Source organism: Streptomyces sp. NPDC045846, from assembly GCF_056431605.1.
This window is the reverse complement of record NZ_JBWKKJ010000009.1, coordinates 28,924-482,627: the sequence shown is the minus strand read 5'-3', so window position 1 is coordinate 482,627 and position 453,704 is coordinate 28,924. Positions and strand designations below refer to the sequence as shown.

Here is a 453,704-nt window from a genome sequence, read left to right as displayed (position 1 = left end):
GATCGTTCTGGGGCCGACTATGGCGCGCCCGCCGCGCCCCCCCCCCCCCCCCCCCCCCCCCAAACCCCCCCCCCCCCCCCCCCCCCCCCCCCCCCCCCCCCCCCCCCCCCCCCGCTCCAGGTGTGCGATCGCGGTGCGTCAGACCTCGACGACCACGGGGAGGATCATCGGGCGCCTGCGGTAGGTGTCCGAGACCCACTTGCCGACCGAGCGGCGGATCAGCTGCTGGAGCTGGTGGGGCTCGACCACGCCGTCCTGGGCGGACCTGTTCAGCGCTTCCTCGATCTTCGACACCACGGGGCCGAACGCCGAGTCGTCGATGCCGGAACCGCGCGCCTGGATGTGCGGGCCGCTGGTGATCTTGCCGCTGCTGGAGTCCACCACCACGTACACCGAGATGATGCCCTCGTCGCCGAGGATGCGGCGGTCCTTCAGGGAGGTCTCGGTGACGTCGCCGACCGAGAGGCCGTCGACGTAGACGTAACCCGCCTGGACCTTGCCGACGATGCGCGCGGCGCCGTCGACCAGGTCGACGACCACGCCGTCCTCCGCGATGACGATGTGGTTCTTCGGGACACCCGTGAGGGCTCCGAGTTCCGCGTTCGCCCGCAGGTGGCGCCACTCGCCGTGGACCGGCATGAGGTTCTTCGGCTTGCAGATGTTGTAGAAGTACAACAGCTCACCGGCCGAGGCGTGGCCCGAGACGTGCACCTTGGCGTTGCCCTTGTGGACGACGTTCGCGCCCCAGCGGGTCAGGCCGTTGATGACGCGGTAGACCGCGTTCTCGTTGCCCGGGATGAGCGACGACGCGAGGATCACGGTGTCGCCCTGGACGATCCGGATCTGGTGGTCGCGGTTGGCCATGCGGGACAGCGCGGCCATCGGCTCGCCCTGCGAACCCGTGCAGACCAGTACGACCTCGTCGTCCGGCAGGTCGTCCAGCGTCTTGACGTCGACGACCAGGCCGGCCGGGACCTTCAGGTAGCCCAGGTCGCGCGCGATGCCCATGTTGCGGACCATCGAGCGGCCGACGAAGGCGACCCGGCGGCCGTACTCGTGGGCCGCGTCCAGGATCTGCTGGATGCGGTGCACGTGGCTGGCGAAGCTGGCCACGATGATGCGCTTGTCGGCGTTCGCGAAGACGTTGCGCAGGACGTTGGAGATGTCCCGCTCCGGCGGCACGAACCCGGGGACCTCGGCGTTCGTCGAGTCGGAGAGGAGGAGGTCGATGCCCTCCTCGCTGAGCCGGGCGAAGGCGTGCAGGTCGGTGAGGCGGCCGTCCAGCGGGAGCTGGTCCATCTTGAAGTCGCCGGTGGCGACGGCCATGCCCGCGGGGGTGCGGATGGCCACCGCGAGGGCGTCCGGGATGGAGTGGTTGACCGCGACGAACTCGCAGTCGAAGGGCCCGAGCCGCTCGCGGTCGCCCTCGGCGACCTCCAGCGTGTAGGGCCGGATGCGGTGCTCCTGGAGCTTGGCCTCGATCAGCGCGAGGGTCAGCTTGGAGCCGATCAGCGGGATGTCCGGCTTCTCGCGGAGCAGGTAGGGCACGCCGCCGATGTGGTCCTCGTGGCCGTGCGTCAGGACGATGCCCTCGATGTCGTCGAGGCGGTCCCGGATCGAGCTGAAGTCCGGCAGGATCAGGTCGATGCCCGGCTGCTCCTCCTCGGGGAAGAGGACGCCGCAGTCGACGACGAGCAGGCGGCCGCCGAACTCGAAGACGGTCATGTTCCGGCCGATTTCGCCGAGACCGCCGAGCGGGGTGACGCGCAGGCCGTTCTTGGGAAGCTTCGGCGGGGTGCCGAGTTCAGGATGCGGATGACTCAAAAGACTCTCCTCACCACACGCGCCACGTACCGGTAGGGCACGTGGCGCGTATGTCATTCGTGCACTTGCTGTTGTGTGTGGGTTTCGCGCGTACTTCCGGCGCGTATTCAGTTGTGAAGTCTGTGGTTAGAGCTGTACCCCACCGGCTGCCAGATCGAGCGCCAGCTGGCTGGATTCTTCCGGCGTGAGCTCGACCAGGGGCAGGCGCAGCGGCCCGGCGGGCAGGCCCTGGAGGGCGAGGGCGGCCTTGGTGGTGATGACGCCCTGGGTGCGGAACATGCCCGTGTAGACGGGGAGCAGCTGCTGGTGGATCTCGGTGGCCTTGCGCACGTCGCCCGCGAGGTAGGCGTCCAGCAGGGCGCGCAGCTCGGGGGTGACGAGGTGGCCGACCACGGAGACGAAGCCGCAGGCTCCGACGGAGAGCAGCGGGAGGTTCAGCATGTCGTCGCCGGAGTACCAGGCGAGGCCGGAGCGGGCGATGGCCCAGCTGGCGCGGCCGAGGTCGCCCTTGGCGTCCTTGTTGGCGACGATCCTGGGGTGCTCGGCGAGCCGGACGAGGGTCTCGGTGTCGATCGGGACGCCGCTGCGGCCGGGGATGTCGTACAGCATCACCGGGAGTTCGGTGGCGTCGGCGATGGCCGAGAAGTGCCGGAACAGTCCCTCTTGCGGGGGCTTGTTGTAGTACGGCGTCACGGCGAGCAGGCCGTGTGCGCCGGAGCGTTCGGCCGTACGGGCGAGTTCGAGGGTGTGGCGCGTGTCGTTGGTGCCGATTCCGGCCACCACGTGGGCCCGGTCTCCGACGGCCTCCAGTACGGCCCGTACGAGCTGGTCTTTCTCCGCGTCGCTGGTGGTCGGGGACTCGCCGGTGGTGCCGTTGACGATCAGTCCGTCGTTGCCTGCGTCGACCAGATGGGCCGCCAGTCGCTGGGCGCCGTCGAGGTCGAGTGCGCCGTCCGCCGTGAAGGGCGTGATCATGGCGGTGAGGACCCGCCCGAAGGGGGTCTGCGGAGTGGAGATCGGAGCCATGGGTAACACGCTACTCGCTGCTCAACGCCGGGTGCCCCCTCGGGGGCCGGTGGCTGAGGGAGCCCGGCACTGCCTGCTCGGGGGTTCAAGCAGTGCCGGGTCCGTTTGATCAGCCTAGATGAACTTCACGAAACGCCGCAATACGGACACTTTGCGCGGCGTATCCGCACATCTGTGCCGGTATGACCGGCGCCGCGTCGCGGGACGGCCCGGTTACGGGGCCACCCGGCCGTTGGTGTTGAAGGCCGCATGGGTGAGCGGCATGAGCGCGGCCCACTCCTGCTCCATCTTCTCGCCGACCATCTCGATCTCCCGCTGCGGGAAGGACGGGACCTTCGCCAGCTCGTGCTGGGTGCGCAGACCGAGGAAGTGCATCAGCGAACGCGCGTTGCACGTCGCGTACATCGAGGAGAAGAGCCCCACCGGGAGGGTGGCCCGGGCCACCTCGCGGGCGACGCCGGCGGCCAGCATCTCCTGGTACGCCTCGTAGGAGCGGCGGTAGGAGTCCTCCATGACGCGGGAGGTCAGCTCCTGCTGCTCCGCCGAGCCCTCGACGAACTCGTACTTGCCGGGGCGGCCCTGCTGCACCAGCTTGCGCTCGGCGCCCGGGACGTAGAAGACCGGCTGGAGCTCCCTGTACCGACCCGACTCCTCGTTGTACGACCAGCCCACGCGGTGCCGCATGAACTCGCGGAACACGAAGATCGGGGCGCTGATGAAGAAGGTCATCGAGTTGTGCTCGAACGGGCTGCCGTGCCGGTCCCGCATCAGGTAGTTGATGAGGCCCTTGGAGCGCTCGGGGTCCTTCTGCAACTCCTCAAGGGACTGCTCGCCCGCCGTGGAGACACGGGCTGCCCACAGCACGTCCGAGTCGGAAGCCGAGTGCTTCACGAGCTCGACGGTGACGTCGCTGCGGAAGCTGGGCTTGAGGTCTGGGGCGGGGGTGTCGGTCACCGGCGGGTCCTTCCGATTGCGTCGCTCGGGCGGCGCCCACTCTACGTCCCGGCACTGACAACTCTGTCCCTGACGGGTCGTCATCACATTCTTCGGCCAATTCGGGGAATTCGGGCACCAATCGGCACTGCCGTGCGTCTGTACCAGTAAGCAGCAGACAGTTCGACAACCCCACTAGTTTCCCAGGAGATGTGCCCCCATGTTCCGCCGGCGTGAGCCCGTTCCGTTCGCCTTCGTCGCCGAAGCCGACCGCTACCGCAGCAATGTCGAGCCGCCGCCGCGCCAGCGTGCGAGCGCAGGTCAGCTCGTCGGACGGACGCTGGTCGGCCTCACCGTCATAGCCGGGCTCACCGGCGCGCTGCTGTTCGGGCTGCCCGCCATGGAGAGCCCCCAGTCTCCCGCGCACAGCCAGCAGTCCGAGGCCTCGAACGGCCGCTGACCGGCGCCGGACGCGCCGACGCGCGCCCGGACCCCCGGAGGTGGCCGCGCGCTGACCTCCTGGGTAGCCTCACCCCGCACAGCCCAATCGAGCGTGCTTGTGAGTGAGGATCAGTCGTGCCCCTGCCCTTCCTGACGGCCGACCGCGCAGTTGACGCACCCGGTGAGTACCCCGACGACATCGCGCTGCCCTTCGACGACCACGACCGCTGGCGGCGGCCCTACCGGCCCGGCCCGTGGCGCGTGGGCGCGGCGGCCGTGCTGCTGCTCCTCGCCTCGTTCGTGCTGCTCGCCGCCGTGATCATCGCGGCCGCCGGTGCGCCGCCGGCCGCGCTCGCCGTGCTGGTCGTCGCCGCGCTCGTGATCGGCTCGTCGCTGCGACTGCTCCGGGTCGGGGTCTGGGTCAGCCGGGCCGGGCTGCGGCGGGTCGCCTTCTTCTCCACCACCACCGTGGCGTGGCCGCGGATCCGTGGCGTACGGACGGTGCAGCAGCCGGTGCGCTGGCTCGGCCTGCCGCGGACCGTGCAGGGACAGGCGCTGATCGCCGAGCAGCAGAACGGCCAGGCGCTCGCGCCGCTGCTCACCGACCACAACGCGGACTTCCTGGGACGGCGCGAGGCCTTCGAGCGGGCCGCCGACCTGGTCGAGGCGTGGGGCGACGAGTACCGCCTGGGCTGAGCGCCGCCCCGCCGCGCTAGACCGCGGCCGGCCTCTTGTCGTGCAGGGCGATCGCCCGCTGCATCGCCTTGCGCGCCCGCGGGGTGTCGCGGGCGTCCTGGTAGGCGACGGCGAGACGGAACCAGCAGCGCCAGTCGTCGGAGGCGTCCTCGGTCTCCGCCTTGCGCCGGGCGAAGACGGCGTCGGCCGAGTCGCGGTCGATGCGGCCGCCCGCCGTGCGGACCAACTCGTCGACGGGCAGCCCGCCTTCGGCGTCCAGTTCGGCGGCCAGCTTGTTGGCCTTGGTCACGAACCGGGTGTTCGCCCAGAGGAACCAGATGCCGATCAACGGCAGGATCAGCACGGCCACGCCCATGGTGACCGTGATCCAGGTGCCCTGCTCGATGAGCAGCACGCCGCGGCTGCCGGCCAGGACGAAGTAGAAGACCAGGACGGCGGCCGTGACGAGATAGGTGATTTTTGCGCGCATGAGGCCGACGGTGCCGCTCAGTTGAGGTCGAGGAAGTGTTCCAGGCCGAAGGTGAGGCCCGGAGTGGACACCACGCGGCGGGCGCCGAGCAGGATGCCCGGCATGAAGCTGCTGTGGTGCAGGGAGTCGTGGCGCACGGTCAGGGTCTCGCCCTCGGCGCCGAGCAGCACCTCCTGGTGGGCCAGGAGGCCGCGCAGCCGGACGGCGTGCACCGGGATGCCGTCCACGTCGGCGCCGCGGGCACCGTCGAGCGCGGTCTGCGTGGCGTCCGGCGCGGGGCCCACCCCGGCCTCGGCGCGGGCCGCCGCGATCAACTGCGCGGTGCGGGTCGCGGTGCCCGAGGGGGCGTCGACCTTGTTGGGGTGGTGCAGCTCGACGACCTCGACCGACTCGAAGTACGGGGCCGCGAGCTGCGCGAACTTCATGGTCAGGACGGCGCCGATGGAGAAGTTCGGGGCGATGAGCACACCGGTCGCCGGAGATCCGGCGAGCCAGGTGTTCAGCTGCGCGAGGCGGTCCTCGGTCCAGCCCGTGGTGCCGACGACGGCGTGGATTCCGTGGCGTACACAGAACTCCAGGTTGTCCATCACCGAGGCGGGGGTGGTCAGTTCGACCGCGACCTGGGCGCCCGTGTCGGCGAGCGTCTCCAGCTCGTCGCCACGGCCGAGGGCCGCGACCAGCTCCATGTCCTCGGCGGCCTCCACGGCTCGCACCGCTTCGGAGCCGATCCGGCCCTTGGCACCGAGGACCGCCACGCGCAGCTTGCTCATTCGCTTGATTCCTTAGGGGTTACGAGACCGCTTCGTGGAGGCGGTCGGCCTGCTTGTCCTTCAGCGGGCCGATGACGGACAGCGAGGGACGCTGCCCCAGGACATCACGAGCCACCTCGCGGACGTCGTCCGGGGTGACCTCGGCTATCCGGGCCAGCATGTCGTCGACCGACATCTGCTCGCCCCAGCACAGCTCGCTCTTGCCGATGCGGTTCATCAGCGCACCGGTGTCCTCCAGGCCGAGCACGGTGGAGCCGGAGAGCTGGCCCACCGCGCGGCGGATCTCGTCGTCGGAGAGGCCCTCGTGCGCGACCCGGTCCAGTTCGTCCCGGCAGATCTTCAGGACGTCGTGGACCTGGTTCGGGCGGCAGCCCGCGTACACGCCGAACAGGCCGCAGTCGGCGAAGCCCGAGGTGTAGGAATACACGCTGTACGCCAGGCCCCGCTTCTCGCGGACCTCCTGGAACAGCCGGGACGACATGCCGCCGCCCAGCGCCGTGTTCAGGACGCCCAGTGCCCAGCGGCGCTCGTCGGTGCGGGCCAGGCCCGGCATGCCGAGGACCACGTGGGCCTGTTCCGTGCGGCGGTTGAGGAGCTCCATCCGGCCCGCGGCCTTCAGGGTGCGCGCTCCGCCGCGCGGGGTGAGGGGGACGGCGTCCGTGCGGGACAACGCGCCGGCCTTCTCGAACGCCTTGCGGACCTGGCGTACGACGGTGGCGTGGTCGACGTTGCCCGCGGCCGCGACGACCAGGTGGCGCGGGTCGTAGTGCTTCTTGTAGAAGCGCGAGATCTGCGCCTGGGTGAGGGAGTTGATCGTGTCCACGGTGCCCAGGACCGGGCGGCCGAGCGGCGTGTCGCCGAGCATGGTGTGCGCGAACAGGTCGTGCACGCAGTCGCCCGGGTCGTCCTCGGTCATCGCGATCTCTTCGAGGATCACGCCGCGCTCGGCGTCGACGTCCTCGGCGAGGATCAGCGAGTCCGTCAGCATGTCGCACACGACGTCGATCGCCAGCGGCAGATCGGTGTCGAGCACCCGCGCGTAGTAGCAGGTGTACTCCTTCGCCGTGAAGGCGTTCATCTCCCCGCCGACCGCGTCGAGCGCGGAGGAGATGTCGAGGGCACTGCGCTTGCTCGTGCCCTTGAAGAGGAGGTGCTCCAGGTAGTGGGTGGCGCCGTTCAGCGTCGGCGTCTCGTCGCGCGACCCCACCTGGACCCAGATGCCGAAGGTCGCGGACCGTACGGAGGGAAGGGTTTCGGTGACGACCCGCAGGCCGCCGGGGAGGGTCGTACGGCGGACGGTGCCGATGCCGCCTCGGCCCTTCAGAAGCGTTTGGGTACGGGCGACGGCCCGCCCCTCCGAAGAGGGGCGGGCCGTCGTCGCGGAACTACGGGACGTCACTTGGCGGCGTCGTCCTTCTCGGCGTCGTCGGCGCCTTCGCCCTCGACCACGGGGATCAGGGAGAGCTTGCCGCGCGAGTCGATCTCGGCGATCTCGACCTGGACCTTGGAGCCCACGGCCAGGACGTCCTCGACGTTCTCCACGCGCTTGCCGCCGGCGAGCTTGCGGATCTGCGAGATGTGCAGCAGACCGTCCTTGCCCGGGAGCAGCGACACGAACGCGCCGAAGGTCGTCGTCTTCACGACGGTGCCCAGGTAGCGCTCGCCGACCTCCGGCATGGTCGGGTTGGCGATGCCGTTGATCGTGGCGCGGGCGGCCTCGGCGGCCGGGCCGTCGGCGGCACCGATGTAGATGGTGCCGTCGTCCTCGATCGTGATCTCGGCGCCGGTGTCCTCCTGGATCTGGTTGATCATCTTGCCCTTGGGGCCGATGACCTCGCCGATCTTGTCCACGGGGATCTTGACGGTGATGATCCGCGGGGCGTTGGGGGACATCTCGTCGGGCGTGTCGATCGCTTCCATCATCACGTCGAGGATGTGGAGGCGGGCGTCGCGGGCCTGCTTGAGGGCGGCGGCCAGGACGGAGGCCGGGATGCCGTCGAGCTTGGTGTCGAGCTGGAGCGCGGTGACGAACTCCTTCGTACCGGCGACCTTGAAGTCCATGTCGCCGAACGCGTCCTCGGCACCGAGGATGTCGGTGAGGGCGACGTAGTGCGTCTTGCCCTCGATCTCCTGGGAGATCAGACCCATGGCGATACCGGCGACGGGGGCCTTGAGCGGCACACCGGCGTTCAGCAGCGACATGGTGGAGGCGCAGACCGAGCCCATGGACGTCGAGCCGTTGGAGCCGAGGGCCTCGGACACCTGGCGGATCGCGTAGGGGAACTCCTCACGCGTCGGCAGGACCGGCACGATGGCGCGCTCGGCGAGCGCGCCATGGCCGATCTCGCGGCGCTTGGGCGAGCCCACGCGGCCGGTCTCGCCGACCGAGTACGGCGGGAAGTTGTAGTTGTGCATGTAGCGCTTGCGGGTCACCGGGGAAAGGGTGTCCAGCTGCTGCTCCATGCGGAGCATGTTCAGGGTGGTGACGCCCAGGATCTGGGTCTCGCCACGCTCGAACAGCGCCGAGCCGTGCACGCGCGGGATCGCCTCGACCTCGGCGGCCAGCGTGCGGATGTCCGTGATGCCGCGGCCGTCGATGCGGACCTTGTCCGTGATGACGCGCTCGCGGACCAGCTTCTTGGTCAGCGCGCGGTACGCGGCGGAGATCTCCTTCTCGCGGCCCTCGAACTGCGGAAGCAGCTTCTCGGCGGCCAGACCCTTGACGCGGTCCAGCTCGGCCTCGCGGTCCTGCTTGCCGGCGATCGTCAGCGCCTGGGCGAGCTCGCCCTTGACGGCGGCGGTGAGCGCCTCCAGGACGTCGTCCTGGTAGTCGAGGAAGATCGGGAACTCGCCGGTCGGCTTGGCAGCCTTGGCGGCCAGGTCGGACTGGGCCTTGCAGAGCACCTTGATGAAGGGCTTCGCGGCGTCCAGACCGGAGGCGACGACCTCCTCGGTCGGCGCCTCGGCGCCGCCCTTGACCAGCTGGATGGTCTTCTCGGTGGCCTCGGCCTCGACCATCATGATCGCGACGTCGCCGTCCTCCAGGACGCGGCCCGCGACGACCATGTCGAAGACGGCGTCCTCGAGCTCGGTGTGCGTCGGGAACGCGACCCACTGGCCGTTGATCAGCGCGACGCGGACGCCGCCGATCGGGCCGGAGAAGGGCAGGCCGGCCAGCTGGGTGGACGCGGACGCGGCGTTGATCGCGACGACGTCGTACAGGTGGTCGGGGTTGAGCGCCATGATCGTCGCGACGACCTGGATCTCGTTGCGCAGGCCCTTCTTGAAGGACGGGCGCAGCGGGCGGTCGATCAGGCGGCAGGTGAGGATCGCGTCCTCGGAGGGGCGGCCCTCCCGGCGGAAGAAGGAACCGGGGATCTTGCCGGCCGCGTACATCCGCTCCTCGACGTCCACCGTGAGGGGGAAGAAGTCGAGCTGGTCCTTGGGGTTCTTGGACGCGGACGTGGCCGAGAGGACCATCGTGTCGTCGTCCAGGTACGCCACGGCGGAGCCGGCGGCCTGCTTGGCCAGGCGGCCCGTCTCGAAGCGGATGGTGCGGGTGCCGAAGGAACCGTTGTCGATGACGGCCTCGGCGTAGTGGGTCTCGTTCTCCACTAGCGTTTTCTCCATTTGCTTGGCTGCAGTGTCGTCTTTTCGTCCCGGAGCCCGTGTGGCGCGGGGACGGTGGATGACGGCGGAGAAGCGCTCCTGGGGGCGGGCCGGTCTTCGATCGAAGCACCCGGGGTGCCTTGCGTTCCGGGGGCCACTACCGAGGACCGGCGGCGGGAGGAGGCTTCTGCTCGCTCGTCGGTGAAGCGTCTTTCGGTGAAGCGTGTTCTGTTGTCCGTACCAGACTACTGAGCGTTCGGTACGTCGCGCATGTACAGCAAAGGGAGCGGCCCCCTAATAGGTGGGAACCGCTCCCTCGACAGCATGCTTACTTGGCGCCGCCGGCCGCACCGCGACGGATGCCCAGGCGGTCGACCAGCGTACGGAAGCGCTGGATGTCCTTCTTGGCCAGGTACTGCAGAAGGCGGCGGCGCTGGCCGACGAGGATCAGCAGACCACGGCGGGAGTGGTGGTCGTGCTTGTGCGTCTTGAGGTGCTCGGTCAGGTCCGAGATGCGGCGGGAGAGCATGGCGACCTGAACCTCGGGGGAGCCGGTGTCGCCCTCCTTGGTGCCGAACTCGGCCATGATCTGCTTCTTCGTAGCGGCGTCGAGAGACACTCGGTACTCCTCAGTGGTGTTCGTGCGCCCACGAGTGCCCCTGGTCTTGATCTCAGGGGAGCTTCCGTGACTCGGAGGCGAAGGTCCGATGAGCGCAGCTTCCAGATCATCCGGAAGCGCGTACACAAACGGCCGTCACACAGCGTACCAGCACCCCGGGTGGCGGTTGACCCGCGGTGAGCGGGCCCCCGGTCAGCTGGTCAGGGCCCGGGCCCTGGCGTACACGTTGAAGACGGCCAGGGTCAGCGGCAGCAGCGTGAGCAGCACGAATCCCTCGGCGATCTCCAGGAAGCGGCCCCAGAACGGGGTGACGCCCCGGTTCGGCACGATCAGCGCGATCGCGGTGACCAGCGCCGCGGCGGCGGCGATCGCGGCGATCAGCCACAGGGTGCGGATGTCGAGGGCCGCGGTGTCGCCCTTGAGGGCGTCCGCCATCAGGCCGCGGGGCGCGTTGATGCACAGGCCGAGGCCCAGCAGGACGAGTGCGCCCAGGCCCGCGGCCAGGGTGGCGCCGACCTGCGCGGTGTAGCGGAACAGGTGGGCGCGCATCAGCAGGGCGACGCCGGTGGCCAGCGCGAGCAGCCTGCCCCAGGTGTCGTCGCCGAAGCCGAGCACCGCGGCGCCCGCGACGGCCAGCAGGGCGCAGCCGCCCACCAGGCCGACGAGCAGTTCGTGGCCGCGCCGGGCCTGGGCGGCGACGCGCTCGGCGTCGACGGACTGCGGGGCCGGGTCCTCGCCGAGGTCGCGCTGGGAGCCGTGCGGCGGCTCGAAGCCGATGGGCAGCCGGGCGAAGCGCATGGACAGGCCGGGCAGGAAGGCGAGCGCGCCGACGGCGAGCTGGGTGCACACGGCGGCGCTCTCGCTGGGCTTCATGCCGGTCAGGATCGAGACGAACACGACGAGCGCGCCCACCGCCGAGGCCAGCACGAACGCCACGAAGGGCCCGTCGCCGCGGGGCGAGAGCAGGGTGAGCACCAGCGAGGCGATCAGCACGGCGGCACAGGCGAGCAGCATCTGGAGCCGGCCGACGCCGTGGTGGGCGGCGAGCGGGAGGAGGCCGGAGCCTGCCACCGCGATGTTGGGCAGCGAGCCGAGGCCGAGGGCGACGGCGGAGAGCTGGTCGTCGTAGATCCGGGCGCGTACGGCCGCGAGGGTGAGCAGCAGCACACCCGCGACGGCGGCGAGGATGCCGGGCAGGCCGTGCATGTCGTGCCGCGGGTCGGCGGTCCAGGCCGCGAAGGCGAGCAGGGCGGGCAGGACGCCGCCGCCGACGAGGCCGGCGGCGCGGGTCAGCTCGGGGTTCCACAGGGTGCGGTCCTGGGTGACCGCGGAGGCGACGGCCTCGGACACGTCGTCGAAGACGGCGGGCGGCAGCGACTCGGAGAAGGGGCGCAGGGTGAGCAGTTCGCCGTCGAGGATCGACTGGGCCGCGAACGAGCGGGCGCTGTCGAGGACGGTGCCGTCCCGGCGTACCAGCGAGTAGCCGACAGGGGCGCCCTCGGCCGGGCTCTGCTGCGCCAGGCGCAGGATCTCCGGGTAGATGTCGGCGACCGGGATGTCGTCGGGCAGCGCCACGTCGACGCGGCCGTCCGGCGCCACGATCGTCACCCGGCAGAAGCCGAGGCCCGCCCCGGTTGCCTGGGCCGGCCGGTTCGGCTCGGCGGCCGTCGTCGTGGTGGTCGTCGTGCTCACCCTCGGCTCCCCCTTCACTCGCTTCACTCGCCCGCGCTCGCGTTACCCGGTCTGCCCGTGCCGGGCCGTCCGTTCGGCGCGTCAATTGCCCGCTTTTCTTCGCTCTGTTCGCGGGTGCTTACGCGAACAGACGGCACCCTATCGCCAGCCGATCACATCGGATGTCAGTAGGATCCCACCGCGGTCGGCGTTCGCCGGACACGGGGCGGCGGGCTGAACTTCTTCGACTGCCAAGAGAATTGGTGCGTTGTGAGCCACATCATCGTCAAGCGCCCGCCACGGGCCCTGCCGTCCGAGGTGCCCACGGAGGAGGTCGTCCTCCAGCCTCCGCCGGAGCTGCCCCGCGGACAGCAGGAGGGTGCGCTGATGCAACTGCTGCCCATGCTGGGCATGGGCGGCTCGGTCGTGTTCTTCTTCATGCCGAATTCGCAGCCGTTCATGAAGGTCATGGGCATGGTGATGGTCGCCTCGACGGTGGCCATGTCGGTGGCGATGATCGTCCGCTACCGCAAGGGCTCCCAGGGCCAGTTGGCGGACCTGCGCCGCGACTACCTGCGCTACCTCGGCCAGACCCGGCGCTCGGCCGCCGAGACCGCGCACAAGCAGCGCGACGCGCAGTACTACCTGCACCCCTCCCCCGAGCAGCTGTGGGCGCTGGTCGCCGAGGGCAGCCGGGTGTGGGAACGCCGGGCGGGCGACGAGGACTTCGGGCAGGTGCGCGTCGGCCTCGGCCCCCAGGCCCTCGCCACCCCGCTGGTGCCTCCGGGGACCGCCCCGGTCGACCAGCTGGAGCCGCTGACCGCGGGCGCCATGCAGCGCTTCGTGGCCACCCACCAGACGGTGGAGGACCTGCCGATGGCGGTCTCGCTGCGCGCCTTCTACCACGTGACGGTCAGCGGGGAGCCCCAGACGGTCCGCGCCTCGGCCCGCGCCCTGACCGCCTCGCTCGCCTCCCTGCACTCCCCCGAGGACCTGGTGATCGCGGTCGCCGCTTCCCCGTCCGCGTCCGCGCAGTGGGAGTGGACCAAGTGGCTGCCGCACACCCAGGCGCCCGGCCTCACCGACGGCGCGGGCAGCCGCCGCCTGATCAGCCGCAGCGCCGCCGAGCTCGAAGAGCTCCTCGCTCCCCGCCTCACCGGCCGCCCCCGCTTCCACCCCGAAGGCGCGCCCCTGCCGGAGGAGCCGCACATCGTCATCGTGCTCGACGGGGTGTCGCCGCCCCCGATGTCGGTCCTCGCCTCCGCCGAGGGCCTCCAGGGCGTCACCGTCGTCGAGGTCGTCCCCGGCGAACTCACCGGCGCCCGCGGCGACCTGGCCGTCGTCGTGCACCCCCGCACGCTCCGCCTCGAATCGGGCCACGGCCTCGTGTACGAGGGCACGCCCGACCTCCTCTCCTACGAGTCCGCCGACGCGCTGGCCCGCCAGCTCGCCCCGCTGCGCATGGCCACCGGTGGCGACGACGACGAACCGCTGCTGGCGAACCTGGAGTTCACCGACCTGCTGAACCTGGGCGACGCCGACTCGGTGGACACCGCCCGCACCTGGCGGCCGCGCTCCAACTCCGAGCGGCTGCGGGTGCCCATCGGCGTCGGCGAGGACGGCCGCCCCGTGATGCTCGACCTCAAGGAGGCCGCGCAGGACGGCATGGGCCCGCACGGCCTGTGCGTGGGCGCGACCGGCTCCGGCAAGTCCGAGCTGTTGCGCACCCTGGTGCTCGGGCTCGCCGTGACCCACTCCTCCGAGACCCTGAACTTCGTCCTCGCCGACTTCAAGGGCGGCGCCACCTTCGCCGGCATGGCGCAGATGCCGCACGTCGCGGCCGTCATCACCAACCTCGCCGACGACCTCACCCTGGTCGACCGCATGGGCGACTCGATCCGCGGCGAGCTCAACCGCCGCCAGGAGATGCTGCGCGACGCGGGCAACTACGCCAACATCCACGACTACGAGCGGGCCCGGCTCGCCGGCGCCGCGCTCCAGCCAGTCCCCTCGCTCGTCCTGGTCATCGATGAGTTCAGCGAACTGCTCACCGCCAAGCCGGACTTCATCGAGATGTTCGTGCAGATCGGCCGCATCGGCCGGTCCCTCGGCGTGCACCTGCTGCTCGCCTCGCAGCGCCTGGAGGAGGGCCGCCTGCGCGGTCTGGAGACCTACCTCTCCTACCGGATCGGCCTGCGCACCTTCTCCGCCGCCGAATCCCGCGCGGCGCTCGGCGTGCCCGACGCGTACCACCTGCCGAGCATCCCCGGCTCCGGCTACCTGAAGTTCGGCACCGACGAGATGACCCGCTTCAAGGCGGCGTACGTCTCCGGCGTGTACCGCACGGGGGCGGACCGCTCGGCCGCGCTGGGCGGACCGGTGCCCGTGGACCGGCGGCCGGTGCTGTTCACCGCCGCCGAAGTGCCGGTGACGTACGCCCCGCAGACCGTGCCGGGGCCGCGCGCCGAGAGCGGGCCGCGCACCGACGACGCGCTCGCCGACACGGTGCTCGACGTGATCGTGCGCCGCCTGGAGGCGCGCGGGCCCGCCGCCCACCAGGTGTGGCTGCCGCCGCTGGACAGCCCGCCGGCGCTCGACTCGCTGCTGCCCGGCCTCGCCCCGGTGGAGGGCCGCGGGCTCACCCAGCCCGGTTACGAGGGTGCCGGGCGTCTGGTCGTGCCGCTCGGCCTCGTCGACAAGCCCTACGAGCAGCGCCGCGACCCGCTGTGGTGCGACTTCTCGGGCGCGGCCGGCCACCTGCAGATCCTGGGCGGCCCGCAGTCCGGCAAGTCGACGCTGGTGCGCACGCTGGTCGCCTCGTTCGCGCTCACCCACACCCCGCGGGAAGTGCAGTTCTACGGGCTCGACTTCGGCGGTGGCGGCATGGCCGCGGTCGCCGGTCTGCCGCACGTCGGCGGGGTCGCCTCGCGCCTGGACCCGGAGCGGGTGCGGCGTACGGTCGCCGAGGTGTACGGCGTGCTGACCCGCCGCGAGGAGTACTTCCGCTCCGCGGGCATCGCCTCGATCGCCGACTTCCGCACCCGCCGGGCCCGCGGCACCATCTCGGTCGCCGACCAGCCGTGGGGCGACGTCTTCCTGGTCATCGACGGCTGGGGCAACTTCCGTACCGAGTACGAGGGCCTGGAGCAGGTCGTCCTGGACATCGCGGCCCGCGGCCTCGGCTACGGCATCCACCTGGTGCTGACCGCGTCGCGCTCCATGGAGGTGCGGGCCAACCTCAAGGACCACCTGATGAACCGCCTGGAGCTGCGGCTCGGCGACACCATGGACTCCGAGTTCGACCGCAAGGTGGCCGCCAATGTGCCCGTCGGGGTGCCCGGCCGCGGCCAGTCGCCGCAGAAGGCGCACTTCATGGCCGCCGTGCCGCGCATCGACGGCCTCCAGTCCGACTCCGACCTCGCCGAGGCGACGGCCGCACTGGCCACCGAGGTCGCCCGGCACTGGACGGAGCCGGGCGCGCCCGCGGTCCGGCTGCTGCCGCGCGAACTCCCGGCGGCCCAACTGCCGCCCGGCTACGCCTCGCCCGACCGCGGCATCGCCTTCGCGCTCGACGAGAACAACCTGGAGCCGGTGTTCGTCGACTTCGAGCAGGACCCGTTCTTCCTGATCTTCGGCGAGGGCGAGTCCGGCAAGTCGAACCTGCTCCGCCTCCTGATCACCCAGCTCACCCAGCGGTACGAGGGCGACGCCTGCAAGCTGTTCGTGGTGGACAACCGGCGGGCCCTGCTCGACGTGACCCCGGCCTCGCACCTGGCCGAGTACATCCCGATGTCCAACGCCATGGACCACCACATGGACGCCCTGGCCGACCTGATGCAGCGCCGCGCGCCCAGCGCGGAGGTGACCGCGCAGCAGTTGCGCGACCGCAGCTGGTGGCGCGGGCCCACGGTCTACGTGGTCGTCGACGACTACGACCTGGTGTCGACGTCGAGCGGCAACCCGCTGGGCAAGCTCACCGAGCTGCTGCCGTTCGCCCGTGACGTCGGCGTCCGCTTCATCATCGCCCGCTCCACGGCGGGCGCGGGCCGCGCCTCGTACGAGCCGTTCATCCAGCGCATGAAGGAGCTGGGTGCCCAGGGCGTGGTCCTGGCCGGCGACCCCGTCGAGGGCGACATCCTGGCCGGTGTCCGTCCCCGGCCGATGCCGACGGGCCGCGGCACCTTCGTCTCCCGCAAGCGCGGCAAGCCGCTGGTGCAGACCGGGTTCATGGGGTAGGGACGCCGTGCGGAGGGGGTGCCCGTACCGGACCGGGTGCCTCCTCCCCCCCCCGTATCCGTGAATCCTCCCCCGCCCGCCGTGCGCGTCGGACGGCGCCAAGTAGGGTGAGCGGACAGCTGGTTGGTGTACGCACCGCCGCGCTGGGCACGTCCGGGTCGGCACGTCTGGAAGGAATCGCTCCGTCATGGCTGAGGAACAGGACAGGGAACTCCAGGAGCGCAAGGAGCGCGAGAAGAACGAGCTGTACGCCCTCGACATCTCGGGGGTCGAGTGGCACAGCGCGCCGGGCACCTCCGAGGACGAGGAGCGCGTCGAGATCGCCTACCTGCCGGCCGGCGCCGTGGCGATGCGGTCCTCCGTGGACCCCGACACCGTGCTGCGGTACACCGAGGCGGAGTGGCAGGCGTTCGTCCTGGGCGCACGGGACGGGGAGTTCGACCTGGAGCCGTCGGTGCGCAACGGGGGCATCGAGGCGTAGCGCCCGCCGCGCGCGGACGCAGGACGGGGTGGGCACCTCCCGCGCGTGCCCACCCCGTTCCCACTGCTGTCCGGCACCCCTACTGGAAGTAACCGGCCGCCTTGTGGTCACCGGCCCGGTAGGTCGGGCCCGCCTCGGCCACGGCGTTGGCGATCTGCGTCAGCGAGGTCTGAACGCTCTGGGCGGTGTGGTTCCAGTCCCGCTGCTTGGTGGCGTACACCTCGTGGGCCTGGCCGTGCCAGTTGGCGGCGGCCTTGTCGACCAGCTTGCCGATGTCCTCGAGGTCCTGCTGGAGCTTGCCGGCCTGCTTCCGGATGGTCTCGGCGGCTTCGGTCAGGCTGCCGTAGTGGACTCCGAGGACATCGCCGCTTTTGTCGGGCATGACTTCCCCAATCTCTGTGGTGAACAAGGTGGTTGCGGGCCCACGCCGTGTGGCGGGCGAGCCCGGCGCGACTAGTACGTGCTGAGGTTCGAGGTGATCGCGGCCGTGGCCCCCGCGTCACCGCTGTAACCGTCCACGACGTCGATGCCCATGAGGGCCTTGCGGACCTCTTCGTCGGTGTCGCCCTTGAGGGTGCGGGTCGCCTTCATCGCCTCGAGGAAGTCCAGGAGCAGTCGCCCCATGTGGACCATCTTCTGGTTGATGTCGGTCTGCTTCCGGTCGAACGCGTGGGCACCGATGCCCTCCCACGCCCCTTCGAGGCTGTTGATCACGTTCTGGAGGTGGTTGACCTGGCCCTTCACCGAGTCGAACCGCTGGAGGATCTGCTCCTCCAGCTTGGCCATATCGCTGTCTGATACCCGCTGGTCCTGCGTCATGCCAGGCCTTCCCTTCGTGGTGGTGATGGTGGTGGTGGTGCGGATGGCTGTGCTGGTCGCGTCGGCCGGGCTCCGCGGCGTGCCGATGCGCGTGCCGATGCGATGGGGCTGCCCGCTCAGGCGGCGCGGCGGCGCGTCCTGAGCACGGCGAACACGCCGCCGCCGATCACGACGAGCCCGGCGAGAACCCCGCCGACGAGCCAGGGCGTGCTCCCCCCGCCCTTGCTCCCGCCCCCGCCCTCACCCACGGCCTGCCCCTTGGCGGGCGCCGAAGCGCTGGGCGCGGCGGGTTGAGCCGGGGGCGTGCCGCTCCCCCCGTTCTCCTTGCCGAGCGGGTCGACGTCGGCGGGCCCGGGGTTGATGTTCGCCTGCTCCAGCACGAGCCGGGGGCGGATCAGTCCGTAGCCGAGGTATTTGCTGGGAGTGTTCTTGTCCCAGGACCGCCCAGCGGTATCGATCATCGTGCGCAGCACCTGGTCGGCGGTCCAGGTGGGGTGAGCGGACCAGATCAGCGCGGCTGAGGCGGAGGCGATGGCTGAGGCGGCGCTGGTTCCGTCGGCGGTGCAGTAGGCCTGAAAGTCCGCGTTGCACCATCGCGAGACGTTGAGGCCGGGCGCCGCCAGATCGACGAAGTCACCTGAATGCGAGAACTTGCCAACATTCCCACTAGCGTCTGCGGCGGCAACGCCTACGACGCTGGGCAAGGCGGCAGGGAACTCAACCAGATCATTGTTCTCTTCACCGTCATTGCCGGTGCCGGCGAACATCAACTTCCCTTTGGATGCGGCATATTTGACCGCCTCCTCAAGGCCAGGCCCCTTGCTGTGCGCAGCGAAGGACATGTTGATGACCTTCGCGTCCGAATCTGCCGCCGCCCGGATTGCTTGGGCCGGAAGGCTCGTGCGTTTCAACTCCGCAGGGTCCTTCAGGGTGCTCAGCGCGATCCTGAAGGGAATGACCTTTGCCTCTGGGGCCAACCCCTTGATCCCGCCACCCTGGCCCGTTCCGGCGATCATCTCCGCCATCGTCGTACCGTGACCGTCATAGTCCTTGGTCGCTCCGTACGCAGCCGCAGCCGGGACCTCTTGCGTGAGCACTTGCCCCTTCAAGGACGGCGTGTCGGGATTGACGCCGGTATCCACAACAGCGACTTTGACGCCCTTCCCGGTACTGACCTTCCACAGGTCTTCTGCGTGCATGGCACCCAAGTACCACTGCTGCGGCGGTGCGCTATCGGCAATGGCATGAGGAGCCAGCCCCACAGACGCAGCGACCAGCGCAGCGAGCGCTGCGCTCACCCGAGCTGTCCGCTGCCCAATGGGCATCCGCAACTTCGGGCCAAACTCCCCGCGTCGGCTCATTGGTGGCTTCATGCGTCCTTACATCCTCAGCTGTGCCTAGTCGATCGTGCTGGTAAAGCGCCGCCTGTGTGAGCCCGGGCCTTCGCCTTCAGTCAGTCCTCAAGCTCCGAGGAATCATCGTCCTCCGGGCTCGGAGCCTGCTCTCTCACGAGGCCTTCGCCTCCCTTGGTGAAGGCGCTGCGTCCGGAACGAGAATTAACCGTCCGCCCCTTCGGAGCACCGACGATGCCATCCGGGTTACCCGTTGAAGGTCGGCTCCTCTGCCCTGACCCCGTGCTAGTTGACTTGGTGGCTCCGACAACTCCACGCTGCCCGGGCCCACCAGTCGGCTTGGCAGGTGCTCCAGTCCCCTCGCCCCCAACCACCGCTCGCCTCGGTGCACGGGAGGCAGCGGACTCTGACACCGCGGCATTCGGGCGCCCTCCGACGATCCCGTTGCCTCGTCCTGCACCTGCGGGCGATCCGGCACGTGAGGAACCAGTCCCCCCGACACGCGGAGTTCCTCCCGAAACCCCCCGCCCCATCGGAGACTGCCCGACTGTGGAGGTCCCTCCTCTACTGAGGCCCTGAGCCGTGTTGGCTGGGCGCCCCACCGGGTTCGATGCTGATCGTTCAGCGCTGCTCGCCCCCGAAAGTCCTTGACGCGCTCCTGACTCGCCTCGTGCTGGGGCAGGCAATCCGCCCACTGCACGGGATGCTCTTGCCGCAGCGCCGGCCGTCTGGTTCCAGGCACTACTAACGAGCGGCGGAACAGGGCCGCCAACGGGCCCAACCGCCTTGGAAACCTGAGGCGTCGCCGGTGCTACCTGGGCCGCTGTCGTTGGCGCAAGGTCGGCGACACTGTTGAGCTGCGTGCCTGCGTTGTGATCGGGGAGGGGCAGAGCGCCACCAGTTGCCTGCTCATGAGGGTGGACAGTGGTGTCCGTGCGAGCATGGTCCGCCATCGGTTCCACAGGGACGTGGCCGGATGAACCCCCGCTATGAGCTGAGTGGGAAGGAGCCGACGCCGTATGGTCGGCAGCTCTGCCAGGGATGACCGGGTCACCGCCGCCAGGCAACGGCTGCGGCACCCCCACCTGAGGCATGGCCTCGAAAACGGGGGGCTGTTGGGCGGCCAGGGTTTGTTCTGAGACCGAGTAGAAGGACGACAGGCGGTTCATCTGGTTGATGGCCTCCTGGCGGTCCTTCTCCACCTTCACCGCCGCCTCGTACTCCGCGTTGCCCGCGACCCGCTTCGTCGGCGGGATGTCCGCCACCTTCACCGGCTCGGCGCGCTGGTCGCGCTGAGGCATCGCCTTGCTCACCGAGGCCAGGCCCGAGCCCGCCGCGCTGATCTGGACGGCCGCCACGTCGGCGAAGTCCGACAGCTTGTGGCTGTTTCCGGCGAGCTTGTCGCCCCAGGCGCGGAAGGCGTCGCCCGCCTCTCCCTCCCAGTGGACCGCGTGGACGTTGTCCTTGAGTTCGTCCGCCGCCTTCTTGATCGCGTCCCGCGCCCTGAACAGCGCGTCACCCGCGCTGATCAGGTGCTCCGGGTTGGCGTGGGCGACCAAGTCGATCATGTCGTTGAGCTGGTGGTTCTCGAAGTCGGTCGTCCCGAAGAAGCGGACCGGCCCGCCGAAGGGGAAGAAGCCGGACAGCGCTTCCCCCGCGGTGGTGGTCATGTCGGTGACGCCGACCTGCTGGCTCACCCGCTGCTCGTCGGTCAGCTTCGGCGGCGCGGGCTGGGACGGGTGGGACGGCTGGGGCTTGTTGTCGGTCATCGCTACCACCCCGTCCCGGCGGACTTGTCGTCGGTGCGCTGCGGCTTCGGCTTGCCGTCCTTCGCGCGCTGCGCCTGCTCCACGTCGTAGTCGGTCGCGGACTTGATCGCCCAGAACCGCTGCCGCATCTCCTCGTCCAGATTGTCGAAGCCGATGTCGGCTCCGTGAGCGGCGATTCCCATGGCCTCGATTTGGTGACCGAGCGACTTCGACAGCGAGGTCAGCCGTTCGTGTACGCGGTGGTACTGGGTGAAGAGGCCGTCGGCCTCGGGGAACGCGGCGGTTCCTGAGCTGAAGGACGCGCGGGCGATCTGCTGGTCCGCGAGCCGCGCGGGGCTGCCGTGGGAGCCCTCGAACTCGGTGAGCATCGTGTCCACCCGGTTCTTGAACGTCTTCAGCGCCTCCATGCCCTTCTCGAGGTCACCGCTCATCGCCGCCGCCTTTGCCCATGCAGGCAGGACGCCCCATGACACCCCTCCCCGTAAACCCATTGCCGTTCACCCGCGTCGCGATCCGCCTTATTGACGCCGCTTATCGCACCGCGGTCACTCTAACCAACACGTCTCGCCGCCCCAACGCACTATCGGCGGTGCCGAGTTGCCCCGGCCACCCCGACACTACGAGGGCTCACCTCACGTCGCATGAGTACGTCTACTCACTTCTGATCATTTCCTCACCAGCATCAGCCACCTGTGAGCCGATCCAGAACAGATCTGAAGCGGACTTGACCCGTTCTGCACGAAGCCCTCGCATTCATCCCGCTCCCGCCACTCTCCGGCTCCGCCGCCGGGCGTCGCGGATCGCCACTGCGGACCCGCTCAGGACCGCCGCCAGGACCGCCACCCCGACGGCCACGTACGTCGCGAGGCGCTCGGTGCGCTGTTCGTCCGTCTCGCCCAGGTGGAGCGCGGCGGGGGTCGGGGCCCGGGCCGGGGTGACGCCCTCGTGCGCTGTGGGAGTCTCGATCGGGTGGTCGTCCTCGGTGAGGGCGCGGACCGGGTCGACCACGCCCCAGCCGACGAGGCGGTCGTGGCCGGACACCGAGCGTTCGGCGGTCTGCTCGAGCTGGGCGACGACCTCGCGCGGGGTCCACTTGGGGTGCTTGGCCTTGATGAGGGCGGCGACCCCCGCGACGTACGGGGCCGAGAAGCTCGTGCCGCTGTCCGCGCAGTGGCCGCCACCGGGCACGGTGGAGACCATGTCGACGCCGGGCGCGGCCACGCCGACGAACTCACCGGACTGCGAGAACGCGGCCCGCTCGTTGTTGCGGTCCGAGGCGGCGACCGCGAGGACCCCCTCGTAGGACGCCGGGTACGTCTGCTTCACGTTGCCGCCCAGGCCGTCGTTGCCTGCCGAGGCGACCACCACGATGCCCTTCGCCAGCGCGGCGTCCACGGCCTGTTTCAGCGCGGCCGCGGGCTCCACCGCGTTCGCGGTGTCCTGGGAGATGTTGATGACGTCCGCGTCGACGCTCATCGCGTAGCGGATGGCGTCCGCCAGGGTCTGCGCCGTGCCATGGCCGTTGGCGTCATTCTGCTCGATCGGGATGATCGTCGCGTCGGGAGCCAGGCCCACGAAGCCCGTTCCCTTGGCAGGGCGGGCCGCGATGATCCCGGCGACCTTGGTGCCGTGCCCGACGGTGTCCGTCGTGCCGTTCTCCGCGCCGCGCGGCACCGGCTGGCCGCCCGGGTCCTTGAGGTCCTTGGGCAGCAGGTTCTTGCCCTTGGAGGCATCCACCGCGTCCTTGAGCTGGCCGTTCTTGATGTCGACGCCCGTGTCGATCACCGCCACCCGCACGCCCCTGCCGGTCGACTGGCGCCACAACTCGTCGAGCAGCACGCGCTGGAGCGCCCAGGGACGACCCGCGTACGGCTTCGACGGGAAGGTGCACTGGTCGCTCCCGCCGTCGTCGGCCGGGGCGGCGGCCGCCGGGGTCGCGAGCAGGGTGAGGGCCGCCGTCGTCGCCAGGGCGAACGCCTTCCGGGCAAGGGCCTTCGGTGGGTACGCCATGGCCTCGCCGCCCCTCATGAACCCTGGGGCTGCCGCGCGGCCCCGGTGGACAGGCGGGGGCCGGTGGGCAGGAACGTGGACCAGCTGATCGGGATCGGCGCGGGCTCGGACTTCGCGTAGCCGAGCCGGGTCTGGGCCTGCTGGGCCTCCTGGTCGAGCTGCTTGCGCTGGTCGGCGGTCAGGCCCGCGCCCGAATCGCCGTCGGCGCTGTCGCTGTTGGACTGCATCGCGTAGCGCAGCCCCGTGTCGGTCACCAGGAAGACGCCGCCCGCCTTGGTCTCCGAGCCCTGGATCTGGCGGAAGAGCTGGCCGGAGCCGGGTGTCACGTACGCGCTGCTCGAACCGGTGGGCAGCGGCGCCGGGAAGTCGGTGCCCGCCCACGTGCTCATGGTGGTCTCGCCGTTGTCCTTGTTGACGTCGCGCAGCACGTTGCACACCGTGTTGCGGCTGCCGTTGGCGGTGCCCGCGTCGTTGACGGCCACCGGCATGGGGCGCGGCCAGTTCTTCCGGGGCGCGAACTCGGTGGCCTCGGGGGTGAACGCGGCCGCGTTGGTCTCCGTCGGCTGCCCCGTCTTCATCAGCCCGCGCAGGTCACGGCTGTTGAGGAGCAGCTTCGCGGTGAAGTCGGAGACCGGCGAGACCTTGCCCTGCTGGACCACGTAGTACTGCGTGCCCGCGCCGTTGGGCGCCTTCAGCACCATGCCGACCCGGTTCGCCTCGGGGGACAGGCCGCCGGCCACCCCCGCCGCGCCGCCGATCTTCCCCTCGATCCTGGGGAAGGCGATGGGATCACCCGAACGGAGGGTCTCCAGCCACTCCTTGGACACCCGCTCGGGGTCGCGGCCGGCGCCGACCAGGGCGCGCAGCAGGAGCTCGTCGGAGCCCACCTGGTACTTGGTGCCCTGCGCGTCCACCACGTAGCGCGTCTTGTTGTCCGGCCCCACGACGTACAGCAACTCGCCGCCGGTGAGCCGCTCGGCGCCGTCGGTGCGCTTCTGGTCCCGGTCGGCGAAGACGAACGCGGCCTTCTGGATGGCGCGGCCGCCGTCGCCGGGCCGCTCGCAGACCGCCCAGCGCTTGGCGGATCCGGCCTCGTCGGGAGAGGGCAGCCGGTCGGGTGCGTACGGGATGCCGAGGGTGGCGCCGTGCGTCAGCGATCCCTTGTCCAGGACGGACTCGTCGACGTTGACGACCTGGCCCTTGGCCGGGTCGAGCAGGAGTTTCGCGGACGCCATGTTGAGGACCGGGTGCAGTTCCTTCTTGCCGTCGGTGGTCAGCACGACGTAGCGGGTGGTGGACTTGCTGGCGATGATCACCTTCTCGCCCGGGGTGTCCCAGCCGGGCGGCGCGGTGGGCTTGAACATCCCCCAGGCTCCGAACGCGGCGAGCAGCACCACCGCGGCGACGGCGCCCGGCAGCACGCCGTGCAGCGGACGCGGAGCCCCCTCTTCCGAGCCCGTCGGGGAGGGCTGGATGAACGCCGCGAGCGTGCGTCGCTTCGCGAAGGTGTACGCGTTGAGCTCGTCCCGCCGTGATGCCATGAGTGTCCGAGTTTCTCCGTTGTCCCCGTGCGGAGCCGTCGGGGAGCCCGTCCCCCGCCCCTGGTTGTCAGACCGGCCCCCTACTATGCCTGTTACGTGATCGTACGCCTGGGGCGGGTAGGGTGGACGGGTCCTCAAGGGCCCTACTGGCCAGGGGTTTTCGAGGAGTTCGGGGGGTTCAGGGATGGTTTCGTCGACAGGGACGCGGTCGCGCTCCCGTGAACGATCCGGCGCTCCGAGCGGCGCGGGCCCCCGTCCCGCGGGACGTGCGGAACCGCCCGCTCCGGTCCGTCCGGCGGCGCCGGGCGCGGCCGCGGGACCGGTCCTCCCTCAACTCAAGTCCCGTTCCGGACGCTTTGGTTCGTTTCGTCTGCAACAGCTAATCCTGGTCGAGTCGGCCGCCGCCCTGCTGCTCGCCGCGTGGGTCGTCGACCCCATGGCGCTGGTGCCCGCGGGCGTCGTGGCGCTGGCCCTCGTGCTGCTCGCGGTGGTACGCCGCAGGGGGCGTTCGCTGCCCGAATGGCTGGGCACCGCCTGGGCGCTGCGCGCGCGACGGCGGCGGGCGGGCTCCCTCGCCGTGCCGCCCGGCACGCTTCCCGGCCTGGCCCCGGCCGTGGAGTGCGATCCCACCCTGCGGACGTACAGCCACGGCGACCGGGACCAGCGGCCGATCGGGATGATCGGCGACGGCGGCTTCCTCACCGTCGTCCTCCAGGTGGAGTCGGACGCGACGGCGCTCCGCGTCGACCGGGGACGGCGCCCGCTGCCCATCGCCCTGGTGCGCGACGCCCTCGAAGTGGACGACATCCGGCTCGAATCGGCACAGGTCCTGCTGCACACCCAGCCCGCGCCCGCGCTGCGACTGCCCCAGCAGTCGCTGGCCGTCACCAACTACGCGCCGCTGCACGCCCAGACGGCCTCGCCCGCCGTCCGCATCACCTGGATCGCGCTGAAGCTCAACCCGGAGCTGTGCCCCGAGGCGGTCGCCGCGCGCGGCGGCGGTCTGGAGGGCGCCCGCAAGTGCGCGGCGCGCGCCGCGCTCCACCTCGCGAGCCGGCTGACCGGGGCGGGCCTGAGCGCCACCGTGCTGACCGAGGAGGAGCTCGCGGACGCCGTGGCCACCTCGGCCTGCGCCAATCCGCTGGTGACGGCGCAGGCGGGCCGCGCGGAGGCGCCCCAGCGGCGCACCGAGGAGTCGGCGCGCTCCTGGCGCTGCGACAACCGCCGGCACACGACGTACTGGGTGCGGCGCTGGCCGAGGATGGACGCGGGGTCCGGTTCCGGAGGCCTGCCGCAGCTCGCGGCCCTGCTGACCGCGGTGCCCGCGCTCGCGACCACCTTCAGCCTCACCATCGCCCGCACCGGCGCCCAGGAGAGCAGCATCAGCGGCCACCTCAGGGTGACCGGCCGCAGCGAGGCCGAACTGGGCACGGCACGCCAGGAGTTGGAGCGTTCGGCGCGCCAGGCGAAGGCCCAGATCGTGCCACTGGACCACGAGCAGCTGCCCGGCATGCTCGCCACCCTGCCGTTCGGAGGCGCCCGCTGATGGCCATGACGACGTCGACGGCAGGCCCGCGCCGTGATCTGCGCACCGGCTTCGGCCTCATCGGCCCCCGCCACCGCAGGCACACCCTGCCCACCGAGCAGTTGGACACCCTGGCCCTGCCGATCGGCGACGACGGGGTGGTCATCGGCGTGGACGCCGAGGGACGGCCCGCGGTGCTCGGGGTGAGCCGGCCGACCGCGTACGACATCGTGCTCATCGGCGGCCTGTGGACCGCCCAGGTGCTCGCTCTGCGAGCGGCCGCGACAGGCATACGGGTCGCCGTGGAGACCGGCCGGCCGCAGGCCTGGGCGCAGTTGGTGCACGCGATCGCCAGTCAGAGCGGCATGACCGTGCACGACGTGGGCCGGGTGCCCCCGCTCGGCGCCTCGGCCGGTGAACCGGTGCTCGTGGTGCGGGACTGCGGCATGCGTCCGCCGCGCGGCCGCGTGGTGTCGGCGCCCTGGCAGGCGGTGCTCACCCTGCTCCCCTATCTCAGCCCGGTCGCGCCCCGCCTGGTGCGCCAGGCGCGGCTCGTCGGGGTGCAGCGCGTCTCGCCGGACGAGGCCGCGCAGCTGGGCCGCATCATGAATCTGCCGCGCACGGAACAGGAAACGCTCTCGACGCTCGCGGACGGCGTCACGCTCTGGTGCAACGAGCGCGACCGCTCCTTCGCGATGACCCAGGCCACCGACACCGAGACCGGATTGTTGGGGAACGCCCGACGGGTCGACTGAACAGCGAGACCAGGGCGAACGTTGACCCGATCTGACCGATTCGCCCTACACCCTCCGCCCTCGGCCGGTCACTTCGGCGTCACTCGTGAGGTGAGGGTGACGAAAGGGACAGGAGCCCGGGGCGGCCGGGCCTGCCCCGGCGGTATTGCCGACGATTAGGGTGGGACGGACCGGGGGCAGGGACTCCACGGCGAGCGTGTGCCATCCGTACCTCCGGACGGCGCGGCACTCGTCGCGGACAAGGGGCGGGCGAGGCGCACGATCGCGCGCCCACCGCACAGGGGCTGCCCCACCCCGGCCCGTACATGCCAATGAAACCCACGGCCTACACCCGGTCACAGGCGAACGAAAGGAAACCGGTGAACAGCGACCAGGACCAGTTCCGCACCGGCGGGAACGCGCGCGACGAGAATCGGTCCGACGCCGATCCCGAGACCACGGGTGAGTTCACCATCGACTACACCCCGCCTGCCTGGTACACCCAGGGCGCGCAGGAGACCCCCGCTCCGGCTCCGGCTCCGGCTCCGGCCGCCGAGCAGAACGGCGCCCAGGGGGTGCCGCTGCCGCCCCCGCCGCCGGTCGGGCCGCCCCTCGACGTCCCGGGCCTGCCGCAGGCCGGCGGGTTCCAGCCGAACTGGGGCGCCACGCCGCCGCCTCCGGGCCCGGCGCCCACGGCCTCGCCCACGCCCGCCTTCCCGGCACCCGCTCCCCCCGCGCCCGAGGCCAACCACCCCGCGGACCAGGGGCAGGCCTTCGGCGGCGGCGACATCGAGAGCGGCGCGACGATGCGCTTCTCCCCCTCCGCGCTGAAGCGGGAGTTCGAGCAGCTCGAAGCGGCGGCGGCAGCGGCACGCGGCGAGGCCGCGCCGGTGGCCGCCGCGTCCCCCCACGCCCCGTCGGCCGAGGCCCCCGGCCGCGCCGCCCAGGCGCCGTCGCCCACGCCCGAGGACCCCGACACGGAAGCGGCCGACGCGGCGCGCGACAAGGACGCGGACGCGGAGCCCGCCGCCGCCCCGGACCACCCCGCGTCTTCCACCGACCCGTCGGACCCGGCCGACACCGACGGCCCCTCGGGCGAGCCCTTCAGCACCACGCCCGGCACGTCGACCGACGCGTCGACCGGCACCGAGGAGACCTCCGGGCCCACCAAGTCGCCCGACGCGCCCACGACTTCGGCCGACGAAGCGCCTGGTGCCGAGGGAGCCGACGCACCCCACGAAGGTGGGGACGCCGCCCCGTCCCAGGACGCCGCGTCCACCGACGGCACACCCACCCCCACGCCCGGACCGATCGACGCCACCCCCGCGACCCCGGAGGCGGCCGAAGCAGGACCCGCACCGGTCGCTGATGCCGTCCCGGTGGCGGACGCGCCGCAGGCCCCCGATGCCGCAGCGCCCGCACATGCCGCCCCGATCACGGACGCTGCCCCGATCGCCGACGCCGTTCCGGCTCCGTTCGCGGCCCCCGTCGCGGATGCCGTGCCGGTCACCGACGCCGTGCCGTCGGACGCTTCCGCGCCGGTGCCGCAGGACGCTCCCCCCGCCGACCAGCCGTGGGCCGCGGCGGCCGGTCCGCAGCCCGGGCTGCCTCCGCTGCCTCCGGCGTTCCAGCCCGCCGCGCCCACCGCGGCGCCTCAGTGGCCGGGCCAGGCGCAGCCGAATCCGGGTCCGTTCCCGGCTCCGGGCGCCTCGGCCCCCGCGTGGCAGCAGCCCCAGCCGCAGAACGGGTACGGCTTCCCGCAGCAGGCCCAGCCGGGCCCCACGCCTCCGCCCGCCCCCAACTCCCCTTCGCAGCAGGGGAGTTATGGCTTCCCGCAGCCCGGGGTCAACCCTCCGGCGGCTCCGACCGCGCCCGCCCAGCAGGGTGGTTACGGGTTCCCGCACCCGGGAGCCAACCCCCCGGCGACACCGCCCGGCGCACCCAACGGCCCCGCGCAGCAAGGCGGCTACGGATTCCCCCACCAGGGAGCGGCACCGACCGACGCCCCGAACGCACCCGCCCAGCAGGGTGGTTACGGGTTCCCGCACCCGGGAGCCAACCCTCCTGCGGCTCCCACCACGGCACCCGGCACCCCCAACCAGCAGGGCGGCTACGGCTTCCCCCACCCCGGAGCCCATCCCCCGGCCGCGTCGCAGCCCCTTCCGCAGCCCCAGCCGGGTCCCGCGCAAGGCGCTCTTCCCCCGCAGGCCCAGCCAGGCCCGCAGGGGCACCCCGGGCCTCAGCCGCTGCCCGGGCCGCAGGCCCAGGCAGCGCCGCCCGTGGACCCGCGGACCGGTGTCGCCTGGCCGTCGCCCGTGACGCACGACCAGCGGGAGCGGTCGATGCCGGGCGCTCCGCTCGGGTACACCGCCGCCGTCGAGTTGTCCTCCGACCGGCTGCTGCGCAACAACAAGCCGAAGGCGAAGAGCAGCCGGGGCCCGGCCGCCGGGGCCTCGCGCTTCAAGTTCGGGGCCAAGAAGGAGGAGGCCGAGCGGCAGCAGAAGCTCAACCTCATCCGCACCCCGGTCCTGTCCTGCTACCGGATCGCGGTCATCTCGCTGAAGGGCGGCGTCGGCAAGACCACCACGACGACCGCGCTCGGCGCGACCCTGGCCACCGAGCGGCAGGACAAGATCCTGGCGATCGACGCCAACCCGGACGCCGGCACGCTCGGCCGCCGGGTGCGGCGCGAGACCGGGGCCACCATTCGCGACCTGGTCCAGGCGATCCCGTACCTCAACTCGTACATGGACATCCGCCGGTTCACCTCGCAGGCGCCGTCCGGCCTGGAGATCATCGCGAACGACGTCGACCCGGCCGTGTCCACGACGTTCAACGACGAGGACTACCGCCGCGCGATCGACGTGCTCGGCAAGCAGTACCCGATCATCCTCACCGACTCGGGTACGGGTCTGCTCTACTCGGCGATGCGCGGGGTACTCGACCTCGCCGACCAGTTGATCATCATCTCGACGCCGTCCGTGGACGGTGCGTCCAGCGCCTCGACCACGCTCGACTGGCTCTCCGCGCACGGCTACTCCGAGCTGGTGCGGCGTTCCATCACCGTCATCTCGGGGGTCCGCGAGACCGGCAAGATGATCAAGGTGGACGACATCGTGCAGCACTTCCAGACGCGCTGCCGCGGTGTGGTCGTGGTGCCGTTCGACGAGCACCTGTCGGCGGGTGCCGAGGTGGACCTCGACATGATGCGGCCCAAGACCCGGGAGGCGTACTTCAACCTCTCGGCGATGGTGGCCGAGGACTTCGTACGGGCCCAGCAGCAGCAAGGGCTGTGGACGGGCGATGGTCTCAACCCGCCCCCGCACATGGCCCCGCCGATGCCGGGTCAGCAGGGCGCCCCCGGGCAGCCGTTCCCGCAGCAGGGCCCGCCGCAGCCCGCGCCGGGCCAGCCCTTCCCGTCCGGCCAGCCCCAGCCGCACCCCGGTCAGCCCTATCCGGCACAGGGCCGGTCCGCCCCGGGACAGCCGTTCCCCCAGCAGGGTCCGCCGCAGCCGGGCCACCCGCAGCCCGGCCAGCCGTTCCCGCAGCAGGCTCAGCCCCACCTCGGCCAGCCGCAGCCCGGGCAGCCGTACGGGGCCCAGCCGGGGCAGCCCGCCCCCGGTCAGCCCTACCCCAACGCCCCGCAGCCGCCGTCCGAGTGGCAGCTCCAGCCGCCCCAGCCGCAGCCCGCGCCGGGTGAGGGCGGGCCCGCGCAGCCGGAGTCGCAGGGGGCCGTTCCCCCGGCCGGGTGGCCCGGGCAGGACGGCGGCGGACACGCTCCGCAGCCGCCGTCAGCCCCTCAGCAGTAAGGCGTCACAGGACTGGACCAATGAGGGCCCGCACCGTTCGAACGGTGCGGGCCCTCTGGCGTTTTCGCAGACCAAATGGCCTGCGATGCGCCGTTGACACGTCTAGACCACCGCTGGTAGACCTGCGCCAAACCGGCCGCCGCCTCCTGTTCAACCGGCGCTCAACCTGCGATCAACCCTGCTTTTCCGTGCGAGTGATGACGCGAGGTCACCGTCCCATGGCAAGAACAGCTCCATCGCCACAGTCCCCGCAGCCGTCGCGGCCGCGCCGCCCGATGGCCGCGGGCGCCGCCGTCCTCGCGCTGACGGCCGGGGCCCTGCTCCCCGCCCAGGGCGCGGCGGCGGACGACGCCAAGGGCGGCGAGAAGGTCCTCACCGTCGCGGTCTCGCAGAGCGTCGACTCCCTGAGCCCCTTCCTCGCCCAGCGCCTGATCAGCACCAGCGTGCACCGGCTGATGTACGAGTACCTGACGAACTACGACCCCAAGGACGGGCATCCGGTCCCGGGCCTCGCCACCTCCTGGCAGGCCTCGCCGGACAAACTGACGTGGACGTACACGATCCGCAAGGATTCGAAGTGGTCGGACGGCGTCCGGGCCACCGCGCGGGACGCGGCCTGGACGTTCAACAAGATGATGACCGACAAGGGCGCCGCCACCGCCAACGGCAGCTTCGTCGCGAACTTCAAGAAGGTCACCGCCCCCGACCCGGCCACGCTCGTCGTCGAACTCAAGCAGCCCCAGGCGACGATGACGGCCCTGGACGTGCCGATCGTGCCGCAGCACGTGTGGGAGAAGGTCGGCGACTTCACCAAGTTCAACAACGACAAGGACTTCCCGGTCGTCGGCAACGGGCCGTTCGTCCTGACCGACTACAAGGTCGACCAGTACCTGAAGCTCAGGCCGAACAAGGCCTTCTGGCGGGGCGCGCCCAAGTTCGACCAGCTGGTCTTCAAGTACTACAAGGACAATGACGCGGCGGTCGCGGCGCTGCGCAAGGGCGAGGTGTCGTTCGTCTCCAACCTGACGCCCGCGCAGGCGAGTTCACTGGGCTCGGCGCCGGACATCAAGGTCAACGACGCCCCCGGGCGGCGCTTCTTCGCGCTCGCCACCAACCCCGGCGCGCGGTCCAAGGACGGCCAGAGGTTCGGCGACGGCAACCCCGCGCTGCTCGACCCCAGGGTGCGCCGGGCGCTGTTCGCGGCCGTCGACCGCAAGACGCTGGTCGACAAGGTGTTCCAGGGCCACGCGGTGGAGGGCGAGGGATACATCCCGCCCCGGTTCGCCGACTACTTCTGGAAGCCGGCCCCGGCCCAGAAGATCGCGTACGACCCGGCGAAGGCGGCCTCGCTGCTCGACGAGGCGGGCTACCGGGCGGGCGCCGACGGCAAGCGGACCGGCAAGGACGGCAAGCCGCTCGGCCTGCGGCTGCTGTGCCACGCCACGTACCCGGAGGACAAGGCGGTGAGCAAGTACCTCCAGGAGTGGTGGGGCAAGCTCGGCGTCGGTCTGACGGTGCAGTGCGTCGACAACGTCACCGACCCGTGGACGGCCGGCGAGTACGACCTCGCCCTCGACGGCTACTCGGTCAACCCCGATCCGGACTACGTCCTGTCCATCCACACCTGTGCCGCGCTGCCCGCGACCCCCAAGGCGACCGGCCAGACGGACGACTTCATCTGCGACAAGCCCTTCGACGAGCTGTACGCGCGGCAGTCGGCCGAGTACGACACCGCCAAGCGGGCGGACCTGGTCAAGCAGATGGAGTCGCGGCTGTACGACACCGGGTACATGAACGTCATGGCGTACCCCAACGCGGTCGAGGCGTACCGCACCGACCAGATCAGGTCGATCACGACGATGCCCGAGGCCGCGGGCAACATCTACGGACAGGACGGCTACTGGAGCTGGTGGTCGGCGGCCCCGGCGGCCGGCTCGGCCGCGAAGTCGGGCAGCGGCTCCTCCGGGGTGGTCGTCCTCGGCATCGTGGCGGGCGTGGTCGTCCTGGCCGGGATCGGCTCCTTCCTCGTCCTGCGCCGCCGGGCCGGCGCCGACGACCGCGAGTAGGCCATGACGACAGCGAGTTCGGCCGACACCCCTGCGGTGGTCGCCGAGGCGCGCACCGAGCCGCGCGGCCGCCGCTTCGCGGCCGCGAGCCCGGCGCTCACCTATCTGCGCTACGTGGGCGGCAAACTGGCGGGGGCGGTGGTCTCCCTGTTCGCCGTCCTCGTCACCAGCTTCTTCCTGTTCCGGATCATCCCCGGCGACCCGGTGCGCACCATGACCCACGGCCGCCAGGTCTCCGCCGAGCAACTGGCCAACCTGCGCGCCCAGTTCGGCCTCGACCTGCCGGTGTGGCGGCAGTTCACGGACTACTGCGGCAAGGCGCTGACCGGGGATCTGGGCACCTCGTACCAGTTCCACGCGCCGGTCGGCTCGCTCATCGCCGAGAAGCTCCCGGCGACGCTGCTCCTGACCGGGACCGCCGTCGTCCTGTACTCGGCGCTCGGCATCTGGCTCGGCACCCGCTCGGCCTGGCGCCGGGGCGGGCTCGGCGACCGGTTCAACACGGGGCTCGCGCTGACGCTGTGGTCGGTGCCCTCGTTCTGGCTGGGGCTGCTGCTCATCATCACGTTCTCGGTGGGCGCGGGCCCCGTCCCCGGTCTGTTCCCGACCGGCGGCATGGAGTCGGGCGACACGACGGGCTTCGCGTACGTCCTGGACGTGGCGCACCACATGGTGCTGCCGGTCCTCACCCTGGTCGCGGTGCAGTACGCGCAGACCCTGCTCGTCATGCGGTCCTCGCTGCTCGACGAGATGGGCGGCGACTATCTGACGACGGCCCGCGCCAAGGGCCTGCGCGACGCCGCGGTGCGCCGCCACCACGCGGTGCCGAACGCCCTGCTGCCCACGGTGACGATGCTGTTCATCAACCTGGGCCATGTGGCGGCCGGTTCGATCCTGGTGGAGACGGTGTTCTCCTGGCCGGGCCTGGGCGGCCTCTTCTACCAGGCGCTGAGCGTGCCCGATCTCCCGCTGGTGCAGGGCCTGTTCGTGGTCTTCGCGGGCGCGATGATCGTGATGAACCTCCTGGCCGACCTGCTGTATCCACTGCTCGACCCCCGGGTGGGCCGATGACGACGACCGCGTACGGGAACGGGGTTGCCCCATGACCACGACCTCCGCTCCCGAGCAGGCGGGCTCCCTTTCCTGGGCGCGCCGCCGGGACTCCCTGGCGCGCTTCTGGCGCGCGTACCGCACCCGCCGGGCCGGCCTGTACGGCCTGGCGGGCCTCGCCCTCATCGCGCTGATCGCGCTCACCGCGCCGCTGACCGTCGGCGCGGACGTGCGGAGCGTGACCGGCGCGAGCGGCACCGCCCTCGCCTCCCCGAGCCGCCAGTTCCCGCTCGGCACCGACCAGTTCGGCCGCTCGCTGCTGGGGCTGCTGGTCTGGGGCGCCCGGATCTCACTCGCGGTGGGGCTGCTCGCGGCCGCCCTGAGCGTGGCCATCGGCACCCTGGTCGGGATTCTGGCCGGGCACTACGGCGGCTGGCTCTCCACGGCCCTGATGCGGATCACCGACTGGTTCCTGGTGATGCCCACGCTGGTCCTCGCGATCGTGCTGGCCACCGTCATGTCGCACAGCGTGTGGACGGTGATCCTGGCCATCGGCGTGACGTCCTGGCCGACGACGGCCCGCCTGGTGCGGGCGCAGACCATCGCGGTCGAGTCGCGCCCCTACATCGAACGGGCCCGCGCGCTCGGCGGCGGACACGGGCACATCATGAACCGGCACGTCCTGCCGAACGTGATGCCGCTGGTCCTCGCGCAGACCACGCTCGGCATCTCCAACGCCATCCTCACCGAGGCCACCCTCGCCTTCCTGGGCCTGGGCGATCCGACCGTGGTGTCCTGGGGCGGCATGCTCCAGGACGCCCGCGAGGCGGGCGCGGTCTCCTCCGGCCACTGGTGGTACCTGGCTCCGCCGGGCATCGCGATCGCGCTGGTGGCCCTCTCCTTCACGCTGTGCGGCCGCGCCGTCGAGGCGGTACTGAACCCGAAGCTGGGGGCCCGATGAGCCTGCTGGAGATCAAGGACCTGTACGTCACCTACGGGACCGGCGCGGCGGCCGTGCGCGGGGTGGACCTGACGATCGCGCCCGGCCAGAAGCTGGGCGTCGCGGGCGAGTCGGGGTGCGGGAAGTCGACCCTGGCGATGGCACTGCTGCGGCTGCTGCCCGCGTCCGCGCGGCTGACCGGATCGGTGCTGCTCGACGGCGAGGACGTCCTCACCATGAGGTGGGGGCGGCTGCGGGCGGTGCGCTGGGCGGGCGCCTCCATCGTCTTCCAGGGGGCGATGCACTCGCTGAACGCGGTGCACCGCATCGGCGACCAGATCGCCGAGCCGATCCTGCTGCACGGCCTGGCCACCCCGGCCGGGGCCCGCGCGCGGGTGGCCGAGCTCCTCGAACAGGTCGGCCTGCCAACCGCCCGCGCAAACGCCCACCCGCACGAGCTGTCCGGCGGCCAGCGCCAGCGCGTGATGATCGCGATGGCGCTGGCCTGCGCCCCGGAGCTGATCGTCGCGGACGAGCCGACGACGGCCCTGGACGTGATGATCCAGGCCCAGATCCTGCGCCTGATCGAGCGCCTGGTGGCCGACCAGGGCATCAGCCTCATGATGATCAGCCACGACCTGGCGGTCCTCGCCGACACCTGCGACCGGCTCGCCGTGATGTACGCGGGCCGCATCGTGGAGGAGGGCCCGGCGCGCGAGGTGTACACGGCGGCCCGCCACCCCTACGGCCGGGCCCTGTCCGCCGCGTTTCCCCGCATCGGCGACCCGGCCTCGCGCCGCGCCCCGCGCGGTCTGCCGGGCGATCCGCCCGACCCGTCCGCGCTGCCGCCGGGCTGCACCTTCCATCCACGCTGCCCGGTCGCGATCGACGTCTGCGCCGCTGACGACCAGCCGCTGCGCGACGCGGGCCCGGACCACAAGGCGGCCTGTGTGCACGCCGGGTCCCTGTCGAGGAGCACCGCATGACCACCACCACGGCCCCTCTCCTCAGCGCCACCGGCCTGCACGTCACCTTTCCCGGGCGGCGCGGCGCCCCGCCGGCCCGCGCGGTCGACGGCGTCGAACTCACCGTCGGCGCGGGCGAGATCGTCGCCCTGGTCGGCGAGTCGGGCTGCGGCAAGACGACACTGGCCCGCACCCTGCTCGGCCTGGTCACCCCGACCGGGGGCACGGTCGCCTTCGACGGCAGCCCGCTGGACCACCACGCGCGCGCCCTCAAGGCGTACCGCAGACGGGTCCAGCTGGTCCTCCAGGACCCGAGCGGCTCGCTCAACCCCCGGCACACGGTGTACGACGCGGTCGCCGAGGGCCTGCGCATCCACGGATCCCCGCACGACGAGCGGGAGTTGGTGGCGCGGGCGCTGTCCCGGGCCGGGCTCCGCCCGCCGGAGCGGTTCTTCCTGCGCTATCCGCACGAGCTGTCGGGCGGCCAGCGCCAGCGCGTGGTCATCGCGGGCGCGCTTGTCCTCTCCCCCGAACTGATCGTCGCCGACGAGCCGGTGGCCTCCCTGGACGCGTCGGTACGCGGGGAGATCCTGGCCCTCCTGCTGCGCCTGCGGGACGAGCTGGGCCTGTCCGCGCTGGTCGTCACCCACGACCTGGGGCTCGCCTGGAACATCGCGGACCGGGTGGCGGTGATGTACCTGGGCCGCATCGTGGAGACGGGCCCCGTCGAGGACGTCCTGACGAACCCCCAACACCCTTACACGCAGGCCCTGTTGTCGGTGCTGCCCGAGTCGCCCGGCGATCCGGTGGTGCTGACGGGCGAGCCGCCGGACCCCTCGCGCATCCCCTCCGGCTGCCGCTTCCACGCCCGCTGCCACGTCCTCGCCTCCGGCGAGGCGGAACGCGCGGGGGTGGCCGACCGCTGCCGCACCGAGGACCTGCCGGTCCTGGCGGGCGGCACGGCGGCGCGGGTGGCCTGCCACTGGGCCGCGGCGCTCAGGCCTGCTTGAGGGCCTTGCGGGCGCCTGCCTCGGAGGGGAGTTCGGGCACGAACTGGCTCGCGCAGGTCACGCCGATCCACCAGGCGACGCAGGGCGGCAGGAACGGGGCGAAGAAGAGCAGCGGCCCGCCGCGCCTGCCGAAGTCCGGGTCGGCGCTGCCCCGCCCGCGCCGCGCGCTTCGGTGGCGGATCCAGGACTGCTCGGGCGTGGGCGGATCGGCGAGCTTCGCGCGAACGGTCCGCCGCCCCCGGATCCATCCGCGCACGAGGAAGCCCAGGCTCGCGGCGCCCATGGCCAGGTCGACGGCCCGGTGCCAGCCGACCGGCAGCCCCGATTCGATGCCCTGCCACACCGCCACCGAGAGGAGCACGAACAGGCCGGCGAAGACGAGCTGGTACAGCACCGACCAGATGCGGCGGAGCCAGTAGCCCACGCCCCGTCGGTACCAGGAGGTTCCGAGCAGAGGGAGTTTCGCGGGGTTCGCGCTGTCAGAAGAGGCTCGTGAAGCCATGCCACGCTTTCTTCGCTCCGTTGCCGACATCGTCGCCCAGTCGCGTGAGATCGCCCCAGGTGTTGGCGCCGACGTTCTTCGTGCCCTGCCAGAGCCCGCCGACCACCCCGTGGTCGTGGATGTCCTCGCTCCAGTGCTCGTGGAAGCTCTCGTCGAGCAGGTCGGTCGCGCCGATGATGACGACGCCGCCCACCCCCGCCACCACGGCTACCGGCACCGTGATCTCCGAGGACGCCACCAGGGCCACGGCTCCCGCTCCCGCCGCGAGCCCGCCGAGCGCAGCGCCCCCGTCGACCACCACGGAGTGCGTCCACGACCACCCCTTCTCGTGGTCGTCCTTGGCTTCGAGCAGGCCGCAGGCGGCGGCCGCCGCGACGTCCACCACCGGGATCTCCTTCAGGAACTCCGGAAGGCTCTCCAGGCTCTTGCCGACCCGTAGCGTGTCCGCCACGTCCGCGATCTTCGTGTTGAGGACGTGGTCGTAGGGGAGCTTCGAGCTGCCCGCCTCGCCCCGGGCGATGTCCGTCTCCAGGCTGTCGAGCTTGCTCAGCGCGTCCTTGTAGGCGACCCGCGCCTCGGCGTCCTTGGGGAGGGTCTTGCCCTCCTTCTGCCACGCCTTGCGTTCGGCGCGCAGTTCCTTCTTCGCGTCGTCCGCCTGCTTCTTCGCGTCGTCGAGCGCGTCGGCCGCGTCGTGCCCCTTGACCCGGGTCCGCTCGGAGTCATAGGCGTACAGGCCGCGCAGGTAGTCGGCGATGGTCACCTTGTCGCCCGGCGAGACCGCCGCGCTCGTGTCGTCCGCGTACAGCTTCTCCAACGCCTCCGCCGCGTCCAGGCGGGCCTGCTGGGCGGTGTGCAGGATCTCGTCGCGTACGGTGCCGTAGTCGTGGAGGGCCTTGATGGCCTTCTGCTCGGCCGCGTCCGGATGGGTGCTGGTCATCAACTGGCCCGGCACGCCCCCGGGTTGGACCGGCGCTCCGGCCCGCACGGCCACGTCCTCGGCGTTCTGCAGGGCCGACTCCGCCGTGCCGAGGTGGTCGGCGAGGTCCGTGAGGATCTGGCCCGCCGCCTGGACCAGTTCGGCGAAGGCGCCCGCCGTCATGGCGTCCTCGGTCCACTTGGCCCGGAAGGAATCCGCCGACTCGCCCTGCCACCCGGTGTCCTTGGCGAGCGTCTCGACACAGGCGCTCAGCGGCTTCACGACGGATTCCAGGTCGGTCTTGGCCTTCTTGTAGGCCTCCCCCATGGCGCGCAGCCCGCCGATGTCGCCGCCGACCCAGCTGTCCGTCATGTGCGGTCCTTCATCAGGTCGTCGAACAGGCCGTGCACGTCGATGTCGTGGCGCGCCATCGAGTCGTGCGCGTACTTCACCTTGTCGCTGCGGTCGTCGAGGCGGTCCGACAGCTTGTCGTGCAGGCCCGCGATCAGGTCGGCCACCGCCTTGATCGCCGCGTCGCACCCGGCGTCCCCGGAACCTGCGACGGCCGGCTTCACGTTCTGGTGCATCTTGCGGTAGTTCTCGGCCTCCGTGTGGAAGGTGCCCGCCATCGTGCTCAGGTCCGACAGGACCAGCCTCACGTCCACGCTCATCGCGCGCCCTCCTCGCCGCCGTACGCCCGTTCCAGATCCTCGGCCCGCCATCTGCGGCCGCCGGGGCCGACCACCGGGTCGAGCCGCACCTTGGGCAGCCCGGACTGCCGCATCGCCTCGACGAACGGGCCGAGCGAGACCGCGACCCACGGCTGGGCCGGGCCGAGCGCCTCGACGAGTCCGCGCAGGCTGGTGAACGCGACCGGGACGGGCGGTCCCGAGGGGCCCCGGAGGAGTTCGTAGTCGACGTGGGGCGCTGCTCCGCCGCCGGGATAGCGGGGATGGGCCGGGATGAACACCGGGGTGTGGTACGGCGGTACGCCTTGCTGCGCGGCCTGCGCCGGCGCGTCGCCGACCAGGCCGAGGAGGCGGGACACGGGCTGCTCGCCCACGCGTTTCCCCCTTGCGGGATATGGCTGAATCGTCGTTCAACCTACGCGCAGCGCAGCAGTCCCAGTACGCCAAAAACCGCCCATAACCTGTCCTCGATACGCAGTCGATGCAAGGACTTGGGCGGTTTCAGGCCACTGTTTGACCGGTGCTTGACCGGTTGACGCCTCGTCGGTGGACCGGGGCTAGGCCCGCCGGGCCTCGTACGCCTCGATGAGCTCGGTGGACCGCTTCACGTCGTCGCCGATCGCTTCGAGCAGGTCCTCGATGGAGTCGAACTTGGCCATGCCGCGCACATAGGCGAGGAAGTCGACGGCGACGTGCAGCCCGTACAGGTCGAGCCCGACGCGGTCGATGGCGTACGCCTCCACCGTGCGCTCGGTGCCGTCGAACTGCGGGTTGGTGCCGACCGAAATCGCCGCGGGCATCCGCTCGCCGGATGGGAGCCCCCCCTGGTCGAGCGGAGCCGAGAGGTCGGGGACCGTAAGCCAGCCCGCGTACACGCCGTCCGCGGGGATCGCGGTGTGCGGCAGCGTCTCGACGTTCGCGGTCGGGTAGCCGAGCTCGCGGCCGCGCTGGGCGCCGCGCACGACGACGCCCTCGACGCGGTGCGGCCGGCCGAGGATCTCGGCGGCACCCTCCACGTCGCCCTCGGCGACCAGCCTGCGGGTCAGCGTGGAGGAGAACGGCTCGCCGCCGCCCGCCTCGCCGCGCACCCGCAGGTCGATGACCTCGACCTCGTAGTCGTAGGTGCGGCCGAGCTCGGCGAGCACCTCGACGTTGCCCGCCGCCTTGTGGCCGAAGCGGAAGTTGGGGCCCTCCACGACGAGCCGCGCGTGCAACTTGTCGACCAGCACCTTCACCACGAAGTCGGCGGCCGAGAGCTTCGAGAACTCGCTGGTGAAGGGGAGGATGAGGATCGCGTCCACACCGAGCTCCGCCATCAGTTCGGCGCGCCGGTGGTGCGGGGCGAGCAGCGGCGGGTGGCTGCCGGGGCGCACGACCTCGCTGGGGTGCGGGTCGAAGGTGACGACGACGGACGGCACGCCCAGCTCACGGGCGCGCTCCACGGCCCGCCCGATGATCAGCTGGTGTCCGCGGTGCACCCCGTCGTAGGAGCCGATGGTGACGACGCTGCGTCCCCAGTCCTGGGGGATGTCCTCCAAGCCACGCCAGCGCTGCACTGTGACCGCTCCTCGAACCCGTGTACGTCGTTGACCCTTACGCGTTATGCAGGTCTAAGACTGCCATGCCCGGCGGCCCGGGATCGCATCGGCATGGGACTGCCCAGCGTCTCCACCGAGCGGCGGGCACTCGGACCGACCACCGCGGCCCACTCGAGCGGCGCGTCGAGGAGCCATCCCGCGACCTGCGCGGCGAAGCCCGGGACCTCCTGGCACAGCTCGACGAGGCGCCGGTCGAAGCAGGCCGCGCCCTCGGGCGTACGGACGAACAGGAGCCCGGTGCGGTGGACGAGGTCACGGGTGCGCGCCTCGGCCCGCTGCCCCGAACCGGACGCCGCGGCCCCGAGCAGCGCGTCCACCACGGCCAGGTCGCGGGACTGGTGGCGCTCGAATTCCAGCAGCACGTCGAGGAGCTCGGCGCGCAGCGGGCGCGAGGCCCGGGTGCCGGGGGCGGCGAGGACGGGGGCCAGGGCCCGCCGTACGGGGTGGGCGCGGCCGCGCAGCAGACTGGTCACCATCGGGAAGAGGACGGCGCGGGCCGCGGGGCCGTATTCGAGCCGCCGGTCCACGAAGGCCGCCGCGTGCCCGGCCGCCTCCGGGTGCCGCTCGACGTGCTCCTGCACGAGGGCGGCGGCGCGCCGCGCGAGGGCGGGGGTGTTGATCTCCGCGAGCGCGTCCAGGACGTCGGCCGCCGCGGCCCCCTCCTGGCGCAGGCGCGCCTGGAAGGCGGCGAGGACGGGCTCGGGGTGCGTGGTGAGGGCGGCGGCCAGCGCCGCGGCCGGGATGCCCGGGTCCTGGGCGGTGTAGGCGGCCAGCGCCTCGTCGAGATGACGCCCCCGGGTGTGCGGGTCCCGTACGAGCAGGGCGAGCGCGGCCCCGTGCAGGGCGGTGTCCGCCGGGCGGGCGAGCAGCGCGAGGGCCGCGTAGCGCAGCAGGTCGCGGTCGGCGGCGCCGCGGATGCCCACCGCGACCCGCGGCCCGTAGAGCGCGGCCGCGGCGCGCCGTTCGGGCCGGTCGTCGTGGGCCCAGCGGTCCACGGCCCGGCAGAGCGCGGAGGGTTCGTCCTCGGCGAGCTGGGTGAGGAGTTCCTCCGCGCGGATGTGGGCGGTCGCCACGAGCGCCTCGGTGAGGTCGTCGACGGCCAGCGCCCTGCGTGCGTACAGCAGCGCCTGCGCCGCCCGCGCCACGGTGGGCCGCACCTCGGTGCCGGGCGCGACCGGCAGCGGCCGTTCGTCGGTGAACCAGCGGCACAGCAGCGGCTGCACGGTCCGGGGCTCGACGGCGAGCCGCCGGTCGACCGCGTCGAGGTAGCGCTCCCAGCCGGGCGAGGCCCCCGGCACCCCGTCGGCGGGCAGCAGTCGCCGCAGCAGTTCGAGCCGGCGGTCGTCGCTGAGCCGCAGCCGCATCCAGAACCAGGGCCCGAACTCGCCGAGCGCCCCCAGGTTCGCCGGGCCTCCCTCGCGCACCGAGCGGCGGCTGATCCGGTCGGCGAGCAGCCGCAGGACCTCCTGGTAGGGGCGGACGTCCGGGACCCTCAACAGGGTCTCGGCGAGCAGGTGCACCGCCCACCACTGGGCGTCCGCGAACCGGTCGTGTCCGGCTCCCGCAGATGGTGTCCGGTCCAGAGCCTCCACCAACTCCTTGAGTTTCAGGGCGAGTTGAGTGGAGCCGTGCCGATTGCCGAGCAGCAGCATGGCCTCCAGGACGGGACCGATGCGATGGCGGGGCACCGGCAGGGAACGCCCGGCGGGCGCGGGCCCCGAGCCCGGCGGGGGCGGCACGTGGCCGTCGGGCACGGCGCTGACGGCGGGGCGCGAGGGGAGCCGGACGACGGTCTGTGGCTCGCTCTCGTCGTACCAGCGGTGCACCAGCGCGTACAGGGCCGCGTCCAGGTCGAGGTGGGCGGCCTGCACCCAGTCGGCCAGCTCCTCGTGGGCGAACCGGTAGCCGGACCCGGCCGGCACCAGCAGCCCCTCGGTGAGCACCGCGGAGGCGGAGCCCGTACGCCACGGGAAGATCTCCTCGAAGGACTCCCGGTCCAGCTCTCCCTGGCCGGGCCCCAGACAGCGCCGGGCCGCCTCGTGCACCTGCCCGGCGACGCGCGCCGCGAGCCGCCGCACCGCGCGGCCGCGCACCGGCGGGCGGGCGGCGGCCGCGATGCGTACGGCGATGCGCAGGCACATCAGGTCCAGGTGCGCCGAGAAGACGTCGTCGCGGTCCGGCCTGCCCTCGATCGCGCCGGGCAGCGCGGCCCGCACCTCGGAGAGCAGCCGCAGGGTCAGCGGGTGGCGGGCGTCGCGCTCGGCGAGCGCGCCGTCCGGGATGCCGTAGCGCTCGCGGGCCCGGGCGGCCTCCTCGCGCCCGAGGTCGCCGACGTGCACGGCGTCCGGCAGGCGGGGCAGCCGGGCCGGGTGCAGCACGCCCTCGGGGTAGTGGGCTCCGGCCTGCTCCCAGTGCTCGGGCCGGCAGGCGACCACCATGCGCACCCCGGCCGCCCCGAGCCACTCGACGCTGCCCGCGGTCCATTCGGCCAGCCGGTGGGCGAGCACGGGGGGCATCTCCTCGGGCCCGTCGAGCAGGACGAGCAGGGGGCGCCCGGCGTCCCGGGCCAGCCGCGCCACCCGGTCGGGGGTGGCCCGGTCGTCCGACTCGGGCGCGGCGACGATCCTGGCCGCGTGGTCGAGGGCGCGACCGACGGCGTCGGCGACGGAGGTGTCGTCGGCCCGCAGGTCGGCGCCGCGCAGCCACAGGGTGGGCGCCGGCTCGGCGCCGCACGCCCGGCGCCCGGCGAGCGCGGCGAGCTCGGTGGTGCGCCCGGTGCCGGGGTCCCCCACGAGCCCGAGCACGAGGGCGTCCCCGGCGGCGAAGGCCTCGAACTCGCCGCGCGTGGACGGCCGTTCGACGGGGTCCTGCCACGCGCTGGGGCCGCCGACGGACCCGACGGAGGTGGCGGTGAGCTGGAGCGCCCCGGCCAGGTTCAGATCGCGGCCGTAGGCGGGCACGGTGGCGGCGTTGCGCCGCAGCAGTTCGGCGAGCGGGCCGCGCTCGGCGCGCAGCGGCACCGCGAAGCCCGAGGCCTGGTGCGCCGCGTGCAGCGCGGTCCCCACCACCCCGAGGACGGCGCCGGTGACGGTGTCCACGACCGGGCCCCCGCTGGCCTCGCCGCCCAGCCGCATGGCCTCGCTGCCGGCCGTCCCGATCGCCAACTCCAGGACGCCGCCCAGGAGGTGGAAGCGGTCGGTGGCGGTGTAGGTGACCGGCGACGTGCCGAGCACCCGCGCCTCGCGCCAGCCGCGGGCGGCCACCCGCAGATAGGTGCCCGTCCGGATCTCGGCGCGGGCGGAGATCGGCAGCGGCCGCACCCCGAGCCCGTCGGTGCGCACCAGGGCGAGGTCCGCCTCGGGCAGCGGGGTGAGGTCCTCGGCCTCGGCGAGCCAGGTGCGCTCGCCGGGCGCGTGCAGCACCACTCTGGTCAGCCCGTCGACGGCTTCGTGACTGGTGACGACGGTGCCCCGGTCGTCCGCGACGAAGCCCGTCCCCCGGGTGCGCCCGGCCAGATCACAGATCCGTACGAGCGTCTCCCCGCCCTCGCCCCCAGCCCCGCGTCCCATGTCCGAAACGGTAGTTCTGGGGTGATCCGCCCGAGAAGCACGTCGCGGGAAAGCGCCCCCCTGTGCTCCCGTGGTTCACTCCGAGCGCCTGCTCGTAGGGGTGAATCCCCCAGGTCCGGCGGATAGACCCCTTGCGAGGGGGATCGTGGAGCGGGCCGCCCCGCCCGCTCCACGGTGGGTCTCTCAGCCGAACACGGCGAGGCTCTTGGCCTTCCCCTTCTGGTTCTCGACCAGCGCGAGGAACGTCCCCCCGGGCCCGAACACGCCGACCGGCTTCCCGGCCTCGTACTCGTCGGGCATGTCCAGCCGTACGCCGTTGAGCAGCAGCCCGCCGCGGCGCGCGTCGACGTCCCAGCGCGCGAAGGCGGCGGCCGCGGCCTCGGCCACCGGCATCACGGTGAGCGACTCCTGGAGCTGGTCCAGGGTGCGGGCCGCGTCCAGGCCGTAGGGGCCGACCCGGGTGCGGCGCAGCGCGGTGAGGTGCCCGCCCACGCCGAGCCCGGCCCCGAGGTCGCGGGCGAGGGCGCGGATGTAGGTGCCGGAGGAGCAGACCACGGAGACGACCAGGTCGATGACCGGGGTGCCGTCCTCGGCGACGGCCTCGCGGACGTCGTAGACGCGGAAGGAGGAGACGGTCACCGGACGGGCCGGGATGTCGAACTCCTCGCCGCCGCGCACCCGCGCGTAGGACCGCTTGCCGTCGATCTTGATCGCGGAGACCTTGGACGGAACCTGCATGATGGCGCCGGTCAGCTCCGCGACCCCCGCGTCGATGCCCTCGCGGGTCACCTTGGAGGCGTCGGTGGACGAGATGATCTCGCCCTCGGCGTCGTCGGTGACGGTGTCCTGGCCGAGCCGGATCGTCCCGAGGTACTCCTTCTCGGTCAGGGCGAGGTGGCCGAGCAGCTTGGTGGCCCGCTCCACGCCCAGGACGAGCACGCCGGTCGCCATCGGGTCGAGGGTGCCCGCGTGGCCCACGCGGCGGGTCCTGGCGATGCCGCGCATCTTGGCCACGACGTCGTGCGAAGTGAAGCCCGACGGCTTGTCGACAATGACCAGGCCGTCGGGCGTCTTTGCTGCGGTGCTCATTCGGTGGCGTCGTCCTCGTCGCCGGGCTTCTTGTACGGGTCGGCGTCACCGGCGAACTTGGCGCCCGAGGACACCTCGCGCACCGCCGCGTCCGAGGCCCGCGCCTTGTCGAGGAGGTCCTCGATGGTCTTGGCGTTCTCGGGGAGCGCGTCCGCGATGAACGTCAGGGTGGGCGTGAACTTGGTGCCGGCGGCGGTGCCGACCGCGGAGCGCAGGATGCCCTTGGCGCTCTCCAGACCGGCCGCGGCGGCCGCCCGCTCCTCGTCGTCCCCGTACACCGTGTAGAAGACCGTGGCCTCCCGCAGGTCGCCGGTGACCCGGGTGTCCGTGATCGTCACATGCGTTCCGAGACGCGGGTCCTTGACGCCGCGCAGCAGCTTCTCGGCCACCACCTCCCGGATGAGGTCCGCCAGCTTCTTCGCCCGCGCGTTGTCGGCCACTGGTCCTTCTCCTTCTCAAGCCTTGCTTGGTGTTCAGTCTTCGTCGCTGTGGAGCCTGCGTCTCACCGAGAGCAGTTCCACCTCGGGCCGGCCGGCGACGAGCCGCTCGCACCGGTCGAGTACGTCTGTCAGGTGCCCCGTGTCGCCGGACACCACCGCGAGGCCGATCTCGGCCCTGCGGTGCAGGTCCTGGTCGCCCACCTCCGCCGCGCTCACCGCGTACTTGCGCTGGAGTTCGGCGACTATCGGCCGGACGACGGAGCGTTTCTCCTTCAACGACCGTACGTCGCCGAGGAGCAGATCGAAGGACAGCGTCCCCACATACATGGATGTCCGGATGTCCCGCCGGTACGGGTTAGAGGACCCCGCCAAAGCCTTGGCAGGGACATCAGAACCGTACACGGAACGGCCGGGGCCGATCGACGGAAATATCTTCCGCCGATCGGCCCCGACACTCGTTCCTCAGGAGGCCGCGCCTCCGGGGGTACGGATCAGCTGCACGGACTAGCCGCGCGGCTTCTCGCGCATCTCGTACGTCGCGATGACGTCGTCGATCTTGATGTCGTTGAAGTTTCCGAGGTTGATACCGCCCTCGAAGCCTTCGCGGATCTCGGTGACGTCGTCCTTGAAGCGGCGCAGACCCGAGATGGTGAGGTTCTCCGCGATGACCTTGCCATCGCGCAGCAGGCGCGCCTTGGTGTTGCGCTTGACCTCGCCCGACCGGACCAGGACACCGGCGATGTTGCCCAGCTTGGACGAGCGGAAGATCTCGCGGATCTCCGCCGTGCCGAGCTCGACCTCTTCGTACTCCGGCTTGAGCATGCCCTTGAGGGCCGCTTCGATCTCTTCGATCGCCTGGTAGATGACCGAGTAGTACCGGACGTCGACGCCTTCGCGCTCCGCCATCTGCTGGGCACGCCCGGCAGCGCGGACGTTGAAGCCGATGACGATCGCGTCGGAGCCGGTCGCCAGGTCGATGTCCGACTCGGTGACCGCACCCACGCCGCGGTGCAGGACGCGGATGTCGACCTCGTCGCCGACGTCGAGCTGGAGCAGCGAGGACTCGAGGGCCTCCACCGAACCGGACGCGTCGCCCTTGATGATGAGGTTGAGTTCCTGCACCAGACCGGCCTTGAGGGCCTCGTCCAGGTTCTCCAGGGAGAACCGCACGCCCTTGCGGGCGAAGCGGACGTTGCGCTCACGGGCGGCACGCTTCTCGGCGATCTGACGGGCCGTACGGTCCTCGTCGACGACCAGGAAGTTGTCGCCGGCGCCCGGGACGTTGGTGAGACCGAGGACGAGGACCGGCGTCGAGGGACCCGCCTCTTCCACGTTCTCGCCCTTGTCGTCGAGCATCGCGCGGACTCGGCCGTACGCGTCGCCGACCACCATCGTGTCGCCGACCCGCAGGGTGCCTCGCTGGACCAGGACGGTCGCGACGGCGCCGCGGCCGCGGTCGAGGTGGGACTCGATCGCGATGCCCTGCGCGTCCTGCTCCGGGTTGGCCCGCAGGTCGAGCGAGGCGTCGGCGGTGAGGACGACGGCCTCCAGGAGGGACTCGATGTTGAGGCCCTGCTTGGCGGAGATGTCGACGAACATCGTGTCGCCGCCGTACTCCTCGGCCACCAGGCCGAACTCGGTCAGCTGACCGCGCACCTTGGTCGGGTCCGCGCCCTCGACGTCGATCTTGTTGACCGCGACCACGATCGGCACGTCGGCCGCCTTGGCGTGGTTCAGCGCCTCGATCGTCTGGGGCATCACACCGTCGTTCGCCGCCACCACGAGGATCGCGATGTCGGTGGACTTCGCACCACGGGCACGCATGGCGGTGAACGCCTCGTGACCCGGGGTGTCGATGAAGGTGATCTTGCGCTCTTCGTCGTTGACCTCGGTCGTGACCTGGTACGCACCGATGTGCTGCGTGATGCCACCGGCCTCGCCCGCCACGACGTTCGTCTTGCGGATCGCGTCCAGAAGGCGGGTCTTGCCGTGGTCGACGTGACCCATGACGGTCACGACCGGCGGACGCGCGACGAGAGACTCCTCGCCACCCTCGTCCTCGCCGAACTCGATGTCGAAGGACTCGAGCAGCTCGCGGTCCTCCTCCTCGGGGCTGACGATCTCCAGGATGAAGTTCATCTCGTCCGCGAGCAGCTTCAGCGTCTCGTCGGAGACCGACTGCGTGGCGGTGACCATCTCGCCGAGGTTCATCATCACGCCGACGAGCGACGCCGGGTTGGCGCCGATCTTCTCGGCGAAGTCGGTCAGCGAGGCACCGCGCGACAGGCGGACGGACTGTCCGTTGCCGCGGGGCAGCATGACGCCGCCCACCGACGGGGCCTGCATGGCCTCATACTCCTGGCGCCTCTGACGCTTCGACTTGCGACCACGACGGGCGGGCCCGCCGGGACGGCCGAAGGCACCCTGCGTGCCACCGCGGCCACCCGGGCCACCGGGACGGCCCTGGAAACCGGGACGACCGCCGAAGCCGCCGCCACCACCGGGAGCGCCGCCACCCGGACGGGGGCCGCCGAAGCCGCCGCCGCCACCGGGACGACCGCCGCCACCGGGACCGGCCGGACGGCCGGCGAAGCCGCCGCCACCACCGGGACGACCGGCACCGCCGCCGCCACCGGGACGACCGCCGGGGCCACCGGGACCACGGCCACCGGGACCGCCGCCGGGACGCGGGCTCGCGGCCGGACGCTGCGGCATCATGCCGGGGTTGGGACGGTTACCGCCGGGAGCACCACCCGGTCGCGGGGCGCCGCCCTGCGGACGGGGCATGCCGCCCGGGCTCGGACGGGCGCCGCCCTGACCCTGCGGACGCGGAGCGCCACCGGGGCCGCCCTGCGGGCGCGGGGCGCCACCGGGGGCACCGGCACCGCCGGGCCGCGGGGCGCCGCCACCGGGACGGGGCGCCTGGGGGCGCGCCATTCCGGTGGAGCCACCCGAGGTGAAGGGGTTGTTGCCGGGACGCGGACCGGCCGGACGGGCACCGCCCGGGCGGGGTGCGCCCTGACCCGCGGGGCGGGCCGGACGGTCGCCGCCACGGCCACCGTCGCGCTGGCCACCGTCACGCTGACCGCCGGCCGGGGCCGGACGGGAGGCAGCGGGACGCGGGCCGGGGGTGGCACCGGCGGGACGCGGGGCCTGGGGCGCCGCGGGCTGGGCCGGAGCCGGGGCCGAGAACTCGGCGGCGGGCACCGGGGTGACCGGGGCCGGCTTGGCCGGGGCGGGCTTCGGACCCGGGCGCGGGCCCGAGGCGGCCGGAGCCGGCGTAGAGGGAGTGCTGCTCGCCGGGGCGGCCGGGGCCGCAGGCGCGGCGGGGGCCGGCTTGGGGGCCGGGGCGCCGGGCTTCGGGGCAGCAGGACGTGCCGCGGCGGCCGGGGAGGGCGCCGCGGGCTTGGCAGGCGCGGCCTTGCGGGGCGCGCCGGGCTTCGCAGCGGACTTGCCGGCGTTGCCGCCGGGCCCCTGCAGTGCGTCAGTCAACTTGCGTACAACCGGCGCCTCGATCGTCGAGGACGCCGAACGGACGAATTCACCGAGTTCTTGGAGCTTGGCCATGACGACCTTGCTCTCCACCCCGAACTCCTTGGCGAGTTCGTATACCCGGACCTTAGCCACTTCGCTCCTTTTAGGTCCGGGTTACCGCCGGACCGTCGCTACTTCATGGGCGTACTCATCGCGTACTCATCGAGTGCTCATCGCAATCTCGACCTACTTCCAACTCGCGAGGTACCTGACCGCACGGGATTCCGTGCCGTACTTCTTCTTACGTTGCTGCCTGCTCCACGTACTCCCGCAGAACCGCGGTGTCGAGCGCTTCCCCGACCTTGAAGGCCCGGGAGAACGCCCGGCGGCGGACCGCCAGGTCGAGACAGACCGAGGCGGGGTGTACATACGCACCCCGGCCGGGCAGCGTACCGCGAGGATCAGGGGCGCAAGCACCCTCGACCGCCACGATGCGCAGCAGATCGCTCTTGGCCGCTCGCTCCCGGCATCCCACGCAGGTTCGCTCAGGGCAGGCGCGGGCGTGCGTCCGGCCAGACACGTTTAAGTCTACCTCCCCGCACCGACCTCACCCCTGTGGGGCAAAAATCGAACGGTTGTTGTCCAGAAAGCTCACCCTGCCTCCTTGAGCAGGGGCAGGGCCACTTCTTATTCCCGAGCGGGCCGGTCAGTCCTCGGCGGGCTGCTCGGTGTCCGGGCGGATGTCGATGCGCCAGCCCGTGAGGCGGGCCGCGAGCCGGGCGTTCTGGCCCTCCTTGCCGATGGCGAGGGAGAGCTGGTAGTCCGGCACGGTCACCCGGGCGGAGCGGGCCGCGAGGTCCACGACCTCGACCTTGGAGACCCGGGCCGGGGACAGCGCGTTGGCCACCATCTCGGCCGGGTCGTCCGACCAGTCGACGATGTCGATCTTCTCGCCGTGCAGCTCGGCCATGACGTTGCGGACCCGGCCGCCCATCGGGCCGATGCAGGCGCCCTTGGCGTTGAGGCCGCTGCGCGTCGAGCGCACCGCGATCTTCGTACGGTGACCGGCCTCGCGGGCGATGGCCGAGATCTCCACCGAACCGTCGGCGATCTCCGGGACCTCGAGCGCGAACAGCTTCTTGACCAGGTTGGGGTGGGTGCGCGACAGCGTCACCGAAGGACCGCGCACCCCCTTGGCCACCCGTACGACGTACGTCCGAAGGCGCAGACCGTGCGTGTACTCCTCGCCCGGCACCTGCTCCTGCACCGGCAGCATGGCCTCCATCTTGCCGATGTCGACCAGCACGTTCTTCGGGTCCTTGCCCTGCTGGACGACGCCGGTGATGACGTCGCCCTCGCGGCCGGCGAACTCACCGAAGGTGATGTCGTCCTCGGCGTCGCGCAGCCGCTGCAGGATGACCTGCTTGGCCGTGCTCGCCGCGATCCGGCCGAAGTCCGACGGGGTGTCGTCGAACTCCTTGGCCTCCTGGCCCTCTTCGAGGTCCGCCGGGTCTTCCTTCGCCCACACCGTGACATGACCGTTCTCACGGTCGAGCTTCACGCGCGCACGCCGGAAGCTGCCCTCGGTGCGGTGGTAGGCGATGAGGAGCGCCGACTCGATCGCCTCGACCAGCAGGTCGAAGGAGATCTCCTTCTCCCGGACCAGACCCCGCAGGGCACTCATGTCGATGTCCACGGCTACGCCTCCTCTTCGTTGTCAATGTCGTTCTGGGTGTCGCTCACGCTGTCGCGCTTGCCGTCCTTGCGGTTGAACTCGATCTCGACCCGCGCCTTGGCGATGTCCGCGAAGGCGATCCGGCGGGCGGTGGGCTTGCGCCCCTTCACACCCGGGATCTCGGTGTCGATGCCGTCGTCGTCGGCCTTCAGGATCCGCGCGACCAGCTCGCCGCCGTCGTGCAGCTGGAGCCGGGCGAGCCGTCCGGTGGCGCGCACGTAGTGGCGGAGTTCGGTGAGCGGGCGCTCGGCCCCGGGGGACGTCACCTCGAGGACGTACTCCTCCTCGCCCATGACGTCGCTCTCGTCGAGCAGCTCGGAGGCGGCCCGGCTCAGCTCGGCGCAGGCATCCAGCTCCACGCCGTCGTCGGAGTCGACCACGATCCGCAGCACGCGCCGGCGGCCCGCCCGGGACACCTCGATCTCCTCGAGGTCCAGATCCTTCGCGCTGACGAGCGGTTCAAGAAGACCGCGCAGCCTGTCGCTCTGGGTCGTGCTCATCCGGGTGACTCCTCGGCCGCGTCTGCTGTTGTGGGGGATCGTCGTCGCGCACGGCAGCCGTCATCGGTCGGCCGCCGTCAGATCAAAGGGTATCCGGTCCCGGAGGGTGTTGCCGTCCACGGCCCGGGGCCCGCGGGTACGCTCGCCTGCGGTGATCACCCGGTCACCGGCGGACCGGCACGCAGGGAGAGACACGTGGGGCACCCGGGGACCACGCGAAGGCGTGTGCTGGCCGTGACGGGGGCGGCGGCCGCAGGTGCGCTGGCCGGCTGCTCCGGCGGCGGTACGCGCGGTTCCGCTACCGCGGCGCGCGAGGCGGCGGCCCAGGCGGAGGCGGCGCTGCGCGTGCGGACCGCGGCCGCGAGCCGGGCGCTCGTCACCCGGTACGACGCCGTCCTCGCGATGCATCCGGCGCTGCACACCCGGCTCGCGCCGCTGCGCGATCAGGCCGCCCAGCACACCAGCGCCCTCGCGCCGGCCGCGCCGTCGTCCCCGCCGTCCCCCTCCCCCACGGCGCCGGGCGCGCTCTCGCCGGTTCCCAGCGACGCCGACGAGGCCGTCAAGGAGCTCGCCGAGGCCGAACGCCGCACCTCCGACGCCCAGTTGGCGGCGCTGGCCACCGCGCCGCCGGAGCTCGCCCGGCTGCTCGCCTCGGTCGCGGCCTCCGGCGCGGGGCACGCCTACCTCCTCGGCGGGGGTGCCCGATGAACCCGCCCCTGGAGGCGTCCCAGGCCGCGCTCGCCGCCGAGCACGCGGCGGTGTACGGGTACGGCGTGCTCGGCGGGCGGCTCACCGACCCCCGGGCGGGCGAGGCCCGCGAGGCCTACGCCGCACACCGCTCGCGCCGGGACTCCCTGGCCCGTACGGTGCGTGACCTGGGCGGATCGCCAGTGGCGGCGGCCGCGGCCTACGCCCTGCCGTTCGCCGTGCCGGACGCCGTGGCCGCGCTGCGGCTCGCCGCCGAGCTGGAGGACCGGGTGGCCGACGTCTACTCCGACCTCGTCCGGGCCGCCGAGGGGCCGCTGCGTCAGGAGGCGGCCGCCGCCCTGCGGGAGGCGGCGGTGCGGGCCGTGCGCTGGCGGGGCGGCAGCGTAGCCTTTCCTGGGCTCGCGGAACGCCCGAGCGCACCGGTTCCACCGGCCAGTACCTGAGTTCCACCGGCTAGTACCTGAGCAAGGGGCAATACACGCATGGCTTTCGAACCGCCTGAGCGGCTGGTCCGCGCGCTCGGCGAGACGTACGGGGACGCGCTGGCCGGGCCGTGGCTCGACCGGCTGCCCGCGCTGGCCGAGGAGTCGGCGGCCCGGCGCGAGCTCACCGTCGACCGGGTGCAGGCGCCGGGGGGCCGCTCCAGTCTGGTCGCCCTCGTCCACCGTCCGGACGGCTCCCCCGCCGCCCTCAAGGTCGCCCCCTCCTTCGCCCGCCCTGACCTGGAGCGCGCGGCCCTGGCGCACTGGAACGGCTGGGGCGCGGCCCAGTTGATGGAGGACGGCGCCCCCGACGACGCGCTGCTCCTGGAGCGGCTGCACCCCGAGGTGTCGCTGCGCTCGCTGCCCGAGGCGAAGGCCCTGCTCGAAGCAGCCGGAACGGTGCGGCGCCTGTGGGTCGAGCCGCCCGGCGGCCATGCCTTCGAGACGGTGGCCGAGCGGACCGAGCGCCAGAGCGTGCCGATGCGGGCGCCGCGGGACGCCGAACTGGCGCCGCTGGTCTCGGCGGCGCTCGCGGCCCGCGACGAACTCGCCGCGGCCGCGCCCGAGTCGCTGCTCCTGCACGGCAACTTCCGCCAGAGCAAGGTGCTTTCGGGCGAGCGGGCCCCCTGGCTGACGGTGGGTCCCGAGCCGCTGGTGGGTGAACGGGCCTATGACCTGGCGCGGTTGGTGCGGGACCGGGTGGAGGACCTCATCGCGGCGCCGAGCGGGCCCTCGGCCGCCCGCCGCCGCGTCAAGAAGCTCGCGGACTCCCTGGACGTCGATGCCGACCGGCTGCACGGCTGGACGCTGTTCCGCGCGGTGGAATCGGGTCTGCGCGCGCGTGCGGCGGGCCGTGACCGGGACGCGGAACTGCTCCTGGAATTCGCGGGCTGGCTGTAACTCCCCGCCCCGCCGGGCGAAGGCGCTCGTCCTCAATCGCCGGACGGGCTGAGGTTGCCCATGCGGGCCAGCACCGTACTGCTAAGGGGCGCGGGGAACTGCGCGAGAAGCGAGCACGACCCGCACGTCGAACGGGGTTGGGGGCGCGGGGAACGGCGCGACCAGCCGTCCACGGCCCGCGGACGAAAGCGGGTCTGAGGGGGCGCGAGGAACTGCGCGACAAGCCACGTACGGCCCGCGGACAAATTTCAGGGGCGCGGGGAACTGCGCGAACAGCCACGCACGACCCGCGCGCGACCGATCGCATCCGACCCTCCCCCGAGCTCACCCCACCCCACCCACCCCCGGAGGGTCCAGGGAAGCCCCGATGCTCGTAAGTAGGGGTTCTGTCCCGCACGGCCGCCTGCCGGGCGGGACAGCTTGGAAAGGCTTGCTAATTGCCTGCTGAACGACGCTTCGCGGGCAGCTCGTCCCACTGCGGACCATGAGTCAGCGCGTGCGCATGATCGGGGCACGCATGGAGAGTCGTCCCGGGACCGCTGGTGCTCTGTATCCAGCGGACAGCAATCGGGGCGTGCGTGAGCGTCTTGCACTCGATGCACAGCGCCACGCGACCGGGCAGTACGAGCGGAAACAGTTCCTCGACGGTCACGCGGTCACCCCCGCAGCAGCGAACGCAGACGCGGGGAACGGGGCGCCGGGATAGGTATAGGGGTAGTCCTTGCCGTGCATGGCGAACTCGACGGCTCGTCGCCGCTCCCTGATCACTCTCAGCTCTAGCGTCTGTTCTGCTTCCCTGGCGACCAGCCACGGCCCGACGCGGTGGGCCCAGGGGGACGGAATCGAGCGGGCAAGGACGTGCGGCGGGATCGGCGTGGTCGGAGCGCAGATGACCAGCAGCGCGGGCGTGGCGTGTTCGGCGAGATACGCCGCAGAGTGGCGTCCGGCAGGCTTGGCCCGGCGAGTCCGGGGCGCGAGTAAGGCGAGGGCCCAGTAAAGGGCGCGGGAGATACGATCGCGCATAGTCGTTCAGCTCCTCAGTAGCTGTTTCGGCTAGCCCCGGCGGGCCGTTCCAGCGGTCTTCCGGGGCGCTTGCGTTTTGACCGTAAGGCAACTCCTCTACCCTCGTCTACCTACGTATGGATACGGAACTAGGCGTGGCTGGTTGTCTACGCTCTTCGGCATGAGTCCGACCATTGACTACGACGCCCCGACGCCGCCGTATCAGCAGATCGCCACGGAGATCATTCGGGATATCGAGTCAGGCACGCTCGCAGTGGATCGCCCGATCCCTTCCGAGTCTGCCCTCATCCAGCGGTGGGGTGTGGCTCGTGACACTGCCCGGCGGGCCGTGCGACACCTAAGGGAGCTCGGCTACGTCTACACCGTGCCGCAGCGAGGGACTTACGTCCGCGATCGGACGACCAAGGACACCGACTAGCCCCACACGCCCACCGCAGAGAGCGGCGGGCGGGCAGGGCTGGTCCTGGGATTCAGCGGTTCAGGTTCCGGTACTCGTCCAGCATCCGCAGCGCGGGGATGAAGGCCCCTCGGGCAGTGCCCGAGCAATGCCGCTCCGTCGGCAAGGTCCATGCATTCCAGCAGGACAGGCAGCGCATCACGCCGGAGTGCTCCGGGTCGGGTTCTGCGCCACCGCCACAGCGCGGGCACTGGATCATGGGCAAGCTCCTACGCCGAGAGGTCGAACTCTCCCAGCTTGGCACCCGTGAGGAAGTCGGACCACTCAACAGCGGTGAACTCCAAGGACCGACCAGTCACAGAGTTACGAACGGCCACCGTGCCCGGCACGTTCGTGGCGACTTCGACGCACCGGGGGTTGTTGTTCTCGTACGTGCACATGCTGGACGTCCGGAATTCGAACCCGGGAACTTCGGTCATGGGCCTGTCCTTTCGTCTTGCCTGCGAGGATTCGGTCCCCGCGCCGTTGCGCGCCCCACTCCAGTCGGCCCGTGCGGGGCGGCCAGCCCCGAGCATCGATGACCGGCCCGGACGGCCGAAGGAGGGGCGTGGTCACGCCCAGGGGAAGGCGACGACAGGCGTCGAAAACACCTGCGCAGTCCGTAGCTCTGCCTCGGTGCACGGACGTACCTGGTTGGGCGGCGCGCACCATTCCATGCCGCCACCAGGTGGGCGGAGGAACACAGATCCCTCGTACTCGGCCACGATCTCACCGACGGCATCCGTGCCCTTGTCCACCGCGAATCGTCTGCTACTCATGTCGTCTCGCCGTCCCCTCGTACGTCGTGTGACGATCGTGTCGCCGAGCAGAGACTCCTCCCAGGGACGCAACGTCCTAGTCTGAGCACGCTAATTGGCGACACCCAGGAACTCGGCAAGCTTGCGCAGGCCCGGCGGTCGCGCCGATGACTCCCACAAGTCGCTGACGATGGCCACAGCGAGTGTGTGATGCCGCATCCACGCCGGAGCTACCCGGCGCAGCGATTCGAGTGCTCGAACGGCGCCTGCCGCGTCTCCCACATCCGTATACGCGCGGGCCACATCCAGTAGGAGCCAGGTACGCCATGACGGCGGGATGTCCTTGCTGAGCCGCATCCCCTTGGCCAAGCTCAGTGCTTCCTGGGGGCGTTCATGCTGAACCGCGAGACGCACACGCTCAATGCGGACCGACGATCGACTGAACACTGATACCAGTTTGCTGTCTGGTGGGGGCGGGAGAGTCGCAAGGCGATCTGCTGCCCTCTCAGCTGTCTTCATCATCGTGTCGGCGGTGTCGTAATCATCGTTCCTGGCGTAACTGGTCGCAGCCGACATCAGCAGACCGCCCCAGACACGGACTCCTTCAGCGGTATGGACGTGCTCTCTCTCGACGCCGTCAGCTGCGTACACGGCGAGGTGCTGCGCGTCATCCAGCCGATTCTGTCGTTGATAAGCCCATGCCACGGAGTTGGACACCATGGCGGGCAGCAACGGGTCAGCGGATTGGCGCGCAGCTTCTATAGCCCGCTCCAGGGCCGAGAGCGCAAGATCTGACTTGCCTAAACGAATCGCCAGATGACCACCGAGCTGCAACGCCTTACCGTGCGCGGCCTGCCCGGCGGCTCTTTGCTCCGGAGTACCCACGGCAGCGGCGAGTCTTGCGTCCGCAATGATCCCTGGGAGCACCTCCATGAGCCGACCGAACTCGGCATCGTGGTACAGCGTCCACCCCTGGGTCAGCTCTGCTCGCAGCAGTGACGGAGACAGCCGTTCGGCACCTGTCGGCTCCGAGGGCACGGCAAAGAGAGGCGGCATGATCGCGCGACGCACGGCGACCAGGGCCGGAGGGTCTGCTTCGCCAGTCGAAGGAACTCCGGGCGGGTCCCCCAACAGGCTTGTCAGTTCCACCCCGAGCCCTTTTGACAGCGCATGGAGCGTGGGCAAGCGGGCACTGTGCTTGCGTTTCTGTTCCAACTTGCGTACGACGTCTACCGATACGCCGGACCGATCCGCCAACGCTTCCTGAGTCAGATCGGCGAGGCGACGCAGGCGACTCAACCGGTCGCCCAAGTGCTCAGAGGCCATGTCCTTACGCTACGCCCGTGGTTCAGCCGGACACACAGAAAGCCCCCGCCCCCGCCGTCCCTTCTGCGAGGGATGACGAGCGCGGGGGCTCTGTGTATAGATCAGCCGGCGAGGACGTTGGTCAGCCGTGCGGCGGCCTTCCCGCCGAACAGGGCGAGACCACAGTAGAAGTCAATGCGGGTGCGGTACACGGGCTTGTCGTGGGACTCGCCCAGGTCGGTGGTCTGTACGCCGCCGTTGGTCAGACCGGTCACTCCGGCGTCCGCTTCAGTGACCCCGAAGCGCACGGCGTAGATGTCACCGGTCTGCTTGCCGCCGGTTCCGGCGGTCAGCGGGAGTACGTCGGTGCCGTCCAGCTTCTGCCCCGCATCAAGAAGCGGAATGCCCTTCCACGTGGTGGTGCGCTTCCCAGCGATTTCAGCCGAGAGAAGTTCGGCACCGCCGAGCCGCCGGAACCCAGACTCGATCTTCGCCCGGAGCGCAGCGTTCATGTAGAGCGCCCCGTTTGCGCCGCCGATGCCGCGCACCTGCGCAACCAGCGCGTCCAACGCATCAAAGAAGTCATGGCTGTTGGCGACCGGACCGATCCCCTTGGCGTCCAGGACCTGCCCGCCAAGCAGCCGCTTGCGCAGCCCGTCGAACCCCTTCGGGTTCACCTCTACGTCACCGTTGAAGAACTGGTCCGCGAAGTGAACCGACGCAGCCTTGACCTTCATTGCGGTCTGCACGGCCCGCTGATCGTTGAGATTGCCCCGGGTCTGCACGATGAACTTGTCCACGTCCGCATCCCCGCCCAGGATGGCAAGCGTCTCGATCCGCTGATTGAGCGTGCCAGTGCTCTCCGGGTAGGCCTCGTTCACTCCTCGGAACGAGACTCCGGGAAGGGTGGATTCCTCGTTGTACCGGTAGGCGTTGCCCGCAACGGATATCAGCGGAAGCCGGTCCAGGATCGGCGACTCCTGAACGAACGTTTCGATCACGCCACGCTGAAGCTGGTCAAGGGAGAGCTTCGCAGATTCAGCAAGAGTTAGAGACATAAATAATTCCTTCACTTTGGTCGAGGTAAACGAAAGATGCCGCTGACATTCACTTGCGGCGCCCACAGAAACGGCCTAATCAGCCATGCAAGTTTTTTGCCTCCCTGCCGATCTTGAGCGCGGGGAGGGGGGAGTACCCGCCTGGTCTAGGCGGTATTTATGTCCGAATTGGCTTCACATTTGCGGCTGCCCAACCACCAGGTTGGCGCTTCGCGGTCTCGCGGTTGTGACAGCGCGTGCACAGCGGACGCAGCCTGTTGGACGCGTCGGGGTCGGCGACCCCTTGAGTCACCAACTGACGTCGCGACAAGGGGAAGTGGTCGGCAACCGTGGCCGTGCGACCGCACAGCAGACACCACGGGTTGCGGTACAGGTACGCCTTACGGATGCGCTGCCAACGAGTCGTGTAGCCCCGTTCAGCGCTCGTACCGCGCTGTTGCTCGGCCTCTCGTCGGTGAGCCTCGCAGCGGCCACCAGTGGTCAGCTCGGGGCACCCAGGGATGGAGCAAGGGGGGCGGGGCTTACGGGGCATGGGGGATCACCTCCAGTTGCGGGGGCCTCATGGCGAAATAGAGCACGCGTCCACGCCCCGACGAGCTTGATCGGCTGAAACTCAACGCTTACGCGGCAGCGCCATCGGGCAAAAATGCCGACGTCACCCGTTTGGGTCAGCTCGCTCCACTCCCTGCATGCCCGCTGCTCGTCTGTGCACATGCTGGTAGCAGGGCCCTTCTTCAGTGTGGGCCCGCTATCGGCGCCCAAGGAGGAGAACCGATGTCACTCGCAGACGCCCTCAAGAACCTCGTCGGCATGGGGAAGAACGCTGCCGCCGAGAACGATGACGAGATCGGAACGCCTTCCGCACCCGAACCGCCTGCGGAAGGCGAACCCCTCACGCCCGAACCGCCTGCGGAAGGCGAATACTGACAACGCTCCGGCCGCACCCCTGAAGTGCTTTCATCGGCGGGTTCATGGGGAGTGGGGCCCAGGCCGGAACTGCACCTGCGCCAACGTGAGGTGCCACCCGCCCAAACTCCGTAGCGGTCTTGAGTCCATGGCACCCGTGGCACAGCACCTGAACGTTGCTGTCTATGTCCTCGCCACCGAGGGACAGCGGGCGCACATGGTCCACGTCCACCCCGTCCGCGGGGAAGTCGCCCAAGCACCAGTCGCACCAGGCCGAGCCTCGTTCCTGCACTCGCCGGCGGAGCCGTGCCGCAGCGTCGAACCGCTTTGCGCGTCGCCGTCCGCGCGATCGGCGAGCCCGAACCGAGGGACGGTCCTGGTGGGCCTGGTCGTGAACTGCGCATCGTCCGCGCCGAGTTGCTGTCTCGCTGCACTCAATGCAGGGAGTCATGTGTCACCGCCTGGTGCTCGTTGTTGTCGAGTGCCCGCCCCCGGACTCGAACCGGGGAACTCTGTGGCCGCTATCTCGGGCGAGCCGAGCCGGTACACGCACCTCTGCCGTTGGGTCAGCGGGCTTGTGTCGTCCCCACCGTGTGGCGACGACAACGAGGGGACTGCACGCGCTTACAACCCCTTTCGGCACGCCCTGGTGGGCGGGTTACTCGTGGGCGGTGCAGTCCCCGCACGCGTTGCCTCACGACCCCTGCAACCACCCCGGTAACGGCGGGGCGCGTGGTGCACGGGCAACGCTGTAACCGAGAGCGGGCACTCAGTCCGCCGGATTCCCCCGTTGGGTGGGTGCGCGGTAGTCCCGCTCTCGCTTGCCCCAGTAGTAGGGACCGAAGGTGGTGCGCGCCCTGCCCGTTGCGTGCGGTAGGCGGTCGCCCGTTCTTTGGTCTCTTCCTGGTGCCCCATCTGTAGGGACCGAAGGTGGTGTGGCTCCCGAGCGGTGCTGGGGTGCCGACAGAGACCCCGTTTTCTCTTTCTCTTAGGTTTTTTCTGGTTACCTAAAAAAGTGTCGAAGTTCGACACCCTCAACACCCTTTCGCCTCCCGCTGTGAAGGGAGCGCCGCCCGAGGGCGAGCCAGCGAGGGCCTACGCGGCCGTGTGCGAGCACGAGAAAGCCCCGGCGGTCCGCGAGGACTACCGGGGCGGTGCGGGCTGGTCGTACTGCATTTTCGGGCTCTAGGGACCGTCGTGCACCAGCCCTGTCCCGCACTCTCCATGTCGGCGCGGGGTGGACTGAGCGTATACGCCGATAGAGGTAAGCCGAGGGTCCGGCGGTCACAAGAGACCACCGGAACGCACTCGGTCACAGACGGACCGCTAGGCAGCCGTGGCGAACGTCTGCGCGGCGATGTTGCGGTGTGCGTTGGTGCCGGGCGTGGGCGCGTGCTTCGGGTTGTTCTCGGTTGCGATCTCGTCGGCCATGGTGGCGTTCTCTTCAATGGCGGGGTCAAGGTCGCCGTTGATGGTGAAGTGGACGCGCCGTAGGTCGAGCGTCCGCCATCCACCCCGGGTACCACGCTTCACCATGAGCCGTGCCCCAGCCTCTACGAGCATCGTGCGCCGTGCCACGTTGTCTGCGTTGTTCCAGTTGTCTGCGTAGGTGCGTCCCGTTCCGATCACGTCGCGGCGGGGCTCGGTCTTCTCCCGTGCTTCCAGCTCGGCCAACCGTGCATCGAGCGCGTCCGCGTGACGTTGCCACTCGGCTTGCGCGGCCTTGGACTTCTGGCGCCCCTTCTGCTTCTGGTGCTCGGCGAACTCGGCCACCGTGGCATCGATCTCGGGCTGAGGATCGTAGCCGGGTATCTCTATGGTGCGGGTGATCTGCACGGGGCCGACCAGTCGCAGGAACTCGGCGCTCACGTACTCGTCTGCCCAGTCCGCGCGCACAACCGAGGGTGCAGGGCAGTCCGATCCGTACTTGTAGGACGAGCACCCGTAATAGCCCTTGTTCAGGTACATGCGGGAGCCGCAGCCGTCGCAGTGGATCACGCGCAGCAGCAGAGCCCCGGAGTCCTTGCGGGCAGGGGGACGCTCGGCGACGGGCTTGGGGGCAAGGAGCGCGCCGACCTGGTCGAATTCTTCGCGGGTGAGGATCGGCGTCTCGGCGGCAAGGATCGGGTTGCCCTGGTCGTCACGGATCGGGTTGCCGCGGTGGAGCTTCCAGCCCAGCAGGGCCGTACTCGTCAGCATCTTGACGATGGTTTCGGCTCGCCACTGCGCGGGCTTCCGCTTCGGGGTCGCGTTCTCGGCGGGTTCCGCGCCCTTGTTCTTCGTGCGGGCCTTGTAGGCGGCCCAGTGCGCGGACGGGGACAGCACCTTGTCCGCGTTGAGCATGCGCGCGATAGCGAGCGGGGCGAGCCCGGACAGCAGGGCGGCAATGATGCGCTCAATGACCTTGACGGCTACCGGGTCAGGAACGAGCGTCCAGCCGACCCCACCGTGTTCCTTCGGCATGGGGGCGGGGAGGTAGCCATACGTGGTCTTGCCGCCGCCACGCCACCGAAGGGGCATCTTCCGCATGGCGGCCTGTGCGCCGGTCACGCGGTCGCTGGTTGACTGGGTTTCGACCTGTGCCGCGAACGCGAACATCATCATCATGAGTTCGCTCATGGGGTCCATGGGGTTGCGGAAGTCGAAGACGAGCCGACCCGTGCCGCCCAGTCCCTCGGCGAAGACGATCATCTTGCGGTGCTTGCGGGCCCACTTCGCAAGCTCGTGCATGTCTTGCATGGACCGGATGGCCCGGTCGAACCGCCAGAAGACCAGGGCGTCAAAGGTGTCCGGCTGCGCGAGCCACTTGCCGAGCTGGGGACGGTCGAAGGGGCCGACCTTGGACGCGGACACGTCCAGGTCCACCGCTTCACGCAGTGCGCCACCCTCGCCGAAGTCGATACCGAGGGCTGCCGCCGCTTGGTCGTCCGACTCGCGCTGCCGCTCGGGGCTGGTCGTCTCGTCCGTGCGCACCGACAATCGGACGCACCGCACACCCCGCAGGGTCTCGGTCGAAGTGATTCCTACGGGTACGTATGCCTTATCCATGCCCCCCGTAGGGACCGAGCGTGTCTTTGACTGCCTGACCTGCGTAGATACCGCCACGACCCGATCACTCCAGAACTATGACTCTGGAACATCGGGAAGGGGCGGGGTGGGGGAAAAGCCCGACGTCAGGCGGACAGCCGAGCCACCGCCTCCGCGAGCGGAAGCTCCTCGCGCTCACCGCTACGCCGATCCTTCAGCTCGAAGACACCCTCGCCCACCCGACGCCCCGCCACCAGAATTTTCGGCACGCCGATCAGCTCGGCGTCGGTGAACTTCACACCGGGCGAGACCCCGGCCCGGTCGTCGACCAGGACGCGCAGCCCGGCCGCACGCAGCTGCTCGGCCGCGTCGAGGGCGGCCTCGACCTGGGCCGCCTTGCCCGCGGCGACGATGTGCACGTCCGCCGGGGCGATCTCGGCCGGCCAGCACAGCCCCTTGTCGTCCGCCGTCTGCTCGGCGAGCGCCGCCACCGCGCGGGAGACGCCGATGCCGTACGACCCCATCGTGACGCGGACCGGCTTGCCCTCCTTGCCGAGGACGTCGAGCTGGAAGGTGTCGGCGTACTTGCGGCCGAGCTGGAAGATGTGCCCGATCTCGATCGCGCGGTCGAGCTTCAGACCGGCGCCGCAGGAGGGGCAGGGGTCGCCCTCCTCGACCACCACGACGTCGAGGACGTCGTCGACCTCGAAGTCCCGGCCGCAGACCACGTTCCGGGCGTGGGTGTCCGGCTTGTTGGCGCCGGTGATCCACGCGGTGCCGGGCGCGACGCGCGGGTCGGCGATGTAGCGGACCTTCTCCAGACCCTGCGGGCCGACGTAGCCGCGCACCAGGTCGGGGCGGTCCGCGAAGTCCTCGGCGGTCACGAGCTCCACGACCGCGGGCGCCAGGTGCTCGCCCAGCTTGCCGAGGTCGACCTCGCGGTCGCCCGGGACGCCGACGGCGACGATCTCGCCGTCCACCTTGACCAGCAGGTTCTTCAGGGTGGCCGAGGCCGGGACGCCCAGGTGGGCGGCGAGGGTCTCGATGGTGGGGGTGTCGGGGGTGGCGAGTTCCTCGACCTGGCCGTGCGCCGAGCCGTCGACGGGGGCGGCCACGAAGGTCACGGCCTCGGTGTTCGCCGCGTACGCGCAGGCCGGGCAGTCCACGAAGGTGTCCTCGCCCGCGGCGGCCGGGGCCAGGAACTCCTCGGACGCGGAACCGCCCATGGCGCCGGAGACGGCGGACACGATGCGGTAGTCGAGGCCCAGGCGCGCGAAGATCTTCTGGTAGGCGGCGCGGTGCAGCGCGTACGACTCGGCGAGGCCCTCGTCGGTGGTGTCGAAGGAGTACGAGTCCTTCATCTGGAACTCGCGGCCGCGCAGCACGCCGGAGCGCGGGCGGGCCTCGTCGCGGTACTTCGTCTGGATCTGGTACAGCATGACCGGCAGGTCCTTGTAGGACGTGCACTGGTCCTTGACCGTCTGCGTGAAGATCTCTTCGTGCGTCGGGCCGAGCAGGTACTCGCCGCCCTTGCGGTCCTTGAGGCGGAACAGCAGGTCGCCGTACTCCTCCCAGCGGCCGCTCGCCTCGTACGCGTCCTTGGGCAGCAGCGCTGGCAGCAGGACCTCCTGCGCGCCGATGGCGTCCATCTCCTCGCGCACGACGGTGGAGATGTTGTCCAGGACCTTCTTGCCGAGCGGCAGCCAGGTCCAGATGCCGGCGGCGTTGCGCCGGACGTAACCGGCGCGGACCAGGAGCTTGTGGCTGAGCGTCTCGGCGTCCGCCGGGTCGTCGCGCAATGTCTTGGCCAGCAGACGGGACATGCGCTGAACCTGGGCGGCTGCCATGGATTTCTCTCCTGTACGTGCACGGGGTGATGCCTGGAGGTTATCCGGGCCGCCCGAGTGCGCGGAAATCCGTTTACCGGAACATCGCTGCCTACCGGTGTCCCACGGCCCCGGGGCGGAGCAGCGGGAGGGGCGCGCCCATCACGGCGTACGGTCGCGCCGCGCTCGGGAAGTGCACCTGACCGGCCAGGTCGGCGTAGCCGAGCGAGCGGTACAGGGCGCGTGCGGGGCTCTCCGTGTCGATCGCGGAGAGGATCGAGCGGGGCTCGGTGGCGGTGTCGGTGATGGTGGTGATGAGCGCGCGGCCCAGGCCCCGGCCCTGGAAGGCGGGGTGGACGTGCAGCTCGGTGATCACGAAGGAGTCGTCCAGCCACCCTTCGGCGCCGTTGTTGCGCAGATACGGTTCGACGACGGTGGACCACCAGTGGGCCCGGTCGTTGGGCATCCCGTACACGAAGCCCGCCAAGCGGCCGTCGGCGGTGGTGGCGCCGAGCGCCCTGGCCCCCGGGTAGGACAGGTGGCGCAGCACGATGTGGCGGCGCACCCCGACCTCCTCGGCGCTGAGTCCGAAGGCGACCGCCTGTACGGCGAGGGCCTCGTCCACGCGGGCCGCGAGGTCGAGCGGTCCGACCAGTACGTCAGAGTCAGCAGGCATGGCCGCACCCTAACCTCAGAACAGCACGCTCATGAACGCTCCGGTCTCACGGAAACCGACCCGCCGGTAGCAGGCCCTGGCGGGGGCGTTGAAGTCGTTCACGTACAGACTCACGACCGGGGCCACGTCCGCCAGCGCGTAGCGCAGCACGGCCGCCATGCCGGTGGCCGAAAGACCCTTGCCCCGGTGTTCGGGGGCGACCCAGACGCCCTGGATCTGGCAGGCCTGGTTGGTGGCGGCGCCGATCTCGGCCTTGAAGACGACCTTGCCGTCCTCGATGCGGGCGAACGAGCGCCCGGAGCCCACGAGTTCGGCGACGCGGGCCTGGTAGAGCAGTCCGCCGTCGCCCGCGAGCGGGGAGACGCCTACTTCCTCGGTGAACATGGCGACGCAGGCCGGCATGATCACGTCCATCTCGTCCTTGCGGATCCGGCGGACGTACGGGTCCGGGGCGATGTCGTCGGGCATCTTCTCGGCGACCATCAGCGGCTGGTGCGGGCGTACGTCGCGGGCCGGGCCCCAGTGCGGTTCGAGCAGCCGCCACAGCTCGGCGGTGGGTTCGGCGGGGCCGACGATCGAGGAGCAGCGGCGGCCGGTGCGGCGGGCACGGTCGGCGAAGGAACGTACCGCCTCGGGCGTCGCGCAGATCGGTACGAGGTTGGCGCCGGAGTAGCACAGGGAGCGCAGCCTGCCGTCGGCGTACCAGCCCCACATCTCACCGCCCAGCCGCCAGGGGTCGAGGCCGGCGATCTGCACGCGGGAGGTCACGAAGGCATTGACGACCGGGTCGCTCTCCAGGATGGCGAGCGCCGCGCCGAGGTCGCCGGGTTCGAGGACCCGGGTGGTGGTCTGCATCAACACGAGGGGGCCTCACGGTACGGTCTGCTGATCTCCGCACTGTACCCGCCCCTCTCCCACCCGCGCCGCCCCAGCCCGGACGGCCCGCCCGGGCCCCGGGCCGAACAGGCCGAGCGGGCCCCCGCGCCGGGCCTCAGCCCGCTACCGACACCTGGGGCTCGCCGGAGGCGATGCCGTCCTTCTCCATCTGTTCGGCGATCTTCATCGCCTCGTCGATCAGCGTCTCCACGATCTTCGACTCCGGCACCGTCTTGATGACCTCGCCCTTCACGAAGATCTGACCCTTGCCATTGCCCGACGCCACACCCAGATCCGCCTCACGCGCCTCACCCGGACCGTTCACCACACAGCCCATCACCGCGACCCGCAACGGCACCTCCATGCCCTCAAGACCCGCCGTGACCTCCTCGGCAAGCTTGTAGACATCCACCTGAGCCCGACCACACGACGGACACGACACGATCTCCAGACGACGCTGCCGCAGATTCAGCGACTCCAGGATCTGGATACCCACCTTGATCTCCTCCGCCGGCGGAGCCGACAGCGAGACCCGGATCGTGTCCCCGATACCCTCCGCCAGCAGCGCACCGAACGCGACCGCCGACTTGATCGTGCCCTGGAACGCCGGACCCGCCTCGGTCACCCCCAGGTGCAGCGGGTAGTCGCACTGCGTAGCCAGCTGACGGTAGGCATTCACCATCACCACCGGGTCGTTGTGCTTCACCGAGATCTTGATGTCCCTGAACCCGTGCTCCTCGAACAGCGACGCCTCCCACAGCGCCGACTCCACCAGAGCCTCCGGCGTCGCCTTCCCGTACTTCTTCAGCAGCCGCGCATCCAGCGAACCCGCGTTCACACCGATCCGGATCGGCGTCCCCGCGTCCTTCGCCGCGAGCGCGATCTCCTTGACCTTGTCGTCGAACTGCTTGATGTTGCCCGGATTCACCCGCACCGCCGCACACCCCGCGTCGATCGCCGCGAACACGTACTTCGGCTGGAAGTGAATGTCCGCGATCACCGGGATCTGCGACTTCCGCGCGATCGTCGCCAACGCGTCCGCGTCGTCCTGCGTCGGACACGCCACCCGCACGATCTGACAGCCCGACGCCGTCAACTCGGCGATCTGCTGCAACGTCGCACCAATGTCCGACGTCCGTGTCGTGGTCATGGACTGCACCGAGACGGGTGCGTCCCCGCCGACCGCCACCGACCCGACCTGGATCTGACGGCTCTTGCGACGCTCGGCAAGCCTGGTCGGTACGGACGGCATTCCCAGTGAAATCGCAGTCATCTGCTGTGCAACCCCAAGGTGTGGATCAAGGTCCCGAGATCGGCGGGCTCCAGCCTTCGAGGTTACGTCACCCTGGGGCCCCCGGGCACACAGTGCCCCCGGAGTTCACGCGAAGGGGCGGCTCGGGCACGATGTGCGCCCGAGCCGCCCCTGTCCGCGTCCGTCACCGCGTACGCCCCGCGCGTACGGCAGACGTCTCCCGCGCGGCCGTCAGGTGATCTTCACCGGGTTCACCACGTCCGCCACCAGGACGAGCAGCGTGAAGCAGATGAAGATTCCGGCCACCACGTACGCGACCGGCATCAGCTTGGCCACGTCGAACGGGCCCGGGTCGGCGCGCTTGAGGACGCGGGCGACGTTGCGTCGCAGGGACTCCCACAGGGCTCCCGCGATGTGGCCGCCGTCCAGCGGCAGCAGCGGCAGCATGTTGAAGAGGAACAGCGACAGGTTGAAGCCCGCGAGCAGGAACAGGAACGTCGCGATGATGTTCGGCGTCGGAGCGTCCAGGTTGAGCACCTCGCCGCTGAGCCGGGCCGCGCCGACCACGCCGACCGGGGAGTCGGCCTTGCGCTCGCCGCCGTCGAAGGCCGCGTTCCACAGGTCCGGGATCTTGCCGGGCAGGGCGATGATCGAGTGCACGCCGTTCTGCACCATGTCGCCCATGCGGTTCACGGACTCGCCGAAGGTGAGCGGCTGGATCTCGGTCTTGGGGGCGAAGCCGAGGTAGCCGGCCGGAACGTACTGGTCGGGGACGGCCTGGCCGTCGGAGTCCTTCTTGGACACCATGTTCTTGGCCAGGGTGGGGTGCAGGACGACCTGCTGGCCGGCGCGCTCGACGGTGACCGTGGCCGGGCCGATGGTCTCGCGGATGCGGTCGGAGAGGTCGGACCAGTTCTTCACCGGCTTGCCGTTGAACGCGACGATCTTGTCGCCGGTCTTCAGGCCCGCGGCCTCGGCGGGTGAGACCGCGTCGCCCGGCTTGCAGGTCTCGCGCTTCTCGCTCTGCGCGATCACGCACTTCTGGACGCCGGCGACCTCGGTGGTCTGGGCCGCCATGCCGAAGCCCATCAGCACGGTGAGGAAGATCGCGACCGCGAGGATCAGGTTCATGAACGGGCCCGCGAACATGACGATGACGCGCTTCCACGGCTTGCGCGTGTAGAAGAGCCGGTCCTCGTCGCCGGGCTGGAGCTCCTCGAAGGCCGCCGCCCTGGCGTCCTCGATCATGCCGCGGAACGGCGAGGTCGACCGGGCCTCTATGCGGCCGTCCGCGCCGGGCGGGAACATGCCGATCATGCGGATGTAGCCGCCGGCGGGCACCGCCTTGATCCCGTACTCCGTGTCGCCCTTCTTGCGCGACCAGATCGTCGGGCCGAAGCCCACCATGTACTGGGGCACGCGGATGCCGAAGAGCTTGGCCGTGGAGAGGTGGCCGAGTTCGTGCCACGCGATGGAGATGAGCAGCCCGACGGCGAAGAGCGCTATGCCGAGGACCGTCAACAGGATCGTCATGCGCGTGCCTCCGCTGTCGCCTTCACCGCGAGTTCCCGGGCCCGGGCGCGTGCCCAGGTCTCCGCTTCCAGGACGTCCGAGACCGTGAGGGAAGTTCCCGCCGAGGGCGTTCCGTGTTCGGTGACGACGTCCGTCACCGTCTCCATGATCCCGCTGAACGGGAGCCGCCCGGCGAGGAACGCGTCCACGCACTCCTCGTTCGCGGCATTGAACACCGCCGGAGCCGTCCCGCCCAGTTCCCCGACGTGCCGGGCGAGTCCCACCGAGGGGAACGCGTCGTTCTCGAGGGGGAAGAACTCCCAGGTCGAGGCCTTGGACCAGTCGAAGGCGGGGGCCGCGTCGGGAATCCGCTCGGGCCAGCCGAGCCCGATCGCGATCGGCCCGCGCATGTCCGGCGGAGTGGCCTGGGCCAGCGTGGAGCCGTCGGTGAACTCGACCATGGAGTGCACGTAGGACTGCGGGTGGACGACGACCTCGATGCGCTCGAAGGGGATGTCGTAGAGCAGGTGGGCCTCGATCACCTCCAGGCCCTTGTTGACGAGGGTCGCGGAGTTGACGGTGATGACGGGGCCCATCGCCCAGGTGGGGTGGGCCAGCGCATCGGCCGGGGTGACGTCCGCGAGCTCGCTCCTGGTGCGGCCCCGGAACGGGCCGCCGGACGCCGTCACCACGAGCTTGCGCACATCGGCGCGCTTGCCCGCGGCCAGCGCCTGGAAGAGCGCGGCGTGCTCCGAGTCGACGGGGATGATCTGGCCCGGCTCGGCGATCGCCTTGACGAGCGGGCCGCCGACGATCAGCGACTCCTTGTTGGCGAGCGCGAGGGTGCGGCCGGCCTCCAGGGCGGCCAGCGTCGGGGCGAGCCCGATGGAGCCGGTGATTCCGTTGAGGACGGTGTGGCAGGGCGAGCCCGCGAGCTCGGTGGCCGCGTCGGGGCCCGCGAGGATCTCCGGGAGCCGCTCGCCGCCGTACTGCGCCGTCAGCGCCTCGCGCAGCGCGGGCACCGCGTCCTCGCGGGCCACCGCGACGGCACGGACCCCGAGCCGGCGCGCCTGCTCGGCGAGCAGCTCGACCCGTCCGCCGGCCGCGGAGAGCGCGGTCACGCGGAAGCGGTCGGGGTTTCGCAGGACCAGGTCGATGGCCTGGGTACCGATGGACCCGGTGGATCCGAGGACCACCACATCGCGTCGGCCTTCGGCCGGGTCGAAGGCGATGTGGGGGTCGGCGAGGGGGGCTGGGCTGTCGCTCATGCCCCCATTGTTGCCGCATCCGCTGTGCGGCCGAACAGCGCTCCCGCCAAGAAGACCGGGACGAGTGCGCGGGCGCCGTCCCGTACCCCGCTGTCGGGGCGGCGCCCGCGGCCCCGGGCGGCGGAGCGGAACCCGTCGCTCCGCCGCCGGGACCGGGCCTGCGCTCAGCGGATGGGGCGGTGGACGTTGTCGCGCTTGGCCGGGCCGGGGGTCGCGTCCGCGATCCAGGGGCCGTCGTCGGAGGGGTCGAGGACGCCCTCTTCCAGCCAGGTGTACGAACCGGCGAGCACCTCGTCCACGATCTTGCGGTCGAGGTCGTCGGTGTTGCTCCACAGGCGCGTGAACAGCTCCTCCACGCGGATGCGGGACTGACGGCAGAACGCGTCGGCCAGTTGGAGGGCCTCACGGCCGTTCTCGCCGGTGGCGCGCAGGTGCTCGGCCCGCACACAGGCCGCGCTCATCGCGAACAGCTCGGCCCCGATGTCGACGATCCGGCCGAGGAAGCCCTGCTTGGTCTCCATCCGGCCCTGCCAGCGCGACATCGCGTAGAAGGTCGAGCGGGCGAGCTTGCGCGCGGAGCGCTCGGCGTACCGCAGATGCTGTGCGAGCGGACCGAACTCGGCGTACGAGCGCGGGAGTTGGCCCGGGCCCGCGATCAGCTTGGGCAGCCACTTGGCGTAGAACCCGGCCGCGCCCGCGCCCGCCTTCGCCTTGTCCTGGAGGGACTTGTCGGGGTCGATCAGATCGCCCGCCACGGACAGGTGGGCGTCGACCGCCTCCCGGGCGATCAGCAGGTGCATGATCTCCGTCGAGCCCTCGAAGATCCGGTTGATCCGCATGTCGCGGAGCATCTGCTCGGCGGGTACGGCCCGCTCCCCGCGGGCGGCGAGCGAGTCGGCGGTCTCGAAGCCGCGGCCGCCGCGGATCTGGACCAGCTCGTCCGTCATCAGCCAGGCCATCTCGGACCCGTACAGCTTGGCCAGGGCCGCCTCGATGCGGATGTCGTTGCGGTCCTCGTCGGCCATCTGCGAGGAGAGGTCGGTCATGGCTTCGAGGGCGAAGGTGGTGGCCGCGATGAAGGAGATCTTCGCGCCGACCGCCTCGTGCCGGGCGACCGGCCGGCCCCACTGCTCGCGGACCCCCGCCCATTCGCGGGCGATCTTCAGACACCACTTGCCGCCGCCGACGCAGAGCGCGGGCAGCGAGAGGCGGCCAGTGTTGAGCGTGGTCAGGGCGATCTTGAGGCCGGAGCCCTCGGGGCCGATCCGGTGGGCGGCCGGGACGCGGACCTGGTGGAAGCGGGTCACGCCGTTCTCGATGCCGCGCAGGCCCATGAAGGCATTGCGGTTCTCCACGGTGACGCCCGGCGAGTCCGCCTCGACGACGAAGGCCGTGATGCCGCCCTTGTGGCCCTCGGACCTCGGCACCCTGGCCATCACCACGAGCAGGTCGGCGACCACGCCGTTGGTGGTCCACAGCTTCACGCCGTCCAGGACGTAGTCGTCGCCGTCGGGCACCGCCGCGGTCGCGAGCCGGGCCGGGTCGGAGCCCACGTCGGGCTCGGTGAGCAGGAAGGCGGAGATGTCCGTACGGGCGCAGCGCGGCAGGAAGGTGTCCTTCTGCTCCTGGGTGCCGAACAGCTTGAGCGGCTGGGGCACGCCGATCGACTGGTGCGCGGAGAGCAGCGCGCCGATCGCCGGGCTGGCCGAACCGGCCAGCGTGAGCGCCTTGTTGTAGTAGACCTGGGTCAGGCCCAGGCCGCCGTACTTGGTGTCGATCTTCATCCCGAAGGCGCCGAGCTCCTTGAGCCCGTTGACCACCTCGTCGGGGATCCGCGACTCGCGCTCGATGAGCCGTCCGTCCACCCGGGTCTCGCAGAAGTCGCGCATCTTGGCGAGGAAGGCCTCGCCGCGCTCCACGTCGTCCGGTGCGGGCAGCGGATGGGGGTGGATCAGATCGAGGCGCAGCCGACCGAGGAAGAGTTCCTTCGCGAAGCTGGGCTTGCGCCAGTCCTGCTCGCGGGCGGCCTCGGCGACCTGGCGCGCCTCGCGCTCGGAGACCTTGGGCGTGTGCTGTGGTGCGGTCATTGAGGGGTTCTCCTCGCCGCGGGCTGACGGGTGCGGGCGGCTGCCCGTTACCGGGTGGTGCTACTCGTCCGTATGTACCCGATTCCCGGCACTTGGACCACCCCTCGCGCCTGCCCGGGCGTACGGCGGCGGCCGGAACCCCCGCACAGTGGGTTCCGGCCGCCGGTCTCGGTGCGCCGGGTGGCTACAGGGCGAGGCCCGTCAGGACGAGGACGCGCTCGTAGGTGTAGTCGTCCATCGCGTAGCGCACGCCCTCGCGGCCCACTCCGGAGGCCTTGGCGCCGCCGTACGGCATCTGGTCGGCGCGGTAGGACGGCACGTCACCGATGATGACGCCGCCGACCTCAAGGGCCCGGTGGGCGCGGAAGGCGGTCCCCAGGTCGTGCGTGAACACCCCCGCCTGGAGGCCGTACTTGGAGGAGTTGACCGCGGCGAACGCCTCGGCCTCGCCGTCCACCTTCTGCACGGTCAGGACCGGCCCGAAGACCTCCTCGCAGGCGAGGGTGGTGTCGGCGGGCAGCTCGGTGAGCACGGTGGGCGCGTAGGAGGCGCCGTCGCGCCCGCCGCCGGTGAGCAGCTTGGCACCGGCCTGTACGGCCTCGTCCACCCAGGACTCGACGCGGCGGGCGGCGTCCTCGCTGACCAGCGGGCCGACGTCGGTGGCCGAGTCGGACGGGTCACCGGTGACCTGGGCCTCGACGGCCGCGACGATCTTCGGGAGCAGCCGGTCGTACACGGCGGCGTCCGCGATGACGCGCTGCACGGAGATGCAGGACTGGCCGCCCTGGTAGTTGGAGAAGGTGGCGATGCGGGTCGCCGCCCAGTCCAGGTCCTCCTCCGAGGCCCAGTCGCCCAGGACGACGGCCGCGCCGTTGCCGCCGAGCTCCAGGGTGCAGTGCTTGCGCGGCACCGAGTCCATGATCGCGTAGCCGACCTTGTCGGAGCCGGTGAAGGAGATGACCGGGAGGCGGTCGTCCTGCACCAGGGCCGGCATCTTGTCGTTGGCGACCGGCAGGATGCTCCACGAGCCGACGGGCAGCTCGGTCTCGGCGAGCAGCTCACCGAGGATGAGGCCCGACAGCGGAGTCGCGGGGGCGGGCTTCAGGACGATCGGCGCGCCCACCGCGATGGCCGGGGCGACCTTGTGGGCGCACAGGTTCAGCGGGAAGTTGAACGGCGCGATGCCGAGGACGACGCCCTTGGGGAAGCGGCGGGTCAGGGCGAGGCGGCCCACGCCGCCGCCGTCGGTGTCGAGGCGCTGGGCCTCGCCGCCGTTGAAGCGCCGGGCCTCCTCGGCCGCGAAGCGGAACACGGACACCGCGCGGCCGACCTCGCCGCGGGCCCACTTGATGGGCTTGCCGTTCTCGGCGGAGATCAGCTGCGCGATCTCCTCGGTGCGCTCGGCGAGCCGCTTGGACACGTGGTCGAGGGCGGCGGCCCGTACGTGCGCCGGGGTCGCCGCGAACTCCTCCACCACCGCGTGGGCCGCGGCCACGGCCTCCTCGACCTGGGCGTCGGTGGGGACGCTGACCGAGGCGACGAGCCGGCCGTCCCAGGGCGAAGTGACATCGAAGCTGTCGTCGCCGGTGGCCTCGCGGCCGGCGAGCCAGAAGGCGTGGGTAGCAGTCATGCCCTCACCGTAGGCCGGGGGGCGGGGGTGTGCGTTTGTCCGAGGTGGAGTGGTCGGCCCCCGCGGCACGCCGCTTTGTCATCCCCCACCCCACCCAGGGCTCCGCCCCAGCCCCCGTTCACACCCAAAGGCCACCCGCCCTCAATGCCCACGCGGGCCAGCACCGTCCTGTTAAGGGGCGCGGGGAACTGCGCGAGAAGCGAGCACGGTCCGCACGTGGAACGGGGTTGGGGCGCGGGGAACTGCGCGACCCGCCGTCCACGGCCCGCGGACGAAAACAGGTGGGGACGCAGCGACCCCGCACCCGCAGAGTGGCAAGCACGCACTACCAGGGGCGCGGGGAACTGCGCGAGAAGCGAGCACGGCCCGCACGTGGAACGGGGTTGGGGGCGCGGGGAACTGCGCGAATGGCCACGCACGGCCCGCAGGTGAAAGCGGGTTGAGGGGCGCGGGGAACTGCGCGAGGAGCGGGCGGTCCGCAGGCCGAGGGGGCAGAGGGGCGCAGCCCTTCGGGGAGCGGGGCAGGCCCCGGGGGGTCAGGGGTGGTCGGGGGGCGTCGTCGCCTTCAGGGCCAGCCACAGCTCCATGCGGACATCGGGGTCCTCCAGGGACCGCCCCAGGATCTCCTCGACCCGCCGTATCCGGTATCGGAGGGTGTGCCGATGCACCCCCAGGTCCGCCGCCGCCGCGTCCCACTGCCCGTGCCGCGACAGCCACGCCCGCAGCGAGGCGACCAGATCCCCGCGCCCCGTCGCGTCGTGCTCGTACAGCCCCCGGAGCATCCCGTCCGCGAAGGCCCGCACCGCGTCGTCGGCGAGGAGAGGGAGGACGGACCCCGCCGCGAGGTCCTCGTGCTCGACCAGCCGTTTGCCGCGCCGCCGGGCCACCGAGAGCGCCTGCTCGGCCTGCTTGTAGGCGGAGGCCGCCGCGATCGGCCCGGCCGGGGCGGAGAGCCCCACGACGAGTTCCTCGCCCTCGGCGTCCTCGTGCCGCTGGCAGGCGGTGACGGCCTCGCCGCCGTCCGCGGCGAGCACGACGAGCCGCTCGCCCTCCGGCACCACGAGCACCGCCTCGCCGCCGCGGGCGGCGGCCGACTCCATGGCCTCGGCGAGCGCGCCGAGCCCGGCGGGCTCGCCCTCGCCCGCGACCTCGGCGATGACCAGGCGGTACGGCGCGTCCAGGAGCCCGCCGTAGAGATCGCCCGCGACCGCCCGGGCGTGGTCCTGCTGGCCGGACAGGAGCATGCGCAGGACCGCCGCGCCCAGGCGCTGTTCGGCCGCCTGGAGGGACCGGGAGCGCTCGGTCGTCAGGGTCAGCAGGGCGACCGCGGAGTGCACGGCGTACCGCTCCGCCGTGCCGAGCGGCGCTCCCGTGCCGACGGCGAGCGCGCCGCGCACCCGGCGTCCGGTGCCGAGCGACTGGAGCTCGACGCGGTCGCCGGAGGCGTCCTCGGCGCCGCCGACCACCGCGCTGGCCGGGGCCGCGCGATCGCGCAGCCGGGCGACGTCGGCGGTCAGCCGGGCGGCGCGCCGCGCGGCCCAGTCCGGGGCGGCGGCCACGACCGCGCCGGAGGCGTCGTACAGCGCGGCCCAGCCGTCGACATGCGCGGCGAGCTTGGCGATCAAAACGGACGGGCCGTCGGCGAGGGCCGCCTTGGTGAGCTCGCGCTGCGCCGCGAACCCGGCGGTGACCGCGCGGTACTGGTCGGCCGAGATGGCCGCCGAGACCTCCTTGGAGATGGCCAGGAACGGGGTGCGACGGGGCACCTCCAGGAGCGGCAGGCCCTCCTCGCGGGCCGCCGTGAGCAGTGCGTCCGGCACCGTGTCGTAGTTGACGCCGACGGCGAAGCCGAGCCCGACCACCCCGGCCCTGGCCAGCCTGCGCACATAGCGGCGCATGGCCTGGGGGTTCTCGGCGTCCAGCGTCATCGCGGTGATGAGCAGCAGTTCGCCGCCCTCCATGTACGGGACGGGGTCGGCGAGTTCGCTGACGTGGGCCCAGCGCACCGGGCGGTCCAGGTGCTCCTCACCCGCGCGCACGGTGAGCTTGAGCGCCGAGTGCTGGACGAGCGAGGCGAGCGTGGGCGGCATGGGACCGGGCTACCTTCGGCGGAGGTGCGGGACGCGACTGCTACGTCCCGTATGAACGGGGCACCTCCATTTTGCCAGCCCGGCCAGGTTCCGGGGTGCCGGTCGACCGACCGGTACCGGCCTCATCCGCGCAGGTCGACCAGGAGCGGCGGGGCGTGTTCTCCGTTCACCGTCGTCAGCGAGAGCACCGCGTGCCCCGCGGGCACCTGGTGGGCGAGCTCGGAGGCCGACCAGCGCTCCCGCTCGACCTTGCGCACCGTGACGGCGTCGGTGGTGACGGCCTTGCCGGTGACGAGCTTGCGCAGCGCGTGGACCGCGCGGGTGAGCGGCTGGTCGGCGAAGACGGTGTGCTTGGCGACCTCGGTGGTCTCGACCCACTCGGTGCCCCACGCCTGCGCGAAGAGCCGCCCGTCCCAGGTGGTGACCCCGGAGAACGTCATGTGGCAGCCGACCGACCCGAGCAGCGACGTGTGCAGCTGCTCCGGTACGTCGCCGAGCGCGCGCAGCGTGAGCAGCACTCCGGCGTTGCAGTTCCGCAGCCGCTGCACGGCCCGTACGGACTCGGCGGTGACGGCGTGGGTGGCGTCGTCGACGGCCAGGAAGGCGAAGAGGGAGCGGTCCCTGCGGGCGGCCGCCGCCGCGGTGAACTGGGCGAGGACGAGGCGGGTCAGCAGGTGGGCCGCCTCCGGGTGGCCGCGTTCGGGCACGTCGATCCGTACCCGCAGGGGGTGTTCTAGCGAGCGCAGCGAGAACGGCCGGCTCTCGCCGGTGGTGTCGAAGAATCCCTCGAAGGCGGGGCGGTCGAGCACCGCCACGCGTGCGGCGAGCGCGAGCCCCGGGTCGCCCGGGGATCCCAACTGCCGCTCGCGGGCGTCGAGTTCGCGGTGGTAGGCGCGGTGCGCTTCGGCGTCCAGGCGCGCCCGGAGCGCTTCCATCGCGCCGGGCGACCCGTCCAGGAGTTCCCGCAGGACGGGGACGGAGGGGAAGGACCCGTGGGCCGCGCGGTAGGGGCCGAGCAGCTGGGCGAGGGCGGTCGCGGCGCGCCGCGAGTCGACCTCGGGGAGGTCGCCCGCGAAGGCCTCGGCGAGCAGGGCGGCGGCCTCGTCGGGGTCGGTGGTGCCGCCGTACAGGTCGAGGTCGTACGCGGATGCCGCGTCGCCGGGCTTGATCACCACGTCGTAGCCGTCGTCGGGGCCCAGCGGTGTGCCCGCCGCGCACACCGCGACGACGGCGGCCTTTCCGGCGAGCGCCTGGAGGGCGAGCGACTCCACCACGGGCCGGACCAGGTGCCGGGTCTTGCCCGAGCCGAACGGTCCGACCGCGAGGAGCGAGGAGCCGAGCGCGGCCGGGTCGACGGCCGCGCCCGCTCCCCTGCGGCCGGCCGGGGTGCGCTCCGTGTCGGGGTAGCGGCCGATCCGCACCTGCGAGGTGAGCAGGTCGTGGGTGGCCGCGCGGGCGGGCAGATCGCGGTCGCCGGAGGGATGCAGACAGGCCCGCGCGCCCTGGTCCGCGACGGCCTCGGTGAACGCGCCGAGCCGGGACGGGTCGGCCTTCACCGAGGCCCAGGCACGCCGGATCCGTACGCAGTCGACGTCGTTCATGCGCCCGGACCGCTCCTCGGCCACGAGCCGGTCGGCGGCGGCGCTCTGCCCGGCGGCGCGCAGCTGGGGCCAGTCGGCCGGGGAGGGCGCGAGGGCGGCGGGGGGCGCGGCCGGGGTCCCCGGCGCGGGGGCGGCCTTGCGCCCGCGCAGCTGCCCGAGCCAGTCGCCCGCCTTGGCGAAGGGCCACAGCACGGCGGCGCCGACCAGGACGTACAGGGCGTAGTTGACGAAGGTGGCCACCGCCCGGTCGCCGTCGCCGGTGGTCCACGACAGCGGGAACAGGCTCCAGATGGTGAAGAAGAACGGGAACAGTCCGGTCCCGATCACGAGCCAGACCGCGAAGGCGCCCGCGAGGCCGGTGCGCAGGGTCCGCTCGGGCTGGGGGCAGTCCACGGCGTAGCGGCGGAAGACCTCCAGCCAGTTGCCCATCCGCCCGAACACGAAGATCAGCAGCGCCGCGAACAGGCTGTTGTAGACCTCGATGGCGGTCAGCGCCTGCGGCGGTCGCGGGTAGGTCCACCATTCGGTGGGGGTGAAGAGTTCGAGCAGGACGCGGCTGTGCGGGACGTAGCCGTTGGTCCACAGCGACCAGACGAGGGTGGCCGCGAGCAGGGCGACGAGCGCGCCCACGAGCAGCGCCCGGTCGGGCACCCGGTCCGGGTCGGCGTCCGGGCGCGGCCGGTGGCCGAAGCGCCACAGACCCGGCTCGGCGGGGGCGCGCGGGGTGCGCAGCCAGTCGCCGAGGGCGGTCCCGCCCGTCGGCGCCTCGACGGGCCGGGGCGGGAGCGCCGGGCGCGGGGGCGGTCCGGCGGGGCGCGGGACGCCCCCCGAACGGGTGCCGCGTGCGTCGTGCGTGCCTTCGGTGTCCATCGACCCCTTGCCCCCTGACCAGCCAGGTCCGTTCCGAGCGGTGCGAACGCTCAATCTAGTGGCAGTGCCCGGCGGTTCACCGCTGCCGCGCACCGCGCGCCCATCCGGGGCAACTGTCCGCCGAGGACAAGGGGCACACCCCCACCACTACCGAACGGAGCATGCCGCGGCCCGCCCGGGCGCTCTAGCCTGCGAGGAAAGCCAAGGAAGCGTCCGCATCCCCCAGAAGATCTCCAGGAGCCCCTCATGAGCGCGATCCCGCAGGAGCGCCGCGTCGTCACCGCCATCCCCGGCCCGAAGTCGCAGGAGCTTCAGGCCCGCCGTCTCGCGGCGGTCGCCGCCGGTGTGGGCTCCACGCTGCCGGTCTTCACCGCGCGCGCGGGCGGCGGCATCATCGAGGACGTCGACGGCAACCGCCTGATCGACTTCGGCTCCGGCATCGCGGTGACCTCGGTCGGCGCCTCCGCCGAGGCCGTGGTGCGCCGCGCGAGCGCCCAGCTGCAGGACTTCACGCACACCTGCTTCATGGTCACGCCGTACGAGGGCTACGTCGCCGTCGCCGAGCAGCTCGCCGAGCTGACGCCGGGCGACCACGCCAAGAAGTCCGCGCTGTTCAACTCGGGCGCCGAGGCCGTCGAGAACGCCGTCAAGATCGCCCGTGCGTACACCAAGCGCCAGGCCGTCGTCGTCTTCGACCACGGCTACCACGGCCGCACCAATCTGACGATGGCGCTGACGAGCAAGAACATGCCGTACAAGAACGGCTTCGGCCCGTTCGCGCCCGAGGTCTACCGGGTTCCGGTGGCCTACGGCTACCGCTGGCTCACCGGCCCGGAGAACGCCGGCGCCGAGGCGTCCGCGCAGGCCATCGACATGATCAACAAGCAGATCGGCGCGGACAACGTCGCCGCGATCATCATCGAGCCGGTGCTCGGCGAGGGCGGCTTCATCGAGCCGGCCAAGGGCTTCCTGCCCGCGATCAGCCAGTTCGCCAAGGACAACGGCATCGTGTTCGTCGCGGACGAGATCCAGTCCGGCTTCTGCCGCACCGGCCAGTGGTTCGCCTGTGAGGACGAGGGCATCGTCCCGGACCTGATCACCACCGCCAAGGGCATCGCGGGCGGCCTGCCGCTCGCCGCCGTCACGGGCCGCGCCGAGATCATGGACGCCGCGCACGCGGGCGGCCTCGGCGGCACCTACGGCGGCAACCCGGTGGCCTGCGCCGCCGCGCTCGGCGCGATCGAGACGATGAAGGAGCTCGACCTCAACGGCAAGGCCAAGCGCATCGAGGAGGTCATGAAGGCCCGCCTCGCGACGATGGCCGAGAAGTACGACATCATCGGCGACATCCGCGGCCGCGGCGCCATGATCGCCATCGAGCTGGTCAAGGACCGCGCCTCCAAGACCCCGAACCCGGAGGCCGCCGGCGCGCTCGCCAAGGCCTGCCACGCGGAGGGGCTGCTCGTCCTGACCTGCGGCACCTACGGCAACGTCCTGCGCTTCCTGCCTCCGCTGGTCATCGGCGAGGACCTGCTGAACGAGGGCCTGGACATCATCGAGCAGGCCTTCACCGGCGTGTGACACCGCCTGTGAAGAAGGTGTGGGGGGCCAATGGCGGGATGGAGTTCCCGCTGTCGGTCCCCCCGTCCTCTGCCGTACGGTTTCTGCAGATGAGAGAAACACCCCGCCCGCAGGGGACTGCGGGCGACTCCAGGGCCGAGCATCCCCAGCCTTGCCCTGGTCGTGCCCTCGCGCACACCACTGGAGCCTCCGGCTCCGGAACTCCTCACCGATCGGATGGCCGTCCGCCCCACACCCCCCGGGGCGCGCGGTACACCGGTCCAGGCGGCCGCCCCGGAACCTCCCCCCCTGTTCCGGGGCGGCCGGCTTTCCTCTTCGCCGCCCTGCTCTGCGCGTTCGCGGTGATCACCTGGCAGGTCGCGTCCGGCGGCCCGCTGCGCCGTCTCGACGAGCGCGTGGCCCCCTCGCTCACCGGCCACGGCCCCTCCTGGTTCGCCGAGGCGCTCGCCGACCTCGGCAGCATGCCGGTCGCGCTGCCGGTCCTCGCCCTGGCCATCGGGTACGCCCTGTGGCGCGGGCTGCGCCGCCGGGCCCTGATCGCCGCCGCGACGATGGCCCTGGTGCCCCTGCTCGTGGTGCCGCTCAAGGAGTGGATCGCCCGCCCGGGCCCGTTCGACCCGGCCACCGGCTACTACCCCTCGGGGCACACCGCGACCGCGATGGTGGCGTACGGGAGTGCCGCTCTGCTGCTCTCCCCCCTGGTACGCCGCCGGTGGCCGATGCCCGCCGCCGCGGGGGCGCTGACGGCGGCGACGGGCATCGGTCTGGTGCTGCACGGCTACCACTGGCCGCTCGACGTGCTGGCCAGCTGCTGCCTGTGCGGGGCGCTGCTGGTGGTCAGCTCCACGGGTATGCGTCGTAGTTCTTCGAGAACTCGCCGCCGTTGAACCGGTCCCAGTTGATGGACCAGGTCATCAGGCCGCGCAGCCCCGGCCAGCTGCCGTGGGTCGCGTACGAGCCGCAGTTGGCCTTCTTCGTGAGGCAGTCCAGGGTCTTGGTGACCTCGGCCGGAGCGGTCCAGCCGTTGCCCGCCTGACTGGAGGCGGGCAGACCGATGGCGACCTGGTCGGGCCGCAGCGCCGGGAACGTCTTCGCGGCGTCGCCCGTCACCGGGAAGCCGGTGAGCAGCATGTCCGTCATGGCGATGTGGAAGTCCGAGCCGCCCATCGAGTGGTACTGGTTGTCCAGGCCCATGATCGAGCCGGAGTTGTAGTCCTGGACGTGCAGCAGCGTGAGGGAGTCGCGCAGCGCGTAGATGACCGGGAGGTAGGCGCCGCAGCGCGGGTCCTGCCCGCCCCAGGGGCCCGAGCCGTAGTACTGGTAGCCCATCTGCACGAAGAACGTCTCCGGGGCCATCGTCAGGACGAACGCCGGGCCGTACTTGGCCTTGAGGGTCTTCAGGGCGTCGATGAGGTTGACGATGACGGGGGTCGTCGGGCTGCGGAAGTCCGTGTCGCCGGTGTTCAGCGAGAGGGAGTGCCCCTCGAAGTCGATGTCGAGCCCGTCCAGGCCGTAGTCGTCGATGATCTTCGAGACGGAGGAGACGAAGGTGTCGCGGGCGGCGGTCGTGGTGAGCTGGACCTGGCCGTTCTGGCCGCCGATGGAGATCAGCACCTTCTTGCCCGCGGCCTGCTTGGCCTTGATGGCCGCCTTGAAGTCGGCGAGCGGCTCGACGGTGGGGCACTCACTGACCTGGCACAGGTTGAAGCGGATGTCGCCCGAGGTCGGGGAGGTCGGTTCGCCGAAGGCGAGGTCGATGATGTTCCAGTCGTCGGGCACGTCCGCCATGCGCGTGTAGCCCGCGCCGTTGGCGAACGAGGCGTGCAGATAGCCGACCAGGGCGTGGCCCGAGGGCGGCGGGTTGCCGCCGCCGGACGTGGTGGCCGCGGTGACGGTGGCCGACTTCGGGGACTCCCCCGCGCTGTTGGTCGCGGTGACCTGGAAGGCGTACGAGGTGGCGGGGGCCAGACCCGTGACGGTGGCCGAAGTCCCGCTCACCGAGGCCGCCTTGGCGCCGTCCCGGTAGACGGTGTAGCCGGTGGCGCCCGCCGAGGCGGACCAGGCCAGGTTCACGGACGAGGAGGTGGCGCCGGACGCGGTGAGACCGGCGGGGGCGGCGGGTATCTGGACGGGGGCGCCGCCGGGCCCGGTCAGGGTCACGTCGTCTGCCCCGTACGCGCCGGTGCCGTACCAGCCGTGGGTGTAGACGGTCACCGAGGTGGTGTTCGCGCCGGTCTTGAAGGTGGTCGTCAGCCGCTGCCAGGACGGCGCGGACTGGGTCCAGGCCGACACGTCGGTGGTGCCGGTGCCCGAGGCGCCGAGGTAGACGTAGCTGCCCTGCACCCAACCGCTCAGCGTGTACGCCGAGTTGGGCTGGACGGCCACGGTCTGGGAACACTGCGCGTTGTCGCTGCCCGCCGGGGTGGCCCGCAGCGCGCCGGTGCCGCTGTGCACGGGCGAGGAGACCACGGTCCCGCTGCCCGCGGTGCAGTTCCAGCCGTCGAGTCCGGATTCGAAGCCGCCGTTGCGCATGAGGTCGGGGTCGGCGGCGCGCGCGGTCGGCGCCGCGGCGACGAGTCCGGCCGCGGCGAGGGCGGCCGCCGTCAGGGCGGCACAGAGGGATGGCCACAGGGCGGGATGTCTGGTGCGGTCCACAACTGCCTCCCGGCAAGGGGGTATTGAGACACGAAGCCCGCACAACATGGTCCAGACCAATCGGCTTGTCAAGGTGTCCGGCGCCGAGCCGCCCCGACTCAGTCCCCCATTTCTGCGTTTCCTGCGCTTCCAGGGGTCTCTGCGTTTCCTGCGCTTCCCGGGGGTCTTGGCGTCGTCAGGGGTCTCAGGGTCTATGGGACTTCAGGCCCTTCCCGCTTGCCCCCCTCGCGGGCGAGGCGGGCCGCCGCCTCGTGCATCGCCAGTTCCAGGAGGGTGGGATCGGTGAGCGTGCCCGAGCCGTCGGGCGGCACCAGCCAGCGCACCCCACCGCACGCCCGGCCCGGGTACGGCACCACGACCCAGGTGCCGCGGCCCGCGCCCCGCACCCCCGTCCCCAGCCACCGCCCCGCGGTGCCGGGCGGCACGAAGAACCCCACCCGCGCGTCACCGAAGTCGGCCAGCACGGGGCCCGGCCGGTCCACGAGCCGGGCCAGCACCTCCAGCGCGCCGTGCCCGAGCTCGCCCGGCAGGATCAGTACGTCCCAGCGCCTGCCGGCCGGAAGGAGAGCGACCCCCAGGGGGTTGCGCTCCCATTCCCACCGGCAGGCGTCGGGATCCGGCGCCACCGACGCCAGCCATTCCACCGCGGTCTTCGACCCCGAGGCAGTCATTGCCGTCCTCCGATCCGGTTCCACCGCACCGGGCAGCGCCCGGTGCGTCCCGAGGGAGAGCGGCGTGGGTCCGGACTATGACGCGACTTCGGCCACCTCGTGGTGGTGAACCCGGTCACACCATGATCGAAAGATGTGCGCCCCCGGCGTGACCGGGGGCGCACAGAGGATCGAGCGGTCGACCGACGGGGCCGGTGGGTCAGGAGTCGAAGCCGAGACCGACCCGGTCCATCGCCCTGAGCCACAGGTTGCGGCGGCCGCCCCGCTCGTCGGCGCGGGCCAGCGACCACTTGGTGATGCCGATGCCCGCCCAGGCCACCGGCTCCGGCGGGAAGGGCAGCGGCTTGGTGCGCACCATCTCCAGTTCGGTGCGCTCGGTCCGCTCGCCCGCGAGCAGGTCGAGCATCACCTCGGCGCCGAAGCGGGTCGCGCCGACCCCGAGCCCGGTGTACCCGGCGGCGTACGCGACCCGGCCGGCGTGGGCGGTGCCGAAGAACGCCGAGAAGCGCGAGCAGGTGTCGATCGCGCCGCCCCAGGCGTGGCTGAACGCCAGCCCCTCCAGCTGCGGGAAGCAGTGGAAGAACTGCTCGGCGAGCTTGGCGTAGGTCTCGGGCCGGTCGTCGTACTCGCTCCGCACCTTCCCGCCGTACGGATAGACGGCGTCGTAGCCGCCCCACAGGATGCGGTTGTCGGCGGACAGCCGGAAGTAGTGGAACTGGTTGGCCGCGTCCCCGAGCCCCTGGCGCCCGTGCCAGCCGATCGAGGCGAGCTGGGCGGCGTTGAGCGGCTCCGTCATCAGCGCGTAGTCGTACACCGGGACCGTGTACGGCCGCAGCCGCTTGACCAGCGAGGGGAACACGTTGGTGCCGAGCGCGACGTGCTCGGCGCGGATCCTCCCGTACGGGGTGCGCACGCCCATGCCGGTGCCGACCCGGGCCAGGGAGAGGCCCGGCGTGTGCTCGTAGATCCGTACGCCCAGGTCGAGACAGGCCCGCTTCAGCCCCCAGACGAGCTTGGCCGGATGGAGCATGGCGACGCCGTCGCGGTCCCAGAGCCCGCCGAGGAAGGTGGGCGAGTCGACCTCGGCCCGCAGCGCCTCCTCGTCGAGGAGTTCGAGCCCGCCGAAGCCCAGGTTCGTGGCCTCCTCGTACATCTCGTGCAGCTCTTCGAGCTGGTGGGGTTCGGTGGCGACGTCGATCTCGCCGGTCCGCTCGAAGTCGCAGTCGATCCGGTAGCGGGCGACGGCGGCCTCGATGGCGTCGAGGTTCGCCGCGCCCAGCTCTTCGAGCCGGGCGAGCTCGTCGGGCCAGCGGGCCAGGCCGTTGCCGAGCCCGTGGGTGAGGGAGGCGGCGCAGAAGCCGCCGTTGCGGCCGGAGGCGGCCCAGCCGATCTCCTTGCCCTCGATGAGGACGACGTCGCGTCCGGGCTCGCGCTCCTTGGCGATCAGCGCGGTCCACAGCCCGCTGTATCCGCCGCCGACGACGAGGAGGTCGCACCTCTCGTCGCCGGTGAGGGCGGGCAGCGCCTCGGGGCGGCCGGGGTCCTCCAGCCAGAAGGGAACGGGCTTCGCGCCCGCGAGAGACTTCGTTGCCGCACTGCTCATGGCTCGGGTCACGGCCATGATTTCAACTCCCTCAGGAACTGCGTGGGTTACGCTTTCGCGCTGTTCTTGCGCCGGTTCGCAATGAATTGTCCGGTGGTGACCACCACGACGGCGATGATGAACATGGCCGTCCCGATGACGTTGATCTGCACGGGCGTGCCGCGCTGCGCCGAGCCCCACACGAACATGGGGAAGGTCACGGTGGAGCCCGCGTTGAAGTTGGTGATGATGAAGTCGTCGAAGGAGAGCGCGAAGGCGAGCAGCGCGCCCGCCGCGATACCGGGCGACGCGATCGGCAGCGTCACCCGCAGGAACGTCTGGACTGGCCCGGCGTAGAGGTCGCGCGCGGCCTCCTCGAGCCGGGGGTCCATGGACATCACGCGGGCCTTGACGGCGGTGACGACGAAGCTCAGGCAGAACATGATGTGGGCGATCAGGATCGTCCAGAAGCCCAGCTGCGCGCCCATGTTGAGGAAGAGCGTGAGCAGGGAGGCGGCCATCACGACCTCGGGCATCGCCATCGGCAGGAAGATCAGCGAGTTGATCGCGCCACGCGCCCGGAACCGGTAGCGGACCAGGGCGAACGCGATCATCGTGCCGAGCGCGGTCGCGCCGATCGTCGCCCAGACGGCGATCTGGAGCGAGAGCGAGAGCGAGCCGCACATGTCGGCGACCCCGCACGGGTCCTGCCAGGCGTCGGTCGAGAACCGCGTCCAGGAGTAGTTGAAGCGCCCGTTCGGCTTGTTGAACGAGAACACCATGACGACGATGTTCGGCAGGATCAGGTACGCGAGCGTCGCCAGTCCCGCGATGACCACGAGGTTGCGGCGCAGCCACTTGAGGGGCATGGAATTCATCAGACCAAGTCCTCCGTCCCGGCTCGGCGGATGTAGAGGGTGACCATGACCAGGACGATCGCCATCAGGATGAAGGACAGGGCGGCGGCGGTCGGATAGTCCAGGACGCGCAGGAACTGTGACTGGATGACGTTGCCGACCATCTTCTGGTCGGTGGAGCCGAGCAGTTCGGCGTTCACGTAGTCGCCGCTGGCCGGGATGAAGGTGAGCAGGGTGCCGGAGACGACGCCGGGCATGGACAGCGGGAAGGTCACCTTGCGGAAGGTGGTCGCCGGGGTCGCGTAAAGGTCGCCCGCCGCCTCGTGCAGCCGGGAGTCGATGCGCTCCAGGGAGGTGTACAGCGGCAGGATCATGAACGGCAGGAAGTTGTAGGTGAGCCCGCACACCACCGCCATCGGCGTGGCGAGCACCCGGTTGCCCTCGGTCCAGCCCAGCCAGTTGGTGACGTCCAGGACGTGCAGCGAACCCAGCGCGTGCACCACGGGCCCGCCGTCGGCCAGGATCGTCTTCCAGGCGAGCGTGCGGATCAGGAAGCTGGTGAAGAACGGCGCGATGACCAGGACGAGGACCACATTGCGCCAGCGGCCCGCCTTGAAGGCGATCAGATACGCCAGCGGATAGCCCAGCAGCAGGCACAGCAGGGTCGCCGTTCCCGCGTACAGCAGCGAGCGGACGAACTGCGGGTAGTACTCCTTGAAGGCGTCCCAGTAGGTCTGGAAGTGCCAGGTGACCTGGAAGCCCTTCTCGAGCGAGCCGGTCTGTACGGAGGTCGAGGCCTGGTACACCATCGGCAGCGCGAAGAACACGATCAGCCACAGGATGCCGGGCAGCAGCAGCCAGTACGGGACGAGCCGCTTGCGGGTGGACGCCTTGCGGAGCGGCAGCTCCGCCGGCGCTTCGGCGAGGGCGGTCACGCGGCGTCCTCGACCTTCTCGACGCCCGCGTCGATCGCCTGCGCCGCGTCGAGGCCGAAGGTGTGGGCCGGGTTCCAGTGCAGGACGACCTCGGCGCCCGGAACGAGTCCCGCGCGCCTGTCGACGTTCTGCTCGTAGACCGAGAGGCCCTGGCCCGCCGGGGAGTCGACGAGGTACTGGGTGGAGACGCCGATGAAGGACGAGTCGACGATGCGGCCGGGGACGCGGTTGCGGCCCTCGGCGACGGCGCCCTCGTCGTCGCGGTGGGCGAGCGAGATCTTCTCGGGGCGTACGCCGACGAGGAGCTTGCCGCCGCTGCCCGTGGCGGCCGGACATCGTCCGCCGGGCAGCCGCAGCTTGGCGCCACCGGCCGTGACGACCACCTCCTCGCCGGTCCTCTCGACGACCTCGGCCTCGATGAGGTTGGAGGTGCCGAGGAAGTTCGCGACGAACGTGGTCTGCGGGTTCTCGTACAACTCGGCCGGTGCGCCGAGCTGTTCGACCCGCCCGCCGTTCATCACCGCGACGGTGTCGGCCATCGTCATGGCCTCCTCCTGGTCGTGGGTGACGTGGATGAAGGTGATCCCGACCTCGGTCTGGATGCGCTTGAGCTCCAGCTGCATCTGGCGGCGCAGCTTGAGGTCGAGGGCGCCGAGCGGCTCGTCCAGGAGCAGCACCTGGGGGTGGTTGATGAGCGCGCGGGCGACCGCCACGCGCTGCTGCTGGCCGCCGGAGAGCTGGTGCGGCTTGCGCTTGGCGAAGTCGCCGAGCTGCACGAGCTCCAGCATGTCGTCGACCTGCTTCTTCACCGACTTGATGCCCCGCCTGCGCAGCCCGAAGGCGACGTTCTCGGTGACGTCCAGGTGCGGGAAGAGGGCGTAGGACTGGAAGACGGTGTTCACCGGCCGCTTGTAGGGCGGCAGGTCGGTGACGTCCTTGTCGCCGAGGAAGACGGTGCCGGTGCTCGGCTCCTCGAGCCCCGCGATCATGCGGAGGGTGGTGGTCTTGCCACAGCCGGACGCGCCGAGCAGGGCGAAGAACGAGCCCTGCGGGACGGTCAGTTCGAGCGGATGGACGGCGGTGAAGGAGCCGTACGTCTTGCTGATCCCGGTGAGGCGGACATCGCCGCCGGCGGTGCTGTCAGTCATGGGTGGGGTCCCAGGGGGGTCGAGAGGACAGGGGGTAGGGGCGCGGGGAAGCGACCAGCCACGACGCACTCGCAGCCGAAAAGCAGGCGCACCCGCGGAGCGCTCACGCTCCGATGAGCTTGGAGAACTTCTGCTCGTACGCCGTCTCCTCGGCCTCGCTGAGCGAGCGGAAGGAGTGCGACCTGGCGGTCATCGCCTTGTCCGGCAGGATCAGCTCGTTCTGCGCGAGCGCCGGGTCGATCCTGGCGAGTTCGTCGTGGACCCCGTCGACCGGGCACTGGTAGTTGATGAACGCGGCGAGCTTCGCGGCCACCGGCAGCTCGTAGTAGTAGTCGATCAGCTTCTCCGCGTTGCTCTGGTGGCGGGCCTTCGCCGGGACCAGCAGGTTGTCGCTGGAGGTCATGTAACCGGCGGCCGGGATCGCGTACTTGATGTCCGGGTTGTCGGCGCGCAGCTGGGTCACGTCACCGCCCCAGGCGACACAGGCGGCGAGGTCGCCCTTCACCAGGTCACCGGTGTAGTCGTTGCCGGTGAAGCGGCGGATCTGCTGGGTGTCGACGCCCTTCTGGAGCCGCCCGATCGCCTGGTCGAAGTCGGCGTCGGTGAACTTCGCCGGGTCCTTGCCGAGGTCGAGCAGGGTCATCCCGATGGTGTCGCGCATCTCGGACAGGAAGCCGACCCGGCCCTTGAGGCTCGGGTCGTCGAGCAGCTGGGTGATGGAGTCGACCTTCTTGCCGCCGGTCGCCTTGGCGTTGTAGGCGATGACGGTCGGGATGCCGGTCCAGGGGTAGGAGTAGGCGCGGCCGGGGTCCCAGTCGGGCATGCGGAACTGGGGGGCCAGGTTGGCGTACGCGTGCGGCAGGTGCGCCGGGTCGAGCTGCTGCGCCCAGCCGAGCCGGATGAGCCGGGCCGCGAGCCAGTCGGTGAGCACCACGAGGTCCCGGCCGGTGTCCTGGCCGCCCGCGAGCTGCGGCTTGATCTTCCCGAAGAACTCGACGTTGTCGTTGATGTCCTCGGTGTACTTGACCTGGATCCCGGTGCGGCGGGTGAACTCGTCCAGCGTCGGATGGTGCTTCTTGTCGTCGCTGACGTCCATGTACTGCGTCCAGTTGGAGAAGTTGATCTCCTTCTCCTGGGCGGAGTGGTCCGCGTTGGACGGTCCGGTGCCGTTCTCCTTGGTGGCCGCCGGGATGCCGCAGGCGCTCAGGCCGGCGAGGCCGCCGACGGTGAGCGCGCCCACGCCCGAGGCGCGCAGCAGGGAACGGCGGGTCAGGGCGCCCCGGCCGTTGGTCATGCTGCGCCGGATGGCCGCGAGCTGGACCGGGGCGAGGGAGTCCCTCCCCGCTCCGGCCGAGTGGAGAGCTGGGGGGAGGTCGGGCTCGTACTGCTCCATGCGCTGGATGCCCTTTCGGGTGGGTTCGGTGGCCTGGTGGGGCCGCCTCTGCTATCGGTCCCCGAAGATCGTGCGGTGCCAGTCCTTCCTCGGCACCGCTGTGTTGTCGTACATCACATGCTTGACCTGCGTGTACTCCTCGAAGGAGTACGCCGACATGTCCTTTCCGTAACCGCTCGCCTTGTAGCCGCCGTGCGGCATCTCGCTGAGGATCGGGATGTGGTCGTTGATCCACACGCAGCCTGCCTTGATCTCGCGGGTGGCCCGGCCGGTGCGGTACACGTCGCGGCTCCAGGCGGAGGCGGCGAGTCCGTAGGGGGTGTCATTGGCGAGCGCGATGCCCTCGTCGTCGGTGTCGAAGGGCAGCACCACCAGGACCGGGCCGAAGATCTCGGCCTGGACGACCTCGCTGTCCTGGGGGGCGTCCGCGATGAGGGTGGGCCGGTAGTAGGCGCCGTCGTTCCCGGGCGCTTCGCCGCCGGTGACGATCCGTGCGTAGGCCCTGGCCCGCTCGACGAACCCGGCGACGCGGTCGCGGTGGACGTGCGAGATCAGCGGGCCGAGGTCGGTGTCGGGGCGGAACGGGTCGCCGAGCCGGACGGTCTCCATCAGGGCGGCGACCTGCTCGACGAAGGCCTCGTACAGCGGGCGCTGGACGTAGGCGCGGGTGGCGGCCGTGCAGTCCTGGCCCGAGTTGATGAGCGAACCGGCGACCGCGCCGTGCACGGCGGCCTCCAGGTCGGCGTCGTCGAAGACCACGAAGGGCGCCTTGCCGCCGAGTTCGAGGTGGAGGCGCTTGACGGTGCGGGTGGCGATCTCGGCGACCCGCTTGCCCACGGCGGTGGACCCGGTGAAGGAGGTCATCACGACGTCGGGGTGGCCGACGAGGTGCTCGCCCGCGTCCTTCCCGGCACCCGAGACGATGTTGACGACGCCGTCCGGGATCCCGGCCTCCCGCGCGGCCTCGGCGAACAGGAGCGAGGTCAGCGGGGTGGTCTCGGCGGGCTTGAGGACGATGGTGTTGCCCGCCGCGATCGCCGGGAGGATCTTCCAGGCGGCCATCTGGAGCGGGTAGTTCCAGGGCGCGATGGACCCGACGACGCCGAGGGGCTCGCGCCGTACGTACGAGGTGTGGTCGCCGTCGTACTCCCCGGCCGACCTGCCCTCCAGGTGCCGGGCGGCGCCCGCGAAGAACGCCGTGTTGTCGATGGTGCCGGGCACGTCGAACTCCCGGCTCAGCTTGATGGGCTTGCCGCACTGGAGGGACTCGGCCCGGGCGAACTCCTCGGCGCGCTCGGCGAGGATCTCGGCCAGCCGGTGCAGGGCGTCCGAGCGCTCGCCGGGGGTGGCACCGGCCCAGCCGGGGAAGGCCGCCCTGGCCGCGGCGACCGCCGCGTCGACGTCGGCGGGGCCGGCGAGTTCGTAGCTGTAGACCGTGGCCCCGGTCGCCGGGTCGACGACGTCCTGGCGCCGTCCGGAGGTGCCGGGGCGCAGCCGCCCGCCGATGTACTGGGCCCCGGCCGCGAAGCGGTCCTGTGCCGGGAAGCGGTCCTCCACGGGAAAGCGATTGCCGGTGTCGGTGTCCATGTCGCCCACGTTCTTCGTAGCTCCAGCTCGATTTGAGTGACGATCCTGACAGAGCCACATCTGGCCAACAAGTGATTCCGTTGTTGCCTTTTGGTTACGCGACGGAATCTGTCGACCATGTGTCGCGTCGGGGCGGTCCCGGCCCGACGGAGTGTCAGTGGCGCCTGCCAGACTCGCGTGCATGGAAGGGATCACGGGGGATCGCGCGCCGCTGGACGAGCTGATCGCGCAGGTCGAGAACGGTGAACGGATCAAGTTTCTGCATTTCTGGGGACACCGGCCCCAGCGGGACGGCACGCTCGGCCCGAGCTGCTTCAGCCAGTGGTGGCCCTCGCCCTTCACGGTCGACGGCGTCGCGTACGCCACGGCCGAGCACTGGATGATGGCGTCGAAGGCACGGCTGTTCCAGGACGCGGAGGCGGAGCGGGCGGCGCTCACGGCGGCCGGTCCGGCCCAGGCCAAGAAGGCCGGGCGCCTGGTGCGGGGCTTCGACGACACGGTGTGGCAGCGCGAGCGCTACCGGATCGTGCTGGCCGGCAGTCTGCACAAGTTCGGCCAGGACGAGGCGTTGCGGCGGTACCTGCTCGGCACCGGCGGCCGGGTGCTGGTCGAGGCGAGCCCGCTGGACCGGATCTGGGGCATAGGCCTCGCGGCGGACGCACCGGAGGCGGCCGACCCGGCGCGCTGGCGGGGGCTGAACCTGCTGGGCTTCGCGCTGATGGAGGCGCGCGAGCGGCTGCGCTGACGTCCTGCGGCCGCGCGGGGCCGGACCGGAGAGCGGGCCCGCGCCCCGGAGGAAGGGGCCCGTTGCGGGCCCTCCTCCGGGGCGGGTTCCTCAGCGGGCCGAGGAGGCCAGCGCCAGGAAGTTCGAGTAGTCGTCGTAGGTGCTGTGGTGCGTGGGCGCGTTGGCCACCACCACGATCAGCAGCACGAGGATCACGATGCCGAGCACGATGCCGACGATGCCCATGATGATGCCCGCGAGCGCCTGACCCCGGTTGTTCGCCTCACCGCGGGCGACCCTGCCCTTGCCGAGCAGACCGAAGATCAGAGCCAGTGCGCCGAGCACGATCCCGGCGATGCCCCAGGTGCAGATCATCAGCACGCAGGCGGCGATGCCGAGCACCATCGCGGCGGTGCCGAACCCGTTCTGCGGGGCGGGCATCCCGGTCCAGCCGGGGTAGCCGAACGCGGGCTGCTGGCCCGGGTATCCGGGGTAGCCCTGCGCGGGCTGCTGCGGGTAGCTGGGGTAGCCGTAGCTGCCGGGAGCCGCCTGGCCGGACGCGGGCGGCGGCGTCGGGCCGCCGAAGCCGGGGCCGGGCGGGCCGGGGAAGGCGCCGGGCGTCGGCGCGGTGCCGGGAGCGCCCTGCGCCGGTGCGGTGCCCTGGCCCTCGGAGCCGGGCATCGAGACGACGGTCTGCTGGTCGTGGACCGGCGGCTTGTCCAGCGGAACCTTGTGCTCCGGCGGTGCCCAGGGGTCGCGGGGCTCCTGGCCTCCCGACGGCTGCTGGGTGTTGTCTGACATGGGCCTCCCCCATCGTGGTGCCGTCATGCTACGGCCCGGGTTCCGGGCGGCTCCGCCCGGCCTACCATGATCCCCGACGGGCGAAGGCCGTACGCCGCCGACCGCGCGAGGACCCTCGCGGCAGACCCCTGGAGGACCCCATGACCGATCTGCACCCCTTCATCGCGGGGCTGCCCAAGGCCGAGCTCCACGTGCACCACGTCGGCTCCGCGTCACCGCGCATCGTGGCCGAACTCGCCGCCCGCCACGCGGACTCGAAGGTCCCCACCGACCCCGAGGCGCTCGCCGACTACTTCACGTTCACGGACTTCGCGCACTTCATCGAGGTCTACCTCTCGGTCGTGGACCTGATCCGCACCCCGGAGGATGTGCGCCTTCTCACCTTCGAGGTGGCCCGGGACATGGCCCGGCAGAACATCCGCTACGCCGAGCTGACCATCACGCCGTTCTCGTCCACCCGCCGGGGCATCGACGAGCGGGCGTTCATGGACGCGATCGAGGACGCCCGCAAGGCCGCCGAGACCGAGTTCGGGACCGTCCTGCGCTGGTGCTTCGACATTCCGGGCGAGGCCGGTCTCGAGGCCGCCGCCGAGACGGCCCGGCTCGCCACCGAGGACGCGGTGCGCCCCGAGGGCCTGGTCTCCTTCGGCCTCGGCGGCCCCGAGATCGGCGTGCCCCGCCCGCAGTTCAAGCCCTACTTCGACCGGGCCATCGCCGCCGGTCTCCACTCGGTGCCGCACTCGGGAGAGTCCACCGGGCCGCAGTCGATCTGGGACGCGCTGATCGAGCTGCGGGCCGAGCGCATCGGCCACGGCACCAGCGCCACCCAGGACCCGGCGCTGCTCAAGCACCTCGCCGAGCACCGGATCGCCCTGGAGGTCTGCCCGACGTCCAACCTCGCCACCCGGGTGGTGCCCGACCTCGACCAGCACCCCGTACGGGAGATGGTGGCCGCGGGCGTCCTGGTCACCGTCAACAGCGACGACCCGCCGATGTTCGGCAGCGACCTCAACAACGAGTACGCGGTCGCCGCCCGCCTCCTGGACCTGGACGAGCGGGGCCTCGCGGACCTCGCCAAGAACGCCGTCGAGGCCTCCTTCCTGGACGCGGCGGGCAAGGCGCGGCTCGCCGGTGAGATCGACGACTACACCGCGAAGTGGCTCGCCCGCTGACCTCCCGGACCCGGCGCCGGCTGGCTGACCCCGGCGCCGCTCAGCACAATGGCCCCATGCGCACCGTGACAGTCGTGGGACACCGCGGCGACCCGTACCGCGTCCGCGAGAACACCCTGCCCTCCATCGCCTCGGCGCTCGCCCGGGGCGCGGACGCGGTCGAGATCGACGTCCGCACGACCCGGGACGGCGTGCCCGTGCTGCTGCACGACGACACCCTCAAACGGCTGTGGGACTTCGACCGTCCGCTGGCCGAGCTGCCGTACGAGGAGGTGCGCGAGGTCACCGGCGGCGGGGTTCCCACGCTGCGCCAGGCTCTGATGACGGCCGGCGCGCACCGGGTGATGCTCGATCTGCCGGGCGCGGGCCAGGAGGCGGTGCGCACGGTGGTGGGCACGGTCCGCGAGTGCGGGGCGGGCGGGCGCGTCCACTACTGCGGGGGGCCGGTCGCCATGCTGCACGTCCGCGCCGCCGACCCGCACGCCGAGATCGCGCTCAGCTGGACTTCCTCGGCCCCGCCGCGGCCCTCACTGATCGACGCCGTGCGGCCACGCTGGCTCAACTACCGCTTCGGGCTGGTCAGTTCGGAGCTGGTGGCGCGGGTGCACCGGGACGGGATGCTCGTCTCGGCATGGACCGCGGACACCGCGCGCACCATGCGGCGGCTCGTCGGGCACGGCGTGGACTCGATCACCACCAACCGGGTGGACACGCTGTACGGCATCCTGTCCGGGCGGTAACGGGGGCACTTTTCGGAACGACCGGGGGGACACGGGGTGGGCAAGGAGACATGGGCCGCACGGCTGCGGACGGCGAACGGCTGGGCGGTCGACATCGGCCTGGCCCTGCTGGTGCAGGTGGCGGTGTCGATCCCGTTCGTCGTGGACCGGCCCGACGGGCTGCGCCCGGCCACCTGGGCCGACTACGCGATGACCTCGCTCGGCGTCCTGCCCCTCGTGTGGCGGCGCCGCGCCCCGGTCGCGGTGACGCTGGCGGTCCTGGCGGCGGGAGCGGCGTACAAGCTGACCCTGGACGGGCCCGGCCAGCCGCTGCCGTACGCGGGGCTCGTCGCCCTCTACACGGTCGCGGCGCTGTCCTCGGCGCGCCGCAGGATCGGGATCGCCGCACTGGTCGCGGCGCTGATCCTGCCCTCGGTGGCGCTCAACACCCAGGACGCCAAGGAGCTGATGTTCTCCCTCTTCGTCTTCGGCGCCGCGTACGCGCTCGGGCGGCTCACCCACACCCGGCAGGCCTACACCGCGGCCGTCGAGGACCGCGCGGCGCAGCTGGAGCGGGCCAACCGCATCGAGGCCGAGCAGGCGACGGCGCGTGAACGGGCCCGGATCGCGCGGGAGATGCACGACATCCTGTCGCACGCCGTCAGCATCATGATCGTGCAGGCCGAGGCGGGCCCGCTGGCCGTGCGGGCCGCGCCCGCCCGGGCGGAGGCCGCCTTCGAGGCGATCTCCGAGACGGGCCGGGACGCCATGGTGCAGCTGCGCCGGATGCTGGGGGTGCTGCGCGAGGAGACCGCCCCCGACGGCCCGGCCGCCCCGCGCGAGCCGCAACCGGGGATCGCGGCGCTGCCCGCGCTCGTCGAACGGGTCTCGCTCGGCGGCCCGCCGGTCGCCTACGAGGTGACGGGCGCCCCGCGCCCGCTTCCGCCGGACACGGAGGCCACCGTGTACCGGATCGTGCAGGAGGCCCTGACGAACACGGTCAAGCACGCGGCGGCCCGGACGGGCTCCGTCCAACTCACCTACGCCGACGAGGAGTTGACCATCACGGTCCTGGACGACGGGCGCGGCCCCGGCGCCGTGCCCGGACCCGGCACCGGGCACGGGCTCGTCGGCGTCCACGAGCGGGCCGTGGCACACGGCGGCAGCGCCCGGGCGGGCGCGGGTCCGGGCGGCCGGGGCTTCGAGGTCAGGGCCGTCATCCCGCTGGACGGCCTCGCCCGCGCGGCGCAGGACAGCGCCTCGGTAACCTCCTCGGCGGAGGTGGGGACGTGACGATCCGTGTGGTGGTGGCCGACGACCAGGAACTGGTGCGCAGCGGCTTCGCGCTGATCCTGGACATGCAGCCGGACATCGAGGTGGTGGCCGAGGTCGGCGACGGCGCCCAGGCCGTGGAGGCCGTGCGCCGCCTCGCGCCCGATGTGGCGCTGCTCGACATCCGCATGCCGCGCCTGGACGGCATCGAGGCCTGCCGCGCGATCAGCGCGGCCGGGCCCTGCCGCACGGTGATGCTGACCACCTTCGACGCCGACGAGTACGTCTACGAGGCGCTGCACGCGGGGGCGAGCGGCTTCCTCCTCAAGGACGTCCGGCGGGACGACCTGGTGCACGCCGTGCGGGTGGTGGCGGCCGGGGACGCGCTGCTCGCGCCGTCGGTGGCGCGCCGGCTGGTCGCCGCGTACACCTCGCGGCCCGCCGCCCCGAGCCCCTCCGCTCGGCTGGACGCCCTGACCGCGCGCGAGCGCGAGACGCTGCTCCTGCTCGGCCGGGGCCTGTCCAACGCCGAGATCGCGGCCGAGCTGACCGTGTCCGAGCACACCGTGAAGACGCACGTCGGCAACGTGCTGGCCAAGCTCGGGCTGCGCGACCGCGTCCAGGCGGTCATCTGCGCGTACGAGACGGGCCTGATCGAGGCGGGCGCCCCTTCCTGAGCACGGCCCCAGGGGGGACTCGCTCGCGCGGGGGAGCGAGCCGTCGCCCAACTCCCCCGCGCCGGTGAGAAGTCGGCCCGCCGGAACCGTCCGCGCAGGCGATCCGCCCGGGGCCCGCGCTCAGCAGGATGGAGTCCATCAGCACACCGGACCGTCCGAGCACGGAGACCCCACCATGAACACCCGCACCCGCACCACCTTGATCGCCACCGCCCTGGTCCTGGGGATCTCGGCGGGCCCGGCCACCGCCGCCTCCCCCGCCCCCCAGGCCGCCCCGGCCGCCGCGCAGCGGACCAGCGCCAGCCTCGACACCGCGGCCCTGCGCGCGGCCATCGCCACGGCGGGACGGCCGGGGGCCGACGCGACCGCCGCACTCGTCCGCGTCGGCGGCGGCGACGGACGCTGGACCGGCAGCGCCGGGGTGCACGACCTGACGAGCGGCACCCCGGCGGACCCGAACGCGCGGTTCCGGGCCGGGTCGGTCACCAAGGTCTTCACCGCGGCGATGGTGCTCCAGCTCGCGGGCGAGGGCCGCATCGACCTGAACCGGCCCGCGCGCGCCTATCTGCCGGACCTGATCCCGGCCGCGTACGCGGAGGTGACGGTGCGTCAGCTGCTCAACCACACCAGCGGCATCCCGTCGGTCGGCTCGCCCGACGACTCCCTGGAGTACCTGTACGCGCACCGCTTCGAGGCCCGCGACCCGGCCGACGTGGTGCGCGAGGCGACCGCCCAGAAGCCCGACTTCGCGCCGGGGACCGCCCAGCACTACGACAACATCGGCTACACCGTGGCGGGCCTGCTGATCGAGCGGGTCACCTCGGACACCTACGCTCACCAGCTCACCGCCCGCATCCTGCGGCCGCTGCACCTCAGGGACACCTATGTGCCCGGCGCCGACCCCACCATCCGCGGCCCGCACAACCACGGCTACCAGGTGTTCGCGAAGCCGGACGGCTCGACCGAACTGCGGGACGTCACGGTGTGGGGCGCCGGGGACACCTTCGCCGCGGGCGACCTGATCTCCACCACCGCCGACCTGGAGCGCTTCACGCGGGCGCTGTTCACCGGCCAGGTGGTGCGCGGCGCGCAGCTCAAGGAGATGTTCACGCTGCCCGGCCCGTCGGTGCGCACCATGGGGACCGGCAAGCCCGCCGCGTACAGCGCGGGCCTGTCGACGATGCGGATCGGCGGCCACGACGTGTGGGGCAAGACGGGCGGCCGCTGGGGCTACAACACGGTGATCGCGGCCACCCTTTCGCCCGCCGGAGCGCTGTCGCGGACGCTGGTCTACAGCGTCAACTCCACGGACGCCAAGGGCACCGACATGAATCCCACCGCCCAGCGGATCGTGCTGGCCGCCTTCGGCGCCCCGGACCGCGCCTGACCCTCACGCCGGTACGGGCGCGCCCACCGCCTCCAGGGTCTTGATCTTGCGCCGCACCATGAACAGCGGGATCACGCCGAACACCCCGAACGACATGTCGATCACCGACCACCAGAAGGGGATGCCCCGGACGGGTCCGCAGATCAGCGCGAGGGGGATGATCCCCGCGCAGGCGATCATCCCGAACTCCACGACCCAGATGTTGCGTACGGGGTCGCGCAGCGGCCCGCAGAAGGCGACCGCGATGACGAGGTGGGCGAAGGCCAGCCAGTCCGTGCCGTACAGCAGGAACGGGTACTCGGCGTCCGCCGAGTCCAGCCCCGCGCGCACCCGGTCGATCCAGCGGGCCGCCCCCGGCAGCCAGTCGCCCAGCGGCGTGTTCCGCACCAGGGACTGCGTCCAGTGCAGTTCGTGGACCAGGGGGAAGGCCGTCAGACCGCTCAGCACGAGGCAGACGACGAAGACGACCAGCCACACGCGGATACGCCGCACCAGGGCGTTTCGCTCGCTCATGATCACAGCGTACGCCCCTGTTGAACGCGTTCAAAACCTGGTCCAGGGTGCGGTCACAGGCCCACGATCGCGTTCCAGCGCTTGGCGAACTCGACCCGCTCCTCGGAGGTGATGTCCCGGGCGATCGCGAGACGGCCGCGCATCGCGTCGTCCGGGAAGATCAGCGGGTCCTCGGCGAGTTCGGCCTCGTCCTTGTTCTTGGAGGAGGCGAGGACGTCGCGGGCGGCCGGCACCGGGCAGACGTAGTTGACCGAGGCGGCCAGCTCGGCTGCGACCCTCGGGTCGTAGTAGTAGTCGACGAGCGCCTCGGCGTTGGTCTTGTGGCGGGCCAGGTTGGGGATCATCATCGACTCCGCCCAGAGCTCCGCGCCCTCCTCGGGCACCACGAACTCGATGTCGGGGTTGTCGGCCTTCAGCTGGAACACGTCTCCGCTGTAGGCCTGACAGGCCAGCACGTCGCCCTTGTTGAGGTCGCTGGTGTAGTCGTTGCCGGTGAAGCGCCGGATCTGCTTCCGCGCCACCAGCTTCTCGATCTGGTCGCACATCCGGTGGAAGTCGGCCGCGGTCCACTTCGTGATGTCGACGCCGTTGCCCTGCATCAGGAGCGCGAACGACTCGTCGAGCCCGGAGAACAGCGTGACCTTCCCCGCGAGCCGCGGGTCCCACAGATCGCGGACGTGCTTGATCTCGCGGCCGAGCCTCTTCCTGTTGTACGCGATGCCGGTGATCCCGGACTGCCACGGGACGCTGTGCAGACGCCCCTTGTCGAAGGCGGGCGTGCGCAGTTGGGGGTCGAGGTAGCGGGCGACGTTGGGCTGCTTGGCCCGGTCCATCTCCTGAACCCAGCCGAGCCGCACGAACCGGGCCGCCATCCAGTCGCTGATCACCATGAGGTCCCGGCCGGTCTCCTGATGGTTCATCAGGGCCGGGCTGATCTTCCCGAAGAACTCGTCGTTGTCGTTGATCTCCTCGGTGTACGTGACGGAGATCCCGGTGTTCCTGGCGAACGCGTCGAGGGTGGGGCGCTTGGAGGCGTCCTTGTCGTCGACGTCTATGTAGAGCGGCCAGTTGGCGAAGGTGAGGGACCGGTCGGCCGCCGAGCGGTCGCGCCCGGCCCGGTCGCCCGGTTCGACGTACGCCGCGGGGACCCCGCAGCCGGCCAGCGCGGCCAGCGCGGCGCCGCCGCCGAGGGAGCGCAGGAGGCTGCGGCGGGAGAAGGGGCTGGCTGCGGGGAAGGCGGTCGGTCGCATTCCGGCAGGATGCCCGGGCCGCGCGGAGCGTTCAATGGACGGTGCGTACAGCCGTGGAGCCCAGGCCGGACACCCTGTCGGGGGTGCGACGGCGACGCCGAAGGGGCGGGGGATCAACTCCCCCGCCCCTTCGGTGTGTTCAGGCCCTGGTTCAGCCCTCGATGGACGTCATCACGTGCTTGATGCGGGTGTAGTCCTCGAAGCCGTACGCCGAGAGGTCCTTGCCGTAGCCGGACTTCTTGAAGCCGCCGTGCGGCATCTCGGCGACCAGCGGGATGTGGGTGTTGATCCACACGCAGCCGAAGTCCAGGTTCTTGGACATCCGCATGGCGCGGGCGTGGTCCTTGGTCCACACCGAGGAGGCGAGCGCGTACTCGACGCCGTTCGCGTACTCCAGGGCCTGGGCCTCGTCGGTGAAGGACTGGACGGTGATGACCGGCCCGAACACCTCGTTCTGGATGATCTCGTCGTCCTGCTGGAGGCCGGAGACGACGGTCGGGGCGTAGAAGTAGCCCTGCTCGCCGACCCGGTGGCCGCCCGCCTCGACCTTGGCGTGGGCCGGGAGGCGGTCGATGAAGCCGGTGACCTGCTTCAGCTGGTTGGCGTTGTTGAGCGGCCCGTACAGCACGTCCGCGTCGTCCGGCTGCCCGGTCTTCGTGTCGGCGGCGGCCTTGGCCAGCGCGGTCACGAACTCGTCGTGGATCGACTCGTGGACCAGCACGCGGGTCGCGGCCGTACAGTCCTGACCGGCGTTGAAGTACCCGGCGACCGCGATGTCCTCGACGGCCTTGGCGATGTCGGCGTCCTCGAAGACGACCACCGGGGCCTTGCCGCCCAGCTCCAGGTGGACGCGCTTGACGTCCTTGGACGCCGACTCGGCGACCTGCATGCCGGCCCGTACGGAACCGGTGATGGAGGCCATCGCGGGAGTGCGGTGCTCGACCATGGCGCGGCCGGTGTCGCGGTCGCCGCAGATGACGTTGAAGACGCCCTTGGGCACGATCGCGCCGATGATCTCGGCGATCAGGACCGTCGAGGCGGGGGTGGTGTCCGACGGCTTCAGGACGACCGTGTTGCCCGCCGCGAGCGCCGGGGCGAACTTCCAGACGGCCATCATCATCGGGTAGTTCCACGGCGCGACCTGCGCGCAGACGCCGACCGGCTCGCGGCGGATGATCGAGGTCATCCCTTCCATGTACTCGCCGGCGCTGCGGCCTTCGAGCAGGCGGGCCGCGCCCGCGAAGAAGCGGATCTGGTCCACCATCGGCGGCACTTCTTCGGTGCGGGTGAGCTCGATCGGCTTGCCGGTGTTCTCCGACTCGGCGGCGATCAGCTCCTCGGCGCGCTCCTCGAAGGCGTCCGCGATCTTGAGCAGCACCTTCTGGCGCTCGGCGGGGGTGGTGTCGCGCCAGGCCGGGAAGGCCGCGGCGGCGGCCGCCATGGCCGCGTCCACGTCCTCCTGGCCGGAGAGCGGCGAGGTCGCGTACGCCTGGCCCGTGGCCGGGTTGACCACCTCGATGGTCCGCCCGTCGGCAGCATCGCGGAACTCTCCGTCGATGTAGTTGCGCAAACGACGCAGTTCGGTGGTCACTTCGCTGGCCTCCCGGTCCGATGTCCGATGGATGAGACAGCCCACCCTAGTCGGTCGAGTAACGCTTTCGACAGACCCGCCGCCCGTGAACTTCGGATTCAGTTCCCTGGAGGTCACGGAACAACGAATTTCATCGCTTTGGGGTTGCGGGACGGAGCGAGTCGGGTGCACAGTGGCTCCGTGGCCAGCCGAAGCACAGACCCCAGGATCGGGAACGGATCGTCCCCCTCCATCGACGCCGTCTCCCTGGCGATCATCGAACAGCTCCAGGAGGACGGGCGCCGCCCGTACGCCGCGATCGGCAAGGCCGTCGGCCTGTCCGAGGCGGCCGTGCGCCAGCGCGTCCAGAAGCTCCTGGACCAGGGCGTGATGCAGATCGTCGCCGTCACCGACCCGCTCACCGTGGGGTTCCGGCGCCAGGCGATGGTCGGCATCCGCGTCGAGGGCGACCTCGACCCGGTGGCGGAGGCCCTGACGGCCATGGCCGAGTGCGAGTACGTGGTGATGACCGCGGGCTCCTTCGACCTGATGGTGGAGGTCGTCTGCGAGGACGACGACCACCTCCTCGAAGTGATCAACAAGAGGATCCGCGCCCTCCCCGGCGTGCGCTCCACCGAGAGCTTCGTCTACCTCAAGCTGAAGAAGCAGACCTATATGTGGGGAACCCGATAGCCGTGAGCAAGGACCTCAGCCAGACCGCCTACGACCACCTGTGGATGCACTTCACCCGCATGTCGTCGTACGAGAACGCGCCCGTTCCCACCATCGTCCGTGGCGAGGGCACCTACATCTACGACGACAAGGGCAAGAAGTACCTCGACGGCCTGTCGGGCCTGTTCGTCGTCAACGCCGGCCACGGCCGTCACGAGCTCGCCGAGACCGCCTACAAGCAGGCGCAGGAGCTGGCCTTCTTCCCGGTGTGGTCCTACGCCCACCCCAAGGCCGTCGAGCTCGCCGAGCGTCTCGCGAACTACGCGCCGGGCGACCTCAACAAGGTCTTCTTCACCACCGGTGGCGGCGAGGCCGTCGAGACCGCCTGGAAGCTGGCCAAGCAGTACCACAAGCTCACCGGCAACCACACGAAGTACAAGGTCATCTCGCGTGCGGTCGCCTACCACGGCACCCCGCAGGGCGCCCTGTCCATCACCGGTCTGCCCGCCCTGAAGGCGCCCTTCGAGCCGCTGGTCCCCGGCGCGCACAAGGTGCCCAACACCAACATCTACCGCGCCCCGATCCACGGCGACGACCCCGAGGCCTTCGGCCGCTGGGCCGCCGACCAGATCGAGCAGGAGATCCTCTTCGAGGGCCCCGAGACCGTCGCCGCCGTCTTCCTGGAGCCGGTGCAGAACGCCGGCGGCTGCTTCCCGCCGCCGCCCGGCTACTTCCAGCGCGTGCGCGAGATCTGCGACAAGTACGACGTGCTGCTCGTCTCGGACGAGGTCATCTGCGCCTTCGGCCGCCTCGGCACGATGTTCGCCTGCGACAAGTTCGACTACGTACCGGACATGATCACCTGCGCCAAGGGCATGACCTCGGGCTACTCCCCGATCGGCGCCTGCATCATCTCCGACAAGCTCGCCGAGCCGTTCTACAAGGGCGACAACACCTTCCTGCACGGCTACACCTTCGGCGGCCACCCGGTCTCCGCCGCGGTGGGCCTGGCCAACCTCGACATCTTCGAGAAGGAGGGCCTCAACCAGCACGTGCTCGACAACGAGGGCGCCTTCTTCGACACCCTCAAGAAGCTGCACGACCTGCCGATCGTCGGCGACGTCCGCGGCAACGGCTTCTTCTACGGCATCGAGCTGGTGAAGGACAAGGCCACCAAGGAGACGTTCAACGACGAGGAGACCGAGCGCGTCCTGTACGGCTTCCTCTCCAAGGCGCTGTACGACAACGGCCTGTACTGCCGGGCCGACGACCGCGGCGACCCGGTCGTCCAGCTCGCCCCGCCGCTGATCTCCGACCAGTCGACCTTCGACGAGATCGAGGGCGTGCTGCGCCAGGTCCTGACGGAGGCCTGGACGAAGCTCTGACCGTCCGCGTCCCCGGCCCGGCCGCGCCCATCCGAGTGAGATGGGCGCGGCCGGGCCGCGTGCTGTCCGGGCAGTCACGCCCCAGTCCCTAGCGTGCCCAGTGACCGATCGGCCCTGCCTTCGTTCCCCCGTACGGGGAGCAGGAAATCTGATCTGAACCGAGGTATGCACCATGGTGGCTCCGCCGGACAACGACGTGCTGTGGGCGCGTTCCCTGCACCACTCCCACAGCGGCTCTCCCGCCCTGACCGGCGTCAGCGTCGGGGTCCGCGAGGGCGAGATCCTCGCCGTCGGCGGACCGCGCGGCAGCGGCAAGACGACGCTGCTGCGCTGCCTGTCGGGCACCCTGGTCCCCGACGAGGGCGAGGTGTGGTTCAACAGCGGGCCCGTGCACACCCTGGGCGCGGTCGCCCGCGAGCGGCTGCGCCGCGACCGGTTCGGCTGGATCGACCCCGAACCCACCCTGGTCCCCGAACTCACCGCCTGGGAGAACGCCGCCCTGCCGCTGCTGCTCCGCGGCATCGCGCACCGCGCCGCGAAGAAGGCCGCCCTGGAGTGGCTGGAGCGGCTCGACATCGACATGTGCGCGAAGAAACGCCCGCACGCCCTGCTCCAGGCGCAGCGTCAGCGCGTGGCCATCGCCCGCGCGCTGATCGCGACCCCGGCCGTCCTGTTCGTCGACGAGCCGACCGCGACCCTGCACCGCGCCGACCGGGCCCAGGTGCTGCGCACCCTGCTCACCGCGGCCCGCTCGCACCGGATCACCACCCTCATCGCCACCCACGACACCGACATCGCGGCGCTGGCCGACCGCACGGTGGTCCTCATCGACGGCCGCCGGGTCAACTCCCCCGGAAACAAAGGCGCTTCGGATGCGGAGGGTATCGCGGCGTGCTCGCTCTCCGTCTAGCCCGCGGCACCCATCCCCTGGTCCTGCTGCGTCGCCTGCTGGTGTCCGCCGCCTCGGCCGGGGTCGGCTTCCTGCTGCTGTGCACGCTCGGGTACGCGGTCGGCCATCCTGGCGGGTCGGCGCTGCGGCTGCTGTGGTGCGTGGTGCCGCTGGCGGCCACCGTGTACTTCGCGGTCGCCGTCGCCCGCACCGACCCGAGCACCCGGCCGCGTACGGGGCTGTCCGCGGTGGGCCTGGGCCCGGCCCGCCTCGCCGCGATCGCCGCGGTGTCCACCCTGGTGTCGTGCACGCTGGGCTCGGCGGTGGCGCTGCTCGTCTATCTGCATCTGCGCGGCGACATCACGGGGCTCCCCTTCGACGGGGCCGCCGCCGGTCTGCTCACCGCGGACCAGCCCATGCCGCTGGCGGGCGCCCTGACCCTGCTCGCCGTCCTGCCGGTGACGGCGGCGGCGGCGGCCGGGATCGCGCTGCGCCCGCGCACCGCGCGCCCCGGCGACGAGAGCGACCCGGTGCGCCCCGAGGAGCCCGCGCCGACGCCGAGCGGGCTGCCGTGGGGCTTCGCGCTCGTCGCGGCGGGGCTCGCGGTCGAGACGTACGTGAGCCGCGGGAGGTCGCAGTCCGCGTTCCCGATGCCGGGCCACCCCGAGGCCAGCCCGGCCGGGGTGCTGGCCGGCTGGGCGCTGACCGCGGTCGGCCTCGCCCTCGCCGGGCCGGGCCTCGCGCACTTCAGCGGGCGGCTGCTCCAGCTCGTCCGGCCGGGGGCGGCCCGCCTGCTCGCGGGCCGGATCCTGATGACGGAGGCCCGCCGCATCGGGCGTCCGCTGGGGGTGGTGTGCGCGGTGGGCTCCGCGGCGATCGCGGCGGGCACGCTGTACGGGGGCCGGGCCGGGCCGCATCCCTTCGGGCCGCTCACGGGGCTCGGGGCGGCGCTGGTGATCAGCTGCACGGTGGCCACGCTGCTGACGGCGACCCTGGAGTCCCGTCATGCCCGGGCCCGCACCAGGGAGGCCCTGCTGTCCCTGGGCACCCCGGTGGCCCTCCTCAGGACCGCCGCGACCCTGCGTGCCGTGTCCCTGCTGGCCGTCTTCACCCCCCTGACCCTGACGATCGCGGAACTCGCGGCCCTGCCGTTGCGGTGAATCCGGGGGCCCTTGGGGGGTGCCGTTGCGGCGGGGCCGGTTGCAGCGGGCCGGGTTGCAGCGGGGCCAGCACTCCTGGGGCTCCGCCCCAGACCCGGCCTGACCCCACCCCGCCCCTTCCCTAAACCCGCCGGGGGTTGAAGGACCCTGGGGGCTCCGCCCCCAGACCCCCGATCGCGCCTGAACGGCGCTCGTCCTCAAACGCCGGACGGGCTAAAGATGCCCATGCCGACCAGCACCATGCCGCTAAGGGGCGCGGGGAAGTGCGCGAGAAGCGAGCACGGTCCGCACGTCGAACGGGGTTGGGGGCGCGGGGAACTGCGCGACCGGCCGTCCACGGCCCGCGGACGAAAACGGGTTGGGGCAGCGGCGAACCCGCACCCGCGGAGTGGCCAGCACCGGTCCCGTCAGGGGCGCGGGGAACTGCGCGAGGAGCGGGGACGGTCCGCACGTCGGGCGGGGTCGGGGCGCGGGGCCGTCGGAGGTGGGTCTCGCGCCGCGTTTAGCATGGACGCCGTGCCGGACGAAGAAGCGACGCGCCCCACAGGCAGCGACACCGAAATCGAATCCCTCGCCGAGTTCGACGCGGCCACCGCACACCGCGGACTCGCAGGGTTCAGGGTCCAGTCGGTGGACCTGACCGCCCGCACCCCCGTACTGCTCGCCACCGACACCGCCGGCGCCGTGTTCCTCGGCTGCGCGATGGAGCCGGAGGCCGCCGCCAAGGTCCGGGCCGACGGCGCCCTGGTCTTCCCGCCCGTACCGCACCTGCCGTTCGACCCGTACCGGGGCGCGCTCTACTCCCCCGCCGAGCTCTTCGAGGGGCTCGCGTCCGGCTACGAGCGGACCCCGGACGCGCTGTCGTACGCCTGGTTCCAGCGGACCAGGACGGACGGCGACATCTTCTCCTCGATGCTGCGCTCCATCCACGACGACGCGATCTCCGACGCCCTGGACGAACTCCTCGTCGGGGCACGGGTGGTGGGCGTGATGGGCGGTCACGCGATGGCCCGCGGCACCGCCGAGTACGAGGGCGCCGCCGTGCTCGGGCGCACGCTGGCCCGCGCCGGGTTCACGGTGGCGACGGGCGGCGGCCCGGGCGCGATGGAGGCCGCGAATCTGGGCGCGTACGCGGCGCCCTTCGACGACGCGATGCTGGCCTCGGCCCTCGAACTCCTCGCCACGGAGCCGTCGTTCAGGCCGTCCGTGTCCGCGTGGGCCCGCGCCGCCTTCGACGTCCGTACGAAGTGGCCGCGCGGCGGCACCTCCGTGGGCATCCCCACCTGGTTCTACGGCCACGAGCCGCCGAACGCCTTCGCGAACTCGATCGCCAAGTACTTCGCCAACGCCACCCGCGAGGACGGCCTGCTCGCCCGCTCCAACGCCGGGGTCGTCTTCCTGCCGGGCGCGGCCGGCACCGTACAGGAGATCTTCGACAACGCGACGCCGAACTACTACGAGTCGCGGGGCGGCCCGACACCGATGGTGCTGGTCGACCGCGCGCACTGGACCGAGCGGCTGCCCGCCTGGCCACTGCTCCAGGCACTGGGGCAGGACCGGCCGATGGCGGCCCGGATCGCCCTGGTCGACTCCGTCTCGGAGGCTCCGGCCGCGCTGGCCCGCATGTCCCGCTAGCCCTCGGCCAGGTGACCGGCGAGCGTGTCGAAGAAGTGCGACCAGCCGCCCTTGGCCTGCTCGTACTGTTCGGCCGTGAGGTTGCCGCCGTGCTGGCGGAAGACCATCTCCGTCTTGTCGCCGTGGTCGGCGAGGGTGACGGTGACGATCTCGCCCTCGATGTCTGCGGGCGCGGAGGCGTCCTTCAGGGTGAAGACGAGCCGCTCCGGTTCGACGACCTCCTTGTAGACGCCCCCGAACGGCATCTCGCCGTGGCCGGGGACGAGCATGACGAGGCTCCAGGCGCCGCCGGGCCGCACGTCAAGGGAGATCCGGTCGAGCGGGACCTCGGCCGTGCCGCCGTACCAGGCGGCGAAGTGCTCGGGGGTGGTCCAGGCCCGGAAGACCAGGGTGCGGGGCGCGTCGAGGACGCGGGTGATCTCGATGCCTTCGTTCACGGTCCCACTCATCGTCGTCGTTTCCTCTCGGGCGCTCTCGCCAGTGTTCCGCGAGAGCGCCGAAGCCGCCTTCCGGCAACCTTCGGCATCGCTTCAGCCGGTCGGTGGCGCCCGGGAGACGGCCGGAGGGCCCCTTTCGGAGGGCTCGGCGAGCTCGGCACACGGGCAGCGCAAGGGTCTCGCAAGAGGAGCGCCTGCTCAGGCAACTCCCAAGGGGCGGTAAACGTCTGGTAAAGCGGAGTGGGGCGAACCGGTCGCCCCCGCCAGGAACGGAGTCACTTGTGCTGCTCGGTCTGCTGACCGCCATCGCCGCCTCGGTCTGCTACGGCACGGGTTCGGTCCTGCAAGCGGTCGGGTCCCGCAAGTCCGCCCGCCGCGACGCGGCCGCTGGTGACCGGACCCAGCACGGCGGACCCAGCCTCTCCTCCACCGCCAAGGCGGCGACGACCTGGGAGTTCATCGTCGGGACCGTGCTCGACTTCGTCGGATTCGGGCTCGGCGCGCTCGCGGCCCGCCTGCTGCCGCTCTTCCTCTCCCAGACGGTGATCAGCGCGAACCTGGTCATCACGGCCGTCCTCAGCGTCAAGCTCCTGGGCATCCGGCTGAACCGCGCGGAGTGGACGTCCATCGGCGTGGTGTGCTCGGCGCTGGTCCTGCTCGCCTCGGCGGCGGGCCACGAGGGCAGCGGGCACACCGAACGGGCCACGCACTGGTGGCTGCTGGCGGTCTCGATCCTGCTGATGGCCGGGGGCACGGTGGTGGTACGCCTGATGGGCGCCCGCGCCGCGATCCTCGCGGGGCTCCTGTCGGGCCTCGGCTTCGGCGCGCTCGGCGTCGGCGTACGCATCCTGAACGGCATCGACCCCTTCGACGCCGGCGCCCTGCTCACCGACCCGGCGCTGTACGCGATCCTGGTCGCGGGCATCGGCGGCATGTACCTGCACACGGTGGCCCTGCAGATCGGCTCGGTGAACGGTGCGACGGCGGCGCTGGTGGTGGGCGAGACCGTGCTGCCCGGCGCGATCGGTGTGCTGTGGCTGGGGGACGCATCGCGCGAGGGTCTCGCGTGGATGGCGGTGCTGGGGTTCGTCCTCGCGGTGGCCGGGGCGGTGGCGGTGGCGTGGTTCGGCTCACCCGACGCGCACGGGGCGCCGGAACGCGAGCGCGAACTGACCCCGGCGGGCTGATTCCCCCACCCCGCCCCTTCCCTGGACCCGCCGGGGGTGGGGGGAGTCCCGGGGCTCCCCCCTCCTCGGGGCCCGTTCGCGCCTGAACGGCGCTCGTCCTCAAACTCGCCCAAGGCCTTAAGGGCCAGGGGGGACCCCCATGACGGGCTGAAGATGCCAGCACTGGCACGCACCAGTACCGCCAGGGGCGCGGGGAACTGCGCGAGAAGCGAGCACGGTCCGCAGCTGAGCGTGATCCCCCGGAGGCCACGCGGCGGAGCCGCAGAGTGTCACAGTCGGAAGGGGCGGCGGGCGGGAACTCACGGGGTGGGGGAAGCCCCCAGCACCACCACTGCCGCCGCCGAGAAGGCGACTCCCACCCCGGCCCCCACCGCGGGCGCCCCCTCCAGCCCGCACTCCGCCTCCAGTTGCGGCCCGGCGTCCGGCCGCAGCCGGAGCGAGACGTGGCTGCCGCGGAACGTCCGCGCGGCCACCGTGCAGGGCAGTCCGTCCCGCTCGGGGACGAGCCGGACGCCCGCCGGGCGGACCAGGACCCGTACGGAGCCTTGGGGGGAGCCCGCGGGGACCGGCACCTTGCCCCAGGGCGTGTCCGCGACCTCCCCCGCCACGCTCGCAGGGACCACGTTCTCGAAGCCGAGGAAGCGGGCCACGAATTCCGAGGCGGGCCGCTGCCAGACCTCCAGCGGCGTACCGGTCTGCGCGATGCGGCCGTCGCGCATCACCACGACCCGGTCGGCCAGCGCGAACGCCTCCCCCTGGTCGTGTGTGACGGCCAGCACCGTGGTGCCCAACTGGCCGAAGAGAGCGCGGAGTTCGATCACGAGGCGTTCGCGCAGGGTGCGGTCGAGCTGGCCGAGCGGCTCGTCCAGCATCAGGAGCCTGGGCGAGGGCGCGAGGGCCCGCGCGAGCGCGACGCGCTGCTGCTCGCCGCCGGACAGCGCCGCGACGGCCCGCCGCTGGGCGCCGGGGAGCCCCACGAGTTCGAGCAACTCGGCCACCCTGCGCGCCTGTTCGGCCCGGGTTGCACCCCGCATCCGGAGCCCGAACGCCACGTTCCCCGCGACGTCGCGCTGCGGGAAGAGCTGGTGGTCCTGGAACATCAGGCCGAGCCCGCGCTTGTGCACGGGCACCCCCACTTGGTCGGCCCCGGCGAGCGACACCCGCCCGGCGTCCAGCGGTTGGAGCCCGGCGACGACGCGCAGCAGCGTCGACTTGCCGCTGCCGCTGGGCCCGAGCACGCACACCGTCTCGTGGTCGGCGACCTCCAGGTCGACCGCGTCGAGCGCGGCGCGCTGTGCGAACCGTACGGTCACACCGTCCAGTCTCAGCATCAGAACTCCCCGCTCCGGTCGGTCCGGATCCGTTCCAGGACGAGCAGCGACACCGCGCACACCACCATCAGAATCGTGCTGAGGGCCATGGCCTGGCCGTAGTTGAGGTCGCCGGCCCGGCCGAGGAGGCGGGCCACGGCGACGGGCAGGGTCGGATGGTCGGGCCGGGCGATGAAGACGGTCGCCCCGAACTCCCCGAGCGAGACGGCGAAGGCGAAGCCCGCCGCGACCAGCAGGGCACGCCGCACCAGCGGCAGGTCCACCTCGCGCCAGGCCCGCAGCGGGGACGCCCCGAGCACGGCCGCCGCCTCGCGCAGCCGCCCGTCCACCGCGCGCAGCACCGGCAGCATGATCCGTACGACGAAGGGGGTGCCCACCAGCGCCTGGGCGAGCGGGACCAGGATCCACGAGGTCCGCAGGTCCAGCGGCGGCTCGTCGAGGGTGATCAGGAATCCGAAGCCGACGGTCACGGCGGAGACGCCGAGCGGCAGCATCAGGAGGGCGTCGAAGCCGCGGATGAGCCGGCCGCTGCCGCGCCGGGTGAGGGCGGCCGCCGCGAGGCCGCCGATGACGAGCGCGATGGCGGTGGCGGCGAGCGCGTACTGGAGCGAGTTCCCGATCGCCTCGATGGGCGGCACGAGGAAGCTGCCGTTGTCCCCGGCGTCCTGGAGCGCCCGGTAGTAGCCGAGGCCGTAGCCGTCGGGGGTGTCCAGGGAGCGCTCGATCAGGACACCGACGGGCAGCAGGATGAGCAGGACGACGATCGCGAGGACTCCGGCGAGCAGCGTCCACTGCCCGGCGCCGCGCGGGCGCCGCACGGTCTGGGCGGGGTCGACGAGTTTGAGCGCGCTCTCGCGGCGGCGCACCGTGCGGGCGTGCACGGCGAGAATCGCGCCGACCGCCGCGAACTGCACGAGCGTCAGGACGGCGGCGGTGGGCAGGTCGAGGAGTTCGGCGGTCTGCCGGTAGATCTCCACTTCGAGGGTGGAGAAGGTGGGGCCGCCGAGGATCTGGACGACGCCGAAGGAGGTGAAGGTGAAGAGGAAGACCATGAGCGCGGCGGCGGCGACCGCGGGGCCGAGCGCGGGCAGCGTCACCGTGCGCCAGGCCGCGAACCGGGAGGCACCGAGCACCCGGGCGGCCTCTTCCTGGCGGGGGTCGAGCTGGGACCACAGGCCGCCGACGGTGCGGACGACCACCGCGTAGTTGAAGAAGACGTGCGCGAGCAGGATCGCCCACACCGTCGTGTCGAGGCGCACGCCCCACAGCTGGTCGAGCAGCCCGCCGCGGCCCAGCAGCGCGAGGAACGCGGTGCCCACCACGACGGTCGGCAGCACGAACGGCACGGTGACGACGGCCCGCAGCAGTTGCTTGCCGGGGAAGTCCAGGCGGGCGAAGACGTATGCGCCGGGCAGGGCGATCAGCAGGGTGAGCGCGGTGGAGGCGAGCGCCTGCCAGGTGGTGAACCACAGGACGTGCCCGATGTCCGGGTCGCCGAGCACCTCGCCGATCCGGCCGAACTGCCAGGCGCCGTCCGCCCGGAGCCCGCGCCCGACGATGGCGGCCACGGGCCAGGCGAAGAACACGGCGAAGAACACGGCGGGCAGGGCCATCAGGCCCAGCCGCACCGCGCCCCGCCGCGCTCGGGTGCCTACTTCAGGACGAGCGAGGACCACGTCTTGACCCACTGGTCACGGTTCTTGGCGATCTTGTCGGGGGCGACGGTCGCCGAGTTCGTGATCTTCGCGCCGAACTTGGTGAACTCCGGCGGGACGGCCGCGTCCTTGGCGACCGGGTCCACGAACATCTGGAGCGGCATGTCCTCCTGGAACTTCTTGGAGATCAGGAAGTCCAGGAGCGCCTTGCCGCCGGCCTCGTTCCTGGCGCCCTTGAGCAGGCCCGCGAACTCGGTCTGGCGGAAGCAGGTGCCGGTGGCGACGCCGGTGGGCGCCTCGGCGGGCTTCGGGTCGGCGTAGATCACCTCGGCGGGCGGGCTGGAGGCGTAACTGACGACCAGCGGCCGGTCGCCCTTGGCCTTCTTGCCGCCGGCCGAACCGGAGAAGTCGGTGTTGTAGGCCTGCTCCCAGCCGTCGACGACCTTGACGCCGTTGGCCTTCAGCTTCTTCCAGTAGTCCTGCCAGCCGTCGTCCCCGTACTTGGCGACCGAGCCGAGCATGAAGCCCAGCCCGGGCGAGGACGTCGCCACGTTCTCCGTGACCAGAAGGTCCTTGTACTCGGGCTTGATCAGGTCGTCGAAGGACTGCGGCGGGCTGAGCTTCTTGTCCGCGAAGTACTTCTTGTCGTAGTTGACGCAGATGTCGCCGGTGTCGATGGGCGTCACCCGGTGCTTGGCCCGGTCGAGCTGGACGTCGGCGGGAATCCGGTCCAGGCCCTTGGCCTCGTACGGCGTGAAGACGCCGTTGTCGAGGGCGCGCGAGAGCAGCGTGTTGTCGACGCCGAAGAACACGTCGCCGCGCGGGGAGCCCTTGGTGAGGATCTCCTGGTTGAGGGCGGCCCCGGCGTCCCCGCTCTTGAGGACCTTCACGGTGTAGCCGGTCTGCGCGGTGAACGCCTTGAGCACCGGGTCGGACGCGGCGAACGAGTCGTGGCTGACCAGCGTCACCGTCTTGCCGGCGGACCCGCTCGCGGTGCCGGACTTCTTGCCGTCCGAGCCGCCGCAGGCCGCCAGCGTGGTGACCCCGAGGGCGGCGGCGAGCGCGCCGGCCGCGAGCCTCTTGGTACGCATTTCTTCATTCCTCCTGGAGATGACCAGGAAGAGACGCGGCCCTGCCCGCACGACGTGGCGTCGTGCGGGCAGGGCGCAACAGCTTGAGTAATCGCCGAACTTCCTACCCCGAATGACCGGGGCAAGGTTCAGAGGGTCTGCGGTCCGTGTCCCTCGCGGGCACCGCACTCTCAGCGCTGTGGCGCTCCCCTGTCGGAATATGCAGATGTTTCCAGCCAGGTTACACGGGGCCCTTCAGGCGCCCCGGGCCGTTTCGCCGTTCGGACGCGCCGCGGCTAGCGCTCGGAGGCGGCGAGCTGGCCGCAGGCCCCGTCGATCTCCTGACCGCGGGTGTCGCGGACGGTCACGGGCACGCCGTGGGCCGCGATGGCCTCGACGAACGCCTTCTCGTCCTCGGGCCGCGAGGCCGTCCACTTGGAGCCCGGCGTCGGGTTCAGCGGGATCAGGTTGACGTGCACCCGCTTGCCCTTGAGGAGCCGCCCGAGCAGATCGCCGCGCCACGCCTGGTCGTTGATGTCGCGGATCAGGGCGTACTCGATGGAGATGCGGCGGCCGGACTTCTCGGCGTACTCCCACGCGGCGTCGAGGACCTCGCGGACCTTCCACCGGGTGTTGACCGGGACGAGGGTGTCGCGCAGCTCGTCGTCCGGCGCGTGCAGGCTCACCGCGAGGCGGCACTTGAAGCCCTCGTCGGCGAAGCGGTGCATGGCGGGCACCAGGCCCACGGTGGAGACGGTGATGCCGCGCTGGGACAGGCCCAGGCCGTCCGGCTCGGGGTCGGTGAGCCGGCGGATGGCGCCGACCACGCGCTTGTAGTTGGCGAGCGGCTCGCCCATGCCCATGAAGACGATGTTGGACAGGCGGGCGGGCCCGCCGGGGACCTCGCCGTCGCGCAGCGCCCGCATGCCGTCGACGATCTGGTGCACGATCTCGGCGGTCGACAGGTTGCGGTCGAGGCCCGCCTGGCCGGTGGCGCAGAACGGGCAGTTCATGCCGCACCCGGCCTGCGAGGAGATGCACATCGTCACCCGGTCCGGGTAGCGCATCAGGACGGACTCGACGAGCGTGCCGTCGTGCAGCTTCCACAGGGTCTTGCGGGTGGTGTCGTCGTCGCACGAGATGTGGCGGACGACCGACATCAGGTCGGGCAGCAGCTCCTCCTGGAGCCGGCCGCGCGCGGCGAGCGGAATGTCGGTCCACTCCGCCGGGTCGTGGGCGTACCGCGCGAAGTAGTGCTGCGAGAGCTGCTTGGCGCGGAACGGCTTCTCGCCGATCGCGGCGACGGCTTCCTTGCGCTCGGCGGGCGAGAGGTCGGCGAGGTGCCGCGGCGGCTTCTTGGCTCCGCGGGGGGCGACGAAAGTGAGTTCTCCGGGCTTGGGCATGGTTCTCCCAGTGTCGCAGACGGATCCCGCTGACCTCGGCCCGTCGCTCCGCCGAGTGGTGGTTGGCGGTCGTCATTGGTGATCGTTGGCGGCCCTCGGACGGCCCAGAGACGGCCCGGGGGCCGCTCCCCATCCATCCCACAACCGAGCAGGCTGGAGCGGCATCTCTCGATGATTTCATCACCCATCCCCCAGGTTGGCACGCGCCGATACCCTGGCAAACACAAGCCGCCGAACGGGGAGTGTGCGCCAAGGATGGGACCCAAAACACAGAGGGTCTACGAGACGATCCGATCATGGATCGAGGACGGTCGGTACAAGGCCGGGGACAAGCTGCCCTCGGAACGGTCGATGTGCGCTGATCTTGAGATCGGGCGTACCGCGCTACGCCAGGTGCTGGCCCGGCTGGTGAGCGAGCACCTGATCAAGGCGTATGACCGCAGCTCGTACCGCGTGCTCGCTGGTGGCGACACTCCGACACCGGCTGAGCGGGAGCCCTGGGTCATCCACGGGTCACGCACGGTGTACGACAACCGGTGGGTCAACCTGGATTTGGTCGACGTGGAGCCCCCCGGCGTTGAGCGCTTCGAGCACCATGTGGTCCGACTGTTCCGGGTAGTCATCACCGCCGTGATCGACGAGCAGGACCGCGTACTGATGCTGTGGCGGTACCGGTTTGTTCCCCAGCAATGGGGCTGGGAGCTGCCCGGAGGAATCGTGGACCCGGGCGAAGAGGCCGCGACGACGGCCGCCCGGGAGACCGAGGAAGAGACGGGCTGGCGGCCCGGCCCAGTGCAGCACGTCACCACCTACCAACCGATGATCGGCATGGTCGACTCTCCCCACGAGATTTTCGTGGCCCGGGGCGCCGAAAAGGTAGGCGAACCTACGGACGCCGAAGAGGCGGGCGAAGTCGCCTGGATCCCTCTGGACGACATCCCGCGCCTTATGTCCGAGGACAAGCTCATGGGGTCGGGCACGCTCGTAGCCTTGCTCCACATCCTGGCGTCGCGCACTACAGGCGCCCGGTAAGCATCTCCACACGCTGGCGATACCGCACGGAACCCGTGCGGTTCGCCACCAATCTGGCTTGCTGGAGATGGGACCGCGCCTCTTCTAGCTCTCCCCGCGCCAGGTGCGCCTGAGTGAGATCGCAGTGAAGGCCAGAGGACGCGCGCACAAAGGACGCATCCGCACTGTCCAGCGACGCGTACAGCTCGTTCATCGCTGAGGCATCCCCAAGTTTGACGAGGACATTTCCCCGCCATCTGGCAAGGTGCCCAGCGTCGAGAAAGATGCTCAGCATGTCGGCATCGCGCGACTCGCCATCATCCGGGAGCAGCGCATTTGCCCGCTCAAGCGCCGTACGTGCCGCCACCTCCATGCTTGGCCCGGCCGCCGCGCACATCTCTGCCTCAGCAGCCGCGAGCCATGCTCGGAGTCTCGGCGACTGTCGCTCGGCATGGGTGCGCTGAGCGTCCCGCACAAGTTCGACTGCAAGCAGCGGGCGGCCGGCATCAGCGAGTACGTACGCCTGCTCGCCCATGGCATGCGCCAGGTACAGCGGAGAGTCGGCATCCTGAGCAGCCTTCTTGGCAAGCTCGTACCGACGCCACGCCCTGTCCACAGCGCCAGCGTCCAGAGCCTGCCACGCGGCAAGAGTCGACGCCCCGGCGAGAGCGGCCGCGATCGGCCGTCGCGCGCCCGGAAGGACCGCGAAGGTCAGCGCATCCTCCATAGCAGCCAGATGGCCGTTCATCTGGTCAACCAAGCCTGATGCGCCCAACTGTCGGTCCATGGTGCGGAGTAGCTCAGTCTGCGCCAAGAAGGAAGGCACCACGGACTCGCTCAAGCTGCTGGCAGCGTCGATCCGGCTCAACAAGTCCGCGTATCCCTCAACCTGCGGCTCTTGCGCTTCAGCCACGCTCCGCAGTTCGGCGTCCGTAACGCCGAGGAGGGATCTGAGGATCACCGCGTACCGGTCCGTGATGGCGCGACGTCCGTTCTCCCACTCCGAGATGTAGGTCTTGAGGCTCGCGGCTGATGCGATATCGAGCAGCCGCTGTTCCGCGAACCGCTGCATCTCGTAGACCAATCGGTCCTGCGACCAACCGCGCGCGGTCCGCGCGGACCTTAACCCCTTAGCCATGCCGCCTCCCGCAAAGCCCCAGGTGAGAGTGGGTTAACACCCCTGAGGTTAACCCCAGTTGGCTACCGAGACCCCCAACTCTGGCCGTTCTCTTGAAGAGCACACCGGCACGCGATCCCCTTCAAGGGGTTGCATCTGGTGCGCACCAGATGTCATTCTGTTGGTGCGCACCAGATGGGTCGAAATGATCCAGTCGGCGTGTGCACGGCCAGGAAAACGCACCCATCAGTGCTTGGTGAGTCCCGCGAAAGCGGGATCCCCCTCTCCCTCCCGGGAGGTGGTTACCGCGCTCACCAAGAAGCTGCTGGTCCTTGTGAACTGAATAGTGAGACATCTGACGGGGTGTGATTCCTCGTCTCCGCAACGGCCCGGGTGACGGCCGCCCGGCGGCCACTTAGAGGCAGGAGAACCCGTCCTGTCCGCGTTCCAGCTCTGGCAAGAGTGCTGGTCATCCCTCCATTGCGTGGAGGGCATTCCCTGGACGCGCCGCCCTGCTGGCGTCAGAGCAGTGACGATGACGCGCCCGATCTTCCCGGCTCGGGGCCGGTACGCCGTGGCAACGGCGTACCGGCGAAGCCTGGTCCACCTACAGCCCCGGCCCGGCCGATCCCGGGCCTACGCCTCGAAAGCAGGCCGGGGCACTCCCGCTGACCAGCGGGCCACTCACGCACCAAGGGAGACCGTCATGTTCCGTACCTCCTCTTCCGCGTCCGACACGCAGAACCGCACCAGCGACGACTTGCAGCGCGAGTACGACCTGATCACCCGCGAGCGCGACGGGGGCCACAACTCGCTCAGCGCGATCAACGCGCAGAACGACATTGCCCGCGAGCTGGAGCGCCGGGAGCGCTGACCCGCCCGACGTCACCGGTACCTCGTCTGGAGTTCGCATGAGCACTGTCGAGATCGTCTCGTTCGGCTACCTGCACGACGCCCCGCCGGTCGCGCACCTCACCATCGACCTGCGGCACCACTTCCGCGACCCGCACGTCTCCCCGGAGCTGCGGTACATGACCGCCGCAGACGCGCCTGTCCGCGACGCAGTACTGAACACCCCCGGCATCACGGGCCTGGTCGACGCCACTGCCACCGCCGTGGCCGCGTTCGCCTCGGGCCCGAGTGCCGGCCCTGTGACCGTGGCCGACGGGTGCGCCGGCGGCCGCCACCGGGCGCCCACTTTCGCTCTCGCGCTGGCCGAGCGGCTGCGCACGGATGGCCACGAGGTCACGGTCACGCACCGGGACATGGCCCGCCCCGTAGTCCAGCGCTGACCACCCCCTCTCGCCTCGGACCCGCCGCTCTATGGCGGGGGCCGCGATGGCGCCCGATCGACTCGGGCCCGGGGCACTGCCACCCCATTGCGGGCGGCTTCCACCAAACGGCGCGCGGCCCCGGTGCTGTCACACCGGAGCCGCTGTTCGGGCCGTTGCCTACTGCTAGGGAGACACGACCCATGAAGAACATCGTTGCAGGTCACGTACCTGTTACCGCGACCGAGTTCATTGAACTGGCTCTCGGGACCCCGGTTGAGCTGTGGCTGGGGGTGGAGGATGAGATGCCCGAGGAGTGGGCGGCCCGCCTGGACGCGGCCCGCGACATCCTCGCCGACCACCCCGACCTGCCCGACCAGATCACCCGGATCGCCGCCGAAGCGATCGAGACGTTCGCCCCGGAGCTGTTCAACGTCGTCCCGCTCACCGGCACCAAGGCCGCCCGGCGGTGCCGGCCGCGGCAGAGCGGGGTGGCGGCATGAACCCGCTGACGCTGGACGGTCTGGCCGTGCCCCTGCGCGCGCTGCGGCTGCTGCCCCTGGACTTCGGCCACCTGCCCGCCCCGGAGATCGATGTCTCGACCATCTACCCGGACCAGCTGGCACTGAGGTTCCACGAGGACCTGCCGGGCTTTGAGGCGTGGCGGGCCGCGCTGGGCATCGCCCCGGACGCGGTGGAACTCCGCACCCAGGGTGCGGGGCAGACATGGCGCTTGCAGGCGGACGTCGACTACGGCGGCGCCCAGATCCACCTCGTCGGCTACGCCGACGTCCCGCCCGGCACGGTCGTGCACACGGATGCGGTGTCGGCGGTGGCGTCATGACCCGGCCCGTGTCCGTCGACGACACCGTGACGGGCGTCGACGTCGCGTCGACGCCCGTCACGGTAGAGCGCGCGATCACCGCGGTTGCGGGTGTGCTGACGGTGCTGTTGACGGCCGCGGCGTTCTGGCTGTCCTACGAGCACTTGCAGGAGGTCGCCGCCCATCACGGCATGGCCCAGGCGGTGGCCCGCTCGTGGGCCTGGCCCGCAACGGTCGACCTGTTCATCGTCATCGGCGAACTCCTCATCCTGCGCGCCTCGTTGGCCCACACGGTCGACTGGTGGGCAATCGGGCTGGTCATCGCCGGAGACGGCGGATCCATCGCCCTCAACGTCGCCGGCGTCGGCGACAACGCCCGGCCGCTGGATTACGTGGTGGCTGCGGTCCCGCCGATCGCCGCCCTCCTGGCGTTCGGCGCCCTGATGCGCCAGGTCCACGCCTACCTCGCCCGCCACGCTCAGACCGCCGTCGACGGCCCGTTGACGGGCGTCGAAACCGCGTCGACGCCCGTCGAAGCCAGCATCTACGACCTGCCCGCCGGCGCATCCGCCGCACCGTCCCGATCCACGATCGAGGCGCCGGTTCGGCCCACTCTCGCGGCACCCGTCGAGGCCTCTTCGACGCCCGTCGCGCCGGAACCGGTCCCCGTCGACGTGCGGCCGACGGCCGTCGATCTGTGCATGCCGGTGATCTACCCCAACCGTGTGGATCAGTTGGTGCGCGCCCTGTACGGGACGGACTTCACGCAGCCGAGCACCGGCCGGATGACACAGGCGATGGCCGCGGCGGGGCTCGGGGGTTCGGAGTCCACCGCCCGCACCGCCCGCAGCCGGGTCAAGGCACGCGAGCCCTACCTGGCCGGCCTGCCGGTGGTCCGCCCGCCGGTCGAGGCGGTGACCGCATGAGCGAGCCGCTCACCTGTCCCGCCCTGTGGCGGCCGGTGATGCAGGCGGCGGGCTTCCGCTGCCAGTGCACCGGGCAGTGCGGCAGCCCCCACGCCAAGGCCAAGGGGCGCTGCCCGCGCGAGCACGACCAGCACGCCAGCAAGCACCGCGGCCCCGTCCACCTGCTCGCCGCCCCCGCCGACCTGGCCCTGTCGCCCGCGAAGGCGGCCCGGGTCCCGCTGGCGGGGCTGCGGGCCTGGTGCCCGGACTGCCACACCGCGGCCCGCCGCACCGCACAGCGCCAACCGGCCCCCGAACAGGCCGGACTCTTCGACCTCTGAGCCCCAAGGAGAGCGACCGTGCACAGCCTCACCAAATACCGCATCATCCGCCTGACGGCGACCATCGCAGCTCTCATGGGCGGCGCCTCCGTCGAACTGTGCCTGCTCAACACGTACGGCGTCCCGCTGCTGCTCGCCCTGCCCTGCGGCCTGGCGGTCGGCATCGGGGTGGGCCGCCTCGTGGAAGACCTGGCCGACTCGTTCGCCACCACGGTCTACCGCTGCCCCGCCACCGGCTGCACCTACAAGGTCAGCGTCGCCCACGTCGATGCGGGCGAGCGCCGCCGCTGGCAGGAAGCCGCAGCCTCCCACCCCCGCCACGAACTCAACCCCCGCTACTGACCAGCACACCCCGAGCGTTCCGACTCCCGAGGAGACCTGCTGTGACCAGTACGCCCAACCCGAAGTCCACCGACCGTCCGCCCGGCAAGACGCCCCAGGGCTCCCATCACTGGGTCCTCACCCTGGAGTTGCCCGGCCGCATGGCGGTCACCGCGACCAACACCTTCACCCCGCTGCCGGGCTGGACGCGCCACGACGTGTTCCAGGCCGTCAAGCGCGAGACCGCCAAGGACTACCCGGAGCTCGCCACCGGGAACGTCGTCTTCTTCTCCCTGGAGCCCAACCGGCTCTGACCTGTGGTTCCGCTACTCGTGCGCAGGGCCCGGACGCCTGCTTTGGACGGCTGCGTCCGGGCCCTGCTCTTGGCTCCCGAAGGGAGTGCGTTCAGCATGACCGAGTTGAGCACCGAACCGGTAGTGGCCCCCGCCGCTCCGGACACCCCGCCACCCTCCACACCTGCCCCCGAGACGCCCACTGCGGGCACCGACATCGAGCACACGCCGGGCGGCTGGCCCGTGGTGCCCCTGGCCCTGTCCGGGGCGAATTCGGCCGTGAGCATGGTCGCCGCCGCCGGGATCGCGGGCGGCCCGATCGCCGCGGTGGTCGCCGCGACCGGCGCCGCCGTGCTCGGCACCATCGCCTCCTACCGCAGCCGCAACCCCCGACCCAGGCAGGCCGCACGCCGGGCAGCGGCCCGCACCGCCGCCCGCCACCACGCCGCCCGCACCCGCTCAGGCGGCCTCAACACCACCCGGCACGGCACCGGTACAACCGGCCGTCGCACGGCGAGCGGCACAGGCCGTGTGCCCGGCCAGAAGCGCGGGGGCTTCGGCGGCGCCGGGCGGTCCGGCCGTGGTGCCGGCGGTCTGGGGCGTGCGGGTGCGGGCAAGCACCGCACTCCGGTGTCCCTGAACAAGCCCGCCGGTCTCAAATCCCCTGGCCGCCGTGCGGCCGGGGACGCGCTGAGGAAGGCCTCGCAGATCAAGGCCTTGCGCGCGGGACAGAAGGGGGCCGGTGGTTCTCGGGGTGAGCGGCGGGCGCAGACCACCGCGGCCCGCCGCGCGGTCGCCGACGCCCGCCGCAACGCCCCCAAGCCCACCAGTCGGCACGGCAGCGGAAACACCCGTCCCAGCACGGGCAAGACCCGCACGCGGGCCGGTGGTCTGGCGGGCCGAATGCTGGGCGGTGCGGGCCGTAAGGCGCGCGCTGTCCGGAACGCGGCCATCGCCAAACAGCGGGAGCGGCGCGACGCCAACGCCCGGGACACAGTGGCCAGTCAGCGCTCCGCCCTGCGCAAGGCGCCGCTGCGCCGGGCGGCCCGCAAGGCACTGCGCCGCTCCGCCACCCGCGAGTACGGCCGCCGCGCGCTCGCCGCCCTGCTGGCCCTGCCGCTCGGCCTGGTGGGGTGCCTGACCAGCCCCATTGGCCGGAAGCTGGGCCTGCCCTTCCTCGTACATCCAGGGCGGCGTCTGTACCGGCGGATGAGGGAGAACGCCGCCGCCCGGCGCTTCCAGCGCGACGACATTGTCCGCGAGGAACTGGCAGTCGCCGAAGCCGCGGTCGACGAGGAGGCCGCCCAGGACGCCACCGAGGAACTGGCCGACCAGGTGGAGCGCCCGGATCACCTGACACCCACCCCTGAAACACCCGTTTCCGTGGAGGACCGCATGTCTGATTTCGCGCCCGGCCAGTCCGGGTTCCGGTTCGAGGAAGTCGCCGAAGAGATGTACCAGGCCGCCGGCTCGTACGAGCCGGAAGGCTGCATGGAGATCCTTTCCATGGTGGTCGGTCTGCCCTACGCGCTGATGGCGGTGGCCAACACCTTCCAGAAGCTGGCCGAGCGCTCCGACTCCGAGTTCCCGTTGGAGAAGGAGGTTGCCGAGGGCTTCACCGACGTCTTCCAGGCCCTGATGAAGGCCGTGGAGGAGGCCGAGGAACTGGTCCCGACGTTCAAGCGCGTGCACGAGCAGGACATCGCCCGCCACGAGGACCCCCGCAACGGGCCGGAAGCCGAGAAGGGCTGGAACGTCTGACATGAGCGCCACCACTGCCGTGAACAGCAAGAAGAAGAGGCAGGCGGACAGTGGCCCGGTGCTGGACTGGAGTGCCGGTCACGGACCCGTGACCGGGGCCCTGTCCGCCACCACCGGAGCCCTCGCCCTCGCCACTACCGGCGCCGCAACCGGCATGCCCCCCGCCTGGGCCCTCGCCGTGGGCGCGGCCGGGGCGCTCGGTCACACGGTGGCCGGGCTCAAGGTCCGCAACGCGGGCCGCACCCTCGCCTTCAAGGCCGCCTCCTGGCTGGTCGGCGCCGGCTGGACCACCTGGGCCATGGCATCGGGCCCGCTGTCGTGGGCCGCACTCGGCTCGCTCGCCGCCATCGGCGTCGGGATGGGCGCCGGCGCCCGCTCGATGGCCCTGTATGAGGAGGCCCGCGAAGACGAAGCCATCGCCGCCGCCGAACGCCAGGTCGCGCTCGAGCTGTCGGCGGAGCGCCGCGCGATCGCAGCCGAGTGGGTGGAGCGCATCCAACGGCTGTGCAACGTCACCGTGCGCGTTCTGGCGGTCGAGCTGTGGGAGACCGGCAACGGCTACTCCCTCGACCTCGAACCCCAGGGCGGCATCACCCACAACCGGCTCGACCAGCACAGCGTGGCGCTGTCCGCGGACGCCAAGCTGCCGCACGGCTGCACCGCGGCGTTCAGCCCCGGCATCGACCAGGGCCGCGCCATCCTGGACGTCACCACCAGGAACGTTCTCGCCGAACTGCGCGACTACCCCGACGACTACGGGCCGCTGTCCGTGCTCACCGGCATCCCCTGGGGCTTTCGCACCAACGGCGACGAGGTACCGGTCTACCTGCGCGAGCAGTGCGCCCTCGTGGTCGGCCCTACCGGGTCGGGCAAGTCGAACATGGTGCACGACATCCTTACCGGGTTCGCCCGCGCCACCGACGCGTTGACCTGGGTCATCGACCTCAACGCCGGATCGGCCGGACTGCCCTGGGTGCTGCCCGCCCTGAACGGCACCCTGACCCGCGAGGACGGCAAGCCGGTCCGGCCCGGCATTGACTGGCTGGCCGGTACGTATGAGGAAGCCCTCCTGATGCTGGACGCCGCCCTCGCCGTCGGGCTGCAACGCAAACGCGCCTACCAAGACCTGATGGCCAGCCACGACACCGACCTCCTGCCGATCAGCGCGCAGATCCCTCAGATCATGCTGGTGGTCGATGAGGGTGCGGAGATCCTGGTCAGCACCGACCGGCGGATGAAGGAACTCGCCAAGAAGATTCTCGAAGTGATCCGGATGCTGCGCGCCATGGGCGTCCGCACGGTGCTCACCGCGCTCGGGGCCACCGGCAGTGTGCTCGGCAACCTCCTCATCCGCCGCGAGGCCAAGGTGAGGGTCGCGCTGACCGGTGGCGAGAAGGAGGGCATGGACCTGTCCAAGATGTTCCCCGGCCGCCGCGGCCTCAACGTTGACCAGGCCCCCTACAAGGGATCCGGTTTCATGGGCACCCCCGAATCACCCGGGGCGCTGTTCAAGGCGTGGCGGATCAAGCCCTCCCAGATCCGGGACATCACCCTCGCCACCTCCGACCGTCACCCCCGCCTGGACGAGGTGTCCGCGAAGGCAGCAGGCACTGCGTATGCCCGGCGCTGGGATGCGGAGCGCACGGGGTGGATGCGCGACCTCACCGGCAACGGCTCGGGCGCGGGCGCCGAGCCTGCCTCGGCAGGGTCCGAGAGCCCGGCGGGTGGCCTCAACCTGTCCGCGCTGCGGGGGGAGGCTGGGCAGAGTGCCCAGCCACGCGAGGATGAGTTGCTGCGTCGGTTCCGCGAGGAGATCGACGCCGAGTTCGCCACCGCCCCCGACCCCAGCACGCCCCCGGCCGGGCCTGGGCTGAACCTGTCCGCGCTGCGTGGACAGGACGAGAGTGGGCCCGACTGGCTCCCGCAGGCCATCGAAGCAATCCGGGAAGCGGGGGCCGCGGGTATGAAGCCGTCCGCCGTCGCGGACCTGGTCGGCCGCAGTCGCCAAGCCGTCCGGGACGCGCTCAAAGCGGCTGTCGAGCGCGGTGAACTTGTCTACCGGGACAACGGACCGCACTCGGTGTACGTCCATCCCGATCACGCCTGACGGCTCACTGAGCGCTACTGGCTAGTGGCTACTGCCAACTTGCCACTAGCCACTAGAACGGCCCCCTACTGCCCACCAGGCCCCTCTACATGGGCGTTTGCCGGTAGCCACTAACCACTAGGCAGTAGCCAGTACGACCACACACCGTCACCGACTCCCGGCGGGCGGCACGCTGCGCCACGTCGTCCGCCGGCCTGCCCCGGGAGGCTGCTCGTGATCGTCACCCTGTCCGCCGTCGCCTTCTTCGGCGCCCTCACCTTCCTTCTGTTCCGCAACCGCGAAGTCGGTTTCCTCAGCGCGCTCGTGCTGTTCCTGTTCGGGTTCTTCACCGCCGCGACCGGCGCCGCCGGACCCATCCGCTCAATGTGCGAAGCGGTCGTCACCGCCCTCAACCACGTCGCCTGAAAACCCTGTTGAAGGGAGCGTCTTGTGCCCTATGACGCCGCCTACGAGATCACCACCGCCGCGCTCCACCCCGACCCGCTCGCCTACCGGCCCGCCCCGGCACGAGCGGTCATGCTGCCCCAGGAGATTCCGCCGGGGGTCCAGCTCGTGACCCTGCCGGACGGTCAGCGGGCGCTCGCCTACGTTCAGCCGCCCGCCCACACCCCGGCCGCCGTGCCCGCCGCGGCGCGGCCGGTTCCGGCGTGGGCCAAGACCACCGCCCTGCTCGCCCCGACCGTCGGCTTCGGTATCGCCGCGGGCGGGATCGGGCTTTCCTACGCAGCCCCGGGACTGATCGCCATGAGCCACGCCCTGTGGGCGGCCGGCGCCTTCCTCGTCGCCGCCGTCATCGGCGTCCCCGCCCTGCTCGGCGGCGCCCGCCGCCGCGCGACGGGACCGACGCAGATCACCCAGAACATCACCGCGACCGGCCTGTTCGGCCGCGCCAACGGCACCATCAACCACGACTGAGGAGGCCGTCATGGCCTGCCGCTCCTGCACCGGACACCACCCCGTCCGCCTCGACACCTTCCCCGCCGGAGACCCCCGCGCCTCCCTCCGAGCCGCGCACCGCGCCACCGAAGCCCGCGCCGCCGCGCCCGGACCGGTGCACGTCCACTACGACGTGCTCACCGACACCTTCGCCGTCATCCGCACCGACCAGAACTGAGGAGAACGCCATGTCGTTCGGAGAGACCCCGATCACCGTCATCGGAAACCTGACCGCCGACCCGGAACTGAGGTTCACGCCTGCCGGGGCCGCGCTCGCGAAGTTCACCATCGCCGCCACCCCCCGCACCTACGACAAGGACTCGGGGAAGTGGACCGACGGCACCGCCACGTTCTTCCGCTGCGCCGCCTGGCGCCAGCTCGCCGAGCACGTCGCCGACAGCCTGACCAAGGGCTCCCGCGTGGTCGCCTTCGGCCGGATCCGTCAGCACAACTGGCAGACCCCGGAGGGCGAGAACCGCTCCATGCTCGCCCTGGAGATCGACGAGATCGGCGCGAGCCTCCGGTTCACCACTGTCGCCATCGCCGCCAAGCGCCCCGCCACCCCGGCCACGCCCGGGGACGACGCCTGGGGTGACGCGGGCGACGGCCCCGCCGCGAAGAGTGGCGACGAGCCCCCGTTCTAGCTGCGCCAAGGGCGGCCCCCGTCTCGCCAAAGTCACGGGCCGCCCTTGCCAACCAGTCCACAACAGACCTGTTGGAGGCACTCCCGCATGACCCACCACCCCGCCGTACCGCCGGAGGGCGGCAACATCAGCCTGTGCACCGGCTCCGCCGCGCTGGACCAGGCCGTGGAAGCCGTCACCGGCCTGCCCACGGTCCTGGTCGGCGAGAAGGACCCGGCCGCCTCCCGGCTGCTGGCCGCCCGCCTGCCCCACGCCCGCAACCTGGGCGACATCACCGCCGTCGACTGGGCGAACCTTGCCGCGACGGTGCCGCGTCCGGCGGCGCTGACCGCCGGGTTTCCCTGCCAGGACATCAGCAATGCCGGACCTCGGGGAGGGATCGCCGGTGACCGCTCAGGACTGTGGAAAACCATCGCTCACGGAGCCATTCGCCACCTTCGACCCCGCCTCGTCTTCCTGGAAAACGTCGCCGCCCTGCGCAGCCGGGGACTCGACGTCGTCGCCGCCGACCTGGCCGCGCTCGGGTATGACGCACGCTGGATGTGCCTACGCGCTGGAGATCCCGAAGTCGGCGCCTGCCACCGCCGCGACCGCTGGTTCGCGATCGCCTATCCCGCTGCTGAAGACCCCCACCTCACAGTTGGGACGCAACGGGGGACCGCAGCACCCGGACAAGCGCAAGGCCGGCGGGCACGGGCCGACGCTGGAGGACGAAGTGGTCTTCTTGCTGCCTCCGACGGCCGCATGAGTCTGCTGCCCACCCCGGCCGCCGCCGACGGCACCGGCGGCCCCGGAACCTCCCCGAAACGGCGGGGCGGCATGAACCTGCGCACCGCCGTCACCCTGCTGCCCACGCCCGCGGCCCGGGACTGGAAGTCCGGAGCCTCCAACCTCCTGGGCATCAACTCCCGTCCCCTGAACGAGGTGGTGGTGAACCTGCTGCCGACCCCGAAGGCATCGGACGGGCCGCACGGTGGACCGAACCAGCGTGACCGGGCCGGAACCTACTACCTGCCCGGTCAGGCCGTACGCCTGGACGGGCAGTGGGTGGCGACCAACGGCACCGACTACGGCCCCGCCATCCGCCGGTGGGAACAGGTGCTTGGGCGCCGGGCGCCGGAGCCGACCGAGCCGGGCACCAAGGGCAACCGCCGCCTGTCCCCGGCATTCGTGGAATGGATGATGGGCGCCGAGCCCGGCTGGGTCACCAGCCCGGACCTGGGTCTGTCCCGCTCCGACCAGCTCAAAATCCTCGGCAACGGCGTCGTCATCCACCAGGCCGCACTGGCCTACCGCGCCCTGCTCGCCACCCTCGCACGCCAAGCCGCGACTCCCGCCGCTGCACAACTCGCCCTGGACATCGCCTAGCTATGCCAAGGGCGGCCCCCGTCTCGCCAAAGTCACGGGCCGCCCTTGCCAACCAGTCCACAACAGACCTGTTGGAGGCATCCAGCATGACCCAACCCACCCCTCCTGCGCGAGTGGCCCTCACGCTGGCCGCCGCCGGGGTACCCGTTCTGCCGCTGCGGCACGGCAAGGTGCCTGTCGGCAACTGCCCCGCCTGCACCCGCAACGCGTGCGGCGGCCGGCCGAACATGAAGACCTCCGGGCCCTGTGCCTGCCCGGCCCCCTGCCACGCGTGGGCCGCCGCCACCACCGACCCTGCCGTCCTCACCTCGCCCGCGTGGGCGTCAGCCTGGCGTGAGGCCGTCGGCGTCGGCTACCACCCGGGCGGCGCGCGGCTCACCGTCGTCGACCTCGACACCCCGGACGCCGTCACCTGGGCACAGCGCAACCTGCCCGCCACGAGGACCGTGACAACCACACGCGGCCAGCACTGGATCTACCAGGGCACCATGCCCTCCGGGAACGCCGTCCGCCCGGGCATCGACATCAAATCCCGCAGCCAGTACGCCCGTTGGCTCGGCCCCGGCACGGGACGCATGATCTTCCTGCCGTCCGCCGTCCGCGCCCTGTCGGCACGGGAAGAAGCCACCCCGCCCCCGGGCGCGGGGGTGGCCTCTTCCCCGCGCGAGCGCTCCGCGTGGGACCGGACGGTGGCCACCGGATGCCGCCACACCGAGGCCTACGTCCGCACCGGACTGGAACGCGGCCTGGCCAGGATCCGCGAGCACACCGAATCGGGCGCCGGCTCCCAGGCCTTCGGCGTCGCCCGCTTCCTCGCCGCACAGCACACCGCATGCCCCGGACCCTGTGGCCTGGACATCCTCGCCGGGCACATCGTGGACGCGGCAGTCGGCGTGGGGGTCCCGGAGGACTATGCGGCCCGCGCGGTCGCCAACGGCCTCGCCGAGGGCAGCGGGCGGGCCGGATGACCCCCCACGAAGCCCCAATGGGGCTGCACCCCGCCGCCTGCGCCCTACCGGACCGCGAGACAGGCGGTCGAAAAGACGACGCCGAAGGCGTCCTTTCAGCTCTTCCCCCCGAGCACGACCCCAGCCCTGCCCCATTGGCCGGCACCTCCGGACGGAGGACGCCGGATGTGGCCAGAGAGGAAGAGTTGCCCGCGCCGTCCCATCCGATGGCTGTCGCCCGCCGTCTGCTGCCCGACTGGCAGACCGAGACCGGACGGCTCATCTACCGGCGCTGGCGCTCCTCGTGGATGCGTTGGAACGGCACCTGCTGGCGGGAGATCGACGAGGACGAGGTACGCGCCGGCATGTACGAGCGACTGGAACACGCGATCTTCCGGGCCCCCACCAAGGAAGGCGAGACCGAAGAACGCGACTGGGCGCCGACCAAGCAGAAGATCAGCAATCTTCTGGACGCGCTCGGCGCGATTACGCTCCTGCCGGCCGACACGGACACCCCGACGTGGCTGAACGGCGAGCAGGACGACGGCCCGATCGTCGCCTGTGAGAACGGGCTGCTGCGCATCCGGGACCGGGCCCTGCTCCCGCACACCCCCGGGTTCTTCAACCTCGTGTCCGTCCCTTTCGCCTACGATCCGGACGCCACGGCCCCGGAATGGGACAGGTTCTTGTCCGACGTGTGGCCCGACGATCCCGATGCCATCACCGCAGTTCAGGAATGGTTCGGATACGTCCTGTCCGGCCGCACCGACCTCCAGAAGATCCTCCTCATGGTCGGCCCCTCACGATCCGGCAAGGGCACCATCGCCCGGATCCTGAAAGCCATGGTCGGCAAGGAGAACTTGGCCGGCCCGACCCTGGCCGGGCTCGGCTCGAACTTCGGACTGTCCACGCTGGTCGGGAAGTCTCTCGCGCTGATCTCCGACGCGCGTCTGTCCAGTCGGGATGGCGGGCAGGTCGTCGAACGGCTCCTCACGATCTCCGGTGAGGACACCATCGACATCGACCGCAAGTACCGCCAGCCCTGGACCGGCAAGCTCCCCACCCGCCTGATGATCCTGTCCAACGAACTCCCGCACTTCGGGGACTCCTCCGGCGTCATCGCCAACCGGTTCGTCCTGCTCAGCATGCGCGTCTCCTGGCTCGGCAAAGAAGACCCGGGTCTGCTGGACCGCCTGTTGGCGGAGCTGCCAGGGATCTTCAACTGGGCACTGGAAGGGCTCGCCCGAATCGGACGCACCAACCGGATCACCGAACCCGCCTCCAGTCGCGACGCGGTCACCACCATGCGCGACACCGCATCCCCTACCAGCGCGTTCGTCCGCGAACGCTGCACCACTGGACCTGCCTGCACCATCCCCGTCGACGACTTGTGGAACGTCTGGCGGGAATGGGCCGAAGACAACGGCGTGAGCCACGGCACGAAGCAGGTCTTCGGCCGCAACCTGCTCTCCGTCGTCCCTCAGCTCAACCGGGCACGGCCGCGCGACCAGTACGGCCGGCAGGTCGCCACCTACAGCGGGATCACCCTCAACAGGGTCAGTCCACATTCGCCTGAGTCGCGACTCACCGCGACTCAAGCCCCCTCGAACCCCTCTGAGTCGCGGTGAGTCGCGACTCAGAGCAATGTGCTTCCAACTCGCGGAGGACACCGTGGCCCCGCTCAACCGGCAAGAGACAACCGATCCCCGCTCAACGCTCCGGGGCGGCCTCCCGGACCGCTACCTGACGCCCGAGGACATCGCCGAGATGTTCTCAGTGCCGATCGAAACGGTCTATCACTGGCGCAAGCAACGAACTGGTCCTCCCGGTTTTCGCGTAGGCCGCCACGTCCGCTATGACCCCGCCACTGTCCTCGGTTGGGTCGCTGAACAGGCCGAACAGTCGGCCGCTTGATTCCCCTGAGTCCGTGGCGCTCCACTTCTGGAGCGTCACGGACTCCCTGTTTTCGGAAAGGACCATCGTCCAGATGGCAGGCCACATCCAAGACCGTTGGTACAAAGCCGAGTTCGGGCCTGATGGCAAGTCACGTCGGGTCAAGTCCGACCGCTACGGCCTGGGGCTCCGCTACCGGGCTCGGTACATCGGGCCCGATGGAACCGAAAGGTCCAAGAGCTTCCCCGACAAGCAGAAACGGCTTGCCGAGAAGTGGCTCTCGAACATCGAGGCCGACATGTCCCGAGGGCAGTACATCGACCCGAAGGCCGGCCGGATCACCTTCCAGAGCTACGCCACGAAGTGGCTGGCGGGGCAGGCGTCGGCCCTGTCGAGCCAGATCGAGATCGAGCGACGGCTCAGGCTGCACGCGTTCCCGCTGATTGGCTCCCGCCCGCTCGATTCGTTCCGGCCCCAGCACATCCGGGAGTTGCTCGGTGCGTTGGAGGCCAGCTGCGTCAGTAGCTCGTACGCGCGGAACATCTACAGCGATGTCCGCGCGGTTCTATCCGCCGCCGTGGATGACGAGCTGCTCCCCCGAAACCCCTGTGCTGTGAAGTCGGTTCGGCCGCCGACAAGCGAGCCTCGGAGGGTCATCCCCTGGAACGCCGAGCAGGTGCGTGCCGTGCGCGCCGCCCTGGCAGACAGGTACCGGGCCATGGCCGATATCGGGGCGGGGTGCGGTCTCCGCCAGGGTGAGATCGTTGGTCTCGCCGAGGACGCCGTGGACATTGAGGGCGGAGTGTTGCGCGTGGTCCGGCAAGTAAAGCTCATCCGGGGAACCGCCGTGTTCGCCCCTCCCAAATGCGACAAGGAACGGGACGTACCGCTGCCCGCCTACGTGGCTGGCTCTCTGCTGGAACACATGGCCACGCTCAAGCCCGTGGAAATCACCCTGCCGTGGCGGAAGCCGGATGGCCCCAAGGTGACGGCACGGCTCCTGTTCACCAACCGAGCGCACGGCGTGGTCTGGCGCAGCAACTTCAACATTCAGGAGTGGAAGCCAGCGCTTGCGGCGGCCGGAATCATCCCGCAACCCAAAGAGGGTGGTGCCTACGCCTCAGCACGAGAGCACGGTATGCACGCGCTCAGACACTTCTACGCCTCGCTGCTCCTGGACGCCGGCGAGAGCATCAAGGCAGTGAGCCAGTACCTGGGGCACTCTGACCCCGCGCTGACACTCCGGGTGTACGCCCACCTCATGCCCACGAGTCTGGAGCGCACCCGGAAGGCGGTCGACGGGCTGTTCCTGCCCACTCAAAGCCCCATTGACGGCCCACAGACGGCCCCGTGAACCAGCGAGGCCCCGAATCTGCACTCAACGTGCAGGTCAGGGGCCCTTTCTGGCCCAACTCCGGTGAGTTCTCCGGGCTTGGGCATGGTTCCTCAAGTGTCTCAGACGTACGGAAAAGGGCTCGCCGTCCTGTGGACGACGAGCCCTCACCGTGCAAAGCGATACGAAAACGCAGGTCAGCCGGTTCCCACGAACACCACGAGCAGCAGCCACACCACGGGGGCCGTCGGCAGCAGGGAGTCCAGGCGGTCCATGATGCCCCCGTGGCCGGGGAGCAGCGTGCCCATGTCCTTGATGCCCAGGTCCCGCTTGATCATCGACTCGCCGAGGTCGCCGAGCGTGGCGCTGGCCGCGACCGCGAGGCCCAGGAGCAGGCCCTGCCACCACGTGCCGTCGTCGATGAGGAACTGCATGCACAGCGCGCCCGCCACCATCGCGAACGACACCGCGCCGAAGAGGCCCTCGCGGGTCTTTCCGGGGCTGATGCGCGGCGCCAGCTTGTGCTTGCCGAAGCGCCAGCCGACCGCGTACGCGCCCGTGTCGCTGACCACGGTGAGCAGCAGGAAGACGAACACCCGCCAGGGGCCGTCGTCCGCCGTGAGCAGCATCGCGACGAACGTGGCGAGGAACGGCACGTAGAACGCCGCGAAGACGCCCGCCGTGACGTCCCGCAGATAGCCCTCGGGCGGCTCGGTCATCCGCCACACCAGCACCGCGAGCGAGGTGAGCGCCATCGCGACCCAGGCGCCCTCGGCACCGCTGACGTACCCGGCGACGACCATCGCCGCGCCGCCGACCGCGAGCGGCACCAGCGGCGCCTTGATCTGCTTGCGCTCCTCCAGGCGGCTCGTCAGCTCCCACAGCCCGACGACCACGGCGACCGCGATGACGCCGACGAAGACGGCCTTGACGACGAAGAGCGACGCGAGGATGACCACGCCGAGCCCCACGCCGACCCCTATCGCGGCCCGCAGATCGCGGCCCGCCTTCTTCTTCTCCGGCTGGGCGGGCACGGACGGCATGGGCGGGGTGCTTGCCATGGGCTCCTGCGGCGTCTCGTCGCGGAACAGGGGACCGCCCGGCAGAGCGGCCCCCAGGTCACGTTCGTCGCGGTCGTCGGCGCCTCTGCCTGCGTCGGGCACGATGGGCATCTGCTGCGTCCTCGACGGAGGCGGGGCGTCATACGCATCGTATGCAGGCCCCGCCGGGAACGCCCCCTGGGAAGGCCCCTCGGGGGTTCCCCAGTATTCGGGTCTCGGCGGAGCCCCCCAGGAAGAGTCGTTCATCAGACCTCGAGCAGCTCGGCTTCCTTGTGCTTGAGCAGCTCGTCGACCTGCGCCACGTACTTGGCGGTGGTGTCGTCGAGCTCCTTCTCCGCACGGCGGACCTCGTCCTCGCCGGACTCCTTGTCCTTGACGAGCTTGTCGAGGGCGTCCTTCGCCTTGCGGCGCACGGCGCGGATCGACACCTTGGAGTCCTCGGCCTTGGTGCGCGCGACCTTGATGTAGTCCTTGCGGCGCTCCTCGGTGAGCTCCGGGAAGTTCACGCGGATGATGCTGCCGTCGTTGCTCGGGTTGACGCCGAGGTCCGAGTCGCGGATGGCCTGCTCGATGTTGCGCAGCGCGCTCTTGTCGAACGGGGTCACCACCGCCATGCGCGGCTCCGGCACCGAGAACGAGGCGAGCTGGTTGATCGGCGTCAGCGCGCCGTAGTAGTCCGCCACGATCTTGTTGAACATCGCCGGGTGCGCACGCCCGGTGCGGATCGCGGCGAAGTCCTCCTTGGCGACCACGACGGCCTTCTCCATCTTCTCCTCGGCCTCGAGGAGGGTTTCTTCGATCACCACTTGCTCCTGCATGTCTTGGGTGGGCCGGGAGTTCTCAGTGCGACCTGAGCCGTTGAGCCCCGGATAACCAGCGTCTTTCCCTGCACGGTGTCCGACCGGCAGGGGATTGTCCATCCCCCGGTCAGGCCCGGGTGCCCTGGTCGCTCACGAGCGTGCCGATCTTCTCACCCTTCACGGCGCGCGCGATGTTGCCCGCCGTCAGGAGCTCGAAGACGAGGATCGGGAGGGTGTTGTCGCGGCACAGGGTGATGGCGGTCATGTCGGCGACCTTCAGGTCGCGCGTGATGACCTCGCCGTACTCCAGCGCGTCGAACTTCACCGCGTCGGGGTTGACCCGGGGGTCGGAGTCGTAGACCCCGTCCACGCCGTTCTTGCCCATCAGCATGGCCTCGGCGTCGATCTCCAGGGCGCGCTGGGCGGCGGTGGTGTCGGTGGAGAAGTACGGCATGCCCATGCCGGCGCCGAAGATGACGACGCGGCCCTTCTCCAGGTGGCGCACGGCCCGCAGCGGAATGTACGGCTCGGCGACCTGGCCCATCGTGATGGCGGTCTGGACGCGCGAGTCGATGCCCTCCTTCTCCAGGAAGTCCTGGAGGGCGAGGCAGTTCATGACCGTACCGAGCATGCCCATGTAGTCGGAGCGGGCCCGGTCCATGCCGCGCTGCTGGAGCTCGGCGCCCCGGAAGAAGTTGCCTCCGCCGATGACGACGGCGATCTGCGCGCCGTCCCGGACGACTGCGGCGATCTCGCGGGCGATGTTGTGCACGACGTCGGGGTCGACACCGAGCCCCCCACCGCCGGCGAACGCCTCACCGGAAAGCTTCAGCATGAAGCGCCCGGCCACCTTGCCGTCATCGCGCTTGTGGTCGGCCGAGTGATCGGCCTTGGCGGCGTCCGCGCCCTGATTCATGGGGATCTCCTCGTGCACATACGAAGAAGGCCATTGCCGTGGGTACTCATGGTCCCTTGCGGCAATGGCCTCCTCGTCAGATCTGCGGTCGTCCGTCGCGTGCGCGGCCGACGACTGCCTCAGACCCTAGCGGGGTCTAGTGTCGAACGCTGAACAGACTCAGATGCCGACCTTGATGCGCGAGAAGCGCTTCAGGGTGACACCGGCCTCCTTCAGCACCTGCTCGACGGACTTCTTGTTGTCCAGCGCGTACGGCTGGCCGAGCAGCGTGGCGTCCTTGAAGAAGCCGTTGACGCGACCCTCGACGATCTTCGGGAGCGCGGCCTCGGGCTTGCCCTCGGCGCGGGTGGTCTCCTCGGCGACGCGACGCTCGGTCTCGACGACCTCGGCCGGAACGTCCTCACGGGTGAGGTACTTCGGCGCGAAGGCGGCGATGTGCTGCGCGACACCCTTGGCGACCTCGGCGTTCTCCTTGTCGAACTCGACGAGGACACCGATCTGCGGCGGCAGGTCAGGCATGGTGCGGTGCATGTACGCGGCCACGTAGCCGCCCGTGAACTGCGCGAAGCGGTCCAGGACGATCTTCTCGCCGAGGTTGGCGTTGGCCTCGTCGACGAACGCCTGAACGGTCTTGCCGGCCTCGATCTCGGAGGCGAGCAGCGCGGCGATGTCGGCCGGGGAGGTGGCGGCGACGTGCTCGGCCAGCTTGGCGGCGACGGCCTGGAACTTGTCACCCTTGGCGACGAAGTCCGTCTCGCACTTCAGCTCGACCAGGACGCCGGAGGTCTTGTCCTCGGAGATGAGGGAGACGACGGCACCGTTCTCGGCAGAACGGCCCTCGCGCTTGGCGACGCCCTTCTGGCCCTTGATGCGCAGCGCCTCGACGGCCTTGTCGACGTTGCCGTCGGCCTCGTCCAGGGCCTTCTTGCAGTCCATCATGCCGGCGCCGGTGAGCTCACGGAGCTTCTTGACGTCAGCGGCGGTGTAGTTCGCCATGAGTCTGTGTTTCTCTCTCGGAGTCGATGAGATCTACGAAGATCTGCGGGGCTACGGGTCGACGGCGGGGGCTTGTGGCCCCCGCCGTCAACTACCGAACCTCTTGGGTCCCTGGGGAGGGTCAGGCCTGCTCGGCGTCCGCGGCCGGAGCCTCGGCCTCGGCAGCGGGGGCCTCGGCGACGGGAGCCTCGGCAGCAGCCTCGGCCGGCTTCTCCGCCTCGGCGTCGTCAGCCTTCTTCTCACCCTCGAGCAGGTCGCGCTCCCACTCGGCGAGCGGCTCGCCGGCCGCCTTCTCGCCCGGCTTCGAGTCGCCGGTGGCAGCGCCGGAGCGGGCGATGAGGCCCTCGGCGACAGCATCGGCGATCACGCGGGTGAGCAGGGTGACGGAACGGATCGCGTCGTCGTTGCCCGGGATCTTGTAGTCGACCTCGTCGGGGTCGCAGTTCGTGTCGAGGATCGCCACGACCGGGATGTGGAGCTTGCGCGCCTCACCGACGGCGATGTGCTCCTTCTTGGTGTCGACGATCCAGACGGCGCTGGGAACCTTCGACATCTCGCGGATACCACCGAGGGTCTTCTCCAGCTTGGCCTTCTCGCGCGAGAGGACCAGGAGCTCCTTCTTGGTGAGACCCGACGCCGCGACGTCCTCGAAGTCGATCTGCTCGAGCTCCTTGAGGCGCTGCAGACGCTTGTAGACGGTGGAGAAGTTGGTCAGCATGCCGCCGAGCCAGCGCTGGTTGACGTAGGGCATGCCCACGCGCGTCGCCTGCTCGGCGATCGCTTCCTGCGCCTGCTTCTTGGTGCCGACGAACATGATGGAGCCGCCGTGCGCGACGGTCTCCTTGACGAACTCGTAGGCGCGGTCGATGTACGACAGCGACTGGAGCAGGTCGATGATGTAGATGCCGTTGCGCTCCGTGAAGATGAAGCGCTTCATCTTCGGGTTCCAACGACGGGTCTGGTGACCGAAGTGGACGCCGCTCTCCAGCAGCTCCCGCATCGTGACGACGGCCATGGCCGTACTCCTTGAGGTACTCGGTTATCGCGGCCGCCGGTCGGCTGCCGCGCCTGACGCCCCGGTGCGCCGTGCCCTGAACCCTGACCGGGTAAGGACCGAGAGGCGCGGCCGGCGATGGTGGTGAGACCGCCGGCGGGGCGTGCGAAGTCGATCCGGTCACCCGGATCGCCACAAGAAGTGTACGGGACCCGCACAGTGCCGGGTGACGGCGCTGTCCACAACCAGCGAGTACTCCACAGCTTCCCGTCAAGATCCCCCCGCCCCGCCCCACCCCGGGACCCTGATCCCATGTACCGAGCACTCCTGATCGCCCTCGCCGCCGCGGCCGCCTGGCCGGTCCTCCCGCCCACCGTCGTCCACCCCTGGGCGCCGCCCGCCACGCCCTACGGCCCCGGCCACCGTGGCATCGACCTCGCCGCACCGCCGGGCACCCCCGTCCGCGCCGCCGCCACCGGCCGGGTCACCTTCGCCGGCCAGGTCGCCGGACAAGGAGTCCTCACCATCACCCTGCCGGGCCCCGCGTCCCCACCCCTGAGAACGACGTACGAACCAGTACGCCCCCTGGTCACCCGGGGCACCGAGGTGACCGCGGGCCAAATCGTCGCCACCACCGACAGCACCCCGTCCCACTGCCCGGACGGCTGCCTGCACTGGGGCCTGCTCAGAGGCGACATCTACCTCAACCCCCTACTCCTCCTGCACCGCGCCACACCCTCACGGCTACTACCGGTGGCGGGGGTGACAGAACCTGGGGGGTGAGGGGGGCGTGGGGGTGGGAGGCGTGGGGGCGGGGTGGGGGGAGGGGGGGAGGGGGGTGGGGGGAGCCCCCCTGAAGGTTCAGCCTCGTACGCCTCGCAGCGCCATGGCCACCGCGGCGTCGGCGATCGCCGTGGAGGACTCCGGGGGGCCCTGCTCGATGCGGCGGACCGCCGCGTCGACGATGCCCTGGAGGAGGACGGCGGCCAGGCGCGGCTGGTCGTGGTCCAGGTCGGCGAGGGCTTCGACGATCATGGCGATGAGGCCGCCGTGGGCGGCCCGGATCTTCTCTCGGGCGCCGGCGTCGAGTTCGCTGGCGGAGATGGCGACGACGGCGCGGTGGCGCTGGTCGCCGACGAGGCCGAGCTGGTGGCGTACGTACGCCTCGACCTTGGCCTCGGGGGTTTCGGCCCGCTGCATGGCGCCCTCGATCTCGGCGGCCCAGAGCGGGAAGTCGACGGCGCAGAGTTCCTCGACGACCGCGGCGCGGGAGCGGAAGTACTCGTACACGGACGAGCGGGCGAGGCCGGTGCGCTCGGCCAGGGCGGGGAAGGTCAGGGCTTCCGTCCCGCCTTCGGACAGCAGGGAGCGTGCGGCGTCAAGGAGGGCGTCGCGCTGCATGGTGCGGTGCTCGGCCACGGAGGCCGCTCGGATCCTGGGCACTGCTCCACTTTACGACCGGCCCGCCGGGGAGCTCCGCAGGGACGATTCGCCGGGGGCCCTCACCGCCCGACGTCGGCCAGTTTGGCTCGCAGCTGGAGGACCGACTTGGTGTGGATCTGGCTCACTCTGCTCTCGGTAACGCCGAGCACGTTGCCGATCTCGGCGAGGGTGAGGCCTTCGTAGTAGTAGAGCGTGACCACGGTCTTCTCGCGTTCGGGGAGCGTGTTGATGGCGCGGGCGAGGAGCCGGCGCAGCTCGCGGTCCTCGGCGACTTCGACGGGGTCGTCGGCGGAGGTGTCCTCAAGGGTGTCCATGAGGCTGAGCCGGTCGCCGCTCTCGCCTCCGACGTGCAGCAGTTCTTCGAGGGCGACGACGTTGGCGAGCGACAACTGGCTGAAGACGGCGTGCAGTTCCTCGACGGCGATGCCCATCTCGGAGGCGACCTCGGCCTCCGAGGGGGTGCGTCTGAGCTGGGCTTCGAGGGTCGCGTAGGCGCGTTCGACGGCGCGGGCCTTCTGGCGCACGGAGCGCGGGATCCAGTCGAGGGCGCGGAGTTCGTCGATCATCGCGCCGCGGATCCGGGTGATGGCGTACGTCTCGAACTTGATGGCCCGCTCGATGTCGAACTTCTCGATGGCGTCGATGAGCCCGAAGACTCCGGAGGAGACGAAGTCGGCCTGCTCGACGTTGGGCGGCAGGCCCACGCTCACGCGTCCCGCGACGTACTTCACCAGGGGCGAGTAGTGCAGGATCAACTGCTCGCGCAGCCGCTCGTCGCCGGTGGCCTTGTACGACCGCCACAGCTCGTCGACGGACGAGGGCGCCGGTGGCCGCACGGTGCCGCTGCCGCGGGCAGCCGGGGGCGCCGCCGTGCGATCAGACCCGGAGGTGTGCTGGGGCATGCGTTGCCTTGAGCCGTTCTGCTGTGTCGTGAGCGGGAAGCTGTGTCCGGTCGGGGGTCCTCGTGAGCGTAGCGTGACTGGACTGTCGCGGTGTGCGAAGGCCTGGTGGCCGGGCGCGGTCGTCGGCGTCGGGTGTGGCGCAGCCGCAGGTGGGGGCCGTCGCGCCGCGCGTCGGCCCCGAAAGCGCTGTCGTGCGGCCCGCGGTGGACATCGCTGCTCACCTTGTCACCCGAATGCCCGAGGTCAAGCACCGCCTCGCCGCGCTCCCGCCGCGCGGAGAGCGTCGGTCGTCAACTTCCAGCTGTCACCGACGCGTTCGACGAAACCGAGGGAGTGGAGTTCGTAGAGGCGGCCGAGTGTTTCGTCGGTGCTGGTTCCGGCTTGGCGGGCGAGATCGCGGGCCGCGACGGTGCCGCGCGCGGGGAGGGCTTCCAGGACGCGGGCGGTGGCGGGGGCCAGGAGGTCGCGGGGCAGGACGGGTCCGCGGCGGGCGGGTGCGAGTTCTCCCATGTCTCCGACGAGTTCGACGATCTCCGCGGCGTCGGTGACCAGCACGGCTTCGCCGCGCAGCAGTTCGTGGACGCCGGCCGAGAGGCCGCTGGTGGCGGGGCCGGGGACGCCCATGGTGAAGCGGCCGAGTTTCTGTGCGGCGCGGGCGGTGACGAGTGAGCCGCTGCGGTATTCGGCTTCGACGACGACGGTTCCCCGGGTGAGGGCGGCGATGACGCGGTTGCGCAGGATGAACCGACTGGGGGTCGGGTGGTCTCCGGGTGGCAATTCGCCCACGAGGAGGCCTTGTTCGGCGATGCGTCCGATCAACTCGGCGTGCCCGCGCGGGTAGACGACGTCGACGCCGCAGGCGAGGACGGCGATGGTGGCGCCGCCGGCGGCGAGGGTGCCGCGGTGGACGGCTCCGTCGATGCCGGCGGCCGCGCCGGACACGACGACCCACCCTTTCTCGGCGAGGCCCGAGCCGAGCACGGCGCCCATGTGGGCTCCGTACGGTGTGCAGGCCCGGGCGCCGACGACGGCGACGGAGCGCAGTGCCCATATCCGCAGGTCGCTGTGGCCCCGCACCCACAGGCCGACGGGGCGGGCGTCGGCGAGGTCGTCGAGTTGACGTGGCCATTCCTCGTCGCCGGGGATGAGGAATCTGGCTCCCGCGGCGGTGGCGGTCGCGAGGTCCTGGTGGGGGTCGGCCAGGGCGGCGCGGCGGCGGTGGCTGTCGAGCCGTGCGGTGCTGGCGCCGGGCAGGTCGTCCTCGGGGCCTTGGGGGTGGGTGAGGCGGCGCATGAGGTCGACGGCGCCGTAGGTGCGCAGCCAGCGGCCGCCGCGTTCGTCGCCGGGTTCGATGACGCGGGTGAGGGCGGCTCTGGCGAGGCGTTCGGCGCTGGTCTGCGGGGTGTTCATGGGGTGCTCCCGGTGGGCATGGGGGCGCCTCGGGAGATGCCGGTGCGCAGTTCGAGGGCGAGGGCGACGTGGCCGGCGTCGGGGCGGTCGTCTCCGGCGAGGTCGGCGATGGTCCAGGCGACGCGCAGGACGCGGTCGAGTCCGCGGGCGGTGAGCAGGCCGCGTTCCATGTCGCGTTCGGCTCCGGTGAGGGCGCCGGGGGCGGTGAGCCAGCGGGTGCGCAGTTCGTGTCCGGGGACTTCGCTGTTGTTGTTCCAGGGGGTGTCGCGCAGGCGTGCGGCGGTGCGTTCGCGGGCGGCGAGGACGCGTGCGGCGACGATGGCGCTGGGTTCGCCTCGGCCGCCTCCGCCGAGGAGGTCTTCGCGGCGTACGGGTTCGACTTCGACGCGGAGGTCGACGCGGTCGAGGAGGGGTCCGGAGAGTCTGGCCTGGTAGCGGCGGATCATGGAGGCGGGACATTCGCAGCCCGCTCCGTGCAGGGTGTGGCGGCCGCAGGGGCAGGGGTTGGCGGCGAGGATCATCTGGAAGCGGGCGGGCAGGCGGATGACTCCGGCGCTGCGGGCGATGACGACGTGCCCTGATTCGAGTGGCTGGCGGAGCGCGTCGAGGGCTTTGCCGGCGAATTCGGGGGCCTCGTCGAGGAAGAGGACACCGCGGTGGGCGACGGAGACGGCGCCGGGGCGTGGGAGGCCGTTGCCGCCGCCGACGAGGGACTGCATGGTGGCGGAGTGGTGCGGGGCGCAGTAGGGGGCCCTGCGGACGAGGGGTTCGCCGGGCGGGAGGATTCCGGCGACCGAGTGGACGGCGGTGACTTCGAGGGATTCCTGGCGGGTGAGGGGCGGCAGGATGCTGGGGAGCCGTTCGGCGAGCATGGTCTTTCCTGCGCCCGGTGGGCCGGAGAGGAGCAGGTGGTGGCCGCCGGCCGCGGCGATTTCGAGGGCGGCGCGGGCGGCGTGCTGGCCCGCGACGTCGATGAGGTCGTGGTCGCCGTCGCGGGGGCCCGCGGTCAGGCCGGTGCCGGCTCCGGCGCCCGGTACGACGAGTCCGGCGAGCATGGCGTCGGGGCGGCCTTTTTCGGCGGGCTCCTCTTCGGGGACGGGTTCGTCGGTGAGGACGGCGACGAGTTGGCGCAGGCTGCGGACGCCGAGGACGGAGATGCCGGGGACGAGGGCGGCTTCGGCGGCGGTCTGTTCGGGGACGACGACTTGTTCGTAGCCCGCTTCGGCGGCGGCGAGAACGGCGGGCAGGATGCCGCGTACGGGGCGTACGCGGCCGTCGAGGCCGAGTTCTCCGATCATGACGAGGTCGGTGAGTTCCCGGGGGTCGATGCGTTCGGCGGCGCCGAGGATCGCGCAGGCGATGGCCAGGTCGAAGCCGCTGCCGCTCTTGGGCACGGAGGCGGGGCTGAGTCCGACGGTGAGTTTCTTCTGGGGCCAGGTGTCGCCGGAGTTGACGACGGCGGCCCGTACGCGGTCGCGGCTTTCGGCTAGGCTCTTGTCGGGGAGGCCGACGAGGGTGAAGGCGGCGACGCCGGGTTCGAGGTCGGCCTGGACCTCGACGACGACTCCTTCGACGCCGACGAGGGCGACGGAGCAGGTGCGTGCGAATCCCATGTCAGGCCGCCCCTCGCACGTGTTCGGCGCGCGGGGCGCCCTTGCGGGGCAGGACGACGCCGATGAGGTCGATGCGCACACCGCCGGGCGGCGGTCCTCCGTGGTCGGCGAGCCAGTGGCCGGCTAGGCGTTTGAGCCGGTCGGCCTTGGCGGAGGTGAGGGCGGCCATGGGGTGTTCGTAGTCGCCTGCTCTGCGGGTCTTGACCTCGCAGATGACGAGCGCGGGGCCGCCGGGGGACGTGTCGTCGCGGGCGACGATGTCGATCTCGCCGGTCCTGCCGCAGCGCCAGTTGCGTTCCAGGACTGTCATTCCGGCTGCTTCGAGCAGCCGTACCGCCAGGTCTTCGCCGTACTTTCCGAGTGCTCCGCGAGCGTTCATGTTGGCACCACCTCCGGCACCGACTGTCACGCATCCGGGCGCCGGGAGTGGATCTTGGTGGACAACGCCTCGGCTGTGGAAAACTCCGCCACTCGAAGGGGGCGTTTCGCGCCCTTCACCGCGGCTCGCTCCCGCCCCTCATCCCTGACCCGACCGGACCCGACCCGGCTCCACCCTCACCTCGGCCCGGTTGCGCCCCTCATTCGCCGGAAGCCCGCCGCGCCGTCCAGGCAACCCCTGCCCGGCAGGGCCGACCGGCCCGCGGCGGCTCAGTCGCCCGAGGCCGAGCCGTCTGACGCTCAGCCGTCCGACCTCCGGCGACCGACCGCTCAGCCGCCGGGCAGTTCGAGGTCGCTCTTGTTCAGCTCCTCGATGTTCACGTCCTTGAACGTGAGCACCCGTACCTGCTTGACGAATCTGGCGGGCCTGTACATGTCCCACACCCAGGCATCCGCCATCGACACCTCGAAGAACACCTCGCCCTGGACCGAGTGCACCTGCATCTCGTAGTCGTTGGTGAGGTAGAAACGTCGCTCGGTCTCGATCACGTATTTGAACAGACCGACGACGTCGCGGTACTCCCGGTAGAGCTTCAGCTCCATCTCGGTCTCGTACTTTTCGAGGTCCTCGGCGCTCATGGCATGTTCCCCTTCAGCCGTGCGTCCCCCTATTGTGCGTCAGCCCCCTGGGCCCCTAAACGATTTCCGGGGCCAGGACCACCGGCGCGTGCGGAGGACCCTCGTCGAGCAGCGTGCGCAGCAGCTCGGCGAGCCTGGTCGGATACACCGTCTCACGCGCCGCCGACAGTTCGGCGGAGGTCCACCACCTCAGGCCCGAGGTACTGCGCCGCTCCAGCTCCGTCAGGCCGCCGGGGGCGGTCTCGGTCTGGCTGGTGCGGGCCAGGTAGTACCACTCGTCCTGGTCCCAGCGGCGCCCGTCGAAGGGGAACGAGCAGATCCGCTGCCACAGGACCGGGCCGAGCTCGACGTCGGTGATCCCGGTCTCCTCCGCGAGTTCGCGCAGGGCCGCCTCGGCCCGGGTCTCGTCGCCCTCCAGGCCGCCGCCGGGGGTGAACCACCAGGTGTCGGCGGGGTCTTCGGGCTCGTACCCGTGCATGAGCAGGATGCGGTCGTCCGGGTCGAGCAGAACGACCCGGGCCACCTTGCGCGGCTCGGTCACGGGCCTCACCTCCCGGCGGGCGCGGCGGCGCGGGTCCTGCCGCGCCGGGCGAGGGCGGCGATCGGCCCCCAGGCGGCGCCCAGCAGGATCAGCACGGCGCCGGTCACGACGGCGCCCAGGACCAGTTTCAGCGGGCCGGGCCGGGAGATGCCACCGGGCAGGGCCTCGAAGCCCGAGGGGCGCCCCAGCATGCCGTCCATGGGCCAGGCGATGGCGTCCACGCGCGCGGTCACGGCGGTCAGCGGGACCGAGCCGTTGGTGGCGTCGTCGAGGTGGACGCGGGAGTCCATCGAGACATAGCGGTCGTCGCCGAGCAGGAAGACCTGCCCCTGGGGGACCTTGGCGTCGAAGGACGAGGCCGAGGCGGGGGTCTTGCCGTGCAGATACGGTTCGTCGATGGGCCGGCCGTTGACGGTGAGCTTCCCGTCCGTGCCGCAGCACTTGACGACGTCGCCGCCGATGCCGACCACCCGCTTGACCATGGGCATGTCGCCCCAGGTCTTGTCGGAGAACACGACGACGTCACCGCGCCGGACGTCACCGGCGGATATGCGCTGGGCGAGCACGTGGTCGCCGGCCTTGACGGTCGGCGACATGGACTGGGTGGGCACGGTGTACGGCTTGTACTGCACGGCGCCCCAGGCGAAGCCGCCGAGGAAGAGGACACAGCCGACGGCCACGGCGAGCCCCGACAGCACACTGCCGAGACTGCGGCCGCGGCCGTCGTGGTCCAGTCCGTTACCGCTCATCGCAGCGCTCCCTTTCCGGCAGCGCCCGGCGTGCGTGAGGCACCCCGGGCTCCGGAGATCGACGATCCGGGACCGCACCCTACCCGGCGGTACGCCCGCAGGTCAGCCCCTGCCGACCGGGCTTTCCGCCTTGACCTGCGCTTGAAGGAGCTTGCGGCGCCGCCACAGCACCATCGGCACCGCCCCGACGAGGCCGACGGCGGCGGGCGCCGCCGTGCCCATCGCGCTCAGGCCGGGCTGGTCGAAGGTGTCCGGGACGCCGAGCCAGTCGATGCGGTTGAGCGGCCAGGCGATGGTGAAGGCGCGGCCGACGACCTCGTCGGTGGAGACCGTGCCGCCACCGGTCAGTTCCTGGTGGTAGCGGGAGTCCAGCGAGTTCTGGCGGTGGTCGCCCATCACCCAGATCCGGCCCGAGGGCACCTTGATCGGGCCGAACGGCATGTCGTCGCAGGCGCTGTCACCGGGGTAGATGTACGGCTCCTTGAGCGCCTTGCCGTTGACCGTGACCGGGCCGCCCTTCTTGCACTCCACGGTGTCCCCGCCGACCGCGATGACCCGCTTGATCAGGTCCTTCTCCTCGGCGGACGGCATCAGGCCGATGAAGCTGAGGAACTTCTGCGCGGCGTTCGGGTTCGGGGTGGGCTCGCCGTCGAGCCAGCCGCCCGGGTCGTGGAAGACGACGACCTCGCCGCGCTGCGGCTCGGCGCCGAACCACGGGGTGAGCTTGTCGACGAGCACCCGGTCCCCGCGCTGAAGGGTGTCCTGCATCGAGTCCGAGGGAATCGAGAAGGCCTGCACCAGGAACGTCTTGATCAGCAGGGCCAGGACGAGCGCGATGCCGATGAGCAGCGGCAGTTCCTTCCAGAAGGAACGCGGCTTCTTGGGGGCACGCCCCTCGCCGTCACCGGGGCCTTCGCCGCCGGGGCCGCCGTCGCTGGGTCCACTGTCCTGCGCGGGCACGGTGTGCTCGGTCGCGGGGCTGTCCGCGGGTTCCGCGGAGGCCTGCCTCGGCCCCGCGGCGGATCCCGGGGAGGAATCGGCGAGCTCGTTCTCCGGCCGCTCCTCCGGCTCTTCGCGTCCGGATCGTGCGCCGACCGCCAAATCCCCCACATCCACTCCTCACTCTGTGCCACCGCCTGGCCCGTACGAGGCTCAGGCCCACCACTCCCATAACGAGCGGGAGTTCCGCAGGGGTCGGGGGCTGGGTCGCTTGGTCCGGCTCCGCCGCCGGATCCCGGGACGACACCCTATGCGACTCACCGAGGGCCGAGCCGCCGGGCGGGGCGGGGACGGGGCCGAACGCGGATGGCACCTCCAGCCGGCGCCAGTGCGCGAAAGGCCAGGCCACGACCACCGCGCGGCCCACCACCCCGCTCACCGGGACGGTCCCCTGATGGCCGTCGTCGAGGTGGTACCGGGAGTCCGCGGAGTTGGACCGGTGGTCGCCCATGACGAAGATCCGGCCTTGCGGAACCTTTACCTCGAATTGGATGAGGGAGGGCGGATTGCCCGGGTGGACGTACGGCTCGTCGAGCGGCCGGCCGTTGACGGTGATCCTGCCGTCCTTGTCGCAGCACTTCACGGTGTCGCCGCCGACCGCGATGACCCGCTTGATCAGGTCCTGCTCGTTGTCGGAGGGGAGCAGGCCGATGAAGGTCAGGCCCTGCTTGACCTGTTTGACGACGACGGGGTCCTCGCCGGAGGCCGTCTTGGGTTCGTCCTTGAGCCAGCCGCCGGGGTCCTTGAACACGACGACCTGACCCCGCTCCGGTTCCGAGCCGAACCAGGGGGTGAGTTTGTCGACGAGGACGCGGTCGCCGATGGTGATGGTCTGCTGCATCGAGCCGGACGGGATCACGAAGGCCTGGACGAGGAACGTCTTCAGAACGAGGGCGATGAGCAGCGCGACGACGATCAGGAGCGGGATCTCGCGCACGGCCGACCTGCGCCGGCGCCGTTTGACCTTGCGGGCGAGCCTGCGCCGCTCGGCCCGGCCGCTCTGGCCGCGCCGTCCCTGGGCGCCGGACGTGGGCCGGGTGCCGGTGGGCAGCGGCTGGTCGGGGGCGGGGGTGCGCGGCCGCCCGCGGCTACCCATGTCCCCCGCCCGGGCTCGGTACGCCCGCGAAGGCGCCGGAGCCGCCCACCGAGGTCCACCGGCCGAAGGGCCAGCCGATCCAGTCGGCCCGCCCGATCACGCGGTCGACGGGCACCATGCCGCCGCCGGGGTCGCCGAGGTGGTCGCGGGAGTCGCTGGAGCGGGAGCGGTGGTCGCCGAGGACCCACAGGGTGCCGTCGGGCACGACGATGTCGAAGGCCACCTGGGAGGGGCTGTCTCCGGGGTGCAGATAGGGCTCGTCGACGGCCGTGCCGTTCACCTGGATCCTCCCCCGCCGGTCGCAGCAGACCACGTGGTCCCCGCCGATGCCGACGACGCGCTTGACGTAGTCGGTCTCGACGGGCTCGGTGAGGCCGAGGGCCGCTCCTGCTGAACGCACCGCGCGCCCCAGCGGGTTCCCCTGGTCGCCTTCGCGTACGAAGGAGCCCAGGCCGTCGAAGACGACGACGTCGCCGCGCCGGGGGGTGTCGCCGAAGCGGTAGGCGAGCTTGTCGACCAGGACCCGGTCGCCGACCTGGAGGGTGGGTTCCATGGATCCGCTGGGGATGAGGAAGGGCTGCACCACGAAGTGGCTGAGCAGCAGCAGGAAGACGACGCAGAGCGCGAGGAGCGCTCCGGTCTTGCGCCAGGGACCTTCGAGGTGGTCGGCCAGGGCGGTGAAACGCGCGGAGCGCGACGCTTCCGCGGGCCCCGGATCGGGGGTGGCGGAAGGGTCGCGCTCCGTGTGTTGTGCTTCGGTGTCCATCGGGGCCAGAGCTTATCCGGCCGCCGTCGGACCCGTACGCGCGTGTGAGCCGGGGGCTCAGCGGTCGCGCTTCTCCTTGATCTTGGCGGCCTTGCCGCGCAGCTCACGGAGGTAGTAGAGCTTGGCGCGACGGACGTCACCGCGGGTCACGACCTCGATCTTCTCGAAGATCGGGGAGTTCACCGGGAAGGTGCGCTCGACGCCGACGGAGAAGGAGACCTTGCGGACGGTGAAGGTCTCGGAGACACCAGCGCCCTGGCGGCGGATGACGACGCCCTTGAACTGCTGGATACGGGAGCGGTTGCCCTCGATGACGCGGACGTGGACGTTGACGGTGTCACCCGGGCGGAAGGCCGGGACGTCGCTGCGCAGCGCGGCGGCGTTGACGGAGTCGAGCAGGCTTGCCATGACTGACTACTTCCTCACTGATGCCACAGGTCATCAGCGGCGTTCGAGATGAATGGGGTGCTGGGCGCGGTGGGCGGGCGTCGTTCCCCCTGTGGCAGGGGCGCCGGCCGGGCGTACAGCAGCGGCCTATTCTTCCACGTCCTGGGGCCTGCGCCAAAATCGGCCGCCGGGCTCGGGGGCCCAGCCGAGGATGGAGAGGGTTTCGCGGTCCTTCTTGTCGAAGGCGGTGGCCTCGCAGCGTTCGATCAGGTCGGGCCGGTGGAGGGCGGTGCGCCTGAACGCCTCGTCCCGGCGCCAGCGGGCGATCTTGCCGTGGTGTCCGCTGAGCAGGACGTCCGGGATGCCGCGGCCGCGCCACTCGGGGGGCTTGGTGTAGACGGGGCCTTCGAGGAGGTTGGCCATGGCGCCGGGCGCGAAGGAGTCGTCGCGGTGGGACTCGGCGTTGCCGAGGACGCCGGGCAGCAGCCGGGCCACCGCCTCGGTGATCACCAGCACCGCGGCTTCGCCTCCGGCCAGGACGTAGTCGCCGATGGACACCTCGTACACGGGCAGCCGGGTCGCGTACTCGTCCATGACGCGGCGGTCGATGCCTTCGTAGCGGGCGGGCGTGAAGATCAGCCAGGGCCGCTCGGAGAGTTCGACGGCGAGTTCCTGGGTGAAGGGGCGGCCGCTGGGGGTGGGCACGACCAGGACGGGGCCGTGCGCGCCGGATTCATAGCCGTTCGCGAGGGCCTCGTCCAGGCAGTCGCCCCAGGGCTCGGTCTTCATGACCATGCCGGGGCCGCCGCCGTAGGGGGTGTCGTCGACGGTGTTGTGCCGGTCGTGGGTCCAGTCCCGCAGGTCGTGGACGTGGACGTCGAGCTGCCCGCGGGCCCGGGCCTTGCCGACCAGGGAGACGTTCAGCGGGTCGAGGTACTCGGGGAAGATCGTGACGACGTCGAGCCGCATCAGTGGTGGCCCTCGGTGTCTGCGCCGGACTCTTCGTCGCGGGCGGAGGCGATCTCGGCGCGGTCGTCGATCAGGCCGGGCGGCGGGTCGATGACCGCGCGCTGCGCCTCCAGGTCGATCTCGGTGACGATCTGCTCGACGAACGGGATCATGACCTCGGTGCCGTCGGGCCGCTCCACGATGAAGAGGTCCTGCGAGGGCAGGTGGGTGATCTCGGTGATGCGGCCGACCTCGGTGCCGTCGGCGAGCACCACGTCGAGGTCCATGAGCTGGTGGTCGTAGTACTCGTCGGGCTCTTCGGGCAGTTCGGCCGGGTCGACGTCGGCGATGAGGAGGGTGTTGCGCAGGGCCTCGGCGGCGTTGCGGTCGCGCACGCCCTCGAAGCGCAGCAGGAGCCGGCCGCTGTGCACCCGGCCGGTCTCGATGGTGAGCGGGCCCGCCGATGCCGGGTCGGTGGTGAGTACGGCGCCGGGGCCGAGCCTGAGCTCCGGCTCGTCGGTGCGCACCTCGACGGTGACCTCGCCCTTGATGCCGTGGGCGCGGCCGATCCGCGCGACTACCAACTGCACGCTTGCTTCTCCTTCGGACAACTGCGGCCTGGGTGCGGCCGCGGCCTTCGCCCGGCCGCGGGTTCCGGGCCGGGCGCCCCGGTCTGGTACGACCGGGGCCTTGGTACCACTATGGCCACCGTGGCCTCGATGAGCTCGATGGCCCTGCATACGACTACGGGCCGGGGTGGGCCAGAAGCCCTCCCCGGCCCGAGCCGGCGTATCTAGGTAAAGCGACCCAACTGGTCAGCGGACCTGGTCCACGTCGACGAGGTCGACGCGGATGCCACGTCCGCCGATTGCGCCCACGACGGTGCGCAGGGCGCGGGCGGTGCGGCCGTTGCGGCCGATCACCTTGCCGAGGTCGTCGGGGTGGACCCGGACCTCCAGCACGCGCCCCCGGCGCAGGTTGCGCGAGGCGACCTGCACGTCGTCGGGGTTGTCGACGATGCCCTTCACGAGGTGCTCGAGAGCCTCCTCGAGCATGCTCAGGCCTCGGTCGACTCGGCGGCGGCCTCGGCCTCGTCCGCCTTCTTCTCGGTCTTCTTCGCCTTCTGGGTGATGGCCTCACCCTTGGCCTCGTCGCCCTCGAGGGTCTTGGCGAAGGCCTCGAAGGAAGCGCGCTTGTCTTCCTTCGTCTCCGGCTGGAGCAGCGGCGCGGGGGCCGGGAGGCCCTTGTGCGCCTGCCAGTCGCCGGTGAGCTTCAGGATGGCGAGGACGGCCTCGGTCGGCTGGGCGCCGACGGACAGCCAGTACTGCGCACGCTCGGCGTTGACCTCGATGCGCGACGGGTTGTACGTCGGGTGGTACAGACCGATTTCCTCGATCGCGCGACCGTCACGGCGAGTGCGGGCGTCGGCGACGACGATGCGGTAGTGCGGCTGGCGAATCTTGCCGAGGCGCTTGAGCTTGATCTTGACTGCCACTGGAGTGGTGTCTCCTGGTCTTGACGTGGTTGGGCACATGAGATGCCACGTGGGGTTGCGGTACTCGGGTGCCCGATGGACGCGTCAGCCGGAGGCGAGAGGGTTCCTGTGCGGCTGTCGAGTACAGCTAGCCATTGTGCCACACGCCTGGAGTGCGCACGCCGGGGGTCCGTGGGGCACCCCCGGTGGATCCGCTCCCCCGGGCCCGCGCCGCCCCTGCCGGCGGCCGGACCCGGGGTCAGCCGACCGCGGCGACCACTTCGGCCCCTTCCGGGATGCGGAACGGCTTGCCGCAGCCGCCGCAGACGATGGGCGCCTGGGCGAGCACGGAGGGGACGACGCGTACGTTGCGCCCGCAGTCGCACACGGCCTTGACCCGCACGCCGCCTCCGGAGGAGCCGTGCCGGGCGGCAGGTCCGCGGAAGGAGCGCTTGGTGTCGGCGGCGGTGGCGACGGTGTGCGCCTTCAGTGCGCGCTGCAGCCGTTCGATGGTGGGCCGGTAGCGGCGCCTTGCCTCGGCGTTCAGCGTGACCAGGGAGAAGCCGCTGCTGGGGTGCGGTTCCTCCGGGTGGTCGAGGCCGAGCTCCTCGGCGATCGCCAGGAATCTCCGGTTGTGGTAGCGGCCGGCGCGGGAGGTGTCGCGGACACCGCGGGCGGCGGCAATGCCGTGGACTGCCTCATGGAGCAGTCGCTCGAAGGAGAGCTCGGCGCCACAGGCGGACGACGACTCTCCGATCAGGGACTCGGGCGCGGCTAGGTCCGGCAGCTCGGAGTGGTACCGCTGAATGTCGGCCCACGCCTGTGCCAGCTCTGCGGCGAGAACAGGTGGTGTCGTGCTCACGTCGTGACAACGAGCCGCAGGGCCGCTGTGTTCCTATTCCGGGGCATCCCAAATAATTTGCTCGTACCCGTCAGTTGGCATTGATGCGCGCGGACGAGGGCGGGTGCGCTGATCTGCGGAGAAGGCTCACAGCTCACACCAAGGTATGACGTAGCGGCGCGTACGCCCCGGCGCGTAGCTGAACTGTGCGCGCCGGGACGGTCGTTGTCGTCTGATGCGCAAGAGGTGTTTCGGCCGAGTCGGGGTGGCTTGTCGGCCACCCGCTCCGGCCCGGGTTCCGCTCAGTAGGCGCGGGCCACGATCGCGACGGTACCGGGTGCGTCGTCGGCCTCGGGCACCGACCCGTCCTCGGCGACCAGACACCGTACGGACACGGCCTGTTCGGCGAGCTTGGCCTCGCCCTCGGGGCCGAGGTCGGCCCACGGGATGCGTGCCCAGCCGCCGGCCACGGCCGCCTCGGCGGCCTCGGCGAGGGTGGCGACGTCGCTCGTGCGGGACTCGCGGCGCTCGCGGGACTGCCTCAGGAGCAGCGCCTGGTCCTCTTCGAGGACGGTGGGCAGCAGTTCGACGAGCGCGGCCGCGTCGCTGGACACGGTCTCCTTGCCGCCGGGGATGCGGCGGGCCAGCATCGCGGTGCCGCCCTCCAGGTCGCGCGGGCCGATCTCGATGCGTACCGGTACGCCCTTGAGCTCCCAGTCCACGGCGCGGCGGCCGAACGGGGTGTCCACGCGGTCGTCGACCTGGACGCGCAGGCCCGCGGCCTTGAGGCGGTCGCCGAGTTCGCGGACCTTGGTGACGGCCTCGTCGCCCTTGATCGCCATGACGACGACCTGGACGGCGGCGAGCCGCGGCGGCACCCGCAGCCCGTTGTCGTCGCCGTGCGACATGATCAGCCCGCCGACCATGCGGGTGGAGACGCCCCAGGAGGTCTGCCAGACGAGTTCCTGCCGGCCGTCCTTGGACAGGTACTGGGTGTTGAAGGCCTTGGCGAAGTTGGTGCCGAGCTCGTGGCTGGTGCCCAGCTGGAGGGCCTTGCCGTCGCCCATCATCCCTTCGAGGGTGAGGGTGTTGATGGCTCCGGCGAAGCGCTCCTTGGCGGTCTTGCGGCCGAGGACCACGTCGATGCCGAGCACGTTGATCATGAAGTCGGCGTAGACGTCCCGGTGGATGCGGGCGGCGTAGTCGCGGGCGTCCTCGTAGGTGGCGTGGGCGGTGTGGCCCTCCTGCCAGAGGAATTCGCTCGTACGGAGGAAGACCCGCGGGCGCATCTCCCAACGGACCACGTTCGCCCACTGGTTGATGAGCAGCGGCAGGTCGCGGTAGCTCTGGACCCACTTCGAGAAGTAGTCGTTGATGATCGTCTCGGAGGTCGGGCGCACCACGACGGGCTCTTCGAGCTCCTTGCCGCCACCGTGCGTGACCACCGCGAGCTCGGGTGCGAAGCCCTCGACGTGCTCAGCCTCGCGAGTCAGGTAAGACTGGGGGATGAAGAGCGGGAAGTAGGCGTTCTGGGCGCCCGCGTCCTTGATGCGGGCATCCATCTCCTGCTGCATCCGCTCCCACAGGCCGTATCCGTACGGCCGGATCACCATGGTGCCGCGCACGGGACCGTTGTCCGCGAGCTCGGCCTTGTTGATCAGATCCTGGTACCAGCGGGGAAAGTCTTCCGCCTGGGGCGTGAGAACGGGTGCCTTTGCCATGGCGCGAATGGTACGGCGCAAGGGTCGCGGAGCGTGAATCGGCTTCCGGCCGCACCCGGTCCGCGCTTTACGCGGTTGATGGCTCCGCCCTCTGGACGCGGGGCAGGATGCGGAGTTCCCTGGCATACGGGGGAAGTGCGTACGGACATTCACGGGGGGCTGTCAATCAGGGCACAGCTGACCTCTCGGCGATTGGGGCGCTTTCCATGACACCAACGCTCGTCCGGCATCAGTCCCGCACGGCCTCCGCCCCTTCGGCGGGCACGTCCGAGCGCGCGCGGGACTGGGCGGAGATCCAGGAACGGATGCTGGTCCCCCTCATCGAGGCGGCGTACGAACGGCTCGACGTGGGGCCTGCCACCCGGCTGCTCGGGCTCGGCTGCGGATCGGGGCTCGCCCTGCTGATCGCGGCCTCGCGCGGGGCGGCGGTCACCGGTGTCGACCGCCCCGAGCGTGCGGCGCGCCTGGCGCTGGCGCGCGACCGGCTGGTGCCCGAGCCCGGCTGGGACGGAGCGCCGGGGATGGGCGCGAGCCGCGTGGTGACGGGCGGGCCCGCCGACACGGTGGAGCCGGGCCGTCCCCCGTACAACTTGATCACCGCTTTCGAGCCGGTCGGCTGCGCGGACGGCGATACCGAGGGGCTCGTGGCCGCCCTGGAAGGAGCCGTAGGCCTGGCCGAGCACGGCAGTGCGGTGGTGCTGGTCGGCTGGGGGCCGCCGGAGCGGTGTGCGACCTCCGGTGTGCTGCGGGTGGCGACCCGGCTGGCCTCCCGGCTGAGCGAGGCCCCGCGCTGGCGGCCGAGCTGCCGTGACGACCTGGAGGACGTGGTGCAGCGCGCCGGGCTGCGTCCGGACGGCTCGGGCCGGGTGGCCTGCCCGTTCGGCTACGCGGATCTGGACAGTGCGATACGCGGCCTGATGTCGACGGGCGCCTTCGACGCGGCCGCCCGCGCGACCGACCAGGCGCAGGTGGAGAAGGAGCTCACCGAGGCGCTGCACGGGCACGTGCGGCGCGACGGCACGGTGTGGATGCCGAATGTCTTCCGTTATCTGATCGCCCGTACCCCCTGAGGATCACAACTCCCTTGGCCTGCCCAGCGGTTGGGCCGGTCCGTCAGGCCCCCGCCTTGGACGGGCGGGGGATGCCGGCGGCGCGGTAGGCCGCCTCCTCCTCCAGCGTCTCGTTGGCGAGCAGCGCCTCGGCGAGCGCGTCCAGCTTGTCGCGGTTCTCGCTCAGCAGCAGGCGGGCGCGGTCGTAGCACTCGTCGACGATGCGGCGCATCTCGACGGCGATGGCGTCCAGGGTGCCGGGCGCGGCCGAGAGCCCGTAGGCCTGCTGGGCGTCGCCCGGCAGCGCGGACAGCGGGCCGATCTTCTCGCTCATGCCCCAGCGGCCGACCATGCCGCGCACGATGTTGGTGACCTGTTCCAGGTCGTTCTCGGCGCCGGTGGTGATCACGTCGAAGACGAGCTGCTCGGCCGCCATGCCGCCGAGCGCGCCGATGATCCGGCCGCGCAGGTACTCCTCGGTGTAGGCGTACTTGTCGGCGTCCGGGGTGGACAGGGTGACGCCCAGGGCCCGGCCGCGCGGCACGATGGTGACCTTGCGGACCGGGTCGGCGCCGGGCTGGAGCATGCCGAGCAGGGCGTGGCCGCTCTCGTGGTAGGCGGTGCGGCGGCGCTCCTCGTACGGCATCACCAGGGGCCGCTCGGCGCCGAGTTGGACCTTTTCCAGGGCGTCGGAGAGGTCGGACTGGGTGACCTCGCGCTGCTGGCGCTTGACGGCGAGCAGGGCCGCCTCGTTGGCGAGGTTGGCGAGATCGGCTCCGGTCATGCCGGGGGTGGTGCGGGCGACCTGCTCCAGGTCGACGTTCTGCGCCATCGGGATCTCACGGGTGTGGATCCTCAGGATGGCCTCGCGGCCGCCCCGGTCGGGCGGGCTCACGTGGACGATGCGGTCGAAGCGGCCGGGCCGGGTGAGGGCCGGGTCCAGGACGTCGGCCCGGTTGGTGGCGGCGAGCACGATGACGCCCTCGGAGCCGGAGAAGCCGTCCATCTCGGTGAGGATCTGGTTCAGGGTCTGTTCGCGTTCGTCGTGACCGCCCATGCCGGAGCCGCCGCCGCGGGCCCGGCCGATGGTGTCGATCTCGTCGATGAAGACGATCGCGGGGGCCACCTTGCGGGCCTCGGCGAAGAGTTCGCGTACGCGTGAGGCGCCCACGCCCACGATCATCTCGATGAACTCGGAGGCGGAGGCCGAGAAGAAGGGCACCCCGGCCTCCCCCGCGACGGCCCGGGCGAGCAGCGTCTTGCCGGTGCCGGGCGGGCCCGCGAGCAGCACGCCGCCGGGCATCCGCGCGCCCATCCGGTGGTAGGCGCCGGGGTTCTTGAGGAAGTCGACGACGTCGTTGAGCTCGCCCTCCACCTCGTCGATGCCGGCTACGTCCTCGAAGGTGGTGCGCTTGCCGTCGGGCCCCATCTCGACCGGTTTGGGCGGGGTCTTGCGGCCGAGCATGCCGCCCGCGCCGCCGCCGAGCCCCGCGCTCATGCGGCGGGCGATGAACACCCACAGGACGACGAGCAGGAGCATGGGGGCGAGCGAGATCAGCAGATTGGCGAGGAAGCTGCGGTGCTCGACGACGGGCTCGGCGGTGACGGTGACGTTCTGCTTGGTCAGCTGGGTCCACAGGTCGTCGTCGGCGAAGGTGGGCCGCTGGGTGGTGAACTTCGTGTAGTCGCCGCTGCCCTCGCCGGAGGGGACGGGCGCCTTGTTCTTGAGCTGGCCCTGGATGGCGTCGCCCTTGGCGTAGATCTTCGAGACGTTGCCGGCCGTGACCTGCTTGCTGAACTCGGTGTAGGAGAGGGTCGGCTCGTCGCCGTCGTTGAAGAACGACAGGATCAGGTTGGTGATCAGGTAGACGATCAGCGCGGTGAGGATCAGCCGGCCCCAGCCGCCTGGCATCTTCCTCTTCGGCTCGGGCGGCGGGGGCGCCCCTTCCGAGCGCCACGGCTGGTCGGGGCGGTCGCGCGGGGGTACGGAAGTGGGCACGTGCTCTCCTCAGGGCCGGTACGCGCCATTATTGGAGACCGGTATGAAGTAGGCATTCCGGGCGGGCCCGACGGGGCGCCCGGACGCGAAGGGGCGCCCCCCGGACCGGCCGGAGGGCGCCCCACGCACAGGACCGCGAGCGGTCAGCCCATGAACTTCTTGAACTCGTCGGGCAGCTCGAAGTTCTTCTGCTCCTCGGCGGACGGAAGCCCGAGCGCGCCGCCCTGCGCCTTGCGCTCGGCGGCCGCGGCCTCCTCGGCCTTGCGCTTCATGGGGTTGCCGCTCTTGCGCTTGCCCTTGGCCTGCTTGATCTGCTTCTTCTGCCGGCCGGGGCCGCCGCCCATGCCCGGCATCCCCGGCATGCCCGGCATCCCGCCGCCCTGGGCCATCCGGGACATCATCTTGCGGGCGTCGAAGAACCGCTCGACCAGGTTCTTCACCGCGCTGACCTCGACGCCGGAACCCTTGGCGATACGGGCGCGGCGCGAGCCGTTGATGATGGTCGGGTCGTGGCGCTCGCCCGGGGTCATCGACTTGATGATGGCCGCGGTGCGGTCCACGTCCCGCTCGTCGATGTTGTTGATCTGGTCCTTGATCTGCCCCATGCCGGGCAGCATGCCGAGCAGCTTGGAGATGGAGCCCATCTTGCGGACCTGCTCCATCTGGGCCAGGAAGTCGTCGAGCGTGAAGTCCTTGCCCTTGCTGGACGCCAGCTTGGAGGCCATCTTCTCGGCCTCGGCCTGGCTGAACGTCTTCTCCGCCTGCTCGATCAGGGTGAGCAGGTCACCCATGTCGAGGATGCGGGACGCCATCCGGTCCGGGTGGAAGGCGTCGAAGTCCTCCAGCTTCTCGCCGTTGGAGGCGAACATGATCTGCTTGCCGGTGACGTGGGCGATCGAGAGCGCCGCGCCGCCGCGGGCGTCGCCGTCGAGCTTGGAGAGCACCACGCCGTCGAAGCCGACGCCGTCGCGGAAGGCCTCGGCGGTGTTCACCGCGTCCTGGCCGATCATCGCGTCGACGACGAAGAGGACCTCGTCGGGGCTGACGGCGTCGCGGATGTCCGCGGCCTGCTGCATCAGCTCCTGGTCGATGCCGAGGCGGCCGGCGGTGTCGACCACGACCACGTCGTACTGCTTGGACCGGGCGAACTCAATGGAGTCCTGCGCCACCTTGACCGGGTCGCCGACGCCGTTGCCCGGCTCCGGCGCGTAGACCGCGACGCCCGCGCGCTCGGCGACGACGCTCAGCTGGTTGACGGCGTTGGGGCGCTGGAGGTCACAGGCCACCAGGAGCGGGGAGTGGCCCTGGCCCTTGAGCCACTTGCCGAGCTTTCCGGCGAGGGTGGTCTTACCGGCACCCTGGAGGCCCGCGAGCATGATCACGGTGGGCGCGGTCTTGGCGAACCTCAGGCGCCGGGTCTCGCCGCCGAGGATGCCGATGAGCTCCTCGTTGACGATCTTGATGACCTGCTGGGCGGGGTTGAGGGCCTGGGAGACCTCGATGCCGGACGCGCGCTCCTTGACCTGCTTGATGAAGGCGCGGACTACGGGAAGCGCGACGTCGGCCTCCAGGAGCGCGATGCGGATCTCGCGCGCCGTGGCGTCGATGTCCGCCTCGCTCAAGCGTCCTTTGCCCCGGAGGTTCTTGAACGTCGCACTCAGGCGGTCGGAAAGGGTATCGAACACGGTGGTCGCGGGTCCTCGGCTCGTGGGGCGGTCGGGTGGGTGCCTGTGTCTGCATCCCGGCCGGATCGGCGCGCGGCGTCCGGTGCGTGCGATCGCAGGGCGCCGGAAGGTTCTGGTAGCGGAGCTACCAGGGCCTTTCGGCAACGCGGCGAGCGTGCGTGCCAGGCTCCGTGCGCCCGGCCGGAATGCAGACACGGGCTTCGAACGTCCCCCAGGGTATCCCGGCGAGTGGGGGTGCGCGGGGGTGCCTGCGGTGGGCTGCCCCTACTCGGGGCCCGGCCCCGCCGCGAGTGCCGCCTGAAGTCCCCGGGCCACGCCCGCCGCTTCGTCCGGCGTCAGCGCCGCTCCCTTCGCGTCCGTCACATAGAAGGCGTCCACGGCGTTGGACCCCAGCGTCGACACGTGAGCGGACCGCACCCGTACCTTCGCCCGCTCCAGCGCGTGGCCGATGCGGTGCAGGAGGCCGGGGGCGTCCTGGGCGCGCACCTCGATGACGGTGGCATGCCGGGAGGCCGAGGGGGCCACCGTCACGCGGGGCGGTGGCGCCTGGACGCCGCGGCGGCGCGGGTAGGCGGCCTCCCGCTCGGCGAGGCGGGCCTCGATGTCGAGGGACCCTTCGAGCGCCCGCACCAGGTCGGCCCGCAGCCGGGCCGCCTGCGGCAGCGAGCCGTACTCCGCGGCCACCCGCCAGTTCAGCAGGAGCACCCAGCCGCCGACCGGGTCGGGCAGTTCGACCGCCCGCAGCTCGGCGGCGCGCACGGTGAGGCGGTGCAGCGCGAGCACCCCGGCCGTCACCGGGAGCACGCCCGGCTGCTCGGGGACGGCGACGAGCAGCTCCACCCCGAGGGGCTCCTGCTCCGCGGGCGCCTCGGCGCCCTCGGTGCGGGTGCGCAGGGCGAGGACGGGCCCGCCGGTGCGGTGGGCCTCCACGGCGAGGCGTTCCTGTTCGGCGGTGACCGCCGCGTGTTCGGGGTCGACGGGCTGTCCTGCGAGGACCGCCGAGGCCCGGCCGACCAGGTCGGTGACGAGCGAGCCGCGCCACGAGGACCAGGCGGCGGGCCCGGTGGCCAGCGCGTCGGCCTCGGTGAGGGCGTGCAGCAGTTCCAGGGTGCCCGTCGAGCCGACCGCCTCGGCGACGGCGCGGACGGTCGCCGGGTCGTCGAGGTCGCGCCGGGTCGCGGTCTCGATGAGCAGCAGGTGATGGCGTACGAGGGTGGCGATCACGGCCACGTCGGCGGCGTCGAAGCCGATCCGCGCGGCGACGTCGCGGGCGATGGTCTCGCCGGCCACCGAGTGGTCGCCGGGCCAGCCCTTGCCGATGTCGTGCAGGAGGGCGGCGACCAGGAGCAGGTCGGGGCGGTGCACCCGGCGGGTCAGGTGCGCGGCGCGGACGGCGGTCTCCACGAGGTGGCGGTCCACGGTCCAGGTGTGCACGGCGTTGCGCTGCGGCCGGCAGCGCACCCGCTCCCAGTCGGGCAGCAGCCGGGTGATGAGGCCTTCCGCTTCGAGGGCCTCCCAGACGGGGACGGTGGACTCCCCCGCGCCGAGCAGCGTGACCAACTGCTCGCGGGCCTCGGCGGGCCAGGGCGTGGGCAGCGGCCGGGTGACGGCCGCGAGGCGGCGTACCGCGTGCAGGGAGATGGGCAGGCCCGACTGGGCGGCCGCGGCGGCGGCGCGCAGCGGCAGCACGGGGTCCTTCTCGGGGCGGGCGGTCAGCGCGAGTACCACCTCGCCGTCCTGTTCGACGACGCCCTCGGCGAGCGGGGTCCGCTCGGGCGCGCCGGTGCGGCCGCCGAAGAGCCTGCTCAGCCGGGGCCGGGCGGAGCGGGCCCGCAGCACCCGGCCGACCTCGCGCCAGGTGACGTCGCCCGCGTAGGAGATGACGCGGGCCGACTCCGATACCTGACGCAGCATCACATCGGCGTCCAGGAGCTCCAGTTCGGCCGCGACGGCGTCCTGTTCCTGGAGCGCGAGGCGGTCGGTGGCGCGTCCCGTGCACAGGTGCAGCGCGTCGCGGACGTCCAGGAGACGGCGCCGGGCCTCGGCGAGGCCCTCGCGGGGGGCGTCGGCGAGCCAGGACGCGGCGACCGCGCGCAGGGCGGTCGCGTCCCGGAGGCCGCCCCGCGCCTCCTTGAGGTCGCCTTCGAGCAGGTACTGCAACTCGCCCTGGCGCTGGGCCCGTTCGCGGCACAGCTCGTCGAGTTCGGGCAGCCGTCGGGGAGCGGTGTTGCGCCAGTCGGCGAGGACCGCGGTGCGCAGCTCGGACGTCTTGGCGAGGTCGCCCGCGACATGGCGGGCGTCCAGGAGGCCGAGCTGCACCTTGAGGTCCTCGCCCGCGGTCCTGCGGGCCTGGGCGGGGGTGCGCACGGAGTGGTCCAGGGCGAGACCGAGGTCCCACACCGGGTACCAGATCCGGTCGGCGAGCAGGGCCAGGGCCCCGGCGTCGGCCCGCCCGTCGTGCAGGAGCAGCAGGTCCAGGTCGCTGCGCGGGGAGAGTTCGCCGCGCCCGTAGCCGCCGACCGCGACCAGGGAGGCGCCGCTCACCCCGGCCTCCCGGGCGGCCGCGGTGAACAGCGCCGCCAGCCAGCGGTCGGTCAGGGCGGACAGGGCCGCACGGCGCGGCGGCCCGCCCTGCCCCTTCTCGGTGAGAAGGCGCAGCCGGGCCGCCGCGTAGCCGCCGGGCTCCGAGTCGCCGTCGGTGGATCCGTCACTCACTTCAACGCTCGTCACCCAGCAGCTCCTTGACCGTGCCTACAGTGCGTCGGGCCCGCGCTCGCCCGTGCGGACGCGGACGGCGGTCTCGACCGGCACGCTCCACACCTTGCCGTCGCCGATCTTTCCGGTGCGGGCCGCCTTCACGACGACGTCGATCAGCTCCTCGGCGTCGGCGTCGTCGACCAGGACCTCTATGCGGATCTTGGGTACGAGGTCGACGGTGTACTCGGCGCCGCGGTAGACCTCGGTGTGGCCGCGCTGGCGGCCGTATCCGCTGGCCTCGGTGACGGTCAGGCCGTGGACGCCGAAGGCCTGGAGGGCCTGCTTGATCTCGTCGAGCCGGTGCGGCTTGACGACCGCGGTGATGAGCCTCATGCGTCCACCTTCTTGTTCGCTGCTGCCTCGGCCGGGACCGGCACGCTCGTGCGGGAGGCGGTGCCGCCGCCCGCGCCGCTGAAGTCGTACGCCGTCTCGGCGTGCTCGACCTGGTCGATGCCGGAGATCTCGTCGTCCTCGGGGACCCGCATGCCGATCGTCTTGTCGAGCAGGAGGGCGAGGACCGCCGAGACCACCAGCGAGTAGCCGAGGACCGCGCCGACACCGATGGCCTGCTTGCCGAGCTGGTCCAGGCCGCCTCCGTAGAAGAGGCCCTTGGCGGTGGACTGTACGCCGCCGGTGGCGAAGAGGCCGACGAGCAGCGAGCCGGTGATGCCGCCCACCATGTGGACGCCGACGACGTCGAGGGAGTCGTCGAACCCGAAGCGGTACTTGAGGCCGACGGCCATGGCGCACAGGACGCCCGCGATCGCGCCGACCGCGATCGCGCCGAGCGGGCTGACGCAGCCGCCTGACGGGGTGATGGCGACGAGGCCCGCCACGGCGCCGGACGCGGCGCCCAGGGTGGTGAAGGAGCCGTGGCGGAGCTTCTCGTAAAGCAGCCAGGCGAGCATGGCCGCGGCCGTGGCGACCTGGGTGTTGACGAACATGACGGCGCCCACGCCGTCGTCGTTGCCGAGCCAGGAGCCCGCGTTGAAGCCGAACCAGCCGAACCACAGCAGGCCCGCGCCGAGCATGACGAGCGGCAGGCTGTGCGGGCGCATCGGGTCCTTCTTGAAGCCGACGCGCTTGCCGATGACCAGGATGACGCCGAGGGCGGCCGCGCCCGCGTTGATGTGCACGGCCGTGCCGCCGGCGAAGTCGATGACGCCCTTCTTGAACAGCCAGCCGTCCGAGGCCCACACCCAGTGCGCGACCGGGAAGTAGACGACGGTGACCCACAGCGCGGTGAACAGCGACCAGGCGGTGAACTTGACGCGGTCGGCGAGGGCGCCGCTGATGAGCGCGGGCGTGATGACCGCGAACATCAGCTGGAAGACGGCGAAGACGTAGATCGGGATGGAGTATCCGGGCCAGAGCTGGACCAGGCCGATGCCGCTGAGCCCGAAGTAGTCCTTGGACCAGCCGATGAAGCCGTTGCTCTCGCCGAAGGCCAGGCTGAACCCGTAGAGCACCCACAGGATGGTGACGATGCCGAGGCTGATGAAGCTCATCATCAGCATGTTCAGGGTGCTCTTGACGCGGACCATGCCTCCGTAGAAGAAGGCGAGTCCGGGCGTCATGATCATCACCAGTGCTGAGCAGATCAGCATGAACCCGGTGTTGGCGCTGGACAGCTGCGGAGCGTCAGCTGCGAGCGTGATGCCTGGAGGCATCGGCGTCTCCTCGTCGTCGGTACGGCCCGTGCGGGGGCGTTACTCGGGCGGGAACTGGCTGGAGGCCGGTTATGCGCCATGAGGTTGTCCCAGCGCGGTTTCCGTCGATGCCGCTCGATGTTTCGCCGCAGTGACGAAGGGGGCGGGCGTGTTACACGCCAGTGAACTGCCGGATCAGAGAGGGGTCGGCGGCTACCATCCGCGTACGTCCGCGTACGCCGGACCGGCCGCGACGTCACCCGCTTGACCTGGCGTGGGGGAGCCGAGTCGGGCTGAACGGGGTGAGTGTCGCGGCCGGAGTCCTGTATGCCGTCGCCCGGGCGGGCGGGGGCGGTGCGTTCAGACGGCCTCGGCCGTCTCGGGCAGTTCCCTGCTGAGCAGGTCCGTCATCTGGACCACCTCGGCAACGTCCGAGAAGTCGCGGGCGGCGGTGTCGACGGTCTTGCGCAGCCGGGTGTTGACCCGCTCGGAGCGGACCCGTTTGGCGACCCGCAGGGCCTGCTCGGCAAGGACGGTCGACTGCTCGGGCTCGCGCTTGAGCAGGTGGACGGTGGCCATGCCGATCAGGTTGAGGGCGTAGGAGCGCTGGTGCTCCTCGTCCTTGCCGAACAGGGCGACGGCCTGCTCCATGACGGGCTCGGCGAGCGAGGCGTAGGTGGGGCTGCGGCCGGCCACGTAGGCGAGGTCGCGGTAGGAGTGGGCGTTCTCGCCGTTGAGCTCCGCCTCGGAGAAGAAGCGGATCCAGTCGGGCTCCGGCTCGCCGTCGAGACCGGCGTCGCCGAAGGTGTCCTCGGCCATGCGGACGGCCCGCTTGGTCTTGCTGGGCTGGCCCATGTTGGCGTAGGCGCGGGCCTCCATCGCATACAGCATGGCCTGGGTGCGGGCGGTGGCGCAGTCGCGGCTGCCGTACTGGGCGAGGTGGATCAGTTCCAGGGCGTCGTCGGGCCGGCCGAGGTGGATCATCTGGCGGCTCATGGAGGACAGGATGTACGAGCCGAGCGGCTTGTCGCCCGCCTCTTTCGAGGCGTGCAGGGCGAGCACGAAGTACTTCTGGGCGGTGGGCTGGAGGCCCACGTCGTAGCTCATCCAGCCCGCAAGCTCGGCGAGTTCGGCCGCGCACCTGAAGAGGCGTTTGGAGGTGGCCGCGGGCTGCGGCTCCTGGAGCAGGTCGGTGACCTCGTGCAGCTGGCCGACCACGGCCTTGCGGCGCAGGCCGCCGCCGCACTGGGCGTCCCACTGGCGGAACATCGCGGTGGTGGACTCGAGCAGCTCCAGCTCGGGCCGGGACAGCCGGGAGGGGCGCCGGGCGGTCGCCGCGGTCTCCTGGGGTCCGCTCTCGCCCGAGAGCGAGGGCACCAGCCAGCGCTGCATCGGCTCGATGAGGGAGGGGCCCGCGGCCAGCATCAGCGAGGTGCCGAGGAAGCCGCGCCGGGCGAGCATCAGGTCGCTGCGGGAGAACTCGCTGAGCAGCGACACGGTCTGGGGCCCGGCCCAGGGCAGGTCGACGCCGGACACCGACGGCGACTGGTGGGCCTGGCGCAGCCCGAGGTCCTCGACGGCGACGACGCTGCCGAACCGCTCGGAGAACAGCTCCGAGAGGATCCGGGGAATCGGCTCGCGGGGCATCTCGCCGTCGAGCCAGCGCCGCACCCGGGAGGTGTCGGTGCTGATGTGGTGCGCGCCCATCTGGCGCGCCCGCCGGTTCACCTGGCGCGCCAGCTCACCCTTCGACCAGCCGCTCCGTACAAACCACGAACTCAGCTGCTCGTTGGGGCGCTTGCCGGCGCTCGTACCGCTAGCCCCACTGCCGCCCACTGGAACGCCCCCAATCCGCTGAAGCCTCATGTGCGTCGGTTGTGCATCGATTGCTCGAACCCCTATCAGAATGCCGCTAGTTGGGTCTCCTGTCCCGCGGTTGCACCCGCTCGGACCGGAAACCGGCTTGCCTCCGGCATACCCGCGGGTGCGTATACCCCAAGGTCCGTGTACCGACGGTAATCCTACGATCACCGGTCCGGCCATGGCGATTCCAGAAACGCCACCATTCGCCACCCCTTCGAATGAACTCCCCTGCCGCCAGGCGCGATTCACTTGACACATGACGATCAGCGTCGGGTGGAGCGGAGTGAGCCGGGGCGCACGGAGCCTGACGCACCACCCCTTTCACGACCGTGTCCGACCTGGCGGAGACGGATTGTGACGGTAAAACTCCGGATAGTCACGACTATGTCACTGGCGTCGTAACCCCGACGCGACAAACCCGTTGGAGGGGGCATGGGCTTCACGATCGGCGGCAGCCGGGGGATCAAGGAGACCCGGCCCGGCTCTTGGCGCCGCGGCCGCTCCGCGCGCATCACCCGCACGAGCGAGGTCACGGCGGCGGCCGAGTACACGGGCCTGTGGGGCTGGGACGTCGCACCGGGCGCCCGCGCCCTCAACGGCGAGTGCTCCTGCGGCAGTTCGTCCTGTACGGCGCCGGGCGCGCACCCGCTCGCCTTCGCCCCGGAGATCACGGCGGGCGCGACGCTGGACGAGGTGACCAAGGCGTGGTCGCAGTGCCCGGGCGCGGCGGTGCTGCTGCCGGTCGGGCGGACCTTCGACGTCCTGGACGTGGCGGCACCGGCGGGGCGGCGGGCCCTGGTGCGGCTGGAACGGATGGGCCTTCCGCTGGGCCCGGTGTCGACCACGCCGGCCGGCCGCACCCACTTCTTCGTCGCCCCCGGCGCCTCGGCCGAACTGCCGCGGCTGCTCTACCGGATGGGCTGGGACGACGCCGTCCTTGACCTGCGCTGCCCGCCGCGCGGCAGCTATGTGCCGGCGCCGCCGTCGGGCGAGGTGCACTGGCTGCGCCCGCCGTCCCTGGACACGGCGACCCGCCCGCCCGAGGCCCGGCTGCTCCTGGGCACGCTGGCCTACATCTGCCACCGCTCGGCCGCGTAGCCGCGCGGCGGGCCGGGGCCCCCGGACACGACGACGCCCAGCCGCACCTGTCGGTGGGGCTGGGCGTTCGTGCGCCGGTGCCGCTAGTCGCCGATGAGGGCGTCGACGAACGCCTCCGGCTCGAAGGGGGCCAGGTCGTCCGCGCCCTCGCCGAGGCCGACGAGCTTGACGGGCACCCCCAGTTCGCGCTGGACGGCGATGACGATGCCGCCCTTGGCGGTGCCGTCGAGCTTCGTCAGGACGATGCCGGTGATGTCGACGACCTCGGCGAACACCCGGGCCTGGACCAGGCCGTTCTGTCCGGTCGTGGCGTCGAGGACGAGCAGGACCTCGTCCAGCGGGCCGTGCTTCTCCACGACGCGCTTGACCTTGCCGAGCTCGTCCATGAGCCCGGTCTTGGTGTGCAGGCGGCCCGCGGTGTCGATGAGCACGACGTCCGCGCCCTCGGCGATGCCTTCCTTGACGGCGTCGAAGGCGATCGAGGCGGGGTCGCCGCCCTCGGGGCCGCGCACGGTGCGGGCGCCGACGCGCTCGCCCCAGGTCTGGAGCTGGTCGGCGGCGGCGGCGCGGAAGGTGTCGGCGGCCCCCAGGACGACGGACTTGCCGTCGGCGACCAGGACGCGGGCGAGCTTGCCGGTGGTGGTGGTCTTGCCGGTGCCGTTGACGCCGACGACCATCACGACGCCGGGGACCGTCTCGCCGCCCTCCGTCTTGACCTCGCGGTCGAAGTCGGTGCCGAGCAGGGTGAGGAGCTCCTCGCGCAGCAGCGTGCGCAGGTCCTCCGGGGTGCGGGTGCCGAGCACCTTGACGCGTTCGCGGAGCCGGTCGACCAGCTCCTGGGTGGGTGCGACGCCGACGTCGGCGGTCAGCAGGGTGTCCTCGATCTCCTCCCAGGTGTCCTCGTCGAGGTGCTCGCGGGAGAGCAGGGTGAGCAGCCCCTTGCCGAGGGAGTTCTGCGAGCGGGCGAGGCGGGCCCGCAGCCGGACCAGCCGTCCGGCGGTCGGCTCGGGGACCTCGATCGCCGGGACCTCGGGGGCGGCCGGCTCCTCGACGACGACCGGGGTGGCGGGCGCCTCGGGGAGCCCGACCTCCTCGATGGTGCGGCGCGGCTCCTCCGCCGTCTCCGCGGCGTCCTCACCGACCTGAGGCTCGGCGGGCGGGGCTGTGATGGTCGGCGTGCTCGGCGGCGCGGTGGGCGGCAGCTGCTTCTTCTTGCGGCTGCTGACCACGAGCCCGCTGATCAAGCCGACCGCGACCAGGGCGATGACTACAGCAAGGATGACGAATTCCATAACTCCCCCAGTATCGGGTACGGGCCCACGAGGGCCCAGTTTGTACCTTCCTCCGAGTACGGAAGGGAATTATGGGGCGGGTGTCAGATTAAAGTACGATAGAGGTGGGCGCATCAACGCGCGTAGAGTCCCCTTCGACTACCCCCACCGGCTCAGCGTCGAGCCGAGCGAGAGGCACGGAACTCCACCCCCATGAACACTGGCACCCCCGACGAACCGCAGAGCGCCCTGGAGACACGCGGCCTTGAGCCCGTGCCGGACGCGGAGCGCACCGCGAGAACCCGCGAGCTCTTCCCCACCTGGGTCGCCGCGAACATCAGCGTGCTGCTGCTCACGATGGGCGCCAGCCTCGTCGTCGCGTACAAGCTCAACTTCTGGCAGGCGATCGTGGTCGCCGTGGCCGCGCCCGTCCTCTCGTACGGCCTGGTCGGGCTCATCGGGATCGCGGGCAAGCGCGGCGGCGCCCCCGGCATGGCGCTCTCGCGCGCGGTGTTCGGCCAGCGCGGCAACCTGCTGCCCGGTTCGCTGATCTGGGTGGCGCGCTGGGGCTGGGAGACGATCAACGCGGTGACCGGCGCCTATGCGGTGCTGACCGTCCTCGACATCCTCTTCGGGATCAAGAGCAACACGTTCCTGATCATCGTCACGCTCGCCGTCTTCGTGGTCATCACCTTCGCCATCTCGGGCCTCGGCATCCACGTCGTGCAGAAGTGCAACAAGTACGCGACGTTCCTCTTCGGCGCGTTCTCGGTCCTGGTGCTCGTCTACCTCGTCATGAACACCCACTGGTCCGCGGTCTTCCACCAGCCGGCCGGCAAGACCTCGCTGATGGTCGCGGGCACCGGCATGATCGCCGCCGGCGGTGTCAGCTGGATCCCGTCCGCCCCCGACTTCGCCCGCTACCTGCCTCGCACCGCCTCCGCGAAGGCGATCGTGGGCAACTCCATCGGCGGCGCCGGCATCGTGGTGCTCCCGATGGTCCTGATGGGTGCCGTCATGGCGGTCTCCACGCCGGACCTGGCCTCCGCCGCCGACCCGGTGTCCTTCCTCGGCGAGATCCTGCCGATGTGGATCGCGGTGCCCTACCTACTGATCGCGCTGGTCGGCATGCTGCTGATCAACTCGATGTCGATGTACTCGGCGGGCTTCACCGCGCAGACGCTCGGCTTCAAGATCCCGCGGCACTGGGCGGTCTCCGTCAACGCGGTGATCTCGCTGGTCTTCGGCGGCATCCTGATGCTGGTCGCCACCAGTTTCATGGGCTCGTTCATCGCCTTCCTCTCGCTGCTCGCCGTCGCGTTCTCGGCCTGGGTCGGCGTGTTCGGCGCGGACATGCTGCGGCGCACCGAGTACAACGCCAAGGCGCTGCTCGACACGACCCGCACCAGCGCCTACTGGTACAAGGGCGGCTTCTCCCCCGCCGCCGTCGCCGCGTGGGCCGTCGGCCTGGTCGGCGGCCTGATGTTCACCAAGTCCGACTGGTTCACCGGCCCGCTGTCCGCCAACAACCCGGTCGGCGAGTACGGCCTGGGCTGGGTCGCCACCATCGTGATCTCCGGACTGCTGTACGTGGCGCTGCCCAAGCCCGCCGTGGTGGCCGCGGAGCCGTCCGAGTCCGCCGGCGCCGAGTCCGCCGAGACCCTGGCCGTCTGACGCATCGTCAGCTACCGTCCCCCTTCGCCCGGGGTTCCTCGGAACCCGCCCGGTGGAGGGGGACTTTGCCATGCCGTTCACGGTCGTACGCATGAACCTGGTGGACCCGGACGCCACCCGGCCGTCACTGTCGGCCCGATACCGGGCGGCCCTGGAGATGGCGGCGTACGCCGACGACCGGGGCGTCGACACCGTCCAGACCGAGGAGCACCACGGCGCGGACAACAACTGGCTGCCGTCCCCCTTCGCCTTCGCGGGGGCGGTCTTCGGCGCCACCCGCCGCATCGCGGTCACCGTCTCCGCGATCATCGGCCCGCTGTACGACCCGCTGCGGCTCGCGGAGGACATCGCGGTGCTCGACCTGGTCAGCGGCGGCCGCCTGGTGACCGTCTCGGGGATCGGGTACCGGCCCGCCGAGTACGAGCGGCAGGGGGTCGAGTGGGGCCGGCGCGGGCGGCTCCAGGACGAGCTGCTGGACACCCTCCTCAAGGCGTGGACGGGCGAGGAGTTCACCTTCCGCGGGCGCCGGGTCCGGGTCACGCCGCGTCCGTTCACCGAGCCGCGTCCGATGCTGCTCGTCGGCGGCTCCTCGCGGGCGGCCGCCGACCGGGCGGCCCGGTTCGGCCTGCCGTTCTTCCCGAGCGCGCACCTGCCGGAGCTGGAGGCGTACTACACCGGGAGGCTCGCCGCGTACGGCACCGAGGGCTTCTGCATGATGCCCGCGGAGCGGACCCCGCTGCTGCACGTCAGCGAGGACCCGGACCGCACCTGGGCCGAGTACGGCGAGCACTTCCTGCACGAGGCGCGGACGTACGCCTCCTGGCAGTCCAAGGACATCCGCTCGGCGGTGAAGTCGTCGGCCGGCTCGGTGGCGGAACTGCGTGCGGAGGGCGTCTACCGGATCGTGACGCCCGAGGAGTGCGCGGCCCTGGCCGCCGACAGCCTCGTCCTGCACCCGCTGTGCGGCGGCATGCCGGTGGACGAGGGCTGGCGCAGCCTGCACCTGTTCTGCGAGCGGGTACTGCCCGCCCTTTAGGCCCCAACGGGGAGAAGCACACCGAACCGCCCCGGCTCGGCGAGCCGGGGCGGTTGAGTGCGAGGAGCGGGGCAGCGGGGTTTAGCCCATCTCCTCCAACGCCTTGCCCTTGGTCTCCTTGACGTACTTGAGCACGAAGGGGATCGAGAGCGCGGCGAAGACCGCGTAGATGATGTACGTGCCCGACAGGTTCCAGTCCGACAGGCTCGGGAAGCTGGCCGTGATGGCCCAGTTGGCGATCCACTGGGCGGCCGCGGCGACACCGAGGGCGGCGGCGCGGATCCTGTTCGGGAACATCTCGCCGAGGAAGACCCACACGACCACGCCCCAGGACAGGGCGAAGAAGAGCACGAAGACGTGGGCGGCGATCAGGGCCACGACGCCCTGGGTGTTGGGGAGCTTGCCGTCGACGAGGTGGGCGGAGAAGGCCCAGGCCTCGACGGCGAGCGCGACCGCCATGCCGATGGAGCCGGTCAGGGCGAGCGGCTTGCGGCCGATCCGGTCGACCAGGACCATCGCGATCACGGTGCCGATGATGTTGATGATCGACGTGGTGAACGAGTAGAAGAACGAGCTCGACGGGTCGATGCCGACGGACTGCCACAGCGTCGAGGAGTAGTAGAACGCGACGTTGATGCCGACGAGCTGCTGGAAGACCGAGAGGCCGATGCCGACCCAGACGATGGGCAGGAAGCCCCACTTGGAGCCGAGCAGGTCCTTGAAGGTCGACTTGTGTTCGGAGCGCATGGCGTGCTCGATCTCGGCGACGCGGGCGTCGAGGTCGACGTCCTTGCCCTCGACGTCGGCGAGGACCTTCTTGGCGGCGGCCTCGCGGCCGACCGAGATCAGGAAGCGGGGCGACTCGGGGATGGCGAAGGAGAGCAGGCCGTACAGGAGGGCGGGGATGACCATCACGCCGAGCATGACCTGCCAGGCCTCGAGCCCGATGATCTTGCCGCGCTGCTCGCCGCCCGCGGCGTTGAGGATGCCCCAGTTGACGAGCTGGGAGATCGCGATGCCGATGACGATCGCGGCCTGCTGGAAGGAGCCGAGCCGGCCGCGGTAGGCGGGCGGGGCGACCTCGGCGATGTAGGCCGGGCCGATGACCGAGGCCATGCCGATGGCGAAGCCGCCGATGATCCGCCAGAAGGCGAGGTCCCAGAGCGCGAAGGGCAGTGCGGAGCCGATGGCGCTGATGGTGAAGAGGACGGCCGCGATCTGCATGCAGCGGATGCGGCCGATGCGGTCGGCGATCCGGCCCGCGGTGGCGGCACCGATCGCGCAGCCGATCAGGGCGATGGCGATGACCTGGGCGAGCGTCCCCGAGCCGATGGAGTACCGGTCGCGGATCGCCTCTACGGCGCCGTTGATCACGGAACTGTCGTAGCCGAAGAGGAAGCCGCCCATCGCGGCCGCCGCCGTGATGAAGATGACATGGCCGAGGTGGTCCGGGGCGGTGTGGCCGCCTCCGGACGCCTGCGCCTGCGCGGTACTGGTCACGTGTACTCCTGAGGCCGCCCGGCAGCGTCGTCGGGCGTGAGGGGACTCCTCCCAGTGGTGCACAACTTCCTGCCACCCACCACTTGAAGGTAAAAGCAACGTTGCAGAGACTATGCCTTCAAGTTTCGAAGTCAATACCTGTTCGCTTGTGAACTTGCCGCCTCGGCTCGCCACCCAGTGTTCAATACTTGAAGAGGCGGGGGTCAGTGGCCGAGGCCGCCGCCCCCCGTCGTGGCCGCCTGGTTCAGCGCAGCCGCTGGCTGATGACCTTGGACACGCCGTCGCCCTGCATCGAGACGCCGTACAGCGCGTCGGCGACCTCCATGGTCCGCTTCTGGTGCGTGATCACGATCAGCTGCGAGGACTCCTGGAGCTCCTGCATGATCCGGATCAGCCGCTGGAGGTTGGTGTCGTCGAGGGCGGCCTCGACCTCGTCCATCACGTAGAACGGGCTGGGCCTGGCCTTGAAGATGGAGACCAGCAGCGCCACCGCCGTCAGCGAGCGCTCACCGCCCGAGAGCAGCGAGAGCCGTTTGACCTTCTTGCCCGGCGGACGCGCCTCCACGTCGACCCCGGTGGCGAGCATGTTGCCGGGGTCGGTCAGGATCAGCCGCCCCTCGCCGCCCGGGAAGAGCCGCGAGAACACCCCCTCGAACTCCCTGGCCGTGTCGCGGTAGGCCTCGGTGAAGACCTGCTCCACCCGCTCGTCCACCTCCTTCACGACTTGAAGGAGGTCGGCCCGGGTCTTCTTGAGGTCCTCCAGCTGCTCGGAGAGGAACTGGTGACGCTCCTCCAGCGCGGCGAACTCCTCCAGGGCGAGCGGGTTGACCTTTCCCAGCTGCTGATACGCCCGTTCGGCTGCCTTGAGCCTCTTCTCCTGCTCGGCCCGCACGTAGCGGACCGGCTGGTTGCGCGGATGGTCCGGGTCATCCGGCAGCTCCTCTCCCTCGGCGGGCGGCGAGGGAGCCACCGGCTGGTCGGGGCCGTACTCCGCCACGAGCCCCGCCGGCTCGACTCCCAGCTCCTCCAGCGCCCTGGTCTCCAGCTGCTCGATCCGCAGCCGCTTCTCAGCTCCTAGTACCTCGCCGCGGTGAACTGAATCCGTGAGTTTGTCGAGTTCCGCCTTGAGGTCCCGCCCGGCGCCGCGCGCCGCGGTCAGCTCCTGCTCGCGCTCGGACTTGGCGGCCTCGGCCCCGGCCCGCTCCCGCTCGGCCCGCACCAGCGACACCTCGACGTGGGCGAGCAGCGTGCGGGCGCCCGAGGCGACGGCCTCGGCGACGGCCGCCTCGTGCCGCAGCCGGGCGCGGCGCTGCTCGGCCCGGGCCCGCGCCTCGCGTTCGGCCCGGGCCCCGCGGTCCAGCGCCTCGGCCCGCCCGGCGAGCGCCTTGACCCGCTCCTCGTGGGTACGGGCCTGGAGGCGGGCCTCCATCTCGGTCTGGCGGGCGTTGGCGCCGTCCGCCGCGAGCCGGTCGCGCACCGAGGTGTCGGGCTCCTCCTCGACCGGCGTCTCCTCGGCGACGAGCAGCCGCTCGGCCAGCTCCTCCGCCTCCTCGGTCGCCTTCTCCAGGGCCTCCTGGGCGCGGGCGGCCGCGGCCGCGGTCCGCTCGGCCTCCCCTGCCGCCCCGCGCGCCTGCCCGGCGAGCCGGCCGAGCTGCTGGGCCACGGAGGACCGGGCCTTCTCGGCGGCCCGCCGCCGCTCCCCCAACTCCTCGACCGTCAGCGCCAGTTCGGCCCGGCGCCCGCTCGCCTCCTGCTGCGCCCGGGCCAGCTCCGCACACCGTACGCCGAGGTCGGCGAGCTCGGCGGCGGCCTCGTCGACGGAGGCCTGGACCTCCAGGAGGCTGGGCGCCCCGGCCGATCCGCCGTGCGCGAAGTGGGCGCCGAGCACATCGCCCTCGGCGGTGACCGCGGTCAGCGCGGGCCGCGCGTAGACGAGGTCCTCGGCGTCCTCCAGGGTGGCGACCACCACGACGTCGCGCAGCAGTCGCCGTACCGCGGGCAGCAGTTCGGCGGGCCCGCGGACCAGGTCGGCGGCGCGGGGCGGGCCGTCCCCGCGCCCGGTCCGCGCGTTCCCGTCCTCGGGGGCCTCGGGGGCGCCGTTGAGGAGCAGCGCGGCGCGGCCGGCGTCCTGCTTGCGCAGCATCCGGATGGCCTCGGCGGCCGCCGAGGGGCCGCTCACCGCGACGGCGTCGGCGGCGGCGCCGAGGGCCGCGGCCACGGGCACCTCGTACCCCGGGACCACGGTGAGCAGTTCGGCGGCCGGCCCGAGCAGACCACTGAGCGCGTCGCGGGCGCCGAGCAGCGCGCCCGTGCCGTCCTTGCGCCGCAGGCCGAGCGCGAGCGCGTCGTGCCGGGCGGAGACGGCGGCACGTTTCCGCTCGGCGGCGGTGGCCTCCTCGCGGGCGGCGCCGAGCGCGGCCTCGGCCGCGGCGAGCTCCCGCTTGGCCGCGTCGTGGGCCTCGGCGAGCTCGGTGTCGTCCGCCTCCAGGCCGTCCACCTCGGCCTTGAGCTGTTCGTACTCCTCCTGCGCCAGGGCCGCCCGCTCCCCCGCCTCGTCGCGCGCGGCGGCGAGCCGGTCGATCTCGGCCTGCGCGGAACCCGCCCTGCTCCGCGCCGCGTTGACCTGCCCGTGCAGCCGCGCCAGGCCCTCGCGCCGGTCGGCGATGGCGCGGGCCACGTCCTTCAAACGCCGTTCCTCGACGGCGAGTTGCCGTTCGAGTTCGGCGCGGTGGGCGGCGGTGTCCTCCAGGGCGTGCTCGGCCGCTTCGAGGGCCGCCTCCAGCTCGGCCTCCTGTTCGCGGATCCGGGCGGCCTCGCGCTCCATGTCCTCCGGGTCGCGCCCGCGCCGCTCCTCGGGGGGCTGCGCCCTCGCGCTCTTGACCCGGGCGTCGGCGAGCGAGATCGTGCCGCGCACCCGCTCGGCCAGCTGGGACAGCTCGTACCAGGTCTGCTGGGCGCGCTGGAGCCGGGGCGACAACTGCCGCACCTGCTCCTCCAGTTGGGCCTCGCGGGCCAGCGCCGCCCTGAGGTCGGCCGCCGCGCTCTCCTTGCGGCGCAGCAGCTCGGCCTCGTCGGCGATCTCGGCGCTGAGCGCCTCCCGCATCCGTACGAGATCGTCGGCGAGCAGCCGGAGCCGGGCGTCGCGCAGGTCGGCCTGGATGACGGCGGCGCGGCGGGCGACGGCGGCCTGTCGGCCGAGCGGCTTGAGCTGGCGCCGCAGCTCGTCGGTGAGGTCCTGGACGCGGGCGAGGTTGGCCTTCATCGCGTCCAGCTTCCGCAGCGCCTTCTCCTTGCGCTTGCGGTGCTTGAGGACGCCAGCGGCCTCCTCGATGAACGCGCGCCGCCCCATCGGGTCGGCGTGCAGCACCGAGTCGAGCTGGCCCTGCCCGACGATGACGTGCATCTCGCGGCCGATGCCGGAGTCGGAGAGCAGTTCCTGGATGTCGAGCAGCCGGCAGGTGTCCCCGTTGATCTGGTATTCGCTGCCGCCGTTGCGGAACATGATCCGCGTGATGGTGACTTCGGCGTATTCGATGGGCAGCGCGCCGTCGGAATTGTCGATGGTGAGGGAGACTTCGGCACGGCCCAGCGGCGGGCGGCCGGTGGTCCCGGCGAAGATGACGTCCTCCATCTTTCCGCCGCGCAGCGACTTGGCGCCCTGCTCACCCATCACCCAGCTCAGCGCGTCCACGACATTGGACTTGCCGGAGCCGTTGGGGCCCACCACACAGGTGATGCCCGGCTCGAACTTCAGCGTGGTCGCGGAGGCGAAGGATTTGAATCCGCGCAGAGTGAGGGCCTTGAGGTGCACGCCGCCGGACTCTACCTTTCGCTCTCGGTTTCGCCCAGGAAGGTGCAGGGCACATCAGACCGTAAGGGAAAGGCGGACCGAGCGGGTCGGCCCGGAAGAAAGAAAGAAGGGACGCCGAAGCGTCCCTTGCAATGCATTGCAGGTCTTGCGGATCTCTCGATCTCGACGAGAGGAACGGAAGCCTCTCTCACCCCGAGGATCAGGTGAGGGCGGGCTCCGCCTGCGGGACGTCGATGTCGATGCCTTCGAGCAGCGAATCTCCGCGGTGCGAAGCGGCGGCAGCGGACAGCACGTCGTTCTCGGACTGAATCCGGTTGAGCTCGGACTCGAGGTCCTGGACGCGCTGCTGGAGCCGTCGCATCTCGGCGAGGAGTCGCGGGTCGGAACCGCCGACGTAACCGAGAAGCGCCTTTGCCATGATGGATGGTCCTCCACACTGAGTGACCGACCGAAGCGGTGTGGGTCGTGAGGGAATCGCACCCGCGGTGCTTGGACTTTGACTGCGGTTCTTCATGCCAAACAGCTAAGGTGCGCGGGGCTTCCAGAGTCTCACCAAAAAGTTTGACGGTCAACACGATCACGCCCCGTATCCACCGGCAATCCGGGGGCCCGCGGCCGCGGAACGCGCGGCGCTGCCTCTCCTCGGAGCCCTGGGGGCGTGGAGATCATCCTTACTGCCGCAGCCTTGCACGCCGCGCGCGAGATGGCAACAGGCAGATCGTTCGAGGTCAGCGCGTGGTTGCGAGCCGGACGCGGGGTGTCACCGCGGCGGGCCGTCCCGGGTCGGCGCGGCGGGGCTCAGCGGATGGCGAAGGTGTCGTAGCCGCCGCGCGGTGTGTCCCAGATCTCGGTCACACCGTCGACGCGGCCCGGTGTGTCGTCGGAGCGGAGCCACTCCAGCAAACGGTGGCAATTCTCACGTGGCCCCTCGGCGACGACCTGGACGCGTCCGTCGTCCAGATTGAGCGCGAACCCGCTGAGGCCGCCGATCTCCAGAGCATTTGCCCTGGTGAACCAGCGGAAGCCGACTTGCTGCACTCGCCCGCGCACCCAGGCCGTGAGTCGAACAACTTCGTGCGCATCTTCGTTCATAGGTGCACGCTAACCGGCCAATTGCTCACGCAGCACTTCGCCCCCATGCGTCATGGCGTACAGTCGCGACGAAATGAGCCTCACCCGTATGGGTTAGTGCGCATTTGATCATTTCGGGTCGATCATGGCCCCCTCGGCAATGCGACCAGGCATTGCCCACGGCATTGAGGAAGGCACAGATGGGACGCCATCGTCGCTCCGCCGCCGACCCCGCGCCCGCAGACGTCGCGGCGGGTCAGGACGGCCGGTCCCCGGGCGGATCCCGCCGCAGGAAGCGGGGGAGCGTGCCCGTGCGCACCGGGCTGCTCGGCGTCTCCGCCGCGGTGGCCGTGGGCGCCGTGGCCGTCGCCTCGGGCCTGCTGCCCGGTGGCGGTACGTACAAGGTGAGCGGCGACACCATGGCGGGCGGTCAGCTCCACGCGAGCGGCACGCCCAACGTGCAGGCGCAGGGCGGCGAGTCGGAGAAGCCCAGCAGCGCGGCGCCGACCCCCGCCGAGACGGCCAAGGCGGCGCACGCGCCGTCCACCGCCCCCTCCCCCAGCGCCTCGGCCACGCCGTCGGCCCCCGCCTCGGCGCCCGCCCCGCGGAAGAAGCCCGCAGAGGTCCAGGTCCCGGCCCCGCCGAAGTCGGCCGCCCCGTCGGACACCCCGTCGAGCCGGGTCCCCTCGCAGCGCGTCCAGATGCCCTCCGCCGAGGTCTCGGCCGCGGCCACCGTGATGTCCCTGGTCAACCAGCAGCGGGCGATGGCCGGTTGCACCCCGGTGAAGGCCGATCCGGCGCTCGCCTCGCTCGCGACCGCGTTCAGCGACGACATGGCGGCCCGCGGCTTCTTCGACCACACCGACCCGGACGGCAGGACGCCGTGGGACCGGGCCGCGCAGGCCGGCATCCAGGGCCTCGGCGGCGAGAACATCGCGCGCGGCCAGGCCGACGCCAAGGCCGTGATGGACGCCTGGATGAACAGCCCGGGCCACCGCGCGAACATCCTGAACTGCGCGTACAAGTCGCTGGGCGTCGGCGTGCACTTCGGCCCCGGCGGCCCCTGGTGGACCCAGGACTTCGGCTTCTGATCAAACACGCGTCCGTACATTCCGTACGGGCAATCGCTCATGCGTAATTGCGTGTACGCAATGGGTTCGTCTGCGCTCCTCCGCGCAGGAAAGGGCCCCCGCCGTTGCGAACGGCGGGGGCCCTTTCGTGGGTGCGGAAGAAGATCGCCGCGGGAAATCGCCGGGAACTCCGGTCCGCCCCGGTCGATCGATCAGGCGCTGAGCGCTGCCCGGCCCGCGAGGAAGACGCGGGTGGTCTCGGCGACGCGGCGGCCGAGGCGCTCGGCGGTCGCCACGTCGGCCTTGTGGACGCCCTCGGGCCCCTGGTCGGTGTGGGTCTGGGCGGCGGCGCCGGAGAAGAAGCCGAGCCGGTTGAGGTCGTCCTCGGAGGCCGTGCTCGCGTTCCAGCCCGGCTTGAGGCCGAGGTTCACCCAGTGCATGCCGTGCTGGGCGGCCAGCGTCTGGAAGTACTGCAGGGTGTGGCCCTTGTCGCCGCTCTTGGAGCCGGAGTTGGTGAAGCCCGCGGCGAGCTTGTCCTGCCAGGCGTCGGTGAACCAGCGCTTGGAGGTGGCCTCGGCGAACTGGTGGAAGGCGCCGGAGGCCGTGCCCATGTAGGTGGGCGAGCCGAAGACGACGGCGTCCGAGGCGTCGAGCAGCTCCCACTCGGCCTCGGTGATGGCGTCCACGGCGATGACGTGGACGGTGGCTCCGGCCTCGACGGCGCCGGCGCGGACGGCTTCGGCGAGCACGGAGGTGTGGCCGTACCCGGAGTGGTAGGCGATCGAGACAACAGGAGTGGTCACGGCGGGGGATCCCCTCAGAACGTCAGAAGAGCGACAAACGGGTGCGACGGCCGACGGCCGGTTCCGCGGCGACTGCCCGCTGCGGTACTGCACATAGGTAAGCACTAACTTTTGGTTAGCGCAACCCATGCGTGTGCGCTGCGGAGGAGTAGCCTGTCTGCATGGACGAGATCACCACCGCCGCCCCCGCGGGGCCCTGCGACGGCACGGACCTGGCGTTCGACGTGTTCTCCAGGTCCTGCCCCTCCCGGCGCACGCTGGAGAACGTCACGGGACGCTGGGGCAGCCTCACCCTGGGCGCGCTGCGCGAGAGCAGCCTGCGCTTCAACGAGCTGCGGCGCCGGGTCGACGGCGTGAGCGAGAAGATGCTCTCCCAGACGCTGCACGCGCTGGAGCGGGACGGCCTCGTGCACCGCGAGGCGCAGCCCACCAACCCGCCGCGGGTCGACTACGAACTGACCCCGCTCGGGCACGAGGTGGCCGATCGGCTGCTCTCCCTCATCCACTTCGTGGAGGACCGGATGCCGTCGGTGCTCGCCGCGCAGCAGGACTACGACGCGGCGCGCGGGGCCCTCTGACACTTGGGGCAGAAGTAGCTGGATCGGTTCATCCAGGCGCGCCTGCGCATCGCCGTTCCACAGCGCCGGCACGGCTCGCCCTCGCGGCCGTACGCGTCGAGGGAGCGGTCGAAGTAGCCGGACTCGCCGTTGACGTTGACGTAGAGGCTGTCGAAGCTGGTGCCGCCGACGGCGAGCGCCGCGTTCATCACGTCCCGCGCGTGGCCCAGGAGTTCGGCCGCCTTGGGGCGGTTGAGGGTCGCGGTGGGGCGGTCGTAGTGCAGCCGGGAACGCCAGAGCGCCTCGTCGGCGTAGATGTTGCCGACCCCGCTGATGAGCGATTGATCGAGCAGTGCGCGTTTGACCGTGGTGCGCTTGAGGCGGAGCGCCACGAAGAAGGCCTCGTCGTCGAACTCGGGGTCCAGCGGGTCCCGGGCGATGTGCGCGATGGCGTCGGGGAGCCCGTCGGGAGTGTTGTCGTGCAGCGAGAGGCCGCCGAAGGTCCGCTGGTCCACGAAGCGCAGCTCGGTGCCCGCCTGGTCCTGGAAGCGCACCCGGATCCGCAGGTGTTTCTCGTCCGGGGCGTTCTCGGGCTGCACCAGCAGCTGTCCGCTCATGCCGAGGTGTCCGAGCACGGAGGCGTCCGTGTCCGCGAGCGGCAGCCACAGGTACTTTCCGCGCCGCCGGGCGACCCCGATCCGGTGCCCCTTGAGCCGGGCCGCGAAGTCCTCGCCCCCGGCGAGGTGACGGCGTACGGCGCGGGGATGCAGCACCTCGACGTCCGCCACGACGCGCCCGGCCACCCAGCGCTCGAGTCCACGCCGTACCACTTCGACTTCGGGCAGCTCAGGCATGGCGGCAGATTACCGCGTGCCCCTCGGCCGCTCGCAGCGGGCCCGGGACGGGCGGCCCGAGGGCGGTCGGACATGCGAAAACCCCCGGCCCGGCACCTCAGTGCGCGGGACGGGGGCTCGAAGGAAGGGGGCCCTCAGGCCGCCGAACCGCCGGCGGCGGGGGTCGGCGACCCGCCATCGGCCGGGGCGGCGACGGGAGCTTCCGCCGCTGCCTTGGCCCGCTCGTCGGCGGCGGCCCGGATGGCCCGCCATGCCGACTCCGCGGCCTGCTGCTCCGCTTCCTTCTTGCTGCGGCCGGTGCCGGTGCCGTACGAGACACCACCGACGCGGGCGGCAGCAGTAAAGGTCTTCTCGTGGTCGGGCCCGGTTTCGGAGACCAGGTACTCGGGAACGCCGAGCCCTTCGGCCGCCGTCAGCTCCTGGAGACTGGTCTTCCAGTCCAGGCCGGCCCCGAGGTTCGAGGACTTCTCGATCAGGGGGTCGAACAGCTTGTGGACGAGCGCGGACGCCGCCTCAAGACCCTGGTCGAGATAGACCGCACCGATCACCGCTTCAAGGGTGTCGGCGAGGATGGATGCCTTGTCCCGGCCGCCCGTGCCCTCTTCGCCCCGGCCGAGCCGGATGAAGGAGCCGAGTTCGAGCCCTCGGCCCACCTCCGCCAGCGCACGAGAGTTGACCACCGCGGCCCGGAGCTTGGCCAGTTGGCCTTCCGGAAGGTCGGGGTGGGTGCGGTACAGCGTGTCGGTGACGACCAGACCGAGCACCGAGTCCCCGAGGAACTCGAGCCGCTCATTGGTCGGCAGACCGCCGTTCTCGTACGCGTACGAACGGTGGGTGAGCGCACGCACCAGAAGGGCGGACTCGAGCTGATACCCGAGCCGCCCTTCCAGAAGCGTGTGGGACGAGGCCGTGTTGTTGTCCGCCTTTTTGGCGTTGGACTCAGACATCGGGCCTCTCACCAGCCGCTCAGACCTCGAGGACCTGGCGCTTGTTGTAGGTGCCGCAGCTCGGGCACGCGATGTGCTGGAGCTTCGGCTCATGGCAGCGCTCGCACGCAACCAGGGTGGGGACCGCAGCCTTCCACTGCGACCGGCGGTGGCGCGTGTTGCTGCGCGACATCTTCCGCTTCGGAACAGCCACGGCTACTTCTCCTGCTTCTCGGCGGCATCCTGCACGTCAGACGCAGTGCCGCTCATGTTGTCCTTCTCGCCGTCCTGGATGGTCCCGGCGAGTCCCTGCAATGCCGCCCAACGGATGTCGACGGCGTCATGGTGGTGGTCCGGGTCGTCCGCCAGGCTCGCTCCGCATTCGGAACACAGCCCGGGGCAGTCCTCCCGGCACACCGGCTGCATCGGCAGTGCGAGCACTACCGCGTCACGCAGCAAGGGCTCGAGGTCGAACATGCCGTCCTCGAGCGGGATCATGTCCTCGTCGTCCTCGGCATCGTCGTCCGCGGCTGCCTTGCGGCGGCCCCGGTCGTCGGTGTCGGGGTACGAGAACATTTCCTGGAAGTCCACTTCAACGTCCTGCTGAAGCGGCTCCAGACACCTTACGCACTCCCCCTCGGCCGATGCACGGGCGGTGCCTGTGACAAGCACCCCTTCCATGACCGACTCCAGGCGGAGCTCGATGTCCACGGGCCTGCCCTCAGGCACGTGGATGACCTCGGGGATCCCGAGTTCCTTCGGGGCCTCCACGGTGCGGGAGAGCCGCTGGAGCGCACCGGGACGCCGTCCCAGCTCGTGTGTGTCGAACACGAGGGGATTGCGGTGGTCGAGGCGCGTGCTCAGGGCTCTTCCTGCTTTCGAGGTCGTGGAGTGGCTGCCACCGGCTTCGCGGAGCGAATCGGGCAGCTTGGATCGCGGACGTACGCGCGACCGAACAGCCAGGATACTGGACCGGCCGCCATAGGCCCAATCCGGTCCCGCTCCGCTCCGGTCCCGGCCGCTACGAGCGGTTCTGCCCGTGCCCCTGTTCATAGGCGCGCAGCTGATCCAGGTTGATCATGCTGGTGTCGAAGAGGCTGGTCTCGTCGAGCGCGGGCTGCTGCTGGGGCTGGTGCTGCGGCGGCACGCCGTAGTGCCCGGCGTCGGCCGCGCCCGCGTACTGCTGCTGGTTCGGATCGTAGGCGTACGGGTCCTGCTGGCCGTATCCGTACTGCGCGTACTGCTCCTGCTGCTGGGGGTGCTGGTAGGCGTAGGGGTCCTGCTGCGGCTGCTGGTAGCCGTACGGGTCGTACGCCTGGGGCTGCTGCTGGGCGGGGATGTGCGGCTCGGCCGGGGTGTGGGCGGCGGCGTGGGCCGCGGCCGGGTCCGGGTCGGCCAGCTCGGCGAGGCCGGCCAGGTAGTCGGCGTCGCTGGTGTGCTGGTGCAGGCCGCCCGCGGCGTCCTGGGCGGCCATGTGCGCGCCGAGTTCGTCGGAGGCGGTGTGGCCGTGCAGCTTGCGTCGGCCGCGGCCGACGGCTTCGAGGGTCTTGGCGAGCACCGCCTCGAAAGCGCCCAGCTTGGCGTCGACGTACTCGTCGGCCCGGTGGATCAGCGTCTGCGGGTCCGCGCTGTACTCGGGGGCGTCCTCGTCGGTGTTGCCCTGCTCGTCGAGGCCGGGGCCGCGGCCGAGCAGCTTCTCGCGGCCCCGGTCCACGGAGCCGATGGTCTTGGTGAGGACGACCTCGAAGTTGGCGAGCTTGGAGTCGACGTAGTCGTCGGCCTCGGCCCGGATCTCCTCGGCCTCCCTGCGGGCCTCCTCCAGGATCCGGTCCGCCTCGTCCTGGGACTGGCGGGCGACGGCGGTGTCGGAGATCAGGGTGCCGCGTTGGGCGTGCGCGGACTCGATGATCCGCTCGGCCTCCTGGCGGGCCTGCTCGACCAGCTGTTCACGGCCGCCGATCAGCTCCTGGGCCTGGGCGAGCGAGCCGGGCAGGGCCTGGCGCACCTCTTCCAGCAGGGCCAGGAGGTCGGCGCGGTTGACCACGCACGAGGCCGACATGGGCATGGACCGGGCGCTGCCGACCACCTCGACGATCTCGTCGAGCTTCTTCTGCACGTCCACCGGTGATCGCCACTCTTCTAACGGATTGGAGACGGACGGGACGACTGTAAGGCCAGTCGGCGCCCGCCCGACACCGGGTGACGAACTGTCAGCTCACGACTCGGGCCCCGTCCGCCGGATCACTTCTCGGCGAGCCGGGCGACCAGCGCCTCGTGGACGGTGGCCGGCAGCAGGTGGGAGACGTCTCCGCCCCAGGTCGCGACCTCCTTGACCAGCGAGGACGACAGGAAGCTGTACGTCGGATTGGTCGGCACGAACAGCGTCTCGACGCCCGAGAGCCCGTTGTTCATCTGGGCCATCTGCAACTCGTAGTCGAAGTCGCTGACGGCCCGGAGGCCCTTGACGATCGCGGGGATGTCCCGCTGCTTGCAGAAGTCGACGAGCAGGCCGTGGAAGGACTCGACCTCCACGTTGCCGAGGTCGGCGGTCACCTCGCGGATCATCTCGATCCGCTCCTCGATGGTGAACAGGCCCTGCTTCGACTGGTTGATCATCACCGCGACGTGTACGACGTCGTACAGCCGGGAGGCGCGGGCGATGATGTCGAGGTGTCCGTTGGTGATGGGGTCAAAGGACCCCGGACAGACGGCGCGGCGCAACTGATGTCCCTCGCTCTCCGGTCCGGTCATGGGGTGTCTCTCGGTGCGTTTTCGCACGTGGAGGCGGCGCGACCGTACCAAAGCGTGCCCTCGCCGTAACGACGGGCCCGCAGCGCTTCGAATCCTTCGGGCCAGCCGAATTCCCCGCCTCTGGTGCTGCGCTCCACGGTGACGAGGCAGTCCTCGGCGAGCCAGCCCCCGCGGCGGAGTGTGAGCAGGATCTCCCGAAGATCGTCATCGGTGACGGCGTACGGCGGGTCCAGGAAGACCACGTCGTACGGATCGGCGGGCGCCGGGCCTGTCACGATCTGCTCCGCTTTGCCGGTGCGCACCTCGGCGCCAGGAAGCTTCAGCGCGGCCACGTTGTCGCGGACGGTACGGGCGGCCCGGGCGTCGGCCTCGACGAGCAGGGCGTGGGCGGCGCCCCGGGAGAGCGCCTCCAGGCCCACGGCTCCGGAGCCCGCGTACAGATCGGCGATCCGGATGCCGTCGAGCGTGCCGAGCAGCGCCTCCCAGGTGGAGAAGAGGCCCTCGCGCGCCCGGTCGGAGGTGGGGCGGGTGCCGGTGCCCGGCGGTACGGCGAGGCGGCGTCCACCGGCCCGGCCGGCGATCACGCGGGTCATCTCAGTCCTTGTCCGTGTTCAGGGGGTTCAGGGGTTCGGGTTCATGCGGGTTCATGCGCCGGATGTGCTCCCCCAGTCTTTCAGCCCTTGTCGAGGTACTGCTCGCGGTCCTTGTCCAGCAGGGCGTCGAGCGCGGTGCGCAGGCCCGGCAGCCCGTCGAGCTCGGGGTCGGCGGCGACGACCGTGACGGCCTCCTCGCGGGCCGCGGCGATGACCTCCTCGTCGTCGATGACGGTGAGCATCCGCAGCGAGGAGCGCACCCCGGACTGGGCCTGGCCCAGCACATCGCCCTCGCGGCGCTGTTCGAGGTCGATGCGGGAGAGCTCGAAGCCGTCGAGGGTGGAGGCGACCGCGTTGAGCCGGGCCAGGGCCGGGCTCGCCTCGGGCATGTCGGTGACGAGCAGGCACAGGCCGGGCGCCGAGCCCCGGCCGACGCGGCCGCGCAGCTGGTGGAGCTGGGAGACGCCGAACCGGTCGGCGTCCATGATCACCATCGCGGTGGCGTTCGGCACGTTCACCCCGACCTCGATGACGGTGGTGGCGACCAGCACGTCGACCTCACCGGCCCCGAACCGGCGCATCACGTCGTCCTTGTCGTCCGGCTGCATCCGGCCGTGCAGGATCTCGGTGCGCAGCCCCTGGAGCGGGCCCTTGGACAGCTGGTCGGCGATCTCGATCACGGCGAGCGGCGGCCGCTTGTCGGCGGTCTCGGCCTCCTCCGCCTTCTTCTTGCCCTTGGCGGTCTTCGCCTCCTCCTCGTCGTCGCCGATGCGGGGGCACACCACGTACGCCTGGTGTCCCTTGTCGACCTCCTCGCGGACCCGCTCCCAGGCGCGGGCCAGGAAGTGCGGCTTGTCCTGCGCGGGGACCACGTGGCTCGCGATGGGCGAGCGCCCGGCGGGCAACTGGTCCAGGACGGAGGTCTCCAGGTCGCCGAAGACGGTCATGGCGACGGTGCGCGGAATGGGGGTGGCCGTCATGACGAGCAGGTGCGGGGGCTGTTTGCCCTTGCCGCGCAGGGCGTCGCGCTGCTCGACACCGAAGCGGTGCTGCTCGTCCACCACCACCAGGCCCAGGTCGTGGAACTGCACCTTGTCCTCGATCAGGGCGTGGGTGCCGATGACGATGCCGGCCTCGCCGGTGACCAGGTCGAGCAGGGCCTGGCGCCGGGCGGGCATCCCCATGGAGCCGGTGAGCAGCACGACCTTGGTGCCGAGGTCGGAGCCGCCCAGCATGCCGCCCTCGGCGAGCTCGCCCATCATCTCGGTGATGGATCGGTGGTGCTGCTGGGCCAGGACCTCGGTGGGCGCGAGCATCGCCGCCTGGCCGCCCGAGTCGACCACGGCGAGCATGGCGCGCAGCGCGACCATGGTCTTGCCCGAGCCGACCTCTCCCTGGAGCAGGCGGTGCATCGGATGCTCGGTCGCCAGGTCGTCGAAGATTTCCTTGGAGACCTTCTCCTGGCCCTCGGTGAGGGTGAAGGGCAGCTTGGCGTCGAAGGCGTCGAGCAGGCCGCCTGGCGCGGGTCGCCGTGCCACGGCCGGGAGTTGGCCGTCCGCGTGCCGTCGGCGGGCGAGCGCCACCTGGAGGACGAAGGCCTCGTCCCACTTCAGGCGCCGGCGCGCGTCCTCGATGTCGGCCTTGCTGTGCGGCCGGTGGACCTTGAGGAGGGCCTCGGGCAGCGGGACGAAGCCGCGGCCCGCGCGCAGCGTCTCGGGGAGCGGGTCGACGGCCTCCTGGGCGCTGGGCAGCACCGCGTCGACCGCCTTGGCGATCTTCCAGGACTCCAGGCCCTTGCAGGCCGGATAGATCGGGATCAGGGCGCCCGCCCACGAGGCGATGTCCACCCCGTCATCCCCGTCGGCCGGGTCCGCGCCGAGTTTCGCGTAGGTGGGGTGGGCGAGCTGCATGCGCCGGTTGAACATCGACACCTTGCCCGCGAACATGGCGCGGCTGCCGGGCAGCAGCTCCTTGTGCGGCTTGTGGATGCCCCGCCCGAAGAACACCAGCTGGAGGCGGCCGCTGCCGTCGGTGATGGTGATCTCCAGGCGCTGGCCGCGCCCTCCGTTGAAGGTGCGCACCCGGGCGTCGGCGACCTGGGCGACGACCGTGACGTCCTCGTCCAGGGGCAGCTCGGCCAGCTTGGTGAGCTGGCCGCGCTCCTCGTACCGCCGCGGGTAGTGGTGCAGGAGGTCGCCGACCGTGTGCAGGCCGAGGTGCTCGGCCATCACCTTCGCGGTGGGTCCGCCGAGCAGCTTCTTCAGTGGTTCTTCGAGCGCAGGCACGCGATCCATTGCACACCACCGGACTGACAGCCCGCCAAAGCCTGTGGACAACCGCTGGTCACACCGGCGACGCGAGGCCTCCCGCAGGGCCGTGCGGGCAGGCGCTACTCGACGCCGATCAGCAGCGGAACCCCCTGGTGGCCGCCCTCGTACACCACCGTGTCGACCGCCAGGTGGGCCTTGCTGACGTGCGATTCGAGCTGGGCCGCCAGCTCCTGCGGGGCGTCGGCGGACAGGACGAGGGTGACCAGTTCGCCGCCCGCCGCCAGCATCCGGTCGAGGACGGTGCGGGCGGTGTCGGCGAGGTTCTGGCCGATGACCACGACGTCGCCGTCGATGAGGCCGAGGACGTCCCCGGCCTGGCAGACCCCGGCCATCGTCCACGACTGCCGCTCGGCTACGGCCAGTTCGGCGTGGCGGGTGGCGCCGGCGGCGGAGGTCATGGTGACGACGTCCTCGTCGAAGCGCCGCTCGGGGGCGTGCACGGCGAGCGCCGCGATGCCCTGGACGGCGGCCCGGGTCGGGATGAGCGCGACCCGGATGCCCTCGGCCCGCGCCTGTTCCACGGCGGCCGCGGCCGTGTGGCGCAGCTCGGCGTCGTTGGGCAGCAGCACGACCTCGCGGGCGTGCGCGCGCCGGATCGCCTCGACGAGCTCCCCGCTGGCCGGGGCCTCGCCGGGCCGGGCCAGCACGGTCGTCGCGCCCGCCTCGGCGCAGAGCCCGGCCAGGCCCTCGCCGGGCACGACCGCGACCACGGCCCGCTGGACCTGCTCCCGGGGCGGTTCGACCACGGCCGGCTGCTCGAAGTGTGTGATCCGGATCCGGTGGGGGCGGCCCGCCTCGACACCGGCCTCCACGGCGGCGCCCGCGTCGTCCACGTGCACATGGACGTTCCAGAGCCCGTCGCCGCCGACCACGACGAGGGAGTCGCCGAGCCGGTCGAGCCGGGCCCGCAGCCGGTCCACGGCCGCGTCGTCGGCCTCCAGGAGGTAGATCACCTCGAAGGCGGGCCCGGCCGCGGCGGGCTCGGCCGGGCAGTCCTCGGCGGGCACGGGCACCCGCGCCTCGTGGCGTACGACGGGGGCCTCGCCGGAGAGTGCCTGCACCAGGGCGCCGAGAACGGTCACCAGGCCCCGGCCGCCCGCGTCCACGACGCCCGCGCGGCCGAGCGCGGGGAGCTGGGCGGGCGTGGCGTCCAGGGCGTCGCGGGCCCCGGCGTACGCGGCCTGCGCCACCGCCGCCGGGGTGCCGCTCGCGTTCTCGGCGGCCTTGGCGGCGGCGGTGGCCACGGACAGGACGGTGCCCTCCACGGGGTGGGCGACCGCCAGGTAGGCGGCGGAGGCGGCCCGGCGCAGCGCCGCGGCGAGGTCCCCCTCGCCCTCCGCGACGACCTCGGCCATGCCCCGCAGGAGCTGGGCGAGGATCGTGCCGGAGTTGCCGCGGGCGCCGATCAGCGCGCCGTGCGCCATGGCCCGTACGACGTCGGAGGCGGGCGGGACGCCGTCGTAGACGGGCGGCTCGGGGTAGGCGGCGAACACCGCCTCGACGGCCTGCGCCGCGGACTCCATCGTCAGGTAGAGGTTGGTGCCGGTGTCCCCGTCCGCGACCGGATACACGTTGATCGCGTCGATCGCCTCGCGGTCGCGGCCCAGCGCGTCGAGCGCCAGCGCACACCAGCCGCGTACCGCGACGGCATCGAGGGTCTGCGGCACCTGGTGTTCCTCCTTGCGGGCGGGAAGCGGATGAGAGCCCGTGGCTGCATCCGGGCGGGGTGCAGACACAGGCTCTGAGCGCAGGGTAGACCCGGGGGCGGGCCGGGGTCCGGGGCGGGGGCGGCCGGGGTCGTGGTAGTTTCGTATCTCAGGAGCAGCCGTTGTATGCTGCTTCGGTTGCCCGGCGAGAGTCGGGCCAATTCCCCCGGCAAGCCACTTCAGATCTCTGATTCCGGTGCGCCGGATTTCACTGTAAGTGCATTTAATGCATCTGAAGTCTTTGGAGTGACCCGTGGCTGCCAACTGCGACGTCTGCGGCAAGGGGCCGGGCTTCGGCAACAACATTTCGCACTCGCACCGCCGTACGTCTCGTCGCTGGAACCCGAACATCCAGCGTGTGCGTGCCGTGGTCGGTCGGACGCCGAAGCGGCTCAACGTCTGCACCTCGTGCATCAAGGCCGGCAAGGTCTCGCGCTAATTGCGACGTCTGTCGTAGCGCAGCCCCTGCGGTTGCCTTGAAAAGCCGGTCCACCTCGGTGGACCGGCTTTTTGCCGTACCCGCTATCTGAAGCGCCAGCCGTGGTCGACGGGGCCGATGCCCGCCCCGAGTGCGAATCCCGCGCCGATGGCGCCGGTCACGTACTCCTTGGCCGCCCTGGTCGCCTCCGGGACCGTGAGGCCGCGGGCCAGGCCGCAGGCGAGGGCCGAGGCGAGGGTGCAGCCCGTGCCGTGGGTGTGCCGGTTGTCCAGGCGCGGCGAGCGCAGCCAGTGCTCCTCGCCGCCGTCGGTGAGCAGGTCCACGGCGTCGCCGGGATAGTGGCCGCCCTTGATGAGCGCCCACCGGGGCCCGAACTCCAAGATCGCGGCCGCGGCCCGGCGCATCCCGTCCTCGTCCTGGACGTGGACGCCCGTGAGTTGCGCCACTTCGTCGAGGTTGGGCGTGGCCACGGTCGCCGCGGGGAGCAGGGCCGTCCGTACGGAGTCGAGGGCCTCGGCCGCCAGCAGCGGGTCGCCGTGCTTGGAGACGCCCACCGGATCGACCACCACGGGGGCGTCGGTGGCGGCGAGCAGTTCGGCGACGGCCTCGACGAGGGGGGCCGAGGACAGCATGCCGGTCTTCACGGCCTGTACGCCGATGTCGTCGACGACGGCCCGGTACTGGGCCCGCACCGCCTCCGCCGGAAGCTCCCAGGCGCCCCGCACACCGAGCGAGTTCTGCGCGGTGACGGCGGTGATCACGCTCATGCCGTGCACGCCGAGCGCCAGCATCGTCTTGAGGTCGGCCTGGATGCCGGCTCCGCCGCCGGAGTCGGACCCGGCGACGGTCAGCACACGGGGGATCATGCGGGATCGTCCCCGAAGTGGTCCCAGCCGCCCTTGCTGGTCCAGGGCGCGCCGTCCACGGTGACGGTGGGCAGCGCGGACGGGTTGAGGACCTCGCCGATGACCTTCCAGCGGGCGGGCAGCTTCACGTCCGGCGGGAAGGTGGCGACGATCGCGTGGTCCTCGCCGCCGGTGAGCACCCACTGGAGCGGGTCCACGCCCACGGCCTGGCCGATGTCGCTCATCTGCGTCGGGATGTCGATGAGGCCCGAGCGCAGGTCGATGCGGACCTTGCTGGCCTCGGCGATGTGGCCGAGGTCGGCGACCAGGCCGTCGCTGACGTCGGTCATCGCGGTGGCGCCGAGCCCGGCCGCCGCGGGGCCCGCGTGGTACGGGGGCTCGGGGCGGCGGTGCGCCTCGACGAAGGCGCGCGGCGAGCGGAAGCCGCGCGAGAGCACCGCGAAGCCCGCCGCCGACCAGCCGAGCCAGCCGGTCACCGCGACGACGTCGCCGGGCTGGGCGCCGGCCCGGGTCACGGGCTCGTGGTTGCGCAGGTCGCCGAGTGCGGTGATGGCGACGGTGATGGTGTCCCCCCGCACGATGTCCCCGCCCACCACGGCGGCGCCCGCGACCTGGCACTCGTCGCGGATGCCGTCCATCAGCTCGGTGGGCCAGGTGACCGGCAGCTCGGCCGGGACGACGAGGCCGAGCAGGACCGCGGTCGGCACCGCCCCCATGGCGGCGATGTCGGCCAGGTTCTGCGCGGCGGCCTTGCGGCCCACGTCGTACGCCGTCGACCAGTCCCGCCGGAAGTGGCGCCCCTCCAGGAGGATGTCCGTGCTGGCGACCACCCTGCGGTCGGGTGCGGTCACGACCGCGGCGTCGTCGCCCGGCCCCAGCCGGACGGCGGGGGTGGAGGTGAGCCGGGAGGTCAGCTCCCTGATGAGCCCGAACTCCCCCAACTCGCCCACAGTGCCTTTCACCGTGTCCCACCTCTCATCTTCGTACCCCTTCCGCCCCGTGCGCCTGCGGTCGCGAGCGGTCACGGGCGTGGGTACCGTCAACACATACGTCAACTTCATGGCCGCTCTCGCCCCTCGGCGTGAGCGGCCGCTCGCGCGGGTCTCCCCGTCGCGCGTGGCGACGCGGTACCGTGGCGTCTCTTTCTCTCCCCCACATGATCCTCGTGGCCGCCCTGGAGGTTCCGTGGTACAGGCGTACATCCTCATTCAGACCGAGGTGGGCAAGGCGTCGACAGTCGCCGAGGCCATCGGAAAGCTCGCTGGGGTGATCCAGGCCGAAGACGTGACCGGACCGTACGACGTGATCGTGCGCGCCCAGGCCGAGACGGTCGACGAACTCGGTCGCATGGTGGTCGCCAAGGTCCAGCAGGTGGACGGCATCACAAGAACGCTGACCTGCCCGGTCGTCCATCTGTAGCCCCCGCATACCCTGGGCCGGTGACTCTCTCTCGCCGCCGGCCGCTTCTCGTCCTGTCTGCCGTCGCCATGTCCTTGGCGACGGCAGGCTGTTCATCCACCGAAGCGCCCGCGGCGATCACGGTGCCCACGCCGCCCTCCAAGGTCGCCTCGCAGTGTGCCGCACTCCACAAGCTGCTGCCCTCGAAGGTCTCCGGGCTCGACCGGAGCGACCCTTCCCCCAAGTCGGACCTGACCGCGGGCTGGGGCGACGGCCCCGCGATCGTACTGCGCTGCGGGGTCCCCATGCCCGCAGCGATGTCCGATCCGCAGAAATCCCAGAACGGCGTCGAGCTGTCCGGTGTGACCTGGCTGCCCGAGCGGCTGGCCGACGGCGGCTACCGGGCGACCACCGCGCGGCGCGAGGCCTACGTCGAAGTGACGGTCGCCGCGAAGTACGGCAGCGAGATCGGGGCCCTGAACGAGTTCGGCGACGCCGTGAAGAAGGCGATCCCCGAAGGGATCGCCCCCAACTGAGCGGCGCCCGCCCTAGCGCAGCCCCGTGGACCGCCGCAGTGCCGCCTGGATCAGCTTGTCGACCAGGTCCGCGTACTCGACGCCGCTCTCCTGCCACATCCGCGGGTACATCGAGATCGGCGTGAAGCCGGGCATCGTGTTGATCTCGTTGATGACGAACTCGCCGTTGTCCTGCAAGAAGAAGTCCGCGCGGACCAGGCCCTCGCAGGAGACCGCCTCGAAGGCCTCCACCGCGAGCCGCCGCACCTCCGCGGTGGCCTCCTCGCCGATCGGCGCGGGCACGATCCCGGCCGCCGAGTCGATGTACTTGGCCTCGAAGTCGTAGAAGTCGTGGGCGGTCACCGGCGGGATCTCGGCGGGCACGCTCGCCCGCGGCCCGTCCTCGAACTCCAGGACCCCGCACTCGATCTCGCGGCCGCGCAGCAGCGATTCGACGAGGAACTTGGGGTCGTGGCGGCGGGCCTCGGCGATGGCCTCGTCCAGTCCCTCGAAGGAGTCCACCTTGGTGATGCCGAACGAGGAGCCGGCCCGGGACGGCTTGATGAACAGCGGCCAGCCGTGCTCACCGGCGAAGTCCGCGATGCGCTGCCGGGCGCCCTTCTCGTCCTGCTCCCACTCGCGGGGGCGGACCACCAGGTAGGGCCCGACGGGCAGCCCGTAGGAGGTGAAGACGCGCTTCATGTACTCCTTGTCCTGGCCGACGGCGGAGGCGAGCACGCCCGAGCCGACGTACGGGATGCCGGAGAGCTCCAGGAGGCCCTGGAGGGTGCCGTCCTCGCCGTAGGGGCCGTGCAGCATCGGGAAGACGACATCGACCTCGCCGAGCACCTTGGGCACCGAGCCCGGCTCGCTGTAGACCACTTCGCGGTTGGCCGGGTCCACCGGCAGGACCACACCGCCCTCGGCGGACTCGGCGAGCTCCTCGACGCTGGGGGTGCGCCGGTCGCTGATCGCCATCCGCTCCGGTTCGTCGGCGGTGAGCGCCCAGCGGCCGTCCGTGGTGATGCCGATGGGCAGCACGTCGTACTTCGTACGGTCGATGGCGCGCAGCACGGCACCGGCGGTCACGACCGAGATGCCGTGTTCCGAACTGCGGCCGCCGAACACTACGGCCACCCGCGGCTTGCGGAGCTGCTTCTCAGGGCTCTGGGGGAGGTTCTCGCTGCTCATATCGCGTTGAGGGTACCCGTTCCGAGCGCCGCATCCACGGCCGCAGGGGCCCGGCGCGGTCAGCGCCGCTCGGCCTTGGCGCTGCGCGACATCAGCTCCTTGAGGGCGACGACCGGCGGCTTCCCCTCGTGGACGATGCCGACGACGGTCTCCGTGATGGGCATGTCCACCCCGTGCCGACGCGCCAGATCCAGCACGGATTCACAGGACTTGACGCCCTCGGCGGTCTGCTTGGTGACCGCGATGGTCTCCTGGAGGGTCATGCCCTTGCCGAGGTTGGTGCCGAAGGTGTGGTTGCGCGAGAGCGGCGAGGAGCAGGTGGCGACGAGGTCGCCGAGGCCCGCGAGACCGGAGAACGTCAGCGGGTCGGCGCCCATGGCGAGGCCGAGCCGGGTCGTCTCGGCGAGGCCGCGGGTGATGAGCGAGCCCTTGGCGTTGTCGCCAAGCCCCATGCCGTCGGCGATGCCGACGGCGAGCCCGATGACGTTCTTGACGGCGCCGCCCAGTTCACAGCCGACGACGTCGGTATTGGTGTACGGGCGGAAGTACGGGGTGTGGCAGGCGGCCTGGAGGCGCTGGGCGACGGCTTCGTCGCGGCAGGCCACGACGGCGGCGGCCGGCATCCGCCCGGCGATCTCCTTGGCCAGGTTGGGCCCGGTGACCACGGCGACGCGGTCCTCGGCGACCTTGGCGACCTCGGCGATGACCTCGCTCATCCGCTTGGCGGTGCCGAGTTCGACGCCCTTCATCAGGGAGACCAGCACGGTGTCGGGCGCCAACAGGGGTGCCCAGGCGGCGAGGTTGTCGCGCAGCGTCTGGGAGGGGACGGCGAGGACGGTGAAGTCCGCACCGGCCGCGGCCTCGGCGGGGTCGGTGGTGGCCCGCACCGACGCGGGGAGTTCGATGCCGGGCAGGTAGTCCGGGTTGGTGCGGGTGGAGTTGACCGCTTCGACGAGTTCGGGGCGGCGGGCCCAGAGGGTCACCTCGCAGCCCGCGTCGGCGAGGACAATGGCGAACGCCGTGCCCCACGAACCGGTCCCGAACACCGCTGCCTTGGTGGTGCCGTGTGTCACTTGGTGCCCTCCCCGGCGGCCTCGCGGCGCTGCCGCGCGCGGACTTCGCGCAGATCGTACGGCTTCTCGGGGGCCTTCTCGCCCCGCAGCTCCTCCAGGAGCGAGGTGATCGCGGCCATGATGACCTCGGTCACCTCCTTCAGCACCTCGGGGGTGGGCTCCTTGTCGTGGAACCGGTCGAGGTCGACGGCCGGACCGGCCTTCACCTGAAGGGTCTTGCGCGGGAAGAAGCGGACCTTCTTCTCCTTGGCGTACGGCGGCATCGCCAGGTTGGCGCCCCACTGGGCGACCGGGATGACGGGCGCCCGGGTCAAAAGCGCGGCCCGCGCGACGCCGGTCTTCGCGGTCATCGGCCACTGGTTGGGGTCGCGGGTGAGGGTGCCCTCGGGGTAGAAGGCGACGCATTCACCGCGTTCCACGGCGTCGACGGCGGCCCGGAAGGCGCCGACGGCGTTGGTGGACTCGCGGTAGACGGGAATCTGGCCCGTGCCGCGCAGCAGGATCCCGACGCCGGGGGCCTTGAAAAGCGCGGCCTTGGCCAGGAAACGGGGCACCCGGCCCGTGTTGTATTGGAAATGCCCGTACGAGAACATGTCCAGATACGAGTTGTGATTGATGGCGGTGATGAATCCGCCGTCGGCCGGAATGTTCTCCATTCCGCTCCAGTCCCGCTTGAACAGAACGACCAGCGGCGGTTTTGCGATGACCGCCGCCAGGCGGTACCAGAAGCCGATTCTGCGGCGGGACACTCGGACACCTTCCTCTGTGGACCCCGGCCAGGCCTCTGCGACCCGGGGGAACTGACCCTGCGTGGCTGCTGGGGGAAAGTGTCGCCCCAGGCCCCTGGTCTGTCGAGAACACCGTACGCCCCGGTCCGCGCACCAGCCGTCCGGGCGGGTGACAATGAAGCCCGCCGCCGCCCGGCCGACCCGGGGCGGCGCCCGGACGGAGGGGACGCCACGAACACCGCCACAGCTGCCCGCTGGTCCCTCGTCATCCCCCTGAAGCCCTTGGCGCTGGGCAAGAGCAGGCTGACGGCCGCCGTCGGCGAGGCGCTGCGGCCACGGCTGGCCCTGGCGTTCGCGCTGGACACGGTGGCGGCCGCGCTCGCCTGTCCCGCGGTGCGCGGTGTGGCGGTCGTCACGGACGATCCGCTGGCCGGTGCGCGGCTGGCCGCGCTCGGGGCGCGCATCGTGCCCGACTCCCCCGGCGCGGGCCTCAACGCGGCGCTGGCGCACGGGGCGTACCGGATGCGTTCGCGGCGCGCGGGGCTCGCGGTGGCCGCCCTCAACGCGGATCTGCCCGCGCTGCGCCCCGCGGAACTCGGCCGGGTGCTCGCCGCGGCCGGCGCATTTCCGCGCGCTTTTCTCGCGGATGCGGCGGGAATCGGCACGACTTTCCTTTCAGCGGCACCCGGCGCCGATTTGAACCCGGTTTTCGGCGGTCCTTCACGGGCCGCCCACCGTGCCTCGGGGGCGGCCGAAATCCTGCTCGACGGGGTGGACTCGGTCCGCCGGGACGTCGACACGGGAGCCGATCTGCGGGCCGCGCTGTCCCTGGGCGTGGGCCCCGCCACCGCCGCGCTGCGGGGCGCCCTCGACCCCGTACCGGGGCACTAGGCTGGCGGTATGCAGGCGACCGCGTACACATACGACTCCGAGACCCGCAGCGGCAGTGTGCTGCTCGACGACGGCACCCCGGTGGACTTCGGGGCACCGGCCTTCGACGCGGGCGGTCTGCGGCTGCTGCGGCCGGGCCAGCGGGTGCGCATCGAGACCGAGGGGTCGGGCGCCGGTCTGCGCATCACGCTGGTGACGCTCCAGACGTTCTGAGGGCGCGCTCACCTGGCCGGAAACGGCCGCGGGCCGGGTCTCCCCGAGGGGAGCCCGGCCCGGCGCTTGAGCCTTGCCGCTGGTGACTACTTCTTGCGAGCGGTCGTCTTCTTGGCGGTGGTCTTGCGCGCCGTGGTCTTCTTCGCGGGCGCCTTCTTCGCGACGGCCTTCTTGGCCGGCGCGGTCTTCTTCGCGGTGGCCTTCTTGGCGGTGGCGGCCTTCTTCGCCGGCGCGGCCTTCTTGGCGGTGGCCGTCGTCTTCTTGGCGGTCGCCTTCTTCGCGGTGGTCTTCTTGGCCGTCGTGGTCTTCGCGGCGGTGGTCTTCTTCACCGCCGCGGTCTTCTTGGCGGTGGCCTTCTTGGCGGTCGTGGCCTTCTTTGCCGCGGCCTTCTTGACGGTCGTGCGGGTGGAAGTACCGCCCGAGAGGCTGCCCTTGGGGGCCTTCTTGACGGCCACGTCGTTCTTCGGGAGCTTCTTCGAGCCCGCGACGAGGTCCTTGAAGCCCTGACCCGCGCGGAAGCGCGGAACCGAGGTCTTCTTGACCCGGACGCGCTCACCCGTCTGCGGGTTGCGGGCGTACCGGGCCGGGCGGTCGACCTTCTCGAACGAGCCGAAACCGGTGACCGAGACGCGGTCGCCGGCGACGACCGCACGGACGATCGCGTCCAGAACCGCGTCCACCGCGTCCGCGGCCTGCTGACGGCCGCCGACCTTGTCGGCAATCGCTTCTACGAGCTGCGCCTTGTTCACGTCTTCCCCTTCGGAGACATTGCCTGAGCGAAAGTGTCCAGGCCTTTTCGCACGTTAGGCAGATATATACCGCAAATCAAACACGAAACGGGCTAATCACCCTAGTGCCGCAACGAAGTCGGCTCGCACCGAGTTCCTTACGGCTCAGTCGCCTTCGGGGAATCGGCCCTCGTCGAGGTCCTTCATCAACCGGTCCAGACGCCTTGCCGCATCGGCGAGATCGTGTTTGGCAGCCGCTGTTATGACCAGCAGCTTCCGGGACAGCGCCATCCGTACGCCCTCCGGGACTTGCAGTTCGCGCACCCTTGTGTGCGCTTCTTTCAGTTGGTCCGCCACCAGCCCGTAGAGCTCGAGTTGGCTGTCGCGTTCCATGCGTCGATTGTGCCATCTGAGGCGAGTTGTCACCTCCGGCGGGGGCAACTGAGCGAATCAGGCGTCTCGTGGACGTCCGTACGATGCTCCGATCGCGCAAGCGAGTATCCGGCCATCTGCCCTGCCCACAAGGCTAGTTGACGTCACCCCCGGAGCCCAAAACGCGACGCGCCCCCCGCCCGGAAATCAATCCGGAAAACAGGGGGCGCGATGCAGCCGAAGGGGGGTCAATAGGCGGTTCAGGCCTGGATCGTGCTCGGCTTGAAGGCGGGTCGGCGGGCCTCGTAGGCGGCGATCTCGGGCTCGTTCTGGAGCGTGATCGAGATGTCGTCCAGGCCGTTCAGGAGCCGCCAGCGGGCGTTCTCGTCGAGTTCGAAGTCGGCGGTGACGCCTTCCGCCCGAACTTGGCGATCCTGCAGGTCAACGGTGATTTCGGCCTGGGGATCGCGCTCGGTGAGCTCCCACAGCGCGTCCACGACCTTCTGGTCGAGAACGACGGTGAGCAGCCCGTTCTTCAGCGAGTTGCCGCGGAAGATGTCGGCGAAGCGGGACGAGATCACGGCCTTGAAGCCGTAGTTCTGCAGGGCCCACACCGCGTGCTCGCGGGAGGAGCCGGTGCCGAAGTCCGGTCCGGCCACCAGCACCGTGGCGCCCTTGCGCTCGGGCTTGTTCAGGACGAACTCGGAGTCCTTGCGCCAGGCCTCGAAGAGCCCGTCCTCGAAGCCGTCCCGGGTGACCTTCTTCAGCCAGTGGGCCGGGATGATCTGGTCGGTGTCGACGTTGGAACGGCGCAGCGGTACGGCCCGGCCGGTGTGCGCGGTGAAAGCTTCCATGGTTCTCAGGCCTCCACGGGGGTGCGGGCGTCGGACAGGTCGGCGGGGGCGGCTAGATGGCCGAGAACCGCGGTCGCGGCGGCGACCTGGGGCGAAACCAGGTGGGTGCGGCCGCCCTTGCCCTGCCTGCCCTCGAAGTTGCGGTTGGAGGTGGACGCGGAGCGCTCACCGGGGGCCAGCTGGTCGGGGTTCATGCCCAGGCACATCGAGCAGCCCGCGTGCCGCCATTCGGCGCCGGCGGCGGTGAACACCTTGTCCAGGCCCTCGTCGATGGCCTGCAGGGCGACCCGGACCGAGCCCGGGACGACCAGCATCCGTACGCCGTCGGCGACTTTGCGGCCCTCGATGACGGCCGCCGCGTTGCGCAGGTCCTCGATCCGGCCGTTGGTGCACGAACCTACGAAGACGGTGTCGACGGTGATGTCGCGCAGCGGCTGCCCGGCGGTCAACCCCATGTATTCCAGGGCCTTTTCGGCGGCCAGGCGCTCCGAAGCGTCTTCGTACGAAGCCGGGTCGGGGACGGACGCCGAAAGCGGCGCACCCTGGCCGGGGTTGGTGCCCCAGGTGACGAACGGCGAGAGCTCGTCGGCCTTGATGACGACCTCGGCGTCGAAGACCGCGTCCTCGTCCGTCTTCAGGGTCTTCCAGTACGCGACCGCCGCGTCCCAGTCCTCGCCCTGGGGGGCGTGCGCGCGGCCCTCCAGGTAGTCGAAGGTGGTCCGGTCGGGGGCGATCATGCCCGCGCGGGCACCGGCCTCGATCGACATGTTGCAGATGGTCATGCGGGCTTCCATCGACAGCTTCTCGATGGCGGAGCCGCGGTATTCCAGGACGTAGCCCTGGCCGCCGCCGGTGCCGATCCGCGCGATGATGGCGAGGATCAGGTCCTTGGCGGTGACGCCCTCGGGCAGTTCGCCGTCGACGGTGATGGCCATCGTCTTGAACGGGGCCAGCGGCAGCGTCTGGGTGGCGAGCACGTGCTCGACCTGCGAGGTGCCGATGCCGAAGGCCAGCGCGCCGAAGGCGCCGTGGGTGGAGGTGTGCGAGTCGCCGCAGACCACGGTGGTGCCGGGCTGGGTCAGGCCCAGCTGCGGTCCCACTACGTGGACAACACCCTGCTCGACGTCGCCCAGCGGGTGCAGGCGCACCCCGAACTCGGCGCAGTTCTTGCGCAGCGTCTCCAGCTGGACCCGGGAGACCGGGTCCGCGATCGGCTTGTCGATGTCGATGGTGGGGGTGTTGTGGTCCTCGGTGGCGATGGTGAGGTCGAGGCGCCGCACCTGGCGACCGTTCTTGCGCAGTCCGTCGAAGGCCTGCGGGCTGGTCACCTCGTGCAACAGGTGCAGATCGATGAAGAGGAGGTCGGGCTCGCCCTCGGCTCGCCTGACGACATGGTCGTCCCAGACCTTCTCCGCGAGTGTCCTACCCATCGCCTTCCCTCCGGCCGGCGTCGTCGCCGGCACTACTAGAGATCGATTGCCCGTACCCGTACCGCACGCCCCGGGCGAGGGCCGCGCTCCGTTGTACGGATCGCCAGTACAGCTTGACGACTTCCGGAGAAAATTGAACTTGCGTTTCACAGAGTGAGACGCGAATATCGTTGCATGGACAACTCTAGCGGCGTAGGCGTTCTGGACAAGGCTGCCCTTGTCTTGAGCGCTCTGGAGTCCGGTCCGGCCACCCTCGCAGGTCTGGTCGCGGCCACTGGGCTCGCACGACCCACGGCACACCGCCTCGCCGTGGCACTGGAACACCACCGGATGGTGGCGCGCGACATGCAGGGCCGTTTCATTCTCGGCCCGCGTCTGGCCGAGCTCGCGGCGGCGGCCGGCGAGGACCGCCTGCTGGCCACGGCAGGCCCGGTCCTGACGCATCTGCGGGACGTCACCGGCGAGAGCGCCCAGCTCTACCGCCGGCAGGGCGACATGCGGATCTGCGTGGCCGCCGCCGAGCGCCTCTCCGGCCTGCGCGACACCGTCCCGGTCGGCTCCACGCTGACCATGAAGGCCGGCTCGTCCGCCCAGATCCTGATGGCCTGGGAGGAGCCCGAGCGCCTGCACCGCGGCCTCCAGGGCGCCCGCTTCACGGCGACGGCCCTTTCCGGGGTGCGCCGCAGGGGCTGGGCCCAGTCGATCGGCGAGCGCGAGCCGGGCGTCGCCTCGGTCTCGGCGCCGGTGCGCGGACCGTCGAACCGGGTGGTGGCCGCCGTCTCGGTCTCCGGACCGATCGAGCGCCTGACCCGGCACCCGGGCCGGATGCACGCCCAGGCGGTCATCGACGCCGCCGCGCGACTGTCCGAGGCGCTGCGCCGCAACGGCTGACCTCTCCCCTGCTGCCACTTTCCCGGCCCACCGCTTCAACGCCGCAGCGGTGGGCCGGAGGTGTGTCCGGGCCGGTTCAACGGGCCGGGCGGGCTGGGAGATTGGCAGCAGGGACGCCCAACTCACTTGCTCAGCAATGAAGTTGAGCCCCCAACGGAGCCAGGGCGCGAGGGCGGCAGGATGCGGTTCCGGGCAAACGAACAGGCCCTCCGCAAGATGCGAAGGGCCTGTTCTCTGTGCGTACCCCCGACCGGATTCGAACCGGCGCTACCGCCTTGAGAGGGCGGCGTGCTAGGCCGCTACACAACGGGGGCCTGCCTGCATATTCGGACCTTCGAAGAAGATCCAGGATCTTGAAATGATCCGCTGGGCTACCAGGACTCGAACCTAGAATGACGGTACCAGAAACCGTAGTGTTGCCAATTACACCATAGCCCATGGTGGTTTAGACCAGTACCCCCGACCGGATTCGAACCGGCGCTACCGCCTTGAGAGGGCGGCGTGCTAGGCCGCTACACAACGGGGGCCCTAGCGATCCTGCATCGAGTTCACCGGGTGCGACCCTGGTGATCCCGCGGGAAGGATCTGTACCCCCGACCGGATTCGAACCGGCGCTACCGCCTTGAGAGGGCGGCGTGCTAGGCCGCTACACAACGGGGGCCTTGCAGATAAAGCTCTGCGAGCTGGGCTACCAGGACTCGAACCTAGACTAACGGAACCAGAAACCGTCGTGCTGCCAATTACACCATAGCCCACCAAAACGCAACTCCTGTGGGGAGTTTTGCTTGGCTTGCGCTTTCGGTTCCGGGCTTTTCTTCCCGTTCCCCTCGGCGCAGGAAGAACATTACCCGAAGGTGTCCGGCGCTCCAAAACGGGTATCGAGCCGCAGGAGGTCGGGGAGCTGGTCGAGTCCCGTGATGCGGACGAGCTCGGGTCGCCCGCCGGTCCCGGACCGGTCCAGCCAGACTCCCTTGAGCCCCGCCTCCACCGCTCCGCGCGCATCGATGTCCGGCTGGTCGCCCACGTAGACGACCTCCTCGGGCGGCAGTCCGAGCGCCTCGCAGCCCGCGTGGAAGGCGGCCGCTTCCGGCTTGGCGATGCCGAGTTCGGCCGCGCACAGCAGCGCCTCGAAGCGCTCCCGTACGCCCAGGATCGTGAGCTTCCGCTCCTGGTTGGGGAGGGAGGAGTTGGAGAGGATGGCGTGCCGGTAGTCCCCGGCCAGCAGGTCGAGGACGGGCAGTGCGTCCGGGAAGAGACTCCAGGCCGCTTCGTAGTGGGCGATGTGCCGGTCGAACCAGGCGTCGGCGATCTCGTCGCTCACCTGCTCCCCCACGAACGCCCGCACCCGGTCCCGCCGCTGCCCGTGCCAGTCGATCTCACCCGCCGCGAACCGCGCCCAGTGGTAGGCGGTGACCTCGTCCCAGCGGTCCAGGGCGCGCTCCACGGATTCGTACGCGTCGGGCAGGCCCTCCAGCCCGAGGTGCGTACGCATACCGGAGCGGGAGGCCGTGGAGTAGTCGAAGATCGTGTCGTCGATGTCCCACAGGACCGCGCGGATGGGCATGCTCCGAGCTTAGGTCCTGCGTCCGGATCGCGGACGGCGTTCCGGCACATGCGGTCGGGACCGCGGGGTCAGGACACCAGGGCGTCGACGGGAACGACGAAGAAGTCGGTGACGAAGCAGGTGATCGCGCCCGCCTCGTCGCGCCCTATCCACGTGGGGTACGCGCCGTCGCCCCAGCCCGAGGTGAAGGCGATCAGGTTGTGGCCGGTGGCGGGGTCGGTCACGGTGTGCGGCCCGGGAGTGGGCGGAACGGTGTCGAAGGCGTCCCAGAGCGGGCCCTCGTCACCCTCGCAGTCGGGGAAGGAGCCGTCGGACCCGGCGTCGTAGAAGCAGCCCGTGCCCGCGTCGACCCCGTATCCGAAGAACTCCTCGTCGTCGAGCTCGGCGAGGTCCTGGCCGGGCTGGAGCGCCAGCTCCCACGAGACGGTGGGGGCGTCCTTGATGACGAGCCGCGCGGCGGCCACCCGCAGATGCGGGGTGTCCGGCTCCGGCTCCCCCGGCCGCACGAGCGTGGCCACCGCCGCGTCCACCCGGTACCGCCCCGGCTCGACCCGCGCCGTGAACGGCTCGGCCTCGCCGGCCCCGAGCGAGACGAACGGATCACAGGCGATGACCCGCCCGGTGTGCAGCCAGAGCCGCCCCCCGGGCACGACGCTCAGCGTGCCGGTGCTGCCCGACTCCTCGGTGAACGTGTTGCCCGGGGTGAAGTGCCAGGAGAAGTCGGGGGCGGGCATGGGCATGAGGATCTCCCGGTGAGGCGTGGCGGCGCGGATCGCAGCGGTTGTCTGCACTGCCAGAAACATAACTCGGGGCACTGACAACGGGATCGGGTCCGGCGGCACCCCCGGGGTCACATCTGTCCCGGATACAACTTCCTTGCCTCTGGGGCGCGTTGTTAGGGTCTGCGAACAAGTCTGAGCGCACAGGGTTACGAGATGGGGGGGCGGCGTGCAGGGCAATCCCGATCTCAAGGAGCCGGATGACGACGGCTTGACGAAACTGGCCGACGACCTCGAAGACATGAGGCGGCACCTGGACAATCAGGTCCGCCGCATGGACGGGATCGTCGACCGGATCCAGACCGGCTGGCAGGGCGCCACAGGCTCCGCCTACCGCGATCTGCACAGAGGAGCCGCCAAGGACGCCGTACGCATCCGCGAGACGCTCCGGGTCGTACAGGAAGCGGTCCTCATGAGCCGGGACGGCTTCACGGAGCGGGAGCTGGATGTCCTCGCGGCCCTGCGCAACGTCCAGTCCCACGTCGACGTGGAGCACGAGGCCACCACCCTCCAGGCTCCTCCCAGCGAGCGCAGCAGCCTCGACGACTTGTAGGAACGTACCCGGGGGGAGTCGGAAGCATGACCGACGATGGCCGCATAGCCGTCGATTTCGCCGACCTGCGCCATCTCGCGGGCGAACTCGAGGACATCCTCAAGCAGCTCAACCAAGCACTCAGCACGCTGTACGACCGCACGGAAAAGGTCGTCCTCACCTGGCACGGCGAGGCCCGCGAGGCGTTCATCGACGAACTCGACCGCTGGGACCGTGACATGCGGGACCTCCAGGCCCGCCAGGCCTGGCTGCACGAGGTGGTTACGACGGGCCACGCGAACTACGCGGCCGCCCATCGGGCCGTACTGCGGGGCTGGGGCGCTCTCTGATGTCCACGCCTTCCCCCTCGCCTTCAGCCTCTCCACCCGCCCCCGCCGGCGGGGGCACGGCTCGCCCCAACGGCTCGGGCCCGACTCCCTCGCCCTCGCCGGGTTCCCTCAAGGACCCGCGGGGCAATGACATCTCCCGCGACGACACGGCGTCGGCACGCCGGCGACGGAACGACGAGGTGGCGGCCCTCAAGCCCGCCGCACCACCCGACCCGGGCAGCGGGTTCGACGTCAGTCCGCCGCACCTCTACTACACGTCGTACATCCTGCGGAACCAGCAGTACGACTTCTCCGACGGCGCCGTACGGCTCTTGGCCGCGCTGGACCCCCACGCCCACGCGGGCGGTCGCGGCAGTGGCCCCGAGGCCTTCGCGGCGGCCTATGCGCAGGTCGCGAAACGCTTCATAGAGGTCTGGGCCAAAGCAGTGGTCGGAGTCGGCGGCGCCTCGGTCGGGCTGACGGTCACCGCGAACAACTACGTGCGGGCCGAGTACCTTTCCGACCCGAAACAGGCCCCGGCGCTCCAGCTCAAGCCCGAGCCCGACGTGATCCGGACCGCGTCCTCCTATTGGCCGGCCGCGGAACTGGGGTGGGGCCACGGCTCGCGGGACACGTTCGGTGACCGCGTCATCAGCGATGTGCTGGCGGTCGCGGGTTCCTTCGGGGAGTCCGTACTGCTGCCCGCGCTGCGGGACGTCCTGCGGCACGGCAAGGTCGGTGACATCACGCCGGGCGGCGACGATCTCGTACTCCCGGAGATCGCAGCGGCCTGGACTGCCGCTGCCAAGGACGCCAAGGCGGCCGGCGGCGCCTTCGACGGCGCCATCTCCTACATCACCAACCCTGCGTCCGGCCACAGCGAGTGGCAGGACGCGATGAAGCAGTTCTGTAGCAGCATCTGGGGCACGACCGCCTGGGGCCAGGACAGGCTGGGCCAGAAATGGAACCACTCCGGGGGCCAGAAGCCCGCACTGGGCGTCCTGGAGGACACCGCCCGCTCACTGGCCGAGGCGTGTACTCATTTCGGGACAGCCGTGGCGAAGGTCCGCTCGGAGATCACCGATGTCTACCGCGAGTCCGCCTACAAGACGCTGAAGGTCAAGGACTTCGGAGACGTCCTCGAAACGCTGCTCGGCGGCGCGTTCGAGCTCGCTGTCGAGTTCATCAACAACCTGGACACGGGGCGGTTGGACTCGGCGGTCGACACCTACAACAGCACGGTGAGCGCGCTGGCCGGCGACCTGCCCAAGCTGATGGCCCCGCTGGACGAGGCCCATGCCAGCATTCCTGCCTACGCTGCGGAGGAGGCGCGGGCCGAAGCCGTCGGCGCCAGGTCGCTGAACGATTTCAGTGAGAACTCTGGCTACACCGTGGCCGACGAGCACAAGGACAACCATTTCTATCCGATCGATCTCGCGAACCAGGAAGGGATTCACAACAGCCATGTGATCGACAAGCACATAGGGCAAACAGACGACCAGCTTCTTCAGCGACTGAGGGATCAGCCGTCCATTAGAGCGGCTTCCACTTTCACAGATCTCGCCACGGCCCAGAGGGCGACCCAGGACACTCTCGACTACATAGGCCCGGATGCGAACAATCCAGCGAACGCAGGAATGCCGAATGCAGGTGTCAACAACCCCCAGAAGATAGAGAACTGGCTGTCCCGGCCTCGCGGTGACGGATCGATTCTCAGCCTGGATCCGGTGCAATTCGACCATGCGGCCGGCAGGTCAATCCCAGCGGGGTCCACAACAGCCGTCGACGCGCATGCCGTGAAAGTGGTCCTGAAATACAAGAATGGCATCGATCCGCCATTCGTCGTCTACACTTCCATGCCGACGCAGCCGTAGAAACCCGAAGGGTCTGCAGATGACAGCCGATCTCCCCTCTTACATCTCGGCCCGTGCGGCGTCCGGCGAGTACTTCATCCAGGTGTCCCACCGCCTCGCGCTGGACTGGCGGTGTGACGTCGCTGACGCCATCCGAAATCCGCAAGGAATCGGAGTCGACCCGGCGGAAATGTTCGCAGACATGTCCGTCGCTCGCCTCGAGGAAAGCCTCGCGCCTGTCACACGCCGCGGAGCCGAAGATCTCCTGAAGCTGATCGTGGTGGGATCGTTGTTCGACGGACCGGATCTGCGGCTCATCGAATCGGACCACCTGCTGGACCAGTCAATTCAAGAGCTTTTGGCTCCCTTTGGTCCAGGCGCAGAATATTTCACCAACCACGGCCACGCCGAAGACGGTGACGATGCGCAGTTCCTCGTTACCGCCTTCCACTACAATTCCATGGCCGTGACTTTGTACGACATCTGCCTCATCGCCACCAATCCCGATCGGATCCTTGTCGCCTGGAGATTCGAGGATGCCTGATCACAGGATCGTGCGGTGGAGGCGCGGATGACGACGAACAGCACGGAGAACGGCATGCCGACGCGGAACCGCGCCGCCACCTACCCCGACCGGGAAACCGCCCAATGGGCGACCCAGCAGGTCGTGACGGCCAATGAGCAGGTCATTCATCGGTGGCTCGCGCAGTCAACACGGGCGCGGCTCGTCATCGAGGCCGCCTGGCCCGCACGGGAGGAGCCCGTGGGGCGGGTGCTGATCCAGTCGATGACGCTGGCCGGGCGGGGCGCGGTCGAGGTGCGGGCGGCTCGGGTGGTGTTGCGGCGCAGCGAGGCCGGCCCACACGGGTTCACCGTGCATGCCACCTTCCCGATCTACCTCTGAGGGCGCCCGATGTCCCTGACGCCTCTACAACACGACGCACGTTACGGCGAGTTGGACCACCTCATGCGGGCCTACCTCGGGCAGGCCGCGGATGACACCCCCGGACAGCGCAGCTTCGCTCTCGACGCGTATGTCCGGCACACCTGGCACACCCGCCCCTGGGCCCTGGCCGTCGCCGAGAGCCAGTTGCGGGAGTACGCCCGGCACCCTCCGGGGAGGCTGCGGCGGCGGCTCGGGGAGTTCTGGCCCGTTCCGGACGTGGGGCTCGGCGATGCCGAGATCCAGGGGTGGCTCACCGTGCTCGCCGATCACCTCCGGCGCACCGTCGAGGAGGGAGAGGTGCCGGCGCCCGCCGCTCCCCTGACCCACTGGGAGTGGCACGCCCGCTTCCCGGAGCTCGGCCAGTTGCTCGGCGGATGGTTCTCACAGGACATGCCGGACGAGTTCGACGACCACGATGCGGCGATCGCGGACTATCGCGGGACGACCCACCCCTCGCTCATCGCCAGGGCGGTCGGGGAACTGTACGAGCTGATCGCCCTCGACCTCGACGAGCCCGCGTACGCCCTGGCCGTCGCCGAGTTGGGCATGGAGGTCGACCCGCCCCTCCCGTACTCCCCCGGGGCCTGGCTCGGGCTGCTCGCCCAGCGGTTGCGCTAGGAACGCCCGAGGGGCGGCAGCCGTTTGGCTGTCGCCCCTCGGGGTTGTGTCGCCGGCGACTACGCCGCCAGCTTCGCCAGGGCCGCGTCGATGCGGTTCAGGGTCTTCTCCTTGCCCAGGATCTCCAGGGACTCGAAGAGGGGGAGGCCGACCGTGCGGCCGGTCACGGCCACGCGGACCGGGGCCTGGGCCTTGCCCAGCTTCAGGCCGTGCTCCTCGCCCGCCGCCAGGACCGCGTTCTTGAGGGACTCGGGGGACGTCCAGTCCGCCGCGTCCAGCTTCTCGCGGGCCGTGCGCAGCAGCGCGTCCGAGCCCTCCTTCATCGCCTTCGTCCAGGACGCCTCGTCCTCGACCGGCTGGTCGAGGAAGAGGAAGTCGACGTTGGCGGTGATGTCGGAGAGGACGGTGACGCGGGTCTGGGCGTGCGGGGCGATCGCCTGCCAGGCCTTCTCGTCGAAGTTCTCGGGAGCCCAGTTCGCGTGCGGGGCGCGCAGCCACGGCTCGCAGGCCGCCGCGAAGGCCTTCTCGTCCAGCATGCGGATGTGGTCCGCGTTGATGGACTCGGCCTTCTTCAGGTCGAAGCGGGCCGGGTTGGCGTTGACGTCCGCGATGTCGAACTTCGCGACCATGTCCTGGATCGAGAAGACGTCCTGGTCCGCGGAGAAAGACCAGCCGAGCAGGGAGAGGTAGTTCAGGAGGCCCTCGGGCAGGAAGCCGCGCTCGCGGTACACGTTCAGGGACGCCTGCGGGTCGCGCTTGGAGAGCTTCTTGTTGCCCTCGCCCATGACGTACGGCAGGTGGCCGAACTGCGGGATCGCCTTGGCGATGCCCAGCTCGATCAGCGCCTTGTAGAGCGCGATCTGGCGGGGCGTGGAGGAGAGCAGGTCCTCGCCGCGCAGGACGTGGGTGATCTCCATCAGGGCGTCGTCGACCGGGTTGACCAGCGTGTAGAGCGGGGCCCCGTTGGCGCGGACGATGCCGTAGTCGGTGACGTTCTCGGCCTGGACGGTGATCTCGCCGCGGACCAGGTCCGTGAAGGTGGTCGCCTCGTCGGGCATCCGGAAGCGGACGACGTGGCTGCGGCCCTCGGCCTCGTACGCCTGCCGCCGCTCGGCGCTCAGGTCGCGGCAGTGGCCGTCGTAGCCGGACGGCCTGCCGGCGGCGCGGGCCTCCTCGCGGCGCGCGTCGAGCTCCTCGGTGGTGCAGTAGCAGTTGTAGGCGTGGCCCCCGGCGAGCAGCTTGTCCGCGACGTCCCGGTAGATGTCCATGCGCTGCGACTGGCGGTACGGCGCGTGCGGGCCGCCCACCTCCGGGCCCTCGTCCCAGTCGAAGCCCAGCCAGCGCAGCGAGTCCAGGAGCTGGTCGTACGACTCCTCGGAGTCGCGGGCCGCGTCGGTGTCCTCGATGCGGAAGACGAACGTACCGCCGTGGTGCCGGGCGAAGGCCCAGTTGAACAGGGCGGTGCGGACCAGGCCCACGTGGGGGTTGCCGGTCGGGGAGGGACAGAAACGTACGCGGATCGCGTTAGCCACGCTTGATCACCTTGTTGGTGAGAGTGCCGATGCCTTCGATGGTGACGGCGACTTCGTCGCCGACGTTGAGGGGGCCGACCCCGGCCGGAGTGCCGGTGAGGATGACGTCGCCCGGGAGCAGCGTCATGGCCTCGGTGATGTGGACGACCAGGTCCTCGATGGAGCGGATCATGTCGGCGGTGCGCCCGAGCTGGCGCTGCTCGCCGTTGACCGTCGCCTGGATGGTGAGGTCCGCCGGGTCCAGGTCCGTCTCCACCCACGGGCCCAGCGGGCACGAGGTGTCGAAGCCCTTGGCGCGGGCCCACTGCTTCTCGCGCTGCTGCACGTCGCGGGCGGTGACGTCGTTGGCGCAGGTGTAGCCGAAGACGACGTCCTTGACGCGCTCGCGCGGGACCTCGCGGCACATGCGGCCGATGACGACGGCGAGCTCGGCCTCGTGGTGCAGCTCGTTGGAGAAGGAGGGGTACTCGATGGCGTCGCCGGGGCCGATCACCGAGGTGGTCGGCTTGAAGAAGGCGACGGGCACCTCGGGCACCTCGTTGCCCAGCTCCTTGGCGTGGTCCGCGTAGTTGCGGCCGATGGCCACCACCTTGTTGGGGAGCACGGGCGGCAGGAGGCGGACCTTGCTCAGCGGGACCTTGGTTCCGCTGAGTTCGAAGTCGCCGTACGGGATGCCCTTGATGATGTCGAGTACGAGACCGTCGGGGCCTTCGCCCTCGAGGGCTCCGAAGGCGACATTGCCGTCGATGGAGAACCTGGCGATGCGCACGAGTGCTGTCGCCCCTCACTTCGCTTGAGCTGGTACTGGCTGGAGTCTGACGCTCCAGGCTAACGCGGGCGAGGGCACCGGACGTGCGATCGCTCCGCGGCGCGACGGGCCGCGGACGGTGCGGATCGGCGGGCTCAGCCGGCGGCGGCGGCGCTCTGGGCGGGGGCCTTCATCAGGATGGTGCGGCGGGGGTTGGCCGTCTGGGTGGGGAGGTCGACGGTGTGCTCCGGCTGCGCCGCCCGCTGCAGCTCCTCGGCGTCCGCGAGGTGCGCCAGGGTGGTGCGGCGCGGGTTGGCTATGTTGCGGATGATCATCGTCGTCTTCATCTCTGCTACGAACCCTGTCGGTACGGGCGCCGCGGCGGCGCCGGTTGTCGGATTGGCCATCCCTGTAAAGCGCCAGGCTAAACATTCGAATTCCCGGCAAAGGGTCGTAGAGACGACGATCAACATGTGAGTTTGCTCACGAATCAAGCCGCAAAAGGGATATAAGGGTCCGTCAACCAGCCGCCCAGGAACGGACATTCCGGTATTGAACCCTTCATTCCGCTCCTGATCATGGCGACTGGGACACCCCCCACCCGTAAGCGACTCGTACGCATTGGTCCGCTTTCTCCGTGATCACTTTCTACGTCTTGTGACGCACCCTGCACAATGTGTCACTCAGGTCACGGCCCGGTACGCGGGCCTTGTTGGAGATCCGGCACTGTGCTGGAATTCCACGCACCGCCGCGGGTCACTGACCGGCGCGCAGGGGCGCAACGCAGCGCCGGGTGAGCGGCGGGAGGGGGAGCAGGACAAGCGCCGGTCACTCAGACCACACAGGGGGCGCGCAGTGCCCCCCATGACGCCGACACCGTCCCATCCGCCTGTGCGGAGGGACGCCTGGTCCAGAGGTTGCGACGCTAGTGCAGGGACGTTTCAAGAGGGATGGCAGCGCTGCGGCGGAGCAGGAGCCGCAGGGCGGGACTGGCCCCAAGACGGCCAGTTCCTCGCCCCAGCACGCCCAGAACCCCCGGGGCCCCGAGAACCCCTCCGCCTCGCCGGCCGGCGAGGCGGGCGGACAGACGGCGCGCACCGGCGGGCCCTCGGGTCCCTCCGGCGGTGACCCGAGCGGCGCCGACCGCAAGCCGACGGGACCCGTCGACACGGGTTCCCGAATAGCCCTGCGCAACTGGCGCATCTCGACCCGTCTGGTCGCCCTGCTCGCCCTCCCCGTGGTCGCCGCGACCACCCTGGGCGGCCTGCGCATCAACCAGTCGATGAACGACATGCAGCAGCTCGACCACATGCAGCTGCTGACCGACATGACCAAGCAGGCGACCGAGCTCGCCGCCGCGCTCCAGACCGAGCGCGACGACTCGGCGGGCCCGCTCTCCACCGGCACCTCCGACGCCCGCGTGCAGACCGACCGCAGCGCCACCGACCTGGTCAAGAAGTCGTTCATCAACGCGACCCAGGACGTCAGCGGCACGGAGAACGACGACGCCCTGGAGTCGATCCGGCGCAACGTCACCAACATCGCGATCCAGCTCCAGGACCTGGAGAGCATCCGCAAGACCGCCTACCAGGGGAACGGCTCCACCGACTCGCAGACCGTCGAGTCCTACAGCCGCCTCATCCGCGGTCTGCTGAGCCTCTCGCAGGACATGGCGCAGGCCACCTCCAACCCGGAGATGATCAAGCGGACCCGTGCCCTGGCGGCCTTCTCCTCAGCCAAGGAGTACGCCTCGGTCCAGCGCGCGATCATCGCCGCGGCGCTGCCGCCCACGAAGGACAAGCCGGGCAACCTCCTGGAGCCCGACCGCCTCTACGCCAAGGCCGCCCAGGACGGCGAGCGCCAGGCCCTCGCCTCGTTCCAGAACGTGTACGAGGCCAACGGCGGCAACTCCACCGAGCTGATGGCCCCGCTCGACAAGGGCAACTCGGAGATCACCGCCGCCAACGCGTACTCCCAGCGCGTGCTCAAGAACCCGGGCGGCATCGAGCAGGAGCAGAAGCGCTCCTACCTCGACTGGTACGACCAGGACTCCAACAAGATCAACCAGATGAAGACCATCGAGCAGACCCTGCTCGGCGAGATGGAGCAGAAGGCGCGCGAGCTGCGCGACTCCTCGCAGCGCGACGCGATCCTCAACGGTGCGCTGATCCTCGTCGTCCTCGGTGTCTCGCTCGTCGGCGCCTTCGTCGTGGCCCGCTCCATGATCCGCTCGCTGCGTCGGCTCCAGGACACCGCGACCCGGGTCGCCCAGGACCGTCTGCCCGAGCTCGTCAAGCAGCTCTCGGAGTCGGACCCGCAGGACGTCGACACCTCCGTGGAGTCGGTCGGCGTGCACTCCCGGGACGAGATCGGCCAGGTGGCCGCGGCCTTCGACGACGTGCACCGCGAGGCCGTGCGACTCGCCGCCGAGCAGGCCCTCCTGCGAGGAAACGTCAACGCGATGTTCACCAACCTCTCGCGCCGCTCCCAGGGTCTGATCCAGCGTCAGCTCTCGCTCATCTCCGAGCTGGAGTCCCGCGAGGCCGACCCGGACCAGCTGTCCTCGCTGTTCAAGCTGGACCACCTCGCGACCCGTATGCGCCGTAACGGCGAAAACCTCCTCGTCCTCGCGGGCGAGGAGCCCGGCCGCCGCTGGACCCGCCCGGTCCCGCTGGTCGACGTGCTCCGCGCCGCCGCCTCCGAGGTGGAGCAGTACGAGCGCATCGAGCTGGCCGCCGTGCCCGCGACCGAGGTCGCCGGCCGCGTGGTCAACGACCTCGTGCACCTGCTCGCCGAGCTCCTGGAGAACGCCACCTCGTTCTCCTCGCCGCAGACCAAGGTCCGCGTCACCGGTCACGCGCTGCCCGACGGCCGCGTCCTGGTCGAGATCCACGACACCGGCATCGGCCTCTCCCCCGAGGACCTCGCCGCGATCAACGAGCGGCTGGCGTCGCCGCCCACCGTGGACGTCTCGGTCTCGCGCCGCATGGGTCTGTTCGTGGTCGGCCGCCTGTCCCTGCGACACGGCATCCGCATCCAGCTGCGCCCCTCCGACTCCGGCGGTACGACCGCGCTCGTCATGCTGCCCGTGGACGTCGCCCAGGGCGGCAAGAAGATGCCCGGCAAGCCCGGCGCCGGACAGCCGCCGCAGGCTCCCGCCGGCCAGGGCGGCCGTCCCGGTCTCGCGGGCGGCCCGCCCTCGCGTGCCGGTCTGGCCGCGGGCCCGCTCAGCGGCGGTGGCCCGGGCGCTCCCGGCGGCCGGCTGGCCGCGGGCGCTCCGCGCGGCCAGGTCGCCGGTGGCCAGGGCCCGCGCGCGGCACTGCCGCCCCGCAACGGCGGCCCCCAGCAGGGTCAGCCCCCGCAGCAGCAGGGTCAGCAGTCGGCGTTCGGCAGCGGCCCGGCCGCTCCCCCGGCCGCCCCCCGCCGCGGCGACCGTCCGATCACCCCGCCGCCCGGCGCCCCGCGGGCCGAGCTGCCCGGCGGCAACCCGCAGGCGCAGCAGCCCGCCCGGCCGCAGGCCGCGAGCTGGGGCGCCGACCCCTCCTCGGCCCTGGACGCGCCGCGCGGCCACGAGGAGCCGGAGCAGCACACCGGCCAGTACCCGCGCCCCGCGCTGGACGACCACCAGGGTCCCGGCGCGACCGCCGAGTTCGCCCGCCCGGACTTCGACGGGCCGCCGCCCGGCAGCCAGCAGGACCAGGCCTCGGGCACCGGCACGTTCGTACGCCCCGACGTGTTCGGCACCCCGGCCGCGCAGGACCCGGTGCAGACCGGCCAGTTCGAGCGGCCGGGCGCGTACAACGGGTACGGCGACCAGTCCGCCGCCACCGGGCAGTACGCGCGTCCGGAGCAGCAGGACCCGTCCGCCACCGGCTCGTTCGCGCGCCCGGACCAGGACCCGTCCGCCACCGGCCAGTTCGCCCGGCCCGGTCAGGACACCGGCTCCTACCCGCGTCCCGCCGACGACCGCCAGAACCCGGCGGCGACCTCCGAGTTCGCCCGCCCGGACTTCAACGCGCCGCGGCCCCCCGCGCCGCAGCCGGTCCAGCCGCAGCAGTACCAGCAGCAGGCGCCCCAGCAGGGCCAGGACTTCGGTCAGGGCGCCCCGCGCCGGCGCCGGGACGGCAACGACTTCGCCGGGCCGCGCCGCCCGGCCGCGAGCCTGCCCGCGCAGCCGCAGCACGAGGCCCTGCCGCCGGCCGGAGCCGGTGACGGGCGCACCCCGCTGTTCGACACGCTGGAGACCAACTGGTTCCAGCAGCAGGGTCAGCAGGGCGGCCAGCCCCAGCAGCCCGCGGCTCAGGCGCCCCAGGCACCCCAGGCCCCGCAGCAGTCGGCGCCCGAGCGCCGCCCGGTCCGCGGGACCGGCGCAGCGAACGGCTCCGGCGCCGCGGACGCGGGCACCAACGGCAGCGGCGCCTGGCGCAGTTCGCCCAACGACGATCTGGTCCGCCAGGCCGAGCGGGCCCGCAAGCCCGCCGCCGGTGGCGTGACCACGTCCGGTCTTCCCAAGCGGGTCCCGCGCGCCAACCTGGTGCCGGGCACCGCACAGCAGCAGAACCACCAGGCAGGACCCCAGGTCTCCCGGGCGCCCGACGACGTGCGCGGCCGGCTGACCAATCTCCGCCGGGGCATCCAGCAGGGCCGGCAGGCCGGCAACGGCTCCACCGGCAGCTTCCACGTGGACCCCACTCACCAGCAGGAGCGTTAGTTGAGTCCGATGAGCCAGGCGGCACAGAACCTGAACTGGTTGATCACCAACTTTGTGGACAACACCCCCGGGGTGTCCCACACGGTGGTGGTCTCCGCCGACGGCCTGCTCCTCGCCATGTCCGAAGGCTTCCCGCGCGACCGCGCCGACCAGCTGGCCGCCGTGGCGTCGGGGCTGACCTCGCTGACCGCGGGGGCCTCCCGGATCTTCGAGGGCGGCAGCGTCGCCCAGACCGTGGTGGAGATGGAGCGCGGCTTCCTCTTCCTGATGTCCGTGTCCGACGGTTCCTCTTTGGCCGTGCTCGCGCACCCGGAGTGCGACATCGGCCTGGTGGGCTACGAGATGGCCCTCCTGGTCGACCGCGCAGGCACCGTCCTCACGCCGGACCTGCGCGCCGAGCTCCAGGGCAGCCTGCTCCACTGACCGCAAACCCCCCGGCCGAGCCGCTCGCGAGGCCGGGGGTCGGGAGCCACCGGCGCCGCCCCCTCCGGCGCGGACGGCCCCCGCACGTTGCAGATATCCGTCCCGGCCGCACCACTCCCCCCACCGGCCCTGCCCGACGGCTTGCAGATGGCTTGCTGTCCCCGCCCGGAGGAACCAATGACCCCGCCACCCGCCTCACACGATTCGTACGGCGCGCTGCACGACGCGGCGTACGACGGTGAAGGCGACCAGCCGCTGGTCCGTCCGTACGCCATGACCGGCGGCCGGACCAGGCCGCGCTACCAGCTCGCCATCGAGGCGCTGGTCAGCACCACCGCAGACCCGGCGCACCTTGCCACGCTTCTTCCCGAGCACCAGCGGATCTGCCACCTCTGCCGTGAGGTCAAGTCGGTGGCGGAGGTCTCCGCGCTGCTCCAGATGCCGCTCGGTGTCGCCCGGATCCTCGTCGCCGACCTGGCGGAGGCCGGCATGGTGGCGATCCACCAGCCGGGCAATGGAGAGACCGGCGGCACGCCGGACGTAACGCTGCTCGAGAGGGTGCTCAGTGGACTTCGCAAGCTCTAGCGGCGGCGCCGCCCGCTCCACCACGTCGGCGAAGATCGTGGTGGCGGGCGGATTCGGCGTGGGCAAGACCACGTTCGTCGGCGCGGTCTCGGAGATCAACCCGCTGCGCACCGAGGCCGTGATGACGTCCGCGAGCGCGGGCATCGACGACCTGACCCACACCGGGGACAAGACGACCACCACGGTCGCCATGGACTTCGGCCGCATCACCCTCGACCAGGACCTGATCCTGTACCTGTTCGGCACCCCCGGCCAGGACCGCTTCTGGTTCATGTGGGACGACCTCGTACGCGGCGCCATCGGCGCCGTCGTCCTCGTCGACACCCGCCGCCTCGCCGACTGCTTCCCCGCCGTCGACTACTTCGAGAACAGCGGCCTCCCCTTCGTCATCGCCCTCAACGGCTTCGACGGACACCAGCCCTACACCCCCGACGAAGTACGCGAAGCCCTCCAGATCGGACCCGACACCCCGATCATCGTCACCGACGCCCGCCACCGCGCCGACGCCAAGAGCGCCCTCATCACCCTCGTCGAACACGCCCTCATGGCCCGACTCAAGTAGGCGGTGCCATACGGCAGTTGTCGTAGGCGAAACGGGGGCGGACTGTGTCCTTTGACACGATCCGCCCCTGTGTTCATAACGTTTCGACAGAGAATTCTCGTGTCACCGCAACCCGCCGCGTTCATTCGGTGTCGCTGCGCTCACATCAGCCCCGCCATTTGGCGGGGCTCGCTCTTTATGCCCGTTTTATCTGAGGCTTTGGCCACTCGGAACCGCAGATTCCAGACGTTTGGATGGCGGCCGTCCCACGTGCTGGAATTCGACGAACTCCCGAGTAGTACGGCCCCGAGAAGTACGGCTCTGAAACACACAGCGGCACGCCCCACGGGTGCCGGCTCCGAGAGGTTGTTGGTCGAGTGAAGCGAAGCAGGACGAGCTCCGCGACGCAGCAGGCGCGGGGCAACTTCACCCCGCCGCAGCGCACGGCGGTGGCACAGCCCGCGCCCCAGACCTCTGCCCCGGATCCCGGCAAGGACACCCCGGGCAGCAGCAGCCGCTTCTCCCCGCGCAACTGGCGCGTGGCCACCCGGCTGAACGCGATCCTCCTCATCCCCGTGCTCGTCGGCCTCGTCATGGGCGGCTTCGAGGTGAAGGGGTCCATAGCCACCTGGCGCGACGCCCGCAACGCGGAGAAGGTCGCGAACATCGTGCGCGCCGCCTCCGACTACGGCCAGGCGCTGCTCAACGAGCGTGACCTCACCGCTCAGCCGCTGCTCCAGAACAAGCGCGACAGCGACGACGTCAGCAAGGCGTACGCGACCTCGGACGCGGCCCGCGCCAAGTTCGACGACGCCGTCAAGGGCATGCCGGACACCCCGAGCCTCAAGCGCCGCCTGGCCAAGGTCCGCGACGCCGAGAAGACCCTCGACGACCTGCGCAAGACCGCGTACGCCAAGGGCGTCGAGGCCAAGAACCCGGTGCTGACCGAAGAGGGCTACACCGCGATCCCGCACTACCTGAGCACGTTCTCCAACGAGCTCGGCCTGGGCACCGGCAACATCACCAGCTACGGCCGCATGGTGTACGCGGTCGACCTCGCCAAGTCCGCGGAGTCGCTCCAGCGCTCCATCGGCCTGCACCTCCTGCTGCGGCCGAGCGACGACCCCAAGACCTTCCAGATGCAGGTCAAGGCGTTCAACTCGTACAACTACCTGGAGTTCATCGCCCTCGGCGAGTTCGACGCCGGTGGTACGGACGCCGACAGCCAGCACCTCAAGGAGGTCATGGCCACCAAGGCCGCGAAGGTCGCCCAGGACTTCCCGGGAGCCAAGCAGCAGGCGGACAACGGCCCGCACATCGGTGCCGCCCCGGCCGCCGACGGCTCGATCTACAACGGCATGGCCGCAGCGATCGGCGAGGGCCAGACGGCCAAGCAGCTCAAGGCCCAGGGCATCACGCCCGAGTCCTGGATGGCCGCGGCCACCTCGAAGTTCGACGGCTACAGCGAGGTCGAGGACGAGCTCGTGAGCCGGGCCGTGACCGAGGCCGGCCAGATCGCCGACGACGCCAAGACCACCGCGTACATCAACGGCGCGATCGTCGTGGTCGCCCTGCTCGCCGCCTTCATCCTGGCCGGCATGGTGGCCCGCCAGATGAGCCGCTCGATGCGCCGGCTGCGCAACGCCGCCTTCGACGTGGCCGAGCAGCGCCTGCCGATGCTCGTCGACCAGCTCTCGCGCACCGAGCCCGGCCGGGTCGACACCCGGGTCGAGCCGATCCCGATCGACTCCACGGACGAGATCGGCGAGGTCGCCCGCGCCTTCGACCAGGTGCACCGCGAGGCGGTCCGGCTCGCCGCCGAGCAGGCCCTCCTGCGGGGCAACGTCAACGCGATCTTCACCAACCTCTCGCGCCGCAACCAGTCCCTGATCGAGGGCCAGCTGACCCTCATCACCGACCTGGAGAACAACGAGGCCGACCCGGACCAGCTGGAGAGCCTCTTCAAGCTGGACCACCTCGCGACCCGCATGCGCCGCAACGGCGAGAACCTCCTGGTCCTCGCGGGCGAGGAGCCGGGCCGCCGCTGGGACCAGCCGGTCCCGCTGGTCGACGTGCTGCGCGCCGCCTCCTCCGAGGTGGAGTCCTACGAGCGCATCGAGCTGTCCGGCGTCCCGGAGGCCGAGATCCACGGCCGCGCCGTGACCGACCTCGTGCACCTGCTCGCCGAGCTCCTGGAGAACGCCACCACGTTCTCCTCGCCGCAGACCAAGGTCCGCGTCACCGCGACCCGTCTCCCCGACGGCCGCGTGATGATCGAGATCCACGACAAGGGCATCGGCCTGACCGCCGAGGACTTCGCGGACATCAACCACCGCCTGGCCAACCCGCCGACCGTGGACGCCGCCGTCTCCCAGCGCATGGGCCTGTTCGTGGTCGGCCGGCTGTCCGACCGGCACGGCATCCGCGTCCAGCTGCGCCCCTCGGGCGAGCAGGCCGGCACCACGTCCCTGGTCATGCTCCCGGACCCGATCACCCACGGTGGCGGTGGCGAGAGCGCCCCGCTGGGCGACGACTTCACGGTGTCCTCGATCATCCCCGAACAGCACAAGCAGCAGGCGTACGAGGCCGCTCCCGCCCCGATGCGGACGGCGGCCGAGCTCGGCTTCGACGACTCGCGGTACGAGAGCGCCGACCCGTCCGACCCGCGCGAACTCGACCCGGTCAACCGGTCGTTGATGCGCGAGGAGCGCCGCGCGGCCCTGGAGGCCCAGGCGCACGGCGGCGAACGCCCGCTGTTCCGGGACGAGTTGGAGCCCCAGCAGTCCCCGGCGTACGACGGCTCGTACGAGGGCCAGCAGCAGTACGCCACGCAGGAGCAGTCCTACGAGGGCTCCTACGAGCCTCAGCAAGCGGGCGGCGGCTACGACGGCTCGTACCAGAACCAGCAGTACGCCCCCGAGCACACCGGTGCCTACGCGCAGGACTCCTACGCGCCCCAGAACGGCTACCAGGAGTCCGGCTATGCGGAAGGCTCCTACGGGGGCCCCACGGCCGACCAGGGCCCTTACGAGGCCCCGTACGCCACCCAGGCGCCGCAAGGCGATTGGCAGCAGGAGAACGCCTACCAGGAGCCGTACGCGGCCCCCTTCCAGCCGGAAGCGGAATCCGTCGAGGAGTCCCGGGGCGTTCCCGAGGGCGCCGCGGACCGCGTAGGCTTCGACCGTCCGGGCCCCACCCCGACCAACGGTCACGGGCTGACCGACGCGGGTCTGCCGCGGCGCGGCAGCCAGCAGAGCCGGCCGGCCGAGCCCGAGCAGGAGCAGTCCGCGACTCCGGACGGACCGGCAGGCGACTGGCGCTCGACCAATGACGAGCGCTGGACGCGGGCCGAGAAGCTCCGTGAGCCCAAGGCCGGCGGGGTCACTCCCTCCGGTCTCCCCCGGCGGGTGCCCAAGGCCAATCTGGTCGAGGGCGCGGCCGAGCAGACCCCGCAGGGCGGCCCCCAGGTCTCCCGCGCTCCGGAGGACGTGCGCGGCAGGTTGAGCAACCTGCGCCGCGGTGTCCAGCAGGGCCGTAACGCGGGGTCGGACACAAGTAACACCTACAACCAGGAGCGTTAGTGTGAGCCCGATGAGCCAGGCGGCGCAGAATCTGAACTGGTTGATCACCAACTTCGTGGACAACACCCCCGGGGTGTCCCACACGGTGGTGGTCTCCGCCGACGGACTCCTGCTGGCGATGTCCGAAGGCTTCCCCCGGGACCGGGCCGATCAGCTGGCGGCCGTGGCCTCCGGCCTGACGTCCCTCACCGCGGGCGCCTCCCGGATCTTCGAAGGCGGTGCCGTCAACCAGACGGTGGTGGAGATGGAGCGCGGCTTCCTCTTCATCATGTCGGTCTCCGACGGTTCCTCCCTCGCCGTCCTCGCGCACCCGGAGGCCGACATCGGCCTGGTGGGTTACGAGATGGCCCTGCTCGTGGACCGTGCCGGGAGCGTGCTGACTCCCGACCTGCGCGCGGAACTTCAGGGAAGCCTTCTTAACTAGTTACCGATCAGTTCTCAATCAGCAGACAGGCCGTGCGTTTCTCGCCACCGCCCCATAAGGTGCGGTGGCGCGGCCCCAATGGGACGGGCACCGGTAGTCGGAGGAGGAAACGTGACAACACCCCCAGGCGGGCACCCTTACAGCGGTGGACAGCAGTCTCCGGGTGAGCACGGGCAGAACCGCTTCAACTTCCCCTCCACGCCGAGCAGACACGGTCAGGGACAGGGCGGCCAGTACCAGGGGCCCTACCAGCAGCCGAACCGTCAGCCGAGCCCGTACGACCAGCCGCCGCAGCCCCGGATCGAACCGGTGCAGCCGAGGCAGACCCCCCAGCCTTCCCCGGCGGGCGGCGCGCACAACCCCCTTGTGCGGCCGTACGCCATGACCGGCGGCCGCACCCGGCCGCGCTACCAGCTCGCCATCGAGGCGCTGGTGCACACCACGGCGGAACCGGCAAGGCTGCAAGGGCAGTTGCCCGAGCACCAGCGGATCTGCCACCTGTGCCGCGAGATCAAGTCGGTCGCCGAGATCTCGGCACTCCTCTCCATCCCCCTCGGCGTTGCCCGGATCCTCGTCGCCGACCTGGCGGAGGCCGGACTTGTCGCCATCCACCAGCCCGGCGGCGACGAGTCCGCCGGCGGACAGCCAGACGTGACACTGCTCGAAAGGGTGCTCAGTGGACTTCGCAAGCTCTAGCGGCGGTGCTGCCCGCTCCACTACTTCCGCGAAGATCGTGGTGGCGGGCGGTTTCGGCGTGGGCAAGACCACGTTCGTCGGCGCGGTCTCGGAGATCAACCCGCTGCGTACGGAAGCCGTGATGACCTCGGCGTCGGCAGGCATCGACGACCTCACGCACACGGGTGACAAGACCACGACGACCGTGGCGATGGACTTCGGCCGCATCACCCTCGACCAGGACCTGATCCTGTACCTGTTCGGCACCCCCGGCCAGGACCGCTTCTGGTTCATGTGGGACGACCTCGTACGCGGCGCCATCGGCGCCGTCGTCCTCGTCGACACCCGCCGCCTCGCCGACTGCTTCCCCGCCGTCGACTACTTCGAGAACAGCGGCCTCCCCTTCGTCATCGCCCTCAACGGCTTCGACGGACACCAGCCCTACACCCCCGACGAAGTACGCGAAGCCCTCCAGATCGGACCCGACACCCCGATCATCGTCACCGACGCCCGCCACCGCGCCGACGCCAAGAGCGCCCTCATCACCCTCGTCGAACACGCCCTCATGGCCCGACTCCGGTAGTACGGCTGGTACGGCGACAGACGAGAAGGCCCCGCGTTCCCTCCAGGGAACCCGGGGCCTTCGTCGTTATGCGGGCGCATTCCGGCCAGGCCCGCTCAGCCCAGCAACTCGCCCAGTTTCAGGGCGAATTGGGCAGGGTGCGTCACCACTCCCACGTGCCCGCCGGGGAACTCCGCGAGCTCGGTCCCGTACCGCTCCGCGAGCTTCGCGGCCGGCCGGTACAGCCGCAATCCGTGCGACGCCCACCCCGCCGCGGGCACCAACTTGCCCGCGTGTGCGTCGAGTTGGGCGAGGTCCGGCGCATGGCCGCTGAACGGGCCCAGGATCCGCCCCAGGAAGAACGCCGCGTTGCCGGCCACCCGCCCGAACGTCTCGGTCATCCGCGGCGAGAGCCCGGAGAGGTCCGGCTTCTCACCCCGCTCCTCGCCGCACCCCGCACCCATCTCGGCCATCGCCGCCGCGACCCCCGCGCGGTGGTAGGTCGCGACGACCGAGGCGAAGAAGGCGTGCTGCTCGGCCGCGTCGGGCAGCAGGTCGACGAGGACCGGCTCGTGCGCGACCACCCGCGCGAGGCGTTCCGGGTGCCGGATGAGCAGTTCCACCGCGACGATGGCGCCCGAGCTGGTGCCGAAGACGTAGGCGGGCGCGCCGTCGGGCGCGACGTGGTCGAGCAGCCGGTACGCGTCGTCGGCCTGCTCCTCGACGCGCTGGTCCGCCTCCGGCCCGTCGAGCGGGCTGCGGGAGTGGCCGCGCGGGTCGTAGGTCACCACGGTGAAGCGGTCGGCGAGCGCGTCGGCGACCGGTTCGAAGATCCCGGCGTCCCCGCCGCCGCCCGGGATGAGCAGCAGGACGGGCCCGGAGCCGCGCACCTCGTGGCGCAGCGTCGCCCCGGGCACCTTCAGGGTGGCGACGGCGGGTTCAGTCATCGTTCTTCTCCTCGCTCCGGGGCCAGTGCTCCAGCGCGATGTGCAGCGCCTCGACCCCGCGCTCCCACGACCTGCGCACCTCGCGGGGGTGGCCGAATCCGCCCTCCGCTTCGAGGGTGATGTAGCCGTGGAAGGTGCTGCGCAGCAGGCGTACGGCATCGGTGAGGTCGGGTTCGGTGAGGCCGTAGGCGCGGAGCATGCCGTACGTCGTGTCCGCGGTGCGCGCCATGACGGTCGAGCCGGCCGCGAGTTCGGGGTCGACCCGGAGCTGGGTGGCGGCGTACCGGCCGGGGTGGGCCAGCGCGTAGCCGCGGTAGGCGTCCGCGAAGGCCACCAGGGCGTCCTTGCCGGCCCGGCCCGCGACGGCCGCCGCGATGGAGTCGATGAACTCCCCCGCCGTGTACAGCGCGACCCGCTGGCGCAGCTCGCGGAGGTTCTTGACGTGCGAGTACAGGCTCGCGTCCTTGACCGCGAAGCGCCGGGCGAGCGCGGACAGCGTGATGCCCTCGAACCCGACCTCGTCCGCCAGCTCGGCGGCCGCCACAGTGAGCCGCTCGGCCGTCAGCCCCGCTCGGGCCATCCGCGTCACCTCCGCACCACAGAACCTAGCCCCTCTAGGTTAACGCCTAATATACATAGGCATCATGCCCCTGAACAGCGAAGAGCCCCCGCCGGTAGGGGCGGGGGCTCTTCACGGGGCGATCCTGGGCGGGATCAGCCCTGCCAGGAGTGGGGGGCGCGGAAGCCGGGGGTGCGCTCCAGGCGGCGCCAGCCCGCGGTGGAGCGGCCGCGCTTGGCGGCGGGTGCGGGCTGGGCGGCGGCCCGGGCCAGCAGGACCGCGGTGATCGCGGCCAGCTCCTCGGGGGCGGCGTCGCCCTTCTCCACGCGGAGCAGGGACTCGGACGAGGTGGAATTCGGGGTGCTCAAGTTCGTCTCCTCTTACTGAGGCGGGTTGCCGTGCTTGCGGGACGGCAGGTCTGCGTGCTTGGTGCGGAGCATCGCCAGGGAGGCGATCAGGACGGACCGGGTCTCGGCGGGGTCGATGACGTCGTCGACCAGACCCCGCTCGGCGGCGTAGTACGGGTGCATCAGCTCGGCCTTGTACTCCTTGACCATCCGGGCCCGCATCGCCTCCGGGTCCTCGGCGTCCGCGATCTGCCGACGGAAGATGACGTTGGCGGCGCCCTCGGCGCCCATCACCGCGATCTCGTTGGTGGGCCAGGCGTAGGTGAGGTCGGCGCCGATGGACTGGGAGTCCATGACGATGTAGGCACCGCCATAGGCCTTGCGCAGGATCAGCGAGATCCGCGGCACCGTCGCGTTGCAGTACGCGTACAGGAGCTTCGCGCCGTGCCGGATGATCCCACCGTGCTCCTGGGCCACGCCCGGCAGGAACCCGGGGACGTCCAACAGAGTGACGATCGGGATGTTGAACGCGTCGCACATCTGGACGAAGCGGGCCGCCTTCTCCGACGCCTCGATGTCCAGCACGCCCGCCAGCGACTGCGGCTGGTTCGCCACTATGCCGACGACCTGGCCGTCCAGACGGGCCAGCGCGCAGATGATGTTCCGCGCCCACCGCTCGTGGACCTCGAGGAAGTCGCCGTCGTCGACGAGCTCCTCGATCACCTTGTGCATGTCGTAGGGGCGGTTGCCGTCCGCCGGAACGAGATCGAGGAGGGTCTCCGAGCGGCGGTCGGCCGGGTCGTCGCTCGGGTGGACCGGCGGGTTCTCCCGGTTGTTCGACGGCAGCATCGAGATCAGGTAGCGGACCTCGGCCAGGCACGTCTCCTCGTCGTCGTACGCGAAGTGCGCGACGCCCGAGGTCTCGGCGTGCACGTCCGCGCCGCCGAGCCCGTTCTGCGAGATCTCCTCGCCCGTCACCGCGCGGACCACGTCGGGGCCGGTGATGAACATCTGCGAGGTTTCCCGGACCATGAAGACGAAGTCCGTAAGCGCCGGGCTGTAGGCGGCGCCGCCCGCGCACGGGCCCAGCATCACCGAGATCTGCGGGATCACCCCCGACGCCCTGGTGTTGCGCTGGAAGATGCCGCCGTATCCGGCGAGCGCCGAGACGCCCTCCTGGATGCGGGCGCCCGCGCCGTCGTTCAGGGAGACCAGCGGAGCACCGGCCGCGATGGCCATGTCCATGATCTTGTGGATCTTCGTGGCGTGCGCCTCGCCCAGCGCGCCGCCGAAGATCCGGAAGTCGTGGGCGTACACGAAGACCGTGCGGCCCTCCACCGTGCCCCAGCCGGTGACCACACCGTCCGTGTACGGCTTCTTCGCCTCCAGGCCGAAACCCACCGCCCGGTGCCGACGCAACTGCTCCACCTCGTGGAACGAGTACGCGTCGAGCAGCAGGTCGATGCGCTCGCGCGCGGTCAGCTTGCCCTTCGCGTGCTGCGCCTCGGTCGCACGCTCACTCGGTCCACGACGCGCTTCCGCGCGCAGGGCAAGAAGTTCTGCCACACGTCCACGCGTATCGCTCGGCTCACCCGGGGTCTCGTCCACAACGGTCATGTATCGACCCTACGAAAGCGACCAAGGATTTCCTCCGTCGACTCTGCACAGTCTCGGGACCGCTTTCCTAGTGGGGGCTGACAGTAGAACTGCACCAACAGCCCGACTCGACAGCTCAGAGGGCCCGAGATCTGTGGGGTCTCGACAACGACCGCGGGAACGTGCCGTCGACCGGGCGACAGCGCTCTGTCAGCCCCGCGTCAGCCGAGGACGAGTTCCGTACGCAGCGTGCGGCAGGCGGTGCCCGGCGAGAAGCGCAGCCGCAGCGAGCTGCCGGTGGCGAGAACCTCCACCCCCGGGTCCCGCGAGGCCACCGAGCGTACCGGCCGCTCCCAGGTCACCTCGACCGGAGCGCCGGTGCGCTCGGGGGCGGCGAGCGACAGGGTCGCCGTGTGGGGTGCCGTGCGGACCAGGACGCTCGCCGGGCCGTCGGCGCTCAGACCGTCCACCGCGCCCGCCGTCCAGAAATTGGCGGCGAGGAGTCCGATGCGGGGTGCCGAAATGGCGTGCAGAGAGGCCGAGTTGGCGCGGATGCGCACCTGGTCGCGGTCGGCGGCGCGGCCCGCGGTCTCCAGCTGCCGGGCCCCTGGCAGCAGGACGTAGGCGTACGAGGCGTCGGCGGGGTCGGTGCCGTGGTCGAACCAGAGCGTGAGGTAGCGGCGGGTGACCGGGTCGGCGGTGCCCCCGGTGTTGATGGCCTTCCAGGTGCCGGTGCGCTCCTCGCGCAGCGCCTGTACGGGGGCGCCGCCGGGGAAGACGTAGCCGCCGTGGCCGGCGAGGTGCGCCCAGCGGGCCCGCGGGAAGGTGTCGTGTCGGCCGAGGGTGGTGGGCAGGCGGCGGCCGTCGACGGTGAGGGCGTTGGTGCCGGTGGCGCCGAGGTTGCGCTGGTCGACGACGGTCTCGACGGGGACGTGGTCGGCGGCGGTGATCCCGGCGCCCAGGCAGACGATCTCGTCGCCCACGAAGAACCACGACTTGCGGGCGGCGAGGGTGGAGGAGAGCCCCTTGAGGTGCTGGCCGACGGCGGCGTACGTACCGTCGCTCGCGCCGCCCACCCAGGTCACGGCGGGTCTGGCCGCGCCCCACGCCCCGCCTTCGCCGTCGGCGAGCGGCTTGCGCGCGACGGTGGTGCCGGGCATGCGGTACGGGTCGGCGGTGGGCCAGAAACCGTCGCTGTACTGGTCGCCCGCGAAGCCGTCGCCCCACCAGGCGAGCATTCCGGAGCCGGTGTGCCAGCCGTGCAGGTTCTCGCCGTTGCCGTTCTCGTAGTACGCGATCCGGCTGGAGGCCATGCTCAAGGAGGCGGCGAAGCGGGTCCCCCGGTGCACCGCGCGGTCCATGGCGGGGAACAGGTGCGGGCCGGTGGGGGCGGGGGCGGCCGCGGGCGCGGCGTCGACGGCCGCCCGCAGCAGGGCGAGGTTGGCGACGGAGAGGCGCTGGTCGGTGAGGACCGGGGTGGTCTGGGCGCGGTCCACCCAGCCCTTGATCAGCGCGCGCCAGCGGTCGCGTTCGGCGGCGGAGGCCCCGAGGGCCAGCATGGCGATGTGGGCCATGATCGTGCGGCCCATGAGCTGGTCGTCGGTGGTCTGGCGGGAGATCGCACGGCCGTTGACGCAGTCCATCATCAGGCCGTCGTGGATGAAAGGCGCGTAGCTGCGCTCGACGGAGTCGAGGATGATCTGCCGGTTCGGGTCGGTGACCGCCCAGGTGGAACCGGCGAGCAGCGCGAAGAGCCGGGACAGGCCGTCGATCTGGACCTCGCCGTAGGAGCCGGTGTACGCGATCCAGGTGTGCTGGATGAACGATCCGTCGGCGTACAGGCCGTCGCCGGAGGTGACGTAGGGGAAGACGGGCGACAGCGCGTCCCGGGCCAGCGCGATCTTCGCGGCGTTCCGGCCGAGCACCCCGCGCGTGGCGAGCACCCGGCAGAGGTCGGTGCGGTTGGCGCCGGTGGAGGTGCCGCTGTAGATGGCGACCGCGCTGTCCGGGACGAAGTGGTCGATCGCGGCGGTGTAGTGGCCGAGCTGCTCCGCGGTGAGGGTGTCGTGGGCGATGACGGCGGTGTCGAGGAGGAGGCGGGAGCTGCCGATCTGCCAGTCCCACCAGTTGCCGAAGGGCTTGGTGGTCTCGTTGTAGATCTGGGTGTAGAGGTGGTCGAGCCCCCGGCCCACCGCGGCGATCAGGGCGCCGTCGCCGGTGGATCCGGTGCCCGGCTGCGCCCAGGCCTGGGCCATGGTGTTGAGCCGGCCGTAACTGGCGCTCATGTTCGCGGAGCCGGTGGCGGGGTTGGTCAGCGGCTGGTCCGGCCAGAGCGAGCCGGTCGTGGGTGCCATGGTGGCGAGGGCGGCGCGGGCCGCCGTGCCGAGCGCGGCCAGTTTGGTGGCGTAGGGCTCGGCGCTCGCGTCGAAGCCGGAGCCGAGCGTGAGCTCGCGCCACCGGAGCCGCAGGGTGTCGAACTCGTCGGTGGCCGGGGCGGGTTGGGACGCCCCGGCCGGTGCGGTGTTCAGCGTGAGGCCGAGCGCGACGGCGGCGGCGCCGGTGCCGGACGCGGCGAGGAAGGTGCGGCGTGAACTGCCCTGGGCGGATGGCATGGTGGCGGGACCTCCGGAGCGAAAGCGAACGAGGAGGGGCACGGGTGGGCGGCGCGGGGCCCGGGGACGAGCGAGGCGCGATGGAGCGGTTTCTCTCATGACATCGAAAGAACGCGCAATACTTCGCACATTCATCAAGGAAATTGATCGTTCGCGCAGAATCGTGCACGAACGATCCAACGGGGGTTACGCTCCTGGTCAGCGGTTGACGACGCCCGGCGGGAGCCGGTGGGGAGGGGCGGGTTCACGTGCACGCGGAGGACAGGCACCAGGCGATACTGCGCAGGCTGCGCGAGCGCGGCTCGCTCCGAGTGACCGACTTCGCCGAGGAGTTGAAGGTCTCCGCGGTGACCGTGCGCCGGGACGTGGAGGCGCTCGCCGAACGCGGTCTGGTGACCCGGGTGCACGGCGGCGCGCTGCTTCCCGAGACGGCGTCGGCCGCCGCCTCCGCGCTCCGGCCGACCGGTGCACCGCCCGGTCCGGGCCTGGTCTTCGGCCTCGTCGTGCCCGCGGCGGACTACTACTACCCCGAGGTCATCAAGGGTGCGAGGGAAGCGGCCGCCGCCCGCGGCATCCGGCTCGTGCTCGGCATCTCGCAGTACCGCCTCGACGAGGAGCGGGCCCAGGTGCGCCAGTTGCTCGGCCACGGGATCGACGGGCTGCTCATCGCGCCCTGCGGCCCGGCCGGAGACCAGGACTGGCTGGCGGGCCTCGGCGTGCCCTTCGCCCTGGTGGAGCGGCGTTCCGGGGACGACGTCCCGGGCGCGGAGCGGGTGGTGACCGACCACGCCCACGGCGCCCGGCTCGCCGTACGCCACCTCGCCCGCTCCGGCCGCGAGCGGATCGGGCTGCTGCTGCGCGCGGACAGTCCGCACAGCGCGCTGGTCGAGGAGGGCTACCTCGGCGGGCTCGCCTCGCTCGGCCTGCCCGCGCCGGGGTCGCTGCGCTTCACCATCACGGCGCCGGAGGCCGACCCGGTGCGCCGGGACGCCCAACTCGACGGGTTCACGGGGGCGGTGGGGGCGGGGCTCCTGGACGCGGTCCTGGTCCACAACGACCACGACGCGATCGTGCTGCTCCCCCGGCTGCGGGCCCGCGGCCTGTCCGTGCCGGGGGACCTCGCGATCGTGGCGTACGACGACGAGGTCGCGGCGCTGGCCGACATCCCGCTCACGGCGGTGGCACCGCCGAAGCGGGCGGTGGGGGTGGCGGCGGTGGACCTCCTGGCCCTGCGCGTCGCCGACCCCGGGCGGCCGCGCCACCACCTCTCCATCCTCCCAGAACTGAAAGTCCGCGCCTCCACTCCGTGACCCCTTGGCAGTACTGGTGCGGGCCACCCTGCGGGTGCGGGCTCCCCGCGGTCCCCTTCGCCCGCGGACCGTGCTCGCTTCTCGCGCAGTTCCCCGCGCCCCTTGGTAGCACTGGTGCGGGCCACCCTGCGGGTGCGGGCGCTCTCCGTGGGCTCTTCGCCCGCCCACCGTGCGTGGCTGGTCGCGCAGTTCCCCGCGCCCCTAGCAGGGTCGTGCTGGTCGGCATGGGCATCTTCAGCCCGTCCGGCGATTGAGGACGAGCGCCGTTCAGGCGCGAACGGGGGTCTGGGGGCGGAGCCCCCAGGAGCCCTTCAACCCCCGGCGGGTTTAGGGAAGGGGCGGGGTGGGGCCCTCCGGGGTCTGGGGCGGAGCCCCAGGTGGGCCCCGGGCTGGGGCGCGGCGGGGGGTGTCAGCGGTGGGCCTGCCAGTGGGTCTCGCCCCGCAGGCCCGCCGCGATCCGGGGATCCCGAACGGACGGCGTCGGATCGGCGACCCGGACCGTCAGGTCATGAGTACCCCGCCCAAGCCCCAACCCCCACACGGGCACCGCCGTCCACCCCGCGTACCGCCGCAGCTCCCGCCCGTCCAGATACCACCGCACCGTCAGCTGCCGAGCACCGACCAGCCGCGGCACGGACACCCGCGCGGTGTCGTACGGCCGCAGCGTACGAGCCGTGGAGACGGCAGGCGTCGCGATCGACGCGTGCCGGTAGAAGCCCGCGATCATCGCCTCCACCCCCGGCAGGTTGAACGGCTTGCCCAGGATGCGCATGATCGAGCCGTCAGTGGGCCGGTTGAGCCCGGTGACGTAGTAGCCCCCGCCCTCGTACGCCCCGACCGTGCCCCCGTCCGGCGAGGTCTCGCCGAGCCAGCGGTACCACTTGGTGCGGTCGGCGGCCATCTCGTCGGCGGTCAGGATTGAGATGTTCGACTGCTCGGCCTCGGGTCCCGAGTAGTGCTCGTAGCCCGGGGTGCCCGGGTAGGAGTACTCGTCGGCCAGCTTGCCGAGCGAGTGCCCGGTCTCGTGGATGGCGACCTGGCCGGACTTGGCGTTCTGGGCGGACGCGGTGGATATGCCTTCGTAACCCAGCGTCCTGGACGGCTCGTTGTAGCCCGCCCCGCCGTACTTGGCGCTGTTGGCGAGGACGATGACGAGGTCGGCCTGGGGCGCCTTCGCCACGTACGAGTCGACCTTGTTCTGGTCGACGCAGAGCAGCCGTTCGATGCCGTCGCACCAGAAGTAGGAGCCGAGCGCGGTGTTCTTCACGTCCCCCTGCCCGGGGTCGCCGGAGACGCCGCTCTGCGCGGAGACCGCGTCCACGGTCCAGACGTTGAAGAGGTTCTGGTAGGTCGTGTACGGCTCGACGCCGGTGATCTCGCCCCACTTCTCCTTGGCGTCGGCGTGGAACTGGTCCAGCTGGTCGGCGGTGTAGCCGTCGCCCACCACGACGATGTCCAGGCGGTCCGCGGTGGAGCCGTTGTCGATCACCTTGGTGACCTGGCCGTCGGCGGCGGCCGCGGACGCCGAGAGGTGCGGCGCGGGCGCGCCCCGCCCGCTCACGGGGACCAGGGTGTGGCCGGAGCCCGCGGGGGTCTGCCCCGCGCCGGACTCCGGGCCGGGTATCTCGACCTGGACCCGCGGGGGCGGCGGCGCCGGATCGGCGGCGGCCGCGACGCCGGGCGCCGCGGTGAGCGCGGCCGCGACCGCGGTGGCGAGCGCGGCGGTGACGATGCCTCTGCGCAGGGGTGAGCGCATGAAGTCCTCTCCCTGTAACGGAAGTTAAGCGATCGGGTAAACGCGTTGAACGGCCTGCTTAAATTAGGGGGCGCACGGGGCGTGCGCAATGCCCTGGACCCAAGGGGACGCCATGGATGAACCTGCCGTGATCGGCCGCCGAGTTCAGCGACTGCGCGCCCAACTGGGCCTGACACAGCGCCAGTTGGCGGAACCCGCGTACACCCCCGCCTATGTCTCGACGCTGGAGTCCGGCAAGGTCCGCCCGTCCGACGCGGCGCTTCGCCATCTCGCGGAGCGGCTGGGCACGACGTACGAGGAGCTGGCCACCGGGCGCCCGGCGCGGCTCGTCACCGAGCTGCGGCTCGGTCTCACCGACGCCCAGCGGGCGCTCGCGACCGGCGAGGCCGACGAGGCGGCCGTCCGCTACCGCCGGCTCCTCACCGAGGCCGAGCTGCACCACCTCGACGAGGAACGCGCCGAGGCGCTCCTCGGCCTCGGCGACTGCGCCCTGGAAACCGGGGAACTGGAGGACGCGGTCCGGCACTTCGAGGCGAGCGAGCGGATCCTGGCCGCCGAGCCGCTGCCCCGCCGGGCGCGGGCGGTCCGGGGCCGCGCGGTCGCCCACATCCTGGCGGGCGAGCTGCGGTACGCCTGCTACCTCCTCGAGTCGACCATCGACGAGCTGGGCACCAGCGGACTCGGCGACCCGGAGGCGCTCGTGCTCCTGTACGCCGCGGTCATCGGCCCGTATCTCGACATGGGCGCCCAGGCCCGCGCGGCGCGCGCCGCCGAGCTCGCGCTCGCGCTGGCCCCGCAGGTCTCGGACCCCGCCCTGGTCGCCGGGATGCACCGCCAGGTCGCCAGGACCTTCCTGGCCGAGGGACGGCTCGCCGACGCGGACGCCTCGCTCGCCAAGGCGCAGTCGATCTACCGCCAGCTGCGACTGCGCACCGACCTCGCACACTGCCACTGGATGCGCGGCTACGTGTACGCCCAGGACGGTGAACTCGAGCTCGCCGAGCGGGAGTTGCGCGCGGCGCGGGACATGCTCGCGGCCAAGCGGGCCGCGCTGTTCACCGCGCAGGTGGAGGTGGAGCTGGCGGATGTGCTGCGGCGGCGGGGGCGGCACGAGGAGGCGATGGCGCTCCTGACGCCGCTCACCGAGCTCGGCGACCAGCACGGCGCCGTGCACGCGGGCGGCGCGCACCGGCTGCTCGGCCTGATCCGCGAGGAGCGGGGCGAGAGCGAGGCCGCGGAGGAGCACTACGTCACCGCGCTCGGGCTCCTGGAGCACAGCGGGGCCAGCGGCGACCTGGCCGACCTGTGCCTGCTGCTCGGCGACCTGCTGCGGCGTACGGGTCGGACCGAAGCCGCCCTGGACGCCTACCGCACCGGACTCGGCCACCGCGCCGCCCCGGGCACGACGACCCTGGGCCCGGCCCCGCTGCCGCCCCGCGCCTGACAGCGCCGACGGGGTTCTCATCGGGGCTCGGGCACCGACCTGAATCGAAGTAGTTGAAAACCGAACGGAATAGGTCTACCGTGAATCTCGTTGAAAGTTAAACCGCTTCGGCGTACGGCCGGAGCGCGTCCCCCAAGGAGCAGGTCATGGGTCTCTTCGGCCGCAAGAACACCGACACCGCCACCACGCCCGCCGCCGTCGAGGTCGACCCGGCGCTGGCCGCGCTGAGCGGCACGTACACGATCGACCCGGCGCACAGCAGCATCGGCTTCACGGTCCGGCACGCCATGGTCACCAACGTGCGCGGCTCCTTCGCCGAGCACGAGGGCACCCTGACCCTCGACGGCGCGAACCCGGCCGCATCCGCCGCGACGATCGACGTCAAGATCGCCAGTGTCGACACCGGCATCGCCGACCGCGACGCCCACCTGCGCAGCGGCGACTTCTTCGACGCCGAGCAGTTCCCCACCATGACCTTCCGCTCGACCGAGGCCATGGCGCTCGGCGGCGACAAGTACCGGATGATCGGCGACCTGACGATCAAGGACGTCACCCGGCCGCTCGCCATCGACCTGGAGTTCAACGGCACGGCCACCGACCCCTACGGCAACCAGCGCGTCGGCTTCGAGGGCGGCGCCGAGATCCTGCGCTCGGACTGGGGCCTGACCTGGAACGCCGCGCTCGAGACTGGCGGCGTCATGGTCAGCGACAAGGTGAAGCTCACCTTCGACATCTCCGCGATCAAGGCGGCGTGACCCCGGCGGGTACCCGCGCAAAATGCGTTGCCGGACCGGCCCGGTGCACGAGGCTGCCCGCATGTCCGAGAACGCGGCCACCGGCCGATCCTCCGTCGGCGCCCTCTTCACCCAGGGGCGCCTGACCGCGATCCCCCGCAGGACCGCCCGCCGTGAGCAGCTGCTCGCCCACCTCGCCGAGACGCTCTTCGAGCGGGAGCGGGACTACGGCGAGCGCGAGGTGAACGACGCGCTGCTCACCGTGCACGACGACTTCCCGGCGCTGCGCCGCTTCCTGGTGACCGGCGGCCACCTCACCCGCACCCGGGACGGCGGCAGTTACCGCCGCGCCAGGTAGGCGGCGAACGACACGAGCGCGACGGCGACCAGGCCGAGCACCACGGCCGCGGTCGCCTTCTCGCGCAGGGTGTACGGAGGGACCTGCGGCAGCGTGGGGAACGCGATGTAGGGCGACGGCACCGGCGGCGAGGCCGGGGTGCGGCCGAGCGCCCGGCGGCGGGCCGCGCGCAGCGCTCCGTACAGCAGCGGGAACAGCGCCGGTCCGAGCAGCGCGGGCAGCGCCGCCGCCACCGGCAGGTGCAGGGCGGCCACGGCGAGCAGCCAGCCCGCGAACCACAGCCAGCAGGCCGACCCCGCCGTGAGCGGCGCCCGTACCAGGAGCCGCAGCGGAGCTGGGGCGGGACGGGCGAGCGCGGTGAGGGTCTCGGCGAGGACGGCGGTCCGGTCGTCGGCGGGGTGCGCCTGGGCCTGGGCCCAGGCCTGCTGGGCCGCGCCGGCCGGGTGCCCCACGACGGCGAGCACGAGGCGCGCGTCGTGGCGCTGCACCCTCGCCGAAGGCTCCGACCGCGCCGGCTCGGGTCCGCAGGCGGCGGCGTAGGCCGCGAGGAGCACCGGGTCGTCGGGGAAGGTGGCGAGGCCCTCGCGGAAGACCGCCTCGGCGCGCTCCGCGTGCTCCTCGCCGCCGTCGGCGGCGTGCGCGCGGCCGAGCAGGGCGTAGAGGCGGGGGTCGGGCCCGTCCGTGTACAGCGCGGCCCGCGCGGCCTTGCGGGCGTCGCTGGTGCGGCCCGCCCGCAGCAGTGCCTCCGCGTCGGCGCAGACCGCCATGACGTCTTCGTGCCCGGCTTGCAATGTGTCCCCAAAACCCTGGATGTGCGGCTCGCAACTATCACCCGCTGGAACGGGGCGGGTCAACAGCCGATCGGCAGGTCAGCCGGGGTCACCAGTCGCCGCCGCCGAATCCGCCGCCGTCACCGCCGCCCCCGTCGCCCCAGCCGCCGCCGAAGTCGGAGGAGTTGAAGTCGGCGCCCGACACGTCGCCGCCCTCGAAACCGGAGCCCGCGTCGTAGGAACCGGCGCCGTAGTCGGCCGCGTACGCCGGGCTCGACAGCATCGAGCCGAGCATCGTGCCCATCAGCAGGCCGGGCAGCATGCCGCCGCCGAAGTAGCCGCCCGCCCAGGGGCCGTAGGCCGGGCCCGCGTCGTAGTACGGGCGGCGGCCCTGGTCGGTGTCGACCTCGCGGACCATCGGGTCCTGGCCGTCGCGCAGCCGGGTGGCGTCCGCCCGGCACACCGGGACCTGGCGCGGCGCGCCGCCGGCCGGGGTCCAGGTGGCGTCCTCGACGGAGGGGCCGTGACGCGGGTCGAAGAAGCAGGGGGCGCGGCGCTCGGGCAGCGGTCTGTGCTCGCGGCGGGCGGCGAGCGTGGCGAGCGAGAACCGGCCGTCCTCCAGGGCCTGGGTCACCGCCGTCACATCGGCGGGCCGCTCGGCCTTCGCCATCAGCGACTTGGCGGTCTCGTACGCGTCGAGGGCGCGCTCGTAGTCGGCGCGCATCGCGTCGTCGGCGCCCGCCTCGGCGGGGTGGAAGTCGAGCCGGTCGAGCTCCTCGCCGAAGGCGGTGATGTCCTCGTCGACGACGACCTGGAGGCGCTGGAGCGCGGCCCGCTCCTCCTCGGCCTTCTTCCTGCGGTTGCGCCGGACCAGGGCGTAGGCACCGGCGCCGCCCGCCACCACCACCGCGCCGACACCGACGAGCGCGCCGGTGTTCACGCCGCCTCCGGAGCCGGAGCCGCCACCCCACGAGGCCGGGGCGTGGCCCTTCATCTGCGGGAGCGCTCCGTCGACGAACGCGTTGAGCTGGGTCGCCGCGTCGCCGCCGGTGCCGGGGGCGCGCACGGCGCTGTTCAGGTTCTGCACGGCCTGCCTGGACATGACCTTGCTGTCGGCGCCGGAGGTGAAGGCGTCGCCGAGGCGGATCGCGTACAGGCCGGTGACGCCGGTGTCCGTGCGCAGGTTCCGCAGGATCGAGTCCTTGGGGAACGCGGCGCTGTTGGGGAGCACGGCCACGAACAGCGGCTTGTCGGCGTCCTTGATCTTCTTGGCCAGGGCGTCCGCCTGGGCCGGGCTGAGCTGGTTCGCGGCCCCCGGATCCACGTAGACCGGGCTCTTCTTGAGCTGGTCGGCCACGTCGGACGCGCCGGTGGCCGCCATGGCGGGGCCCGCCGTGACCAGCGCGGCGAGCGCTACGGCGGAGAGTGCGGTCAAAACCCTGAGCCTCATGGCCCCGACGCTACCCGAGGCCGCTCGGAAACGGACATACGGGGTGGAGCGCTCGGGGCGCCGCGTGCTCCGCCGTGGCCGGTCCCCGGGGGAGCGCCGAACCCGCTCCCCCGGCGCGCGGTCAGCGCTGCGGCTGGGTTCCGGCGCGGAGCAGGCCGTAGGTGTAGGCGTCCTGGAGTGCCTCCCAGGAGGCGGCGATGACGTTGGGGCCGGCGCCGACCGTCGTCCACTCGCCCGTGCCGTCCGTGGTGGTGATCAGGACGCGGGTGGTGGAGGCGGTGCCGTGCTTGCCCTCCAGGGTGCGGACCTTGTAGTCCACCAGCTCGAACTTGGCGACCTGCGGGTAGAACCGCTCCAGGCCCTGGAGCAGCGCGGAGTCCATCGCGTTGACCGGGCCGTTGCCCTCGGCGGTGACGATGATGCGCTCGCCGCCGACCCAGAACTTCACGGTGGCGCCGTTGGCGTGGGTGCCGTCCTTGAGCGTCTCGATGATCGCCTGGTACGACTCGATGCGGAAGTAGTCGCGCGGGCCGCCCTCGACCTCGTCGCGCAGCAGCAGCTCGAAGGAGGCGTCGGCGGCCTCGTAGGTGTAGCCCTGGAGTTCGCGGGCCTTGACGCGCTCCACGACCCGGGCGACGACCTCGCGGTCGTCGCCGAGGTCGACGCCGAGTTCCTTGCCCTTGAGCTCGATGGAGGCGCGCCCGGCCATGTCGGAGACCAGCATCCGGATGTGGTTGCCGACCAGGCCCGGGTCGATGTGCTGGTAGAGGTCCGGGTCGACCTTGATCGCGGAGGCGTGCAGGCCCGCCTTGTGGGCGAAGGCGGAGACGCCGACGTACGGCTGGTGCGTGGAGGGCGCGAGGTTGACCACCTCGGCGATGGCGTGCGAGATCCGGGTCATCTCGGCGAGGGCGCCCTTGGGCAGCACGCTCTTGCCGTACTTGAGCTCCAGGGCGGCGACGACGGGGAACAGGTTGGCGTTGCCGACGCGCTCGCCGTAGCCGTTGGCGGTGCACTGGACGTGGGTGGCGCCCGCGTCGACCGCGGCCAGCGTGTTGGCGACCGCGCACCCCGTGTCGTCCTGGGCGTGGATGCCGAGCCGGGCGCCGGTGTCGGCGAGCACGGTGGAGACGACGGCCTGGATCTGGGCGGGGAGCATGCCGCCGTTGGTGTCGCACAGGATGACGACGTCGGCGCCGGACTCGCTCGCGGCCCGCACGACGGCCTTGGCGTACTCGGGGTTCGCCTTGTACCCGTCGAAGAAGTGCTCGCAGTCCACGAAGACCCGGCGGCCCTGCTCACGCAGGTGCGTGACGGTGTCGCGGACCATCTCCAGGTTCTCGTCCAGGGTGGTGCGCAGCGCCAGTTCCACGTGCCGGTCGTGCGCCTTGGCGACCAGCGTGATGACCGGGGCGCCGGATTCGAGCAGGGCGCGCACCTGCGGGTCCTCGGCGGCTCTGCCGCCCGCGCGACGGGTCGCGCCGAAGGCCACGAGCTGGGCGTTCTTGAAGCTGATCTCCTGACGGGCCCGGGCGAAGAACTCCGTGTCGCGGGGGTTGGCGCCGGGCCAGCCGCCCTCGATGAAGCCCACCCCGAACTCGTCCAGGTGCCGGGCGATCGTCAGCTTGTCCGCGACCGTGAGGTTGATGCCCTCGCGCTGCGCGCCGTCGCGCAGCGTGGTGTCGAAGACGTGGAAGCTGTCGTCGACCGGGAGGCCGGCGAGCAGACTCTCCCCGGCGGCTTCGTTCGCCTCGTTGCTCGTCATGCTGATCTGACTCCTGTCGGGTGAGTGGCTCCGAACTCATGGCTCCACTTGCCCCCGTCGCCGCGCTCCTCGCCCCGGCCCGGGTGGGGCCGGTAAACGAAAAGACCCCTCGCGGGTGCGAGAGGTCTGCGCGCGGGTCTGGGGCACGATGAGGGCTGCCGCGGGTGGTTCCACGGTTCAGCGATCACTGCGGACCGGCGCGCTGCTGTCCATAATCATGTCGGAAGCGAGCACGCTGGCAGTCTGCCACATGGGTCCAGGACCCGGAGGTGGGGTCTCACCATCCGGGCGCCTCCCGCGACCTGCGCTAATTCGAGGGAACCGGCTGGACCCGGTCCGCCGGGGGCGCGTCCTTGACCCGGTTGAGATCGATGTCGCGCGTCTCGCGCATGGTCACGTAGACGACCAGGGACACCGCGGCGCAGCCGGCGACGTACCAGTAGAAGCCGGACTCGATGCCCGCCTGCTTGAACCAGAGCGCCACGTACTCGGCCGTCCCGCCGAACAGGGCGTTGGCGATGGCGTACGGCAGCGCGACGCCCAGGGCGCGGATGCCGGTCGGGAAGAGCTCGGCCTTCACGCAGGCGTTGATCGAGGTGTAGCCGGTGACCACGACCAGGGCGAGCAGGGCCAGGCCGAAGGCCGGCCAGAAGGTGCCCGCGTGCTTGAGCATCGTCATGATCGGCACGGTCAGGAAGGTGGAGCCGACCGCGAAGGTGATCAGGAGCGGGCGGCGCCCGATCCGGTCGGACAGCGCGCCCGCCGCCGGTTGCAGGCACATGAAGACGAACAGCGCGCAGAAGCTGACGAGGGAGGCGGTCGACTTGTCCATGCCCGCGCTCTTGGAGAGGAACTTCGTCAGGTAGGTCGTGTACGTGTAGTACGCCACCGTGCCGCCCATGGTGAGCGCCATGACCAGGAGCGCCTCGCGCTTGTGCGCCCACAGCGCCTTCAGGGTGCCCCGGTCCGCGTCCCGGGCCGCGCCGGATTCCTCGTACACCTCGGTCTCCAGCATGGAGCGGCGCAGGTAGAAGACGACGGCGGCGCCGAGCGCGCCCACGATGAAGGGGACGCGCCAGCCCCAGCTGTGCAGGGCCGCGTCCGAGAGGTTGCGCTGCATGACGATCTGGAGGCCGAGGCCGAGGAGCTGGCCCGCGGTCATCGACACGTACTGGAAGCTGGAGGCGAAGCCGCGCTTCGCCGGGTCGGACGCCTCGGTGAGATAGGTCGCGCTGGCCGCGTACTCGCCGCCGACGGAGAGCCCTTGCAGGAGCCGGGCCACCAGGAGGACGGCCACTCCCCCGTACCCGGCGACCGCGTAGGTCGGGGCGATCGCGATCAGGATCGCGGAGGCGGACATGAGGGTGACGGTCAGGGTGAGCGCCGCCTTGCGGCCCTTGCGGTCGCCGATCCGGCCGAGCAGCCAGCCGCCGACCGGCCGCATGAAGAAGCCGACCGCGAAGATCCCCATGGTGTTCATGAGGTTGGCGGTCTCGTTGCCCTTCGGGAAGAACGCGTCCGCGAAGTACACGGCGAACGTGGCGTACACGAACCAGTCGAACCACTCGACCATGTTGCCGGCCGAACCGACCCAGATCTTCTTCCAGTGCTCTCGTCCCATGGACGCTCACGTTGGCGCAGGGCCGCGCGACCGACAAGGCGTGCGGGCGCAACGATCGGGCCTACTTACGTGCGTTGCGTTCCCCGCATGAGGGACTCGTCCACGAACTCCCTCACATGGTCCAGCACTTGGGCCCGCCCGGTGCCGGGCAGGCCGACCGCCACGTGCACGCTGAAGCCGTCGAGCAGGGCGCGCAGCCGGGTCGCGAAGCGGTCGGCGTCCACCGGGCGGAACTCGCCGCGCGAGACGCCCTCGGCGACTATCGCGACCAGGTCGCGGTGCCAGGCGCCCTCGATGGCGGCCTGCCGTGCGCGGGCGGTGACGTCGGCGTTCTGCGAGCGGTTCCAGACCTCCAGCCACAGGATCCAGTGCGGGTCGCGGGGCCCGTCGGGGACGTAGAGGTCGGTGTAGGCGTCCAGGCGCTCGCGGACGGTGCCGGGCCGGGCGAGCAGCGCGCGCCGCTCGTCCCCGAGCCGCCCCTCGCTCCACTCCAGGGTCTGGAGCAGCAGCTCGTCCTTGGAGCGGAAGTAGTAGAGCAGGTGCCCGCTGGACATCCCGACCTCCCGCCCGAGACCGGCCATGGTGAGCCCGTCGAGCCCGCGCTCGGCGATGGTGCCCATGGCGGCGACGAGCACCTCCTCGCGGGGCGGGGCGGTGTTACGGCGGCGGGGTGCGTTCACCCGTATGTTCTACCCGATCCGCCGCCCTGCCCCGGACCACCCGGCCCGGCCCCGAGGAGCGGGCTGCGGCCACCACGCCGGGATTCGCGATGCCGCGCGGCTCGGCGAGTCCTGTCTCCGCTGCGCCAGCGAAGGCGCGGCCACCAAGGTCAGCGGCGCCGAACAGCTGAGTGGGCCGGGGTCTAAACCCTCGGCTGCTGCTGGGTGATGCAGTGGATTCCGCCGCCGCCCGCGAAGATCGTGCGGGCGTCGACCAGGGTCACCGTGCGGTCGGGGAACAGGCGGCGGAAGATGCCCGCCGCGTTCTCGTCGCGCGGGTCGTCGAAGGCGCACAGCACCACGCCGCCGTTGCACAGGTAGTGGTTGATGTACGAGTAGTCCACCCAGCCCTCCTCGTCCGCGACCACCGTCGGCGCGGGGATCTCCACGACGTCCAGGGAGCGGCCGCGGGCGTCGGTCTGGGAGCGGAGCAGGGCCACGTTCTCCTTGCAGAGCGCGTGGTCGGGGTGGGCCGGGTCGGGCTGGGTGTGGGCGACCACGACGCCGGGCCGGGCGAAGGCCGCCACGATGTCCACGTGGCCCAGCGTGCCGTAGCCGTGCGGCGGGTAGTCCGCGGTGAGGCCGCGCCGCAGCCAGATGGCCTTGCGGGTGCCGAGCATGGCGTGGATCTCGGTCTCGACCTCCTCGCGCGTCCAGTCGGGGTTGCGCTCGGGGCCCAGCTGGACGGTCTCGGTGAGCAGCACCGTGCCCTCGCCGTCCACGTGGATCGCGCCGCCCTCGTTGACCAGGCGCGAGGTGTACGTCCGTGCCCCGGCCAGGTCCGAGACGTGCGCGCCGATCTTCGCGTCGTGCTCCCAGGTCGCCCAGTCCTGCGCGCCCCAGCCGTTGAACGTCCAGTCCACGGCGGCCAGTTGGCCCTTGCCGTCGGTGAGGAAGGTGGGGCCGATGTCCCGCATCCAGGCGTCGTCGAGTTCGCGCTCGACGAGTTCGACGTCGGGGCCGAGCAGCGCGCGGGCCCCCTCGGCCTGGCCGGGTCCGACCACCATGGTGACCGGCTCGAAGCGGCGTACCGCGCGGGCGACCGAGGCCCAGGCGGCGCGGGACCGGGCGAGCTCGGCGTCGTTCGGGAAGGTGACGTTGGGGCCCGGCCAGGCCATCCAGGTCCGCTCGTGCGGGGCCCACTCGGCGGGCATGCGGAAGCCGTCGGCGGCAGCAGACATCAGGGTGGTCCTTACAGGAAGTAGAGGCGGTTGAGGGAGACGGAGTCGGCCGGTTCGGAGCGCAGCGGGTCCCCGTCGAGGGTGACGAGCCCGGTGCGGCCGTCCACGCCGACCGATCCGGTACGGGAGTTGAGCAGCAGGTCGGCCGGGCCGATGCCCCGGGTGCCGCGGACGGCGACCCGGCGGCGGCGGGTGGGCAGCTGGTCGCCGCCCTGGTCGAGGGCGGCCCGGGCGACGAAGGCCACGGACAGCTCGGCCGGGGTGGCGCCGTGGGCGCCGAACAGCGGGCCGAGCACGAGGGGTTCGCAGGTGTCGGTGGCCGCGTTGGGGTCGCCCGTGACGCCCCACGCGGGGAAGCCCGACTTGAGGACCATCTGCGGCTTGGCGCCGAAGTAGGCCGGCCGCCACAGCACGATGTCGGCCATCTTGCCGACCTCGATGGAGCCGATCTCGTGCGAGAGCCCGTGCGCGATGGCCGGGTTGATGGTCAGCTTCGCCATGTAGCGCAGGACGCGCGCGTTGTCGTCGTCGGGGCCGTCGCCCTCCAGGGGGCCGAGTTCGGCCTTCATCTTCCCGGCCATCGCGAAGGTGCGGCGTACGGTCTCGCCCGCGCGGCCCATGCCCTGCGCGTCGGACGAGGTGATGCCGATGGCGCCCAGGTCGTGCAGCACGTCCTCGGCACCCATCGTCCCGGCCCGGATGCGGTCGCGGGCCATGGCCGCGTCGCCCGGCAGGTCGGTCTTGAGGTCGTGGACCGAGACGATCATTCCGTAGTGTTCGGCGACCGCGTCCCGGCCGAAGGGCAGCGTGGGGTTGGTGGACGAGCCGATGACGTTCGGGACGCCCGCCATCTTCAGGACGTTGGGCACGTGGCCGCCGCCGCAGCCCTCGATGTGGAAGGCGTGGATGGTGCGGCCTTCGAGCACCTTGAGGGTGTCCTCGACGGTGAGGCACTCGTTCAGCCCGTCGCTGTGCAGGGCGACCTGGACGTCGTGCTCCTCGGCGACGCGCAGCGCCGTGTCCAGCGCCCGGGTGTGCGCGCCCATGTCCTCGTGGACCTTGAACCCGCAGGCCCCGCCCTCGGCGAGCGCCTCCACCAGCGGCGCCCCGTCGGAGGACGAACCCCGGCCCAGGAAGCCGATGTTGACCGGCCAGGCGTCGAACGCGGCGAACGCGTTCCGCAGCGCCCAGGGCGAGTTGACGCCGACCCCCCACACCGGGCCGAACTCCTGGCCGATGATCGTGGTGACGCCCGAGGCGAGCGAGGCCTCCATGATGCGCGGCGACAGCAGGTGTACGTGGGTGTCGACGGCTCCGGCGGTGGCGATCAGCCCCTCGCCGGAGACGATGGAGGTACCGGTGCCCACGACCACGTCCACGCCGTCGAGGGTGTCGGGGTTCCCGGCCCGGCCGATGGAGCAGATCCGCCCTTCGCGGATGCCGATGGACACCTTGCGGATGCCCTGCACCGCGTCGATCACGACGACGTTGCTGATGACGACGTCGCAGGTCTCACGGACCGCGGCCGCCTTCAGGTGCAGTCCGTCGCGGGCCGTCTTGCCGAAGCCCGCCAGGAACTCGTCGCCGGGCCGCTGGGCGTCCGACTCGACCCGGACGGTCAGGCCCGAGTCCCCGAGCCGGACGCGGTCACCGGTGCGGGGGCCGTGCACGGAGGCGTACTCGTACGGGTCCATCACTTCTCTCCCTCGCTCGGGCCGGCTCCCAGGTATCCGCAGGCGGCGGCCCTGCGCAGGGCCTCCTCGCGCGCGCCGGGCGCGTCCAGCGGGCCGTCGACGAGACCCGCGAAACCGATCGCGATCCGGTCGCCTCCGATGGGGACGAGGCCGACCTCGGCGCTCTCGCCCGGCCCGAACCGCACCGAGGACCCGGCGGGCACGCACAGCCGCATGCCGTAGGCGGCCGCGCGGTCGAAGGCGAGCCGCGGGTTGGCCTCGAAGAAGTGGAAGTGCGAGGTGACCGAGACGGGCACGGCGGCGGTGTTGGTCACGGTGAGCCGCGCCGCGGGGTCGGCCTCCGCGTAGCCCTCGCCGGGCAGCAGCGCGCCGGGCGCCCGCGGCCCCGCCGTGCCGCCGATCGGATCGGAGACCACCGCGAGCCGGGAGCCGTCGTCGAAGACGGCCTCCACATGCACCTCGGTGACCACGTCGGACACGCCGGGCAGCACGTCGTCGGGCCCGAGCACGGCGCGGGCCGCCTCGATGGCCTCGGCGAGCCGCCGGCCGTCGCGGGCCGCCTCGCAGACGGTGTCCGCGATCAGCGCGGTCGCCTCGGGCACGTTCAAGCGGAGCCCGCGGGCCCTGCGGGCCCGGGCCAGTTCCGCGGCGCCGAACAGCAGCAGCCGGTCACGCTCCGTCGGGGTCAGTCGCACGCCACCACACCTCCTGTTTGAACGCCACTCTAACCAGAGATTTCTGAGACGGGAAGCATTGACGGCACGGCTTGGCATGGGTCACATTGAGCGCCACTCAAACCCCCCGAGAGTGAGAGGCACCCGCATGCCCATAGAACAGCGCGGAGTCGACACGATCCCGGAAGCGGAACGCACCAGCGGGCCGCGCGATCTCGTCTCGATCCTGCTCGGCTCCAACCTCTGCCTCGGCGTGATCGTGTTCGGCTGGCTGCCGGTCTCCTTCGGCCTCGGCTGGTGGGCCTCGGTCGGCGCGGTCGTGGCGGGCACGGCGGTCGGCACCCTCCTGACGGCCCCGCTCGCCCTCGTCTCGCTGCGCACGGCGACCAACCTGTCCACGTCGTCGGGCGCCCAATTCGGCGTGCGCGGACGGCTGGTGGGCTCGGTCGTGGGGTTGCTGCTCTCCCTCGGCTACACCGCGCTGACCGTGTGGATCGGCGGGGACGCGATGACGGGCGTCCTGCACCGCCTGTTCGGCCTGCCGACCGGCGGCGTCTCGTACTCGATCGTGTACGCCCTGCTCGCCGGGGCCACCGTCGTGGGCGCGGTCTACGGCTACCGGGTGCTGCTGCGCCTCTCGCGCGTCCTGGCCGTGGTGATGACGGCGCTGCTCGCTCTCGGAGTCGCCGCCTACGCCCCGCACTTCACCACCGCGGCGCTGCCCGGCGCGGGCGGCTATCTGCTCGGCTCGTTCTGGCCGACCTGGCTGCTCGCGCTCGTCGCGGCCGGACTGAGCGGCCCGATCGCCTTCATCACGCTGCTCGGCGACTACACGCGCTACATCTCACCGTCCCGGCACCGCCCGCGCCGCGTCCTGCACGCCACCTGGCTCGGACTGACGGCGGGCCTGCTGGTCCCCCAGCTCTTCGGCACGTTCACGGCGTACGCGGCCCGGGCGGCCACCGACTACGCGGGCCCGCTGGTCGCCGCGGCCCCCGGCTGGTACCTGGTGCCGCTGCTGCTCGCGGCCTCCACCGGTTCGGTGGGCAACGCGGGCCTGATGCTGTACTCGATGGGCCTCGACCTGGACGCCATCCTGCCGCGGGCCTCGCGCACCCAGGCCACGTTCGCGGTGGCCGCCGTCGCGACGGTGTGCGTCTTCGCGGGCCACTTCGCCTGGGACGCGCAGGCCGCGATGACCTCGTTCGTCCTGCTGCTCACGGCGATCGGTACCCCCTGGGCGGTGATCACCCTGATCGGCTTCGTGCGCTGTCGCGGCGTGTACGACGCCGACGCCCTCCAGGTCTTCAACCGCCGTTCGCGGGGCGGCGTCTACTGGTACCGGGCGGGCTGGAACCCGCGCGCCGCGGGCTCCTGGGCGCTCGGCGCGGGCGTGGGGCTGCTCGCCGTCTCGCTGCCCGACTACCAGGGCCCGCTGCTCAGTTGGACCGGCGGGGTCGATTGCAGCTTCCTGCTGTCGGGCGTGGTGGGAGGCCTGGCGTACCTGGCGCTCACGGCACTGCCCCGGGCCGCCGAAAGGGCCACCCCGGACGTGGAGTCCGAGGCGGCCCTGGCCGAGAGCTGAGCACCGTGCGGCGCCAACGCCCCTCGGGGGCGCGGGAAACCGCGCGACCAGTCATGGACGGCCCGCGGGTGAGGACCGACCAGCCCCTGTGGGTGCGAGGAACGGGGGGCTCGGGGGCGGCCCCCCAAAAAACCTAGCCCAGCGGGTGCATCCAGCCGTGCGGGTCCGGGGCGACCCCGGTCTGAAGCTCCAGCAGCGCCTTGCGGAGCTTCATCGTGACCTCGCCCGGCTCGCCGTCGCCCTGCGTCCAGTTGGCGCGGGCCGACTTCACCGAGCCAACCGGGGTGATCACCGCGGCGGTGCCGCAGGCGAAGACCTCGGTGAGCGTGCCGTTCTCGTTGTCGCGCTTCCAGTCGTCCGTGGAGATGCGGCCCTCGACGGCCTCGTACCCGAGGTCACGGGCGATCTTCAGGAGGGAGTCGCGGGTGATGCCGGGCAGGAGCGAGCCGGTCAGCTCGGGGGTGACGATCTTGTCGCCGTACACGAAGTACAGGTTCATGCCCCCCATCTCCTCGATCCAGCGGTGCTCCACGGCGTCCAGCCAGACCACCTGGTCGCAGCCGTGCTGGGCGGCCTCGGCCTGGGCGACCAGGGAGGCCGCGTAGTTGCCGCCGGTCTTGGCCGCGCCGGTGCCGCCCTTGACCGCGCGGACGTACTCCTCGGACAGCCACACCGAGACGGGCTTCACGCCGCCCGGGAAGTAGGCGCCGGCCGGGGAGGCGATCACGATGAACAGGTACTCGTTCGCCGGGCGCACCCCGAGTCCGACCTCGGTCGCGATCATGAAGGGGCGCAGGTAGAGGGAGGCCTCGCCGGTGGCCGGGACCCACGCCTTGTCCTGCTGGACCAGGGCGTCGCAGGCCGCGATGAACAGGTCGACCGGCACCTCGGGCATCGCGATGCGGCGGGCCGAGTTCTGGAAGCGCTCGGCGTTGGCCTCGGGGCGGAAGGTGGCGACCGTGCCGTCGGGCTGGCGGTAGGCCTTGAGACCCTCGAAGATCGTCTGCGCGTAGTGCAGCGTCATGTTGGCCGGGTCCATGGACAGCGGGGCGTACGGCACGAGCTGGGCGTCGTGCCAGCCGCGGCCCTCGGTCCAGCGGACCGTCACCATGTTGTCGGTGAAGTGGCGGCCGAAACCGGGGCTGGCCAGGATCGCCTCGCGCTCCGCGTCGGACAGCGGGTGCGAGGTGGGCTTGAGCTCGATCGTGGGCGTCGTCATGAGTGCTGTGTCCTTCACCGGTGGATAGTGACGGACCGCGCTCACGCCGCTGCCTGTGCCTGGACGTCCGAGCTGCTCCGCATGCCGCGGCCCACGTTCGATTATCGCTCTTGGTGGGGCCTTGGACACAACGGCGTGATGTGCGGTCCGGGGTCGATGGTGTCACCCGGTGGCCGCATGCGAAAAGCCGCCGGGGGCGAAAGCGAACCCGGCGGCTGTTTCGTGAGGGAGCCGCGGGGTCAGCCGGCTACCCGTACGGCGAGCGCGTCGCCGATCTCGTCCGTGCTGCGGACCGAGTCGCCGCGGGCCGCGAGGTCCTCGGAGACGGCGGCCTCGATGCGGGCGGCCTCGGCCTCGTACCCGAGGTGGCGCAGCAGCAGCGCGACGGAGAGGACCGTGGCCGTGGGGTCGGCCTTGCCCTGCCCCGCGATGTCCGGCGCGGAGCCGTGCACCGGCTCGAACATCGACGGGAACTCGCCGCTCGGGTTGATGTTGCCGGAGGCCGCGACGCCGATGCCGCCGGAGACGGCCGCGGCGAGGTCGGTGATGATGTCGCCGAAGAGGTTGTCGGTGACGATCACGTCGAACCGCGCCGGGTCGGTGACGAGGAAGATCGTCGCCGCGTCCACGTGCAGGTAGTCGGTGGTGACCTCGGGGAACTCCTCGGCCACCTTGTTGAAGATGTTGGTCCACAGGTGTCCCGCGTGGGCGAGGACGTTGTTCTTGTGGACCAGCGTCAGCTTCTTGCGCGGGCGGGCCTGGGCGCGGGCGAAGGCGTCCCGGACCACGCGCTCGACCCCGAAGGCGGTGTTGACCGAGACCTCGGTGGCGACCTCGTGCGGCGTGCCGGTGCGGATCGAGCCGCCGTTGCCGGTGTACGGGCCCTCGGTGCCCTCCCGCACGACGACGAAGTCGATCTCGGGCTGTCCGGCGAGCGGGGTGGCGACGCCGGGGAGCAGCCTGCTGGGGCGGAGGTTGACGTGGTGGTCGAAGAGGAAGCGGAGCTTCAGCAGGAAGCCGCGCTCCAGGACGCCGGACGGGACCGAGGGGTCGCCGATCGCGCCGAGCAGGATCGCGTCGTGCTGCTTGAGGGCCTCGACGTCGGCGTCGGTGAGCGTCTCACCGGTGGCGTGGTAGCGCCGCGCGCCGAAGTCGAACTCCCTGGTCTCCAGCTTCACATCCTGCGGGAGGACGGCGCTGAGGACCTTGAGGCCCTGGGCCACGACCTCCTGGCCGATGCCGTCACCGGGGATCACTGCGAGATTGATGCTGCGAGAACTTGCCGACATGGGGGAACCCTACTCGCCGTCCCAGCCATTGACACCCGATGTCCATGATGTGGACGCGCCTCGCCACTTCGGTGCGTCGCGTGGCCAGTTGTACGCCTCGCGTTCACCGCTCCGTGAGAATCGCGTCGACTCGAAGGAGGACGTTTCCGTCATGGACATCCCGAGATTCGGCATCCCCGACCGGCTCGCCGAGCGCATGAGCATGGCCGAGCAGCACGAGTACCTGCGCACCAGGCTGACCCGGCGCGGAGTGCTGCGCACCACCGCCGCCACCGCCGTGGTCGCCGGCGCCGGTGTCGCGACGACCGGGGCCGCCTCGCCCGCGTTCGCGGCGCCGACCGCCCTCACCGCCAACTCCCGCACCAGGGTGGACGGTTCGCTGGCCGCGCCGTTCGGCCGCCACCTCGCGTACGGGGCCGACCCCAAGACGCAGATGCGCGTCTCCTGGCAGGTCCCCTTCGCGGTGCGCAAGCCGTACATCCGGATCGGCACGAGCCCGTGGTCGCTGAGCCGGCGGATCGACGCGGAGGTGCGCCACCTGACGACGCCCGCCCTGAACGGCGGGAAGATCGCGGCGGCCGAGCAGTTCTACGTGCACGCGGGCCTGGACCGGCTGCGGCCGGGCCAGACGTACTACTACGGGGTCGGCCACGACGGCTTCGACCCGGCGGACCGCCGCAACCTCGGCACGCTCGGCACCTTCACCACGGCTCCCGCGCACGCCGAGAACTTCACCTTCACGGCCTTCGGCGACCAGGGCGTCAGCTACCACGCGCTGGGCAACGACCAGGTGATCCTGGGTCAGAACCCGGCGTTCCACCTGCACGCGGGCGACATCTGCTACGCCGACCCGTCGGGCTCGGGCCAGTCGTCGGACCAGTACGACGCGCGCACCTGGGACCAGTTCCTGGCGCAGACCGAGTCGGTGGCCAAGACCGTGCCGTGGATGGTGACGACCGGCAACCACGACATGGAGGCCTGGTACTCGCCGCAGGGCTACGGCGGCCAGAACGCCCGCTGGTCGCTGCCGGCCAACGGACCCGACCCGGTGAACCAGCCCGGCGTGTACTCGTTCGTGCACGGCAACGTCGGCGTGGTGGCGCTCGACGCGAACGACGTCTCGTACGAGATCCCGGCCAACTTCGGCATCAGCGGCGGCGGTCAGACCCGGTGGCTGGACCGGCGCCTGGGCGAACTGCGCGCCGACCGCGCCGTCGACTTCATCGTGGTCTTCTTCCACCACTGCGCGTTCTCGACGACCAGCTCGCACGCCTCGGAGGGCGGGGTGCGCGACGCGTGGGTGCCGCTGTTCGAGAAGCACCAGGTGGACCTGGTGATCAACGGACACAACCACGTGTACGAGCGCACGGACGCCATCAAGGGGAACAAGGTCGGCCGCAGGGTCGCGATCGGCGAGCGCACCGACCCGACCCGGGACGGCATCGTGTACGTCACGGCCGGCGCGGCGGGCCGCTCGCTGTACAGCTTCCCGGTGCCCGACTCGTACGAGGGCCATGTCGCGGACCGCGACAGCGTGAACACCTACCACTGGGCCAAGGGCGGCGCGAAGGTCACCGAGACCGTTGAGTGGTCCCGGGTCCGTTACACCAACTACTCGTTCCTCGCGGTGGAGGTCGAGACCGGCCACCGCCCGAGGATGAAGGTCAGCGCGCTCGCCGAGACGGGCGAGCGCATCGACCACTTCGAGATCCAGCGCGGACGCTGATCACCGGCTCAGTGCCCGGTGGCGCCGCCGTTGTCCCTGCGGTCCAGCGCACGCTGGAGGGCGGCGGCGGCGTTCTTGCGGTCGGACTCGCTGCTGCGCGAAGAGTGACGGACTCGGCGGGCGGGCTGCTTGACCATGGGGATTCGACTCCTCTGCTGAGAGGTCCGGGGGCAGGCCCCGGCGGATGCAGTGAGGTGCCGGAAGGGGCGGGGAGCGCTGCCGCAGGGGTTGCCTGCCAAGGGGCACCGCGCTCACGACCGCCGTTCGCTGGATCTGCGAGTCGTTCGGCTCCTACAAAGCTAAGCCTTGCGCTGGAGTCTGTCTCCACAATTACTCGGGCTTCCTACTATCTGAGACGGACGGCCCGTCGACGCGATGCGCGGGGGCGGCTACGCGAGCCGGGTACGCACGGCGTCACCAGCGCCCCGGTGCAGCCGCAGCGCGCCCAGCGCGGGGATCAGGCACACCGCTCCGAGCAGGCAGAACGCCACCGCGTAGGCGGCCGAAGGGGTGTCGGCGAGCCCGCTGCCCAGGCGCAGCGCGACGGTCGCGACGGCCACCCCGAGCCCGGCCGCGAGCTGGTTGGCGGTCGCCGACAGCGCGTTGGCGTCGCGCAGCCGTTCGGGGGCCATCTCGCTGAAGGCGATGGTCGAGTAGCAGGTCAGGCCGAGCGAGCGGGCGGCCCCGCCGAGCATGACGAGGGCGGCGGTCACGGCGACGGGGGTGGCGTCGGTGAGCAGGGCGCAGCCCGCCACGGCGACGGCCAGGCCGGTGGTGGAGACGAGGAGCAGCGGACGGAACCCGAAGCGGTTGAGGAGGCGGGTGGTCGCGGGCTTGATCCCGATGTTGCCGACGAAGACGAAGAGCACCACCGCACCGGACTTCACCGCGCCCCACCCGAACACCTCCTGGAAGAGCAGCGGCAGCAGGAAGGGCATGGCGCCGACCACCATCCAGAAGAGCGAGCCACCCGTCACGGCGGCCCGGAACGACGCCACGTCGAGGGTGCGCAGGTTGATCAACGGGTGGGCGGTGCGCAGCAGATGGCGCCCGGCCGCGCCGAGCGCGAGGGCGGCGAGCGCGGTGACGGCGGCGACCGGCGGCCAGGCGCTGCCGGTGTCGGCGACCAGATGGGTGGCCCAGGCGAGGGCGGCGAGCCCGGTGCAGCCGAGCAGCACGCCGGGGACGTCCAGCGGCGGCGGGGTGGCGGTCGGCCCGGCCACCACCAGGCGCCGGGCGACCAGGTACGCGGCCGCGCCGATCGGAAGGTTGACCAGGAACATCCAGTGCCAACTGGCGTACGTGGCCAGCAGTCCACCGAGCAGCGGGGCGACGACGGGGGCGAGCAGCCCCGGCCACACGATGTAGGCCATGACCTTCGGCAGGTCGGTCTTGGCGGCGCCGGCCAGCACCAGGAGCCGGCCGACCGGGACCATCATCGCCCCGCCCGCGCCCTGGAGCACGCGCATGGCTATGAGGAGGCCGAGGCTGCCGCTGGCCGCGCAGCCCGCCGAGGCGAGGGTGAACACCGCGATGGCGGTGAGGAAGATCCGCCGCGCGCCGTAGCGGGCGGTGAGCCAGCCGCTGAGCGGTATGAGGACGGCGAGGGTCAGCAGATAGGTGGTGATCACCAGGCCGACGGAGGCGGGCGTGGTGTGGAGGGAGGCCGCCATCCGCGGGGTGGCGGTGGCCACGATGGTGCCGTCGAGCATCTCCATGAAGAAGCAGCCGGCGACGAGGAGGGCGGTGGCGCGCTGTCGGGGTTCGAGCATGGGGCCCAGCTTGGCCGGACCCACTGCTGCACACAAGGTCCGTCTGATCAACCGAGGCTTGCACACCATGCACGAGTCGGCGTGAGCGAGCCATAATCGGGCCATGCCACAGCTGCCGGACATGAATCTGCTGCCCTCCCTCGACGCCCTGCTGCGGGCCGGGAGCGTGGCGGGGGCCGCCGCCGAGATGCGGATCTCGCCGTCCGCGATGAGCCGGACCCTGGGGCGGCTGCGCCGGGTGGTGGGCGACGACCTGCTCGTGCCGTCGGGGCGCGGGCTGACGCTGACGCCGCGCGCCCGGGAGCTCCAGCCGCGCGTCGAGGCGGCGCTCGCGGCCGCCCTGGCCGCCCTGCGCCCGCCACCCGAGCTCGAACTCGCCACGCTGCGACGGGAGTTCACCATCCGGGCCAATGACAGCGTGGCGGTGATCTTCGGGGCGCCGCTGACCGAGCGGGTGATGCGCGAGGCGCCCGGGGTGCGGCTGCGGATGCTGCCCGAGGGCGACGAGGACCCGACCGATCTGCGGGACCGGATCGACCTGGAGGTCGGCCAGATGGGCGACCTGCCGCACGACGTCCGCAGCAGCCCGCTGGCCGAGTACCGCTACGCGGCCGTGGTGCGCGCCGACGGGCCGTACGCCGCCGAGCGGTTGACCCCCGAGCGGTTCGCCGCGCTCCCGCACATCACGGTCACCCGGCGCGGCCGGGTGCGCAGCGTGGTGGACGAGCGCCTGGCCGAACTCGGCCTGACCCGGGACGTGCTGGCGACCGCGCCGACCTATTCGGCGGCCTGCTTCCTCGCGCTCCGCTCGGACGCGCTGGCGCTGGTGCCGTCGCATTTCGCGGTCGAGGCGGCCCGGGCGATGCCGCTCGCGGTGCTCGACATCCCCCTCGACCTGCCGGCCACCCCCTTCGTGCAGGCCTGGCACATCAGAGTGGACGCGGACCCGGCGCACCGCTGGCTGCGGGGCGCGCTCGCGGAGACCGTGACGGGGCTCGACGCGGCAGACCGGCCGGGTGCGGCGCCGTCGTCCGGGCCGGGATCGGGGCCCCGCTCGCCGCGCGGGGAACGGCCGACTACGGGCGCAGCGCCCGCAGTTCCCTGATCAGTCCGCGGACGGCGACGGAGCCGGCGAGTTCGGGGGTGGTCACATAGCCGACGGAGCGCGTCGGGCGCTCCGGTCCGAGATCGGTGATCTCGACCGAGAGCGGCGCTCCGATCAGCGACAGCTCCGGCATGATGGCCATGCCGAAACCACTGCTCACCATCGAGAGCACCGCTCCGTCGTCCTCGGCCCGCACCGTCGCCGCCGGAATCCACGCCTGCTCGGACCACCAACGGCGGGTGTACGACGTGCAGTTCTCGTCCCAGTCGACCAGCGGAAGCGAGCGCGGCGCGGCATGCCCCGCCGGGTGGACCAGCGCGTACCCCTCCTCCAGGAGGACGTCGCCGACCAGCCCGGGCGGGACGGGCGAGGTGGTGCCGATCGTCGCGATGCCGAGGTCGGCGCGCCCCGCCGCGACCTCCCCGGCCGTGCCCGCGCCGATCTCCCGCACCAGGCGCACCTCCGGCACGATCCCGGGGTGGCGGGCGGTGAGCCGTTCCAGGGCCGCGGGCAGCAACCGCAGGGCGGCGCTGCGGAAGGCGGCGATCCGCAGCGGCCCCTCGACGGTGTCGTCGGCCGGGTCGGGAGCGGCGCCGCGTGCCTCCGCGGCCAGGGTGTCGAGCAGCCGCAGCACCCGGCGCGCGTGGGCGACCGCGCGGGCTCCGGCCGGGGTCGGCGTCGCGCCCCGGCGGCCGCGCTCGAACAGCACCGCGCCTATCTTGGCCTCGCTGGAGCGCACCGAGTGCGAGACCGCGGACTGGGCCATGCCGAGCTTCTGCGCGGCGGCGGAGAAGCCGCGCTCGCGCTCCACGGCCACCAGGACGCGCAGTTCATGCGGGGCGAGGTCGCTGGGCATCGGGGCTCCCACCTGTAGGTATGAGGAGAATTGATGGTTCGGACGGTGCCATCGACGCAACCCCCTGCCACCGGTGCGCATTCCCTCCTAACGTCCTGGCCCATGACGACCTCGATCACCGTTCAGCAGACCGCCCGCCCCGTCGGGCGCCCGGTGCCGGCCGACTTCGCACTGGTCCGGGCCCAGGTGCCGGACCCGGCCCCCGGCACCGCCCTCGTGGAGAACCTCTACCTCTCCGTGGACCCGTACCACCGCGAGGTGATGGACGCGGGCCCCCTCCACACACCGCTTGAGGGCCGTGCGCTCGGCCGGGTGCTCGCCTCGCGCGATCCGGGGCTCGCGGAGGGCGATCTGGTCTTCCACCGGCAGGGCTGGCGCACCCACGCGCTGGTCACCCTGGGCGCCGACGGGGTACGGAAGATCACGGCGCACGACGGCGTCCCGCTCTCCGCGCACCTCGGCATCCTCGGCGGCACCGGGCTCACCGCCTACGTGGCGCTCACCCGGACGCTGCGCCTCCAGCCCGGCGAGGACCTGTTCGTCACGGCGGCCGCCGGGGGCGTCGGCACGGCGGCCGGACGCATCGCACGGCTGCTCGGGGCGGGCCGGATCATCGGCAGCGCGGGGTCGCCGAACAAGGTCACCTACCTTACGGAGACGGTTGGTTACGACGCCGCCTTCGACTACCACGACGGCCCGGTCGGCGAGCTGCTGGCCCAAGCGGCCCCGGACGGCGTCGACGCGGTCGTCGAGAACGTGGGCGGCGCCCACTTGGAGGGCGCGATCTCGGGCCTGCGCGCCCACGGCCGGATCGCCTGGGTGGGCGCGGTCGCCCAGTACGACACCCTCACCGCGCCGCCCGCCGCGCCCCGCAACCTCTACGAGGTGATCAGCAGGAGCCTGCGCCTGGAGGGCGTGCTGGTACGCAACTACCGTGACGTACAGGGTGAGTTGGAGGAGTTCCTGGTCCCGCATCTGCGGTCGGGGCGGGTGCGTTCGGACGAGACGGTGGTGGACGGGTTCGAGGGGATCGTGGACGGGTTCATCGGGATGCTGGGCGGAGCCAACACGGGGAAGCTCCTGGTGCGCGTCGCCGACTGAAGGCCCGCCCGTCGCGCGCGACAGGCCCGGGGGGCGACATGGCCAACTAGATTGCATTCCTACCTAGGTGGTGGTGGAATACACGCATGGCCGCAGACCGCAGATCCAGCTGGCTCAAGGGCGTCCTCGACCTCCTCGTCCTGTCCTGCCTCACCGACGGTGAGAGCTACGGGTACGAGATCTCCAAGGCGCTCACCGCCGCCGGCCTCGGCGAGATCAAGGGCGGGACGCTCTATCCCGTGCTCAACCGCCTCGAAGAAGCGGGCCTCGCCGTGGGCGAGTTCCGGGCCGCCGAGCGCGGGCCGGGCCGCCGCTACTACCGGCTGACCGACGACGGCCGCCGGGCCCTGGCCGAACAGGGCGCTTCCTGGCGGGAGTTCCACTCGGCCGTCACCACCATGCTCACCGGCACTGTTCCAGGGGGACCAGCGTGAACACCGAATACTTCGCCGAGCTCGGCCGGCTGCTCGCGGCGCGCGGCATGCCGGAGCAGGAGGTGTCGGCGACCGTGGCCGACCTGACCGGTTACCTCGCGGAGTCCGGATCGGCCGACGCCCGCGAGGAGTTCGGGGCGCCGGAGGCCTTCGCGGACCGGCTCACCCAGGGGCGTACCGCCGAGCCGCCCGAGGCGGGGGCCGAGACCTGGAGGTGGACCGCCGACATCTACACCGACCGGCTCCTCCTCAACCAGTACGGGGCCGAGGGGTGGGAGGTCGAGGGGATCGACTTCGTCGGCCGCTTCGTGTGCCGCCGGCCGGACGCCGCGATGCGCTGGGAGTACCGCCGCGAGACCGCGCACGGCGCGCAGGGACGCGAGGCACTGCGCGCCGCGCTGGAACCGGACGGCTGGGAGCCGTGCGGCCGCTGGCTCCACATGACGTACTTCAAGCGCCCGGCCGCCGCCAGCGCGGGCCCGGCCGCCGAACTGGCCACGACCCCGGTGAGGCCTGCCCGGCACGTGTTCCTCAGCGCCAAGTACCGGGGCCTGATCGCCGTGTTCGCCCTCTCGGTGGCGCTGCTGGTGCTCGGCTTCGGTTCCGGTGTGGTCGATCCGGCCCGGCCCGGCGTATGCCTCGGCATGCTGGCCGCGCTTCCCGTGGGGGCGCTGCTCGGCTGGTACGGGGTCAAGCGGGACATCGCCCGGGGCGTCGAGAGCCGCTGAGGGGGTCGGCGCGGCGGTTCGGCGGCCGGTCCGGATTCTCCCCGCTTCGGCCATGCCGTCCCTCATCGGACCTTAAGAAACCCCGCCGTTGACCGAGAGTTCATAAATCTCTCCCTGTAGAGGTCTAGCTTCATACCTTTGGCTGCCGCCACTCTTGCGCTCGATGTGCCGCTGGGGCACAGGGGACCGAAGAGGCGGGCGGATGACACCGATCAGTCGAAGAGGATTCGTGGCGCTCGGCGCGGGTGCGGCAGCCGGAGCCGTGCTGCCCGCGGGGGCGGCACGGGCCGCCGGTCCGGCGGTCACGAGCACGGCGGCCGCCTCGGCGACCGGCACCATCAAAGACGTCAAGCACGTGGTGATCCTGATGCAGGAGAACCGCAGCTTCGACCACTACTTCGGCCGCCTCAAGGGCGTCCGGGGCTTCGGTGACCGCAGCGGCATCCTCCTCGCGGGCGGGCAGCCCGTCTTCAACCAGCCCAACGGCACCGGCCGCCAGTACCCGTGGAAGCTGAGCGCCACCCCGGCGGCGGGCGGCGCCGACGGCGAGACCCTCGCCCAGTGCGACGGCGACCTGCCGCACAGCTGGACCTCGCAGCACGCGGCCTGGAACAAGGGCCGCATGGACAGCTGGGTCTCCGGCGTCGGCAACGTCCGCTCGCTGGGCTACCTCGAACGCGGCGACATCCCGTTCCACTACGCGCTCGCCGACAACTACACCATCTGCGACGCCTACTTCAGCTCCACCCTCAGCGCGACCGGCCCCAACCGCACCTACCTGTGGAGCGGCAGGATCGACGGCACCAGCTACGACGGCGGCGACGAGTCGGGCCTGACCTGGGAGACGTACGCCGAGGCCCTCCAGCGGGCCGGGGTCAGCTGGAAGGTCTACCAGAACGCGAACGACAACTACGGCGACAACGGCCTGGCCTACTTCGCGAAGTTCGCCGCCGCGGGGCCCGGCGACCCGCTGCACGACCGCGGCATGGGCTCCGTCCCGGCCGTCAAGGGCTCCACGCCCGACGACATCGCCGCCGCCATCAAGGCGGACGCGCTGGGCGGGACGCTCCCCCAGGTCTCCTGGGTGGTCGCCAACCAGGCCTTCTCCGAGCACCCCTACGCCCCGCCCGGCGACGGCGCGCACTTCGTCGACCTCGTGTACCGCGCGCTCGCCGCGGCGCCCGACGTCTTCGACTCGACCGTCCTGTTCCTCAACTACGACGAGAACGACGGCTTCTTCGACCACGTGCCCCCGCCCTCGCCCCCCGCGGGGACGCCGGGCGAGTTCCTCGGCGGCGTCCCGTACGGACTCGGCTTCCGGGTGCCGATGCTGGTCATGTCGCCCTGGACACGCGGAGGTTGGGTTTCCTCCGAGGTCTTCGACCACACCTCCGTGCTGCGCTTCCTGGAGACGTGGACGGCGGCGCTCGGCACCCCGGCGGCCTGCCCGAACATCAGCGACTGGCGCCGCAAGGTCACCGGCGACCTGACGGGCGTCTTCGACTTCTCCTCGCCGGTGTACGGCATGCCCTCCGGGCTGCCCGCGACCTCGGTCATCGGCATCGGCACCTGCGGCCCGCTGCCCAACCCAGCGCCCCAGACCAACGCGCTGCCCGCGCAGGAGTCCGGCACCCGCCCGGCCCGCGCGCTGCCCTACCAGCCGAACGGCAACCTCGACCGGTTCGAGTTCCAGGCCGGCGGGCAGATCCTGGCCTGGTTCGGCATGGCCAACCAGGGCGCCCCCGCGACCAGTGCCGCGCACTTCTCCATCCACCCCAACGCCTACCGCGACACCACGCCCTGGCAGTACACGGTCGACCCGGGCGGCACCGCCGCCGACTTCTTCCAGATCGGTCCGGGCGCGGGCGCGGGCAAGTACGACTTCACCATGGTCGGCCCCAACCGCTTCCAGCGCCGCTTCATCGGCGACGCCACGAAGGCGGGCAAGTCCGTCGAGGTGGCGGCGCGCTACGCGGTCGAGTCCGGCACGGGCCAGTTGGCGGTGTGGTTCAAGATGACCAACTCCTCCACGGCGGCCGTCAAGTTCACCATCACCTCGAACCACTACCGCGGCGACGGCCCCTGGACGTACACGGTCCCGGCGGGCGGCTCGACCGAGGACTTCTTCAACGCGGTGGCGTACCAGAAGGGCTGGTACGACTTCACGATCACGGCCGACTGCGACGCGTCGTGGTCACGCCGGTACACCGGGCACCTGGAGACGGGCGCGACGTCAGTCAGCGGCTGACAGCGGTCAACCGCTGACCGTCACCGATGGACCGACAGATCCTGGAGGCCCAAGGCTTCCGCCGGCACGGGACGCGGGCGCGCTGTGGGCGGCCGCCGCTACAGCACGTCCCCGTCGCGCCAGTCGAAGGTCAACGGCGCGGTGGCGGGCGGGGCTTGGCCCCACACGTAGGTGGTGCCCTCCTCCTCGGGCAACCGCGCCACCCCGGCGGGCCCGAGCACCTCGATCCGCCCGTCCCACGGCCGCCAGCCGCGAGCCCGGTACAGCGGGGCGCCCGTGTCGCTCGCCGCCAGCGCGCCGAAGGCGTACGCACCCTCGATCACCCGCTCCAGGGACGCCATGACGAGGCCGCCGAGGCCGCGGCGCCGCAGGTCGGCGCGGACGGCGACGCCCTCCACGTACCCGATGCGGTACGAACGCCCGGCGTGCAGCACCCGCCGCATGACGACGCTGCCGTGCGCGACGAGCTCGCCGCCCCGGTGGACGAGGACGTGCATCCCGCCGAGCCCGTGGTCCCAGTCCTCGTCGCTGAAGTCCCCGTCGAAGGCGGCATCGAGAAGGACCCGGATCCCGGCCAGCTCGGCGGGGCCCAGCCCACTGGTGTGCACGGTGCGCTGCCTCACATCCATGCCCCCATCCTCCCAGGCACGTGCCTCGCGCCCTTCCTGGGGCCTTTCAAGTCAGGTACGGGTCAAGCCACTTGGAGCCGCGGGCGGCGCGGCGCGAGACTCGGGGCATGTCCTCACCCACTGAACAGCACTGGACCCCCGTGCACGGCGAGCCCTACCGGCCCGTCCCCTACCGGCCGGCCCGGATGGCGAGTGCCGAGACGCTGGCGCGGGCCGCCGAGTTGCGCGAGCGCATGGACGAGCGCCGTACCGTGCGGCGTTTCTCGCCCGACCCCGTACCCGAGCAGGCCGTCCGGGACGCGGTGGCCTGCGCCGCGACCGCGCCGTCCGGGGCGCACCAGCAGCCGTGGACGTTCGTCCTGGTCAAGGACGCGGACGTACGGCGCCGGATTCGCGAGGCGGCCGAGGAGGAGGAGCGGATCTCCTACGACGGGCGGCTCGGCGAGGAGTGGCTGGCGGCGCTGCGGCCGATCGGCACGGACGCGGTGAAGACGCACCTGACCGACGCACCCGTGCTGCTCGTGGTCTTCCAGCAGCGTTACTGGCTCGCCGAGGACGGCACCAAGCACAAGCACTACTACGTCGACGAGTCGGTGGGCATCGCGGTGGGCCTGCTGCTGTCCGCCCTCCACCAGAGCGGCCTCTCGGCGCTCGTGCACACCCCGAGCCCGATGCGCTTCCTGTCCGAGGTCCTCGAGCGGCCCGCGAACGAGAAGGCGTTCGCGGTGATCCCGGTCGGCTACCCCGCCGACGACTGCGAGGTCCCCGACCTGGTCCGCAAATCGCTCGACCAGGTCCTCGTCGAGGTCTGAGCCCGGGCTGCCCGGCACGCCCGGCACCATGGAAACCGCCCCCGTCCTCGGTTGGGGGACCAAGGACGGGGGCGGGGTTCGGGTGCGACTACAGGTCAGCCCATGTGGGGGTAGGTGTAGTCCGTCGGCGGGACCAGCGTCTCCTTGATGGCGCGGGTCAGCGTCCAGCGCATCAGGTTCTGCGGGGCGCCCGCCTTGTCGTTGGTGCCGGACGCGCGGCCGCCGCCGAAGGGCTGCTGGCCGACGACGGCGCCGGTCGACTTGTCGTTGATGTAGAAGTTGCCCGCGGCGTAGCGGAGCTTCTCCATCGTGTGGGCGGCCGCGGCGCGGTCGTTGGAGATGACGGCGCCGGTCAGCGCGTAGTCGGAGGCCGACTCCATCTGCTCCAGCATCGCGTCGTACTGGTCGTCCTCGTAGACGTGGATCGCGAGGATCGGGCCGAAGTACTCGGTCGTGAAGACCTCGTTCGCCGGGTCGGTGCACTCGATGACGGTCGGGCGGACGAAGTAGCCGACCGAGTCGTCGTAGGTGCCGCCCGCGACGATCGTGCAGGACGCGTCGGCCTTCGCACGGTCGATCGCGGCCTTGTTCTTGGCGAAGGAGCGCTCGTCGATGACCGCGCCGATGAAGTTCGACAGGTCGGTGACGTCACCCATGGAGATGCCCTCGACCTCGGCCGCGAACTCCTCCTTGAAGCCGTCGTTCCAGATGGAGGCCGGGATGTACGCACGCGAGGACGCGGAGCACTTCTGGCCCTGGAACTCGAAGGAGCCGCGGGTCAGCGCGGTCTTCAGGACGGCGCGGTCGGCGCTCGGGTGCGCGACCACGAAGTCCTTGCCGCCGGTCTCGCCGACCAGGCGCGGGTAGGTGCGGTACTTCTCGATGTTCGTGCCGACGGTCTTCCACAGGTGCTGGAAGGTCTTGGTCGAACCCGTGAAGTGGATGCCCGCCAGGTCGCGGTGGTTCAGGGCGACCTCGGAGACGGCCAGGCCGTCACCGGTGACCAGGTTGATGACGCCCTTGGGCAGCCCGGCCTCCTCCAGGAGCTGCATCAGCAGCACGGCGGCGTGCGTCTGGGTCGGGGACGGCTTCCACACCACGACGTTGCCCATCAGGGCCGGGGCGGTCGGCAGGTTGCCCGCGATGGCCGTGAAGTTGAACGGCGTGATCGCGTAGACGAAGCCCTCCAGCGGGCGGTGGTCCATGCGGTTCCACACGCCCGGAGAGTTCGCCGGGGGCTGCTCGGCGAGCAGGTTGCGGGCGTAGTGGACGTTGAAGCGCCAGAAGTCGACGAGCTCGCACGGGGTGTCGATCTCGGCCTGCTGGGCGGTCTTCGACTGGCCGAGCATCGTGGAGGCGGCCAGCGTCTCGCGCCAGGGGCCCGCGAGCAGCTCGGCGGCGCGCAGGATGATCGCGGCGCGGTCGTCGAAGGACATCGCGCGCCAGGCCGGGGCGGCGGCGAGCGCGGCGTCGATCGCGTCCTGGGCGTCCTGCTCGGTGGCGTTGGCGTAGGTGCCGATGACGGCGCGGTGGTTGTGCGGCTGCACGACGTCGAAGCGCTCGCCACCGCCCATCCGCTTCTCACCGTTGATGGTCATCGGCAGGTCGACGGGGTTCTCCGCCAGTTCCTTGAGCTTGGCTTCCAGACGGGCGCGCTCCGGGGAACCAGGGGCGTAGCCGTGCACCGGCTCGTTGACCGGGGCGGGGACCTGGGTCACAGCGTCCATGATTCCTTGACTCCTTTGTGAGGGGTGTTCGGTTGAACGGAGGCTCTGGGCCTGTCCGAAAATCTAGTTCTTGGTGATCATCGAGCGGAGGAAGAACAGCAGGTTGGCCGGCTTCTCCGCGAGGCGCCGCATGAAGTAGCCGTACCAGTCGGTGCCGTACGCGGTGTAGACGCGCATCCGGTGGCCCTCGGCGGCCAGCCGCAGGTGCTCCTCGCCGCGGATCCCGTACAGCATCTGGAACTCGTACTCGTCCAGCTTGCGCCCGGCGCGCCGCGCGAGCTCCTGCCCGATGGCTATCAGGCGCGGGTCGTGGGACCCGATCATCGGGTAGCCCTCGCCCTCCATCAGGATCTTGAGGATCCGGACGTACGCCTTGTCGATCTCGCTCTTGTCCTGGTACGCGACCTCGGCGGGCTCCTTGTAGGCGCCCTTCACGATACGCACCCGGCTGCCGTTCGCGGCGAGGCGGCGGGCGTCGGCCTCGGTGCGGAACAGGTAGGCCTGGATGACGCAGCCGGTCTGCGGGAAGTCCTTCCGCAGCTCCTCGTGGATGGCGAACATCGAGTCAAGAGTGGTGTGGTCCTCGGCGTCCAGGGTGACCGTGGTGCCGATCGCGGCGGCGGCCTCGACGACCGGGCGCACGTTGGCGAGGGCCAGCTCGTGGCCGCCCTCCAGCGCCTGGCCGAACATGGAGAGCTTCACCGACATCTCGGCCTTGGTGCCGTGGCCGAGCTCCTTGAGGCGCTCGATGAGCTCCAGGTAGGCGTCCCGGGCGTGGGCGGCCTGCTCGGGGGTGGTGATGTCCTCGCCCACCACGTCCAGGGTCAGCTCCAGGCCCTTGCCGACGGTCTCCTCGACGATCGGCACGATCTGGTCGACGGTCTCACCGGGGATGAACCGGTTCACCACGGGCTTGGTCACCGGGGCGGCCGAAACAATCTTGCGCATCTTGTCGCTGCGCGAAGCGGCGAGGATCACGGGACCCAGCACGGGGCACCTCCACGGAAAGAACTAGACGAGGGCCGTGACCGGGGCCGTGGGGACGATGGACGTCTTTCGGGCGAACCGGTAACGGCACGGAGAACCACCGTGAAACCTAAGGATCTCCCCGATCCTCTGCCATCGACAGCTGTCACGCATCCGTGGCCCAGATCTCATACACCTGTCTGAAGCGCCTCCCGGGATGAGCGAGAATGGCTGGCGTGAAGGGCGACTACCAGGATCTGGTCGATGAAATCTCGGCGCTGCTCGGCGCCCCGGCGACGCTGGAGAACCGCGACTTCGGGCTCATCGCCTTCGGCGCCCACGACTCCGACGACGACACGGCCATGGACCCGGTGCGCACCCGCTCGATCCTGACCCGCAAGTCGACGCCCGCCGTCCGGGCCTGGTTCGAGGGGTTCGGCATCACCCGCGCCACCGGCCCGGTCCGCATCCCGGCCGCGCCCGACGCGGGGGTCTTCCGCGGCCGGATCTGCCTCCCGGTACGCCACCGGGGCGTCGCCCTCGGATACGTCTGGCTGCTCGACGCCGAGCCCGGCCCGGCCGAGGACAAGCTCGCCGCGGCGATGGAGGTGGCCGCCAGGATCGGGGTGCTCCTCGCGGACGAGGCGCAGGCCGGCGCCGACCTCTCGCGCGAGTTCCGGGCGGCGCTGACCGCCGGGGGCGGCTGGCAGCGCGACACCGCGACGGCCGCGCTGCAAACGGCGCTCGGCCCGGACGCGGAGGGGCTGCACGCCCTGGTGTGCGTGGCCCCCTGGCCCGCGAAGGACGCCCCCTCGGCCCGTACGGTGCCGGGCGCGGCGGCGGTGTGCACGGTGCCCTGGGGCCCGGCGGACTCCGGCGCCGAGGGGCTCGCCGCCCTGGTGCGGCTGCGCTCGGCCGAGGCGCTCGCCCCGGCCAGCACTGCGGCGGAACGGCTGCGCGGGGACGCCGGGAGCGGTGCGGCCGCCGGGGTGGCGGTGGCCCGCCGCGGTCTCGGCGATCTCGCCCTCGCCCTGAGGGAGGCAACCGCCGCCGTGCGTGCGGCACTTGCCGAACCCCGGCTCGGCCCGGTCGCCCAGTGGTCGGACATCGGCCCGTACCGCCTGCTGACCGCCCTGCCGTCAGGCCTTGGTCAAGACCCGTGCGTACGGGCCCTGTTGACCCCGGCCCACACCGAACTCGCCCGCACCGCCGAGGTGTTCCTCGACCACGCGGGGCAGGCGGGCCGCGCGGCGGCGGCCCTCGGCGTCCACCGCCAGACGCTCTACTACCGGCTGTCCCGGGTCGAGCACCTCACCGGCCTCGACCTGGACCAGGGTGAGGACCGGCTGCTGCTGCACATGGCCCTGAAGGCCGCGCGCCTGTGACGGTCGACTCCCGGGTCAGTAGCGGGCTTTGACCGGCCAACCCCACACCCTTGAGACCCGCCGCCGCAGGGCCTTGTCCCGCTGCCCTGCCGACCCGGGCCGGGTCGCGGGGCCTTGGCCCTCAGCCCCGCTCCCCTTCGCCGTCCAGCCCCATGACGATCTTCAGGCCCTCCGTCAGGTCCTTCGCCGACGGCGCCGTTTCCGGGTCGACCATCCACTGGACCATCACTCCGGCCAGCAGCGCCTGGTAGAAGGTCCCGGCGAGCCGGGCCCGCTCCGGGTCGGCCTCCTCGTCGATGCCGAGGAAGCCCTCCGCGAGGCCCTTGCGCCCCTCCAGCTGCGGCCCCGCGAGCGCCTTCTGGAGCTCGGGGTCGCTGTCGATGCGGGAGACGATCTCCATCTGGAGCTTCCAGACCGGGCGGCTCTGTTCGTAGGAGTCGATGACCTGGGCCCAGCCCCGCTCGAAGCGTTCCAGCGGGGGCAGTTCCTCGCGCGCGCCGTCGCCCTGCCGGGCCTCGGCGACCGCATCCCCCCACTCCTCGGTCAGCTTCAGGAAGGCCAGGTTGAGCAGGGCCTCCTTGGAGCCGTAGTGGTAGCCGATGGAGGCCAGGTTGGTGCCGGACTCGGCGACGATGTCGCGCGCGGTGGTGCGGGCGTAGCCCTTCTCCAGCAGGCAGCGCTTGGCGCCTTCGAGCAGATCCTCACGGTGTCCCATGACAGCAGCGTACCCGGCATGCAGACATCCGTCTAAGACAAGCGTCTACGGATGTCCGCGGGCCGGGTACGGGAGCCGCGGGACCTCGGGGGCTCGGCCCCGGATCAGTCGGCCAGGTTCACCGAGCGGGCCGAGTTGGCGCCGATCTCCTCGGCCACCTCGGTCAGCACGTTCTGCGGGATGGTGTCGTCCACGGTCAGCACGGCGAGCGCCTCGCCGCCCTCCTCCGCGCGGGAGACCTGCATCCCGGCGATGTTGAGCCCGGCCTCGCCGAGCACCCGGCCCACCGCGCCGACCACGCCGGGGCGGTCCTCGTAGCGCAGCACGATCATGTGGTCCGCGAGCGCCAGGTCCACGTCGAACTCGCCGATCGCGACGACCTTCTGGAGGTGCTTGGGACCGGCCAGGGTGCCGGAGACCGAGACCTCCTCGCCGCCCGACAGGGTGCCGCGCACCGTCACCACGTTGCGGTGGTTGGGCGACTCGCTCGACGTGGTGAGGCGGACCTCGACGCCGCGCTCCTGCGCGAAGAGCGGCGCGTTGACGTAGGACACCGTCTCGTCCACCACGTCCTCGAACACGCCCTTGAGCGCGCTGAGTTCGAGCACCTTGACGTCGTGCTGGGTGAGCTCGCCGTACACCTCGACGTCGAGGCGGACCGCGACCTCGCCCGCGAGCGCGGTGAAGATCCGGCCCAGGCGCTCGGCGAGCGGCAGGCCCGGCTTGACGTCCTCGGCGATCACGCCGCCCTGGACGTTGACCGCGTCCGGCACCAGCTCGCCCGCGAGCGCGAGGCGTACGGACTTGGCGACGGCGATGCCCGCCTTCTCCTGGGCCTCGTCGGTGGACGCGCCCAGGTGCGGGGTGCAGACGACCTGGTCGAGCTCGAAGAGCGGGGAGTCCGTGCAGGGCTCCTTCGCGTACACGTCCAGACCGGCGCCCGCGACGCGGCCCTCCTTGAGGGCGGAGTACAGCGCGGCCTCGTCCACGATGCCGCCGCGCGCCGCGTTCACGATCCGCACGTGCGGCTGCACCTTGTGCAGCGCCTCGTCGCCGATCAGGCCGAGCGTCTCGGGGGTCTTGGGCAGGTGCACGGTGATGAAGTCGGAGACTTCGAGCAGCTCGTCGAGGGAGAGGAGCTTGACGCCCATCTGGGCGGCCCGGGCGGGCTGCACATAGGGGTCGTACGCGACGATCTTCATGCCGAAGGCCGACATGCGCTGCGCGACCAGGACACCGATGCGGCCGAGGCCGACGACGCCGAGGGTCTTCTCGCTGAGCTCGACGCCGGTGTACTTGTTCCGCTTCCACTCGCCGTTCTTGAGCGCGGTGTTGGCCTGCGGGATGTTGCGCGCGGTGGCGACCAGGAGGCCGCAGGCGAGCTCGGCGGCGGTGACGATGTTGGAGGTCGGGGCGTTCACGACCATCACGCCGGCCTTGGTGGCGGCCGACACGTCGACGTTGTCGAGGCCAACTCCCGCGCGGGCGACGACCTTCAGCTTCCTGGCGGCGGCGATGGCCTCGGCGTCGACCTTGGTGGCCGAGCGGATGAGGATCGCGTCGACGTCGGCGATGGCAGGCAGAAGTTCCGCGCGGTCGGCTCCGTTGCAGTGCCGGATCTCGAAGTCCGGCCCGAGGGCGTCGACGGTGGCGGGCGACAGCTCTTCAGCGATGAGTACGACGGGTTTGCGGGTGGTCGCAGTGCTCACGTGGGTCCTCACTGAATCCTTTGCGGACGGCCGTCCCGACGGCCGCAGGCGGTGGAGGGGGCTACCGCGTGGAAGACGCACGACGCTGTGGGCCTGACGCGTTGGTGTTGCCGAGCAGTCTAGTGCTGCTCCCCCGATGGTTTTCCGCCACGAAGGCAGGATCACCCGATGGGGGTTGGACGTGGTGTCCATGGTGGTGCGGGGGCCGGCGGGGCCGGTCACGAAGAGTGTGCCCGGCCCCGCTGCCACACGGCTTACGCCTCGTCGTTCTGCACCCAGCTCATGAGCTTGCGCAGCTCCTTGCCGGTGGTCTCCAGGAGGTGCTCGGAGTCCTGCGTCTTGTACTCGTTGTACTTCTTCAGGCCACCGTGGTACTCGTCCATCCAGTTCTTGGCGAACGTGCCGTCCTGGATCTCCGCGAGGACCTTCTTCATCTCGGCCTTGGTGTCGGCGGTGATGATGCGCGGACCGGTGACGTAGTCGCCCCACTCCGCGGTCTCCGAGATCGACCAGCGCATCTTCTCCAGACCGCCCTCGTACATGAGGTCCACGATCAGCTTCAGCTCGTGCAGGCACTCGAAGTAGGCGATCTCCGGCTGGTAGCCGGCCTCGGTCAGCGTCTCGAAGCCCGCCTTGACCAGCGCCGCGGTACCACCGCACAGCACGGCCTGCTCACCGAACAGGTCGGTCTCGGTCTCCTCGGTGAACGTCGTCTTGATGACGCCCGCCCGGGTGCCGCCGATGCCCTTGGCGTACGAGAGCGCCAGCGCCAGGCCGTTGCCCTGCGGGTCCTGCTCGACGGCCACGATGCACGGAACGCCGCGGCCCTCCTCGTACTGGCGGCGCACCAGGTGACCGGGGCCCTTGGGCGCGACCATCGCGACGGTCACGTTGGCCGGGGGCTTGATGAAGCCGAAGCGGATGTTCAGGCCGTGGCCGAAGAACAGCGCGTCGCCGTCCTTCAGGTTGTCCTTGATGGACTCCTCGTAGACCTGGGCCTGGATCGGGTCCGGGACCAGGATCATGATGACGTCGGCCTCGGCCGCGGCCTCGGACGGCGTCACCACGCGCAGGCCCTGCTCCTCGGCCTTCGCCTTGGACTTGGAGCCCTCGTGCAGACCGACGCGGACGTCGACACCCGAGTCACGGAGCGACAGCGCGTGGGCGTGGCCCTGGCTGCCGTAACCGATCACCGCGACCTTGCGGCCCTGGATGATGGACAGGTCGGCATCGTCGTCGTAGAACAGCTCGGCCACTGGGATATCTCCTTGGTGTGCTGGTGTTGCGTCCACCGTATCGGTGGGGGTGAGTGAGGAATGGGTGAGTCTCGCGATACGGGCGGGTCAGGCCCGTGTCGCCGGGGCTCAGGCGCTGCGGTCCAGGGCGCGCAGCGATCGGTCCGTGATGGACCGGGCGCCGCGCCCTATGGCGATCGTGCCGGACTGGACGAGTTCCTTGATGCCGAACTGCTCCAGCATCTTCAGCATGGCCTCCAGCTTGTCGGCGCCGCCGGTGGCCTCGATGGTCACGGCCTCGGGCGAGACGTCCACGGTCTTGGCGCGGAACAGCTGGACGATCTCGACGATCTGGGAGCGCGTTTCGTTGTCGGCACGCACCTTCACCAGGACGAGCTCGCGCTGGATCGCAGCGCCGGGCTCGAGTTCGACGATCTTCAGGACGTTGACGAGCTTGTTGAGCTGCTTGGTCACCTGCTCCAGGGGCAGGTCCTCGACATTGACCACGATGGTGATGCGGGAGATGTCGGGGTGCTCGGTGACACCGACCGCGAGCGAGTCGATGTTGAAGCCGCGGCGGGAGAACAGGGCGGCGATCCGGGCGAGGATGCCGGGGGTGTTCTCGACCAGGACCGAGAGCGTGTGCTTGGTGGACATGAGCCTCTTACCTCTTCCTACAGCTCTCAGTCGTCTTCGTTGTCGCCGAAGTCGGGGCGGACGCCGCGGGCGGCCATGACCTCGTCGTTGGAGGTGCCGGCGGCGACCATCGGCCACACCTGCGCGTCCTCGTGGACGATGAAGTCGATCACGACCGGGCGGTCGTTGATCGAGTTCGCCTCCTCGATGACCTTGTCCAGGTCCTCGGGACGCTCACAGCGGATCGCGTAGCAGCCCATCGCCTCGGACAGCTTGACGAAGTCGGGGACCCGGGTGCCGCCGCTCGGCTTGCCCTCGGTGGCGACGCCGTCCTCCGGACCGGAGTGCAGCACCGTGTTGGAGTAGCGCTGGTTGTAGAACAGGGTCTGCCACTGGCGGACCATCCCGAGCGCGCCGTTGTTGATGATGGCGACCTTGATGGGGATGTTGTTCAGCGCGCAGGTGGTCAGTTCCTGGTTGGTCATCTGGAAGCAGCCGTCGCCGTCGATCGCCCAGACCATCCGGTCCGGCTGGCCGGCCTTGGCGCCCATCGCGGCCGGGACCGCGTAGCCCATGGTCCCGGCGCCGCCCGAGTTCAGCCAGGTGGCGGGCAGTTCGTAGTTCACGAAGTGCGCGGCCCACATCTGGTGCTGGCCGACCCCGGCCGCGTAGATGGTGTCCGCGTCCGCCAGCTCACCGATGCGCTGGATGACGCGCTGCGGCGAGAGCGTGCCGTCGTTCGGCTCGTCGTAGCCCAGCGGGTACGTCTCGCGCCACCGGTTGAGGTCCTTCCACCAGGCGCTGTAGTCGCCCTTGTGGCCCTCGGAGTACTCGGCCTGGACTGCCTGGACCAGGTCGGCGATGACCTCGCGGGCGTCGCCCACGATCGGGACGTCGACCTCGCGGTTCTTGCCGATCTCGGCCGGGTCGATGTCCGCGTGGATGACCTTGGCGAACGGCGCGAAGCTGTCCAGCTTGCCGGTGACGCGGTCGTCGAAGCGGGTGCCGAGCGCGATGAGCAGGTCCGACTTCTGCAGAGCGGTGACGGCGGTGACCGCACCGTGCATGCCAGGCATTCCCACGTGCAGCGGGTGGCTGTCGGGGAAGGCGCCGAGCGCCATCAGGGTGGTGGTGACGGGCGCTCCGGTGAGCTCCGCGAGGACCTTCAGCTCGGCGGTCGCGCCGGCCTTCAGGACGCCGCCGCCGACGTACAGGACCGGGCGCTTGGCCGCCACGATCAGCTTGGCGGCCTCGCGGATCTGCTTGGCGTGCGGCTTGGTGACCGGCCGGTAGCCCGGCAGGTCGGTCTGGGGCGGCCAGGCGAAGGTGGTCTGCGCCTGGAGGGCGTCCTTGGCGATGTCGACCAGGACCGGGCCCGGACGGCCGGTCGAGGCGATGTGGAACGCCTCGGCGATGGTCCGCGGGATGTCCTCGGCCTTGGTGACCAGGAAGTTGTGCTTGGTGATCGGCATCGTGATGCCGACGATGTCCGCCTCCTGGAAGGCGTCCGTGCCGATCGCCTTGGACGAGACCTGACCGGTGATCGCGACCAGCGGCACCGAGTCCATGTGCGCGTCGGCGATCGGTGTCACCAGGTTGGTGGCGCCCGGCCCCGACGTCGCCATGCACACGCCGACCTTGCCGGTGGCCTGGGCGTACCCGGTGGCCGCGTGGCCCGCGCCCTGCTCGTGCCGCACCAGCACGTGACGCACCCGGGTCGAGTCCATCATCGGGTCGTATGCCGGCAGGATGGCGCCGCCCGGAATCCCGAACACGACCTCCGCCCCGACTTCCTCGAGCGAACGGATGAGGGACTTCGCGCCCGTGACGTGCTCAACGGTCGCGGACTGGTGTCCGCCGTTACGGGGCCGCGGCTGCGGATGGTGGGCCCCGGTGGCCTGCTCGGTCATCGGCATTCTCTTCTCGAAGCTGAGGGTTTTTGCGGGGGTTTGGTCGAGATCGCTGTGGTGCTTGAGGGGTGCCAGTGCAACAAAAAACCCCTCGTGCCGTGAGGCAAGCGAGGGGAGCGCGTCGGGTGCGGTCTGCGGAGCCTGCATGGGGCTCCGCTTCAGCCGACGCGCTTTCCAAGTACGAGAATTCGGGTGCGCATGGCATTGACCCTCCCCCCGGCGCGCAGGTGGTGTCAAGTAGGTGGGACGGGCGTCTCATTATTTGAGCCGAGCAGCGGCCGGCTCCGGCCACTGAGCACGGGCAGCGCGGCCCCGCCCGGTACCGGGTACTCGCCACGGAGCAGCGCCCTGCGCAGCCGATACTCGTCCAGCGGACCGGAGAACGCCATGCCCTGTCCGTGCGTGCACCCCATGGCGCGCAGGGCCAGGACCTGCTCCGGCACGTCCACCCCGTCGGCCACCGACTGCATGCCGAGATCGCAGGCGATCCGGAGCAGCCCTGCGGTGATCTTGTGCAGGCGGGCCGACTCGACCACGCCCTCGACGAGGCCCCTGTCCAGTTTCAGTACGTCGATGGGGAGCCGGCGCAGGGCGTTGATCGCCGCGTAGCCGCTGCCGAAGCCGTCCAGCGCGATCCGTACGCCGAGCCTGCGCAGGCCCACCAGGCGCCGCTCCAGCTCGTCGAAGGAGATCCTCGGGTCGCTGTCGGCGAGCTCGATGATCAGCGCGCCCGAGGGCAGCCCGTGCCTGGTCAGAAGGGCTTCCACGGAGCCGAGCGGCATCGACTTGTCGAGCAGCCGCCGGGCCGGGAGGCGGACCGAGACGGGTGCGTCGTGGCCCGCCCGCATGCGGTCGGCGGCCTGCTCGACGGCCTCTTCGAGCAGCCAGCGGCTCAGCTCCGCGGCACGCTCGTTCTCGTCGGCGACCCGCAGGAATTCGGCCGGGGTGAACAGGATGCCCTGGGCTGATCTCCACCGGGCCTGGGCGGCCACCGCGGTGACCTCGCCGGTGGTGAGGTCGACGACGGGCTCGTGCAGCACCGCGAACTCGCCCTCGTTCAGCGCCGCGCGCAGCCGGGCCGCGAGCTCGGTCTTGCGCACGACCTCGGCCTGCATCTGCGGGGCGTACAGCTCGACCCGGTTCTTGCCGCCCTTCTTGGCGCGGTACATCGCGAGGTCGGCGTTGCGCAGCAGCTCGCCCGCGGTGACGCCCGGCTCGGCGAAGGCCACGCCGATGGAGGCGGCGACCCGGACATCGTTGCCGTCGATCTGGTACGGCTGCGACAGGGTGAGGCGCAGTCTGTCGGCGATCTCCCTGACGTGGTACTCGCGGGCCGCGCGGTCGCGGGTGCCGTCGCCCAGGATCAGCGCGGCGAACTCGTCGCCGCCGAGCCGGGCCGCGGTGTCGCCCGCCCGCACCGACTCCTGGAGCCTGCGGGCGGCCTGGATGAGCAGTTCGTCGCCCGCCTGGTGGCCGATGGTGTCGTTGACCTGCTTGAAGCCGTCGAGGTCGATGAAGAGCACGGCGGTGCCGGGGTCGGAGTTGCGCCGCCCGCCGAGCGCCTTGCGCACCCGCTTGGTGAACAGGGCGCGGTTGGGCAGGTCGGTGAGCGGGTCGTGTTCGGCGTTGTGTTCCAACTGCGCCTGGAGGCGCACCCGTTCGGTGACGTCGCGGCTGTTGAGGATGAGCCCGCCCTGGTGGCGGTTGACGGTGGACTCCACGTTGAGCCACTCGCCGGTCCCCGACTTGAAGCGGCACTCGATCCGCGTCGTGGGCTCCTCGGCGGGCGGCGCCGCCAGAAACCGGCGCACCTCGTGCACCACCCGGCCCAGGTCCTCGGGGTGGATGAGCGAGGCGAGCTCGGAGCCCACCAGCTCCTCCGCGTCCCGCCCGTAGACGCCGGCCGCGGCCGGGCTCACGTACCGCAGCATCCCGGTGGGGGCGGCGATCATGATGACGTCACTGGAGCCCTGCACCAGGGAGCGGAAGTGGTTCTCCTTCTGGGCCAGTTCGTGGGTGAGCGCGATGTTGTCGAGCAGCATGATCCCCTGGCGGACGACCAGGGCGAGCACCACGGTGCAGCCGGTGAACACGACCATGCGGTCGACCCGGTGGCCCTCGATGACGTTGTAGAGGATGCCCAGGGTGCACACGGCGGCCGCGAGGTACGGGGTGAGCGCGGCCAGCGAGCTGGCGAGCGGCCGCGTCACCGGCAGGGCGTTCGGGCGGACGCGGCCGGGGGCCGGGCGGGCGGCCCGCGGGGCGGCCGTCGGCAGCCGGGGCGGCGCGGCGGGAACCCGGCGGGCCCCCCAGGGGGCGTACGCGAGCAGCAGGGATCCGGCGAACCAGCCGGCGTCCAGGAGCTGGCCCGAGCGGTAGTGCTCGCGCAGCAGCGGCGAGGTGAACAGGGCGTCGCACAGCACGGTGAGGGCGAGCGCCGCGATCGCGGTGTTCACCGCGGACCGGTTGGCCGACGAGCGCCGGAAGTGCAGCGCGAGCACCATGCTGACCAGCACGATGTCGAGCAGCGGATAGGCGAGCGTGAGGGTGGCGTGCGCGACGCCCTCGCCCTCCCCCTCGTGGGCCGTGCGCGCGAGGGCGAGGCTCCAGGACAGGGTGAGCAGCGAGCCGCCGATGAGCCAGGAGTCGAGGGCCAGGCAGACCCAACCGGCCCTGGTGACAGGGCGCTTGGCGAGGACGAGCAGGCCCACGATGGCGGGCGGCGCGAAGCAGAGGAAGAAGAAGTCGGCGGGCGAGGGGGTGGGCACGCCGCGCCTGAGCACGACCTCGTACCAGCCCCAGACGCCGTTGCCGCAGGCGGCCATGGCGGAGGAGAAGGAGAACAGCAGCCAGGCCGGCCGGAAGCTGTTCTCGCTCTCGGTGGCCCCGCTCCGGGCGTACCGGAAGCAGGAGACCGCCGCGATCATGGCCGCGCCGGAGAGGCCGAAGTCACCCATGAACAGGGCGAGTTGCGCGGAGCCCCAGCCGAAGAATGCGCCGGTGGCATATCCGGCGCAGATCAGCGCCAGCACCAGCTGGGACACCATGCCGGCTCCGCCCCCCGTGGCCATGGGCGGCCGCGTCAGGATCGCTCCGGGCGCGCTCACCGGACCGCTCCGCGCCACCGGGCCGACTCCGGGGCCCCTCCCGGTCGGAGCCGGGAGCCGGTATCGCCGCGCCGGGAGCCGTGCTCCTGGGCGCGGTGGGTCGTTGTGCCGTTTATCGCCTCGGCGGCCGCCGCTCCACCGCGGTGCATCGTTGCGCGATGCGCGCGGGGTTGCCGCAGGCGGCTCCACCGCGTCGGATCGTTCGTCCATTGGCCGTGCATCGCCCGTCGCCCCCCTCGCAGTGATCGCTCCCCCGCGCCGTAGACGCACGGCGCCGGCCCCCGGTCGGGACGATACACCAGTCTCGTCACTCAGGGACATAGCCCTTATACGCTCAGTGACAGCCCGGAGTCATGCGGGCACCGGGTGCACCCGAATCGCTCCGGAGCGTTACTGATCCGTCGTCAGAACCACGTTGGCGAGCGGTTCTTGGGCCGCGAAGCGGGTGAGCTGAGCGACCAGCAGACGCTTGGCGCGGGGCAGGAAAGCGGAGCTCGAACCGCCCACATGCGGGCTGATGAGGACATTCGGCGCATGCCACAGCGGGTGCCCCACGGGCAACGGCTCGGGGTCCGTGACATCCAGTGCCGCGTGCAGGCGCCCGGACTCCACTTCGGTGAGCAGCGCCGAGGTGTCGACCACCGGACCGCGCGCCACGTTCACCAGCAGCGCCCCGTCCTTGAGCCGCGCCAGGAACTCGGCGTCCACCAGGCCCTTCGTGCTCTCGGTGAGCGGTGTGGAGACGATGACGACGTCCGCTTCCGGGAGCAGAGCGGGCAGATCGGTCCATCCGTGCACTTCGCCGCGCTCCGTTGTACGCCAGGAGCGCGCGACGCGCGCCACCCGCGCGCACTCAAAGGGTGCGAGCCGGTCCTCGATGGCGGCGCCGATCGACCCGTACCCCACGATCAGGACCGACTTGTCGGCGAGCGCCGGATAGAAGCCCGACCGCCACTCCTGCCGCTCCTGTCCCCGGACGAAGCCCGGAATCCCGCGCAGCGAGGCGAGGACGAGCGTCAGGGCGAGCTCCGCGGTGGACGCCTCGTGCACCCCGCGGGCGTTGCACAGCCGCACCCCCGGCGGCAGCAGGCCGATGCCGGGCTGCACGTGGTCGATCCCCGCGGTCAGCGTCTGCACGACGCGCAGGCCCGTCATGGCGGCGAGCGGGCGGACCGCGATCTCGGAGGGCTTCATGTACGGGACCACGTAGACGGCGCAGTCCGCCGGGTCGGCCGGGTAGTCGGGGCCGCCGTCCCAGAACCGGTAGTCGAGGGAGGCGGGAAGACCCGGGATCCCGGCCGGGTCGAAGGGGAGCCACACGTTCGCAGTCATGGTCAGGAGGCTATGCGAAGCGTGCCCGGGGCCAGAGGTTAGTTTGGGGAGCGACGAGGGAGGGATCCGGCCAGGTGGAGCGCAGGACAATCGGGGCGGGGGCCCTGCGGGCGGGTGCGATAGGGCTCGGCTGCATGCCGATGAGCTGGGGCTACAGCCGCTCGCAGCAGGACCTGGAGCGCTCGCTGCGGGCCGTGCACGCCGCCCTCGACACCGGCGCGAACCTGCTGGACACCGCCGACATGTACGGCCCGTTCACCAACGAGCTGCTGATCGGGCGGGTGCTGAAGGAACGCCGGGACGAGGCGTTCGTGGCCACCAAGTGCGGGCTGCTCGTGGGCGTCGACCAGCACGTGGTCGCCAACGGCCGCCCGGGGTACGTGCGTCGGGCCTGCGACGCCTCGCTCCGCCGGCTCGGGACCGACGTCATCGACCTCTACCTGCTGCACCGCGCCGACCCCGAGGTCCCCGTCGAGGAGACCTGGGGTGCCATGGCGGAGCTGGTGACGGCCGGGAAGTTACGGGCGCTCGGGCTGAGCGCGATGGGCGCGCGGGCGGTGCGCCGGGCGGCGCCGGGGGCCGGGGTGCACGGGCTGGACGTCGGCCGGTACGAGCAGACGGTGGGGCTGCTCGACCGCGTGCAGCAGGTGTTCCCGGTGAGCGCCGTGCAGGCGGAGCTGTCCCTCTGGTCGCGGGAGGCGCTGGACGCGCTGCTGCCGTGGTGCGCGGTCCGGGGCGTGGGCCTGCTCGCCGCGATGCCGCTGGGCAACGGGTTCCTGACGGGCACGCTCACCCCGGGCCAGGGCTTCGAGCCGGACGACATCCGGGCCCGCCACCCCCGCTTCACCGCGGAGATGATGGCCGCGAACCAGCCCCTGGTCGTGGGCCTGCGCCGGGTGGGCGCCCGGCACGGGGCGACCCCGGGACAGGTGGCGCTGGCCTGGCTGCTGCGTCTGGGGCACCAGGTGATCCCCGTGCCGGGGGCCAAGCGGGAGGAGTGGGTGCGGGAGAACGCCCGCGCGGCGGAGCTGTCCCTGACCCCGCTGGACCTGGCGGAACTGGCCGCGCTGCCGCCGGCCCGGGACTGAGCGCCGGCGCCCTCGGCAGCGGATGGGCGTGCCCGGGCTCGCGAAGGAGCATCGCGCGGCGCGGAGTTGGAGCGGGCGGTCCGGGGGTGCTGCCCGCAGAATGAACCCGGCACACCGACCCCCGTCGAAGGGAACCCGAACCGTGCGACGAACCACCGCGGCCACCGCCCTGGCCGCAGCCGCGCTCGTGCTCGCGGCGGGCTGCTCCTCACCGGGCACGCAGCCGCGGGGCCAGGGCGCGCCCTCCGCGACCGGGGCCTCCTCGTCCGCCACGCCCGGCGCCCAACTCCCGCCCGCCAAGGGCTCGGTGAAGGTGACCAGGACCGTCGCCACGGACCTGAAGTCGCCCTGGGGCATCGCCCCGCTTCCCGAGGGCGGGCTCCTGGTCGGCTCCCGTGACGACGGCTCGGTCGTCCTCGTCGACGCCGCGAGCGGCAGGAAGACGAACGTGGGCAGCGTGCCCGGCGTCGCCCACCAGGGCGAGGGCGGCCTGCTGGGCCTGGCCCTGTCGCCCTCGTACGCCTCGGACCATCTGGTCTACGCGTACTTCACCACCGAGTCCGACAACCGCATCGCCCGGATGATCTACGACCCGCAGCGGCCGGAGGGCCAGCAGCTCGGGGCGCCGGACACCATCCTTCGCGGCATCCCCAAGGGCGACAACCACAACGGCGGCCGGATCGCGTTCGGGCCGGACCGGATGCTCTACGCGGGGACCGGCGAGACCGGCGACCGGGGGCTCGCCCAGGACAGGAAGTCGCTCGGCGGGAAGATCCTGCGGATGACGCCGGACGGGCAGCCCGCGTACGGCAACCCGGAGGCGGACTCGCTCGTCTACTCCTACGGGCACCGCAATGTGCAGGGGCTCGCCTGGGACGGCGAGAACCGGCTGTGGGCCTCCGAGTTCGGCCAGGACACCTGGGACGAGCTGAACCTCATCGAGCCCGGCAAGAACTACGGCTGGCCCGTGGTGGAGGGCCGGGGGAACAAGCCCGGGTACGTCGATCCCGTCGTCCAGTGGAAGCCGTCGGAGGCCTCGCCCAGCGGGATCGCGTTCGCGGGCGGCTGCGTGTGGATCGCCTCGCTCAGGGGCGAGCGGCTGTGGCGCGTCCCGCTCGACGCGACCAAGCCGCTCGCCGACCCCGAGGCCTTCCTGACCGGGCAGTACGGACGGCTGCGCACCGTCCTGCCGACCGGGACCGCGGGCAAGCTCTGGCTGCTCACCAACAACACCGACTCGCGCGGCAAGCCGAAGCCCGGCGACGACCGCATCCTGGAGCTGGACGTCACCTAGCCGTCACGAGGCGGGGTCCGCCACCGCCCGGCCCGGGAACAGGTTGATGCGGTGGGCCAGCGCGGCCGCCTCGCCCCGGCCCGAAACCCCCAGCTTGGCCAGGATGTTGGAGACGTGCACGCTCGCCGTCTTCGGGGAGATGTAGAGCTCCTCGGCTATCTGGCGGTTGCTGTGGCCCGCCGCGACCAGGCGGAGGACGTCCCGTTCACGGCTGGTGAGCCCGAGCGCGTCCGCCGGGTCGACCGGTTCCTCGGACGCGGCTCGATCCGGCCCGGTCAGCGGCAGCCGGGCCCGGCGGGCAAGGAGCTCCAGCTGTTCGCGCAGGGGGCGGGCGCCCAGGCGTACGGACTCGGCGTGGGCCTGGCGCAGCAGCGAGGCGACCCGCTCGCGGTCGCCGCCCTCGGCGAGGAGGGCCGCGGCCCAGCGGTGGCAGACCACGGCCAGCTCATGGGGGCGTTCGAGGGGCCTGAGCGCGTGGGCGGCCGCTTCCCAGCGGGCCGCCGCGTCCCCGCCCTCGGCGCGGGCCAGTTCGGCGCCGACGACGAGGGAGAACGCCTCGCACACGGCGACGCCCGTCGGGAGCCGCTTGGCCGCCACCCGGATGAGGTCGAGGGCGGCGGCCCGGCCGGGCTCCGCCGAGGGCAGGCCCCGTACGTCGGCCTCCATCGCGGCGGCGCAGGCGAGCAGCGGCCAGGCGTAGCGCTGGGTGCCGGGCGGGAAGCCGGGCTCCACGGCGCGGGCCAGTTCGGCGCGGGCCTCCTCGACGCGGCCGCGGGCGGCCGCGATGCCGAGGGCGAGGCGGGCCAGCGGGATGGCGTGCTGGGCCATCGGGTCGTACTTGCCGAAGGCGCCGTGGGCCTCGGCGAGTGAGGCCGCAGCGACCTCCAACTCGCCCTGCAGCAGTGCGAGGTCGGCGCGCCGCATGAGGACGCTGCCGAGCGGCTTGTTGCTGACCGCGGTGCGCTGGACCCGCTCGATGCACTCGACGGTCTCCTCCCAGCGCCCGAGGTGGAAGAGGGACTCGGCCCGGTTGGCCTGCACCCAGGCCTCGTTGTCGAGCAGCCCGTACTTCTGGGCGAGGCGCACCCCGGCGTCCGCCAGGAGCACCGCGTCCGCCGAGCGGCCGATGGCCTCCAGGCTGGAGCAGAGGTTCACATGGCCGCGGCCCGCCTCGCCGACCAGGCCCAGTTCGAGGGAGCGGTCGATCACCGAGCGCATGGTGGCGAGGCCGTCCTCGACCGCGCCGGAGTCGACCATGAGGCTGCCGAGGGTGAGCCGTACGTTGAGCTCGATCTCCTCGGTGCGCACCAACCGGGCGTAGGCGACGGCCTGTTCGGCCTCGGCCAGGGACTCGGGGCCCGGCCTGTGCAGCATGCTCCAGCCGGCCGCGGTGGCCATGACCTCGGCGTGCACGGGGGACGGCGGCAGCCCGCGCACCAGGTCCTGGGCGGTGGCGATCTCCTCCCAGCCGTCGCCGCGCCCCAGGTTCTGCACCAGGCGGGAGCGCTGGATCCAGAACCAGGCGGCGCGCAGCGGGTCGCTCCCGGAGGAGGCCCGGTCGTTCTCGGCGATGAGCCGCAGGGCCCGCTTGGCCAGCTTCAGGGCGCGTTCGCGCTCGCCGCAGAAGCGGGCCGCCTCGACGGCCTCGGCGAGCAGGTCGAGGTAGCGCAGCGGCGCCGTGCTCTCGGGGGCGCGGCCGCAGGCCGGGTAGGAGCCCGCGTGGTCCAGCGGCCGCAGTCCGTCGCGCACCTCCTCGGGTACGGAGTCCCACAGCTCCATCGCCCGGGACAGGAGCCCCAGTTGCTCGGAGTAGGCGTGCCGGCGGCGGGCCTCGACGGCGGCGCGCAGCACCACGGGCAGCGCCTTCGCCGCGTCGTGCGCGTGGTACCAGTAGGTGGCGAGCCGGGTGGTCTGCTCGTCGGCCCGGACCAGCGCGGGATCGGCCTCCAGCGCTTCGGCGTAGCGGCGGTTCAGGCGCGAGCACTCGCCGGGCAGCAGGTCGTCGCTGACGGCCTCGCGGACCAGGGAGTGGCGGAAGCGGTAGCCGTCGCCGTCCGCCGCGGGCAGCAGGATGTTCGCGCCGACCGCGGCCCGCAACGCCTCGATGAGCTTGTCCTCGGGGAGCCGGGCGACGGCGGCGAGCAGGGGGTACTCGACGGTGGAGCCGCCCTCGGCGGCGATCCGCACCACCCGCTGGGCGTCCTCGGGCAGGCTCTCGACGCGGACGAGCAGGAGGTCGCGCAGCGAGTCGCTGAGGTCGGGGCAGGTTCCGTCGGAGTCGCGGCCTACGACGAGTTCCTCCACGAAGAAGGCGTTGCCGTCGGACCGCTCGAATATCTCGTCCACCAGGCGCTGTTCGGGCTCGGCCGCGAGGATTCCGGCGAGCTGGTGCCGGACCTCGGACCGGGTGAAGCGGGGCAGTTCGATGCGCCGCACACTGCGCAGCCGGTCGAGCTCGGCGAGCAGCGGGCGCAGCGGGTGGCGGCGGTGGATGTCGTCGGCGCGGTAGGTGGCCACGACGACGAGCCGGCCGCGCCGCAGGGTGCGGAAGAGGTAGGAGAGCAGGTGGCGGGTGGAGGCGTCCGCCCAGTGCAGGTCTTCGAGGACGAGGACGACGGTGCGCTCGGCGGCGATCCGCTCCAGCATCCGGACGGTCAGCTCGAAGAGGCGCGCGGTGCCGTCCTCGCGCGCGAGGGGGCTGCCGGTCCTGGCCAGCTCGGGCAGGAGCAGGGCGAGCTCCTCCTCCTGGCCGTCGGCGGCGGCGGCGAGCTCGTCGGGCAGTTGGCGGCGCAGCGCGCGCAGCGCGGCCGAGAAGGGGGCGAACGGCAGCCCGTCGGCGCCGACCTCGACGCAGCCGCCGATGGCGATCACGGCGCCGGCCGCGCGGGCCGCGTCGGTGAACTCCTCGACGAGCCGGCTCTTGCCGACGCCCGCCTCGCCGCCCACGAGCAGCGCCTGCGGCTCTCCCCCGGGCTCCGTGGCGGATGCGGCCCGGGCGCAGGCGAGTGCTTCGTTCAATGCGCGCAACTCGGCGGCGCGGCCGACGAACACGGGGCTGACTGACCTGGTCTCCACGGTGCCGAGCATCGCACAGGCGTCCGGCAGCGCGGGACCGGACGGTCCGTCCCCGGCTGGGGAGGCGGCCCCGGAGGAGGTCGGGGCCACGGCCGGGGACGGCGTCCGGTCGGTGGGAGCGGGGTGGGGCGGGGTGGTCGTCATCGCGGGCGGCCGGATCTCAGGCGGCCCGGACGAACCGGCTGCGCGGTGAACTCACCTGCCCCTCCGCTCCGTTGCCGCCACTGCGGCGGCCGAAGCGGCGCAGGGCGCGGCGGGCCTGGCCCACCAGGCGCTCGTGGTCGGCGCGGCGCAGCAGCTCGGCCTCGTGGATCTTGTGCATCTCGTAGTCGAACATCTCGTACTCCTGGGTCGATGGGGTTGCGGTGGTCGCTCGGCCCCGGTGGTGTTCCGGGTTCCTTGCGATGCCTCAACTCTCGTCTCCCAGGGGCCCCTCCCACATCGGGCGAGTGCCGCATCTGTGAGGAGGCGCTGCCTTAGGCGGCCCGGATACCGGACGTGAGCCGCCTAAGGCAGAGGGGCGGGCGCCTTAGGAGCGCCCCGGGGGCCTCAGCCCTTGGTGCTGGGCAGGGCCGCGAACAGGTCGAGGTACATGCCCGCCGAGATCAGCAGGCCGATCGCGCCGAGGACGACTCCGGCCAGCGCGACGGCCCTGACCCACACCGGCTGCTCGGCGCGGCCCGGCGTGCCGAAGGCGGGCCGGGCGAGCACGACGGCGCCGACGATCAGGGCGAGCAGCGCGAAGACGCCGTTGACCAGGGCGGTGGTGTGCCAGGAGTTGCCGTAGATCTCCTGGATCTGCTGGGTGGCGGTCCCGCTCTGGGAGGTCTTGATCTGCCCGATGAGGGTGGCCCGCTCGGAGAGCGTCTTGCCCATCCAGGTGCCGCTGAGCGACACCGCGCCCAGGGCGGTGGCGACGACGGCGCCGGCGCCCGCTCCGAAGGCCGCGCGGGCGGGGGCCGCGTCCTCGGCGTCGTCGGAGAGTGCGTCGTCCTCGTCGAGGGCGTCTTCGGACCCGGCGTCCGGGGTCGTGGGGGTGTCCGTCGCTTCGGCGGCCCCGGGGGCCGGTTCCGCGGCTGCTCCCCCAGGGGTGGACGTGGCCTCGGTCTCGGTCTCGGCGGCCTTCTCGGTCTCGGCGTCGGTCTTGGTCGTGGCGGGGGTGGCGTTCATGCCGGGCACGCTAGGTGCCGTTTCTGAGAGCCCGCTGAGAGCTTCCTCAACGGCCCCGCCCGCGCCCGCCCGGCGCCCGGCCCGGACCGTTCTCCACGCCGGGCGTGTCGGAGTCAGCGCCCCGCTCGCGCCGCCCGCCAGTCGTCGGCGAGGACCGACCAGACCTCGCTGTCGTGGCGCACCCCGCGGTAGAGGTGGCTCTGCCTGAGCACCCCGTCCCTGACCATGCCGAGCCGCTTGGCCACGTTGATGCTGGCCGTGTTCTCGGCCGATGCCACCCACTCGACGCGGTGCATGCCCCGTACGCCGACGGCCCAGTCGATCAGCAGCGTGGCGGCCCGGGTGACCAGGCCGCGGCCGACCGCCGCCTCCTCCAGCCAGCAGCCGACCTCGCAGGTGCCCTGCGCCGCGTCGAAGGTCCGGAACAGCACTCCGCCGACGAGGGTGTCCTCGTGCCAGATGCCGTACAGACGCCCGGCGTCCGCGGCCTGCTTGTCGGCGTACCCCTGAAGGTAGGCGCGGGCGGAGGCCAGGTCGGTGGCGTGGTCGGGCAGGGCGATGTGGGTGCCGATGAAGGCGCGGCTCCGGTCGATGTGGGCGAGGAACTCCGCGGCCTGCCACGGCTCCAGGGGGCGCAGTTCGGCCCCGTCGTCGCCCAGGGGCACAGCGAACATCCCGGCTCCTCCACCTTCGTAGGCCATGGTCGTCACGGTACGAGCTGCCCGGCCGGTTCGGCCGCCTGCTGCTCCGGGATCTTCGCACGGCGGCCTTCGGGCGCTTCGATGCTGATCCGCGGCAGCCGCCGGTCCAGCCAGCCGGGCAGCCACCAGTTGGCGCCGCCGAGCAGATGCATGAGGGCGGGGACGAGGAGGGTGCGCAGGACGAACGCGTCCAGGGCGACGGCCGCCGCGAGCGCGATGCCGAACATGGCGATCACGCGGTCGCCGCTGAGCACGAAGGCCCCGAAGACCGAAATCATGATCACGGCGGCCGAGTTGATCACCCGGCTGGTCTCGGCGAGGCCGACCCGGACCGCCCGCCGGTTGTCGCCGGTCTCCAGCCACTCCTCGTACATGCGGCTGACCAGGAACACCTGGTAGTCCATGGACAGGCCGAAGAGCACCGAGACCATGATCACGGGCAGGAACGGCTCGATGGGTCCGGACCGGCCGAGCCCCATGAGCTCACTGCCCCAGCCCCACTGGAAGACCGCGACGACGATGCCGAACGCGGAGGCCACGGCCGCCACGTTCATCACGGCCGCCTTGAGCGGAATGCCGACCGAGCGGAAGGCGAGCAGCAGCAGGACGCAGCCCAGGGTGATCACCACGCCGACGAACAGCGGGAGTTTGCCGACGATGATCGCCGCGAAGTCGTCGTAGCTGGCCGTCACGCCGCCGACGTACGCCTGGAGCGAGCTGCCCCGCTCGGCGGCCGGGAGCACCTCGTGGCGCAGCCGGTCGACGAGTTCGCTGGTGCGCTGCGACTGCGGGGCCGAGTCCGGTACGACGGTCAGGACGGCGGTGCTGCCGCTGCCGTTGTACGTCACCGGGCTCACCGAGGCGACGCCCCCGGCGGCGCGCAGCACGTCGGGCAGCCGGTTCATCGCGAGCCGGTCGCCGGGGCCCGCCAGTTCGGCGACCACGGTGAGCGGCCCGTTCACGCCGGGCCCGAAGCCGTCGGCGAGCAGGTCGTAGGCCTGGCGCGTGGTCGACTTCGCGGGGTTGTTGCCCTGGTCGGAGGTGCCGAGGTGGAGGGAGAGCGCGGGCAGGGCGAGCACCAGCATCACCACGGCGGCGACCGCGCCGAGCAGCTTGGGGTGGCGCTCCACGAAGGCGGCCCAGCGGGCGGCGAACCCGGCCGGCGGCTCGGGCCGCGGCCCGTGTTCGGCGAGCCGGCGCCGTTCGCGGCGGCTGAGCGCCCGCGTCCCGATGTACGAGAGCAGCGCGGGCAGCAGCGTGACGGACGCGGCCACGGTCAGCACGACGGTGAGGGAGGCGGCGACGGCGACGCCGTTGAGGAAGCCGAGGCGCAGGGTCAGCATGCCGAGCAGGGCGATGCACACGGTGGCGCCCGCGAAGACGACGGCCCGGCCGGTGGTGGCGACGGCGGTGCGGGCCGCCTCCTCGACGCTCAGGCCCCGGCGCAGCCCGCGTCGGTGCCTGGTGACGATGAACAGGGCATAGTCGATGCCGACGCCGAGCCCGATGAGCATGCCGAGCATGGGCGCGAAGTCGGCGACGGTCATGACGTGGCCGAGCAGTCCGATGCCCGCGTACGCGGTGCCGACGCCGACCAGCGCGGTGGCGATCGGCAGCAGACTGGCGGCGAACGAGCCGAAGGCGAGGAACAGCACGACGGCCGCGACGACCACGCCGACGGCCTCGGAGAGGTGCGCGGACGGCGCCTCGGTCAGCCCGACCGCGCTGCCTCCGAGTTCGACGTCGAGGGAGGCGGACGCCGCGGCCCTGGCCGTGTCGACGACCGCTTGGGCCCGCGCCTTGGGGATGTCGTCGGCCTGTTCGTCGAAGGTGACCGTCGCATAGGCGGTGCGGCCGTCGGCGCTGATCCGCGCCGCCCCGTCGGGCCCGTACGGGCTGGTCACCGAGGCCACGCCGGGAAGCTTCGCGATCTGCCCGAGCGTCGCTTGCATCGTCTGCCGTACGTCGCCGTCCCGGACCGATCCGGACGCGGTGTGCCAGACGACGGAGTCGGTGTCGCCGCCCCGGCCGTGGAAGCCCGCGTCGATCAGGGCGCTCGCGTGGCCGGACTCGGTGCCGGGGGCCTCGTAGTCGTTGGAGTAGGCCGAACCCGCGACGGCCGCGGCGGCGGTGGTGGCGCCGAGCGCGAGGAGCCAGAGCAGTACGGCGACGAGGCGGTGCCTGACACACCAGCGCGCGAGGGCGGCCAACAGAGTGCTCCCGGTTGATCTTGTTGCTCTGACCGGGAACAGCCCGGGAAGAGCCGGGAACAGCCCGCGAAGAACGGCGGTGCGCAGGATGCGCGTCAGCCACTCTGGCAGTCAATAGAGATCGTTTGCCCCTTTCGTGGCCTTACTCACAGGGCCCGTCCCCCAGTTGGGGCGAAGGGCCCGGGCTCAGCGCCGAAGGGCATCCGCGGGTTCGATGCGGGCGGCGCGCAGCGCGGGGTAGGCGCCGGCGAGCAGCCCGGTGAGGGTGCCGATCAGCGGGGCGGGCAGGGTGGTCCAGGGGTCGAGGATGGCGGTCCAGTGGTGGGCGAGGGCCACCGACAGCGTGACCAGGACGCTGACGGCGGTGCCGAGCAGGCCGCCGAGGGTGCCGAGCGCCGCGGACTCGGTGAGGAACTGGGCGGCGATGTGCCGGGGCCGGGCGCCCAGCGAGCGGCGCAGGCCGATCTCCCCGGTGCGTTCCAGGACGGAGACGAGCGTGGTGTTGGCGATGCCGACGGTGCCGATCACCAGGGTGATGCCCGCGAGCAGCAGGAACAACGAGTCGAGGCTGCCGGTGACGCTGTCCTGGAGCGCGTGGGGCGTGGGCGGCGGCACGGCCTGGAGGTGGTCGGGCCGGTCGGGCCGCAGCGCGAGCGGGGCCTGGCGCGCGATGAGCGGGGCGGCGCCGACCCGGGTCTCGATGAGCATGGTGGCGGCGTAGTCGGGCGCGGGGTCCCCGTAGTCGGCGCGGGCCGTGCGGTCCGGGATGATCACCGAGAGCAGCAGGTTGGGGACGCGCTCGACGTTCTCCAGGATGCCGACGACCGTGTACGGGGTGCCGTTGATGAAGACGGCGGGCTGGGCGGCGAGGTTGCTGATGCCGAGGTGGCGGGCGACGGCCGAGCCGATGACGGCGACGTGCATCCGCCGGGCGGCGTGGAAGGTGCTGTAGAGCGTGCCGCCGCCGAGGGTGGGGCCGACGGCCCGGAGGAGGCCGGGGCTGGCCGCGTACACCGTGAGCCCCTCGGCGCCCGTGGCCGCCGCGGTGGCGGGTCCCGAGCGGGTGGAGACGGCGGGCGGGGTCTTGAAGACCTGCCAGTACGTTCCGGCGTGGACGGCGCCGCGCAGCCGCTCGATCCGCTGGTCGGCGTCGTCGGGGAAGTCGTAGCGGGTGGCGGTGGCCGCCTGCTGCGCGGGGTCGGGCGCGCCGACGTCCTTGACGGTGACCTGGGTGGCGGCGAGCACCGTGAAGTCGGAGCTGATCTGGCCCCGGGCGGTGGCCGTGAGCCCGAGGATGGCCACGAACGCGCCGACGCCGAGCAGGGTGCCGAGCACGGTCAGGGCGGTGCGGGCGGGGCGTTGCAGGATGCCCGCGACGGATTCCGCCGCGAGGTCCCTGAGGGCGAGCCGGGTGCGGGGAAGGTCCGGGTGGCGCGGGCGCCGCGCGCATCGCCTCACACCGGGCCCCTCTCCGCCGAGGCGCCGCTGTCCTGGGCGAGTTCGCCGTCGCGGATGGTGAGGGTGCGGCGGGCGCGGGCGGCGACGGCCGGGTCGTGGGTGATGACGACCAGCGTGATGCCGCCGCCGTTGAGGGCGTCGAGCGTGTTCATGACCCGCCCGGCGGAGGCGGAGTCCAGATTGCCGGTGGGCTCGTCGCACAGCAGCAGGCTGGGCCGGTTGACCAGGGCGCGGGCGATGGCCACGCGCTGGCGTTCGCCGCCGGACATCGCGGAGGGCAGCGCGTCGAGCCGGTGCCCGAGCCCGACCGCGAGCAGCGCGTCCACCGCTTCGGTGCGCCGCCGGGCACGCGGGGTGGCGAGGTAGACCTGGGCGAGCATGACGTTCTCGGTGGCGGTGCGGTAGGGCAGCAGGTGGAAGGCCTGGAAGACCAGGCCGATGCGGTGCCCGCGCAGGGCGGTGCGCTCGGCCTCGGGCAGCCCGCCGGTGTCGATGCCGTCGAGCCGGTAGTGGCCGCCGGTGGGCCGGTCGACGAGGCCCACGACGTTGAGCAGCGTCGACTTCCCCGACCCCGAGGGCCCGACCACCGCGATGTACTCGGCGCGCCGCACCGTGAGGTCGGTGGGCCGCAGCGCGTGCACGGGCGGCGGCCCGGGGTAGGTGCGCGCGGCGCCGGCCAGCTCGATGACGGCGGGTACGCGGGCGGTGTCGGCGGGCGTCGGCCCGTCCGCCTCCGCGGCCCCCGTGGCGGGGCCCGCCGCATCACGCGGGCGCCACGGCACTCTCACTGGCCCACCACCACGGCGTCCCCGGCCGCGAGCCGGTGTCCCGGGGCCGCGGTGACGGCCACGTAGCCGTCGGCGTCCATGCCCGCGGTGACCGGGACGCGCTGCTGGGCGCCCGACGCGGCCCGTACGGACACCGAGGTGTTCCCGTCGGCACCCGCGTTGACGGCGCTGGCCGGGACGACGAGCACCGGGCCGTCGCTGGACGCCGCGGTCACGGTGACCCGCACGTCGAGGCCGAGCCAGGGCGCGGGGAGTTCGGTGGCCGGGGTGACGGTGAGCGGGTAGCCGGCGCGTGCCTGCGGGCCGGATCCGCCGCCGTCCTGGCCGCCGCCGGACGAGCCGTTCTGCCCGCCCGCCCCCGAACTCCCGCCGCGCTGACCGGGGTTGGAGGTGCCGGTGGTGTACGCGCCGATCGCGGTGATGGCACCCTTGGCCTCCTGGCCGAGCACTTCGGCGGACAGCTGGACCTTCATGCCTTCGCGCAGGGAGGTCTTCTGGTCCTGGGTGAGGACGGTGGTCACCACCGGGCGCCCCGAGTCGATGGTGAGCAGCGGCGCGGTGACGGCCGAGCCCACGGCCGCGTTGACGGCCGAGAGGCGGGCGGGGAAGGCGGGCACGAAGGTGAACTCGGCGAGCGGGAGCATCACGCCGGTGTGCGCGACGAGGTCGTCGAGGGCCTTCCGGGCGGTGGCTAAGTCCTGTTCCGCATAGCCGAGTTGGGTGGTGGCGGCCGAGATCGCGGCGGCCCCCTTGGCGCCGTCGCGGGCGGCCCGGGCGGCGGTGACGGCCCGCTGAGCGGTGGTGACGGCCTGGTGGGCCGCGCCGAGCGCCTGCTGGTCGGACGCGCCGTGCGGGCCGCCGGTGTTCGGCGGGTCGTAGCCACGGTCGGCGTACAGCGCGGCGACGGCCGCCTTGGTCGCCGCGCCGAAGGTGCCCGCCGGGTCCCCGTCCGGGTAGCCGAGGCGGCGCAGCGCGTTCTGGAGCTCGGCCACGTCCTTGCCGGTGTCGCCCGGCTTGAGGTCGCGGTAGGCCGGGACCGGCCCGGCCAGGGCGATGACGGGCCGCCCGGAGACCTCCACCAGGACGTCGCCCGGCGCCACGCCGCTCCCGGCCTTCTTGCGGATCCCGGTCAGGAGCGGCGCGCCGGCCGCCGCCCCCTGGGACTGCCCCTGGACGGGTGTGAAGGTGACGCTGCCGCCCGCGGTGACGGTGCCGCGCAGGATCACCGACTTGGTGAGGACGCGCTGCTGCACGGCGGCGGTGAGTACGGTCGGCTCGGGGGCCTGCCGCCCGGCCGCGTCCTGGGCGGGGGAACGGACGAAGACGGAGGCGACGAGCCCGCCGATGGACAGCAGCGCGGCGCCCGCGGTGACGACCAGCAGCATGCGCTGACGCCTGATCAGGGACGAGACGTGCGGCGGGAGTTCGGGCTCCAGGGGCTGAGTCAGAAGGTCCTGACGGGTGTCCGCGTCGGGTTCACCGGAGTCCAGGGCAATCGGAATACCCGATTCGGGCCTGGAGCTGTCTGCCATTCGGTCCGCCTGCCAGGTAGCCGCCCGGTCCGATCGCGGGATCGGGCGCCAGCCTGATGTCCCGGCCGGGCCGCGTCAAGAGGGGAATTCCGGGGCGGTTGAGACCCAGTGTGGCCGAATCACGGCCCGTGTGAAGGGACCGCGCCGGAGGGGCGCCCGAGTGCGCGATCTTTACCAACCCTTTTCAACAGCACTTCCCCGTCGTGCAATTGGTTGGTCCGGACCGGATGTTCACACACGCCGTCACGGAATTCCGGCCATGATGGCGGCTCATCACGTTTCTCTGGCGTTCCTCCCATCCCATGGAGCCAGGGAGTCCGTAATCTCTCCATTGACCGGACAGAACGGCACCACTTACGGTTCTCCTGCCCTGGGAGACGTCCCGGGACTCAGCGGTCTCCGGCCGGAACCGTGCACCAAGAGAGCACGAAAGCTCGGCCTCACGTCATTTCCCAGGAAACTGAAGGAGATTCGCTGTGAGATCCAGATACGCGTTGGCCGTGGCCGGTGTGACCGTGGCGGCGCTGGCCGGTCTCGCCACGCCCGCCTCGGCCGCTCCGGCCGCCGCCTCGGCCCACCTCGGCCCGGCCGCCACCGTCATCGGCATCGAGTTCGTCGACGCGAACTACCAGGGCGCCACGTACACCGTCACGGGCGGCACCTGCACCGCGACCACCTCGGACGTCGACTACTACATCAACTCCATGCCGAGCGGCTGGAACGATGTCATCTCGTCGTTCCGCAGCTATGCCAACTGCTTCACCAAGCTGTATGAGAACAGCAACCGCTGGGGCTCGACCTACGGCTTCGTCGGCGACTCCAGCTACGTCGGGGACGCGATGAACGACCGGGCCAGCTCCATCGAGTGGAGCTGACCGGATCCCACTCGGCTGCCGCCGCGGACCGGGGCACGGTCCGCGGCGGCGGTCGGCCGGCGAACCGGCGGCTCCCCACCCCTCACCGTGCGGGCAGGAAGTGCGAAAGGCGGCCATGACAGCGCGAGTTGCACGAGGAGGGCGCCCGGGTGCGGGAGCCCTCAGGATATCGGGCCCGGTGGCCGCCCTGGCCGGCGCCGTGGCCCTGCTGGCCGCGGCGGGCTGTTCGGGCTCCTCCCAGCAGCCCGCCCAGCCGAAGACCGGCGCCGTTCCGAAGATCACCGAAGCCTCCCAGATCAAAGCGCTGCCGCTGGACGCGTACACCCTCAATCAGCAGCAGTACCTGGACACGCTCAACGCCCAGCGCGTTCTCGCCCGGCGCTGCATGACGCAGTACGGAATCGACTGGCACGGCAGCGACGTGGTCGACCCCGCGCCCGTCGGGCAGAAACTCGACACGCTGTTCCTGATCATCGACGAGAACCGCGCCGCGCAGTACGGATACCACTCACCCGACGATCATTCGAAGAGCGGCGGGAAATCCTCAGCGGGAAACGACCCGACCCCGGTCGAGAAGTCGGTCTTCACCGGCACCTACAAAGGCCCCCAGATCAATGGGCATTCCGTTCCCAAAGGCGGGTGCAGCGCCGTGGTGGAAGCGGAGCTGACCAAAGGCGGCGCCCCCGGAGTAGGCGTCTTCGACGCGGCGAACGTCATGCTCGGCCCTTACCAGCAGTCGAAGTCGGACAGCCGGGTCCTGGACGCGTTCAGTGCCTGGAGTACGTGCATGAAAGGCAAGGGATACACCTACAAAACGCCCGACGACGCCGTCAACGACCCCGCCTGGCGGGCCCCGCAGCCGACCCCCACGGAGATCGCGACGGCCCGCGCGGACGTCGCCTGCAAACAGCAGACCAATGTCGTCGGCACGTGGTGGGCGGTGCTCACGGCGTACGAGAACAAGTACATCGACGAGCACGCCGAGGACCTCACCAAGGTGAAGCGGCAGGTCGACGCCACGCTGCGCAACTCGGCGACGATCCTGGCGACGGGAAGCTGACGTGACGTCAAGGGGTCTGTTTGCAGGCGTTGTTGGCCGTACGCTCCTCGCCCTCGCGGCGCTCGTCGCGTCGGCGGGACGCGCGGGCTGCAACGACGACTCGTCGCCGCAGCCCGCCACGACCACCCAGGGCGCCTCCCCCGGCCGAGCCGGGGCCCGGGTCAGCCGGAGACGCTCGGGCGGCCGTTCTCGATGTGACCCATCAGGCGCCTGCGGAACGTGCCGCCGCCGTCCGCGGTCACTTCGAGGTCGTACCAGCCGTGCGCGTCCGCGGCGGAGTGCACCACGGTGCGGCTGCGCCCGGGCTTGACCGTGACGCTCCGCCTCCAGTCCCTGAGGTCGGCCTCGTCGGCGTAACCGAGCGGCCGGACGACGAACGTGACGGGCGCGCTGCCGCGGTTGCGGAGCGTCAGATGGACGTCGCGGTCGTGGTGGTCGAGGTAGGTGGTCACCTCGGCCGCGTCCACGCCCGCGGCCCCCTCGAACTCCCGCCGGAACCCGTTCGGCCCGGTGACGGTGAACCTGTAGGCGCCGTTCGCCCCACGGGTGAGGGGCACGCTCCATTGCGCCTTGCCCCGCACGTCCTTGTGCTGCGGCGCGGCGAACTCCTTGGCGTACGGGTAGAGCGCGAAGTGGACGCTGGCCTGGCCGTTGTTGCTGAGCTGCACCTGGAGCGCGCCGTCGGCGATCCGCGCGTAGGCGTCCGGCTGGTACGGAAGCGGCCGGGCGGGACGGGTGCCCTCCTCCTGCACGGGCATGTGCTGCTGGGCGGGTGGCACGGGACGCCAGCGTCCGCTCAGCGGCGGGATGGGTCCCGGGTGGGCCACGGCGGGCTGGGGCCTGCCCCGCTTGAAGTCGAAGGCACTGGTCAGATCGCCGGTGACGGTACGCCGCCAGGCGCTGATGTTGGGCTCGCGCACCCCGGTCCACCGCTCCAGGAAGCGGATCACCGAGGTGTGGTCGAAGACCTCGGAGCAGACGTACCCGCCGACGCTCCACGGCGAGACGACGAGCAGCGGCACCCGTGCACCGAGCCCCGTGGGCTTGCCCTCCCACTGCTCCTCGGTCACCTCGGGCGGGGCGACGGGCGGCGGGACGTGGTCGAAGAAGCCGTCGTTCTCGTCGTAGTTGATGAGGACGACCGTGTGCCGCCAGACGTCGGGGTGCTTGCCGAGCTCGTCGAGGACCTTGTAGACGATGGTGGCGCTGTGCACCGGCGAGGACACGCTCGGGTGCTCGGAGTCGAGCGCGGAGGGCACCAGGTAGGAGACCTCGGGCAGGGTGCCGGTGGCGACGTCCTTGCCGAAGGCCTCGGCGAGGGTGCCGGTCGGCACCCGCCTCAACCCCCGCTCGAACAGGCTGCGTTCGGCCTTGGTGAGGGTGGCCGCGCCCTGGTCGAGCAGGCCGAGGAGCCGCTGGCGCTCGGCGTCGTTGGGGGCGTCGCGCACCGCGGAGTAGAAGGACTCCATGAACGTGTGCCCACCGGTCCTGGCGAGCGCCTTGCGGGCGATGGCCTTGAAGGTGGTGAAGAACTCGATCTGGTTGTCGGTGAAGTTCTCCCACTCGGTGTACGTCTTCCAGCTGCGCCCGGCCTTCTCCAGCCGCTCGGCGTAGGTGCCCCAGCCGTACCCGGGGTGGGTGCCCTCGTCGTACGCGTCGTTGCCGACGGCCCGCTTGCCGTTCGCCTCGTACCCCGTCTTCCCGCTCCACAGGTGGTTGCGGTTCGGGCTGGTGGAGCTGTGGATGGAGGAGTGGTAGGCGTCGCAGACGGTGAAGGTGTCGGCGAGTTCGTAGTGCAGCGGGATGTCCTGGCGGTCGTAGTAGGCCATCGTCGCCGAGGTCTTGGCGGACACCCAGTTGTCCATCCAGCCGCCGTTCCAGGCCTTGGCGCCGCCGCTCCAGGAGTGGTCGAGGGCGCCTATGTACTGGAGGTCCTTGTGCTGGGCGGCGGCCGCGCCGCGCACGGGGAAGGGCAGCACGGTGGTGCCGAGCGGCCCGGGCTGCTCGAACACGGGCCTGCCGCCGGGGAGTTGGAGGGCGTTGCGGTCCCCGAAGCCGCGTACGCCGCGCAGGCTGCCGAAGTAGTGGTCGAAGGACCGGTTCTCCTGCATCAGGATCACGACGTGCTTGACCGCGCCCAGCCCACCGGCGGGCGGGCCCGCGGCCATCGCCGTCTGCAGCGAGGGCGGCAGCAGCGACCCGGCGGCCGCGACGCCGAGCGCGCCGCCGCCGAGCGCGAACAGGCGTCGCCGTGAGATGTCCGTGATCAAGAGGTCCTCCCGAGCCGTGCGTGTGAGGTGCTACGCGGGGAACGGTAGTGACCCCGGGTGTCCGCCAGAAGGCCCCGCCCCGGCCCCGGGGTGAACGTCCAAGCCCCCACCCCCGAAAGTCCAACGCCCTCGCGGGCGGGGGTGCTTGGCATCGCGCCCCCTGAACCCCCTTTCGATCTGCGGACCGTGCTCGCTTCTCGCGCAGTTCCCCGCGCCCCTATCAGTACTGGTGCGGACCCGTGCTGGGGTCTTCAGCCCGTCCGGCGTTTGAGGACGAGCGCCGTTCAGGCGCGAACGGGGGTCTGGGGGCGGAGCCCCCAGGGGCACCTTCACCCCCGGAGGCCACGCGGCGGAGCCGCAGAGTGTCACAGCGGGAAGGGGCGGGGTGGGGCCTACCGGGGTCTGGGGCGGAGCCCCAGGAAGGGGGGCGCGGCATGCGGAAGGGGCGGCTCCCGCCGGGCTAATCGCCGGTGGGAGCCGCCCCTCGGAGCGGGAGGAACTAGCCCTCGACGCCCAGCCGCTCCAGGATCAGCGACTTGACGCGCGCCGCGTCGGCCTGACCGCGCGTGGTCTTCATGACCGCCCCGACCAGCGCCCCGACGGCCGCGACCTTGCCACCCCGGATCTTGTCCGCGATGGCCGCGTTGGAGGCGATCGCCTCGTCCACGGCCGCACCCAGCGCACCCTCGTCGGAGACGACCTTCAGGCCGCGCTTCTCGACGACCGCGTCCGGGTCGCCCTCGCCCGCGAGGACACCCTCGATGACCTGGCGCGCCAGCTTGTCGTTGAGGTCACCCGCGGCGACGAGCGCCGCGACCCGGGCGACCTGCGCCGGGGTGACGGGCAGCTCGTCGAGCGCGACGCCCTGCTCGTTGGCGTTGCGGGCCAGCTCGCCCATCCACCACTTGCGGGCGGCCGCCGCGTCCGCACCGGCCTCGATCGTCGCGACGATCGGGTCGACGGCGCCGGCGTTGAGCATCGACTGCATGTCGTGCTCGGTGACGCCCCACTCCTCGCGGAGCCGGTTGCGCCGCACCCGGGGCATCTCCGGGAGGGCGGCCCGCAGTTCCTCGACCCACGCGCGCGCGGGAGCCACCGGCACCAGGTCCGGCTCGGGGAAGTAGCGGTAGTCCTCGGCGTTGTCCTTGATGCGGCCCGAGGTGGTGGAGCCGTCGTCCTCGTGGAAGTGCCGGGTCTCCTGCACGATCGTGCCGCCCGAGGACAGCACGGCCGCGTGCCGCTGGATCTCGAAGCGGGCGGCCCGCTCGACCGAACGCAGCGAGTTGACGTTCTTGGTCTCCGAGCGCGTGCCGAACTTCTCGACGCCGTGCGGACGCAGCGACAGGTTCACGTCGCAGCGCATCTGGCCCTTGTCCATCCGGGCCTCGGAGACGCCGAGCGCCTTGATGACCTCGCGCAGCTCGGCCACGTACGCCTTGGCGACCTCGGGGGCGCGCTCGCCCGCTCCCTCGATCGGCTTGGTGACGATCTCGATGAGCGGGATGCCCGCGCGGTTGTAGTCCAGGAGCGAGTGCGAGGCGCCGTGGATGCGGCCCGTCGCGCCACCGACGTGCGTCGACTTGCCGGTGTCCTCCTCCATGTGGGCGCGCTCGATCTCCACGCGGAAGATCTCGCCGTCCTCCAGCTGGACGTCCAGATAGCCGTTGAAGGCGATCGGCTCGTCGTACTGCGAGGTCTGGAAGTTCTTCGGCATGTCCGGATAGAAGTAGTTCTTCCGGGCGAAGCGGCACCACTCGGCGATCTCGCAGTTCAGCGCGAGGCCGATCTTGACGGCCGACTCGACGCCGATCGCGTTGACGACCGGCAGCGAGCCGGGCAGGCCGAGACAGGTGGGGCAGGTCTGCGAGTTGGGCGCGGCGCCCAACTCGGTGGAACAGCCGCAGAACATCTTGGTCTTGGTGCCGAGTTCGACATGGACCTCCAGGCCCATGACGGGGTCGTACGACGCGAGGGCGTCCTCGTACGAGACCAGATCAGTAACGGTCACGGTGAAAAACTTCCCTCTCAGCCCAGCAGGACGTCGTCGTCCCCGATGCGCTTGAGCTCGCGCAGCAGGATGGCGACACCGGTGGCGATGGCGGCGGCGGAGACGACGGCGTCGAGCAGCTTCAGCGTGTCGTGGTCGGTGCGGGCCTTCTTGGCCTGCTTGACCACGCTGATCGCGCCGAACGCGGTGGTGCCGATGGACAGGTACGTACCGGCCTTGGACTTCTTGAATCCCTTGGCCTTGGTCAGTGCACTCACAGCGACGGAGCCTCCTCAAGCAGCGGGTGACCCCACTTTTCCACGAAGGCGGCCTCGACAGCGGCTCCCACCTTGTACAGGCGGTCGTCCTTCATGGCGGGGGCGATGATCTGCAGCCCGACCGGCAGGCCGTCCTCCGGCGCGAGGCCGCAGGGCAGCGACATGGCGGCGTTGCCCGCCATGTTGGTCGGGATGGTGCACAGGTCCGCGAGGTACATCGCCATCGGGTCGTCGGCGCGCTCGCCGATCGGGAAGGCGGTGGTGGGCGTCGTCGGCGAGACGATCACGTCGACCTGCTCGAAGGCCTTCTCGAAGTCGCGCGTGATGAGGGTGCGGACCTTCTGGGCCGAGCCGTAGTACGCGTCGTAGTAGCCGGAGCTCAGCGCGTACGTACCGAGGATGATGCGGCGCTTGACCTCGTCGCCGAAGCCGGCCTCGCGGGTCAGCGCGGTGACGTCCTCGGCGGACTTCGTGCCGTCGTCGCCGACCCGCAGGCCGTAGCGCATGGCGTCGAAGCGGGCCAGGTTGGAGGAGCACTCCGACGGGGCGATCAGGTAGTACGCGGAGAGCGCCAGGTCGAAGGACGGGCAGTCCAGCTCGACGATCTCGGCGCCGAGCGACTTGAGCAGTTCGACCGACTCGTTGAAGCGCTGGACGACACCGGCCTGGTAGCCCTCGCCCGCGAACTGCTTGACGACGCCGACGCGCATGCCCGAGACGCTGCCGTTGCGGGCGGCCTCGACGACCGGCGGGACCGGCGCGTCGATGGACGTCGAGTCGAGCGGGTCGTGCCCGGCGATGACCTCGTGCAGGAGTGCCGCGTCCAGGACCGTACGGGCGCAGGGCCCGCCCTGGTCGAGGGAGGACGAGAAGGCGACCATGCCGTAGCGCGAGACCGCGCCGTAGGTCGGCTTGACGCCGACGGTGCCGGTGACGGCGGCGGGCTGGCGGATGGAGCCGCCGGTGTCCGTGCCGATGGCGAGCGGGGCCTCGTAGGAGGCGAGGGCCGCGCTCGAACCGCCGCCGGAGCCGCCCGGGATGCGGGTCAGGTCCCACGGGTTGCCCGTCGGCCCGTACGCGCTGTTCTCGGTGGAGGACCCCATGGCGAACTCGTCCATGTTGGTCTTGCCGAGGATGACGACGTCGGCGTCCTTGAGGCGCTTGGTGAGCGTCGCGTCGTAGGGCGGGATCCAGCCTTCGAGGATCTTCGAACCGACGGTGGTCGGGATGCCCTCGGTGGTGAAGATGTCCTTCAGCGCCAGGGGCACACCGGCCAGCGGGCCGAGCTTCTCGCCCGCCGCGCGCTTGGCGTCGACGGCGCGGGCCTGCGCGAGCGCGCCCTCGCGGTCGACGTGCAGGAAGGCGTGGACCTTCTCGTCCACGGCCTCGATGCGGGCCAGGTGGGCCTCGGTGACCTCGACGGCCGTGAGCTCGCCGGACGCGATCTTCGAGGCGATCTCGGCGGCGGTGAGCTTGATGATGTCCGTCATGTGATTAGTCCTCCCCCAGGATCTGCGGCACCTTGAAACGCTGCTGCTCCTGGGCCGGGGCGCCGGAGAGCGCCTGCGCGGGGGTGAGCGACGGACGGACCTCGTCCGCGCGCATGACGTTGGTCAGCGGCAGCGGGTGGGAGGTCGGGGGTACGTCTTGGTCGGCGACCTCGGAGACGCGGGCGACCGCGCCGATGATGTCGTCGAGCTGACCGGCGAAGTGATCGAGCTCTTCGCCCTTCAGCTCCAGACGCGCCAGCCGGGCGAGGTGGGCGACCTCCTCGCGCGTAATGCCAGGCATGCAGCGATCCTCAGGGGTGAGTGTGTGTGGTGTGGGCCCAATCCTATGGGGCGCACCGCCCTCACCACGAAACGGATATCTCCCTCACCCTCGGTCACCAGCCCGTCATGGGGTCCCCCTGGCCCCCAAGGCCTTGGGGAAGCCCGAGGCCGAAGGCCGTTCAGGCCCGGACGGGGCCTGGGACGGCGGCCTCAGCAGCCCCGCCGCTTTCGGGTGCGGACCACGCATGGCTGATCTCGCAGTTCCCCGCGCCCCTGACGACTCGGCGCCGGGCCCCAGCGTCTTGGACCTTGGCCTCTTTCCTGCCCCCGGCGGGTTTCGGGAAGGGGTGGGGTGGGGGCTCTCGGGGTCTGGGGCGGAGCCCCGGCGGCCCCGGGAGGCCGTCGGGTGCGGACCATGCGTGGCTGATCGCGCAGTTCCTCGCGCCCCTGGTAGGGCACCCGGCACGCCAGGCCGCCCGCGGCGGAGCCGCGTGTGGGGAACGGCCCCGTGGCGACAGGGGGGTGTGCTCGGGGCGGTTACTGGACGGGCTGGCCCGAGGCGCGGGCCGCCTCCGCCTCCGCCCGCGCGGCCGCGGCCGCGGCTATCTCCGCGGGCCGGTGCCACCCGGAATCCCCCCGCGCGAGCAGCCACGCCGTCGCCTCGGCGGGCGGCATCGCCGCGGCCACCAGCCATCCCTGCACGGCGTCGCACCCCAGGTCCCGCAGCCGCTCCCACGTCTCGTCGTCCTCGACGCCCTCCGCGACCACCAGCAGGCCCAGCGAGTGGGCGAGATCGACGGTGCAGCGGACGATCTCGGCGTCCTCGTTGTCGATGGCCAGCCGCGCCACGAACGACCGGTCGATCTTCAACTCGCTGACCGGCAGCCGCCGCAGGTGCACCAGCGACGAGTACCCCGTACCGAAGTCGTCGAGGGACATCTTCACGCCGTGGCCGGTCAGCCCGGCCAGGGTGTCGGCGGCGCGCTGCGGGTCCTCCAGCAGGACGTGTTCCGTTATCTCCAGCTGGAGCGCACCGGCCGGCACCCCGTGCCGGGCGAGCCGGGCGGCGACGGCCCCGGCGAAGCCCGGGGTGTGCACGTCGCGCGGGGACACGTTGACGGCGACCGGGACCTTGAGGCCCTGGGCCCGCCACCGCGCCACCTGGGCGAGCGCGGTCTCCAGGACGTATTCGGTGAGGTGCGGCATCAGCCCGCTGGACTCGGCGATGGCGATGAACTCGTCGGGCGAGACCCGCCCGCGCTCCGGATGCACCCAGCGCACCAGCGCCTCAAGTCCCGCCACCTGGCCGTCGAACTGGACCTTCGGCTGGTAGTGCAGCTCCACGTCGCCCGCGTCGAGCGCGCGCCGCAGATCACCCAACAGGCCCAGCCGGTCGGGGGTGTTGGAGTCCCGCTTGGACTCGTAGACCTCCACGCCCGTACGGTCCCGCTTGGCCTGGTACATCGCGACGTCGGCCCGGCGCAGCAGGCCTTCGGCGTCCAGCGCGTGGTCGGGGAAGAGGGCGACGCCCGCGCTCGCCTCCAGGACCAGCGTCAGCCCGTCCAGGTCGAGCGGCGAGGACAGCTCGGCGACCAGGCCCCGGGCTATCCGCATGGCGCTCGTCGCGGAGTCGCAGACCGGCAGCAGCACGGCGAACTCGTCGCCGCCGAGCCGGGCCGCCTCCGCGCCGCGCGGCAGAGCGGTCTTGAGGCGTTCGGCTATCTGGAGGAGGAGGCGGTCTCCGGCGAGGTGGCCGAGGGTGTCGTTGACCGAACGGAAGCGGTCGAGGTCGATCAGGACGAGCGCGGCGCGGTTGCCGCTGTCCTCCGCCTCCTCCAGGGCCGACCAGGTGCGCTCCAGGAGCCACTGGCGGTTGGGGAGGCCGGTGAGCGGGTCGCGCAGCTGCTCCTCGGCGCGGGCCCGGGCGATCCACAGGGTCGAGTCGAGGGCGACGAGCGGCACCGCGAACAGCGGGAGCAGCACGGGCACCGACATGGCCACCACACAGATCAGCGGCGCGATGCCGAGCAGCGCGACCGCCACGAGACCCTGTCTGACCAGGGCCGTCCGGGCGACCGTGGGCAGCCCGCCGCCGCGGGGCGCGAGCGCGTACCAGAGCAGCATCCTGGTGAGCAGCAGATAGGTGCCGGCGGCCAGGACGATCTCGGGGACGGTGGTGATGCCCCACTGGCTGGGCCACCACGGGTGGGCCACGCCCGGCACGACGTCGAACGCGGCCATGACCAGGCCCGCGGCGCCTATCCCCAGGACGTCCACCGCGCCGTGCAGCACTCCTTGGCGCCAGCGGTTGCGTCGCGCCGCGCCGACCAGGACGACCACGGCCAGGCTGACCAGCGCGGCCGGCAGCCAGCCGTAGAGGAGCAGCACGGCGATGGTGAGCGCGGCGCCGGAGCCGGTGCCGCCCCACCAGCGCTCGCGGCCGAGCGCGACGAGGTGGCCGACGATGATGCCGGTGAGGACCGCGACGGACCAGCCCGTGGTCCCGCCGGGGAACAGCGCGTCGCCCTCCTGGACGGCCCGGTAGAAGCCGGTGGCGAGGACCACGCCCGCGAGGCCGGTGACGACGGCCGTCAGCCTGGACGAAAAGCCCGTGAACCCGCGCAGCCTCACGGCCGGGGCGGTGCTCTCGGTCGGTTTCATTCCCGTCCCTCTCACAGCCGGCGGTGCACGTGCACGCGATGGCCCCGATGTCATGCCACCACGACTGGTGTTCCACCCCAAGCGCTCCACGAGCAGGGGCCATCAGCCGTGCACGACAGGCGCACATCTCAACAGTAGGCCGCAGAAGGCTCTGTCGGGCAGCGGTCTACAGCTCTTGCCCGAATGCGACCCAGCCACCCACATCGGTCTGCTATGCGCCGAACGGGTGACTCCGCGCAGCCTCCAGGCCCCCTGTTACTACCCTTGTTTGTGTCTCATTCCCCCTCCGGGGCGGTCGGCATCGCGGCTTCTCTCGCGGCGTCGGGCCCTTGTTCCAGCAGGACGGCGAACCCGTCCTCGTCGAGAACCGGAACCTTCAGCTGCATCGCCTTGTCGTATTTGGAACCGGGGCTGTCGCCGACGACAACGAAGGATGTCTTCTTGGAAACGGAACCGGTGACCTTGGCGCCGCGGCTCTGCAGGGCCTCTTTCGCGCCATCTCTGGTGTGCCGCTCAAGAGTTCCGGTCACGACGACGGTGAGGCCTTCCAGCGGGCGCGGCCCCTCGTCCTCGCCGGTGCTCTCGTCCTCCATGCGGACGCCGGCGGCCTTCCACTTGCGCAGGATCTCCTGGTGCCACTCCTCGGCGAACCACTGCTTGAGGGAGGCGGCGATGATCCCGCCCACGCCCTCCACCGCGGCGAGTTCCTCCTCGGTGGCCTGCTGGATGCGGTCGATGGAGCGGAATGCGCGGGCCAGCGCCTCGGCGGCGACCGGCCCGACGTGCCGGATGGAGAGCCCGGTGAGGATGCGGGCGAGCGGGCGCTCCTTGGCCGCGGCGATGTTCTCCAGCATCGACACGGCGTTCTTGCGCGGCTCCCCGTTCATGTTGGCGAAGACCAGAGCGGTCTTCTCCTCGCCGGTCTTGGGGTCGCGCTTGGGCAGCCCGCTGTCCTGATCGAGGACGTACGCCTTGATGGGCAGGAGCTGATCCATCGTCAGGTCGAAGAGGCCGCCCTCGTCGAGCAGCGGCGGGGTGGCCGGTTCGAGGGGTTTGGTGAGCGCGGCCGCCGCCACGTATCCGAAGTTCTCGATGTCGAGGCTCTTGCGTCCCGCCAGGTAGAACAGCCGCTCCCTCAACTGGGCCGGGCAGGACCGGGCGTTGGGGCAGCGCAGGTCGATGTCGCCCTCCTTCATCGGACGCAGCGCGGTCCCGCACTCGGGGCACTCCGCGGGCATCTCGAAGGGGTATTCGCTGCCGTCCCGCAGGTCGGCGACGGGGCCGAGGATCTCCGGGATGACGTCGCCCGCCTTGCGCAGCACCACCGTGTCGCCGATGAGGACGCCCTTGGCCTTCACCACCTCCTGGTTGTGGAGGGTGGCGAACTCGACCTCGGACCCGGCCACGGTGACCGGCTCGACCTGCGCGTAGGGGGTGACGCGGCCGGTGCGGCCCACGCCGACGCGGATGTTGACGAGTTTGGTGTTGACCTCTTCGGGCGCGTACTTCCAGGCGATGGCCCAGCGCGGGGCGCGCGCGGTGGAGCCGAGCCTGCCCTGGAGCGGGATCTCGTCGAGCTTGACGACCACGCCGTCGATCTCGTGCTCCACCACCGAGTGCCGGTTCTCGCCCATGTACGTGATGAACCGCCGCACGTCTTCGAGGGAGTCGACCACCTCGTTGTGCTCGGCGGTCGGCAGGCCCCATTCGCGCAGCAGGCCGTACGCCTGCGAGAGCCGGTCGATGTCGAAGCCCTCGCGGGCGCCGATGCCGTGCACCACCATGTGCAGCGGCCTGGTCGCGGTGACCTTCGGGTCCTTCTGGCGCAGCGAACCCGCCGCCGCGTTGCGCGGGTTGGCGAACGGCTTGTCGCCCGCTTCGACCAGGCGCGCGTTGAGGCCCTCGAAGGCCTCCATCGGGAAGTAGACCTCGCCCCGGATCTCGACGAGCGCGGGGATGCGGTCGCCCTTGAGGCGGTCCGGGATGTCGGCGATGGTGCGGACGTTGGGCGTGATGTCCTCGCCGGTGCGGCCGTCGCCGCGGGTGGCGGCGCGGGTCAGCCTGCCGTGCTCGTACGTCAGGTTCACGGCCAGGCCGTCGACCTTCAGCTCGCACAGGAAGTGGTACTCGGCGGTGCCCACGTCCTTGGCGACGCGCTCGGCCCAGGCCGCCAGTTCCTCGTCGTCGAAGGCGTTGTCCAGGGACAGCATCCGCTCGCGGTGCTGGACCGAGGCGAAGTCCGTCTCGTAGGCGCCCGCGACCTTCTGCGTCGGCGAGTCGGGCGTGCGCAGCTCGGGGTACTCGTCCTCCAGGGCCTCCAGCGAGCGGAGCAGCTTGTCGAAGTCGCCGTCGCTGATGACCGGTTGGTCCCTCACGTAGTACCGGAAGCGGTGCTCCTCGATCTGCTCGGCGAGGAGCGCGTGCTTCTCCCGTGCCTCGGCGGGCACCGCTGCGTTCTGTTCGCCAGCCACCGTCATGTCCTCCCGTTTCCCGTCTTCCCCGTCACTCAGGGTTGTCCGCGAGCGATCTCGCCGCCCGGACGCAGTGGGCGAGCGCGGCCCGCGCGTAGGCCGGGGACGCGCCCGCCATGCCGCATGCCGGAGTGATCACCACGGACTCGCCCAGAGTCCCCGGATTCAGCCCCAGCCTGCGCCACAGCGTCCTGACACCCATGACGCTACCGGCAGGGTCTGACAATGGGCCGTCGGTGGCGGGCACCACTCCGGCGAACAGCTTGACGCCGCTCTCGGCGGCTTCGCCGATCTGCTCGTCATCACGCTCGGTGAGCAGGGAGAAATCGAACGACACCGCGGCGGCTCCGGCCCGCCGCAGCAGGGCGAACGGGACGTCGGGGGCGCAGGAGTGGACGACGACGGGGCCGTCGTGCACGGCGACGACGTCGCGCAGGGCGCCCTCCACGACCTGCCGGTCGACGGCCCGGTGGGTGCGGTATCCGCTGGCGGTCCGGATGCGTCCGCGCAGCACGGAGGTGAGGGAGGGCTCGTCGAGCTGGAGCACGAGCCGGGCGCCGGGCACCCGGCGGCGTACCTCGGCGAGGTGGTCGCGCAGGCCCTCGGCGAGCGATCCGGCCAGGTCGCGGCAGGCGCCGGGGTCGCCGAGCGAGAGCTCGCCGCCCCGGAGCTCCAGGGCGGCGGCCAGCGTCCACGGCCCGACGGCCTGCACCTTCAGCGGGCCGGTGTAGCCCTGGGTGAACTCCTCCAGGGCGTCGAGGTCCTCGCCGAGCCAGGACCGGGCCCGGCGGGTGTCCCGGCCGGGCCGGTCGCTGACGCGCCAGCCGCTGGGCTCCACATGTCCGTACATCTCGACGAGGAGCCCGATGGTCCGCCCGATCATGTCGGCGCCGGGGCCGCGCGCGGGCAGCTCCGCGAGGTGCGGGAAGTCGCCGCTCGCCCCCTCGGCGCCGATCAGCGATCCGGTGACGGTCTTGGCGGTCTCCCGCGCGTCGCCGCCCGGCATCGAACCGACCCCGGTGGCGGGCCCCCAGGGGAAATTGCTCTGTTCGCTCACCCCGGAAGCGTACGCAACCGGGCGCGGGAGCCCGTTCGGGGCTACTGGCCGGGGCGCACGGTGAGGTCGTTGACCTCGGCGTCGGCCGGCAGGTCGATGGCCATGACGATGGTGGTGGCCACCGACTCGGGGTCGATGAACCTCGCCGGGTCGTACTCCTTGCCCTCCTGCGAGTGCACCTTGGCCTGCATGGGGCTGGCGGTGCGGCCCGGGTAGACCGAGGTCACGCGCACGCCGTTGGCGTGCTCCTCGTGGCGCAGCGAGTCGGCGAGCGCCTTGAGGCCGTGCTTGGAGGCGGCGTACGCGCCCCATTCGGCGTGGGCGGCCAGACCGGCGCCGGAGTTCACGAAGACCACGTGGCCGCGCGAGGCGCGGAGTTGGGGCAGCAGGTGGCGGGTGATCTCGGCGGGCGCGATCAGGTTGACGTTGAGCTGCTGGTGCCAGGTCTTGGGGCGCAGCTCGCCGACCGGGCCGAGGTCGACGATGCCCGCGATGTGCAGCAGCGAGTCGAGCTGCTCCGGCATGGGCTGCTTGTCGAAGGCCCAGGACAGGCGGTCGGGGTCGGCGAGGTCGCCGACGAGGGTGCGGGCGCCCGGGTACCGCCCGGCGAGTTCCTTGGCGCGCCCGGCGTCGCGCGCGAGCAGGATGAGCTCGTCGCCGCGCTCGTGCAGGCGGCGCGCGACGGCCGCGCCGATGCCGGATCCGGCGCCGGTGATCAGGTGAGTAGCCATACGGGACATGCTCGCACTACTGGATGCCGAGGGACTCCTCCAGGTAGGCGAGGGCCGCGACGCCGTCCTCGGCGAAGAAGACCAGCTCGGTGAGGGGGACGGGCAGGAAGCCCTCGTCCTCCATGCGGCGGAACTGCTCCTTGAGGCCGTCGTAGAAGCCCTCGGTGTTCAGCAGGACGACCGGCTTGGTGGTCTTCCCGTGCTTCTTCAGCTCCAGGATCTCGGTGGCCTCGTCCAGGGTGCCGGTCCCGCCCACCATGATCACGACGGCGTCCGACTTGGCGAGCAGCAGCGCCTTGCGCTCGGCGAGGTCCTTGGCGATGACCATCTCGTCGGCGTTCTGCCGGGCCTTGGCCGCCAAGAAGTCGACCGAGACGCCCACGAGCCTGCCGCCCGCCTGCTGCACGCCGTCGGCGACGACCTTCATGAGGCCGCTCTCGGAGCCGCCCCACACCAGGGTGTGCCCACCCTTGCCGAGGAGTTCGGCGAACTCGCGGGCGGGGCGCGTGTAGCGCTCGTCGAGGTCGGCGGCGGAGAGGAAGACGCAGATGTTCATGCGGCCACGATACGAGGGGCGCCGGGGAAGAAGCGCGGCCCGGGAAGCGCTGCACCTCTTATGACGACACAGCCGACAGGACACAGCATCACCGTCGAGCGGGGCAGCGAGCACGTGCGGGTCGTGCACGGCGGGCAGGTGCTCGCCGAGAGCCGCCGTCCGCTGCTGCTGCGCGAGACCGGCCTCCCCGTCCGCTACTACCTTCCGCCCGAGGACGTCCGCACGGACCTGCTGACCCCGTCCCCGACCCAGACGTACTGCCCGTTCAAGGGCACGGCCTCCTACTGGTCGCTGCCGGACGCGCCCGACCTCGTCTGGTACTACCCGGACCCGAAGCCGGACGTGGCCGAGATCAAGGACCACCTCTGCTTCTACGAGGTGGAGACCGTCACCGAGTAGCGCGGCCGGGCTCAGGCCCGCGCGGTGACCTGGAAGGTGCGCCGGTAGGCGACCGGAGAGACGCCGAGCACGGAACGCATGTGCTGGCGCAGCGAGTTGGCGGTGCCGAAGCCGGCCCGGTGGGCGACCAGGTCCACCGGCAGGTCGCTGGACTCCAGGAGCTGGCGGGCCAGTTCCAGGCGCTGGGCGGTGAGCCAGTTGCCCGGCGTCATGCCCGCCTCCTCGCGGAAGCGGCGGGTGAAGGTGCGCAGGCTCATCCGCGCGTGGGCGGCCATCTCGCCCAGCGAGAGCGGCTCCTGGAGGCGCTCCAGGGCCCAGGCGCGGGTGGCCGCCGTGCTGGCCACGGTCGGCTCCGGGACCGGGCGTTCGATGTACTGGGCCTGGCCTCCGTCGCGCCACGGGGGGACGACGCAGTGCCGGGCGGCCCGGTTGGCGACCGCGCTGCCGTGGTCGCGGCGTACGAGGTGCAGACACAGGTCGATGCCGGCGGCGGCGCCCGCCGAGGTCAGCACGTCTCCGTCGTCGACGAACAGGACGCCCGGATCCACCTCCACGCCCGGGAAGGTGCGGGCGAAGGCGGCCGCGTCGCACCAGTGCGTGGTGGCGGGCCGCCCGTCCAGCAGCCCGGCGGCGGCCAGGACGTAGGACGCCGTGCAGATGGACACCATGCGGGTGCCGGGCCGGATCCGTTCGAAGGCGCGGGCCACGGGCTCGGGCAGCGGGCCGCCCTCGGCCATCGCACCGAGGGTGTGGGTCGGCGGGATCACCACGGTGTCGGCCGCGGCGAGCGCCTCGGGGCCGTGCTCGACGGCGACCGAGAATCCGGCCTCGGTGCGCACCGGCCGCCCGTCCACGGTGCAGACGGTCACCTCGTAGAGCCGCTCACCGCCCGGACCCCGGGCGCTGTCGAAGATCCGGGACGGGATGCCCAGCTCGAAGGAGACCACCCCGTCCAGGGCGAGCACCGCCACCTGATGCGTTCTCTGCCGTACAGCCATGGCCAGATCCTGTCACATCCTGGCCAAACGGCCAGCACCACGGAAGGGCCCCAGAGGGCAGGCTGGTGCTCCCACCAGCGGAAACACCCCGAAAAGGATCAGACATGTCCCAGACCATGCGTGCCATCAGCCTCACCCGGCTGGGCGGCCCCGAGGTGCTCGCCGAGATCGAGACCGAGCGCCCCGAGCCCGGCCCCACCGAGATCCTGGTCCGGGTGCACGCGGCCGGCGTCAACCCGGCCGACTGGAAGATCCGGACGCACGGCGGCTTCGGCCCCATGGGCACCCCGACCATCCTCGGCTTCGACGTGTCCGGCACGGTCGAGGCGGTGGGCCTGGGCGTGACGCTGTACCGGCCCGGCGACGAGGTCTTCGGCATGCCGCTCTTCCCGCGCCAGGCGGGCGCGTACGCGGAGTACGTCACCGCCCCCGCCCGGCACTTCGCGCCCAAGCCCGCCGGGATCGACCACATCCAGGCGGCGGCGCTGCCGCTGGCGGCGCTGACCGCCTGGCAGGCGCTCGTCGACACGGCCCGACTGGCCGCCGGGGAGCGGGTGTTGATCCATGCCGCTGCGGGCGGCGTGGGTCACCTGGCCGTGCAGATCGCCAAGGCGCGGGGGGCGTACGTCATCGGCACGGCGAGCGCCGCCAAGCACGACTTCGTGCGCGGCCTGGGCGCGGACGAGGTCGTCGACTACACCGAGGCCGACTTCACCGAGGCGGTCAAGGACGTGGACGTGGTCCTCGACTCCATCGGCGGCGACTACGCCACCCGCTCCCTGAAGGTGCTGCGCCCCGGCGGCCGGATGGTCTCGATCGCCGAGCCGGACGAGCCGGAGGTGCTCGCCGAGGCGGCGGCCCGCGGCGTGACGGCGGGCTTCACCCTGGTCGAGCCGGACCAGGTGGGCATGCGCGCGGTCACCGACCTGGTCGAGCGGGGCCTGCTGCGCGCGGAGGTCGACTCGGTCTTCGACCTCGCGGACGCGGCCGAGGCACACGTGCACAGCGAGCGCGGCCGCACCCGCGGCAAGATCGTCCTGCGGGTCGTCTGACCGGGCCGTCCGGCCGCGCGGGTCAGACCGCCGCGGTCGCCCGCTCGGTCGTCGCGATCGTCGCCGAGCCCACCACGCGGGTGCCGTCGTACAGGACGATCGCCTGGCCGGGGGCGACACCGCGGACGGGCTCGGCGAAGCGCACCCGCAGCTCGCCGTCGACCAGCTCGGCCGTCACCTCGGTCTCGCCGCCGTGGGCGCGCAGCTGCGCGGTGTACGTGCCGGGCCCCTCGGGGGCGGTGCCGCACCAGCGGGGCTTGATCGCGCCGAGGGCGGTGACGTCGAGGGCCTCGACGGGGCCGACGGTGACCGTGTTGTTCACCGGGGAGATGTCGAGGACGTAGCGGGGCTTACCGTCGGCGGCCGGGTGGCCGATGCGCAGGCCCTTGCGCTGGCCGATGGTGAAGCCGAAGGCACCCTCGTGGCTGCCGATCTTGGTACCGGACTCGTCGACGATGTCGCCCTCCGCCTTGCCGAGGCGCTTGGCGAGGAAGCCCTGGGTGTCGCCGTCGGCGATGAAGCAGATGTCGTGGCTGTCGGGCTTCTTGGCGACCGCGAGGCCCCGGCGCTCGGCCTCGGCGCGGATCTCGTCCTTGGTGGTGAGGGTGTCGCCGAGCGGGAACATCGCGTGGGCGAGCTGGCGCTCGTCGAGCACGCCGAGGACGTACGACTGGTCCTTGGCCATGTCGGAGGCGCGGTGCAGCTCGCGGGTGCCGTCCTCGTTGAGGACGACGGTGGCGTAGTGGCCGGTGCACACGGCGTCGAAGCCGAGCGCGAGGGCCTTGTCGAGCAGCGCCGCGAACTTGATCTTCTCGTTGCAGCGCAGGCACGGGTTGGGCGTGCGGCCCGCCTCGTACTCGGCGACGAAGTCCTCGACGACGTCCTCGCGGAAGCGTTCCGCCAGGTCCCAGACGTAGAAGGGGATGCCGATGACGTCCGCGGCGCGGCGCGCGTCCCGGGAGTCCTCGATGGTGCAGCAGCCGCGGGCCCCGGTGCGGAAGGACTGCGGGTTCGCGGAGAGCGCCAGGTGCACGCCCGTGACGTCGTGCCCCGCCTCGGCGGCCCGGGCGGCGGCGACGGCGGAGTCCACACCGCCGGACATGGCGGCGAGGACGCGCAGGGGACGCGGGGAGGTCATCGGCGAGGGCTGCGGCGGAGTCTGAGTCATAGCACTCGTAAGGGTACGTGGGATCGGGAACCCGGGGCGCGGGAGTATCCGTTGTGCCTGTCGAAGGGGGTCCGATCCGGGATTCCACGGGCCCGCGGGGTGCGGCGGGGCCCACCGGGGAGCGGTACGGGGAGCGACGGGGGCGGGGCGTATGGCGACCAGCCGCAGGGGGCTGCTGATCGGGGGCGCGGTGGTGGTGGTCGGCACCATCGGATATCTGAAGGCCCCGCAGGCGCGGCCGCACAAGCCGCGCAAGGCCGGGGCGCTGGACTACGCGGGCGCCCAGTGGGTGGCGGCGGACCCGGCGAACTGGCGGATGGCGGACCGGCCGGACGACTACCCGGTGGACCGGGTGGTGATCCATGTCGTGCAGGGCAGCTTCGACAGCGCCCTGAAAACGTTCCAGGACCCGGAGAACAAGGCGGCCGCCCACTACGTGGTGCGCAGGGACGGCCACATAGCGCAGACCGTGCGGGAGCTGGACGTGGCCTTCCACGCGGGCAACCGGACGTACAACGAGCGCAGCGTCGGCATAGAGCACGAGGGGTACGTCGAGGAGGCGTCGTCCTTCACGGACGCCATGTACGCGTCGTCCGCGCGGCTGACGGCCACGGTGTGCGCCCGCTATCGCATACCCGTCGACCGTACGCACATCATCGGGCACGTCGAGGTGCCGGGCACCGACCACACCGACCCGGGGCCGTACTGGGACTGGGCGCGCTACATCCGGCTGGTCGGCGCGGCCCGCCCGGCCTGAGCGGCTGGGGCGGGCCAGGGGGCTGCCGGGGTCAGACGAGCCCTGCGGTGCGGGCCCGCTCGACCGCGGGCCCGATGGCGTCGGCGACCGCACGGACGTCGGCCTCGGTGGAGGTGTGGCCGAGCGAGAAGCGCAGGGTGCCGCGGGCCAGGTCGGGGTCGGTGCCGGTGGCGAGCAGGACGTGGCTGGGCTGGGCGACGCCCGCGGTGCAGGCGGAGCCGGTGGAGCATTCGATGCCCTGCGCGTCGAGCAGCAGAAGCAGGGAGTCGCCTTCGCAGCCGGGGAAGGTGAAGTGGGCGTTGGCGGGCAGGCGGCCGGCCGGGTCCGGGTCGCCGCCGAGGATCGCGTCGGGCACGGCCTTGAGCACGGCCTCCACGAGCCGGCCGCGCAGGCCCCCGATGTCCTGGACGAACGCGCCGCGCCGTTCGGCGGCGAGCCGTCCGGCGACCGCGAAGGAGGCGATGGCGGGGACGTCGAGGGTGCCGGAGCGCACGTGCCGCTCCTGGCCGCCGCCGTGCAGCACGGGGACGGGGGTGTACTCGCGGCCCAGGAGCAGGGCCCCGATGCCGTACGGGCCGCCGACCTTGTGGCCGGAGACGGTCATGGCGGCGAGTCCGGACGCGGCGAAGTCCACGTCGAGCTGGCCGAAGGCCTGGACGGCGTCGGCGTGCAGCGGCACGTCGAACTCCCGGGCCACCGCGGCCAGTTCGGTGACCGGCATGATGGTGCCGATCTCGTTGTTGGCCCACATGACGGTGGCCAGGGCGACGTCGTCGGGGTTGCGCCCGATGGCGTCGCGCAGGGCCTCGGGGCGCACCCTGCCGTACGCGTCGACGGGCAGGTACTCGACGGTGGCGCCCTCGTGCTCGGCGAGCCAGTCGACCGCGTCGAGCACGGCGTGGTGCTCGACGGGGCTGGCCAGGACGCGGGTCCGGCGCGGGTCGGCGTCCCGGCGGGCCCAGTACAGGCCCTTGACGGCGAGGTTGTCGGCCTCGGTGCCGCCCGCGGTGAAGACGACCTCGCTGGGGCGGGCGCCGAGCGCTTCGGCGAGTTCCTCGCGGGCCTCCTCCGCGGTGCGGCGGGCCCGCCGCCCGGCGGCGTGCAGCGAGGACGCGTTGCCGGTGGCGGTCAGCTGGGCGGTCATCGCCTGGACCGCCTCCGGAAGCATCGGAGTGGTCGCGGCGTGGTCGAGGTAAGCCATGGTGGGCCCGATTCTACGAGCCGCACCGGGCGGGCCGTGCCGCAGTTCCGGCCAGCGGCTGGGCGGGCTTTCAGCCGCCGAGGCCCCAGGAGACCGTGTGGTCCGCCATGACGAGGGCGACCAGGACCACGAGGTCGGCCACGCCCAGGGCGAGTCCGAGGTAGGCACGGCCGCGGCGCTTGGTCCCGTAGAGGAGGGAGAGCGAGGACAGCACGATGGCGATCGGTCCGAGGACGACGTTCATCACGAGCAGGCCGAGCAGGCCGAGGACGAAGGCGGCGATGGCCATCCCGTCGGCGTCTCGGTCCCTGGTGCGGCGTCGGATCGCGGTGAGTTCCATGGTCAGCCCTTTCGGTGCGAGAGGCGTTCGCGGGCGGCGAAGACGAGCAGCCAGACGCCGATGACACCGGCGACGGCCAGGGTGACCGGGAGCGGGAGGTGCGCCGCTGAGCCCAGCACGACCCCCAGCAGGAGGAGGGCTGCGACGAGGAAAAGCATGGGATCCCTTTCTCTGTGCGGCGGAACGGGCGATGCGTCCCGCCTGGGTCAACCAGCCTTGGGAGTACGACTGTTCACTGACTGATGAGTCTAGTCTTCCCAACTTCAGCGAACACATGTTTACTGAGTGGTATGAGCCACACTCTCGGAATCCGGCAGGCCCAGAAGCAGAAGACCCGCCAGGCCCTCATGGACTCGGCGCTCCAGCTCCTGGAGCACCAGAGCCTGAGCAGCCTCGGGCTCCGCGAGGTCACCCGGGCCGTGGGGGTCGCGCCGGCCGCGTTCTACCGGCACTTCAAGGACACCGCCGACCTCGGCGTCGCGCTGGTCGAGCAGGCGCTGGGCAGCCTGCACGACACGATCCGCGCGGCGATCGTCACCACCGGGTCGAGCGACGAACGCATCGACCGGGCGGTCGCGCTCATCGCCGCCCACGTGCGTACGCACCCCGCGCACGTCCGCTTCATCGCCCGCGAGCGGCACGGCGGGGTCGCCCCGGTCCGCGAGGCGATCGGCGTACAACTGCGCCGCTTCGCCGACGAGGTGGCCGAGGCGCTGGGCGCCGACCCGCAGTCGGCGGGCTGGACCCCGCAGGACCTGCGCATGCTGGCCGGGGTGTACGTCGACCACATGGTGATGACGGCGTCCGCCCTGCTGGAGGGCGACGAGGCCCCGGTCCTCACCACGGCCCGAGCCCAGCTCCGCCTGGTGACGCTGGGGCGCCGCCACTGGCTGGAGTAGGGGGTGCGGGCTGCCCTGCGGGGCCGGGGCCGAGGAGCGCGCCGGGCGGGTTCCACTCCTGGCTGCCTACGAGGCGTAGAGGCGGCTGATCTCCGACGCGGCTTCGGCGAGGACGTCGCGGGCCGCGCGGGGCTGGAGGATCTCGACGTGGGCACCGAAGCTCAGGAACTGGCGTACGGCGCGCAGTTCGCTGACCGCGAGTTCCACCGCGGTCCACTCCCCCGCCGCCTCCGGCTCCGGCGCGGCGGTGAGCTGCGCTCCGTGCAGGCGGAGGAAGAGGTCGAGCCGGTCGTTGCGCACCCTGGCCTTGACCAGTACTTCCGCCGGTCGGCGCTGGACCTCGCGGCGCAACTGCTCCCACACGTCGGCGAGTTCGACGCCGGGCCGACGGCGCACCGGCTCGTCGGTGAGCCGGGCGGAGCGGACCCGCTCGGCGCGGAACAGCCGGGGCGCGGCCCGGTGATCGGCGACGAGGTACCAGACCCCGGCCTTCACGACGAGCCCGTACGGGTCGACGGTGTACGTCTTCGGCCGGGCGGCGCCGCTGTGCCGGTAGCTCAGCCGGAGCCGGCGGTCGGCGAAGACGGCGGTGTTGAGGACGTCCAGGTCGACGGCGGGGGCGGCCGTACGCATCCAGCGCTCCGGGTCGACCAGGATGCGGCGGCTGGTCAACTCGGCGGCGGGCCGGTGCGGTTCGGGCAGCGCGGCCATGACCTTGCGCAGGGCCGAGCCGAGCGCGTCGTCGAGACCGAGGGCGGTGTGCGCGCCCTGGGCCGCGAGCACGAACAGGGCGCGGGACTCGTCGGCGGTGAGCCCGGTGACGTCCGTGCGATATCCGGCGAGCAGGGCGATGCCGCCGTGCCGCCCGCGCTCGGTGTAGACCGGCACGCCGGATGCCGAGAGCGCCTCGACGTCGCGGTAGATGGTCCGCACGGACACGTCGAGCCGTTCGGCGAGGTCGGTGGCGGGGACGAGGCCGCGGGTCTGGAGCAGGAGGAGGATGGAGAGCAGCCGGTCGGATTTCACCCGCCCAGAATCCCCCACCCCGCTCCTCCCCGAGACCTTCCGGGGGCTGCCGACCGAACCATTGACCGCGGGCCACACGTGACCGATCGCGCCGTTCCCCGCGCCCCTGGGCAGGATGCAGTGCCGCGACGGGGCGTACCCGAGGTCAGGTTCGGGGGGCGCGGGCCAGTTGGCGGGACTGGGCCACCAGGCGGTCCGCCGAGTCCCAGACCTCCGCGTCCTCCTCCAGGAACCCCCCGGCCAGGTTCCGCGTGGTGATGGACACCCGCAGCGGACCCGGTGCCGGGCGGCAGCGGATGTGGGTGGTGAGCTCGACCGTCGGGGTCCAGCCCTTCAGGCCCAGCTCGAAGGAGGTCGGCGGCAGGGCGTCGACGGTGAGCAGCAGCGAGATGGGGTCCGCGTCGCGCCCGTCCGCGAGTCCGAACCACGCCCGCATCTCGCCCTTCCCGGAGGGCGCGCCCACCGCCCAGCCGAGCGTGGTCGGGTCGAGCTTCAGCATCAGCCGGTCGGTGATCGCCGAACTGCCGGGGATCGGGGGCCGGGTGCCGTCGGGGGCGTCCGTCGCGCCGATGCAGTGCGAGAGGGGCGGGATCGCGGGGGGCAGGGCGGTGGTGCGCACCTCGTCGGTGAGCGCGTCGAGGTCCCCGTACGAGGCGAGGACCCGGATGCGTTCGACCTCCGCGCCGTTCTCGTCGTACTGGAAGAGCGAGGCCTGCCCGGTGGAGAGGGTGCGGCCGGTGCGCACGACCTGGGTGCGGATGACCGCGGGCCCGGGCACGGACGGCGTGAGGTAGTGCGCGGAGACGGTGAACGGGTCCGGGTGCGGCAGCGCGTCGCCGAGCGCCCGCCCGAGCAGCGCGAGCAGATAGCCGCCGTTGACGGCGTGGATGATGGTCCAGCCCGCCGAGAGCTCCGCGTCGTAGACCCCCGCTTCCCGCAGGGTGACCGCGGTGTCGCGGTCGAACTCGCTGTCCCCGATCGCGGCGGGGAGTACCTGTGACGATGCCTGTGCCATGCGCAGCACCGTACACCGATAAATTACTGAGCGGTAGCTTTTTCGCGTGCGCTCCTCGGACCCGCCCCCGGCACCCCCTCACGCCTCCTCCAGCGTCGAACTCCGCCGGTTCCAGGCCCGCGGTGCCCGCCAGTGGTACTTCAGCGCGGCGATGCGCAGCAGGAACGCGGTGATCACCGCGAGCCCGCTGGTCCCCGCGTTCAGCAGGTCGAAGCGGATGAACAGCACGATCATGGTGGCCCCGACGATCGCGGGCACCGCGTACAGGTCGCGGTCCCAACGCAGCAGCGAGGGAACCTCGTTGGCGAGGACGTCGCGCAGCACGCCGCCGCCCACCGCCGTCGCGAGCCCCAGGGCCGCCGAGGAGGTGAGCCCGAGACCGTAGTCGTACGCCTTCGTCGTGCCCGTCACACAGAACAGGCCGAGCCCCGCCGCGTCGAAGACGTTGACCGCGGTCTGGGTGCGCTCGACCTCGGGGTGGAGGAAGAAGACGAGGACGGCGGCGAGCAGCGGGGTCACGAAGTACCCGAGGTCGGAGAAGGCGGCCGGCGGGACCGCCCCGATGATGAGGTCGCGGAACAGCCCTCCGCCCAGCGCGGTGACCTCGGCGAGCACCGCGATGCCGAACACGTCGAAGTTCTTGCGCACGGCGAGCAGGGCGCCGGAGATCGCGAAGACGAAGATTCCGACGAGGTCCAGCGCATGCTGGACGGAGGGGCTGAACAGTTCGTGAAGCACCCCGCATTTTTACTCATCCCGGGGTGCCCCTCGGCACAGGCCGGGCTCAGAGCGCGGGCTTGCCCGTGTCGTAGATCCACTTCTGGAACAGGCCGTCGAGCGACTGGCCCGAGACCTCCTCGGCGAGCTGGATGAAGTCCTCGGTGTCGGCGTTGTGGTAGCGGTGCAGCTTCGTCCAGGCCGGGAGCAGTTTGAAGAAGGCCTGGTCACCGATGCGCTCGCGCAGCGCCTGGAGCATCATCGCGCCGCGCTGATAGACCGCGGAGGCGAACATCGTGTCGCGCTGCGGGTCGGCCACCTCGATCTTCCAGAAGTCGGAGGAGGCCGGGATCGAGTTGTACCTGTTGAGGAAGGAGGTGTGGGCCGTCGCGGTGCCGCGGTGCTCGGCCCACAGCCATTGGGCGTAGGTCGCGAAGCCCTCGTTGAGCCAGATGTCGTCCCAGTGCGCGACCGAGACGGAGTCGCCGAACCACTGGTGGGCGAGCTCGTGCACGATGGTCGACTCGTTGCGGACGGCCGAATAGCTCGGCTTGGTCTGCGTCTCCAGGGAGAACCCGGCCTGCGGCATGTCGTCGACGACCGCGCCGGTCTCCTCGAAGGGGTACGGGCCGAAGAGCTTGGACCAGTAGTCGGTGGCCTCGGCGGTCACCGCGTACACGTCGACCGTGTTCTGGTTGGCCAGGGTCGGGTCGATGGCCACGTAGATGGGGGTGCCCGCGGGCGTCCGGCCCGTCTTCACGTCGAACTTCCCTATGGACGCGGTGGCGAGGTAGGTCGCCATCGGCTTGGACTCGCGCCAGTGGAAGTACGAACGGCCGCCGCTGTCATGGGAGTCCACGAGGCGGCCGTTGGACACCCCGGTGAGGCCCTTGGGCGCGTCGATGCGGATGTCGTACGTCGCCTTGTCCGAGGGATGGTCGCTGGACGGGAACCAGGTGGAGGCGGCGTTGGGTTCGCAGGCGACGAACACGCCGTCCTTGGTCTTCATCCAGCCGTAGTCGGACCCGAAGACGATGGGTCCGCTCAGCGGCTGGGGCACTCCGCCGTAGACGACCGTGACCTCGAACTCCTCGCCCCTGCGCAGCCGGTGGCGCGGCGTGATCACGATCTCGTCGCCGGTTCTGGTGAAGTCGGCGGGCCTGCCGTTCACCCGGATCGAGTCGACGGTGAGCTTCTGGAGGTCCAGGTCGAAGCTGGAGAGGTTCTGGGTGGCCCGGGCGGTGAGGGTGGTGCGCCCGTCCAGGCGCCCGGAATCGGGGTTGTAGCTGACGCCGAGGTCGTAATGGAGGGCGTCGAAGCCGCCGTTGCCCAGGTTGGGGAAGTACGGATCGCCGATGCCCGGGGCGCCGGGTGAGGCGGCGGGCGCTGCGGCGATGGTGAACCCGGCGGCCACCGCGGTGGCGAGGGCGACCAGCCGGGAGGTACGACGTGCCGAACGGGAGAGTGCCATGAGTCTGCCCTTCGAACGCATGCCGTTGGTACGGACACGCAGACTCTGCACTCTCCCGCTTCGGCATGAACATGACTTTGCCGAACTGTCATGCCCTACTTGTCGGTTGACTCCTGAACGGTGTCGTCCGGTCCGGTTTCTCCGGCCTTGCCATCCCCGGCGGCCTTCGCGGACTCCGCATCCTTCGCGGGCTTCACGGACTTCGGTGCGGAGGGGGCCGCGGGGGCGGGCTCCGAGGGGGCGTCGGGCGCCTCCCCGGACTCGGGCGTCCCGGAGGCTCCGTCCACCTCGGTGGCCTCGGGCGCCTCCGCCGCATCTGTCGTCCCGGACGCCTCGGCCGCCTCAGGCACCTCCGTCGGCTCCGCCGCCTCGGATGCCCCGGACACCTCAGGCACCTCGGACGCCTCAGCCGACTCCGCCTCGCCGATCGTCACGAGCTCGATCGACTCCCTGGCCTCCGGCAGGACCGTCTCGCCCGGGGCCTGGTCCGGCGCGTTCTCCGGGTGGTGGCAGGCCACCCGCTGGCCGGGCTTCAGCTCCACGAGCACCGGCTCCTGCGCCTTGCAGATCTCCGTCGCCTTCCAGCAACGGGTGTGGAACCGGCAGCCGCTGGGCGGCGAGATCGGCGAGGGGACGTCGCCCTTCAGCAGGATCCGCTCGCTCTTCATGCCGCGCCGCTTGGGGTCGGGCACCGGCACCGCCGACATCAGCGCCTTGGTGTACGGGTGCATCGGCGCCGCGTACAGCGACTTGCGGTCGGCCAGCTCCACGATCTTGCCCAGGTACATGACCGCGATCCGGTCCGAGACGTGCCGGATCACCGACAGGTCGTGGGCGATGATCACGTACGTGAGCCCGAGCTCCTGCTGGAGGTCGTCGAGGAGGTTGACCACCTGGGCCTGGATCGACACGTCGAGCGCCGAGACCGGCTCGTCCGCCACGACCAGCTTCGGGTTGAGCGCGAGCGCGCGGGCGATGCCGATGCGCTGGCGCTGACCGCCGGAGAACTCGTGCGGATAGCGGTTGTAGTGCTCGGGGTTGAGGCCCACGACCTCCAGGAGGCGCTGGACCTCCTTCTTGATCCCGCCCTCCGGGCTGACGCCCTGCAGCTTGAAGGGGGCGGAGATGATGCCGCCGACCGTGTGCCGCGGGTTCAGCGAGGAGTACGGGTCCTGGAAGATCATCTGGACGTCGCGGCGCATCGGGCGCATGCCGCGCACCCCGAGGTGGGTGATGTCCCGGCCCTCGAACTCGACGGTGCCGCCGGTCGGTTCGAGCAGCCGGGTGATGAGGCGGCCCATCGTCGACTTGCCGCAGCCGGACTCGCCGACCACGCCGAGCGTCTCGCCGGAGCGCACGTCGAAGTCGATGCCGTCGACGGCCTTGACCGAGCCGGTCTGCCGCTTCAGCACACCGCTGCGGATCGGGAAGTGCTTCTGCAGACCGCTGACCTTGAGCAGGACCTCGCCGGGGGCCGCGTCCTTCGTGGTCGTGACCGCTCCCTTGCTCTGCGCGGGAATCGTCACGTCGTTGTCCGTCACGCCTTTGTCCTCGCTCACAGCTTGGGCGCAATCTCTTCGGTCCAGATGCGCTCCCGCTCGTCCGGCGTCATGTGGCAGGCGGTCCAGTGACCGCTGCCGCCGTCGGCCAGCTCGGGGCGTACGGTCCGGGTGATGTTGTCCTTGGGCACGTCCGCGTACGGGCAGCGCGGGTTGAAGGCGCAGCCCGACGGGATGTTGATCAGGGACGGCGGGGAGCCCTTCACCGGGATGAGGCGCTCGGTCTCCTCCCGGTCGATGCGCGGCATCGAGCCGAGCAGACCCCAGGTGTAGGGGTGGCGGGGCTGGTAGAAGACCTTCTCGGCGGGTCCGCGCTCCACGCACCGGCCGCCGTACATCACCAGGATGTCGTCGGCGAGCTCGGCGACGACGCCCAGGTCGTGGGTGATGATGATGACCGCGGAGCCGAACTCCTTCTGCAGGTCCCGGATCAGGTCGAGGATCTGCGCCTGCACGGTGACGTCCAGGGCGGTGGTCGGCTCGTCCGCGATCAGCAGATCGGGGTTGTTCACCAGCGACATCGCGATCATCGCGCGCTGGCGCATGCCGCCCGAGAACTCGTGTGGGTAGGAGTCCACGCGCTTGTCGGGCTGCGGGATGCCGACCCGGTCGAGCATCTCGATCGCCCGGGTGCGGGCGGCCTTCTTGTCGACGTCGTGGTGGACCCGGTACGCCTCGATGATCTGCTTGCCGATGGTGAAGTACGGGTGCAGCGCGGACAGCGGGTCCTGGAAGATCATCGCCATGTCGCGGCCGCGCAGCTTGCGCACGTCATCGGGGTCGGCGGAGAGCAACTCCTTGCCGTTCAGCCAGATTTCGCCGGAGATCTGCGCCTTGCGCTTGCCGTACTGGCCGGCCGTGTGCAGGCCCATGATGCCCATCGAGGTGACGGACTTGCCGGAGCCGGACTCGCCCACGATGCCGAGGGTCTTGCCCTTCTCCAGGGAGAAGCTGAGCCCGTCGACGGACTTGACCAGGCCGTCGTCGGTCGGGAAGTGGACCTTCAGGTCGCGTACGTCGAGGAACGCGTCCGAGGGCCGCTCCGCCGCGACCGGCTCGCCGACCGCGGCTCCGGTCTTGTTCAGGTCGGTCATGCGAGCCTCACTCGGGGGTCGATCACGGCGTACAGGAGGTCCACGACGAGGTTCGCGAAGATCACCGCCGCCGAGGTGATCAGCGTGACGCCGAGGATCACCGGAAGGTCGCGCTCGCCGATCGCGCGCAGCACCGCCTGGCCAAGGCCCGGGATGCTGTAGGTGGTCTCGGTGAGGATCGCGCCGCCGATGAGGGCGCCGATGTCCATGCCGAGCACCGTGAGGATCGGCGCCATGGTGGAGCGCATGGCGTGCTTGCCGATGACGGTGGATTCGCTCAGGCCCTTGGCCCGTGCGGTTCTGACGTAGTCCTCGCCCATCACTTCGAGCATGGTCGCTCTGGTGAGGCGGGCGTACATCGCCGCCTGGAGGAAGGCCAGCGTGATCCAGGGCAGGATCAGACCGCTGAACCACCCGCCCGGCGAGTCGCTGAAGGACACGTACTGTCCGTCGATCCAATGCAGGCCGTAGGTGAAGATCGCCAGCGAGAGCAGACCGGTGAAGTAGATCGGCAGCGAGACGCCGGCCAGGGCCACGGTCATGGAGAACCGGTCCCACAGCGAGCCGCGCTTGAGGGCGGACACCACGCCGGTGAGCACACCGAAGACGACCCACAGGATGGCCGCGCCGATGACCAGCGACAGCGTGACCGGGAAGCGCTCCTTGAGCACCGGCCAGATGGCCTGCTCGTTGCGGAACGAGTAGCCGAAGCACGGCGCGTCGCAGTGGATCGTGGAGCCGCCGCCGGTGTAGTCGCGGCCGGCCAGGATGCCCTTCACGAAGTCGAAGAGCTGCACGAAGATCGGGTCGCCGAGACCCAGCTTCTCGCGGACCGCTTCGAGGGCGGCGGAGTCGGACTGCTTGCCGACGTACATCGTGGCCGGGTCGACGCCCGTCCACTTGGGGATCAGGAAGAAGATGCCGAACGTCACCAGCATGACGATCAGCAGCATCACGATGGCGGCGAACAGCCGCCTGATGAGATATGCGAGCACTGCTCTCGGCCCGGCGGCGGGCCGGGGGCACCGGATTGCGGTACCCCCGACCCGTCACACGACGGCCTTCACCTGCCCTTCGTGCCTAGCGGCGGGTGCGCCGGCGGAGCGATTGGACGACGGTCACTTCTCGACGCCGAGCGAGGCGTAGTCGTAGAAACCGTTGTTGTTGGTCGTCGTGTAGACGTTGGTGAGCCGGGAGCTGCGCCACTTGACGTTCTTCTCGAAGACGAACGGCAGGTAGACGGCGTGCTCGGAGACCTTCTGGTTGATCTGCTTGTAGATACCGGCCGCCTCTTCGGGGGTGCCGGCCGCGATGGCCTGGTCGAAGAGGGTGTCGATCGCCGGGTCCTTCAGCATCGAGTAGTTGTTGTTGCCGTTCGGCAGGATGAACTTGGAGTCGACCAGCGGGAGCAGGAAGCCCTGGCCGGACGCGAAGTCCGGGCCCCAGCCCATGATGATGATTCCGTAGTTCTTCTTCTTGACGACCTCGGGGTTGCCGATGATGCCGGTCGTCTGCGAGCCGTCGTACTGGTCGATGTCGGCCTTGATGTTGACCTTGGCCAGCGCGGCCTGCATCGACTGGGCGGTGGCGACCTCGGCCGGCTTGTTGTTGCGGACCGCGATGGTGGTCGAGAAGCCGTCGGGCTTGCCGCAGAGGCCGAGCTCTTCCTTGGCCTTGGCGATGTTCTGCGCGCCGTCGTTCTGGGTCGCGCCGTAGGGGTCGAACTTCGGGTCCGAACCGCTGATGATGGGCGGCAGCATGTTGGTGGCGATGTCACCACCGGCCTGCGGGCCACCGCGGGCGGTCTGCAGCGACTTGTGGTCGGAGCCGTAGATGACGGCCTTGCGGCAGTGCTCGTTGTCCATCGGCGCGACCGTCTGCGGGAAGACCGCGTAACGGATGTAGCCGGTGTCCGGGTTGTCGACGTTGCCCTTGTACTGCTGGAGCGCCTTGGTACGGCCGGCCGGGCTGAGGCCGGTGCCGTTGAGGTCGACGTCGTAGTCACCGTTGATGAGACGGCTGTCCATGTCGTCGGCGCTGGTCAGCAGGGTGAGGCTGATCTTGTCCGGCAGGGCCTTGCGGACGTCGTCCGTCTTCTGGTCCCAGTTCTCGTTGCGGACGAGGACCATCGACTTGTTGGGCTCGTAGGACTGCCACTTGTACGGGCCGAGCGAGAAGGGCTTCAGACCGTACTTCGACTGGGTGTCCTTGTCCTGGCGGACCGGGCTGCCCGACGGCATGGCCAGCATCTGCTGGAAGTCGACGTTGGGCGCCGGCAGCTTGAAGACGATGGTCTTGTCGTCCGGCGTCTCGATCGCCTTCAGGCCCAGCTTGTCGGCAGAGGTGTCCTTGTAGGGACCCTTGTACTCACCGGTCGGGTCGAGGACGTCCTTCAGGTAGACGGGGCCGCCGGAGATGACGTCCTGCGCCCAGATGCGCTCGATGCCGTACTTGACGTCCTTGGAGGTGACGGGCTTGCCGTCCTCCCACTTGACGCCGTCCTTCAGGTGGTACGTGTACGTCTTCTTGTCCGCCGAGACGTCCGCGAGACCCGTCGCGATGTCCGGGACGAGCGTCTCGCTCTCCTTGCCCGGGGCGGGCTTGTAGGTGATCAGCGTGCGCGTGTAGTAGCGCGCGTAGTCCCACATGAAGCCGTAGTAACCGCGCTGCGGGTCCCAGGAGTCGGCGTCCTGGGTGCCGACGAACTTGAGCTCCCCGCCCTTCTTCGTCGACGCGTTCGCGAGCTTGCTGTTGGCCGCGTTGAAGCCGGGGGCCTTGCCGCCCTTGCCGTCGCTGCTGCCGCCTCCGCCGCAGGCCGCGGTGGACAGCAGAGCCGCAACGACGATGGCCGCGCCGGCGGCCGTCTTTCGCCTCGATGAACCTAGGGTTGTCACGATCTCGCTTCCTCCGTAGTGGGCGTCTTGGGTGTCGCGGCCCGTGCGGTGCGCCGGGCCGGAGTCTTCGAATTCCCGCATCAGCGGGTGCCCTTCGGGTCGAAGGCGTCGCGGACGCCGTCGCCGAAGAGGTTGAACGCCATCACGGTGATGAAGATCGCCAGACCCGGGATGATCATGAACATCGGATCGGACTGGTAGGTCGCGATAGCCGTCGACAGCATCTGCCCCCAGGAGGCCGTGGGCGGCTTGACGCCCGCCCCCAGGAAGCTGAGCGCCGCCTCGGTGAGGATGTTCGTCGGGATCATCAGCGTCATGTAGACGGTGATCGGCGCGATCAGGTTGGGCAGCAGCTCCTTGAACAGGATGTAGCCGCGGCCCGCGCCGAGGCTGCGCGCCGCCTCGACGTACTCGCGCTCGCGCAGTGACAGCGTCTGGCCGCGCACGATGCGCCCGACGTACGGCCATCCGAAGAAGCCGATGACCAGGATCATCACGAGCAGCCGGACCCCGGTGCCGCTGAGCCCGAAGAGCTGGGTGGGCACCACGGAGATCAGCGCGATGATGAAGAGCAGCTGCGGGAAGGAGAGCAGCATGTCCATCACGCGGCTGATGATGGCGTCGAGCCAGCCGCCGAAGTAGCCGGCGATCACGCCGAGCACGGTGCCGACGAGCACCGCGAAGACCGCCGCGAGGAAGCCGACGAGCAGCGAGATCCGCGCTCCGTAGACGATCCGGCTGAACACGTCGCGGCCGTTGACCGGCTCAACTCCCAGCAGGAAGTGCGAGTTGATGCCGCCCCAGCTCCCGATCGGCGTGGAGAGCAGCGGGTCGATCTGGTCCTCGTGGAAGTCGTCCGGCGGGTGGCCGAACGCGTCGACGATCAACGGCGCGAAGATCGCGACGAGGACCAGGAACACGACAACGATGCCACCGGTGAGGGCGAGCTTGTCCTTCTTCAGCCGGTTCCAGGCGATACGGCCCAGCGACCGCCCCTCGACCGTTCTGGTCTCGCCGCTGGGCGTGACGCTGACGTCCGCGGTCGGGTCCGCGTCGGCGGGTGTGTCGTGCAATGGTGCCGTCATCGTGGCAAGGACCCCTCTCAACCGGCGGTGACCGGCCCGCACTTGCCGCTGTAGCGGCGCGTTCCCATCAGCAGTGCGAGCGGAGGGCGACACCGGGCAGCGGGTCGAGCTGCTCGCACAAGGGCCCGAACGGCCCTGCATGCCGGGAGTCTTCAATGGCCTCGCGATCACCCGCCAGACCTGGCGGCGAATGTATGCGTAAACGTGATGCGGAGAGAGGGTTTCCGTTATCCGGACGCCTGTGAACCAGGGGCGGACATGGGGAAGTTGGGGCGCAAGTGACGCGGTGCCCTATTGCGGTCTTCGCCCCACCAGAACGGACATTCCCGTTACGCGCTGGGGAAGTTGACGGGTTCTGTCCCGGTTGGTGTGCCGCGCCGGGAGGGATTCAGTACGTGCGCGGGGCGGCCGGCGGGTAGCCGTACCCGGCGGTACCCGGCGCCGGGGCGGCGGGCGCCTCGCGGTCGTAGAACGGGCGGGCCCCGGCCTTGAGCCACATGGCGACCGGGTCGTACTCGTCGGACATCGCGACCGTGGACACCGCGAGCCCGTCCGGCACCGCGGCGATGGACTGCTGCATCATCGCCCGCACCGCGTCGACCGACCGCGGGCCGGTGTCGTAGAGGTCGAGCCCGATCGCGAGGTACGGGGTGCCGAGCGCGGGCTGCACCCAGGCCCGGCGCAGCGAGCGCACCGCGGGGGTGCGGTGCGCGTGCTGCGCGAGCAGGGCGTAGAACTGCGGGATCTCCACGGCCGGTTCGGAGAGCCGGAGCGGCCCCGCGGGCATCCGGTCGAGGCCGGTGGCGATCCGGCGCAGATCGGTCCACGGGATGCCGACGCCGCCGCCGGGGGCGTGCGGATTGAGCCAGATCCCGTACCGGTCGGGGTAGAGGGCGCGGGCCACTTCCAGGGCGCCCGCCACTTCGTGCGCCCGGTTCCAGCCGCTGGCGGCGAGCTCCTGGGCGGAGGTCACACAGGGCGCGTAGGCGACGCCGTCGACCTCCATGTTTCCGTACTGGGCGTCCGGGGAGCCGGGCCGGCCGTTCCACAGCAGCATCCAGACCTGGCCGGTGGCGGGGTCCGCGAGCGCGTGCAGCAGCGCCTCGTACACGTCGTAGCGCCCGGGCGTCACCTGGCGCAGCATGTGCTCGACCTGCCCGGCCGCCGCGGTGCCTGACGCGCTCACCCTGGGTCCCGCCCCTCTTCGATCCACCGTGCCGACGCCTGCGCCGCCACGCAGCCCCGGGCACACGCGTGCGGCTGCGGGGATGCAAGGGTCATGAAACCAGGTTAAGCCGCCGCACAGACACCGCCATGACCCGGCGGGACCGGCCGCGACCGACCCGGCGGCCGCTACTGGGCCCGCGTGTAGAAGGGCCGCACCCGCTCGCGCATCCAGGTGGCGACCGGATCCTGGGTCACGTCGAGCAGGACCAGGTTGACCGGCCAGCCCACCGGGACCCGGCCAAGAGCCCGGCCCAGCGCCTCCATGGGGGCGTTGCGGCCCGCCCCGTCCCAGGTGGAGAACTCCACGCCGATGAAGAGCGTGGGCGAATCGCCCTCGATGGAGGCGAGCGCGCGGCGGGCGCTGAGCACCACGCCGGTCGCCTCGAACTCCTCGGACGCGGCCGCCAGGAAGTCGACCGGGTCCTCCTGCCAGTCCGGCTCGAAGAGACGTACCCGGGCACCGGACGCGGGTCCGTCGAGCGCGGTACGCCCCGTACGGCACAGCTCGGCGACGGCGGGCGGGGGCAGTGGCACCCCGACCGCGCCCTCGGGGTTGACCACGATGCCGAGCTGCGGCGGCAGACCTCGGGCGAACTCGACGGCGGGGGCCACGGCGAACGACATGTGGGAGCCGACGCACTGAAGGAACTGCTGCTCGGAGCTGTACACCGGGACGTAGGGGGCGCCCCCGAGCTCCATGGTGGGCAGGTCGAGGTCGGCGCTGTCCTGGCCGCCGCCGTTGGGCAGCGGCACCCACACCGCGTTGCGGCCGAGCACCTCTATCAGCCTGGGTCCCGCGTCGGGGTGGCCGAGCGCGGCCGCCAGGGCCTCTTCGAGCTCGTTGCCCGGCCAGCCTCCGCCGCCGTGCGGGTGCGCGAACGCGTGCTCCGGAAAGTTCATGTGCCGTCCTTCTCCCCCGACTGCTGTCGTGCCCCACGACCCTAGCGCCGCACCCGTCGCCCGGGGAAAGGTGCCAGGTGGGCGCCGGGGCCGCTACTCGGCGAAGCCGATCCGTCGCAGCACGTCGGCCGACGCGCGGTCGAGCAGGACCGCCGAGGCGCAGCCGGTCGGCAGCCGCCCGGCCTCCACCTGGGCTATGAGCCTGCGGGCGGCGCCGCGGTGCCGGGCGAAGGCGTACTTCGACACCCAGCGGCCCCGGCTGGCCTGGCCCTCCAGGGCGGTGCCGGGCGGCACGTCGAGCACGACGAGCCGCAGCGCGCGTCCCCTGCGCCGCGCCCCGCGCCCCAGCCAGTGCCGCACCCACGCCTGGGTGCCGCAGTCGTGCACGACGAGGCTGTCCCCGGAGCGCAGCGCCCACCAGGTCCTGGCGAAGTGCGCGGTCCGGGTCAGCGGTCGGTACAGGGCGTACGGAATGCCGGGCAGTCGGCGCTGCCAGGCGCGGCGGGTGTCCTGCGAGTCGATCCGGCGGTCCGTGACGGTGCGGCGCATCAGCGTCGTCTTGCCGCTGCCCGGCAGGCCCGACACCACCACGACGTCGCCCGCGTCGAAGAGCAGCTCGGGCGGTGTGTGCCCGGGCCTGCCGCGCAGGTCGCGGACCGCCTCGCCCACCACCGGCCGGGCGCGCGGCGGGGGCGCCCCGCGGCCCGGCCCCGGTGGCGCGGCCGCCTCCCGCACCTGGCCCGTGTTGTGTCCAACCGTCATGGCACTCCCCCCTGTTCGGGTCCCGCGACCTCTGCCCACGAAGTGTAAAGAGACGGTAATAGGTCGCCAACGATTTGCCGCTTCCGGGATGCGTGCAATGATGTGCGCGCCAACTGCATACCGGCCGTTCGAATCCGCGCGGGAGAGTCCTCAGCAGCTGTGAGCTGGGGCGCCGAAGGAGCAAGTTCCTCCCTTGAATCTCTCAGGCCCCGTACCGCGCGGACGAGGCAGATCTGAAAAGCGGGCCGTCCCCTGCCGGGCGTCCCCACCCAAGGTGCAAGCCGTGCCGCGCAGCGCGCGCCGGTGAACCTCTCAGGTTCCGATGACAGATGGGGAGGATGTCCTCGACCGTCATGCCCCGGGACCTTGGAGCACCATCCATGAGCAACGCCCCCCGCCTCACCTCCCTCGATGCCCTGCATCGTTCGCTGGGCGCCACGATGACCGACTTCGCGGGCTGGGACATGCCGCTGCGGTACGGGAGCGAGCGAGACGAGCACAACGCCGTACGCACCCGCGCCGGGCTCTTCGACCTGTCCCACATGGGCGAGATCACGGTCACGGGACCCGAGGCCATGAAGGCCCTGAACTACGCGCTCGTCGGCAACATCGCCACCATCGGCCCGGGCCGCGCCCGGTACACGATGATCTGCCAGGAGGACGGCGGGATCGTCGACGACCTGATCGTCTACCGCCTGGGCGAGGCGGAGACCCCCGAGTACATGGTGGTCGCCAACGCGGGCAACGCGCAGATCGTGCTCGACGCGATCACCGAGCGTGCCGCCGGGTTCGACGCCGAGGTCCGCGACGACCGCGACGCCTACGCGCTGATCGCCGTCCAGGGCCCCGAGTCCTCCGGCATCCTGAAGTCCGTCACCGACGCCGACCTAGACGGCCTCAAGTACTACGCGGGGCTGCCCGGCACGGTCGCCGGTGTCCCCGCCCTCATCGCCCGCACCGGCTACACCGGCGAGGACGGCTTCGAGCTGTTCGTGGCCCCGGACCACGCCGAGCAGCTGTGGCGCGCGCTGACCGAGGCCGGCCAGGGCGCGGGCCTGGTGCCCTGCGGGCTGTCCTGCCGCGACACGCTGCGCCTTGAGGCGGGCATGCCGCTGTACGGGCACGAGCTGACCACCGCGCTCACCCCGTTCGACGCCGGTCTCGGCCGGGTCGTGAAGTTCGAGAAGGACGGCGACTTCGTGGGCCGTACGGCTCTGGAGGCCGCCGCCGAGAAGGCCGCCGCGAACCCGCCGCGCAAGCTGGTCGGGCTGATCGCCGAGGGCCGCCGGGTGCCGCGCGCCGGGTTCTCCGTGGTCGCGGACGGCGAGGTCGTCGGCGAGGTCACCTCCGGCGCCCCGTCCCCGACGCTGGGCAAGCCGATCGCCATCGCGTACGTGGACGCCGCGCACGCCGCGCCGGGCACCGCCGGGGTCGGCATCGACATCCGCGGTACGCACGAGGCCTACGAGGTCGTCGCGCTCCCCTTCTACAAGCGCGAGAAGTGACCTTCCCGTCCCCCTCGCACCACCCCTCTCGTCCCACTGTGCGAGACACACGGCGAGACCCCGTCAGCAGCACTCCCCCGCGTACAGGAGAATCCAGGTCATGAGCAACCCGCAGCAGCTGCGCTACAGCAAGGAGCACGAGTGGCTGTCGGCCGCCGAGGACGGCGTGTCGACGGTCGGCATCACGGAGCACGCGGCCAACGCGCTCGGTGACGTCGTGTACGTACAGCTTCCGGAGGTGGGCGACACGGTGACCGCGGGCGAGACCTGCGGCGAACTGGAGTCCACCAAGTCGGTCAGCGACCTGTACTCCCCGGTCACCGGCAAGGTCGTCGAGGCCAACCAGGACGTCGTGGACGACCCTTCTCTCGTCAACTCGGCCCCGTTCGAGGGCGGTTGGCTGTTCAAGGTGAAGGTCACGGACGAGCCGGGCGACCTGCTCTCCGCCGACGAGTACACCGACTTCGCCAGCTGACCTAGAGACCACAGGGATCGTCTGATGTCGCTTCTGAACCAGCCCCTCCACGAGCTGGACCCGGACGTCGCCGCCGCCGTCGACGCCGAGCTCCACCGTCAGCAGTCCACCCTCGAGATGATCGCCTCGGAGAACTTCGCTCCGGTCGCGGTCATGGAGGCCCAGGGCTCGGTCCTCACCAACAAGTACGCCGAGGGCTACCCGGGTCGCCGCTACTACGGCGGCTGCGAGCACGTCGACGTGGTCGAGCAGATCGCGATCGACCGCATCAAGGCGCTCTTCGGCGCCGAGGCCGCCAACGTGCAGCCGCACTCGGGCGCCCAGGCGAACGCGGCCGCGATGTTCGCGCTGCTCAAGCCGGGCGACACGATCATGGGTCTGAACCTGGCCCACGGCGGCCACCTGACCCACGGCATGAAGATCAACTTCTCCGGCAAGCTCTACAACGTGGTCCCGTACCACGTCGACGAGACCGGCGAGGTCGACATGGCCGAGGTCGAGCGCCTGGCCAAGGAGTCGAAGCCGCAGCTGATCGTGGCCGGCTGGTCCGCGTACCCGCGCCAGCTGGACTTCGCCGCGTTCCGCCGGATCGCGGACGAGGTCGGCGCCTACCTGATGGTCGACATGGCCCACTTCGCGGGCCTGGTCGCCGCGGGGCTGCACCCCAACCCGGTGCCGCACGCCCACGTCGTGACCACCACCACGCACAAGACCCTCGGCGGTCCGCGCGGCGGTGTCATCCTGTCGACGCAGGAGCTCGCCAAGAAGATCAACTCCGCGGTCTTCCCGGGTCAGCAGGGCGGCCCCCTGGAGCACGTGATCGCGGCCAAGGCGGTCTCGTTCAAGGTCGCGGCCTCGCCGGAGTTCAAGGAGCGCCAGCAGCGCACCCTGGACGGCGCCCGGATCCTGGCCGAGCGCCTGGTCCAGGACGACGTGAAGGCCGTCGGCGTCGACGTCCTGACCGGCGGTACCGACGTGCACCTGGTCCTGGTGGACCTGCGCAACTCGGAGCTCGACGGCCAGCAGGCCGAGGACCGCCTCCACGAGGTCGGCATCACGGTCAACCGCAACGCCATCCCGAACGACCCGCGGCCGCCGATGGTCACCTCGGGTCTGCGGATCGGCACCCCGGCGCTCGCCACCCGCGGCTTCGGCGACGACGACTTCCGCGAGGTCGCCGACATCATCGCCGAGGCCCTGAAGCCGGACTTCGACAAGGACGCCCTGGCCGCCCGGGTGTCCGCTCTGGCCGCCAAGCACCCGCTGTACCCCGGCCTGAAGTAGTTTCGTACGCTTTAGTTCTCGGTTCATTCCGTACGAAGCCCCGGGGCACCGCGCACACTGGGTAGTGAGCGCGGTGCCCCATTCCATGCTGTGCCTGCTTTGCTCTGCACCACCCCGGCAGACAACGGCGTCTACCAGACCCCCCAAGGAGTCCCCGTGGCCATCTCGGTCTTCGACCTGTTCTCGATCGGCATCGGCCCGTCCAGCTCCCACACCGTCGGCCCGATGCGGGCGGCCCGGATGTTCGCGGCCCGGCTGAAGAACGAGGGCCTGATCGCGCACACCGCGCGGATACGCGCGGAGCTGTACGGCTCGCTCGGCGCCACCGGCCACGGCCACGGCACGCCGAAGGCGGTGCTGCTCGGCCTGGAGGGCGCCTCCCCGCGCACGGTCGACGTGGAGACCGCCGACGACCGGGTGGCGCAGATCAAGGACTCGGGGCGGCTCAACGTGCTGGGCATGCACGAGATCGACTTCTCCTACGACGACGACCTCGTCCTGCACCGCCGCAAGGCGCTGCCCTACCACGCCAACGGCATGACGGTCTTCGCCTACGACCTCGACGGCACGCTGGTCCTGGAGAAGACGTACTACTCGGTCGGCGGCGGCTTCGTGGTCGACGAGGACGCCGTGGCGGGCGAGAGTCCGATCGTGCCGGACGACACCGTCCTCAAGCACCCCTTCCGCACCGGCGACGAGCTGCTGCGGCTCGCCCGGGACACCGGCCTGTCGATCTCCGCCCTGATGCTGGAGAACGAGAAGGCCTGGCGCACCGAGGACGAGATCCGCTCCGGGCTGCTCGACATCTGGCGGGTCATGCAGGCCTGTGTCTCGCGCGGCATGTCCCGCGAGGGCATCCTGCCCGGCGGCCTCAAGGTCCGCCGCCGCGCCGCCACCACCGCCCGCCAGCTGCGCGCGGAGGGCAACCCGGAGGCGCACGCCATGGAGTGGGCGACGCTGTACGCGATGGCCGTCAACGAGGAGAACGCGGCGGGCGGCCGCGTCGTGACCGCGCCCACCAACGGCGCCGCGGGCATCATCCCGGCGGTGCTGCACTACTACATGAACTTCGTGCCCGGCGCGGACGAGGACGGCATCGTCCGGTTCCTGCTCGCCGCGGGTGCGATCGGCATGCTGTTCAAGGAGAACGCCTCGATCTCCGGCGCCGAGGTCGGCTGCCAGGGCGAGGTCGGCTCCGCCTGCTCGATGGCGGCGGGCGCGCTCGCCGAGGTGCTCGGCGGCACCCCGGAGCAGGTGGAGAACGCGGCCGAGATCGGCATGGAGCACAACCTGGGGCTGACCTGCGACCCGGTCGGCGGTCTGGTCCAGATCCCGTGCATCGAGCGCAACGGCATGGCCGCCGTGAAGGCCGTCACCGCCGCCAAGATGGCGATGCGCGGTGACGGCAGCCACAAGGTGTCCCTGGACAAGGTCATCAAGACGATGAAGGAGACGGGGGCCGACATGAGCGTCAAGTACAAGGAGACCGCCCGCGGCGGCCTCGCCGTCAACATCATCGAGTGCTAGTCGCTCCGCGGGAAACGGAGCGCTTCGACCGCGGGACCGGCCGTGGCCGGTCCCGCGGTTCCTCGCGCACCTGCCGGGCGCTGAACGGCCCCGGCTCCGCTCAGGCGGAGTGCGCCGCCGGGCGCTCCCTGGGCGCCGCCGCCAGGGCCGCGGTGACCTCCGCGACGCCGCCGCGCAGCCCGTAGACGGGGGTGGCGGGCTGCTGGCGCCAGGAGTCGTCGATGCCGCCCGCGTCCACGGTGTCGAAGCCCAGCTCGTCGACGAGCTCGCGGACCAGCTGCTTGGCCGCCGCGTCGTCGCCCGCCACGGGCAGCGCGATCCGCTCGGGGTCGCCCTGGGGGCGCGGGCGGTCCAGCAGGTCCTGCGCGTAGGTGCCGTTGAAGGCCTTGATCACCGGGTGGCCGATGTGCTGCTCGGTCCAGCGGCTCTCCGGCAGGCCGTCCTCGATCGCGTCGATCCGGCCGTCGCGCTCCTTCGGGTAGTAGTTCCCGGTGTCGATGACGGCGAAGCCGTCGGCCGCGCCGTCGAGGAAGCCCTTGGGCAGGTCGGGGACGTGCTTGAGCGGGATGGTGACCACGACGACCTGGGCGCCGTCGGCCGCCTCGGCGACGGTGACCGGCGTGGCGCCGGTCTCCTCGGCGAGGGCGGAAAGCGTGTGCGGGCCACGGGAGTTGGCGACCGATACGTCGTGGCCGAGCGCGGTGAGGCGGCGGGTGAGGTTGCCGCCGATGTTGCCCGCGCCGATGATGCCGATCTTCATGAGCTGGCCTTCCGGAGTTGGTGCGTTGGCACGCTCCGGCAACCGACGGGTCCGGGGTGTTATTCCGGTCCGGCCCCGGTGGCGTGTCCGCGCGAGCGGGCGCACGCCACCGGGCCGATCGGGGTCACTTGTTCAGCGACGCCCAGAACTCCTCGAAGGAGAGCTTGCCGTCGCCGTTGGCATCCTTGGCCTTGATGATGGCCTGGGCCACCGTCTCGGTGACGTGGAAGTCGCCCAGCTGCGCCATGACCGCCTTGTACTCGCTCGCGGTGACGCGTCCGTCGCCGTCGATGTCGAGCTTCGCGAACGCCTTGCGCGCCTCTTCGATGTCCGCCACTGGGTCCACCCCTTTGTTGGTGCTACTGCTTTGTGCGTTTCTGACGCGGGTCAGATTAGCCGCCGACCCGGGCGCGCAGTGCGGCGGCCGTGCTCGGGGCGGACATCGCCGATCATGGAGTCGGGTGGCCGGTTTCCCGTGGGTGCAGACCCCGGGGCGCTCGGCGGACCGGACAGGAACACGGAAGAACGGAAACGGGGACATGGCACATCGCACGGACAGCGGGCTCGGCGACATTCTGGCGGCCGCCGCACGGGGGCAGTTCCCGCCGGCAAACGGCGGGACGACGGTGGTGGCCCAGCCGGGTCACCGGGACGCGGGCGTGCTCGCGTTCACCGCACACTCGGTGATCTTCCTGGACGAGGACGAGGAGTGGCTCAGAACCGCCCTGGCACGGACGGACGCCGACCCCCTGGGCGCCTCGATGAACCCCGGGTTCCTGGCCGCGCTGATGGCCCGCACCGGCCGCTCGATGAACTGCGTCGACCTCCTGACCTGCGCGACCGCCCTGCCGGGCGAGCCCGGATTGGCGCTGAGGGAGATCGAGGACCAGGAGCACCCCCGGGTGGCCCGGGCCCTGAAGTACCGCGACGAGGTGCGGGTGTGGGCGGCGGACGGCGGCGTCCTGGTACTCGGCCGCGGAGTCGCGGGCCGCTGGGAGGTCGCGGTCGAGCTGGACGAATCCGCGCGCGGCCGGGGCCTGGGCGTCCAACTCGCCACCGCGGCCCGTCACTTGGTGCCTGACCAGGTGCTCTGGGCACAGCAGTCGCCGGGGAACGCGCGCAGTGTGCGCACCTTCCAGGCCGCGGGCTTCCGGCCGGTCGGCTCGGAGGCGCTGCTGGTCGCGCACTGATAACGGGTCCGGACCGAAGGCCCCGGGACCCTGACTGTTAGAAACACGGAAAGAACGGTTTTCCGCCGCACGAAGAGGAGTTCGCGCCAACTTCATCCCGCCGCTTCCTCACGCTCCGCCACTGCCGGATAACTTCTTGCTGTCGCCGCCACACCGGGTGCACAGGGCACCCAGGGACTAGCGGCGCTGGGGCGTTTACAGCTGTGACCATCACAACTGAAGCATTCACCGTGCAGCCCTTCACGCGAAGTTGCCACCACATATGGGACGAGGGCGATCACGTCCTCATCGGTGTGAGTCCGGGGAACAGCTACTTCAGCGCCGGCCGCATCACCGAACTCGTCCGCTGGGCTTCCGCACGGTTCTCCCGCATCGACATCGTGTACGCCGACCTCCACGTGGCCGAATTGTTCAGCGCGCTCGGCTACGACGAGGACCACGCGGCACGCCGCGCCTCGAAGGAACTCAAGGCGGTACGCCGCAGAATCCTGCGCGGCGTCGAGGAGGCCGGGCCGGACGTTCCGGCCGGGGTGCACGGCCTCTCGGAATTCGCCGGGAACCCGGTGTACGGGCTGCTGCACCGCCGGGTGCGGCACTTCCTCGCGACCGACCCGGTCTTCCGCGCCGGCTGCGAGGGCATGGCCGCGCACTTCCTCTCCACGAAGGTCGGCGAACCGGCCGCCGACGCGCGACAGCTCGCCGCCTGCCTCGACTACATCGCCGCGGAACTCCCCTTCTTCCTGGACACCCCGGCCATTCTCGGCGTCCCCTCCTCGGTCTCGGCCTACCACGCGCCGATCCCGCTGACCGAGCTCCTCTACGCGAAGGGCGGCGGACTGCGCGCCTCCCGCAATCAGGCCTACGCCGTGGTGCGCCCGGAAGGAATCGCCGCATGACGCCCGAGCCCGTACTCGACTTCCCGCTCTCGCGCCGCGCGGACGTGCTGCCCGAGGAGTGCGCCTGGCTGCGCGAGAAGCGGCCGGTGGCCCGGGTGCGCACGCTCACCGGCGACCACGCCTGGCTGGTGAGCAGCCACGCGCTGGCCAAACAGGTCCTGGAGGACGCCCGGTTCAGCCTCAAGGACACCGCCAACGCCGGGGCCCCCCGCCAGTACGCGCTGACGATCCCGCCCGAGGTCGTCAACAACATGGGCAACATCAACAGCGCGGGGCTGCGCTCCGCCGTGATGAAGTCCCTCAGCCCCCGCGCGGCCGGCCTCGCGGACCAACTACGGTCGCGGGCGGGCGAGTTCGTCGACGCGCTCCTCGCCGAGGGGCCGCCGGCCGACCTCCGGGCGGGGTTCGCCGACCCCTTCTCGGCGGCGCTGCACTGCCAGGTCGTCGGGGTGCCGTTCGCCGACTGGCGCCGGCTCATGTCGGGCCTGGACACCGCCTTCATGACCAGCGCGCACGCCTTCGAAGGCGCGGGGCTCAACTGGTACAAGGACCTCGGGTACATGGTGGAGCGCCTGAACGCGCCCGACGTGCCGGCGGACAGCCTGCTCGGCCGGCTCGGGGCGCTGCGCGAGGACAGCGAGTCCGCGCACCTGACCGACGAGATGCTGGCCACGGTCGCGGTCTCCATGTTCGGCGCGGGGGCGGTCTCCACCTCCTCGTTCCTGGTGCTCGCGGTCCTCGCGCTGCTCCAGCACCCGGAGCTCATCGGTTATCTGCGCGAGCGTCCGGAGCGCATGGGCCGGGCCGTGGACGAGCTGCTGCGCTGGAACCTGTCGATCGGCGACGGGCTGCCCCGGCTCGCCCTGGAGGACGTACGCCTGGGCGACGTGCTCGTCGAGAAGGGCGAGTTGGTGCTCGTCCTGGTGGAGGGTGCCAACTTCGACCCGGCGGTCTTCACCGACCCCGAGCGCCTCGACCTCGACCGGGAGCACAACCCGCACCTGTCGTTCGGCGCCGGGCGGCACTTCTGCCCGGCCACCGGGCTCGGCCGGCTGCACGCCGAGACGGCCCTGTCGGTCCTGGTGGACCGGATGCCGGGCCTGCGCCTGGCGGTCCCGGCCGAACAGCTGGTCTGGCGCACCGGGTTCATCAAGCGCCTGCCGGAGCGGCTGCCGGTGCTGTGGTGACCGCGGGGTGCCCCGGGGCCGGCGGACTCCGGGGCACCTCCGCGGCTCAGCGGAAGATGCCGGTGTGGCCGAGCGAGTACCGGCCCGGCTGCGGGTAGACGGCGAGGCCGTGCGGGCCCGAGCCGACCGGGATGCGGGCCAGCTCCTTGCCGGTGGCGGTGTCGATGGCGTACACCTCGGCGTTGTAGCGGCCGGACAGCCAGAGCACCTTGCCGTCGGCGGAGACGCCGCCCATGTCGGGGCTGCCGCCGTCGGGCAGCTCCCACTTCTTGGTCAGCTTGTTCTGGGTGAAGTCGAAGATGGAGATGGTGCCCTCGCCGCGGTTGGAGATGTACATCTCCTTGGAGTCGCGGCTGATGTAGAGGCCGTGGCAGCCCTTGCCGGTGGGCAGCAGGGTGGGCTTGCCGAACTTGTCGCCGTCCAGGACCCACATGCCGTGCGCCATCATGTCGGCGATGTAGAAGGTCTTGCCGTCCGGGGACATCTTCACGTCCTGCGGCATCGCCCCGTCGAAGGGGATCTTCTGCTGGCCGACGACCTGCATCTTCTCCGTGTCGACCTTGAGCAGCTCGCCGGAGAACTCGCAGGAGACGATGAAGTACCGGCCGTCCATGGAGAAGTCGGCGTGGTTGACGCCCGCGCAGGTCACCGGGACGGTCTTGACCCGGTTCATGGTGACCGGGTCGCGGAAGACGAGCTCGCGGTCCATCGAGGCCATCACGATGGCGTACTTGCCGTTCGGCGTGAAGTAGAGGTTGTACGGGTCCGAGACCTGGACGGTGCGCCCGGTCTTGCCGGTCGCCGGGTCGATGGCGGTGAGCGAGTCGCCGAGGTCGTTGTTGACCCAGAGCGTCTTCATGTCCCAGGACGGCACGACGTGCTGCGGCTGGTGGCCGACCGGGATGGTCTCGATGACCTTGTAGGTGGCCGGGTCGATCACGGAGACCGTGTTGGAGTTGGTGTTGGGCACGTAGACGCGCGGCAGGAAGTGCTTGACCGCGGGTTGCAGGGCGTTCGGCCGGTCCGCCGCGTAGGCGTCCTTGGGGTCGAGGACGGGCGGCATCCCGGGCAGGCCCTGCGGCACGGCCTTCTTGGCGGCGGCGGGCGGCGGGGCGGCCTTGGTGCCGAGTGCCTCGTCCTCCTTGTGGTCGGCGCCCGATCCGCAGCCGGCAAGGGCCGCGAGCAGGGCTGCCGCGATCAGCACGGTGGTCCTCTTCGTTACGGTCGGCATCAGATCAGCAGCTCCGTGGTCGTGACCGCGCGCAGTCGGCGGCGTTCCAGTTCGGCGAGTAGGGCGGGCAGCGCGGCGACCGTGTCCGCATAGCCGAAGTGCAGGCTCACCACCGATCCGTTGCGGATCTGCCCGGTGACGTTGCGGGTCACGGCCGAGGCGCCGGGCGAGGTGAAGTCGAGGGAGTCGACGTCGTAGGACAGGACGTGCGGGTACCCCGCGCGCCGGGCCAGTCTCTGCACGAGCGGCGTCGCGTCCTGGGCGCGGGAGGGCCTGAACCAGGTCCCGATGGAGCCGGTGAGCCGGCGCAGCCGGTCCGCGCAGCCGGTGATCTCGGCGTACGCCTCCGGCTCGTCCAGGGCGGAGATGTCGATGTGGTTCTGGGTGTGGTTACCGAGCTCGTGGCCGCCGTCCAGGATGCGGCGGGCCATGGCGGGCTGCTCGTCGAGCCAGCTGCCGACGGCGAGGACGGTGACCCGGGCACCGGCCTTCTCGGCTTCGGTGAGCAGAGACGTGGCGATCTTCGGGTCGCCCTGGCCGTGGAAGGTGAGCGCGACCTGGGGCCGGGCCCGGGGTCCGCTGCTGATCTGGACCGGCTGCCCGGGGAAGGACCGGGGGGCCGGTGCTGGACGGGGCGTGTGGGGGCGGGCGGGGGCAGCGGCCGCCGCGGAGGCGGACGGCGACGGTGTCGGGGAGTCGGACGGCTGCTCGCCGGCCTTGTCGTCCGAACAGCCTGCCGTGAACGCCCCCACGATGGCCGCGCCCGCCCCGGCCCGCAGGGCGCTGCGGCGGTCGACCGCACGGGGTGATGGATTCAGCACATGGACATTTAAGTGCTCCGGAGGGCGCTTGGTAACGATTGACCCATTTCAGGACCTCTGCGGGTCGCGCCGACCGAGGCCCTGAAGAGGTGATCGGATCGCCTATTCACTCAGCCGCTTCGATATTTATTCATGCTTTAGAAGGTGCGTGCTGTAGCTCACCTACGATTCACAGCTAAACTGTAATACTTCATCCGGTTATGTCCGGCTCGGGACTTTTGATGATGGGGCGCCCATCTGTCATAGTCGGAGCCACGACCCCCATTGACCCGGGCCAGGTCGTCTTCAGTCGCCGTGGATCACACCCCCCCAGATCCACGGCGCTCCACAGAAGCCCCCGCGGCGCCGCACCCGGCAGCCAGGGGGCTTCTGTGATGCGCGGGGCAATCCGTCCGTCGAGGGCCCGCGGCATCGGCTCAGCGGTCGGCGACCCGCATCTCGAACCAGGTGGTCTTGCCGCGCGGCAGCAGGTCCACGCCCCAGCGGTCGGAGAGCTTGTCGACCAGGAACAGGCCGCGGCCGCTGATGTCGAGCTCGTGCACCGGCATCAGACAGGGCAGGCCGCGCGAGGGATCGCGGACCTCGATGCGGATCCAGCCCCGGCGGCGCAGCATGCGCAGACCGAAGACCCGGGCCCCGGTGTGCCGGACCGCGTTGCCGACCAGCTCGGAGACGAGGAGCACGGCGTGCTCGGCGAGCGTCGGCGAGAGCGCCCACTGGCGCAGCACCACGGACTGGGTGATCCGGCGCGCGGTGGCGGCGGACTCCGGACGCGAGGGCAGCCGCACCTCCTCCTCCGTCGGATTCCCGAACAACTCCAGCGCCTTCAGCGCCAGTTCGTCGTCGGCGGACGGCATCCACCGTGCCGCGGTCGCACTCACGCGCTGCGCCGGTTGTTCCACACCCTCCAACCCCGCCATGGCACCATCATGGCGGCCCGGGGCGGCCTCCGGGGCCGTTCCAAAGGAATCGGGACTCCGGAACCTGACGTTCCGGAGTCCCGATTTGGCATATGACGGGGGCAGTCGATGTGCCACCACACCCACTCTGACCTGCGGTGACGTGATGCGTTTGCTTGATCACCAAGCGTTCTGAGAGGGTTCCTCTTAAGGTCGACTTAAGCCTGTGCTAATCCCCCCACAGGGTGTACACACCGCCCTCACATGTACAGCGCGCCGTTGACCGGCCCTCTCAACTCCGGCGCGCTCAGAGGAACTTGGCCTTGCCCGGGCCCTCCTCCACGAAGCTGCGCATGCCGCGCTCGCGGTCCTCGGTGGCGAACAGCCCCGCGAACCAGTTGCGTTCGACGGCGAGACCCGTGTCGATGTCGGTCTCCAGACCGGCGTCGATGGACTCCTTGGCGGCACGCAGCGCGATGGCCGGGCCCTGCGCGAGCCGCGCGGCCCAGGCCACGGCCCGCTCGTACACCTCGGCGGCCGGCACCACCTGGTCGACCAGGCCGATGGCGAGCGCCTCGTCGGCCTTCACCTGGCGGCCCGTGAAGATGAGGTCCTTGGCCTTGGACGGGCCCACGAGCCGCGCCAGGCGCTGGGTGCCGCCGGCGCCCGGGATGAGGCCGAGCAGGATCTCGGGCTGGCCCAGCTTGGCGTTGTCGCCCGCGATGCGGAAGTCGGCACAGAGCGCCAACTCGCAGCCGCCGCCCAGCGCGTAGCCGGTGACGGCCGCCACGACCGGCTTGGGGATCTTGGCGACGGCGGTGAAGGAGTCCTGCAGCGCCCGGCCGCGTACGACCATCGCCGCGTGGTCCATGGCCTGCATCTCCTTGATGTCCGCGCCCGCCGCGAACAGCTTCTCCCCGCCGTACAGGACCACGGCCCGCACGTCCGTGCGCCGGGCCGCCTCCTCGGCCAGCTCGCGCAGCCGGTCCTGGGTCGCGACGTCGAGGGCGTTCATCGGGGGGCGGTCCAGGCGGATGGTGCCGACGCCTTCGGAAACTTCGAGGTTCACAGTCATGAAGGCAGGTTAACGGCCACTAACGACAACGGACCCGGTGCTGTCGCTCACAGCCCGGGTCCGTCGGTCGGTCTCGTACGAGGCGCTACTTGGTCCACTCCGACCAGGAGAGGTTCCAGCCGTTGAGACCGTTGTCGGGCTGGATGACCTTGTCCTTGGAGTTCTTCACGACGACCACGTCACCGATGAGGGAGTTGTTGTAGAACCAGGCCGCGGGCGTGGACGGGTCGCCCGCGCCGCGCGCGTCGCGCAGGCCGACGCAGCCGTGGCTGGTGTTGGCCGAGCCGAACACCGACGGGTCGCCCCAGTAGTTGCCGTGGATGAAGGTGCCCGAGCTGGACAGGCGCATCGCGTGCGGCACGTCCTTGATGTCGTACTCGCCGCCGAAGCCGACCGTGGCCCCGTTCATCCGGGTCACCTCGTACTTCTCGCTGATGACCATCTGCCCGTTGTACGTGGTGTTCGCCGGGGAGCCCGCGCTGATCGGGATGGTCTTCAGGGGCTTGCCGTCGCGCTCCACCTTCATGGTGTGGGCGCTCGCGTCGACGGTGGAGATCTGGGAGCGGCCGATGGTGAAGTGGATGGTGCGGGTCTGCTTGCCGTAGACGCCGGGGCGGCCCTCGACGCCGTCGAGGTTGAACTTGACGGTGACCTTGGTGCCGGGCACCCAGTAGTGCTCGGGGCGGAAGTCGAGGCGGTCGTTGCCGAACCAGTGGCCCTCGACCGGGACGGACGGCTCGGCCGTCACGGTGATCGCCTTCTTCACCGCGTCCGGGTTGGTGATCCCGCGGCTGAAGTTGATGGAGACCGGCATGCCCACGCCGACGGTCTCGCCGTCCTCGGGCACGTACTGGCCGATGAAGGTGTTGGTCGGCACGAGGGTGGTGAAGGTGGTGTCCTTGGCGGACTCGCGGCCCTTGGCGTCCTTGGCGACCGCGTGGACCTTGTACTGCGTCGCGGAGGCGAGGTGCTGGTCCGGGGCCCAGCCGAGGCCGTCCGCGGATATCTTGCCGGCGACCGCGTTGCCCTTGCTGTCGGCCACGGTGACGGCGGACAGCTTGCCCTTGTCGGCGGATATCTTCAGCGCGCCGTTCGTGGCCACGTCCTTGGCGTTGTCCGCCGGCAGGATGGTGACGACGGCTTCGGAGGCCTTGGTGTCCTCGCCGCCGCCGCTGCCCGACTTGGCCTTGGAGCTCGAGCCGTCGCCCCCGCCGCACGCGGTGACCAGCAGCAGCATCGCGCCGAAGAGCAGGGCCAGCAGTGCGCCGCCCCGGCGTCCGCGCCGTCCGTCCCCGGCCGAAGCCCCCGAAATTGGCTGCCCGTTCAAGACTTTTTCTCCCCTCGCACGGCGTGGCCCCGCCACCGCCCGCACTCACTCACCCCCGCGCACGTCCTCGCGCACGCACGGCGCTAGATAATCACACCGGACGGGCCCCGACCTCCCCTCCCATGTCACCGTTCAGTCCCAACTTGTCCTGGAACCCTCAGGTAAAACACAGGAACCGTTCCCGGTTCGTTAACCGGGAACGGTCATGGTCCGTGCGTTCGAGGGGTGAGCCCGATTCAGGAGATCGCGGAGCCCGCCTTCCACTTCGCCCAGTCCAGGTTCCAGCCACTGAGCCCGTTGTCGGGCGCGACCTGGCGGTCGTGGGAGTTGACGACCTCGACCACGTCGCCGATGAGGGTGCGGTCGAAGAACCAGCCCGCCGGGGTGTCCGAGCTGCCGCCCTTCACGTCGCGCAGACCGACGCACCCATGGCTGGTGTTGGAGTTGCCGAAGGTGCTGGAGGGGGCCCAGTAGTTGCCGTGCAGGAAGGTGCCGGTGTTGGTCAGCCGGATGGCGTGCGGAACATCCGGAATGTCGTACTCCCCGCCGAAGCCGACGGTCTGGCTGTTCATCCGCGTCACGTCGTACATCTCGGTGACGACCATCTTCCCGTTGTACGTGGTGTTCTTCGGCGAGCCCGCCGAGATCGGCAGCGTGGACACCAGCTCGCCGCCCCGCCGCACCTCCATGGTGTGCGCCTCCGCGTCCACGAGGGACTCCTGGGCGCGCCCGACGGTGAAGCCCACCGTCTTGTCCTGGATGCCGTACACGCCGGGGGCCGCGACCACGTCGCGCAGGTGCATGTCGACGGTGACCTTGGTGCCGGGCGCCCAGTACTTCTCGGGCCGGAAGTCGAGCCGGTCCTTGCCGAACCAGTGGCCCCGCACGTCCACCGGGGGCTGCGAGGTGATCCTGATGGCGCGCTCGACGGCCGCCCGGTCCTTGATCGCCTGGTTGAAGTTGAACGAGACGATCATGCCGACGCCCACCGTGGAACGGTTCTCCGGCTTGAAGTAGCCGATGAACCGGTGCTCGGGGACGTAGGTGGTGAAGGTGGTGTGGCGGGCCTGGCGCCTGCCGTGGCCGTCCAGGGCGACGGTGTCCACCGTGTACAGCGCGGCCAGTTGCAGGGAGCCCGCGCTCGGTGTCCAGGTGAGCCCGTCCGCGGAGATCCTGCCCGGCACCTCCTCGGGCTGGGCGTCCTCCGTCTTCATCATCCTGACCCGCTCCAGGCGCCCGCCCGGCACCCGCACCTCCACCTTCCCGTCCGCCTTGACGCCCTTGGCCCCGTCGTCCGGAGTCACCAGGATGGCCTCCTGCGGCGTCAACGGCTTGCCCCCGATGTCGCCGATGTCCAGGGTGCCGCCCGAGCACCCGGTCAGCGCGGCCACCAGGACCGCCGTCAGTCCTGCCCATGCCAGGGCGGCGGCCGCGCCCGCCCCTGCCCGCTTCAGTACGTCTCTCACGCCCCGCCCAACGACCGGCCCCCGCCGGGGGAAACGTGAGTACGAGGGCTGTTGCGGGAAGAACAGGTGCAGGGACACGCATGGGGAGCCGCGGCCGGGACGCCGCGTGCTGCCCTGCGCCGAGCCGCGGGAGGCCGTCAGGTGTCGAGCGCAGCCGAGCAGGAGGCAGTGCGGGGTGCCGCGGGGTGCGCCCCCGGCCCGCGGGGGCACCGCGAGGTGAACGGCCACCGGGGCGAACCGGGGGCCCTGCGCCCCCCTGTCTGGCCGGGCGCGCCCACCCCGCTCGGCGCCCGCTTCCGGGTCGGTCCGGACGGCGTCGCGGGCACCAACTTCGCGCTGTGGGCGGGGGGCGCCGAATCCGTCGAGCTGTGCCTCTTCGACGCGGCGGGCACCGAGACCCGCCTCGCGCTCGCCGAACTGACCCACGAGATCTGGCACGGCTTCGTGCCGGGCGTACACCCCGGGCAGCGCTACGGATTCAGGGTGCACGGGCGCTGGGACCCGTGGACGGGGGCCCGCTGGAATCCGGCGAAGCTGCTCCTCGACCCGTACGCGCGGGCCGTGGACGGGGACTTCGCGCTGCCGCCCGAGGTGTACGGGCACGTGCGGGACTGGCCGCAGCAGCAGGTCGCCGACACCGTCCGCGACGACCGGGACTCGGCGCCGCACGTCCCCAAGGGCGTGGTGGTGCAGGACGACGACGACTGGGCGGACGACCGGCGCCCCAAGACGCCCTGGTCCGACTCCGTCATCTACGAGCTGCACGTACGCGGCTTCACCCGGCTGCACCCGGAGATCCCCGAGCGGCTGCGCGGCACGTACGCGGGGCTCGCGCATCCGGCGGCCGTGGACCACCTGGTGAGGCTGGGCGTGACGGCCGTCGAGCTGCTCCCCGTCCACCAGTTCGCGCACGAGGACCACCTGCTGCGGCGCGGCCTGCGCAACTACTGGGGCTACAACTCGATCGGCTACTTCGCCCCGCACGCCGCCTATTCCGCGTCCGGGACGGCCGGACAGCAGGTCGGCGAGTTCAAGCGGATGGTGCGGGCGCTGCACGCGGCCGGCATCGAGGTCATCCTCGACGTGGTGTACAACCACACCGCCGAGGCCGGGGAGCTGGGGCCGACGCTGTCCCTGCGCGGCATCGACAACCGCGGCTACTACCGCCTCCAGTCCGACGCGCGCCGCTACGCCGACTACACGGGCTGCGGCAACACCCTCCATGTGGTCCAGCCCCATGTGCTGCGCCTCATCACGGACTCGCTGCGCTACTGGGTGACCGAGATGGGGGTCGACGGCTTCCGGTTCGACCTGGCGGCGGCGCTGGCCCGCTCGATGCACGACGTCGACATGCTGTCGCCCTTTCTCGCCGTGATCGCCCAGGACCCGGTGCTGCGCCGCGTGAAGCTGATCGCGGAACCGTGGGACGTGGGCAACGGCGGCTACCAGGTGGGCTCCTTCCCCCCGCTGTGGACCGAGTGGAACGACCGCTACCGCGACGCCGTACGGGACTTCTGGCGCGGCGCGCTGCCGGACGTGCGCGACCTCGGCTACCGGCTCTCGGGCTCCAGCGACCTGTACGCCTGGGGCGGCCGGCGCCCGTACGCCTCCATCAACTTCGTGACCGCGCACGACGGTTTCACCCTGCGGGACCTGGTGTCCTACGAGCGCAAGCACAACGAGGCGAACGGGGAGGGCAACCGGGACGGCACCCACGACAACCGGGCCTGGAACTGCGGGGTGGAGGGCGAGACGGACGACCCCCGGGTCAACGCGCTGCGCCGCCGCCAGCTGCGGAACCTGCTCACCACCCTCCTGGTGTCGACCGGGGTGCCGATGCTGGTCGCGGGCGACGAGATGGGCCGCACCCAGGGCGGCAACAACAACGCCTACTGCCAGGACGGCGAGGTGAGCTGGGTCGACTGGTCGCTCCTGGAGAAGCCCGGGCCGCGCGGACTGCTCGAACTGGCCACGCGGCTGGTGGAGTTGAGGCACCGCCATCCGGTGCTGCGGCGCCGCGCCTTCTTCTCCGGCCGGGCGCAGGGCGCGGACGGGCTGCGGGACCTGGCCTGGTTCACCGCCCGGGGCGAGGAGATGACGGAGCAGGACTGGTACGCGCCCGCCGCGACGCTGGGCCTCTACCTGTCCGGCCGCGACATCCCGGGCCGTGACGCCCGGGGCGCCCCGGTGACCGACGACAGCTTCCTGATCCTGCTGCACTCGGCGGGCCGCCCGGTGAGCTGCGTGCTGCCGGGGCCGCCGTGGGCCGCGTCGTACGAGCTGATCGTGGACACCTCGGAGGAGGAACAGGCGACGGCGCCGGGGCGGGAGCACCGCGGCGGCGAGACCGTGACGCTCCCGGCCCGGTCGGTCCTGGTGCTGAAGGTGTCGGGGTAGGGGCGGGTCCGGGCGGGGCACCGGCCGAGTGGGCGCCGGGTGGAGGCGGGGCGCCGAAAGCTCCACCCCACGGTCCACCCTCGGGCCGATCCGCTCCACCCGCCCCGGCTGCGATCGTCGAACGTGCCGGAGCCATCGGCGCGCGACGAAGGAGTGGTGCGGCATGAGCGGCGACCTCGGTCTGGCCATCCAGATCACCCTCTACATGTGGTTGGCCTCTGAACTGTTCTTGCAGGTACGGCAGTTGACGAACAGCGCGCCCACCGAGCGCACCGAGTGGCGCAGCCTGCTGGCCCTGGTGGCGGCGGCCGTCGCGATCTCGTGGGCGGTCCACCCGCTGGCCCGCGCGACACCATCGCTCGACTACTCGACGTCCTCGGCCGCCGCGCGGCTCGCGGTGCTGCTCGCCGTGTGGGCCGGGGCAGGCCTGCGGCTGTGGGCCATCGTCACCCTGGGCCGCTTCTTCCGCGGCACGGTCCACGTCCAGCGGGACCACCGCGTGGTGCGGTCGGGCCCCTACCGCTGGGTGCGCCATCCCGCGTACAGCGGCATCGCGCTGGCGGGTCTCGCGCTCGGGGTGACCTTCGACAACGCGGCGGCGCTGCTCGTGTTCGCGGCGGGCGGCGCGCTGGCGCTCGGCTACCGCATCCGCGTCGAGGAGCGGCTCCTGTCGGAGGCGCTCGGCGCCGCCTACCGGGAGTACGCAGCCGAGACCCGCAGGCTCATACCCGGGCTCTGGTGAGGGCGGCGCGAGGGGCGGCGGCTAGCCGAGGATCTTGCGGTCGTACGCCACCGCCACCGCGGCCGCGCGGTCCTTGACGCCCAACTTGCCGTAGATGTGCGTCAGATGGGTCTTCACCGTGGCCTCGCTGATGAACAGGGCCCGGGCGATCTCCCGGTTGGAGGTGCCCTTGGAGACCAGTTCCAGGACCTCGCGTTCACGGCCCGAGAGCGGCTCACCGGCGGGAACGGCGGGCGTGCGCACGGCCGAGACCAACCGGGAGGCGACGGCCGGGGAGAGCACGGTGCGGCCCTCGGCGGCGGCCCGCACCGCGGTGAACAACTCCTCGCGCGGGGCGTCCTTGAGGAGGTAGCCGGTGGCGCCCGCCTCGATCGCGGGGAGGGTGTCGGAGTCCGTGTCGTACGTGGTGAGCACGAGGACCTTGGAGCGCAGTCCGCGCCGGGTGAGCTCGGCGATCGCCGCCACTCCCCCGCCGCCGGGCATCCGCAGGTCCATCAGGACGACGTCCGGGTCGAGCCGCTGGGCGAGGTCGACGCCCTCGACTCCGTCGGCGGCCTCGCCGAGGACCTCGAAGCCGTCGGCCGAGGCGAACATGCCGCGCAGGCCGTCCCGCACTACGGGGTGGTCGTCGCAGATCAGGAGGGTGATGGTGGCGTCAGTGCTCATGGGGGACCAACGGTACGCGGGCGGAGACCGCGGTGCCATGGCCGGGCTCCGATTCCACGGTGACGCTGCCCGCGATGCGTTCGGCGCGGGCGCGCATGCCGTCGAGGCCGAAGCCCCCGGCGCCGGTGCGTGCCGGAAGGCCCAGCGGGTCGAAGCCCCGGCCGTCGTCGCGGACGTCGAGGGAGACCTCGTCGCCCATGAAGGAGAGCGTGACGCCGACGCGGGAGGCGTGGGCGTGGCGGCCCGCGTTGGCGAGGGCCTCCTGGGCGATGCGGAGCAGCGTGGCCTCGATCTCGTCGTGGAGCTGCACGGCGGTGCCGGTCACCAGGAAGTCGGCGCGGATCCCGTGCCGGGTGCCCCATTCGGCGACGGTCTTCTTCAACGCCTCGTGCAGCGGGTCGTGTTCGAGGTCGAGGGGGCTGAGGTTCTGCACCGAGCGGCGGGCCTCGCCGAGGCTGTGCCGGGCCAGCGCCTGGGCGCTGGCGAGGTGTTCGCGGACGAGGTCCGGGTCGGGGCTGCTCGTGACCACCTGGAGCTGGGCGATGATCCCGGCCAGGCCCTGGGCGATGGTGTCGTGGATCTCGGCGGCGAGCCGGCGGCGCTCGTCGGCGACCCCCGCTTCTCGCGCCTGGAGCAGGAGTTGGGCGTGCAGGGCGGCGTTCTCGTCCAGGGCCTGCTGGAGCCGGGCGTTGGTGAGCTCCAGTTCGGTGATGGTCGCGGTCTGCACCCGGGCCCGCTCGTCCTCCTGGGCGGCGAGGTGGCTGAACACGGTGAGGAGGACGACGTTGACGGCGAGCACGGCGCCGAACACCACCCACCCTGTGGGTCCCTTCGGGGGCAGCCCGCCGGACTGGGAGCCGGCCATGGTGACCGCGGTCATGAACAGGCCGATCTTCAGCACCCGTCCGCGCAGCAGCGCCTGGGCGCCGAAGTAGCCGCAGACGGCGTAGAACGCGAAGAAGGGGTTGAGCCAGGTCAGCGCGAAGGCGAGACCCCAGCGCAGGAAGTAGTAGACGGCGCCCGCGGCGCTCGGACCCCGCCGGGTGCGGCGTAGCCGGCCCCAGCAGAGCTGGAGCAGCAGGGCGCCGCCGACCAGGGCGGCGGCGGCCCAGCGGTCGGCGGTGCTCATGATCAGGTCGGCGGTGACGGCGGAGGCGAGGCAGCCGATGAGGAGGAGTCCATAGGGTCCCCAGTGGTGGAACGTCTCCCACCGTTCCTCCACCGGATCCCGCTTCACCGTGCTCGCCCCGTCGCTCATGGCCCCAGTCTCGTCCACGCCCGGTCCGGCGTCGGGCCCGGCCCAGGAGGACGCGGCTGTCATTCCCACCGGAACCAGCGGGTGGCGGCCGCGGAGAGGACGACGGTCCACAGGACGAGGACCCCGAGGTGGTCCCAGCCGGGCCACCCTCCGGCCGCGGCCTCGTTGAGGGCCTGGGCGGCCGCGCCGAAGGGCAGGAGCTCGACGATGCGGCCCAGCGTGTCGGGCATCGCCTGGACGGGCAGCCAGACGCCCGCGCTGAACATCATCGGGAAGAACACCGCGGAGCCGATGGCGTTGGCGACCTTGGAGGTGCGGGAGAGGGCGGAGACCAGGGCGCCGAGGGCGAGCGCGCTCAGGACGGCGAGCAGCAGCGCGAAGGCGTATCCGAAGAGCTGGTGCGGCAGCGCCACCTGGAAGGCGAGGCGGCCCACCGTGATGGACAGGACGGCCGAGATCACGGCGGCCGCTCCGTGCAGCCCCATCTGGGCGCCGAGCAGCGCGGAGGGGCGGACGGGGGTGGCCGACATGCGGCGCAGGATGCCGCGCTCGCGGTATCCGGTGATGACCGGCGGCATGGCCTGGAGGCCCGCCATGATCATGGAGAGGAGTACGGCGACGGGGACGTAGGCGTCGACGAAGCGGATGCCGCCGAGCGCCTTGTCGGGGTCGCGGAAGCCGGGGATCGAGCCGAGGACGACCAGCAGGACGGTCGGGAACACCATGATCCAGAAGAGTCCGGCGGGCTCGCGGCGGAACAGCTTGGTCTCCGTCTTCAGTACGGCGACGGCGGCCGGGCGGGAGGTGCGGGTGGCGCGGGCGGGGCGCTGCCGGGTGAGGGTGGTGGTCATGCCGAGGCCTCCGTCAGGTCCAGGAACGCGTCGTCCAAAGTGGCCTCGGAGACGCGGAGTTGGTGGGCGGTGATGTGGTGCCGGGCGAGCAGGGTGATCACGGCGTTGACGGTCTCGTCGGTGCCGTGGATGGTCACCCGGCCGTGCTTCTCCTCCACCGCGGCGGCCTGCGGCAGCGCGTCCAGGGCCAGGCCGTCGAGCGGGGCCGAGGGGGTGAAGGAGATGACGGTCGAGCCCGCCGCCCGCCGGATCAGTCCGGAGGGGGTGTCCAGGGCGGCGATCCGCCCCTTGTCGATGACGGCGACCCGGTCGCAGAGGCGCTGGGCCTCCTCCATGAAGTGCGTGACGAGCAGGACGGTGACACCGCCGCGGCGTACGTCCTCGATCAGCTCCCAGGTGCCGCGGCGGGCCCGGGGGTCGAGGCCGGTGGTGAGTTCGTCGAGCACCACGACGCGGGGGTTGCCGATGAGGGCGAGCGCGATGAACAGGCGCTGCTTCTGGCCGCCGGACAGCTTGGCGAAGCGGGTGTTCAGCTTCTCGCCGAGGCCGAGGCGGTCGGCGAGCGGACGCCAGTCGGCCGGGTTCGGGTAGAAGGCGGCGTACAGTTCGAGCGCCTCGCGCACGGTGAGCTTGGGCTGGAGTTCGCTCTCCTGGAGCTGGGCGCCGAGGATGCGGGTCACCTCGTCGTGGTCGGCGACGGGGTCGTGGCCGGCCACCCGGATCGTCCCGGCGTCCGGGACGCGGAGCCCCTCGATGCACTCGACGGTGGTGGTCTTTCCGGCGCCGTTGGGCCCGAGGATCCCGAAGATCTCCCCCTCCTCGACGGCGAAGCTGACGCCGTCGACGGCGGGCCTGCGGCCGTATGTCTTGCGCACTGAGTTGACCTCGATGATGGGCATGCCTTGAGAATCCCGTCCGGCGGGGGTCCGCCACATCGCCCATCGCGCTCGACCCCGGATCAACCGATCGGTTGATGGGCGGTACGACCCCCTGCGCCGCGCGGCTCGGGCAGGGCCCCTCTTCGCCCGGCCCCGACGCTCTGCCTCGCCCCACCAACGCCCGACCGGTCCTAGGACCAGCGGCCCAGCGGGACCCGTCCGAAACTCGCTGGGCACTGTCCGTGCCCGTCCGTAGGCTCGGCCCTGATGTCCGAAACAGATGCAGCTACCAAGGACCAGTCGGCCACACGCTCGCTCCTGAGGCTCTGGCCGTATGTTCGCCCCGTACGAACTCGCCTATTCAGCGCGGCCGGTGTCGCGATCGTCGCCTCGTGCCTCGGTCTGGTGATCCCGCTCGTACTGAAGTGGATCGTGGACGGCCCGGTCGCCGACCGCGACCCGGGCGGGGTGTGGCTCGGCGCGCTGTACCTGCTGCTGCTCGGGGTGGCGGAGGCGGCGCTCTTCGGGTTCCGGCGGTGGCTCGTGGCGCGCCCGCTGGCGAGCGTCGAGGCGGACATGCGGGCCGATCTGTACCGGCATGTGCAGCGACTTCCGGTCGCGTTCCACGACCGCTGGGCCTCGGGCCAGCTCCTGTCGCGCGGCACCACGGATCTCATGCTGCTGCGGATGTTCCTGGCGTTCCCGCTGACCTTCCTCGTCGTCAACGGGGTGACGATCCTGGCCGGGTTCGCCATCCTGCTGTCGCAGCAGTGGAGCCTCGGGCTGGTGCTGCTCGTGCCGGTGATTCCGCTGGTGGTCCTGTGCTCGCTCTTCGAGACGCGCTACTCGCTGGTCGCCCGCAAGGCGCAGGACCAGGTGGGCGATCTGACGACCGTCGTCGAGGAGAGCGTGCTCGGCATCCGGATCATCAAGGGGTTCGGCCAGCACCGCAGCCAGGCGCTGGCGTTTCGCGAACTCTCCGGGCGGCTGCGCGGCACCGAGCTCGCCAAGGCGCGGCTGCTCGCCGGGCTCTGGGGCCTGATCACCACGATCCCCGAACTCGCCATCGGCGCGGCGCTCGTGCTCGGCACGGTGCAGGTGGCCGACGGGGACCTCTCGGCCGGCACGCTGGTGGCGTTCCTGTCCACGGCGCTGGCCCTGCGGTGGCCGGTGGAGTCGATCGGGTTCCTGCTCGCGATGAGCCAGGAGTCCGCGACGGCGACGGCGCGGTTCTTCGAGGTCATGGACGCGGAGGAGGAAGTGGAGGCGCCGGGTGCCTCCACGGGCCACCCCTCGGGGGCGCTGCCCCCGGGCCACCCCCAGGGGGTTCGGCCCCTGGACGCCGCTCGGGGCTCCGCCCCGGACTCCGTCGAGGGCTCCGCCCTCGGGACCGCCTCCGCGAGCACTCCCCCCGCGGACCGTGCCCCGGGGGCCCTGCCCCCGGACCCCCGCTCCTCAAACGCCGGAGGGGCTGATGCGGCCCCCCTGTCCGCCGGGATCGACGTTGCACCGATCGAGGCTCAAGGGGCCAAGTCAGCACCCGAAGGCGCGCCACCCGACGCCGGAGAGGCTGCATCAGCCCAGCCGCCCGCCGGGGCCGACGTCGCGCCCACAGATGCCCAGGACGCCGACGCGGCTCCCCTGCCCAACCGGGCCGATGTCGCAGCGGCCGGTGCCCGTGCAGGTGCGGTGGTGACCCGGGTCGGGTCAACCGACCGTCAACGAAAGCGTGTTGGGGCTCCCGACGGGGTCCCTGGTCGCGCCGTGGGCGGGGCGGAGGGGGGCTTCGGGGGGCGGGGTGGGATTCGGTTCGAGGGGGTTTTCTTTCGGTATCCCGATGCGGGGGACGGGGGGTCGGCCGTGCTCGCGGGGGTCGATCTGCACATTCGGGCCGGGGAGACCATGGCTCTGGTCGGCGGGACCGGGTCCGGGAAGACCACGCTCACCGCGCTCGTACCGCGACTGCACGAGGTGAGCGGGGGCCGCATCACTCTCGACGGGGAGGACATCGCGGGGATGTCCCGGGACCGGCTGCGCGGTCTCGTCTCGGTCGCGTTCGAGGAGCCCACGCTGTTCTCGGCCTCCGTCGGGGACAACGTCCTGATGGGCGGCGGCGGTTCGGCCGACCTGGAGCGGGCGCTCGACATCGCGCAGGCCCAGTTCGTACGGCAGCTGCCGCAGGGCGTGGACACCCAGGTCGGCGAGCAGGGGCTGAGTCTGTCGGGCGGGCAGCGGCAGCGGCTCGCGCTGGCGCGGGCGGTGGTGGGGCAGCCGAGGTTCCTGATCCTCGACGACCCCCTGTCGGCCCTGGACGTCCACACCGAGGCGCTGGTCGAGGCGGCGCTGCGGCGGGTGCTGCGGGAGACCACCGCCCTGGTCGTGGCGCACCGCCCGTCCACGGTGATGCTCGCCGACCGGGTGGCGCTCCTTTCGGAGGGCAGGATCGCGGCCGTCGGCACGCATCAGGAGCTGCTGCGCGGCAACGCCGAGTACGCCTGGCTGATGTCGGGCGCGGGCGAGCACGACCACGAGAGCGACCAGCACGACGGGGAGGACGGGCGATGACCACGACGGTCGGGACCGAGAGGGCCACCGGGGAAGAGGAGCTGCCGCCCGGCGGCGCGGGCGGTGACGGCGACCCCTTCGACCGGGACGAACTGCCCGCTCCCCCGGGCGCGACCGGCGCGCTGCTCAGGTCGCTGCTGCGGCCGCTGCGCCGCCGCGTGGTGATCGCGACGCTCATGCTCGTGGTGCAGCAGGCCGCCGCGCAGGCGGGGCCTCTGCTCGTCGCGTACGCCATCGACCGGGGTGTCCCGGCGTTCCGCGCACACGACTACGGGCCGCTGATCGCCATCGGCGCGGGGTACCTGCTGTCCGCGCTGGCCTCCGGGTTCTTCCAGTACGCGTTCGTCCGGACCTCGGCGCGGGTCAACCAGGACGTGCTGCTCGACCTGCGCGGGCGGATCTTCCGGCATGCCCAGGCGCTGAGCGTGGACTTCCACGAGCGCTACACCTCGGGCCGGTTGATCTCGCGCTCGACCACGGACGTCGAGTCGCTGCGGGAGCTGCTCAGCGAGGGGTTGCAGGAGCTGATCGGGGTGATCCTCTCCTCGGTCTACATCTGCGCCATGCTGCTCTGGCTCGACTGGGGCACCGGCGCGCTCGCCGTCGCCTCCTACGTGCCGCTGCACTTCCTGATCCGGCTCTACCAGCGCCGGGCGGGAGCCGTGTACGCGGCGCGGTCCACGGCGATCGCCGCGGTGATCGTCAAGTTCGCGGAGACCCTGAACGGCATCCGGCCAGTGCAGGCGTTCCGGCGCGAGCGGGCCAACGACGCCGAGTTCGGGGAGCTGAACCGCCGGCACGAGCGCACGAACGGCGACGCGCTCCTGGAGATGGCCCGCTATGTGGTGGGCTCCCGGCTGGTGGCCAACACGGCCGTCGCCGCGATGGTGCTGTGGGGCGCCACCCGGGTCGCGGACGGCGGCCTCGAGCTGGGTGTGCTGGCGGCCGCGGTGCTGTATCTGCGCCGCCTGTACGACCCCATCGACCGGCTCGGCATGTTCCTCAACTCCTACCAGTCGGCCGCCGCGTCCCTGGAGAAGGTCGCCGGGCTGCTCGCCCAGACCCCGTCCGTGCCGGAGCCGTCCCGGCCCTGCGAGCTGCCGGAGCGCGCGGGTGAACTCCCGGGCCGACGCGTCGACTTCGAGCGGGTCGGCTTCGGCTACCGGACCGGCGGCGAGGTGCTGCCCCGGTTCGACCTGACCATCCCGGCGGGCCAGACCGTCGCCGTGGTCGGCTCGACGGGCGCGGGCAAGTCCACCCTCGCCAAGCTCCTGGCCCGCTTCTACGACCCGACGGAGGGCCGCGTCCTGCTCGACGGGACGGATCTGCGCGAGCTGTCCGTACGGGACCTGCGACGCGGGGTCGTCATGGTCACCCAGGAGGCGTTCCTGTTCTCCGGCACGGTCGCGGAGAACATCGCGATCGGACGCCCGGACGCCACCCGGGAGGAGATCGAACAGGCCGCGAAGGCGATCGGCGCGCACGACTTCATCGCGGGCCTGCCCGACGGCTACGACACGGACGTACGCAAGCGGGGTGGCCGCATCTCGGCGGGCCAGCGCCAACTCGTCGCGTTCGCACGGGCGTTGCTCGCCGACCCGGCGGTCCTGATCCTCGACGAGGCGACCAGCTCACTCGACATCCCGGGCGAGCGGGCGGTGCAGCGTGCCATGCACACGGTCCTCAACGGCCGTACGGCGGTGGTGATCGCCCACCGGCTGTCCACGGTGGAGGTCGCGGACCGGGTCCTGGTCATGGAACGGGGCCGCATCGTCGAGGACGGCTCCCCCGCCGACCTGATCGCGGGCACGGGCCGCTTCGCGGGCCTGCACCGCGCCTGGCGCGACAGCCTGGCCTGAGCGGCTCGGGGCATGGTTCGCGGGACCGGCGGCCGCCGAGCCGCCGGTCCCGCGCCTAGTCACCGGGCGGGCCGTCGTGCAGGATGCGCTGGAACAGGCGGTGGTCGCGCCACTGCCCGTTGATGTGCAGATAGCGCGGCGCCACCCCGATGGACTCGAAGCCGCTCTTCGCCAGGACGCGCTGCGAGGCGGTGTTGTCGAGCAGCGTGCCGGCCTCGACGCGGTGCAGGCCGTACAGGTCGCGGGCCGCCTCGCAGACCCGCGCCACCCCCGCTCCGGCCAGGCCCCGACCGCGCCGGTCGGCGGCCACCCAGTAGCCCAGGTTCGCGCTGCGGAACGGGCCGAGCACCAGCCCGGAGAGCGTGATGGTGCCCACGACGGCGCCGTCGCTCTCGAAGACCCAGGGCACCGTGCGCCCTTCCTCGTACTCCTTCAGCCGCTCGGCGATGCGCTCGGCCTGCCCCTCGACGGTGAAGAAGTCGTCCGGTCTGCGGGGCTCCCAGGGGGCCAGGTACTCCCGGTTCGCCAGTTGGGCGCGGTGCAGGGCCTCCGCGTCATCGGGGGACATCAGCCTCAATACGACGCCGCCGGGCAGCACTTCACGGGGAGGGATCATCCGCGGACTGTAACGCGCGGCCGCGCGCCTCCACGAGGTCCCGGCGCCTCCGCCTGACTCCCGCCCACCCGCGCCCGCCCCACCTGCGGCTTTCCCCCACCTGCCGCGCCGGGCCCGAGGAGGGGTTCGTAGGATCGGGGCGTGGCAACGGGGACGGAAACCAACTGGGCGGCGCCGACCGAGACGGAGTGGCTGCTCCACACGGCGGGGCTGCGCGGCGACGTGGAGGCGCAGCTGCGGGTCCTCGCCCGCGAGGAGCTCTACATCGGCGCACCGAAGGCCCAGGTGGACGCGCGGCCCGACCTGGTCCACTGGCCCTCCTACCGGGACCCGTCGGGCTGGCTGTGCAAGCCGGTGCTGACCCGGGGGATGCTGCCGCAGTGGCATCCGGACTGGGTGTTCCACGACGTGTCCCTGAAGTGGGCCGCCGACTTCGGCTGGCGCGAGCCGAACCAGCTGCTCGCGGTCAACCCGGGCACCCCGGCCCAGCTCTTCCTGCCCGCGTCGCCCGAGCACCGCGCCGTCTGGCGCCGCGTCCACGAGGAGACCGAGCGCCCGGGCGCCCGGCTGACCGCGCTGCGGCACGGCGCGCTGCACGGCCCGCTCGCCTACGGCCTGGCCTGCGGCGCGCACCTGGCGGTCGTGAACGACGTGCCGTGGAACGAGGTCGGCACCGTCCACCAGGGCTACGCCCGCCAGCTCGCGTCCCTCCGCGCGTCCTGGGGCATCACCGAACCCGCCGGATTCAAGCGGCAGTTGAATGCCCTGCTGGACGCGCGCAACAGCCCGCCGGAACCCGATTTCGTCCTCGGGGTCCGCGAGGAGCTCCGGTCCGGTCTCGGCGAGCCCCCACCGGCCGAACTGTGGCGCGAGACGGCCGCCGGGCACGCCCAGGACATCGGGATCGACCAGGGCTCCGTCAAGGAGATCGAGGCCCTGGTGCGGCGCATCATCCGTTACGAGGCCCGGTTCCGCGCCGACGGGCTGCTCGCGCCGGACGGCCGGGTCGTCACCACGGTCGCCTACGACTACGGCCGGGCGGTGAACCTGGCGCGCTGGGGCCTCGAAGCGCGCTTCTGCACCCCGCACGAGGCCGAGCAGGCGATCGTCTACGCGGGCGCGCTGAGCAAGTCGGCCTACCGGTCCTGGGAGGACTTCTCGGCGGCGTACGCCCTCGGCCGGGTGCTGCGCTTCGACGAGGAGTCGTACGGGCGCTACTACGAGCAGAACGTCGAGGCGCACCGGGTCCTCACCGAGCACGAGGGCAGTCCCTGGCGGAACATCCCCTGGCGCTGAGCCTTGGGGCTCAGGCGCCCACCGTTCCGTCGACGCCCTCGCGCAGCAGGTCGGCGTGGCCGTTGTGGCGGGCGTACTCGTGGATCATGTGCAGCATCACCATGCGCAGCGACACGTCCTCGCCCCAGCGTGGCTGGTGGCCCGCGAGGTCGAGGGACTCGGCGTCGCGCTCGATCCGCCGGGAGTGCTCGACCTCGTCCTCCCAGGCCGCGAACGCCTCGGCCCTGGTGGACCCGCTCGCGTCGTACGCCGCCTGAAAGTCGATCTTGTCCGACCAGACCATCGGGATCTCCTGGTCCTCGAACACCCTGCGGAACCAGGTCCGTTCGACCTCGGCCATGTGCCGCACGAGCCCGAGCAGGGTGAGCGTGGAGGGCGGCATCGACCTCCGCCGCAGCTCCTCGTCGCCGAGCCCCTCGCACTTCATGGCCAGCGTGGCGCGGTGGTAGTCGAGAAAGGCCCGCAACATCTCCCGCTCACTGCCGAAGTGGGGCGGCCCGGTACGAGGGTCGGTCATGGCTGTACTCCTCACAAGTTCCTGATCCCCCCCGACAGTACCGGCCCTACCAACCCCCTCAAATCCCCGAAAACCCCCCACCCAACCCCCTTTAGGGGCGCGAGGAACTGCGCGACAAGCCACCCACGCCCCGCGGACGAGAACGGACCCAAGGAGCGCGGGGAACTACGCAAAAGGCCTCGCCCGCCCGCAGCTAAAGCACCCCCCACCCCCAACCCCCATAGGGGCGCGAGGAACTGCGCGGCAAGCCACCCACAACCCGCGCACGAGAACGAGCCCAAGGGGCGCGGGGAACTGCGCAAAGGGCCCCGGCCGCCCCGCAGCCGAAACCCCCCGCACCCCCGACCCACCCGGCAGGCCTCACCTCCCCGAGGGAGCGGAGACCCCACCCCGCCGAACCCTGAGCAGCGTCAGGGCGAGAACGGCCGCCCCACCCATCAGCCCCGCCGCACCGAGCGCCGCGAAGTCAAGACCTCGGGTGAACGCGGCGAACGCCGTCGACAGGTCACGCCCGTGCGCACTCGCCAGCGCCCCGCCCAGCGTCTCGCGGGCCGCGGCCGGCGCGTCGGCCATGCCGTGCCGGTAGACCGCCGCGCCCACCGAGCCGAGGACCGCCATGCCCAGGGCCCCGCCCAGCTCCTGGCCCGATTCCAGGACCGCGGCCGCCGATCCGGCCCGCTCGGGCGGGGCCGCGCCCAGGGCGAGTTCGTTGGCGAGGGCCATCGCCGCGACGAGGCCCGAGGAGTAGACGGCGCAGGCGGTGAGGGTGTACCAGAGCGGCGAGTCGGTGTGGACCTGGGTCAGCGCGAGGAAGCCGCAGCCGGACACGGCGAAGCCGCCCGCCATGACGCTCCCCCGGTCGAAGCGCCGCGCGAGGACGGCCCCGGTGGGGGCGCCCACGAACGCGCCGCTCGCGGGCACCAGACTCCACAGCGCCGCCTGGAACGGGCTCTTGCCGAGCACGGACTGGAGGTACTGGGTGAGGAACACCGCCATGCCGATGGTCGCCGCGATGGCGAAGAGGTTGGCGAGCACCGCTCCGCCGTACGTGCGCCGGCGCAGCAGCTCCAGGTCGACCAGGGGGTGGGCGAGCCTGGTCTGCCGCCGGACGAAGACGTACAGCAGGACGAGTCCGGCCACGACGGACAGAACCGGAACCAACTCCACGCCGTCGCGGGCGAGTTCCTTGATTCCCTGGATCACGGGGAGCAGCCCGGCCAGGGAGAGCACGGCACTCGGCCAGTCGAAGCGGCCGGGGGCCGGTCGGCGCACCTCGGGCAGCAGCAGCGGGGCCAGGATCAGCAGGAGGATCATCGCGGGCAGGTTGATGAGGAACACCGAGCCCCACCAGAAGCGTTCCAGCAGGGCCCCGCTGACGACCGGGCCGAAGGAGATGCCCGCGGTCATGACGGCGGTCCAGGCGGTGACCGCCTGCGCGCGCTGCTTCTCGTCGTGGAAGAGGTTGCGGATCAGGGCGAGCGTGGAGGGCATGAGCGCGGCGCCGCCGACACCGAGCAACGCCCGTACGGCGATGAGGAGTTGGGGCGAGTCGGCGTAGGCCGCCGCGCACGAGGCCAGGCCGAAGACGGCGGCTCCGGCGATCACGAGGCGGCGGCGCCCGATCCGGTCGCCGAGCGCGCCCATGGTGATGAGGAGCCCGGCGAGCACGAAGCCGTACATGTCGAGGATCCACAGCTGCTCGGTGGAGCTGGGCGCGAGGTCCTCGCTGATGAACGGGATGGCGAAGTAGAGGACGGAGACGTCCATGGAGACGAGCAGGAGCGGCAGCATGAGGACGGCGAGCGCGGTCCATTCCCTGCGCCCGGCGCGCGGCGGGGCGAGGTCCGTGCGGCCCGCGAGGGGGCCGGTGGTGGTGTCCATGGCGGTAGCGAAACAGCGTCGGGCGTACGCCGCCATCGGCGGGCTAGTGCACCTCGGCAACTCCCCTGATTCCAGGGGTGGGACACTGTCGGGCGCACTAGTACACTGCCCGCCGTGACCGAGCAGCCGCCCTACCTCGCCATCGCCGCCGGGATCCGCCGCCGCATCGCCTCGGGGGAGCTCGCGCCGGGCGACCGGGTGCCGTCCACGCGGGCCATCGTGCGCGAGTCGGGGGTGGCGATGGCGACCGCGACCAAGGCGCTGGCGGCCCTGGCGCGGGAGGGACTGGTGCGGGCGGTGCCGGGGGTGGGCACGGTGGTCGCCGAGGCGCGGCCGCCGCGCCCGGCGGGCGGTGCGGCGCCGCTGAGCCGGGACGCCGTCGTGGCCGCCGCGGTCAGCATCGCGGACGCCGAGGGCCTGGCCGGGGTCTCGATGCGGCGGATCGCCGGCGACCTCGGAACCTCCACGATGGCGCTCTACCGGCACGTGCCGAACAAGGGCGAACTCGTACGCCTCATGACGGACGTGGCGTTCGGCGAGACGGACCTGGGGCGCCCGACCGGCGACTGGCGGGCCCAACTCACGCACGCGGCACGGCTGTTGTGGGCCGCGTACCGCAGGCATCCGTGGATGGCGCGGGCGATGGCGTCCTTCATCCGGCCGGACCCGATGCCGGAGGCGATGAAGTACACCGAGTGGGTGCTGAGGGCGCTGCGCGGTACGAGCCTGGGCGTGCACCACGTCATGCACGCCCATCTGGTGCTGATCGCGTTCGTCCAGGGTCTCGGCGTGGCCATGGAGTTGGAGGGCAACGCCCTCCAGGACACCGGGGTCTCCAACGACGAGTGGATGGACCGCAACGGGCGTCGGTTTGCGGCCATCGTGTCGGGCGGCGCCTACCCCGTGCTGAGCACGATCTTCGAACATGAGCCGTTCACGATGGACTTGGACTCCCTCTTCGGTTTCGGGCTCGAACGACTTCTGGACGGCATCGCCGTCATCATTGCCGAAACGTCCGGTTAACGAACGGCGCCCTTCGGACAACGGACGTGTTTCGGCCAACTTCTTGACGCGCTCCTGACACCAGTTCTCATCTGCTGGCACGCTCTCCCCGTTCCACGCACACCGTTTTCACGCAGCACGCTCAGGTGCCGCACCCGCTCCGCTTTGCTCTGCCCGGCCGACCCCACCCAGTCGGCCGGAACCCCCTCGCAGAAGGAGTTCGCGTGAGATCCACGCACCGTCGTCGTGCCACCGCCACCGGCGCCCTGATCGCCGCAGCCGCCATGCTCAGTGTCGGCGTCCAGGCAGGTAGCGCCAGCGCACGCCCCGACGACTCCGCGACCACCACGGCCCTCAAGGCCCAGGCGGTACGCAACCCGGGCGCCCTGCCCGCGAGTCTCAGCCCCTCCCAGCGCGCCGAGCTCATACGCCAGGCGAACGCCACCACCGCCGCCACCGCCAAGGAACTCGGCCTGGGCGCGCAGGAGAAGCTCGTCGTCCACGATGTGTCCAAGGACCAGGACGGCACCACGCACACCCGCTACGAGCGCACCTACGACGGTCTGCCCGTGCTCGGCGGCGACCTGATGGTCGACACCGCGGCCGGCAAGACGAAGAACGTCGCCAAGGCCAACAGCGCCCAGCTGAAGGGCATCTCCACCGCCGCCCCGGCCAACGCCCCGGCCACCGCCGAGGGCCAGGCGCTCAAGGCCGCCAAGGCCGCGGGTTCCAAGGCGGACAAGGCCGACAGCGCCCGCAAGGTCATCTGGATGGTCAAGGGCGCGCCGACCCTCGCGTACGAGACGATCGTGGGCGGCCTTCAGGACGACGGCACCCCGAACCAGCTGCACGTCATCACGGACGCCAGGACGGGCGCCAAGCTGCACCAGTGGCAGGGCATCGAGACCGGTGTCGGCAACACCCACTACAGCGGCCAGGTCAGCCTCAACACGACGCAGTCCGGGTCGAGTTACACCCTGACCGACACCCCGCGCGGCGGCCACAAGACGTACAACCTGAACCACGGCACGTCGGGCACCGGCTCGCTGTTCACGCAGAACAACGACACCTGGGGCGACGGCACCAACTCCAACGCCGCGACCGCCGGCGCGGACGCCGCCTACGGCGCCGGGGTGACCTGGGACTTCTACAAGAACGTCTTCGGCCGCAGCGGCATCCGCGGCGACGGCGTCGGCGCGTACTCCCGCGTCCACTACGGCAACGCGTACGTGAACGCGTTCTGGGACGACAGCTGCTTCTGCATGACGTACGGCGACGGCGCGGGCGACAACGACCCGCTGACCTCGCTCGACGTGGCGGGCCACGAGATGTCGCACGGCGTCACGGCGGCCACCGCGGGCCTCAACTACGCCGACGAGTCGGGCGGCCTCAACGAGGCGACCTCCGACATCATGGGCACCTCCGTGGAGTTCTACGCGAACAACCCCTCGGACCCGGGTGACTACCTCATCGGCGAGAAGATCAACATCAACGGTGACGGCACCCCGCTGCGCTACATGGACAAGCCGAGCAAGGACGGCGGTTCCGCTGACAGCTGGTACTCCGGCGTCGGCAACCTCGACGTCCACTACTCCTCGGGCCCGGCGAACCACTGGTTCTACCTGGCCTCCGAGGGCAGCGGCGCCAAGGTCATCAACGGCGTGAGCTACGACTCGCCGACCTCCGACGGCCTGCCCGTCACCGCCATCGGCCGCGACAAGGCCCAGCTGATCTGGTACAAGGCGCTCACCACCAAGTTCAACTCCAGCACGGACTACGCGGGGGCCCGCGCGGGTACCATCGCCGCGGCCACCGAGCTGTACGGGGCGAACAGCGCCGAGGTCACCAACGTCACCAACGCCTGGGCGGCCATCAACGTCGGCGCCCGCGCCGGCGGCGGCAACCCCGGTGGCAAGGTCTTCGAGAGCACGGCCCAGGTGGCCATCCCGGACTACCCGGGCGCCGCGGTCACCGACCCGGTCACCGTCTCGGGCATCACCGGCAACGCGCCGTCCGCCCTCCAGGTCGGCGTCAAGATCACCCACACCTACATCGGTGACCTCCAGATCGACCTCGTGGCCCCGAACGGCACCTCGTTCCGGCTGAAGAGCTCTTCTTCGGACTCCACGCAGAACCTGGACAAGACGTACACCGTGAACGCCTCCAGCGTCCCGGCGAACGGCACCTGGAAGCTCAAGGTCCAGGACAAGGCCCGCTACGACGTCGGCACCATCACCGACTTCAAGCTGTCCTTCTGAACCACCCGCCTTCCACGAACCCGGACCCGCGAACGCCGTGAGGTCCGCCCTCTGGAAGCTCACCTTCTGACCAGGCGGCTGGCCGGAAAGTGAAGGTGCCCGGAGCCCATGAGGCTCCGGGCACCGCCCATGTCCGCGGCCGTACGCGCCACCCGGCAGCGGCCCGGGCTCAGCGCATGAGCACGCCCGCGCCCTCCCCGGTCGCCTCGGTCGGGCCCGCCACCAGGCCCAGCTCCGCGTGCGTCGCCAGATGGCGGTGGGCCGGCAGCACCCGGACGGTGTAGCCGAACGGTCCCGTGCGGTCGAGCGCGAGAGGCCCCTCGTACATCCAGCGGCCCTCCAGATCGGGGCCGCCCGCCGGTTTCAGTGGGAAGGTCGCCGCCTCCGCGATGGCGTCGGCCGCGTCCACCCGGCCGGCCACCGCCTGCACCTCCACGTCGTCGGGCACAAGGTCGCCGAGCGCGACCCGCACCCGCAGGGCGAGCGTGGAGCCGAGCTCGGCGGTGCCGTTGGGCGCCGCGGCCGCGGGCGCCAGCGCCTCGACGTGGTCGACGGCGACTTTCGGCCAGGCGCCGCGGACCCGCGCCTTCCACTGCGCCAACTCCCCCGCCGTGACCGGGTCGAGGGCCCGGTGGGCCGCGGCGGCGGGCGCGTACAGCCGGGTCACGTACTCCCGCACCATCCGCCCCGCGAGCACCTTCGGGCCCAGGGTGGTGAGGGTCTGGCGGACCATCTCGATCCAGCGGTCGGGCAGCCCGGCCGGGCCCCGGTCGTAGAAGCGCGGCGCGACCCGGTCCTCGATGAGGTCGTACAGCGCGTTGGCCTCCAGCTCGTCGCGGCGGTCCTCGTCGGTCGCGGCGCCGTCGGCGGTGGGGATGGCCCAGCCGAAGTCGGGCTCGAACCACTCGTCCCACCAGCCGTCCAGGACCGAGAGGTTGAGGCAGCCGTTGAGGGCCGCCTTCATGCCGCTCGTGCCGCAGGCCTCCAGCGGGCGCAGCGGGTTGTTGAGCCACACGTCGCAGCCCGGGTAGAGCTTCTGCGCCATGGCCATGCCGTAGTCGGGCAGGAACACGATCCGGTGGCGCACCCGCGGGTCGTCGGCGAACTTCACCAGCTCCCGCACGAGCCGCTTGCCGCCGTCGTCGGCGGGGTGTGCCTTGCCCGCGACGACGATCTGCACCGGCCGGGTCGGATGCAGCAGCAGCTCCATCAGCCGGTCCCGGTCGCGCAGCATCAGCGTGAGCCGCTTGTAGGAGGGCACCCGCCGGGCGAAGCCGATGGTGAGGACGTCCGGGTTCAACACCCCGTCGATCCAGCCGAGTTCGGCCGTGCCCGCGCCGCGCTGGCGCCACGAGGCGCGCAGCCGCTCGCGGGCCTCGATGACCAGTTGCTCGCGCAGTTCCCGGCGCAGCTCCCAGATCTCGGCGTCCGGGATGTCGGTGACCGCGTCCCAGCGGTCCGAGCCGCCCACGGTCAGGGCGTCCTCGGTACGGCCCGGCCCGATCTGCCGGGCGCCGAGCCGGAAGACCTCGGGCGCGACCCAGGTCGGAGCGTGCACGCCGTTGGTGACGGAGGTGATGGGCACCTCCTGGGCGTCGAAGCCCGGCCACAGGCCCGCGAACATCTCGCGGCTGACCGCGCCGTGCAGGGTGGACACGCCGTTGGCCCGCTGGGCGAGCCGCAGTCCCATCACGGCCATGTTGAAGAGGTTCGGCTCGCCGCCGGGGTAGGTCTCCATGCCGAGCTGGAGGATCTTCTCGACGGGCACCCCGGGCAGCTCGCCGTCGTCGCCGAGGTGGCGGGCGACCAGCTCGCGGTCGAAGCGGTCGATTCCGGCCGGCACCGGGGTGTGGGTGGTGAACACGGTCCCGGCGCGCACCGCTTCGAGCGCGGCGTCGAATTCCAGCCCCTCGCCCGCGAGTTCCCGGATCCGTTCGAGCCCGAGGAAGCCCGCGTGGCCCTCGTTGGTGTGGAACACCTCGGGGGCCGGGTGGCCGGTGAGGCGGCAGTACGTGCGCACCGCCCGTACGCCGCCGATGCCGAGCAGCATCTCCTGGAGCAGCCGGTGCTCGCTGCCGCCGCCGTACAGCCGGTCGGTTACGTCGCGCTCGCCGGGAGCGTTCTCCTCGACGTCCGAGTCGAGCATGAGCAGGGGGACCCGGCCGACCCGGGCCTGCCAGACGGTGGCGTGCAGGGCGCGGCCGCCGGGCAGCGCGAGCGGAACCCTGACCGGGGCGCCGTCCTCCTCCCGCAGCAGCGAGACGGGCAGCTCGTTGGGGTCGAGCAGGGGGTAGTGCTCCTGCTGCCAGCCGTCCCGCGAGAGGGACTGGCGGAAGTAGCCGTGCCGGTAGAGGAGGCCGACCCCGATGAGCGGTACGCCGAGGTCGCTGGCGGATTTGAGGTGGTCCCCGGCGAGGATGCCGAGGCCGCCGGAGTACTGCGGCAGCGCCGCGGTGATGCCGAACTCGGGCGAGAAGTAGCCGATGGCGGACGGGAGTTCACCGCCCTGGTCCTGGTACCAGCGGCGGCCGTGCAGATAGTCGTCGAGGTCGTCGGAGGCGGCGGTGAGTCTGCGCAGGAAGCGGCGGTCCTGGGCGAGCGAGTCGAGCCGGGCGGCGCTGACGGCGCCGAGCAGCCGCACGGGGTCCTCACCCGCCGCCCGCCAGCCCTCGGGGTCCACGGCCTGGAAGAGTTCTCGGGTCTCCGTGTGCCAGGACCAGCGCAGATTGCGCGCGAGATCACTCAGCGGCCGGAGGGCGTCGGGCAGGACAGGGCGCACGGTGAATCGACGGATTGCCTTCACGCTTCCACCTTCGCAGGGGAGATACGTACCGGGGTGGGCACACCGCGATGTGCGCCCCTCCTTCACTCCCGAAGGTAGTGCCGACGCGCCCCGTCAACCACAGCGCCTCGCGGCCCCGCCCCACGGATTCCGCTTCCGGGTCCGGCGCCCGTCCTGACGCCGTCTCACCTGACCTACGGGTAGGCAAAGTTTGCGCCGCTGTCCACGAAAGGCGCGGCGGTCTCCTTGTCTGAACCGTTACGCGCAGGTAGTTAACAAACCGCCGGAATGCCCACCCGTACACCGTGGAAGGCTCACTCGGTAACACAGTCCCGCAGTCCCTCCCGCACGCCATTCGAGTGAACGCGGACAGGAGCGGCCATGCCCGCAGCCGGTCAGCCGTCAACGGAGCAGTTAAAAAGGACAGATTCCCGCAAACGCGGCAAACCCTACCAATCACCCGCAGGTGAGCCCGTGAACCCGAACCCGTCAATCGGCCGCATCCCCGTGCTCGACGTACGCCCCGCCGTCGAGTGCGGCACCCGGCCCGCCAAGGCGGTGGCCGGCGAGAGCTTCCAGGTCACCGCCACCGTCTTCCGCGAGGGCCACGACGCCGTCGCGGCCAATGTCGTGCTGCGCGACCCGGGAGGGCGGGCCGGGCCCTTCACCCCGATGCGCGAGCTCGCCCCCGGCACCGACCGCTGGGGAGCCGAGGTCACCCCGGACGCCGAGGGCAGGTGGACCTACACCGTGGAGGCCTGGGGCGACCCGGTCGCCACCTGGCTCCACCACGCCCACATCAAGATCCCGGCCGGCATCGACACCGAGCTGGTGCTCGCCGAGGGCGCCGCGCTGTACGAGCGGGCCGCGGCCGGGGTGCCCAAGGCCAAGGGGCGGCGCGAGGCGGTTCTGGCCGTGGCGGACGCCCTGCGGGACACCGGCCGGGCCCCCGCGGAGCGGCTCGCCGCGGCCCGCGCCCCGGAGGCGGAGGCCGCCCTCGCGGACCACCCGCTGCGCGAGCTCGTCACGGCCTCTCCCCCGATGCCCCTGCTCGTCGAGCGCGAGCGCGCCCTGTTCGGCTCCTGGTACGAGCTGTTCCCGCGCTCGGAGGGCGCCGTCCTCAAGAAACGCGGCAAGCCGGTCTCCGGCACCTTCCGCACCGCGGCCGAGCGGCTTCCCGCCATCGCCGCGATGGGCTTCGACGTGGTCTATCTGCCGCCCATCCATCCCATTGGCACCACCTACCGCAAGGGCCCCAACAACAGCCTGAAGGCGGGGCGTTGGGACGTCGGGGTGCCCTGGGCGATCGGCTCGCCCGATGGCGGGCACGACGCCGTCCACCCCGACCTCGGCACCCTCGACGACTTCGACGACTTCGTGGCCGCCGCCCGCGACCTGCGCCTGGAGGTCGCGCTCGACTTCGCCCTCCAGTGCTCCCCCGACCACCCCTGGGTCGACAAGCACCCCGAGTGGTTCCACCACCGGGCCGACGGCACGATCGCGTACGCCGAGAACCCGCCCAAGAAGTACCAGGACATCTACCCGATCGCCTTCGACCGGGACATGCCCGGCCTGATCGAGGAGACGGTGCGGCTGCTGCGGTTCTGGATGGGGCACGGAGTACGGATCTTCCGCGTCGACAACCCCCACACCAAGCCGGTCGTCTTCTGGGAGCAGGTCATCGCAGAGATCAACGGCACCGACCCGGACGTGATCTTCCTGGCCGAGGCCTTCACCCGGCCCGCGATGATGCAGACCCTGGCCAAGATCGGCTTCCAGCAGTCGTACACCTACTTCACCTGGCGCAACACCCGGCACGAGCTCACCGAGTACGTCACCGAACTGGCGGGCGAGTCCGCGCCGTACATGCGGCCCAATTTCTTCGTGAACACCCCCGACATCCTGCACGCCTACCTCCAGGAGGGCGGCCGTCCCGCCTTCGAGGTGCGGGCGGTGCTCGCCGCCACGCTCTCGCCGTCGTGGGGTGTCTACGCCGGATACGAACTGTGCGAGAACACCCCGGCCAAGCCCGGCAGCGAGGAGTACCTGGACTCGGAGAAGTACCAACTACGGCCCCGCGACTGGGAGTCGGCCGAGCGCGAGGGCCGCTCCATCGCCCCGCTGATCACCGCGCTCAACCGCATCAGGCGCCGCCATCCGGCGCTGCGGCAGCTGCGCTCGGTCCACTTCCACGACACCGGGAACGACGCGCTGATCGCCTACAGCAAGCGGGCGGGGTCGAACACCGTTGTGGTGGTCGCCAACCTCGACCCCCACCACACCCAGGAGGCCACGGTCTCGTTGGACATGCCGGCACTCGGCCTCGCGTGGGACGAGTCCGTCCCGGTGCGCGACGAGCTCACCGGCGAGACCTACCACTGGGGCAGGACCAATTACGTGCGTCTGGAGCCGGGCCGAGCGCCCGCGCACATCCTGGTCCTGCGACCGTCCCCGCCGATCGGAGGGTCACCCACACCATGATCGTCAACGAGCCCGTCCACGACACCTTCGAGGACACCCCCGCCAAGGACCGCGACCCCGAGTGGTTCAAGCGAGCGGTGTTCTACGAGGTGCTCGTGCGGTCCTTCCAGGACAGCAACGGCGACGGCGTAGGGGATCTCAAGGGCATCACCGCCAAGCTGGACTATCTCCAATGGCTGGGCGTCGACTGCCTCTGGCTGCCGCCGTTCTTCAAATCCCCGCTGCGGGACGGCGGCTACGACGTCTCGGACTACACGGCCGTCCTGCCCGAGTTCGGCGACCTCGCCGACTTCGTGGAGTTCGTGGACGCCGCCCACCAGCGCGGCATGCGCGTGATCATCGACTTCGTGATGAACCACACCAGCGACCAGCACGAGTGGTTCCAGGAGTCGCGCAAGGACCCGCAGGGCCCCTACGGCGACTACTACGTCTGGGCCGACGACGACAAGCAGTTCCAGGACGCCCGGATCATCTTCGTCGACACCGAGACCTCCAACTGGACCTTCGACCCGGTCCGCAAGCAGTACTACTGGCACCGCTTCTTCTCGCACCAGCCCGACCTCAACTACGAGAACCCGGCCGTGCAGGAGGAGATCGTCTCCGCGCTGCGCTTCTGGCTCGACCTGGGCATCGACGGCTTCCGCCTCGACGCGGTGCCCTACCTGTACCAGGAGGAGGGAACCAACTGCGAAAACCTTCCGCCAACGCATGAGTTCCTCAAGCGGCTGCGCGCCGAGATCGACGCCAGCTACCCGGACACGGTGCTGCTCGCCGAGGCCAACCAGTGGCCCGAGGACGTCGTCGACTACTTCGGCGACTACGCCAAGGGCGGCGACGAGTGCCACATGGCGTTCCACTTCCCGGTGATGCCGCGCATCTTCATGGCCGTGCGGCGCGAGTCGCGCTACCCCGTCTCCGAAATCCTGGCCAAGACCCCGGCCATCCCGCGCAACGCCCAGTGGGGCATCTTCCTGCGCAACCACGACGAGCTGACCCTCGAAATGGTCACGGACGAAGAGCGTGACTACATGTACGCCGAGTACGCCAAGGACCCCCGGATGCGGGCCAACATCGGCATCCGGCGCCGGCTCGCCCCGCTGCTCGACAACGACCGCAACCAGATCGAGCTGTTCACCGCGCTGCTGCTCTCGCTGCCCGGCTCGCCGATCCTCTACTACGGCGACGAGATCGGGATGGGCGACAACATCTGGCTCGGCGACCGCGACGCGGTGCGCACGCCGATGCAGTGGACCCCGGACCGCAACGCGGGCTTCTCCTCGTGCGACCCGGGCCGGCTCTATCTGCCCACGATCATGGACCCGGTCTACGGCTACCAGGTGACCAACGTCGAGGCGGCCATGGCCTCGCCGTCCTCGCTGCTCCACTGGACCCGGCGGATGATCGAGATCCGCAAGCAGAACCCCGCCTTCGGGCTCGGCTCGTACACCGAGCTGATGTCGTCGAACCCGGCCGTCCTCGCGTTCCTGCGCGAGCGCCGGGACGACCTGGTGCTGTGCGTGCACAACTTCTCGCGCTTCCCGCAGCCCACCGAGCTGGACCTGAGGGCGTTCAACGGGATGCATCCGGTCGAGCTGATCGGCGGGGTGCGCTTCCCGGCGATCGGCGAATGGCCGTATCTGCTCACCCTGGCCGGCCACGGCTTCTACTGGTTCCGGTTGCGGAAGGACCCCGCAGCCGCCTGACCCGCAGCCCGGGGCGGGGCGGTTTCGGCCGCTTCGCCCGGGGCACTCTGAACCCCGAACCCCGCGCGCCGCCGGACAGCTTCTGTTGCAATCCGGGACACTCTGCGCAATTCGATGTGTGCCCGGGGAAAGGATGCGCCGCCATGCCCAAGGCCGCACCGCCCCGTACCACCGGCCTTCCCCTCACCCGGCTGCTGACCTCGCTCGCCCCGCTCCTGCACGAATGGCTGCCCCGGCAGCGCTGGTTCGCGGGCAAGGGCCGTCCCGTCACGGACTTCGCGCTGCTCACCGCGACCGAGCTGCTGCCCGGCTTCCTGCACCTGCTGGTCCGCACCGAGCACGCGCCGCCGCCGGTCCCCGCCGAGGCCGCTGCCGCGCCCGCCGACTGCTACCAGCTCCTGCTCGGGGTGCGCGACCAGCTGCCGCCCCGGCTCGCCCCCGCCCTGATCGGCCGCGCGAACCACGGACCGCTGGCCGGGCGCACGGTCTACGACGCCCTCCAGGACCCGCAGTCCGCGGCGCTGCTCCTGGAGCGGCTGCGCACCCCCGGCTCGGTGGGCCCGCTGAGCTTCGAGCACGCCCCGGACGTGCGGGTCCCGCCGGGCCTGGCACCGCGGCTGCTCGGGGTGGAACAGTCCAACTCCTCGCTCGTGTACGGAGATACGTTCATCCTGAAGGTGTTCCGCCGGGTGCAGCCGGGTGTCAATCCGGACCTGGAGCTGCCGTGGGCGCTGGCCCGCCAGGGCTGCGACCGGGTGCCCGCGCCCGCCGCCTGGTTCCGCACCTCCGAGCCCCAGGACGCGACCCTCGGCGTGCTCCAGCCGTTCCTGCGCGGCGCCGAGGACGGCTGGACCCTGGCGCTCGCCTCGCTCGCCGAGGGACGCCCCTTCACGGAGGAGGCGTACGAACTCGGGCGGGCCACCGCCGAGGTGCACCTCGCCCTCGCGGACGCCTTCGCGCCGATCACCCTCGGCCGCCCGCAGACGGCGCTGATCGCGGCAGCGATGACCGAGCGCCTGGAGTCCACCGCCCAGGCGGTGCCCGCGCTCGCCCCCCATGTGCCGGGCCTGCGCGCGGCGTTCGAGGCGGTCGCGGCCCTCGATTCGGCGGGCTCGGCCCAGCGCGTGCACGGCGACCTCCACCTGGGCCAGGCCCTGCGGCCCGCCGACGGACCCTGGTCGGTGATCGACTTCGAGGGCGAGCCGGCCCGCCCGCTCGCCGAGCGCCGCCGCCCCCAGCCCCCCGTCCGCGACGTCGCGGGCATGCTGCGCTCCTTCGACTACGCGTCGTGCTCCGCGCGCCCGGCGAACCCGCGCTGGGCGACCGAGTGCCGGGCCGCGTACTGCGCGGGCTACGCGGCGCGGTCGGGCTCCGACCCCCGCGATTCGCCCGAGCTGCTGCGCGCGTACGAGACCGACAAGGCGGTGTACGAGGTGCTCTACGAGGCCCGGCACCGCCCCGACTGGCTGCCCGTGCCCATGGCGGCGATCCGCCGTCTGGCCGGGTCCTGAACTCACCCGTGCACGACGTCACTTGAGGAGGCCCACCCCGTGACCCCCCGCCCCGCCCGCAACTCCTCCGAACCCGCCCCTCGCACCGCCAAGACCGCGGCGCCGGCGGAGAAGCCCGCCAAGGCGCCGCCCGCGCCGCGCCGGGCGGCGAGTCGTGGCGTACGCCCCGCGCCCGCCCTCGCCGCCGCGGACCGGGCCCGCCTGCTCGCCGGCGGCCACCACGACCCGCACGCCCTGCTCGGCGCGCATCCGGTGCGCGGCGGGGTGGCGTTCCGGGCGCTGCGCCCGTACGCGCAGGCCGTGACCGTGCTCGGCAAGGGCCTGCGGGCCGAGCTGCACGACGACGGCGACGGCCTCTTCTCCGGGGTGCTGCCGCTGCGCGAGATCCCGGACTACACCCTGCTGGTCACCTACGAGGACGCCGAGATTGAGGTGCAGGACCCGTACCGCTTCCTGCCCTCGCTCGGCGACCTCGACCTGCACCTGATCGGCGAAGGGCGGCACGAGGAGCTGTGGACGGCGCTCGGCGCCCGCCCGATGGCCCACCAGGGCGTGACGGGCACCCGGTTCACCGTGTGGGCGCCGAACGCCCAGGGCGTCCGGGTCACCGGCGACTTCTGCTACTGGGACGGCACCGCGTACCCCATGCGCTCGCTCGGCTCGACCGGCGTGTGGGAGCTGTTCCTGCCCGGCCTGGGCGACGGAACGTTGTACAAGTTCGACATCATGCGCCCCGACGGGAGCCACACCCTGCGGGCCGACCCGATGGCCCGGCGCACGGAGGTGCCGCCCGCCAACGCCTCGATCGTCACCGAGTCGCACCACGTCTGGCGGGACCAGGACTGGATGGCCCGCAGGACCGCCCGCCCGGTGCACGAGGCCCCGTTCTCGGTGTACGAGGTCCATCTGGCTTCCTGGCGACCGCGCCTGACGTACCGTCAACTCGCGGACCAGCTCCCGACCTACGTCAAGGACCTGGGCTTCACGCACGTCGAGTTCCTGCCGGTGGCGGAGCACCCCTTCGGCGGGTCCTGGGGCTACCAGGTGACGGGCTTCTACGCCCCCACGTCCCGGATGGGGACGCCCGACGACTTCCGCCACCTGGTGGACGCGCTGCACGAGGCGGGCATCGGCGTGATCGTGGACTGGGTGCCGGCCCACTTCCCCAAGGACGACTGGGCGCTCGCGCGGTTCGACGGGCGCACCCTGTACGAGCACGAGGACCCGACGCGCGCCGAGCACCCCGACTGGGGCACGCTCGAATTCGACTACGGCCGCAAGGAGGTCCGCAACTTCCTGGTGGCCAACGCGACGTACTGGTGCGAGGAGTTCCACGTCGACGGCCTGCGGGTGGACGCGGTGGCGTCCATGCTCTACCTGGACTACTCGCGCGAGGACGGCGAGTGGAGCCCCAACGAGCACGGCGGCCGCGAGAACCTGGACGCGGTGGCCTTCCTCCAGGAGATGAACGCGACGGTCTACCGGCGCTGCCCCGGCGTGGTGACCATCGCCGAGGAGTCGACGGCGTGGGACGGCGTGACCCGCCCCACCGACCACGGGGGCCTGGGCTTCGGCCTGAAGTGGAACATGGGCTGGATGCACGACTCGCTGGGCTACGTCCAGCACGAGCCGGTGCACCGCAAGTACCACCACAGCGAGATGACGTTCTCGATGGTGTACGCGTACAGCGAGAACTACGTGCTGCCGATCTCGCACGACGAGGTGGTCCACGGCAAGCGGGCCCTCGTCTCCAAGATGCCCGGCGACTGGTGGCAGCAGCGCGCCACCCACCGCGCCTACCTGGGCTTCATGTGGTCCCACCCGGGCAAGCAACTGCTTTTCATGGGGCAGGAGTTCGCGCAGGGAGCGGAGTGGTCGGAGGGCCACGGCCCGGACTGGTGGCTGCTCGATCCGTCGTACAGCGCCGAGCCGGACCACCGGGGCGTACGCGACCTGGTCCGCGACCTGAACCGGATCTACGAGGCGCAGCCCGCCCTGTGGCAGCGCGACACGGACCCGGCGGGCTTCTCCTGGGTGGCGGGCGACGCGGCGGAGGACAACGTGTTCGCCTTCGTCCGGCGTGACGCGGAGGGCGCGCCGCTGCTCTCGGTCTCCAACTTCTCCCCGGTGGTGCGGGCGGAGTACCGGCTCGGCGTGCCCGAGGTGCCCGGGGCCTGGCAGGAGATCCTGAACACGGACGAGTCCCGCTACGGCGGCGGAGGCGTGGGCAACCCCGACCCCCTCAAGCCGGAGCCGATCGCCTCCCACGGCCACCCGGTGTCCCTCTCCCTCACACTGCCGCCGCTGGCCACGGTGTGGTTCCGGCCGGTGTGAGGGCTCCGTAGGACTCGGGGGCCGGGCCGCGCCCGCTCAACCGGAGCGACCGACGATCAGCCGAAGGCCCGCCCTCGACGGAGGGCGGGCCGAGGCGGTGAGCTCAGGGGGTCAGCCCCGGCGGAACCGCAGCGTGCGCAGTTCGAACGGCCGCAGGGCCACCTCCACCAGGCCCTCGGTCGACTCCGGCTCGCCCAGGGGGCGTTCGAGAAGGTCGGTCGGTGTGAAGGACGCCGTCGCGAAGCCCAGCATCAGCCTGGCACGGGCCCGTCCGCCGCGCGCCTCGTGGAAGCGGACCACCACGTCCCCGCTCCCGTCGTCCGCCAGCTTCACCGCGGTGACCACCACGGCGTCGTTGTCGACCGCCACCAAGGGCTCGACGGGACCCGCGCCCGGCACGGCCCGCTCGGGCAGGTTCACCCCGTACCCCTCCCGCACCGCGTCGCCGATCGTCGCGCCCGGCACCAGCGCGTGGCGGAACCGGTGCAGGCCCTGGTCGGTCTCGGGGTCGGGGAAGCGCGGGGCGCGCAGCAGGGAGACCCGCAGGGTGGTGGTCGTGCCCGCGTCCTCGGGGCGCACCGTGCGCGTCACGTCGTGGCCGTACGTCGAGTCGGTGACCAGGGCCACGCCCCAGCCCGGCTCCTCCAGGTGCACGAAGCGGTGGTTGCACGCCTCGAACTTGGCCGCCTCCCAGCTCGTGTTGGTGTGGGTCGCCCGGTAGAAGTGGCCGAACTGGGTCTCCGACGCGTACCGCTCCGCGTGCACGTCCAGCGGGAAGGCCAGCTTCAGGAACTTCTCCGTCTCGTGCCAGTCCACCTCCGTGAGGATGTCCAGGCGGGACGAGCCCGGCGCGAGCGTCAGGACCTGGGTCACGCGCGACGACCCGAACGAGCGGACCACCCGGACCGACGCGCCCTCCCCGGGCGCCACCTCGTCCGCCTCGATCAGGTCCGTCACCGTGTTGCGGTAGAACGCGTCCACGTCCCAGGCGTCCCACATGTTCGGGAAATCGGGGTGCAGCTGGAGCAGGTTCGCCGGGCGGTCCGGCGCGATGGCCTCGCGGCCCGCCGCGATGTCGTACGCCGAGACCACCAGGCCCCGCCCGTCGATCTCGATCCGCAGCAGCCCGTTGGAGAGCACGAAGCCGCCGTCCGGCCGGCCCGACAGCTCCGAACCCGCTTCCTTCGCCGGTACCGCCGCGCCTCCGGCCGCCACGCCGTGCCGGGTGTGCGGGGTCGCGTTGAAGACCAGGGGCTGCGTTCCCTCCCCGGCCAGCGCGCGCTGGGCCTTCTCGACGAGGCCCGTCAGCTCGGCCGCGACCGCCGCGTACGTCTTCTCCGCCTCCCGGTGCACCCACGCGATCGACGAGCCGGGCAGGATGTCGTGGAACTGGTGCAGCAGCACCGTCTTCCAGACGCGGTCCAGGTCCGCGTACGGGTAGGCGAACCCCTCCACGCGCACCGCGGCCGTCGCCGACCACAACTCGGCCTCCCGCAGCAGGTGTTCGCTCCTGCGGTTGCCCTGCTTCGTCTTGGCCTGGCTGGTCAGCGTCGCCCGGTGCAGTTCGAGGTACAGCTCCCCCACCCACACCGGCGGGTTCGCGTACTCGGCCTCCGCCTTCGTGAAGAACTCCGCCGGGGTCTCCCAGACCACCTGCGCGCTGCCCTCCAGGTCCTTCAGGCGGGCCGCCTTGGCGATCATCTCGCGGGTGGTGCCGCCGCCCCCGTCACCCCAGCCGGTCGGCGCCAGCGAATGCCGGGCGACCCCCTTGTCCTTGAAGTTCTTGGCCGCGTGGGCGATCTCGCCGCCCTTCATGGCGCAGTTGTACGTGTCGACGGGCGGGAAGTGGGTGAAGATCCGGGTGCCGTCGATGCCCTCCCACTGGAAGGTGTGGTGCGGGAACTTGTTGGTCTGGGACCAGGAGATCTTCTGGGTGAGCAGCCACTTCGACCCGGCCGCCTTGATGATCTGCGGGAGCCCCGCCGCGAAGCCGAAGGTGTCGGGCAGCCACGCCTCGTCGTTCTCCACGCCGAACTCGTCGATGAAGAACCGCTTCCCGTGCACGAACTGCCGGGCCATCGCCTCGGAGCCCGGCATGTTGGTGTCGGCCTCCACCCACATGCCGCCGGCCGGGACGAACCGGCCGTCGGCCACCGCCTTGACCACCTTCGCCCACACCTCCGGCCGGTGCTCCTTGATCCACGCCCACTGCTGGGCCTGGGACATCGCGAAGACGAACTCGGGCTCGTCGTCCAGGAGCGCCGTCATGTTGGACGTCGTACGCGCCACCTTGCGCACCGTCTCGCGCAGCGGCCACAGCCACGCCGAGTCGATGTGGGCGTGGCCCACCGCGCTGATCCGGTGCGCGGACGGTTCGGCGGGCGAGGCCAGGACCTCGGTCAGTTCCGAACGGGCGGCCGCGGCCGTGCCGTTGACGTCCTGGAGGTCGAGCGCGTCGAGGGCCCGGTCCACCGCGCGCAGGACGTCCCAGCGTCGGCCCGAATCGACGGGCAGCTCCTGCATCAGCTCGCCGAGCACCTCCAGGTCGATGACCAGGCGCCACACCGTCTCGTCGAAGACGGCGAGGTCCATGCGGGCCAGCTTGTACAGCGGCTCGCGGTGCGAGGTCTCGATGTCGCCGAGCCGGGTCGGCACGAAGGGGTGGTAGTCGAGCAGGACCGGGTTGGAGGCGGCCTCGATGTGCAGGCGCACCTCTTCGCCGCCGTCGACCGGGGCTCCCACGCGCACCCACTGGTTGCGCGGGTTGAGCCCCTTCACCGGGGTGCCGTCGGGCCGGTAGACCAGGCCCTCGCACTGGAAGCCGGGCATGTTCTCGTCGAAGCCGAGGTCGAGGATCGCCTCCACCGTCCTCCCGGCCCACTCCTCGGGCACGGTCCCGGTCACCCGGAACCAGCTCGTACCCCAGGGCGGGCCCCACGGATCGCCGACCGCGACCGGCGTCACCGGCGCGGCCAGCCCCTCCTCGACCGGTACCGGCTCACCCGGCGCGTTCCAGACGGCCACCTCCAGCGGCACCGATTCCGGGTACACGGCGGGGCGGACGCGTTCGTCCAGAACGCGCTTGAGGCGGGCTTCGACCAGGCCGCGGTCGTCATGCATGAGGGGTGCTCCGTTTCGGGTGGGGTGGGTCCGGCTGGTGCGGGCGTCCGGGCCCGGGCTACCAGAGGTGCGTGGCGGCGGCCGGGCCGGACGCGGTGTAGAGCTCGCCGACCGCCCGCACCTCGAACCGGGCCGCCTTCTCGCCCCGCTCGGGTACCAGGCCCGGCACGTAGTACGCGCTCTGGCACGTGCCGCCGAGGAAGCGCCGGGTGCCGTCGGGCAGCACCCGGTGCAGCTCGTAGTGGCGTACGGGCCGGGGCGCGGGGCGCCAGGTGAAACGCATGCCGTCCGAGCCTGCCACAACCCTCAACTCTCCGGGCGCGGGCGGCACTTCGGGCTTGTCGTACACGGCAAGGGCGCCCAGGCGGTAGCTCAGCGCGCCGGATGCCGTCAGGCGCAGGCCGATCGCGCGTGCGGTGCCGGACGGGCCGGTCAGGGGCAGCTCGGTGGTGGTCCAGGCGGCGGCCGCCTTCAGCGTGCCCACGGGCAGGTAGCGGTAGGGCTGGGGAGCGCCGGGGCCGGTGGGTTCGGCGGTGGCGACGGCCAGCTCGACGGTGACGTCGGTGTCGGCGCGGTGGGTCAGTGCGACGACGGTCCGCGCGCACAGCGGCAGCCGGGTCGCGTACAGGTCCAGGGTGACCGGCGCGCCGGGCGCGCCGGAGACCAGGAGGCTGCTGCCGCCGCGCCAGGCGTCCGCGAAGTCGAACGCCACGGTGGGGTGTTGCCCGGTGGTCCGGGTGGCCCAGCGGCGGGACGGCAGACGGTCCTGGAGCCCGAGGTGGTTCCACCCGGTCGGCGAGGTCACCCGGCCCGCCTCGTACCAGCGCAGTCCGTGTCCGGTGTTGAAGGTGGTGGCGAAGGGCAGCGCGCTCACCGTGGAGCGGTCGGCGACGGCCACGGCCGGGGCGCGCCAGGACGCCTGGGTGTCGGGCCGCGACGGGTCGAGGGAGGGGCCGGTCCAGAAGCGGTCGTCGGCGGCGTGGAAGTCTGCGGGCGTGCGGTTCGCGGGCAGGTGGCCCAGGGTCCACTCGGGCCGGTAGAAGCCGTACGAGGTGACGTGCGGTTTGCCGCCGGGGACGATGGCGTCCCAGTCCACCGGGGTGTCCCAGCCGTTGGACTCGACGTCCACCCCGGCCCACAACGCGTAGCGGCCGCGGCCCAGCTCCTCGGCCTTGGTGCCGGACGAGGCGAGGGTGCCGGGCGACCAGCGGAAGTCGAGGAACATGGTGTCGGCGGCCTCGAAGAACGCCTGGTTCCGGCTGTTCAGGGCGCCCTGCCAGCTCACCGAGCCGTTCGCGGTCATCGCGTCGTACCAGGTGACGCGCTGCCCCCTGGCCGCGCCGAGCGCCTTGAGCTCCTTGACGAAGCCGAGCATGTCGGTGGCGAGCGCGGTGTTCCCGCCGTCGGTCTCGGCGTTGATGAACCAGCCGTCGAAGCCGTACGCGGCGGCGACCGCGACGAGCTGGGCAGCCAGCGGGTAGTGGCCCGAGGCGTCCTTCTGGACCAGGTCGCGGGTCCACTGGAGCTGCCCGCCGTACGCCGCCGGAGGCAGGAAGACGTTGCCCAGGACGCGTACGCCGTGCCGATGGGCGGCGTCCACGACCGGCGCGTTCGGCGCGAGGATCAGGCCCTCGCCGGACGAGCCGCCCCAGAAGACCAGCTCGTCGATGTACGCCCAGTGCGTGAGGGCGTAGTAGTCGGCGGTGGGGGCGCCCTGCGACGGGTTGGCGGAGGTGGGGCCGAACGAGACGAGCGACTGGATACGGGCCTGGTCGGCGCGGGCCGTCGGGTTCGCCGGGGTGGGGGTGAAGCGCCGGGCGAGCGGCACGGTGGCCGCGTTGAACGCCAGGTCGGCGTCGGTGGCCTTCCGCCAGGCCTTCAGGCTGCGCCACGTGATGCCGGGGCCGGGGCTGCCGGCGGGCAGCGAGTCCGGGTACCAGTAGGAGGCGTAGGGCTGAACCGCCTTGGCGGCGGCGGGAGTTGAGGCGAAGGCGGGCAGTGCCGGGGTGAGGGCGGCCGCCGCGCCGGCGAGGACCACGGCGCGTCTGGTGGGGTGGTGGTGCACGGGGTGCCTCCTGGCGGGAGCGTTACCGGACCTGGTCGGGGGTGACGACTTCGGTGATGCCGCGCGCGGCGAGGTGCGCGCGGTCGTCGGCGCGGGGTGCGAGGACGGTGGTGGGGCGGGCGCCGTCGGCGGTGAGCCGGAAGAACGCCTCGAAGACGGGACCGCCCGGGGCGCACCCGGAGCGGGCGGCGGGGTCGTCCGGCACGACGAGGGCGGTGGTGCGGGGCGCGGGGGCGTAGGCGCGTACGCCGTCACGGAATGCGGCGGCGGTCCGGGCGAGCACCTGGGCGGTGTCCTTGGGGCGCCGGTCGTTGGTCAACAAGCCGAGCCCGTATTCGAGTTCGGGGAAGTCGGCCAGGTCGCGCGAGACGTCGTGGGAGCACCACCAGGTGATGCCCCACAGGTCCGGGCAGTCCAGGGCGTTCTCGACCGTCGCCCCGGTGAAGGCGGCGGCGTGCGCGGGCGGCACCAGCGGGGCCGGGGCGCCGACCTCCTGGAGCCAGACCGGGCGGTGCGGGTCGGCGGCCCAGGCCTTGGACAGCTCGATCAGGTACGCGGCGTGGTGCTCGGTCGCCACCGACCGGCGGCCGTGGCGTTGCGCGGTGCCGTTGAAGACCCAGGAGTGGACGGCGGTGACCGCGCCGCGCCGGGCGGCCTGGGCCGGGGTGAAGGGCATGTCGTCCTGGTACCAGCACGCGTCGTACTCGGCGTGCAGATGCAGCCTGCCGGGCGCGCCCTCCTCGCAGGCCGCCAGCATCCGCTCCAGCCACCGGTCGACCTCGGCCTCGGTGGCCCGGTCGGGGTCGGGGTGGGGGCCCGCGGAGAACTGGTTGACCTCGTTGCCCAGCGTCATGCCGATGAAGTTGGGCCGGTCGGCGAGGGCGGCGGCCAGGGTGCGCAGATAGGCGGCCTGCCCGTCGAGCACCTCGGGGTCGGTGAACAGGTTGCGGCGGTGCCAGGTGCGGGTCCAGGCGGGCAGGAAGTCGAAGCTCGACAGGTGCCCCTGAAGGCCGTCGACGTTGACGTCGAGACCGCGTTCGGCGGCGGCGTCCGCGAGGTCGACCAGCTGCTCGACCGCGCGGGGCCGGATCAGGGCCCGGTTGGGCTGGAAGTAGGGCCACAGCGGGAAGACCCGTATGTGGTCGAGGCCGAGCGCGGCGATCGAGTCGAGGTCGGCCCGCACCGCGTCGGGGTCGTAGTCGAGCCAGTGGTGGAACCAGCCTTGGCTGGGCGTGTAGTTGACGCCGAAGCGCGGGGCTGCCATGGGATGAGCTCCAAGGTAGTTCTGCGACGGGTGGGTTGACGTCGGTCCGGTGACCGCGGGCTATCCCTTGACCGCGCCCTCACCGACCCCGCGGAAGAAGAACCGCTGGAGGCAGGCGAACATCACGATCAGCGGAGCGACGGCGATGATGGTGCCCGCCGCGACCACGCGCTGGTTGTTCGAGAACGTGCCCTGGAGGAAGTTCAGGCCGACGGTGAGCGTGAAGTGGTCGGAGTCGGACAGCACGATCAGGGGCCACAGGAAGTCGTCCCAGGCGCCCATGAAGGAGAAGATCGCGACGACCGCGAGGGTGCCCTTCACGGCGGGCAGCGCGATGCGCGTGAAGCGCTGCCACACGTTGGCGCCGTCGACGATGGCCGCCTCTTCGATCTCGTACGGGATGTTGTCGAAGGCGTTGCGCATCAGGAGCACGTTCATCGCGCCGATGCAGCCGGGCAGCACCACGGCGACCAGGGTGTTGTTGAGCTCCAGCGTGCGCATGGTGGCGAACTGGGCCAGCATGATCGCTTCCATCGGCACCAGCAGGGCGAGCACGAAGACGACCCCGGCGGCGGCGCGGCCCCTGAAGCGGAGCCGGGAGAGCGCGTATCCGGCCATCGCGGCGCCGACGACGTTGGTCGCCACGTTGCTGACGGCGACCTTCAGGGAGTTCAGGATGAAGTCCCAGACCGGGATGATGTCCGCGACGCCCCGGTAGTTGGCGAAGGTGGGGTGCTCGGGCAGCAGTCGGGGCGGCGAGGTGTAGATGTCCTCGGTGGTGCCCTTGAGCGAGGTGGACAGCTGCCACAGGAACGGGCCGATCATGATCAGCAGGACGGCCGTGAGCGTCACGTACCGCAGGGCGGTGCGCCAGCGGGGCACACGGCCGCGGCGGGGCCGGGCGGGAGCGGCGGGGGAAGCGGCGGCGGCCATCAGTCCTTGTCCTTCCGGTCGGCCCGCAGCACGAGGAGCATCAGGACCAGGGTCAGCAGGAACAGCACGATCGACATGGCCGAGGCGTAGCCGGTGCGGCCCTGGAGGCCGGTGCCGGCCCGCTGGATGAGCATGACGAGCGTGGTGTCGGCGCCGCCGGGTCCGCCGGTCGGCCCGGCGATCATGAAGACCTCGGTGAAGACCTTGAAGGCGGAGACCGCGGAGAGCGCGCCGACCAGGACCATCGTCGAGCGCACGGACGGCATGGTGATGGACACGAAGCGGCGGACGGGCCCGGCGCCGTCGACCTCGGCGGCCTCGTGCAGCTCCTTGGGTACGTTCGCGAGCGCCGCGAGGTAAATGATCATGTAGTAGCCGAGGCCCTTCCACACCGTCAGGGCCATCGAGCTGAGCAGCAGCAGCCACTGGTCGGACAGGAACGGCACCGGGTCGACGCCCACCATGCGCAGGACGCCGTTGATGAAGCCGCGGTCGTCCAGCATCCACACCCACATCAGCGCGACGACCACCACGGAGGCGACGACCGGCGTGTAGTAGGCGGACCGGAAGAAGGCGATGCCGGGGATGTGCCGCTGCACCAGGAGGGCGAGCAGCAGCGACAGGAAGACCAGGCAGGGCACGACCAGGACCACGTACAGGGCGCTGTTGCGCAGGGCGACCCAGAACTGGTCGTCGTGCAGGAGCGCGGTGAAGTTGTCGAGGCCGACGAAGCTGCCGGTGGTCAGGGTGCGGGCGTCGGTGAACGACTTCCACACCGTGGCGAGGAACGGGTAGAGGTTGAAGGCGAGGGTGACCAGGAGGCCGGGGGCCAGGAACAGCCAGGGGCTGAGGGCCCGGTGCGTACGGGCGGTGGCGCGGCCCGCGCGCCGGCCGGGGGCGGCGGTGCGCGGGCGGCTCGCGGCCCCCTTCGCGGCGACGGCCGGGGTGGAGGTGCTCATGTCTCGTTCCGCCGGGTCACTTCTGCTGGAGCAGCTTGGTCATCTGGCTCGCCGCGCTGTCCAGGGCCTCCTTCGGGGACTCCTTGCCCTGGAGGCACTTGGCGATCTCGTTGCGCAGGATCGTCTTCATCTCGTCGCTGAACAGCACCGGCGTGTAGTTGACGGCGGTCGGCAGCATCCTGGCCGAGGCGACCCGGATCTTGCCCTCCTCGGTGCCGTCGGCCTTGGTCCAGTACTCCTTGTCGAGCGAGCCCTTGGTGCTGGGGAAGACGGCGACCTTGTGGCCGAAGTCCTCCTGGTTCTTCTGGTCGGTGACGAAGTGCGCGAAGGCGAGGGCGGTCGCGGCGTTCTTGCTCTGGGAGTTGACCGAGAGACCCTGGAGGTACATGTTCTGCTTGCCGGTGTTGGTCGGTACGTCGGTGATGCCGAGGCTGTTGTAGAGCGTCGGGGCGTTCTTCTTGAAGGTGTCGAGGTCGTGGGCGCTGCCCGGGTTCATGGCGACCTCCTGCTGGAGGAACTTCTGCCCGGCCGTCTCGGCGGTGAGGGTCAGCGCCTGCTTGTGCAGCCCGCCCTCCTTGAACATCGTCTGGTACTTCGTCAGGAACTCGACGCCCTTGGCGTCGTTGAAGGTGAACTTCGTGCCGTCCTTGCTCATGATCTCGACCCCGTAGCGACCGAAGTCCTCGACGGTCGGCGGCTGCGCGAGGGTGGCCTTGCCCTTGGCGGCCAACTGCGTGGCGTCCGCGAAGAGTTCGTCGAAGGTCCTGGGCGCCTTCTCCGGGTCGAGTCCGGCGTCCTTGAACATCGACTTGTTGTAGAAGAGCGGGCCGGTGTTCAGGTACCAGGGGAACGCGTACGAGCCGTCGAGCCCCGGCATGCCGAAGCCCTGCCAGGCGCCGTCCAGGTATTCGGGCTTGAACTTGGCGGCGACCTTGTCCTTGTCCAGGTTGAGCAGGGTGCCCGCCTTGGCGAGCGGATAGGCGAGGTCCGGGGAGAGGTTCACGACATCGGGGAGGGTGCCCGCGGTGGCGTCGGCGCTCAGCTTGTCGGCGTAGTTGTCGGCGGGCTGGTCGACCCACTTCACCTTGGCGCCGGGGTTCGCCTTCTCGAAGTCCTTGATGACGCCTTCGAAGTAGTCCTTGAAGTTGGCGCGGAGGTTCCAGGTCTGGAACTTGATCTCGCCCTCGACCTTGCCGTCGGTGGAGGAACCCGCACCGCCCCCGCCGCCCCCGCACGCGGTGAGCAGGGTGAGCGAGAGGGCCGCGCCGAGCCCGACGGCCGTCCGGATCGCGACACTGCGATGAATGGACATGAGTGGCTGACTCCTTCGCCTCGTCCCGATGACGTTGCCGCACACCATGCAGCGCGCATTTATTGGCCGTCAATACCGAATAAACGACTGGAATAACTAAACAGCCAGGTCAGCGGCGCTAAAAAGGACTAAAGTCCCGAAAATTCCCGAGCGACTAACGCGGTTTAGTCGTGGATCACTAAACCGCGTTACCATCTGCGCATGAGCGAGATCGAAAGCGATGCGCCGCCGCCCCGCCGTCCGACCATGAAAGACGTGGCCAGAGAGGCCGGGGTGTCCACGAGCGCGGTCTCCTTCGCGCTCAACAACCGCCCCGGCGTGTCCGATTCGACCCGCCGCCGGGTCATACGGGTCGCGGACCGGCTCGGCTGGCGGCCCAGCTCCGCCGCGCGGGCGCTCTCCGGCGAGAACGCGGGCGCGATCGGCATGGTGCTGGCCCGCCCGGCGGACAGCCTGGGCGGGGAGTCGTTCTTCCTCCAGCTCGTCTCGGGCATCCAGGCGAGCCTCGCCCCGCGCGACCAGGCGCTGGTGTTCCAGATGGTCGACGACGTCGAGGCGGAGTGCGAGCTCTACCGGCGCTGGTGGGCGGAGGGGCGGGTCGACGGCGTGATCGTGGTCGACCCCCGGGTGTCGGACCCGCGCCCCGAGACCCTCGCGGTGCTCGGCCTGCCGGCCGTGATCATCGGCGGCATGGAGGCGCCGGGCAACCCGGGCGCGCCCCAACTCCCGCGCCAGGCACGCCTTTCCAACATCTGGGCCGACGACTCGGGCGCGATGGACCTGATCGTCCGCCACCTGTACGGGCTCGGCCACCGCCGCATCGGTCACATCGCCGGTACGCCGGGCTTCGCCCACACGGCGCGCCGGATCGCCTCGCTGCGGGCGGCGGCGCGGCGCCTCGGCCTGGAGCACGCGGTCTCCGTGACGACGGACTTCACGGACCGCCAGGGCGCCAAGGCGGCCCGCCGCCTGTTCTCCGCGCCCACCCCGCCCACGGCCCTCATCTGCGACAACGAGGTCATGGCGGTGGCGGCGGTCAGCGTCGCGGCCGAGCGGGGGCTGCTCATTCCGCGGGACGTGTCGGTGGTGTCCTGGGAGGACTCCGTCATCTGCCACACGCTGCATCCCCAACTGACCGCGCTGGTCCGCAAGGCGGACGAGTTCGGCCACCGGGCGGCGGCCCAGCTCCTCGACCTCCTGGACGGCGGCACCCCCCGCCAACTCCAGGACCCACTCCCCCGCCTCCAGCCCCGCGAGAGCACGGCGCCGCCGCCCGCTTAGAGGGTGGGGCTGCCCTGCCAGCGGCACGGGAGGCTCGGCAGCCGTGCTGCCGTCGAGCCGACTTCGAACGCCCGGAGCCCCGCCCATGACCGGGTTGGATCGGCAGATGGACGGGGCGTCGGGTACACGTCAGTGTTTCCGGGGCCGATACGGAAGCTGTGTGGCGCGGCCCTTCCACGGTTGCGGCCCCGGGCACGGCTGGGGTCGCGGAGGGGAGACCGGCTCGCCGCACGGCAGACAGAAGGCCCACCCGGTCTCCGGGTCCGTCTCGCACGCGGCATGACAGCGCGGGCACTCCTGCATGCTCGACCCCTCAGGTCAGGCCGTGATGTCGTACTCCCCGGCCTTCACGGCACGAGTGAACAACTCCCAGGACTCGGCGGTCATCGTAACGACGGTGTCCGGCTCGGCGCTGTCGCGGAAGGCCACCGTGCCGGGCACGTTGACCGCCACCTCGGGACAATTGTTCTGCGTACGAGGGCGGCACGCGGTGATGCCGACGAACTCGAATGCAGGGTGTTCAGTCATGGTCACTATCCCTTCGCTCTGCGTGCGGAGAAGCGGTCCCCGCCCCGTCGTACGACCCCGCTCCCGGTCCATACGTCCGGGCGGTCCCATGCGCCGAGCGGTCGGCGTACGGGTCCACCGGGGCAAGGATTCGGTTACGCCCACGGGAAGGCGACGACGCGTGTCGAGAGCACCCGCGCACTACGCAACTCCGCCTCGGTACAGGGCCGTACCCGGTCCGGCGGCGCACTCCATTCGGTGCCACCACCGGGCGGACGGAGGTACACGGACCCCTCGTACTCGGCCACGATCTCGCCGATGGTCTCCGTTTCGTGGTCCACCGCGAACCGTCTGCTGCTCATGTCGTCTCGCCGTCCCTTCTTGCGTCGCGAGCCAGAAACGCTAGAGCGACGGTGAGTCGAGCGTGGGGACAGGTTGACCCCCTAGGCGGCCAGCACCCCTACCGCCTCGGCGAGTTGGAGGGCGTCGGTCTTGAGCGGGCCTCGGGTGTCCTTCGCCAGATCCGCGACCAGTCCGCGTGCCGACGGGGTGTAGCGAACCGTTTCCGGCGAGGACTTGAACGCCCTGCCCATCCAGTGCAGTGCCCCCGCCTGGTCCCTCCGCTGTCGTTGCGCACGGGCCAGCTCGACCAGCACCCGCGCCCGGCGCTCCACGCTGGGCACCGTCTCCAGGTCGATGGATTCGGCACGGTTCAGCGCCGAGCCCGGCGTGCGGAGGTCCACCCCGATGCTCACCGCGTGGAAGTCGGTGTTGCCACGGCCGAACACAGTCCACTCCTGTACGTACCCATCCGGGAGTCGGTCGGCCGTTTTGTCCGCCTCGTCCCAGTGTCGCCAGGCGTCACCCTCGCGCCCCTCACGAGCGCACGTCACAGCGGCGTGCAGATGCAGGGCGCCGAACACTCCACGCAACTCATCTGACCCGCCCTCGAGTTGAGGTCGCACGGCCTCAGCGGCTTCCTCGACGACTCGAATGGCTTCCTCGGAGTAGCCGGTCTCCCGGAGCCCGTTGCCGAACGCCCAAGCAGCCCCGGCGAGCGACAGCGGGTCATCAGCGTCTTGCGCGGCCGTCCTGCCCCGATCCGCGATGATCCAGTACAACTCCGCCTCAACGCCGTACGCCGTAGCTTGCTGAGCCAGGTGGTACACGTCGGCGAGCACGGCGTACGCCCTGCGCCGTTCTGCTCCCTCGAACTGCCGCGTCATCGTCTGGGCATCGCGGATCAGGTCCGGCAGCAATGCCGAGACTTCCGAGCGCTGGAACCGTGACGAGTGCCAGAGCCGCCAAGCCGCCCGCAGCCGCCCCTCAAGTACGTCCAGGTTCGGCGGCTCATCGGACGGGCCGGGGGCGAACAGCGGGCCCCGCACGACATCCCGGATGCCGCTCGCCGTCGGCAGCATGAGCCGAGCGGACGCATCCACCGGAACGGACTGTCCGCCGGTCAGTACCGACAGGTCCGACACCTTCAGAGCGGAAGCCAGGCGAACGAGCAGGCCGTGGTCGCGAAGTGGCCGTTTGTCCTTCTCGATGTTCTTGAGCCAGTCGGGCCCCCGGCCACAGAGACCGGCAAGCACCGGGCGAGTCATTCCACGACGCTCGCGCAGTAGCTGGATACGTTCGCCGGTCGTCAGGTCGGCCGGAAGGGACTCAGACACGGACACCCCCATGGGATGAGCAGCAGTCACTACAGCTCAGCCTACGCGCGGAAACGGGACCGGTCATGGGCGATGATCCGGCTCACTGGACGAACCCCGGAGCGGCCTGCGGGAAGCTCCCCCAGACCGCCGCGCCCCATTACAGGGAAGGAATCAGACGCCCAGCCCACCCAGCGCCCCCGGCAACTCCCCCGAGTACAGCACCCCCAGCCTCTGCGTCGCCCGGGTGAGCGCGACGTACAGGTCGCTCACCCCGTACTCCCCCGGCTCGACCACCAGCACGGCGTCGAACTCCAGGCCCTTCGCCTGACGCGGGTCGAGCAGCACGACGTCCCGGGTCAGGTCGGGCGTGGCGCCGGACTCCGCGTCGGGCAGGGCCGCGAGGAGCGGGGCGTGCAGGGGACCCGGGGCGATCACGGCGAGGCGTCCCGCGCCCCGCCAGGCCGCCACGGATTCCGCCACCGCAGGGGCGAGGGCGGTGGAGTCGACGCGCCGGGCCCAGGGCCGCACGCCGGTGGACCGCACCGAGCTGGGCGGCACGAAGGACGGGTCGGCGGCCCGGCACACCTCGGCCGCGACCTCCATGATCTCGGCAGGGGTGCGGTAGTTGACGCCGAGGCGTACGTGGTCCCAGCTGTCGGCCGCCACGTACGGCGAGAGGATCCGCTCCCAGGAGCCGACGCCCGCCGCGTCCGCGGTCTGCGCGGGATCGCCGACCAGCGTCATCGAACGGGTCGGGCAGCGCCGCATGAGCAGCCGCCAGGCCATCGCCGAGAGCTCCTGCGCCTCGTCGACGATGATGTGGCCGAACGCCCAGGTCCGGTCCGCCGCCGCCCGCTCGGCCGCGCTGCGGTGGTCGGCCTCCTCGTGCCGCTCGGCCATCCGCTCGGCGTCGATGATGTTGTGCGCGGCGAGCACCTCGGACTCCTCGTCCTCGAACTCGTACGACTCCGAGCCGGCCGAGAGGTCGAGCACGCCCTGCGCGTAGGCGATCCGCTCCTGGCGTTCGGCCTCGGCGGCGGCCCGGGCCGCGCTGTCGTCCTCGCCGAGCAGCTCGGCCGCCTCGTCGAGCAGCGGCACGTCGCCGGGCGTCCACGCGCCGCCCTCGCGCCGGATCAACTTGGCGTCTGCGTCCGGGATATGGGTGGGCTCGGCCAGGAAGTCCGCCACGAACCCCTCGGGCGTCAGGGTCGGCCAGAGCTCCTCGATCGCCGCGTGCACCTCGCGGCTGGTGGCGATCTCCTTGCCCATCTGGGCGGCGTCGTCGGGTCCCAGGAGGTTCGACCCGCCGAAGGGGTCGGCGCCGATGCGTTCCACGAGTTGCGCGGTGAGCGCGTCGATGACGTGGAAGGCGAAGTGCGGCCGGGCCAGGTTGTGCGGCAGGCCGCTCTCGCGCGCCCGCCACCGGGCGTCCTCCGCCATCGCCCGGTCGAGCTGGAGCGTGCCGTATCCGTCGTGCGGGATCTCGACGGCCCGCTCGGGCACGGTCTGGCGGTCGCGCAGGACGGCCGCGAGCACCTCGGCCATGGCGGCGCGGCCCTTGACCTCGGCCGCCTCGGGGGTGTCGGTGCCGGTCGCGTGCACGCCGGGGAACAGCTCGGACAGGGTCGACAGGAGCACCCCGGTCTCGCCGAGCGAGGGCAGCACGTCGCCGATGTAGCCGAGGAACGCCGGGTTGGGCCCGACGACGAGCACGGCCCGCCGGGCGAGCAACTCCCGGTATTCGTACAGGAGATACGCCGCCCGGTGCAGCGCGACGACGGTCTTGCCGGTGCCGGGACCGCCCTCGACGACGAGCACCCCGCGGTGCGGGGCGCGGATGATGCGGTCCTGCTCGGCCTGGATGGTCTGGACGATGTCGTGCATCCGGCCGGTGCGGGCGGCGTCGAGCGCGGCGAGCAGCACCTCGTCGGCGTTGGCACCCTCGTGCCCGGTGCGCTCGGCGTCCGTCAGGTCCAGGAGCTCGTCGTGGAGCGCGGTGACGGTGCGGCCCTCGGTGGTGATGTGCCGCCTGCGCCGCAATCCCATCGGTGAATGCCCGGTGGCGAGATAGAAGGGCCGGGCGACTTCGGCCCGCCAGTCGATCACCACGGGGGTGCGTTCCCGGTCATTCCTGCGGATTCCGATGCGCCCGACATGATGCGTCGTGCCGTCCCGGAAATCCAGCCTACCGAAGCACAGCCCGTTCTCGCCCGCGTTGAGCGCGCCGAGCAGCCCGGACTGCTCGGCCACCATCACATCCCGCTCAAGACGGGCCTGAAGACCGGTGCCCACCTGCGACAACGCCGACCGCACCGCGGCCTCGGCCTGATCGCGCAGCTCGTCGAGACGGGTGTAGAGGTCCGTGATGAATTGCTGTTCCTTCCGAAATTCCTCGGTTGACAATTCCACTCCTGACGCGATACAGTGCTTCCATAAGGCTTCTTCATGACTTTGGTATGCCTGAAGACATGAAACACCAAATATACGCAGGGGAATGCCCCGGATGTCAATTCATCCGGGGCATTCTCTTTGCCGGCTCGTTCGGGCCCCGGCGAAATCGGCCGGTGCCGGGCCGCGTCAGATCACGTCTTCGAGCTCTTGGAGCAGCCGCCGCTTGGGGCGGGCGCCCACCATCGCCTTCACCGGTTCGCCGGACCGGAAGACCATCAGGGTGGGCATCGACAGGACTCCGTACTTCGCCGTCGTCTCCGGGTTGGTGTCCACGTCGAGCTGGACGATCTTCAGCCGGTCCGCCTCCTCGGCCGCCAGCGCGCTCAGCACGGGCGCGATCTGCCGGCACGGCCCGCACCAGTCGGCCGTGAACTCCACCAGGACCGGAAGCGCGGCCTTGCTCACCTCGGCGTCGAAGGTCGCGTCGGTGACCTCGTCCACGCCTGCTGCCTTGATCATTGCGTCATCCCCTCAGTTGTCGGCGGGCTCAACTCGCAGCGCGGCTCCGGGCCGCCCGGAACCCGCGCCGCCGCCATCACCTCGGCCCGCGCCAGTTCCGCCCCGACCTGGGCGCGTACGGAGCCGAGTTGGTCGATCAGCGCGTCGAGCTCGGCCAGCTTGCGGCGGTACACCGCGAGCGACGCCGGGCAGGTGTCTCCGGCCGGATGGCCGGCCCGCAGGCACTCCACGAACGGACGGGTCTCCTCCAGCTCGAAGCCGAAGTCCTGCAACGTCCTGATCTGCTGGAGCAGCCGCAGGTCGGACTCGTCGTACGTCCGGTAGCCGTTGGCCGTGCGCCGCGCGGCCAGCAGGCCGCGCGACTCGTAGTACCGAAGCGTGCGGGTGGTCGTGCCCGCCCGGGCCGCGAGTTCGCCGATGCGCATGACGAGGACGGTAATCCTTGACGCCGACGTCAGGGCAAGGGGCGGGGCGGCGGGCGGCTCAGCCCCGGGCCGGTGGCAACAGCGGCTTTCCCTCGCGGCCGCCCACCGGCGACGAGAGCACGATCGACGTGGTCGTGCGGCCGAGCGCCGAGGTCTGCTCCAGGATCTCCTCCAGGTGGATCGTGTCGGCGACGGCCACCTTGATGATCCAGCAGTCCTCGCCCACCACGTGGTGCACCTCGGTGATCTCCGGGCGCTCCATCAGCTCCAGGGTCCTGGGGTGCTTGAGGTTGTAGCCGCCGTGCGGGCTGACCCGGATGAAGGCCTGGATGCCGTAGCCGAGCCGGGCGGGGTCGACCCGCGCCCCGTACCCGGTGATCGCCCCGCTGCTCTCCAGGCGCCGCAGCCGCTCGGTCACGGCGGCCGGGCTCAGCCGGACCCGCCGGCCCAGCTCGCTGAGCTTGATCCGACCCTCCCGCTGGACGACGTCGAGGAGCTGGCGGTCGACCTGATCGAAGCCCCCTGACGAATCGTTGGCGGCGGCGCGCGAATGCCGTGGTTCTTTTGGCACGGCGGCGAGATCTCCCATGTTTCCCCCTTCAGTCCACGGGCCGCCAACGTAACACTGGTAGCCGAGAAACCGCAGGTGGGAAGGGAATTGAGGACATGCGCGAGGTGCTGGTCATCGGAGGGAACCGCTACTTCGGCAAGCGGCTCATCGCACGGCTGCTCGCCGCCGGTGACCGGGTGACCGTGCTGAACCGCGGCTCGTCGCCACCGCCACCGGGCGTCGTGCAGCTGATCGCCGACCGGGACGACGAGGCCTCGCTCGTGGCGGCGCTCGGCGACCGGACCTTCGACGTGGTGGTCGACCAGGTCTGCTACACCCCGCGCCAGGCGGCCGTCGCCCGCCGCGTCTTCACCGGCCGCACCGCGCGCTACGTCATGACGTCGACGGTCGAGGTGTACGAGTACGAGGACTCGGCCGAGCCGCTCGGCGAGCACGTCCTCGACCCGCGCACCGTGATCGTCACGCCCGAACTCCCCTGGCAGGAGCCCGAGTTCATCGGGCTGCACTACGGCGAGGGCAAGCGCCAGGCGGAGGCGGTGTTCGCCGCCGCTCCGGCCTTCCCGTACGTCGCGGTGCGGGTGGCCCATGTCCTGGGCGGCGCCGACGACTTCACCGGGCGGCTCACCCACTACGCGGACCGCCTGCGCACCGGCGAGCCGGTCGCCGTGGCCGTGCCCAACCGCCCGGCGACCTACATCGACGTCGAGGAGATCGCCGCGTTCCTGTTCTGGGTGACCCGGCAGGGCTTCACCGGGCCGGTGAACGCGGCGTCGCACGGGCCGCTCACCACCGAGGACATCGTGGCGGCGGTCGCCGACGCGCTGGGCGGCGACCACCACCCGGTCCGCTACCAGCCGGTGGAGGTCGGGACGGTCTCGCCGTTCTCCTTCGCCCGCTCCTACGCGATGGACACCTCCCGCGCCGCATCGCTGGGCTTCACCTTTTCCCACACCGACGACTGGCTGGCACGCGCCGTGGCCGAGACGACAGGAGCCAACTGACATGCGGACGAGAACACTTGGACCGTACGAGGTCTCGGCGGTCGGCTATGGGGCGATGCCGCTGTCGATCGAGGGGCGGCCGGACGAGGCGCGGGCCGTCGCGACCGTGCACGCCGCGCTCGACGCGGGCATCACACTCATCGACACCGCCGACTCCTACTACGCGCCCGGCGGCGAGCCGGGCCACAACGAGCTGCTCGTCGCCCGCGCCCTCGCCTCGTACGGCGGCGCCACCGATCACGTGCTGGTCGCCACCAAGGGCGGCCGGGGGCGCACCGACGACGGCGGCTGGACGGTGAACGGCGACCCGGGTCATCTGCGGCGGGCGGCCGAGGCGTCCCTGAAGCGGCTCGGCGTGGAGGCGATCGGCCTCTACCAGCTGCACAAGCCCGATCCGGACGTCCCGTTCGCCGAATCCCTGGGCGTCCTCGGTGAGTTGGCGCGGGAGGGCAAGGTCCGCGCGATCGGCGTCTCGAACGTGGACGTCGGGCAGATCCACGAGGCGCGACGCGTGCTGGGCGACCTCCTGGTCTCCGTGCAGAACCGCTACTCGCCCGCCGTGCGCGACGGCGAGCCCGAGCTGCGGCTCTGCGCCGAGCTCGGGCTCGCCCATCTGCCCTGGAGTCCGCTGGGCGGGATCTCGCGCAGCGCGCTCGACGGGCCCGGCGGCGCCGCGCCCCGGTCCGCGTTCCACACGGTGGCCGCGGCCCGAGGCGTCAGCCCTCAACAGGTGGCCCTCGCCTGGCTGTTGACGCTGTCGCCGACGCTGATCCCGATCCCGGGGGCCAGCCGACCCGAGTCGATACGGGACTCGGCGGCCGCGGCCGATCTCGTCCTGACCGGGGAGGAACTGGCCCTGCTGCCCTGAGCGGTCAGACCGACAGGGACGCGCGCTCCGACTCCTGCCGAGCCTCCTCCTGCCCCGCCCCGCCCTTGCCGCGGCGCGGCAGGAGGACGGCGACCAGGACGGTGCCCACGCCGAGGATCACCGCGCCGATGAGGCTGGTGTGGGCGACCGCGTCCGAGAAGGCGGAGCCGACCGCGTGGCTCATCTGCTGTGCTCCCGCGCCGAGCTGCTCGGCCTGGGCCTTGAGCTGGGCCGCCTGCTGGGGGGAGCCGGCGTGCAGCGCCTGCGCGCCGAGCTGCTTGGCCTGCTCGCCGATGCCCTGGGCGACGGCGTATCCGGCGCCGACCGAGTCCTGCGCGGTGGCGAGGGCCGAGGCGGGCAGCTTGGAGCCCGCGGTGGCGTCCGCGAGGTGCGAGGAGTACGAGCTCGCGAGCACCGAGCCGAGGATGGCGATGCCGAGCGAGCCGCCGAGTTCCAGGGAGGTGTCGTTGACGGCGCCGCCGACGCCCAGCTCGGCCTCCGGGAAGGCGCCCATGATGGCGTCGGTGCAGGGCGAGAGGGCGAGTCCGATGGCCACGCCGAGGATGATCAGCGGGGCGAGGAAGTCACCGTAGCCGGAGCCGGAGTCGACCCGGGTGAGCAGCGCGAGCGCGACGGTCCCGGCGACCATGCCGGCGGTGACCGTGACCTTCATGCCGAGCCGCGGGGTCAGGAACCCGGTGAGCGCGGAGCCCACGAAGACCGCGCCGGCCAGCGGCAGCATGCGGATGCCGGTCTCCAGCGGGGTGTAGCCGAGCACGAACTGGAGGTGCTGGGTCAGGTAGTAGAAGGCGCCGAAGACCGCGAGGAAGAACAGCGCGACGGCGAGCAGCGAGCCGGAGAACATGCGGTGCGCGAAGCGGCGTACGTCCAGGACGGGCCGCGGGTGGCGCAGCTCCCACAGCACGAAGACCAGGAAGCCGAGCCCGGCCACGACGGCGGCGGAGATCGCCTTGATGTCCCAGCCGAAGTGCGGGCCCTGAATGATCATGTAGACCAGCGCGCCCACCGAGACGACGGAGAGCAGCCCGCCGACGTAGTCGATCCGGTCGTGGTGGGCGGCCTTGGACGGCGGTACGAGGACGAACGCCCCGACGACCGCGAGCAGCGCGATCGGCACGTTGATGAGGAACGTGGAGGCCCAGCCGTGGTTCTCCAGGAGCGCCCCGGCGACCAGCGGGCCCGCGGCGATGGCGATGCCGGCGGTGGCGGTCCACAGCAGGATCGCCTTGGCGCGCTCGGCCCGCGGGAACGTCGACGCGAGCAGCGACAGGGTCGCGGGCATGATCAGCGCGGCGCCGACGCCCATGACGGCGCGCGAGGCTATGACCCCCGTCGAGCTGTCGACGAGCGAGCCCGCCACGGACGCGCCCGCGAAGACCAGCAGGCCGAGCACGAGCGCGCCGCGGCGGCTGTACTTGTCGCCGATCGCGCCGAGCAGCAGCATCAGCGCGGCGTACGGGACGGTGTAGCCGTCGATGACCCACTGGAGGTCGGAGCTGCTGAGCCCGAGGTCCTTGGTCATGTCGGGGGCGGCCACGGTGAGGGCGGTGTTCGCCATCACGATGATCAGCAGACTGAGGCAGAGCACGAGCAGCGCCCACCAGCGCCTTCGGTAGGGCGTCTCCATCGTGTCGACGGGCTGGTTGATGACGAGACCCACGACGTCTCACCCTTTCTGTGCCTTGCTGCGGCTTCCTTGCCCGGAGGTCTTGCTTCCTCCGGCCCCTGGTCGTCGGGGAAGATCTACTTGCACATGGATGTGCAAATACACACCGCTGTGCAATTTACGCCGCTGCACGGCGCTGTGCAAAATGGGGCTGTGACTGCTACCCCTGCCGCCCCCTCGGGGGGCCGCGCCGACGCGAACCGCCGCCGCATCATGGAGGTGGCCTTCGCCGAGCTGGTCCGCGACCCGGACGCGTCGATGGACCAGATCGCCCGCGCCGCGGGCGTCGTCAGGCGCACGGTGTACGGGCACTTCCCGAGCCGGGACGCGCTGATCGCGGCACTGGTGGACGAGGCGGCGGAGACGGTCGCCGACGCGCACCGCGAGGGGCGCGAGGGCGTCACCGACCCGGCCGAGGCCCTGGCCCGGGCCACCCTCGCGGTGTGGGAGATCGCCGACCGCTACCGCCTCCTGGTCGCACTGGCCCAGCGCAGCGTCACCATGGCGGGCATCAAGCAGCGCCTCGCCCCGGTCCGCAAGGAGTGCGTGGATCTGCTCCAACTCGGCCTGCGCACCGGGGCGTTCACCTCACCCCTGCCCCCGGCCGCCCTCGCCTACGTGCACGAGCAGGCCCTGTTCGGCCTGATGGAGGCCGTCAACGAGGGAGCCCTGTCCGCCGCGGCCGCGGGCCCCTCGGCGGCGACCACCCTCCTGCTCTCGGCCGGGGTCCCGGCGGACCGCACGGCCGAGGTGGTGGCGGCGGCACTGCCCCGCTGACCGCGCTCGGGCGCCCGCCCGACGGCCGCCCCGCGGCCGGGGGTTGGAGCCCGCCTGTAGCAAGCCGATAGAACACGTTTATCCCGTGGGACGAGAGTGACGGGACGTCACCCGCCCCTCTCCCCACGGAGTTCCAGGATGCGCCGTCGTACCGCCCTGAGCACGACCGCGACCGCGGCCCTCGCCGCCGCCGCACTCGCCACCGCACCGGCCCAGGCCGCCCCGGCCGACAAGGCCCAGGTGCTGGCCTCGTTCACCCAGACCAGCGCGAGCAGCTCGAACGCGTTCCAGGCCGCGCGGACCGACCCGTCCCGCTGGTCCGCGTACGGCTTCGACTGGTCGACGGACTACTGCTCGGACTCCCCCGACAACCCCTTCGGCTTCCCCTTCAAGCTGTCGTGCGCCCGCCACGACTTCGGCTACCGCAACTACAAGGCGGCGGGCCAGTTCCCCGCCAACAAGGCCCGCGTGGACAGCGCCCTGTACGAGGACCTCAAGCGCGTCTGTGCCGCGTACGGCGGCGTGAAGAAGACCTCGTGCGACGGGACGGCGTGGACCTACTACCAGGCGGTGAAGAACCTGGGCGGCTGACCGCGCGCCACGCGACCGGCCCCCTGGCTCGCCTCCGCCCGGGCAAGGGCGGCAGCATGGCCTGCGTGACACACGTACCGCATGACGAGTCCGCGCCCGAGCACGACCCGGCGCACCGGCCGCTGCCCGCCTGGTTGCGGGTCACCCGGGGGGAGTCGCGGTGGGCCTCGACCGTGGCCGTCCTCATCGCGGTCGCCCTGCAGTGGCTGCTGCCCGAGCGCCTCTCCATCCACCCCGAGTGGCTGCTGCCCGCCCTGGAGATCGCGCTCCTCGTCGCGCTGATCGCCGCCAACCCCGTACGCATCGAGCGGGCCTCCCGCCTCTACCGGCCGGCCGGGCTCGTGCTGATCGCCTGCATCAGCGCCGCCAACGGCTGGTCGGCGGTGCGGCTCGTGATCGGGCTCGTCCGGGGCGAGGAAGGCGCCGATGCCGCCGCCCTGCTGGTGACGGGCGGCGGCATCTGGCTGACCAACGTGATCGTCTTCGCGCTCTGGTACTGGGAGTGGGACCGGGGCGGGCCGCTCGCCCGGATGCAGGCGACGCGGGCCTACCCCGACTTCCTCTTCCCGCAAATGCAGAGCCCCGAACTGGCCCCGCCCCACTGGGAGCCGGCCTTCCCGGACTACCTGTACCTGTCGTTCACCAACGCCACCGCGTTCAGCCCGACGGACGTCATGCCGCTGAACCGGTGGGCGAAGATGCTGATGATGCTCCAGTCCGCCGTGTCGCTGCTGACCGTGGTGCTGGTCGTCGCGCGGGCGGTCAACATCCTCAAGTAGCCACCGGGGACGGCGGCTTCGCCTCCTCGCGCTGGTCCGGGACGTCGGTCTCCGCGGCCGTCAGCATCCGCTCGTCGAAGGGGAGGCGGCCGGCCAGGACCTCGGCGACCCGGGCCTTGTCGATCTCCTTCGTCCAGGTGCCGACGAGCACGCAGGCCACCGCGTTGCCCGCGAAGTTGGTCAGCGCCCGCGCCTCGCTCATGAAGCGGTCGATGCCCACGATCAGACCGACGCCGTCCACCAGCTCGGGGCGGTGCGACTGGAGCCCGCCCGCCAGGGTGGCCAGGCCCGCACCGGTGACGCCCGCCGCGCCCTTCGAGGCGATGATCATGAAGAGGAGCAGGGAGATCTGCTCGCCCGCGCCCAGCGGCTTGCCCATCGCGTTCGCGATGAAGAGCGAGGACATCGTCAGGTAGATCGCGGTGCCGTCCAGGTTGAACGAGTACCCCGTCGGCACCGTGATGCCGGCCACCGAGCGGCTCACGCCCAGGTGCTCCATCTTGGCGATGAGCCGCGGCAGCGCCGACTCGGACGAGGACGTGGACAGGATCAGCAGGAACTCCCTGGCCAGGTACTTCAGGAGGCTGAAGATGTTCACTCCGGTCACCAGCCTCAGGATCGCGCCGAGGACGAGGAACACGAAGAGGGCGCAGGTGACGTAGAAGCCGATCATGATGACCGCGAGGGCCTTGAGGGCGTCCACCCCGGTCTCGCCGACCACCCCCGCGATCGCGCCGAACGCGCCGAGCGGAGCCACCCACATCACCATGGCCAGCATCCGGAAGACGAGCCGCTGGATGTGCTCGACGCCGCGCAGCACCGGCTGTCCCGCCGAGCCGAGCGCCTGGAGGGCGAAGCCCGCGAGCAGGGCGATCAGGAGGGTCTGGAGCACCTGGCCCTCGGTGAAGGCGGACACCATGGTCTTCGGGATGATCCCGAGCAGGAAGTCCGCCGTCGACTCGCTGGCGCCCGCGGCCTGCTTGGCCCCGGCGTGCCGCGCCGCCTCGGTCAGGTGCAGGCCGGAGCCGGGCTCCAGAACGTTGCCGACCAGCAGGCCGATGCCGAGCGCCACCGTCGACATGACCAGGAAGTAGCCGAGGGCGAGGCCGCCCACCGCGCCCACCTTGGCCGCCTTGCGCACGGAGCCGACGCCCAGCACGATCGTGCAGAAGATGACGGGCGAGATCATCATCTTGATCAGGTTCACGAACCCGGTGCCGATCGGCTTCAGCTCGACGGCGACCCCCGGCGCCGCGAAGCCCACGATGATGCCGAGCACCACCGCACCGATCACGGCCAGGTAGAGGTAGTGGGTCCGCTCTCTGCGGGCGACTGGCTCTGCCACGGGGGTTCCTCCTGGATAGCGGCTGCGGCTGCGGCTCGGCCATGTCCCGATGGCCGATTCAGCGATCCCCGCGACTATCCAGCAGACTGTGACGCCGGTCACCCTTGCGTGCATTTCGTTCATGCAGATCCAGCCAGCACACTTACCGGATGCGTCTCCCCGGACCCCGCTCCCTCGCCGGCCAGCTCTTCGCCATGCAGGTGGTGCTGGTGGCCGCGGTCGTGGCGGGGTGCGCGCTCTTCGCGTACGTCACCGACCGGCACCAGGCCGAGGAGACCGCACGGCGCCAGGCCGTCGCGACCGCGACCTCGGTGGCCGCCTCGCCCGCGGTGGTCGCGGCGGCCCGCACCCCGGACCCCACGGCCGCGCTCCAGCCGTACGCCGAGACGCTGCGCACCACCACCGGCGTCGACTTCGTCGTCGTCATGGCGCCGGACGGCACCCGCTGGACGCATCCGGTGCCGGGCGAGATCGGGCGGAAGTACCTCGGCGACACGGCCCCGGCGCTGCGCGGGAAGACGTTCACCGAGACGCACATGGGGGTGCTCGGGCCCTCCGTGCGGGTCGTGGCCCCCGTGCGCGACCCGGATGATCATGGCCGGATCACGGCGCTCGTGAGCGCGGGCATCACCGTCGACAGGATCAGCGAGCAGGTGCGCGAGCAGCTGGTGGCGCTGGCCGGGATGGCGGGCGGCGCGCTGGTGCTCGGCGGGCTCGGCACGTACGTGATCAACGCACGCCTCCGCCGCCACACCCACGGCATGAACGCCGCCGAGCTGAGCCGCATGCACGACTACCACCAAGCCACCCTGCACGCCGTGCGCGAGGGGCTCCTCATGCTCGACGGGGAGCGGCGGATCGCGCTGATCAACGACGGCGGGCGCGCGCTGCTCGGTCTCGGCGAGGACGCGGTGGGCCGCCCGGTGGCCGGGCTCGGCCTGCCCTCCTCGCTCGCCGCGGCGCTGCACGACAGCGAGCCGCGGGTGGACGAGGTCCACATGACGGCCGACCGGATCGTGGTCCTGAACACGCGCCCGGTCTCCTCCGGCGGACGCCACGGCACCGTGGTGACCCTGCGCGACCACACCGAACTCCAGGCCCTGTCGGGCGAGTTGGACTCCGAGCGCGGTTTCACCCAGGCCCTGCGGGCGCAGGCGCACGAGGCCGCGAACCGGCTGCACACAGTCGTCTCGCTCATCGAACTGGGCCGCGTGGAGGACGCCGTCGAGTTCGCGACGGCCGAGCTGGAGCTGGCCCAGGCGCTCACCGACCAGGTGGTCACGGCCGTCGGCGAGCCGGTGCTCGCCGCGCTGCTGCTCGGCAAGGCGGCGCAGGCCAACGAGCACGGTGTGGAGCTGGTCCTGACCGAGGGCAGCGCGATCGGCGACGGCCTGCTCCCGGCCACCCTGCCCGCCCGCGACCTGGTGACCGTCCTCGGCAACCTGCTGGACAACGCGGTGGACGCGGCACAGGGCAGCGCGGCCGCCGAGGTCGCCGTTACGCTCACCACCGAGGACGGGCGGCTCGTGGTGCGGGTCGCGGACAGCGGGCCCGGCATCGATCCGGCCGCCGCCGAGGCCGTGTTCGAGCGGGGCTGGTCGACCAAGAGCCCGGGGCGCGGCCTCGGCCTGGCCCTAGTGCGGCTCACCACCGCCCGGCACGGCGGCACCATCGCACTGGACCGCGGACCGTACGGAGGCGCCGAGTTCACGGTGCGGCTGCCCCTGGAGCAGGGAGTACGCGCATGATCAGAGTGCTGGTCGTGGAGGACGACCCGGTCGCCGCCGAGGCGCACCGGCTCTACGTCGGACGGGTGCCCGGCTTCACCGCCGTCGCGGTGGCGCACTCGCGCGCCGAGGCCCTGCGCGCCCTGGAGCGGACCGAGGTGGACCTGCTCCTCCTCGACCTGTACCTGCCGGACGGGCACGGCCTCCAGCTCGTCCGGTCGCTACGGGCGGCCGGGCACGGCGCCGACGTCGTGGCGGTGACCTCGGCACGGGATCTGACGATGGTGCGCGAGGGCGTCTCGCTCGGCGTCGTGCAGTACGTGCTGAAGCCCTTCACCTTCCCCACGCTGCGCGACCGGCTCGTGCGGTACGCCGAGTTCCGGGCGGCCGCCGGGGAGGCGAGCGGACAGGAGGAGGTCGACCGGGCGCTCGCCGCGCTGCGCGCCCCGCAGCCCTCCGCGCTCCCCAAGGGACTGAGCGCCCCCACCCTGCAAGCGGTCACGCGGACGCTGCGCGAAGCGCCCGCGGGGGTGACGGCGGCCGAGGCCGGTCTCGCGGTCGGCATCTCACGGATCACCGCACGCCGCTATCTGGAGCACCTGGTCACCACCGGGCGTGCCGAGCGCACGCCGCAGTACGGCCAGATCGGCCGGCCCGAGCTCCAGTACCGCTGGCTCAACTCCCCGCGCCGACCCGGCGGTTGACAAGGTTGTCAGACGGGGACCGACGCGGGGTTGACCTTGCCAACGGGCGCCCTTACGTTCACCGGGCAGCCAAGTGCGGCCGTGGCCACGGCCGCACGCCTGGCCCGAGGAGGTCGTGCCCGTGCGCCCCACCGCCCCCGCAGCAGACTCCGTGTCCCGAACCCGCCCGGCGAGGCGGGGACACCGGCTCCCCCTGATCCTCGCCGCCGCCCTCGCCGCCGGATCGCTCGCCGGTTGCGGCTCGGGCTCCGGCAGTGACGCGAACACCGTGCGGATCGCGTACAACCGCTCCACCGACAACAAGATCCGCTTCAAGGACGCGTTCCTGGAGGACGTGAAGAAGCAGTTCGAGCGGGGGCACCCCGGCAAGAAGGTGAAGCTGGTGCCGATCCAGGCCGCCGACAACGACTACGCGGCCAAGGTCCAGCAGATGATGCGCTCGCCGAAGACCGCGCCGGACCTGGTGTACGAGGACACGTTCCGCATCAACTCCGACATCGGGGCGGGCTATCTGCGCCCGCTCGACGACCGCCTGGCCAAGTGGGACCAGTGGGGCCAGTTCGTCGACACCGCGAAGGCGGCGGCCCGGGCCGAGGACGGCCGGACGTACGGCGTGCCGGACGGCACCGACACCCGGGGCCTGTGGTTCAACAAGCAGATCTTCGCGAAGGCGGGCCTGCCCGCGAACTGGCAGCCCAGGAACTGGGCGGAGCTCCTGGACGCGGCGCGCACCGTGCGGCGGAAGGTGCCGGGCGTCATCCCGCTCAACGTCTACACCGGCAAGGCGGCCGGCGAGGCCGCGGCCATGCAGGGCTTCGAGATGCTGCTCTACGGCACGGGCGAGAACCCGCTGTACGACCCCGCCGCGAAGAAGTGGGTGTCGGGCTCGCAGGGCTTCAAGGACGCCCTCGACTTCGTACGGACGGTGTACGCGGAGAATCTCGGCCCGGACCCCTCCGACGCCCTCGACCCCAACGTGGGCACCCACCTGGCGACGGACTGGATGCCGAACGGCAAGCTGGCGATCGCCCTGGACGGCTCCTGGCTCGGCCAGAACTGGATCAACAAGGGCCCCAAGGAGTGGCCGGCCTGGTCGGCCGTGCTCGGCCAGGCCCCGATGCCGACCAAGGACGGGCAGGCGCCGGGCAAGGTCTCCATGTCGGGCGGCTGGACCTGGGCGATTCCGGCCAGGGCGGCCAACCCGGATCTCGCCTTCGACTTCGTCGAGGCGATGCAGACGAAGGAGAACGCGGTGAAGTGGGACGTGGCGGACGCCCAGATCGCGGTCCGCAAGGACGTGGCCGCCGATCCGACCTATCTGCACTCCATGCCCGGCATCACCTTCTTCACGGGCCTGGTCCCGTTCACCCACTACCGCCCCGCCCTGCCGGTCTATCCCCAGGTGTCGACCGCGATCGGCGAGGCGATGGAGTCGGTGACGACCGGCGGCTCGGCGGCCTCGGCCGCCAAGGCGTACGACGACCAGCTCAAGTCGATCGCGCGGGGAGCGAGTTGAGCGGCTTCGCGGCGCCGGGAGGCGGGCGGCGCACCCGGGCGCTGCGCTGGCTGCCGATCGCGCCCGCCACCCTGCTCCTGCTGCTCTTCCTGGCCGGGCCCATCGGCTACTGCGTGTACATCGCGTTCACCGACATGCAACTGACCGGCTCCTCGTCGGTCGACTTCGTGGGGTTCGCGAACTTCCGGCGGGCCTTCGCCGATCCGGTGTTCCGCAACGCGGTCTGGCTCACCCTCGTCTTCACCGTGCTGTCCTCGCTGATCGGCCAGAACACACTGGGCCTGGCGCTCGCCGCGCTGATGCGGCGGGCCTCGCGCCCGGTGCGGACGGTGACGGGCGCCCTGGTGATCACGGCCTGGGTCTTGCCGGAGATCGTGGCCGCCTTCCTGCTGTACGCCTTCTTCCGCCGCGAGGGCACCCTGAACGCGATCCTCGGCTGGCTCCATCTACCCACCCAGAACTGGCTGTTCACGCTGCCGGTCCTCGCGGTGTCGTTCGCGAACGTGTGGCGCGGCACCGCGTTCTCCCTGCTGATCTACTCGGCCGCGCTCGCCGAGATCCCGGACGACATCGAGGAGGCCGCGGAGGTCGACGGGGCGAGCGGGGCGCGCCGGTTCTGGCACATCACGCTGCCGATGATCCGCCGCTCGATCGGCACCAACCTCATGCTCAACACCCTCCAGACGCTGTCCGTCTTCGGACTGATCTGGGCGATGACCCGGGGCGGCCCGGGCGACCGGAGCCAGACGCTGCCCGTGTTCATGTACGACCAGGCGTTCCTGAAGAGCCTGATCGGCTACGGCACCGCGGTCGCGCTGCTGCTGCTCCTGGTGGGCTCCCTGTTCTCGATCGTCTACCTGCGGCTCCTGAAGGTGGAGGTGTGAGGGCCGCCCCGGCCCCCCGGGTGCGCCGCCGCACCCGGCAGCGGCTCGCCGCCGACGCGGCGCTGCTGGCGGTGGCGGCGGCCTTCGCGGTGCCGCTCCTGTGGCTGCTGCTCGCCTCCGTCGACCCCGAGGCCGATTTGCGGGTACGGCTCCCAGGATCGGCCACCCCGGACAACTTCTCGGCGGTGCTGACCCCCGACATCACCTTCACCCCGATGCTCAACAGCCTCCTGCTGTGCGGGAGTTCGACGCTGCTCACGGTGGTCTGCGCCGTCCTCGCGGCGTACCCCCTGTCCCGCTACCGCTCGCGCCTGACCCGCCCGTACCTGCTGACGATCCTGTTCACCACGTGCCTGCCCATCACGGCGGTCATGGTCCCGGTGTACGCGCTCTTCGTGCGGGTCGACCTCATCGACACGACGTACGGCACCTCGCTATTCCTGGCCGCCGCCCAACTCCCTTTCGCCATCTGGCTGATGAAGAACTTCATGGACGGGGTGCCGGTCGGCCTGGAGGAGGCCGCCTGGACCGACGGGGCCTCGACGCGACAGGCGCTGGTGCGGGTGGTGCTGCCGCTGATGGGTCCCGGCGTGAGCGTCGTGACGATCTACACCTTCATCATGCTGTGGGGGAACTTCTTCGTCCCCTTCATGCTGCTGCTCTCGCCCGACAGACTCCCGGCCTCGGTCTCGATCTTCACGTTCTTCGGGAACTACGGGTCGGTGGTCTACGGCCAGCTCGCCGCGTTCTCCATCCTCTATTCGACGCCGGTGCTCCTGCTGTACGTCCTGATCGCCCGGCGGCTCGGAGGAGGTTTCGCGCTGTCCGGCGCGGTGAAGGGATAGCGGCGGCGAGCAAACGCTTACCCAACCCTTAGGTAACCCGGACGCCCGCAAAACCGTACTTTCCTCCAATTCACCTTCTTTGGTGGAACACACCGTAGGCAGATGTCACTTACCGTCCTACGGTGTGCGCGTGCACCCCACCCCACCCTTCAACGCCCTCGCGGCCCGCCGACTGCGAGAGGCCCTGGGCATGGCCCCCGGCCACGTCGCCTACGGCATGCGCGCCCAGTACGGCCTGCTGGTCTCGCCGGACACCGTGATGGCGTGGGAGCGGGGGCTCGCCGCACCCGAGGCGCGGGAGCTGACCGCGCTCGCGGGTGTCCTGTGGTGCTCCCCCGGCGACCTCATGGCGGCCGCCTCCACCCTGCGCGAGCACCGCCTCGCGCGCGGTCTGAGCATCGACGACATGGCCCGCCGGGTCGGGCTCGACACCCGGGCCTACCGGGCGATGGAGGACGCGGGGCGCTGGCGCGGCAACGAGCGCCAGTCGGCGGCGCTCGCCGACCTGCTCCAGCTGCCGCTGCGCGACTACGTGACGGCCACCGGCCAGAACGAGGACCTCGCGGAGCTGCTGCGCGGCGCGGTGACCACGCGCTGGCAGGCGTACGTGAAGCCGACGGTGAAGCTGCTTCCGCTGTCCAAGCAGCATGTGGAGGGGGTGCTCGACCAGTTGCACACGGAGTACCAGTCGCACATGGTCGCCACGTTGAACTGGGGCGCGGACAACAACACGGGGGACGCGGGGCGGGACTTCCTCGACCGCATCGTGGACCGCTTCTGGGAACTGGCCCACGGCTGACGCCCATACGCTCCGCGCCTGTCGGGTGGCGAGCAAGGGGTGCCGGGTCCCCTACAGGGGCGCGGGGAACTGCGCGATCGGCCCCCACCGGCCCGCACCCGACATGACCGCGGGGGGCGAGGGGGCCCGGGGGACCTTCGGCCCCCGGGATTGAGGGCCGAGGTCCACGCCGTATGCGGCTAGAAGACGGACTCGGCCTCGTACATCCGGTTGTCCGGCACCGTCTTGAGCGTGGTCACCGCGTGCGCGAGCGGGGCCATCACGATGTCCGTGCCGCGCAGCGCCGTCATGTTGCCGAAGTCGCCGCGGTGCACGGCCTCCACGGCGTGCCAGCCGAAGCGGGTCGCGAGCACCCGGTCGTACGCGGTCGGCACGCCGCCGCGCTGGACGTGACCGAGGATGACCGGGCGGGCCTCCTTGCCCAGGCGCCGCTCCAGTTCGACGGCGAGCCGGTTGCCGATGCCCGCGAAGCGCTCGTGGCCGTACTGGTCGATGGCGCCCTTCTCGTACGGCATCGAGCCCTCGGCGGGGTGCGCCCCCTCGGCGACGCAGACGACCGCGAACTTCTTCCCGCGCGAGAAGCGCTCCTCGACCATCTTGACCAGGTCGTCGACCTGGAAGGGCCGCTCGGGCAGGCAGATGCCGTGGGCGCCGCCGGCCATCCCGGACTCCAGCGCGATCCAGCCCGCGTGCCGCCCCATGACCTCGACGACCATGACGCGCTGGTGGGATTCGGCGGTGGTCTTCAGGCGGTCGATGGCCTCGGTCGCCACCCCCACGGCGGTGTCGAAGCCGAAGGTGCGGTCGGTGGCGGAGATGTCGTTGTCGATCGTCTTGGGCACGCCGACCACGGGCATGCCCGCGTCGGACAGCATGCGGGCCGCGGTGAGCGTGCCCTCGCCGCCGATGGGGATCAGCGCGTCGAGGCCGTAGCGCTTCGCCAACTCGGCGCAGTTCTCGGAGGCTTCGCGCAGCCGGTCGCGCTCCAGGCGGGCGGAGCCGAGGATGGTGCCGCCGCGGGCCAGGATGCCGCTCACGGCGTTGAGGTCGAGCGGACGGAAGTGGCCGTCGAGCAGGCCCTTGAACCCGTCCTCGAACCCGATGACTTCGTCACCGTGGCCGACCACGGCTCGGTGCACGACCGACCGGATCACTGCGTTCAGGCCGGGACAGTCGCCGCCTGCCGTGAGTACTCCGATGCGCATCGTGCTCTGTCTCCTGCTTCGCCGGTCCTGGGACGTCACGCCCGAATCCCCCGTAACGTGAGCAATTCAGATTGTCCCACGCACCCCGGGGCACCCGCCCCTCCTGCTACTCCGACCATGATGGGCGAAGGGCCTTTCGGCCCTGCCGCCGGGCCCTTCGTCCGGCGGGCGCCCTACCCATCCGCAGGGGTATTGTCAAGGGGGCAAGACCGCCCTATGTGGACATTTTCCTGCGACGAAGAACAGGAGAGCACGCGTGACGCGCAGCGTGTACGTGACCGGGATCGACCGGGGAGACGGCCGCCAGGTCATCGAGCTGGGAGTCATGGAGCTCCTGACCCGTCAGGTGGACCGGGTGGGCGTCTTCCGCCCCCTGGTGCACGACGGACCGGACCGGCTGTTCGACCTGCTCCGCGCCCGTTACCGGCTGGCCCAGGACGCGGCCACGGTGTACGGGATGGACTACCACGAGGCGTCCGCGCTCCAGGCGGAGCAGGGTACCGACGAACTCGTCTCCCGGCTCGTCGACAGATTCCACCGGGTGGCCCGCGACTACGAGGTCGTGCTCGTGCTCGGCACCGACTTCGCCGACACCCAGCTCCCCGACGAACTGGCGCTCAACGCCCGGCTCGCGAACGAGTTCGGCGCCTCGGTGATACCGGTGGTCGGCGGCAAGGGCCAGACCGCCGAGTCCGTACGGGCCGAGGCGCGCAACGCCCACCGGGCCTACGACGGGCTCGGCTGCGACGTGCTCGCCATGGTGGTCAACCGGGTCGCCCCGGCCGACCGGCACGACATCGAGGAGCGGCTCGCGGCCCGGCTGCCGGTGCCCTGCTACGTACTGCCGGACGAGCCCGCGCTCTCCGCGCCCACCGTCGCCCAGATCGCCGCGGCCCTCGACGGCACGGTGCTGCTCGGCGACGACGCCGGGCTCGCGCGCGACGCCCTCGACTTCGTCTTCGGCGGCGCGATGCTGCCGAACTTCCTGAACGCCCTGACCCCGGGCTGCCTGGTCGTGACGCCGGGCGACCGCGCCGACCTGGTGGTGGGCTCGCTGGCCGCGCACAGCGCCGGCACCCCGCCCATCGCGGGCGTGCTCCTCACCCTCGACGAGCGGCCCGGCCAGGCGATCCTCACCCTCGCCGACCGCCTCGCACCCGGCACCCCGGTGGTCGCGGTCAGCCACGGCTCCTTCCCCACCGCGCAGGAACTCTTCGCCCTGGAAGGGAAGTTGAACGCGTCCACCCCGCGCAAGGCGGAGACCGCGCTCGGCCTCTTCGAGCGGCACGTGGACACCGCCGACCTGCTGCGCCGCCTCTCGGTGGCCCGCAGCGGCCGGGTCACCCCGATGATGTTCGAGCACGAGCTCCTGGAGCAGGCCCGCTCCGACCGCCGCCGGGTCGTACTGCCCGAGGGCACCGAGGACCGGGTGCTGCGCGCGGCCGATGTGCTCCTTCGCCGGGACGTGTGCGAGCTGACGCTGCTCGGCGACGTGGAGGCGATCCGCAAGAAGGCCGCCGACCTCGGCATCGACGTCGTCAAGTGCCAGATCATCGACCCGGCGACCTCCGAGCTGCGCCAGCGCTTCGCCGAGCGCTACGCCCAGCTGCGCGCCCACAAGGGCGTCACCGTGGAGCTGGCGTACGACGTGGTGGCGGACGTGAACTACTTCGGCACGCTGATGGTCCAGGAGGGCCTGGCCGACGGCATGGTGTCCGGCTCGGTGCACTCCACCGCCGCCACCATCCGCCCCGCCTTCGAGATCATCAAGACGAAGCCGGAGGCCTCGATCGTCTCCTCCGTCTTCTTCATGTGCCTGGCCGACAAGGTCCTGGTGTACGGCGACTGCGCGGTCAACCCGGACCCGAACGCCGAGCAGCTCGCGGACATCGCGGTGCAGGCGGCCGCCACGGCCCAGCGGTTCGGCGTGGACCCGCGGATCGCGATGCTGTCGTACTCGACCGGCACCTCGGGCTCGGGCGCGGACGTCGACAAGGTGCGCGAGGCCACCAAGCTGGTGCGCGAGGCGCGCCCCGACCTGAAGATCGAGGGCCCGATCCAGTACGACGCCGCCGTGGAGCCGTCGGTCGCCGCGACCAAGCTGCCGGAGTCGAAGGTGGCCGGGCAGGCCACCGTGCTGATCTTCCCTGACCTCAACACGGGCAACAACACCTACAAGGCCGTGCAGCGCTCGGCCGGCGCCGTGGCCGTGGGCCCGGTGCTCCAGGGTCTGCGCAAGCCGGTCAACGACCTGTCGCGCGGCGCCCTCGTCCAGGACATCGTCAACACCGTCGCCATCACGGCCATCCAGGCCCAGGCGCAGGGGCAGGAGGCCTCCGCATGACCACCGCCGACCAGGGCACCCGCGTCCTCGTCCTCAACTCCGGGTCCTCCTCGGTGAAGTACCAGCTCCTCGACATGAGCGACTCCTCGCGCCTGGCCGTGGGCCTGGTCGAGCGGATCGGCGAGCAGACCTCGCGGCTCAAGCACACCCCGCTGGCCACCGGCGGCGCGGCGCGCGAGCAGAACGGCCCGATCGCGGACCACGCGGCCGCGCTCAAGGCGGTCGCCGAGGAGCTCAGGGCCGACGGCCTCGGCCTGGACTCACCGGAGTTGGCGGCCATCGGCCACCGGGTGGTGCACGGCGGCCTCAAGTTCAGCGCGCCGACCGTGATCACCGAGGAGGTGCTCGCGGAGATCGAGCGCCTGGTGCCGGTCGCCCCGCTGCACAACCCGGCGAACATCACCGGCATCCGCACCGCCCAGGCGCTGCGCCCCGACCTGCCGCAGGTCGCGGTCTTCGACACCGCCTTCCACACCACGATGCCGGAGTCCGCGGCCCGGTACGCGATCGACGTCGAGACGGCCGACGCGCACCGCATCCGCCGCTACGGCTTCCACGGCACCTCGCACGCGTACGTGTCGCGCGAGACGGCACGGCTGCTCGGCAAGGCGCCCGAGGACGTCAACGTGATCGTGCTGCACCTGGGCAACGGCGCCTCGGCGTCCGCGGTCCGGGGCGGCAGGTGCGTCGACACCTCGATGGGGCTCACCCCGCTCGAAGGCCTGGTCATGGGCACCCGGTCCGGGGACATCGACCCGGCGGTCACCTTCCACCTCAAGCGGGTCGCCGGTATGTCGGCGGACGACATCGACGTACTGCTCAACAAGAAGAGCGGTCTGGTGGGTCTGTGCGGCGACAATGACATGCGGGAGATCCGCCGCCGCTGCGACGAGGGCGACGAGAAGGCACAACTCGCCTTCGACATCTACATTCACCGGCTGAAGAAGTACATAGGCGCCTATTACGCCGTGCTCGGCAAGGTCGACGCGGTCGCGTTCACCGCGGGCGTGGGCGAGAACGCCGCCCCGGTCCGCGAGGCCGCGGTCGCCGGTCTGGAGGAGCTGGGCCTGGCGGTGGACGGCGAGCTCAACGCCGTACGGTCCGACGGCGCGAGGCTGATCTCCCCGGAGTACGCCCGGGTCGCGGTGGCCGTGGTGCCCACGGACGAGGAGCTGGAAATCGCTCAGCAGACGTATGCGCTGGTGGCACCGGAGTTGAATTCCTGACCGGATTTCCGGTTTGCCTGGTCGACACCTGAGCGTCATCCCGCCCATTTGTACATTCCACCAGACGGAATATTCCGTAGCGAAACAAACCGATAGGATCCGCCTTATGCGCCGTTCCAAAATCGTCTGCACACTGGGCCCCGCCGTCGACTCTCACGAGCAGCTCGTCGCTCTGATCGAGGCCGGCATGAGCGTGGCCCGCTTCAACTTCAGCCACGGCTCCCAGGCCGAGCACCAGGCCCGTTACGACCGGGTCCGCAAGGCCGCCGAGGAGACGGGCCGCGCGGTGGGCGTGCTCGCCGACCTCCAGGGCCCGAAGATCCGCCTCGCGAAGTTCGCCGAGGGGCCGGTCGAGCTGGTGCGGGGTGACGAGTTCACCATCACCGCGGAGGACGTTCCCGGCGACAAGTCGATCTGTGGCACCACCTACAAGGGCCTGCCGGGCGACGTCGCCAAGGGCGACCCGATCCTGATCAACGACGGCAACGTCGAGCTCAAGGTCGTCTCCGTCGACGGCCCCCGGGTGAAGACCATCGTCATCGAGGGCGGTGTCATCTCCGACCACAAGGGCATCAACCTGCCCGGTGCGGCGGTCAACGTCCCGGCGCTGTCCGAGAAGGACATCGAGGACCTGCGCTTCGCCCTGCGGATGGGCTGCGACCTGGTCGCGCTCTCCTTCGTCCGCGACGCCGACGACGTCAAGGACGTCCACAAGGTCATGGACGAGGTCGGCCGCCGCGTGCCGGTCATCGCCAAGGTCGAGAAGCCGCAGGCCGTCGCCAACATGGAGGGCGTCGTCGCCGCCTTCGACGGTGTGATGGTGGCCCGTGGCGACCTCGCGGTGGAGTACCCCCTGGAGAAGGTCCCGATGGTGCAGAAGCGCCTCGTGGAGCTCTGCCGCCGCAACGCCAAGCCGGTGATCGTCGCGACCCAGATGATGGAGTCGATGATCACCAACTCGCGGCCGACGCGCGCCGAGGCGTCCGACGTCGCCAACGCGATCCTGGACGGCGCGGACGCGGTCATGCTGTCCGCCGAGTCCTCGGTGGGCGCGTACCCGATCGAGACGGTCAAGACGATGTCGAAGATCGTCGAGGCGGCCGAGGAGGAGCTCCTGTCCAAGGGCCTCCAGCCGCTGGTGCCGGGCAAGAAGCCGCGCACGCAGGGCGGTTCGGTCGCCCGCGCCGCCTGCGAGATCGCGGACTTCCTCAACGGCAAGGCGCTGGTCGCGTTCACCAAGTCCGGTGACACGGCGCGCCGCCTGTCCCGCTACCGCACCTGCCAGCCGATCCTCGCGTTCACCACGGACCCGGGCACCCGCAACCAGCTCGCGCTGAGCTGGGGCGTGGAGACCCACGTCGTTCCGCACGTGGACTCCACCGACGCGATGGTCGACCTGGTCGACGCCGAGCTGCTCAAGCTCAACCGCTACAACGAGGGCGACCTCATGGTCATCACGGCCGGTTCGCCCCCCGGCATCCCCGGCACCACCAACATGGTCCGGGTGCACCACCTCGGCGGCGGCAAGCGGGAGTAACCGTCGGCCGCGCACCCCTGGAGGGCGGCACCCCGTCGCGTACGGGTGCCGCCCTCCGGCGTACGCGCGTCCGGTGAAGGAGGCGTCTCCACGGCGCCCGGGACCGGACGGGATGACGCACTTGTCCGTTCCATGAACAAGGCGTGGCAAATTCCACGGGCGGACGAGTCAATTCCGTAACACCTCCTGGGGTACGTTCACGTGCATGCGTCTTCCCATATCGCCGCAGGTCCGGCACGCACTCGTGGCTCTCACCGCCACCGCGGTCACCGCGGGCGCCGCCGTCGGTCCTGCCGTGGCGAGCGGCCACCCCGCGAAGCCGCCCAAGTCGGCGACGCCCGGAGCGCCCGGTGGCGAGGCGAAGAGGCAGCCGCCGACGAACATGTCACAGGCGGGCGGGGCCCAGTTGGGGCAGCCCGGTGATCAAGTGGGCGCGGGCGCACCGGCGTTGCCGCCCGGCCTCTCGGCCCTTTCCTGGGTGGTGGCGGACGCCGACACGGGTCAGGTGCTCGGGGCGAGGAACGCGCACTGGCCGCTGCCCCCGGCCAGCACCCTGAAGATGCTCTTCGCGGACGCGGTGCTGCCCGCGGTGCCGCACGAAGCGAGCCGCAAGGTCAGCGACGAGGACCTCAAGGGCATGGGCGACGGCAGCAGCGCGGTGGGCATCGTGCCCGGCCAGACGTACGGGGCGCCCGACCTGTGGCGCGGCGTGTTCCTGCGCTCGGGCAACGACGCCGTGCATGTGCTCGCCGCGATGAACGGCGGCGTCGAGAAGACCGTGGCCGACATGCAGAAGAAGGCCGAGGGCCTCGGCGCCAAGGACACCCATGTGCTGAGCCCGGACGGCTACGACGCCCCGGGCCAGGTGTCGTCCGCGTACGACCTGGCGCTGTTCCTGCGGTCGGGCCTGAAGAACAAGGACTTCAAGGACTACTGCGGCACGGCCTACGCCGACTTCCCCGGCGGCCCCAACACCAAGGGCAAGCCGTTCGGGATCTCCAACACCAACCGCATGCTCTCCGGGATCGAGGGGGTGGCCAAGTACCCCGGTCTGATCGGCGGCAAGAACGGTTACACCAGCAACGCGGGCAACACCCTGGCCGAGGCCGCCCAGCGCGACGGCCACACCCTCGTGGTGACGGTGATGAACCCGCAGGAGAACAAGCACGACAAGGTGTACACCGAGATGCGCCAGCTCCTGGACTGGGGCTTCTCGGCGGTCGGCAAGGCCAAGCCGGTCGGCACCCTCGACCCGGCCTCGCCCGCCGCCGACCCGGGCCGCAGCGGGGTCGAGCCGGGAACGGCGGTGGGCTCGTCAGACTCGGGCATGGGCGCGCTCGGCTGGGCGGGCATCGGCGCGGCGGTGGTCGTCGTGGGCGGCGCGGGCTTCCTGGCCCTGAGCCGCCGCCGGAAGGCGAAGCCCCAGGGCGACGCGGTGGGCTGAGCACCCGGCATCCCCGCGCACGGCCCGGCCGCGAGCACGGCATCGAGCGCGGTCCCGGAAACCACCCCGGGCCGCCCCCGCCCCGCAACCGTGGCCCGCTCTCCCCCGGTCGGGGGAGAGCGGGCCACGGTTCAACTGCGGCTCCCGGATGGGTACTTGGGGTTACGTCGTCGGGTTGCCGTTCGTGACGTAGTTGTGGAGGCCGGGGACGGTCAGGGTGCCGCCGAACTGGCCTGCCTGGCGGACGGTCACGTTGGTGAAGAAGGCGAACGGGACGTTCAGCGGGGGCGGGGTGGCCGGGCTGAAGGTGATCGGGATGAGGCCGAAGAGGTTGCCCTTCAGCTCCTCCGTGTACATCGTCACCGTGCCGTTGCGGATCGTCGAGGTGGAGCCGGAGCGCGCCACGACGTGGGCGGTGGTGGGCGTGCCGCCCACGGACGGCCCGTACACCTGCTGGTCCAGGTCCTTGATGTCCACGGACGAGGCCGTGAACTTGAGGACCTTCTTCGTCGTGTCGCCCGCCTTGACCTCGACGATGCCCTCGTAGTTCAGACCGCTCAGGGTGAGCATCGAGCTCTTGAGGATCCAGGGCTGGGTGGGCAGCGTCGGTACGCCGCCGTCCTGCTTCGCCGCGGCGAGCGCCTTCGGGTCGGCGGTCGGGCACGGGAAGGCGGGCTTGGCACCGTCGGGGATGGCGGTGTCCTTCTTCGGGTCCAACCCCTTCGCCGCGTCCGGGAGTTCGGAGACCTTCTGGCCCGCCTCGTCGGCGGCCTTCTTGATCGCGTCCGTCGTGCTGTCGACCGGCTTGCCCTCGGTGGCGGCGGGCTTGGAGGCCTTGGTCGACGGCTTGGGTGCGGCCGTGCTCGCGGTGGGCTTCGGCGCGGGGGCCGTCGACGCGGTGGCGGTGGGCGTCGGGCTCGGCGTGTCGTGGATGCCGAACAGGCCCTTGAGCGCGTCACCCAGGCCCAGCGGGTCCAGCGGGTTGGTGGCCTTGGCGGGCGGCGGACTCGCGGGCTGCTGCGCCGGGGTGTCGGCCGCGGACGGCTTGGCCGCGGGCTGGGCCGGCTTCAGGAGCTTGTCGACCGTGTCCCCGGCCGACCCCGAGGCCGTCGGCGTGGGCGTCTTCGGCTTCGGCGACGCGTTGTCGTCCGCCTTCGACGACGCCGACGGGCTCGGCGAGGCCTTGCCCGACGCGCTGCTCGACGGGCTCGGCGAGGCCGAGGGGCTGTCCGAGCGGGTCACGCAGGGGCCGGGGGCGAACGGGATGTCCGTCTTGTCGTCGGCCATCGCGAGCTTCGGCGTGAGGCTCATGCCGACCAGGACGGCCGTGGGCATCGCGGCGAGAGCCATCGCCTTGCCCGCGGGCATGTGCCACTTGGTCAGCAGTGACTTCCTCGGGGCCGCGTGGCGCGGCCCTCTTCTTTCCCGCGGGTCGCCGCCTCCGGTCGAGTCCAGCTGCGTCTCGTCACCCCGCACTGTTCCTCCCGCCGTTGGCGTCAACTGTCGTGTCGGTTGCGGCGGTTCCGGGCTGTCCTTCACGCGGGCCGGGCACGGTCTGGTCACCCATCGGGGCCACGGGGTCCCCGGTCGTCGGACCGGCGGCCGGCGCACCCCGGCGCTTGGCCTTGCTGGGCACCCACGCCACGGCGAGCGCGCCGCCGAGCATGGACAGCAGGAAGCCGATGACGAAGCCGCCGATGTTGGCCACGGGCAGGGAGATCAGGGCGAGCAGGATGGCCGCGACACCCGCGAACGTCCGCACCACGCTGTGGAACCACATCGTCAGGCCGAGCGTGACCAGCAGTACGCCGATGATCAGCGACCCGGCCCCGGCGGTGGTGGACATGGCCAGCGTGATGTTGCCGAGGTGCATGTTGGCGTACGGGAAGTACGCGATGGGCACGCCGCCGGCCATCGTGAACAGGCCCGCCCAGAACGGTCGACTGCCCCGCCAGGCCCGGAAACGAAGACGCCAGTACTGGAAGTCGCGGGAACCCGTGGTCTCGGCGCTCATGGAAAACAGCTCCCTGGAACCGCTGTTGCTGTGAAAAAGGAGAGGGTCCCGGCGGCCGGGGAGTGCGTGGGGCACCCCCGGCCGTCAGGCGGGGTGCTTAGTAGCACTCCTTGCTGCCCTGGTAGAGCCGCAGGCTCAGGCCGCTGAGCTTGAAGGTTCCGGCGGTGGTCGCCCACGCCTTCTGCTTCACGCCCGTGAGCGTCGCGACTTCCGCGCGCTGGGCGAAGCCGTACGGGTTCACCTGGGGCTTCGCGTTCGGCTGGATGCCCGTCTTGTTGGACGGGTCACCGGCGGCCACACCGATGTCGATGTTCTTGAACTCGGCGTCGGTGTCGAGCTCGGCGACATCGAGGTAGAGGTTCGTCGCCTCGACGGGCTTGTCGGCCTGCGTACCGGCGTTCAGCTGCAGCGTGATGCTGCCGAAGAACGGCACGTCCGGGGTGACGACCGACTGGCACATGTTGCTGATCGTCGCGTCACTGAAGCCGGACACCACGACGGGGTGCGCGGCGTCATTGCCCTTCAGGTCCTTGCCGGTCGCGATCGATCCGTACTGGATCAGGTTGTGACCGACGAGCTTGTCGGCCCGGACCTTGAACTCCTGGCCGGACACGCTGAACGAGGCGGCGAGCGCGCCCTGCGCCAGGCCGACGCCTATCGCGGCCGTGGCGGCCACGCTCGGCACCATGACCAGCGCGAACCGCTTCCATCTGGTCCCGCCACGTACTTGGGACTCCATGACTTTCCTCCTTCTCGGACGTACATCTCCGGGACGGACCCTCAAGGGCTGTCACGGGATGGGAGAAGTGCTACGTCCTCGGGAAGGGGAGCGCACGGGAGGTCGACCGCGTACGACTCGCGCACCTCGTCCGACACCGGCGATCACCCCCGAGCGACAACCACTGGCCACGCGTTCGCGCAACCTGCTGGACAGGCCCTGCCGGAGAGCAGAGACCCCCCTGTCCACGGCCGGTGCCACTGCCACCGGCCGGCCCGGTGGGGACCCAATGGGCGGCAGCACCGAGTGGCTGTCGGGCTGGTGCGTTATTGGACCGAGCGTGGCCGATCGTGGTGCATTCCGGGCCGGGGCACAAGGGGTGTCGTTACTAGCCAGTAACGGCCTGATAACCGAAGCGCGACCGGTCGGCATCGAGCGGGCACACAGGGTGCCGCCGAGTGACCGGACAGAAGAGGAAATCGCCGCTGAAATGCGGACGTAAGAAGCGGCTCAACTTACTGCAAGTAACAGCGGCCGCGTTTACCAAGTTTTGGTAAAGCGCGGCCGCCTCTTGTCTCTCTGTCGCCAAATCGTCCGTCGCACACCGTGCTCGGCACTCATTCGGTGACAGGTCGGTGAACGCCCGAAGACGTCCACGAGTGGGTCAGAAGAGCACCCTCGCCAGCGCCGTTCGCGCCGCCGTGACGCGCGGGTCGTCCCCGCCGATCACCTCGAAGAGCTCGAGGAGCCGGACCCGGGCCGCGTCGCGATCGTCACCGAACGTGCGCCTCACCGTCTCGACGAGCCGGCCGAAGGCGTCCTCCACGTGACCGCCGACCAGATCGAGGTCGGCCGCCGCGATCTGCGCCGCCACGTCGGCGGGCTTCTCGGCGGCGTCCTTGCGGACCTGCTGGGGGTCGAGGGACTGGACCCGCTGGAGCAGTTCGGCCTGGGCGAGGCCGAGCTTGGCCTCGGGGTGACCGGGGTCGTCGCTCAGCACGTTCTTGTACGCCTGGACGGCACCGGCCAGATCGCCCGAGTCGAGGGCGACCACGGCGGCTTCGAGCAGGGCGTCGTACGGGCCCACCGGGGCCTGCGCCGGGGCGGCCGGGGCCGCGGCGCTCGGGTCCACCGCGATGCCGGTCAGGCCGAAGCGCTCCTCGGCGACCTGCACCAGCTGGTCCAGGGTCTCGCGGATCTGCGCCTCCGGGGCCGCGCCCTGGAAGAGCGGCAGCGCCTGGCCGGCGACCACCGCGAAGACGGCCGGGATCCCCTGGATCCCGAACTGCTGCATCAGCATCTGGTTGGCGTCGACGTCGATCTTGGCAAGGAGGAAACGGCCGTTGTACTCGACGGCGAGACGTTCGAGCAGGGGGCCGAGCTGCTTGCAGGGCTCGCACCACTCGGCCCAGAAGTCGATGACGACCGGCACCTCGGAGGAGCGGGTCAGGACGTCGCGTTCGAAGGAGGCCTCGTCGACGTCGATGACGAGGGCGGACGGCGCGACCGCCGGGACCCCGCCCTGGCGGGCCGCTTCGGCTCGCGCCTGCTCCGCCTTGCTCTTGGCCTCACCGGCCGCCTTCACCGCGGCGAGGTCGACGACGCCGCTCATGGACATGTTCCTAGGCTGCATGCGTACATCCTCCCCCTTCCGCGACGGTGCGTGGTGATCCGGTGGCAGGATCCGGGCCCACCCGCCGCCTCCCGCCGGATTGCGAGACATCGGGTGAACACGGACCGGCCGTGGTGTTTCCTGGTGGCACCCGGGTCCCCACCCCGGCGCCGGTGACATGTGGTTGTCGCGGAAGGCCGCTCAAGGCTTTCGCTACGAGCCGTAGCGTAACTGGTGCGGCCCCGGCGCACAGGGTGATCTCGCGCACACCGCACGCCCCCTGGCGCGATTGCTACCGGCCGGTATGGTCGCCGTCATGCCTTCTTCATCCCGAGCCGCGAGACCGTCCTGTACGGGTCGTACGGGTCGGCCCCGCAGCGCCGAGGCCGATGCCGCGATCCTGCTGGCGACCCGGGAGGCGCTGGTCGACCTGGGCTGGTCGAAGCTGACGATGGGGGACGTGGCGACCCGGGCCGGGGTCGCCAAGACGACGCTCTACCGCCGCTGGGCGGGCAAGAACGAGCTCGTCGTGGACGCGGTCGCCGTCCTCTTCGACGAGCTCGAACTCCCCGATCTGGGCAGCCTGGTGGCTGACGTGGAGGGCGTGGTCCTCCAGTTCGGGGCGCTCCTGGAACGACCCGAGACGAAGAACGCGCTCATGGCGGTGGTGGCCGAATCCACCCGGGACGACGCCCTGCGCGGGCGCATCAGGTCGGCCATCGTCGACCGCCAGAAGCGGCTGGTTCTGGTCGGCCGCGAACGCGCGCAGGCCCGCGGCGAACTCCCCTACGAGCCCGACCCCGCGGTCTCCGCCCGCCACACCGACCTGATCTTCGACGTGGTGGCCGGCGCGGTGGTGCACCGGGCACTGGTCAGCGCGGAGCCCGTGGACGAGGAGTGGGCCCGCGACTTCACCCTCTTGATCTGCTCGGGGCTGGCCGCGACGGCCTGAACGGATGGTGCGGGCGGAGAGCGATCCCGTCTGCCGTCCCGCCTCCCGCCTGCGCCCGCCCCTTTCCCTCCGTCGCCGGAAGCTGACAGGCTCGGGTCATGGGACGAGTTCCGGGGTGGCCCGACGAACCGGGCGGCGTCCACTGGGAAGGCAGGCGGAAGGAGCCGGTCGGCGTCGCGGGAGGCTGCCTGACCTGCTTCCTGCTGCTCGTCATCGGTGTCGCCGCCCTCGCGCTGTGGGCGATCTTCGGCTTCCTCGCGCGAGGGCCCGGCGGATTCTGAACGCTCAGACCTGATACCGCCCCGGCGCGAACAGGTGCAGGTTCTCCTCGACCCATCGCGAGGTCTGCTTCAGGCCTTCCTCCAGGCTGACTTCCGGCTGCCAGCCCGCCCATGCGCGGGCCCGCGTGTTGTCGGAAAGCAGTCGCTCCACCTCGCTGCCCGACGGGCGCAGGCGGGCCGGGTCGACCACCACCGAGGCATCCCGGCCCGAGGCGACGATGAGGGCCTGCGCGAGGTCGCCGATCGCGATCTCGCGGCCCGTGCCCAGGTTCACCACCTCGCCGAGCGCACGGTCGCACTCGGCGACCGCGAGGAAGCCCCGGGCGGTGTCGCTCACGTACGTGAAGTCACGCGTCGGGGTCAGCGAGCCGAGCTTGATCTCCCGTACGCCCGCGTGCAGTTGGGCCAGGATGGTGGGGATGACGGCGCGGGCGGACTGGCGCGGGCCGTAGGTGTTGAAGGGGCGCACCACCGTCACCGGAAGTTCGAAGGCGTGCCAGTGCGAGAGCGCCATCATGTCGGCGCCGATCTTGGAGGCGGAGTACGGCGACTGCGGCTGGAGCGGGTGCCGCTCGCTGATCGGCGCGGTGCGGGCGGTGCCGTACACCTCGCTGGTGGAGGTGTGGACGAGGCGGCGGACCGCGTGGCGACGGCAGGCCTCGGCGATGTTCTCGGTGCCGACGACGTTCGTCTGCACATAGGCGCCCGGGGAGTCGTAGCTGTACGGGATGCCGATGAGGGCCGCGAGGTGGAAGACGGTGTCGCAGCCCTCGACCGCGTCCGAGACGCGGCCCGCGTCGCGGACGTCCCCCGCGACCATCTCCACCTGGGGGTGGCCGATGAGGTGGGCGAGGAAGCCCTTCTCGGCGTACGGCTTGTAGTGCACGAACGCCCGGACGTTCGCGCCGCGTTCGACGAGCAGGTCGACCAGCGTCGAGCCGATGAAGCCCTCGGCGCCGGTGACGAGGACGGTGCGGTTGTGCCACGTGTTCACAGTGCTCATGCTGCGTACTCCCTGGTGTACGAGGTGGGGTAGGAGGCGAGTTCGAGGACCTTGGCGGCCAGCAGGTCGGCGGCTCGGGCGTGGTTGCCGGGGTCGGCGGCGCCGCTCATCGCGGCGAGCCGGGCCGGGTCGGCGAGCAGGGGCTCGATGAGTCCCGCCAGCCGGAACGCGGTGGTCTCGGCGTCCGGCACGAGCAGCCCCGCGCCCGCGTCGGAGAGGACCCGCGCGTTGTGGGTCTGGTGGTCGCCGGGCGCGTGCGGATAGGGCACGAGGACGGCGGGCACGCCGGTGGCGGCGAGTTCGGCGACGGTCGCGGACCCGGCCCGGCACACGACCAGGTCGGCGGCGGCGTACGCCAGGTCCATCCGGTCGAGGTAGGGCACCGCCCGCGCCCCGGGAAGACCCGCCAACTGGAGCTCGGTGTCGGCCAGTTGGGCCGGGCCCGTCTTGATCAGGAGGTGGACGTCGGTCCGGTCCCGCCAGTGGTGGGCGAGGCCGATCGCCGCCGCGGTGAGCCGGGCCGCGCCCAGGCTGCCGCCGTTGACGAGGACGAGGCGCGCCCCGGGCGGCACGCCGAGCGCGCGGCGGGCTCCGGCGCGCATCGTGGGGCGGTCGAGCGCTGCCAGCGAGGCGGCGATGGGCATGCCGGTGGTGACCGCGTCCTGGCCGCCCGACAGATGGGCGCGGCTGCGGTCGAAGGCGACCGCGATGTTCGGGGTGAGCCGGGCGGCGAACTGGTTGGCGCGGCCCGGCACGGCGTTGGACTCGTGGATCAGGCTGGGCAGCCCTGCCATCCTCGCGCCGACGATCACGGGCGCGCTCGGATAGCCGCCCATGCCGACCGCGACCTGGGCGCCCTGCGCCTTGAGGATGGCCCGGCACTGCGCGCCCGACTTCAGCAGCGCGGCGGGCAGGAGGTACCGCTTGGCGCCGAGCGAGGGGTCGAAGGGGATCATGTCGACGGTGTGCAGGAGGTGCCCGGCGCCGGGTATGAGCTCGCCCTCCAGGCCCCGGGTCGTGCCGACGAAGGAGATCACCGCGTCGGGAACGGCCCGCCGCAGCGCCTCGGCGAGCGCGAGCCCGGGGTAGATGTGCCCTCCGGTACCGCCCGCTCCGATCACTACTGACAATGGTGTGCGCATGGCACCGAGGTTCACGGGGCGCCTTAAGAGGGTTCTAAGAGCCGCGTTTGGCAGGCTTTGACCATGAGCACCACGCGCGCGGTCAGAATCCTCGTCGTCGACGACGAGCCGGAGGTACGGGCGGCCGTCGAGGACGGCCTCGCGGTGGAGGGGTACGAGGTCCGGGGCGCCCCCGACGGGCTCGCCGCGCTGTCCGAGGTGGCGGCCTGGCGGCCGGACGCGATCGTCCTGGACGTGATGATGCCGGTCCTCGACGGGCTCGGGGTGTGCCGCCAACTGCGCGCGATGGGCGACCGCACCCCCGTCCTGGTCCTGACCGCGCTCGACTCGGTGAGCGAGCGGGTGGACGGCCTGGAGGCGGGTGCGGACGACTATCTGGTGAAGCCCTTCGCCCTGGACGAACTCGTCGCCCGTGTCAGGGCGTTGCTGCGCCGGGCGGCGCCCGATGCGGCCGAGCCGCAGGAGCTGCGGTACGCGGACCTCGTCCTCGACCCGGTGGCGCACACCGCGCGCCGCGGCGAGCGCCCGATCGACTTCACACGCACCGAGTTCGCCCTGCTTGAACTCCTGATGCGCAATCCGGGGCAGGTGCTGCCGAGGGAGCTGATCCACGAGCTGGTCTGGGGCCGCGACTTCGGCCCGGACTCCAACTCCCTGGCCGTGTACGTGGGTTACCTGCGCAGGAAGCTGGAGGCGGCGGGCGAGTCCCGGCTCGTCCACACGGTGCACGGCGTCGGCTACCGCCTGGACGCCTCGTGAGCTCCCGGCGCCGTCTCGGTGCCCGCTGGCGCCGCCACCGCCCGCTGCGCACCCGGCTCGCGACGGCCGCCTCGGCCGCGGTCGCGCTGGTGGCGGTCGGGGTGTGCACGGCCGCGTTCTTCGTCCTGCGCTTCGAGCTGTACCACCAGCTCGATCTGAACCTGGCCCAGTCGGCGACCCTGGCCATCCAGCAGAACCGGGGAGCGGCCCCGGGCGTGCTCGCCGGGGAGTGCCGGTATCTGGCGGCGCCCGCCTGCGCGCAGGTCGTGCCCGCCGACCCGGCGGACGATCCCGCCAAGCCCTATCTGCTCCCGGTGAGCCTGCCCGTGCGTCAGGTCGCCACCGGTGAGCGCAGGCCGTACTCCACCAACATCACGCTGCCCGGCGGCGAGCCCGCCCGCATGTTCACCACCCCCTTCGGCGGCTCGAAGTCCCTTCAGGTGGCGCTGCGTTCGGACACCGCGCGCAAGGGGGTCAGCCAGGCGGCCTGGCTGATGAGCGGGGTCGGCGCGGCCGGGGTGCTGCTCGCCGCGGGCCTCGGCTACTGGGTGTCGCGCACGGGACTCGCCCCCGTGGCCCGGCTCACCGCGACGGCCGAGCACATCGCGGCCACCCGCGACCCGAGCCACCGCATCGAGCTTCCGCCGGGCCCGCCCGACAAGGAGGACGAGGTGACCCGGCTCGCGGCCTCCTTCAACACGATGCTGGGCGAGCTGGAGCAGTCGGTGACGGCTCAGCGCCGCCTGGTCGCCGACGCCTCGCACGAGCTGCGCACCCCGCTGACGGCGCTCCGTACCAACGCCGAGCTGCTCGCCCGCGCCGACCGCCTGACAGAGACCCAGCGCGACCGGGCGTCGGCGGCGCTCGGCCGCCAGATCCGCGAGGTGTCCGTCCTGGTCAACGACCTCATCGACCTGGCAAGGGACGAGGAGCCGACCCCGCTCCTTGAGGATGTGCGGCTCGCCCCGCTGCTCGCGCACACGGTGGACACGGCCCGCGCGCACTGGCCCGCGACCCCGTTCCGCCTTGACCTGGTCGACGCGTCGGTCACCCTGCCCGGCGTTCCGGGGCGGCTGGCCCGCCTGATCTCCAACCTCCTGGACAACGCCGCCAAGTTCAGCCCGCCCGGCGCTCCGGTCGAAGTCACGCTGCTGGCCGGTGAGTTGACCGTGCGGGACCACGGGCCCGGGATCTCCGCGGCCGACCTCCCGCACGTCTTCGACCGCTTCTACCGGGCCGAACAGGCCCGCGCCCTGCCCGGCTCGGGTCTCGGCCTGGCGATGGCCCGCCAGATCGCCCGCGCCCACGGAGCGGAGCTGACGGCTCATCAGGCGCCGGGCGGCGGAGCCCTGTTCCGGCTGACGTTGCCACCCCGCTAGCCCGGGTTCTCCGCCCCGGACCCCGTTCGCAGCTGAAGGGTGCTCGCCCTCGGACGCCGGACGGGCTGAAGTGCGCCGCACCGGGCATCCCGCCCAGGGATGCTGGGAACCACGCGGGCACGGTCCGCGGACCAACGCGTGCCCCCGGGGCCGCGCCCAAGCCCCGGTCGCGCCGCACGCGTGCACCCGCCCCGGGCGCGGGGAGGGGGTCAGAAGCCGGGCGGCTCCGTGTAGGTGCCCCACTCGTCGCGCAGGACGCCGCAGATCTCGCCCAGGGTCGCCTCGGCGCGGACCGCGTCCAGCATCGGGGCGATCATGTTCGAGCCGTCGCGGGCCGCGGCCAGCATCGCGTCGAGCGCGGCGCGCACCGCGGCGTCGTCCCGGCGCGACTTGCGGTCGGCGACCGCCCGTACCTGCTCGCGCTCCACCTCGTGGCTGACCCGCAGGATCTCCAGGTCTCCGGTGACCGAGCCGTGGTGGCAGTTGACGCCGACGACCCGCTTGTCGCCCTTCTCCAGGGACTGCTGGTAGCGGAAGGCGGACTCGGCGATCTCGCCGGTGAACCAGCCGTCCTCGATGCCGCGCAGGATGCCGGAGGTGATCGGGCCGATCGGGTGCTGCCCGTCGGGGTGCGCCCGGGTGCCGCGCTCCTTGATCTGGTCGAAGATCTTCTCGGCGTCGGCCTCGATGCGGTCGGTGAGCTGCTCGACGTACCAGGAGCCGCCGAGCGGGTCGGCGACGTTGGCGACGCCGGTCTCCTCCATCAGCACCTGCTGGGTGCGCAGCGCGATCTCGGCGGCCTGCTCGCTGGGCAGCGCGAGGGTCTCGTCGAGGGCGTTGGTGTGCAGCGAGTTGGTCCCGCCGAGCACGGCGGCCAGGGCTTCCACGGCGGTGCGTACGACGTTGTTGTACGGCTGCTGCGCGGTCAGCGAGACCCCGGCGGTCTGGGTGTGGAAGCGCAGCCACTGCGCCTTGTCCGACCGCGCGCCGTACACCTCCTTCATCCAGCGGGCCCAGATGCGGCGCGCGGCGCGGAACTTGGCGATCTCCTCGAAGAAGTCGACGTGGGCGTCGAAGAAGAAGGAGAGGCCGGGGGCGAAGACGTCGACGTCCAGGCCGCGGCTCAGGCCCAGCTCGACGTAGCCGAAGCCGTCGGCCAGGGTGTACGCGAGCTCCTGCGCGGCCGTCGCCCCGGCCTCGCGGATGTGGTAGCCGGAGACCGAGAGCGGCTTGTACGCGGGGATGCCCCGCGCGCAATGCTCCATCAGGTCGCCGATGAGGCGCAGGTGGGGCTCGGGCTGGAAGAGCCACTCCTTCTGCGCGATGTACTCCTTGAAGATGTCGGTCTGGAGCGTGCCGTTGAGGACACCGGGGTCGACGCCCTGGCGCTCCGCGGCGACCAGGTACATGCAGAAGACGGGGACGGCGGGCCCGCTGATCGTCATGGAGGTGGTGACGTCCCCGAGCGGGATGTCCTGGAACAGCACCTCCATGTCGGCGGCCGAGTCGATGGCGACGCCGCAGTGGCCGACCTCGCCGAGCGAGCGGGGGTCGTCGGAGTCGCGCCCCATGAGCGTCGGCATGTCGAACGCGACGCTCAGCCCGCCGCCGCCGGCGGCCAGGATCATCTTGTAGCGCTCGTTGGTCTGCTCGGCGTTGCCGAACCCGGCGAACTGCCGGATGGTCCAGGTGCGCCCGCGGTAGCCGGTCGGGTAGAGGCCGCGGGTGAACGGGTACTCGCCGGGCCAGCCGATCCGCTCGAACCCGTCGTAGGTATCGCCGGGCCGGGGCCCGTACGCCGGGTCGACGGGGTCCCCGGAGAGCGTGGTGAAGTCCGCGTCGCGCTTGCGGGCCTTGTCGTAACGGGCCTGCCAGCGACGGCGGCCTTCTTCGATGGCGTCAGCGTCCATGGTTCGAATTTACTTGGACGTCCTAGTAAATGTCGATGGCCGACCGCCACGCATTGCTCGCGCGGCGGTCCGGGAGGCTGCCGTCAGGCCTTGGCGCCGGCCGGGACCTCGTCCGCGACCTTGGACTCCAGCTCCTTGGAGACCTTGCGCTCGACGAAGAAGGCGGCGGTGGGGATCGTGCCGGCGATCAGCACCCACAGCTGCTTGCCGACCGGCCACTTCGCCTTGGAGCCCAGGTCGAAGGCGAAGACGAGGTAGATCACATACAGCCAGCCGTGGGCGATGCCGATGACCTTCGTGAAGTCCGCGGCGCCGTTCATGTCGAGGATGTACTTGGCGATGACGCCCAGGGTCAGCAGGACCAGCAGGACGCCGGTGACGTACGCCATCACCCGGTAGCGGGTCAGCACGCTCTTTTTCATGCCGCCGAGCCTAACCGGACATGCCGGGCGATCTTCGCCCGGGTTGTCCGTTCGGCCGCGGCCGGCCGTCCGGCTTCCCGGCGCGCCGCCCCGGACCCCGTTGGCGCCTGAACGGCGCTCGCCTTCCATCGCCGGACGGGCTGGGAATGCGGCCCGCCAGGGCCGACGCCGGTGCGACGGCTCAGTCGTCGAAGTCGTGGGCCGCCACGCGCAGGGGGCGCAGCATCGCGAAGATTTCTCCGCACTCCTCCGCGTCGTAGACACCGAGCCCGAAGTCCATCGCCATCAGGTCGCGCGTGGCCTGCTCCACCACCTCGCGCCCCTTGTCCGTGATGGACGCCAGCGTGCCGCGGCCGTCGTTCGGGTTGGGGCGCTTGTCGACGAGGCCCGACTTCACGAGGCGGTCCACCGTGTTGGTGACCGAGGTCGGGTGGACCATCAGACGCTCGCCGATCTTCGACATCGGCAGCTCGCCCGCCTTGGAGAACGTCAGCAGGACGAGTGCCTCGTACCGCGCGAAGGTCAGCCCGTACGGCTTCACCACCGCGTCGACCTCCGCGAGCAGGATCTGGTGCGCCCGCATGATCGAGGTGATCGCCCCCATCGAGGGCACGGGTCCCCAGCGCTGCTGCCAGAGTTCGTCGGCTCGGGCGATGGGATCGAAGGGAAGGCTGAGCGGCTTGGGCACCCGTTGACCTTACCCACTGGTCACATGCCGGTCAGCCCCGTCTCGCAGTTCGGTACCCGGCGCCCGCGGCACCGGGCCGCGCGCCGTCCCGGCATGGCGCTCCCTCACGCAGGGTGACCGATATGTCACGATCATCCGGTCCTGTGTAGGTACGCGAAGCCCCAGGGGGCTGGATGTTCCGGTACCGAATCCTCCTCGCCGCCGCCCTGCTCACCGCCGCCGCCGGCTGCTCGTCCGGCGCGGAGCCGGACGCCGCCTCGGTGGCGCGGGCCCGCTCGCAGACCGAGGCCGCTCCCGCGCCGGCCCCCGGCTCCCCGTTCTGGGTGGACCCCGAGAGCGACGCGGTCCGGCAGATCAGGATCTGGCAGGGGCAGGGCCGCGGCGCCGACGCGCAGGTGCTGCGGCGGATCGCCGACCGGCCGGTCGCGACCTGGCCGTCCGGGGACAACCCGCGGCCGGGCATCCGCAAGGCCGTCGAGGGCGCCGCCAAGGAGAAGCGGACCGCCCTGTTCGTGGCGTACAACATTCCGCACCGGGACTGCGGCAAGTACTCGGCGGGCGGTGCGAACGGGGTCGAGGGCTACCGCGCCTGGTACGGGATGTTCGCCGAGGCCATCGGCGACGCCCCGGCGGTCGTCGTCCTGGAGCCGGACGCGATCGCGCACATGGTCGACGGGTGTACGACGCCTGACCACCACGCCGAGCGCTACCAGCTCCTCAACGAGGCCGTCGAGCACCTCAAGACGCTGCCCCGCACCAAGGTCTATCTCGACGCCGGGAACCCTTCGTGGATCCCGGATCCCCAGAGCCTCATCGAGCCGCTGCGCCGGGCCGGGGTCGACAAGGCCGACGGGTTCGCGCTGAACGTCTCCAACTTCCAGACGGACGCGGCGGTACGGGCGTACGGGGCGCAGGTGTCGCGGGGCCTCGACGGCAAGCACTTCGTCATGGACACCAGCCGCAACGGCGAGGGCCCGCTGCGCGACGACCGCGACCAGGCCTGGTGCAATCCCCCGGGCCGCTCGCTCGGCACCCCGCCGTCGGTCCGCACCGGCGATCCGCTCGTCGACGCGTTCCTGTGGATCAAGCGGCCCGGCGACTCGGACGGGCCCTGCCGCGGGGGCCCGTCCGCCGGGACCTGGTGGCCGGAGTACGCGCTCGGGCTGGCCCGGCGCGCCCGGTACTGACCCGGGTCAGTCCACCCGGAGCCACTTCGCCTCGGACGGGGTGCCCTCCTGGTCGCTCACGAAGACCATGTACCAGCCGGGGGGCACCAGCGCGCGGTCCTTCGGGACGGTGAGCGTGACCGAGTTCCCGTCCTTGGCCAGGCCCAGTTCGACCGAGCGCTGCTCCACGTCCGTCGTGTGGGTCACCGCGCTCGGGCGCAGCAGGCGGGCCTTGACGACGCGCTCGGGGTGGTCCGTCCTGAAGGTCGCCCGGCCGTCGGCCGCCACGGCCTCGGGCCCGTCGCCGAGCGCCGGGCGCTTGTCCTTGTCCCGGTAGAGGTAGGGCGGGGTGTAGACCTCCATGCGCTGCTCGAACTTGCCGGGCTTGGTGTTGTTCGTGTCGCCGAAGAGCGAGTCGGAGCCGAAGGTGGCGACCCGGCCGTCGGGCAGCAGCAGCGCCTCGGAGTGGTAGTTGCGGCCGATGGTGGGGTCCGCGGCCTCGCGGAAGGCGTTCGCCCTGGGGTCGTAGAACTGGGCCTTGAGGATGTTGGAGCCGCCCCGCCCCCGGTAGTCCGAGGAGCCTCCGCTGGTGAAGACGGAGTCGTCCGGCATGATCACGCTGTTCAGGTAGCGCGTCCCCTGCGGGAGTTCGGGTCCCGACCGGAAGACGGGGCTGTCCTGCTTCAGGTCCACCACGGCGGTGCGCGGCGTCGCCTTCTTGGACTCGCCGACCCCGCCGCCGCCGAGCAGCATGAACCGCTGGTCCTGGGCGGGCGGCAGCAGCAGGGAACTGGCCGTCTCCACCTGGTCGGCGGCGTTGAGCCCGCCGATCTTGGTGAAGGTGTTCTTCTCCACGTCCCACAGGCCCGGCTCGCGGCCCTTGTCGGCGGGCCCGTACCCGGCGTTCGCGCCCGAGTAGAAGAGCTTGCCGCCCTTGGTCAGGAACAGCGAGGGGTAGGTGGGGAAGTAGCGGGTGGGGCCCTTGGACCACTGTTTGGTCTTCGGGTCGTAGATCTCGTTGTCCCCCTGGAGGATGGCGCCCACGTCGTCGAGCCCGGAGACCGCGAGCACCCGGCCGTCCTGGAGCGTGGTGAGCGTGGGGTACCAGCGGGCCTCGTGCATCGGGGTGACCGGGATGTACTTCTCGGCCTTCGGGTCGAACTCGTACGCAGCCCGGATCCCCTGGTAGTCCTGCTTGTCCAGGGTGATCTTCTCGGCGAGGCCGTAGACGTTGTCGGCGTCCTTGCCGGTCAGGCCCTCGACCTCGTACTGGGCCTGGTCGGTGGCGACGGACTGGGGGCCTTCGGCGACCGCCTCGACGAAGACCCGCGCCTCGGCGGCGGTGGTCTTGGTCTTCCAGGGCTTCATCTGCCCGCTGGCGTAGTACGAGATCTGGAACTCGCGCTTGGCCTTGGGCACCGTGACGTCGAACTTCGAGACGTACTCCACGCCCGAGGGCGAGCGGAACCTGGTGCCCTTCTTGAGGGTCACGGCCTTGTTGGGGTCCTCGTTCTTGACCCGCATGCCGCCGCCGGCCCGCTTCACCTCGCCGTCCAGGACCTCGTAGCGGGCGGTTCCGCCCGCCACCAGGAGCTTGCCGTCCGGGAGTTGGGCGTGGCCGCCGCAGAAGAAGTCCTCGGGGGTGGGGATCTTCTTGAAGGAGTTGTCCTTCGGGTTCCACAGCACGGTGTCGAAGGTGCCGGCGTCGAAGTGGTCCTGCTTGTTGCCGGAGCCCGCGATGATCAGCACCTTGCCGGTGTGCAGCAGCGCCGCGTGGATCGCGTTGGTGCGGTACTCCTTGGGGATGTCGACGCCGTGCCAGGCGCCGTAGCGCGCCATGTACTCGGGCTGGGCTATCTCGTAGGCGTGGTACTGCTCGGTGGCGAAGGAGAGGGCGGCGGGGGCGTTGAGCCCCGCGAGGACCACGATGGCGCCGCCGCCGAACAGGGTCTTCTTCGTCCGTTTCGAGGGCCGGTAGGCCATGGCTCAGTTCCCTCCTGTCGTCGTGGCGATGGCGGGTTCCGCCTCGCCCGTGGCCTTCTGCTGCTGGGGGGCGCCCTTGGCGGCGCGCTCGCGCACCGTCGTCCAGGCCCAGATGACCGCGGGGGCCAGCGCGATGCACAGGGCGAGCAGGGCCCAGGTGCGCATGGCGACGTGGGTGTGGCGGTAGTGGACGGAGGCGATCAGCGAGGCGGTGAGGACGGCCGCCCAGAACAGGTGGATGCGGAAGGTCCACAGCCGGTCCGGGCTCATCTGGCCGCCCTTGGGGGTGACCACGAACCGGCCGCGGGTGCGCAGCACCGCCGAGCCGAGCGACTTGAGGTAGATGGGCGCCGAGATCGCCGACATGCCCATCCCGGCGAGCCCGCCCGACCCCTCGGGTTCGTGCGGCGAGACGTTGTGCCGCCGGTTCCACAGGTACAGGCCGATCTGGAGGGCGGCCGCGTCGCTGTAGAGCATCAGCCAGACCGAGGCGGTGACCTCGGTTCCGGACGCGCCGAACCAGAGGAACAGGACGCAACTGAGCATGCCCAGAAGCCAGTTGACGGCCGTCATGGGGTAGTAGACGAGCATCAGGGTGTACGAGAGCAGCCGGCCGGGCGGCATGGTGAACGGCGCCTTCCAGTACTGCTTGAAGAGCGTCTCGTAGGTGCCGCGCGACCAGCGCATCTGCTGGGTGAAGAAGTCGGTCCAGGAGGCCGGGCCCTCGCCGACGGCCAGCACGTCCGGGGTGTACACGGAGCGCCAGTGGCGGCCGGTCCGCGGGTTCTTGTGCCGGTGCAGTTCGAAGCCGGTGGCCATGTCCTCGGTGATCGAGTCGTACAGGCCGCCGATCTGTCGCAGCGCCGCGATCCGGACGATGTTGTTGGTGCCGACGAACATGGGGGCCCGGTAGCGGTTGCCGGCCCGCTGGATCAGCGCGTGGAAGAGGAACTGCTGGGACTCCGCGGCCTTGGTGACCGGCGAGGTGTAGTTCCCGTACACCTGGGGCCCGACGACGAAAGCGACGTCGGGGTCGCGGAAGTAACCCATCATCCGCTCCAGGAAGTTGGGGAGCGGGGCGTGGTCGGTGTCGACGGAGGCGAAGAAGTCGTACCCGCCGCCGTGCATCGCGATCCAGGCGTTGTAGTTGCCGTGTTTGGTGCGGGCCTTGTGGGCGCCCTTCTTGCGGTTCCACTCCGGGACGCCCTTGCGGGAGAAGTGGCGCACCCCGAGTTCGGCGCAGAGCGCCCGGGCCCGCTCGTCGTCGCCCTCGTCCAGGAGCCACACGTCCAGCGGTCCGGTGTGGGTGAGCCGGACGGCCGCCTCCAGGGTGTGGCGCACCATGGATATGGGTTCCTTGCCCGGCACGTACGTGGTGAGGAAGGCGACCCGGGTGCCCTCCTCGGGGGTGACCGGGACGGGGTCGCGGGCGACCATCGTGGCGTGGGCGATGGAGGCGACGTTGGCGACCATGAAGAGCTCGATCAGGCCGATCGACACCAGCATCGCGACGTCGAGGACCACGAGCCAGCGGTCGCCCCCCTCGCGCTCGACCCAGTGGGTGGGCCAGACGAGGTAGACGAGCAGCAGGCCGGTGAGTATCGGCGCCAGGGTCATCAGCAGGACGGCGCGTATGCGGTGCGGCTCCTGGGAGAGGAGGCTCCGGTACTGCACCCGGTAGGGCGGGGCGCCCGGCTCCGTGAGCGGTCCGGCTAGCCGGCTGTGGGTCTCGTAGTCGTAGCCCTCCGGGCGCACGGTGCCCTCCAGCTGATCGTCGAGCAGGGTCTTCGAACTGGGTTGATATCCCCACAAAAGTGGAGAATTCCCGGCGTGTCGACTGGAGTACTCCGAGTGAGCGGTTCTACGGTGGACGGCCTTTCCCCGGGTGCGGGCGCCGCTGGACGCGTGAGAGCCCCCGGCCGGGGCGGCCGGGGGCTCTCACGGGGGTGCGGGCGGAGCCGGTTACTCCGCGGCCAGGTGGCGCTCCACCGTCTCGACCTTGGAGGTCAGGCCGTCGGTGACGCCGGGGCGGATGTCCGCCTTCAGGACGAGCGAGACCCGGTTGGAGCGGGCCTCGACGGCGGCGACGGCGCGCTTGACGACGTCCATCACCTCGTCCCACTCCCCTTCGACGGAGGTGAACATGGCGTCGGTGCGGTTGGGCAGGCCGGACTCGCGGACCACGCGGACCGCGTCGGCGACGTACTCCCCCACGTCCTCGCCGACGCCCAGCGGGCTGACCGAGAAGGCGACGATCATGCGTTGACCACGCCTTCCTTGCGGGCCCGGGTGGCGATCACGGCGTCGTCCAGCTCGCGCCGGAGCTTGCGCTCGGCGAAGAAGCCGCCGAAGGGCAGCACGGCGAGCACGAAGTAGAGCGCGGCCCTCTTCACGGGCCACTTGGTGCGGTTCCAGGCGTCCAGCCAGAAGAGCACGTACAGCGTGAACAGGATGCCGTGAACCATGCCCATGACCATGACCCCGTCGAACGAGGTGGTGCGCTTGAGCACGGAGCAGACCAGCAGGATCGGGAACGAGATGGCCTCGGGGAGCGAGATCAGTCGGAGTCGATGCAGGGCCGAGGCGGTCTTGATGTCCACGTGTGGGGCACCTTCGCTGGGAGGGAGCGGGCGGCAGTGATCGTTCGGCCGCGATCTTGTGAAAGCGTGCACAAACGTTCCCCATTCTGACATCGCACCCTTGCCCCTGTCGGGGCGGGTCCCCCGCCCGCTAACGTCGGCCCGTGGCAATGTTCCGACTCCAGGGCAGCAAGGTGCTCGCCGTCGACATGACGGGCGACGCCGTCAAAGCGAAGAACGGCTCGATGGTCGCCTACGACGGCCAGATGGCCTTCAAGAAGATGACCGGCGGCGGTGAGGGCCTGCGCGGCATGGTGACCCGCCGCCTCACCGGCGAACAGATGACGGTGATGGAGGTGAAGGGGCACGGCACGTGCTACTTCGCCGACCGCGCCAGCGAGATCAACCTCGTGAACCTCCAGGGCGACAAGCTCTTCGTTGAGGCGAGCAACCTGCTCGCCACCGACGCCGGGCTGCGCACCGGCACCACCTTCACCGGACTGCGCGGCGCGAGCCAGGGCAACGGCCTGTTCACGACGACGATCGAGGGCCACGGGCAGGCCGCGATCATGTCGGACGGACCGGCCGTGGTGCTGCGGGTCAGCTCCCAGTACCCGCTGTCCGTGGACCCCGGGGCGTACATCGCGCACCAGGGCGACCTCCAGCAGCGCTTCCAGTCCGGGGTCACCTTCCGCACCTTCCTCGGCGAGGGCTCCGGGGAGGCCTTCCAGATCCGGTTCGAGGGCGAGGGCCTGGTGTACGTGCAGCCCAGCGAGCGCAACACGATCGGCGGGGACATCTGATGCCCTTCCGCGAGATCAACTCGAAGATGGTCGAGGCGACGGTGCTGCCCGGCCAGAGGATGTTCAGCCAGCGCGGCGCGATGCTCGCCTACAAGGGCGAGGTGTCCTTCACGCCCAACATCCAGGGCGGCCAGGGCGGCCTCATGTCGATGATCGGCCGCCGGGTCGCCAACGAGGCGACGCCGCTGATGACGGTGGAGGGCAGCGGGACCGTGCTGTTCGGCCACGGCGGCCACCACATCCAGGTCATCAACCTCCAGGGCGACACCCTGTACGTGGAGGCCGACCGGCTGCTCGCCTTCGACGGCACCCTCCAGCAGGGCACCATGTTCATGGGCTCGCAGGGCGGCGTCATGGGCATGGTGCGCGGCCAGGTGACCGGCCAGGGTCTGTTCACCACGACCCTCAAGGGACACGGCGCGGTCGCGGTGATGGCCCACGGCGGCGTGATCGAGCTGCCGATCACCCCGCAGCGCCCGGTCCACGTCGACCCGCAGGCCTACGTGGCCCACCACGGCGACGTACGCAACAAGCTCTCGACCGCGCTGGGCTGGCGCGACATGGTGGGCCGGGGCTCCGGCGAGGCCTTCCAGCTCGAACTGTCCGGCCAGGGCGCCGTGTACGTGCAGGCCTCGGAGGAGAAGCTGTGACCGCCCCGGTGATCTTCGATCCCTACTCGCTGCCGACCGACGACAACGTCAACAAGTACACCTTCTGCGTGGAGCTCAAATCGAGCCAGTGGTTCCTGCAGAAGGGCAAGATGATCGCCTACTACGGGCAGATCGAGTTCAACGGCATCGGCCACGGCCGGCTCGACCGGCTGCTGCGCACGAGCTTCCACTCCCCGCTGCACGCCAGCGACTGGGTGGTGGCGGACGGCAGCGGCAAGATGCTGCTCGCCGACCGCGCCTTCGACGTGAACAGCTACGACCTCGACGACGGCAACCTAACCATCCGGTCCGGCAACCTGCTCGCCTACCAGCCCTCGCTCGCGCTCAAGCAGTCGATCGTGCCGGGCTTCCTGACGCTGATCGGCACGGGCAAGTTCGTGGCCGCCTCCAACGGCCCGGTGGTCTTCATGGAGCCGCCGATCCGCGTGGACCCGCAGGCGCTGGTCGGCTGGGCGGACTGCCCCTCGCCCTGCCACCACTACGACCACGGCTACCTGACCGGCGTCCTGGGCGGAATCCGGTCACTGACCGGACTCGGCGGCACTTCCGGCGAGGAGCACCAGTTCGAGTTCGTGGGAGCCGGTACCGTGCTGCTCCAGTCCACCGAGGTGCTCATGGCGGAGCAGGCGACCGGGCGGGTCGACGCCGAGCCCGGAGTGCCTGGCGGCGGCCCCGGCGGGCACGGTCAGGCGAGCGGGGCACCGCGCCTTCCCGGCCAGCTGGGGGACCTCCAGCGTCGCTTCGGCCTGTGAGCGGTAGTCTGCGGAGTGTGACGTCGAACGCCTGAGCCCCTCGGGGCCCGGCGGTCGCGCGCGGGTGGCGCGATCGCATCGCGTGCCGGGCGTCACACTCCCATACTTGGTTCAGAATTCAACTTCTTAGGTAGAATCCACATATGGAGACCGAGACGGCCACGAACTGGCTGAGCGACGACGAGCAGTGCGCCTGGCGCACCTATCTGGACGTCAACCGGATGCTGACGTACCAGATGGAGAAGGATCTGCAGCCGTTCGGCCTGACGAACAACGACTACGAGATCCTGGTGAACCTCTCGGAGTCGGCCGACAAGCGGATGCGGATGAGCGACCTCGCGGCCGCCACCCTCCAGTCCAAGAGCCGTCTCTCGCACCAGATCACCCGCATGGAGAACGCGGGCCTGGTCCGGCGCGAGAACTGCGAGTCGGACCGGCGCGGGCTCTTCGCCGTCCTCACCGAGCACGGCACGGAGACCATGGAGAAGGTCGCCCCCCACCACGTGGCCTCCGTGCGGCGCCACTTCATCGACCTGCTGTCGTCCGAGGCGCTCGCGGATCTACGCGAGTCACTCACCCCGGTCGCGGAGCACCTGCGCGGCCACCGCGGCAAGATCTGACGCCCGGTCGGATCCGGCCGGCGTCTAGGCCCCGGTCAGCCCGGCCACCAGCTCGTCGGCCGCCGCGTACGGGTCGAGCTCGCCGTCGACGATGCGCTGGGCCAGCGTGTCCAGGCGGCGGTCGCCGTGCAGCGAGCCGATGCGCTCGCGCAGGGCGGTGACCGCGATCGTCTCCACCTCGCGGGCCGCGCGGGCCCGGCGCCGCTCGGCGAGGACGCCGTGCTCGGCCATCCACGCGTGGTGCTTCTCCAGGGCCTCCACGACCTCGTCGATGCCCTCGCCGCGCGCCGCCACCGTCTTGACGATGGGCGGGCGCCAGTCCCCCGGGCCGCGCGACTCGCCCAGGCCCAGCATGTGGTTGAGCTCGCGGGCCGTCGCGTCGGCGCCGTCCCGGTCGGCCTTGTTGACCACGTACAGGTCGCCGATCTCCAGGATTCCGGCCTTCGCCGCCTGGATGCCGTCGCCCATGCCGGGCGCGAGCAGCACCACGCTGGTGTCGGCCTGCGAGGCGATCTCGACCTCGGACTGACCGACGCCGACCGTCTCCACGAGGATCACCTCGCAGCCCGCCGCGTCCAGCACCCGGATGGCCTGCGGCGCAGCCCAGGCCAGACCGCCCAGGTGACCCCGGGTCGCCATCGAGCGGATGTAGACGCCCGGGTCGGAGGCGTGCTCGGACATCCGGACCCGGTCGCCCAGCAGGGCCCCGCCGGAGAAGGGCGAGGACGGGTCGACGGCCAGGACGCCGACCCGCTTCCCGGCCCTGCGGTAGGCCGTGACCAGCGCCGAGGTGGACGTCGACTTGCCGACACCCGGCGAGCCCGTCAGGCCCACGACGTACGCGTTGCCCGCGAGCGGGGCCAGCGCCGCCATGACCTCGCGCAGCTGCGGGGACGCCCCCTCGACCAGCGAGATCAGCCGGGCGACGGCCCTGGGCCGGCCTTCCCGGGCCTGGGCCACCAGTTCGGGGACGTCCACCATTGCCGCTCCGTTCAGTCGCGTACGCACCGCAGGGATCAGGGAGTTACTTGCCCGGGGTCACTTGCCCGGAACGCGCACGATCAGCGCGTCGCCCTGGCCGCCGCCGCCGCACAGGGCCGCCGCGCCCACGCCGCCGCCGCGGCGCTTCAGTTCGAGGGCGAGGTGCAGCACCACGCGGGCGCCGGACATGCCGATGGGGTGGCCCAGGGCAATGGCGCCGCCGTTGACATTCACCTTTTCCGGGGAGACCCCGAGGTCCTTCATTGACTGCACGGCGACCGCCGCGAAGGCCTCGTTGATCTCGATCAGGTCGAGGTCCTCGACCGTGATGCCCTCCTTGCCGACCGCGTGGCGGATGGCGTTCGAGGGCTGCGACTGGAGCGAGTTGTCCGGGCCCGCCACGTTGCCGTGGGCGCCGATCTCGGCGATCCACTCCAGGCCCAGCTCCTCGGCCTTGGCCTTGGACATGACGACGACCGCGGCCGCGCCGTCCGAGATCTGCGAGGAGGTGCCGGCCGTGATCGTGCCGTCCTTGGCGAAGGCGGGGCGCAGCTTCGCGAGGGACTCGACGGTGGTGTCCGCGCGGACGCCCTCGTCCTTGGCGAAGAGGACCGGGTCGCCCTTGCGCTGCGGGATCTCGATCGGGGTGATCTCGGCCTCGAAGACGCCGTTCTTCTGGGCGGCGGCGGCCCGCTGGTGCGAGGCGGCCGCGATCTCGTCCTGCTCGGGGCGGGCGATGCCCAGGCGGCTGTTGTGCTTCTCGGTCGACTCGCCCATGGGGATGTTCTCGAAGGAGTCGGTCAGACCGTCGTACGCCATCGCGTCGAGCATCTCGATCGCGCCGTACTTGAAGCCCTCGCGGGACTTGGGCAGCAGGTGCGGGGCGTTGGTCATCGACTCCTGGCCGCCGGCCACCACGATGTCGAACTCACCGGCGCGGATCAGCTGGTCGGCGAGCGCGATCGCGTCCAGACCCGACAGGCACACCTTGTTGATGGTGAGCGCGGGGACGTTCATCGGGATGCCGGCCTTGACGGCCGCCTGGCGCGCGGGGATCTGCCCGGCCCCCGCCTGGAGCACCTGGCCCATGATCACGTACTGCACCTGGTCGCCGCCGATGCCGGCCCGGTCCAGGGCCGCCTTGATGGCGAACCCGCCGAGGTCGGCGCCGGAGAAGGACTTGAGGGAGCCGAGCAGTCGGCCCATGGGCGTACGGGCGCCCGCGACGATCACTGAGGTGGTACCGGTCGTTCCAGACATGAGGCACGGCCCCTAGGGAGGTGAGGTGAACGAGGGTTTACTTTGAATGTACTGAGCGGGTACTGCCACGTCACCGGGCAGCCGGTGTGATCGCGCGCACGTTGCGTAACCACCCCCGGGGGCGCTGCACTGGACCCATGCTGACGCGAATCGACCACATCGGGATCGCCTGTTTCGACCTCGACAGGACCGTCGAGTTCTACCGTGCCACCTACGGATTCGAGGTGTTCCACACCGAGGTCAACGAGGAACAGGGCGTGCGCGAGGCCATGCTCAAGATCAACGAGACCTCCGACGGCGGGGCCTCCTACCTCCAGCTCCTGGAGCCCACCCGCGAGGACTCCGCCGTGGGCAAGTGGCTGGCCAAGAACGGCGAGGGCGTCCACCACATCGCCTTCGGCACCGGCGACGTCACCGCCGACTCCGAGGCCATCCGCGACAAGGGCGTCCGGGTCCTCTACGACCAGCCGCGGACCGGTTCGATGGGCTCGCAGATCACCTTCCTGCACCCCAAGGACTGCCACGGCGTGCTCACCGAACTCGTCACTTCCGCACCGGAAGGCACCACCGCCCACTGAGCCCACACAGTGGAGGCCGGACCTCCGGATACTCGGCCCGGTACAGTGGGCGGTTCCGGGCCGGGGTCGGGTCGGGGCCTGGGACCCACGCCCCTGTTTTGATCTGACACCATTCACCGGGGGCCCGTCCGCTGTACTCGCGGTCGGACGGCGCTCGTACGGGCAGAGTTCGCGACCAGGGGACGGATGGGACCGCGCAGTGCGGGGCTACGAACGCCAGGAGAGCCAGAGCCACCGGCCTGACGACCACCTCTCGCGGTTCGAGGCCGAGATGGAGCGGCTGAAGACCGAGCGGGAGAAGGCCGTTCAGCACGCCGAGGATCTCGGCTACCAGGTCGAAGTGCTGCGCGCCAAGCTCCACGAGGCGCGCCGCAATCTCGCGACCCGTCCCGCCTACGACGCCGCGAACGTCGGCTACCAGGCCGAACAGCTGCTCCGCAACGCCCAGATGCAGGCCGAGCAGTTGCGTACGGACGCCGAGCGCGAGCTGCGTGACGCCCGCGCCCAGACCCAGCGCATCCTCCAGGAGCACGCCGAGCACCAGGCGCGCCTCCAGGCCGAGCTGCACGCCGAGGCCGTCAACCGCCGCCAGCGCCTCGACCAGGAGCTGGCCGAGCGCCGCGCCACCGTCGAATCGCACGTCAACGAGAACGTGGCGTGGGCCGAACAGCTGCGTGCCCGCACCGAGTCGCAGGCCCGGCGCCTGCTCGAGGAGTCCCGCGCCGAGGCCGAGCAGGCCCTGGCCGCGGCCCGCGCGGAGGCCACCCGCATCGCCGAGGAGGCCCGCCAACGGCTGGGCGCCGAGGCCGAGTCGGCCCGCGCCGAGGCGGAGGCGACGCTGCTGCGCGCCCGCAAGGACGCCGAGCGCCTCCTGAACGCCGCGTCCGCGCAGGCCCAGGAGGCCACCTCCCACGCCGAGCAGCTGCGCACGACCACCACCGCCGAGTCCGACCAGGCGCGCCAGCAGGCCGCCGAGTTGAGCCGGGCCGCCGAGCAGCGGATGCAGGAGGCGGAGGCCGCGCTGCGCGAGGCGCGCGCCGAGGCCGAACGGGCCGTCACCGAGGCCAGGGAGGCCGCGGCCAAGCAGCTCGCGAGCGCCGAGTCGGCCAACGAGCAGCGCACCAGGACCGCCAAGACCGAGATCGCCCGCCTGGTCGCGGAGGCCACCAAGGAGTCCGAGACCCTCAAGGCCGAGGCCGAGCAGACGCTTCAGGACGCCAAGGACGAGGCCGAGCGGCTGCGCGCGGAGGCCGCCGAGGCGGCCCGCACGAGCGCCGCCGAGGACGCCGCGGCCCAGCTCGCCAAGGCCGCGCGCACGGCCGAGGAGGTGCTGACCAAGGCGTCCGACGACGCCCGGGAGACCACCCGCAAGGCCTCCGAGGAGGCCGAGCGGATCCGTCGCGAGGCGGAGGCCGAGGCGGAGCGGCTGCGCGGCGAGGCCGCCGAGCAGGCCGACGAGCTCAAGGGCGCGGCCAAGGACGACACCAAGGAGTACCGGGCCAAGACGGTCGAGCTCCAGGAGGAGGCCCGCCGGCTGCGCGGCGAGGCCGAGCAGCTGCGCGCCGAGGCGGTCGCCGAGGGCGAGCGCATCCGCGGCGAGGCGCGCCGCGAGGCCGTCCAGCAGATCGAGGAGGCGGCGCGGACCGCCGAGGAGCTCCTGGCCAAGGCGAAGGCGGACGCCGACGAGCTGCGCACGACCGCGGGCAACGAGTCCGAGCGGGTGCGTAACGAAGCGGTCGAGCGGGCCAACACGCTGCGCAAGCAGGCCGAGGAGACCCTGGAGCGCACCCGGGCGGAGGCCGAGCGGCTGCGCGCCGAGGCCGAGGAGCAGGCCGAGCAGACCACCACGTCCGCCGAGCAGGCATCTGCCCGGCTGCGCGAGGAGACCGAGCGGGCGATAGCGGCCCGCCAGGCCGAGGCCGCCGAGGAACTGACCCGGCTGCACACCGAGGCCGAGCAGCGGCACGCCGCCGCCGAGCAGGCCCTCGCCGACGCCCGTACCGAGGGCGAGCGGATCCGGCGCGAGGCCGCCGAGGAGAGCGAGCGGCTCCGCACCGAGGCCGCCGAGCGCATCCGTACGCTCCAGGCCCAGGCCGAGCAGGAGGCCGAGCGGCTGCGCACCGAGGCCGCCGCCGACGCGTCGACCACCCGCGCCGAGGCGGAGAGCGCCGCGGTACGGCTGCGCACCGAGGCGTCCGCGGAGGCCGAGCGGCTCAAGTCCGAGGCGCAGGAGGCCGCCGACCGGATGCGCGCGGAGGCCGCGGCCGCCGCCGAGCGGGTCGCCGCCGAGGCCGCAGAGGCGCTCGCCGCCGCCCAGGAGGAGTCCGCCCGGCGCCGCCGCGAGGCCGAGGAGACCCTCAACTCGGCGCGTACCGAAGCCGATTCGGAGCGTGCCCAGGCCCGCGAGCAGAGCGAGGAGCTGCTCGCCTCCGCCCGCAAGCGGGTCGAGGAGGCGCAGGCCGAGGCGCAGCGGCTCGGCGAGGAGGCCGACCGGCGCGCCACCGAGCTGGTGTCGACGGCCGAGCAGACCGCCAAGGACGTACGCGATTCGGTGGCCGGGCTCCGCGAGGAGGCCGAGGAGGAGATCGCCGGTCTGCGCAGCGCGGCCGAGCACGCCGCGGAGCGCACCACGACCGAGGCGCAGGAGGAGGCGGACCGGGTCCGCGCCGACGCGCACGCCGAGCGCGAGCGGGCCGGTGAGGACGCGAGCCGGATCCGCGCCCGCGCCCAGGAGGAGTCCGAGGCCGCCAAGGCGCTGGCCGAGCGCACCGTCGCGGACGCCATGGCCGAGGCGGAGAAGGCCCGTTCGGACGCCTCCGAGTACGCGCAGCGCATGCGCACCGAGGCCTCGGACGCGCTCGCCTCGTCCGAGCAGGACGCCGCCCGCACCCGGGCCGAGGCCCGCGAGGACGCCAACCGGATCCGCTCCGACGCCGCGAGCCAGGCCGACCGGCTGGTCACCGAGGCGACGGCGGAGGCCGAGCGGCTGGCCGCCGAGTCGACCGCCGAGGCGGAGCGGCTGGTCACCGAGGCCCAGCAGGTGCGGGTCGAGGGGCAGGCCGAGGCCGACGCGCTGCGCGCCGAGGCGCGCGAGGAGGCCGAGCGGGTCACCTCCGCCGCCCTGGCCGAGGCCGAGCAGGTCACGACGGCCGCCCGCGAGCAGGCCGAGCGGGTCACCAGCAAGGCCCAGGCGGACGCCGAGCGCACCACCAACGAGGCCAACGCCTATGCGGAGTTGGTCACCACCGAGGCGCGCGCGGACGCGGGCTCCACGCTGGGCGCGGCCAACGCCGAGGCCGAGCAGACCATAAACGACGCCCGCGCCGAGGCCGAGCGACTGCTCGACGAGGCGCGCGCGGCCGCCGACAAGCGGCGCGCCGACGCGGCCGCCCAGGCCGACCAGCTCATCACGGAGGCGAGCGGCGAGGCCGAGCGGCTGCGCGCCGAGGCCGCCGACACGGTGGGCTCCGCCCAGCAGGCCGCCGAGCGGATCCGGGCGGAGGCCGAGAAGAACAAGGCCCGCGCCGAACAGGCCGCGGAGAAGACGCGTACCGAGGCCCGCGAGGAGGCGGACCGGCTGCTCGACGAGGCGCGCACCGCGGCCGCCAAGCGGCGCGCGGACGCGGCCGAGCAGGCCGACCAGCTCATCAACAAGGCCCAGGAGGAGGCGCTGCGCGCCGCGACCGAGGCCGAGGAGCAGGCCGACACGATGGTCGGCGCGGCCCGCAAGGAGGCCGAGCGGATCCTCGCCGAGTCGACGGTGGAGGGCAACTCCCTGGTGGAGAAGGCCCGTACGGACGCCGACGAGCTGCTCGCCGGGGCGCGCGCGGACGCCACCGCCATAAGGGAACGCACCGAGGAGGTGCGCGCCCGTACCGAGGCGGAGATCGAGGAGCTGCACGACCGGGCCCGCCGCGAGAGCGCCGAGCAGATGAAGACGGCGGGCGAGCGCGTCGACAAGCTGGTGAAGGCGGCCACCGAGCAGGCGGCGGAGGCCGAGGCCAAGGCCAAGGAGCTGGTGTCGGACGCCAACTCGGAGGCGGGCAAGGTCCGCATCGCCGCCGTCAAGAAGGCGGAGGCGCTGCTGAAGGAGGCCGAGACCAAGAAGGCCGAGCTGATCCGCGAGGCCACCGCACTGCGCGACGAGGCGGCCGCCGAGGCGCGCCGGACGGTCGAGGAGGGCAAGCGTGAACTGGACGTTCTGGTCCGGCGGCGCGCGGACATCAATGCCGAGATCTCCCGTGTCCAGGACGTACTTGAGGCGTTGGAGTCATTCGAGGCTCCGACCGCGGGCGGCAAGTCCGGGTCCGGTGGCGGTTCCTCCGCAGGTGTCAAGGCGGGTGCCGCGGCTGGGGCAACACGTTCGAGTGGCAAGTCTTCCGAGGGCTAGCCACTCAAAAGGCTGGACATTCTCCAGATCAAACCGGCATCCGCTCGATGACACGCCGCTTGGGCCCCTAGGATTCCCCCTATCACCTCACCGGTCTCATTCGACAGGAACCCCATGAGCGACACTTCCTCCCCCTTCGGCTTCGAGCTCGTGCGGCGTGGTTACGACCGCGGTCAGGTGGATGACCGCATTACCAAGCTCGTCGCCGACCGTGACAGTGCTCTGGCACGGATCACTTCTCTGGAAAAGCGCATCGAGGAGCTCCACCTCGAAACGCAGAACGCCCAGGCCCAGGTGAACGACGCGGAGCCGTCGTACGCGGGTCTGGGTGCGCGTGTCGAAAAGATCCTGCGGCTCGCCGAGGAAGAGGCGAAGGACCTGCGCGAGGAGGCCCGCCGGGCCGCCGAACAGCACCGCGAGCTGGCCGAGTCGGCCGCCCAGCAGGTCCGCAACGATGCCGAATCGTTCGCCTCCGAGCGCAAGGCGAAGGCCGAGGACGAAGGCGTACGGATCGTCGAGAAGGCGAAGGGTGACGCCTCTCAGCTCCGTTCCGAGGCGCAGAAGGACGCGCAGTCCAAGCGCGAGGAGGCGGACGCGCTCTTCGAGGAGACCCGCGCCAAGGCCGCCCAGGCCGCCGCGGACTTCGAGACGAACCTCGCCAAGCGCCGCGAGCAGTCCGAGCGCGACCTGGCGTCGCGTCAGGCCAAGGCCGAGAAGCGCCTCGCGGAGATCGAGCACCGCGCCGAGCAGCTCCGCCTCGAGGCCGAGAAGCTGCGCACGGACGCGGAGCGCCGTGCGCGCCAGACGGTGGAGACGGCGCAGCGCCAGGCCGAGGACATCGTGGCGGACGCCAACGCCAAGGCGGACCGGATCCGTTCGGAATCCGAGCGCGAGCTGGCGGCGCTCACCAACCGCCGCGACTCGATCAACGCGCAGCTCACCAACGTCCGCGAGATGCTGGCGACGCTGACCGGTGCGGCCGTGGCCGCCGCCGGTTCCCCGGTCGACGACGAGCCCGTCTCGCGCGGCGTCCCGGCGCAGCAGTCCCGCTAGTCGTCGCAGCCCTTCCCCCGTGGGCTGCGCCCGGCGCCACGAAGCCCCCTGCCACTCCGGTGGCGGGGGGCTTCTCGCGCATTTAGCGTAGCCGCATGATCGAGCTGCAGGAGCTCACCAAGCGCTATGGCACCAAGGTCGCCGTCGACCAGCTGTCCTTCCAGGTCAGACCAGGCGTGGTGACCGGCTTCCTGGGCCCCAACGGGGCCGGCAAGTCGACGACCATGCGCATGCTGCTCGATCTGGACAACCCGACCAGCGGCACCGTACGCATCGACGGCAAGCACTACCGCGAACTGGCCGAGCCGCTGAAGTACATCGGGGCGCTGCTCGACGCCAAGGCGATGCACGGCGGCCGTACCGCCTACAACAACCTGCTGTGTCTCGCCGAGTCCAACCGGATCCCGGCCTCCCGGGTCTCGGAGGTCCTGGACACGGTGGGGCTGACGGCGGTGGCGAAGAAGAAGGCGAAGGGCTTCTCGCTGGGTATGGGGCAGCGGCTCGGAATCGCCGCGGCGCTGCTCGGCGACCCCGAGATCCTGATGTTCGACGAACCCGTCAATGGTCTGGACCCCGAGGGAATTCACTGGATCCGCAATCTCATGAAGCAGCTCGCGGGCGAAGGCCGAACGATCTTCGTTTCGTCTCACCTGATGAGCGAAATGGCGCTCACCGCGGATCACTTGATCGTTATCGGGCAGGGCCGACTGCTCGCCGATACATCGATGGCGGATTTCATCCGCGAGAACTCCCGGAGTTTCGTCCGGCTGCGTTCACCTCAGTGGGAACGCCTCCTGGACGTGTTGCAGCAGGCCGGTGTCCCCTTCGTGCAGACCGGCGACGGGGCCATCGAGGTCGACAACGGCAGGATCGAGACGCTGGGCGAACTCGCCGCCCAGCACCAGCTCGTGCTGCACGAGCTCTCCGGCCAGCAGGCCTCGCTCGAAGAGGCGTTCATGCAGATGACGGCGGGTTCGGTGGAGTACCACGCGCACGGCGCCACCACCCCGGACGCGCCGCCCGCGCCCGACCGGGGCGGCGGCCGGAAACCGCCGAACTGGGGTCCGCGCGATCCGGGCAGAGAGGTCTGAGCGATGGCATCGGTACCCGCGGTCCTCAAGTCCGAGTGGACCAAGATCCGCACGGTCTCCTCCACGACCTGGACGCTGGCCTGCGCGCTGATCGTCACGGTGGCGGTCGGCGCGGCCCTGTGCGCGCTGATGAAGTCGCAGTTCGACGACCTCAAGCCGGCCGAGAGGCTGACCTTCGACCCGACGTTCATCAGCTTCTCCGGGATGATCCTGGGGCAGCTGGCGATGGTCGTCTTCGGCGTCCTGGTGGTGGGCACCGAGTACAGCTCGGGCATGATCCGCTCCTCGCTCGCCGCCGTACCGCAGCGTGCCACCTTCCTCTTCTCCAAGCTCACCGTCGCGACGCTGCTCGCGCTGGTCGTCGGCATGGCGACCAGCTTCCTGTCCTTCTTCCTCGGCCAGGCGCTGCTCGGTCCGCACCGCACCACCATCGGCGCACCCAACGTGCTGCGCGCGGTCATCGGCGCCGGGCTCTACATGGCACTGATCGCGCTGTTCTCGATGGGTGTCGCCACGATGCTGCGCAGCTCGATGCTGTCGCTGGGCATCCTGATGCCGTTCTTCTTCCTGATCTCGCAGATCCTCTCGGCCGTCCCCGGCGCCAAGGACGTGGCCCGCTACTTCCCCGACCGGGCTGGCTCACAGATCATGCAGGTGGTCCCGAACGCCATGAACAGCGATCCGGCGCCGTACGGCCCCTGGGGCGGTCTGGGCATCATGGTGCTGTGGGTGGTCGCGGCGCTGGCGGGCGGCTGGCTCGTCCTGCACCAGCGGGACGCCTGACCGCGAGGAACCGGACACGACGGCTTCGCCGGAACCGTCAAGGCCTGGATAAGCTCCTCACTCATACGGGGGCATGCCGGCCGTACGCCGGACACCGCCCCGACGACCCGAAACCGTCGATGGGGCTGGAGAATGATCGAGGCAGTCGGCCTGACGAAGCGCTACGGCGCCAAGACGGCCGTGCACAACCTTTCCTTTCAGGTGCGACCGGGCGCGGTCACCGGCTTCCTGGGGCCCAACGGCTCCGGCAAGTCCACGACGATGCGCATGATCCTCGGCCTGGACCAGCCCACCGCCGGGCACGTCACCATCGGCGGCCACCCCTTCCGCAGCCTCCCCAACGCCCCGCGCCAGGTCGGCGCCCTGCTCGACGCGAAGGCCGTGCACGGGGGCCGCAGCGCCCGCAACCACCTGCTCTCGCTCGCCCAGCTCTCGGGCATCCCGGCCCGCCGGGTGGACGAAGTGCTCGGCGTGGTCGGCCTCCAGGAGGTCGCCAAGCGGCGCTCCAAGGGGTTCTCGCTCGGCATGGGCCAGCGGCTCGGCATCGCGGCCGCGCTGCTCGGCGACCCGCAGGTGCTGCTCTTCGACGAGCCGGTCAACGGCCTCGACCCCGAGGGCATCCTGTGGGTGCGCAACCTGATGAAGCAGCTCGCCGCCGAGGGCCGCACGGTGTTCGTGTCCTCGCACCTGATGAGCGAGATGGCGCTGACCGCCGACCACCTCATCGTGATCGGCCGCGGCCAGCTGCTCGCGGACATGCGGATCGCCGACTTCATCTCGCACAACTCCGCGGACTTCGCCCGGGTGCGGACGCCCGCCACCGATCCCGCGCAGCGCGAGAAGCTGAGCGCCGCGCTGACCGAGGCGGGTGGCCAGGTGCTGCCCGAGGCGGACGGCGCGCTGCGCGTGACGGGCCTCGCCCTGCCCCGCATCAGCGACGTGGCGCACGAGGCGGACGTACGACTGTGGGAACTCTCCCCGCACCAGGCCTCCTTGGAGGAGGCGTACATGCGGATGACGCAGGGGGCCGTCGACTACCGCTCGACGACCGACCAGAAGGCGGGCCTCCAGCCCGCCATGCCGCCCGGGTACGCGCCACCGCCGGTGATCCCCGAGGTGCCGCAGCAGGGCTGGTACGCCCCGCCGCCGCCCGGCCAGAACCCGTACGCGGCCGCGCCCGGGCAGGCTCCGGCCCCGTACGCCCCGCAGCCGCCCGCCGCTCCCCCGGTTCCGCAGGCCCCGGCCGCGCCTGCCGCCCCGACCAAGCCCGAGGACGCCCGATGACCACCCCCTACCAGCAGCAGCCCCCGCTCCCGCAGGCGCCGGGCGGGCCGCTCGGCACGTACACCTCGCCGATCGCCCTGCGGCGGGCCACGTTCGCCGACGCGCTCGCCTCCGAGTGGACCAAGATCCGGTCGGTGCGTTCCACCATGTGGACGCTCGGTGTGCTGATCGTGCTCCTGCTCGGCCTCGGCCTGCTCGCGGGCTTCGTGGTGCGCTCCAGCGACACGCACATGGGCGAGCAGTCGGTCCTGGTGCTCGGCTTCTACGGGGTGCTGCTCGGCATGATCTGCGTGATCACGCTGGGCGTGCTGACCATCGCGTCCGAGTACGGCACCGGCATGATCCGTACGACCCTGACGGCCTGCCCGAGCCGGGCGCGGATCCTGGCCGCCAAGTCGGTCGTCTTCTTCCTGCTCTCGTTCGTCATCGTGACCGCCATGACGGCGCTGGTCGCGGCCATCCAGACGGCGATGGTGCCGAGCGCGCCGACACCGAGCGCCGACGAGTGGCTGCGGGCCACCGTCGGGGTCGGCCTCTACGTCGCGATGCTCGGGCTGCTCTCGCTCGCGGTGGGCGCGCTCATCCGGCACTCCGCGGGCTCGATCACGATCATGATCGGCCTGGTGCTGCTGCCGCTGGTGCTGGCCCTGTTCATGTTCACCGCGTCACTGAGCGACGTGCGCGACTTCCTCATGCAGTACTCGATCCCGAGCCAGCTGAGCGCCCTGTACGGGGCCTCGGTCTCGAACTCCGGGCCCAGCGGCTGGGACCCGCTGTGGATCATCACCGGGGTCACCGCGGTGGCCCTCGGCGGCGCGTTCCTCTCGCTCAACTCCCGCGACGTGTAAGGGCGTTCAGTACCGCGGCGCGTTCCTGGACCGCTGCACCCTCGTGGTGCGGCGGTCCTTCGCGTTCCAGCACGCCTTGTGCCAGTGCCGGCGCTCGTCGACGCCCCCGTACTCGGGCCAGGCCACCAGGTGCGGGGCGCCGGACGGGATCTCCTGGTCGCACCCGGGGCAGCGGTACCGCTTGCCGGCGGCACTGGCCCCCGCCACGTGCCGGACCGACCACTCCTCGCCCTGCCAGGTCTCGGTGCCCTGCAGGCCGAAGCGGTCGCCGCCCTCCGTCCGGTGCTCGGACTCGGTCGGCTTCTCGCCGCCCTTGGGGCGGTTGCGGCGCGGGGACACGTAGACACCTCACGGGGCGGGTCGGACCTTTCTCTCCAGCCTAGGCCCCCGCCGTCCGGGTACCCGCCCGGGCAGGGCGTGCCAGAGTCACCCTTTAGAGGGACTCTTAGCGGACAATCGCAAGAAGTTGGCGCGTGGCCGTGCCTTTGGCACTTGTCAGACGTTCTTGCCAGTAAGAGGGGGAGAGCCGCGTCGGCCGCAAGGAGGCAGAAGGCGATGCGTGTGGGCACTTTTGTACTGGCAGCCCAGTTCCCGGGCCAGGGGCAGGGAGAAACGCTCCACCGTGCGGTCAGGTCCGCCGAGGTGGCCGAGGAAGCCGGGCTGGATTCGGTGTGGCTGGCCGAACACCACTTCGTACCGTACGGCGTGTGCCCGTCCGCGGTGACGCTGGCCGCGTTATTGCTCGGGCGTACACGGCGGATCAGGGTCGGCACCGCGGTCACCGTGTTGCCGACCGCGCACCCGGTGGCGGTCGGCGAACAGGCCGCGCTGCTGCACCTCACCTCCGGCGGGCGGTTCACGCTCGGCGTGGGGCGGGGCGGGCCGTGGGTCGACCTGGAGGTGTTCGGCTCCGGACTGAAGGCGTACGAGCAGGGCTTCCCGGAAGCGCTGGACCTGCTCCTGCGCTGGCTGCGCGAACCCCGTGTGGCCGGCCAGGGGGAACGATTCGCCTTCCGGGAGGTCGACGTCGTGCCGCGGCCCGACGAGATCCTGGACGGCGGCCCCGAGGACGCCTGCCCGGAGGTCGTCGTGGCCTGCACGTCGCCGAGCAGCGTCAAGCTGGCGGCGGCCCGCGGGCTGCCGATGCTGCTCGGGATGCACTGCGGCGACGAGGAGAAGGCCGAGATGGTCGGGTTGTGGCGCCGCGAAGCGCTCGCGGCGGGCCACCGGCCGGAGAAGGTCGCGGCGGCGGGCCATGTGTCGGCCGGGGTCGCCCAGATCGCCGACCGCCGGGCCGGCGCCGCCGAGACCCTGCTGAAGTCGATGCCGGGCTGGCTGAAGCAGGGGCTCGACGCCCATGTGACGGTCGACGGCCGCCATCGCGCGATGCGGGACCCGGTGGCGTACACCGAGCTGCTCTGCGGCCTGCATCCGGTGGGCACCCCGCGCCTGGCCGCGGACCGGCTGGCGGCCACGTCCGAACGCACCGGCATCACCCGCTTCGCGCTCCTGGTCGAGGGCTCGGGCGACCTGGCCGCGACGGAGGAGAACGTACGCAGGCTGGGCGCGGAGGTGCTGCCGCTGCTGACGTAGGAAACCCGGACGGCAGAGAACCCTCCGAGGAGGGCCCGCGGGACGGGCCCGTACGGACGCCCACGCGGCCGGAAATCCCTCTGGACAGGGCGCAGGGGCCGGGGCAGCCCGTGAAAAGGGGGGCCTGGTGAGTCAGGCCCCCCAAGTTCCCGCCGCCTCGCGTCAGTTGCACCTCCCGCGACGCGCGGCGGCAGTGAAGACGTCAGCAGTCCCGAAGCTCCGGAGACTGGTTGAGCAGCTGACCCCTGATCGAGGTGAAGCGGGCGAGCCGCTCATCGGATGAGGGGTCCAGAGGGAACACCGCGACACGGTGGCAGTTCTGGAACGCCAGACGGACACCGAAGTGCCGCTGGAGCGCACCGCGAATGGCGTCACTCGCAAGGGCACGCAGCAGCTGGCCGCGCGCCTGCTCGTCCGGCGGTGGCGTCTGGTTGTCGGCGAACTCTCCGCCGTCGACCTTCAGCTGGGCCACCAGAGAGCTGATCATCTCCCACGCGTAGGGCAGGGAGGTCCGGACGCAGTCGACGAAGGCGGCTTCGTCGACCTCGCCTCGCTCGGCCTGTTCGAGTAGGGCCGGTGAGACGTCGAGCGACATGGTTTCTCCTCTCGCGACCCCGGGGAGCGGGGCCTTACGGGCAGGGAAAGGGAGCATGACGGCCGTCTCTCCCGACAACGCAGCGTGCGCGGCCGACAACCTCCCGCTTCCACGGTAGGCGCGATGTCCGGCCCGTGGCAGGTACTTGGCACGTAACCGGCCAATAACGAACAGTGCACTCCTGGGCGAATCGCGTTCGGCGGGGGGATTCGAGTAGCGTTGCCCACCATGCGTCTCGTCATCGCCCGCTGCTCCGTCGACTACGCGGGCCGGCTCACCGCCCACCTTCCGTCCGCCCCCCGTCTCATCCTGGTGAAGGCGGACGGCAGCGTCTCCATTCACGCTGACGACCGGGCCTACAAGCCCCTCAACTGGATGTCCCCGCCGTGCACCCTCAAGGAGGGCTCGGGGGACGATGAGGGCGTCTGGACCGTCATCAACAAGGCGGGCGAGAAGCTCATCATCATGATGGAGGAGGTCATCCACGACTCCTCGCATGAACTCGGCGTAGACCCTGGCCTGATCAAGGACGGCGTGGAAGCGCACCTCCAGGAGCTGCTCGCCGATCGGATCGAGACGCTCGGCGACGGCTACACCCTGATCCGCCGCGAATACCCCACGGCCATCGGCCCGGTGGACATCCTGTGCCGGGACGGCGACGGCAGGACCGTCGCGATCGAGATCAAGCGCCGCGGCGAGATCGACGGTGTAGAGCAGCTGACCCGCTATCTGGAGCTGCTCAACCGCGACCCGCACCTCGCCCCGGTCCAGGGCGTCTTCGCGGCCCAGGAGATCAAGCCCCAGGCCCGCGTGCTCGCCACCGACCGCGGCATCGGCTGCGTGGTGCTCGACTACGACGCCCTGCGCGGCATCGAGGACGACAAGCTCCGCCTGTTCTGACCGGCGGTCGCATCCGGTACGTACGAGAAGGGGCCCGCAGAGTGCTGCGGGCCCCTTCTCGTGCTGCGCGGGGTGTTACGCGGGCCCGGTGGCGGCCGAGGGTTTCGTCGAGGTCGCCGGGGCGCTCTTGCTGGGGGTGGTCGACGTCGTGGGCGGCTTGGAATCGGCCGGCGCACTGGACGTCGGGGTCTTGGAGGCCGGGCTCGAAGGCGGCGGCTTGGTGGAGGGCGGCGGCGGACCGCTGCCTCCGCCGCTCGCCGAGGACGACGGAGAAGGCGACTGCGAGGCGGGCGGGGAGCTGGACTTCGTCGGCGGTGTCGGCGGCGTCGGGTGCGACGGCTTGCCCGGGGTGGAGGGCTTGCCCGACGTGGACGGCTTCGTCGGGCCCGTGCTCGGCCCGGTGGTCGGGTGGCCCGTGGTGCTCGGGCTGCCGCTGTCGCCCGGGACCGGCTGCCCGGAGGCGCCGGGCCTGCCGGACGCGGACCTGCTCGGGGTCGCGCCACCGCCGCCCTTGTGGCCGCCCGGCTTGCCACTGCTGCCGGGGTTGTTGGGGTCGGCGTCCAGGCCGCCGCTGCCGTCGTCCTCGTTGGCCGACTGCTGCTGCTTGACGTGGTCGCCCTGGCCGTCGCCGTTGTTGTTGGAGGTCGCGCCGAGGGTGACCACCGTGCCGAGCACCGCCGCGAGCAGCGCGCCGGCGCCGGCCGCGATGAGGTTGCGCCGGGCTCCCCCGAACAGCGCGCGCCGCGCCTTGGGCATCGCGCCGCCCACCGGGGTGTCCCGCCGGGTGACCAACGTGGGCCCGGCGTCCGGGAGTTGGGCCGTCACGGCGACGGCGGGAACGCCCCCGGGCGGCGACTGGGACTCCTCGTAGCGGGCCGCGGGCACTTCCTCCCCGGAGGGGGTGCGTCCGCCTGGCAGAAGGCCGCCGGAGCGGTCCTCGACCAGCGCGAGGGCGCGGCGCCCAGCGACGGTGCCGCGCTTGTCGGCGAGCGCGCCGCGCAGCCCGATGGAGGCCTCCAGTTCGGCACGGGCCCGGTCCAGGCCGCCGTTGCAGAGCGCGAGCACCCCCAACTCGTGGTGGAAGTACGCCTCTTCGGCCACCTCGCCGGTCAATCGGGCCGCCTCGGAGCCCACCCGCAGCGTCCGCTCCCAGGCCCCCCAGTGCAGCCCCGCGGCGAAGACGGGCGCCGCGGTGCGGGCCAGCTTCACCGCGGCGGCGGGGTGTTCGGTCCCCGGATCGCGTGGCACGAGCGCGCTCATCGAGGCGAGCACCGCGTCGGCCTCGGCGACGGCGCGTTCGGGGGTGACCGAGGGGTGACCGGTCCACCAGGTGTAGTGCTGGGCGGCGGCGTGGGCCCGCTCGGCCGCGCCGGTGGCGTACCCGGTGCTCTCCAGCTGGGTCAGAACGCCCGCGGCCAGGCGGTAGCGGGAGCCGACCGGGGACAGCAGCCCGCTGTCGAGGAGTTCGCCGAGGGCGGCGTCCGCGTGGGTGTCGCCGATCAGCGCGGGCAGGTGCGCCTGGTGCGGCACCTCGCCGCCGAGCGCGACGGCGAACCGCAGCGTGGCCCGGGCGGACTCGCTCAGCCGGGAGGCGAGCAGCGCCGCGGGGGCCGCGCCCTCGCCGAGCGTCGGCAGCGGTATCTCGCGGCCCTCGCCCGAGAACACCGAGGCCTCGGCGGGCTCGTCCAGCGGAAAGCCGTACGGATCAAGGGAGTTGGGCTCGCCGCGCAGGTGGTCGCGCTGGCGCAGCAGGGCACCCGCCTGAACGAAGCGCAGCGGCAGGCCCTCGGACTCGAACCAGAGGTCACCGGCCCAGTTGGCCTCCTCGTCGGTCAGCGCCCGGTCGACCGCCTGCTCCAGGAGTTCGAGCGAGGCGCTGCGGCCGAGGCCGGACAGGAAGACCTCTTCGACGTGCGACTCGGAGTGCGGTGCCTGGACGTCGGGGGTGGCGGCGAGCAGATAGGCGCACTCGGGCGTGGCCATGAGTAGTTCTTCCAGGGTGGCGCCGCCGAATTCGAGGTCGTCGAGCACCACGACGGCGCCGATCTCGTGGACCCGCTCCAGGAGCGCGGCCCGGTCGGGCCGGTGCAGCGGCGCGTGGAACACCGTGGCGTACAGCTCGTGCAGGAGCTCGGTGGGGGTGCGGCGGTGGCCCGAGAGGCGTACGACGCCGTCGGGTGCGAGCTCGGCGCAGTCACCGGCGACCGCGTCGAGCAGGGCGCTGCGCCCGGACCCCGCGGGTCCGGTGAGCCGCACGGAGCGGCCGCGGCCGAGGAGGCGCACCAGCCGGGCGCGCTCCTCCTGCCGCTCCAGGAGGGCGGGGGTGGGCGTCATCAGGCCGGGCGGCAGCGGCGGCCGGGCGGCTCTCTCGTTCTCGGCCCGCTCGGCGGCGCTGCGCCGCACCGCGCGACCGGGTATCTCGCCCGGCGGACAGTTCTCGATCTCGCTGCCGTCGACCGGATTGACCGTCAGCAGGAAGTCGCCGGAGACGAGCTGGACGGTGCGGGCGAGTCCGGCCGCGCGCTGTCCGAACTCGGGTGTGACGGGCTCCCTGTCGCGCGGCGGGCGCTGCGGTCCGGCGCCCGGTTCCGCGTGTGCGCCCGCAACGCCGACCGTGTCGTCGGCATGGTTGAACTCTTCCGGTCCCCGGCTCATCGGGTCCATGGTGAAAGCCCCCCAGATGCGTGGTGCGTAAGGAATGCCCCTCCCGGCCCTTACGCACTTCGCTCTTCGCTGTCGCTTCTGGTCCGGTGCCCGCCCGTGGGTTCGTCGATCGGCGGGAAGCCGAACCCTAGACCTCCGGACAGTATCTACGAACAGGCGGGGTGCCGCCCCGCCCAAGACGTCACAGTCTCGTGAGGATTGCGCGCGGAGTCCGTTTCCCGCGCTCCTGTCACGAGACCTCCCGGGCTTCTACACGCGGGGCAGGGCCTCCGCCGCGATGCCGCCCTCGATCGCGAGGATGCGGTGCAGCCGGGTGGCGACCAGGAGCCGCTGCATCTGGGGCGGCACGCCGCGCAGTACGAGGCGCCGGCCGCACCGCCCGGCCCGGCGGTGGGCCCCCATGATGACGCCGAGTCCGGTGGCGTCCCACGAGTCCAGTTCGGTGAGGTCGAGCACGAGGTCCCCGGCCCCGTCGTCGACCGCCGAGTGCAGGGCCGTACGGGCGTCCGCCGCGCTGCGGACGTCGAGGCGGCCCCCGACGACCAGCTCGACGTGGTCGCCCCTGATGTGCATATGCGCTCCCGAGAGTGCTCTGGCTTTCGACAACCGACTCAACAACTGACTGCCCCACGGCCACAGAAGTTGCCGCCCGTGAGCGAACCGATACCTAATTCACCCCTTGGAGTGAGGCTTCGGGCTGCCGGCGGCTCAGTGCTTGTAGAAGCCCTGCCCGCTCTTGCGCCCGATGTCACCCGCGTCCACCATCCGGCGCATCAGCTCCGGCGGTGCGAACTTCTCGTCCTGGGACTCCGTGTAGATGTTGCTGGTGGCGTGGAGCAGGATGTCGACGCCGGTGAGGTCGGCGGTGGCGAGCGGGCCCATCGCGTGACCGAAGCCCAGCTTGCAGGCGAGGTCGATGTCCTCGGCGGTGGCCACGCCCGACTCGTACAGCTTGGCCGCCTCGACGACGAGCGCCGAGATGAGGCGGGTGGTGACGAAGCCCGCCACGTCGCGGTTGACCACGATGCAGGTCTTGCCGACCGACTCGGCGAACTCCCGCGCGGTGGCCAGCGTTTCGTCGCTGGTCTTGTAGCCGCGCACCAGCTCGCACAGCTGCATCATCGGGACCGGCGAGAAGAAGTGGACGCCGACGACCCGCTCGGGGTTCTCGGTGGCCGCCGCGATCTTGGTGATCGGGATGGCGGAGGTGTTGGAGGCGAGCACGGTGTCCGCGCGCACGATCTTGTCGAGCGCACGGAAGATCTCGTGCTTGACCTCCAGCTTCTCGAAGACGGCCTCGACGACGATGTCGGCGTCGGCGGCCGCTTCCAGGTCGGTGGTCGTGGTGATGCGGGCGAGCGCGGCCTCGGCGTCCTCGGCGGCCAGCCTGCCCTTGCTCACGAACCGGTCGTACGAGGCCTTGATGCCGTCGGTGCCGCGGGTGAGGGCTTCGTCGGTGACGTCGCGCAGGACGACGTCCCAGCCCGCCTGGGCCGAGACCTGCGCGATACCGGACCCCATGAGTCCGGCTCCGATGACGGCGAGCTTCCTGGCCACGACACTTCCCTCCAACAGGTTTCCACCCAAGCCTTCTTGGCGGAGGCTATCGGCCGGGCGGCCTTCTGGGAGCGCTTAGAGATGCGCGTCACGTCTCAGATGACGGACATCACACCGGGCGGCGTGAGGTGGGTCTCAGCGGGCGCCCCGTACGGCGTAGTTGAGCACCTTGTCCCCCAGGAGCCCCTCCATCTCGTCGATCAGGACGAGCACCTCGCGGGAGACCACGGCGGGGTCGCGGCCGGCCATCATCGCGCGGTCGATGGCGGACATCGTGGTCTGGTGGAGCCAGTTGATCTGCCCGGCGACGAGGGAGGGCAGCGGCTCCTCGGGGGGTGCGCCGACCTCCTCGCGCAGGGTCGCGTCGAGGTTCTCCAGGACCTCCTGGCCCACCGCCCACAGCCGGGCCTTGAGGGCGGGCGAGTCGTGGACGACGGTCATGAACCGGCTGTAGCCCGCCATCAGACCGACCCGGGGCGAGACCGACTCGACCTCCGCGCGCAGTTCCCGCAGCACCGCCTCGGCGGCCGACTCCCCCTCGTCGCGGCCGCGCACCCAGCGCGAGAGCCGGTCGACGACGCCCCTGCTGCGGTCGAGGAACAGGTCCTCCTTGGCCGGGAAGTAGTTGTAGACGGTGTTCACCGAGACGTCGGCCACCTCGGCGATCTCGGCGATCGTCACCGCCTCGAAGCCGCGCTCCATGAAGAGCCCGGTCGCCAGGTCCGAGATCCGCTGCCTGGTCTCGCGCTTCTTCCGCTCCCTGAGCCCTTCTGCCATGACGCCAGCCTAGGCGATCCTCTGCACTCCCTTAAAATTTGGGGCCATTGCAAAATTTAAGGGCCTCTGTTTTTCTGGGGTCATGGCAATCATCAGTACGGCCGGGCTCACCCGGACCTTCCCGAGCAGGAGCGGCCCGGTCGAGGCGGTGCGCGGCATCGACCTGACGGTGCGGGCCGGCGAGATCCTCGGCCTCCTCGGCCCCAACGGCGCGGGCAAGACCACCACGCTGCGGATGCTCACCACCCTGCTCCCGCCGACCGGCGGCGCGGCGACGGTGGCGGGCCACGACCTGCTGCGCGAACCGGCCGCGGTACGGCGGGCATGCGGTTACGTCGCCCAGTCCGGCGGCGTCGACCCCAACGTCTCCGTACGCGAGGAGCTGGTCACCCAGGGCCGCCTCTACCGGCTCACCAAGGCCCAAGCAACCGTGCGTGCACAGGAGTTGGCGGCCGAGCTCGGCCTCGTCGAGCTCCTCGGACGCGGGACGGCCACGCTCTCCGGGGGCCAGCGGCGGCGGCTCGACCTCGCGATGGGTCTGATGCACCGGCCCGCGGTGCTCTTCCTGGACGAGCCGACCACCGGTCTCGACCCGGGCAGCCGGGCCGACCTGTGGGACCTGGTGCGCCGGATCCGCGCCGACCACGGCACCACCGTCCTGCTCACCACCCACTACCTCGACGAGGCCGACGCCCTCGCCGACCGCCTCGTGATCGTCGACCGGGGCGTGGTCGTGGCCGCAGGCACCCCCGCCGATCTCAAGACCCGATACGTCGGCGGCCCGGACGCCTCGCTCCAGGACGCCTTCCTCGCCATCACCGGGCACGGCGCCGCGCCGCGGGAAACCGCGCCCCTAGCCGTCTAGGACTCCCCCATGACCGCCTCACCGCTGCTCTCCGACACCGCGCTGATCTTCGGCAGGTACGCCCGCCAGACGCTGCGCTCGAAGTTCCAGATCCTCTTCGGCGTCCTGATGCCGCTGCTCTACCTGCTCTTCTTCGGCCCGCTCCTGACCGGTATGCCGCTCGGCTCGCGCGGCAGTTCCTGGCAGGTCCTGGTGCCGGGTCTGCTGCTCCAACTCGCCCTGTTCGGCGCCTCGTTCGCGGGTTTCTCGATCATCATCGAGAACGGCTGGGGCGTCGTGGAGCGCATGCGCGTCACCCCCGTCTCCCGCCTGGCCCTGCTGCTCGGCCGGGTCCTGCGGGATTCCGCGCTCCTCGTCTTCCAGGCCGTGCTGCTGGTGCTCGCCGCGCTGGTCATGGGTCTGCGCGCCCCGCTCGCGGGGGTCCTGATCGGCTTCGCCTTCGTGGCGCTCCTGACCCTGGCGCTGGCCTCCCTCTCGTACGCGCTCGCCATGAAGGTGCGCACCCCGCAGGGGTTCGGCCCGGCGATCAACGCCATCACCATGCCGTCGATGCTGCTGTCCGGCCTGATGCTGCCCATGACGCTCGCGCCCGGCTGGCTGAACGTGCTGTCCCACTTCATGCCGTTCCGCTATCTGGTGGACGCGGTGCGGTCGGCGTACCTCGGCGCGTACGCCACCTCGACCATGCTGTACGGGGGTCTGGTGGCGGTCGGTTTCGCGGTGCTCGCCGTGACGGTGGGCACACGCGTCTTCCGCACGGCCGGAGCGTAACTACTCTGGCCGCATGGTCAATCTGACGCGCATCTACACCCGCACCGGCGACCAGGGCACCACCGCCCTCGGCGACATGAGCCGGACCGCCAAGACCGATCTGCGGATCTCGGCGTACGCCGACGCCAACGAGGCCAATGCCGTCATCGGTACGGCCATCGCGCTCGGGCAACTGTCCGAGGAGGTCGTGAAGGTGCTGGTCCGGGTCCAGAACGACCTGTTCGACGTGGGCGCGGACCTCGCCACGCCGGTCGTCGAGAACCCGGAGTACCCGCCGCTGCGGGTCGAGCAGTCCTACGTCGACAAGCTGGAGGCGGACTGCGACCGCTTCCTGGAGGAGCTCGACAAGCTCCGCAGCTTCATCCTGCCCGGCGGCACGCCCGGCGCGGCCCTGCTGCACCAGGCGTGCACGGTGGTGCGGCGGGCGGAGCGCTCCACGTGGGCGGCGCTGGAGGTGCACGCGGACGTGATGAACCCGCTGACGGCCACGTACCTCAACCGCCTCTCCGACCTCCTGTTCATCCTGGCCCGAACGGCCAACAAGGAGATGGGGGATGTGTTGTGGGTGCCGGGGGGTGAGCGGTAGCCCTCGCGGAGGTCGTACGCGCGGGGCCCCCTCTCGCGGGTCCCCCGCGGCCCCTGGGGATGCGTGCCCTCCGGCGCTTGAAGGGGCCTGGGGCTTCGCCCCAAGCCCCCCGATTCCATCTGCGGACCGTACGCGGCCGCTCGCGCAGTTCCCCGCGCCCCTGGGGGTGCATGTCAGCCAGCATCGACACCCTCAACCCCACGACCCCCTCAGCCCGTCCGGCGATTGAGGACGAGCGCCGTTCAGGCGCGATACGGGGTCTGGGGCGGAGCCCCAGCAACCCCCCGCTTCCATCCGCGGACCGTGCGCGGCCGCTCGCGCAGTTCCCCGCGCCCCTGGGGGTGCATGTCAGCCAGCGTTGACACACGTCCGGCGATTGAGGACGGGTGCGCGCACGGCGCGGACGGGGGCTGGGGTGGAGCCCCGGGGTCAGGGGGAGGTGGTCGCGTCCGCGTCGGCTGCCGCCGCCGCGGACTCCGCGTCGGTCACCTTCTTCTCCATCTGCCGCTCCGTCCCCGACGACCCGGAAGGCCCCGCCGCGTGGGAGTGGGCGCAGCCCGTGGCGAGCGCGGCCGTCAGGGCCGCGGCCGCGACGGCGAGCCGCAGGCCCCGGGCACGCATCACTTCGTCCCGTTGTTGTTGGCCGAGCACCAGGAGGCCACGTCCTTGAGGTCCTTCTGGCGCTGCTGGAGCGTGGTCACCAGGCCCTTGCGGTAGGTGAGCCTGTGGTCGAGGTAGGTGGCGACCGCGGTGTGGCCCTCCTTCTTCGCGTCGTCCACCCGCTGCTGCAACCGGGCCACCGAGCCCACCGTGCCCGCTCCCCCGCCGAGGCGGTTCAGGGCGCGTTCGAGGCGCTTCTCGGTCTTGGGCTCGCGCTTGCAGATGCCCTTGGCGCCGTCGCCCGTGGGCGCCTTCGCCGTGGCGGCGGGCGAGGGCGTCGAGTCCGCGAAGGCGCTGGGCGCGGTGACGGTCAGTACGGCCGTCGCGGCGAGGGCGGCCGCCGCGAGACGGCGGCGGTGGATCATGGCGTTGCGCATGGCTGCTGCCTCCCTGATGTACGGATTTCCGGTACGCCCCGGAGGCTAGGAAGGCTCTTTGTGGGAACTCTGTGATCGCTCGGCGGTGACCGTCAACCAGTCCCGCCGGGCCGGGAGTTCGCCCTCGGGCACCGGCCCCGCGCCGGGCAGCCGCACCGTGCACCGGGTGCCCCGCCCGCCGGGCCCCTCGCCGAGTTCGACGGTGCCGCGGTGCAGCGCCGCCTGCTGGGCGACCAGGGTGAGCCCGAGCCCGGAGCCGGTGCTGGCGGGCCCCCGGTGGAAGCGGCGGAACACCTCCTGGCGGTCGGCGGGGGCGATGCCCGGGCCCCGGTCGTCGACGATGACCAGCACCTGGCCGCCCTCCCGCCCCACCGCGACCGCGATCTCGGCCCGCCCCCGCGCGTCCCGCCCGTGGGCGAGGGCGTTGCCCAGGAGGTTGTCGAGCAGGATGCGGATGCCGGGCTCCCAGCCGTGCAGCGGGGCGGGCCCGGCGCTCAGCGTGATCACGGCGTCCGGGGCGCGCCGCCGGGCCTCGGCCACCGCGGCGTCGGCGACCTCCGCCACGTCGAGCACCCGGAAGGCGTCGGCCTCCACCAGATCGCCGCGCCCGAGCTCGCGCAGCGCCACCAGCATGCCGAGCAGCCGCGCGTGCTCGCGCCGCAGGTCCTCGACGACCTCGGCACGGTCGGCGTCGGGGAGACCGGGGTGGGCCAGGACGTCGAGGTTGGTGCCCATGCTCATCAGCGGGTTGCGCAGTTCGTGCGAGGCCGCCGCGGAGAAGGAGCGGGCGGTGTCCAGGGCCTGTGCGGTGCGGGCGGCCTGTTCGTCGTAGCGGGCGAGGACGGTCTGGAGGGTGGCGGCCAGGTCGTCGACCTCGGCGACGCGGGTCGGCCGGTGCTCCAGCCGTACCGAGGTGGTCCGCGGGTCGAGCCCGGCCGCCGCCCCGCGCAGCCGGCGCAGCGGACGAGTCGCGCCGCTCGCGACGGCCCAGGCCAGCAGGGCCGAGACCGGGGCGGCGAGGAGGGCCGTGGTCACCACGCGGTTGCGGACCAGGGTGAGCTGGGCGCGGCTCGCGGTGTCCGGTGCGAACACCCACAGGGTGCCGGAGACCTGCGCGTCGGTGACGGGCAGCGCGTACGCCCGCCAGCCGCTGCCCGCGCCGCGGACGGTGACGGGCCCCTTCCCCGGCGCGGGCAGCGGCACCGAGGCGTCGGGCTGGGGGCCGCCGCTGAACGTGCCGTCGGGCCCGACCAGACGTACGCCGACGTCCAACGCGGCGTTGAACAGCCTGCGTTGGCGGTTCTCCTCGACGGTCGGCCGGCCGTGGGCCGCGGCCCGCAGCAGGGTGCGGGCGTCCTGGGCGATCGCGGTGGCCCGGGTCCGCAGATGGCTGTCCTCGGCGCGGTGCAGATCGCGGGCGACGAGGGTGAGTAGCAGCCAGCCGCAGGCCAGGACGAGGAGCGGGACGGTGGCGCCGACGGCCAGTGCGATCCGGGTGGAGAGCTTCACGGCTGCTCCCGCAGGACGAAGCCGACGCCGCGCACGGTGTGCACGAGCCGGGGCGCGCCGTCCGCCTCCAGTTTGCGGCGCAGATAGCTGACGAAGGTGTCCACCGCGTCGGTGCGTACGTCGAAGTCGTACCCCCAGACCCGTTCGAGCAGTTGGTCGCGGCTGAGGACGAGTCCGGCGTTGCGGGCGAGCACTTCGAGGAGTTCGTACTCGCGCCGGGTGAGGTCCAGCGGACGTCCGTCGCGCTGTGCGGTGCGGGCGGCCGGGTCGATGACGAGGCCGCAGGCGCGGACCACGTCGTGCGCGGCGGGCGGTCGGCGGCGCAGCAGGGCGTGCAGGCGCAGCACCAGCTCCTGCAACGCGAAGGGCTTGACCAGGTAGTCGTCGCCGCCCGCCTGGAGTCCGGCGATGCGGTCGGCGGTCTCGTCGAGCGCGGAGAGCATCAGGACGGGCAGGTCGTGTCCGGCCTCCCGCAGCGTGCGGCACACCTCGATGCCGCTCATGCCGGGCATGGACACGTCCAGGACGAGCACGTCGGGCGGGCTCTGCTCGACGGCGGCGAGCGCGGCGCGGCCGCCGTCGGCGGTGCGGACCCGGAAGCCGTTCAGCCGGAGCCCCCGGTCGAGGGAGCGGCGCACGGCGGCGTCGTCGTCGACGACCAGGACGTCTCCGGGGCGAATCGGCCCGCTCATCCGCGCTCCCTCACTTCGTCCGGCTACCGCCGGGTCAGGGTACGGTCCTCGGCTGTGTGCCCCCCGGAGCGCTCGGAGGCGGGTTTCAGGAGCCGGTCGAGCAGCGAGGGCCGCGCCTTCGGTTCCTCGGCCTTCTTCGGGAACAGCGTGTAGCTCAGCGCGATGATCACGTTGATGCCGATCACCCACACCATCCTCTGCTGCCACATCCGCAGCGACTCGGTGCCGCCGTCCCCGCCGACGTACCAGATCGCGGCCTGGAGCAGCGCGATCGCGATGACCGCCGCGACGGTGAAGCGGCCCGCCGTCCTCCACTCGTACGCGGTCCTCGCGCCGCCTCCCTGCGGCGCCCCGGCGGGCTTCGGGCCGCCCGCGAAGCGGTAGGCGACCCAGGCGTCGGCGCGCGTCACCAGGTAGTGGCCCATCCCGGCCGAGAAGCCGAGGTAGACGGCGGCCAGGCCGTGCTTCCAGTCCGGCTGGGCGCCGTTCCTCAGGTCGACGGCGGTCACCACGAGCAGCACCACCTCAAGGAGCGGCTCGCACAGCAGCACCGCCACGCTCGTCCGCCGCATCCCGGCGAGATAGCGCAGGGCGAGACCCGCGGCCAGCAGGACCCAGAAACCGACTTCACAGGCGACGATCAGCGTGACGATCACGGTGGTCTCCTCTCCGACTCCTCAAGGCTCGCCCGCGTCCGGCGCCCCTTCGTCGTCGCCGGTGACGAATCGGGACTGCATCCTTCGATGTAGTGGCACCTCGGCCCGGGCGGGGAGGACCGCGCCGCGGCGGCCGTGTTGGATGGGAGCGTGACCCTGTTCAGCCGACCGCACCGCGACGACGTCCTGATCGCCGTCGTCGGGCTGCTCGGCGGCCTCGCCCTGTGGGCCCTCGGGCTGCACACCCAGGGCGACCGCCCGCTGCCCGGCCCCTGGGTGCTGGTGCCGCTGGCCCTGATGGCGGGCCTCGAACTGCTGCGCCGCACCGCACCGCAGACCGCCCTGGTCGTGGGCACCGGTGCGCTGCTGGCGGACCAGTTCACGCCGGGCAGCCTGGCGACGGTCGTGATGTTCACCGACCTCGTGTACGCGGCCGTGCTGTACGGCACGCCGGCCGCCGCGCGCCGCATCCCGGTCACCACCGGGCTGATCACGGTCGGCGCGACGATCGGGTTCTACGCCTGGTTCCAGCAGCCCCAGGCGCTGCTCATCGGCGCGGTGACCGCGCTGATCTCGTTCGCGCCCGCGACCACCGGCGCCCTGGTGCGCAACCACCGCGACGCCGCCGAGAGCGCTCGGCTGCGGGCCGAACAGACCGCGCTGCTCGCCGAGATGGACCGCAGCCAGGCCGTCGTCGCCGAGCGCGCCCGGATGGCCCGCGAGCTGCACGACATGGTCGCCAACCACCTGTCGGCGATCGCGATCCACTCCACGGCCGCGCTCTCGCTCGACGACCCCGCCACGACCCGGCAAGCGCTCTCGGTGATCCGCGAGAACAGCGTGGACGGGCTCGCCGAGATGCGCCGGCTCATCGGGCTGCTCCGCGACACCGGCGGACGCGACGAGCCCGCCACCGCGCCCACCCTGGCCGGGCTCGACGCGCTCATCGCCCAGGCCCGCACCAGCGGAGCCGACAGCGGGCTCCGCTTCGGGTTTGACGACCGCCGCGCCGAGGACGGCCCGCTGCCCGCGCCGGTGGAGCTCGCGGCGTACCGGATCGTCCAGGAGTCCCTCACCAACGCCCTCAAACACGCGGCGCCCGGCACCGTCGAGGTGGTGCTCGCCCACATGGACGGGGTGCTCACGGTGTGCGTCACCAGCCCGTACGGTGAGCGGCCCGGGCCGCGCGCGCCGGGTTCCGGGGCCGGGCTCGTGGGGATGCGCGAGCGGACGGAACTGCTCGACGGGACCTTCGCCGCGGGCCCCATAACGGCGCCGGACGGCACCAGGATCTGGCAGGTGCGGGCCCAACTGCCCGCCGAAGAAAGGAGGTTGAGCACATGACGATCCGGGTGCTGGTCGCGGAGGACCAGTCGGCGGTGCGGGCCGGTCTCGTCCTGATCCTGTCCAGCGCCCCGGACATCGAGGTGGTGGGCGAGGCCGTGGACGGCGAGCAGGCGGTCGCGCTGGCCCGGGCACTGCGCCCCGACCTCGTTCTGATGGACGTCCAGATGCCCCGCCTCGACGGCGTCTCGGCGACCGCCGTGGTCACCGGCGAACGGCTCGCCGACGTGCTGGTCCTGACCACCTTCGACCTGGACGAGTACGTCTTCGGGGCGCTGCGCGCGGGCGCGGCGGGCTTCCTGCTGAAGAACGCCGACGCCAAGGACCTCATCGAGGCGGTGCGGACGGTCGCGCGGGGCGAGGGCCTGATCGCCCCGGCCGTCACCCGGCGCCTGATCACCGAGTTCGCCTCGACCCCGCTCCCCGTCGCCCCGCAGCGCCCGGCGGCGCTCGACACCCTCACCCGGCGCGAGGGCGAGGTGCTTTCCTGCCTCGGCCGGGGCCTGTCCAACGCGGAGATCGCGCTGCGCCTCGACATGGCGGAGGCCACCGTGAAGACCCACGTCAGCCGGTTGCTGGGAAAGCTGGAACTGCGCAGCCGGGTCCAAGCGGCCGTGCTGGCCCAGGAGTTGGGGCTCCAGTGAACCCCGTGCACGGAGGTCTGGACCTCTTGACGGTTGGTCCAGACCTTTCTACGCTCACCGCACACTGCTGGTGGGCACGCCATCCCTGAGGCACCCAGGCGCACCCACCGGACGGAGCAGGGCCCCACCCCCACCACCGTCGCACCATTCGGGAGCAGCCTTGAGAACCGCACGTCATCTCCGTACGCGCTTCAGATCAAGAGCCGCAGCGGCCCTGACCGCACTCGCCCTCCCCCTGGCCGCACTCGTGGGCCTGGCCTCCCCCGCCGAAGCCGCCACCTCGGCGACCGCCACCTATGCCAAGTCCTCGGACTGGGGCACGGGATTCGGGGCCGGCTGGACCATCAAGAACACCGGCACCACCACGCTGAGCTCCTGGACCGTGGAGTGGGACTACCCCTCCGGTACGTCCGTGACCTCGGCCTGGGACGCGGACGTCACCAACTCCGGAACCCACTGGACCGCCAAGAACAAGTCGTACAACGGCACCCTCGCCCCCGGCGCCAGCGTGAGCTTCGGCTTCAACGGCGCGGGGTCGGGCTCGCCCTCGGGCTGCAAGCTCAACGGCGGCTCCTGCGACGGCGGTTCGACGCCGGGCGACAACCCGCCGTCCGCCCCCGGCACCCCGACCGCGAGCAACGTCACGGACACCGGGGTGACGCTGTCCTGGGCGGCGGCGACCGACGACAAGGGCGTCAAGAACTACGACGTCTACCGGGGCTCGGCGAAGATCGCCACGGTCACCGGCACGACGTACACCGACTCCGGCCTGACGGCCGGGACCACCTACACCTACAGCGTGACCGCGCGCGACACCGCCGACCAGACGGGCCCCTCGTCCGGCTCGGTCACCGTCACCACCACCGGCGGGGGCGGTCCCGGCCCCGGCCCCGGCGGCGACAAGGTGCGGCTCGGCTACTTCACCGACTGGGGCATCTACCAGCGCAACTACCAGGTGAAGAACGTCGTGACCTCCGGCTCGGCGAGCAAGCTGACCCACATCAACTACGCGTTCGGCAACGTCACCAACGGCCAGTGCGCCATCGGTGACGCCTACGCCGACTACCAGAAGACGTACGACGCGTCCTCCAGCGTCGACGGCACCGCCGACACCTGGGACCAGCCGGTCGCGGGCAACATCAACCAGCTGCGCGAGCTCAAGAAGAAGTACCCGAACATCAAGATCCTCTGGTCCTTCGGCGGCTGGACCTGGTCCGGCGGCTTCGGCGCGGCGGCCGCGAACCCGGCGGCCTTCGCCGACTCCTGCTACTCGCTGGTCAAGGACCCGCGCTGGGCCGATGTCTTCGACGGCATCGACATCGACTGGGAGTACCCCAACGCCTGCGGGCTCTCCTGCGACACCAGCGGGCCCGCGGCCCTCAAGAACCTGCTGGCCGCGCTGCGTTCGAAGTTCGGCGGCTCGGCGCTGGTCACGGCCGCCGTGACGGCCGACGGCTCGACGGGCGGCAAGATGGACGCGGCCGACTACGGGGGCGCGGCGCAGTACGTCGACTGGTACAACGTGATGACGTACGACTTCTTCGGCGCCTGGGCGGCGCAGGGCCCCACGGCCCCGCACTCCCCGCTCACCTCCTACAACGGCATCCCCATCGCGGGCTTCAACACGGACGCGGCGATCCAGAAGTACCTCGGCAAGGGTGTCCCGGCGAGCAAGCTCAACCTGGGCATCGGGTTCTACGGCCGCGGCTGGACGGGCGTCACCCAGGACGCGCCCGGCGGCACGGCGACGGGGCCCGCGCCCGGCACCTACGAGCAGGGCATCGAGGACTACAAGGTCCTCAAGTCCAGCTGCCCCGTGACCGGCACGATCGCGGGCACGGCGTACGCCCACTGCGGCTCCAACTGGTGGAGCTACGACACGCCGTCGACGATCACCGGCAAGATGACGTACGTGAAGAACCAGGGGCTTCGGGGTGCGTTCTTCTGGGAGTTCAGCGGTGACACGTCCAACGGGGAGCTGATCTCGGCGATGGCCGGCGGCCTGAGCTGACCCCGTCCCCCCGGGGAGCGGGCCCGTCCCCCGCCCCCGGGGCCTCCCTCCCCTCGCGCCGCGCGCATCCGCCCGTGGGGCTGTCCTTCCCGGGGTGCACGCATGCGGCGTGCTCGCGCGTCCATCTTCGACCGCGGACCGCATGTCGCTCGCCGCGCAGTTCCCCGCGCCCCTGGCGGGGCCATCCCTCGCAGGGTGCACCGATACAGGTTTTGCGCATCCACCTTCGTCTGCGGACCACGGACGGCTCGTCGCGCAGTTCCCCGCGCCCCTCCCAGGGTCACCGCTCGCAGGGTGCACGCATGCGGCGTGCTCGCGCATCCGCCTTCGACCGCGGACCGCAGGTGGCTTGTCGCGCAGTTCCCCGCGCCCCTGACAGGGCCATCCCTCGCAGCACGCATCCAGACACCGGACCCGCACATCAACCTTCAACTGCGGACCGCAGGTGGCTTGTCGCGCAGTTCCCCGCGCCCCCGGCGGGGCTGTCCTTCACCGGGTGCACCGATGCGGGCCTTACGCATCCGCCTTCGTCTGCGGACCACGGACGGCTCGTCGCGCAGTTCCCCGCGCCCCTCCCAGGGTCACCGCTCGCAGGGTGCACGCATGCGGCGTGCTCGCGC

The 453,704-nt window shown here is 71.4% G+C and carries 400 protein-coding genes, 5 tRNA genes, 1 pseudogene and 1 riboswitch; of the genes and pseudogenes, 158 read left to right on the top strand and 248 right to left on the bottom strand.

Features of this window, described 5'->3' with window-relative positions; all coding sequences use genetic code 11:
* Window positions 1–138 precede the first annotated feature (138 nt).
* From AC07F3_RS27060 to thyX, 3 genes are all read right to left on the bottom strand, one after another.
* Window positions 139–1,824 carry a ribonuclease J gene (locus AC07F3_RS27060; RefSeq protein ID WP_114041231.1) on the bottom strand — a complete coding sequence of 562 codons (1,686 nt, stop codon included), beginning with the start codon at window positions 1,822–1,824 and terminating at the stop codon, window positions 139–141.
* Window positions 1,825–1,950: 126 nt separating this feature from the next.
* Window positions 1,951–2,850 (bottom strand): 4-hydroxy-tetrahydrodipicolinate synthase, encoded by a 900-nt coding sequence (gene dapA, locus AC07F3_RS27055; RefSeq protein ID WP_114041232.1) that lies wholly within the window; start codon window positions 2,848–2,850, stop codon window positions 1,951–1,953.
* Between the two features lie 213 nt (window positions 2,851–3,063).
* On the bottom strand, window positions 3,064–3,804 hold the full coding sequence (gene thyX, locus AC07F3_RS27050) for an FAD-dependent thymidylate synthase (protein ID WP_479117018.1): 741 nt from the start codon (window positions 3,802–3,804) through the stop codon (window positions 3,064–3,066).
* 199 nt (window positions 3,805–4,003) lie between these two features.
* Here thyX and AC07F3_RS27045 point away from each other — a divergent pair, with 199 nt between their 5' ends.
* Together AC07F3_RS27045 and AC07F3_RS27040 are read left to right on the top strand one after the other, a co-directional pair.
* A complete protein-coding gene (locus AC07F3_RS27045) occupies window positions 4,004–4,243 on the top strand; it encodes a hypothetical protein (protein WP_114041234.1) in 240 nt (79 codons plus the stop codon).
* Window positions 4,244–4,359: 116 nt separating this feature from the next.
* Complete coding sequence (locus tag AC07F3_RS27040; RefSeq protein ID WP_479117017.1) at window positions 4,360–4,920, top strand: hypothetical protein; 561 nt, start codon at window positions 4,360–4,362, stop codon at window positions 4,918–4,920.
* A gap of 16 nt (window positions 4,921–4,936) precedes the next feature.
* On the opposite strand, the gene AC07F3_RS27035 is transcribed toward AC07F3_RS27040, so the two are convergent.
* The 6 genes from AC07F3_RS27035 to eccD form a co-directional block, all read right to left on the bottom strand.
* A complete protein-coding gene (locus tag AC07F3_RS27035) occupies window positions 4,937–5,389 on the bottom strand; it encodes a hypothetical protein (protein WP_479117016.1) in 453 nt (150 codons plus the stop codon).
* 17 nt (window positions 5,390–5,406) lie between these two features.
* The gene (gene dapB, locus AC07F3_RS27030) at window positions 5,407–6,159 is read right to left on the bottom strand and encodes a 4-hydroxy-tetrahydrodipicolinate reductase (protein WP_479117015.1); all 753 of its coding nucleotides are present in this window, start codon (window positions 6,157–6,159) and stop codon (window positions 5,407–5,409) included.
* A 19-nt stretch (window positions 6,160–6,178) separates the two neighbouring features.
* Window positions 6,179–7,558, bottom strand: a complete 1,380-nt coding sequence (locus AC07F3_RS27025; protein ID WP_479117014.1) for a M16 family metallopeptidase — start codon at window positions 7,556–7,558, stop codon at window positions 6,179–6,181.
* The gene (locus AC07F3_RS27020; protein ID WP_479117013.1) at window positions 7,555–9,774 is read right to left on the bottom strand and encodes a polyribonucleotide nucleotidyltransferase; all 2,220 of its coding nucleotides are present in this window, start codon (window positions 9,772–9,774) and stop codon (window positions 7,555–7,557) included. The genes AC07F3_RS27025 and AC07F3_RS27020 overlap by 4 nt, the downstream gene beginning before the upstream one ends.
* A 322-nt stretch (window positions 9,775–10,096) precedes the next feature.
* The gene (gene rpsO / locus AC07F3_RS27015; RefSeq protein ID WP_006346214.1) at window positions 10,097–10,387 is read right to left on the bottom strand and encodes a 30S ribosomal protein S15; all 291 of its coding nucleotides are present in this window, start codon (window positions 10,385–10,387) and stop codon (window positions 10,097–10,099) included.
* A gap of 192 nt (window positions 10,388–10,579) precedes the next feature.
* The gene (eccD, locus tag AC07F3_RS27010) at window positions 10,580–12,079 is read right to left on the bottom strand and encodes a type VII secretion integral membrane protein EccD (protein ID WP_479117012.1); all 1,500 of its coding nucleotides are present in this window, start codon (window positions 12,077–12,079) and stop codon (window positions 10,580–10,582) included.
* 249 nt (window positions 12,080–12,328) lie between these two features.
* Between eccD and eccCa the strand changes: the two genes are divergently transcribed.
* Window positions 12,329–16,294: a type VII secretion protein EccCa gene (eccCa, locus tag AC07F3_RS27005; RefSeq protein ID WP_479117011.1), complete on the top strand. Its 3,966-nt coding sequence runs from the start codon at window positions 12,329–12,331 to the stop codon at window positions 16,292–16,294.
* Between the two features lie 187 nt (window positions 16,295–16,481).
* Window positions 16,482–16,775 carry a DUF397 domain-containing protein gene (locus tag AC07F3_RS27000; RefSeq protein WP_114041242.1) on the top strand — a complete coding sequence of 98 codons (294 nt, stop codon included), beginning with the start codon at window positions 16,482–16,484 and terminating at the stop codon, window positions 16,773–16,775.
* A gap of 79 nt (window positions 16,776–16,854) precedes the next feature.
* Here the strand turns inward: AC07F3_RS27000 and AC07F3_RS26995 are convergent, their stop codons facing one another.
* The 7 genes from AC07F3_RS26995 to eccB form a co-directional block, all read right to left on the bottom strand.
* Window positions 16,855–17,157 (bottom strand): WXG100 family type VII secretion target, encoded by a 303-nt coding sequence (locus AC07F3_RS26995; protein WP_479117010.1) that lies wholly within the window; start codon window positions 17,155–17,157, stop codon window positions 16,855–16,857.
* A gap of 71 nt (window positions 17,158–17,228) precedes the next feature.
* On the bottom strand, window positions 17,229–17,594 hold the full coding sequence (locus tag AC07F3_RS26990; protein WP_479117009.1) for a WXG100 family type VII secretion target: 366 nt from the start codon (window positions 17,592–17,594) through the stop codon (window positions 17,229–17,231).
* A gap of 116 nt (window positions 17,595–17,710) precedes the next feature.
* A complete protein-coding gene (locus tag AC07F3_RS26985; RefSeq protein ID WP_479117008.1) occupies window positions 17,711–18,892 on the bottom strand; it encodes a S8 family serine peptidase in 1,182 nt (393 codons plus the stop codon).
* Window positions 18,893–19,047: 155 nt separating this feature from the next.
* Entirely contained in the window at window positions 19,048–20,715 is a 1,668-nt protein-coding gene (locus tag AC07F3_RS26980; protein WP_479117007.1) for a hypothetical protein, read from the bottom strand.
* Window positions 20,716–20,717: 2 nt separating this feature from the next.
* A complete protein-coding gene (locus tag AC07F3_RS26975; RefSeq protein WP_479117006.1) occupies window positions 20,718–21,146 on the bottom strand; it encodes a hypothetical protein in 429 nt (142 codons plus the stop codon).
* A 322-nt stretch (window positions 21,147–21,468) separates the two neighbouring features.
* Window positions 21,469–22,725, bottom strand: a complete 1,257-nt coding sequence (mycP, locus tag AC07F3_RS26970; RefSeq protein ID WP_479117005.1) for a type VII secretion-associated serine protease mycosin — start codon at window positions 22,723–22,725, stop codon at window positions 21,469–21,471.
* A gap of 14 nt (window positions 22,726–22,739) precedes the next feature.
* A complete protein-coding gene (gene eccB, locus AC07F3_RS26965; protein WP_479117004.1) occupies window positions 22,740–24,266 on the bottom strand; it encodes a type VII secretion protein EccB in 1,527 nt (508 codons plus the stop codon).
* 184 nt (window positions 24,267–24,450) lie between these two features.
* On the opposite strand from eccB, the gene eccE reads away from it, so the two are divergent.
* From eccE to AC07F3_RS26925, 8 genes are all read left to right on the top strand, one after another.
* Window positions 24,451–25,812, top strand: a complete 1,362-nt coding sequence (gene eccE, locus AC07F3_RS26960; protein ID WP_479117003.1) for a type VII secretion protein EccE — start codon at window positions 24,451–24,453, stop codon at window positions 25,810–25,812.
* Window positions 25,812–26,546: a hypothetical protein gene (locus AC07F3_RS26955; RefSeq protein WP_479117002.1), complete on the top strand. Its 735-nt coding sequence runs from the start codon at window positions 25,812–25,814 to the stop codon at window positions 26,544–26,546. The genes eccE and AC07F3_RS26955 overlap by 1 nt, the downstream gene beginning before the upstream one ends.
* A gap of 359 nt (window positions 26,547–26,905) precedes the next feature.
* Window positions 26,906–30,334 carry an SCO5717 family growth-regulating ATPase gene (locus AC07F3_RS26950; RefSeq protein ID WP_479117001.1) on the top strand — a complete coding sequence of 1,143 codons (3,429 nt, stop codon included), beginning with the start codon at window positions 26,906–26,908 and terminating at the stop codon, window positions 30,332–30,334.
* A gap of 218 nt (window positions 30,335–30,552) precedes the next feature.
* Window positions 30,553–32,400 carry an ABC transporter substrate-binding protein gene (locus AC07F3_RS26945; RefSeq protein WP_479117000.1) on the top strand — a complete coding sequence of 616 codons (1,848 nt, stop codon included), beginning with the start codon at window positions 30,553–30,555 and terminating at the stop codon, window positions 32,398–32,400.
* Window positions 32,401–32,403: 3 nt separating this feature from the next.
* On the top strand, window positions 32,404–33,471 hold the full coding sequence (locus tag AC07F3_RS26940) for an ABC transporter permease (protein WP_479116999.1): 1,068 nt from the start codon (window positions 32,404–32,406) through the stop codon (window positions 33,469–33,471).
* A gap of 31 nt (window positions 33,472–33,502) precedes the next feature.
* Window positions 33,503–34,411, top strand: a complete 909-nt coding sequence (locus tag AC07F3_RS26935; protein ID WP_479116998.1) for an ABC transporter permease — start codon at window positions 33,503–33,505, stop codon at window positions 34,409–34,411.
* The gene (locus AC07F3_RS26930; protein WP_479116997.1) at window positions 34,408–35,376 is read left to right on the top strand and encodes an ABC transporter ATP-binding protein; all 969 of its coding nucleotides are present in this window, start codon (window positions 34,408–34,410) and stop codon (window positions 35,374–35,376) included. The genes AC07F3_RS26935 and AC07F3_RS26930 overlap by 4 nt, the downstream gene beginning before the upstream one ends.
* Window positions 35,373–36,365: an oligopeptide/dipeptide ABC transporter ATP-binding protein gene (locus AC07F3_RS26925; protein WP_479116996.1), complete on the top strand. Its 993-nt coding sequence runs from the start codon at window positions 35,373–35,375 to the stop codon at window positions 36,363–36,365. The genes AC07F3_RS26930 and AC07F3_RS26925 overlap by 4 nt, the downstream gene beginning before the upstream one ends.
* On the opposite strand, the gene AC07F3_RS26920 is transcribed toward AC07F3_RS26925, so the two are convergent.
* The 13 genes from AC07F3_RS26920 to rimP all read right to left on the bottom strand — a co-directional run bounded on the left by AC07F3_RS26920 (window position 36,352) and on the right by rimP (window position 50,877).
* Window positions 36,352–36,789: a hypothetical protein gene (locus AC07F3_RS26920; RefSeq protein WP_479116995.1), complete on the bottom strand. Its 438-nt coding sequence runs from the start codon at window positions 36,787–36,789 to the stop codon at window positions 36,352–36,354. The genes AC07F3_RS26925 and AC07F3_RS26920 overlap by 14 nt on opposite strands.
* Before the next feature lie 55 nt (window positions 36,790–36,844).
* Window positions 36,845–38,155 carry a WXG100 family type VII secretion target gene (locus AC07F3_RS26915; RefSeq protein ID WP_479116994.1) on the bottom strand — a complete coding sequence of 437 codons (1,311 nt, stop codon included), beginning with the start codon at window positions 38,153–38,155 and terminating at the stop codon, window positions 36,845–36,847.
* Window positions 38,152–38,454, bottom strand: coding sequence for a DUF6317 family protein (locus AC07F3_RS26910; protein ID WP_479116993.1), 303 nt, complete (start codon window positions 38,452–38,454; stop codon window positions 38,152–38,154). Before AC07F3_RS26910 ends, AC07F3_RS26915 begins: the two co-directional genes overlap by 4 nt.
* On the bottom strand, window positions 38,451–38,846 hold the full coding sequence (locus AC07F3_RS26905; RefSeq protein ID WP_479116992.1) for an SAV_915 family protein: 396 nt from the start codon (window positions 38,844–38,846) through the stop codon (window positions 38,451–38,453). The genes AC07F3_RS26910 and AC07F3_RS26905 overlap by 4 nt, the downstream gene beginning before the upstream one ends.
* Before the next feature lie 183 nt (window positions 38,847–39,029).
* Entirely contained in the window at window positions 39,030–40,028 is a 999-nt protein-coding gene (locus AC07F3_RS26900; RefSeq protein WP_479116991.1) for a bifunctional riboflavin kinase/FAD synthetase, read from the bottom strand.
* Window positions 40,029–40,072: 44 nt separating this feature from the next.
* Window positions 40,073–43,639 carry a trypsin-like peptidase domain-containing protein gene (locus AC07F3_RS26895; protein WP_479116990.1) on the bottom strand — a complete coding sequence of 1,189 codons (3,567 nt, stop codon included), beginning with the start codon at window positions 43,637–43,639 and terminating at the stop codon, window positions 40,073–40,075.
* A 183-nt stretch (window positions 43,640–43,822) separates the two neighbouring features.
* A complete protein-coding gene (gene truB, locus AC07F3_RS26890) occupies window positions 43,823–44,728 on the bottom strand; it encodes a tRNA pseudouridine(55) synthase TruB (protein WP_388981493.1) in 906 nt (301 codons plus the stop codon).
* Complete coding sequence (rbfA, locus tag AC07F3_RS26885) at window positions 44,725–45,168, bottom strand: 30S ribosome-binding factor RbfA (protein ID WP_479116989.1); 444 nt, start codon at window positions 45,166–45,168, stop codon at window positions 44,725–44,727. The genes truB and rbfA overlap by 4 nt, the downstream gene beginning before the upstream one ends.
* A gap of 33 nt (window positions 45,169–45,201) precedes the next feature.
* The gene (locus tag AC07F3_RS26880) at window positions 45,202–45,495 is read right to left on the bottom strand and encodes a DUF503 domain-containing protein (RefSeq protein ID WP_114041264.1); all 294 of its coding nucleotides are present in this window, start codon (window positions 45,493–45,495) and stop codon (window positions 45,202–45,204) included.
* Between the two features lie 177 nt (window positions 45,496–45,672).
* Window positions 45,673–48,795 carry a translation initiation factor IF-2 gene (gene infB, locus AC07F3_RS26875; protein ID WP_479116988.1) on the bottom strand — a complete coding sequence of 1,041 codons (3,123 nt, stop codon included), beginning with the start codon at window positions 48,793–48,795 and terminating at the stop codon, window positions 45,673–45,675.
* 148 nt (window positions 48,796–48,943) lie between these two features.
* A complete protein-coding gene (locus tag AC07F3_RS26870; RefSeq protein ID WP_479116987.1) occupies window positions 48,944–49,222 on the bottom strand; it encodes a YlxR family protein in 279 nt (92 codons plus the stop codon).
* 126 nt (window positions 49,223–49,348) lie between these two features.
* Window positions 49,349–50,338: a transcription termination factor NusA gene (gene nusA / locus AC07F3_RS26865; RefSeq protein WP_114041267.1), complete on the bottom strand. Its 990-nt coding sequence runs from the start codon at window positions 50,336–50,338 to the stop codon at window positions 49,349–49,351.
* A 2-nt stretch (window positions 50,339–50,340) separates the two neighbouring features.
* Window positions 50,341–50,877, bottom strand: a complete 537-nt coding sequence (gene rimP, locus AC07F3_RS26860; RefSeq protein WP_479116986.1) for a ribosome maturation factor RimP — start codon at window positions 50,875–50,877, stop codon at window positions 50,341–50,343.
* 195 nt (window positions 50,878–51,072) lie between these two features.
* On the opposite strand from rimP, the gene AC07F3_RS26855 reads away from it, so the two are divergent.
* Genes AC07F3_RS26855 through AC07F3_RS26845 form a run of 3 tightly spaced genes read left to right on the top strand, consistent with a single transcriptional unit; the run spans window position 51,073 to window position 52,967 of the window.
* Window positions 51,073–51,585: a hypothetical protein gene (locus tag AC07F3_RS26855; RefSeq protein WP_479116985.1), complete on the top strand. Its 513-nt coding sequence runs from the start codon at window positions 51,073–51,075 to the stop codon at window positions 51,583–51,585.
* A complete protein-coding gene (locus AC07F3_RS26850; RefSeq protein ID WP_479116984.1) occupies window positions 51,582–52,028 on the top strand; it encodes a ferritin-like domain-containing protein in 447 nt (148 codons plus the stop codon). The genes AC07F3_RS26855 and AC07F3_RS26850 overlap by 4 nt, the downstream gene beginning before the upstream one ends.
* A 39-nt stretch (window positions 52,029–52,067) precedes the next feature.
* Window positions 52,068–52,967: an aminoglycoside phosphotransferase family protein gene (locus AC07F3_RS26845; RefSeq protein WP_479116983.1), complete on the top strand. Its 900-nt coding sequence runs from the start codon at window positions 52,068–52,070 to the stop codon at window positions 52,965–52,967.
* Window positions 52,968–53,615: 648 nt separating this feature from the next.
* Here the strand turns inward: AC07F3_RS26845 and AC07F3_RS26840 are convergent.
* Window positions 53,616–53,990 (bottom strand): hypothetical protein, encoded by a 375-nt coding sequence (locus AC07F3_RS26840; RefSeq protein WP_479116982.1) that lies wholly within the window; start codon window positions 53,988–53,990, stop codon window positions 53,616–53,618.
* A 160-nt stretch (window positions 53,991–54,150) separates the two neighbouring features.
* Between AC07F3_RS26840 and AC07F3_RS26835 the strand changes: the two genes are divergently transcribed.
* The gene (locus tag AC07F3_RS26835; protein ID WP_479116981.1) at window positions 54,151–54,408 is read left to right on the top strand and encodes a GntR family transcriptional regulator; all 258 of its coding nucleotides are present in this window, start codon (window positions 54,151–54,153) and stop codon (window positions 54,406–54,408) included.
* A 248-nt stretch (window positions 54,409–54,656) separates the two neighbouring features.
* Here AC07F3_RS26835 and AC07F3_RS26830 read toward each other — a convergent pair whose 3' ends face one another.
* The 3 genes from AC07F3_RS26830 to AC07F3_RS26820 form a co-directional block, all read right to left on the bottom strand.
* Complete coding sequence (locus AC07F3_RS26830) at window positions 54,657–54,866, bottom strand: DUF397 domain-containing protein (protein WP_479116980.1); 210 nt, start codon at window positions 54,864–54,866, stop codon at window positions 54,657–54,659.
* Window positions 54,867–55,295: 429 nt separating this feature from the next.
* A complete protein-coding gene (locus AC07F3_RS26825) occupies window positions 55,296–56,510 on the bottom strand; it encodes a helix-turn-helix domain-containing protein (RefSeq protein WP_479116979.1) in 1,215 nt (404 codons plus the stop codon).
* Window positions 56,511–56,611: 101 nt separating this feature from the next.
* The gene (locus AC07F3_RS26820) at window positions 56,612–57,547 is read right to left on the bottom strand and encodes a major capsid protein (protein ID WP_479116978.1); all 936 of its coding nucleotides are present in this window, start codon (window positions 57,545–57,547) and stop codon (window positions 56,612–56,614) included.
* 774 nt (window positions 57,548–58,321) lie between these two features.
* Between AC07F3_RS26820 and AC07F3_RS26815 the strand changes: the two genes are divergently transcribed.
* Window positions 58,322–58,474, top strand: a complete 153-nt coding sequence (locus tag AC07F3_RS26815; protein ID WP_479116977.1) for a hypothetical protein — start codon at window positions 58,322–58,324, stop codon at window positions 58,472–58,474.
* On the opposite strand, the gene AC07F3_RS26810 is transcribed toward AC07F3_RS26815, so the two are convergent.
* Entirely contained in the window at window positions 58,440–58,904 is a 465-nt protein-coding gene (locus AC07F3_RS26810; RefSeq protein ID WP_479116976.1) for an HNH endonuclease, read from the bottom strand. The genes AC07F3_RS26815 and AC07F3_RS26810 overlap by 35 nt on opposite strands.
* A 564-nt stretch (window positions 58,905–59,468) precedes the next feature.
* Here AC07F3_RS26810 and AC07F3_RS26805 point away from each other — a divergent pair.
* Window positions 59,469–59,642 (top strand): hypothetical protein, encoded by a 174-nt coding sequence (locus AC07F3_RS26805; protein WP_479116975.1) that lies wholly within the window; start codon window positions 59,469–59,471, stop codon window positions 59,640–59,642.
* A 137-nt stretch (window positions 59,643–59,779) separates the two neighbouring features.
* Here the strand turns inward: AC07F3_RS26805 and AC07F3_RS26800 are convergent, their stop codons facing one another.
* The 11 genes from AC07F3_RS26800 to AC07F3_RS26750 all read right to left on the bottom strand — a co-directional run bounded on the left by AC07F3_RS26800 (window position 59,780) and on the right by AC07F3_RS26750 (window position 77,168).
* The gene (locus AC07F3_RS26800; RefSeq protein ID WP_479117040.1) at window positions 59,780–61,501 is read right to left on the bottom strand and encodes a recombinase family protein; all 1,722 of its coding nucleotides are present in this window, start codon (window positions 61,499–61,501) and stop codon (window positions 59,780–59,782) included.
* 125 nt (window positions 61,502–61,626) lie between these two features.
* Window positions 61,627–63,327, bottom strand: coding sequence for a proline--tRNA ligase (locus AC07F3_RS26795; RefSeq protein WP_479116974.1), 1,701 nt, complete (start codon window positions 63,325–63,327; stop codon window positions 61,627–61,629).
* A 91-nt stretch (window positions 63,328–63,418) separates the two neighbouring features.
* On the bottom strand, window positions 63,419–63,982 hold the full coding sequence (locus AC07F3_RS26790) for a GNAT family N-acetyltransferase (RefSeq protein ID WP_479116973.1): 564 nt from the start codon (window positions 63,980–63,982) through the stop codon (window positions 63,419–63,421).
* A 15-nt stretch (window positions 63,983–63,997) separates the two neighbouring features.
* Window positions 63,998–64,843 carry a GNAT family N-acetyltransferase gene (locus AC07F3_RS26785; protein ID WP_479116972.1) on the bottom strand — a complete coding sequence of 282 codons (846 nt, stop codon included), beginning with the start codon at window positions 64,841–64,843 and terminating at the stop codon, window positions 63,998–64,000.
* A gap of 130 nt (window positions 64,844–64,973) precedes the next feature.
* Window positions 64,974–66,131 (bottom strand): flavodoxin-dependent (E)-4-hydroxy-3-methylbut-2-enyl-diphosphate synthase, encoded by a 1,158-nt coding sequence (gene ispG / locus AC07F3_RS26780; RefSeq protein WP_479116971.1) that lies wholly within the window; start codon window positions 66,129–66,131, stop codon window positions 64,974–64,976.
* A gap of 210 nt (window positions 66,132–66,341) precedes the next feature.
* Window positions 66,342–67,643, bottom strand: coding sequence for a M50 family metallopeptidase (locus AC07F3_RS26775; protein ID WP_479116970.1), 1,302 nt, complete (start codon window positions 67,641–67,643; stop codon window positions 66,342–66,344).
* Window positions 67,640–68,890: a 1-deoxy-D-xylulose-5-phosphate reductoisomerase gene (gene dxr, locus AC07F3_RS26770; RefSeq protein ID WP_479116969.1), complete on the bottom strand. Its 1,251-nt coding sequence runs from the start codon at window positions 68,888–68,890 to the stop codon at window positions 67,640–67,642. The genes AC07F3_RS26775 and dxr overlap by 4 nt, the downstream gene beginning before the upstream one ends.
* 164 nt (window positions 68,891–69,054) lie before the next feature.
* Window positions 69,055–70,977: an acyl-CoA dehydrogenase family protein gene (locus AC07F3_RS26765; RefSeq protein WP_479116968.1), complete on the bottom strand. Its 1,923-nt coding sequence runs from the start codon at window positions 70,975–70,977 to the stop codon at window positions 69,055–69,057.
* A gap of 184 nt (window positions 70,978–71,161) precedes the next feature.
* Window positions 71,162–72,607, bottom strand: coding sequence for an aldehyde dehydrogenase family protein (locus AC07F3_RS26760; RefSeq protein WP_479116967.1), 1,446 nt, complete (start codon window positions 72,605–72,607; stop codon window positions 71,162–71,164).
* 536 nt (window positions 72,608–73,143) lie between these two features.
* Entirely contained in the window at window positions 73,144–74,697 is a 1,554-nt protein-coding gene (locus AC07F3_RS26755; protein ID WP_479116966.1) for a PucR family transcriptional regulator, read from the bottom strand.
* A gap of 122 nt (window positions 74,698–74,819) precedes the next feature.
* On the bottom strand, window positions 74,820–77,168 hold the full coding sequence (locus tag AC07F3_RS26750) for an ATP/GTP-binding protein (protein WP_479116965.1): 2,349 nt from the start codon (window positions 77,166–77,168) through the stop codon (window positions 74,820–74,822).
* A gap of 246 nt (window positions 77,169–77,414) precedes the next feature.
* On the opposite strand from AC07F3_RS26750, the gene gabT reads away from it, so the two are divergent.
* Both gabT and AC07F3_RS26740 read left to right on the top strand, forming a co-directional pair.
* Window positions 77,415–78,749, top strand: a complete 1,335-nt coding sequence (gene gabT, locus AC07F3_RS26745) for a 4-aminobutyrate--2-oxoglutarate transaminase (RefSeq protein ID WP_114040464.1) — start codon at window positions 77,415–77,417, stop codon at window positions 78,747–78,749.
* Window positions 78,750–78,838: 89 nt separating this feature from the next.
* Window positions 78,839–79,636: a phosphatase PAP2 family protein gene (locus AC07F3_RS26740; RefSeq protein WP_479116964.1), complete on the top strand. Its 798-nt coding sequence runs from the start codon at window positions 78,839–78,841 to the stop codon at window positions 79,634–79,636.
* Here AC07F3_RS26740 and AC07F3_RS26735 read toward each other — a convergent pair.
* The 8 genes from AC07F3_RS26735 to AC07F3_RS26700 all read right to left on the bottom strand — a co-directional run bounded on the left by AC07F3_RS26735 (window position 79,587) and on the right by AC07F3_RS26700 (window position 89,577).
* The gene (locus AC07F3_RS26735) at window positions 79,587–81,404 is read right to left on the bottom strand and encodes a chitinase (RefSeq protein WP_479116963.1); all 1,818 of its coding nucleotides are present in this window, start codon (window positions 81,402–81,404) and stop codon (window positions 79,587–79,589) included. The genes AC07F3_RS26740 and AC07F3_RS26735 overlap by 50 nt on opposite strands.
* Window positions 81,405–81,595: 191 nt before the next feature.
* Window positions 81,596–82,075, bottom strand: coding sequence for a hypothetical protein (locus tag AC07F3_RS26730; RefSeq protein ID WP_479116962.1), 480 nt, complete (start codon window positions 82,073–82,075; stop codon window positions 81,596–81,598).
* Between the two features lie 199 nt (window positions 82,076–82,274).
* Complete coding sequence (locus AC07F3_RS26725; protein ID WP_479116961.1) at window positions 82,275–83,696, bottom strand: NAD(P)/FAD-dependent oxidoreductase; 1,422 nt, start codon at window positions 83,694–83,696, stop codon at window positions 82,275–82,277.
* A 29-nt stretch (window positions 83,697–83,725) separates the two neighbouring features.
* Window positions 83,726–84,526, bottom strand: a complete 801-nt coding sequence (locus tag AC07F3_RS26720) for an ABC transporter permease (RefSeq protein WP_479117039.1) — start codon at window positions 84,524–84,526, stop codon at window positions 83,726–83,728.
* Window positions 84,527–84,534: 8 nt separating this feature from the next.
* Window positions 84,535–85,449: an ABC transporter permease gene (locus AC07F3_RS26715; protein WP_479116960.1), complete on the bottom strand. Its 915-nt coding sequence runs from the start codon at window positions 85,447–85,449 to the stop codon at window positions 84,535–84,537.
* Window positions 85,446–86,597: an ABC transporter ATP-binding protein gene (locus AC07F3_RS26710; protein WP_479116959.1), complete on the bottom strand. Its 1,152-nt coding sequence runs from the start codon at window positions 86,595–86,597 to the stop codon at window positions 85,446–85,448. Before AC07F3_RS26710 ends, AC07F3_RS26715 begins: the two co-directional genes overlap by 4 nt.
* 103 nt (window positions 86,598–86,700) lie before the next feature.
* Window positions 86,701–87,990, bottom strand: a complete 1,290-nt coding sequence (locus AC07F3_RS26705) for a polyamine ABC transporter substrate-binding protein (RefSeq protein WP_479116958.1) — start codon at window positions 87,988–87,990, stop codon at window positions 86,701–86,703.
* Between the two features lie 51 nt (window positions 87,991–88,041).
* Window positions 88,042–89,577, bottom strand: a complete 1,536-nt coding sequence (locus AC07F3_RS26700) for a gamma-aminobutyraldehyde dehydrogenase (RefSeq protein ID WP_479116957.1) — start codon at window positions 89,575–89,577, stop codon at window positions 88,042–88,044.
* A 181-nt stretch (window positions 89,578–89,758) separates the two neighbouring features.
* Here AC07F3_RS26700 and AC07F3_RS26695 point away from each other — a divergent pair, with 181 nt between their 5' ends.
* On the top strand, window positions 89,759–90,322 hold the full coding sequence (locus AC07F3_RS26695; RefSeq protein ID WP_479116956.1) for an NADAR family protein: 564 nt from the start codon (window positions 89,759–89,761) through the stop codon (window positions 90,320–90,322).
* A gap of 90 nt (window positions 90,323–90,412) precedes the next feature.
* On the opposite strand, the gene AC07F3_RS26690 is transcribed toward AC07F3_RS26695, so the two are convergent.
* A complete protein-coding gene (locus AC07F3_RS26690) occupies window positions 90,413–91,102 on the bottom strand; it encodes a DUF4190 domain-containing protein (protein ID WP_479116955.1) in 690 nt (229 codons plus the stop codon).
* 140 nt (window positions 91,103–91,242) lie between these two features.
* Here AC07F3_RS26690 and AC07F3_RS26685 point away from each other — a divergent pair, with 140 nt between their 5' ends.
* The 5 genes from AC07F3_RS26685 to AC07F3_RS26665 all read left to right on the top strand — a co-directional run bounded on the left by AC07F3_RS26685 (window position 91,243) and on the right by AC07F3_RS26665 (window position 96,329).
* A complete protein-coding gene (locus AC07F3_RS26685; protein WP_479116954.1) occupies window positions 91,243–92,274 on the top strand; it encodes an adenosine deaminase in 1,032 nt (343 codons plus the stop codon).
* Window positions 92,275–92,330: 56 nt separating this feature from the next.
* Entirely contained in the window at window positions 92,331–93,014 is a 684-nt protein-coding gene (locus AC07F3_RS26680; protein WP_479116953.1) for a glycerophosphodiester phosphodiesterase, read from the top strand.
* A 36-nt stretch (window positions 93,015–93,050) separates the two neighbouring features.
* Complete coding sequence (locus AC07F3_RS26675; RefSeq protein ID WP_479116952.1) at window positions 93,051–94,286, top strand: sensor histidine kinase; 1,236 nt, start codon at window positions 93,051–93,053, stop codon at window positions 94,284–94,286.
* Window positions 94,283–94,942, top strand: a complete 660-nt coding sequence (locus tag AC07F3_RS26670; protein WP_479116951.1) for a response regulator — start codon at window positions 94,283–94,285, stop codon at window positions 94,940–94,942. The genes AC07F3_RS26675 and AC07F3_RS26670 overlap by 4 nt, the downstream gene beginning before the upstream one ends.
* Before the next feature lie 175 nt (window positions 94,943–95,117).
* A complete protein-coding gene (locus tag AC07F3_RS26665) occupies window positions 95,118–96,329 on the top strand; it encodes a serine hydrolase domain-containing protein (protein WP_479116950.1) in 1,212 nt (403 codons plus the stop codon).
* Between the two features lie 3 nt (window positions 96,330–96,332).
* On the opposite strand, the gene AC07F3_RS26660 is transcribed toward AC07F3_RS26665, so the two are convergent.
* The 3 genes from AC07F3_RS26660 to AC07F3_RS26650 all read right to left on the bottom strand — a co-directional run bounded on the left by AC07F3_RS26660 (window position 96,333) and on the right by AC07F3_RS26650 (window position 99,683).
* Window positions 96,333–96,842, bottom strand: a complete 510-nt coding sequence (locus AC07F3_RS26660) for a hypothetical protein (RefSeq protein WP_479116949.1) — start codon at window positions 96,840–96,842, stop codon at window positions 96,333–96,335.
* A gap of 53 nt (window positions 96,843–96,895) precedes the next feature.
* Entirely contained in the window at window positions 96,896–98,092 is a 1,197-nt protein-coding gene (locus AC07F3_RS26655) for a polyamine ABC transporter substrate-binding protein (RefSeq protein WP_479116948.1), read from the bottom strand.
* 151 nt (window positions 98,093–98,243) lie between these two features.
* Entirely contained in the window at window positions 98,244–99,683 is a 1,440-nt protein-coding gene (locus tag AC07F3_RS26650; RefSeq protein ID WP_479116947.1) for a gamma-aminobutyraldehyde dehydrogenase, read from the bottom strand.
* 180 nt (window positions 99,684–99,863) lie between these two features.
* On the opposite strand from AC07F3_RS26650, the gene AC07F3_RS26645 reads away from it, so the two are divergent.
* The 5 genes from AC07F3_RS26645 (at window position 99,864) to AC07F3_RS26625 (ending at window position 105,403) form a co-directional block, all read left to right on the top strand.
* Complete coding sequence (locus AC07F3_RS26645; RefSeq protein WP_189764099.1) at window positions 99,864–100,355, top strand: Lrp/AsnC family transcriptional regulator; 492 nt, start codon at window positions 99,864–99,866, stop codon at window positions 100,353–100,355.
* On the top strand, window positions 100,340–101,719 hold the full coding sequence (locus tag AC07F3_RS26640) for an aspartate aminotransferase family protein (RefSeq protein WP_479116946.1): 1,380 nt from the start codon (window positions 100,340–100,342) through the stop codon (window positions 101,717–101,719). Before AC07F3_RS26645 ends, AC07F3_RS26640 begins: the two co-directional genes overlap by 16 nt.
* A 172-nt stretch (window positions 101,720–101,891) precedes the next feature.
* On the top strand, window positions 101,892–102,629 hold the full coding sequence (locus tag AC07F3_RS26635; RefSeq protein WP_479116945.1) for an ABC transporter ATP-binding protein: 738 nt from the start codon (window positions 101,892–101,894) through the stop codon (window positions 102,627–102,629).
* The gene (locus AC07F3_RS26630; RefSeq protein ID WP_479116944.1) at window positions 102,611–103,768 is read left to right on the top strand and encodes a hypothetical protein; all 1,158 of its coding nucleotides are present in this window, start codon (window positions 102,611–102,613) and stop codon (window positions 103,766–103,768) included. The genes AC07F3_RS26635 and AC07F3_RS26630 overlap by 19 nt, the downstream gene beginning before the upstream one ends.
* Before the next feature lie 516 nt (window positions 103,769–104,284).
* The gene (locus AC07F3_RS26625) at window positions 104,285–105,403 is read left to right on the top strand and encodes an LOG family protein (protein ID WP_479116943.1); all 1,119 of its coding nucleotides are present in this window, start codon (window positions 104,285–104,287) and stop codon (window positions 105,401–105,403) included.
* Here AC07F3_RS26625 and AC07F3_RS26620 read toward each other — a convergent pair.
* Complete coding sequence (locus AC07F3_RS26620) at window positions 105,400–105,852, bottom strand: SRPBCC family protein (protein ID WP_479116942.1); 453 nt, start codon at window positions 105,850–105,852, stop codon at window positions 105,400–105,402. The two genes, AC07F3_RS26625 and AC07F3_RS26620, sit on opposite strands and share 4 nt — an antisense overlap.
* 269 nt (window positions 105,853–106,121) lie before the next feature.
* Between AC07F3_RS26620 and AC07F3_RS26615 the strand changes: the two genes are divergently transcribed.
* A complete protein-coding gene (locus tag AC07F3_RS26615) occupies window positions 106,122–107,027 on the top strand; it encodes a DMT family protein (RefSeq protein WP_479116941.1) in 906 nt (301 codons plus the stop codon).
* Between the two features lie 299 nt (window positions 107,028–107,326).
* Here the strand turns inward: AC07F3_RS26615 and AC07F3_RS26610 are convergent, their stop codons facing one another.
* The 4 genes from AC07F3_RS26610 to rlmN all read right to left on the bottom strand — a co-directional run bounded on the left by AC07F3_RS26610 (window position 107,327) and on the right by rlmN (window position 112,486).
* The gene (locus tag AC07F3_RS26610; RefSeq protein WP_479116940.1) at window positions 107,327–108,358 is read right to left on the bottom strand and encodes an ABC transporter ATP-binding protein; all 1,032 of its coding nucleotides are present in this window, start codon (window positions 108,356–108,358) and stop codon (window positions 107,327–107,329) included.
* Window positions 108,358–109,971 carry an ABC transporter permease gene (locus AC07F3_RS26605; protein WP_479116939.1) on the bottom strand — a complete coding sequence of 538 codons (1,614 nt, stop codon included), beginning with the start codon at window positions 109,969–109,971 and terminating at the stop codon, window positions 108,358–108,360. The genes AC07F3_RS26610 and AC07F3_RS26605 overlap by 1 nt, the downstream gene beginning before the upstream one ends.
* Window positions 109,972–110,009: 38 nt before the next feature.
* On the bottom strand, window positions 110,010–111,104 hold the full coding sequence (locus AC07F3_RS26600; RefSeq protein ID WP_479116938.1) for a thiamine ABC transporter substrate-binding protein: 1,095 nt from the start codon (window positions 111,102–111,104) through the stop codon (window positions 110,010–110,012).
* Between the two features lie 275 nt (window positions 111,105–111,379).
* A complete protein-coding gene (gene rlmN / locus AC07F3_RS26595; protein ID WP_053729267.1) occupies window positions 111,380–112,486 on the bottom strand; it encodes a dual-specificity RNA methyltransferase RlmN in 1,107 nt (368 codons plus the stop codon).
* A gap of 255 nt (window positions 112,487–112,741) precedes the next feature.
* Between rlmN and AC07F3_RS26590 the strand changes: the two genes are divergently transcribed.
* Window positions 112,742–113,518 (top strand): NUDIX domain-containing protein, encoded by a 777-nt coding sequence (locus AC07F3_RS26590; protein WP_479116937.1) that lies wholly within the window; start codon window positions 112,742–112,744, stop codon window positions 113,516–113,518.
* Here the strand turns inward: AC07F3_RS26590 and AC07F3_RS26585 are convergent.
* A complete protein-coding gene (locus AC07F3_RS26585; protein ID WP_479116936.1) occupies window positions 113,502–114,635 on the bottom strand; it encodes a helix-turn-helix domain-containing protein in 1,134 nt (377 codons plus the stop codon). The genes AC07F3_RS26590 and AC07F3_RS26585 overlap by 17 nt on opposite strands.
* A 685-nt stretch (window positions 114,636–115,320) precedes the next feature.
* Between AC07F3_RS26585 and AC07F3_RS26580 the strand changes: the two genes are divergently transcribed.
* The 19 genes from AC07F3_RS26580 (at window position 115,321) to AC07F3_RS26490 (ending at window position 129,578) form a co-directional block, all read left to right on the top strand.
* Window positions 115,321–115,488, top strand: coding sequence for a hypothetical protein (locus AC07F3_RS26580; RefSeq protein WP_479116935.1), 168 nt, complete (start codon window positions 115,321–115,323; stop codon window positions 115,486–115,488).
* 37 nt (window positions 115,489–115,525) lie between these two features.
* Window positions 115,526–115,906 (top strand): RapZ C-terminal domain-containing protein, encoded by a 381-nt coding sequence (locus AC07F3_RS26575; protein WP_479116934.1) that lies wholly within the window; start codon window positions 115,526–115,528, stop codon window positions 115,904–115,906.
* Between the two features lie 182 nt (window positions 115,907–116,088).
* Entirely contained in the window at window positions 116,089–116,388 is a 300-nt protein-coding gene (locus AC07F3_RS26570; RefSeq protein WP_479116933.1) for a hypothetical protein, read from the top strand.
* On the top strand, window positions 116,385–116,729 hold the full coding sequence (locus tag AC07F3_RS26565; RefSeq protein ID WP_479116932.1) for a hypothetical protein: 345 nt from the start codon (window positions 116,385–116,387) through the stop codon (window positions 116,727–116,729). Before AC07F3_RS26570 ends, AC07F3_RS26565 begins: the two co-directional genes overlap by 4 nt.
* Window positions 116,726–117,634 carry a DUF2637 domain-containing protein gene (locus AC07F3_RS26560; RefSeq protein ID WP_479116931.1) on the top strand — a complete coding sequence of 303 codons (909 nt, stop codon included), beginning with the start codon at window positions 116,726–116,728 and terminating at the stop codon, window positions 117,632–117,634. Before AC07F3_RS26565 ends, AC07F3_RS26560 begins: the two co-directional genes overlap by 4 nt.
* Window positions 117,631–117,954, top strand: a complete 324-nt coding sequence (locus tag AC07F3_RS26555; protein WP_479116930.1) for a hypothetical protein — start codon at window positions 117,631–117,633, stop codon at window positions 117,952–117,954. Before AC07F3_RS26560 ends, AC07F3_RS26555 begins: the two co-directional genes overlap by 4 nt.
* Before the next feature lie 18 nt (window positions 117,955–117,972).
* Window positions 117,973–118,296, top strand: coding sequence for a hypothetical protein (locus AC07F3_RS26550; RefSeq protein WP_479116929.1), 324 nt, complete (start codon window positions 117,973–117,975; stop codon window positions 118,294–118,296).
* 41 nt (window positions 118,297–118,337) lie between these two features.
* Window positions 118,338–118,589 (top strand): hypothetical protein, encoded by a 252-nt coding sequence (locus tag AC07F3_RS26545; protein WP_479116928.1) that lies wholly within the window; start codon window positions 118,338–118,340, stop codon window positions 118,587–118,589.
* Between the two features lie 96 nt (window positions 118,590–118,685).
* Window positions 118,686–120,329, top strand: coding sequence for a hypothetical protein (locus AC07F3_RS26540; protein WP_479116927.1), 1,644 nt, complete (start codon window positions 118,686–118,688; stop codon window positions 120,327–120,329).
* Between the two features lies 1 nt (window position 120,330).
* Window positions 120,331–122,436, top strand: a complete 2,106-nt coding sequence (locus AC07F3_RS26535) for a hypothetical protein (RefSeq protein WP_479116926.1) — start codon at window positions 120,331–120,333, stop codon at window positions 122,434–122,436.
* Between the two features lie 213 nt (window positions 122,437–122,649).
* Window positions 122,650–122,841: a hypothetical protein gene (locus tag AC07F3_RS26530; protein WP_479116925.1), complete on the top strand. Its 192-nt coding sequence runs from the start codon at window positions 122,650–122,652 to the stop codon at window positions 122,839–122,841.
* 24 nt (window positions 122,842–122,865) lie between these two features.
* Window positions 122,866–123,351, top strand: coding sequence for a hypothetical protein (locus AC07F3_RS26525; protein ID WP_479116924.1), 486 nt, complete (start codon window positions 122,866–122,868; stop codon window positions 123,349–123,351).
* A gap of 10 nt (window positions 123,352–123,361) precedes the next feature.
* Window positions 123,362–123,550 (top strand): hypothetical protein, encoded by a 189-nt coding sequence (locus AC07F3_RS26520; RefSeq protein ID WP_479116923.1) that lies wholly within the window; start codon window positions 123,362–123,364, stop codon window positions 123,548–123,550.
* Between the two features lie 10 nt (window positions 123,551–123,560).
* Window positions 123,561–124,016: a single-stranded DNA-binding protein gene (gene ssb, locus AC07F3_RS26515; protein ID WP_479116922.1), complete on the top strand. Its 456-nt coding sequence runs from the start codon at window positions 123,561–123,563 to the stop codon at window positions 124,014–124,016.
* 87 nt (window positions 124,017–124,103) lie between these two features.
* Window positions 124,104–125,384, top strand: a complete 1,281-nt coding sequence (locus tag AC07F3_RS26510; protein ID WP_479116921.1) for a DNA cytosine methyltransferase — start codon at window positions 124,104–124,106, stop codon at window positions 125,382–125,384.
* Window positions 125,385–125,470: 86 nt separating this feature from the next.
* Entirely contained in the window at window positions 125,471–126,352 is an 882-nt protein-coding gene (locus AC07F3_RS26505) for a bifunctional DNA primase/polymerase (protein ID WP_479116920.1), read from the top strand.
* 17 nt (window positions 126,353–126,369) lie between these two features.
* Window positions 126,370–127,959: a DNA primase family protein gene (locus tag AC07F3_RS26500; RefSeq protein ID WP_479116919.1), complete on the top strand. Its 1,590-nt coding sequence runs from the start codon at window positions 126,370–126,372 to the stop codon at window positions 127,957–127,959.
* Between the two features lie 16 nt (window positions 127,960–127,975).
* On the top strand, window positions 127,976–128,245 hold the full coding sequence (locus tag AC07F3_RS26495) for a helix-turn-helix transcriptional regulator (RefSeq protein WP_479116918.1): 270 nt from the start codon (window positions 127,976–127,978) through the stop codon (window positions 128,243–128,245).
* Window positions 128,246–128,318: 73 nt separating this feature from the next.
* Window positions 128,319–129,578: a tyrosine-type recombinase/integrase gene (locus tag AC07F3_RS26490; protein WP_479117038.1), complete on the top strand. Its 1,260-nt coding sequence runs from the start codon at window positions 128,319–128,321 to the stop codon at window positions 129,576–129,578.
* A 176-nt stretch (window positions 129,579–129,754) separates the two neighbouring features.
* On the opposite strand, the gene AC07F3_RS26485 is transcribed toward AC07F3_RS26490, so the two are convergent.
* The 5 genes from AC07F3_RS26485 to rpsB form a co-directional block, all read right to left on the bottom strand.
* Window positions 129,755–130,864: a phosphatidate cytidylyltransferase gene (locus AC07F3_RS26485; RefSeq protein ID WP_479116917.1), complete on the bottom strand. Its 1,110-nt coding sequence runs from the start codon at window positions 130,862–130,864 to the stop codon at window positions 129,755–129,757.
* On the bottom strand, window positions 130,864–131,421 hold the full coding sequence (gene frr, locus AC07F3_RS26480) for a ribosome recycling factor (RefSeq protein WP_120727660.1): 558 nt from the start codon (window positions 131,419–131,421) through the stop codon (window positions 130,864–130,866). The genes AC07F3_RS26485 and frr overlap by 1 nt, the downstream gene beginning before the upstream one ends.
* 124 nt (window positions 131,422–131,545) lie before the next feature.
* Window positions 131,546–132,334: a UMP kinase gene (gene pyrH / locus AC07F3_RS26475; protein ID WP_189390091.1), complete on the bottom strand. Its 789-nt coding sequence runs from the start codon at window positions 132,332–132,334 to the stop codon at window positions 131,546–131,548.
* A 159-nt stretch (window positions 132,335–132,493) separates the two neighbouring features.
* On the bottom strand, window positions 132,494–133,330 hold the full coding sequence (gene tsf, locus AC07F3_RS26470; protein WP_114040439.1) for a translation elongation factor Ts: 837 nt from the start codon (window positions 133,328–133,330) through the stop codon (window positions 132,494–132,496).
* Between the two features lie 121 nt (window positions 133,331–133,451).
* A complete protein-coding gene (gene rpsB / locus AC07F3_RS26465; protein ID WP_479116915.1) occupies window positions 133,452–134,345 on the bottom strand; it encodes a 30S ribosomal protein S2 in 894 nt (297 codons plus the stop codon).
* 117 nt (window positions 134,346–134,462) lie between these two features.
* On the opposite strand from rpsB, the gene AC07F3_RS26460 reads away from it, so the two are divergent.
* Window positions 134,463–135,107 (top strand): M23 family metallopeptidase, encoded by a 645-nt coding sequence (locus tag AC07F3_RS26460; RefSeq protein WP_479116913.1) that lies wholly within the window; start codon window positions 134,463–134,465, stop codon window positions 135,105–135,107.
* A gap of 78 nt (window positions 135,108–135,185) precedes the next feature.
* On the opposite strand, the gene AC07F3_RS26455 is transcribed toward AC07F3_RS26460, so the two are convergent.
* The 18 genes and pseudogenes from AC07F3_RS26455 to proS all read right to left on the bottom strand — a co-directional run bounded on the left by AC07F3_RS26455 (window position 135,186) and on the right by proS (window position 150,231).
* On the bottom strand, window positions 135,186–135,743 hold the full coding sequence (locus AC07F3_RS26455; protein ID WP_479117037.1) for a TetR/AcrR family transcriptional regulator: 558 nt from the start codon (window positions 135,741–135,743) through the stop codon (window positions 135,186–135,188).
* Window positions 135,744–135,826: 83 nt separating this feature from the next.
* Window positions 135,827–136,669, bottom strand: coding sequence for an RNA polymerase sigma factor WhiG (gene whiG, locus AC07F3_RS26450; RefSeq protein WP_100577968.1), 843 nt, complete (start codon window positions 136,667–136,669; stop codon window positions 135,827–135,829).
* Window positions 136,670–136,912: 243 nt separating this feature from the next.
* Window positions 136,913–138,079, bottom strand: coding sequence for a DNA-processing protein DprA (gene dprA, locus AC07F3_RS26445; RefSeq protein WP_479116911.1), 1,167 nt, complete (start codon window positions 138,077–138,079; stop codon window positions 136,913–136,915).
* Complete coding sequence (locus tag AC07F3_RS26440; protein WP_479116909.1) at window positions 138,076–139,692, bottom strand: YifB family Mg chelatase-like AAA ATPase; 1,617 nt, start codon at window positions 139,690–139,692, stop codon at window positions 138,076–138,078. The genes dprA and AC07F3_RS26440 overlap by 4 nt, the downstream gene beginning before the upstream one ends.
* A 1-nt stretch (window position 139,693) precedes the next feature.
* A complete protein-coding gene (locus tag AC07F3_RS26435) occupies window positions 139,694–140,071 on the bottom strand; it encodes a YraN family protein (RefSeq protein WP_479116908.1) in 378 nt (125 codons plus the stop codon).
* Between the two features lie 329 nt (window positions 140,072–140,400).
* Window positions 140,401–140,709 (bottom strand): DUF2469 domain-containing protein, encoded by a 309-nt coding sequence (locus tag AC07F3_RS26430; RefSeq protein WP_003965949.1) that lies wholly within the window; start codon window positions 140,707–140,709, stop codon window positions 140,401–140,403.
* Window positions 140,710–140,764: 55 nt separating this feature from the next.
* Window positions 140,765–141,250, bottom strand: coding sequence for an NUDIX hydrolase (locus tag AC07F3_RS26425; RefSeq protein ID WP_479116907.1), 486 nt, complete (start codon window positions 141,248–141,250; stop codon window positions 140,765–140,767).
* A gap of 5 nt (window positions 141,251–141,255) precedes the next feature.
* On the bottom strand, window positions 141,256–141,999 hold the full coding sequence (lepB, locus tag AC07F3_RS26420; RefSeq protein ID WP_479116905.1) for a signal peptidase I: 744 nt from the start codon (window positions 141,997–141,999) through the stop codon (window positions 141,256–141,258).
* A 102-nt stretch (window positions 142,000–142,101) separates the two neighbouring features.
* Window positions 142,102–143,100, bottom strand: a complete 999-nt coding sequence (gene lepB, locus AC07F3_RS26415; RefSeq protein WP_479117036.1) for a signal peptidase I — start codon at window positions 143,098–143,100, stop codon at window positions 142,102–142,104.
* Window positions 143,101–143,392: 292 nt separating this feature from the next.
* A pseudogene (lepB, locus tag AC07F3_RS26410) lies at window positions 143,393–144,094 on the bottom strand (signal peptidase I); the annotation flags it as partial.
* A complete protein-coding gene (gene lepB / locus AC07F3_RS26405; RefSeq protein WP_479116904.1) occupies window positions 144,087–144,860 on the bottom strand; it encodes a signal peptidase I in 774 nt (257 codons plus the stop codon). The gene lepB (AC07F3_RS26405) and the pseudogene lepB (AC07F3_RS26410), both read right to left, overlap by 8 nt.
* Before the next feature lie 57 nt (window positions 144,861–144,917).
* Window positions 144,918–145,268 (bottom strand): 50S ribosomal protein L19, encoded by a 351-nt coding sequence (gene rplS, locus AC07F3_RS26400; RefSeq protein WP_053727934.1) that lies wholly within the window; start codon window positions 145,266–145,268, stop codon window positions 144,918–144,920.
* Window positions 145,269–145,394: 126 nt separating this feature from the next.
* Entirely contained in the window at window positions 145,395–146,216 is an 822-nt protein-coding gene (trmD, locus tag AC07F3_RS26395; protein ID WP_479116902.1) for a tRNA (guanosine(37)-N1)-methyltransferase TrmD, read from the bottom strand.
* Window positions 146,216–146,785: a ribosome maturation factor RimM gene (rimM, locus tag AC07F3_RS26390; protein WP_479116901.1), complete on the bottom strand. Its 570-nt coding sequence runs from the start codon at window positions 146,783–146,785 to the stop codon at window positions 146,216–146,218. The genes trmD and rimM overlap by 1 nt, the downstream gene beginning before the upstream one ends.
* A gap of 225 nt (window positions 146,786–147,010) precedes the next feature.
* Window positions 147,011–147,250, bottom strand: coding sequence for an RNA-binding protein (locus AC07F3_RS26385; RefSeq protein ID WP_005311361.1), 240 nt, complete (start codon window positions 147,248–147,250; stop codon window positions 147,011–147,013).
* Between the two features lie 2 nt (window positions 147,251–147,252).
* Window positions 147,253–147,690: a 30S ribosomal protein S16 gene (gene rpsP, locus AC07F3_RS26380; protein WP_479116899.1), complete on the bottom strand. Its 438-nt coding sequence runs from the start codon at window positions 147,688–147,690 to the stop codon at window positions 147,253–147,255.
* Between the two features lie 238 nt (window positions 147,691–147,928).
* Window positions 147,929–148,531, bottom strand: coding sequence for a hypothetical protein (locus tag AC07F3_RS26375; RefSeq protein ID WP_114040425.1), 603 nt, complete (start codon window positions 148,529–148,531; stop codon window positions 147,929–147,931).
* Window positions 148,532–148,812: 281 nt separating this feature from the next.
* Window positions 148,813–150,231: a proline--tRNA ligase gene (gene proS, locus AC07F3_RS26370; protein ID WP_479116898.1), complete on the bottom strand. Its 1,419-nt coding sequence runs from the start codon at window positions 150,229–150,231 to the stop codon at window positions 148,813–148,815.
* Between the two features lie 206 nt (window positions 150,232–150,437).
* Between proS and AC07F3_RS26365 the strand changes: the two genes are divergently transcribed.
* Entirely contained in the window at window positions 150,438–151,301 is an 864-nt protein-coding gene (locus AC07F3_RS26365) for an SAM-dependent methyltransferase (protein ID WP_479116897.1), read from the top strand.
* Between the two features lie 43 nt (window positions 151,302–151,344).
* Here AC07F3_RS26365 and ftsH read toward each other — a convergent pair whose 3' ends face one another.
* From ftsH to nsdA, 6 genes are all read right to left on the bottom strand, one after another.
* Window positions 151,345–153,279, bottom strand: coding sequence for an ATP-dependent zinc metalloprotease FtsH (gene ftsH, locus AC07F3_RS26360; RefSeq protein ID WP_479116896.1), 1,935 nt, complete (start codon window positions 153,277–153,279; stop codon window positions 151,345–151,347).
* 143 nt (window positions 153,280–153,422) lie between these two features.
* Complete coding sequence (gene ffh, locus AC07F3_RS26355) at window positions 153,423–154,964, bottom strand: signal recognition particle protein (RefSeq protein ID WP_114040421.1); 1,542 nt, start codon at window positions 154,962–154,964, stop codon at window positions 153,423–153,425.
* 264 nt (window positions 154,965–155,228) lie between these two features.
* Window positions 155,229–157,694 (bottom strand): [protein-PII] uridylyltransferase, encoded by a 2,466-nt coding sequence (locus AC07F3_RS26350; RefSeq protein WP_479116895.1) that lies wholly within the window; start codon window positions 157,692–157,694, stop codon window positions 155,229–155,231.
* A 21-nt stretch (window positions 157,695–157,715) separates the two neighbouring features.
* Window positions 157,716–158,054 carry a P-II family nitrogen regulator gene (locus tag AC07F3_RS26345; RefSeq protein ID WP_479116893.1) on the bottom strand — a complete coding sequence of 113 codons (339 nt, stop codon included), beginning with the start codon at window positions 158,052–158,054 and terminating at the stop codon, window positions 157,716–157,718.
* Window positions 158,051–159,391, bottom strand: a complete 1,341-nt coding sequence (locus AC07F3_RS26340; protein ID WP_114040418.1) for an ammonium transporter — start codon at window positions 159,389–159,391, stop codon at window positions 158,051–158,053. The genes AC07F3_RS26345 and AC07F3_RS26340 overlap by 4 nt, the downstream gene beginning before the upstream one ends.
* A gap of 339 nt (window positions 159,392–159,730) precedes the next feature.
* Window positions 159,731–161,206, bottom strand: coding sequence for a transcriptional repressor NsdA (nsdA, locus tag AC07F3_RS26335; RefSeq protein ID WP_479116892.1), 1,476 nt, complete (start codon window positions 161,204–161,206; stop codon window positions 159,731–159,733).
* 459 nt (window positions 161,207–161,665) lie between these two features.
* Between nsdA and AC07F3_RS26330 the strand changes: the two genes are divergently transcribed.
* On the top strand, window positions 161,666–162,331 hold the full coding sequence (locus AC07F3_RS26330; protein ID WP_469839596.1) for a bifunctional DNA primase/polymerase: 666 nt from the start codon (window positions 161,666–161,668) through the stop codon (window positions 162,329–162,331).
* An 83-nt stretch (window positions 162,332–162,414) separates the two neighbouring features.
* Here AC07F3_RS26330 and ftsY read toward each other — a convergent pair whose 3' ends face one another.
* Window positions 162,415–163,623 (bottom strand): signal recognition particle-docking protein FtsY, encoded by a 1,209-nt coding sequence (gene ftsY / locus AC07F3_RS26325; protein WP_479116890.1) that lies wholly within the window; start codon window positions 163,621–163,623, stop codon window positions 162,415–162,417.
* Between the two features lie 192 nt (window positions 163,624–163,815).
* Between ftsY and AC07F3_RS26320 the strand changes: the two genes are divergently transcribed.
* Both AC07F3_RS26320 and AC07F3_RS26315 read left to right on the top strand, forming a co-directional pair.
* Window positions 163,816–165,276, top strand: coding sequence for a cytosine permease (locus AC07F3_RS26320; RefSeq protein ID WP_479116889.1), 1,461 nt, complete (start codon window positions 163,816–163,818; stop codon window positions 165,274–165,276).
* A gap of 70 nt (window positions 165,277–165,346) precedes the next feature.
* Window positions 165,347–166,312, top strand: a complete 966-nt coding sequence (locus AC07F3_RS26315) for an LLM class flavin-dependent oxidoreductase (RefSeq protein WP_479116888.1) — start codon at window positions 165,347–165,349, stop codon at window positions 166,310–166,312.
* A gap of 81 nt (window positions 166,313–166,393) precedes the next feature.
* On the opposite strand, the gene AC07F3_RS26310 is transcribed toward AC07F3_RS26315, so the two are convergent.
* The 4 genes from AC07F3_RS26310 to AC07F3_RS26295 all read right to left on the bottom strand — a co-directional run bounded on the left by AC07F3_RS26310 (window position 166,394) and on the right by AC07F3_RS26295 (window position 172,715).
* Complete coding sequence (locus AC07F3_RS26310) at window positions 166,394–167,812, bottom strand: sugar porter family MFS transporter (protein WP_479116887.1); 1,419 nt, start codon at window positions 167,810–167,812, stop codon at window positions 166,394–166,396.
* A 244-nt stretch (window positions 167,813–168,056) separates the two neighbouring features.
* Window positions 168,057–171,623, bottom strand: coding sequence for a chromosome segregation protein SMC (gene smc / locus AC07F3_RS26305; RefSeq protein ID WP_479116885.1), 3,567 nt, complete (start codon window positions 171,621–171,623; stop codon window positions 168,057–168,059).
* Window positions 171,624–171,822: 199 nt separating this feature from the next.
* The gene (locus AC07F3_RS26300) at window positions 171,823–172,041 is read right to left on the bottom strand and encodes a hypothetical protein (RefSeq protein WP_053727915.1); all 219 of its coding nucleotides are present in this window, start codon (window positions 172,039–172,041) and stop codon (window positions 171,823–171,825) included.
* Between the two features lie 380 nt (window positions 172,042–172,421).
* A complete protein-coding gene (locus AC07F3_RS26295) occupies window positions 172,422–172,715 on the bottom strand; it encodes an acylphosphatase (protein ID WP_114040410.1) in 294 nt (97 codons plus the stop codon).
* 179 nt (window positions 172,716–172,894) lie between these two features.
* Between AC07F3_RS26295 and AC07F3_RS26290 the strand changes: the two genes are divergently transcribed.
* Window positions 172,895–173,785, top strand: a complete 891-nt coding sequence (locus tag AC07F3_RS26290; protein ID WP_479116884.1) for a CAP domain-containing protein — start codon at window positions 172,895–172,897, stop codon at window positions 173,783–173,785.
* Between the two features lie 191 nt (window positions 173,786–173,976).
* Here the strand turns inward: AC07F3_RS26290 and AC07F3_RS26285 are convergent, their stop codons facing one another.
* Window positions 173,977–174,567 carry a flavodoxin family protein gene (locus AC07F3_RS26285; RefSeq protein ID WP_479116882.1) on the bottom strand — a complete coding sequence of 197 codons (591 nt, stop codon included), beginning with the start codon at window positions 174,565–174,567 and terminating at the stop codon, window positions 173,977–173,979.
* Between the two features lie 161 nt (window positions 174,568–174,728).
* Between AC07F3_RS26285 and AC07F3_RS26280 the strand changes: the two genes are divergently transcribed.
* Window positions 174,729–175,145: a winged helix-turn-helix transcriptional regulator gene (locus AC07F3_RS26280; protein WP_479116881.1), complete on the top strand. Its 417-nt coding sequence runs from the start codon at window positions 174,729–174,731 to the stop codon at window positions 175,143–175,145.
* Here the strand turns inward: AC07F3_RS26280 and mutM are convergent.
* The 9 genes from mutM to AC07F3_RS26235 all read right to left on the bottom strand — a co-directional run bounded on the left by mutM (window position 175,118) and on the right by AC07F3_RS26235 (window position 184,245).
* Window positions 175,118–175,978 carry a bifunctional DNA-formamidopyrimidine glycosylase/DNA-(apurinic or apyrimidinic site) lyase gene (mutM, locus tag AC07F3_RS26275; RefSeq protein WP_479116880.1) on the bottom strand — a complete coding sequence of 287 codons (861 nt, stop codon included), beginning with the start codon at window positions 175,976–175,978 and terminating at the stop codon, window positions 175,118–175,120. The genes AC07F3_RS26280 and mutM overlap by 28 nt on opposite strands.
* Before the next feature lie 134 nt (window positions 175,979–176,112).
* A complete protein-coding gene (gene rnc / locus AC07F3_RS26270) occupies window positions 176,113–176,925 on the bottom strand; it encodes a ribonuclease III (RefSeq protein ID WP_479116879.1) in 813 nt (270 codons plus the stop codon).
* A gap of 19 nt (window positions 176,926–176,944) precedes the next feature.
* Entirely contained in the window at window positions 176,945–177,118 is a 174-nt protein-coding gene (rpmF, locus tag AC07F3_RS26265; RefSeq protein WP_007493396.1) for a 50S ribosomal protein L32, read from the bottom strand.
* A 2-nt stretch (window positions 177,119–177,120) separates the two neighbouring features.
* A complete protein-coding gene (locus AC07F3_RS26260) occupies window positions 177,121–177,768 on the bottom strand; it encodes a YceD family protein (RefSeq protein WP_470058437.1) in 648 nt (215 codons plus the stop codon).
* Window positions 177,769–177,925: 157 nt separating this feature from the next.
* Window positions 177,926–179,026: a cell division initiation protein gene (locus AC07F3_RS26255; protein WP_479116878.1), complete on the bottom strand. Its 1,101-nt coding sequence runs from the start codon at window positions 179,024–179,026 to the stop codon at window positions 177,926–177,928.
* Between the two features lie 119 nt (window positions 179,027–179,145).
* Window positions 179,146–179,625: a pantetheine-phosphate adenylyltransferase gene (coaD, locus tag AC07F3_RS26250; protein ID WP_189390095.1), complete on the bottom strand. Its 480-nt coding sequence runs from the start codon at window positions 179,623–179,625 to the stop codon at window positions 179,146–179,148.
* 26 nt (window positions 179,626–179,651) lie between these two features.
* Window positions 179,652–180,248 (bottom strand): 16S rRNA (guanine(966)-N(2))-methyltransferase RsmD, encoded by a 597-nt coding sequence (rsmD, locus tag AC07F3_RS26245; RefSeq protein ID WP_479116877.1) that lies wholly within the window; start codon window positions 180,246–180,248, stop codon window positions 179,652–179,654.
* 80 nt (window positions 180,249–180,328) lie between these two features.
* Window positions 180,329–182,542, bottom strand: coding sequence for an ATP-dependent DNA helicase RecG (gene recG, locus AC07F3_RS26240; RefSeq protein ID WP_479116876.1), 2,214 nt, complete (start codon window positions 182,540–182,542; stop codon window positions 180,329–180,331).
* Between the two features lie 95 nt (window positions 182,543–182,637).
* On the bottom strand, window positions 182,638–184,245 hold the full coding sequence (locus AC07F3_RS26235) for a DAK2 domain-containing protein (RefSeq protein WP_479116875.1): 1,608 nt from the start codon (window positions 184,243–184,245) through the stop codon (window positions 182,638–182,640).
* Window positions 184,246–184,537: 292 nt separating this feature from the next.
* On the opposite strand from AC07F3_RS26235, the gene rpmB reads away from it, so the two are divergent.
* On the top strand, window positions 184,538–184,723 hold the full coding sequence (gene rpmB, locus AC07F3_RS26230; RefSeq protein ID WP_003957616.1) for a 50S ribosomal protein L28: 186 nt from the start codon (window positions 184,538–184,540) through the stop codon (window positions 184,721–184,723).
* 83 nt (window positions 184,724–184,806) lie between these two features.
* Here rpmB and thiD read toward each other — a convergent pair whose 3' ends face one another.
* Both thiD and AC07F3_RS26220 read right to left on the bottom strand, forming a co-directional pair.
* Window positions 184,807–185,589, bottom strand: coding sequence for a bifunctional hydroxymethylpyrimidine kinase/phosphomethylpyrimidine kinase (gene thiD, locus AC07F3_RS26225; protein WP_479116874.1), 783 nt, complete (start codon window positions 185,587–185,589; stop codon window positions 184,807–184,809).
* Window positions 185,586–186,551: a thiamine-phosphate kinase gene (locus tag AC07F3_RS26220; RefSeq protein WP_114040398.1), complete on the bottom strand. Its 966-nt coding sequence runs from the start codon at window positions 186,549–186,551 to the stop codon at window positions 185,586–185,588. Before AC07F3_RS26220 ends, thiD begins: the two co-directional genes overlap by 4 nt.
* Window positions 186,552–186,774: 223 nt before the next feature.
* Here AC07F3_RS26220 and AC07F3_RS26215 point away from each other — a divergent pair, with 223 nt between their 5' ends.
* Window positions 186,775–187,008, top strand: coding sequence for an Lrp/AsnC family transcriptional regulator (locus tag AC07F3_RS26215; protein WP_053727902.1), 234 nt, complete (start codon window positions 186,775–186,777; stop codon window positions 187,006–187,008).
* 20 nt (window positions 187,009–187,028) lie between these two features.
* Window positions 187,029–187,523 carry a DUF3515 domain-containing protein gene (locus AC07F3_RS26210; RefSeq protein ID WP_479116873.1) on the top strand — a complete coding sequence of 165 codons (495 nt, stop codon included), beginning with the start codon at window positions 187,029–187,031 and terminating at the stop codon, window positions 187,521–187,523.
* A 12-nt stretch (window positions 187,524–187,535) separates the two neighbouring features.
* Here AC07F3_RS26210 and AC07F3_RS26205 read toward each other — a convergent pair whose 3' ends face one another.
* Genes AC07F3_RS26205 through AC07F3_RS26195 form a run of 3 tightly spaced genes read right to left on the bottom strand, consistent with a single transcriptional unit; the run spans window position 187,536 to window position 190,515 of the window.
* A complete protein-coding gene (locus tag AC07F3_RS26205) occupies window positions 187,536–188,693 on the bottom strand; it encodes a D-alanine--D-alanine ligase family protein (RefSeq protein WP_479116872.1) in 1,158 nt (385 codons plus the stop codon).
* 59 nt (window positions 188,694–188,752) lie between these two features.
* The gene (locus AC07F3_RS26200; protein ID WP_479116871.1) at window positions 188,753–189,766 is read right to left on the bottom strand and encodes an NAD(P)H-dependent glycerol-3-phosphate dehydrogenase; all 1,014 of its coding nucleotides are present in this window, start codon (window positions 189,764–189,766) and stop codon (window positions 188,753–188,755) included.
* A complete protein-coding gene (locus AC07F3_RS26195; RefSeq protein ID WP_479116870.1) occupies window positions 189,763–190,515 on the bottom strand; it encodes a lysophospholipid acyltransferase family protein in 753 nt (250 codons plus the stop codon). The genes AC07F3_RS26200 and AC07F3_RS26195 overlap by 4 nt, the downstream gene beginning before the upstream one ends.
* Before the next feature lie 246 nt (window positions 190,516–190,761).
* Here AC07F3_RS26195 and cofC point away from each other — a divergent pair, with 246 nt between their 5' ends.
* A complete protein-coding gene (gene cofC / locus AC07F3_RS26190) occupies window positions 190,762–191,385 on the top strand; it encodes a 2-phospho-L-lactate guanylyltransferase (RefSeq protein WP_479117035.1) in 624 nt (207 codons plus the stop codon).
* 9 nt (window positions 191,386–191,394) lie between these two features.
* Window positions 191,395–191,598, top strand: coding sequence for a hypothetical protein (locus AC07F3_RS26185; protein ID WP_479116869.1), 204 nt, complete (start codon window positions 191,395–191,397; stop codon window positions 191,596–191,598).
* An 86-nt stretch (window positions 191,599–191,684) separates the two neighbouring features.
* Here the strand turns inward: AC07F3_RS26185 and AC07F3_RS26180 are convergent, their stop codons facing one another.
* The 4 genes from AC07F3_RS26180 to leuC all read right to left on the bottom strand — a co-directional run bounded on the left by AC07F3_RS26180 (window position 191,685) and on the right by leuC (window position 194,982).
* Window positions 191,685–192,347 carry an HU family DNA-binding protein gene (locus AC07F3_RS26180; RefSeq protein WP_479116868.1) on the bottom strand — a complete coding sequence of 221 codons (663 nt, stop codon included), beginning with the start codon at window positions 192,345–192,347 and terminating at the stop codon, window positions 191,685–191,687.
* 144 nt (window positions 192,348–192,491) lie between these two features.
* A complete protein-coding gene (locus AC07F3_RS26175; RefSeq protein WP_479116867.1) occupies window positions 192,492–192,719 on the bottom strand; it encodes an SCO5555 family protein in 228 nt (75 codons plus the stop codon).
* Window positions 192,720–192,958: 239 nt separating this feature from the next.
* Entirely contained in the window at window positions 192,959–193,552 is a 594-nt protein-coding gene (leuD, locus tag AC07F3_RS26170) for a 3-isopropylmalate dehydratase small subunit (protein WP_479116866.1), read from the bottom strand.
* A gap of 5 nt (window positions 193,553–193,557) precedes the next feature.
* The gene (leuC, locus tag AC07F3_RS26165; RefSeq protein ID WP_479116865.1) at window positions 193,558–194,982 is read right to left on the bottom strand and encodes a 3-isopropylmalate dehydratase large subunit; all 1,425 of its coding nucleotides are present in this window, start codon (window positions 194,980–194,982) and stop codon (window positions 193,558–193,560) included.
* A 174-nt stretch (window positions 194,983–195,156) separates the two neighbouring features.
* Here leuC and ndgR point away from each other — a divergent pair, with 174 nt between their 5' ends.
* Window positions 195,157–195,873 carry an IclR family transcriptional regulator NdgR gene (ndgR, locus tag AC07F3_RS26160; protein ID WP_005311436.1) on the top strand — a complete coding sequence of 239 codons (717 nt, stop codon included), beginning with the start codon at window positions 195,157–195,159 and terminating at the stop codon, window positions 195,871–195,873.
* A 241-nt stretch (window positions 195,874–196,114) separates the two neighbouring features.
* Here the strand turns inward: ndgR and AC07F3_RS26155 are convergent.
* From AC07F3_RS26155 to AC07F3_RS26125, 7 genes are all read right to left on the bottom strand, one after another.
* Window positions 196,115–196,187, bottom strand: a tRNA-Glu gene (locus AC07F3_RS26155).
* A gap of 52 nt (window positions 196,188–196,239) precedes the next feature.
* Window positions 196,240–196,311: transfer RNA gene (locus AC07F3_RS26150), tRNA-Gln, on the bottom strand.
* A gap of 16 nt (window positions 196,312–196,327) precedes the next feature.
* A tRNA-Glu gene (locus tag AC07F3_RS26145) sits at window positions 196,328–196,400 on the bottom strand.
* A 61-nt stretch (window positions 196,401–196,461) separates the two neighbouring features.
* Window positions 196,462–196,534 (bottom strand) — tRNA-Glu (locus AC07F3_RS26140).
* 22 nt (window positions 196,535–196,556) lie between these two features.
* Window positions 196,557–196,628, bottom strand: a tRNA-Gln gene (locus AC07F3_RS26135).
* Window positions 196,629–196,717: 89 nt separating this feature from the next.
* A complete protein-coding gene (locus tag AC07F3_RS26130; RefSeq protein ID WP_479116864.1) occupies window positions 196,718–197,437 on the bottom strand; it encodes an HAD family hydrolase in 720 nt (239 codons plus the stop codon).
* Between the two features lie 68 nt (window positions 197,438–197,505).
* The gene (locus AC07F3_RS26125; protein WP_479117034.1) at window positions 197,506–198,177 is read right to left on the bottom strand and encodes a DUF4241 domain-containing protein; all 672 of its coding nucleotides are present in this window, start codon (window positions 198,175–198,177) and stop codon (window positions 197,506–197,508) included.
* Between the two features lie 208 nt (window positions 198,178–198,385).
* On the opposite strand from AC07F3_RS26125, the gene AC07F3_RS26120 reads away from it, so the two are divergent.
* The 6 genes from AC07F3_RS26120 to AC07F3_RS26095 all read left to right on the top strand — a co-directional run bounded on the left by AC07F3_RS26120 (window position 198,386) and on the right by AC07F3_RS26095 (window position 202,494).
* Window positions 198,386–198,769, top strand: a complete 384-nt coding sequence (locus AC07F3_RS26120; protein WP_479116863.1) for a WXG100 family type VII secretion target — start codon at window positions 198,386–198,388, stop codon at window positions 198,767–198,769.
* Between the two features lie 26 nt (window positions 198,770–198,795).
* Window positions 198,796–199,098, top strand: a complete 303-nt coding sequence (locus tag AC07F3_RS26115) for a WXG100 family type VII secretion target (protein ID WP_479116861.1) — start codon at window positions 198,796–198,798, stop codon at window positions 199,096–199,098.
* Between the two features lie 179 nt (window positions 199,099–199,277).
* A complete protein-coding gene (locus AC07F3_RS26110) occupies window positions 199,278–200,951 on the top strand; it encodes an RNase A-like domain-containing protein (RefSeq protein ID WP_479116860.1) in 1,674 nt (557 codons plus the stop codon).
* Window positions 200,952–200,970: 19 nt separating this feature from the next.
* Window positions 200,971–201,474: a hypothetical protein gene (locus AC07F3_RS26105; protein ID WP_479116858.1), complete on the top strand. Its 504-nt coding sequence runs from the start codon at window positions 200,971–200,973 to the stop codon at window positions 201,472–201,474.
* A gap of 54 nt (window positions 201,475–201,528) precedes the next feature.
* A complete protein-coding gene (locus AC07F3_RS26100; RefSeq protein WP_479117033.1) occupies window positions 201,529–201,834 on the top strand; it encodes an RNase A-like domain-containing protein in 306 nt (101 codons plus the stop codon).
* Between the two features lie 9 nt (window positions 201,835–201,843).
* Window positions 201,844–202,494 (top strand): contact-dependent growth inhibition system immunity protein, encoded by a 651-nt coding sequence (locus tag AC07F3_RS26095; protein ID WP_479116857.1) that lies wholly within the window; start codon window positions 201,844–201,846, stop codon window positions 202,492–202,494.
* A gap of 59 nt (window positions 202,495–202,553) precedes the next feature.
* Here the strand turns inward: AC07F3_RS26095 and gltX are convergent, their stop codons facing one another.
* The 3 genes from gltX to AC07F3_RS26080 form a co-directional block, all read right to left on the bottom strand.
* Window positions 202,554–204,026 (bottom strand): glutamate--tRNA ligase, encoded by a 1,473-nt coding sequence (gene gltX, locus AC07F3_RS26090; protein ID WP_479116855.1) that lies wholly within the window; start codon window positions 204,024–204,026, stop codon window positions 202,554–202,556.
* Window positions 204,019–204,795: a fumarylacetoacetate hydrolase family protein gene (locus AC07F3_RS26085; RefSeq protein ID WP_479116854.1), complete on the bottom strand. Its 777-nt coding sequence runs from the start codon at window positions 204,793–204,795 to the stop codon at window positions 204,019–204,021. Before AC07F3_RS26085 ends, gltX begins: the two co-directional genes overlap by 8 nt.
* Before the next feature lie 134 nt (window positions 204,796–204,929).
* A complete protein-coding gene (locus tag AC07F3_RS26080) occupies window positions 204,930–205,121 on the bottom strand; it encodes a hypothetical protein (RefSeq protein ID WP_479117032.1) in 192 nt (63 codons plus the stop codon).
* Between the two features lie 581 nt (window positions 205,122–205,702).
* Here AC07F3_RS26080 and AC07F3_RS26075 point away from each other — a divergent pair.
* The 8 genes from AC07F3_RS26075 (at window position 205,703) to AC07F3_RS26040 (ending at window position 216,297) form a co-directional block, all read left to right on the top strand.
* On the top strand, window positions 205,703–209,485 hold the full coding sequence (locus AC07F3_RS26075) for a sensor histidine kinase (protein ID WP_479116853.1): 3,783 nt from the start codon (window positions 205,703–205,705) through the stop codon (window positions 209,483–209,485).
* A 9-nt stretch (window positions 209,486–209,494) separates the two neighbouring features.
* On the top strand, window positions 209,495–209,908 hold the full coding sequence (locus AC07F3_RS26070) for a roadblock/LC7 domain-containing protein (RefSeq protein ID WP_053727886.1): 414 nt from the start codon (window positions 209,495–209,497) through the stop codon (window positions 209,906–209,908).
* Window positions 209,909–210,085: 177 nt separating this feature from the next.
* The gene (locus tag AC07F3_RS26065; protein ID WP_053727885.1) at window positions 210,086–210,493 is read left to right on the top strand and encodes a DUF742 domain-containing protein; all 408 of its coding nucleotides are present in this window, start codon (window positions 210,086–210,088) and stop codon (window positions 210,491–210,493) included.
* Window positions 210,474–211,055 carry a GTP-binding protein gene (locus tag AC07F3_RS26060; protein ID WP_100577621.1) on the top strand — a complete coding sequence of 194 codons (582 nt, stop codon included), beginning with the start codon at window positions 210,474–210,476 and terminating at the stop codon, window positions 211,053–211,055. Before AC07F3_RS26065 ends, AC07F3_RS26060 begins: the two co-directional genes overlap by 20 nt.
* A gap of 356 nt (window positions 211,056–211,411) precedes the next feature.
* Window positions 211,412–214,615, top strand: a complete 3,204-nt coding sequence (locus AC07F3_RS26055) for a nitrate- and nitrite sensing domain-containing protein (RefSeq protein ID WP_479116851.1) — start codon at window positions 211,412–211,414, stop codon at window positions 214,613–214,615.
* Between the two features lie 10 nt (window positions 214,616–214,625).
* Window positions 214,626–215,039 carry a roadblock/LC7 domain-containing protein gene (locus tag AC07F3_RS26050; RefSeq protein WP_053725133.1) on the top strand — a complete coding sequence of 138 codons (414 nt, stop codon included), beginning with the start codon at window positions 214,626–214,628 and terminating at the stop codon, window positions 215,037–215,039.
* A gap of 111 nt (window positions 215,040–215,150) precedes the next feature.
* A complete protein-coding gene (locus tag AC07F3_RS26045; protein ID WP_469839643.1) occupies window positions 215,151–215,735 on the top strand; it encodes a DUF742 domain-containing protein in 585 nt (194 codons plus the stop codon).
* Window positions 215,716–216,297: a GTP-binding protein gene (locus tag AC07F3_RS26040; protein ID WP_100577617.1), complete on the top strand. Its 582-nt coding sequence runs from the start codon at window positions 215,716–215,718 to the stop codon at window positions 216,295–216,297. Before AC07F3_RS26045 ends, AC07F3_RS26040 begins: the two co-directional genes overlap by 20 nt.
* 95 nt (window positions 216,298–216,392) lie before the next feature.
* Here AC07F3_RS26040 and AC07F3_RS26035 read toward each other — a convergent pair whose 3' ends face one another.
* From AC07F3_RS26035 to AC07F3_RS26015, 5 genes are all read right to left on the bottom strand, one after another.
* Complete coding sequence (locus tag AC07F3_RS26035; protein ID WP_479116849.1) at window positions 216,393–217,223, bottom strand: alpha/beta fold hydrolase; 831 nt, start codon at window positions 217,221–217,223, stop codon at window positions 216,393–216,395.
* Window positions 217,216–217,803: a TetR/AcrR family transcriptional regulator gene (locus AC07F3_RS26030; protein ID WP_479116848.1), complete on the bottom strand. Its 588-nt coding sequence runs from the start codon at window positions 217,801–217,803 to the stop codon at window positions 217,216–217,218. Before AC07F3_RS26030 ends, AC07F3_RS26035 begins: the two co-directional genes overlap by 8 nt.
* Window positions 217,804–217,937: 134 nt before the next feature.
* Window positions 217,938–218,150, bottom strand: coding sequence for an acyl-CoA carboxylase subunit epsilon (locus AC07F3_RS26025; protein WP_479116847.1), 213 nt, complete (start codon window positions 218,148–218,150; stop codon window positions 217,938–217,940).
* 12 nt (window positions 218,151–218,162) lie between these two features.
* Window positions 218,163–219,746, bottom strand: a complete 1,584-nt coding sequence (locus AC07F3_RS26020; RefSeq protein WP_479116846.1) for an acyl-CoA carboxylase subunit beta — start codon at window positions 219,744–219,746, stop codon at window positions 218,163–218,165.
* Between the two features lie 200 nt (window positions 219,747–219,946).
* Complete coding sequence (locus tag AC07F3_RS26015; RefSeq protein ID WP_479116845.1) at window positions 219,947–222,337, bottom strand: polysaccharide lyase 8 family protein; 2,391 nt, start codon at window positions 222,335–222,337, stop codon at window positions 219,947–219,949.
* A gap of 248 nt (window positions 222,338–222,585) precedes the next feature.
* Here AC07F3_RS26015 and AC07F3_RS26010 point away from each other — a divergent pair, with 248 nt between their 5' ends.
* A complete protein-coding gene (locus AC07F3_RS26010) occupies window positions 222,586–223,647 on the top strand; it encodes a substrate-binding domain-containing protein (RefSeq protein ID WP_479116844.1) in 1,062 nt (353 codons plus the stop codon).
* Between the two features lie 409 nt (window positions 223,648–224,056).
* On the opposite strand, the gene AC07F3_RS26005 is transcribed toward AC07F3_RS26010, so the two are convergent.
* Window positions 224,057–225,403, bottom strand: coding sequence for a M64 family metallopeptidase (locus AC07F3_RS26005; RefSeq protein WP_479116843.1), 1,347 nt, complete (start codon window positions 225,401–225,403; stop codon window positions 224,057–224,059).
* A gap of 112 nt (window positions 225,404–225,515) precedes the next feature.
* On the opposite strand from AC07F3_RS26005, the gene AC07F3_RS26000 reads away from it, so the two are divergent.
* The 3 genes from AC07F3_RS26000 (at window position 225,516) to AC07F3_RS25990 (ending at window position 227,939) form a co-directional block, all read left to right on the top strand.
* Window positions 225,516–226,847, top strand: a complete 1,332-nt coding sequence (locus AC07F3_RS26000; protein WP_479116842.1) for a helix-turn-helix domain-containing protein — start codon at window positions 225,516–225,518, stop codon at window positions 226,845–226,847.
* Window positions 226,848–226,993: 146 nt separating this feature from the next.
* Window positions 226,994–227,602, top strand: coding sequence for a YceI family protein (locus tag AC07F3_RS25995; RefSeq protein ID WP_479116841.1), 609 nt, complete (start codon window positions 226,994–226,996; stop codon window positions 227,600–227,602).
* A 61-nt stretch (window positions 227,603–227,663) separates the two neighbouring features.
* Window positions 227,664–227,939, top strand: coding sequence for a DUF2087 domain-containing protein (locus tag AC07F3_RS25990; protein WP_479116840.1), 276 nt, complete (start codon window positions 227,664–227,666; stop codon window positions 227,937–227,939).
* Here AC07F3_RS25990 and AC07F3_RS25985 read toward each other — a convergent pair.
* The 8 genes from AC07F3_RS25985 to ureA form a co-directional block, all read right to left on the bottom strand.
* On the bottom strand, window positions 227,921–228,706 hold the full coding sequence (locus tag AC07F3_RS25985) for a tetratricopeptide repeat protein (RefSeq protein WP_479116839.1): 786 nt from the start codon (window positions 228,704–228,706) through the stop codon (window positions 227,921–227,923). The genes AC07F3_RS25990 and AC07F3_RS25985 overlap by 19 nt on opposite strands.
* 112 nt (window positions 228,707–228,818) lie before the next feature.
* Complete coding sequence (locus tag AC07F3_RS25980) at window positions 228,819–230,159, bottom strand: hypothetical protein (RefSeq protein WP_479116838.1); 1,341 nt, start codon at window positions 230,157–230,159, stop codon at window positions 228,819–228,821.
* A gap of 121 nt (window positions 230,160–230,280) precedes the next feature.
* On the bottom strand, window positions 230,281–231,924 hold the full coding sequence (cimA, locus tag AC07F3_RS25975; RefSeq protein WP_479116837.1) for a citramalate synthase: 1,644 nt from the start codon (window positions 231,922–231,924) through the stop codon (window positions 230,281–230,283).
* A 307-nt stretch (window positions 231,925–232,231) separates the two neighbouring features.
* Window positions 232,232–233,545, bottom strand: a complete 1,314-nt coding sequence (locus AC07F3_RS25970) for an MFS transporter (RefSeq protein ID WP_479116836.1) — start codon at window positions 233,543–233,545, stop codon at window positions 232,232–232,234.
* A 65-nt stretch (window positions 233,546–233,610) separates the two neighbouring features.
* A complete protein-coding gene (locus AC07F3_RS25965; protein ID WP_114038372.1) occupies window positions 233,611–234,165 on the bottom strand; it encodes a TetR/AcrR family transcriptional regulator in 555 nt (184 codons plus the stop codon).
* 242 nt (window positions 234,166–234,407) lie between these two features.
* Complete coding sequence (locus AC07F3_RS25960; protein ID WP_479116835.1) at window positions 234,408–235,445, bottom strand: agmatine deiminase family protein; 1,038 nt, start codon at window positions 235,443–235,445, stop codon at window positions 234,408–234,410.
* An 11-nt stretch (window positions 235,446–235,456) separates the two neighbouring features.
* Window positions 235,457–237,139 carry an urease subunit alpha gene (locus AC07F3_RS25955; RefSeq protein ID WP_479116834.1) on the bottom strand — a complete coding sequence of 561 codons (1,683 nt, stop codon included), beginning with the start codon at window positions 237,137–237,139 and terminating at the stop codon, window positions 235,457–235,459.
* Window positions 237,139–237,834: an urease subunit gamma gene (gene ureA, locus AC07F3_RS25950; RefSeq protein ID WP_479116833.1), complete on the bottom strand. Its 696-nt coding sequence runs from the start codon at window positions 237,832–237,834 to the stop codon at window positions 237,139–237,141. The genes AC07F3_RS25955 and ureA overlap by 1 nt, the downstream gene beginning before the upstream one ends.
* Window positions 237,835–237,961: 127 nt before the next feature.
* Between ureA and AC07F3_RS25945 the strand changes: the two genes are divergently transcribed.
* Complete coding sequence (locus tag AC07F3_RS25945; protein WP_479116832.1) at window positions 237,962–239,398, top strand: cytosine permease; 1,437 nt, start codon at window positions 237,962–237,964, stop codon at window positions 239,396–239,398.
* Between the two features lie 133 nt (window positions 239,399–239,531).
* Here AC07F3_RS25945 and AC07F3_RS25940 read toward each other — a convergent pair whose 3' ends face one another.
* On the bottom strand, window positions 239,532–240,617 hold the full coding sequence (locus tag AC07F3_RS25940; RefSeq protein ID WP_479116831.1) for a branched-chain amino acid aminotransferase: 1,086 nt from the start codon (window positions 240,615–240,617) through the stop codon (window positions 239,532–239,534).
* A 239-nt stretch (window positions 240,618–240,856) separates the two neighbouring features.
* A complete protein-coding gene (locus AC07F3_RS25935; RefSeq protein WP_479116830.1) occupies window positions 240,857–241,906 on the bottom strand; it encodes a 3-isopropylmalate dehydrogenase in 1,050 nt (349 codons plus the stop codon).
* A gap of 151 nt (window positions 241,907–242,057) precedes the next feature.
* Here AC07F3_RS25935 and AC07F3_RS25930 point away from each other — a divergent pair, with 151 nt between their 5' ends.
* Window positions 242,058–243,632 carry a purple acid phosphatase family protein gene (locus tag AC07F3_RS25930; RefSeq protein WP_479116829.1) on the top strand — a complete coding sequence of 525 codons (1,575 nt, stop codon included), beginning with the start codon at window positions 242,058–242,060 and terminating at the stop codon, window positions 243,630–243,632.
* Between the two features lie 8 nt (window positions 243,633–243,640).
* Here the strand turns inward: AC07F3_RS25930 and AC07F3_RS25925 are convergent, their stop codons facing one another.
* Both AC07F3_RS25925 and AC07F3_RS25920 read right to left on the bottom strand, forming a co-directional pair.
* On the bottom strand, window positions 243,641–243,769 hold the full coding sequence (locus AC07F3_RS25925; RefSeq protein ID WP_267056578.1) for a hypothetical protein: 129 nt from the start codon (window positions 243,767–243,769) through the stop codon (window positions 243,641–243,643).
* Window positions 243,770–244,021: 252 nt separating this feature from the next.
* Complete coding sequence (locus AC07F3_RS25920) at window positions 244,022–245,404, bottom strand: MFS transporter (RefSeq protein ID WP_479116828.1); 1,383 nt, start codon at window positions 245,402–245,404, stop codon at window positions 244,022–244,024.
* Between the two features lie 103 nt (window positions 245,405–245,507).
* On the opposite strand from AC07F3_RS25920, the gene AC07F3_RS25915 reads away from it, so the two are divergent.
* Window positions 245,508–246,509, top strand: a complete 1,002-nt coding sequence (locus tag AC07F3_RS25915) for a LysR family transcriptional regulator (protein WP_479116827.1) — start codon at window positions 245,508–245,510, stop codon at window positions 246,507–246,509.
* Here the strand turns inward: AC07F3_RS25915 and AC07F3_RS25910 are convergent.
* Window positions 246,481–247,365 (bottom strand): LysR family transcriptional regulator, encoded by an 885-nt coding sequence (locus tag AC07F3_RS25910; RefSeq protein ID WP_479116826.1) that lies wholly within the window; start codon window positions 247,363–247,365, stop codon window positions 246,481–246,483. The genes AC07F3_RS25915 and AC07F3_RS25910 overlap by 29 nt on opposite strands.
* 102 nt (window positions 247,366–247,467) lie before the next feature.
* Between AC07F3_RS25910 and AC07F3_RS25905 the strand changes: the two genes are divergently transcribed.
* The 4 genes from AC07F3_RS25905 to AC07F3_RS25890 all read left to right on the top strand — a co-directional run bounded on the left by AC07F3_RS25905 (window position 247,468) and on the right by AC07F3_RS25890 (window position 251,876).
* Window positions 247,468–248,466 (top strand): zinc-binding dehydrogenase, encoded by a 999-nt coding sequence (locus AC07F3_RS25905; RefSeq protein ID WP_479116825.1) that lies wholly within the window; start codon window positions 247,468–247,470, stop codon window positions 248,464–248,466.
* An 86-nt stretch (window positions 248,467–248,552) separates the two neighbouring features.
* The gene (locus AC07F3_RS25900) at window positions 248,553–248,900 is read left to right on the top strand and encodes a PadR family transcriptional regulator (RefSeq protein WP_479116824.1); all 348 of its coding nucleotides are present in this window, start codon (window positions 248,553–248,555) and stop codon (window positions 248,898–248,900) included.
* On the top strand, window positions 248,897–249,628 hold the full coding sequence (locus AC07F3_RS25895) for a hypothetical protein (protein WP_479116823.1): 732 nt from the start codon (window positions 248,897–248,899) through the stop codon (window positions 249,626–249,628). The genes AC07F3_RS25900 and AC07F3_RS25895 overlap by 4 nt, the downstream gene beginning before the upstream one ends.
* A gap of 202 nt (window positions 249,629–249,830) precedes the next feature.
* A complete protein-coding gene (locus AC07F3_RS25890) occupies window positions 249,831–251,876 on the top strand; it encodes a phosphocholine-specific phospholipase C (protein ID WP_479116822.1) in 2,046 nt (681 codons plus the stop codon).
* Between the two features lie 98 nt (window positions 251,877–251,974).
* Here AC07F3_RS25890 and AC07F3_RS25885 read toward each other — a convergent pair whose 3' ends face one another.
* Window positions 251,975–252,505, bottom strand: a complete 531-nt coding sequence (locus tag AC07F3_RS25885) for a GNAT family N-acetyltransferase (protein ID WP_479116821.1) — start codon at window positions 252,503–252,505, stop codon at window positions 251,975–251,977.
* A gap of 107 nt (window positions 252,506–252,612) precedes the next feature.
* Here AC07F3_RS25885 and AC07F3_RS25880 point away from each other — a divergent pair, with 107 nt between their 5' ends.
* Window positions 252,613–253,317 (top strand): nitroreductase family protein, encoded by a 705-nt coding sequence (locus AC07F3_RS25880; protein WP_479116820.1) that lies wholly within the window; start codon window positions 252,613–252,615, stop codon window positions 253,315–253,317.
* Between the two features lie 95 nt (window positions 253,318–253,412).
* Here the strand turns inward: AC07F3_RS25880 and pruA are convergent, their stop codons facing one another.
* A complete protein-coding gene (gene pruA / locus AC07F3_RS25875) occupies window positions 253,413–255,044 on the bottom strand; it encodes an L-glutamate gamma-semialdehyde dehydrogenase (RefSeq protein WP_479116819.1) in 1,632 nt (543 codons plus the stop codon).
* Between the two features lie 63 nt (window positions 255,045–255,107).
* A complete protein-coding gene (locus AC07F3_RS25870) occupies window positions 255,108–256,034 on the bottom strand; it encodes a proline dehydrogenase family protein (RefSeq protein ID WP_479116818.1) in 927 nt (308 codons plus the stop codon).
* 203 nt (window positions 256,035–256,237) lie between these two features.
* Between AC07F3_RS25870 and AC07F3_RS25865 the strand changes: the two genes are divergently transcribed.
* A complete protein-coding gene (locus tag AC07F3_RS25865; RefSeq protein WP_479116817.1) occupies window positions 256,238–257,395 on the top strand; it encodes a PucR family transcriptional regulator in 1,158 nt (385 codons plus the stop codon).
* A 121-nt stretch (window positions 257,396–257,516) separates the two neighbouring features.
* Here the strand turns inward: AC07F3_RS25865 and AC07F3_RS25860 are convergent, their stop codons facing one another.
* The 7 genes from AC07F3_RS25860 to AC07F3_RS25830 all read right to left on the bottom strand — a co-directional run bounded on the left by AC07F3_RS25860 (window position 257,517) and on the right by AC07F3_RS25830 (window position 268,039).
* Entirely contained in the window at window positions 257,517–258,110 is a 594-nt protein-coding gene (locus tag AC07F3_RS25860; RefSeq protein WP_479116816.1) for a TetR/AcrR family transcriptional regulator, read from the bottom strand.
* A 104-nt stretch (window positions 258,111–258,214) separates the two neighbouring features.
* Window positions 258,215–259,819, bottom strand: a complete 1,605-nt coding sequence (gene serA / locus AC07F3_RS25855) for a phosphoglycerate dehydrogenase (RefSeq protein WP_479116815.1) — start codon at window positions 259,817–259,819, stop codon at window positions 258,215–258,217.
* A 254-nt stretch (window positions 259,820–260,073) separates the two neighbouring features.
* Window positions 260,074–261,075: a ketol-acid reductoisomerase gene (gene ilvC, locus AC07F3_RS25850; RefSeq protein ID WP_100577585.1), complete on the bottom strand. Its 1,002-nt coding sequence runs from the start codon at window positions 261,073–261,075 to the stop codon at window positions 260,074–260,076.
* A 108-nt stretch (window positions 261,076–261,183) separates the two neighbouring features.
* Window positions 261,184–261,711: an acetolactate synthase small subunit gene (gene ilvN, locus AC07F3_RS25845; RefSeq protein ID WP_053726090.1), complete on the bottom strand. Its 528-nt coding sequence runs from the start codon at window positions 261,709–261,711 to the stop codon at window positions 261,184–261,186.
* Between the two features lie 26 nt (window positions 261,712–261,737).
* Window positions 261,738–263,606, bottom strand: coding sequence for an acetolactate synthase large subunit (locus AC07F3_RS25840; protein ID WP_479116814.1), 1,869 nt, complete (start codon window positions 263,604–263,606; stop codon window positions 261,738–261,740).
* A gap of 227 nt (window positions 263,607–263,833) precedes the next feature.
* On the bottom strand, window positions 263,834–266,647 hold the full coding sequence (locus AC07F3_RS25835) for a putative bifunctional diguanylate cyclase/phosphodiesterase (protein ID WP_479116813.1): 2,814 nt from the start codon (window positions 266,645–266,647) through the stop codon (window positions 263,834–263,836).
* A 450-nt stretch (window positions 266,648–267,097) separates the two neighbouring features.
* Window positions 267,098–268,039 carry a 2-hydroxyacid dehydrogenase gene (locus tag AC07F3_RS25830; protein ID WP_479116812.1) on the bottom strand — a complete coding sequence of 314 codons (942 nt, stop codon included), beginning with the start codon at window positions 268,037–268,039 and terminating at the stop codon, window positions 267,098–267,100.
* Window positions 268,040–268,113: 74 nt separating this feature from the next.
* Between AC07F3_RS25830 and AC07F3_RS25825 the strand changes: the two genes are divergently transcribed.
* Together AC07F3_RS25825 and AC07F3_RS25820 are read left to right on the top strand one after the other, a co-directional pair.
* Window positions 268,114–269,127: an aldo/keto reductase gene (locus AC07F3_RS25825; protein WP_479116811.1), complete on the top strand. Its 1,014-nt coding sequence runs from the start codon at window positions 268,114–268,116 to the stop codon at window positions 269,125–269,127.
* Window positions 269,128–269,227: 100 nt separating this feature from the next.
* Complete coding sequence (locus AC07F3_RS25820) at window positions 269,228–270,421, top strand: PQQ-dependent sugar dehydrogenase (protein WP_479116810.1); 1,194 nt, start codon at window positions 269,228–269,230, stop codon at window positions 270,419–270,421.
* Between the two features lie 3 nt (window positions 270,422–270,424).
* Here AC07F3_RS25820 and AC07F3_RS25815 read toward each other — a convergent pair whose 3' ends face one another.
* The 8 genes from AC07F3_RS25815 to AC07F3_RS25780 form a co-directional block, all read right to left on the bottom strand.
* Complete coding sequence (locus tag AC07F3_RS25815) at window positions 270,425–273,508, bottom strand: helix-turn-helix transcriptional regulator (protein ID WP_479117031.1); 3,084 nt, start codon at window positions 273,506–273,508, stop codon at window positions 270,425–270,427.
* Between the two features lie 148 nt (window positions 273,509–273,656).
* Window positions 273,657–273,833, bottom strand: coding sequence for a hypothetical protein (locus tag AC07F3_RS25810; RefSeq protein WP_479116809.1), 177 nt, complete (start codon window positions 273,831–273,833; stop codon window positions 273,657–273,659).
* Between the two features lie 212 nt (window positions 273,834–274,045).
* Window positions 274,046–274,666 carry a hypothetical protein gene (locus tag AC07F3_RS25805; protein WP_479116808.1) on the bottom strand — a complete coding sequence of 207 codons (621 nt, stop codon included), beginning with the start codon at window positions 274,664–274,666 and terminating at the stop codon, window positions 274,046–274,048.
* A gap of 113 nt (window positions 274,667–274,779) precedes the next feature.
* Complete coding sequence (locus tag AC07F3_RS25800; protein WP_479116807.1) at window positions 274,780–275,340, bottom strand: GNAT family N-acetyltransferase; 561 nt, start codon at window positions 275,338–275,340, stop codon at window positions 274,780–274,782.
* A gap of 32 nt (window positions 275,341–275,372) precedes the next feature.
* Complete coding sequence (locus AC07F3_RS25795; RefSeq protein ID WP_479116806.1) at window positions 275,373–277,577, bottom strand: MMPL family transporter; 2,205 nt, start codon at window positions 277,575–277,577, stop codon at window positions 275,373–275,375.
* 186 nt (window positions 277,578–277,763) lie between these two features.
* Window positions 277,764–279,035 (bottom strand): ABC transporter permease, encoded by a 1,272-nt coding sequence (locus AC07F3_RS25790; protein WP_479116805.1) that lies wholly within the window; start codon window positions 279,033–279,035, stop codon window positions 277,764–277,766.
* Window positions 279,032–279,817, bottom strand: a complete 786-nt coding sequence (locus AC07F3_RS25785) for an ABC transporter ATP-binding protein (protein ID WP_479117030.1) — start codon at window positions 279,815–279,817, stop codon at window positions 279,032–279,034. Before AC07F3_RS25785 ends, AC07F3_RS25790 begins: the two co-directional genes overlap by 4 nt.
* A 2-nt stretch (window positions 279,818–279,819) precedes the next feature.
* Window positions 279,820–281,355: a peptidoglycan-binding protein gene (locus tag AC07F3_RS25780; RefSeq protein WP_479116803.1), complete on the bottom strand. Its 1,536-nt coding sequence runs from the start codon at window positions 281,353–281,355 to the stop codon at window positions 279,820–279,822.
* A 476-nt stretch (window positions 281,356–281,831) separates the two neighbouring features.
* Here AC07F3_RS25780 and AC07F3_RS25775 point away from each other — a divergent pair, with 476 nt between their 5' ends.
* Together AC07F3_RS25775 and AC07F3_RS25770 are read left to right on the top strand one after the other, a co-directional pair.
* Window positions 281,832–282,230, top strand: a complete 399-nt coding sequence (locus tag AC07F3_RS25775; RefSeq protein ID WP_479116802.1) for a hypothetical protein — start codon at window positions 281,832–281,834, stop codon at window positions 282,228–282,230.
* A 178-nt stretch (window positions 282,231–282,408) separates the two neighbouring features.
* Window positions 282,409–283,290, top strand: coding sequence for a hypothetical protein (locus AC07F3_RS25770; RefSeq protein ID WP_479116801.1), 882 nt, complete (start codon window positions 282,409–282,411; stop codon window positions 283,288–283,290).
* Window positions 283,291–283,451: 161 nt separating this feature from the next.
* On the opposite strand, the gene AC07F3_RS25765 is transcribed toward AC07F3_RS25770, so the two are convergent.
* The 10 genes from AC07F3_RS25765 to AC07F3_RS25720 all read right to left on the bottom strand — a co-directional run bounded on the left by AC07F3_RS25765 (window position 283,452) and on the right by AC07F3_RS25720 (window position 297,073).
* Window positions 283,452–285,560 carry a phosphocholine-specific phospholipase C gene (locus tag AC07F3_RS25765; RefSeq protein ID WP_479116800.1) on the bottom strand — a complete coding sequence of 703 codons (2,109 nt, stop codon included), beginning with the start codon at window positions 285,558–285,560 and terminating at the stop codon, window positions 283,452–283,454.
* Between the two features lie 499 nt (window positions 285,561–286,059).
* Window positions 286,060–287,568: an Asp-tRNA(Asn)/Glu-tRNA(Gln) amidotransferase subunit GatB gene (gatB, locus tag AC07F3_RS25760; RefSeq protein ID WP_114038303.1), complete on the bottom strand. Its 1,509-nt coding sequence runs from the start codon at window positions 287,566–287,568 to the stop codon at window positions 286,060–286,062.
* A gap of 17 nt (window positions 287,569–287,585) precedes the next feature.
* Window positions 287,586–287,825, bottom strand: a complete 240-nt coding sequence (locus tag AC07F3_RS25755; RefSeq protein WP_479116799.1) for a hypothetical protein — start codon at window positions 287,823–287,825, stop codon at window positions 287,586–287,588.
* On the bottom strand, window positions 287,822–289,315 hold the full coding sequence (gene gatA, locus AC07F3_RS25750; protein ID WP_114038301.1) for an Asp-tRNA(Asn)/Glu-tRNA(Gln) amidotransferase subunit GatA: 1,494 nt from the start codon (window positions 289,313–289,315) through the stop codon (window positions 287,822–287,824). The genes AC07F3_RS25755 and gatA overlap by 4 nt, the downstream gene beginning before the upstream one ends.
* Before the next feature lie 4 nt (window positions 289,316–289,319).
* Window positions 289,320–289,616 (bottom strand): Asp-tRNA(Asn)/Glu-tRNA(Gln) amidotransferase subunit GatC, encoded by a 297-nt coding sequence (gene gatC, locus AC07F3_RS25745; RefSeq protein WP_003966094.1) that lies wholly within the window; start codon window positions 289,614–289,616, stop codon window positions 289,320–289,322.
* A gap of 518 nt (window positions 289,617–290,134) precedes the next feature.
* Window positions 290,135–292,258 carry a putative bifunctional diguanylate cyclase/phosphodiesterase gene (locus tag AC07F3_RS25740; protein ID WP_479116798.1) on the bottom strand — a complete coding sequence of 708 codons (2,124 nt, stop codon included), beginning with the start codon at window positions 292,256–292,258 and terminating at the stop codon, window positions 290,135–290,137.
* 275 nt (window positions 292,259–292,533) lie between these two features.
* Window positions 292,534–294,729 carry an NAD-dependent DNA ligase LigA gene (gene ligA / locus AC07F3_RS25735; RefSeq protein WP_479116797.1) on the bottom strand — a complete coding sequence of 732 codons (2,196 nt, stop codon included), beginning with the start codon at window positions 294,727–294,729 and terminating at the stop codon, window positions 292,534–292,536.
* Between the two features lie 31 nt (window positions 294,730–294,760).
* Window positions 294,761–295,786: a methionine synthase gene (locus tag AC07F3_RS25730; protein ID WP_479116796.1), complete on the bottom strand. Its 1,026-nt coding sequence runs from the start codon at window positions 295,784–295,786 to the stop codon at window positions 294,761–294,763.
* 41 nt (window positions 295,787–295,827) lie between these two features.
* Window positions 295,828–296,517: an SDR family oxidoreductase gene (locus AC07F3_RS25725; protein ID WP_479116795.1), complete on the bottom strand. Its 690-nt coding sequence runs from the start codon at window positions 296,515–296,517 to the stop codon at window positions 295,828–295,830.
* Window positions 296,518–296,533: 16 nt separating this feature from the next.
* On the bottom strand, window positions 296,534–297,073 hold the full coding sequence (locus tag AC07F3_RS25720) for an LOG family protein (RefSeq protein ID WP_479116794.1): 540 nt from the start codon (window positions 297,071–297,073) through the stop codon (window positions 296,534–296,536).
* A gap of 60 nt (window positions 297,074–297,133) precedes the next feature.
* Between AC07F3_RS25720 and AC07F3_RS25715 the strand changes: the two genes are divergently transcribed.
* The gene (locus tag AC07F3_RS25715; protein WP_479116793.1) at window positions 297,134–297,472 is read left to right on the top strand and encodes a DUF427 domain-containing protein; all 339 of its coding nucleotides are present in this window, start codon (window positions 297,134–297,136) and stop codon (window positions 297,470–297,472) included.
* An 11-nt stretch (window positions 297,473–297,483) separates the two neighbouring features.
* Here the strand turns inward: AC07F3_RS25715 and AC07F3_RS25710 are convergent, their stop codons facing one another.
* On the bottom strand, window positions 297,484–298,470 hold the full coding sequence (locus AC07F3_RS25710; RefSeq protein ID WP_479116792.1) for a GlxA family transcriptional regulator: 987 nt from the start codon (window positions 298,468–298,470) through the stop codon (window positions 297,484–297,486).
* A gap of 104 nt (window positions 298,471–298,574) precedes the next feature.
* Between AC07F3_RS25710 and AC07F3_RS25705 the strand changes: the two genes are divergently transcribed.
* Window positions 298,575–299,522, top strand: coding sequence for an NADP-dependent oxidoreductase (locus tag AC07F3_RS25705; RefSeq protein ID WP_479116791.1), 948 nt, complete (start codon window positions 298,575–298,577; stop codon window positions 299,520–299,522).
* A gap of 22 nt (window positions 299,523–299,544) precedes the next feature.
* On the opposite strand, the gene mnmA is transcribed toward AC07F3_RS25705, so the two are convergent.
* The gene (mnmA, locus tag AC07F3_RS25700) at window positions 299,545–300,690 is read right to left on the bottom strand and encodes a tRNA 2-thiouridine(34) synthase MnmA (protein ID WP_479116790.1); all 1,146 of its coding nucleotides are present in this window, start codon (window positions 300,688–300,690) and stop codon (window positions 299,545–299,547) included.
* A gap of 151 nt (window positions 300,691–300,841) precedes the next feature.
* On the opposite strand from mnmA, the gene AC07F3_RS25695 reads away from it, so the two are divergent.
* On the top strand, window positions 300,842–301,447 hold the full coding sequence (locus AC07F3_RS25695) for an N-acetylmuramoyl-L-alanine amidase (RefSeq protein ID WP_479116789.1): 606 nt from the start codon (window positions 300,842–300,844) through the stop codon (window positions 301,445–301,447).
* 31 nt (window positions 301,448–301,478) lie between these two features.
* On the opposite strand, the gene AC07F3_RS25690 is transcribed toward AC07F3_RS25695, so the two are convergent.
* The 3 genes from AC07F3_RS25690 to AC07F3_RS25680 all read right to left on the bottom strand — a co-directional run bounded on the left by AC07F3_RS25690 (window position 301,479) and on the right by AC07F3_RS25680 (window position 303,146).
* Entirely contained in the window at window positions 301,479–302,648 is a 1,170-nt protein-coding gene (locus AC07F3_RS25690) for a cysteine desulfurase family protein (protein WP_479116788.1), read from the bottom strand.
* A gap of 70 nt (window positions 302,649–302,718) precedes the next feature.
* Window positions 302,719–302,988, bottom strand: coding sequence for a DUF4190 domain-containing protein (locus AC07F3_RS25685; RefSeq protein WP_479116787.1), 270 nt, complete (start codon window positions 302,986–302,988; stop codon window positions 302,719–302,721).
* Window positions 302,989–302,990: 2 nt separating this feature from the next.
* The gene (locus AC07F3_RS25680; RefSeq protein ID WP_162952519.1) at window positions 302,991–303,146 is read right to left on the bottom strand and encodes a hypothetical protein; all 156 of its coding nucleotides are present in this window, start codon (window positions 303,144–303,146) and stop codon (window positions 302,991–302,993) included.
* 132 nt (window positions 303,147–303,278) lie between these two features.
* On the opposite strand from AC07F3_RS25680, the gene AC07F3_RS25675 reads away from it, so the two are divergent.
* Window positions 303,279–303,887, top strand: coding sequence for a TetR family transcriptional regulator (locus tag AC07F3_RS25675; RefSeq protein WP_479116786.1), 609 nt, complete (start codon window positions 303,279–303,281; stop codon window positions 303,885–303,887).
* Window positions 303,888–303,953: 66 nt separating this feature from the next.
* Here the strand turns inward: AC07F3_RS25675 and AC07F3_RS25670 are convergent, their stop codons facing one another.
* The 12 genes from AC07F3_RS25670 to AC07F3_RS25615 all read right to left on the bottom strand — a co-directional run bounded on the left by AC07F3_RS25670 (window position 303,954) and on the right by AC07F3_RS25615 (window position 317,637).
* Window positions 303,954–304,913, bottom strand: coding sequence for a helix-turn-helix transcriptional regulator (locus AC07F3_RS25670; RefSeq protein ID WP_479116785.1), 960 nt, complete (start codon window positions 304,911–304,913; stop codon window positions 303,954–303,956).
* A gap of 145 nt (window positions 304,914–305,058) precedes the next feature.
* On the bottom strand, window positions 305,059–305,928 hold the full coding sequence (locus AC07F3_RS25665) for a thioesterase family protein (protein WP_479116784.1): 870 nt from the start codon (window positions 305,926–305,928) through the stop codon (window positions 305,059–305,061).
* A 78-nt stretch (window positions 305,929–306,006) separates the two neighbouring features.
* On the bottom strand, window positions 306,007–306,666 hold the full coding sequence (locus AC07F3_RS25660; protein WP_479116783.1) for a trimeric intracellular cation channel family protein: 660 nt from the start codon (window positions 306,664–306,666) through the stop codon (window positions 306,007–306,009).
* A 46-nt stretch (window positions 306,667–306,712) separates the two neighbouring features.
* Window positions 306,713–308,116, bottom strand: a complete 1,404-nt coding sequence (locus AC07F3_RS25655; protein ID WP_479116782.1) for a M1 family metallopeptidase — start codon at window positions 308,114–308,116, stop codon at window positions 306,713–306,715.
* Between the two features lie 95 nt (window positions 308,117–308,211).
* Entirely contained in the window at window positions 308,212–309,642 is a 1,431-nt protein-coding gene (locus AC07F3_RS25650) for an ABC transporter ATP-binding protein (RefSeq protein ID WP_479117029.1), read from the bottom strand.
* Between the two features lie 29 nt (window positions 309,643–309,671).
* Entirely contained in the window at window positions 309,672–310,769 is a 1,098-nt protein-coding gene (locus AC07F3_RS25645; protein WP_479116781.1) for an ABC transporter ATP-binding protein, read from the bottom strand.
* Entirely contained in the window at window positions 310,766–311,764 is a 999-nt protein-coding gene (locus AC07F3_RS25640; protein WP_114038284.1) for an ABC transporter permease, read from the bottom strand. Before AC07F3_RS25640 ends, AC07F3_RS25645 begins: the two co-directional genes overlap by 4 nt.
* Before the next feature lie 123 nt (window positions 311,765–311,887).
* Window positions 311,888–313,666, bottom strand: a complete 1,779-nt coding sequence (locus tag AC07F3_RS25635) for an ABC transporter substrate-binding protein (RefSeq protein ID WP_479117028.1) — start codon at window positions 313,664–313,666, stop codon at window positions 311,888–311,890.
* 77 nt (window positions 313,667–313,743) lie between these two features.
* Window positions 313,744–314,748, bottom strand: a complete 1,005-nt coding sequence (locus tag AC07F3_RS25630) for an ABC transporter permease (RefSeq protein ID WP_479116780.1) — start codon at window positions 314,746–314,748, stop codon at window positions 313,744–313,746.
* A 388-nt stretch (window positions 314,749–315,136) separates the two neighbouring features.
* Complete coding sequence (locus tag AC07F3_RS25625; RefSeq protein ID WP_479116779.1) at window positions 315,137–315,934, bottom strand: enhanced serine sensitivity protein SseB C-terminal domain-containing protein; 798 nt, start codon at window positions 315,932–315,934, stop codon at window positions 315,137–315,139.
* 167 nt (window positions 315,935–316,101) lie between these two features.
* The gene (locus AC07F3_RS25620) at window positions 316,102–316,875 is read right to left on the bottom strand and encodes an enhanced serine sensitivity protein SseB (protein WP_479116778.1); all 774 of its coding nucleotides are present in this window, start codon (window positions 316,873–316,875) and stop codon (window positions 316,102–316,104) included.
* A 93-nt stretch (window positions 316,876–316,968) separates the two neighbouring features.
* The gene (locus AC07F3_RS25615) at window positions 316,969–317,637 is read right to left on the bottom strand and encodes an AAA family ATPase (RefSeq protein WP_479116777.1); all 669 of its coding nucleotides are present in this window, start codon (window positions 317,635–317,637) and stop codon (window positions 316,969–316,971) included.
* A 129-nt stretch (window positions 317,638–317,766) separates the two neighbouring features.
* Window positions 317,767–317,864, top strand: a riboswitch (glycine riboswitch).
* A 153-nt stretch (window positions 317,865–318,017) separates the two neighbouring features.
* Here AC07F3_RS25615 and gcvT point away from each other — a divergent pair.
* The 4 genes from gcvT to AC07F3_RS25595 all read left to right on the top strand — a co-directional run bounded on the left by gcvT (window position 318,018) and on the right by AC07F3_RS25595 (window position 322,428).
* On the top strand, window positions 318,018–319,142 hold the full coding sequence (gcvT, locus tag AC07F3_RS25610; protein WP_479116776.1) for a glycine cleavage system aminomethyltransferase GcvT: 1,125 nt from the start codon (window positions 318,018–318,020) through the stop codon (window positions 319,140–319,142).
* A gap of 100 nt (window positions 319,143–319,242) precedes the next feature.
* Entirely contained in the window at window positions 319,243–319,617 is a 375-nt protein-coding gene (gene gcvH / locus AC07F3_RS25605) for a glycine cleavage system protein GcvH (RefSeq protein ID WP_479116774.1), read from the top strand.
* A 24-nt stretch (window positions 319,618–319,641) separates the two neighbouring features.
* A complete protein-coding gene (gene glyA, locus AC07F3_RS25600; protein ID WP_189963874.1) occupies window positions 319,642–320,901 on the top strand; it encodes a serine hydroxymethyltransferase in 1,260 nt (419 codons plus the stop codon).
* Between the two features lie 156 nt (window positions 320,902–321,057).
* Window positions 321,058–322,428 carry an L-serine ammonia-lyase gene (locus tag AC07F3_RS25595; protein WP_479116773.1) on the top strand — a complete coding sequence of 457 codons (1,371 nt, stop codon included), beginning with the start codon at window positions 321,058–321,060 and terminating at the stop codon, window positions 322,426–322,428.
* Between the two features lie 100 nt (window positions 322,429–322,528).
* On the opposite strand, the gene AC07F3_RS25590 is transcribed toward AC07F3_RS25595, so the two are convergent.
* Window positions 322,529–323,230 (bottom strand): NADPH-dependent F420 reductase, encoded by a 702-nt coding sequence (locus tag AC07F3_RS25590; protein ID WP_479116772.1) that lies wholly within the window; start codon window positions 323,228–323,230, stop codon window positions 322,529–322,531.
* Window positions 323,231–323,312: 82 nt separating this feature from the next.
* Window positions 323,313–323,525: an EF-hand domain-containing protein gene (locus AC07F3_RS25585; protein ID WP_053726211.1), complete on the bottom strand. Its 213-nt coding sequence runs from the start codon at window positions 323,523–323,525 to the stop codon at window positions 323,313–323,315.
* A 202-nt stretch (window positions 323,526–323,727) separates the two neighbouring features.
* Here AC07F3_RS25585 and AC07F3_RS25580 point away from each other — a divergent pair, with 202 nt between their 5' ends.
* The 3 genes from AC07F3_RS25580 to AC07F3_RS25570 all read left to right on the top strand — a co-directional run bounded on the left by AC07F3_RS25580 (window position 323,728) and on the right by AC07F3_RS25570 (window position 326,461).
* Complete coding sequence (locus AC07F3_RS25580; protein WP_479116771.1) at window positions 323,728–324,378, top strand: GNAT family N-acetyltransferase; 651 nt, start codon at window positions 323,728–323,730, stop codon at window positions 324,376–324,378.
* A gap of 203 nt (window positions 324,379–324,581) precedes the next feature.
* Window positions 324,582–325,274, top strand: coding sequence for a tRNA-dependent cyclodipeptide synthase (locus AC07F3_RS25575; RefSeq protein ID WP_479116770.1), 693 nt, complete (start codon window positions 324,582–324,584; stop codon window positions 325,272–325,274).
* Window positions 325,271–326,461 (top strand): cytochrome P450, encoded by a 1,191-nt coding sequence (locus tag AC07F3_RS25570; protein ID WP_479116769.1) that lies wholly within the window; start codon window positions 325,271–325,273, stop codon window positions 326,459–326,461. The genes AC07F3_RS25575 and AC07F3_RS25570 overlap by 4 nt, the downstream gene beginning before the upstream one ends.
* A 46-nt stretch (window positions 326,462–326,507) precedes the next feature.
* Here AC07F3_RS25570 and AC07F3_RS25565 read toward each other — a convergent pair whose 3' ends face one another.
* The 6 genes from AC07F3_RS25565 to AC07F3_RS25540 all read right to left on the bottom strand — a co-directional run bounded on the left by AC07F3_RS25565 (window position 326,508) and on the right by AC07F3_RS25540 (window position 333,280).
* Entirely contained in the window at window positions 326,508–327,692 is a 1,185-nt protein-coding gene (locus tag AC07F3_RS25565; protein WP_479116768.1) for a YncE family protein, read from the bottom strand.
* Window positions 327,692–328,510, bottom strand: a complete 819-nt coding sequence (locus AC07F3_RS25560; protein ID WP_479117027.1) for a polysaccharide deacetylase family protein — start codon at window positions 328,508–328,510, stop codon at window positions 327,692–327,694. The genes AC07F3_RS25565 and AC07F3_RS25560 overlap by 1 nt, the downstream gene beginning before the upstream one ends.
* Window positions 328,511–328,929: 419 nt before the next feature.
* Window positions 328,930–329,433: an ATP-binding protein gene (locus AC07F3_RS25555; protein ID WP_189963864.1), complete on the bottom strand. Its 504-nt coding sequence runs from the start codon at window positions 329,431–329,433 to the stop codon at window positions 328,930–328,932.
* 286 nt (window positions 329,434–329,719) lie between these two features.
* Entirely contained in the window at window positions 329,720–330,487 is a 768-nt protein-coding gene (locus AC07F3_RS25550) for an enoyl-CoA hydratase/isomerase family protein (protein WP_114038269.1), read from the bottom strand.
* 85 nt (window positions 330,488–330,572) lie between these two features.
* Window positions 330,573–331,814 carry a L,D-transpeptidase gene (locus AC07F3_RS25545; RefSeq protein WP_479116767.1) on the bottom strand — a complete coding sequence of 414 codons (1,242 nt, stop codon included), beginning with the start codon at window positions 331,812–331,814 and terminating at the stop codon, window positions 330,573–330,575.
* Between the two features lie 236 nt (window positions 331,815–332,050).
* Window positions 332,051–333,280, bottom strand: a complete 1,230-nt coding sequence (locus AC07F3_RS25540; protein ID WP_479116766.1) for a L,D-transpeptidase — start codon at window positions 333,278–333,280, stop codon at window positions 332,051–332,053.
* A gap of 141 nt (window positions 333,281–333,421) precedes the next feature.
* Between AC07F3_RS25540 and glgX the strand changes: the two genes are divergently transcribed.
* Window positions 333,422–335,677, top strand: a complete 2,256-nt coding sequence (gene glgX / locus AC07F3_RS25535; protein ID WP_479116765.1) for a glycogen debranching protein GlgX — start codon at window positions 333,422–333,424, stop codon at window positions 335,675–335,677.
* A gap of 163 nt (window positions 335,678–335,840) precedes the next feature.
* Window positions 335,841–336,419 carry a methyltransferase family protein gene (locus AC07F3_RS25530; protein WP_479116764.1) on the top strand — a complete coding sequence of 193 codons (579 nt, stop codon included), beginning with the start codon at window positions 335,841–335,843 and terminating at the stop codon, window positions 336,417–336,419.
* 21 nt (window positions 336,420–336,440) lie between these two features.
* Here the strand turns inward: AC07F3_RS25530 and AC07F3_RS25525 are convergent, their stop codons facing one another.
* The 4 genes from AC07F3_RS25525 to AC07F3_RS25510 are packed head-to-tail and all read right to left on the bottom strand — an operon-like array spanning window position 336,441 to window position 340,093.
* Complete coding sequence (locus AC07F3_RS25525) at window positions 336,441–337,085, bottom strand: response regulator (protein ID WP_479116763.1); 645 nt, start codon at window positions 337,083–337,085, stop codon at window positions 336,441–336,443.
* Window positions 337,075–338,343, bottom strand: coding sequence for a sensor histidine kinase (locus AC07F3_RS25520; RefSeq protein ID WP_479116762.1), 1,269 nt, complete (start codon window positions 338,341–338,343; stop codon window positions 337,075–337,077). Before AC07F3_RS25520 ends, AC07F3_RS25525 begins: the two co-directional genes overlap by 11 nt.
* A gap of 59 nt (window positions 338,344–338,402) precedes the next feature.
* A complete protein-coding gene (locus AC07F3_RS25515; RefSeq protein ID WP_479116761.1) occupies window positions 338,403–339,194 on the bottom strand; it encodes an ABC transporter permease in 792 nt (263 codons plus the stop codon).
* A complete protein-coding gene (locus tag AC07F3_RS25510; RefSeq protein WP_479116760.1) occupies window positions 339,191–340,093 on the bottom strand; it encodes an ABC transporter ATP-binding protein in 903 nt (300 codons plus the stop codon). The genes AC07F3_RS25515 and AC07F3_RS25510 overlap by 4 nt, the downstream gene beginning before the upstream one ends.
* Before the next feature lie 246 nt (window positions 340,094–340,339).
* Between AC07F3_RS25510 and AC07F3_RS25505 the strand changes: the two genes are divergently transcribed.
* Together AC07F3_RS25505 and AC07F3_RS25500 are read left to right on the top strand one after the other, a co-directional pair.
* A complete protein-coding gene (locus AC07F3_RS25505; RefSeq protein ID WP_479116759.1) occupies window positions 340,340–342,637 on the top strand; it encodes an ABC transporter ATP-binding protein in 2,298 nt (765 codons plus the stop codon).
* Window positions 342,634–344,496: an ABC transporter ATP-binding protein gene (locus tag AC07F3_RS25500; RefSeq protein ID WP_479116758.1), complete on the top strand. Its 1,863-nt coding sequence runs from the start codon at window positions 342,634–342,636 to the stop codon at window positions 344,494–344,496. The genes AC07F3_RS25505 and AC07F3_RS25500 overlap by 4 nt, the downstream gene beginning before the upstream one ends.
* 55 nt (window positions 344,497–344,551) lie before the next feature.
* Here AC07F3_RS25500 and AC07F3_RS25495 read toward each other — a convergent pair whose 3' ends face one another.
* Window positions 344,552–345,112: a GNAT family N-acetyltransferase gene (locus AC07F3_RS25495; RefSeq protein ID WP_479116757.1), complete on the bottom strand. Its 561-nt coding sequence runs from the start codon at window positions 345,110–345,112 to the stop codon at window positions 344,552–344,554.
* A gap of 141 nt (window positions 345,113–345,253) precedes the next feature.
* Between AC07F3_RS25495 and AC07F3_RS25490 the strand changes: the two genes are divergently transcribed.
* On the top strand, window positions 345,254–346,408 hold the full coding sequence (locus AC07F3_RS25490; RefSeq protein ID WP_479116756.1) for a DUF1266 domain-containing protein: 1,155 nt from the start codon (window positions 345,254–345,256) through the stop codon (window positions 346,406–346,408).
* A 10-nt stretch (window positions 346,409–346,418) separates the two neighbouring features.
* Here AC07F3_RS25490 and AC07F3_RS25485 read toward each other — a convergent pair whose 3' ends face one another.
* On the bottom strand, window positions 346,419–346,925 hold the full coding sequence (locus tag AC07F3_RS25485; RefSeq protein WP_479116755.1) for a DinB family protein: 507 nt from the start codon (window positions 346,923–346,925) through the stop codon (window positions 346,419–346,421).
* Window positions 346,926–347,285: 360 nt separating this feature from the next.
* Window positions 347,286–348,806 carry an MFS transporter gene (locus tag AC07F3_RS25480; protein WP_479116754.1) on the bottom strand — a complete coding sequence of 507 codons (1,521 nt, stop codon included), beginning with the start codon at window positions 348,804–348,806 and terminating at the stop codon, window positions 347,286–347,288.
* A 114-nt stretch (window positions 348,807–348,920) separates the two neighbouring features.
* Between AC07F3_RS25480 and AC07F3_RS25475 the strand changes: the two genes are divergently transcribed.
* Together AC07F3_RS25475 and AC07F3_RS25470 are read left to right on the top strand one after the other, a co-directional pair.
* The gene (locus AC07F3_RS25475; protein ID WP_479116753.1) at window positions 348,921–349,829 is read left to right on the top strand and encodes a TetR/AcrR family transcriptional regulator C-terminal domain-containing protein; all 909 of its coding nucleotides are present in this window, start codon (window positions 348,921–348,923) and stop codon (window positions 349,827–349,829) included.
* A gap of 203 nt (window positions 349,830–350,032) precedes the next feature.
* Window positions 350,033–352,066, top strand: coding sequence for a M4 family metallopeptidase (locus tag AC07F3_RS25470; protein ID WP_479116752.1), 2,034 nt, complete (start codon window positions 350,033–350,035; stop codon window positions 352,064–352,066).
* 169 nt (window positions 352,067–352,235) lie between these two features.
* Here the strand turns inward: AC07F3_RS25470 and glgP are convergent, their stop codons facing one another.
* Window positions 352,236–354,869 carry an alpha-glucan family phosphorylase gene (gene glgP, locus AC07F3_RS25465; RefSeq protein ID WP_479116751.1) on the bottom strand — a complete coding sequence of 878 codons (2,634 nt, stop codon included), beginning with the start codon at window positions 354,867–354,869 and terminating at the stop codon, window positions 352,236–352,238.
* Window positions 354,870–355,229: 360 nt separating this feature from the next.
* Between glgP and AC07F3_RS25460 the strand changes: the two genes are divergently transcribed.
* The 4 genes from AC07F3_RS25460 (at window position 355,230) to glgB (ending at window position 362,877) form a co-directional block, all read left to right on the top strand.
* Window positions 355,230–357,329 (top strand): alpha-1,4-glucan--maltose-1-phosphate maltosyltransferase, encoded by a 2,100-nt coding sequence (locus tag AC07F3_RS25460; protein WP_479116750.1) that lies wholly within the window; start codon window positions 355,230–355,232, stop codon window positions 357,327–357,329.
* The gene (gene treS / locus AC07F3_RS25455; protein ID WP_479116749.1) at window positions 357,326–359,032 is read left to right on the top strand and encodes a maltose alpha-D-glucosyltransferase; all 1,707 of its coding nucleotides are present in this window, start codon (window positions 357,326–357,328) and stop codon (window positions 359,030–359,032) included. Before AC07F3_RS25460 ends, treS begins: the two co-directional genes overlap by 4 nt.
* A 143-nt stretch (window positions 359,033–359,175) precedes the next feature.
* Window positions 359,176–360,543, top strand: a complete 1,368-nt coding sequence (locus AC07F3_RS25450) for a maltokinase N-terminal cap-like domain-containing protein (protein WP_479116747.1) — start codon at window positions 359,176–359,178, stop codon at window positions 360,541–360,543.
* Between the two features lie 39 nt (window positions 360,544–360,582).
* Window positions 360,583–362,877, top strand: coding sequence for a 1,4-alpha-glucan branching enzyme (gene glgB / locus AC07F3_RS25445; protein WP_479116745.1), 2,295 nt, complete (start codon window positions 360,583–360,585; stop codon window positions 362,875–362,877).
* Window positions 362,878–362,988: 111 nt separating this feature from the next.
* Here the strand turns inward: glgB and AC07F3_RS25440 are convergent, their stop codons facing one another.
* Genes AC07F3_RS25440 through AC07F3_RS25415 form a run of 6 tightly spaced genes read right to left on the bottom strand, consistent with a single transcriptional unit; the run spans window position 362,989 to window position 372,530 of the window.
* Entirely contained in the window at window positions 362,989–365,997 is a 3,009-nt protein-coding gene (locus AC07F3_RS25440; RefSeq protein WP_479116744.1) for an alpha-mannosidase, read from the bottom strand.
* A gap of 58 nt (window positions 365,998–366,055) precedes the next feature.
* Window positions 366,056–368,062: an endo-beta-N-acetylglucosaminidase gene (locus AC07F3_RS25435; protein ID WP_479116742.1), complete on the bottom strand. Its 2,007-nt coding sequence runs from the start codon at window positions 368,060–368,062 to the stop codon at window positions 366,056–366,058.
* A gap of 22 nt (window positions 368,063–368,084) precedes the next feature.
* Window positions 368,085–369,326, bottom strand: a complete 1,242-nt coding sequence (locus AC07F3_RS25430; protein ID WP_479116741.1) for a glycoside hydrolase 5 family protein — start codon at window positions 369,324–369,326, stop codon at window positions 368,085–368,087.
* A 60-nt stretch (window positions 369,327–369,386) separates the two neighbouring features.
* Entirely contained in the window at window positions 369,387–370,259 is an 873-nt protein-coding gene (locus tag AC07F3_RS25425; protein ID WP_479116740.1) for a carbohydrate ABC transporter permease, read from the bottom strand.
* Entirely contained in the window at window positions 370,259–371,218 is a 960-nt protein-coding gene (locus AC07F3_RS25420) for a carbohydrate ABC transporter permease (RefSeq protein ID WP_479116738.1), read from the bottom strand. Before AC07F3_RS25420 ends, AC07F3_RS25425 begins: the two co-directional genes overlap by 1 nt.
* A gap of 16 nt (window positions 371,219–371,234) precedes the next feature.
* Complete coding sequence (locus tag AC07F3_RS25415) at window positions 371,235–372,530, bottom strand: ABC transporter substrate-binding protein (protein ID WP_479116737.1); 1,296 nt, start codon at window positions 372,528–372,530, stop codon at window positions 371,235–371,237.
* A 210-nt stretch (window positions 372,531–372,740) separates the two neighbouring features.
* Between AC07F3_RS25415 and AC07F3_RS25410 the strand changes: the two genes are divergently transcribed.
* Window positions 372,741–373,811 (top strand): LacI family DNA-binding transcriptional regulator, encoded by a 1,071-nt coding sequence (locus tag AC07F3_RS25410; RefSeq protein ID WP_479117026.1) that lies wholly within the window; start codon window positions 372,741–372,743, stop codon window positions 373,809–373,811.
* A gap of 318 nt (window positions 373,812–374,129) precedes the next feature.
* Here the strand turns inward: AC07F3_RS25410 and AC07F3_RS25405 are convergent, their stop codons facing one another.
* From AC07F3_RS25405 to AC07F3_RS25375, 7 genes are all read right to left on the bottom strand, one after another.
* A complete protein-coding gene (locus AC07F3_RS25405; RefSeq protein ID WP_479116736.1) occupies window positions 374,130–374,339 on the bottom strand; it encodes a DUF397 domain-containing protein in 210 nt (69 codons plus the stop codon).
* A gap of 134 nt (window positions 374,340–374,473) precedes the next feature.
* Entirely contained in the window at window positions 374,474–374,680 is a 207-nt protein-coding gene (locus AC07F3_RS25400) for a hypothetical protein (protein ID WP_365439956.1), read from the bottom strand.
* Between the two features lie 81 nt (window positions 374,681–374,761).
* Entirely contained in the window at window positions 374,762–375,994 is a 1,233-nt protein-coding gene (locus AC07F3_RS25395) for a helix-turn-helix domain-containing protein (protein ID WP_479116734.1), read from the bottom strand.
* A gap of 153 nt (window positions 375,995–376,147) precedes the next feature.
* Window positions 376,148–378,379 (bottom strand): HelD family protein, encoded by a 2,232-nt coding sequence (locus AC07F3_RS25390; RefSeq protein WP_479116733.1) that lies wholly within the window; start codon window positions 378,377–378,379, stop codon window positions 376,148–376,150.
* Between the two features lie 174 nt (window positions 378,380–378,553).
* Window positions 378,554–378,886: a thioredoxin gene (trxA, locus tag AC07F3_RS25385; RefSeq protein ID WP_479116731.1), complete on the bottom strand. Its 333-nt coding sequence runs from the start codon at window positions 378,884–378,886 to the stop codon at window positions 378,554–378,556.
* The gene (locus AC07F3_RS25380; RefSeq protein ID WP_479116730.1) at window positions 378,883–379,311 is read right to left on the bottom strand and encodes a MerR family transcriptional regulator; all 429 of its coding nucleotides are present in this window, start codon (window positions 379,309–379,311) and stop codon (window positions 378,883–378,885) included. The genes trxA and AC07F3_RS25380 overlap by 4 nt, the downstream gene beginning before the upstream one ends.
* A 58-nt stretch (window positions 379,312–379,369) precedes the next feature.
* A complete protein-coding gene (locus tag AC07F3_RS25375; protein WP_479116729.1) occupies window positions 379,370–379,900 on the bottom strand; it encodes an Lrp/AsnC family transcriptional regulator in 531 nt (176 codons plus the stop codon).
* Window positions 379,901–379,977: 77 nt separating this feature from the next.
* On the opposite strand from AC07F3_RS25375, the gene AC07F3_RS25370 reads away from it, so the two are divergent.
* Window positions 379,978–380,883, top strand: a complete 906-nt coding sequence (locus AC07F3_RS25370; RefSeq protein ID WP_479116728.1) for an NAD-dependent epimerase/dehydratase family protein — start codon at window positions 379,978–379,980, stop codon at window positions 380,881–380,883.
* Window position 380,884: 1 nt separating this feature from the next.
* Complete coding sequence (locus AC07F3_RS25365) at window positions 380,885–381,751, top strand: aldo/keto reductase (protein WP_479116727.1); 867 nt, start codon at window positions 380,885–380,887, stop codon at window positions 381,749–381,751.
* A 4-nt stretch (window positions 381,752–381,755) separates the two neighbouring features.
* On the opposite strand, the gene AC07F3_RS25360 is transcribed toward AC07F3_RS25365, so the two are convergent.
* Window positions 381,756–383,399 (bottom strand): MFS transporter, encoded by a 1,644-nt coding sequence (locus AC07F3_RS25360; protein ID WP_479117025.1) that lies wholly within the window; start codon window positions 383,397–383,399, stop codon window positions 381,756–381,758.
* 252 nt (window positions 383,400–383,651) lie between these two features.
* Between AC07F3_RS25360 and AC07F3_RS25355 the strand changes: the two genes are divergently transcribed.
* The 3 genes from AC07F3_RS25355 (at window position 383,652) to AC07F3_RS25345 (ending at window position 385,585) form a co-directional block, all read left to right on the top strand.
* The gene (locus AC07F3_RS25355) at window positions 383,652–384,215 is read left to right on the top strand and encodes a TetR/AcrR family transcriptional regulator (RefSeq protein ID WP_479117024.1); all 564 of its coding nucleotides are present in this window, start codon (window positions 383,652–383,654) and stop codon (window positions 384,213–384,215) included.
* A 138-nt stretch (window positions 384,216–384,353) separates the two neighbouring features.
* A complete protein-coding gene (locus AC07F3_RS25350) occupies window positions 384,354–384,806 on the top strand; it encodes a phospholipase (RefSeq protein ID WP_479116726.1) in 453 nt (150 codons plus the stop codon).
* A gap of 65 nt (window positions 384,807–384,871) precedes the next feature.
* A complete protein-coding gene (locus AC07F3_RS25345; RefSeq protein WP_479116725.1) occupies window positions 384,872–385,585 on the top strand; it encodes a hypothetical protein in 714 nt (237 codons plus the stop codon).
* Here AC07F3_RS25345 and AC07F3_RS25340 read toward each other — a convergent pair.
* Window positions 385,578–386,930 carry a cation:dicarboxylate symporter family transporter gene (locus AC07F3_RS25340; protein ID WP_479116724.1) on the bottom strand — a complete coding sequence of 451 codons (1,353 nt, stop codon included), beginning with the start codon at window positions 386,928–386,930 and terminating at the stop codon, window positions 385,578–385,580. The genes AC07F3_RS25345 and AC07F3_RS25340 overlap by 8 nt on opposite strands.
* Before the next feature lie 149 nt (window positions 386,931–387,079).
* Between AC07F3_RS25340 and AC07F3_RS25335 the strand changes: the two genes are divergently transcribed.
* The 6 genes from AC07F3_RS25335 (at window position 387,080) to AC07F3_RS25310 (ending at window position 393,405) form a co-directional block, all read left to right on the top strand.
* Window positions 387,080–388,678 (top strand): sensor histidine kinase, encoded by a 1,599-nt coding sequence (locus AC07F3_RS25335; RefSeq protein WP_479116723.1) that lies wholly within the window; start codon window positions 387,080–387,082, stop codon window positions 388,676–388,678.
* Entirely contained in the window at window positions 388,675–389,361 is a 687-nt protein-coding gene (locus AC07F3_RS25330; protein ID WP_479116722.1) for a response regulator, read from the top strand. Before AC07F3_RS25335 ends, AC07F3_RS25330 begins: the two co-directional genes overlap by 4 nt.
* Before the next feature lie 121 nt (window positions 389,362–389,482).
* Window positions 389,483–390,877, top strand: coding sequence for an extracellular solute-binding protein (locus AC07F3_RS25325; RefSeq protein WP_479116721.1), 1,395 nt, complete (start codon window positions 389,483–389,485; stop codon window positions 390,875–390,877).
* Window positions 390,874–391,761 carry a carbohydrate ABC transporter permease gene (locus tag AC07F3_RS25320; RefSeq protein ID WP_479116720.1) on the top strand — a complete coding sequence of 296 codons (888 nt, stop codon included), beginning with the start codon at window positions 390,874–390,876 and terminating at the stop codon, window positions 391,759–391,761. The genes AC07F3_RS25325 and AC07F3_RS25320 overlap by 4 nt, the downstream gene beginning before the upstream one ends.
* Window positions 391,758–392,606, top strand: a complete 849-nt coding sequence (locus AC07F3_RS25315; protein ID WP_479116719.1) for a carbohydrate ABC transporter permease — start codon at window positions 391,758–391,760, stop codon at window positions 392,604–392,606. The genes AC07F3_RS25320 and AC07F3_RS25315 overlap by 4 nt, the downstream gene beginning before the upstream one ends.
* Window positions 392,607–392,730: 124 nt before the next feature.
* On the top strand, window positions 392,731–393,405 hold the full coding sequence (locus AC07F3_RS25310; protein WP_479116718.1) for a helix-turn-helix domain-containing protein: 675 nt from the start codon (window positions 392,731–392,733) through the stop codon (window positions 393,403–393,405).
* A 179-nt stretch (window positions 393,406–393,584) separates the two neighbouring features.
* On the opposite strand, the gene AC07F3_RS25305 is transcribed toward AC07F3_RS25310, so the two are convergent.
* Window positions 393,585–394,610, bottom strand: a complete 1,026-nt coding sequence (locus tag AC07F3_RS25305; RefSeq protein ID WP_469839814.1) for an ATP-dependent 6-phosphofructokinase — start codon at window positions 394,608–394,610, stop codon at window positions 393,585–393,587.
* A 256-nt stretch (window positions 394,611–394,866) separates the two neighbouring features.
* Between AC07F3_RS25305 and pta the strand changes: the two genes are divergently transcribed.
* From pta to AC07F3_RS25285, 4 genes are all read left to right on the top strand, one after another.
* Entirely contained in the window at window positions 394,867–396,954 is a 2,088-nt protein-coding gene (pta, locus tag AC07F3_RS25300; RefSeq protein ID WP_479116717.1) for a phosphate acetyltransferase, read from the top strand.
* The gene (locus tag AC07F3_RS25295) at window positions 396,951–398,180 is read left to right on the top strand and encodes an acetate kinase (protein WP_479116716.1); all 1,230 of its coding nucleotides are present in this window, start codon (window positions 396,951–396,953) and stop codon (window positions 398,178–398,180) included. The genes pta and AC07F3_RS25295 overlap by 4 nt, the downstream gene beginning before the upstream one ends.
* A 106-nt stretch (window positions 398,181–398,286) precedes the next feature.
* Window positions 398,287–399,717, top strand: coding sequence for a pyruvate kinase (gene pyk / locus AC07F3_RS25290; RefSeq protein WP_479116715.1), 1,431 nt, complete (start codon window positions 398,287–398,289; stop codon window positions 399,715–399,717).
* 205 nt (window positions 399,718–399,922) lie between these two features.
* Window positions 399,923–401,161 (top strand): D-alanyl-D-alanine carboxypeptidase family protein, encoded by a 1,239-nt coding sequence (locus AC07F3_RS25285; RefSeq protein ID WP_479116714.1) that lies wholly within the window; start codon window positions 399,923–399,925, stop codon window positions 401,159–401,161.
* Window positions 401,162–401,323: 162 nt separating this feature from the next.
* On the opposite strand, the gene AC07F3_RS25280 is transcribed toward AC07F3_RS25285, so the two are convergent.
* The 4 genes from AC07F3_RS25280 to AC07F3_RS25265 form a co-directional block, all read right to left on the bottom strand.
* Window positions 401,324–402,637, bottom strand: coding sequence for a hypothetical protein (locus tag AC07F3_RS25280; protein ID WP_479116713.1), 1,314 nt, complete (start codon window positions 402,635–402,637; stop codon window positions 401,324–401,326).
* On the bottom strand, window positions 402,627–403,175 hold the full coding sequence (locus AC07F3_RS25275; RefSeq protein WP_479116712.1) for a DUF6114 domain-containing protein: 549 nt from the start codon (window positions 403,173–403,175) through the stop codon (window positions 402,627–402,629). Before AC07F3_RS25275 ends, AC07F3_RS25280 begins: the two co-directional genes overlap by 11 nt.
* A gap of 97 nt (window positions 403,176–403,272) precedes the next feature.
* On the bottom strand, window positions 403,273–403,914 hold the full coding sequence (locus tag AC07F3_RS25270) for a DUF6230 family protein (RefSeq protein WP_479116711.1): 642 nt from the start codon (window positions 403,912–403,914) through the stop codon (window positions 403,273–403,275).
* A 643-nt stretch (window positions 403,915–404,557) separates the two neighbouring features.
* Window positions 404,558–405,526, bottom strand: a complete 969-nt coding sequence (locus AC07F3_RS25265) for a tetratricopeptide repeat protein (protein WP_479116710.1) — start codon at window positions 405,524–405,526, stop codon at window positions 404,558–404,560.
* Window positions 405,527–405,821: 295 nt separating this feature from the next.
* Between AC07F3_RS25265 and AC07F3_RS25260 the strand changes: the two genes are divergently transcribed.
* Both AC07F3_RS25260 and AC07F3_RS25255 read left to right on the top strand, forming a co-directional pair.
* Entirely contained in the window at window positions 405,822–406,457 is a 636-nt protein-coding gene (locus AC07F3_RS25260) for a TetR/AcrR family transcriptional regulator (RefSeq protein WP_469839821.1), read from the top strand.
* A 98-nt stretch (window positions 406,458–406,555) separates the two neighbouring features.
* Window positions 406,556–406,738, top strand: coding sequence for a hypothetical protein (locus AC07F3_RS25255; RefSeq protein ID WP_479116709.1), 183 nt, complete (start codon window positions 406,556–406,558; stop codon window positions 406,736–406,738).
* A 4-nt stretch (window positions 406,739–406,742) separates the two neighbouring features.
* Here AC07F3_RS25255 and AC07F3_RS25250 read toward each other — a convergent pair whose 3' ends face one another.
* Both AC07F3_RS25250 and AC07F3_RS25245 read right to left on the bottom strand, forming a co-directional pair.
* On the bottom strand, window positions 406,743–407,741 hold the full coding sequence (locus AC07F3_RS25250) for an SDR family NAD(P)-dependent oxidoreductase (protein WP_479116708.1): 999 nt from the start codon (window positions 407,739–407,741) through the stop codon (window positions 406,743–406,745).
* Window positions 407,738–408,883, bottom strand: coding sequence for a UDP-N-acetylglucosamine--N-acetylmuramyl-(pentapeptide) pyrophosphoryl-undecaprenol N-acetylglucosamine transferase (locus AC07F3_RS25245; RefSeq protein ID WP_479116707.1), 1,146 nt, complete (start codon window positions 408,881–408,883; stop codon window positions 407,738–407,740). Before AC07F3_RS25245 ends, AC07F3_RS25250 begins: the two co-directional genes overlap by 4 nt.
* Before the next feature lie 63 nt (window positions 408,884–408,946).
* Between AC07F3_RS25245 and AC07F3_RS25240 the strand changes: the two genes are divergently transcribed.
* Window positions 408,947–409,642, top strand: a complete 696-nt coding sequence (locus AC07F3_RS25240; protein ID WP_479116706.1) for a response regulator transcription factor — start codon at window positions 408,947–408,949, stop codon at window positions 409,640–409,642.
* Window positions 409,639–411,021, top strand: a complete 1,383-nt coding sequence (locus tag AC07F3_RS25235) for a sensor histidine kinase (RefSeq protein ID WP_479116705.1) — start codon at window positions 409,639–409,641, stop codon at window positions 411,019–411,021. Before AC07F3_RS25240 ends, AC07F3_RS25235 begins: the two co-directional genes overlap by 4 nt.
* Window positions 411,022–411,230: 209 nt before the next feature.
* Here the strand turns inward: AC07F3_RS25235 and AC07F3_RS25230 are convergent, their stop codons facing one another.
* The 3 genes from AC07F3_RS25230 to AC07F3_RS25220 form a co-directional block, all read right to left on the bottom strand.
* Window positions 411,231–412,931, bottom strand: a complete 1,701-nt coding sequence (locus AC07F3_RS25230; RefSeq protein WP_479116704.1) for an acyl-CoA mutase large subunit family protein — start codon at window positions 412,929–412,931, stop codon at window positions 411,231–411,233.
* 83 nt (window positions 412,932–413,014) lie between these two features.
* Entirely contained in the window at window positions 413,015–413,353 is a 339-nt protein-coding gene (locus AC07F3_RS25225) for a DUF3817 domain-containing protein (protein ID WP_114038213.1), read from the bottom strand.
* A 181-nt stretch (window positions 413,354–413,534) separates the two neighbouring features.
* Window positions 413,535–414,041 (bottom strand): MarR family winged helix-turn-helix transcriptional regulator, encoded by a 507-nt coding sequence (locus AC07F3_RS25220; RefSeq protein ID WP_479116703.1) that lies wholly within the window; start codon window positions 414,039–414,041, stop codon window positions 413,535–413,537.
* A gap of 173 nt (window positions 414,042–414,214) precedes the next feature.
* Between AC07F3_RS25220 and AC07F3_RS25215 the strand changes: the two genes are divergently transcribed.
* Window positions 414,215–415,228 carry a glycoside hydrolase family 6 protein gene (locus AC07F3_RS25215; RefSeq protein WP_479116702.1) on the top strand — a complete coding sequence of 338 codons (1,014 nt, stop codon included), beginning with the start codon at window positions 414,215–414,217 and terminating at the stop codon, window positions 415,226–415,228.
* 6 nt (window positions 415,229–415,234) lie between these two features.
* On the opposite strand, the gene glxA is transcribed toward AC07F3_RS25215, so the two are convergent.
* From glxA to AC07F3_RS25195, 4 genes are all read right to left on the bottom strand, one after another.
* A complete protein-coding gene (gene glxA, locus AC07F3_RS25210; RefSeq protein ID WP_479116701.1) occupies window positions 415,235–417,190 on the bottom strand; it encodes a radical copper oxidase GlxA in 1,956 nt (651 codons plus the stop codon).
* Between the two features lie 3 nt (window positions 417,191–417,193).
* Entirely contained in the window at window positions 417,194–418,945 is a 1,752-nt protein-coding gene (locus tag AC07F3_RS25205) for a glycosyltransferase family 2 protein (protein ID WP_479117023.1), read from the bottom strand.
* 207 nt (window positions 418,946–419,152) lie between these two features.
* On the bottom strand, window positions 419,153–419,449 hold the full coding sequence (locus tag AC07F3_RS25200; RefSeq protein WP_479116700.1) for an MTH1187 family thiamine-binding protein: 297 nt from the start codon (window positions 419,447–419,449) through the stop codon (window positions 419,153–419,155).
* Window positions 419,446–419,790: a DUF3817 domain-containing protein gene (locus AC07F3_RS25195; RefSeq protein ID WP_114038207.1), complete on the bottom strand. Its 345-nt coding sequence runs from the start codon at window positions 419,788–419,790 to the stop codon at window positions 419,446–419,448. Before AC07F3_RS25195 ends, AC07F3_RS25200 begins: the two co-directional genes overlap by 4 nt.
* A gap of 149 nt (window positions 419,791–419,939) precedes the next feature.
* On the opposite strand from AC07F3_RS25195, the gene AC07F3_RS25190 reads away from it, so the two are divergent.
* The 4 genes from AC07F3_RS25190 (at window position 419,940) to AC07F3_RS25175 (ending at window position 422,615) form a co-directional block, all read left to right on the top strand.
* Window positions 419,940–420,572 (top strand): AIM24 family protein, encoded by a 633-nt coding sequence (locus tag AC07F3_RS25190; RefSeq protein ID WP_479117022.1) that lies wholly within the window; start codon window positions 419,940–419,942, stop codon window positions 420,570–420,572.
* Entirely contained in the window at window positions 420,572–421,222 is a 651-nt protein-coding gene (locus AC07F3_RS25185) for an AIM24 family protein (RefSeq protein ID WP_479116699.1), read from the top strand. Before AC07F3_RS25190 ends, AC07F3_RS25185 begins: the two co-directional genes overlap by 1 nt.
* Window positions 421,219–421,995, top strand: a complete 777-nt coding sequence (locus AC07F3_RS25180) for an AIM24 family protein (protein ID WP_479116698.1) — start codon at window positions 421,219–421,221, stop codon at window positions 421,993–421,995. The genes AC07F3_RS25185 and AC07F3_RS25180 overlap by 4 nt, the downstream gene beginning before the upstream one ends.
* Window positions 421,996–422,138: 143 nt before the next feature.
* Window positions 422,139–422,615 carry a MarR family winged helix-turn-helix transcriptional regulator gene (locus tag AC07F3_RS25175; protein ID WP_053727026.1) on the top strand — a complete coding sequence of 159 codons (477 nt, stop codon included), beginning with the start codon at window positions 422,139–422,141 and terminating at the stop codon, window positions 422,613–422,615.
* A gap of 24 nt (window positions 422,616–422,639) precedes the next feature.
* Here the strand turns inward: AC07F3_RS25175 and meaB are convergent, their stop codons facing one another.
* Together meaB and AC07F3_RS25165 are read right to left on the bottom strand one after the other, a co-directional pair.
* Window positions 422,640–423,596 (bottom strand): methylmalonyl Co-A mutase-associated GTPase MeaB, encoded by a 957-nt coding sequence (gene meaB / locus AC07F3_RS25170; RefSeq protein WP_114038203.1) that lies wholly within the window; start codon window positions 423,594–423,596, stop codon window positions 422,640–422,642.
* A gap of 57 nt (window positions 423,597–423,653) precedes the next feature.
* On the bottom strand, window positions 423,654–424,856 hold the full coding sequence (locus AC07F3_RS25165) for an acetyl-CoA C-acetyltransferase (RefSeq protein ID WP_479116697.1): 1,203 nt from the start codon (window positions 424,854–424,856) through the stop codon (window positions 423,654–423,656).
* Between the two features lie 137 nt (window positions 424,857–424,993).
* Here AC07F3_RS25165 and mce point away from each other — a divergent pair, with 137 nt between their 5' ends.
* The 7 genes from mce to AC07F3_RS25130 all read left to right on the top strand — a co-directional run bounded on the left by mce (window position 424,994) and on the right by AC07F3_RS25130 (window position 434,883).
* A complete protein-coding gene (mce, locus tag AC07F3_RS25160; protein WP_479116696.1) occupies window positions 424,994–425,434 on the top strand; it encodes a methylmalonyl-CoA epimerase in 441 nt (146 codons plus the stop codon).
* Window positions 425,435–425,633: 199 nt separating this feature from the next.
* Window positions 425,634–429,824 carry a polarized growth protein Scy gene (gene scy / locus AC07F3_RS25155; RefSeq protein ID WP_479116695.1) on the top strand — a complete coding sequence of 1,397 codons (4,191 nt, stop codon included), beginning with the start codon at window positions 425,634–425,636 and terminating at the stop codon, window positions 429,822–429,824.
* Between the two features lie 114 nt (window positions 429,825–429,938).
* Entirely contained in the window at window positions 429,939–430,877 is a 939-nt protein-coding gene (locus AC07F3_RS25150; RefSeq protein WP_114038199.1) for a coiled-coil domain-containing protein, read from the top strand.
* A gap of 95 nt (window positions 430,878–430,972) precedes the next feature.
* Window positions 430,973–431,968, top strand: a complete 996-nt coding sequence (locus tag AC07F3_RS25145) for an ABC transporter ATP-binding protein (protein ID WP_479116694.1) — start codon at window positions 430,973–430,975, stop codon at window positions 431,966–431,968.
* Between the two features lie 3 nt (window positions 431,969–431,971).
* A complete protein-coding gene (locus tag AC07F3_RS25140) occupies window positions 431,972–432,751 on the top strand; it encodes an ABC transporter permease (RefSeq protein ID WP_479116693.1) in 780 nt (259 codons plus the stop codon).
* 132 nt (window positions 432,752–432,883) lie between these two features.
* Entirely contained in the window at window positions 432,884–434,035 is a 1,152-nt protein-coding gene (locus tag AC07F3_RS25135; RefSeq protein WP_479116692.1) for an ABC transporter ATP-binding protein, read from the top strand.
* Complete coding sequence (locus AC07F3_RS25130) at window positions 434,032–434,883, top strand: ABC transporter permease (RefSeq protein WP_479116691.1); 852 nt, start codon at window positions 434,032–434,034, stop codon at window positions 434,881–434,883. The genes AC07F3_RS25135 and AC07F3_RS25130 overlap by 4 nt, the downstream gene beginning before the upstream one ends.
* 6 nt (window positions 434,884–434,889) lie before the next feature.
* Here the strand turns inward: AC07F3_RS25130 and AC07F3_RS25125 are convergent, their stop codons facing one another.
* Window positions 434,890–435,222 (bottom strand): ATP/GTP-binding protein, encoded by a 333-nt coding sequence (locus AC07F3_RS25125; protein WP_469839845.1) that lies wholly within the window; start codon window positions 435,220–435,222, stop codon window positions 434,890–434,892.
* Between the two features lie 216 nt (window positions 435,223–435,438).
* Here AC07F3_RS25125 and AC07F3_RS25120 point away from each other — a divergent pair, with 216 nt between their 5' ends.
* Complete coding sequence (locus tag AC07F3_RS25120; RefSeq protein ID WP_479116690.1) at window positions 435,439–436,476, top strand: LLM class flavin-dependent oxidoreductase; 1,038 nt, start codon at window positions 435,439–435,441, stop codon at window positions 436,474–436,476.
* A gap of 202 nt (window positions 436,477–436,678) precedes the next feature.
* On the opposite strand, the gene AC07F3_RS25115 is transcribed toward AC07F3_RS25120, so the two are convergent.
* Window positions 436,679–437,071 (bottom strand): SCO5389 family protein, encoded by a 393-nt coding sequence (locus tag AC07F3_RS25115; RefSeq protein WP_053727014.1) that lies wholly within the window; start codon window positions 437,069–437,071, stop codon window positions 436,679–436,681.
* A gap of 228 nt (window positions 437,072–437,299) precedes the next feature.
* On the opposite strand from AC07F3_RS25115, the gene nucS reads away from it, so the two are divergent.
* Window positions 437,300–437,971: an endonuclease NucS gene (gene nucS, locus AC07F3_RS25110; RefSeq protein ID WP_479116689.1), complete on the top strand. Its 672-nt coding sequence runs from the start codon at window positions 437,300–437,302 to the stop codon at window positions 437,969–437,971.
* Window positions 437,972–438,046: 75 nt separating this feature from the next.
* Here nucS and AC07F3_RS25105 read toward each other — a convergent pair whose 3' ends face one another.
* The 4 genes from AC07F3_RS25105 to AC07F3_RS25090 all read right to left on the bottom strand — a co-directional run bounded on the left by AC07F3_RS25105 (window position 438,047) and on the right by AC07F3_RS25090 (window position 442,969).
* Window positions 438,047–440,635, bottom strand: a complete 2,589-nt coding sequence (locus tag AC07F3_RS25105; protein ID WP_479116688.1) for an ATP-binding protein — start codon at window positions 440,633–440,635, stop codon at window positions 438,047–438,049.
* Between the two features lie 249 nt (window positions 440,636–440,884).
* On the bottom strand, window positions 440,885–441,208 hold the full coding sequence (locus AC07F3_RS25100; RefSeq protein ID WP_114038189.1) for an STAS domain-containing protein: 324 nt from the start codon (window positions 441,206–441,208) through the stop codon (window positions 440,885–440,887).
* A 135-nt stretch (window positions 441,209–441,343) separates the two neighbouring features.
* A complete protein-coding gene (locus AC07F3_RS25095; protein WP_479116687.1) occupies window positions 441,344–442,192 on the bottom strand; it encodes a 3-hydroxyacyl-CoA dehydrogenase family protein in 849 nt (282 codons plus the stop codon).
* Window positions 442,193–442,327: 135 nt separating this feature from the next.
* The gene (locus AC07F3_RS25090) at window positions 442,328–442,969 is read right to left on the bottom strand and encodes a TetR/AcrR family transcriptional regulator (RefSeq protein WP_479116686.1); all 642 of its coding nucleotides are present in this window, start codon (window positions 442,967–442,969) and stop codon (window positions 442,328–442,330) included.
* A gap of 82 nt (window positions 442,970–443,051) precedes the next feature.
* On the opposite strand from AC07F3_RS25090, the gene AC07F3_RS25085 reads away from it, so the two are divergent.
* From AC07F3_RS25085 to AC07F3_RS25075, 3 genes are read left to right on the top strand one after another with little or no spacing between them, the layout of a single operon-like run.
* A complete protein-coding gene (locus tag AC07F3_RS25085) occupies window positions 443,052–443,834 on the top strand; it encodes an ABC transporter ATP-binding protein (RefSeq protein WP_479116685.1) in 783 nt (260 codons plus the stop codon).
* A gap of 9 nt (window positions 443,835–443,843) precedes the next feature.
* Complete coding sequence (locus tag AC07F3_RS25080) at window positions 443,844–444,605, top strand: ABC transporter permease (protein WP_479116684.1); 762 nt, start codon at window positions 443,844–443,846, stop codon at window positions 444,603–444,605.
* Between the two features lie 13 nt (window positions 444,606–444,618).
* Window positions 444,619–445,191: a cob(I)yrinic acid a,c-diamide adenosyltransferase gene (locus AC07F3_RS25075; RefSeq protein ID WP_479116683.1), complete on the top strand. Its 573-nt coding sequence runs from the start codon at window positions 444,619–444,621 to the stop codon at window positions 445,189–445,191.
* Between the two features lie 429 nt (window positions 445,192–445,620).
* On the opposite strand, the gene AC07F3_RS25070 is transcribed toward AC07F3_RS25075, so the two are convergent.
* From AC07F3_RS25070 to AC07F3_RS25050, 5 genes are read right to left on the bottom strand one after another with little or no spacing between them, the layout of a single operon-like run.
* Window positions 445,621–445,812 carry a hypothetical protein gene (locus AC07F3_RS25070; protein ID WP_479116682.1) on the bottom strand — a complete coding sequence of 64 codons (192 nt, stop codon included), beginning with the start codon at window positions 445,810–445,812 and terminating at the stop codon, window positions 445,621–445,623.
* A complete protein-coding gene (locus AC07F3_RS25065; RefSeq protein WP_479116681.1) occupies window positions 445,812–446,228 on the bottom strand; it encodes a hypothetical protein in 417 nt (138 codons plus the stop codon). The genes AC07F3_RS25070 and AC07F3_RS25065 overlap by 1 nt, the downstream gene beginning before the upstream one ends.
* A 45-nt stretch (window positions 446,229–446,273) precedes the next feature.
* Window positions 446,274–447,737: a sensor histidine kinase gene (locus AC07F3_RS25060; protein WP_479116680.1), complete on the bottom strand. Its 1,464-nt coding sequence runs from the start codon at window positions 447,735–447,737 to the stop codon at window positions 446,274–446,276.
* Complete coding sequence (locus tag AC07F3_RS25055; RefSeq protein ID WP_479116679.1) at window positions 447,734–448,429, bottom strand: response regulator transcription factor; 696 nt, start codon at window positions 448,427–448,429, stop codon at window positions 447,734–447,736. The genes AC07F3_RS25060 and AC07F3_RS25055 overlap by 4 nt, the downstream gene beginning before the upstream one ends.
* Before the next feature lie 23 nt (window positions 448,430–448,452).
* Complete coding sequence (locus tag AC07F3_RS25050; protein ID WP_479116678.1) at window positions 448,453–449,085, bottom strand: hypothetical protein; 633 nt, start codon at window positions 449,083–449,085, stop codon at window positions 448,453–448,455.
* Window positions 449,086–449,241: 156 nt separating this feature from the next.
* Here AC07F3_RS25050 and AC07F3_RS25045 point away from each other — a divergent pair, with 156 nt between their 5' ends.
* The 3 genes from AC07F3_RS25045 (at window position 449,242) to AC07F3_RS25035 (ending at window position 453,084) form a co-directional block, all read left to right on the top strand.
* A complete protein-coding gene (locus AC07F3_RS25045; protein ID WP_479117021.1) occupies window positions 449,242–450,429 on the top strand; it encodes a sensor histidine kinase in 1,188 nt (395 codons plus the stop codon).
* Window positions 450,426–451,073, top strand: coding sequence for a response regulator (locus AC07F3_RS25040; protein WP_479116676.1), 648 nt, complete (start codon window positions 450,426–450,428; stop codon window positions 451,071–451,073). Before AC07F3_RS25045 ends, AC07F3_RS25040 begins: the two co-directional genes overlap by 4 nt.
* A 160-nt stretch (window positions 451,074–451,233) precedes the next feature.
* Window positions 451,234–453,084 (top strand): glycosyl hydrolase family 18 protein, encoded by a 1,851-nt coding sequence (locus tag AC07F3_RS25035; RefSeq protein ID WP_479116675.1) that lies wholly within the window; start codon window positions 451,234–451,236, stop codon window positions 453,082–453,084.
* Window positions 453,085–453,704: the final 620 nt, after the last annotated feature.

Bases quoted from the DNA above. Each gene is read 5' to 3' on its own strand.
- AC07F3_RS26835 (WP_479116981.1), top strand. From the start codon at position 54,151: ATGAGTCCGACCATTGACTACGACGCCCCGACGCCGCCGTATCAGCAG.
- AC07F3_RS26680 (WP_479116953.1), top strand. From the start codon at position 92,331: ATGCGCACCGTGACAGTCGTGGGACACCGCGGCGACCCGTACCGCGTC.
- AC07F3_RS26700 (WP_479116957.1), bottom strand. From the start codon at position 89,577: ATGGACACCGACACCGGCAATCGCTTTCCCGTGGAGGACCGCTTCCCG.
- AC07F3_RS25955 (WP_479116834.1), bottom strand. From the start codon at position 237,139: ATGGACCCGTACGAGTACGCCTCCGTGCACGGCCCCCGCACCGGTGAC.
- AC07F3_RS25075 (WP_479116683.1), top strand. From the start codon at position 444,619: ATGGTCAATCTGACGCGCATCTACACCCGCACCGGCGACCAGGGCACC.
- AC07F3_RS25815 (WP_479117031.1), bottom strand. From the start codon at position 273,508: ATGCTCGGCACCGTGGAGACCAGGTCAGTCAGCCCCGTGTTCGTCGGC.
- AC07F3_RS25525 (WP_479116763.1), bottom strand. From the start codon at position 337,085: ATGAGCACTGACGCCACCATCACCCTCCTGATCTGCGACGACCACCCC.
- AC07F3_RS25810 (WP_479116809.1), bottom strand. From the start codon at position 273,833: ATGTTCGACTACGAGATGCACAAGATCCACGAGGCCGAGCTGCTGCGC.
- AC07F3_RS26295 (WP_114040410.1), bottom strand. From the start codon at position 172,715: ATGAACGAAGATGCGCACGAAGTTGTTCGACTCACGGCCTGGGTGCGC.
- AC07F3_RS26845 (WP_479116983.1), top strand. From the start codon at position 52,068: ATGGCTTTCGAACCGCCTGAGCGGCTGGTCCGCGCGCTCGGCGAGACG.
- AC07F3_RS26365 (WP_479116897.1), top strand. From the start codon at position 150,438: ATGACACCAACGCTCGTCCGGCATCAGTCCCGCACGGCCTCCGCCCCT.
- AC07F3_RS26080 (WP_479117032.1), bottom strand. From the start codon at position 205,121: ATGAAGACGACGATGATCATCCGCAACATAGCCAACCCGCGCCGCACC.
- AC07F3_RS25275 (WP_479116712.1), bottom strand. From the start codon at position 403,175: ATGAGCGCCGAGACCACGGGTTCCCGCGACTTCCAGTACTGGCGTCTT.
- AC07F3_RS25685 (WP_479116787.1), bottom strand. From the start codon at position 302,988: ATGGAACTCACCGCGATCCGACGCCGCACCAGGGACCGAGACGCCGAC.
- AC07F3_RS26720 (WP_479117039.1), bottom strand. From the start codon at position 84,526: ATGCCCCTCAAGTGGCTGCGCCGCAACCTCGTGGTCATCGCGGGACTG.
- AC07F3_RS25165 (WP_479116697.1), bottom strand. From the start codon at position 424,856: ATGTCTGGAACGACCGGTACCACCTCAGTGATCGTCGCGGGCGCCCGT.
- AC07F3_RS25480 (WP_479116754.1), bottom strand. From the start codon at position 348,806: ATGGACACCACCACCGGCCCCCTCGCGGGCCGCACGGACCTCGCCCCG.
- AC07F3_RS25500 (WP_479116758.1), top strand. From the start codon at position 342,634: ATGACCACGACGGTCGGGACCGAGAGGGCCACCGGGGAAGAGGAGCTG.
- AC07F3_RS25900 (WP_479116824.1), top strand. From the start codon at position 248,553: ATGGCCGCAGACCGCAGATCCAGCTGGCTCAAGGGCGTCCTCGACCTC.
- mutM (WP_479116880.1), bottom strand. From the start codon at position 175,978: ATGCCTGAGCTGCCCGAAGTCGAAGTGGTACGGCGTGGACTCGAGCGC.
- AC07F3_RS25865 (WP_479116817.1), top strand. From the start codon at position 256,238: ATGGCTGGCGTGAAGGGCGACTACCAGGATCTGGTCGATGAAATCTCG.
- AC07F3_RS26015 (WP_479116845.1), bottom strand. From the start codon at position 222,337: ATGCCATCCGCCCAGGGCAGTTCACGCCGCACCTTCCTCGCCGCGTCC.
- AC07F3_RS26485 (WP_479116917.1), bottom strand. From the start codon at position 130,864: ATGAACGACTCTTCCTGGGGGGCTCCGCCGAGACCCGAATACTGGGGA.
- AC07F3_RS25285 (WP_479116714.1), top strand. From the start codon at position 399,923: ATGCGTCTTCCCATATCGCCGCAGGTCCGGCACGCACTCGTGGCTCTC.
- eccE (WP_479117003.1), top strand. From the start codon at position 24,451: ATGGTTTCGTCGACAGGGACGCGGTCGCGCTCCCGTGAACGATCCGGC.
- ftsY (WP_479116890.1), bottom strand. From the start codon at position 163,623: ATGGAATTCGTCATCCTTGCTGTAGTCATCGCCCTGGTCGCGGTCGGC.
- AC07F3_RS26825 (WP_479116979.1), bottom strand. From the start codon at position 56,510: ATGGCCTCTGAGCACTTGGGCGACCGGTTGAGTCGCCTGCGTCGCCTC.
- AC07F3_RS25295 (WP_479116716.1), top strand. From the start codon at position 396,951: ATGACCACCGCCGACCAGGGCACCCGCGTCCTCGTCCTCAACTCCGGG.
- AC07F3_RS26500 (WP_479116919.1), top strand. From the start codon at position 126,370: ATGGGGCTGCACCCCGCCGCCTGCGCCCTACCGGACCGCGAGACAGGC.
- AC07F3_RS26035 (WP_479116849.1), bottom strand. From the start codon at position 217,223: ATGACTGAACCCGCCGTCGCCACCCTGAAGGTGCCCGGGGCGACGCTG.
- AC07F3_RS26440 (WP_479116909.1), bottom strand. From the start codon at position 139,692: ATGGGATTCGCACGCACCTGCTCCGTCGCCCTCGTCGGCGTCGAAGGA.
- AC07F3_RS26725 (WP_479116961.1), bottom strand. From the start codon at position 83,696: ATGGCCGTGACCCGAGCCATGAGCAGTGCGGCAACGAAGTCTCTCGCG.
- AC07F3_RS25440 (WP_479116744.1), bottom strand. From the start codon at position 365,997: ATGCATGACGACCGCGGCCTGGTCGAAGCCCGCCTCAAGCGCGTTCTG.
- AC07F3_RS25240 (WP_479116706.1), top strand. From the start codon at position 408,947: ATGAGCACCACGCGCGCGGTCAGAATCCTCGTCGTCGACGACGAGCCG.
- AC07F3_RS25360 (WP_479117025.1), bottom strand. From the start codon at position 383,399: ATGGAGACGCCCTACCGAAGGCGCTGGTGGGCGCTGCTCGTGCTCTGC.
- AC07F3_RS25505 (WP_479116759.1), top strand. From the start codon at position 340,340: ATGTCCGAAACAGATGCAGCTACCAAGGACCAGTCGGCCACACGCTCG.
- AC07F3_RS25230 (WP_479116704.1), bottom strand. From the start codon at position 412,931: ATGGACGCTGACGCCATCGAAGAAGGCCGCCGTCGCTGGCAGGCCCGT.
- AC07F3_RS26460 (WP_479116913.1), top strand. From the start codon at position 134,463: ATGGTGGTGAGACCGCCGGCGGGGCGTGCGAAGTCGATCCGGTCACCC.
- AC07F3_RS26560 (WP_479116931.1), top strand. From the start codon at position 116,726: ATGACCCGGCCCGTGTCCGTCGACGACACCGTGACGGGCGTCGACGTC.
- AC07F3_RS25710 (WP_479116792.1), bottom strand. From the start codon at position 298,470: ATGGCTGTACGGCAGAGAACGCATCAGGTGGCGGTGCTCGCCCTGGAC.
- AC07F3_RS25070 (WP_479116682.1), bottom strand. From the start codon at position 445,812: ATGCGTGCCCGGGGCCTGCGGCTCGCCGTCGCGGCCGCGGCCCTGACG.
- AC07F3_RS25415 (WP_479116737.1), bottom strand. From the start codon at position 372,530: ATGTCCATTCATCGCAGTGTCGCGATCCGGACGGCCGTCGGGCTCGGC.
- AC07F3_RS25960 (WP_479116835.1), bottom strand. From the start codon at position 235,445: ATGTCTGCTGCCGCCGACGGCTTCCGCATGCCCGCCGAGTGGGCCCCG.
- mce (WP_479116696.1), top strand. From the start codon at position 424,994: ATGCTGACGCGAATCGACCACATCGGGATCGCCTGTTTCGACCTCGAC.
- AC07F3_RS26095 (WP_479116857.1), top strand. From the start codon at position 201,844: ATGTCCCTGACGCCTCTACAACACGACGCACGTTACGGCGAGTTGGAC.
- AC07F3_RS25515 (WP_479116761.1), bottom strand. From the start codon at position 339,194: ATGACCACCACCCTCACCCGGCAGCGCCCCGCCCGCGCCACCCGCACC.
- AC07F3_RS26610 (WP_479116940.1), bottom strand. From the start codon at position 108,358: ATGCTGAGACTGGACGGTGTGACCGTACGGTTCGCACAGCGCGCCGCG.
- AC07F3_RS25375 (WP_479116729.1), bottom strand. From the start codon at position 379,900: ATGGGAGATCTCGCCGCCGTGCCAAAAGAACCACGGCATTCGCGCGCC.
- leuC (WP_479116865.1), bottom strand. From the start codon at position 194,982: ATGGGTAGGACACTCGCGGAGAAGGTCTGGGACGACCATGTCGTCAGG.
- ssb (WP_479116922.1), top strand. From the start codon at position 123,561: ATGTCGTTCGGAGAGACCCCGATCACCGTCATCGGAAACCTGACCGCC.
- AC07F3_RS25175 (WP_053727026.1), top strand. From the start codon at position 422,139: ATGGAGACCGAGACGGCCACGAACTGGCTGAGCGACGACGAGCAGTGC.
- AC07F3_RS25835 (WP_479116813.1), bottom strand. From the start codon at position 266,647: ATGGTGTCCCAGCTGGTGCTGGCGCTGATCTGCGCCGGATATGCCACC.
- AC07F3_RS26430 (WP_003965949.1), bottom strand. From the start codon at position 140,709: ATGAGCGCCGAGGACCTCGAAAAGTACGAGACCGAGATGGAGCTGAAG.
- AC07F3_RS26320 (WP_479116889.1), top strand. From the start codon at position 163,816: ATGAACACTGGCACCCCCGACGAACCGCAGAGCGCCCTGGAGACACGC.
- AC07F3_RS25725 (WP_479116795.1), bottom strand. From the start codon at position 296,517: ATGGCTACTCACCTGATCACCGGCGCCGGATCCGGCATCGGCGCGGCC.
- whiG (WP_100577968.1), bottom strand. From the start codon at position 136,669: ATGCCCCAGCACACCTCCGGGTCTGATCGCACGGCGGCGCCCCCGGCT.
- glyA (WP_189963874.1), top strand. From the start codon at position 319,642: ATGTCGCTTCTGAACCAGCCCCTCCACGAGCTGGACCCGGACGTCGCC.
- AC07F3_RS26520 (WP_479116923.1), top strand. From the start codon at position 123,362: ATGGCCTGCCGCTCCTGCACCGGACACCACCCCGTCCGCCTCGACACC.
- AC07F3_RS25665 (WP_479116784.1), bottom strand. From the start codon at position 305,928: ATGGCACAGGCATCGTCACAGGTACTCCCCGCCGCGATCGGGGACAGC.
- rplS (WP_053727934.1), bottom strand. From the start codon at position 145,268: ATGGCAAGCCTGCTCGACTCCGTCAACGCCGCCGCGCTGCGCAGCGAC.
- AC07F3_RS25555 (WP_189963864.1), bottom strand. From the start codon at position 329,433: ATGGCGGGGTTGGAGGGTGTGGAACAACCGGCGCAGCGCGTGAGTGCG.
- AC07F3_RS27045 (WP_114041234.1), top strand. From the start codon at position 4,004: ATGTTCCGCCGGCGTGAGCCCGTTCCGTTCGCCTTCGTCGCCGAAGCC.
- AC07F3_RS26690 (WP_479116955.1), bottom strand. From the start codon at position 91,102: ATGTCAGACAACACCCAGCAGCCGTCGGGAGGCCAGGAGCCCCGCGAC.
- AC07F3_RS26495 (WP_479116918.1), top strand. From the start codon at position 127,976: ATGTGCTTCCAACTCGCGGAGGACACCGTGGCCCCGCTCAACCGGCAA.
- AC07F3_RS26580 (WP_479116935.1), top strand. From the start codon at position 115,321: ATGTTCCGTACCTCCTCTTCCGCGTCCGACACGCAGAACCGCACCAGC.
- AC07F3_RS25570 (WP_479116769.1), top strand. From the start codon at position 325,271: ATGACGCCCGAGCCCGTACTCGACTTCCCGCTCTCGCGCCGCGCGGAC.
- AC07F3_RS25615 (WP_479116777.1), bottom strand. From the start codon at position 317,637: ATGACGGTTGGACACAACACGGGCCAGGTGCGGGAGGCGGCCGCGCCA.
- AC07F3_RS26705 (WP_479116958.1), bottom strand. From the start codon at position 87,990: ATGGAGCAGTACGAGCCCGACCTCCCCCCAGCTCTCCACTCGGCCGGA.
- AC07F3_RS27035 (WP_479117016.1), bottom strand. From the start codon at position 5,389: ATGCGCGCAAAAATCACCTATCTCGTCACGGCCGCCGTCCTGGTCTTC.
- AC07F3_RS25225 (WP_114038213.1), bottom strand. From the start codon at position 413,353: ATGAAAAAGAGCGTGCTGACCCGCTACCGGGTGATGGCGTACGTCACC.
- AC07F3_RS26775 (WP_479116970.1), bottom strand. From the start codon at position 67,643: ATGACGATCCTGTTGACGGTCCTCGGCATAGCGCTCTTCGCCGTCGGG.
- cimA (WP_479116837.1), bottom strand. From the start codon at position 231,924: ATGACGAGCAACGAGGCGAACGAAGCCGCCGGGGAGAGTCTGCTCGCC.
- AC07F3_RS25135 (WP_479116692.1), top strand. From the start codon at position 432,884: ATGATCGAGGCAGTCGGCCTGACGAAGCGCTACGGCGCCAAGACGGCC.
- AC07F3_RS26790 (WP_479116973.1), bottom strand. From the start codon at position 63,982: ATGCCTGCTGACTCTGACGTACTGGTCGGACCGCTCGACCTCGCGGCC.
- AC07F3_RS25250 (WP_479116708.1), bottom strand. From the start codon at position 407,741: ATGAGCACTGTGAACACGTGGCACAACCGCACCGTCCTCGTCACCGGC.
- AC07F3_RS26185 (WP_479116869.1), top strand. From the start codon at position 191,395: ATGCAGGCGACCGCGTACACATACGACTCCGAGACCCGCAGCGGCAGT.
- AC07F3_RS26300 (WP_053727915.1), bottom strand. From the start codon at position 172,041: ATGGCAAAGGCGCTTCTCGGTTACGTCGGCGGTTCCGACCCGCGACTC.
- AC07F3_RS25830 (WP_479116812.1), bottom strand. From the start codon at position 268,039: ATGACTGCGAACGTGTGGCTCCCCTTCGACCCGGCCGGGATCCCGGGT.
- AC07F3_RS25675 (WP_479116786.1), top strand. From the start codon at position 303,279: ATGAGCCACACTCTCGGAATCCGGCAGGCCCAGAAGCAGAAGACCCGC.
- AC07F3_RS25120 (WP_479116690.1), top strand. From the start codon at position 435,439: ATGCGTGTGGGCACTTTTGTACTGGCAGCCCAGTTCCCGGGCCAGGGG.
- AC07F3_RS25860 (WP_479116816.1), bottom strand. From the start codon at position 258,110: ATGGGACACCGTGAGGATCTGCTCGAAGGCGCCAAGCGCTGCCTGCTG.
- AC07F3_RS26740 (WP_479116964.1), top strand. From the start codon at position 78,839: ATGAGAGAAACACCCCGCCCGCAGGGGACTGCGGGCGACTCCAGGGCC.
- AC07F3_RS25380 (WP_479116730.1), bottom strand. From the start codon at position 379,311: ATGCGCATCGGCGAACTCGCGGCCCGGGCGGGCACGACCACCCGCACG.
- leuD (WP_479116866.1), bottom strand. From the start codon at position 193,552: ATGGAAGCTTTCACCGCGCACACCGGCCGGGCCGTACCGCTGCGCCGT.
- AC07F3_RS25350 (WP_479116726.1), top strand. From the start codon at position 384,354: ATGCGCCGTCGTACCGCCCTGAGCACGACCGCGACCGCGGCCCTCGCC.
- AC07F3_RS25695 (WP_479116789.1), top strand. From the start codon at position 300,842: ATGGCGACCAGCCGCAGGGGGCTGCTGATCGGGGGCGCGGTGGTGGTG.
- rsmD (WP_479116877.1), bottom strand. From the start codon at position 180,248: ATGACCCGCGTGATCGCCGGCCGGGCCGGTGGACGCCGCCTCGCCGTA.
- trxA (WP_479116731.1), bottom strand. From the start codon at position 378,886: ATGATCAAGGCAGCAGGCGTGGACGAGGTCACCGACGCGACCTTCGAC.
- AC07F3_RS26510 (WP_479116921.1), top strand. From the start codon at position 124,104: ATGACCCACCACCCCGCCGTACCGCCGGAGGGCGGCAACATCAGCCTG.
- AC07F3_RS25740 (WP_479116798.1), bottom strand. From the start codon at position 292,258: ATGAAACCGACCGAGAGCACCGCCCCGGCCGTGAGGCTGCGCGGGTTC.
- AC07F3_RS25705 (WP_479116791.1), top strand. From the start codon at position 298,575: ATGTCCCAGACCATGCGTGCCATCAGCCTCACCCGGCTGGGCGGCCCC.
- AC07F3_RS26505 (WP_479116920.1), top strand. From the start codon at position 125,471: ATGACCCAACCCACCCCTCCTGCGCGAGTGGCCCTCACGCTGGCCGCC.
- nucS (WP_479116689.1), top strand. From the start codon at position 437,300: ATGCGTCTCGTCATCGCCCGCTGCTCCGTCGACTACGCGGGCCGGCTC.
- AC07F3_RS26795 (WP_479116974.1), bottom strand. From the start codon at position 63,327: ATGGCAGCCGCCCAGGTTCAGCGCATGTCCCGTCTGCTGGCCAAGACA.
- AC07F3_RS26925 (WP_479116996.1), top strand. From the start codon at position 35,373: ATGACCACCACCACGGCCCCTCTCCTCAGCGCCACCGGCCTGCACGTC.
- dprA (WP_479116911.1), bottom strand. From the start codon at position 138,079: ATGAACACCCCGCAGACCAGCGCCGAACGCCTCGCCAGAGCCGCCCTC.
- AC07F3_RS25405 (WP_479116736.1), bottom strand. From the start codon at position 374,339: ATGACTGAACACCCTGCATTCGAGTTCGTCGGCATCACCGCGTGCCGC.
- AC07F3_RS26050 (WP_053725133.1), top strand. From the start codon at position 214,626: ATGAGCCAGGCGGCGCAGAATCTGAACTGGTTGATCACCAACTTCGTG.
- AC07F3_RS25925 (WP_267056578.1), bottom strand. From the start codon at position 243,769: ATGGTCAAGCAGCCCGCCCGCCGAGTCCGTCACTCTTCGCGCAGCAGC.
- AC07F3_RS25245 (WP_479116707.1), bottom strand. From the start codon at position 408,883: ATGCGCACACCATTGTCAGTAGTGATCGGAGCGGGCGGTACCGGAGGG.
- AC07F3_RS25680 (WP_162952519.1), bottom strand. From the start codon at position 303,146: ATGCTTTTCCTCGTCGCAGCCCTCCTCCTGCTGGGGGTCGTGCTGGGC.
- AC07F3_RS25200 (WP_479116700.1), bottom strand. From the start codon at position 419,449: ATGATCGTCGCCTTCTCGGTCAGCCCGCTGGGCGTCGGCGAGGACGTG.
- AC07F3_RS25995 (WP_479116841.1), top strand. From the start codon at position 226,994: ATGGGTCTCTTCGGCCGCAAGAACACCGACACCGCCACCACGCCCGCC.
- AC07F3_RS26765 (WP_479116968.1), bottom strand. From the start codon at position 70,977: ATGACCGCACCACAGCACACGCCCAAGGTCTCCGAGCGCGAGGCGCGC.
- AC07F3_RS26955 (WP_479117002.1), top strand. From the start codon at position 25,812: ATGGCCATGACGACGTCGACGGCAGGCCCGCGCCGTGATCTGCGCACC.
- AC07F3_RS25890 (WP_479116822.1), top strand. From the start codon at position 249,831: ATGACACCGATCAGTCGAAGAGGATTCGTGGCGCTCGGCGCGGGTGCG.
- AC07F3_RS25655 (WP_479116782.1), bottom strand. From the start codon at position 308,116: ATGGCACTCTCCCGTTCGGCACGTCGTACCTCCCGGCTGGTCGCCCTC.
- AC07F3_RS26915 (WP_479116994.1), bottom strand. From the start codon at position 38,155: ATGACGGACAGCTGGGTCGGCGGCGACATCGGCGGGCTGCGCGCCATG.
- AC07F3_RS26070 (WP_053727886.1), top strand. From the start codon at position 209,495: ATGAGCCAGGCGGCACAGAACCTGAACTGGTTGATCACCAACTTTGTG.
- AC07F3_RS26815 (WP_479116977.1), top strand. From the start codon at position 58,322: ATGTCACTCGCAGACGCCCTCAAGAACCTCGTCGGCATGGGGAAGAAC.
- AC07F3_RS26910 (WP_479116993.1), bottom strand. From the start codon at position 38,454: ATGAGCGTGGACGTGAGGCTGGTCCTGTCGGACCTGAGCACGATGGCG.
- AC07F3_RS26280 (WP_479116881.1), top strand. From the start codon at position 174,729: ATGGACGAGATCACCACCGCCGCCCCCGCGGGGCCCTGCGACGGCACG.
- AC07F3_RS25715 (WP_479116793.1), top strand. From the start codon at position 297,134: ATGACGACACAGCCGACAGGACACAGCATCACCGTCGAGCGGGGCAGC.
- AC07F3_RS25920 (WP_479116828.1), bottom strand. From the start codon at position 245,404: ATGCTCGAACCCCGACAGCGCGCCACCGCCCTCCTCGTCGCCGGCTGC.
- AC07F3_RS25040 (WP_479116676.1), top strand. From the start codon at position 450,426: ATGACGATCCGGGTGCTGGTCGCGGAGGACCAGTCGGCGGTGCGGGCC.
- AC07F3_RS25365 (WP_479116727.1), top strand. From the start codon at position 380,885: ATGCGGACGAGAACACTTGGACCGTACGAGGTCTCGGCGGTCGGCTAT.
- AC07F3_RS26105 (WP_479116858.1), top strand. From the start codon at position 200,971: ATGACAGCCGATCTCCCCTCTTACATCTCGGCCCGTGCGGCGTCCGGC.
- AC07F3_RS26065 (WP_053727885.1), top strand. From the start codon at position 210,086: ATGACCCCGCCACCCGCCTCACACGATTCGTACGGCGCGCTGCACGAC.
- ispG (WP_479116971.1), bottom strand. From the start codon at position 66,131: ATGACTGCGATTTCACTGGGAATGCCGTCCGTACCGACCAGGCTTGCC.
- AC07F3_RS26975 (WP_479117006.1), bottom strand. From the start codon at position 21,146: ATGAGCGGTGACCTCGAGAAGGGCATGGAGGCGCTGAAGACGTTCAAG.
- lepB (WP_479116905.1), bottom strand. From the start codon at position 141,999: ATGAGCGGTAACGGACTGGACCACGACGGCCGCGGCCGCAGTCTCGGC.
- treS (WP_479116749.1), top strand. From the start codon at position 357,326: ATGATCGTCAACGAGCCCGTCCACGACACCTTCGAGGACACCCCCGCC.
- AC07F3_RS25115 (WP_053727014.1), bottom strand. From the start codon at position 437,071: ATGTCGCTCGACGTCTCACCGGCCCTACTCGAACAGGCCGAGCGAGGC.
- AC07F3_RS26490 (WP_479117038.1), top strand. From the start codon at position 128,319: ATGGCAGGCCACATCCAAGACCGTTGGTACAAAGCCGAGTTCGGGCCT.
- pyrH (WP_189390091.1), bottom strand. From the start codon at position 132,334: ATGAATCAGGGCGCGGACGCCGCCAAGGCCGATCACTCGGCCGACCAC.
- glxA (WP_479116701.1), bottom strand. From the start codon at position 417,190: ATGGCCTACCGGCCCTCGAAACGGACGAAGAAGACCCTGTTCGGCGGC.
- AC07F3_RS26750 (WP_479116965.1), bottom strand. From the start codon at position 77,168: ATGGACACCGAAGGCACGCACGACGCACGCGGCACCCGTTCGGGGGGC.
- AC07F3_RS26810 (WP_479116976.1), bottom strand. From the start codon at position 58,904: ATGACTCCCTGCATTGAGTGCAGCGAGACAGCAACTCGGCGCGGACGA.
- AC07F3_RS26635 (WP_479116945.1), top strand. From the start codon at position 101,892: ATGGTGGCTCCGCCGGACAACGACGTGCTGTGGGCGCGTTCCCTGCAC.
- AC07F3_RS25140 (WP_479116693.1), top strand. From the start codon at position 431,972: ATGGCATCGGTACCCGCGGTCCTCAAGTCCGAGTGGACCAAGATCCGC.
- dapB (WP_479117015.1), bottom strand. From the start codon at position 6,159: ATGAGCAAGCTGCGCGTGGCGGTCCTCGGTGCCAAGGGCCGGATCGGC.
- AC07F3_RS25565 (WP_479116768.1), bottom strand. From the start codon at position 327,692: ATGCCGACCGTAACGAAGAGGACCACCGTGCTGATCGCGGCAGCCCTG.
- AC07F3_RS26130 (WP_479116864.1), bottom strand. From the start codon at position 197,437: ATGCCCATCCGCGCGGTCCTGTGGGACATCGACGACACGATCTTCGAC.
- AC07F3_RS25265 (WP_479116710.1), bottom strand. From the start codon at position 405,526: ATGCAGCCTAGGAACATGTCCATGAGCGGCGTCGTCGACCTCGCCGCG.
- AC07F3_RS25910 (WP_479116826.1), bottom strand. From the start codon at position 247,365: ATGCCCAGCGACCTCGCCCCGCATGAACTGCGCGTCCTGGTGGCCGTG.
- AC07F3_RS25580 (WP_479116771.1), top strand. From the start codon at position 323,728: ATGGCACATCGCACGGACAGCGGGCTCGGCGACATTCTGGCGGCCGCC.
- AC07F3_RS25215 (WP_479116702.1), top strand. From the start codon at position 414,215: ATGTTCCGGTACCGAATCCTCCTCGCCGCCGCCCTGCTCACCGCCGCC.
- AC07F3_RS25370 (WP_479116728.1), top strand. From the start codon at position 379,978: ATGCGCGAGGTGCTGGTCATCGGAGGGAACCGCTACTTCGGCAAGCGG.
- gatC (WP_003966094.1), bottom strand. From the start codon at position 289,616: ATGCCTGGCATTACGCGCGAGGAGGTCGCCCACCTCGCCCGGCTGGCG.
- pyk (WP_479116715.1), top strand. From the start codon at position 398,287: ATGCGCCGTTCCAAAATCGTCTGCACACTGGGCCCCGCCGTCGACTCT.
- AC07F3_RS26830 (WP_479116980.1), bottom strand. From the start codon at position 54,866: ATGACCGAAGTTCCCGGGTTCGAATTCCGGACGTCCAGCATGTGCACG.
- AC07F3_RS26575 (WP_479116934.1), top strand. From the start codon at position 115,526: ATGAGCACTGTCGAGATCGTCTCGTTCGGCTACCTGCACGACGCCCCG.
- thiD (WP_479116874.1), bottom strand. From the start codon at position 185,589: ATGATCCCCCGTGTGCTGACCGTCGCCGGGTCCGACTCCGGCGGCGGA.
- AC07F3_RS25905 (WP_479116825.1), top strand. From the start codon at position 247,468: ATGACGACCTCGATCACCGTTCAGCAGACCGCCCGCCCCGTCGGGCGC.
- AC07F3_RS26205 (WP_479116872.1), bottom strand. From the start codon at position 188,693: ATGAGCAGCGAGAACCTCCCCCAGAGCCCTGAGAAGCAGCTCCGCAAG.
- AC07F3_RS25185 (WP_479116699.1), top strand. From the start codon at position 420,572: ATGCCCTTCCGCGAGATCAACTCGAAGATGGTCGAGGCGACGGTGCTG.
- AC07F3_RS25780 (WP_479116803.1), bottom strand. From the start codon at position 281,355: ATGGCAGACAGCTCCAGGCCCGAATCGGGTATTCCGATTGCCCTGGAC.
- AC07F3_RS25105 (WP_479116688.1), bottom strand. From the start codon at position 440,635: ATGGACCCGATGAGCCGGGGACCGGAAGAGTTCAACCATGCCGACGAC.
- AC07F3_RS25085 (WP_479116685.1), top strand. From the start codon at position 443,052: ATGGCAATCATCAGTACGGCCGGGCTCACCCGGACCTTCCCGAGCAGG.
- AC07F3_RS25550 (WP_114038269.1), bottom strand. From the start codon at position 330,487: ATGACTGTGAACCTCGAAGTTTCCGAAGGCGTCGGCACCATCCGCCTG.
- AC07F3_RS25080 (WP_479116684.1), top strand. From the start codon at position 443,844: ATGACCGCCTCACCGCTGCTCTCCGACACCGCGCTGATCTTCGGCAGG.
- AC07F3_RS26340 (WP_114040418.1), bottom strand. From the start codon at position 159,391: ATGCCTCCAGGCATCACGCTCGCAGCTGACGCTCCGCAGCTGTCCAGC.
- truB (WP_388981493.1), bottom strand. From the start codon at position 44,728: ATGAGCACCGCAGCAAAGACGCCCGACGGCCTGGTCATTGTCGACAAG.
- AC07F3_RS26655 (WP_479116948.1), bottom strand. From the start codon at position 98,092: ATGCGACCGACCGCCTTCCCCGCAGCCAGCCCCTTCTCCCGCCGCAGC.
- AC07F3_RS26945 (WP_479117000.1), top strand. From the start codon at position 30,553: ATGGCAAGAACAGCTCCATCGCCACAGTCCCCGCAGCCGTCGCGGCCG.
- ndgR (WP_005311436.1), top strand. From the start codon at position 195,157: ATGGACAACTCTAGCGGCGTAGGCGTTCTGGACAAGGCTGCCCTTGTC.
- AC07F3_RS26660 (WP_479116949.1), bottom strand. From the start codon at position 96,842: ATGAGCGAGCGAAACGCCCTGGTGCGGCGTATCCGCGTGTGGCTGGTC.
- AC07F3_RS25150 (WP_114038199.1), top strand. From the start codon at position 429,939: ATGAGCGACACTTCCTCCCCCTTCGGCTTCGAGCTCGTGCGGCGTGGT.
- AC07F3_RS25420 (WP_479116738.1), bottom strand. From the start codon at position 371,218: ATGAGCACCTCCACCCCGGCCGTCGCCGCGAAGGGGGCCGCGAGCCGC.
- pruA (WP_479116819.1), bottom strand. From the start codon at position 255,044: ATGGACGCTGTGACCCAGGTCCCCGCCCCGGTCAACGAGCCGGTGCAC.
- AC07F3_RS26115 (WP_479116861.1), top strand. From the start codon at position 198,796: ATGACCGACGATGGCCGCATAGCCGTCGATTTCGCCGACCTGCGCCAT.
- gabT (WP_114040464.1), top strand. From the start codon at position 77,415: ATGAGCGCGATCCCGCAGGAGCGCCGCGTCGTCACCGCCATCCCCGGC.
- AC07F3_RS25430 (WP_479116741.1), bottom strand. From the start codon at position 369,326: ATGGCAGCCCCGCGCTTCGGCGTCAACTACACGCCCAGCCAAGGCTGG.
- eccB (WP_479117004.1), bottom strand. From the start codon at position 24,266: ATGGCATCACGGCGGGACGAGCTCAACGCGTACACCTTCGCGAAGCGA.
- AC07F3_RS26605 (WP_479116939.1), bottom strand. From the start codon at position 109,971: ATGGCCCTGCCCGCCGTGTTCTTCGCCGTGTTCTTCGCCTGGCCCGTG.
- dxr (WP_479116969.1), bottom strand. From the start codon at position 68,890: ATGAGCGACAGCCCAGCCCCCCTCGCCGACCCCCACATCGCCTTCGAC.
- AC07F3_RS26850 (WP_479116984.1), top strand. From the start codon at position 51,582: ATGAACCCGCCCCTGGAGGCGTCCCAGGCCGCGCTCGCCGCCGAGCAC.
- AC07F3_RS26585 (WP_479116936.1), bottom strand. From the start codon at position 114,635: ATGGCTAAGGGGTTAAGGTCCGCGCGGACCGCGCGCGGTTGGTCGCAG.
- AC07F3_RS25055 (WP_479116679.1), bottom strand. From the start codon at position 448,429: ATGAGCGGGCCGATTCGCCCCGGAGACGTCCTGGTCGTCGACGACGAC.
- AC07F3_RS25460 (WP_479116750.1), top strand. From the start codon at position 355,230: ATGCCCGCAGCCGGTCAGCCGTCAACGGAGCAGTTAAAAAGGACAGAT.
- AC07F3_RS25530 (WP_479116764.1), top strand. From the start codon at position 335,841: ATGAGCGGCGACCTCGGTCTGGCCATCCAGATCACCCTCTACATGTGG.
- AC07F3_RS25255 (WP_479116709.1), top strand. From the start codon at position 406,556: ATGGGACGAGTTCCGGGGTGGCCCGACGAACCGGGCGGCGTCCACTGG.
- AC07F3_RS25335 (WP_479116723.1), top strand. From the start codon at position 387,080: ATGCGTCTCCCCGGACCCCGCTCCCTCGCCGGCCAGCTCTTCGCCATG.
- AC07F3_RS26755 (WP_479116966.1), bottom strand. From the start codon at position 74,697: ATGCCGCCCACGCTCGCCTCGCTCGTCCAGCACTCGGCGCTCAAGCTC.
- gcvT (WP_479116776.1), top strand. From the start codon at position 318,018: ATGAGCAACGCCCCCCGCCTCACCTCCCTCGATGCCCTGCATCGTTCG.
- AC07F3_RS25645 (WP_479116781.1), bottom strand. From the start codon at position 310,769: ATGACCGACCTGAACAAGACCGGAGCCGCGGTCGGCGAGCCGGTCGCG.
- gcvH (WP_479116774.1), top strand. From the start codon at position 319,243: ATGAGCAACCCGCAGCAGCTGCGCTACAGCAAGGAGCACGAGTGGCTG.
- AC07F3_RS26005 (WP_479116843.1), bottom strand. From the start codon at position 225,403: ATGCGCTCACCCCTGCGCAGAGGCATCGTCACCGCCGCGCTCGCCACC.
- meaB (WP_114038203.1), bottom strand. From the start codon at position 423,596: ATGGTGGACGTCCCCGAACTGGTGGCCCAGGCCCGGGAAGGCCGGCCC.
- AC07F3_RS25305 (WP_469839814.1), bottom strand. From the start codon at position 394,610: ATGCGCATCGGAGTACTCACGGCAGGCGGCGACTGTCCCGGCCTGAAC.
- AC07F3_RS25495 (WP_479116757.1), bottom strand. From the start codon at position 345,112: ATGATCCCTCCCCGTGAAGTGCTGCCCGGCGGCGTCGTATTGAGGCTG.
- AC07F3_RS25970 (WP_479116836.1), bottom strand. From the start codon at position 233,545: ATGGGACGAGAGCACTGGAAGAAGATCTGGGTCGGTTCGGCCGGCAAC.
- AC07F3_RS26125 (WP_479117034.1), bottom strand. From the start codon at position 198,177: ATGCCCATGCCCGCCCCCGACTTCTCCTGGCACTTCACCCCGGGCAAC.
- AC07F3_RS25130 (WP_479116691.1), top strand. From the start codon at position 434,032: ATGACCACCCCCTACCAGCAGCAGCCCCCGCTCCCGCAGGCGCCGGGC.
- AC07F3_RS26540 (WP_479116927.1), top strand. From the start codon at position 118,686: ATGACCGAGTTGAGCACCGAACCGGTAGTGGCCCCCGCCGCTCCGGAC.
- AC07F3_RS25620 (WP_479116778.1), bottom strand. From the start codon at position 316,875: ATGAACTTTCCGGAGCACGCGTTCGCGCACCCGCACGGCGGCGGAGGC.
- AC07F3_RS26995 (WP_479117010.1), bottom strand. From the start codon at position 17,157: ATGCCCGACAAAAGCGGCGATGTCCTCGGAGTCCACTACGGCAGCCTG.
- AC07F3_RS25330 (WP_479116722.1), top strand. From the start codon at position 388,675: ATGATCAGAGTGCTGGTCGTGGAGGACGACCCGGTCGCCGCCGAGGCG.
- AC07F3_RS25945 (WP_479116832.1), top strand. From the start codon at position 237,962: ATGCCCATAGAACAGCGCGGAGTCGACACGATCCCGGAAGCGGAACGC.
- rpsB (WP_479116915.1), bottom strand. From the start codon at position 134,345: ATGGCCGTCGTCACGATGCGGGAGCTGCTGGAGAGCGGCGTCCACTTC.
- AC07F3_RS26940 (WP_479116999.1), top strand. From the start codon at position 32,404: ATGACGACAGCGAGTTCGGCCGACACCCCTGCGGTGGTCGCCGAGGCG.
- AC07F3_RS25100 (WP_114038189.1), bottom strand. From the start codon at position 441,208: ATGCACATCAGGGGCGACCACGTCGAGCTGGTCGTCGGGGGCCGCCTC.
- AC07F3_RS25805 (WP_479116808.1), bottom strand. From the start codon at position 274,666: ATGAACGCCACCCCCGCCACGACCAAGACCGACGCCGAGACCGAGAAG.
- rimP (WP_479116986.1), bottom strand. From the start codon at position 50,877: ATGAGCACGACCCAGAGCGACAGGCTGCGCGGTCTTCTTGAACCGCTC.
- AC07F3_RS25915 (WP_479116827.1), top strand. From the start codon at position 245,508: ATGCCACAGCTGCCGGACATGAATCTGCTGCCCTCCCTCGACGCCCTG.
- AC07F3_RS27000 (WP_114041242.1), top strand. From the start codon at position 16,482: ATGGCTGAGGAACAGGACAGGGAACTCCAGGAGCGCAAGGAGCGCGAG.
- AC07F3_RS25520 (WP_479116762.1), bottom strand. From the start codon at position 338,343: ATGAGCGACGGGGCGAGCACGGTGAAGCGGGATCCGGTGGAGGAACGG.
- AC07F3_RS25690 (WP_479116788.1), bottom strand. From the start codon at position 302,648: ATGGCTTACCTCGACCACGCCGCGACCACTCCGATGCTTCCGGAGGCG.
- AC07F3_RS26895 (WP_479116990.1), bottom strand. From the start codon at position 43,639: ATGGGACGCGGGGCTGGGGGCGAGGGCGGGGAGACGCTCGTACGGATC.
- recG (WP_479116876.1), bottom strand. From the start codon at position 182,542: ATGGATCGCGTGCCTGCGCTCGAAGAACCACTGAAGAAGCTGCTCGGC.
- AC07F3_RS26930 (WP_479116997.1), top strand. From the start codon at position 34,408: ATGAGCCTGCTGGAGATCAAGGACCTGTACGTCACCTACGGGACCGGC.
- AC07F3_RS25935 (WP_479116830.1), bottom strand. From the start codon at position 241,906: ATGTCGGCAAGTTCTCGCAGCATCAATCTCGCAGTGATCCCCGGTGAC.
- mnmA (WP_479116790.1), bottom strand. From the start codon at position 300,690: ATGACTCAGACTCCGCCGCAGCCCTCGCCGATGACCTCCCCGCGTCCC.
- AC07F3_RS26600 (WP_479116938.1), bottom strand. From the start codon at position 111,104: ATGCGTACCAAGAGGCTCGCGGCCGGCGCGCTCGCCGCCGCCCTCGGG.
- AC07F3_RS25965 (WP_114038372.1), bottom strand. From the start codon at position 234,165: ATGGGCACCATCGCCGAGCGCGGGCTCGACGGGCTCACCATGGCCGGT.
- AC07F3_RS25355 (WP_479117024.1), top strand. From the start codon at position 383,652: ATGGAGGTGGCCTTCGCCGAGCTGGTCCGCGACCCGGACGCGTCGATG.
- AC07F3_RS26030 (WP_479116848.1), bottom strand. From the start codon at position 217,803: ATGGCCCGAGCGGGGCTGACGGCCGAGCGGCTCACTGTGGCGGCCGCC.
- AC07F3_RS25425 (WP_479116740.1), bottom strand. From the start codon at position 370,259: ATGGCCGCCGCCGCTTCCCCCGCCGCTCCCGCCCGGCCCCGCCGCGGC.
- AC07F3_RS26590 (WP_479116937.1), top strand. From the start codon at position 112,742: ATGGGACCCAAAACACAGAGGGTCTACGAGACGATCCGATCATGGATC.
- AC07F3_RS26345 (WP_479116893.1), bottom strand. From the start codon at position 158,054: ATGAGGCTCATCACCGCGGTCGTCAAGCCGCACCGGCTCGACGAGATC.
- AC07F3_RS25510 (WP_479116760.1), bottom strand. From the start codon at position 340,093: ATGCCCATCATCGAGGTCAACTCAGTGCGCAAGACATACGGCCGCAGG.
- AC07F3_RS26315 (WP_479116888.1), top strand. From the start codon at position 165,347: ATGCCGTTCACGGTCGTACGCATGAACCTGGTGGACCCGGACGCCACC.
- AC07F3_RS26990 (WP_479117009.1), bottom strand. From the start codon at position 17,594: ATGACGCAGGACCAGCGGGTATCAGACAGCGATATGGCCAAGCTGGAG.
- AC07F3_RS26935 (WP_479116998.1), top strand. From the start codon at position 33,503: ATGACCACGACCTCCGCTCCCGAGCAGGCGGGCTCCCTTTCCTGGGCG.
- AC07F3_RS25800 (WP_479116807.1), bottom strand. From the start codon at position 275,340: ATGTTCGCTGTGCCCCTGGGCGACGACGGGGCCGAACTGCGCCCCCTG.
- AC07F3_RS25940 (WP_479116831.1), bottom strand. From the start codon at position 240,617: ATGACGACGCCCACGATCGAGCTCAAGCCCACCTCGCACCCGCTGTCC.
- rnc (WP_479116879.1), bottom strand. From the start codon at position 176,925: ATGTCTGAGTCCAACGCCAAAAAGGCGGACAACAACACGGCCTCGTCC.
- AC07F3_RS26665 (WP_479116950.1), top strand. From the start codon at position 95,118: ATGAACACCCGCACCCGCACCACCTTGATCGCCACCGCCCTGGTCCTG.
- dapA (WP_114041232.1), bottom strand. From the start codon at position 2,850: ATGGCTCCGATCTCCACTCCGCAGACCCCCTTCGGGCGGGTCCTCACC.
- AC07F3_RS25885 (WP_479116821.1), bottom strand. From the start codon at position 252,505: ATGGATGTGAGGCAGCGCACCGTGCACACCAGTGGGCTGGGCCCCGCC.
- AC07F3_RS25985 (WP_479116839.1), bottom strand. From the start codon at position 228,706: ATGGCGGTCTGCGCCGACGCGGAGGCACTGCTGCGGGCGGGCCGCACC.
- AC07F3_RS26570 (WP_479116933.1), top strand. From the start codon at position 116,089: ATGAAGAACATCGTTGCAGGTCACGTACCTGTTACCGCGACCGAGTTC.
- gatA (WP_114038301.1), bottom strand. From the start codon at position 289,315: ATGACGGACATCATCAAGCTCACCGCCGCCGAGATCGCCTCGAAGATC.
- AC07F3_RS25630 (WP_479116780.1), bottom strand. From the start codon at position 314,748: ATGACGGCACCATTGCACGACACACCCGCCGACGCGGACCCGACCGCG.
- AC07F3_RS26695 (WP_479116956.1), top strand. From the start codon at position 89,759: ATGGAAGGGATCACGGGGGATCGCGCGCCGCTGGACGAGCTGATCGCG.
- AC07F3_RS25145 (WP_479116694.1), top strand. From the start codon at position 430,973: ATGATCGAGCTGCAGGAGCTCACCAAGCGCTATGGCACCAAGGTCGCC.
- ilvN (WP_053726090.1), bottom strand. From the start codon at position 261,711: ATGTCCACCAAGCACACGCTCTCGGTCCTGGTCGAGAACACCCCCGGC.
- AC07F3_RS25990 (WP_479116840.1), top strand. From the start codon at position 227,664: ATGTCCGAGAACGCGGCCACCGGCCGATCCTCCGTCGGCGCCCTCTTC.
- AC07F3_RS26020 (WP_479116846.1), bottom strand. From the start codon at position 219,746: ATGACCGTTGTGGACGAGACCCCGGGTGAGCCGAGCGATACGCGTGGA.
- AC07F3_RS26730 (WP_479116962.1), bottom strand. From the start codon at position 82,075: ATGACTGCCTCGGGGTCGAAGACCGCGGTGGAATGGCTGGCGTCGGTG.
- AC07F3_RS26620 (WP_479116942.1), bottom strand. From the start codon at position 105,852: ATGAGTGGGACCGTGAACGAAGGCATCGAGATCACCCGCGTCCTCGAC.
- AC07F3_RS26760 (WP_479116967.1), bottom strand. From the start codon at position 72,607: ATGACTGCTACCCACGCCTTCTGGCTCGCCGGCCGCGAGGCCACCGGC.
- AC07F3_RS25485 (WP_479116755.1), bottom strand. From the start codon at position 346,925: ATGACCGACCCTCGTACCGGGCCGCCCCACTTCGGCAGTGAGCGGGAG.
- rlmN (WP_053729267.1), bottom strand. From the start codon at position 112,486: ATGCCCAAGCCCGGAGAACTCACTTTCGTCGCCCCCCGCGGAGCCAAG.
- AC07F3_RS25270 (WP_479116711.1), bottom strand. From the start codon at position 403,914: ATGGAGTCCCAAGTACGTGGCGGGACCAGATGGAAGCGGTTCGCGCTG.
- tsf (WP_114040439.1), bottom strand. From the start codon at position 133,330: ATGGCGAACTACACCGCCGCTGACGTCAAGAAGCTCCGTGAGCTCACC.
- AC07F3_RS26385 (WP_005311361.1), bottom strand. From the start codon at position 147,250: ATGCTCGAGGAGGCTCTCGAGCACCTCGTGAAGGGCATCGTCGACAAC.
- lepB (WP_479116904.1), bottom strand. From the start codon at position 144,860: ATGGACACCGAAGCACAACACACGGAGCGCGACCCTTCCGCCACCCCC.
- AC07F3_RS26710 (WP_479116959.1), bottom strand. From the start codon at position 86,597: ATGACTGACAGCACCGCCGGCGGCGATGTCCGCCTCACCGGGATCAGC.
- AC07F3_RS26535 (WP_479116926.1), top strand. From the start codon at position 120,331: ATGAGCGCCACCACTGCCGTGAACAGCAAGAAGAAGAGGCAGGCGGAC.
- AC07F3_RS26100 (WP_479117033.1), top strand. From the start codon at position 201,529: ATGCCGACGCGGAACCGCGCCGCCACCTACCCCGACCGGGAAACCGCC.
- AC07F3_RS25930 (WP_479116829.1), top strand. From the start codon at position 242,058: ATGGACATCCCGAGATTCGGCATCCCCGACCGGCTCGCCGAGCGCATG.
- AC07F3_RS26800 (WP_479117040.1), bottom strand. From the start codon at position 61,501: ATGGATAAGGCATACGTACCCGTAGGAATCACTTCGACCGAGACCCTG.
- AC07F3_RS26980 (WP_479117007.1), bottom strand. From the start codon at position 20,715: ATGACCGACAACAAGCCCCAGCCGTCCCACCCGTCCCAGCCCGCGCCG.
- proS (WP_479116898.1), bottom strand. From the start codon at position 150,231: ATGGCAAAGGCACCCGTTCTCACGCCCCAGGCGGAAGACTTTCCCCGC.
- AC07F3_RS25450 (WP_479116747.1), top strand. From the start codon at position 359,176: ATGCCCAAGGCCGCACCGCCCCGTACCACCGGCCTTCCCCTCACCCGG.
- AC07F3_RS26555 (WP_479116930.1), top strand. From the start codon at position 117,631: ATGAGCGAGCCGCTCACCTGTCCCGCCCTGTGGCGGCCGGTGATGCAG.
- AC07F3_RS26290 (WP_479116884.1), top strand. From the start codon at position 172,895: ATGGGACGCCATCGTCGCTCCGCCGCCGACCCCGCGCCCGCAGACGTC.
- AC07F3_RS25260 (WP_469839821.1), top strand. From the start codon at position 405,822: ATGCCTTCTTCATCCCGAGCCGCGAGACCGTCCTGTACGGGTCGTACG.
- AC07F3_RS26840 (WP_479116982.1), bottom strand. From the start codon at position 53,990: ATGCGCGATCGTATCTCCCGCGCCCTTTACTGGGCCCTCGCCTTACTC.
- AC07F3_RS26820 (WP_479116978.1), bottom strand. From the start codon at position 57,547: ATGTCTCTAACTCTTGCTGAATCTGCGAAGCTCTCCCTTGACCAGCTT.
- AC07F3_RS26685 (WP_479116954.1), top strand. From the start codon at position 91,243: ATGACCGATCTGCACCCCTTCATCGCGGGGCTGCCCAAGGCCGAGCTC.
- AC07F3_RS25090 (WP_479116686.1), bottom strand. From the start codon at position 442,969: ATGGCAGAAGGGCTCAGGGAGCGGAAGAAGCGCGAGACCAGGCAGCGG.
- AC07F3_RS25980 (WP_479116838.1), bottom strand. From the start codon at position 230,159: ATGAGGCTCAGGGTTTTGACCGCACTCTCCGCCGTAGCGCTCGCCGCG.
- trmD (WP_479116902.1), bottom strand. From the start codon at position 146,216: ATGCGGCTCGACGTCGTCACGATCTTCCCCGAGTACCTCGACCCGCTG.
- AC07F3_RS25065 (WP_479116681.1), bottom strand. From the start codon at position 446,228: ATGCGCAACGCCATGATCCACCGCCGCCGTCTCGCGGCGGCCGCCCTC.
- AC07F3_RS26565 (WP_479116932.1), top strand. From the start codon at position 116,385: ATGAACCCGCTGACGCTGGACGGTCTGGCCGTGCCCCTGCGCGCGCTG.
- AC07F3_RS26880 (WP_114041264.1), bottom strand. From the start codon at position 45,495: ATGTATGTGGGGACGCTGTCCTTCGATCTGCTCCTCGGCGACGTACGG.
- AC07F3_RS26435 (WP_479116908.1), bottom strand. From the start codon at position 140,071: ATGAACGCTCGCGGAGCACTCGGAAAGTACGGCGAAGACCTGGCGGTA.
- AC07F3_RS25840 (WP_479116814.1), bottom strand. From the start codon at position 263,606: ATGCCGATGACCGAGCAGGCCACCGGGGCCCACCATCCGCAGCCGCGG.
- AC07F3_RS25720 (WP_479116794.1), bottom strand. From the start codon at position 297,073: ATGAACATCTGCGTCTTCCTCTCCGCCGCCGACCTCGACGAGCGCTAC.
- AC07F3_RS25190 (WP_479117022.1), top strand. From the start codon at position 419,940: ATGTTCCGACTCCAGGGCAGCAAGGTGCTCGCCGTCGACATGACGGGC.
- AC07F3_RS26330 (WP_469839596.1), top strand. From the start codon at position 161,666: ATGGGCTTCACGATCGGCGGCAGCCGGGGGATCAAGGAGACCCGGCCC.
- AC07F3_RS26175 (WP_479116867.1), bottom strand. From the start codon at position 192,719: ATGGAACGCGACAGCCAACTCGAGCTCTACGGGCTGGTGGCGGACCAA.
- mycP (WP_479117005.1), bottom strand. From the start codon at position 22,725: ATGGCGTACCCACCGAAGGCCCTTGCCCGGAAGGCGTTCGCCCTGGCG.
- AC07F3_RS25820 (WP_479116810.1), top strand. From the start codon at position 269,228: ATGAACCCGGCACACCGACCCCCGTCGAAGGGAACCCGAACCGTGCGA.
- AC07F3_RS25400 (WP_365439956.1), bottom strand. From the start codon at position 374,680: ATGAGCAGCAGACGGTTCGCGGTGGACCACGAAACGGAGACCATCGGC.
- AC07F3_RS26000 (WP_479116842.1), top strand. From the start codon at position 225,516: ATGGATGAACCTGCCGTGATCGGCCGCCGAGTTCAGCGACTGCGCGCC.
- AC07F3_RS25880 (WP_479116820.1), top strand. From the start codon at position 252,613: ATGTCCTCACCCACTGAACAGCACTGGACCCCCGTGCACGGCGAGCCC.